At 68.2% G+C, this 455,071-nt stretch carries 408 protein-coding genes and 64 pseudogenes (1 of these 472 only partly in view); 253 read left to right on the top strand and 219 right to left on the bottom strand.

The genetic code is table 11. The features are described from left to right. Nucleotides 1-850 carry the beginning of a bifunctional cytochrome P450/NADPH--P450 reductase gene (locus OG568_RS54610; RefSeq protein WP_329537485.1) on the bottom strand. Its footprint begins 2,372 nt before the window's first position, so the window shows 850 of its 3,222 coding nt (coding positions 1-850); the start codon lies at nucleotides 848-850; its stop codon lies off the left edge, out of view. A gap of 243 nt (nucleotides 851-1,093) precedes the next feature. On the opposite strand from OG568_RS54610, the gene OG568_RS54605 reads away from it, so the two are divergent. Next, nucleotides 1,094-1,711: a TetR/AcrR family transcriptional regulator gene (locus OG568_RS54605; RefSeq protein WP_329537484.1), complete on the top strand. Its 618-nt coding sequence runs from the start codon at nucleotides 1,094-1,096 to the stop codon at nucleotides 1,709-1,711. Nucleotides 1,712-2,246: 535 nt separating this feature from the next. Here the strand turns inward: OG568_RS54605 and OG568_RS54600 are convergent. The 4 genes from OG568_RS54600 to OG568_RS54585 all read right to left on the bottom strand — a co-directional run bounded on the left by OG568_RS54600 (nucleotide 2,247) and on the right by OG568_RS54585 (nucleotide 3,963). Then, entirely contained in the window at nucleotides 2,247-2,576 is a 330-nt protein-coding gene (locus OG568_RS54600; protein ID WP_329537483.1) for an NIPSNAP family protein, read from the bottom strand. 70 nt (nucleotides 2,577-2,646) lie between these two features. Beyond that, entirely contained in the window at nucleotides 2,647-3,066 is a 420-nt protein-coding gene (locus OG568_RS54595; protein WP_329537482.1) for an SsgA family sporulation/cell division regulator, read from the bottom strand. A gap of 27 nt (nucleotides 3,067-3,093) precedes the next feature. Next, entirely contained in the window at nucleotides 3,094-3,348 is a 255-nt protein-coding gene (locus OG568_RS54590) for a hypothetical protein (RefSeq protein WP_329537481.1), read from the bottom strand. 348 nt (nucleotides 3,349-3,696) lie between these two features. Continuing rightward, complete coding sequence (locus OG568_RS54585; protein WP_329537480.1) at nucleotides 3,697-3,963, bottom strand: hypothetical protein; 267 nt, start codon at nucleotides 3,961-3,963, stop codon at nucleotides 3,697-3,699. Between the two features lie 245 nt (nucleotides 3,964-4,208). Between OG568_RS54585 and OG568_RS54580 the strand changes: the two genes are divergently transcribed. From OG568_RS54580 to OG568_RS54570, 3 genes are all read left to right on the top strand, one after another. Then, on the top strand, nucleotides 4,209-6,674 hold the full coding sequence (locus OG568_RS54580; protein WP_329537479.1) for a SpoIIE family protein phosphatase: 2,466 nt from the start codon (nucleotides 4,209-4,211) through the stop codon (nucleotides 6,672-6,674). 80 nt (nucleotides 6,675-6,754) lie between these two features. After that, complete coding sequence (locus OG568_RS54575; RefSeq protein ID WP_329537478.1) at nucleotides 6,755-9,190, top strand: SpoIIE family protein phosphatase; 2,436 nt, start codon at nucleotides 6,755-6,757, stop codon at nucleotides 9,188-9,190. 325 nt (nucleotides 9,191-9,515) lie between these two features. Then, nucleotides 9,516-9,938 carry a hypothetical protein gene (locus OG568_RS54570; protein ID WP_329537477.1) on the top strand — a complete coding sequence of 141 codons (423 nt, stop codon included), beginning with the start codon at nucleotides 9,516-9,518 and terminating at the stop codon, nucleotides 9,936-9,938. Here the strand turns inward: OG568_RS54570 and OG568_RS54565 are convergent. Next, nucleotides 9,935-10,255 (bottom strand): annotated as a pseudogene (locus tag OG568_RS54565) (transposase); the annotation flags it as partial. The gene OG568_RS54570 and the pseudogene OG568_RS54565 overlap by 4 nt on opposite strands. 61 nt (nucleotides 10,256-10,316) lie before the next feature. Further along, nucleotides 10,317-11,381, bottom strand: coding sequence for an integrase core domain-containing protein (locus OG568_RS54560; protein ID WP_329537476.1), 1,065 nt, complete (start codon nucleotides 11,379-11,381; stop codon nucleotides 10,317-10,319). 94 nt (nucleotides 11,382-11,475) lie between these two features. Here OG568_RS54560 and OG568_RS54555 point away from each other — a divergent pair. The 5 genes and pseudogenes from OG568_RS54555 to OG568_RS54535 all read left to right on the top strand — a co-directional run. Next, nucleotides 11,476-11,818 (top strand): annotated as a pseudogene (locus tag OG568_RS54555) (hypothetical protein); the annotation flags it as partial. 138 nt (nucleotides 11,819-11,956) lie between these two features. Beyond that, complete coding sequence (locus tag OG568_RS54550) at nucleotides 11,957-12,706, top strand: SDR family oxidoreductase (protein ID WP_329537475.1); 750 nt, start codon at nucleotides 11,957-11,959, stop codon at nucleotides 12,704-12,706. Nucleotides 12,707-12,745: 39 nt separating this feature from the next. After that, the gene (locus OG568_RS54545) at nucleotides 12,746-13,144 is read left to right on the top strand and encodes a nuclear transport factor 2 family protein (protein ID WP_329537474.1); all 399 of its coding nucleotides are present in this window, start codon (nucleotides 12,746-12,748) and stop codon (nucleotides 13,142-13,144) included. 378 nt (nucleotides 13,145-13,522) lie between these two features. After that, nucleotides 13,523-14,032 carry a nuclear transport factor 2 family protein gene (locus tag OG568_RS54540; protein WP_329537473.1) on the top strand — a complete coding sequence of 170 codons (510 nt, stop codon included), beginning with the start codon at nucleotides 13,523-13,525 and terminating at the stop codon, nucleotides 14,030-14,032. A gap of 13 nt (nucleotides 14,033-14,045) precedes the next feature. Next, a complete protein-coding gene (locus OG568_RS54535; RefSeq protein ID WP_329537472.1) occupies nucleotides 14,046-14,525 on the top strand; it encodes a nitroreductase family deazaflavin-dependent oxidoreductase in 480 nt (159 codons plus the stop codon). 543 nt (nucleotides 14,526-15,068) lie between these two features. Here the strand turns inward: OG568_RS54535 and OG568_RS54530 are convergent. After that, the gene (locus OG568_RS54530; RefSeq protein WP_329537471.1) at nucleotides 15,069-15,926 is read right to left on the bottom strand and encodes an alpha/beta hydrolase; all 858 of its coding nucleotides are present in this window, start codon (nucleotides 15,924-15,926) and stop codon (nucleotides 15,069-15,071) included. Nucleotides 15,927-16,042: 116 nt separating this feature from the next. Then, nucleotides 16,043-16,744 (bottom strand): alpha/beta fold hydrolase, encoded by a 702-nt coding sequence (locus OG568_RS54525; protein ID WP_329537469.1) that lies wholly within the window; start codon nucleotides 16,742-16,744, stop codon nucleotides 16,043-16,045. Between the two features lie 244 nt (nucleotides 16,745-16,988). Between OG568_RS54525 and OG568_RS54520 the strand changes: the two genes are divergently transcribed. After that, nucleotides 16,989-17,828: a helix-turn-helix transcriptional regulator gene (locus OG568_RS54520; protein WP_329537468.1), complete on the top strand. Its 840-nt coding sequence runs from the start codon at nucleotides 16,989-16,991 to the stop codon at nucleotides 17,826-17,828. A 131-nt stretch (nucleotides 17,829-17,959) separates the two neighbouring features. After that, nucleotides 17,960-18,559 carry a TetR/AcrR family transcriptional regulator gene (locus OG568_RS54515; protein ID WP_329537467.1) on the top strand — a complete coding sequence of 200 codons (600 nt, stop codon included), beginning with the start codon at nucleotides 17,960-17,962 and terminating at the stop codon, nucleotides 18,557-18,559. A gap of 79 nt (nucleotides 18,560-18,638) precedes the next feature. Here the strand turns inward: OG568_RS54515 and OG568_RS54510 are convergent, their stop codons facing one another. Further along, complete coding sequence (locus OG568_RS54510) at nucleotides 18,639-19,001, bottom strand: winged helix-turn-helix transcriptional regulator (protein ID WP_329537466.1); 363 nt, start codon at nucleotides 18,999-19,001, stop codon at nucleotides 18,639-18,641. 134 nt (nucleotides 19,002-19,135) lie between these two features. Between OG568_RS54510 and OG568_RS54505 the strand changes: the two genes are divergently transcribed. Then, nucleotides 19,136-19,786 (top strand): FMN-dependent NADH-azoreductase, encoded by a 651-nt coding sequence (locus OG568_RS54505; protein WP_329537465.1) that lies wholly within the window; start codon nucleotides 19,136-19,138, stop codon nucleotides 19,784-19,786. Between the two features lie 105 nt (nucleotides 19,787-19,891). Here OG568_RS54505 and OG568_RS54500 read toward each other — a convergent pair whose 3' ends face one another. Both OG568_RS54500 and OG568_RS54495 read right to left on the bottom strand, forming a co-directional pair. Continuing rightward, nucleotides 19,892-20,368 (bottom strand): hypothetical protein, encoded by a 477-nt coding sequence (locus tag OG568_RS54500; RefSeq protein ID WP_329537464.1) that lies wholly within the window; start codon nucleotides 20,366-20,368, stop codon nucleotides 19,892-19,894. A gap of 119 nt (nucleotides 20,369-20,487) precedes the next feature. Continuing rightward, nucleotides 20,488-21,150, bottom strand: a complete 663-nt coding sequence (locus OG568_RS54495; protein WP_329537463.1) for a TetR/AcrR family transcriptional regulator — start codon at nucleotides 21,148-21,150, stop codon at nucleotides 20,488-20,490. Nucleotides 21,151-21,231: 81 nt separating this feature from the next. On the opposite strand from OG568_RS54495, the gene OG568_RS54490 reads away from it, so the two are divergent. Together OG568_RS54490 and OG568_RS54485 are read left to right on the top strand one after the other, a co-directional pair. Beyond that, the gene (locus OG568_RS54490) at nucleotides 21,232-22,638 is read left to right on the top strand and encodes an FAD-binding oxidoreductase (protein WP_329537462.1); all 1,407 of its coding nucleotides are present in this window, start codon (nucleotides 21,232-21,234) and stop codon (nucleotides 22,636-22,638) included. Nucleotides 22,639-22,914: 276 nt separating this feature from the next. Continuing rightward, nucleotides 22,915-23,627, top strand: a pseudogene (locus tag OG568_RS54485) (transposase); the annotation flags it as partial. A 319-nt stretch (nucleotides 23,628-23,946) separates the two neighbouring features. Here the strand turns inward: OG568_RS54485 and OG568_RS54480 are convergent. The 5 genes from OG568_RS54480 to OG568_RS54460 all read right to left on the bottom strand — a co-directional run bounded on the left by OG568_RS54480 (nucleotide 23,947) and on the right by OG568_RS54460 (nucleotide 30,095). After that, nucleotides 23,947-24,921 (bottom strand): ThuA domain-containing protein, encoded by a 975-nt coding sequence (locus OG568_RS54480; RefSeq protein ID WP_329537461.1) that lies wholly within the window; start codon nucleotides 24,919-24,921, stop codon nucleotides 23,947-23,949. Nucleotides 24,922-24,935: 14 nt separating this feature from the next. Beyond that, a complete protein-coding gene (locus OG568_RS54475) occupies nucleotides 24,936-27,092 on the bottom strand; it encodes an outer membrane protein assembly factor BamB family protein (protein WP_329537460.1) in 2,157 nt (718 codons plus the stop codon). 152 nt (nucleotides 27,093-27,244) lie between these two features. Further along, on the bottom strand, nucleotides 27,245-28,066 hold the full coding sequence (locus OG568_RS54470) for a citryl-CoA lyase (protein ID WP_329537459.1): 822 nt from the start codon (nucleotides 28,064-28,066) through the stop codon (nucleotides 27,245-27,247). Beyond that, nucleotides 28,063-29,268: a CaiB/BaiF CoA transferase family protein gene (locus OG568_RS54465; RefSeq protein WP_329537458.1), complete on the bottom strand. Its 1,206-nt coding sequence runs from the start codon at nucleotides 29,266-29,268 to the stop codon at nucleotides 28,063-28,065. The genes OG568_RS54470 and OG568_RS54465 overlap by 4 nt, the downstream gene beginning before the upstream one ends. Nucleotides 29,269-29,312: 44 nt before the next feature. Further along, entirely contained in the window at nucleotides 29,313-30,095 is a 783-nt protein-coding gene (locus OG568_RS54460) for an IclR family transcriptional regulator (protein WP_329537457.1), read from the bottom strand. 154 nt (nucleotides 30,096-30,249) lie between these two features. On the opposite strand from OG568_RS54460, the gene OG568_RS54455 reads away from it, so the two are divergent. The 8 genes and pseudogenes from OG568_RS54455 to OG568_RS61940 form a co-directional block, all read left to right on the top strand. Then, the gene (locus OG568_RS54455) at nucleotides 30,250-31,755 is read left to right on the top strand and encodes an aldehyde dehydrogenase family protein (RefSeq protein WP_329537456.1); all 1,506 of its coding nucleotides are present in this window, start codon (nucleotides 30,250-30,252) and stop codon (nucleotides 31,753-31,755) included. After that, the gene (locus tag OG568_RS54450) at nucleotides 31,752-33,506 is read left to right on the top strand and encodes a thiamine pyrophosphate-binding protein (RefSeq protein ID WP_329537455.1); all 1,755 of its coding nucleotides are present in this window, start codon (nucleotides 31,752-31,754) and stop codon (nucleotides 33,504-33,506) included. The genes OG568_RS54455 and OG568_RS54450 overlap by 4 nt, the downstream gene beginning before the upstream one ends. A gap of 31 nt (nucleotides 33,507-33,537) precedes the next feature. Continuing rightward, a complete protein-coding gene (locus OG568_RS54445) occupies nucleotides 33,538-34,701 on the top strand; it encodes an ABC transporter substrate-binding protein (protein WP_329537454.1) in 1,164 nt (387 codons plus the stop codon). Nucleotides 34,702-34,738: 37 nt separating this feature from the next. Continuing rightward, on the top strand, nucleotides 34,739-35,608 hold the full coding sequence (locus OG568_RS54440; protein WP_329537453.1) for a branched-chain amino acid ABC transporter permease: 870 nt from the start codon (nucleotides 34,739-34,741) through the stop codon (nucleotides 35,606-35,608). Then, nucleotides 35,605-37,518 (top strand): branched-chain amino acid ABC transporter ATP-binding protein/permease, encoded by a 1,914-nt coding sequence (locus tag OG568_RS54435; RefSeq protein ID WP_329537452.1) that lies wholly within the window; start codon nucleotides 35,605-35,607, stop codon nucleotides 37,516-37,518. Before OG568_RS54440 ends, OG568_RS54435 begins: the two co-directional genes overlap by 4 nt. Beyond that, nucleotides 37,515-38,258 carry an ABC transporter ATP-binding protein gene (locus tag OG568_RS54430; RefSeq protein WP_329537451.1) on the top strand — a complete coding sequence of 248 codons (744 nt, stop codon included), beginning with the start codon at nucleotides 37,515-37,517 and terminating at the stop codon, nucleotides 38,256-38,258. Before OG568_RS54435 ends, OG568_RS54430 begins: the two co-directional genes overlap by 4 nt. A gap of 14 nt (nucleotides 38,259-38,272) precedes the next feature. Continuing rightward, nucleotides 38,273-39,148: a shikimate dehydrogenase gene (locus OG568_RS54425; protein ID WP_329537450.1), complete on the top strand. Its 876-nt coding sequence runs from the start codon at nucleotides 38,273-38,275 to the stop codon at nucleotides 39,146-39,148. Nucleotides 39,149-39,420: 272 nt separating this feature from the next. Further along, nucleotides 39,421-39,817, top strand: a pseudogene (locus OG568_RS61940) (FAD-dependent monooxygenase); the annotation flags it as partial. 62 nt (nucleotides 39,818-39,879) lie between these two features. Here OG568_RS61940 and OG568_RS54420 read toward each other — a convergent pair. The 16 genes and pseudogenes from OG568_RS54420 to OG568_RS54345 form a co-directional block, all read right to left on the bottom strand. After that, a complete protein-coding gene (locus OG568_RS54420; RefSeq protein WP_329537449.1) occupies nucleotides 39,880-40,821 on the bottom strand; it encodes a hydroxymethylglutaryl-CoA lyase in 942 nt (313 codons plus the stop codon). Between the two features lie 64 nt (nucleotides 40,822-40,885). Then, on the bottom strand, nucleotides 40,886-42,139 hold the full coding sequence (locus OG568_RS54415) for a CaiB/BaiF CoA transferase family protein (protein ID WP_329537448.1): 1,254 nt from the start codon (nucleotides 42,137-42,139) through the stop codon (nucleotides 40,886-40,888). A gap of 108 nt (nucleotides 42,140-42,247) precedes the next feature. Beyond that, on the bottom strand, nucleotides 42,248-42,409 hold the full coding sequence (locus OG568_RS54410) for a hypothetical protein (RefSeq protein ID WP_329537447.1): 162 nt from the start codon (nucleotides 42,407-42,409) through the stop codon (nucleotides 42,248-42,250). After that, nucleotides 42,406-44,121: a (2,3-dihydroxybenzoyl)adenylate synthase gene (locus OG568_RS54405; protein ID WP_329537446.1), complete on the bottom strand. Its 1,716-nt coding sequence runs from the start codon at nucleotides 44,119-44,121 to the stop codon at nucleotides 42,406-42,408. Before OG568_RS54405 ends, OG568_RS54410 begins: the two co-directional genes overlap by 4 nt. Further along, on the bottom strand, nucleotides 44,118-45,401 hold the full coding sequence (locus tag OG568_RS54400) for a hypothetical protein (RefSeq protein ID WP_329537445.1): 1,284 nt from the start codon (nucleotides 45,399-45,401) through the stop codon (nucleotides 44,118-44,120). Before OG568_RS54400 ends, OG568_RS54405 begins: the two co-directional genes overlap by 4 nt. After that, nucleotides 45,398-46,222 carry a VOC family protein gene (locus tag OG568_RS54395; RefSeq protein WP_329537444.1) on the bottom strand — a complete coding sequence of 275 codons (825 nt, stop codon included), beginning with the start codon at nucleotides 46,220-46,222 and terminating at the stop codon, nucleotides 45,398-45,400. Before OG568_RS54395 ends, OG568_RS54400 begins: the two co-directional genes overlap by 4 nt. A gap of 29 nt (nucleotides 46,223-46,251) precedes the next feature. Continuing rightward, nucleotides 46,252-46,749 carry an acyl-CoA thioesterase gene (locus OG568_RS54390; RefSeq protein ID WP_329537443.1) on the bottom strand — a complete coding sequence of 166 codons (498 nt, stop codon included), beginning with the start codon at nucleotides 46,747-46,749 and terminating at the stop codon, nucleotides 46,252-46,254. Next, nucleotides 46,746-48,296, bottom strand: coding sequence for an FAD-dependent monooxygenase (locus tag OG568_RS54385; protein WP_329537442.1), 1,551 nt, complete (start codon nucleotides 48,294-48,296; stop codon nucleotides 46,746-46,748). Before OG568_RS54385 ends, OG568_RS54390 begins: the two co-directional genes overlap by 4 nt. A 165-nt stretch (nucleotides 48,297-48,461) precedes the next feature. Next, the gene (locus OG568_RS54380; protein ID WP_329537441.1) at nucleotides 48,462-50,810 is read right to left on the bottom strand and encodes a transketolase-like TK C-terminal-containing protein; all 2,349 of its coding nucleotides are present in this window, start codon (nucleotides 50,808-50,810) and stop codon (nucleotides 48,462-48,464) included. Nucleotides 50,811-51,410: 600 nt separating this feature from the next. Beyond that, a complete protein-coding gene (locus tag OG568_RS54375) occupies nucleotides 51,411-52,187 on the bottom strand; it encodes a TetR family transcriptional regulator (RefSeq protein ID WP_329537440.1) in 777 nt (258 codons plus the stop codon). 81 nt (nucleotides 52,188-52,268) lie between these two features. After that, a pseudogene (locus OG568_RS54370) lies at nucleotides 52,269-52,451 on the bottom strand (ATP-binding protein); the annotation flags it as partial. 82 nt (nucleotides 52,452-52,533) lie between these two features. Further along, nucleotides 52,534-54,306 (bottom strand): acetyl/propionyl/methylcrotonyl-CoA carboxylase subunit alpha, encoded by a 1,773-nt coding sequence (locus tag OG568_RS54365; RefSeq protein WP_329538285.1) that lies wholly within the window; start codon nucleotides 54,304-54,306, stop codon nucleotides 52,534-52,536. After that, nucleotides 54,303-54,500, bottom strand: coding sequence for a hypothetical protein (locus OG568_RS54360; RefSeq protein WP_329538338.1), 198 nt, complete (start codon nucleotides 54,498-54,500; stop codon nucleotides 54,303-54,305). The genes OG568_RS54365 and OG568_RS54360 overlap by 4 nt, the downstream gene beginning before the upstream one ends. Nucleotides 54,501-54,541: 41 nt before the next feature. Continuing rightward, nucleotides 54,542-54,751 carry an acyl-CoA carboxylase epsilon subunit gene (locus OG568_RS54355; protein WP_329537439.1) on the bottom strand — a complete coding sequence of 70 codons (210 nt, stop codon included), beginning with the start codon at nucleotides 54,749-54,751 and terminating at the stop codon, nucleotides 54,542-54,544. Nucleotides 54,752-54,768: 17 nt separating this feature from the next. Then, nucleotides 54,769-56,352 carry an acyl-CoA carboxylase subunit beta gene (locus OG568_RS54350; RefSeq protein ID WP_329537438.1) on the bottom strand — a complete coding sequence of 528 codons (1,584 nt, stop codon included), beginning with the start codon at nucleotides 56,350-56,352 and terminating at the stop codon, nucleotides 54,769-54,771. 98 nt (nucleotides 56,353-56,450) lie between these two features. Beyond that, the gene (locus OG568_RS54345) at nucleotides 56,451-58,037 is read right to left on the bottom strand and encodes an acyl-CoA mutase large subunit family protein (protein WP_329537437.1); all 1,587 of its coding nucleotides are present in this window, start codon (nucleotides 58,035-58,037) and stop codon (nucleotides 56,451-56,453) included. Between the two features lie 107 nt (nucleotides 58,038-58,144). On the opposite strand from OG568_RS54345, the gene OG568_RS54340 reads away from it, so the two are divergent. Then, entirely contained in the window at nucleotides 58,145-58,828 is a 684-nt protein-coding gene (locus OG568_RS54340; protein ID WP_329537436.1) for a TetR family transcriptional regulator, read from the top strand. Between the two features lie 42 nt (nucleotides 58,829-58,870). On the opposite strand, the gene OG568_RS54335 is transcribed toward OG568_RS54340, so the two are convergent. The 20 genes from OG568_RS54335 to OG568_RS54240 all read right to left on the bottom strand — a co-directional run bounded on the left by OG568_RS54335 (nucleotide 58,871) and on the right by OG568_RS54240 (nucleotide 77,757). Then, the gene (locus OG568_RS54335; RefSeq protein WP_329537435.1) at nucleotides 58,871-59,113 is read right to left on the bottom strand and encodes a hypothetical protein; all 243 of its coding nucleotides are present in this window, start codon (nucleotides 59,111-59,113) and stop codon (nucleotides 58,871-58,873) included. After that, nucleotides 59,110-59,739, bottom strand: a complete 630-nt coding sequence (locus tag OG568_RS54330; protein ID WP_329537434.1) for a VOC family protein — start codon at nucleotides 59,737-59,739, stop codon at nucleotides 59,110-59,112. Before OG568_RS54330 ends, OG568_RS54335 begins: the two co-directional genes overlap by 4 nt. A 23-nt stretch (nucleotides 59,740-59,762) precedes the next feature. Next, complete coding sequence (locus OG568_RS54325) at nucleotides 59,763-60,167, bottom strand: GlcG/HbpS family heme-binding protein (protein ID WP_329537433.1); 405 nt, start codon at nucleotides 60,165-60,167, stop codon at nucleotides 59,763-59,765. 117 nt (nucleotides 60,168-60,284) lie between these two features. Then, entirely contained in the window at nucleotides 60,285-61,271 is a 987-nt protein-coding gene (locus tag OG568_RS54320; RefSeq protein ID WP_329537432.1) for a fumarylacetoacetate hydrolase family protein, read from the bottom strand. Between the two features lie 31 nt (nucleotides 61,272-61,302). Continuing rightward, nucleotides 61,303-62,379: a VOC family protein gene (locus OG568_RS54315; protein ID WP_329537431.1), complete on the bottom strand. Its 1,077-nt coding sequence runs from the start codon at nucleotides 62,377-62,379 to the stop codon at nucleotides 61,303-61,305. Between the two features lie 113 nt (nucleotides 62,380-62,492). Continuing rightward, the gene (locus OG568_RS54310) at nucleotides 62,493-62,675 is read right to left on the bottom strand and encodes a hypothetical protein (RefSeq protein ID WP_329537430.1); all 183 of its coding nucleotides are present in this window, start codon (nucleotides 62,673-62,675) and stop codon (nucleotides 62,493-62,495) included. A gap of 170 nt (nucleotides 62,676-62,845) precedes the next feature. Next, nucleotides 62,846-63,226, bottom strand: a complete 381-nt coding sequence (locus OG568_RS54305) for a nuclear transport factor 2 family protein (protein ID WP_329537429.1) — start codon at nucleotides 63,224-63,226, stop codon at nucleotides 62,846-62,848. 223 nt (nucleotides 63,227-63,449) lie between these two features. Then, nucleotides 63,450-64,244: an iron-containing alcohol dehydrogenase gene (locus OG568_RS54300; RefSeq protein WP_329537428.1), complete on the bottom strand. Its 795-nt coding sequence runs from the start codon at nucleotides 64,242-64,244 to the stop codon at nucleotides 63,450-63,452. A gap of 39 nt (nucleotides 64,245-64,283) precedes the next feature. Beyond that, a complete protein-coding gene (locus OG568_RS54295) occupies nucleotides 64,284-64,535 on the bottom strand; it encodes a hypothetical protein (protein WP_329537427.1) in 252 nt (83 codons plus the stop codon). Further along, nucleotides 64,532-65,581, bottom strand: coding sequence for a sugar ABC transporter substrate-binding protein (locus OG568_RS54290; protein WP_329537426.1), 1,050 nt, complete (start codon nucleotides 65,579-65,581; stop codon nucleotides 64,532-64,534). Before OG568_RS54290 ends, OG568_RS54295 begins: the two co-directional genes overlap by 4 nt. 230 nt (nucleotides 65,582-65,811) lie before the next feature. Further along, nucleotides 65,812-66,807 carry an ABC transporter permease gene (locus OG568_RS54285; protein WP_329537425.1) on the bottom strand — a complete coding sequence of 332 codons (996 nt, stop codon included), beginning with the start codon at nucleotides 66,805-66,807 and terminating at the stop codon, nucleotides 65,812-65,814. Further along, entirely contained in the window at nucleotides 66,804-68,330 is a 1,527-nt protein-coding gene (locus OG568_RS54280) for a sugar ABC transporter ATP-binding protein (RefSeq protein WP_329537423.1), read from the bottom strand. Before OG568_RS54280 ends, OG568_RS54285 begins: the two co-directional genes overlap by 4 nt. A gap of 108 nt (nucleotides 68,331-68,438) precedes the next feature. Then, nucleotides 68,439-68,591 (bottom strand): hypothetical protein, encoded by a 153-nt coding sequence (locus OG568_RS54275; protein WP_329537422.1) that lies wholly within the window; start codon nucleotides 68,589-68,591, stop codon nucleotides 68,439-68,441. Between the two features lie 512 nt (nucleotides 68,592-69,103). After that, nucleotides 69,104-69,421, bottom strand: a complete 318-nt coding sequence (locus OG568_RS54270) for an antibiotic biosynthesis monooxygenase family protein (protein ID WP_329537421.1) — start codon at nucleotides 69,419-69,421, stop codon at nucleotides 69,104-69,106. A 10-nt stretch (nucleotides 69,422-69,431) separates the two neighbouring features. After that, nucleotides 69,432-70,223, bottom strand: coding sequence for an SDR family NAD(P)-dependent oxidoreductase (locus OG568_RS54265; protein ID WP_329537420.1), 792 nt, complete (start codon nucleotides 70,221-70,223; stop codon nucleotides 69,432-69,434). Beyond that, the gene (locus tag OG568_RS54260; RefSeq protein ID WP_329537419.1) at nucleotides 70,220-71,605 is read right to left on the bottom strand and encodes an amidohydrolase family protein; all 1,386 of its coding nucleotides are present in this window, start codon (nucleotides 71,603-71,605) and stop codon (nucleotides 70,220-70,222) included. The genes OG568_RS54265 and OG568_RS54260 overlap by 4 nt, the downstream gene beginning before the upstream one ends. A 353-nt stretch (nucleotides 71,606-71,958) precedes the next feature. After that, nucleotides 71,959-73,305: an Nramp family divalent metal transporter gene (locus tag OG568_RS54255; RefSeq protein ID WP_329537418.1), complete on the bottom strand. Its 1,347-nt coding sequence runs from the start codon at nucleotides 73,303-73,305 to the stop codon at nucleotides 71,959-71,961. Nucleotides 73,306-73,841: 536 nt separating this feature from the next. Beyond that, complete coding sequence (locus OG568_RS54250; RefSeq protein ID WP_329537417.1) at nucleotides 73,842-74,027, bottom strand: hypothetical protein; 186 nt, start codon at nucleotides 74,025-74,027, stop codon at nucleotides 73,842-73,844. Nucleotides 74,028-74,695: 668 nt separating this feature from the next. Then, entirely contained in the window at nucleotides 74,696-77,023 is a 2,328-nt protein-coding gene (locus tag OG568_RS54245; RefSeq protein ID WP_329537416.1) for an ATP-binding protein, read from the bottom strand. Between the two features lie 23 nt (nucleotides 77,024-77,046). Then, nucleotides 77,047-77,757, bottom strand: a complete 711-nt coding sequence (locus OG568_RS54240) for a TetR/AcrR family transcriptional regulator (RefSeq protein ID WP_329537415.1) — start codon at nucleotides 77,755-77,757, stop codon at nucleotides 77,047-77,049. 814 nt (nucleotides 77,758-78,571) lie between these two features. Between OG568_RS54240 and OG568_RS54235 the strand changes: the two genes are divergently transcribed. From OG568_RS54235 to OG568_RS54180, 12 genes and pseudogenes are all read left to right on the top strand, one after another. Further along, on the top strand, nucleotides 78,572-79,762 hold the full coding sequence (locus OG568_RS54235; RefSeq protein ID WP_329537413.1) for a thiolase family protein: 1,191 nt from the start codon (nucleotides 78,572-78,574) through the stop codon (nucleotides 79,760-79,762). A 40-nt stretch (nucleotides 79,763-79,802) separates the two neighbouring features. Beyond that, nucleotides 79,803-81,302, top strand: a complete 1,500-nt coding sequence (locus OG568_RS54230; RefSeq protein WP_329537412.1) for a CoA-acylating methylmalonate-semialdehyde dehydrogenase — start codon at nucleotides 79,803-79,805, stop codon at nucleotides 81,300-81,302. 78 nt (nucleotides 81,303-81,380) lie between these two features. Then, nucleotides 81,381-82,433, top strand: a complete 1,053-nt coding sequence (locus OG568_RS54225) for an enoyl-CoA hydratase/isomerase family protein (protein WP_329537411.1) — start codon at nucleotides 81,381-81,383, stop codon at nucleotides 82,431-82,433. Further along, nucleotides 82,433-83,320, top strand: coding sequence for a 3-hydroxyisobutyrate dehydrogenase (gene mmsB / locus OG568_RS54220; RefSeq protein ID WP_329537409.1), 888 nt, complete (start codon nucleotides 82,433-82,435; stop codon nucleotides 83,318-83,320). Before OG568_RS54225 ends, mmsB begins: the two co-directional genes overlap by 1 nt. Before the next feature lie 280 nt (nucleotides 83,321-83,600). Then, complete coding sequence (locus OG568_RS54215; RefSeq protein ID WP_329537408.1) at nucleotides 83,601-84,014, top strand: ester cyclase; 414 nt, start codon at nucleotides 83,601-83,603, stop codon at nucleotides 84,012-84,014. Further along, nucleotides 83,977-84,237 (top strand): annotated as a pseudogene (locus tag OG568_RS54210) (NAD(P)-binding protein); the annotation flags it as partial. The gene OG568_RS54215 and the pseudogene OG568_RS54210, both read left to right, overlap by 38 nt. 35 nt (nucleotides 84,238-84,272) lie before the next feature. Further along, nucleotides 84,273-85,367 carry a GMC family oxidoreductase N-terminal domain-containing protein gene (locus OG568_RS54205; RefSeq protein WP_329537407.1) on the top strand — a complete coding sequence of 365 codons (1,095 nt, stop codon included), beginning with the start codon at nucleotides 84,273-84,275 and terminating at the stop codon, nucleotides 85,365-85,367. Continuing rightward, on the top strand, nucleotides 85,258-85,695 hold the full coding sequence (locus OG568_RS54200; protein ID WP_329538284.1) for a GMC oxidoreductase: 438 nt from the start codon (nucleotides 85,258-85,260) through the stop codon (nucleotides 85,693-85,695). The genes OG568_RS54205 and OG568_RS54200 overlap by 110 nt, the downstream gene beginning before the upstream one ends. Nucleotides 85,696-85,777: 82 nt before the next feature. After that, nucleotides 85,778-87,658, top strand: coding sequence for a hydantoinase B/oxoprolinase family protein (locus OG568_RS54195; protein ID WP_329537406.1), 1,881 nt, complete (start codon nucleotides 85,778-85,780; stop codon nucleotides 87,656-87,658). Nucleotides 87,659-87,687: 29 nt separating this feature from the next. Beyond that, nucleotides 87,688-88,620, top strand: a complete 933-nt coding sequence (locus tag OG568_RS54190; RefSeq protein ID WP_329537405.1) for an NADP-dependent oxidoreductase — start codon at nucleotides 87,688-87,690, stop codon at nucleotides 88,618-88,620. 122 nt (nucleotides 88,621-88,742) lie between these two features. Then, nucleotides 88,743-90,809, top strand: a complete 2,067-nt coding sequence (locus tag OG568_RS54185; RefSeq protein WP_329537404.1) for a hydantoinase/oxoprolinase family protein — start codon at nucleotides 88,743-88,745, stop codon at nucleotides 90,807-90,809. A 692-nt stretch (nucleotides 90,810-91,501) separates the two neighbouring features. Further along, nucleotides 91,502-92,062, top strand: a pseudogene (locus tag OG568_RS54180) (transposase family protein); the annotation flags it as partial. On the opposite strand, the gene OG568_RS54175 reads toward OG568_RS54180, so the two are convergent. Next, nucleotides 92,038-93,212 (bottom strand): IS3 family transposase gene (locus OG568_RS54175; protein WP_266421100.1). Its coding sequence is split into 2 segments (ribosomal slippage): nucleotides 92,038-92,945 and nucleotides 92,945-93,212, totalling 1,176 coding nucleotides; the frame shifts between segments, so codons are not numbered across the junction. The pseudogene OG568_RS54180 and the gene OG568_RS54175 sit on opposite strands and share 25 nt — an antisense overlap. Nucleotides 93,213-93,275: 63 nt before the next feature. On the opposite strand from OG568_RS54175, the pseudogene OG568_RS54170 reads away from it, so the two are divergent. From OG568_RS54170 to OG568_RS54155, 4 genes and pseudogenes are all read left to right on the top strand, one after another. Beyond that, nucleotides 93,276-93,551: pseudogene (locus tag OG568_RS54170) on the top strand (transposase); the annotation flags it as partial. Nucleotides 93,552-94,336: 785 nt separating this feature from the next. Then, a complete protein-coding gene (locus OG568_RS54165; RefSeq protein WP_329537403.1) occupies nucleotides 94,337-94,669 on the top strand; it encodes a hypothetical protein in 333 nt (110 codons plus the stop codon). A gap of 28 nt (nucleotides 94,670-94,697) precedes the next feature. Next, nucleotides 94,698-94,937: pseudogene (locus OG568_RS54160) on the top strand (IS256 family transposase); the annotation flags it as partial. A 45-nt stretch (nucleotides 94,938-94,982) separates the two neighbouring features. Further along, entirely contained in the window at nucleotides 94,983-95,441 is a 459-nt protein-coding gene (locus OG568_RS54155) for an NUDIX hydrolase (protein ID WP_329537402.1), read from the top strand. 815 nt (nucleotides 95,442-96,256) lie between these two features. On the opposite strand, the gene OG568_RS54150 is transcribed toward OG568_RS54155, so the two are convergent. Then, a complete protein-coding gene (locus tag OG568_RS54150; protein WP_329537400.1) occupies nucleotides 96,257-96,724 on the bottom strand; it encodes a hypothetical protein in 468 nt (155 codons plus the stop codon). A 21-nt stretch (nucleotides 96,725-96,745) separates the two neighbouring features. After that, entirely contained in the window at nucleotides 96,746-97,384 is a 639-nt protein-coding gene (locus tag OG568_RS54145; RefSeq protein ID WP_329537399.1) for a hypothetical protein, read from the bottom strand. Nucleotides 97,385-97,401: 17 nt separating this feature from the next. On the opposite strand from OG568_RS54145, the gene OG568_RS54140 reads away from it, so the two are divergent. The 5 genes from OG568_RS54140 (at nucleotide 97,402) to OG568_RS54120 (ending at nucleotide 99,769) form a co-directional block, all read left to right on the top strand. After that, nucleotides 97,402-98,085, top strand: coding sequence for a helix-turn-helix transcriptional regulator (locus OG568_RS54140; protein ID WP_443077978.1), 684 nt, complete (start codon nucleotides 97,402-97,404; stop codon nucleotides 98,083-98,085). A 72-nt stretch (nucleotides 98,086-98,157) separates the two neighbouring features. Continuing rightward, nucleotides 98,158-98,526 (top strand): cupin domain-containing protein, encoded by a 369-nt coding sequence (locus OG568_RS54135; protein WP_329537397.1) that lies wholly within the window; start codon nucleotides 98,158-98,160, stop codon nucleotides 98,524-98,526. Between the two features lie 106 nt (nucleotides 98,527-98,632). Further along, complete coding sequence (locus tag OG568_RS54130) at nucleotides 98,633-99,067, top strand: hypothetical protein (RefSeq protein ID WP_329537396.1); 435 nt, start codon at nucleotides 98,633-98,635, stop codon at nucleotides 99,065-99,067. Nucleotides 99,068-99,273: 206 nt separating this feature from the next. Further along, nucleotides 99,274-99,543 carry a hypothetical protein gene (locus OG568_RS54125; protein ID WP_329537395.1) on the top strand — a complete coding sequence of 90 codons (270 nt, stop codon included), beginning with the start codon at nucleotides 99,274-99,276 and terminating at the stop codon, nucleotides 99,541-99,543. 85 nt (nucleotides 99,544-99,628) lie between these two features. After that, complete coding sequence (locus tag OG568_RS54120) at nucleotides 99,629-99,769, top strand: hypothetical protein (RefSeq protein WP_329537394.1); 141 nt, start codon at nucleotides 99,629-99,631, stop codon at nucleotides 99,767-99,769. 370 nt (nucleotides 99,770-100,139) lie between these two features. On the opposite strand, the gene OG568_RS54115 is transcribed toward OG568_RS54120, so the two are convergent. Next, nucleotides 100,140-101,027, bottom strand: a complete 888-nt coding sequence (locus OG568_RS54115; RefSeq protein WP_329537393.1) for a universal stress protein — start codon at nucleotides 101,025-101,027, stop codon at nucleotides 100,140-100,142. Between the two features lie 399 nt (nucleotides 101,028-101,426). On the opposite strand from OG568_RS54115, the pseudogene OG568_RS54110 reads away from it, so the two are divergent. Then, nucleotides 101,427-102,337, top strand: a pseudogene (locus OG568_RS54110) (HAD-IC family P-type ATPase); the annotation flags it as partial. 30 nt (nucleotides 102,338-102,367) lie between these two features. Beyond that, nucleotides 102,368-104,098 (top strand): cation-translocating P-type ATPase, encoded by a 1,731-nt coding sequence (locus tag OG568_RS54105; protein WP_443077977.1) that lies wholly within the window; start codon nucleotides 102,368-102,370, stop codon nucleotides 104,096-104,098. Between the two features lie 78 nt (nucleotides 104,099-104,176). On the opposite strand, the gene OG568_RS54100 is transcribed toward OG568_RS54105, so the two are convergent. The 4 genes from OG568_RS54100 to OG568_RS54085 all read right to left on the bottom strand — a co-directional run bounded on the left by OG568_RS54100 (nucleotide 104,177) and on the right by OG568_RS54085 (nucleotide 108,259). Then, nucleotides 104,177-104,653, bottom strand: coding sequence for a DUF488 domain-containing protein (locus OG568_RS54100; RefSeq protein WP_329538283.1), 477 nt, complete (start codon nucleotides 104,651-104,653; stop codon nucleotides 104,177-104,179). Between the two features lie 72 nt (nucleotides 104,654-104,725). Next, nucleotides 104,726-105,058, bottom strand: coding sequence for a cupin domain-containing protein (locus tag OG568_RS54095; RefSeq protein WP_329537390.1), 333 nt, complete (start codon nucleotides 105,056-105,058; stop codon nucleotides 104,726-104,728). 163 nt (nucleotides 105,059-105,221) lie between these two features. Continuing rightward, nucleotides 105,222-105,491: a hypothetical protein gene (locus OG568_RS54090; protein WP_329537389.1), complete on the bottom strand. Its 270-nt coding sequence runs from the start codon at nucleotides 105,489-105,491 to the stop codon at nucleotides 105,222-105,224. Next, nucleotides 105,488-108,259, bottom strand: coding sequence for an aconitate hydratase (locus tag OG568_RS54085; protein ID WP_329537388.1), 2,772 nt, complete (start codon nucleotides 108,257-108,259; stop codon nucleotides 105,488-105,490). Before OG568_RS54085 ends, OG568_RS54090 begins: the two co-directional genes overlap by 4 nt. Before the next feature lie 412 nt (nucleotides 108,260-108,671). Between OG568_RS54085 and gap the strand changes: the two genes are divergently transcribed. From gap to OG568_RS54055, 6 genes and pseudogenes are all read left to right on the top strand, one after another. Further along, the gene (gene gap, locus OG568_RS54080; protein ID WP_329537387.1) at nucleotides 108,672-109,679 is read left to right on the top strand and encodes a type I glyceraldehyde-3-phosphate dehydrogenase; all 1,008 of its coding nucleotides are present in this window, start codon (nucleotides 108,672-108,674) and stop codon (nucleotides 109,677-109,679) included. Between the two features lie 73 nt (nucleotides 109,680-109,752). After that, entirely contained in the window at nucleotides 109,753-110,202 is a 450-nt protein-coding gene (locus tag OG568_RS54075; protein ID WP_329537386.1) for a CBS domain-containing protein, read from the top strand. A 43-nt stretch (nucleotides 110,203-110,245) separates the two neighbouring features. Further along, nucleotides 110,246-111,349, top strand: a complete 1,104-nt coding sequence (gene pdhA, locus OG568_RS54070) for a pyruvate dehydrogenase (acetyl-transferring) E1 component subunit alpha (protein ID WP_329537385.1) — start codon at nucleotides 110,246-110,248, stop codon at nucleotides 111,347-111,349. Nucleotides 111,350-111,351: 2 nt separating this feature from the next. Further along, nucleotides 111,352-112,368, top strand: a complete 1,017-nt coding sequence (locus tag OG568_RS54065) for an alpha-ketoacid dehydrogenase subunit beta (RefSeq protein WP_329537384.1) — start codon at nucleotides 111,352-111,354, stop codon at nucleotides 112,366-112,368. Nucleotides 112,369-112,377: 9 nt separating this feature from the next. After that, nucleotides 112,378-113,673, top strand: coding sequence for a dihydrolipoamide acetyltransferase family protein (locus tag OG568_RS54060; protein ID WP_329537383.1), 1,296 nt, complete (start codon nucleotides 112,378-112,380; stop codon nucleotides 113,671-113,673). Between the two features lie 272 nt (nucleotides 113,674-113,945). Further along, nucleotides 113,946-115,146, top strand: a pseudogene (locus tag OG568_RS54055) (family 65 glycosyl hydrolase); the annotation flags it as partial. A gap of 20 nt (nucleotides 115,147-115,166) precedes the next feature. Here OG568_RS54055 and OG568_RS54050 read toward each other — a convergent pair. Continuing rightward, nucleotides 115,167-116,060: an IS982 family transposase gene (locus OG568_RS54050; protein ID WP_329530528.1), complete on the bottom strand. Its 894-nt coding sequence runs from the start codon at nucleotides 116,058-116,060 to the stop codon at nucleotides 115,167-115,169. 132 nt (nucleotides 116,061-116,192) lie between these two features. Here OG568_RS54050 and OG568_RS54045 point away from each other — a divergent pair, with 132 nt between their 5' ends. Continuing rightward, nucleotides 116,193-117,458, top strand: coding sequence for an IS701 family transposase (locus OG568_RS54045; RefSeq protein ID WP_329533128.1), 1,266 nt, complete (start codon nucleotides 116,193-116,195; stop codon nucleotides 117,456-117,458). A 296-nt stretch (nucleotides 117,459-117,754) separates the two neighbouring features. On the opposite strand, the gene OG568_RS54040 is transcribed toward OG568_RS54045, so the two are convergent. Next, on the bottom strand, nucleotides 117,755-118,645 hold the full coding sequence (locus OG568_RS54040; RefSeq protein ID WP_329537382.1) for an META domain-containing protein: 891 nt from the start codon (nucleotides 118,643-118,645) through the stop codon (nucleotides 117,755-117,757). 122 nt (nucleotides 118,646-118,767) lie between these two features. Here OG568_RS54040 and OG568_RS54035 point away from each other — a divergent pair, with 122 nt between their 5' ends. From OG568_RS54035 to OG568_RS54000, 8 genes are all read left to right on the top strand, one after another. After that, complete coding sequence (locus tag OG568_RS54035) at nucleotides 118,768-119,181, top strand: hypothetical protein (protein ID WP_329537381.1); 414 nt, start codon at nucleotides 118,768-118,770, stop codon at nucleotides 119,179-119,181. Nucleotides 119,182-119,228: 47 nt separating this feature from the next. Further along, a complete protein-coding gene (locus OG568_RS54030) occupies nucleotides 119,229-120,764 on the top strand; it encodes a tyrosine-type recombinase/integrase (RefSeq protein ID WP_329537380.1) in 1,536 nt (511 codons plus the stop codon). 30 nt (nucleotides 120,765-120,794) lie between these two features. After that, nucleotides 120,795-121,007 (top strand): hypothetical protein, encoded by a 213-nt coding sequence (locus OG568_RS54025; RefSeq protein WP_329537379.1) that lies wholly within the window; start codon nucleotides 120,795-120,797, stop codon nucleotides 121,005-121,007. 111 nt (nucleotides 121,008-121,118) lie between these two features. Further along, a complete protein-coding gene (locus OG568_RS54020; RefSeq protein ID WP_329537378.1) occupies nucleotides 121,119-121,661 on the top strand; it encodes a DUF4265 domain-containing protein in 543 nt (180 codons plus the stop codon). A gap of 103 nt (nucleotides 121,662-121,764) precedes the next feature. Beyond that, nucleotides 121,765-121,977, top strand: coding sequence for a hypothetical protein (locus OG568_RS54015; protein ID WP_329537377.1), 213 nt, complete (start codon nucleotides 121,765-121,767; stop codon nucleotides 121,975-121,977). Between the two features lie 117 nt (nucleotides 121,978-122,094). Further along, complete coding sequence (locus tag OG568_RS54010; RefSeq protein WP_329537376.1) at nucleotides 122,095-123,168, top strand: tyrosine-type recombinase/integrase; 1,074 nt, start codon at nucleotides 122,095-122,097, stop codon at nucleotides 123,166-123,168. Beyond that, complete coding sequence (locus OG568_RS54005; protein WP_099945916.1) at nucleotides 123,165-123,485, top strand: helix-turn-helix domain-containing protein; 321 nt, start codon at nucleotides 123,165-123,167, stop codon at nucleotides 123,483-123,485. The genes OG568_RS54010 and OG568_RS54005 overlap by 4 nt, the downstream gene beginning before the upstream one ends. Nucleotides 123,486-124,000: 515 nt before the next feature. Further along, entirely contained in the window at nucleotides 124,001-125,029 is a 1,029-nt protein-coding gene (locus tag OG568_RS54000) for a hypothetical protein (RefSeq protein ID WP_329537375.1), read from the top strand. A 56-nt stretch (nucleotides 125,030-125,085) separates the two neighbouring features. Here OG568_RS54000 and OG568_RS53995 read toward each other — a convergent pair whose 3' ends face one another. Both OG568_RS53995 and OG568_RS53990 read right to left on the bottom strand, forming a co-directional pair. Next, a complete protein-coding gene (locus tag OG568_RS53995; protein ID WP_099945918.1) occupies nucleotides 125,086-125,613 on the bottom strand; it encodes an SMI1/KNR4 family protein in 528 nt (175 codons plus the stop codon). A gap of 83 nt (nucleotides 125,614-125,696) precedes the next feature. Beyond that, nucleotides 125,697-126,047 carry a hypothetical protein gene (locus OG568_RS53990; protein WP_329537374.1) on the bottom strand — a complete coding sequence of 117 codons (351 nt, stop codon included), beginning with the start codon at nucleotides 126,045-126,047 and terminating at the stop codon, nucleotides 125,697-125,699. Here OG568_RS53990 and OG568_RS61935 point away from each other — a divergent pair. From OG568_RS61935 to OG568_RS53955, 7 genes and pseudogenes are all read left to right on the top strand, one after another. Next, nucleotides 125,991-126,110, top strand: a pseudogene (locus OG568_RS61935) (Mu transposase domain-containing protein); the annotation flags it as partial. The gene OG568_RS53990 and the pseudogene OG568_RS61935 sit on opposite strands and share 57 nt — an antisense overlap. A gap of 536 nt (nucleotides 126,111-126,646) precedes the next feature. Beyond that, a pseudogene (istB, locus tag OG568_RS53980) lies at nucleotides 126,647-127,421 on the top strand (IS21-like element helper ATPase IstB). Nucleotides 127,422-127,468: 47 nt separating this feature from the next. After that, nucleotides 127,469-127,756: pseudogene (locus OG568_RS53975) on the top strand (transposase); the annotation flags it as partial. 85 nt (nucleotides 127,757-127,841) lie between these two features. Then, nucleotides 127,842-129,313 (top strand): annotated as a pseudogene (locus OG568_RS53970) (IS3 family transposase). Then, the gene (locus OG568_RS53965) at nucleotides 129,262-130,311 is read left to right on the top strand and encodes an IS3 family transposase (protein ID WP_329537372.1); all 1,050 of its coding nucleotides are present in this window, start codon (nucleotides 129,262-129,264) and stop codon (nucleotides 130,309-130,311) included. The pseudogene OG568_RS53970 and the gene OG568_RS53965 overlap by 52 nt, the downstream one beginning before the upstream one ends. Before the next feature lie 101 nt (nucleotides 130,312-130,412). Continuing rightward, the gene (locus OG568_RS53960; RefSeq protein WP_329529970.1) at nucleotides 130,413-131,243 is read left to right on the top strand and encodes an IS5 family transposase; all 831 of its coding nucleotides are present in this window, start codon (nucleotides 130,413-130,415) and stop codon (nucleotides 131,241-131,243) included. Continuing rightward, entirely contained in the window at nucleotides 131,240-131,662 is a 423-nt protein-coding gene (locus OG568_RS53955; protein ID WP_329529971.1) for a hypothetical protein, read from the top strand. The genes OG568_RS53960 and OG568_RS53955 overlap by 4 nt, the downstream gene beginning before the upstream one ends. Before the next feature lie 151 nt (nucleotides 131,663-131,813). Here the strand turns inward: OG568_RS53955 and OG568_RS53950 are convergent, their stop codons facing one another. From OG568_RS53950 to OG568_RS53940, 3 genes are all read right to left on the bottom strand, one after another. Further along, a complete protein-coding gene (locus OG568_RS53950; protein WP_329537371.1) occupies nucleotides 131,814-132,398 on the bottom strand; it encodes a phytanoyl-CoA dioxygenase in 585 nt (194 codons plus the stop codon). Between the two features lie 68 nt (nucleotides 132,399-132,466). Then, the gene (locus OG568_RS53945) at nucleotides 132,467-133,252 is read right to left on the bottom strand and encodes a class I SAM-dependent methyltransferase (protein WP_329537370.1); all 786 of its coding nucleotides are present in this window, start codon (nucleotides 133,250-133,252) and stop codon (nucleotides 132,467-132,469) included. Continuing rightward, nucleotides 133,249-133,938 (bottom strand): HAD family hydrolase, encoded by a 690-nt coding sequence (locus tag OG568_RS53940; protein WP_329537369.1) that lies wholly within the window; start codon nucleotides 133,936-133,938, stop codon nucleotides 133,249-133,251. Before OG568_RS53940 ends, OG568_RS53945 begins: the two co-directional genes overlap by 4 nt. Before the next feature lie 367 nt (nucleotides 133,939-134,305). Here OG568_RS53940 and OG568_RS53935 point away from each other — a divergent pair, with 367 nt between their 5' ends. Both OG568_RS53935 and OG568_RS53930 read left to right on the top strand, forming a co-directional pair. Further along, nucleotides 134,306-135,727 carry a hypothetical protein gene (locus OG568_RS53935; RefSeq protein WP_329537368.1) on the top strand — a complete coding sequence of 474 codons (1,422 nt, stop codon included), beginning with the start codon at nucleotides 134,306-134,308 and terminating at the stop codon, nucleotides 135,725-135,727. A gap of 30 nt (nucleotides 135,728-135,757) precedes the next feature. Further along, nucleotides 135,758-137,215: a hypothetical protein gene (locus OG568_RS53930; protein ID WP_329537367.1), complete on the top strand. Its 1,458-nt coding sequence runs from the start codon at nucleotides 135,758-135,760 to the stop codon at nucleotides 137,213-137,215. 111 nt (nucleotides 137,216-137,326) lie between these two features. Here OG568_RS53930 and OG568_RS53925 read toward each other — a convergent pair whose 3' ends face one another. Beyond that, nucleotides 137,327-137,551, bottom strand: a complete 225-nt coding sequence (locus tag OG568_RS53925; protein WP_329537366.1) for a hypothetical protein — start codon at nucleotides 137,549-137,551, stop codon at nucleotides 137,327-137,329. A 76-nt stretch (nucleotides 137,552-137,627) separates the two neighbouring features. Continuing rightward, nucleotides 137,628-137,882 carry a thioredoxin family protein gene (locus OG568_RS53920; protein ID WP_329537365.1) on the bottom strand — a complete coding sequence of 85 codons (255 nt, stop codon included), beginning with the start codon at nucleotides 137,880-137,882 and terminating at the stop codon, nucleotides 137,628-137,630. A gap of 385 nt (nucleotides 137,883-138,267) precedes the next feature. Between OG568_RS53920 and OG568_RS53915 the strand changes: the two genes are divergently transcribed. The 8 genes from OG568_RS53915 (at nucleotide 138,268) to OG568_RS53880 (ending at nucleotide 146,440) form a co-directional block, all read left to right on the top strand. Continuing rightward, nucleotides 138,268-138,660: a hypothetical protein gene (locus OG568_RS53915; protein ID WP_329537364.1), complete on the top strand. Its 393-nt coding sequence runs from the start codon at nucleotides 138,268-138,270 to the stop codon at nucleotides 138,658-138,660. Between the two features lie 5 nt (nucleotides 138,661-138,665). Continuing rightward, nucleotides 138,666-139,625, top strand: coding sequence for a terpene synthase family protein (locus OG568_RS53910; RefSeq protein ID WP_329537363.1), 960 nt, complete (start codon nucleotides 138,666-138,668; stop codon nucleotides 139,623-139,625). A gap of 163 nt (nucleotides 139,626-139,788) precedes the next feature. Further along, nucleotides 139,789-141,306, top strand: coding sequence for a prenyltransferase/squalene oxidase repeat-containing protein (locus tag OG568_RS53905; protein ID WP_329537362.1), 1,518 nt, complete (start codon nucleotides 139,789-139,791; stop codon nucleotides 141,304-141,306). A gap of 312 nt (nucleotides 141,307-141,618) precedes the next feature. Continuing rightward, nucleotides 141,619-143,244 carry a wax ester/triacylglycerol synthase domain-containing protein gene (locus OG568_RS53900; RefSeq protein WP_329537361.1) on the top strand — a complete coding sequence of 542 codons (1,626 nt, stop codon included), beginning with the start codon at nucleotides 141,619-141,621 and terminating at the stop codon, nucleotides 143,242-143,244. A 163-nt stretch (nucleotides 143,245-143,407) separates the two neighbouring features. Further along, the gene (locus OG568_RS53895) at nucleotides 143,408-144,445 is read left to right on the top strand and encodes a beta-ketoacyl-ACP synthase III (protein WP_329537360.1); all 1,038 of its coding nucleotides are present in this window, start codon (nucleotides 143,408-143,410) and stop codon (nucleotides 144,443-144,445) included. A gap of 342 nt (nucleotides 144,446-144,787) precedes the next feature. Next, entirely contained in the window at nucleotides 144,788-145,384 is a 597-nt protein-coding gene (locus OG568_RS53890) for a hypothetical protein (RefSeq protein ID WP_329537359.1), read from the top strand. Between the two features lie 381 nt (nucleotides 145,385-145,765). Continuing rightward, complete coding sequence (locus OG568_RS53885; RefSeq protein WP_329537358.1) at nucleotides 145,766-146,074, top strand: transposase; 309 nt, start codon at nucleotides 145,766-145,768, stop codon at nucleotides 146,072-146,074. Between the two features lie 90 nt (nucleotides 146,075-146,164). Next, a complete protein-coding gene (locus OG568_RS53880) occupies nucleotides 146,165-146,440 on the top strand; it encodes a transposase (protein ID WP_443077948.1) in 276 nt (91 codons plus the stop codon). A 159-nt stretch (nucleotides 146,441-146,599) separates the two neighbouring features. Here OG568_RS53880 and OG568_RS53875 read toward each other — a convergent pair whose 3' ends face one another. Further along, the gene (locus tag OG568_RS53875) at nucleotides 146,600-146,899 is read right to left on the bottom strand and encodes a hypothetical protein (RefSeq protein WP_329538282.1); all 300 of its coding nucleotides are present in this window, start codon (nucleotides 146,897-146,899) and stop codon (nucleotides 146,600-146,602) included. Between OG568_RS53875 and OG568_RS53870 the strand changes: the two genes are divergently transcribed. Then, nucleotides 146,873-147,259 (top strand): hypothetical protein, encoded by a 387-nt coding sequence (locus OG568_RS53870; RefSeq protein WP_329538337.1) that lies wholly within the window; start codon nucleotides 146,873-146,875, stop codon nucleotides 147,257-147,259. The genes OG568_RS53875 and OG568_RS53870 overlap by 27 nt on opposite strands. Nucleotides 147,260-147,390: 131 nt before the next feature. On the opposite strand, the gene OG568_RS53865 is transcribed toward OG568_RS53870, so the two are convergent. Next, nucleotides 147,391-147,951: a nucleoside-triphosphatase gene (locus tag OG568_RS53865; RefSeq protein ID WP_329537357.1), complete on the bottom strand. Its 561-nt coding sequence runs from the start codon at nucleotides 147,949-147,951 to the stop codon at nucleotides 147,391-147,393. A 110-nt stretch (nucleotides 147,952-148,061) separates the two neighbouring features. On the opposite strand from OG568_RS53865, the gene OG568_RS53860 reads away from it, so the two are divergent. Beyond that, complete coding sequence (locus OG568_RS53860; RefSeq protein ID WP_329537356.1) at nucleotides 148,062-148,514, top strand: YbhB/YbcL family Raf kinase inhibitor-like protein; 453 nt, start codon at nucleotides 148,062-148,064, stop codon at nucleotides 148,512-148,514. Nucleotides 148,515-148,519: 5 nt separating this feature from the next. Here OG568_RS53860 and OG568_RS53855 read toward each other — a convergent pair whose 3' ends face one another. Beyond that, nucleotides 148,520-148,876, bottom strand: coding sequence for a protein-L-isoaspartate O-methyltransferase family protein (locus tag OG568_RS53855; RefSeq protein ID WP_443077947.1), 357 nt, complete (start codon nucleotides 148,874-148,876; stop codon nucleotides 148,520-148,522). A 508-nt stretch (nucleotides 148,877-149,384) separates the two neighbouring features. Between OG568_RS53855 and OG568_RS53850 the strand changes: the two are divergent. The 4 genes and pseudogenes from OG568_RS53850 to OG568_RS53835 all read left to right on the top strand — a co-directional run. After that, a pseudogene (locus OG568_RS53850) lies at nucleotides 149,385-149,616 on the top strand (hypothetical protein); the annotation flags it as partial. Between the two features lie 520 nt (nucleotides 149,617-150,136). Next, nucleotides 150,137-150,292, top strand: a complete 156-nt coding sequence (locus OG568_RS53845) for a hypothetical protein (RefSeq protein WP_329538336.1) — start codon at nucleotides 150,137-150,139, stop codon at nucleotides 150,290-150,292. Nucleotides 150,293-150,415: 123 nt separating this feature from the next. Further along, nucleotides 150,416-151,051, top strand: coding sequence for a DUF6417 family protein (locus OG568_RS53840; protein WP_329537355.1), 636 nt, complete (start codon nucleotides 150,416-150,418; stop codon nucleotides 151,049-151,051). A 103-nt stretch (nucleotides 151,052-151,154) separates the two neighbouring features. Then, nucleotides 151,155-151,406, top strand: a complete 252-nt coding sequence (locus OG568_RS53835) for a hypothetical protein (protein WP_329537354.1) — start codon at nucleotides 151,155-151,157, stop codon at nucleotides 151,404-151,406. A 103-nt stretch (nucleotides 151,407-151,509) separates the two neighbouring features. Here the strand turns inward: OG568_RS53835 and OG568_RS53830 are convergent, their stop codons facing one another. From OG568_RS53830 to OG568_RS53820, 3 genes are all read right to left on the bottom strand, one after another. Then, nucleotides 151,510-152,004, bottom strand: coding sequence for a hypothetical protein (locus tag OG568_RS53830; protein WP_329537353.1), 495 nt, complete (start codon nucleotides 152,002-152,004; stop codon nucleotides 151,510-151,512). 84 nt (nucleotides 152,005-152,088) lie between these two features. Further along, entirely contained in the window at nucleotides 152,089-152,466 is a 378-nt protein-coding gene (locus OG568_RS53825; protein WP_329537352.1) for a DUF6262 family protein, read from the bottom strand. Continuing rightward, nucleotides 152,463-153,863 carry a tyrosine-type recombinase/integrase gene (locus OG568_RS53820; RefSeq protein WP_329537351.1) on the bottom strand — a complete coding sequence of 467 codons (1,401 nt, stop codon included), beginning with the start codon at nucleotides 153,861-153,863 and terminating at the stop codon, nucleotides 152,463-152,465. Before OG568_RS53820 ends, OG568_RS53825 begins: the two co-directional genes overlap by 4 nt. 113 nt (nucleotides 153,864-153,976) lie before the next feature. Here OG568_RS53820 and OG568_RS53815 point away from each other — a divergent pair. Continuing rightward, a pseudogene (locus OG568_RS53815) lies at nucleotides 153,977-154,444 on the top strand (HNH endonuclease family protein); the annotation flags it as partial. Nucleotides 154,445-154,696: 252 nt separating this feature from the next. Here the strand turns inward: OG568_RS53815 and OG568_RS53810 are convergent. After that, nucleotides 154,697-155,122: a zeta toxin family protein gene (locus OG568_RS53810; RefSeq protein ID WP_329537350.1), complete on the bottom strand. Its 426-nt coding sequence runs from the start codon at nucleotides 155,120-155,122 to the stop codon at nucleotides 154,697-154,699. A 205-nt stretch (nucleotides 155,123-155,327) separates the two neighbouring features. Then, nucleotides 155,328-155,699 (bottom strand): annotated as a pseudogene (locus OG568_RS53805) (zeta toxin family protein); the annotation flags it as partial. On the opposite strand from OG568_RS53805, the pseudogene OG568_RS53800 reads away from it, so the two are divergent. From OG568_RS53800 to OG568_RS53775, 6 genes and pseudogenes are all read left to right on the top strand, one after another. After that, nucleotides 155,680-156,609 (top strand): annotated as a pseudogene (locus OG568_RS53800) (telomere-associated protein Tap); the annotation flags it as partial. The pseudogenes OG568_RS53805 and OG568_RS53800 sit on opposite strands and share 20 nt — an antisense overlap. A 3-nt stretch (nucleotides 156,610-156,612) precedes the next feature. After that, complete coding sequence (tpg, locus tag OG568_RS53795) at nucleotides 156,613-157,170, top strand: telomere-protecting terminal protein Tpg (RefSeq protein ID WP_329537349.1); 558 nt, start codon at nucleotides 156,613-156,615, stop codon at nucleotides 157,168-157,170. A 69-nt stretch (nucleotides 157,171-157,239) separates the two neighbouring features. Next, nucleotides 157,240-157,842, top strand: a complete 603-nt coding sequence (locus OG568_RS53790) for a hypothetical protein (protein WP_329537348.1) — start codon at nucleotides 157,240-157,242, stop codon at nucleotides 157,840-157,842. Between the two features lie 88 nt (nucleotides 157,843-157,930). Beyond that, a complete protein-coding gene (locus OG568_RS53785) occupies nucleotides 157,931-158,236 on the top strand; it encodes a DUF6247 family protein (RefSeq protein ID WP_329538281.1) in 306 nt (101 codons plus the stop codon). Beyond that, on the top strand, nucleotides 158,233-158,493 hold the full coding sequence (locus OG568_RS53780; protein WP_329537346.1) for a hypothetical protein: 261 nt from the start codon (nucleotides 158,233-158,235) through the stop codon (nucleotides 158,491-158,493). The genes OG568_RS53785 and OG568_RS53780 overlap by 4 nt, the downstream gene beginning before the upstream one ends. Nucleotides 158,494-158,744: 251 nt before the next feature. After that, entirely contained in the window at nucleotides 158,745-158,948 is a 204-nt protein-coding gene (locus tag OG568_RS53775; protein ID WP_327323132.1) for a cold-shock protein, read from the top strand. Between the two features lie 291 nt (nucleotides 158,949-159,239). Here OG568_RS53775 and OG568_RS53770 read toward each other — a convergent pair. Both OG568_RS53770 and OG568_RS53765 read right to left on the bottom strand, forming a co-directional pair. Further along, a pseudogene (locus tag OG568_RS53770) lies at nucleotides 159,240-159,422 on the bottom strand (IS630 family transposase); the annotation flags it as partial. Nucleotides 159,423-159,449: 27 nt separating this feature from the next. Next, nucleotides 159,450-159,641, bottom strand: a pseudogene (locus tag OG568_RS53765) (Tn3 family transposase); the annotation flags it as partial. A 504-nt stretch (nucleotides 159,642-160,145) separates the two neighbouring features. Between OG568_RS53765 and OG568_RS53760 the strand changes: the two are divergent. Then, complete coding sequence (locus tag OG568_RS53760) at nucleotides 160,146-160,913, top strand: SDR family NAD(P)-dependent oxidoreductase (RefSeq protein WP_329537345.1); 768 nt, start codon at nucleotides 160,146-160,148, stop codon at nucleotides 160,911-160,913. 526 nt (nucleotides 160,914-161,439) lie between these two features. Further along, the gene (gene trhA, locus OG568_RS53755) at nucleotides 161,440-162,225 is read left to right on the top strand and encodes a PAQR family membrane homeostasis protein TrhA (protein WP_329538280.1); all 786 of its coding nucleotides are present in this window, start codon (nucleotides 161,440-161,442) and stop codon (nucleotides 162,223-162,225) included. A gap of 128 nt (nucleotides 162,226-162,353) precedes the next feature. Here trhA and OG568_RS53750 read toward each other — a convergent pair whose 3' ends face one another. Continuing rightward, on the bottom strand, nucleotides 162,354-163,592 hold the full coding sequence (locus OG568_RS53750; protein ID WP_329537344.1) for a PP2C family protein-serine/threonine phosphatase: 1,239 nt from the start codon (nucleotides 163,590-163,592) through the stop codon (nucleotides 162,354-162,356). Between the two features lie 1,231 nt (nucleotides 163,593-164,823). Between OG568_RS53750 and OG568_RS53745 the strand changes: the two genes are divergently transcribed. The 3 genes from OG568_RS53745 (at nucleotide 164,824) to OG568_RS53735 (ending at nucleotide 166,066) form a co-directional block, all read left to right on the top strand. After that, nucleotides 164,824-165,162: a MerR family transcriptional regulator gene (locus OG568_RS53745; RefSeq protein ID WP_329537343.1), complete on the top strand. Its 339-nt coding sequence runs from the start codon at nucleotides 164,824-164,826 to the stop codon at nucleotides 165,160-165,162. A 74-nt stretch (nucleotides 165,163-165,236) separates the two neighbouring features. Further along, on the top strand, nucleotides 165,237-165,845 hold the full coding sequence (locus OG568_RS53740) for a hypothetical protein (RefSeq protein WP_329537342.1): 609 nt from the start codon (nucleotides 165,237-165,239) through the stop codon (nucleotides 165,843-165,845). A 17-nt stretch (nucleotides 165,846-165,862) separates the two neighbouring features. Beyond that, on the top strand, nucleotides 165,863-166,066 hold the full coding sequence (locus tag OG568_RS53735) for a hypothetical protein (RefSeq protein ID WP_329537341.1): 204 nt from the start codon (nucleotides 165,863-165,865) through the stop codon (nucleotides 166,064-166,066). A gap of 193 nt (nucleotides 166,067-166,259) precedes the next feature. Here OG568_RS53735 and OG568_RS53730 read toward each other — a convergent pair whose 3' ends face one another. Continuing rightward, a complete protein-coding gene (locus OG568_RS53730; protein WP_329537340.1) occupies nucleotides 166,260-166,682 on the bottom strand; it encodes a hypothetical protein in 423 nt (140 codons plus the stop codon). A gap of 476 nt (nucleotides 166,683-167,158) precedes the next feature. On the opposite strand from OG568_RS53730, the gene OG568_RS53725 reads away from it, so the two are divergent. Beyond that, complete coding sequence (locus OG568_RS53725; RefSeq protein ID WP_329537339.1) at nucleotides 167,159-167,353, top strand: hypothetical protein; 195 nt, start codon at nucleotides 167,159-167,161, stop codon at nucleotides 167,351-167,353. Nucleotides 167,354-168,051: 698 nt separating this feature from the next. On the opposite strand, the gene OG568_RS53720 is transcribed toward OG568_RS53725, so the two are convergent. The 6 genes from OG568_RS53720 to OG568_RS53695 all read right to left on the bottom strand — a co-directional run bounded on the left by OG568_RS53720 (nucleotide 168,052) and on the right by OG568_RS53695 (nucleotide 175,190). Next, a complete protein-coding gene (locus OG568_RS53720; protein ID WP_266590011.1) occupies nucleotides 168,052-168,540 on the bottom strand; it encodes a GNAT family N-acetyltransferase in 489 nt (162 codons plus the stop codon). 165 nt (nucleotides 168,541-168,705) lie between these two features. Next, nucleotides 168,706-169,566 (bottom strand): IS5 family transposase, encoded by an 861-nt coding sequence (locus OG568_RS53715; protein WP_443077946.1) that lies wholly within the window; start codon nucleotides 169,564-169,566, stop codon nucleotides 168,706-168,708. 71 nt (nucleotides 169,567-169,637) lie between these two features. Further along, nucleotides 169,638-170,048: a RacP protein gene (locus OG568_RS53710; RefSeq protein WP_329537338.1), complete on the bottom strand. Its 411-nt coding sequence runs from the start codon at nucleotides 170,046-170,048 to the stop codon at nucleotides 169,638-169,640. Between the two features lie 2 nt (nucleotides 170,049-170,050). Next, nucleotides 170,051-170,962 carry a DUF6192 family protein gene (locus tag OG568_RS53705; RefSeq protein WP_329537337.1) on the bottom strand — a complete coding sequence of 304 codons (912 nt, stop codon included), beginning with the start codon at nucleotides 170,960-170,962 and terminating at the stop codon, nucleotides 170,051-170,053. Between the two features lie 664 nt (nucleotides 170,963-171,626). Continuing rightward, a complete protein-coding gene (locus OG568_RS53700; RefSeq protein ID WP_329537336.1) occupies nucleotides 171,627-173,276 on the bottom strand; it encodes an IS1182 family transposase in 1,650 nt (549 codons plus the stop codon). 333 nt (nucleotides 173,277-173,609) lie between these two features. Further along, a complete protein-coding gene (locus OG568_RS53695) occupies nucleotides 173,610-175,190 on the bottom strand; it encodes an ISL3 family transposase (RefSeq protein WP_329537335.1) in 1,581 nt (526 codons plus the stop codon). Nucleotides 175,191-175,345: 155 nt separating this feature from the next. Between OG568_RS53695 and OG568_RS53690 the strand changes: the two genes are divergently transcribed. Genes OG568_RS53690 through OG568_RS53680 form a run of 3 tightly spaced genes read left to right on the top strand, consistent with a single transcriptional unit; the run spans nucleotide 175,346 to nucleotide 178,778 of the window. Further along, on the top strand, nucleotides 175,346-175,696 hold the full coding sequence (locus OG568_RS53690; RefSeq protein WP_329537334.1) for a TnsA-like heteromeric transposase endonuclease subunit: 351 nt from the start codon (nucleotides 175,346-175,348) through the stop codon (nucleotides 175,694-175,696). Between the two features lie 20 nt (nucleotides 175,697-175,716). Continuing rightward, entirely contained in the window at nucleotides 175,717-177,807 is a 2,091-nt protein-coding gene (locus OG568_RS53685) for an integrase (RefSeq protein WP_443077976.1), read from the top strand. Beyond that, on the top strand, nucleotides 177,801-178,778 hold the full coding sequence (locus OG568_RS53680; protein WP_329537332.1) for an ATP-binding protein: 978 nt from the start codon (nucleotides 177,801-177,803) through the stop codon (nucleotides 178,776-178,778). Before OG568_RS53685 ends, OG568_RS53680 begins: the two co-directional genes overlap by 7 nt. Here OG568_RS53680 and OG568_RS53675 read toward each other — a convergent pair. The 4 genes and pseudogenes from OG568_RS53675 to OG568_RS53660 form a co-directional block, all read right to left on the bottom strand. Then, on the bottom strand, nucleotides 178,775-179,278 hold the full coding sequence (locus tag OG568_RS53675) for an alkylmercury lyase family protein (RefSeq protein WP_329537331.1): 504 nt from the start codon (nucleotides 179,276-179,278) through the stop codon (nucleotides 178,775-178,777). The two genes, OG568_RS53680 and OG568_RS53675, sit on opposite strands and share 4 nt — an antisense overlap. Before the next feature lie 144 nt (nucleotides 179,279-179,422). After that, a pseudogene (locus tag OG568_RS53670) lies at nucleotides 179,423-179,545 on the bottom strand (YnfA family protein); the annotation flags it as partial. 105 nt (nucleotides 179,546-179,650) lie between these two features. Continuing rightward, nucleotides 179,651-181,204: an alpha/beta hydrolase gene (locus OG568_RS53665; protein WP_329537330.1), complete on the bottom strand. Its 1,554-nt coding sequence runs from the start codon at nucleotides 181,202-181,204 to the stop codon at nucleotides 179,651-179,653. A 141-nt stretch (nucleotides 181,205-181,345) separates the two neighbouring features. Then, a complete protein-coding gene (locus OG568_RS53660) occupies nucleotides 181,346-181,930 on the bottom strand; it encodes a hypothetical protein (RefSeq protein WP_329538279.1) in 585 nt (194 codons plus the stop codon). Between the two features lie 183 nt (nucleotides 181,931-182,113). Here OG568_RS53660 and OG568_RS53655 point away from each other — a divergent pair, with 183 nt between their 5' ends. After that, nucleotides 182,114-182,584 carry a helix-turn-helix domain-containing protein gene (locus OG568_RS53655; protein WP_266624875.1) on the top strand — a complete coding sequence of 157 codons (471 nt, stop codon included), beginning with the start codon at nucleotides 182,114-182,116 and terminating at the stop codon, nucleotides 182,582-182,584. After that, on the top strand, nucleotides 182,473-183,255 hold the full coding sequence (locus tag OG568_RS53650) for an IS630 family transposase (protein WP_329534954.1): 783 nt from the start codon (nucleotides 182,473-182,475) through the stop codon (nucleotides 183,253-183,255). Before OG568_RS53655 ends, OG568_RS53650 begins: the two co-directional genes overlap by 112 nt. Nucleotides 183,256-183,268: 13 nt before the next feature. On the opposite strand, the pseudogene OG568_RS53645 reads toward OG568_RS53650, so the two are convergent. Then, a pseudogene (locus OG568_RS53645) lies at nucleotides 183,269-183,781 on the bottom strand (integrase core domain-containing protein); the annotation flags it as partial. A 226-nt stretch (nucleotides 183,782-184,007) separates the two neighbouring features. Between OG568_RS53645 and OG568_RS53640 the strand changes: the two are divergent. Beyond that, nucleotides 184,008-186,041, top strand: coding sequence for a right-handed parallel beta-helix repeat-containing protein (locus tag OG568_RS53640; RefSeq protein ID WP_329537329.1), 2,034 nt, complete (start codon nucleotides 184,008-184,010; stop codon nucleotides 186,039-186,041). A 467-nt stretch (nucleotides 186,042-186,508) separates the two neighbouring features. Here the strand turns inward: OG568_RS53640 and OG568_RS53635 are convergent, their stop codons facing one another. Continuing rightward, entirely contained in the window at nucleotides 186,509-187,861 is a 1,353-nt protein-coding gene (locus OG568_RS53635; RefSeq protein ID WP_329537328.1) for an IS701 family transposase, read from the bottom strand. Between the two features lie 378 nt (nucleotides 187,862-188,239). Between OG568_RS53635 and OG568_RS53630 the strand changes: the two genes are divergently transcribed. From OG568_RS53630 to OG568_RS53620, 3 genes and pseudogenes are all read left to right on the top strand, one after another. Continuing rightward, entirely contained in the window at nucleotides 188,240-188,464 is a 225-nt protein-coding gene (locus tag OG568_RS53630) for a hypothetical protein (protein WP_329537327.1), read from the top strand. A 118-nt stretch (nucleotides 188,465-188,582) separates the two neighbouring features. Next, nucleotides 188,583-188,789, top strand: a pseudogene (locus OG568_RS53625) (IS6 family transposase); the annotation flags it as partial. A gap of 320 nt (nucleotides 188,790-189,109) precedes the next feature. Continuing rightward, a complete protein-coding gene (locus OG568_RS53620) occupies nucleotides 189,110-190,030 on the top strand; it encodes an RNA polymerase sigma-70 factor (RefSeq protein ID WP_266421135.1) in 921 nt (306 codons plus the stop codon). A gap of 108 nt (nucleotides 190,031-190,138) precedes the next feature. On the opposite strand, the gene OG568_RS53615 is transcribed toward OG568_RS53620, so the two are convergent. The 4 genes from OG568_RS53615 to OG568_RS53595 form a co-directional block, all read right to left on the bottom strand. Beyond that, on the bottom strand, nucleotides 190,139-191,020 hold the full coding sequence (locus OG568_RS53615) for an RNA polymerase subunit sigma (protein ID WP_266421137.1): 882 nt from the start codon (nucleotides 191,018-191,020) through the stop codon (nucleotides 190,139-190,141). Between the two features lie 628 nt (nucleotides 191,021-191,648). Continuing rightward, the gene (locus OG568_RS53610) at nucleotides 191,649-192,164 is read right to left on the bottom strand and encodes an Ohr family peroxiredoxin (protein ID WP_329537326.1); all 516 of its coding nucleotides are present in this window, start codon (nucleotides 192,162-192,164) and stop codon (nucleotides 191,649-191,651) included. A 196-nt stretch (nucleotides 192,165-192,360) separates the two neighbouring features. Further along, the gene (locus OG568_RS61930; protein WP_443077945.1) at nucleotides 192,361-193,695 is read right to left on the bottom strand and encodes a 2-oxo acid dehydrogenase subunit E2; all 1,335 of its coding nucleotides are present in this window, start codon (nucleotides 193,693-193,695) and stop codon (nucleotides 192,361-192,363) included. Nucleotides 193,696-193,796: 101 nt separating this feature from the next. Next, the gene (locus tag OG568_RS53595) at nucleotides 193,797-194,537 is read right to left on the bottom strand and encodes an SDR family oxidoreductase (protein ID WP_329537325.1); all 741 of its coding nucleotides are present in this window, start codon (nucleotides 194,535-194,537) and stop codon (nucleotides 193,797-193,799) included. A 235-nt stretch (nucleotides 194,538-194,772) separates the two neighbouring features. Here OG568_RS53595 and OG568_RS53590 point away from each other — a divergent pair. The 3 genes and pseudogenes from OG568_RS53590 to OG568_RS61925 all read left to right on the top strand — a co-directional run bounded on the left by OG568_RS53590 (nucleotide 194,773) and on the right by OG568_RS61925 (nucleotide 195,991). Then, nucleotides 194,773-195,221 (top strand): annotated as a pseudogene (locus OG568_RS53590) (cupin domain-containing protein). Continuing rightward, nucleotides 195,169-195,726, top strand: a pseudogene (locus tag OG568_RS53585) (DUF5134 domain-containing protein); the annotation flags it as partial. The pseudogenes OG568_RS53590 and OG568_RS53585, both read left to right, overlap by 53 nt. A gap of 136 nt (nucleotides 195,727-195,862) precedes the next feature. Next, the gene (locus tag OG568_RS61925; RefSeq protein WP_443077992.1) at nucleotides 195,863-195,991 is read left to right on the top strand and encodes a hypothetical protein; all 129 of its coding nucleotides are present in this window, start codon (nucleotides 195,863-195,865) and stop codon (nucleotides 195,989-195,991) included. A gap of 259 nt (nucleotides 195,992-196,250) precedes the next feature. Here OG568_RS61925 and OG568_RS53575 read toward each other — a convergent pair whose 3' ends face one another. Then, entirely contained in the window at nucleotides 196,251-197,642 is a 1,392-nt protein-coding gene (locus tag OG568_RS53575; RefSeq protein ID WP_443077975.1) for a DHA2 family efflux MFS transporter permease subunit, read from the bottom strand. 162 nt (nucleotides 197,643-197,804) lie between these two features. Between OG568_RS53575 and OG568_RS53570 the strand changes: the two genes are divergently transcribed. Then, on the top strand, nucleotides 197,805-198,236 hold the full coding sequence (locus tag OG568_RS53570; RefSeq protein WP_266421148.1) for a MarR family winged helix-turn-helix transcriptional regulator: 432 nt from the start codon (nucleotides 197,805-197,807) through the stop codon (nucleotides 198,234-198,236). 874 nt (nucleotides 198,237-199,110) lie between these two features. Then, entirely contained in the window at nucleotides 199,111-199,470 is a 360-nt protein-coding gene (locus OG568_RS53565; protein ID WP_329537324.1) for a hypothetical protein, read from the top strand. Nucleotides 199,471-199,840: 370 nt separating this feature from the next. Here OG568_RS53565 and OG568_RS53560 read toward each other — a convergent pair whose 3' ends face one another. Then, a complete protein-coding gene (locus OG568_RS53560) occupies nucleotides 199,841-203,494 on the bottom strand; it encodes a LamG-like jellyroll fold domain-containing protein (protein WP_329537323.1) in 3,654 nt (1,217 codons plus the stop codon). 403 nt (nucleotides 203,495-203,897) lie between these two features. On the opposite strand from OG568_RS53560, the gene OG568_RS53555 reads away from it, so the two are divergent. The 5 genes from OG568_RS53555 to OG568_RS53535 all read left to right on the top strand — a co-directional run bounded on the left by OG568_RS53555 (nucleotide 203,898) and on the right by OG568_RS53535 (nucleotide 209,943). Further along, complete coding sequence (locus OG568_RS53555; protein WP_266421158.1) at nucleotides 203,898-204,920, top strand: LacI family DNA-binding transcriptional regulator; 1,023 nt, start codon at nucleotides 203,898-203,900, stop codon at nucleotides 204,918-204,920. Nucleotides 204,921-205,064: 144 nt separating this feature from the next. Beyond that, on the top strand, nucleotides 205,065-206,312 hold the full coding sequence (locus OG568_RS53550) for a sugar ABC transporter substrate-binding protein (protein ID WP_329537322.1): 1,248 nt from the start codon (nucleotides 205,065-205,067) through the stop codon (nucleotides 206,310-206,312). Between the two features lie 10 nt (nucleotides 206,313-206,322). Then, nucleotides 206,323-207,306 (top strand): carbohydrate ABC transporter permease, encoded by a 984-nt coding sequence (locus tag OG568_RS53545; protein ID WP_329359904.1) that lies wholly within the window; start codon nucleotides 206,323-206,325, stop codon nucleotides 207,304-207,306. Then, a complete protein-coding gene (locus OG568_RS53540) occupies nucleotides 207,303-208,127 on the top strand; it encodes a carbohydrate ABC transporter permease (protein ID WP_266421166.1) in 825 nt (274 codons plus the stop codon). The genes OG568_RS53545 and OG568_RS53540 overlap by 4 nt, the downstream gene beginning before the upstream one ends. An 82-nt stretch (nucleotides 208,128-208,209) precedes the next feature. Next, on the top strand, nucleotides 208,210-209,943 hold the full coding sequence (locus tag OG568_RS53535) for an amylo-alpha-1,6-glucosidase (protein WP_329537321.1): 1,734 nt from the start codon (nucleotides 208,210-208,212) through the stop codon (nucleotides 209,941-209,943). A gap of 125 nt (nucleotides 209,944-210,068) precedes the next feature. Here the strand turns inward: OG568_RS53535 and OG568_RS53530 are convergent, their stop codons facing one another. Then, on the bottom strand, nucleotides 210,069-212,198 hold the full coding sequence (locus tag OG568_RS53530; RefSeq protein WP_329537320.1) for an ATP-binding protein: 2,130 nt from the start codon (nucleotides 212,196-212,198) through the stop codon (nucleotides 210,069-210,071). Then, the gene (locus OG568_RS53525; protein WP_329537319.1) at nucleotides 212,147-212,875 is read right to left on the bottom strand and encodes an AfsR/SARP family transcriptional regulator; all 729 of its coding nucleotides are present in this window, start codon (nucleotides 212,873-212,875) and stop codon (nucleotides 212,147-212,149) included. The genes OG568_RS53530 and OG568_RS53525 overlap by 52 nt, the downstream gene beginning before the upstream one ends. Before the next feature lie 785 nt (nucleotides 212,876-213,660). Here OG568_RS53525 and OG568_RS53520 point away from each other — a divergent pair. From OG568_RS53520 to OG568_RS53500, 6 genes and pseudogenes are all read left to right on the top strand, one after another. Further along, entirely contained in the window at nucleotides 213,661-215,967 is a 2,307-nt protein-coding gene (locus OG568_RS53520) for a plasmid pRiA4b ORF-3 family protein (RefSeq protein ID WP_329537318.1), read from the top strand. Beyond that, entirely contained in the window at nucleotides 215,964-218,906 is a 2,943-nt protein-coding gene (locus OG568_RS53515) for a DEAD/DEAH box helicase (protein ID WP_329537317.1), read from the top strand. The genes OG568_RS53520 and OG568_RS53515 overlap by 4 nt, the downstream gene beginning before the upstream one ends. Further along, on the top strand, nucleotides 218,903-220,252 hold the full coding sequence (locus tag OG568_RS53510; RefSeq protein ID WP_329359886.1) for an SWIM zinc finger family protein: 1,350 nt from the start codon (nucleotides 218,903-218,905) through the stop codon (nucleotides 220,250-220,252). Before OG568_RS53515 ends, OG568_RS53510 begins: the two co-directional genes overlap by 4 nt. 262 nt (nucleotides 220,253-220,514) lie before the next feature. Then, nucleotides 220,515-220,658 (top strand): annotated as a pseudogene (locus OG568_RS61920) (IS3-like element ISAar4 family transposase); the annotation flags it as partial. A 208-nt stretch (nucleotides 220,659-220,866) separates the two neighbouring features. Next, a complete protein-coding gene (locus tag OG568_RS53505; RefSeq protein WP_329537316.1) occupies nucleotides 220,867-221,937 on the top strand; it encodes a ferritin-like domain-containing protein in 1,071 nt (356 codons plus the stop codon). Further along, a complete protein-coding gene (locus OG568_RS53500; protein WP_329536962.1) occupies nucleotides 221,934-222,659 on the top strand; it encodes a CDGSH iron-sulfur domain-containing protein in 726 nt (241 codons plus the stop codon). The genes OG568_RS53505 and OG568_RS53500 overlap by 4 nt, the downstream gene beginning before the upstream one ends. A gap of 736 nt (nucleotides 222,660-223,395) precedes the next feature. Here OG568_RS53500 and OG568_RS53495 read toward each other — a convergent pair. The 7 genes from OG568_RS53495 to OG568_RS53465 form a co-directional block, all read right to left on the bottom strand. Next, on the bottom strand, nucleotides 223,396-224,067 hold the full coding sequence (locus tag OG568_RS53495) for an ABC transporter permease (RefSeq protein ID WP_329537315.1): 672 nt from the start codon (nucleotides 224,065-224,067) through the stop codon (nucleotides 223,396-223,398). Nucleotides 224,068-224,236: 169 nt separating this feature from the next. Beyond that, nucleotides 224,237-225,157: an IS3 family transposase gene (locus tag OG568_RS53490; RefSeq protein ID WP_329537314.1), complete on the bottom strand. Its 921-nt coding sequence runs from the start codon at nucleotides 225,155-225,157 to the stop codon at nucleotides 224,237-224,239. Beyond that, a complete protein-coding gene (locus OG568_RS53485) occupies nucleotides 225,145-225,432 on the bottom strand; it encodes a transposase (RefSeq protein WP_328834852.1) in 288 nt (95 codons plus the stop codon). Before OG568_RS53485 ends, OG568_RS53490 begins: the two co-directional genes overlap by 13 nt. A gap of 35 nt (nucleotides 225,433-225,467) precedes the next feature. Beyond that, the gene (locus OG568_RS53480; protein ID WP_329537313.1) at nucleotides 225,468-226,532 is read right to left on the bottom strand and encodes an FtsX-like permease family protein; all 1,065 of its coding nucleotides are present in this window, start codon (nucleotides 226,530-226,532) and stop codon (nucleotides 225,468-225,470) included. A gap of 655 nt (nucleotides 226,533-227,187) precedes the next feature. Beyond that, on the bottom strand, nucleotides 227,188-228,858 hold the full coding sequence (locus tag OG568_RS53475) for an FAD-binding oxidoreductase (protein WP_329538277.1): 1,671 nt from the start codon (nucleotides 228,856-228,858) through the stop codon (nucleotides 227,188-227,190). A gap of 26 nt (nucleotides 228,859-228,884) precedes the next feature. After that, nucleotides 228,885-229,607 carry a lysophospholipid acyltransferase family protein gene (locus tag OG568_RS53470; RefSeq protein ID WP_266421211.1) on the bottom strand — a complete coding sequence of 241 codons (723 nt, stop codon included), beginning with the start codon at nucleotides 229,605-229,607 and terminating at the stop codon, nucleotides 228,885-228,887. 39 nt (nucleotides 229,608-229,646) lie between these two features. Then, on the bottom strand, nucleotides 229,647-230,426 hold the full coding sequence (locus tag OG568_RS53465; protein WP_266637670.1) for an SDR family NAD(P)-dependent oxidoreductase: 780 nt from the start codon (nucleotides 230,424-230,426) through the stop codon (nucleotides 229,647-229,649). A gap of 816 nt (nucleotides 230,427-231,242) precedes the next feature. Here OG568_RS53465 and OG568_RS53460 point away from each other — a divergent pair. From OG568_RS53460 to OG568_RS53445, 4 genes are all read left to right on the top strand, one after another. Next, nucleotides 231,243-232,070 (top strand): hypothetical protein, encoded by an 828-nt coding sequence (locus OG568_RS53460; protein WP_266421217.1) that lies wholly within the window; start codon nucleotides 231,243-231,245, stop codon nucleotides 232,068-232,070. Beyond that, on the top strand, nucleotides 232,067-234,382 hold the full coding sequence (locus tag OG568_RS53455; RefSeq protein ID WP_329537312.1) for an HAD-IB family hydrolase: 2,316 nt from the start codon (nucleotides 232,067-232,069) through the stop codon (nucleotides 234,380-234,382). Before OG568_RS53460 ends, OG568_RS53455 begins: the two co-directional genes overlap by 4 nt. Then, nucleotides 234,382-235,176, top strand: a complete 795-nt coding sequence (locus tag OG568_RS53450) for a ferritin-like domain-containing protein (protein ID WP_266637664.1) — start codon at nucleotides 234,382-234,384, stop codon at nucleotides 235,174-235,176. Before OG568_RS53455 ends, OG568_RS53450 begins: the two co-directional genes overlap by 1 nt. 436 nt (nucleotides 235,177-235,612) lie before the next feature. Continuing rightward, nucleotides 235,613-236,335 carry an IS6 family transposase gene (locus OG568_RS53445; RefSeq protein ID WP_329538276.1) on the top strand — a complete coding sequence of 241 codons (723 nt, stop codon included), beginning with the start codon at nucleotides 235,613-235,615 and terminating at the stop codon, nucleotides 236,333-236,335. A 42-nt stretch (nucleotides 236,336-236,377) separates the two neighbouring features. Here OG568_RS53445 and OG568_RS53440 read toward each other — a convergent pair whose 3' ends face one another. The 4 genes from OG568_RS53440 to OG568_RS53425 form a co-directional block, all read right to left on the bottom strand. Next, nucleotides 236,378-236,554: a hypothetical protein gene (locus tag OG568_RS53440; protein ID WP_329537311.1), complete on the bottom strand. Its 177-nt coding sequence runs from the start codon at nucleotides 236,552-236,554 to the stop codon at nucleotides 236,378-236,380. 331 nt (nucleotides 236,555-236,885) lie between these two features. Next, nucleotides 236,886-237,992: a serine hydrolase domain-containing protein gene (locus OG568_RS53435; RefSeq protein ID WP_329537310.1), complete on the bottom strand. Its 1,107-nt coding sequence runs from the start codon at nucleotides 237,990-237,992 to the stop codon at nucleotides 236,886-236,888. Between the two features lie 158 nt (nucleotides 237,993-238,150). Next, entirely contained in the window at nucleotides 238,151-239,272 is a 1,122-nt protein-coding gene (locus OG568_RS53430) for an IS630 family transposase (protein ID WP_329537309.1), read from the bottom strand. A 311-nt stretch (nucleotides 239,273-239,583) separates the two neighbouring features. Next, nucleotides 239,584-241,014 (bottom strand): amidase, encoded by a 1,431-nt coding sequence (locus tag OG568_RS53425; protein WP_329537308.1) that lies wholly within the window; start codon nucleotides 241,012-241,014, stop codon nucleotides 239,584-239,586. Between the two features lie 118 nt (nucleotides 241,015-241,132). Here OG568_RS53425 and OG568_RS53420 point away from each other — a divergent pair, with 118 nt between their 5' ends. Next, entirely contained in the window at nucleotides 241,133-241,768 is a 636-nt protein-coding gene (locus OG568_RS53420) for a TetR/AcrR family transcriptional regulator (protein WP_329537307.1), read from the top strand. Between the two features lie 183 nt (nucleotides 241,769-241,951). On the opposite strand, the pseudogene OG568_RS53410 reads toward OG568_RS53420, so the two are convergent. After that, a pseudogene (locus tag OG568_RS53410) lies at nucleotides 241,952-242,251 on the bottom strand (nucleotidyltransferase domain-containing protein); the annotation flags it as partial. A gap of 267 nt (nucleotides 242,252-242,518) precedes the next feature. Here OG568_RS53410 and OG568_RS53405 point away from each other — a divergent pair. Further along, nucleotides 242,519-244,225 carry an MFS transporter gene (locus tag OG568_RS53405; RefSeq protein WP_329537306.1) on the top strand — a complete coding sequence of 569 codons (1,707 nt, stop codon included), beginning with the start codon at nucleotides 242,519-242,521 and terminating at the stop codon, nucleotides 244,223-244,225. A gap of 466 nt (nucleotides 244,226-244,691) precedes the next feature. Next, nucleotides 244,692-245,960 (top strand): alpha/beta hydrolase family protein, encoded by a 1,269-nt coding sequence (locus OG568_RS53400; protein WP_329537305.1) that lies wholly within the window; start codon nucleotides 244,692-244,694, stop codon nucleotides 245,958-245,960. Nucleotides 245,961-246,137: 177 nt separating this feature from the next. Here OG568_RS53400 and OG568_RS53395 read toward each other — a convergent pair whose 3' ends face one another. Together OG568_RS53395 and OG568_RS53390 are read right to left on the bottom strand one after the other, a co-directional pair. Then, a complete protein-coding gene (locus OG568_RS53395) occupies nucleotides 246,138-247,079 on the bottom strand; it encodes a phosphotransferase family protein (protein ID WP_329537303.1) in 942 nt (313 codons plus the stop codon). An 83-nt stretch (nucleotides 247,080-247,162) separates the two neighbouring features. Then, nucleotides 247,163-247,396: pseudogene (locus OG568_RS53390) on the bottom strand (ExeA family protein); the annotation flags it as partial. An 84-nt stretch (nucleotides 247,397-247,480) separates the two neighbouring features. Between OG568_RS53390 and OG568_RS61915 the strand changes: the two are divergent. The 5 genes and pseudogenes from OG568_RS61915 to OG568_RS53365 all read left to right on the top strand — a co-directional run. Then, a pseudogene (locus tag OG568_RS61915) lies at nucleotides 247,481-247,729 on the top strand (hypothetical protein); the annotation flags it as partial. Between the two features lie 164 nt (nucleotides 247,730-247,893). After that, entirely contained in the window at nucleotides 247,894-248,367 is a 474-nt protein-coding gene (locus OG568_RS53380; protein ID WP_329537301.1) for a carboxymuconolactone decarboxylase family protein, read from the top strand. A 421-nt stretch (nucleotides 248,368-248,788) separates the two neighbouring features. After that, nucleotides 248,789-249,190: a cupin domain-containing protein gene (locus OG568_RS53375; RefSeq protein WP_329537300.1), complete on the top strand. Its 402-nt coding sequence runs from the start codon at nucleotides 248,789-248,791 to the stop codon at nucleotides 249,188-249,190. Between the two features lie 96 nt (nucleotides 249,191-249,286). Beyond that, the gene (locus tag OG568_RS53370; protein WP_329537299.1) at nucleotides 249,287-249,883 is read left to right on the top strand and encodes a DUF5134 domain-containing protein; all 597 of its coding nucleotides are present in this window, start codon (nucleotides 249,287-249,289) and stop codon (nucleotides 249,881-249,883) included. 290 nt (nucleotides 249,884-250,173) lie between these two features. Beyond that, on the top strand, nucleotides 250,174-250,890 hold the full coding sequence (locus tag OG568_RS53365; protein ID WP_329537297.1) for an Lsr2 family DNA-binding protein: 717 nt from the start codon (nucleotides 250,174-250,176) through the stop codon (nucleotides 250,888-250,890). Nucleotides 250,891-250,896: 6 nt separating this feature from the next. Here the strand turns inward: OG568_RS53365 and OG568_RS53360 are convergent. From OG568_RS53360 to OG568_RS53340, 5 genes and pseudogenes are all read right to left on the bottom strand, one after another. Continuing rightward, a pseudogene (locus tag OG568_RS53360) lies at nucleotides 250,897-251,343 on the bottom strand (alcohol dehydrogenase catalytic domain-containing protein); the annotation flags it as partial. 191 nt (nucleotides 251,344-251,534) lie between these two features. Then, a pseudogene (locus tag OG568_RS53355) lies at nucleotides 251,535-251,765 on the bottom strand (RNA polymerase subunit sigma-24); the annotation flags it as partial. A 65-nt stretch (nucleotides 251,766-251,830) separates the two neighbouring features. After that, nucleotides 251,831-252,077 (bottom strand): annotated as a pseudogene (locus OG568_RS53350) (EstA family serine hydrolase); the annotation flags it as partial. A 3-nt stretch (nucleotides 252,078-252,080) separates the two neighbouring features. After that, on the bottom strand, nucleotides 252,081-254,027 hold the full coding sequence (locus OG568_RS53345) for a SpoIIE family protein phosphatase (protein WP_329537296.1): 1,947 nt from the start codon (nucleotides 254,025-254,027) through the stop codon (nucleotides 252,081-252,083). 817 nt (nucleotides 254,028-254,844) lie between these two features. Continuing rightward, on the bottom strand, nucleotides 254,845-255,483 hold the full coding sequence (locus OG568_RS53340; RefSeq protein WP_329537294.1) for an HD domain-containing protein: 639 nt from the start codon (nucleotides 255,481-255,483) through the stop codon (nucleotides 254,845-254,847). Nucleotides 255,484-255,685: 202 nt separating this feature from the next. On the opposite strand from OG568_RS53340, the pseudogene OG568_RS53335 reads away from it, so the two are divergent. Continuing rightward, a pseudogene (locus OG568_RS53335) lies at nucleotides 255,686-255,943 on the top strand (DDE-type integrase/transposase/recombinase); the annotation flags it as partial. A gap of 398 nt (nucleotides 255,944-256,341) precedes the next feature. Then, on the top strand, nucleotides 256,342-256,593 hold the full coding sequence (locus tag OG568_RS53330) for a hypothetical protein (RefSeq protein ID WP_329537293.1): 252 nt from the start codon (nucleotides 256,342-256,344) through the stop codon (nucleotides 256,591-256,593). 181 nt (nucleotides 256,594-256,774) lie between these two features. Here OG568_RS53330 and OG568_RS53325 read toward each other — a convergent pair whose 3' ends face one another. After that, nucleotides 256,775-257,149, bottom strand: coding sequence for a hypothetical protein (locus OG568_RS53325; protein WP_329537292.1), 375 nt, complete (start codon nucleotides 257,147-257,149; stop codon nucleotides 256,775-256,777). 1,710 nt (nucleotides 257,150-258,859) lie between these two features. On the opposite strand from OG568_RS53325, the gene OG568_RS53320 reads away from it, so the two are divergent. The 3 genes from OG568_RS53320 (at nucleotide 258,860) to OG568_RS53310 (ending at nucleotide 261,632) form a co-directional block, all read left to right on the top strand. Next, the gene (locus OG568_RS53320; protein ID WP_443077944.1) at nucleotides 258,860-259,048 is read left to right on the top strand and encodes a hypothetical protein; all 189 of its coding nucleotides are present in this window, start codon (nucleotides 258,860-258,862) and stop codon (nucleotides 259,046-259,048) included. A gap of 202 nt (nucleotides 259,049-259,250) precedes the next feature. Further along, the gene (locus tag OG568_RS53315) at nucleotides 259,251-260,681 is read left to right on the top strand and encodes a selenium-binding protein SBP56-related protein (protein ID WP_329537291.1); all 1,431 of its coding nucleotides are present in this window, start codon (nucleotides 259,251-259,253) and stop codon (nucleotides 260,679-260,681) included. A gap of 183 nt (nucleotides 260,682-260,864) precedes the next feature. Continuing rightward, entirely contained in the window at nucleotides 260,865-261,632 is a 768-nt protein-coding gene (locus OG568_RS53310; RefSeq protein WP_329537290.1) for a hypothetical protein, read from the top strand. A 235-nt stretch (nucleotides 261,633-261,867) separates the two neighbouring features. Here OG568_RS53310 and OG568_RS53305 read toward each other — a convergent pair. Beyond that, nucleotides 261,868-262,212, bottom strand: a pseudogene (locus OG568_RS53305) (IS110 family transposase); the annotation flags it as partial. Nucleotides 262,213-262,836: 624 nt separating this feature from the next. Between OG568_RS53305 and OG568_RS53300 the strand changes: the two are divergent. Beyond that, nucleotides 262,837-264,031: pseudogene (locus OG568_RS53300) on the top strand (IS110 family transposase). 10 nt (nucleotides 264,032-264,041) lie between these two features. Here the strand turns inward: OG568_RS53300 and OG568_RS53295 are convergent. After that, entirely contained in the window at nucleotides 264,042-264,581 is a 540-nt protein-coding gene (locus OG568_RS53295) for a hypothetical protein (RefSeq protein WP_329537289.1), read from the bottom strand. A 500-nt stretch (nucleotides 264,582-265,081) separates the two neighbouring features. Beyond that, nucleotides 265,082-265,438 (bottom strand): hypothetical protein, encoded by a 357-nt coding sequence (locus OG568_RS53290; RefSeq protein WP_329537288.1) that lies wholly within the window; start codon nucleotides 265,436-265,438, stop codon nucleotides 265,082-265,084. Between the two features lie 112 nt (nucleotides 265,439-265,550). Between OG568_RS53290 and OG568_RS53285 the strand changes: the two are divergent. Beyond that, nucleotides 265,551-265,831: pseudogene (locus OG568_RS53285) on the top strand (IS5 family transposase); the annotation flags it as partial. On the opposite strand, the gene OG568_RS53280 reads toward OG568_RS53285, so the two are convergent. Then, nucleotides 265,823-266,575: an SDR family NAD(P)-dependent oxidoreductase gene (locus OG568_RS53280; RefSeq protein WP_266419789.1), complete on the bottom strand. Its 753-nt coding sequence runs from the start codon at nucleotides 266,573-266,575 to the stop codon at nucleotides 265,823-265,825. The pseudogene OG568_RS53285 and the gene OG568_RS53280 sit on opposite strands and share 9 nt — an antisense overlap. A gap of 485 nt (nucleotides 266,576-267,060) precedes the next feature. Between OG568_RS53280 and OG568_RS53275 the strand changes: the two genes are divergently transcribed. The 4 genes from OG568_RS53275 (at nucleotide 267,061) to OG568_RS53260 (ending at nucleotide 270,846) form a co-directional block, all read left to right on the top strand. Continuing rightward, a complete protein-coding gene (locus OG568_RS53275; RefSeq protein WP_329538275.1) occupies nucleotides 267,061-267,810 on the top strand; it encodes an SDR family NAD(P)-dependent oxidoreductase in 750 nt (249 codons plus the stop codon). 162 nt (nucleotides 267,811-267,972) lie between these two features. Next, on the top strand, nucleotides 267,973-268,287 hold the full coding sequence (locus tag OG568_RS53270; RefSeq protein WP_329537287.1) for a hypothetical protein: 315 nt from the start codon (nucleotides 267,973-267,975) through the stop codon (nucleotides 268,285-268,287). A gap of 120 nt (nucleotides 268,288-268,407) precedes the next feature. Continuing rightward, the gene (locus OG568_RS53265) at nucleotides 268,408-270,090 is read left to right on the top strand and encodes an FAD-dependent oxidoreductase (RefSeq protein ID WP_329537286.1); all 1,683 of its coding nucleotides are present in this window, start codon (nucleotides 268,408-268,410) and stop codon (nucleotides 270,088-270,090) included. Between the two features lie 120 nt (nucleotides 270,091-270,210). Then, nucleotides 270,211-270,846, top strand: coding sequence for a TetR/AcrR family transcriptional regulator (locus tag OG568_RS53260; protein ID WP_329537285.1), 636 nt, complete (start codon nucleotides 270,211-270,213; stop codon nucleotides 270,844-270,846). A 145-nt stretch (nucleotides 270,847-270,991) separates the two neighbouring features. Here the strand turns inward: OG568_RS53260 and OG568_RS53255 are convergent, their stop codons facing one another. From OG568_RS53255 to OG568_RS53225, 6 genes and pseudogenes are all read right to left on the bottom strand, one after another. Then, nucleotides 270,992-271,999, bottom strand: a complete 1,008-nt coding sequence (locus OG568_RS53255) for a zinc-binding dehydrogenase (RefSeq protein WP_329537283.1) — start codon at nucleotides 271,997-271,999, stop codon at nucleotides 270,992-270,994. A 56-nt stretch (nucleotides 272,000-272,055) separates the two neighbouring features. Then, complete coding sequence (locus OG568_RS53250; protein WP_329537282.1) at nucleotides 272,056-272,673, bottom strand: NADPH-dependent F420 reductase; 618 nt, start codon at nucleotides 272,671-272,673, stop codon at nucleotides 272,056-272,058. Between the two features lie 117 nt (nucleotides 272,674-272,790). Further along, nucleotides 272,791-273,765 (bottom strand): zinc-dependent alcohol dehydrogenase family protein, encoded by a 975-nt coding sequence (locus tag OG568_RS53245; protein WP_329537281.1) that lies wholly within the window; start codon nucleotides 273,763-273,765, stop codon nucleotides 272,791-272,793. A gap of 1,105 nt (nucleotides 273,766-274,870) precedes the next feature. Continuing rightward, a pseudogene (locus OG568_RS53235) lies at nucleotides 274,871-275,404 on the bottom strand (IS6 family transposase); the annotation flags it as partial. Between the two features lie 302 nt (nucleotides 275,405-275,706). Then, nucleotides 275,707-275,946 carry a hypothetical protein gene (locus OG568_RS53230; protein ID WP_329537280.1) on the bottom strand — a complete coding sequence of 80 codons (240 nt, stop codon included), beginning with the start codon at nucleotides 275,944-275,946 and terminating at the stop codon, nucleotides 275,707-275,709. 280 nt (nucleotides 275,947-276,226) lie between these two features. Beyond that, a complete protein-coding gene (locus OG568_RS53225; RefSeq protein ID WP_329537279.1) occupies nucleotides 276,227-276,850 on the bottom strand; it encodes a TetR/AcrR family transcriptional regulator in 624 nt (207 codons plus the stop codon). Between the two features lie 184 nt (nucleotides 276,851-277,034). Between OG568_RS53225 and OG568_RS53220 the strand changes: the two genes are divergently transcribed. The 4 genes from OG568_RS53220 (at nucleotide 277,035) to OG568_RS53205 (ending at nucleotide 282,192) form a co-directional block, all read left to right on the top strand. Further along, the gene (locus tag OG568_RS53220) at nucleotides 277,035-278,681 is read left to right on the top strand and encodes an MFS transporter (protein WP_443077943.1); all 1,647 of its coding nucleotides are present in this window, start codon (nucleotides 277,035-277,037) and stop codon (nucleotides 278,679-278,681) included. A gap of 187 nt (nucleotides 278,682-278,868) precedes the next feature. Continuing rightward, nucleotides 278,869-279,771 carry an NmrA family NAD(P)-binding protein gene (locus OG568_RS53215; RefSeq protein WP_329537278.1) on the top strand — a complete coding sequence of 301 codons (903 nt, stop codon included), beginning with the start codon at nucleotides 278,869-278,871 and terminating at the stop codon, nucleotides 279,769-279,771. A gap of 284 nt (nucleotides 279,772-280,055) precedes the next feature. After that, nucleotides 280,056-280,340 carry a hypothetical protein gene (locus OG568_RS53210; protein WP_329537277.1) on the top strand — a complete coding sequence of 95 codons (285 nt, stop codon included), beginning with the start codon at nucleotides 280,056-280,058 and terminating at the stop codon, nucleotides 280,338-280,340. An 871-nt stretch (nucleotides 280,341-281,211) separates the two neighbouring features. After that, nucleotides 281,212-282,192: a helix-turn-helix domain-containing protein gene (locus OG568_RS53205; RefSeq protein ID WP_329537276.1), complete on the top strand. Its 981-nt coding sequence runs from the start codon at nucleotides 281,212-281,214 to the stop codon at nucleotides 282,190-282,192. 224 nt (nucleotides 282,193-282,416) lie between these two features. Here the strand turns inward: OG568_RS53205 and OG568_RS53200 are convergent. After that, nucleotides 282,417-282,656, bottom strand: a pseudogene (locus tag OG568_RS53200) (IS6 family transposase); the annotation flags it as partial. 241 nt (nucleotides 282,657-282,897) lie between these two features. On the opposite strand from OG568_RS53200, the pseudogene OG568_RS53195 reads away from it, so the two are divergent. The 3 genes and pseudogenes from OG568_RS53195 to OG568_RS53185 form a co-directional block, all read left to right on the top strand. Then, a pseudogene (locus tag OG568_RS53195) lies at nucleotides 282,898-283,219 on the top strand (DNA helicase); the annotation flags it as partial. A gap of 707 nt (nucleotides 283,220-283,926) precedes the next feature. Then, nucleotides 283,927-285,342 carry an AAA family ATPase gene (locus tag OG568_RS53190; protein WP_329537275.1) on the top strand — a complete coding sequence of 472 codons (1,416 nt, stop codon included), beginning with the start codon at nucleotides 283,927-283,929 and terminating at the stop codon, nucleotides 285,340-285,342. A 49-nt stretch (nucleotides 285,343-285,391) separates the two neighbouring features. Further along, nucleotides 285,392-285,667: a hypothetical protein gene (locus OG568_RS53185; protein WP_329537274.1), complete on the top strand. Its 276-nt coding sequence runs from the start codon at nucleotides 285,392-285,394 to the stop codon at nucleotides 285,665-285,667. 56 nt (nucleotides 285,668-285,723) lie between these two features. On the opposite strand, the gene istB (OG568_RS53180) is transcribed toward OG568_RS53185, so the two are convergent. Both istB (OG568_RS53180) and istA read right to left on the bottom strand, forming a co-directional pair. Further along, a complete protein-coding gene (gene istB / locus OG568_RS53180) occupies nucleotides 285,724-286,542 on the bottom strand; it encodes an IS21-like element helper ATPase IstB (RefSeq protein ID WP_329533421.1) in 819 nt (272 codons plus the stop codon). Further along, complete coding sequence (gene istA / locus OG568_RS53175; protein ID WP_329533422.1) at nucleotides 286,542-287,822, bottom strand: IS21 family transposase; 1,281 nt, start codon at nucleotides 287,820-287,822, stop codon at nucleotides 286,542-286,544. Before istA ends, istB (OG568_RS53180) begins: the two co-directional genes overlap by 1 nt. Nucleotides 287,823-288,025: 203 nt before the next feature. Between istA and OG568_RS53170 the strand changes: the two are divergent. The 3 genes and pseudogenes from OG568_RS53170 to OG568_RS53160 all read left to right on the top strand — a co-directional run. Further along, nucleotides 288,026-288,268, top strand: a pseudogene (locus tag OG568_RS53170) (AlbA family DNA-binding domain-containing protein); the annotation flags it as partial. Nucleotides 288,269-288,743: 475 nt separating this feature from the next. Next, a complete protein-coding gene (locus OG568_RS53165; protein WP_329538335.1) occupies nucleotides 288,744-289,046 on the top strand; it encodes a hypothetical protein in 303 nt (100 codons plus the stop codon). Between the two features lie 634 nt (nucleotides 289,047-289,680). Continuing rightward, a complete protein-coding gene (locus OG568_RS53160) occupies nucleotides 289,681-289,923 on the top strand; it encodes a DUF5302 domain-containing protein (RefSeq protein ID WP_329537272.1) in 243 nt (80 codons plus the stop codon). Between the two features lie 152 nt (nucleotides 289,924-290,075). Here OG568_RS53160 and OG568_RS53155 read toward each other — a convergent pair whose 3' ends face one another. From OG568_RS53155 to OG568_RS53130, 6 genes are all read right to left on the bottom strand, one after another. Continuing rightward, the gene (locus OG568_RS53155) at nucleotides 290,076-290,498 is read right to left on the bottom strand and encodes a hypothetical protein (RefSeq protein ID WP_329529971.1); all 423 of its coding nucleotides are present in this window, start codon (nucleotides 290,496-290,498) and stop codon (nucleotides 290,076-290,078) included. After that, entirely contained in the window at nucleotides 290,495-291,325 is an 831-nt protein-coding gene (locus OG568_RS53150) for an IS5 family transposase (protein ID WP_329529970.1), read from the bottom strand. Before OG568_RS53150 ends, OG568_RS53155 begins: the two co-directional genes overlap by 4 nt. A gap of 272 nt (nucleotides 291,326-291,597) precedes the next feature. After that, on the bottom strand, nucleotides 291,598-292,275 hold the full coding sequence (locus OG568_RS53145; RefSeq protein ID WP_329538272.1) for an ATP-dependent DNA ligase: 678 nt from the start codon (nucleotides 292,273-292,275) through the stop codon (nucleotides 291,598-291,600). A gap of 402 nt (nucleotides 292,276-292,677) precedes the next feature. Further along, nucleotides 292,678-292,917 carry a hypothetical protein gene (locus tag OG568_RS53140; RefSeq protein WP_329537271.1) on the bottom strand — a complete coding sequence of 80 codons (240 nt, stop codon included), beginning with the start codon at nucleotides 292,915-292,917 and terminating at the stop codon, nucleotides 292,678-292,680. A 560-nt stretch (nucleotides 292,918-293,477) separates the two neighbouring features. Then, complete coding sequence (locus OG568_RS53135; RefSeq protein ID WP_329537270.1) at nucleotides 293,478-294,110, bottom strand: HAD-IA family hydrolase; 633 nt, start codon at nucleotides 294,108-294,110, stop codon at nucleotides 293,478-293,480. Between the two features lie 32 nt (nucleotides 294,111-294,142). Next, complete coding sequence (locus tag OG568_RS53130; RefSeq protein ID WP_329537269.1) at nucleotides 294,143-295,345, bottom strand: MFS transporter; 1,203 nt, start codon at nucleotides 295,343-295,345, stop codon at nucleotides 294,143-294,145. Nucleotides 295,346-295,434: 89 nt separating this feature from the next. Here OG568_RS53130 and OG568_RS53125 point away from each other — a divergent pair, with 89 nt between their 5' ends. After that, a complete protein-coding gene (locus OG568_RS53125; RefSeq protein WP_329537268.1) occupies nucleotides 295,435-296,196 on the top strand; it encodes a DeoR/GlpR family DNA-binding transcription regulator in 762 nt (253 codons plus the stop codon). A 144-nt stretch (nucleotides 296,197-296,340) separates the two neighbouring features. On the opposite strand, the gene OG568_RS53120 is transcribed toward OG568_RS53125, so the two are convergent. Together OG568_RS53120 and OG568_RS61910 are read right to left on the bottom strand one after the other, a co-directional pair. Further along, entirely contained in the window at nucleotides 296,341-297,060 is a 720-nt protein-coding gene (locus OG568_RS53120; RefSeq protein WP_443077942.1) for an IS3 family transposase, read from the bottom strand. After that, a complete protein-coding gene (locus OG568_RS61910; protein WP_443077941.1) occupies nucleotides 297,057-297,200 on the bottom strand; it encodes a hypothetical protein in 144 nt (47 codons plus the stop codon). The genes OG568_RS53120 and OG568_RS61910 overlap by 4 nt, the downstream gene beginning before the upstream one ends. A gap of 223 nt (nucleotides 297,201-297,423) precedes the next feature. Here OG568_RS61910 and OG568_RS53115 point away from each other — a divergent pair, with 223 nt between their 5' ends. From OG568_RS53115 to OG568_RS53095, 5 genes are all read left to right on the top strand, one after another. Continuing rightward, nucleotides 297,424-298,365: an ABC transporter ATP-binding protein gene (locus tag OG568_RS53115; protein WP_329537267.1), complete on the top strand. Its 942-nt coding sequence runs from the start codon at nucleotides 297,424-297,426 to the stop codon at nucleotides 298,363-298,365. Next, nucleotides 298,362-299,717: an ABC transporter permease gene (locus OG568_RS53110; protein ID WP_329537266.1), complete on the top strand. Its 1,356-nt coding sequence runs from the start codon at nucleotides 298,362-298,364 to the stop codon at nucleotides 299,715-299,717. Before OG568_RS53115 ends, OG568_RS53110 begins: the two co-directional genes overlap by 4 nt. Nucleotides 299,718-299,721: 4 nt before the next feature. Then, nucleotides 299,722-302,475, top strand: a complete 2,754-nt coding sequence (locus OG568_RS53105) for a bifunctional YncE family protein/alkaline phosphatase family protein (RefSeq protein ID WP_329537265.1) — start codon at nucleotides 299,722-299,724, stop codon at nucleotides 302,473-302,475. A 256-nt stretch (nucleotides 302,476-302,731) separates the two neighbouring features. Further along, nucleotides 302,732-302,902 (top strand): hypothetical protein, encoded by a 171-nt coding sequence (locus OG568_RS53100; protein ID WP_329537264.1) that lies wholly within the window; start codon nucleotides 302,732-302,734, stop codon nucleotides 302,900-302,902. 559 nt (nucleotides 302,903-303,461) lie between these two features. Continuing rightward, nucleotides 303,462-303,743, top strand: a complete 282-nt coding sequence (locus tag OG568_RS53095; protein ID WP_329537263.1) for a hypothetical protein — start codon at nucleotides 303,462-303,464, stop codon at nucleotides 303,741-303,743. A gap of 76 nt (nucleotides 303,744-303,819) precedes the next feature. Here the strand turns inward: OG568_RS53095 and OG568_RS53090 are convergent, their stop codons facing one another. Continuing rightward, nucleotides 303,820-304,809, bottom strand: a complete 990-nt coding sequence (locus tag OG568_RS53090) for an ArsR/SmtB family transcription factor (protein ID WP_329537262.1) — start codon at nucleotides 304,807-304,809, stop codon at nucleotides 303,820-303,822. Nucleotides 304,810-304,865: 56 nt separating this feature from the next. On the opposite strand from OG568_RS53090, the gene OG568_RS53085 reads away from it, so the two are divergent. Both OG568_RS53085 and OG568_RS53080 read left to right on the top strand, forming a co-directional pair. Further along, nucleotides 304,866-305,636 (top strand): SDR family oxidoreductase, encoded by a 771-nt coding sequence (locus OG568_RS53085; protein WP_329537261.1) that lies wholly within the window; start codon nucleotides 304,866-304,868, stop codon nucleotides 305,634-305,636. Between the two features lie 2 nt (nucleotides 305,637-305,638). Next, complete coding sequence (locus tag OG568_RS53080; protein WP_329537260.1) at nucleotides 305,639-306,841, top strand: MFS transporter; 1,203 nt, start codon at nucleotides 305,639-305,641, stop codon at nucleotides 306,839-306,841. 785 nt (nucleotides 306,842-307,626) lie between these two features. On the opposite strand, the gene OG568_RS53070 is transcribed toward OG568_RS53080, so the two are convergent. Both OG568_RS53070 and OG568_RS53065 read right to left on the bottom strand, forming a co-directional pair. After that, nucleotides 307,627-308,052, bottom strand: a complete 426-nt coding sequence (locus tag OG568_RS53070) for a DUF4267 domain-containing protein (RefSeq protein WP_329537259.1) — start codon at nucleotides 308,050-308,052, stop codon at nucleotides 307,627-307,629. 326 nt (nucleotides 308,053-308,378) lie between these two features. Then, on the bottom strand, nucleotides 308,379-308,825 hold the full coding sequence (locus OG568_RS53065) for a DUF1772 domain-containing protein (protein ID WP_329537258.1): 447 nt from the start codon (nucleotides 308,823-308,825) through the stop codon (nucleotides 308,379-308,381). A gap of 90 nt (nucleotides 308,826-308,915) precedes the next feature. Between OG568_RS53065 and OG568_RS53060 the strand changes: the two genes are divergently transcribed. Further along, nucleotides 308,916-309,494 (top strand): TetR/AcrR family transcriptional regulator, encoded by a 579-nt coding sequence (locus OG568_RS53060; RefSeq protein WP_329537257.1) that lies wholly within the window; start codon nucleotides 308,916-308,918, stop codon nucleotides 309,492-309,494. 189 nt (nucleotides 309,495-309,683) lie between these two features. Here OG568_RS53060 and OG568_RS53055 read toward each other — a convergent pair. Both OG568_RS53055 and OG568_RS53050 read right to left on the bottom strand, forming a co-directional pair. Continuing rightward, nucleotides 309,684-310,139, bottom strand: a pseudogene (locus tag OG568_RS53055) (Tn3 family transposase); the annotation flags it as partial. Next, the gene (locus OG568_RS53050) at nucleotides 310,067-310,789 is read right to left on the bottom strand and encodes a transposase (protein ID WP_443077940.1); all 723 of its coding nucleotides are present in this window, start codon (nucleotides 310,787-310,789) and stop codon (nucleotides 310,067-310,069) included. The gene OG568_RS53050 and the pseudogene OG568_RS53055, both read right to left, overlap by 73 nt. Nucleotides 310,790-310,895: 106 nt before the next feature. Between OG568_RS53050 and OG568_RS53045 the strand changes: the two are divergent. Continuing rightward, nucleotides 310,896-311,027, top strand: a pseudogene (locus OG568_RS53045) (IS21-like element helper ATPase IstB); the annotation flags it as partial. Nucleotides 311,028-311,076: 49 nt separating this feature from the next. Here OG568_RS53045 and OG568_RS53040 read toward each other — a convergent pair. Next, complete coding sequence (locus OG568_RS53040) at nucleotides 311,077-311,724, bottom strand: class I SAM-dependent methyltransferase (protein WP_329537255.1); 648 nt, start codon at nucleotides 311,722-311,724, stop codon at nucleotides 311,077-311,079. A gap of 192 nt (nucleotides 311,725-311,916) precedes the next feature. Between OG568_RS53040 and OG568_RS61905 the strand changes: the two genes are divergently transcribed. Then, nucleotides 311,917-312,327, top strand: coding sequence for a peptidase inhibitor family I36 protein (locus OG568_RS61905; protein WP_443077939.1), 411 nt, complete (start codon nucleotides 311,917-311,919; stop codon nucleotides 312,325-312,327). On the opposite strand, the gene OG568_RS53035 is transcribed toward OG568_RS61905, so the two are convergent. The 3 genes from OG568_RS53035 to OG568_RS53025 all read right to left on the bottom strand — a co-directional run bounded on the left by OG568_RS53035 (nucleotide 312,278) and on the right by OG568_RS53025 (nucleotide 314,231). Continuing rightward, nucleotides 312,278-313,357, bottom strand: coding sequence for a PP2C family protein-serine/threonine phosphatase (locus tag OG568_RS53035; RefSeq protein ID WP_329537254.1), 1,080 nt, complete (start codon nucleotides 313,355-313,357; stop codon nucleotides 312,278-312,280). The two genes, OG568_RS61905 and OG568_RS53035, sit on opposite strands and share 50 nt — an antisense overlap. Before the next feature lie 132 nt (nucleotides 313,358-313,489). Beyond that, complete coding sequence (locus OG568_RS53030; protein ID WP_329537253.1) at nucleotides 313,490-313,636, bottom strand: hypothetical protein; 147 nt, start codon at nucleotides 313,634-313,636, stop codon at nucleotides 313,490-313,492. 208 nt (nucleotides 313,637-313,844) lie between these two features. Then, on the bottom strand, nucleotides 313,845-314,231 hold the full coding sequence (locus OG568_RS53025; RefSeq protein WP_329537252.1) for a VOC family protein: 387 nt from the start codon (nucleotides 314,229-314,231) through the stop codon (nucleotides 313,845-313,847). Between the two features lie 105 nt (nucleotides 314,232-314,336). Here OG568_RS53025 and OG568_RS53020 point away from each other — a divergent pair, with 105 nt between their 5' ends. Continuing rightward, nucleotides 314,337-315,107 carry a TetR/AcrR family transcriptional regulator gene (locus OG568_RS53020; RefSeq protein ID WP_329537251.1) on the top strand — a complete coding sequence of 257 codons (771 nt, stop codon included), beginning with the start codon at nucleotides 314,337-314,339 and terminating at the stop codon, nucleotides 315,105-315,107. 5 nt (nucleotides 315,108-315,112) lie between these two features. On the opposite strand, the gene OG568_RS61900 is transcribed toward OG568_RS53020, so the two are convergent. The 3 genes from OG568_RS61900 to OG568_RS53010 all read right to left on the bottom strand — a co-directional run bounded on the left by OG568_RS61900 (nucleotide 315,113) and on the right by OG568_RS53010 (nucleotide 317,213). Then, a complete protein-coding gene (locus OG568_RS61900) occupies nucleotides 315,113-315,703 on the bottom strand; it encodes an IS5 family transposase (protein ID WP_443077938.1) in 591 nt (196 codons plus the stop codon). A gap of 56 nt (nucleotides 315,704-315,759) precedes the next feature. Continuing rightward, nucleotides 315,760-316,233 (bottom strand): YxiG-like protein, encoded by a 474-nt coding sequence (locus tag OG568_RS53015; protein ID WP_329537250.1) that lies wholly within the window; start codon nucleotides 316,231-316,233, stop codon nucleotides 315,760-315,762. A 362-nt stretch (nucleotides 316,234-316,595) separates the two neighbouring features. Further along, the gene (locus tag OG568_RS53010) at nucleotides 316,596-317,213 is read right to left on the bottom strand and encodes a TetR/AcrR family transcriptional regulator C-terminal domain-containing protein (RefSeq protein ID WP_329537249.1); all 618 of its coding nucleotides are present in this window, start codon (nucleotides 317,211-317,213) and stop codon (nucleotides 316,596-316,598) included. 67 nt (nucleotides 317,214-317,280) lie between these two features. On the opposite strand from OG568_RS53010, the gene OG568_RS53005 reads away from it, so the two are divergent. Together OG568_RS53005 and OG568_RS53000 are read left to right on the top strand one after the other, a co-directional pair. Continuing rightward, entirely contained in the window at nucleotides 317,281-318,543 is a 1,263-nt protein-coding gene (locus OG568_RS53005; RefSeq protein ID WP_329537248.1) for a beta-ketoacyl-[acyl-carrier-protein] synthase family protein, read from the top strand. Further along, nucleotides 318,540-318,995 (top strand): annotated as a pseudogene (locus OG568_RS53000) (helix-turn-helix domain-containing protein); the annotation flags it as partial. The gene OG568_RS53005 and the pseudogene OG568_RS53000, both read left to right, overlap by 4 nt. Here the strand turns inward: OG568_RS53000 and OG568_RS52995 are convergent. Together OG568_RS52995 and OG568_RS52990 are read right to left on the bottom strand one after the other, a co-directional pair. Continuing rightward, nucleotides 318,973-319,329, bottom strand: coding sequence for a hypothetical protein (locus OG568_RS52995; RefSeq protein WP_329537247.1), 357 nt, complete (start codon nucleotides 319,327-319,329; stop codon nucleotides 318,973-318,975). The pseudogene OG568_RS53000 and the gene OG568_RS52995 overlap by 23 nt on opposite strands. A gap of 41 nt (nucleotides 319,330-319,370) precedes the next feature. Then, entirely contained in the window at nucleotides 319,371-319,868 is a 498-nt protein-coding gene (locus OG568_RS52990; protein WP_329537246.1) for a hypothetical protein, read from the bottom strand. A gap of 673 nt (nucleotides 319,869-320,541) precedes the next feature. On the opposite strand from OG568_RS52990, the gene OG568_RS52985 reads away from it, so the two are divergent. The 8 genes and pseudogenes from OG568_RS52985 to OG568_RS52955 form a co-directional block, all read left to right on the top strand. Then, nucleotides 320,542-321,372, top strand: coding sequence for an IS5 family transposase (locus OG568_RS52985; RefSeq protein ID WP_329529970.1), 831 nt, complete (start codon nucleotides 320,542-320,544; stop codon nucleotides 321,370-321,372). Then, entirely contained in the window at nucleotides 321,369-321,791 is a 423-nt protein-coding gene (locus tag OG568_RS52980; protein ID WP_329529971.1) for a hypothetical protein, read from the top strand. The genes OG568_RS52985 and OG568_RS52980 overlap by 4 nt, the downstream gene beginning before the upstream one ends. A gap of 644 nt (nucleotides 321,792-322,435) precedes the next feature. Then, nucleotides 322,436-322,603: pseudogene (locus OG568_RS61895) on the top strand (hypothetical protein); the annotation flags it as partial. A 434-nt stretch (nucleotides 322,604-323,037) separates the two neighbouring features. Next, a pseudogene (locus OG568_RS61890) lies at nucleotides 323,038-323,451 on the top strand (IS30 family transposase); the annotation flags it as partial. Between the two features lie 1,096 nt (nucleotides 323,452-324,547). Further along, complete coding sequence (locus OG568_RS52970) at nucleotides 324,548-324,853, top strand: hypothetical protein (protein ID WP_329537245.1); 306 nt, start codon at nucleotides 324,548-324,550, stop codon at nucleotides 324,851-324,853. Between the two features lie 29 nt (nucleotides 324,854-324,882). Further along, a complete protein-coding gene (locus OG568_RS52965; RefSeq protein ID WP_329538334.1) occupies nucleotides 324,883-325,434 on the top strand; it encodes a hypothetical protein in 552 nt (183 codons plus the stop codon). Nucleotides 325,435-325,439: 5 nt separating this feature from the next. After that, nucleotides 325,440-325,727, top strand: coding sequence for a hypothetical protein (locus OG568_RS52960; protein ID WP_443077937.1), 288 nt, complete (start codon nucleotides 325,440-325,442; stop codon nucleotides 325,725-325,727). Between the two features lie 380 nt (nucleotides 325,728-326,107). Then, nucleotides 326,108-326,359 (top strand): annotated as a pseudogene (locus OG568_RS52955) (transposase); the annotation flags it as partial. A gap of 196 nt (nucleotides 326,360-326,555) precedes the next feature. Here the strand turns inward: OG568_RS52955 and OG568_RS52945 are convergent. From OG568_RS52945 to OG568_RS52935, 3 genes are read right to left on the bottom strand one after another with little or no spacing between them, the layout of a single operon-like run. Next, nucleotides 326,556-326,966 (bottom strand): arsenate reductase ArsC, encoded by a 411-nt coding sequence (locus OG568_RS52945; protein ID WP_329537244.1) that lies wholly within the window; start codon nucleotides 326,964-326,966, stop codon nucleotides 326,556-326,558. A 30-nt stretch (nucleotides 326,967-326,996) separates the two neighbouring features. After that, complete coding sequence (locus tag OG568_RS52940; RefSeq protein ID WP_329537243.1) at nucleotides 326,997-327,728, bottom strand: MIP/aquaporin family protein; 732 nt, start codon at nucleotides 327,726-327,728, stop codon at nucleotides 326,997-326,999. Next, on the bottom strand, nucleotides 327,725-328,105 hold the full coding sequence (locus OG568_RS52935) for an ArsR/SmtB family transcription factor (protein WP_329537242.1): 381 nt from the start codon (nucleotides 328,103-328,105) through the stop codon (nucleotides 327,725-327,727). The genes OG568_RS52940 and OG568_RS52935 overlap by 4 nt, the downstream gene beginning before the upstream one ends. A 105-nt stretch (nucleotides 328,106-328,210) precedes the next feature. Here OG568_RS52935 and arsM point away from each other — a divergent pair, with 105 nt between their 5' ends. Beyond that, the gene (gene arsM / locus OG568_RS52930; protein WP_329537241.1) at nucleotides 328,211-329,104 is read left to right on the top strand and encodes an arsenite methyltransferase; all 894 of its coding nucleotides are present in this window, start codon (nucleotides 328,211-328,213) and stop codon (nucleotides 329,102-329,104) included. 420 nt (nucleotides 329,105-329,524) lie between these two features. Next, entirely contained in the window at nucleotides 329,525-329,878 is a 354-nt protein-coding gene (locus OG568_RS52925) for a hypothetical protein (RefSeq protein WP_329537240.1), read from the top strand. Nucleotides 329,879-330,736: 858 nt separating this feature from the next. Here OG568_RS52925 and OG568_RS52920 read toward each other — a convergent pair. The 3 genes and pseudogenes from OG568_RS52920 to OG568_RS52910 form a co-directional block, all read right to left on the bottom strand. Further along, the gene (locus tag OG568_RS52920; protein ID WP_329537239.1) at nucleotides 330,737-331,492 is read right to left on the bottom strand and encodes a hypothetical protein; all 756 of its coding nucleotides are present in this window, start codon (nucleotides 331,490-331,492) and stop codon (nucleotides 330,737-330,739) included. A 386-nt stretch (nucleotides 331,493-331,878) separates the two neighbouring features. Continuing rightward, nucleotides 331,879-332,181: a hypothetical protein gene (locus tag OG568_RS52915; RefSeq protein WP_329537238.1), complete on the bottom strand. Its 303-nt coding sequence runs from the start codon at nucleotides 332,179-332,181 to the stop codon at nucleotides 331,879-331,881. Nucleotides 332,182-332,240: 59 nt separating this feature from the next. Continuing rightward, nucleotides 332,241-332,783 (bottom strand): annotated as a pseudogene (locus OG568_RS52910) (transposase); the annotation flags it as partial. Here OG568_RS52910 and OG568_RS52905 point away from each other — a divergent pair. Continuing rightward, nucleotides 332,781-333,333 (top strand): annotated as a pseudogene (locus OG568_RS52905) (transposase); the annotation flags it as partial. The pseudogenes OG568_RS52910 and OG568_RS52905 overlap by 3 nt on opposite strands. Here the strand turns inward: OG568_RS52905 and OG568_RS52900 are convergent. Together OG568_RS52900 and OG568_RS52895 are read right to left on the bottom strand one after the other, a co-directional pair. Continuing rightward, nucleotides 333,312-334,064 (bottom strand): annotated as a pseudogene (locus OG568_RS52900) (IS3 family transposase); the annotation flags it as partial. The pseudogenes OG568_RS52905 and OG568_RS52900 overlap by 22 nt on opposite strands. A gap of 117 nt (nucleotides 334,065-334,181) precedes the next feature. Next, nucleotides 334,182-334,481, bottom strand: a complete 300-nt coding sequence (locus OG568_RS52895) for a transposase (protein ID WP_329537236.1) — start codon at nucleotides 334,479-334,481, stop codon at nucleotides 334,182-334,184. Nucleotides 334,482-335,178: 697 nt separating this feature from the next. Between OG568_RS52895 and OG568_RS52890 the strand changes: the two genes are divergently transcribed. From OG568_RS52890 to OG568_RS52880, 3 genes are all read left to right on the top strand, one after another. After that, entirely contained in the window at nucleotides 335,179-338,313 is a 3,135-nt protein-coding gene (locus OG568_RS52890) for an NB-ARC domain-containing protein (protein WP_329537235.1), read from the top strand. Between the two features lie 583 nt (nucleotides 338,314-338,896). After that, nucleotides 338,897-339,031: a hypothetical protein gene (locus tag OG568_RS52885; RefSeq protein WP_329537234.1), complete on the top strand. Its 135-nt coding sequence runs from the start codon at nucleotides 338,897-338,899 to the stop codon at nucleotides 339,029-339,031. A 264-nt stretch (nucleotides 339,032-339,295) separates the two neighbouring features. Next, entirely contained in the window at nucleotides 339,296-339,958 is a 663-nt protein-coding gene (locus tag OG568_RS52880) for a hypothetical protein (protein ID WP_329537233.1), read from the top strand. A 10-nt stretch (nucleotides 339,959-339,968) separates the two neighbouring features. Here the strand turns inward: OG568_RS52880 and OG568_RS52875 are convergent, their stop codons facing one another. Then, nucleotides 339,969-340,535, bottom strand: coding sequence for a DDE-type integrase/transposase/recombinase (locus OG568_RS52875; RefSeq protein WP_329537232.1), 567 nt, complete (start codon nucleotides 340,533-340,535; stop codon nucleotides 339,969-339,971). An 18-nt stretch (nucleotides 340,536-340,553) separates the two neighbouring features. Then, nucleotides 340,554-340,817 (bottom strand): IS3 family transposase, encoded by a 264-nt coding sequence (locus OG568_RS52870; RefSeq protein ID WP_329537231.1) that lies wholly within the window; start codon nucleotides 340,815-340,817, stop codon nucleotides 340,554-340,556. 19 nt (nucleotides 340,818-340,836) lie between these two features. On the opposite strand from OG568_RS52870, the pseudogene OG568_RS52865 reads away from it, so the two are divergent. Then, a pseudogene (locus OG568_RS52865) lies at nucleotides 340,837-341,034 on the top strand (IS5/IS1182 family transposase); the annotation flags it as partial. 133 nt (nucleotides 341,035-341,167) lie between these two features. Here the strand turns inward: OG568_RS52865 and OG568_RS52860 are convergent. Beyond that, entirely contained in the window at nucleotides 341,168-341,737 is a 570-nt protein-coding gene (locus OG568_RS52860; protein ID WP_329537230.1) for a hypothetical protein, read from the bottom strand. On the opposite strand from OG568_RS52860, the pseudogene OG568_RS52855 reads away from it, so the two are divergent. After that, nucleotides 341,733-342,128, top strand: a pseudogene (locus OG568_RS52855) (MmyB family transcriptional regulator); the annotation flags it as partial. The gene OG568_RS52860 and the pseudogene OG568_RS52855 overlap by 5 nt on opposite strands. 307 nt (nucleotides 342,129-342,435) lie before the next feature. Here OG568_RS52855 and OG568_RS52850 read toward each other — a convergent pair. Beyond that, nucleotides 342,436-343,231 (bottom strand): annotated as a pseudogene (locus tag OG568_RS52850) (IS5 family transposase); the annotation flags it as partial. On the opposite strand from OG568_RS52850, the gene OG568_RS52845 reads away from it, so the two are divergent. Next, a complete protein-coding gene (locus OG568_RS52845; protein WP_329537229.1) occupies nucleotides 343,161-343,604 on the top strand; it encodes a DsbA family oxidoreductase in 444 nt (147 codons plus the stop codon). The pseudogene OG568_RS52850 and the gene OG568_RS52845 sit on opposite strands and share 71 nt — an antisense overlap. 382 nt (nucleotides 343,605-343,986) lie before the next feature. Here the strand turns inward: OG568_RS52845 and OG568_RS52840 are convergent, their stop codons facing one another. The 3 genes from OG568_RS52840 to sufC form a co-directional block, all read right to left on the bottom strand. After that, nucleotides 343,987-345,003, bottom strand: a complete 1,017-nt coding sequence (locus tag OG568_RS52840) for a DNA-directed RNA polymerase subunit alpha (protein ID WP_329537228.1) — start codon at nucleotides 345,001-345,003, stop codon at nucleotides 343,987-343,989. Between the two features lie 30 nt (nucleotides 345,004-345,033). Beyond that, a complete protein-coding gene (locus tag OG568_RS52835) occupies nucleotides 345,034-345,240 on the bottom strand; it encodes a hypothetical protein (protein ID WP_329537227.1) in 207 nt (68 codons plus the stop codon). 975 nt (nucleotides 345,241-346,215) lie between these two features. After that, nucleotides 346,216-346,980, bottom strand: a complete 765-nt coding sequence (gene sufC / locus OG568_RS52830) for a Fe-S cluster assembly ATPase SufC (RefSeq protein WP_329537226.1) — start codon at nucleotides 346,978-346,980, stop codon at nucleotides 346,216-346,218. Nucleotides 346,981-347,501: 521 nt separating this feature from the next. Here sufC and OG568_RS52825 point away from each other — a divergent pair. Both OG568_RS52825 and OG568_RS52820 read left to right on the top strand, forming a co-directional pair. Continuing rightward, entirely contained in the window at nucleotides 347,502-348,632 is a 1,131-nt protein-coding gene (locus tag OG568_RS52825; protein ID WP_329537224.1) for a site-2 protease family protein, read from the top strand. Between the two features lie 187 nt (nucleotides 348,633-348,819). After that, nucleotides 348,820-349,218, top strand: coding sequence for a hypothetical protein (locus tag OG568_RS52820; RefSeq protein WP_329537223.1), 399 nt, complete (start codon nucleotides 348,820-348,822; stop codon nucleotides 349,216-349,218). Nucleotides 349,219-349,236: 18 nt separating this feature from the next. Here the strand turns inward: OG568_RS52820 and OG568_RS52815 are convergent. From OG568_RS52815 to OG568_RS52800, 4 genes and pseudogenes are all read right to left on the bottom strand, one after another. Continuing rightward, nucleotides 349,237-349,332, bottom strand: a pseudogene (locus OG568_RS52815) (integrase); the annotation flags it as partial. 130 nt (nucleotides 349,333-349,462) lie between these two features. After that, nucleotides 349,463-350,077 carry a class I SAM-dependent methyltransferase gene (locus OG568_RS52810; protein ID WP_329537221.1) on the bottom strand — a complete coding sequence of 205 codons (615 nt, stop codon included), beginning with the start codon at nucleotides 350,075-350,077 and terminating at the stop codon, nucleotides 349,463-349,465. A 317-nt stretch (nucleotides 350,078-350,394) separates the two neighbouring features. Beyond that, complete coding sequence (locus OG568_RS52805) at nucleotides 350,395-351,240, bottom strand: SDR family oxidoreductase (protein WP_329537220.1); 846 nt, start codon at nucleotides 351,238-351,240, stop codon at nucleotides 350,395-350,397. A 101-nt stretch (nucleotides 351,241-351,341) separates the two neighbouring features. Beyond that, on the bottom strand, nucleotides 351,342-352,118 hold the full coding sequence (locus OG568_RS52800) for an SDR family NAD(P)-dependent oxidoreductase (protein WP_329537219.1): 777 nt from the start codon (nucleotides 352,116-352,118) through the stop codon (nucleotides 351,342-351,344). Nucleotides 352,119-352,301: 183 nt separating this feature from the next. Here OG568_RS52800 and OG568_RS52795 point away from each other — a divergent pair, with 183 nt between their 5' ends. Continuing rightward, nucleotides 352,302-353,183: a helix-turn-helix transcriptional regulator gene (locus tag OG568_RS52795; RefSeq protein ID WP_329537218.1), complete on the top strand. Its 882-nt coding sequence runs from the start codon at nucleotides 352,302-352,304 to the stop codon at nucleotides 353,181-353,183. A 263-nt stretch (nucleotides 353,184-353,446) separates the two neighbouring features. Beyond that, complete coding sequence (locus OG568_RS61885; protein WP_443077936.1) at nucleotides 353,447-353,905, top strand: hypothetical protein; 459 nt, start codon at nucleotides 353,447-353,449, stop codon at nucleotides 353,903-353,905. Here OG568_RS61885 and OG568_RS52785 read toward each other — a convergent pair. Then, nucleotides 353,891-354,034 (bottom strand): ATP-dependent DNA ligase, encoded by a 144-nt coding sequence (locus OG568_RS52785; protein ID WP_329537216.1) that lies wholly within the window; start codon nucleotides 354,032-354,034, stop codon nucleotides 353,891-353,893. The two genes, OG568_RS61885 and OG568_RS52785, sit on opposite strands and share 15 nt — an antisense overlap. Before the next feature lie 479 nt (nucleotides 354,035-354,513). Next, entirely contained in the window at nucleotides 354,514-355,281 is a 768-nt protein-coding gene (locus OG568_RS52780; RefSeq protein WP_329537215.1) for an alpha/beta hydrolase, read from the bottom strand. Nucleotides 355,282-355,534: 253 nt separating this feature from the next. Here OG568_RS52780 and OG568_RS52775 point away from each other — a divergent pair, with 253 nt between their 5' ends. Next, nucleotides 355,535-355,918 carry a hypothetical protein gene (locus tag OG568_RS52775; protein ID WP_329538270.1) on the top strand — a complete coding sequence of 128 codons (384 nt, stop codon included), beginning with the start codon at nucleotides 355,535-355,537 and terminating at the stop codon, nucleotides 355,916-355,918. Here the strand turns inward: OG568_RS52775 and OG568_RS52770 are convergent. Beyond that, nucleotides 355,842-356,222 (bottom strand): toxin Doc, encoded by a 381-nt coding sequence (locus tag OG568_RS52770; protein ID WP_329538269.1) that lies wholly within the window; start codon nucleotides 356,220-356,222, stop codon nucleotides 355,842-355,844. The genes OG568_RS52775 and OG568_RS52770 overlap by 77 nt on opposite strands. 8 nt (nucleotides 356,223-356,230) lie before the next feature. Continuing rightward, entirely contained in the window at nucleotides 356,231-356,479 is a 249-nt protein-coding gene (locus OG568_RS52765) for an antitoxin MazE7 (RefSeq protein ID WP_329537214.1), read from the bottom strand. A gap of 185 nt (nucleotides 356,480-356,664) precedes the next feature. Here OG568_RS52765 and OG568_RS52760 point away from each other — a divergent pair, with 185 nt between their 5' ends. From OG568_RS52760 to OG568_RS52750, 3 genes are all read left to right on the top strand, one after another. Next, nucleotides 356,665-357,273, top strand: coding sequence for an RNA polymerase sigma factor (locus OG568_RS52760; protein ID WP_443077935.1), 609 nt, complete (start codon nucleotides 356,665-356,667; stop codon nucleotides 357,271-357,273). Beyond that, complete coding sequence (locus OG568_RS52755) at nucleotides 357,270-358,193, top strand: hypothetical protein (protein ID WP_329537213.1); 924 nt, start codon at nucleotides 357,270-357,272, stop codon at nucleotides 358,191-358,193. Before OG568_RS52760 ends, OG568_RS52755 begins: the two co-directional genes overlap by 4 nt. Nucleotides 358,194-358,542: 349 nt before the next feature. After that, nucleotides 358,543-358,791, top strand: coding sequence for a hypothetical protein (locus OG568_RS52750; RefSeq protein WP_329537212.1), 249 nt, complete (start codon nucleotides 358,543-358,545; stop codon nucleotides 358,789-358,791). Between the two features lie 193 nt (nucleotides 358,792-358,984). On the opposite strand, the gene OG568_RS52745 is transcribed toward OG568_RS52750, so the two are convergent. Then, a complete protein-coding gene (locus OG568_RS52745; protein WP_329537211.1) occupies nucleotides 358,985-359,404 on the bottom strand; it encodes a hypothetical protein in 420 nt (139 codons plus the stop codon). A gap of 71 nt (nucleotides 359,405-359,475) precedes the next feature. Between OG568_RS52745 and OG568_RS52740 the strand changes: the two genes are divergently transcribed. The 3 genes from OG568_RS52740 to OG568_RS52730 all read left to right on the top strand — a co-directional run bounded on the left by OG568_RS52740 (nucleotide 359,476) and on the right by OG568_RS52730 (nucleotide 361,407). Further along, nucleotides 359,476-359,790, top strand: coding sequence for a hypothetical protein (locus tag OG568_RS52740; protein ID WP_329537210.1), 315 nt, complete (start codon nucleotides 359,476-359,478; stop codon nucleotides 359,788-359,790). Nucleotides 359,791-359,829: 39 nt separating this feature from the next. Then, the gene (locus tag OG568_RS52735) at nucleotides 359,830-360,273 is read left to right on the top strand and encodes a hypothetical protein (protein ID WP_329537209.1); all 444 of its coding nucleotides are present in this window, start codon (nucleotides 359,830-359,832) and stop codon (nucleotides 360,271-360,273) included. A gap of 138 nt (nucleotides 360,274-360,411) precedes the next feature. Continuing rightward, nucleotides 360,412-361,407 carry a WD40 repeat domain-containing protein gene (locus OG568_RS52730; RefSeq protein ID WP_329537208.1) on the top strand — a complete coding sequence of 332 codons (996 nt, stop codon included), beginning with the start codon at nucleotides 360,412-360,414 and terminating at the stop codon, nucleotides 361,405-361,407. A gap of 534 nt (nucleotides 361,408-361,941) precedes the next feature. On the opposite strand, the gene OG568_RS52725 is transcribed toward OG568_RS52730, so the two are convergent. Further along, complete coding sequence (locus OG568_RS52725) at nucleotides 361,942-362,211, bottom strand: integrase core domain-containing protein (RefSeq protein ID WP_329537207.1); 270 nt, start codon at nucleotides 362,209-362,211, stop codon at nucleotides 361,942-361,944. A 9-nt stretch (nucleotides 362,212-362,220) separates the two neighbouring features. Here OG568_RS52725 and OG568_RS52720 point away from each other — a divergent pair, with 9 nt between their 5' ends. Continuing rightward, the gene (locus OG568_RS52720; protein ID WP_329537206.1) at nucleotides 362,221-362,517 is read left to right on the top strand and encodes a hypothetical protein; all 297 of its coding nucleotides are present in this window, start codon (nucleotides 362,221-362,223) and stop codon (nucleotides 362,515-362,517) included. Nucleotides 362,518-362,759: 242 nt separating this feature from the next. On the opposite strand, the gene OG568_RS52715 is transcribed toward OG568_RS52720, so the two are convergent. Next, nucleotides 362,760-365,294 (bottom strand): NB-ARC domain-containing protein, encoded by a 2,535-nt coding sequence (locus tag OG568_RS52715; protein ID WP_329537205.1) that lies wholly within the window; start codon nucleotides 365,292-365,294, stop codon nucleotides 362,760-362,762. A 347-nt stretch (nucleotides 365,295-365,641) separates the two neighbouring features. On the opposite strand from OG568_RS52715, the gene OG568_RS52710 reads away from it, so the two are divergent. Continuing rightward, entirely contained in the window at nucleotides 365,642-365,815 is a 174-nt protein-coding gene (locus OG568_RS52710) for a hypothetical protein (RefSeq protein ID WP_329537204.1), read from the top strand. A 383-nt stretch (nucleotides 365,816-366,198) separates the two neighbouring features. On the opposite strand, the gene OG568_RS52705 is transcribed toward OG568_RS52710, so the two are convergent. Then, nucleotides 366,199-366,621, bottom strand: coding sequence for a hypothetical protein (locus OG568_RS52705; RefSeq protein WP_329529971.1), 423 nt, complete (start codon nucleotides 366,619-366,621; stop codon nucleotides 366,199-366,201). Further along, nucleotides 366,618-367,448 carry an IS5 family transposase gene (locus tag OG568_RS52700; RefSeq protein ID WP_329529970.1) on the bottom strand — a complete coding sequence of 277 codons (831 nt, stop codon included), beginning with the start codon at nucleotides 367,446-367,448 and terminating at the stop codon, nucleotides 366,618-366,620. Before OG568_RS52700 ends, OG568_RS52705 begins: the two co-directional genes overlap by 4 nt. Nucleotides 367,449-367,605: 157 nt before the next feature. Here OG568_RS52700 and OG568_RS52695 point away from each other — a divergent pair, with 157 nt between their 5' ends. Continuing rightward, nucleotides 367,606-368,802, top strand: a complete 1,197-nt coding sequence (locus tag OG568_RS52695) for a serine hydrolase domain-containing protein (protein WP_329537203.1) — start codon at nucleotides 367,606-367,608, stop codon at nucleotides 368,800-368,802. Nucleotides 368,803-368,971: 169 nt separating this feature from the next. Here OG568_RS52695 and OG568_RS61880 read toward each other — a convergent pair whose 3' ends face one another. Then, nucleotides 368,972-369,487 carry a low temperature requirement protein A gene (locus OG568_RS61880; RefSeq protein WP_443077934.1) on the bottom strand — a complete coding sequence of 172 codons (516 nt, stop codon included), beginning with the start codon at nucleotides 369,485-369,487 and terminating at the stop codon, nucleotides 368,972-368,974. Nucleotides 369,488-369,535: 48 nt separating this feature from the next. On the opposite strand from OG568_RS61880, the gene OG568_RS52690 reads away from it, so the two are divergent. After that, nucleotides 369,536-369,688 (top strand): hypothetical protein, encoded by a 153-nt coding sequence (locus tag OG568_RS52690; RefSeq protein WP_329537202.1) that lies wholly within the window; start codon nucleotides 369,536-369,538, stop codon nucleotides 369,686-369,688. 93 nt (nucleotides 369,689-369,781) lie between these two features. Here OG568_RS52690 and OG568_RS52685 read toward each other — a convergent pair whose 3' ends face one another. Continuing rightward, nucleotides 369,782-370,339, bottom strand: coding sequence for a TetR/AcrR family transcriptional regulator (locus tag OG568_RS52685; protein ID WP_329537201.1), 558 nt, complete (start codon nucleotides 370,337-370,339; stop codon nucleotides 369,782-369,784). 130 nt (nucleotides 370,340-370,469) lie between these two features. On the opposite strand from OG568_RS52685, the gene OG568_RS52680 reads away from it, so the two are divergent. The 3 genes from OG568_RS52680 (at nucleotide 370,470) to OG568_RS52670 (ending at nucleotide 374,055) form a co-directional block, all read left to right on the top strand. Next, a complete protein-coding gene (locus tag OG568_RS52680; RefSeq protein ID WP_329537200.1) occupies nucleotides 370,470-371,912 on the top strand; it encodes an aldehyde dehydrogenase in 1,443 nt (480 codons plus the stop codon). Between the two features lie 54 nt (nucleotides 371,913-371,966). After that, nucleotides 371,967-373,496: an MDR family MFS transporter gene (locus OG568_RS52675; protein ID WP_443077933.1), complete on the top strand. Its 1,530-nt coding sequence runs from the start codon at nucleotides 371,967-371,969 to the stop codon at nucleotides 373,494-373,496. 355 nt (nucleotides 373,497-373,851) lie between these two features. After that, a complete protein-coding gene (locus OG568_RS52670; protein WP_329537199.1) occupies nucleotides 373,852-374,055 on the top strand; it encodes a hypothetical protein in 204 nt (67 codons plus the stop codon). A 267-nt stretch (nucleotides 374,056-374,322) separates the two neighbouring features. Here the strand turns inward: OG568_RS52670 and OG568_RS52665 are convergent, their stop codons facing one another. Further along, the gene (locus OG568_RS52665; RefSeq protein ID WP_329537198.1) at nucleotides 374,323-375,273 is read right to left on the bottom strand and encodes an RNA-binding protein; all 951 of its coding nucleotides are present in this window, start codon (nucleotides 375,271-375,273) and stop codon (nucleotides 374,323-374,325) included. A 784-nt stretch (nucleotides 375,274-376,057) separates the two neighbouring features. Here OG568_RS52665 and OG568_RS52660 point away from each other — a divergent pair. Together OG568_RS52660 and OG568_RS52655 are read left to right on the top strand one after the other, a co-directional pair. Next, on the top strand, nucleotides 376,058-376,636 hold the full coding sequence (locus OG568_RS52660; RefSeq protein WP_329537196.1) for a hypothetical protein: 579 nt from the start codon (nucleotides 376,058-376,060) through the stop codon (nucleotides 376,634-376,636). A gap of 20 nt (nucleotides 376,637-376,656) precedes the next feature. Next, nucleotides 376,657-377,034: a hypothetical protein gene (locus OG568_RS52655; protein ID WP_329537195.1), complete on the top strand. Its 378-nt coding sequence runs from the start codon at nucleotides 376,657-376,659 to the stop codon at nucleotides 377,032-377,034. 158 nt (nucleotides 377,035-377,192) lie between these two features. Here OG568_RS52655 and OG568_RS52650 read toward each other — a convergent pair whose 3' ends face one another. After that, on the bottom strand, nucleotides 377,193-377,864 hold the full coding sequence (locus OG568_RS52650; protein ID WP_329537194.1) for a TetR family transcriptional regulator: 672 nt from the start codon (nucleotides 377,862-377,864) through the stop codon (nucleotides 377,193-377,195). 106 nt (nucleotides 377,865-377,970) lie between these two features. On the opposite strand from OG568_RS52650, the gene OG568_RS52645 reads away from it, so the two are divergent. Together OG568_RS52645 and OG568_RS52640 are read left to right on the top strand one after the other, a co-directional pair. Then, a complete protein-coding gene (locus OG568_RS52645) occupies nucleotides 377,971-378,804 on the top strand; it encodes an SDR family NAD(P)-dependent oxidoreductase (protein WP_329537193.1) in 834 nt (277 codons plus the stop codon). Nucleotides 378,805-378,881: 77 nt separating this feature from the next. Next, complete coding sequence (locus tag OG568_RS52640) at nucleotides 378,882-379,631, top strand: SDR family NAD(P)-dependent oxidoreductase (RefSeq protein WP_329537192.1); 750 nt, start codon at nucleotides 378,882-378,884, stop codon at nucleotides 379,629-379,631. 323 nt (nucleotides 379,632-379,954) lie between these two features. Here the strand turns inward: OG568_RS52640 and OG568_RS52635 are convergent, their stop codons facing one another. Both OG568_RS52635 and OG568_RS52630 read right to left on the bottom strand, forming a co-directional pair. Further along, a complete protein-coding gene (locus OG568_RS52635) occupies nucleotides 379,955-380,752 on the bottom strand; it encodes an alpha/beta hydrolase (RefSeq protein ID WP_329537191.1) in 798 nt (265 codons plus the stop codon). A 94-nt stretch (nucleotides 380,753-380,846) separates the two neighbouring features. Next, a complete protein-coding gene (locus OG568_RS52630; RefSeq protein ID WP_329537190.1) occupies nucleotides 380,847-381,749 on the bottom strand; it encodes an alpha/beta hydrolase in 903 nt (300 codons plus the stop codon). A gap of 209 nt (nucleotides 381,750-381,958) precedes the next feature. On the opposite strand from OG568_RS52630, the gene OG568_RS52625 reads away from it, so the two are divergent. The 6 genes from OG568_RS52625 (at nucleotide 381,959) to OG568_RS52605 (ending at nucleotide 386,670) form a co-directional block, all read left to right on the top strand. After that, on the top strand, nucleotides 381,959-382,846 hold the full coding sequence (locus tag OG568_RS52625) for a helix-turn-helix transcriptional regulator (protein WP_329537189.1): 888 nt from the start codon (nucleotides 381,959-381,961) through the stop codon (nucleotides 382,844-382,846). Between the two features lie 442 nt (nucleotides 382,847-383,288). Next, complete coding sequence (locus OG568_RS61875; RefSeq protein WP_443077932.1) at nucleotides 383,289-383,585, top strand: DUF4158 domain-containing protein; 297 nt, start codon at nucleotides 383,289-383,291, stop codon at nucleotides 383,583-383,585. Beyond that, complete coding sequence (locus OG568_RS52620) at nucleotides 383,501-384,289, top strand: hypothetical protein (RefSeq protein ID WP_329537188.1); 789 nt, start codon at nucleotides 383,501-383,503, stop codon at nucleotides 384,287-384,289. The genes OG568_RS61875 and OG568_RS52620 overlap by 85 nt, the downstream gene beginning before the upstream one ends. A 455-nt stretch (nucleotides 384,290-384,744) precedes the next feature. Next, nucleotides 384,745-385,158 (top strand): hypothetical protein, encoded by a 414-nt coding sequence (locus OG568_RS52615; RefSeq protein WP_329537187.1) that lies wholly within the window; start codon nucleotides 384,745-384,747, stop codon nucleotides 385,156-385,158. Between the two features lie 77 nt (nucleotides 385,159-385,235). Continuing rightward, entirely contained in the window at nucleotides 385,236-385,859 is a 624-nt protein-coding gene (locus OG568_RS52610; protein WP_329537186.1) for a hypothetical protein, read from the top strand. 43 nt (nucleotides 385,860-385,902) lie between these two features. After that, nucleotides 385,903-386,670 carry a transposase gene (locus OG568_RS52605; protein WP_329537185.1) on the top strand — a complete coding sequence of 256 codons (768 nt, stop codon included), beginning with the start codon at nucleotides 385,903-385,905 and terminating at the stop codon, nucleotides 386,668-386,670. A gap of 340 nt (nucleotides 386,671-387,010) precedes the next feature. On the opposite strand, the gene OG568_RS52600 is transcribed toward OG568_RS52605, so the two are convergent. Both OG568_RS52600 and OG568_RS52595 read right to left on the bottom strand, forming a co-directional pair. After that, nucleotides 387,011-387,244, bottom strand: coding sequence for a hypothetical protein (locus OG568_RS52600; protein ID WP_329537184.1), 234 nt, complete (start codon nucleotides 387,242-387,244; stop codon nucleotides 387,011-387,013). A gap of 21 nt (nucleotides 387,245-387,265) precedes the next feature. Continuing rightward, on the bottom strand, nucleotides 387,266-388,477 hold the full coding sequence (locus OG568_RS52595; protein ID WP_329537183.1) for a HEAT repeat domain-containing protein: 1,212 nt from the start codon (nucleotides 388,475-388,477) through the stop codon (nucleotides 387,266-387,268). A gap of 358 nt (nucleotides 388,478-388,835) precedes the next feature. On the opposite strand from OG568_RS52595, the pseudogene OG568_RS52590 reads away from it, so the two are divergent. The 3 genes and pseudogenes from OG568_RS52590 (at nucleotide 388,836) to OG568_RS52580 (ending at nucleotide 391,585) form a co-directional block, all read left to right on the top strand. After that, nucleotides 388,836-389,578 (top strand): annotated as a pseudogene (locus tag OG568_RS52590) (IS6 family transposase). Between the two features lie 545 nt (nucleotides 389,579-390,123). Beyond that, entirely contained in the window at nucleotides 390,124-390,801 is a 678-nt protein-coding gene (locus tag OG568_RS52585; RefSeq protein ID WP_329537182.1) for a hypothetical protein, read from the top strand. Nucleotides 390,802-391,207: 406 nt separating this feature from the next. Beyond that, a complete protein-coding gene (locus OG568_RS52580; RefSeq protein WP_329537181.1) occupies nucleotides 391,208-391,585 on the top strand; it encodes a peptidase inhibitor family I36 protein in 378 nt (125 codons plus the stop codon). Nucleotides 391,586-391,853: 268 nt separating this feature from the next. Here the strand turns inward: OG568_RS52580 and OG568_RS52575 are convergent, their stop codons facing one another. Next, nucleotides 391,854-392,273, bottom strand: a complete 420-nt coding sequence (locus OG568_RS52575; RefSeq protein ID WP_329538333.1) for a hypothetical protein — start codon at nucleotides 392,271-392,273, stop codon at nucleotides 391,854-391,856. On the opposite strand from OG568_RS52575, the gene OG568_RS52570 reads away from it, so the two are divergent. Then, nucleotides 392,245-392,718 carry a tyrosine-type recombinase/integrase gene (locus tag OG568_RS52570; RefSeq protein WP_329537180.1) on the top strand — a complete coding sequence of 158 codons (474 nt, stop codon included), beginning with the start codon at nucleotides 392,245-392,247 and terminating at the stop codon, nucleotides 392,716-392,718. The genes OG568_RS52575 and OG568_RS52570 overlap by 29 nt on opposite strands. Nucleotides 392,719-392,926: 208 nt before the next feature. Here the strand turns inward: OG568_RS52570 and OG568_RS61870 are convergent, their stop codons facing one another. Both OG568_RS61870 and OG568_RS52565 read right to left on the bottom strand, forming a co-directional pair. After that, a complete protein-coding gene (locus OG568_RS61870; RefSeq protein ID WP_443077931.1) occupies nucleotides 392,927-393,148 on the bottom strand; it encodes an effector-associated constant component EACC1 in 222 nt (73 codons plus the stop codon). A gap of 352 nt (nucleotides 393,149-393,500) precedes the next feature. After that, nucleotides 393,501-393,697: pseudogene (locus OG568_RS52565) on the bottom strand (transposase); the annotation flags it as partial. Nucleotides 393,698-393,964: 267 nt separating this feature from the next. Between OG568_RS52565 and OG568_RS52560 the strand changes: the two are divergent. From OG568_RS52560 to OG568_RS52545, 4 genes and pseudogenes are all read left to right on the top strand, one after another. Next, nucleotides 393,965-395,497 carry a MauE/DoxX family redox-associated membrane protein gene (locus OG568_RS52560; RefSeq protein WP_329537179.1) on the top strand — a complete coding sequence of 511 codons (1,533 nt, stop codon included), beginning with the start codon at nucleotides 393,965-393,967 and terminating at the stop codon, nucleotides 395,495-395,497. Nucleotides 395,498-395,552: 55 nt separating this feature from the next. Continuing rightward, nucleotides 395,553-396,262: pseudogene (locus tag OG568_RS52555) on the top strand (IS5 family transposase); the annotation flags it as partial. A gap of 720 nt (nucleotides 396,263-396,982) precedes the next feature. Continuing rightward, complete coding sequence (locus OG568_RS52550; protein WP_329536215.1) at nucleotides 396,983-398,767, top strand: reverse transcriptase/maturase family protein; 1,785 nt, start codon at nucleotides 396,983-396,985, stop codon at nucleotides 398,765-398,767. 456 nt (nucleotides 398,768-399,223) lie between these two features. Beyond that, nucleotides 399,224-400,153 (top strand): annotated as a pseudogene (locus OG568_RS52545) (reverse transcriptase/maturase family protein); the annotation flags it as partial. Here OG568_RS52545 and OG568_RS52540 read toward each other — a convergent pair. From OG568_RS52540 to OG568_RS52530, 3 genes and pseudogenes are all read right to left on the bottom strand, one after another. Continuing rightward, nucleotides 400,053-400,550, bottom strand: a pseudogene (locus tag OG568_RS52540) (alpha/beta hydrolase); the annotation flags it as partial. The pseudogenes OG568_RS52545 and OG568_RS52540 overlap by 101 nt on opposite strands. 155 nt (nucleotides 400,551-400,705) lie before the next feature. Then, nucleotides 400,706-401,740 (bottom strand): alcohol dehydrogenase catalytic domain-containing protein, encoded by a 1,035-nt coding sequence (locus OG568_RS52535; RefSeq protein WP_329537178.1) that lies wholly within the window; start codon nucleotides 401,738-401,740, stop codon nucleotides 400,706-400,708. A gap of 32 nt (nucleotides 401,741-401,772) precedes the next feature. Beyond that, nucleotides 401,773-402,126, bottom strand: coding sequence for a cupin domain-containing protein (locus OG568_RS52530; protein ID WP_329537177.1), 354 nt, complete (start codon nucleotides 402,124-402,126; stop codon nucleotides 401,773-401,775). A 234-nt stretch (nucleotides 402,127-402,360) separates the two neighbouring features. Here OG568_RS52530 and OG568_RS52525 point away from each other — a divergent pair, with 234 nt between their 5' ends. Then, a complete protein-coding gene (locus OG568_RS52525) occupies nucleotides 402,361-403,266 on the top strand; it encodes a helix-turn-helix transcriptional regulator (RefSeq protein ID WP_329537176.1) in 906 nt (301 codons plus the stop codon). A gap of 111 nt (nucleotides 403,267-403,377) precedes the next feature. Here OG568_RS52525 and OG568_RS52520 read toward each other — a convergent pair whose 3' ends face one another. Then, complete coding sequence (locus tag OG568_RS52520; RefSeq protein ID WP_329533128.1) at nucleotides 403,378-404,643, bottom strand: IS701 family transposase; 1,266 nt, start codon at nucleotides 404,641-404,643, stop codon at nucleotides 403,378-403,380. A 152-nt stretch (nucleotides 404,644-404,795) separates the two neighbouring features. Here OG568_RS52520 and OG568_RS52515 point away from each other — a divergent pair. From OG568_RS52515 to OG568_RS52510, 3 genes and pseudogenes are all read left to right on the top strand, one after another. Then, nucleotides 404,796-405,852, top strand: a pseudogene (locus OG568_RS52515) (IS630 family transposase). A 68-nt stretch (nucleotides 405,853-405,920) separates the two neighbouring features. Beyond that, nucleotides 405,921-406,007, top strand: a pseudogene (locus tag OG568_RS61865) (S1 RNA-binding domain-containing protein); the annotation flags it as partial. A 203-nt stretch (nucleotides 406,008-406,210) separates the two neighbouring features. Beyond that, nucleotides 406,211-406,897, top strand: coding sequence for a hypothetical protein (locus OG568_RS52510; protein WP_329537174.1), 687 nt, complete (start codon nucleotides 406,211-406,213; stop codon nucleotides 406,895-406,897). A gap of 425 nt (nucleotides 406,898-407,322) precedes the next feature. Here OG568_RS52510 and OG568_RS52505 read toward each other — a convergent pair whose 3' ends face one another. Together OG568_RS52505 and OG568_RS52500 are read right to left on the bottom strand one after the other, a co-directional pair. Next, nucleotides 407,323-407,772, bottom strand: a complete 450-nt coding sequence (locus tag OG568_RS52505; RefSeq protein WP_329537173.1) for a hypothetical protein — start codon at nucleotides 407,770-407,772, stop codon at nucleotides 407,323-407,325. A 215-nt stretch (nucleotides 407,773-407,987) separates the two neighbouring features. Continuing rightward, on the bottom strand, nucleotides 407,988-408,473 hold the full coding sequence (locus tag OG568_RS52500; RefSeq protein WP_329537172.1) for a hypothetical protein: 486 nt from the start codon (nucleotides 408,471-408,473) through the stop codon (nucleotides 407,988-407,990). Between the two features lie 290 nt (nucleotides 408,474-408,763). On the opposite strand from OG568_RS52500, the gene OG568_RS52495 reads away from it, so the two are divergent. Next, nucleotides 408,764-410,803: a hypothetical protein gene (locus tag OG568_RS52495; RefSeq protein ID WP_329537171.1), complete on the top strand. Its 2,040-nt coding sequence runs from the start codon at nucleotides 408,764-408,766 to the stop codon at nucleotides 410,801-410,803. A gap of 254 nt (nucleotides 410,804-411,057) precedes the next feature. Here OG568_RS52495 and OG568_RS52490 read toward each other — a convergent pair whose 3' ends face one another. The 6 genes from OG568_RS52490 to OG568_RS52465 all read right to left on the bottom strand — a co-directional run bounded on the left by OG568_RS52490 (nucleotide 411,058) and on the right by OG568_RS52465 (nucleotide 419,006). After that, nucleotides 411,058-411,591: a CbrC family protein gene (locus tag OG568_RS52490; protein ID WP_329537170.1), complete on the bottom strand. Its 534-nt coding sequence runs from the start codon at nucleotides 411,589-411,591 to the stop codon at nucleotides 411,058-411,060. Between the two features lie 275 nt (nucleotides 411,592-411,866). Then, nucleotides 411,867-413,348: an aldehyde dehydrogenase family protein gene (locus OG568_RS52485; RefSeq protein ID WP_329537169.1), complete on the bottom strand. Its 1,482-nt coding sequence runs from the start codon at nucleotides 413,346-413,348 to the stop codon at nucleotides 411,867-411,869. A 51-nt stretch (nucleotides 413,349-413,399) separates the two neighbouring features. Next, complete coding sequence (locus OG568_RS52480) at nucleotides 413,400-414,419, bottom strand: oligopeptide/dipeptide ABC transporter ATP-binding protein (protein ID WP_329537168.1); 1,020 nt, start codon at nucleotides 414,417-414,419, stop codon at nucleotides 413,400-413,402. Further along, complete coding sequence (locus OG568_RS52475) at nucleotides 414,412-416,403, bottom strand: dipeptide/oligopeptide/nickel ABC transporter permease/ATP-binding protein (RefSeq protein ID WP_329537167.1); 1,992 nt, start codon at nucleotides 416,401-416,403, stop codon at nucleotides 414,412-414,414. Before OG568_RS52475 ends, OG568_RS52480 begins: the two co-directional genes overlap by 8 nt. After that, nucleotides 416,400-417,338, bottom strand: coding sequence for an ABC transporter permease (locus OG568_RS52470; RefSeq protein WP_329537166.1), 939 nt, complete (start codon nucleotides 417,336-417,338; stop codon nucleotides 416,400-416,402). The genes OG568_RS52475 and OG568_RS52470 overlap by 4 nt, the downstream gene beginning before the upstream one ends. Nucleotides 417,339-417,401: 63 nt before the next feature. After that, nucleotides 417,402-419,006 (bottom strand): ABC transporter substrate-binding protein, encoded by a 1,605-nt coding sequence (locus OG568_RS52465; RefSeq protein ID WP_329537165.1) that lies wholly within the window; start codon nucleotides 419,004-419,006, stop codon nucleotides 417,402-417,404. 502 nt (nucleotides 419,007-419,508) lie between these two features. Here OG568_RS52465 and OG568_RS52460 point away from each other — a divergent pair. From OG568_RS52460 to OG568_RS52430, 7 genes and pseudogenes are all read left to right on the top strand, one after another. After that, nucleotides 419,509-420,333 carry an alpha/beta hydrolase gene (locus tag OG568_RS52460; RefSeq protein WP_329537164.1) on the top strand — a complete coding sequence of 275 codons (825 nt, stop codon included), beginning with the start codon at nucleotides 419,509-419,511 and terminating at the stop codon, nucleotides 420,331-420,333. Nucleotides 420,334-420,595: 262 nt separating this feature from the next. Beyond that, nucleotides 420,596-421,225: a carboxymuconolactone decarboxylase family protein gene (locus tag OG568_RS52455; protein WP_329537163.1), complete on the top strand. Its 630-nt coding sequence runs from the start codon at nucleotides 420,596-420,598 to the stop codon at nucleotides 421,223-421,225. Further along, nucleotides 421,225-422,157 (top strand): aldo/keto reductase, encoded by a 933-nt coding sequence (locus tag OG568_RS52450; RefSeq protein WP_329537162.1) that lies wholly within the window; start codon nucleotides 421,225-421,227, stop codon nucleotides 422,155-422,157. The genes OG568_RS52455 and OG568_RS52450 overlap by 1 nt, the downstream gene beginning before the upstream one ends. After that, nucleotides 422,154-423,545 carry an MFS transporter gene (locus tag OG568_RS52445; RefSeq protein ID WP_329537161.1) on the top strand — a complete coding sequence of 464 codons (1,392 nt, stop codon included), beginning with the start codon at nucleotides 422,154-422,156 and terminating at the stop codon, nucleotides 423,543-423,545. The genes OG568_RS52450 and OG568_RS52445 overlap by 4 nt, the downstream gene beginning before the upstream one ends. Beyond that, nucleotides 423,542-423,919: pseudogene (locus tag OG568_RS52440) on the top strand (PfkB family carbohydrate kinase); the annotation flags it as partial. The gene OG568_RS52445 and the pseudogene OG568_RS52440, both read left to right, overlap by 4 nt. A gap of 110 nt (nucleotides 423,920-424,029) precedes the next feature. Then, a complete protein-coding gene (locus tag OG568_RS52435) occupies nucleotides 424,030-424,272 on the top strand; it encodes a TetR family transcriptional regulator (RefSeq protein ID WP_329538265.1) in 243 nt (80 codons plus the stop codon). Between the two features lie 938 nt (nucleotides 424,273-425,210). Then, on the top strand, nucleotides 425,211-425,624 hold the full coding sequence (locus tag OG568_RS52430; protein WP_329537160.1) for an ester cyclase: 414 nt from the start codon (nucleotides 425,211-425,213) through the stop codon (nucleotides 425,622-425,624). Nucleotides 425,625-425,860: 236 nt separating this feature from the next. Here the strand turns inward: OG568_RS52430 and OG568_RS52425 are convergent, their stop codons facing one another. From OG568_RS52425 to OG568_RS52410, 4 genes are all read right to left on the bottom strand, one after another. Next, nucleotides 425,861-426,304, bottom strand: a complete 444-nt coding sequence (locus OG568_RS52425; RefSeq protein WP_329537158.1) for an arginase family protein — start codon at nucleotides 426,302-426,304, stop codon at nucleotides 425,861-425,863. 200 nt (nucleotides 426,305-426,504) lie between these two features. Beyond that, nucleotides 426,505-427,287, bottom strand: coding sequence for an IS630 family transposase (locus OG568_RS52420; protein WP_266624874.1), 783 nt, complete (start codon nucleotides 427,285-427,287; stop codon nucleotides 426,505-426,507). After that, nucleotides 427,176-427,646 carry a helix-turn-helix domain-containing protein gene (locus OG568_RS52415; RefSeq protein WP_266624875.1) on the bottom strand — a complete coding sequence of 157 codons (471 nt, stop codon included), beginning with the start codon at nucleotides 427,644-427,646 and terminating at the stop codon, nucleotides 427,176-427,178. The genes OG568_RS52420 and OG568_RS52415 overlap by 112 nt, the downstream gene beginning before the upstream one ends. Nucleotides 427,647-428,075: 429 nt before the next feature. Further along, nucleotides 428,076-428,984, bottom strand: a complete 909-nt coding sequence (locus tag OG568_RS52410; protein ID WP_266590171.1) for a helix-turn-helix transcriptional regulator — start codon at nucleotides 428,982-428,984, stop codon at nucleotides 428,076-428,078. Nucleotides 428,985-429,225: 241 nt separating this feature from the next. Here OG568_RS52410 and OG568_RS52405 point away from each other — a divergent pair, with 241 nt between their 5' ends. Further along, nucleotides 429,226-429,939 carry an NADPH-dependent F420 reductase gene (locus OG568_RS52405; RefSeq protein ID WP_443077930.1) on the top strand — a complete coding sequence of 238 codons (714 nt, stop codon included), beginning with the start codon at nucleotides 429,226-429,228 and terminating at the stop codon, nucleotides 429,937-429,939. 89 nt (nucleotides 429,940-430,028) lie between these two features. After that, entirely contained in the window at nucleotides 430,029-430,790 is a 762-nt protein-coding gene (locus OG568_RS52400) for an NADPH-dependent F420 reductase (RefSeq protein ID WP_329537157.1), read from the top strand. A 199-nt stretch (nucleotides 430,791-430,989) separates the two neighbouring features. Here OG568_RS52400 and OG568_RS52395 read toward each other — a convergent pair. From OG568_RS52395 to OG568_RS52375, 5 genes and pseudogenes are all read right to left on the bottom strand, one after another. Beyond that, a pseudogene (locus tag OG568_RS52395) lies at nucleotides 430,990-431,721 on the bottom strand (IS6 family transposase). Between the two features lie 35 nt (nucleotides 431,722-431,756). Then, a complete protein-coding gene (locus OG568_RS52390) occupies nucleotides 431,757-432,155 on the bottom strand; it encodes a hypothetical protein (protein ID WP_329537155.1) in 399 nt (132 codons plus the stop codon). 94 nt (nucleotides 432,156-432,249) lie between these two features. Beyond that, the gene (locus OG568_RS52385) at nucleotides 432,250-433,041 is read right to left on the bottom strand and encodes a MerR family transcriptional regulator (protein ID WP_329537154.1); all 792 of its coding nucleotides are present in this window, start codon (nucleotides 433,039-433,041) and stop codon (nucleotides 432,250-432,252) included. 15 nt (nucleotides 433,042-433,056) lie between these two features. Then, on the bottom strand, nucleotides 433,057-433,818 hold the full coding sequence (locus OG568_RS52380) for an ABC transporter permease (protein ID WP_329537153.1): 762 nt from the start codon (nucleotides 433,816-433,818) through the stop codon (nucleotides 433,057-433,059). Further along, the gene (locus OG568_RS52375; protein ID WP_329537152.1) at nucleotides 433,815-434,624 is read right to left on the bottom strand and encodes an ABC transporter ATP-binding protein; all 810 of its coding nucleotides are present in this window, start codon (nucleotides 434,622-434,624) and stop codon (nucleotides 433,815-433,817) included. The genes OG568_RS52380 and OG568_RS52375 overlap by 4 nt, the downstream gene beginning before the upstream one ends. 271 nt (nucleotides 434,625-434,895) lie before the next feature. On the opposite strand from OG568_RS52375, the gene OG568_RS52370 reads away from it, so the two are divergent. The 5 genes and pseudogenes from OG568_RS52370 to OG568_RS52345 all read left to right on the top strand — a co-directional run bounded on the left by OG568_RS52370 (nucleotide 434,896) and on the right by OG568_RS52345 (nucleotide 439,242). Next, nucleotides 434,896-435,054 carry a hypothetical protein gene (locus tag OG568_RS52370; RefSeq protein ID WP_329537151.1) on the top strand — a complete coding sequence of 53 codons (159 nt, stop codon included), beginning with the start codon at nucleotides 434,896-434,898 and terminating at the stop codon, nucleotides 435,052-435,054. A gap of 479 nt (nucleotides 435,055-435,533) precedes the next feature. Further along, nucleotides 435,534-436,085 (top strand): annotated as a pseudogene (locus OG568_RS52360) (hypothetical protein); the annotation flags it as partial. A gap of 58 nt (nucleotides 436,086-436,143) precedes the next feature. Beyond that, nucleotides 436,144-436,383 carry a hypothetical protein gene (locus OG568_RS52355; RefSeq protein WP_329538332.1) on the top strand — a complete coding sequence of 80 codons (240 nt, stop codon included), beginning with the start codon at nucleotides 436,144-436,146 and terminating at the stop codon, nucleotides 436,381-436,383. Nucleotides 436,384-436,468: 85 nt separating this feature from the next. Beyond that, nucleotides 436,469-438,025 carry an aldehyde dehydrogenase gene (locus OG568_RS52350; protein ID WP_329537150.1) on the top strand — a complete coding sequence of 519 codons (1,557 nt, stop codon included), beginning with the start codon at nucleotides 436,469-436,471 and terminating at the stop codon, nucleotides 438,023-438,025. 83 nt (nucleotides 438,026-438,108) lie between these two features. Then, entirely contained in the window at nucleotides 438,109-439,242 is a 1,134-nt protein-coding gene (locus OG568_RS52345) for an acyl-CoA dehydrogenase family protein (protein WP_329537149.1), read from the top strand. Between the two features lie 122 nt (nucleotides 439,243-439,364). Here OG568_RS52345 and OG568_RS52340 read toward each other — a convergent pair whose 3' ends face one another. Continuing rightward, nucleotides 439,365-440,228, bottom strand: a complete 864-nt coding sequence (locus OG568_RS52340) for a 3-hydroxybutyryl-CoA dehydrogenase (protein ID WP_329537148.1) — start codon at nucleotides 440,226-440,228, stop codon at nucleotides 439,365-439,367. A gap of 54 nt (nucleotides 440,229-440,282) precedes the next feature. After that, nucleotides 440,283-443,534: a fused isobutyryl-CoA mutase/GTPase IcmF gene (gene icmF, locus OG568_RS52335; RefSeq protein WP_329537147.1), complete on the bottom strand. Its 3,252-nt coding sequence runs from the start codon at nucleotides 443,532-443,534 to the stop codon at nucleotides 440,283-440,285. Between the two features lie 227 nt (nucleotides 443,535-443,761). Between icmF and OG568_RS52330 the strand changes: the two genes are divergently transcribed. From OG568_RS52330 to OG568_RS52275, 12 genes are all read left to right on the top strand, one after another. After that, nucleotides 443,762-444,817, top strand: coding sequence for an alcohol dehydrogenase catalytic domain-containing protein (locus OG568_RS52330; protein ID WP_329537145.1), 1,056 nt, complete (start codon nucleotides 443,762-443,764; stop codon nucleotides 444,815-444,817). A gap of 127 nt (nucleotides 444,818-444,944) precedes the next feature. Further along, the gene (locus OG568_RS52325; RefSeq protein ID WP_266590450.1) at nucleotides 444,945-445,733 is read left to right on the top strand and encodes an enoyl-CoA hydratase/isomerase family protein; all 789 of its coding nucleotides are present in this window, start codon (nucleotides 444,945-444,947) and stop codon (nucleotides 445,731-445,733) included. Between the two features lie 5 nt (nucleotides 445,734-445,738). Next, nucleotides 445,739-446,119, top strand: a complete 381-nt coding sequence (locus OG568_RS52320) for a Zn-ribbon domain-containing OB-fold protein (protein ID WP_329537144.1) — start codon at nucleotides 445,739-445,741, stop codon at nucleotides 446,117-446,119. Further along, nucleotides 446,116-447,261: a thiolase family protein gene (locus tag OG568_RS52315; RefSeq protein WP_329537143.1), complete on the top strand. Its 1,146-nt coding sequence runs from the start codon at nucleotides 446,116-446,118 to the stop codon at nucleotides 447,259-447,261. The genes OG568_RS52320 and OG568_RS52315 overlap by 4 nt, the downstream gene beginning before the upstream one ends. A gap of 30 nt (nucleotides 447,262-447,291) precedes the next feature. Then, nucleotides 447,292-448,494 (top strand): acyl-CoA dehydrogenase family protein, encoded by a 1,203-nt coding sequence (locus tag OG568_RS52310; RefSeq protein WP_329537142.1) that lies wholly within the window; start codon nucleotides 447,292-447,294, stop codon nucleotides 448,492-448,494. Continuing rightward, nucleotides 448,491-449,465 (top strand): phosphotransferase family protein, encoded by a 975-nt coding sequence (locus OG568_RS52305; protein ID WP_329537141.1) that lies wholly within the window; start codon nucleotides 448,491-448,493, stop codon nucleotides 449,463-449,465. The genes OG568_RS52310 and OG568_RS52305 overlap by 4 nt, the downstream gene beginning before the upstream one ends. Before the next feature lie 91 nt (nucleotides 449,466-449,556). Then, nucleotides 449,557-450,813: an acyl-CoA dehydrogenase family protein gene (locus tag OG568_RS52300; protein ID WP_329537140.1), complete on the top strand. Its 1,257-nt coding sequence runs from the start codon at nucleotides 449,557-449,559 to the stop codon at nucleotides 450,811-450,813. Next, nucleotides 450,810-451,586 (top strand): SDR family oxidoreductase, encoded by a 777-nt coding sequence (locus tag OG568_RS52295; protein WP_329537139.1) that lies wholly within the window; start codon nucleotides 450,810-450,812, stop codon nucleotides 451,584-451,586. Before OG568_RS52300 ends, OG568_RS52295 begins: the two co-directional genes overlap by 4 nt. Then, entirely contained in the window at nucleotides 451,583-452,368 is a 786-nt protein-coding gene (locus OG568_RS52290; RefSeq protein WP_329537138.1) for an SDR family NAD(P)-dependent oxidoreductase, read from the top strand. Before OG568_RS52295 ends, OG568_RS52290 begins: the two co-directional genes overlap by 4 nt. After that, nucleotides 452,365-453,159, top strand: coding sequence for an enoyl-CoA hydratase/isomerase family protein (locus OG568_RS52285; protein ID WP_329537137.1), 795 nt, complete (start codon nucleotides 452,365-452,367; stop codon nucleotides 453,157-453,159). Before OG568_RS52290 ends, OG568_RS52285 begins: the two co-directional genes overlap by 4 nt. Before the next feature lie 31 nt (nucleotides 453,160-453,190). Then, a complete protein-coding gene (locus OG568_RS52280; RefSeq protein ID WP_329537136.1) occupies nucleotides 453,191-454,339 on the top strand; it encodes an acetyl-CoA C-acetyltransferase in 1,149 nt (382 codons plus the stop codon). Nucleotides 454,340-454,422: 83 nt separating this feature from the next. Continuing rightward, nucleotides 454,423-455,043 (top strand): TetR/AcrR family transcriptional regulator, encoded by a 621-nt coding sequence (locus OG568_RS52275; protein WP_266590468.1) that lies wholly within the window; start codon nucleotides 454,423-454,425, stop codon nucleotides 455,041-455,043. Nucleotides 455,044-455,071 lie beyond the last annotated feature (28 nt).

Below are 455,071 nucleotides of genomic sequence, written 5' to 3'. Positions count from 1 at the left end.
ACGACAGCAGACCGCTGGTGGTCTCGTGGCCGGCGATCAGGAAGGTCACCACCTGGTCGCGGACGTTGTCGTCGTCCAGCCCCTTGCCGGTGTCGGGGTCCGTGGCCTGCAGCATCAGACCCAGCAGATCATCCTCACCCGTGTCGATCCCCTCACGGCGCTCCTTGATCACGTTCTCGACCAGGTCCCGCATTAGCTGGATGTTCTCGCGGTACTTCTTGTCATCGGCCTTGCGGAGCTTGGTCATCATCGGCAGCTCCTGCGAGCGCCGCAGCGACTCCACCAGCGCCTCGAGCAGCGCGTTGAGGAAGGGGTGCAGATCCTCCTTGGCGAAGGAGTCGAACCGGTAGCCGAACCCCGACAGGGCGATCGTGTCCAGGGTCAGCCGGGTGTAGTCGTCGGTGATCTTGACTGGCCGGCCCTCCTTGCTCTCCCACTTGCCCACCAGGTTCTGAGCGACCTCCAGCATCTGCCCGTAGTAGGACTTCATGGCCCGCTGGCTGAACGCCGGCAGGAGGATCCGGTGCGCCATGCCCCATTCCTCCTCGTGCTGATGGGCCGTGAACAGGCCCGCACCCGTGAAGTCCCGGACGTGGTTCAGCGGTGTCTTCTCGATCTGCTTGTAGAACCGCGTCTCGTCGCAGACCTCGGCCACCAGGTCCGGGTCCCAGACGAAGACCTGCTCGATACCGGCGATCTCCATGCCGTAGAGCCCCTCGGGAAACTGCTTGGACAGCTTGCCGAAGTACTCCACCGGGTTGGTGCTGGGGATCTGCGGCGTGTGGCCGAAGAGCGGGACCCCGCGCGGAGACCGGATGGGTCGCAGGCCGGCCTCGGACTGTGTGGACATGGCTTGCTCCTTTGTGCAGGGAGGGGATGGCAGGTGCCGGCCGAAACCCGGCCGCACCACGGAAACATACGCCGTATGGAATTGGTACCATACGACGTATGGAAAGTCGACCGCAACCCAAGACCGTGCGGACGACCGACACGCCTCCGGTGACCGAGGTCATTTCCATACGTTGTATGAAACTGATACCGTCCGCGTATGGAAAAGGCGAAGCGTCCCCCGCGGGGAACCAGGAAGAGAGAGGTGCCTCTGACCGAGGCCGGGATCTATGCCGCCGCCCTGCGGCTCATCGACGCGGACGGGGTCGAGGCGCTCACCATGCGCAAACTCGCGACCGTGCTTGATGCGAACCCGATGTCGCTGTACCACCACGTGCCGAACAAGGACGCCGTGCTGCGCGGCGTGGCGAGAATGGTCGGCACCCAGTTCCGCACCGTGACACTGGAGGACGCTCCCTGGCAGGAGCGCATCCGCCTGCTCGCCACGGATTTCCGGACGCTGGCGCACCGTCACCCCAAGCTCATGGCCTACTCATTCAGCCACCAGGCGGACTTCATCCAGCCCGAAGACCCGTTCTGGGTTGCGCTCACCGCGATCCTTGACGCCGCAGAGGTGCCGCACTCGGAGCTCCCGCTGATCACCGCTCTCGTGGGCGCCGTCATCACCGGTGTCCTCACCGCCGAACTCAACGGCGCGCTCCACCGGTGGTCGAGCCTCAAACCCCCCACTGTCGGCGAAGACGGGCTCACCCCTCCAGACCTCGACGAGAACCGCGTCTTCCGCCTGACGCTGGACACGATCATCATGGGCCTGGAGAGCCGACTCGCCGCCGATGGTGACGGCCAGGGCGCCGGCCATTGATTGTGCAGACCTGAAGTGTTGCGGCCTGACGCCGGCCCATGGCGGGGCGGGGTCAGGCCGCGGCACGCATGAGAAGGCACCCATCACATCCGGAACGGCCCTCTCGAAACCTCGCGGTCAGTGTTGCCGCAGTGCGGCCGCCTGGATGGTGCGCGTCGCCCGCGGTCTCGCACCGTCCCAGGAAACCGCAGCATCCTCCAGTGGCCAGGGCCCTGGATGCCGCCGTGCGACTCGCTCGTACTCCGGACGACGACCCTCTGCGCATGACTGGGCCGGCCAAGCTCCGGACGCGGCAGCAGCCCGGCGCATGGTGCCGCCGGTACGCGTTCATCCCCGGTCGGCGGGCCTCCATGTCACCGGGCGTCAGCCGCCCGTACCGATAGGCGCTCCACCGGGTCTACGGCAACTGCAACCGTCCCCTCGACCTCGCCAGTCTCATCCATGCCGCTTGCCGTCCAGCGAGCCCCTTGGCGGAGTCGCGCGGCGTTCCGACACGAACGTGAAGGTCGCCGCAGACTTCCAGCGGCGGTACCTGTCACCGCAAGGGTGAGTCGGCGGTGGGCGTCAGGACGGACTCGGCGACGCCGACGATCTGACTGATGTCGAAGCCCTCCATGTCCGCGCGGAATTCGGGGCTGGAGAGGTACGCCCCCAGTCGCTCCTGAACATCGTCGGCGTCCTGGTAGGAAACGAGGGCGTACAGCTGGGGAACCTCAGTCCCGGGAGCCGCGAGCACCGTCCAGACGCCGTGTGTGGTGATCCTGTGCTTGGCCATACCGGGAATGTGCTTGGACCAGATGTCCTCGTAGGCGACGAGCGCCTCAGGGCTGCGCAGTGTGTAGACACGAAGCTGGTACTGGGACATGAACACTCTTTCCTTCTCTTCTGCCGCCGGGACAAGGATCCCCAGCGGCACAGCGGTTGGGAGGCTTCTCTCAGCCTTTCGCGAACAAGTTCGCGAGTTCGAGCTCCCAGTCGATGCGTCCGGACTCGGTGCCCCGTGGCACCAGCGCCTCCGTGTTCTCGAGGAAGGTTCTGACGTCCTGCACGGGAACCTCGAGCAAGGCGGTCCCCGCGGGAGACCCGAGAACGATGTACATGGCTTGGTCACCACGGCCGACGGCCGGCCAGACCCGGATGTCCCCACAGCCTGTGGAACCCGTCAGGCCATCGGCCAGGAGTTCACGCCCCAGGACCCACTCGGTCTGCTCGTCGGTGTCGGTGAAAAAGGCGGCACGGACGACATAAGGATCAGTGGGCTCGTACCGCAGGCTCATGCACATGGACAGCGAGTAGGTGCGCGAGACGACCAGCTGCACGGCCACCCCCTGCACGACGGTCTTCAAAGACTCCATCGACTTTCACTCCCGGCTGGGCGGCGGTCAGCGAACGCTGATCTCAACCTGGACGTCGTGACACCAGCCACGGATCTCGTCCCAGGAGTAGCCCAGTTCGAGCAGGTAGCCGACACCGTGGTCCCAGCGGTGGTCGCCGGCGTTGACACTGACGGCCGGACGCTGGACGTGCGCGGATACAGAAGGCGCGGCCGAAGCGGTACCCCCCGCAGCAAGAACAGCGGCACTCGCGACCGCCACGGAGGAAGCGGTGACGGCAACGCGCCTCGTGAGCTTGTTCATGATCTTTCCTTCCCGATTGGTGTGATCTGCACCATCGACTACATGCAGGCGATGTGTGGCGCCTGGTGCGGCCCGAGCGAACTTTTCCATACGGCGTATGGAAGTACCTTCCCAGAATTACCATACATCGTACGGAACTGTCGAGGTGGCGAAATCGGCTCGCACGGCCGGCGGCGGCATGAACAGCTCGATGCCCTCGCCCGGACCGCGTCGGTCGCCTGGACGAACTCCGCCTGGTCTTCGAGGAGATGTTCACCCGCATCGGCCATCTCGCCCTCTGATCCGCAGAGATCAGCCACACCGACGAGCAACTGGGCAGCAATTTCCGGGTGTTCACCCACCTCTCCCTCATCGACCGCGGCCGTCGGACTCGACCACGGTGAACCGGCCTGCGGCCATGCCCTCCTCCACGTCGCGCTTCGCCCGCGGAGCCAGTCCGTCACCGGCACATATCCGACCGAGCCGGCCGTGGCACAGGATCCGCATGATCTCCGGGCATGACTCGGCCATGCGCGCGCTGAGCCGCACGCCCCCAGCGAGGCGCTCGGCGGGATCAACGACGCCGTGGAGGCGTTCGTCGACGGCTTGGGCGTACTCCTCGAGTGCATCGGCCATGACGGCGTTCGAATCGGTTCCTGCGAGGGACCGGCATCGACACTGACGGCATGCGGTCATATTTGGGCATTTGATCAGATTCGAGGGGCTTGACGATAAAGCGGTCGTATCTGACTATTTCATCAGAAGTGGACAAAGTCGTCCAAGGTTGGCAGACGTCGTGCCGGCTTCCACCACGGCCACAGATCGGGCCGACGCCCCACATGCCGACGCTGTCTCACACCCGCACCGATGGGAAGAACCGGATGACGAACACCACCGACCACACGCCACTCGCCGAGCCGGTGAGTCCCCGAGAGATACCCGATGCGGCAATAGCGATGCTCGATGCGGAGGGGACCGTGGTGGGGTGGACGCACGCCGCCGAGCAGCTTGTCGGGTACTCGGCCGGGGAAGTGGTGGGCCGGTCCGCCGCACACGTGCTGCCGCCCGCCAAAAGCGCCCCGAGTGCTCCGGCGTTCGCCGAGCAGTGCCGTGCCCAGGATGGCTGGTCCGGCGCCGTGACGGTCCGCCACCGCGACGGCCACGCCATCAAAATGACGCTGCGGATCTCACGGCTGTGGGGGCAGGACGCCGGCACCCGCTGGCTGGTGTCCGTGACCGACATAGGCACCCTGTCCTCGGGGGCGTCCAACGGAGCTGTGCGGGAGTCGCTCCTGGCCCACGCACCGGTCGGCATCGCTGTCTATGACCCGCAGCTGCGCTGTACCTGGGTCAACGACGTCATGGAGCGCCACGACGGCACTCCTCGTCAGCGACGGTTCGGACGCCGCCTGCGGGACTCACTGCCCGCCGTCGAGGCCGAAGCGCTCGAGGTGGTGATGCGGCAGGTGCTGGAGAGTGGCACCACCATGGTCCACGAGTACCGGGCGTGGTCATCGACGGACCGGCGCCGGGAGCACGCGTTCTCGGCCTCGTTCTTCTGCCTCCAGGACGCTGACGGCACGGCACTGGCAGTGTGCTCCATGAGCGTGGACGTCACCGGCAACCGGCGGTCGCGCGAGCGCCTTGCCATCCTCAGCGAAGCCAGCACGCGCATCGGCAGCACCCTCGAGGTCATGCGGACCGGGCAGGAACTGGCCGACCTCGCCGTGCCCCTGCTGGCCGACCACGCAGTCGTCGACCTGATGGAGTCGGTTCCGTTCGGCGTGGATACCTGGACGGGGCCCGGCAAGGCGAACGGCCGCCCACCTGTGCTGCGCCGTGCCGGTGTGGCCTCCATCCACCCGGGAATCCTCAAGTTGCCGTGGGTGCGCGAAGAAGTGATCCGCCCCTTCCCGAATTCGCTGTTCACCACCGCCCTGCGCACGGGCAGCTCTTACCTGGAATCGGTGCTCGACACCCGTTCGGGCCCCTGGGCCCTTCACGACCCGGTGAGCACGCAGAAGGTCCGTGACAGCGGCGTCCACTCTTTGATGGTCGTACCCATCCGTGCGCGGCGCTGTGTGCTGGGACTGGCGGTGTTCGGCCGCTCCGAGGACCAGACGCCGTTCCAGGAGGACGACCTCCTCCTCGCCGAGGAGCTCGTCACCCGGGCCGCGCTCAGCCTGGACAACGCTCTCCAGTACGCCCGCCAACGCACCGCGGCCCTGACGCTCCAACGCGACCTGCTCCCCCACCATGTGGGAGGCGGCGCCGCCCTCGATGTGGCCTCGCGCTATGTGCCGGCCGACATGGACCACGGCGTGGGGGGCGACTGGTTCGACGTGATCAAGCTGTCTGGCGCCCGGGTGGCCCTCGTCGTCGGAGATGTGGTCGGACACGGCATCAACGCCGCGGCGACGATGGGCCGATTGCGCACCGCCGTCCGCACGCTCGCGGACATGGAATTGCCTCCCCACGAACTGCTGACGCACCTCGATGACACGGTCAGGCGGCTGAGCGAGGAAGATGCCGACGCTCCGGACGAGGCCCCCGCGGCGGTGGGCGCCACCTGTCTGTATGCCGTCTACGACCCGGTCACTCGGCGGTGCACGATGGCGCGGGCCGGGCATCCCCCGCCCGCGATCATCGACCCGCAGGGCCGTATCACTTTCCCTGACATGCCCGCCGGGGCCCCGCTCGGCCTCGGCCTCGGTCTGGTCCCCTTCGAGTCCGTGGAACTGGAACTGCCCGAGGGAACTCTGCTCGCGCTCTACACCGACGGTCTGGTCGAGTCCCGCGACGACGACATCGACGTGGGCCTGGATCGCCTGGGCGCCGCTCTGGCAGGGTCCGGTTCGTCCCTGGAAGACCTGTGCTCTCACGTGATCGAGACCTTGCCGACTCAGGCCCCGGCCGACGATGTCACCTTGCTCCTTGCGCGGACTCGCGGACTCGAAGCGGCCCAGGTCGCCTCCTGGGAACTGTCGAGCGATCCGGCCGCTGTCCGCGTCGCCCGGAAGGCAGCCGCCCGTCAGCTCAGCGAATGGGGACTTGAGCATCTGGTGGCCACCGTGCAGCTGATCGTCAGTGAACTGGTCACCAACGCGATCCGCTACAGCGGCGGGCCGATCTGCCTACGCCTCATCCAGCACCAGGTCTTGACCTGCGAAGTCTCCGACAGCAACACCAGCCACCCACGCCCACGCCAGCCCCACATCATCGACGAGCAGGGCCGCGGTCTTCTTCTCGTCGCTCAGTTGTCCCGCAGGTGGGGCTCCCGCTCCGCGACGGACGGCAAGGTCGTCTGGGCCGAACAAGACCTGCCCTCCAAAGCCCTTGCGGCATGACGCGCGACCGACCGGGCGGCCGACGGCCGCCACGGCATGCCGATCTCTCGAGCCACAGGCCCTCGCAAAGGAAGCCACAGATGGACATAGAGAATGTCAAGAACGCCTGCTCGGCAGGCGCCTCCCAAGGATCGACGGGCGTCTCAGGTTCCGGTCCCAGCGGCGGGTTGTACGCCTTCGACGGTCCAGCAGCCGCCGTGCTCGACCATCGAGGCGCGGTGGTCCGGTGGACCGGGGCAGCAGAGGACCTGACGGGGTTCCGCGCCGAGGAAGTCTGTGGCCGTCCCGTGCGGGAACTGGTGGCCGACCTCCCGGACGACCTGCGCGACGCGGAGATGCCGGCGTCCGGCCGGGTACGGCTGTGGCACCAGTGCGGCGACACCATCGATGTCACCTTCCGGACCACCAAGGTGGGGTGCTCCGGCTCGGCGGAGGTCCTCGTCCTGGCGGCCCCTACACACCACGTCGCCGGCCACGAGCACGGCGCGGCGCTCCTGCGTGCACTGTCCGCACAGAACCGGATCACCATCGCTGTGTACGACACGGATCTCACCACTGTGCAGACGAACGCCGCGCCGGGCACTCTCGACAGCCGTCCAGTACAGCCCGGCGCTCGGCTGAGCGACGTGCTGTGCGACAAGGACGCCGAGCGCATCGAGGCACTACTGCGCCAGGTACTCGAGACGGGTGCCCCAGTGGTCCGCAGAAACCAGCACGTGAGCTGTCGGCGCGGCTCGGCGCGGCAGCACGCCCTGTCGCTGTCCGCCTTCCGTCTGGAGGACGCGCGAGGACGCCCCACGGGGGTCGCGGCCCTGTACTTCGACAACGCCGACCAGATACGTGCCCGCCGTCATCTGGATCTCGCCCGCGAGGTGGCCGAGCGAGTAGGGAAATCCCTGGATGTCGTGCGCACTGCGCAGGACCTTGCGGACGTTCTCGCACCTGCCTTCGGGGATTTCGCCGCGGTCGACCTTGCGCACCCCGTCTTCGACGGGGACGAACCCTCGAAGCAGCTGGGCGGTGGAGACATGGGCAACGCGGGCCTTGCGCCGGCCACCGGGGTGTGGCCGGCCGGCATCAAGCGCGGCCAGCCCATCCCGCCCCTTCCGGACCACCCCCTGCGGCGCGGCTTCCTACACGGCGAGCCAGTCGTCTTCAGCCTTGACGACTTCATCGCCATGGTCAGAGACCCGCAGCTGGTCGAGTATCTCGTCCCGAAGGACACCCATTCGGTGATGGTGGCACCGTTGCATGCCCGTGGGCTCACGCTAGGCGCCATAACGGCATGGCGCTGCGGCCGATCCGACCTCTTCACCGAGGACGAGGCGGATCTCATGAAGCAGATCGCCTCACGGGGTGCGCTCGCCATCGACAACGCCCGCCGTTACACGCGCGAGCGCAGGGCGGCCGTGGCGCTGCAGCAGAGCCTCCTTCCCCCGGCCACGACCGACACTCCGGCAGCCGAGACCGCCGGCGTCTACCTGCCCGCAGGCGGTGGAGCAGGCAGCAGCGGCGACTGGTACGACGCCATTGCTCTGCCCTCTCTGCGGCTGGCCCTGGTCGCCGGCGACGTGGTCGGCCACGGCATGCCCGCAAGCACCACCATGGGCCGCCTGCGCGCCGCCATCCAAACGCTCGCGGACCTGGAACTCGAACCGGACGAGCTGCTCACCCGGCTCGCGGACCTGGTCCAGCGCCTCGCGGCCGAAGCCCCGTCCGGCGACTGCGACAACGTCGGCGGCACATGCCTGTACACGGTCTACGACCCGGTCACCAGGCGCTGCGCCATGGCCAGTGCCGGGCACCCGCCACCCGTCCTGGTCCGGCCCGACGGGACCGCCGAAGCAGTCAGGATCTCCCCGGGACCACCACTCGCCCTCAGCGGCATGCCGTATGAGACCACCGTGATCGACGTCGAGCCGGGCAGCGTCCTCGCTCTCTACACCGACGGCTTGGTCGAACGGGGCGATCGCGACATCGGCCAAGGCCTACCGCGCCTGACGGAAGCCCTCGCCGCGCACTGCCGTCCGGATCGTGCCCTGGACGAAACCGGCCGGGCTCTCCTCGCCGACCTGGCAGACCAGGCGCCGCGCGACGACGCGGTCCTGCTGCTGGCCCGCACCCGCGCCGTCCCAGCGGCGGACACCGCTCACTGGGAGATCCCTGCTGATCCGGCCGCCGTCTCCAAAGCTCGAGAGTGGATATCCCGCCAACTCACCATGTGGGGCCTGGACGACCTCCTCTTCACCACCGAACTCATCGTCAGCGAACTGGTCACCAACGCCATCCGCTACGGTCGTCCGCCGATGGAACTCCGTCTGATTCGCCACCACGTCTTGGTGTGCGAGGTCACCGACTCCAGCAGCACCCAACCCCGCCTGCGGCGTGCCCGCACAACCGACGAGGGAGGACGCGGCCTGTTCCTCGTCTCTCAACTCGGCGGACGATGGGGCTGCCGCCATGGCCAGAACGGCAAGACGATCTGGTCCGAGCAAATCATCCAGGATTCCCCCTGAAGCTACGGCCCACCAAAGTGGGTCGAGGCAGAGTCACCTACAGCTCTGATGTCTCTCGACCCGGTGTGCCGTGCCCACGTTGGCGGAAGGAGTTCGCCTGTCCCGCGCGAAGGCTGCCTCGCTCTGCGCGAGTGGCGAGCTTGGGGACTGCCGTGTGTCCGTTCTCCTTCGGGTGACGTTGAGATCCGCGTGTGGCCGAAGCCGCGCTGGCCAGGCAGGGTGCTGACGGTTCCTCAATCCCACGAGATGCCTTGTCTCTGGGGGGTGCCTATGCCTTTGGTCAAGGTGGATGGGTGCTGGTTCGGACGTCTGGAACGATGTGCCTGTGCATGCTGATGATCAGGTTGGCGAGGGTGTCTCTGCGGACCTCGCGGTGTTTCTCCGGAACGCTGCCGACGACCGTCCGGTGAAGATCGTTCCTTGCGTCTGCGGCGTCTGCGGCGGGCGCGTGTTCTTCGTGCTCGTTGACGATGTCGAGGGCGGAGCCGAGCGGGTGTGCGCTGGTTGCGGCGGCCGTGCGTTCATCGCGGATAGCGAGGAGTTGTGGGAGGACGCGGATCCTGGAGAGGCCGGCTGCCCGTGCGGGAGCGAGGAGTTCGAGACGGCAGTCGCGTTCTCGCTCGCTGGCGACGGGTCGGTCCGCTGGGTGACCGTTGGGCTGCGGTGTCAGAAGGACGGCGCCGTGGGTGTCTATGCCGACTGGAAGATCGACTACGGCCCCACGGACCACCTCCTGACCATGGTCTAGGTCTGCGGAGCGACCGCCCGAACAGGCTGCGGTTCGTAGAAGGTGCCGTCCCGGAGCATCGCGAAGAGGACATCTGCTCGGCGCCGGGCGAGGCAGAGCAGGGCCTGCGTGTGGTGCTTTCCCTGCGCGGTCTTCTTGTCGTAGTAGGCCCGCGACGCCGGGTCGCCCAAGGCAGCGAATGCGGAGAGGAAGAAGGCCCGCTTGAGCTGTTTGTTTCCCCTCCGTGACGGCTGTTCGCCGCGGATCGACGAACCTGAACTGCGGGTCGCGGGTGCGAGGCCGGCGTAAGCGGCGAGGTGGCCGGCGGTCGGGAAGGTGCTGCCGTCACCGTGTGGGTGTCGATTATTGCGTCCGGGCAGGTCAGGCTGCGTGTGTGTATTAGTGGGGGATGCCGTCGAGGCGGTCACGCCGGTGGATGTCCAGTGGGTCGGGGTCGGTGATCGGTTCGGGGACGGGTCGCAGGGGTGTCGCGCTGTGCAGGGTGCGGTGGGGCCGGTGCTGGTTGTAGAAGGCTTCGAACTGGGTGAGTGCGTGGAGCAGGTGGGCCTGGTTCCAGATCAAGGTGCGGGCGAGGAGCTCGTGTCTGCAGGTCTGCGCCCACCGTTCCATGACCGAGTTCATGCGGGGCACGCGGATGCTGGTGGTGACGACCTTGATGCCTTCGGTCTCGGAGACGGCGTCGAACGCGTGGGTGAATTTGCTGTCGCGGTCCCTGATCAGGTGTCGGACGGTGGCGCCGGTGTCCTGCAGGTCCATGACGAGGTTCCTTGCGGCCTGGGTGACCCGGTCGGAGGTGGGATGGGCGGTCGCGCCCTGGATGCGGATGCGGCGGTTGGTGTGCTCGATGGCGGCGAAGACGTACAGCGTCGCGCCGTTCAGGGCGTTGGCGGTGAAGAAGTCGCGGGCGAGGGTCGCGTGGGCCTGGCCGCGCAGGAACGCGGCCCAGGTGTGGCGGTCGCGTTCGGGAGCGGGGTCGATCCCGTGCGCTCGGAGGATCTCCCATACGGTGGAGGGTGCGACCTTGATGCCCAGTACGGCGAGTTCGCCATGAATGCGCCGGTAGCCGCAGCCTGGGTTCTCGCGGGCCAGGCGCAGGATGAGAGTCTGGATGGCGCGGCGGGTCGGTGGACGGCCGGGCTGCTTGCGGTGGGAGTTGTGGGGGTGGCGGCGGCGCATGGGGTCGTGGTGCCACCGCAGGACGGTGTCCGGTGGGACGATCAGGTGCAGCTGCCGTAGTCGGGCGGGAGGCAGCCTGTGGAGGAGTGCAGCAAGGAAAGCGCGGTCTGCTGAAGTGACGCGCGGCCTGTCGCTCTGCCGCTGCAGGACCGCCAACTGGTGACGTGGCGTCAATATCTCGATGTTCTTGTCCACGTCGCTCATCGGCAGCAGCCGGATGAAGGCGAACACGCTCGACACGGCGAGGTAGGGCAGTCGCAGCGGCACGGTCAACCAGCCTGACACGCCCGCCTGGCGATCAACGGCCGTTCGGAAGAACCTGCACGTCACACACTATGGATGGCGTTTTCGGCACCCACAGGTCGTCAACCCGGACCGCGGCGAGATCGACGCGGTGGCGCTCAGCTTCCTGGACCACGGCACCTTCCACCGCCGCGACGAACGACCAACACCCGGCCCAACACCAAGCAGTACGGCACCTTCGACAGCTACCACCGCCCGGGACGGCCACCGTGGGAGGGGCCTTCACCACCGGGTTGCGCGACGCCATCGAGCAGTACACCGCCGTCTGGTTCCCCGGAGCCTGGACCGCGTCCGCGCCGAGCCGCGCCGCATGTCCAGGAGTGTCCCCGGATGCCGCGACGCCGAAGCGACACCGGATCCGCTGGGCGGGACCGGTGCGCTCATCTCCTAGCCGTGCGTGACAGTCGGTAGCCCGAGTTCCACCAGGCAGAGACCACCGATCCATGGATAAACCTTCCTCTCCCGCCCCCGCGCGGGCGCTCCTACGGTCGAAGCTGCGGGCGCTCACCGGCCCGCGCCAACGAAGGAGAGAGACCCCCATGAAGATGACCGGCAACACGATCCTGATCACCGGCGGCACCTCGGGCATCGGGCTCGGCCTGGCCCTGCGCCTGCACGAGGCCGGCAACAAGGTGATCGTCGCTGGCCGGCGCAAGGAGCTGCTCGACGAGATCACGGCCGAGCACCCGGGCATCGACGCGCTCGTCCTCGACGTCACGGACCCCGACTCGATCGCCCAGGTCCGCGAAACGGTGGCGGCGAGCTACCCCGAGCTGAACATCCTGGTCAACAACGCCGGCATCATGCTGCGGGAGAACCTCCTCGACCCGGCCTCGCTCTCGATTGCGGAGGACCACGTCACGGTCAATCTGCTCGGCACGATCCGGGTGACGTACGCCTTCCTGCCGCTGCTGGTGGGCAAGGCCGACGCGGCCGTCGTGAACGTCACCTCGGCGCTGGCATTCGTGCCGCTGCCGATTACTCCGACTTACAACGCGACCAAGGCCGCGCTGCACTCCTTCTCCGAGAGCCTGCGCGTGCAGCTCGGGCAGGCCGACGCCGGCGTTCAGGTGATCGAGGTGGCCCCGCCGGGCGTGCGCACGACCCTGCTGGGCCAGCAGGACGACGAGAACTCCATGCCGCTGGATGAGTTCCTCGACGAGACCCTCGGGATCCTGCGCGACAAGCCTGACGCCAAGGAGCTCGTAGTGGAGCGCGCCAGGTTCGTGCGCGACGCGGAGGCCAACGGCTCCTACGACAACGTCCTCGCCATCCTCAGTGGTGTCTGAGAGACGTCGCTCCCCAGCCACTCGTTTCCTCCCTGCGCAATGGACACAGGAAGAACCGCGATGAAACCCACCAATGAAGATGCCGTCGAAATAGCACGTGTGCTGGCCCTCTGGGGCCACATCATGGACGACCGCGAGCTGGACCGCCTTGGTGAAGTCCTCACCGAAGACGCGGTATGGGACGCAAGCGCCTTCGGCCTCGAGCCGGCTGTCGGGCTGGAAGCGGTCACCGCTGTCCTCGGCGCCGAGGGGCACGCGCGAGCTCATCACACGACGAACATCGTCGTGTCGGACGGCCCGGGCGACGAGGTTCGTGCCCAGTCCAAGGGCTTGGGCGTCGTGGACGGCGGCACCGTCATCAGCGCCGTGTACACGGACGAACTGCGGCACACCGCCGACGGCTGGCGCATTTCCAAACGGGTCATACGCGTGAATTGACCGTCTGGGTCGTCTGCTGCGGCCCCGATTCGGAACCTGACTCCTTCTGCGCGTAGGCCGACGGCACATATGACGATGGCCTGGCCATGCTCAGCGGTGCCGTTTGAGCGTGACCTGGCGGCCTCCGTGCGGCCACTCCGGTCAAGGTGGACGTCACCCACCAGCCCTGCTGACCACGGAGGGCTTGTGGGGCGGCGCCGCCCGCAGCCCATACCAGTTCTTGATCGCCTCAGAGGGGCCCCTGTCGTCGGCAGTTGCCCGCACCCGGCTGATCCTCCCGGCGGCGCCTAAAGCCCTTCCCTCCACGACCGTTGCTACCTGTGGTGGTGGCGCATCGTGCGAATCAAAGTTGTCCCTTACTAATCCCGGGAGATGACCATGAAAAATCCTATTTCTCGCCGTTCCGCCGTCACGGCGGTTGTGGGCGCGATTGCCGCGGCCACACTCACCGTGGCGGGTACCGCCTCGGCCGATCCGCAGCCCGGTCGCGGCGAGCACCGGGTGGAGAGCCAGGTGCAGCACAACAGGCGCGTCGCGGTCGCTTTCCTGGATCTGGCCTTCAACAAGAAGCAGCCCGAGGAGGCCGCCAAGCTGTACGTGGGCGACGAGTTCATCCAGCACAACCCGCTGTCCGCCGACGGCACGGGGCCGTTCATCGCGTACGTGAAGTGGCGGACCACCCTGTCTCCGGAGCTGAATTTCGACATCAAGCGGGTGTTCGGCGAGAAGAACCTGGTGGCGGTGCACTACAAGAGAACCTACGACTCGGCCGACCGTGGCGCCGCAGTGATGGACATCTTCCGGTTCGAGAAGGGCAAGATCGTCGAACACTGGGACGTCATCCAGGACATCCCGGAAACGTCCGCGAACGACAACACCATGTTCTGACGGGATCGGCAGCATGCCTCTCGAAGGCGAGTACGAGCCGAGCACGATGCAGCTGGTACGGGACCAGGTGGAGTTGTACGAAAGCTCCGCTGGTTCCGAAGGAGCGACGCTGGGCGGCCTGATCGGCTGGGACGACGCGACGCGGCGGGACCTGCCTGTCGTTATCCTGACCACCCTGGGCACGAAGAGCGGCAAGATCCGCAAGTCCCCGCTCATGCGGGTGGAGCACGACGGCTCCTACGCCGTGGTCGCCTCAGCGGGAGGAGCCCCCAAGCACCCGGTCTGGTACCACAACCTGGTGGCCGACCCTCGGGTGGAGCTTCAGGACGGTCCGGTGCGGCAGGACATGCTGGCTCGTGAGGTGACCGGCGACGAGAAGGCCGTGTGGTGGGCGCGAGCCGTCGAGGCGTTTCCCGCCTATGCCGAACTTCAGAAGAAGGTGGACCGCGAGATCCCGGTCTTCGTCCTGGAGCCGACGGCCGTGGCGCACTGACGCGGCATGGTTCGTTCACACACGGATCAGTCAGCGCGCAGACAGCCGTGATCGTCGCCTCGCCGGATACCGGCGAGGCGACCACCACGACGGCTTGGCTTTCCCTCGACGGCAGGAACTCGCCCATGGGGCCGAGGGCGACTACTGGTGCGACGCCCGCGACACTCGCCGCAGGGCCGCAGCCCGAGGCACCGGAAGACGTTCGCGCCACCGCGGGTAACCGGCCATTGCGCGGAATGCAGCCCGGCGAATCCCGGGCGTCAGCGGGACCCACAGAAATCTACCGATCCCAGCCTGAGAGCGGCAGCAGGACCGGTAGCGGGCGCCGTCCGTGGGGACGGGGGTGGCGCCCGCACAAGGTCCGGGACCACTCATTCTCTCTGTGGTCCCGGACCTTGCTGCCCTGCGGTCCGCACGGCAGGTAGCGCGACCCCGAAACAATGAGGTGCATTCCGGTTCGACACAGCCGCGACCGGCCGCCACCAGCCACGTCCAGACGCCATCGACAGTTGCGCGATGTCAGATGTCAGTTCCCGGCAGTCGCTACTGGGCTGGGGAGACCAGCCCCTTCGCGAATTCGAGCTGTTCCTTGTGGAAGGCTGCGCCGACGTAGTGGTGATCGATGTTGTGGCCGCCGCCCAGGATGCGCCGAGCAGTCACGGAGGGTGCAGCGGTGAAAGCGTTTCCGAAGGCGGCGACCGATTCGTCGCTGCTGTGCCAGAACCCTTCATGCTCGGCCAGCCCGTAGTGGACGGGTACCTCGATCTTCGCGGCGATTCCTGCGAAATCCGTGCACCACTGGCCCGCCACTTCCACCAGCTCTGCTATGGGAACGGGCGATTCGGCGTGGTTCGCGATGTCGAGCACACTTGGGTCGTACGTGTCCTCAGGTCCGTACATGAACCGCAGGAGGTGCTCACGGCTGAACTCAAGCGTGCTGGCCGACGGCTGGGACTTCAAGGCGTCGTTCGTCCGCTGCGACTCGTCGTGGATTCCGGTGACGGAGACACCGAGGAGCGGCCAGGTGCGGGCGCCAGCTGCCAAATGCAGCGCGATCGCACCGCCTATCGAGTGTCCGACGAGGACGATCCCGGGGGCGTTCGGGAGGTCCCGGCGCCAGAGTTCGGCGATGGCCGCCTGGAGCACCTGAGCATTCCGGCGGAACGAGATCTCGCCCTCCAGCGCGGTGCTGCCGCCATAGCCCGGACGGTCGAGCGACACCACTGGAAAGCCCTCGCGCCGCGCGGCGTCCATCAGCGAATACCCGGGCACGTCGAAGTACGACGCGTTGTAACCACCCCCGGGAAGGCAGGCCAGCAGCGGCATCCCCGGACGACCTGGTGCCTCTAGGCCGGTGATCCGGATGTCCCCCACTTCGAGTGTGATGCGGTTCGCGGTCATGAAACGGCTTCCTTCAGTGGTAGGGCCTTGTTGACAGCTCGGCCGCGTGCTGCCGGGGCAACCGGCGGACGGGCTGTCGGGTCGTGCGGAGCGTGCTTTGGCGTTGCCACGGGCTTCTACCTACTGTTATCCGCGAGGAACTTCCGCAGCAGCTCCATGTATTCATCTGGGCAGGTCCTGTGAACCATGTGCCCGGCGCCCTCGATCGTCTCCAGCCGGCCACCGGGGAGGAAGCGAGCAGCCTCGGCCAGCCTCTCCTGGGGGGTGTAGCTGGTGGATCCTCCGCCGATGATGAGTGTCGGGGCGGTGATCTTGGAGAGGTCGTTCCACCATGACGGATCGGGGTTGTGGATCTGGTGCACCAGTGAGGTGGCCGCGGAGAAATCGAAAGGCACCGCACCAGGAACTTCCCCGGAACCTTCCGGGAAGTCCACGTCGATAGGAGCGGTGTCCTCCCAGACCATCCGCTCGATCCGTTCGGGGAATTTCTCCGCGAAGACGCATCCGACTCGTGCGCCCATCGAGTGGGCGATCAATGTGAATCGGTCCAAGGAAAGCGCATCGGTGAACGCTTCGAGGTCGCCGGACCCCAGCTCGAAGGAGTAAGCGCCGGGCCACGCACTTTCGCCATGGCCACGTTGCGTGAGGGCCAAGACGTGGTAGTCCGCAGCGAGGAAGCCCGCGATCCCGTCCCAGTCCCGCGCGTCGTACATGAGGCCGTGCAGAAGAACGACGGGCGGCGCATCCGGATTACCCGCCTCACGATAGTGAAAAGTCAACTGCGAAAGCTCGATGCTGCGATCGCTGAAAACGGTCATCTGTTCTTCCGCTCGGTCGGGGGAGGCTGATCATTCAGCGGCGTGAGGTGGCTCGTCCCACTGTCAGCGCCCGCATCCTCGACCGTATGAGCGCCTTCGCGGGGGCGGGAGAGGACGGTTTATCCATGGACCGGCGATCCCTGCCTGCAACCCTGGGTAGACCGCAGGTCACACTGGGGCACGCGCTCAGCCATGGATTGGCGGTCTCTGGATAGCCGGGCGGGAAGCGGCGACGATGGACGGCATGGACAAGAAGGAACTGGCGGAATTCCTGCGCCACCGGCGTGAAACGCTGCGCCCCCGCGACGTCGGTCTGGTTGAGGGGCCGCGCAGGCGTACCCAGGGGCTGCGCCGCGAGGAGGTTGCCCAGCTGGCCGGCATGTCCACCGACTACTACGCCCGCCTGGAACAGCAGCGCGCCCCGCAGCCCTCCGTCCAGATCACCACCGCCCTGGCCAGGGCTCTGCGGCTGACCCTGGACGAGCGCGACCATCTCTTCGTCCTCATCGGCCACAACGCCCCGGCCCGTTTCCACCGCTCCGAGCACGTCAGCCCGACGCTGATGCGGGTCCTGGACCGGCTGGACGACTCCCCGGCCCTGGTGCTGACCGACATGGCTGACACCCTTGCGATGAACCCGCTGGCCATCGCTCTGCTCGGCGACCAGATGCGCCACACCGGCCTGGCTCGCAGTGCCTACTACCGCTGGTTCATGGACCCCGCAGAGCGCCTGGTGTATCCCGAGGAGGACCACGAACGCCACGGCCGCGCGCAGGCGGCCCGTCTGCGGGTCGCGCTGACAGCCGGCAGCGACGTCCCCCGAGCCGCCCGGATCCTGGCCGAACTCCAGGAACACAGCCCCGAGTTCGTCAGCCTGTGGGAACTCCAGGAGGTCGCCCAGCGATACGACGAGAGCAAGACCATCGTCCATCCCGAGCTTGGCCGCATCGACGTCGACGGCCAGGTTCTGTTCACCGAGAACCGCGCTCAGACCCTGGTGGTGCTGACAACCCGGCCCGGCACGGAGAGCCACAGCAAGCTGGAACTGCTCTCGGTCATAGGGCACCAGCAGCTGACCCCCTGACGAGGCCTGGGTCCATCTGCCGAGGCCGCTTCGGACCGGACGCCGTAGCCCGCCCGATGCGCCCCTGCGAACCGGGCAGCACACCGCCGGCGCCATGGACGCACCCGAAAAAGAGCGACAGGAGCGCCCTGATGGACAGACCGGACGTCACCGCCACCGAGCGGGTCGACGCCGCCCGAAATCGTGCCCGGCTTCTGGAGGCGGCAGCCAGGCTGGTGGCCGAGCGAGGGGCCGGGCACCTGACGATGCAGGAGGTCGCGGAGGCCGCCGGGGTGGGCAAGGGCACGCTCTTTCGCCGGTTCGGCGACCGCGACGGACTCCTGCTCGCCCTCCTCAGCGAGGCCGAGGCCGAGTTCCAAGAGACGTATACCGAAGGGCCTCCACCGCTGGGGCCGGGCGCGCCCCCGAGGGACCGGCTGGAAGCGTTCGGCTGTGCGCTGATCGAGCGCATCGCCGCCGACGCGGACGTGGGTGCCGCGCTCGGGCGCCAGGTGCTCCACGACCGCCGCCACGCCTCCGACACCGGTCGCGCCTTCCACCGTCACGTCTCAAGCCTTCTGCGGGAGGCGGGAGTTGACGGGGATCACGACATGCTCGCCCACGCCCTGCTCGCCTTCGCGAACTTCGAGACGACGGACTACCTGTACGCCGGGTGCGGATTCTCCGTCGCACGCGTCCAGGCCGGCTGGGTGGACCTGGTGCGGCGGATGATCCGAGCCGACGGAGTGTGAATCCTGGAGATACCGACCGTCGAGAATCCGTCCGACGGGTCCACGAGCCGGAGAGCGGTCCCGTGTGTGCGCAGGTCGCTCAGCAAGCGGACGAGGCCGTGGTCCGATCCACCTCCGGGAGGTGCCTCTCCGCCCAGCCGGCCAGCTCCGTGAGAGCCAGCTCGAGTGCTTCGCCGGCTTCCGTCAGGCGGTACGAGACGCGCAGCGGCGGCCCCTCGTCCACTTCGCGCACGACCAGCCTGGCCGCGCCGAGCTCGGTCAACCGGTCCGAGAGCATGCGCTCGCTGATGCCCGGGATGGCGCGGTGCAGGTCGGCGAAGTGCACCGGGTGCTCCATCAGAACGGCCACGATCAGGCCGGTCCAACGTTTTCCGAGCAGCGCGAAGACACGCGTGATCGCGCCTTCGACCGGCTTGCAGGGCTCTGTGACCGGTTCCGTCATACCTGGAGTCTACTGCGAGATCAGTCGTAGGTGAGAAAAAGTAAGTCAATGTGATATTACTAGGAGCTCATGAAATAGAAGCAGCTTCTGTTTCGTGCGCCCTTGTCCCGTCCCGTTTCATTGGAGACCTCCTCATGGCAACGCTGCTGCACCTGGACTCGGCCCTGTGGCCGGAGCAGAACTCCGCCTCCCGCGCGGTCACGGCCGCCTTCCGACAGGCATGGGAGGCACAGCACCCCGACGGCACGGTGATCTACCGGGACCTCAACGCCGACCCGGTGCCGCACCTGGACACGCTCACCGCCTCCGCCGCCTTCAGTGCCCCCGCCGACCACACCCCGGAGCAGGCGGCCGCGTTCGCCGAGCAGCTCAAGCTGGTCGAGGAGCTGGAGAGCGCGGACGTCGTCCTCATCGGCGCCCCGATGTACAACTTCACGATTCCCTCCACGCTGAAGGCGTGGATCGACCAGGTGATACTCGTGGGCCGTACCGCGCTCGTCGAGGAGTCGGCGGTCAAGGGCACCCCGGTGTACATCGTGGCGAGCCGCGGCGGTTCCTACGCCCCCGGCGCCCCCCGTGAACCCTTCGAATACGTCCAGAACTACCTGGAGGCGGTCCTCACCGAGATGTTGGGAGTGAAGGTCGACTTCATCGTCCCCGAGCTCACGCTGGCGCACTCCAACCCGGCCATGGCCGAGCTGATCCCGCTCGCCGACGCGTCCAAGGCCAAGGCCATCGAGGACGCGATCAGCAAGGGCAAGGAAGCAGCCCTCAAGGCTTCCTGACTCCGGCGAAGGGTCAGGTAAAGGGCTCTCGCCGGCTTCGCAGGCAAGTGGCATCGACGACGAAGCCAGCGAGAGTCTGAATGTCGGGCGCGGCGGTTCGAATGGTCAGAGACCGGACGGCTGACCGTTCGCGATCGCGGTGACGGTGTCGTCGTACGCCGTGAGAACGCCGAGGAATCCGGTCCTTCCCCACAGCGCCAGCCCCAGAGCGGCGACGAATACGGCCGTCACGTGCACAGCCTCGAGGGGGTCCTGTCCCGGCAGCGCGCTCAGTGCCGACTGGTCCCCGCGGGCCCATGCCCGCGCTGTCTCGGCAATCGTGAACTCGTAGTGGGGCGGGGCCGCAGCGGCGACCTGGTCGGCATGTTCGACCAGCTGGCCGGCCGTCCACTGCTCGCCGGTCACCTCAATGATGCTGACGGTGGAGCGCAGCAGGCCGCTCAAAACGGCGTAGATCTCCATCCAGGCGACTGCTTCCAGACCGGCCAGCGCGTCCTGTACCACGATGGCGTCGCGGTCTGCGTAGCCGCGGACGACGTCAACCGCGCGGTAGCCGAGGGGCTTCTGCACTTCATCGCTCATGCGGTTGACGCTATTTTCCGGCCGGCTGGGCGGGAATCGGTCTCCCGACCCAACGCGTCTCGGAAAAAAGCACTAGGACCAATGACCCCACCCCAGGGCGGGCATGGCGCGGGAGTTCGTCACAGGCCGTGCACGGTCCGGAAGAACTGGTCGATCTCCCGGCGGCCAGGAGCCGGTTGAGACAGTGTCTCGGCGCCGGGGGCGCGCAGCCCGTCGAGGAGTACGCCGACATAGCGGTCGGTCAGGTCCGCCGCGGGGCCGTCATCCCCTGCATCGGCCAGGCGTGGCGGGATCGAGTTCAGCATCAGTACGACGTCGTAGGCGGTCACGTCGTCGCGCATGGCTCCCGCAAGCTGCGTCCGGGCCACGAGGTCTTCCAGGGCGGTCAGGAGTTGTGTGCGGATGCCGGCCAGTTCGGGGCCCGGTTCCCTGGCACGCCCCCGGGACACGGGGAAGAGCTGGCTGCTGCGCAGGCGCACCATGTGGCGCACCGCCCGGGTGAAGGCGGTCCACGTGGCCGGTTCCTCGGCCAGGGCACGCCGCACCTCGTCCAGGCTCTCCTGCATCACCTTGATCGCGATGCGCTCCACCAGGGCGGTCTTGTTCGGGAAGTGCCGGTAGATGGTGCCCATGCCCAGGCCGGATCGCCGGGCGACCTCGGCGATCGACGCCTGGTAACCGAGGTCGGCGAACACATCCTGGGCGACCTGGAGGATCTGCTCGACGTTCTGGCGGGCGTCGGCGCGCAGCGGGCGGTCGGCAGGGGGTGTGGACGGGCTCATATGCCTCCGATGTTAGCCTGCAATCTAACCGGAAATTCAAGTTCCGGTTAGCCGTGTGACCCCTTGAGGAGGCCCCCCACCATGACCTTTTCCGCAGACCCCTTCGCCGACTTCCCTGCCGACTTCCGTGGCGCCGTGCTGCGACCCGGCGACGACCGATACGACGCCGCGCGAGCCCTGTACCAGGGCCGCGCCGCCGACGAGGGCCCCGCGCTGATCGCACAGTGCTCCGACGAGGACGACGTCGCGGCCGTCCTGCGTCACGCCTCCGCCCACGGAATCCCGGTGGCCGTGCGGGGCGGCGGGCACGGCTCGGACGGGTACGCGATGCCCGGCGGCGCGCTGGTTGTCGACCTCTCGGCGATGAAGGCGATCGACGTCGACCCCGACACGCAGGTGGTACGGGCCCAACCAGGCGTCCTCCTGGGTGAGTTGGACGCCGCCGCGCAGGAGTACGGGCTTGCCGTGCCCGCTGGAACGGTGAGCACCACGGGTGTCGCCGGACTGACACTGGGCGGGGGCATCGGCCACTTGATGCGCCGCTTCGGCGCGACCGTCGACAACCTGCTGGCCTGCGAGATGGTCACCGTGGACGGACGCAAGGTCCGCGCCGACGAGACCGAGAATCCCGAGCTGTTCTGGGCGCTGCGCGGCGGGGGCGGTAACTTCGGGGTCGTCACCGCCTTCGAGTACCGCGCACACCAGCTCGGACCCGACGTCGTCGCCGGACAGCTGATCTTCCCGTTCGACCAGGCCGCCGACGTGCTTGCCAAGCTTCCCGCACATATGGCCACCGCGCCTCGCGAACTGGGCCTGCTGGCCGCGATCGCTCCCGCACCCGCCCTGCCGATGCTGCCGCCGGAGGCGCACGGCAAGCCGGTGCTCGTCCTTGTCCCCGTCTTCACCGGGGATTTGGCCACAGCGGATGAGGTCATCGAGCCGCTCGCCGCCCTGGGCCGACCGGCGGCCAACCTGGTCACGAAGGCGCTGTGGCCGCAGGCGAACAGCATGCTGGACGCCGTAGCCCCGTACGGCAAGCGCATGAACCTGCGCGGCGGCTACCTTCCGGTCCTGTCCGCCGACGTCATCGACACCCTGCTGCGCCACGCCGCCACCGCGCCGTCGAACCTGGGCGCCGCCACCGTCATCAACCTGTGGTGCATGGGCGGCGCGATCTCCGAGGACGTCGCCGAGGACGCCACCGCCTTCTCCCGCGAGGGAGCCGCCTGGCTGTGGGAAGCCGTCAGCATGTGGGACGCCCCTGAGCACGACCCGCAGTACGAACAGTCGGCGAACCGCATCACCGAGGAGATGCAGCCCCACGCACTCGCCGCCGGCTACACCAACCTCACCGACGACCGGGGTGAGAAGTGGCGCCGCGGAGTCCACGGCAGCGAGGCCAAGTACCGGCGGCTGCAGGCGGTCAAGGCCACCTGGGACCCGGACAACCTCCTCCGCTTCAACAAGAACATAGCCCCGACCGCCTGACAGCCCGCGCACAGGGGCAACGCACACAAGCGAGCGGCAGCCCGGCGCGCCGACCTCGGCCCTCGGCCCTCGGCCCGAGCCGGGGCGTGGAGCACCCAGGCCGCCGCCTCGGCAACCAGATGCAGCGACCTTGAAGAAGGAACCTCTGTGACCACTTCTGACGCGGACGTCTTAGAGGCTACGCAGATAGGCGGGGTGGTGGCACCCCGGCAGTAGGGCAGGCACAGGTCTTGGCGATCATGGAGTTGCGGCGATCTGTGATCACCGCGGAGACCTGTGCCTGTACTGCCGCCATGGCTGACCGAACCGCTCTGGGACCAATTCACCGCCCCGCTGCCTGAGCGATCGACCTACGCGCCGAACGATCCGTTGGGCGGTCACCGCCCACGCATCGGCGACCGAATCTTCTTCGACAAAATGCTGCAGTTCCTGCGCTTCGGCGGCTCCTACCAGACGATCTCCGACACAACCTGCTCGGCCACCACGATCCGCACCCGCCGCGACGAGTGGATCCGGCTCGGCGTCTTCGCCAAACTCAAACAGATCGCGCTGGAGTCCTACGACCGGATCGTCTTGCCTCCTCCTCGACAAGATCGCCGTCGACGGCTCCATCACGAAAGCCCCCGGCGGTGGCGAGGTCGCGGGGTGTTCACCGGTCGACCGTGGCAAGCAGGGCCTGAAACGCTCAGGTATGACAGTTGGTTATGGAATCCCGCTGGGCCGCGTACAGTCACGACTCCCCGCTGCTCGCCCCGACTTTGGACCGCCTGGACAACCTGGGACCGCTGCCCGACGGCATCGCCGTGCACCTGGACGCCGGCTACGACTCGGACAAAACCCGCACCCTGCTCGAACGACGCGGCCTGCACGGCCGCATCGCGCATAAGGGTGAGAAGGCACCGATCCGGGCAAGCCAGAGGTGGCACGTCGAATGGACCAACGCTTGGCGGAACGCCTTCCACTGCATCGCCCGCTGCTACGAGCGCCGGGCCACGTCATCGACGCCTTTCGTCATTGTGGCGGGTGTCGGCGGTGAGGCCTGGCGGGGACGAGGTGACCTGTACCGGTTTCGGGGTCCCACCCGGGACAGGCGTCGTGGACGAGTGGACGGGCTGGGGTCTCGGCGCCTTCGAATCCGCACCTTCGAGCAGCCGCCGATCCTGCACCGCATCGTCCTCCGAGGTCAGAGCTGATTGCCGGACGATGGTTGGGTGCGGTGAAGGTGGTTGCAACACACGTGTGGGTGGTCCTGGTTTCGGTCTCGGCCTCTCGGGCTTCCCCTGCGCGTTCCAGCTAGCGGTGTCCGGTTCAACGGCTGCGGCAGAAGGGTGTCTTGCCCATCGCTGACTCGATGCCGCCGAGAATGAGCTTCTGGTACTGCTCGGCGCCGGGGAAGGAGCCATCGGTGGTGAAGTCCTTGGCGTCGTGGCCGAGGGTGGTGAGCCATGCTCGGCCGCCGTCGTAGTACTGGCACCAGGCCACCGGGTGGTCCCTGCCGTGTCCGGGGTGGCCCATGCTGCCGGTGACGCCCTTGGGCAGCGTGGACTCGTCGACGGTGGCGAGGAGTCGGACTCTGGACGGGGCGGGGACGAGGTTGTACCACTCGTCGGTGAAGTTCCAGCGGGCCGGGAGACCCTCGGTGGAGGAGTCGTGGCGGTCCTCGGTGACGACGGTACCGGTTTGCTCAGGGCCGTGGTCGTAGTAGTTGGCGCCTCCCAACAGGCCCTCGTACCACGGCCAGTTGTATTCCGTACCGAACGCGTTGTGGATGCCGACGAAGCCTCCGCCGCCTCGGATGTACTGGCGCAGCGAGGTCTGCGCGGCGTCGTCGAGCGTGTCGCGGCTGGTGGAGTAGAAGATGACCGCGTTGTACCTGAACAACTGACCCGGAGAGGCGAGTTGGGAGACGTCCTCGGTCCAGTCCACGGTGAAGCCGTTGTCCTGGCCCAACTTGACGACCGCGTTCTGTACGACGTTGGCGGCGGTGAGCGCCGGGTCAAGACCGGTGCCGAGCGAAGGGCCGAGGTTGGCGTGCCGGGGGCCGGCGGTACGGGTGTAGAGCAGCACCTTGTAGCCGTCGGTGGCCGGGGTGAAGTTGCCCCAGTCGTGGTAGCACTTGGGGCTGGTGCCCCGGCAGACGCCGTAGTCGGGGTCGCCGAGTTCCTGTGCGCTGGTGTGTCCTGCCTGGGCGGCGGCCTGGTAGCGACCGCCGAAGAAGGCGGCCAGGGCGACCAGTGCGACGGCCAGCGCGATGGTCAATGGGGTGCGGGTTCTTGCCGTCATGACGGTCAGCCCTCTCACTGGACGACGATCTTGCCGGTGGACTGCGCGAACGCCGGGTCGTTGTAGAAGTACTCGCCGGCCTTGGCGAAGGTGTGCGTGTACGACTGACCCGGCATCAGCAGTCCGGTGTCGAACTCGGCGTCGAAGAACGCCGCCGCACCGTGCGCCTGCTTGTTGTCGGCGGGGTTGGCGAAGGTGACCTCGGTGCCGACGGGGACGGTGAGGTACTGGGGCGCCATGGCGTTCTGGGCCACCGTGTTCTCGGTGGTGCCGGGGGAGTTGGTGCCGGTGCTCCAGATCCGGCCGAGGGTGATGGTGTTGTGTGCCGTCGCGCCGGTCACGGCGGCGACGCGGATCTGGTTGCGGCGGGAGGGCGGGGTGGGCGCGGGGGCGGGTGCGACCTTGCCGCCGACCTTGAACGCCCACAGGTGGTCGCCCTTGGGGATGTCGGGAAACGGCAGCCCGTTGCCCCCGGCGAGCACGGCCACGTACTGCTCGCCGTCGATGTCGTACGACACGGGGATGGTGTTCACCCCGGCGCCGCACTGCCAGGTCCACAGAGTCTCGCCGCTGGTGTCGTCCATCGCTTCGAGGATGCCGTCCGGGCGGCCCTGGAAGAGGAGCCGGCCGGCGGTGGTGAGGATGCCGTTGCCGTGGGCGAGGGACCAGTCGCCCTCCTTGCGCCAAGCGACCGTGTTGGTCCGCGGGTCCATGGCGACCAGCCCACCGCCGAACAACTCACCCAGCGGGCGGGCGGTGTTGACCCGGCCGCCGTGGGTATTGGAGTAGGAGGAGTTGACCAAGCCGTAGCCGATGTAGACGTACCCGGTCTTCGGGCTGAAGGACGGGAACCCCCAGTCTCCGCCGCCGCCCGCGCCTGGGAAGATGATGGTGGCCCGGTCCCAGAAGACCGAGTAGAGGCCGCCGACCGGGTAGAACGGCACCGGTCTGGTCGTCTTGTCGAGGCGCGGGAACGGGTCGGTGAACGGCTCGCCGCCGGGGAACGGCTGGGTGGGCGAGGTCTTGTGCTCGGCGTGCTGGGGGACCGCGCGTTCCTCCATGCCGTGGATGGCCTCGCCGGTGCGCCGGTCGAGGATGTAGAACATGCAGGTCTTGGACCCGTAGACGACGACCTTGCGCTTCCTGCCGTCGATGAGGAGGTCGGCGAGGACCGGTGCCATGACGTTGTCGGCGTCCCAGATGTCGTGGTGGACGGACTGGAAGTGCCAGCGCCGCTTACCGGTCTTGGCGTCGATGGCGACGATCGAGTTGGCGAAGAGGTTGTCGCCGCCGCGCGAGGAGCCGTCCGTGCGGGGATAGGGGTTGCCGAACGTCCAGTAGACCAGGCCGAGTTCGGGGTCCACGGCGGGGTGGATCCAGGGGACCGCGCCGCCGGTCTTCCAGGAGTCGCCCTCCCAGGTGTCGTGCCCGAACTCGCCGGGACCCGGCGGGCCCCAGAAGGTCCACACGACGTCGCCGGTCTTGGCGTCGAGCGCGTAGCCTCGGCCCCGCGCTCCGGCCGTCGAGCCCTCGGTGCCGACGTAGATCAGCCCGTCGAAGTGGACGACCGCGCCCGCGAGTCCGCCGCTGTTGCCGCCGCACTGGCCACTGTCGTTGCTGCAGCCGTCGTCGCCGCCGTTGTCCTCCACGATCAGCGGCTTCTGCCAGATGACCGCGCCGGTCTTCTGGTCGAGGGCGTAGACGATGTTGGCGCCCGAGATGGTGAAGACCTTGCCCTCGGCGACGGCGACGCCGCGCATGTTGGTGGTCTCGGTGCCGAGGTTCGCCTTCCACATGACCTCGCCTGTACGGCCGTTGACGGCGAAGACGTTCTGCTGGGTGGTCTCGACGTACAGCACGCCGTCCTGCACGACGATCGCGCACTGCTGGTACGCGGAGGTCGAACCGCCCTCCAGGTTGACGTGCCAGGCACCGCCGAGCTTCTTGACGTTCTTCGGGGTGAGGTCGCGGAGCGTGGAATGGTTTTGGTTGCCGTAATTTCCCCCCACCTTGGGCCAGTCGATGCCCGTGGTGCCGAGCGCGGCGGACTGCGGTGGCACGGGGAGCGCCAGTCCGGGGGAGTCGGACGAGGCCTCGGCTGTGGAGGTCAGGGCGGAGACCGTGGCCGCGCTGCCCGCTGCGGCTGTCAGAAGAAAGGAGCGTCTTTCCATCGTTGAGTTCCCTCGATTCGATCAAGGTCCACTAGATGGTTCATAAAACCCGCAGAGTGGGTTCGCGTGATGGAGCGTCACGTTAGGGACGACGTACGCGCGTGACAAGACATGCGGCAGAAGGTTTTCGTGGAGTGAGAGCCAACCAGGAGCTAGGCGCGCGGAGTTGGTACCACCAGGTGGACCGGGACCATGGAGGGCGGCATGGGGCTCTTGTTGCGCCGGCCCTGCCCGGTCTCCTCCCAGGCGTGCGCGAGGATGCCGACGCTGCGGCTGAGCACGAAGAGTCCGCGGGCCAGTGGCGCGGGGAAGCCCAGCTCGGCGTAGATGACGGCGGTGGCACCGTCGATGTTCATGGGCACGGGCTTCTTTCCCTCGCGCCCGCGATTGAGGTACGTCTCGACGGCGCGGGCCGCCCGCAGATGGGCGCCTTCGACGAGCCCGTCGGCCACGGCACGGTCCACCAGGGCGAGCAGGGGATCGCGGCGCGGGTCGCGGGGATGGAAGCGGTGACCGAAACCGGGCAGATAGCGCGACCGGGCCCGCCACTCGCCGACCACCTCGGCCACGGCGCGTTCGAACTCGCCCTCCTGATGGTGCTGTTGGGTGATTTCGTCGAGCAGCTCCACGCACTGCTGACCGGCGCCACCGTGCACGTCACCGAGCATGTTCACCCCGGTGGCCACCGCGCTGTTGAGGCCGACCCCGCAGGTGGCGGCCATCCGGGCGGCGGCGATCGAGGGCGCCTGCGGGCCGTGGTCGACACCCGCGACCAGGGCCGCCTCCAGGAGTTTCGCCTGTTCGGGGCGGGGGAGTTCACCGCGGAGCAGAAGCCAGATCATCTCGACGAACGTCGTGGTGCCGATCAGGTCCTGGACGGGGCGTTCGCGCAGTTCGATGATGCCGGGTTCGATCCGGCTGACGGCGGTGGCCCACCACTGGGCGACCAGGCCGTCCTGCGGCCCGGCGGTCATGAGGCCGGCGCTTCGGCGGCCGTACGGCCGTGCGCCCGCCAGCGGGTGATGAGCGTGGTGCGTTCCTCGCCGTGCTCGTCGAGCAGTGGCGGCGGGGAGGTCGGGGGGAAGGGCTCGCCATCCATGAGGACGCCGTTGCCGCTGACCCGCAGGGTGCGGTCCGAGCCGTCGGGGTAGGGCAAGTCGGTGAAGAAGCCTCGGTGCGCGAGCTGTTCGAGCTCCACAGCCTCGGGAACTGTCAGGACGCGGGCCGCCGGGACCCCGGCCGAGGACAGGATCTCCTCCCACTCCAGGGCGGTCTTTCGGCGCAGTGCCGCGTTGAGTTCGGTGTTGAGTTCGGTGCGGTGCAGCTTGCGTGCCTCCCGCTCGGCGAAGCGCGGATCGTCGACCAGCGTCGGCAGCCCGGCGAGTCGGCAGAGCGTGACGAACTGCTCCTGCCGGTTGGCCGCGATGTTCAGGCCCCCGTCCGCGGTCTCGAAGGTCCCGGAAGGCGCCGCGGTGGCGTTCTGGTCGCCCATCGGCTCCGGATCAACCCCGCTGACCAGGTAGTTGGAGACGGCCCAGCCCATGGCGGAGAGGGAGACCTCCAGCATGGAGACGTCCAGTCGTACGCCCCGCCCGCTCCTCTCCCTGCCGAGCAGGGCTGCGCTGATCGCGAGGGCCGCGCCGAGTCCGCCGAGCGAGTCGCAGACCGGGAATCCCACCCTCAGGGGCGCGGTGTCGGTGGTGCCGGTGATGCTCATCATCCCGGACAGTCCCTGGATGATCTGGTCGTAGGCAGGCGCGGCGCTCATCGGCCCGGTCTGCCCGAAGCCGGTGATCGCACAGCTCACCAGACGCGGGTTGAGCTCGCTGAGCCGGGTGGCGCCGTACCCCATGCGGGCCAGAACCCCGGCCCGGAAGTTGTCGAGGAGGACGTCCGCTCCGCGCACCAGATCCTCGAAGTCGGACCGGTCGAAAGGGTCCTTGAGATCGAGGGCGAGGGACTTCTTGCCGGCGTTCTGGGCGAGGAAGGAGGCGCCGATACCGGCCCGGTTGAGTTCCGGGTCGGGGCCGAGATTCCGGGCGAGATCGCCTCTGCCCGGCTGCTCGACCTTGACGACCTCGGCGCCGAGCAGCATGAGGTGGTAACTGCAGTACGGCCCTGCGAGCACATTGGTGAGATCGAGTACGCGGATTCCTGAGAGCGGTCGTTCGGGCATACCCCGGCTCCTTCTGAGGTTTCTGCGATGGATTCACATGGGGGCTATTTCGTCGGACTGAGCGGATGGTCGAACCCCTGCTCCGACATCTGCCGGGAGACGGCGGCGAGCGCGTCGGCGAACCGTTGCACGACGACCTCAGGGAAACGGTGGCTGGGGCCGCTGAGCGACAGCGCGGCGACCACGGCCCCGGTGCGTCCGAGGACCGGCACGGCCACGGCCGTCAGCCCCTCGTCGCGCTCACCCCGGCTGACAGCGAAGCCGCGCTCCGCCGCCATGTCCGCCCACACCCGCAACTGCCGGGCGTGCACCTCACCGTGCGGTGAGTCCAGGGCGATCCGCCGCAGCAGGCTGTCCGGGGCCGTACGCAGCAGGATCTTGGACGAGGCGCCCGCCCACAGCGGGAGTTCGTCGCCGACCCGCACCACATGGCGCAGCGGCTGGGGGCTCTCCTGCTGCGCGACACAGACGCGGGCCAGCCCGCGCAGCATGAAGAGGTTGACCGTCTCCTGCTGTCCCTCGGCCAACTCGCGCATCAACTTGCGGGTTTCGCGGGGCAGTTCCCAGCTGGTGTGGGCCAGGTGGGCCCAGCGCCACAGTCCGGGGCCCGCGGTGTAGCCGGCCGGAGTGTCCCAGAGCAGACCGCACTGTTCCAGGGTCTGCACCAGGCGGACCGCCGTGGTCTTCGCCAAACCGGTGGCGTCGACGATCTCCCGCAACGTGATCGTCGGCCGATCCTCGGTCAGCAGCCCCAGGATGTCCAAGGCCCTGCGCACACTGCGTACTCCGGTCGCCTCGGCCGCCTGCTCCTGCTCGGTCCCGTCCACGCGACTTCTCCCTCCGTGCCGGGCCGCCCTCACGGACCGCCCTCGGAAACTTCCTCGAACTGTCCTCTTGCCACCGCGAGTTGGCGCCCGTACGTTACACGCCGACCCACAGAGCAGTCCACCGGTACCACTGAGCGGTTTTATCGGAGGTCTCATGCTGGATTCACTTCTCAAGGCCGGCGCGGACGCGACGGTGGTCGAGGCGCCCCCGTACATCGCGGGCCAATGGGGCGGCGAAGGTCCTGTCGTCACCCGAACGGGTCCGTATCTGCGCCAAGTTGTCAGCCGTACGACCCTCGCGACCGGGGAGGAAGTGTCCCGGGCCCTCGCCTACGCCCGCTCCTCGGCCCGTGCCGTGGCCGGGCTCGCCCCCGCCGTGCGCGCCGACATCCTGGACCGTGCCTCCCGCGCCGCCTCGGCCCACCGGGAGGAGCTGGCCCGGCTGCTCGCCCTGGAATTGGGCAAACCGGTCAAGGACGGACGCGGCGAGATCGACCGGGTGGCGGACACCTTCGCGGTGTGCGCGTCCGAGGCCCGGCATATCGGCGGCGAGAACCTGCCCGTCGCGGGCTGGTCACGCGGCATCGGCAACACGGCCCTCACCTACCGTGCGCCGGCCGGAGTAGCCCTCGCCATCACGCCGTTCAACGCACCCGCCAACCTTCTCGCCCACAAACTCGGCGCCTCCTTCGCCGCCGGTAACACCACCCTCGTCAAGGCCCCGCCCCAGGCACCGGCCGCCACCGCCGCGATCGTGGCGCTGCTGCTGGAGTCCGGAATGCCCCCGCAGGCCGTGCAGTTGCTGCACGGCGGTGCCGAGGTCGGCGCGCTGTTGTGCGCGGCCGACGAGGTCGCCGTCATCAGCTTCACCGGCAGCGCGGAGACCGGCCGGGCTGTGGCACGCGCCGCCGGCGCCAAGCGCCTGGTCCTCGAACTCGGCGGGAACGCCGCCACCGTCGTCTGCGAGGACGCCGACATCGCGCAGGCTGCCAAGGAGTGCGCCCGCACCGGATACAGCAACTCCGGCCAGAGCTGCATCTCCGTCCAGCGCGTCTATGTCCACCGCTCCCGCTACGACACTTTCCTCGATGCCTTCGCCGCCGCTGTCGACACCCTGAAGGTCGGCGACCCGCTCGACCCGGCCACCGACGTGGGCTCGATGGTCGACGACGACGCCGCCGAACGCGTGGTGAGCTGGTCCGCCGAGGCCGTCGCCTCCGGCGCTCGCCTGCTGCGCGGCGGCACCCGCAACGGCGCCACCGCCGCGCCCACCATCGTCGCCGGACCACCCGAGTCCGCCTCGGTCGTCGTCCACGAGGTCTTCGGAGCGCTGGTCGCGGTGCTCCCGTACGACGACTTCGACGCGGTCATCGACGCCTGCAACGCCAGCCGATACGGCCTTCAGGCGGGCCTGTTCACCCGCGACATGGGCCGCATCATCACCGCCTGGCGCGAGTTGCAGACCGGTGCGCTGATCGCGGGCGGCAGCTCCAACTACCGCCTCGACCACGTCCCTTTCGGCGGAGTCAAGGACTCCGGCTTCGGTCGTGAGACCCCCCGCTCGATGATCGACGACTACACGGTCGTCAAGACCCTCATGCTCCGCGGCCTGTCCGTCTGGGGCGACGTGACCACCCTGGACGAAGAGACCGGCGCATGACTGTCACCGCTGCCGAAGCCCTGGTCGGCCAACTGGAGTCGTACGGAGTCGAGTTCGTCTTCGGCACCTGCGGCCACACCAACATCGCCCTGCTCGACGCGCTCGGCCCCAGCTCGATCGAGTTTGTGATCGCCCGCCACGAACAGGCCGCAGCCCACGCCGCCGACGGCTACGCCCGCGCCTCCGGGAAGCCCGGCGTGCTGCTCACTCACGTCGGTCCCGGCATGATGAACGCGGTGACCGGCGTCGCCACCGCCGCCCTCGATTCGATCCCGCTCGTCGTCATCTCCGGCGACATCCCCTCCTACTATTACGGCCGCCACCCGCACCAGGAGGTCAACCTCCACGCGGACGCCGACCAGACGGCGATCTACCGCCCGTTCACCAAGCGCGCCTGGCACGTCCACCGTGTCCACGACCTGGCGCGCACCACGGAGCGGGCGTTCTGGACCGCGACCTCCGGGCGACCAGGGGCCGTGCTGGTCAACGTACCGATGGACCTGTGGAGTCGGCAGGTCGAGGACTACGCGGAGGAGTACCCGCTGCCCGGAGGTTCCGCGCTCCCCGCTCTCGACCGGGCCACGGCCGAACGCATCGCTGAGGCGCTGCTGAGCGCCGAACGCCCCCTGATCTACTTCGGCGGCGGTCTGCGCGAACCCGCCGCCCGCCAGGCCTTGTTGGACCTCGCCGAGCACCTCGATATCCCGATCGCGCACTCCCTGATGGGCAAGGGCGTCCTGCCCGACAGCCATCCGCTGCTGCTCGGAATGCCCGGATTCTGGGGCCTGGAGACGACCCACGAATACACCAAGGGCGCCGATGTGGTCCTCGCCCTGGCGACCCGGTTCGCGGAGACCGACGCCAGCTCCTGGGATCCGGCGTATACGTGGACCTTCGGTGACAAGCACAGTCCGCCCAGCCGGCTCCTCCAGATCGACATAGATCCGGCCGAGATCGGCCGCAACTACCCCGTCGAGATCGGTGCCGTCGCCGACGCGGGTGACGCGGTACGGGCCATCGGGACCGCTGTACGGGCTGCCAGGCCAGAACCCCTGCGGAGGGAGGGGCTGCGGGCGACCATCGCCACCGCCCGCCGGACCGTCTTCGACGCTGCTCGCGAGGACGGACGCAGCGACGACTTCCCGCTGCGTCCGCAACGCATCCTCGCCGACCTCCGCGACGCGCTGCCCGACGACGCGGTGCTCGTCACCGACGTCGGCTGGAACAAGAACGGCGTCGCCCAGTGCTACGAACTCCCCGAAGGCGGGCGGTTCGTCACCCCGGGCGGAGCCTCGACCATGGGCTTCGGACCGGCTGCCGCGGTCGGGGTGCAGATCGCCCAGCCGGACCGCGTGGTGGTCGCGCTGATCGGCGACGGCGGAATGAGCGCACAGCTGCCCGCGATGCCGATGGCCGTCGAACAGGGGATGCCCGTCGTCTTCGTGGTGATGAACAACCGGGCCCACGGCACCATCGCCGACCTTCAGGCCGCGTCGTTCGGACGGTCCTACGGCTGCGAGTTCACGGACACCGAAGGGCAGCCGTACAGCCCGGACTTCGCGGCTCTGGGCCGGTCCTGCGGAGCCGACGGATATACCGTCGTCGCCCCCGCCGATCTCTCCAAGGCCCTCGCCGATGCGATCGCGCGGCGCCGGCCCGCCGTCATCGACGTACCGATGGTCAACGAACCCGTACCGACGCCGGGCCACTGGAACATCAAGGACATCTACCGCGGGTCCTTCACCGACTGAACTGCCTTTCTCTCAGGACGAGGTGACCTCCATGAGCCGCATCCCACGACCACTCACCACGACCCGCGCCACCGCCTGCACGGCGGTCGTGCTGACCGTGGCCCTCGCCGCGTGCAGCGCGCCCGGCGACTCCAGCAGTGACAGCAAGGCCTCCTCGGGACCCATCAAGATCGCTGTCGTCGACGCGCAGAGCGGGCAGCTCAGTTCACTCGGCGACTGGGAGTACAAGGGGGCCAAGCTTGCCGTGGACGAGTGGAACAAGAAGGGCGGCATCGACGGCCGCAAGATCCAGCTGAAGCTCTTCGACGACCAGGGCGACCCGACCGCCGGCACCAACATCGCCCGCAAACTCGCCAGCGAGAAGTACGTCGCCATGCTCGGTACGGCGGAGAGCGCGGTGACCATCGCCATGGCGCCGGCGCTCCAGCAGGCGAGGATCCCCAACATCACCTCCGGCCAGTCCGACGGTCTGGTCGCCCTGAAGAGCCCGTACCTCTTCCTCAACGGCCCGACCAGCACCACGTACGACTCGACGCTCGCCCAGTACCTGATCAAGGACAAGGGCTACAAGAAGATCGCGGTGATCACGAACAACGGCTCCTTCGGGACGGGCGAGCACGACGCCTTCCTGAAGGCAGCCAAGGGGCTGGGCGTGTCGCCTTCGACCGACCAGGTGGTCACCACCGACCAGAAGGACTTCAGCGCCGCGCTCATAAAGATCCGCTCCAAGAAGCCCCAGGTCGTCTTCATCGGCTCGGAGGAGGTCGAGGCCGGCCTGATCGTCAAGCAGGCCCGGGACCTGGGCATGACCGCACCCTTCGCGGGTGCCGCGCCGCAGGGCACCCCCGTCTTCATCGACACCGCGGGCAAGGCCGCCGTCGAGGGCACCATCGTCAGCTCGCCCTATCTGAGCAACGACACGAGCGACGCCTCGAAGAAGTTCGCCGCCGCCTACAAGGCCGCGTATGGCAAGGACGCCGAACTGCACGGAGCCAAGGCGTACGACGGGGCGAACGTCTTGCTGACCGCCCTCAAGACCAGCAAGGCCGCCACCGGCCAGGACCTCGCCGACGCCATCCGCGCCACCCCGTACAAGGGTCTGCTCGGCGACTTCGCCTACGACGACACCGGGGTCGGCATCACCAAGACCACCATTGGTGTCATCCGCGACGGCAAGCTCGTCGCGCGGCAGTAGTCATCGGGCATCCGGCAACGGGCAACGGGAGCACGCCGTGCAAGAGACACTGCAGACACTCGTCGGAGGCTTGAGCCTGGGGGCGGTCTACGCCCTGGTCGCCATGGGGTTCTCCCTCGTCTACCGCACCATGGGCCTGGTCAACTTCGCGCACGCCGACATCGCCATGATCGGCGCCTACGCGGCCTCCACCTTCTATCTGACGTCCAAACTGCCGTTCGCCGTCGCCATGCTCGTGGCGATCGTTGTCACCGGCGCCATCGGTCTGGTGATCGAGCGGGTCCTGCGCCCGCTGGAGAACAAGGACTTCGATCTTATGCTCATCGGCACCATCGGCTTCGGCATCGTCCTCCAGGCCGTCGCCATCCTGCTCTGGGGCACCACCGGACGAGCGGTTGCATCGCCCGTCCGGGCCGCCCCACTCGACCTGTTCGGGATCCGAGTGCGCACGTACGACCTCCTGGTCATGGGCGTTGCCGCACTCGCAGTGATCGGCCTCGCCTGGTTCCTGGCACGCACCAAGCTCGGCGCGGCCATGCAGGCCGTCGCCATGGACCACGAGGCAGCCACCGCCGTCGGCATCGACGTCGGCCGCAGCAACGCCCTCGCCTTCTCCATCGGCGCGGGCCTCGCCGCCCTGGCCGGCGGCCTCGTCGGCCCGATGCTGTACGTCGACGCCTCACTCGGCGGTGCCCTCGGCATCAAGGGCTTCGCCGCCGCGATGCTCGGCGGCTTCGGCTCTATCCCCGGAGCCGTCGTCGGCGGCCTCGCGATCGGCGTCCTCGACTCCTACGCGGCGGGCCACTTCCAGGGCTACTCAGTCCTCGTGACCTTCCTGGCCTTCACCGTCGCCATCATGATCCGCCCGACGGGCGTCTTCGGGGAAAGGACGGTGAGCCGCGCGTGAAGTTCCGTATCGGTTCGCTCGGCGCCCTGGCCGTGGCCGTCTGGCTGCTGCCGTACGGCCTGGGCAGTTACTCCATCCATGTCGTCAACATCGCGTTGATCTACGCCCTGTTGGCCATCGGCATGGGCCTCGCGATGGGCGTCTCCGGACAGATCAACCTCGCCCAGGTCGCCTTCTTCGGCGTCGGCGCGTACACCCTGGCGATCCTCACCACCCACTCCGGATACGGATTCTGGGCGGCGGCCGTGCTGTCGCTGCTCGCGACGGTGGCGACGGGCCTGCTCGTCGGCATCCCCGCCCTGCGCATGCAGTCCCACTACCTGGGCATCGTCACCCTCGGCCTGGCTCTCGGCTTCATCAACTGGATCACCAACGCCTCGATCTCCGGAGGCGCCGACGGCATCTCCGGCATCCCCCTGCCGCCCCTCCCGGGCATCGACCTCTCCAGCGAATACCTCTACTACTACCTGGAGTTGGCGGTCTGCGCCCTCGGCCTCGGCTTCGGCCTGTTCGTCGTCCGTACATCACTGGGCCGACGCCTGCGCGCGATGCGCGACGACTCCCTGGCGGCCGGCGCGACGGGCGCCGAGATCCCCCTCCTGCGCATGACCGCCTTCGTACTGGCCGGCCTGTACGGAGGCCTGGCCGGCGTCCTGTACGCGGGCCTCATCCGCTACGTCGCCCCAGAGACCTTCTCCATCGCCAACATGTTCATCCTGCTCGCCATGGTCATCATCGGCGGTCGGCGCTCCCTGGTCGGCTGCGTGGTCGGCGCGGTCGGACTGACCCTCATCCGCGAGTGGCTGTCCGACTTCTCGACGTACGCACAGCTGGGATACGGCGTGGTGGTCGTCCTGATGGTCGTCTTCGCCCCCACCGGACTCGCCGGAATCCCCTCCCGCGCAAGGGAGTTCGTACGCCGCAGAAGCGGTCGCGCCGCCGACCGGGCGGAGCTGCGGCCCTTCCAGCCGTACGAGGCGGCTGCTACGCCCGAATCCTCGTTCTCGGACGAACCGCTGCTCGAAATCCGGTCCGTTACCAAGGACTTCCGTGGCCTGCGCGCCCTGGACGACGTCTCCCTCACGGTCGCCGCAGGCGAGATCCGCGGCATCGTGGGCCCGAACGGCTCGGGCAAGACCACCCTGTTCAACGTGATCAGCGGCTTCTACAGGGCGAGTGCGGGGCGCGTGCGGTTCGCCGGCCGCGACACGACGACCACCCGCCCGTACGCCCTCTCCCTCCTGGGCCTGGCCCGCACATTCCAGAACCTACGCCTGTTTGCGCAGCTGACGGTCCGTGAGAACATCCTGGTCGCCCTGGACCGCACCCCTACACACACGGTCTGGCAGTACGCACTGTGGCAGCCCGGAGTGATACGCCGCGAGCGACAGCTGCGCCGACAGGCCCACGAACTCCTCGAACGCTTCGGACTCACCGACTTCGCGGAAATCGCGCCCGGCTCACTCCCGTACGGCATCCAGCGCCGCATCGAGATCGCCCGCGCCATGGCCGCCCGGCCACGGTTGCTGCTGCTCGACGAACCGGCGGCCGGGCTGAACGGAGAAGAGGTGCAGCAACTCGCCGGCATGGTGCGCTCCATCCGGGACAGCGGCACCACCGTCGTCCTGATCGAGCACAACATGGGCCTGGTCATGTCACTGTGCGAGCGCGTCACGGTGCTCTCCAGCGGCGGCATCATCGCAGAGGGCACACCGGCCGAAGTGGTCGCGAGCCCTGAGGTGATCGAGGCGTATCTGGGTGACTCCGTGATGGCGGACGTTCCCCTTCCGGACCCCGATTCCGACCCGGACATGGACACCGACCCGGAACCGGTCCAGGACCAGGACCCCGGGCCGGATCCAGCCCCTGCTCCGACTTCGGCACCCGCTTCCAAGGAGGCAACCCGGTGAGGACGATCCCCGCTCCCCGCACCGAAACCGCTGCCACACTCACCGTGGAGGAGCTGTCCGTGCACTACGGCGGCGTGTGCGCGGTCCGCTCGATCGGCTTCAGCGTGGAGCCAGGCGCCTCGGTCGGCATCATCGGCGCCAACGGGGCGGGCAAGACCTCCACACTCAAGGCGCTGATGGGCCTGGTCCCGCGCAGCGGCGGACGCGTCACGCTCGGCGAGCACGACCTGACCCGGGTCAGGGCCCGCGACATGGTGAGGCACGGCATCGGCTACGTGCCGGAGGGCCGACACGTCTTCCCCGGCCTGTCCGTGGAGAAGAACCTGCTGCTCGGCGCCTACGCACGGCGCTGGGACGACGAGACCCGGGCCACCCTGGACGAGGTGAACGAACTCTTCCCGGTGCTCCGGGAGATGAGCGGACGACTGGCCGGGGCCCTCTCCGGAGGACAGCAGCAGATGCTCGCGATCGGCCGAGCCCTGATGGCCAGACCGCGCCTTCTCCTCCTCGATGAACCGTCGATGGGCCTGTCACCCAAACTCGTCGGCTTCATCCTCGACACCCTGCAGCGGCTGCGGGAGGAAGGACTGAGCCTGCTCCTGGTCGAGCAGAACGCCAAGCTCACCTTCGGCGCGACCAGTCACTGCCTCGTCATGGAGAACGGAAGCGTCGCCATGACAGGCACCTCCGAGGCACTCAGCCGGGACACCCGAGTCCGCCAGATCTACCTGGGGCTGTGAACGGGCGTGCGGCGATGACCCAGGACTCGTATCTCATCGGCCTGATCGGCTCCGGCATAGGCACCTCGTTCAGCCCCATGCTCCACGAACGGGAGGCGGACCGGCACGGCCTGCGCTACCTCTACCGTCTGATCGATCTCGACACCATCGGCGCCGAGCCGGACAAAGTCGGTGAACTGGTACGCGCAGCCAAGGGTATGGGCTACCAAGGCCTCAACATCACACACCCCTGCAAACAACTCGTCATCGAGTGTCTTGACGAGCTCGCTCCGCAGGCCGAGGCGGTTGGCGCGGTCAACACCGTCGTTTTCGAAGGCGAGGGCGCAAACATTCAGGCCGTAGGACATAACACCGATGTCACCGGCTTCGCCGCGTCCTTCGACCGGGAACTGGCGGACGCCCCGCGCGACCGTGTCGTGCAACTCGGCGCCGGGGGAGCGGGAGCGGCCGTCGCACACGCCCTGCTCACCCATGACACCGGACACCTCGCCGTCGTCGACCCGCTGACGGACCGAGCCGAGGCACTCGTCGCCTCCCTGAATCGGCACTTCGGCGACGGCCGGGCGAACGCCTCGGCTCCAGACGACCTCCCAAGCCTGATGGCACGAGCCGATGGCCTCGTCCACGCCACCCCCACCGGAATGTCCGCCCACCCTGGACTTCCCCTGCCGGCCGACCTGCTGCACCCCGGTCTGTGGGTCGTCGACGTTGTCTACCAGCCGCTCGAGACCGAGCTGCTGCACATCGCACGTGCCCGCGGCTGCACCGCACTCAACGGCGTCGGCTTACTGGTGTTCCAGGCCGCCGACGCCTTCCAGCTCCTGACCGGACGAGAACCGGACCGCACGCGGATGCTCGCCCATGCCGCCGAGCTGGCCGAATCGGAATGAAGGACAGCGGCGACCGCTCTTCGCCCGTACCGAGATCCGTGTGGCGAGACACGCCGAGTTATTGCGTTGCTCATTACTCTTGCGAAGGTCATGCGGGTCAGCAGCGCAGTCACAAGACGTCCTGGAAGCCGGTTCCGCATCCGAGCAGACGTTGTGTGGTTGTCCAGCCCTGCTTTTGCTTGGTGGTTTGAACTCAGAAGCCGTTGCTCGGGTCTGCGGGTGGAGGAGCTCCAGGCGGAAGCGGATCGGGTCCTGGGCTCGACTCTCCACCGATGCTCATCGGCGACGCGATCATCGACAGTCTCAGCCGCGAGCACTGGCACGTGTGGTCCACGGCTCCGGGCGGCTTGTTGTCGCTCGCCCCGATCAAGGGCTTCGAGAATTTCTGCATCCTGGTCCGCTTCACCGTCCTCGACGCGCGATCGAACGCCGACCAGTGCGCCTGCCCCGAGACACTGCAACACCTCGTCTGGCACCGCACGCGGCACAACCTCGACATCCGCGAGGTGCGCTGGTCGTCCGCCCTGCGGCTCAGGGCCGCGATGGCCGACCGCTTCCGGACCGGCCGCGACTTCCTCGCCGGAGACGCGGCACACCCATTCACCCACCGGTGGTCAGGGCCTCAACACCAGTGTCCAGGACGCCTACAACCTCGGCTGGAAGCTCGGCGGCACACGGCCGGAGCGGAACCGATGGCTCGTCCGGCTGTGTGGTTCGCCGTTCAGGCCACGTCAGTTTGCCCCAGGGCGACTCTGCGCCGGGCTTCCCGGCCTTCCGCCCGCCTTGAGTACGCCGCTGGGCAGGGCCCGGCCGACGGCCTCTTGGGCAAGACCCGCAGCTCCGACAAGGGTGTTCAGGTCGCACCCGGTGGCCACGCCCATGTCCTCGCAGAGATAGACGAGTTCCTCTGTGGGCACGTTGCCACTGGCCCCGGGCGCGAACGGGCAGCCGCCCAGGCCGCCGACGGACGCGTCGATGTCGACCACGCCGATCTGCATCGCCGCCAGGATGCCCGCGAGTCCGGCGCCGCGGGTGTTGTGCATGTGCAGGCCGACGGGGAGATGAAGGGAGATGTCCCGTACGGCGCCGAGCAGTTGGACGACCCGGAGCGGTGTGGCGGTCCCGATGGTGTCGCCCAGACACAGGGCGTCGGCGCCCTGGAGCACCGCTTCCCGCGCGATGTGTAGGACGCGGTCGGCCGGTGTCGGGCCGTCGAAGGGGCAGTCCCAGGCGGTGGCGACGATCACCTCGCAGGTCCCGCCCGCATCGTGCACCAGATCCGCGATCCTGCCGACCCCGGCGAGGGCCTCTGCGGTTGTCCGCTTGACGTTGGCGAGGCTGTGGCCGTCCGCGGCGGACACGACGTACTCAAGGTTGCGGACCCCCGCTTCCAGGGCACGACGGGCACCGCCTTCACTCGCCACAAGCGCGGACCACTGGACGTCCGGCCACTGGTGCAGAGCGGCCGCGACCTCGCGGGCGTCGGCCATCGCGGGTACGGCACGGGGGGAGACGAAGGCGGTGGCCTCGATGCGCTTGAGCCCGCTGCGTACCAGCAGTTCCAGCAGTTCCAGCTTCCTCGCGGTGGGGATCGGGCGCTCGATCTGCAGACCGTCGCGAGGGCCGACCTCCCGCAGGTTGATGCGGGGCGGCAGAGGCAGTGTCGTCCTCATGGATTCGGTTCCTTCACTCGTGTTCATATGGCGCCGCGGTGCGTCTCCATGGCGCCGACGCCTGTCACACGATCCCCTCGTGGCGCAGCTCGGCGATCTCGTCCGGTCCCAGCGAGAGGAGCTGTCCGTAGACCTCCTCGTTGTGCCACCCCGGTTCCGGCGGCCCCGCCCAGCGCACCGTGCCGGGCGTCTCGGACAGCAGTGGTACGACGCCGGGGCCGAGGACGTCCTCACCGAGGCGTTCGTCGTGATGGGGGACCAGCATGTCCCGGGCCCGGAACTGGGGGTCGGCGACGATGTCTGCGGCGGTGTACACCGGGCCGGCGACGACGTCCGCTTCCTCCAGCCGGGACAGCACCTCGTCGGCCGTCCGCTCGGACACCCAGTCCGCGACGATGGACTCGATCAGTTCCTGGTGCTCCCCGCGGGCCACATGCGTGGCGAATCGCGGGTCGTCGGCGAGCTCGGGGCGTTCCATCACCGTGCACAGCCGCCCGAAGACCGTGTCCTGGTTGGCCGCCACGATCAACCACTTCTCGTCCTTGGTGCGGAAGAGATTCGAGGGGGCGATGCCGTCCAGCCGGGTCCCCGAGGGCTGCCGGACCTTGCCGAGCCGGTCGTACTCCGGGATCACCGACTCCAGCAGGGCCAGCGACGACTCGGTCAGGGCCACGTCGACCACCTGCCCGTACCCCGTGCGGTGCCGGTGGTGCAGGGCGGCGAGCACGCCCTGCACGGCGAACATCCCGGCGAGCGAGTCCCCGAGGGACACCGCCATCCGGGGCGGAGCCTGGCCGGGGAACCCGTTGATCGCCCGTAGCCCGCCCATGGCCTCGGCCACCGAGGCGTATCCGGGACGGTGGCGGTAGGGGCCGGTCTGTCCGAACCCCGACACCCGGGCCAGGACGAGGCCGCGGTTGGCCGCGCTCAGCCGGTCGTATCCGAGGTTCCACTTCTCCAGCGTGCCCGGACGGAAGTTCTCGATCACGACGTCGGCCTCGCGTACGAGGTCCAGGAACAGGGTCTGTCCGCGTTCCGAGCGCAGGTCGAGGGTGACGCACCTTTTGTTGCGTGCGTGCACGGTCCACCACAGCCGGTGCCCGCGGTAGGCGTGCTGGCCCCAGTCCCGCAAGGGATCCGGCCGGCCGGGTGCCTCGATCTTGATGACGTCGGCCCCGTGGTCCGCCAGCAGCCTGCCGGCGAAGGGCCCCGCGACGATGGAGCCGATCTCCAGCACGCGTACACCCGTCAACGCACCGTCGCCCACCCCGCTCTGTGAAGCCTCGGCGGCATCTTCGGCTTCCGCATCCACCGGCATGACACTCCTTTCGATCGTGCTCCGCCTCGGCACGGGAGGCGGAGGGGATGGACCCGCAGGGCAGCTGAGGAGTCGCCAGGGCTGCTGCCCTGCGGGAGATTGCGGCCGTCAGGCCGGGGCGAGTGCGGCGATGCCCGCTTCTGCCACAGTGACGTCGGTCTTGGCACCGCTGCCGGTGACGGTGATCGCGCCGAGCGCCTGGCCGTCCTTGAGCGCGGGAAGCGGCTGGCCGATGTACGGCGCTGTGATGGGGTGCGACTGGCGAATCAACGGGGGCGTTCGGCGGCGAGAATGTCCGTGATCCTGACTCTGAGAGCGCGTTTGTCGATCTTGGAGACGTTGGTCAAGGGGAGTTCTTCGCATGCCTCGATTCGCTCGGGCCACTTGAACTTGGCGACGCCGATCTCGTCCAGGAACCTCTGCACCTCGCCGAGTTGGGGGGCCTGCGCTCCGAACTTGGGGACGATGAAGGCGCAACAGCGTTCCCCGAGCCGTTCGTCGGGCATGGCCACCACGGCCGCGCGTTCCACGGCCGGATGGCGGACGAGCAGGTTCTCGATCTCCGCGGCGTTGACCTTCTCGCCGCCCCTGTTGATCAGGTCCTTGATGCGGTCTTCGAACCGGTAGAAGCTCAGCCCGTTCTCCGGGACTTCGACGACGATGTCCCCGCTGCGGTAGAAGCCGTCGGAGGTGAAGGCCTCGGCGTTGCGCTCCGGGGCCCGGAAATAGCCCCGGACGGTGTACGGGCCACGGGTGCACAACTCGCCCTGCGTGCCCGGTGGTACGGAATCCTCGGTGCCGGGTGCGTAGACGCGGACTTCGTCGAGCGGGGAGATCGGCGTCCCCACGGTGTGGTGTCTGATCTCGGGGGGCGACGCGGTGGGCGTGACCAGGCACAGTCCCTCGGTCATCCCGAACATCTGGATGATCCGGCGCGAGGGGGTCTCGAAGGCCGCCACGATGTCGGCCGGCAGTGGGCCGAGCACCCAGATGAACACGCGCAGCGCGTCGAGCGACTCCAGCAGCCCGGGCTCCTTTGTCACCATGCTTGTCAGGGGCGGCGACATCATCGTGTGCGTGATGTGACCGGCGATCGACTTCAGCTGGTCCGGCTCCGGCGAGGCCAGTGCGAAGCAGCCGCCCACGGAGTGCGCGGAGTGCAGCCCGCAGACGATGCCGGCGTTGTGCACCAGCGGCAGGAGATGGGCGAAGCAGCTGGTGGAGTCCATGTCGATCGCCTCGGCGTAGGCCCGCGAGTTGTACCAGTACTCGGCGTGCAGCCGGGGGATCAGCTTGGGAATGCTCGTGGTTCCACCGGAGAGCTGGAATACGGCCAGGGAATCGGCGGGGATGGCCTTCTGGATCTCCTCCACGACGGCGCGGGCGACGGCTGGATCATCCGGGCGGCCCACCGCCTCCAGCGTCTCCAGGGCGACGGCACCCGGGGGCGGGGATGCCGTGCCGATGGTGAGCAGCCACCGCAGCGACGGCTGTTCCCGGGCCACTTCCGCGGCGAGGGCGACCAGGTCGTGGCTGCGGAAACCGGGCTCGATGAGGTGTGCGACGGGTTCGGCCTGGCGAGCGATCTCGACGATCTCGTGCCGGCGGTGCTGGGCCAGGGTGGCCACGGGCACCAGCCCGGCCTTGAGCAGTCCGTACCAGGCCAGCACGGTCCAGAGGTTGTTGGTTACCTGCAGCAGCACCGGGTCGCCGGGCCGCAGCCCGAGGTCACGCAGCCCGATGGCGATCCGGTCGGTGCGCCGGTCCAGTTCGGCGTAGGTGAGACGGGCGTCGGGGGTGAGCACGGCGGCATGGTCGGGATACTTGTCCGCCACTGCACGGAACTCCTGCGCCACCGTGCGGTCGGACCAGAAGCCGGCGGCACGGTAGCGGCGTACCGCCTCTTCGGGGTAGGCGACGATGTCGGGAACGTCGGGGATACCGGGTTCCGAAGTCGACGCTGACTCGGATGTGGTCTTCATCGGCTTGTGCGCTCCTCTGTCCAGGGAACCAGTTCGCGTACGGTCGCCGCGACCCCGGACTCGTCGCCCTCGGCGAGTGGCCTGCCGAAGTGATCAGCCCGGATACGCAGATGTGTGGCGTCGTCCGCCTTCAGGGCGGCCAGGGCGTCCTGGACGTCGCCGGGGAACACCGAGCAGTCGCCCGTGTACTCGATGATCAGGGTGGGGATCGTCACCCCGCTCAGGGAACGGGCCAGCGACGCGTTCGACGAGATGCCGGACCATGTCGACAGCCATGCCTCCGGCGTGGTGAGGCGTCCGAAGCCGGTGACGCCGTAGTTGGACACCGACGGCCGGGCGCTGATCACCGACCCGTAGGGACGGTCGGAGGGGTCCAGACCGAGATCGGTGCACCGGGGATCGGCGTCCGACCGGTACGTGGTGATGACCGGTGTCAGGACGCTGCGTCGCCGGTCCGAGACGTCGCCCGTACCGCTCTTGAACCGTTTGCGGGCCGCGAGTTGATCGGCGATGAGTTCGCGTGCCCGCTCGTCGATCCGCGCGACACGGGCGCGCTGGGCCACGCGGTAGCGGTCGAGGAACTCGGCCGGGAAGTGCGACCCTTCGGGAGCCTCGCCGAAGCCGTTCGCCGGGTTGTACGGGTCGAGGTCGGCGTCGACGGAGAACGGGTCCTCCTCGTCTGTGACCGAGGCGTCGATCATGGACAGGAGCAACCGCCCCTGGCCGGGGTGCGGCGCGACGAGCACGAGCCCGTCCGGCGCCGGCATCGGTGCGTCACCCAGCTTGACCGGCGCTCCGCCCGGCGTCCTGGTGATGCGGTCCGAGGGCGCCGTCAGCGCCTGCTCGGCGTAGAACGTGTAGAGGCCGGCGCCTCCGGAATGGCCGATCAGCACTATGTGCTCGAAACCGCGGCCGCGCAGGAACTCCATTCCGGCGGCGACGTCCAGCAGCGCGTTCTCGTGGACCAACCGCAGGTCGTTGCCTACGTCGCGGCCGGCCTGCGCCCAGACCGAGTGTCCCGCGCCGAGCAGCCCGGGAATCAGTGGGTGACGCTGTAGATCCTGCCGCGGATGCATGAGGCAGAACACCGTGCGGCTCGCCATGCCGGGCTCGTAGAGAGTGCCTCGGGACACTTCTCCGTCGTACGAGATCAGGGTGTGCAGGCTGATGGTGGTCTTGTCCGGCAGGGGCGCCGGATGCCAGTCCGAGGCCAGAGTCGCCTTGCCGCGGCCCGAGGGGACCCGGGTGACCGCCGTGCCGGTCGTCGTGTCTGCCGTCATGCCTCGACCCTCAGTACCTCGCGGTCGAACCGGGTGATCCAGCCCTCCAGGCCGCCGGCGGGCAGGGTGAACCACACGGCCAGGTGCAGCCCGGATTCCTTGCGGTCGATCTCGAAGGGGCTGTCGCTGTGGATGACGAGATAGCCGTCGCGCTGTTCGACCAGGAGGCCGGACCGGCGTGCGAAGTCCACCGCGCCGCTCCACTCGGGCTGGTCGACCACGTGGATCGCGGGACCGCCGATCGGGGAGTTGGCCTGGGCCTTCGCCCGCCAGACGTCCTGGATGGAGGTGCCGCCCGCCTCGAGCACCGTGGCCAGCCCGGCGAGGGTCCGCTGCGCGTCGTCGGCGTCGAGCCGGGTCAGCTCCCTCAGCGGCCGGGTGAACTCGAAGAAGATCCCGTTCGGGTCGTCCACGTAGATCGACTCGATGGTTTCGTGTTCCACCGTCATGACCTTGTACCCAGCAGCCCTGAGCTTGTCGCGGTAGGCCAGCAGGCTCGCCTCGTCGGGCACTTCGACAGCGATGTGGTTGGCCTGCCGCAGCACTTGGTGGACCGGCTCCGGCCGCGGCCAGCCGAAGTAGTAGAAGAAGGCGAGTGTGTCCCCGTTACCGATGTCGAAGAAGAAGTGGACCATGTCGGGGTTGTCGTCCTTGCCCCAGCCGAGGGCCGGAACGGCTTGGACGAGGGGGAATCCGAGGAGCTCCCCGTAGAACCGCACTGTCTCGACCGGGTCCCAGCACGGGAAGGCGGTGTGGTTCGCCCCCAGGGTCCCGACCGCGTTAGCCTCACCTTTGCCGGTGGCGGCCTTCTGGAGAAGCATGGCATCTCCCTTCGGGTTCGGATTTTCTATCATGATGAATTTTCGACGAATAGGTCAACGTCCGGAGTGTTTGGCGATCCGGCGGCGCCTTGCCCCTGCAGGCGCGCGACCAGCCCGTCGGGTAGGGGGAGGCTTTCCGGCGCCGCCCCCGACGTCCGTACGTACACCTGGGTGAGATGCATCCGCACCGCCGGCTCCGGGGCGTCGATGAGCGCGAAGTCGCTGCGGAACGTGAGCGAGCGCGTCGAGAGCGTGTCCAGCCACAGGGTGGCGTCCAGCTCGTCGTCCAGGCGGAGGGGGCTGTGGTAGCTGAGTTCGCAGTGCACGGCCGGAAGGCCGAAGCCGGAGGCGAGCATCTTCGACGTCGCGAAACCCACGTCCGCCAGCCACTCGCTCGACAGGCGCTCGGCCCAGCGGGTGGGCGCGGCGAAGTAGATCACCTGGGCTGCGTCCGTATCGCCCACCGCCACCCGGAACCGTCGGCGCAGGAGCGGTGCGGAGCCGCTCTTCCGTGGATCCGCGGTCATGATCCGTCCGTCACGTGGACGAGGTCCGTGCGCCCCGCGACCACTCCGTCGACGGCGTGATGCAGATGCGGTGAGCCGGCCGCGACGTCCACGAGGACGGGAAGCTCGGTTCTGATCCGTTCTCCGACGGCCAGGCGGTCGAGCACGGCGCCGCGGGAATCCTCGCCGGTCAGGCGGATGACCTCGGCGCCCCGGTGCAGGAGCTCCTGCACCTGCTCGACGAGCTTGGTGGCTCCCGGTCCCCAGGCGTCGCCGCAGTCCACCTGGACGGTCGCGGTGCTGGGTCCGGGGCTGTTGAGTCGGTGCGGGTAGCGGTGATGCGGCGTTTGAACGGGCTGGCTCAGTACCCAGTCCGTGAGCCCCGAGCCCGGCACCTCGCCGGGCTCGACGCCGGCGAACTCCGCCAGAGCCCGAGTCGCGATCTCCGGGTCCGAGACCAGCAGGTCGTCCAGCGACACGGCGCCGGCCCGGCTGAGGTAGGCCACGGCCATCCGGGCCGGGCTGAGGTGCTGCCGCACTTCGAATGACTCCCACCACAGCTGACTGCGCTGAGCGCGCTCTTGCAGTCGTTCGACCTCGGGGCGCCGGGACTCCTCGAAACGATCCAGGGCGGCTTCCACCGGCTCGTCCTTCATGGAGCTGAATGCGTCGGCCAGCGCTATCGCGCTCTCCATCGCGATCTTCGTGCCGGAGCCCAGCGAGGGGTGGGCGGTCGCCGCGGCATCTCCGAGCAGTACGACCTTGCCGTGGTGCCAGCGGGCACACCGTACGGTATTGAACCAACCCCATCGCGACCGGTTGCCCAAGAAGGATCTACCGCCCAGCTGCGCGGAGAACGCCTCGGACAGGTACCGCAGTGCCGCGTCGTCCGACTCGCCCTCGTCGGACCATCGCCGGTCGCCGAACCCGGTCCGGCTCACGGTCTCGGCGGACGCCTCGATCACGAACGTGGAGCGTGTCTCACCGTAGGGGTAGGCGTGGGCGACGAACAGCCCGTCCGAGGTCTTCACGGGCATGAACACTCCGCCGTCGAGCGGTGCTTTGGCTCCGCACCAGATGAACCGGCCCCGGCCCGGGGTGACTTCGGCTCCGAACTCCTCCTGGAAGCGGCTCCTGGTGGCGCTGGCGGCCCCGTCGGCGGCGATCACCAGGTCGGCGTCGTCAAGTATGTCGCCGACGTCGCACGAATGGCTCTCCACCTGCACGCCCGCGCCGACCGCCCCCCTCAGCAGGAGCCGCAGCAGTCGCGCGCGACTGATGGCGCCGTTGTGGAACCGGCCGAGGCTCGCATCGCCCTGCGGCAGTCGGAAACCGCTCGACGAGAACGTGTGCGCCGCGTCGATGATCTCCTGATACAGGTCCGGGTCGGCGTGCTGCAGCGCCTTGAGGAGACCGCCGGTGAGGCCGACCGCGAAGCCGAACGTCTCCTCGGGAGGGTTCCTCTCGTGCAGGCGCACGCGCCAGTCGGGGTGCCGAAGGGCCAGCAGCCGGGCCGCGAACAGACCTGCGGGTCCGCCTCCAACTACGTGAACGCGTCGAACTGTCATGCTTCATGGATACCGTAGTTCGTCATAACCGTCAAGAATTTTTCGTCTATGTAAAACAACAGGACATGGAACCGCCGGCCGACTGTCGGGCAGGACAGGGCTCGGCCGGCGGTTGACCCGGTGGGCTCAGGGCGAGGCGGTGATGCCTCAGAGCTCTCAAAGGCCTCAGTCGATGAGGTCGAGGACGGCTTGGACCACGCTGTCCGTGTCGATGCCGTGGTAGCGGTACACGTCGTCCAGTGCGCCGGACTGGCCGAAGCGGCTCACGCCGAGCGTCGTGACCGGCACGTTGTTCACCGTGGCCAGGAAGGCGAGCGTGTGCGGGTGGCCGTCGACCAACGTGAGCAGGGGCGTGGCGCGTTCTGCCGGGAAGACCTGGTCCAGGATCCAGCTGGGGGCATCCTCCTGGCCGAGGCGGGCGCGCTGGGCGCGGAAGAGGAGGTCGGGGCTGGTCACGCAGATCACGTCTGCCGGGCGGTCGAGAGTGGTGAGGCGGTCGGCGGCGGCCAGGGCTTCGGGGACCATGGCGCCCATCACGGCGAGGGTGACGGCGGGCGTGCCGACGGTCCGGCGCAGCGGGTAGGCCCCGGCGACGGTCTGGCGGCGGCGACGTTCACGGGCGGCCGGGTCGGCGGGTACGGCGGCCAGGCTCTGGTCCACCGGACGGGTGGACAGCCGCAGATAGGCCGAACTGCCGTTGGGTTTACCGAGGTTGGACAGTGAGGCGAGCAGGCACCACTCCGTGTCGATGCCGAAGGCGGGTTCATAGGAGACGCATCCGGGCTGTTCGATGCCCAGCGAGGGCGTGGTGATCGACTGGTGGGCTCCGCCCTCCGAGGCGAGGCTGACGCCGGAGGGGGTGCCGACCAGGATGGACTGGCCGCCGGCGTAGATGCCGAACGACCAGGGCTCCAGGGCCCGGTTGACGAACGGGTCGTAGACCACGCCGATGGGCAGAAGCGGTTGTCCCCAGCGGCTCCAGGTCGCGCCCAGCTCGCCGAGCAGTCCGACCAGGTTGGTCTCGGCGATGCCGAGTTCCAGGTGCTGGCCGGTCGGCTTCTCCCGCCAGTGCAGGATGGTCTCGGCGTCGTCGGCGAACCAGTCGGTGCCCTCGGCAGGCGACCAGACCCCGACTTTGTTGAGCCAGCCGCCCAGGTTGGTGGACGAACTGACGTCGGGGCTCACCGTCACGACCCGGCCTGCCGCCTCCGGGGCCTTGCGGGTCAGGTCCAACAGTGCGCGGCCCAAGGCCTGTTGGGTGTTACCGGTGCCGCCGGGGGCGGGGCGGCCGAGATCGGCCGGGACGGCGGGCGGTCGCACCGTCTCCTGGTGTGGCCTGCGGAGCCGTTCCGCTGCCGCCGTGCACAGCGCCGCCGCCGCGGAATCGTCGGCGAACCCCCGCCAGGGGGCGTCGAGGTCCTCGCCCAGGCGGGCTGCCAGCTCCGCCATCTGGTCTCCCGTCAGGAGGGTGGAGTGGTTCTGCGGATGGCCCTCGGTCGGCAGACCGTAACCCTTGACCGTGTAGGCGAAGATCACGGTCGGGCGGGTGTCGTCGATGGTGTCGTACGCGTCCAGCAGGGCCCCGAGATCGTGTCCGCCGAGGTTGCGGACCGCGTTGTGCAGGGTGTCGTCGTCGACGCCCGAGAGCAGGTGGGCGATGGGTCCCGAACCCGAGCCCGTGCCGGGCAGCCGGTCGCGCAGCTGCTGCGGGGTGCAGCGCAGCAGCCGCTGGTATTCGGGGTTCTCCATGGTGTCCAGGCGCAGGCGCAGCTCGTCGCCGCCCGGCCGGTCGAACAGGTCCTCCAGCAACTGCCCGTACTTGAGTGTCAGGACCTGCCAGCCGGCCGCGGTGAACATGCCGCGCACCCGCTCAGCCGCCGCCCCCGGCACCACACGGTCGAGCGATTGCCGGTTAAGGTCGACGACCCAGACGATCTCGCCTAGGCCAGCCACCGTGGGATCCTGCACCGCCTCCCAGATCGCGCCCTCGTCCAGCTCCGCGTCACCCAGCAGCGAGTACTGCCGGCCGGCGCCGGCGCCGCCGAACCGTCCGTCGACGTAGCGCCGGGCGACGGCACCCCAGAGAGGCGCGGTCGCCCCGATGCCCACCGAGCCGGTCGAGTAGTCGACGGGATCGGGGTCCTTCGAGCGGCTGGGATAGCTCTGCAGACCGCCGAAGGACCGCAGCTGGGTGAGGTACGACTGATCGAGCTCACCGAGCAGGTAGTTGATGGCGTGCAGCACGGGGGAGGCGTGCGGCTTGACCGACACCCGGTCGTCCCGGGTGAGTTCGTGGAACCACAAGGCCGTCATGATGGAGGTCATCGAGGCACTCGACGCCTGATGACCACCGACCTTCAGCCCCGATGGATTGGGCCGCACCCGGTTGGCGTGATCGGTGATCGCGGTCGAGAGCCACAACACACGCCGCTCGACATCGCCGAGGACCCGTAGCAGCTCCCGCCGGGAATCGTCCCGTATCCCCGGATCGGCCGAAGCGACATCAATGGCCATGACTTGCCTCTCTAACTCCCCGGCGAGTGATGTGAACAGCGCCGCGGTCGAATTCATGTGATCAAGACAGATCAGGAGGGAGTAGCTGTGTACGCTCCAGCCGCCTCCTCCTGTGGTTCTCGCCACCCGTGCCGGCCGACGGCCTCCGGCCAGGAGGCGCCGATGTCGATCAGCCGTCGGGTACGGGTGAACTGCCGGACATGACCACGGCGGCTCCTGAGGCGCGCGCTGTGAGCGTCCACGGCGGATGGGTGGTCGAAGGGGGTAGTGGCTCGGCGAGAACGGGAGAATCACCAGACCATCACTTTAGTCAACTATCTTACGTAAGTGTTGAGTGGCGTCAAGAGTCGGAGAACTGGCCGACGACTTGTGGCGCAGTGAATGGGCTTGTTCCTTACGGAGGAGGAGGTGGCGAGAACGCCGCAAGGGCGGTCGAAGACGCGGTACTGGGCAGCATCGCGATGGAACAGGGCGTCGACGGCTCGTGACTGAAGGGCGGGAGCTTCGTCGAGGTATTGATCGAGGGGTCGGCCCAACGCGCAACTGAGTGGTGCCGAAGAGCTGGCGGACCGTCTGCCCCTGCTCCTTGGGTTCGGAGTTCTAGGAGTCGTCGCGGCCCTGGTCGCCGAGCGTTCGCTCCAGGTGGTGGAGGTCCTGGTGTAGCAGCGCGAGGGCGGCCCTCGGTCCGGATGCTTCGGGAGTCCGTGGGCTCGTCTGCTGCACCATGGCCAGGGCCAGTTCCGCGATCTGGTCCGCGGCGGCATCCTTCTCTCCGAAGCCGCGCTTGCCGCCTGGGTGGTACCACCAGGCGACCCAGTTGCACATTCCGGCTACCGCGAGTGCGGCCGTGCGCGTTTCGATCGGGCGGAACTGCCCTTTGAGGACGCCTTCGTCGATCACCTCGATGAGGTGGCGCAGAGTGGCTCGCTGGGCGACCCGGTGGGCCTCGGCGACGGCTGGGGGGAGATCCGCTTCCGAGCGCAGCAGCAGCTGGAACCGGTTCGGCTGGTCGGCCCGTTGCAGGGTGATCAGGTGTGCGATCCGGCGCAGCCGGCTCGCGGGGTCGGTGTCTGAGTCCGCGGCGAGGGCTTCGATCTCCGCCGCCGGTCCTTCCGTGATCTGTTCGACGAGCCTGGCGAGCAGTTCGTCCTTGCTCTTTACGTAGTAGTAGAGCGCGGGGCGGGTGATGCCCATGGCCTCGGCGACATCCCCCAGGTTGGTGCCGGAGAAGCCGCGCTCGGCGAACAGCCTGGACGCCTGCTCGAAGATCTCGTTCTCGACGAGCGCGCGCCGTGTCGAAAGCCGACCTGACGAACTCTCCTTCGTCTTGCGGGCAGGCGCGGAGCTGTCTGCGGTTCTTCGCGCACTCTTCGTCATGAAGGCGATAGTAGCCAGGTCGGGGCAGTTGCCACGGCAAAGCTTTGTCGATAGTGGCGAATTTTGGACATCACGGTAAGTTTACCCGAGGGCTGGATGCAGCAGCTGTTCGGTCCAGATCGTCTTTCCCGTCGGGGTGTAGCGCGTGCCCCAGCGCAGGGTGAGTTGAGCGATGAGGAACAGTCCCCGGCCGCCTTCGTCATCGTGGGCGGCGCGGCCCAAATGGGGTGAGGCGTGCCCCCTGTCGGAGACCTCGCAGATGAGATGGGCTCCGAGGAATCTCCCGAGAACCCGCGGAACCAGATTTCTCTGGCTTCCGGGGCTCTGTGGTCCGCGTTCCTACGGCTCAGTGCTTGATCTCGCAGATCACGGCGCCGGAGGTGATGGACGCGCCGACCTCCGCGCTCAGGCCCTTGATGGTGCCGGAGCGGTGGGCGTTGAGGGGCTGTTCCATCTTCATGGCCTCGAGGACGACGACGAGGTCGCCCTCCTTGACCTCCTGGCCCTCCTCGACCGCGACCTTGACGATCGTGCCCTGCATGGGCGAGGCGAGGGTGTCGCCGGAGGCCACCGGGCCGGACTTCTTCGCGGCGCGGCGCTTGGGCTTGGCGCCGGCGGCGAGGCCGGTGCGGGCCAGGGACATGCCCAGCGAGGACGGCAGCGAGACCTCCAGGCGCTTGCCGCCGACCTCGACGACGACCGTCTCGCGCCCCGGCTCCTCGTCGGCGTCCGTGTCCGCGGGGGTCGTGAAGGCGGGGATCTCGTTGACGAACTCGGTCTCGATCCAGCGGGTGTGGACCGTGAACGGGTCGGTGGATCCGGTCAGTTCGGGGCCGAAGGCCGGGTCCTGGACCACCGCGCGGTGGAACGGGATGGCCGTCGCCATGCCCTCGACCTGGAACTCCTCCAGGGCGCGGGCGGCGCGCTGGAGCGCCTGCTCGCGGGTGGCGCCGGTGACGATCAGCTTGGCGAGCAGGGAGTCCCAGGCCGGGCCGATCACACTGCCGGACTCGACGCCCGCGTCCAGGCGCACGCCCGGACCCGACGGCGGGGCGAACAGCGTCACCGTGCCGGGGGCGGGCAGGAAGTTGCGCCCCGGGTCTTCGCCGTTGATGCGGAACTCGAAGGAGTGGCCGCGCAGGACGGGGTCGCCGTAGCCGAGTTCCTCGCCGTCGGCGATGCGGAACATCTCGCGGACGAGGTCGATGCCGGCGACTTCCTCGGTGACCGGGTGTTCGACCTGGAGGCGGGTGTTGACCTCGAGGAAGGAGATCGTGCCGTCCATGCCGACGAGGAACTCCACCGTGCCGGCGCCGACGTATCCGGCTTCCTTGAGGATCGCCTTGGAGGAGGAGTACAGCTCCGCCACCTGGGCGTCGGACAGGAACGGCGCGGGGGCCTCTTCCACCAGTTTCTGGTGGCGGCGCTGGAGCGAGCAGTCACGCGTGGAGACGACGACGACGTTGCCGTGGGTGTCGGCCAGGCACTGGGTCTCGACGTGGCGGGGCTTGTCGAGGTAGCGCTCGACGAAGCACTCGCCGCGGCCGAACGCGGCCACCGCCTCACGGACGGCGGAGTCGTAGAGCTCGGGGACCTCTTCGAGGGTGCGGGCGACCTTCAGGCCGCGTCCGCCGCCGCCGAAGGCGGCCTTGATCGCGATCGGCAGCCCGTGCTCTTCGGCGAAGGCGACGACCTCGTCGGCGCCGCTGACCGGGTCGGGGGTGCCCGCGACGAGGGGGGCGCCGGCGCGCTGGGCGATGTGGCGGGCGGCGACCTTGTCGCCGAGGTCGCGGATGGCCTGCGGGGGCGGGCCGATCCAGGTCAGGCCCGCGTCCAGGACCGCCTGGGCGAACTCGGCGTTCTCCGACAGGAAGCCGTAGCCCGGGTGGATGGCGTCCGCGCCGGAGTCCTTGGCGGCCTGGAGGACCTTGGCGATGTCCAGGTAGCTGGTGGCGGGGGTGTCACCGCCCAAAGCGAACGCCTCGTCCGCCGCCCGGACATGCGACGCGTCCCTGTCTGGTTCCGCATACACGGCAACGCTCGCGATCCCGGCGTCCCGGCAGGCCCGGGCCACGCGGACAGCGATTTCGCCACGGTTGGCGATGAGCACCTTCGTCAGCATGCCGACCCCAGCATGTCGCTTGCGGGCGCGGTGAGCCGGTGCGAGGTCTCCACGCCGGCGTCACGCAGAGCCCGGGCGATGACCTTCGCGCCGCGGTCGTGGCCGTCGAGTCCGGGCCTGGCGATCACGACGCGGGTGTACGGCGCCGGAGCGGCACTGGCATGCTCCGTGCGCTGGTGCAGGGCATTCATACTCTCTCCAAGAGTCAACAGGTGAGGCAGGGCCCGCTCGTTCAACGGGGCCAATACGTGCTGCGCCAGGTCGTCGACCCCGGCTGCGCGAGGGTGTGGCGCGGGATGTTGCGTTTCTTGTCCGCCCATTCATCCAGTTGCTTGGGCGTCGCGGGAACCGACGAAGCCGCTGCGGCGCGGGCGCGGACCACCGCCAGGGCGGCAGCCAGTTCCTCGGGGGTGGGGTTGCCCCGTACGACCTTGATGTTCATGTCGGCTCCCAGCAGGCCTAGAGGGGGATGTTGCCGTGCTTCTTCGGGGGCAGTGCCTCGCGCTTGGTGCGCAGTTGGCGCAGGCCGCGTACGACGTGGGAGCGGGTGTCGGACGGCATGATCACCGCGTCGATGTAGCCGCGCTCGGCCGCCGTGTAGGGGTTGAGGAGGGTGTCCTCGTACTCCTGGATCAGGCGGGCCCGGGTGGCCTCGGCGTTTCCGGTGCTCTCGGCGTCGGCGATGGTACGGCGGTGCAGGATGTTCACCGCGCCCTGCGCGCCCATCACGGCGATCTGGGCGGTCGGCCAGGCGAGGTTGAGATCCGCGCCCAGGTGCTTGGAGCCCATGACGTCGTAGGCACCGCCGAAGGCCTTGCGGGTGATGACCGTGATGAGCGGGACGGTCGCCTCGGCGTACGCGTAGATCAGCTTGGCGCCGCGGCGGATGATGCCCGTGTGCTCCTGGTCGACGCCCGGGAGGAAGCCGGGCACGTCCACGAAGGTGATGACGGGGACGTTGAAGGCGTCGCAGGTGCGCACGAAGCGGGCCGCCTTCTCGCTCGCGTCGATGTCCAGACAGCCGGCGAACTGCATCGGCTGGTTGGCGACGATGCCGACCGGGTGGCCCTCGACCCGTCCGAAGCCGGTGAGGATGTTCGGCGCGAACAGCGCCTGGGTCTCGAAGAACTCGGCGTCGTCCAGGATGTGTTCGATCACCGCGTGCATGTCGTACGGCTGGTTCGCGCTGTCCGGCACGATCACGTCCAGCTCGCGGTCCTCGTCCGTGAGGGCGAGGTCCGCCTCCTCCGGGAAGACCGGGGGCTCGCTGAGGTTGTTGGACGGCAGGTACGACAGCAGCTGCTTGACGTACTCGATGGCGTCCTTCTCGTCGCCCGCCATGTGGTGGGCCACGCCCGACACCGCGTTGTGGGTGCGCGCGCCGCCGAGCTCCTCGAAGCCGACGTCCTCGCCCGTCACCGTCTTGATGACGTCCGGACCCGTGATGAACATGTGCGAGGTCTGGTCGACCATGATCGTGAAGTCGGTGATGGCGGGGGAGTACACCGCGCCGCCCGCGCAGGGGCCGACGACGAGCGAGATCTGCGGGATGACGCCGGACGCGTGGGTGTTGCGGCGGAAGATCTCGCCGTACATGCCGAGCGCGCTGACGCCCTCCTGGATACGGGCGCCGCCGGAGTCGTTGATGCCGATGACCGGACAGCCGGTCTTCAGCGCGAAGTCCATCACCTTCATGATCTTCTGGCCGAAGACCTCGCCCAGGGCGCCGCCGAAGACGGTGAAGTCCTGGGAGAAGACGGCGACCGGGCGGCCGTCGACCATGCCGTAGCCGGTGACGACACCGTCGCCGTAGGGCCGGTTGTTCTCCATGCCGAAGTCGGTCGAGCGGTGCTGGGCGAACTCGTCCAGCTCGACGAACGAGCCCTCGTCGATCAGCAGATCGATCCGCTCACGGGCCGTCAGCTTGCCCTTGGCGTGCTGCTTCTCCACTGCACGTGCGGAGCCGGCGTGCGTCGCTTCCTCGATGCGGCGCTGGAGATCCGCCAGCTTGCCCGCGGTCGTGTGGATGTCGATGGTGCTCATCTGCTTCCGCTCAGTGCTCGGTGGCAGGTCGGGGGCAAGGGCATGGCGGGACTCCGAAGAATGCTGGGTGTCGGCATGGGGAACTGCTGTCATCGACGTCAGAACGTGTCGTGCGGCTGGTGAACGCCCCATACGTCCCGCAGAGCGTGGGCGATTTCGCCGCCGGTGGCGCGGTGTCCGAGGGCTTCACGCATGGGGAACAGGACATTGTCGGTGCCTTCCGCAGCCATGCGCAGAGCGTCAAGGGCTCGCTCGACGGCGTGGCTGTCTCGTTCCCTGCGCAGGGCCGCGAGGCGTTCGCACTGGTCGGCCTCGATGTGCGGGTCGACGCGCAGCGGCTCGTAGGGCTCTTCCTCATCGAGGACGTACTTGTTGACCCCCACCATCGTCCGCTCCTGGTTATCGATCTCCAGTGCGATGCGGTAGGCGGAGCGTTCGATCTCGGACTTCTGGAAACCCTGCTCGATCGCCGCCACGGCACCGCCGCGGTCCTCGACGGCCTTGATCAGTTCCAGAGTCGCCGCCTCGATGTCGTCGGTCATCGACTCGATGACGTAGGACCCGGCGAAAGGGTCGACGGTCTTGGTCACGTCGGTCTCGTACGCGATGATCTGCTGGGTGCGCAGGGCGAGGCGGGCCGCCTTCTGGGTAGGCAGGGCGATGGCCTCGTCATAGGAGTTGGTGTGCAAGGACTGGGTCCCGCCGAGCACCGCGCCCAGGCCCTGCAGTGCGACCCGGACGAGGTTGACCTCGGGCTGCTGGGCGGTCAGCTGCACGCCGGCGGTCTGGGTGTGGAAGCGAAGCATCTGCGACTTGGGGTTCTTGGCGCCGAATTCGTCACGCATGACGCGGGCCCAGATCCGGCGGGCCGCGCGGAACTTCGCGATCTCCTCGAGCAGCGTGGTGCGGGCGACGAAGAAGAACGACAGGCGGGGCGCGAAGTCGTCGACGTCCAGGCCTGTGGCGATCGCGGCGCGCACGTACTCCTTGGCGTTGGCAAGGGTGAACGCGATCTCCTGCACGGGGCTCGCCCCGGCCTCCGCCATGTGGTAGCCGGAGATGGAGATTGTGTTCCAGCGGGGGATCTCACGGTGGCAGTAGGCGAAGGTGTCGCTGATCAATCGCAGCGACTGCTTGGGCGGGTAGATGTAGGTGCCCCGGGCGATGTACTCCTTCAGCACATCGTTCTGGATCGTGCCGGTCAGCTGATGGCCCGCGACGCCCTGCTCGGCCGCGACCAGCTGGTACATCAGCAGCAGGGTCGAAGCCGGAGCGTTGATCGTCATCGACGTCGACACCTTGTCCAGCGGCAGGCCCCGGAACAGTGTCCGCATGTCCTCGATCGAATCGATCGCCACGCCAACCTTGCCGACCTCACCCTGGGCGATCGCCTCGTCGGAGTCGTAGCCCATCTGTGTGGGCAGGTCGAACGCCACACTCAGACCGCCGGTGCCCGCGTCGACCAGCTCGTGGTAGCGCTCGTTGGACTCCTTCGCCGTGCCGAACCCGGCGTACTGCCTCATCGTCCACGGTCGGCCGGTGTACATCGTCGGGTACACCCCGCGGGTGTACGGGAACTGCCCCGGAGTGCCCAGCTTGGTACGGACCTCGAAGTCCTCCAGCGCGGAAGTGTCGTACAGCGGCCGGATCGGTAGGTCTGACTCGCTGCGTGCCATGGAACCCATGCCGTACCTCCCAAGCTATGACACTCAGTCTCGCATTGACGGTACTCAGTACCATTCAATGGTGGCAAGTGGCATCGATGCGCTGAGGCGGGGAAGGATGGGCGTTCATGAGCAAACCAACCGCGCGGGTCCGACTCGCGGACGCCGCGTTCGCCCTCTTCGACGAGCGCGGGTACGAGCAGACCACCGTCGACGACATCGCGGAACGGGCCGGACTGGGGCGCTCGACGTTCTTCCGCTACTACCGCTCCAAGGAACAGGTGATCTTTCCCGATCATGATCGCCTGCTCGAGCTGATCAGGGACCGGCTGGCGACGTCCAACGACAGCACGGCCCTGGTCGCTGTCTCCGACGCGGTGCGTCTGGTGCTGTTGCACTACATCGACGAAGGCGATCTCGCCAGAAGGCGGTATGTCCTCACCAGTAAGGTGCCCGCGCTCCGTGATCGCGAGATCGCCAGCGTGGCCCGTTACCAGCGTCTCTTCCGGGAGTTCATCTTGGAGTGGATGGGAGGCTCGACGCAGGCGGCATCGCTGAGGGCCGAGCTGATGGCGGCGGCAGTGGTAGCCGCCCACAACCACGTGCTGCGCCGATGGCTCCGAGGGGAGTCCGCTGACCCCGTCGCGGAGGTGGACGAGGCGATGCGCGAGGTGCTTGCGCTCTTTCCGCCATCCTCTTCCCCCGTGGACGCCGTCGGCGACGGCACCATGGTCGTCGCGTTCCGAACCGGTCAGGACATCGACGCGTTGCTCCCCTCACTGCGGCGCCTGATCGAGGGCGGGGGCGCCTGAGCAGCCGAACGGGTCGGTTATCGCGTCACCCTGCTGCTCGGGTCACTCTGGTTCGACGCGGAGCGCATCCCTGTCGAACTGCGCGATTTTGCCGTGGCGCAGCGCCCCGATGGCGCTGTACCAGACCGCAGGCCGGACACCGGCCTCGCGGCGGTCGATGATCAGGGTCTTCTTCCCGCACAACTGGACGTAGTTGCCGACGTTGTGCACCTCGTCCGCGACCTTCGCGCCCTGGTCGATGAAGGCGCGAAACTCCGGCACGTTGAGCACGTACAGCTCGATCACCGGCCTCCCTCCGCCAAGTCGGCGGCGACACCCGCGACGATGAGTTCCGCCTTGCGTGCCCACAGTTTCGACAGCGTCGGCTCCTCGTCACCCGACACGACGTCGAGCAGTGCCCGCACGGTCAGTGCCGCGTCCTCGTCGTCCACCCTTGTCATCTCGCGGGTCGGGTAGGTGAACTCGACCATGAAGCCGTTCGGGTCGTGCGTGTAGATCGACTCGATGGTCTCGTGCTTGACCTGCATCTCGACCGTCCAGCCGTTGTCCTCCAGGCGCCGGCGGTACTCGTCCAGCGCTTCCTCGGAGTCGACATGGATGGCCAGATGCCGGGAGTCACGGAAGAAGCGGGGCACCTCGGGACCGTGTGTGGCGTATGCGTCCTGCCTCGGTTCGCCGAACCGCTCGAGACCGAAGTAGTAGAAGAACGCCAGCCGGTCACCCTTGCCGATGTCGAAGAAGAAGTGCACGAAGTCGGGATGGTCCGACGGCCCCCAGCCGACCGCGCACACGGAGTGGACGATGGGGAACTTGAGGATCTCGTGGTAGAAGCGCACCGTGCCGACCGGGTCGAACGTGGGAAACGCGGCGTGGTTGACGCCTTGGGCAAGGTGATCGAGTTCCGAAGCCATTTCTGAACCTCCCTATGGGGCCGTTACGTCAACACATCCAGGCCGGCCTGCGCGATCGCGACGTCGTTGTCGGAGGAGGACCCGCTGGCCGCGATGCCACCGACAACGACTCCGTCGACCACGATGGGCAGACCGCCACGCAGGTCGGTGAAGTCAGTGGCAGCGGCGGCGAGCCGCGCGGCGAGCGCGGGGTCCATCTCCCCTGTGGGCGAGCCGACATAGGCCGCAGTGCGAGCCTTCTTGGGGACGACCTCTTGGGCGAACGGCACCGCATCGTCCATGAGGACGAAGGCCCGCAGTTGGCCACTCGTGTCGACGACGGCGATCGCCACCGGGGCTTCGCGCTTGCGGGCCTCTTCCACGGCCGCGTTGAGTATCGTCAGTGTCGCCTGTTCGGTCAGCCGGAGCCCGGTTACGACATGGGACACGGTTGTTCTTCCTTTCCTTCTGCGACGGGGAGTCGGCCGGCTGCGAAGACCGGGCGGTGCACCCGGTGACGAGTCCGGCGGCGAGGGCGGCTGTCCTCGCCGGTCAGGGGGGAGCCCTCAACTCATCTTCACGGTGTTGCGCAGCGGTGCGACCCCGTCCACTACGACCTCGACCTCGTCGGCGTCCCGCAGGAACGCGCCGTCCGGCCCGTCCTCCATGGCGGTGCCCCCGGGCGTACCGGAAAGGATCATGTCCCCGCTGCCGAGTGGGACGAACCGCGAGATGTGCGCCGCGATCCGGCCGAAGGAGTACCGCATGTCCGCGGTGGTCCCGTCCTGCCTGAGCTCGTCGTTGACACGGCAGCGGATCCTCAGATCGGTGACGTCGATCGCCTCGTCGACGACCATCCAGGGACCGCAGCTATTCCCCGTCCGGAAGTTCTTCACCAACGACCAGGTCAGCGGACCGTGATCGATTCTGGACAGCCCGAGCGCGTCGTCCCGGATGCTGAAGTCGTTCCACGCCGTATAACCCCACAACGAGACGCGGTCACTGCCCTGGGGATGCTCGGCCCCGCCCAGCACGACGCCGACCTCGGCCTCGTAGTCCAGCTTCGCCGTGCCCTCCGGTGGGGTGACGATCGCGCCCGGGCCCACCACGGTTCCCGGGATCACATAGAAGCCCCACGGCGGCGTGTCTTCGGCGGTGCCCGACACCAACGACTCGGGCAGCTCGATCCGCGCCGCCATCCTGTCCGTGTGCATCGGGAAGTTGCCGCCCATGGCGAAGATCCGCGACGCCGGATCCGGCAGCGGAGGATCCAGCGGAACCTCCGCCAGGGGACGGGCTCCCAGCCGGTTCCGGCCGCGGTCGAGATCGTCCTGGACCAGCTCGAGGAGGGTGAGCAGCGCGCCGCGCACCGAGGGCCACGCCCCGATCATCGGGAGCCAGCTCTGCGATCCACCGGGGAACAACGCCTTGATCGCTTCGGCCGGGCCGTCGTCGAGCGCACTCGCGGACCCGGCGAGATCGACCACATAGGACGTTCCGGCCGAATCCACGACGAGCCCGGTCCGTGAACCCTCGACTCGAACCAGCTTCACTGCGCCCGCACCAGCCTGTCCGTCGGGCGCATCATGACTGCGCGCCTTCCTTGCTGAACGTCTCGTCCAGGTCGGTGCCGAGAAGAACGTCGGCCGGCGGCGCCGGCGGCGGACCCACCAGTCCGACCGGGGGCTGCCCGGTGTTCCACTCGTCCACGGCGTGGCTGTCGGTGACGTTCCAGGTGCGCGGCACGTACGTCGGATCGTGCAGGATGATCTCCTCGTCCACCGAGTACTCCACCCAGTAGCCCTCGGCGTCCCGGAAGTACATGGCGACGTTGTGCGCTGTACCGTGCCGCAGCGGACCCCACTCGATCTCCACGTCGTTGGCCCGCAGCGCTTCCGCCGTCTCGTAGAACTGGTCGAGGTTCTTGAGGCTGAACTGGAGGTGATGCACCCTGGCTTCGGGCGTGCGGACAACGACGAGGTCGTGGTACAGGTATCGGCCGGGCGAGCGCATGAACGACATGATCTGTACGTCGCCTGCCATGACCCTGCCCGACTGCAGCTGACCCAGCACCTCCCTGGCGAACTTGTCCTCGGCCTCGAAATCGGCGGCGCCGAGACCGATGTGGTCGGCCACCACCGGCTTCGGGCCGCCCGATTTCGGCGCCTCGACGAGGTGGGCAACCGGGATTTCGGTGTGCAGTCCGGTGGTCAGCTCGATGAGATGACCAGCCGGGGTCTGAAACCGCAGAGCCGGCTTGGACTCCCACTCGCGATCGATGTGCCGGGTCACCTCGACCCCGGCGCGAGCGAGGCGCTCCCCGGCCCGGTCCAGCACCTGCTCGTCACTGACGACGTAGCTCACATGGTGCAGGCCATGGGTCTCACCCGGCTTGTACACCAGCGAATAGCGGTCCAGCCCGTGCGCGCTCAAGTAGTGCGTGCCGTCTGACGCCGCATGCTCGAGGGTGAACCCGAGCCGCTCGACCGCGAACTTCGCCGCCACCTCGGGATCCTTCGCGTTGAGCGCGAAGTAGTTCACTCGCTCAATACCGATAAGGGACACCTTGACCTCCTCGGCCGATAACCAGCCTGAGTTGCCTTTTCGACATAAACATTGCGTAATCTGACAATCTGGTTTGACGTGGGTTCCCGGATCCACGTCGGTAGATCGCGCTCAATTCGTGACCGCATCGGACGCGGCGAGGGGTGGACCGGGCGGGGCGACTTCGGATCGTCCAGCCCGAGTCCACGTGCGCCTTGGCAAGGCGCAGCTCAGAGGGCGGACGAGGAGTCCGCGTCGAGCGTGAAGGTGCGAGCGAAGGTGGCCCGCGCCGCGTCGGTGCCGGCCATGGCAGCCCGGGGTGGGCTGAAGGTGAGCGTCGCCGTCCGGCTGGAAGAAGCCTCCATGGACACCATGCCACCCTCTTCGTCGAGCCACCGTGGCCACGCCATCATGTCACTATTCTACGTGAGAGTCAATTATTCTTCGCTTGTGACTTCGATACAGGCCTGGACAGCCGCGGTGCATGCCGTGCCGCGACTGTGGAAGCGAGCGCAGTTGGAGCGCACGGAACTCTGTTCGGTGGCGTGGTGCAAAGCCATCGTCTTTGCGGTATCGGGCAGCACTAGCCCAAGCGCGCAAGCGTTCGTTTGGCAACGCGCCAGCCGCTGGCGGTGCGAACCATGTCGTCGTGATACGTGGCACTGCTCACGGTGCCGTCGCGCAGGATCCCGAGGCCCTTGGACTTGACGTGCGTCACCTCGGTGCCGTCGGGGATCACGAGGATGTTCGTGACGTGATGGGCGACCGCGTGTTCGCCGTTCCGCAGCATGGCCTCGATCACGTCGATGCCCTGGACAGGCTCGAACCCGAACACGCTGGCGTCATAGATCGCGTTCTCCGTGAGGCACTCACCAAGTCGTTTCCACGCTCTGTCGTCCAGAACATGCCCCCAGAGGGACAGAACTTGTTCGATTTCAATGATGTCGTCATGGGTGGGATGCACCTTGGCCTCCTTAAGCCGGAATCGGACATGGGTCGAAAAGGGGCGGCAGTTCTTGGTTCTGCCGCTCTCCGGCTGCGGATCGCTACAAGAGCGCCGAAGCGACCGCATCCAGATACGGATCGGCATGCGCGACGAGCGGAACGTGAACTTGGATCGTGGCTGGCGCCCTTGTCCCGGTCCAGGACCGCAGTGTGGGACCCGGAGGGCGGATTCGACGCAACCGTCAAGATCCGTAGGCGTCTTCCAGCAGCCTGCGTATCTCCGGCGCCGTGAACGGCCGACGCATGTTCGCCAGTTCGGGCCGGCCCATCGCCGCCTCGGCGATGTCGTCGAGCTGGTCATGGCGAACGCCGATCCCCGCCAGCGTCGTCGGGCCGACCATCGCCGCCAAGCTTGCGATGGATGACACGGCCTCGGCGGGGGCGTCGGTGGAGCAACCCAACGCGCAGGACAAACGCGCAAGCGCCCGAGGCTCCCGGTCCTCCATGGCGCGCAGTGAATGGGGCAGCATCACCGCGTTTCCGTGCGCATGCGACGCTCCCGTCACGCGCGCAAGCATTTGGCAGAGCGCATGGTGAAACGCGATATGGGAGTTGGCCACCGAGAAGCCGGCCAACAACGCTCCCAGCGCAATTCCGTCGCGGTCGACGCCCGGTGCCCGCAGCGAGCGGGACACCAGCCCGACGGCGCGCAGCGCGGCGTCGTCGGCCACGGGATTGCCGTAGCTCGACCACAACGCCTCCGCCGCATGCGCCATCGAGTTCATCGCGCCGGCGGCGAGATCCGGCATCGGCTGCGAGGCCATCAGCACGGGGTCGGCGATGACCAGGCTCGGCCGGCGGCACCAGCTCCAGTAGGGCGTGGCGACGGGCGGAGGTTCGGGTATCCCCGCAGGCATCCGGTGACCGCGGGCCATCTCCGCCCCCGACAACGTCGTCGGGATCGCCGCACATCGCAGACCGTCCACTGCGGAGATGGCCTTGGCGACATCGATGACGCGGCCACCGCCGAGCGCCACGAGGGGCAGTCCTCCAACCTCCGGGCGCACGGCGGCGGCTTAGGGCACCGCCCCCTGTGGCACGTGGAGGATCACGGCGGCGCCATCACAGACCCGAGGTGCCGAAGCCACCGCGCGCTCTGTCGTCAAGAGCGCGTAGCGCCCGAAACCATGGTCGCGCAACAGCGACTCGACGTTCCGCAGAGCGTCACGCCCGAATCGGATCACACGCTCGTTGTCGAACCAGGTGAAGTCGCCGCGGACACCGTCCATCGGGTACGCGTCACTCGCCGCGGTCAGTGCGGTGCTCACCACTGCGCCTTGAACGTTTCCGCGGTCTTCTTGACGATGCCGATGCGGCCCAACGGACTCAATGTCACCGCATCGATCGCGGGCTCGTCGAGCTTCTCTCCCCGCACCGCCTTGATCAGCATCTTCGTCGCGACACCGGCCGTCGTGCGCGGCAGATACGGGATGTCCCCGTACTGGGCACCGCTCCTGACCGCGTCGGTGCCGACCCTGGAGCCGCCTGTTCCGATGAAGGTCACCTGGTCGGTGAGGCCCTCGTCCTTGACGAGCTGCTCGGCGCCTCCGAGCCAGTCGGCGTCGGAGGTCACCACGCTGAGCTTCGGGTACTTCACGAGCGCGTCCTGCAGAGCGGCCTTGGCCTTGGACAGATCGCCGTAACCGGTCGGGTAGGTCTGGACGATCTTGATGTTCGGTGCGCTCTCTATCTCCTCATTGAGGCCGGCCTTGTACGCCTCCGAGGCCGGGAAGCCCGGAACGGCGATCATGAACACGACCTGGCACGGGTCCTTGTCCTTGCAGACGTCCTTGACCATACGACCGGCAGTGCGTCCGACCTTGTCATGGTCCTGCACGACCTGGCCCGAGACCTCCGGCACCTGGATCGGCACCTGGAGCTTCGGCCCGATCGGGTTGGACAGTCCGACGACCTTGATGCCGGCCGCGGCCGCCAGTTTGGCGCACGGCACTGCGGCGGCGCTTGACACGGCCTCGATGAGGATGCCTTTGTACTTCCCGCTGGCGATGGCGTCCTTGCACTGGGTCATCTGCTTCTGCGGATCGAGGTCCGCCGTGAACACGGTGACGCTACCGCCCGCGGCTTTCGCCACTGCCTCAGCGCCCTTGTTCTCCGCCTGCGAGTAGGACGCGCCGGACGACGCCAGCAGCGCTATCGAAACCGGATCCTTGCTCCCCTTGCCGCCAGTGCCACCCGACGACGCCGACGAACTGTCTTCGCTGTTGCCGCACGCGGCGACGGCAAGCGACATCGTCGTGACGCTGGCGCAGACCAGCCACCACGAGCGCAGCCTGCGGCCCGTTGATCTCTTCATGTCAGGCTCTCGTCTTTCTGTCGATGTGAGCAGTGCGCGCAGTAGCGAGCCCCGAGTTGGGGGCACTAGTGCCGCGGCAGGCAACGTTTGCCCGTCAAGGAGCGGCGTCCGGTGCGTGCTCTCGGCGTGCCGGCCGGAAGTCCTCGTACTGGACGTACTTGGGCTTTCGGCCGGTGCGGCGAGAGGGCGTGCCGGGCGTCGCGACGGGGCGAACGTTGCCTGTCGCGGCACTAGCTCCGCTTCCGGCGGACCAGAGCGTCGAGTCCGAGGGCCGCGAGCAGGATCACCCCGGTCAGCACCTGCTGCCACAGCGGATCGACGCCGAGCAGGTTGAAGCCGTTGTTCACGAGCGCGAGGATCAGGACGCCGACCACGGCCCGCCAGACCGCGCCCTCGCCACCCGCGAGCGAGTTTCCGCCGATCAGCATGGCCGTCCAGGCGTTGAACTGGACGCCGGTGAAGCTCGACCCATCCGCGCTGAGGCTCTGGCTCGCGACGATCACCGCTCCGAGCCCCGCCCCCAGGCCGGCGATCGCGAATGCGCAGATCCGCACCGAGAACACGCGGACGCCGGCCAGTCGCGCCGCCTCGACGTTCCCGCCGATCGCGAAAGTGCGACGTCCGTAACTGGTGCGTCGCAGGTAGATCGAGCACGCGACAATCGCTGCGAGGAACATCCAGATCGACACGGCGATCCCCAGGAACTTGTCGTTGGCGAACCCGAAGCCCGCATCGTCGACCGCCTGGATGCTGCCGTCGCTGACGCGCGTCGCCAGACCGGCGAACACGATCGAGCTGCCCAGCGTCGCCACGAACACGTTCATCCGCGCGAAGGTCCCCAGCGCGCCGTTGACCAGACCGCAAGCGGTGCCTGTGGCGACTCCCGCCAGCACGCCGAGCACGACGTCGGTGTGCTGAGCCACCACGACGGATACGACGCCGGCCAGTGCGTACATCGCGCCGACCGAAAGGTCGAAGCCGCCCGTGATGATGACGACCGCGCCCCCGAGCACCAGGATGCCGATCGGCGCCCACTGCTCCAGGATGTTCAGGAGGTTGCGCTCGGTCAGAAACGCGTCCGACGTCAGCGACAACACGACGAACAGCGCCGCGAGCGTGACGAGAACGCCGAGGTTGCGGATGTCACCGATGCTGGGAGCGGAGGGGCGTCCCCATGAACGAGGCGCGCGAGCCAGACCGGGATCGTCGACCGGGACGTCGTTCATGCCGTCACCTCACGGTGGCTCTCGCCGAACGCCGCCGACAGTAACTGCGCCTCGTCGGCATCTCCCGGCAGCTCGCTCACCAGTCGCCCCTGGCGCATCACCACGATGCGATGCGCCAGGCCAGTGAGCTCCTCCAGTTCACTCGAGATCAGAAGCACGCCCATTCCTTCCTCGGCCAAAGATTGCAGCAGTTCGTACAGGGTCCGCTTGGCGCCCACGTCGACGCCGCGCGTCGGTTCGTCGGCGATAAGGACGGCGGGTCGGCAAGACAGCCACCGGGCGAACACGACCTTCTGCTGGTTGCCCCCTGAGAGGGTCGCCACCGGGCGATCGAGTTGCGGGGGCCGGAGCTCGACTTGCTCGGCGATGCTGCCCGCCGCCGCTGCCTCAGGTGCCGTCCGGATGAACCCCAGCCTCGTGAAGCTGTTCAGGCCCGCCATGGTGATGTTCTCCAGGACCGTTCCCTGCAGGACGAGCCCTTGGCCCTTGCGATCCTCCGGCACCAACGCGACGCCGTGCTCGACCGCCTCACGCGGGCTGCGGATGCGCACGGCGCGTCCAGCGACCTCGACGTGCCCCGCGCTTCGCGGGTCGGCGCCGAAGAGCACTCTGGCCAGCTCCGTACGACCGCTGCCGACGAGGCCCGCCACCCCGACGATCTCGCCCGCGCGAACGGTCAACGACACGTCCTCGATCACGCCGCGACGCGTGACGTTGTTCGCGCGCAGGACGACCGGGGCGTCAGGAGGAACACGACGCTTGGGAGGAAACGTCGCCTCCAGCGATCGGCCCAGCATGCCGGTGATGAGCGAGTCGACGGTCTCTTGTGCCGCCGGAGCGGTACGCACGAGGTGGCCGTCCTTCAGCACGGAGACCGCATCTGCGATGGCCAGCACTTCCTCGAGGAAATGCGATACGTAGATCACGGTGGTGCCCCGATCCCGCAGCGTGCGTATGACGCCGTGCAGCTGTTCGGCCTCCTCGCGGGTGAGCGCCGCGGTCGGCTCGTCGAAGACGATCAGCTCGACACCTCGCGCGAGGGCGCGGATGATCTCCACCTTCTGCTGCTCGCCCAGCCGCAGCTCTCGCACCGGACGGTCGGCTTCCAACGAGAAGCCCGTCTCGTCGCAGAGGCCCCTCAGCCGTCGCCGCTGAGCCTGCCGATCCACGAACCCGGCGTGGCCGGGCTCTATCCCCAGGAAGACGTTGTCGACGACGCTGAGCCCCGGCACGAGCGAGATCTCCTGATGCACGAGAGCGATGCCGCTGCTCAGCGCGTCTCGCGGTGAGTGGAACGAGACCGGCTCGCCGCCCACGTTGATGGTCCCGCCGTCAGGGACCACCGCTCCCGCGACGATCTTCCCCAACGTCGACTTGCCGGCACCGTTCTCGCCGACCAGGGCGTGGACGGTCGCCCGACGCACATCGACGGTCACACGGTCCAAGGCCAAGACGCCCGGATACCGCTTGACGACATCCCGGATGGCGACGTGAGTCGCAGGGCTGCCTGATTGAGGCCCCATGGCGTCCTCCTTGAGTCCATGTCAGGCGACCGTAGGAAGCGCGGGCGCACATGTCAACAGAAGCGTACGATTTTCGACTTGATCGTAAAGGACCGTGTTTTGGCGCGACTACGGCGGCTCCCGCCCGAGCAGCCAGCGGAGCAAGTTGGGCCCGTGCGCCGCGGCGATCGGCGCGGAGCGTTCACGTCCCCAAATCCGCATGTACTCGCGTACGGCGACCGGCTTGATCGTGACCGCCTTGCCGCACACGCCGGACACCACCGCGGCCGGCTCATGGCGCCGAAGCTGTTCGGCAGACCGCAGAGCTCGTAGTGCGCATGCCGGTGCGCGCCTCGATCGGAGAGCACCTGAACGGCCACCTGAGCGACATCGGTCAGGTCGACCGCGCCGTGACGGGTCTCGAGACCGTAGGCGTCGCGCTTCGTCGCGTGCTGGAGGAGGTCGCTGACGATCGAATGCAGCAGGGTGCTGAAGACAACCTCGCTGACGCCTTGGTCGATCGCGACGCCGATGACCTCGGCGCCGATCTGCCGCCCCCAGAGCGCAAAGCCACCGGGGCAGACATGGAAGACTCGGCATCGACGCCCGCGACGGCCTTCTCGATGTCGGTGCGCGACCGCAGGTCTCCGACCACGACCTCATGCGCTCCGAGCCACTGCGCCTGCCCGTCGTGGTCCCCGGTCGCCCGCAGTCCCCGAACCTCGATCCCCGCTCGGGCGAGCGCCGGGAAGACCTCTCGGGCGACATTGCCGACGGCGGCTGTCACCAGGACCTCACGCGTCATGCCGTTCGCTCGGGTGCGTCTCGACGACGACCGCGTAGTGCTCCGCGTCGGGCGCCGCCGCGTAGTGCGGGCGAAGCAGCCCCGCCCAGGTCTCGAAGTACTCTGACGAGCGAAAACGCATGTGGTCGTCTACCGAGTCCCACTCCAGCAGAGCGAGGTAAGTCCCAGGGTGCTCGACGCCCCGCGCCAGGCGGACCGACCTCAAGCCGTCGGCGTCGGAGATGACGCGCACCGCCTCACGGAACGAACCCTGGAACGCGTCGTCCTCCCCGGCACGGATGCGAAACGTCGCCCGTTCGATGATCACCGCTGCCTCCTCAGAAGACCGACTCACTTGGACGCACCACCAGTTCGTTGACGGCGACGTGCCTCGGCCGGGTGACGATGTACTCGATCGCGTCAGCGATGTCGTCGGCATCGAGGACCGTCACGTCTCGCCAGCGCTCGTCCGCGCGTGCCCGGAGCTCCGGCGAAAGGTGACTGGTGAGTTCCGTGGTCACGGGGCCGGGCTCGACGACCGACACACGCACGTGGCGCTGGGTGACCTCCTGGCGCAGGGCCTCGGCGAAGGCGCCGACGCCGTGCTTGGTCAGGTTGTACACGGCGGACCCGGCGTCCGCTCGGCGACCCGCGATCGACGAGACCAGCACGAGATCGGCCACCTTGTCGGCCGACTGCCGCGCCGCACGCAGGAGTTCACCCAGGGCCGCCCGAGCGACGTAGAGGCATCCCATGACGTTGAGGGAGACCATCCGCTCCCAGTCGGCGACCTCGGCGTGCTCGACCGGGCCCAGAAGCATGACACCCGCGTTGGCGACGACGGTGTCGAGGCGACCGAACCGATCGACGGCGCGAGCGACGACGTCAGCTGCCGCGTCCCCGTCCGTGACATCGGCGGCGAGTGCGACCGCTAGGCCGCCGGCGGCCTCGATCTCGCCGGCGAGACGCTCCAGGCGCTCTGCGCGGCGCGCGACCAGCGCAACGGCGGCCCCGCGCGCGGCCAGAGCGCGCGCCGCGGCTTCGCCGATCCCACTGCTCGCGCCCGTGACCAGCACCGCCGTGCCCGCGAGGTCGCGGCCGATCCCGCGGCGTCCGGATCGCTCGCTCATGACTCCACCGGCCAGCGGGGTGCGGCCACCTCGACGCCCGTCCGCCCGATCAGCGACTCCGACGCCTGCTGGAGCCGCGACACGAGGGACGCCTGATCGGTGAACGTGGGCTTCCCGGCCTCGACGACGGTGCGTCCATCGACCAGAACCGTGTGAACGCTTCTGCCGTCAGCGTTGTAGACCAGCGTGTTGACGGGGTTGAGCAGCGGGCTCCACTCCGGCCGATCGGTATCGAACAGCACGAGGTCGGCCTTCTTACCGACGGTGATCGAGCCGATGTCCTGCGCGAGGCCAACGGCTTCCGCGCCGCGGATCGTCGCCATCTCGAAAGCCGTCTCCGCCGGAATCAGGTTGGTGTCCTGCCGGGCGTCCTTGTACAACGTGGCGGCGAGGAACACCGTACGCAGCAGGTCGGTGGACGCGAAGTCGGGGCTGTCGGTTCCGAGGCCGACGACAACCCCGGCGTCGAGCAGCTCGGGGAGCTTACCGATCCTGGTCGTGCCGAAGCCCAGGCGCAACGACGGTACGGGGCACTGCGCCGCCCTCGTGCCGGTCCGCGCCATGAGGTCGATCTCGTGCTCGTCGAGGGCGACCGCGTGTCCGAGCAGCACATTGTCGCCGAGGGCCCCCACCTCGGCGAGGTACTCGATCGGCCGCATCCCGTACGCCTTGATCGAGTCGTCCACCTGCGCCTGGCGGGCCGACTGGTGAAACGTGAGGCCCGTCCCCAGCTCGTCGGCCAACCGCTTGGCTCCGGTCAGGAGTTCCGGGCTACAGGGGCCGACTCCGTAGGAGAGCATCACCCAGGCCCGAACGCGGCCGTTGCACCGGCCGTCGTAGGTGCGAACCGTGGATTCGAGATCAGCGAGCGCGTCCTCGGTCGACATCACGGGAGTGTGGCTGATGTCCGGGCGATCGGTGACGCACCGTCCGACGATCACCCTGGCGCCGCTGTCCTGGTAGGCCTGGACAGCGGGATCGACGCGCTCCGCGTCGCCAGGGTTCACCACGCACGTCGTTCCGTTGACGAGGTGCTCGGCCAGCGCCGACAGGGTGCTCACATACTGCTCCTCCTCGCTCATCGACCGGCGCAGCGCGCAGCTATCGCGGATGTACGGCGCACCGATCATCGTGTCGGGAAACAGACCGCGCATGAGTTGGGGGTACAGGTGGTCGTGGGTATTGACGAAACCGGGGGTCACGACCATGCGTGTGGCATCGATGACCCGGTCGGCCGGGACATCTGCGAGGTCCGCCGCCCGCCCGACGGCGACGATGCGATTGCCGCGGATCACAATGGATGCGTCCCGGATGATGCGTCGTCTCTCGTCGACCGTGATGGCGTACCGCGCGTTGGCTATCTTTGTCGTGGTCTCGGACATGTGGAGCGTCCCCTCCTCGAGGTGGTCAGATCCGGCGGAGCGACGTATCGGTGCCGAGACCGCCGCCGACAACACATCCTCACGGGCCCGAGGTCCGTCTCGGTGGCCTCGAGGGTGTGCAGGAACGTCGCCATCCGAGCTGGACCAGCTTGACCGTGGCCGGGATTGGACGCTCGACCATCTCCACCGGTTTGCATACGACGGTCGTCGGGTTTGATCAACGGCGGCAGCTCGCGAGTGTTTCAGGGTTCGGAATGCTCGCCAGTAATTGATTACGATCACGTTGAATCTTAGACGTGATCGTCGTAACGAACAAGGGGAGGCCACCGTTTCCGTACACGGCCAGTGGGCGCTCAACCGCCGAACAGACTCACCAAAAGCGCCACGTTCAAGGCCACCACGGTCGCGCTGATGGCCCACGCCCCCCACGTGGTCGCGCGCCGGTTGACCCAGCGCCCCATGACACCGGCGTCCCGGGTGAGCAGAACCAGCGGGATCAGTGCGAACGGGATGCCGAAGGAGAGGATGATCTGGCTGAACACCAGGCTCTCCGTGGGACCGGCGCCGGCGGCGAGCACCACGATCGCGGGTGTCATGGTGAGCAGCCTGCGCAGCAGTACGGGGATCCGGCGGCCGAGGAAGCCGCCCATCACCACCTCGCCCGCGTACATGCCCACGCTGGTTCCCGCGAGGCCCGACACAAGCAGGGCGAGCGCGAAGGCAAGGGCGGCCACCGGGCCGACGAGCCGCCCGTACGCGTCGTGCGCCGCGCCCAGCGAGTCGGCGGCCTCGGGGGCACCTGGGTGGAACAGGGTCGCCGCCGACACCAGCAGGGCCACGTTCACGGCGCCCGCGAGGCCCATCGCGATCAGGACGTCGGCGCGTACGTGGCGCAGCAGGCGGCGGCGCAGTGGTCGGTCCGGGTCGTCGGGCGGACCGTCGGTTCCGGCCGCGAGAGACAGGCTGTAGCGATCGCTCGTGAGCGCCGAGTGCAGATAGATCACGTGCGGCATGACCGTGGCACCGACGATCCCCCCGGCCATCACCACGCTCTCGGTCCCCGAAAGCCCCGGCATCAGCCCGTCGGCGGCCGTGGCCAACGGAGTGCCGGCGCCGAGCACTTGTCCGAGGAACAGCCCCAGCAGACAGGCCAGGCCCGCCGCCATCAGCACCTCGAAGCGGCGCCGACCGCGCCCGCGCATCGGCAGCAGCAGCAGCGACACCGCCCCGACGACCACGCCCCCCAGCCACAGCGGAAGGCCGAACAGCAGATGGAGGGCAATGGCCCCTCCCACCACCTCCGCGAGGTCGGTCATCACGACGACCGCCTCCGCCTGCACCCACAGCCCCCACACCACCGGCCTGCGGTACCGGACACGACACAGCTCCGGCAGGCTCTTCCCGGTGGCGACGCCGAGCTTGGCAGACAGGTACTGCAGCAGCATCGCCACGACGTTCGCCGTGAGCAGCACCCATAGCAGCAGCGGCCCGAAGGTGGCGCCGGCCTGCACGTTGGTGGCGAAGTTCCCGGGATCGACGTACGCGATCGCGGCCACGAAGGCCGGACCAAGGAGGGTGTACGACAGTCCCGAGCGGAGTCGGGGGCGTCGTTCTCCCGGCGTGCGGCTGGGTGGCTCCGTATGGGCGAGGGCTGGGGGATCGAGTTGCCCGAAGCGGGCGGGGGGCGGTTCGGCTGCCATGATGCCGCTGCTCTCCTTGTCCAGAGTGGGGGGACGCGCCCTGAAGGGGCGTGGGGAACTGCATGACCAGCTACGACGACGGCCGGGGCGACCCCTCCGCCGGATCGCCGATCTCGGGCGAATAAATCGCACCGCGATTCCCGATGGCCTCTTCGACCGCCTACGTCTCCGCCGTCAGCGGCAGGCGTCGGTGGACGACACTCGGCAGAGCGTCAATGGCAGTGACAGGCGTGGACGCCAAAGGGTTTGGTGAGGGGGTCAGGCGTGAACCGCCGCCAAGCCCGCGAGTGAACCAAGAGTGAGGACGACGGCGTATGCGAGAGCGGCACGCCCGTGGGTGCTCCACCACTGAGCTCGGCGGACGAACCGCCTTGGAACGACGGAGGGTTCGACGTAGCGACTGGCAAGCAGGAGCAAGGCGATTTCCAGGATTGCGATGGCACCGAAGACCGAGAGCCGGCCGAGCAGCTGCTCCAAAGGTGCCGTGTTGACCATGCCTTCTCCGCCTCCACTCAATCATGCTGCCAGTTATGCGCTTATGTGTTCGATTCGATGAAGTCGGCGCTCTGGATCCCCGCTTTCCAGTCGGCACCGTCGTCGACGATCATGCAGCCGGCGAGCTGGTCGAGAAGCGCTGTCATCTCGCGTTCGGCGAGGCGCACCGCCTGTTCGTCCCGGGCGGTGGTCGCCTTTCTGATCTCCCAGAGCGTTTCCGAGATCAATCGCTGCAGGAGAGCGGGTTCGGCTGCACGGTTAGGCGTTGACGACATGCTTGCCTACCTCGGGATCGGAGGGCTGCGGGACGCATCCTCCCGGCGCCGACGGAGCGCTCTCCGCGGGCGGCGGTGCCGGTGAAGATGTGAACCGACCTTGTCACCTCGGTGCCGAGAGCACATGGTCGAGACTGCTGAAAACACTACTGAGTCCACTTGTCGGTAGGCGCTCCGCGCCAGGCGGGGGAGCATCCTGCTCGATCTGATACTCGATGGCGGACAGAAGACGTGATCGACAACTGCGAGCCGCCGATCGGCGTGCACCACGGAGCGCCGAATCTGCTGTCGAGCGACTTCGCGGGGGCGGAGTCGACGCCATGCCACCCTCCTCATCGAGCCACTGTGGCAACATCAGCGTGGCACTATTCTACTTTGCCGTCAATAATTCGTCGCCAGTGACTTCGCATTCTGACAAGCTTGCCCGACCGACGTGCACGGCGACGGGGACTGCGCGCCGACGGCGATATCCGCGGGTCTCATCCCGATCGGCTTCACCGCAGAGGGTGATCGGATTTCGGTCGAGACCGAGTGGTCGGCTTCGACAGTGAGCTGATCTGGCGCCCGGGAGTCCCTGGACGTCAGGAAGGTGCACTACACCCTGTTCGGCTGGCGGAACCTCATGCCGTGGGTCGGTCGGCCGATTCCATGCGGCTGACCCAGGACGCGACCTGTGTCCGGGAGTGAAAGCCGAGCTTGGTGAGGATGTGCTGGACGTGCGATTCGACGGTCCGGCGCGAGAGCACCAGGTCCGTCGCGATGTCCTGGTTGCTCATTCCCTTCGCCAGCAGTTCGGCGACTTTGCGCTCGCGGGGGGAGAGGACCGTCAGCGGGTCCTCCCGCGCGGCACGCCTGGGCTCGGATGCGGGCAGGGGCATCCCGGCGATCTCACCGAGAACGTCGTCGAGAGGCCGGGCGCTCCCGTCCTGAACGGCCGCCTCGAAGGACGCTTCGCTGATCCCGGCGCGCACGATCGCCTCGACCTTGCCCTTGACGGCGAACTCACTGAACTCGAACGGCATCATTCGGCGCGGTCCAGGCTTCCAGATGGGGTCGGCCGCCCCCAGCAGGCGCGCCGCCCGGCTCAACTCGCCCGAACACGCGGCAACCCAGGCCAGCCCGTCGAGGGCCAGTGCCAGGCCCACGTCGTGGCCGAGTTGCCGGAAGAGGACGATGGCGTCGAGGAAGCAAGCGGTCGCGGCATCCCGGTCGGCGGCGCGGCAGCGCACCACACCGTTGATCCACAACGCGTTGGCACGCCACAACTGGGAATGCTCGGCTTCGAGGAATCTCAGCGCTTCGTCGGCGAGGCGTTCCGCGCCGGGGTCACCTGAGGCGAAGGCCATGGCCGCGGCGAAGAACAGGGCTTCCCCGGTGACCGTGGGATCGTCGGCCTCGCGCCCGCAGGCGATGGCCTCCTTGGCGTGCCTCAGAGCGGCAGCGACGTCACCGAGCACGAAGTCCGCGAGGATCGGGCAGAGGGTCAGCGCGGCCTCGACCCGGTGCAGGGCGAGCTTGCCCGCCAGCGCGCGGCACTCGCCCATGGTCCGTGCCGCGCGCTCCACCTCCGTCAGCAGCACCTCGATGTACGCGCACGCCCACAGCGCATCGGCCCGTTCCTCGGACGCCTCCGGGCTGCTGTCCAGCGCCTTGCGCAACCACTGGTAGCCCTCCATGATCACGCTCGGCTTGGACCAGTACATCCGCAGGCGGGCGGCGATGCGCAAGGCGATCCGCGGCTCTCCTCCCTCGGCCAGGCAGAACTGCATCGCCAGCCGGATGTTGGCGTGGTTGAGCCCGACCTCCTGGAACCAGCGGATCTCCCGCTCGCTGAAATAGTCGCTGCGGCCGCGGTCGGCCAGCGCGGCAAAGTGCTCTGCGTGGCGGACGCGGAGCTCCTTCTCCTCACCGAGGGCGACCAGATGCTCCCGGCCGTATTCACGGACCGTCTCGAGCATGGAGAACCTCGCCGATCCGCCTTCGCGTTGCAGGATGGACTTGTCGACCAGGCTGGCGAGCAGGTCGAACACCTGGGCCCGCGGCAACCGCACGTCGGTGCACACGCCCTCGGCCGCGTTGAGATCGAATCCCCCGGCGAACACCGACAGCCGCGCCCACATCAGCTGCTCTTCCGGTGAACACAGGCCGAAGCTCCAGCCGATGGTGGCCTTCAGGGCCCGATGGCGGGGCGGTGCCGACCTGGGTCCGGTGGTCAGCACGTCCAGGGCGTGTTCTACGCGTGCCAGGATCTCCTCGACCGGATACGCCCGCATCCGTGCCGCGGCGAGTTCGATGGCCAGGGGAATCCCGTCGAGACGCAGGCAGAGTTCCCTCACGGACCGCTGGAACTCCGGGCCCTCCGGCAGTTCGGGAACGACGGCCGCGGCGCGGTCCAGGAAGAGGTCGACTGCTTCGGAGGTCACTTGGCTGGGGCGAACGAGGTCGAGAAGATCGGTCTCGGGCAGTGACAGCGGGGGCACCTCGAAGAGGTGCTCACCATCGCTGCCCAGCACCTGCCGGCTCGTGGTCAGTACCCGCAGCGCCGGGGCACTCGTCAGCAACTCATTCACCAGGGCCACGACCGGGTGGATCAAGTGCTCGCAGTTGTCGAGGAGCAGGAGGAGGTTCTTGTCGCGGAGGTACTCGGCCAGACTCGCGGCCGGGTTGCCCGAGGCGTCCTTGAGTCCGAACATGGCCGCGACCTCGTAGGCAAGGAGGTCCCCTTCACGCAGCTCGGCCAGCTCGACCAGCCAGACCCCGTCGGGAAAGGCCCGGCGCACCTCCGCGGCGACACGGCGGGCCAGCCGGGTCTTGCCGACCCCACCAGGACCGGTCAGGGTGACCAGGCGCCCGGCCGACAGCAGACGCCGCACCTGCCCCAGCGCCCGCTCCCGCCCGACGAAGCTGGTCACCTCGGCTGGCAGGCGTCCTACGCACCGTGCAGTCATAGCGTGACGTTACACCCGGAATGTCAGCGGGAGTGGTGGCGAGTTTTCGGCTTCTTTTCGGTGCTTGCAGACTGACTCTGCTGGTCGAGCACCCTCTCCAGGTAGTCCAGGTCGGCGCGCAGCTGAGCGATGGCCCCCTGGGGGCCGGCGGCACCGGGGACGTGGCCATCGGGCTGGCGGACCATTGTTACGGCGAGATCAGCAATCAACTCCGCGACCTCGGCGGGGCTTTTCTCCCCGAGAGAATGCTGCCACCACGCGATCCAGTTGCACATACCGATCACCGCCAGGGCGGTCGTCCGGGGATCCACCGGGCGAAACTGGCCCTTTTCTATACCCTCTTCGATGAGGAGGATCAGCTCGCGCAGCGCGGCACGTTGCGCGGCGCGGTGGGAGCGGGCGAGATCGGGCGACAGATCCGCCTCCGACCTGAGTAGCAGCTGGAAGCGGTAGGGATCGGTGGCGCGGCGCAGAGCCATCGCCTGGGCGACGCCGCGCAACCGCACGGCCGCATCGGCGTTCGGATCATTCGCGAGCCGCTTGATCTCGACGGCGGGGGCCTCGGTGGTCTCCGTCACCAGCCGAGCCAACAGCTCGTCCTTGCTCTTGACGTAGTAGTAGAGGGCGGGGCGCGTCATGCCCATCGCGTCGGCGATGTCCTGGAGGTTCGTGCCCGCGAACCCGCGCTCCGCGAAGAGGCGCGCCGCCTCGGTGAAGATCTGGTCCTCGACCAAGCCGCGCCGAGAGGTCGCGCGTGGCGACGGCTTCTCCGCACCCTCGGCGCCTGCGGCCCGCCGCGACCTCGTGCCCTTCGCCTTCTGAACTTCATCTGACATGGTCAAATTCTAACGCCTGCGTAGAACCCCGGTGCAGTAGTGGTCGGCTAGTCGATGCGCCGAAGCCATCGCGCCAAGCGAGAACAGCCAGGGGGCGTACCTCGCTGCGCAGATATCCGCATCCGCCGAACTCGGCCACGAGCAGCCCTCGTCGACCTGCGCAGCTGGGACAGGCGGGCGACCGCCGTCGAGTTCAAGCATTCCCTCCCGCGTGCCGCCGACGACCTGGGACCCGGCCGTCCGGCGCATTGCCCGGGCCGCCGACGATCGGCTTCGTCGTGAGCGATGAATTCTTGACGGTAGTGACGATTTTCGGGTATATAGAGAGTGTCATGACGACTCGGCGTGTGGGGGTGATCGGTTGCGGCGCAGGCGGGTTCCGCTTGCCGAGCCGGACCGTCACCGCCAGGGCTTCACCGTTGCCTGTCGATCGCGCGAACTGCACCGTTCGAGCCGCTGGTGGAGCAGCCCCGTAGCCGATCGTCGAGATGCACAGGGGGCGGTCTTCACGGCGGTCGAGATCTCGGTCGGCATCGTCACCGCGCGCGCTCACCCGCACGCCGCCGACCGCTCCACCGTCGTGATCGAGACCGCCGTAGCGACGACCGGCGGGGTGGGGCCCGGTGCTTTTTCGACACCCACGGGATTGATTCCGCACGCTGCGGTGCCGGCCGGCGCCCATGAGTCCACTCGGTGGAGAGGAAAGAACTCGATGAGGAAGCCAGTAGGGCGAGACGTCGTTGTCGTGGGTGCCGTGCGTACCGCGATCGGCCGCGGTCATCCCGAGAAGGGCTGGTTCCGGGAGGTCCACCCCGCGACGCTGCTGGGCCGGTGCTTCTCCGCGGTACTCGAACGCTCCGGCGTGGCACCGGCCGACGTCGACGACGTCATCGCCGGCTGCGTGCAGCAGATCGGTGAGCAGGGTTGCAACATCGCGCGCAACGCATGGCTGCAGGAAGGCCTGCCCGTCGAGGTACCCGCGACGACCGTCGACAGACAGTGCGGGTCGGGGCAGCAGGCGGTCAACTTCGCGACCGCCATGATCGCCTCCGGGGCGCAGGACATCATCGTGGCGGGCGGCGTCGAGCACATGGGCCATCTGCCCTTCTCCGCCGGGGTCCGGGTCCAGGAGGAGTTCGGGCGAGCCATCACCCCGGAGGTGCAGGAACGGTACGGACTCGTGCAGGACCAGACACTGGTCGGGCAGGGCAACGCCGCGGAGATGATCGCCGATCAGTGGGACCTGTCCCGGACCGAACTCGACGAGTTGGCGGTACGGTCGCACCGGCTCGCCCACCTCGCCACGGAGTCCGGCGCGTTCCGACGGGAAATCGTCGACGTCCGGGTCGGCTCCCATGTCTACGACCTCGACCAGTGCATCCGCCCGGACAGCGACATCGCGACTCTCGCCGGTCTGCGCCCGGTCTTCCGCACCGACGGCCGCACCACCGCGGCGACTTCGTCCCAGGTGGCCGACGGGGCATCGGCGGTCCTGCTCATGAGTGCGGACAAAGCCGACGAACTCGGCGTCCGGCCCAGGGCGCGCATCGTCGACCAATCCGTCGTCGGCGTCGATCCGCAGATCATGCTGACCGGCCCGATCCCCGCCACCCACAAGATCCTGGACCGCAACGGACTGACCGTCGATGACGTCGACACGATCGAGATCAACGAGGCATTCGCCTCGGTCGTGGGGGCGTGGCTGCGCGAGCTGAAGCCCGACCTGGATCGCGTGAATCCGCGCGGAGGCGCGATGGCCCTCGGCCACCCGCTGGGCGCCACCGGCGCCCGGCTCATCACCACCCTGCTCCACGAACTCGAGGACACCGACCGCGAAATCGGGCTCGTCACCATGTGCTGCGGTGGTGGGCTCGGGACCGCGACGCTCGTCCAGCGACTCTGACCAAGGCGTTCGCGCGCCGGGAAACCGAAGGTGAATAGCGATGAAGCGTGAGTTGCACCATTTCGTGTCGGGCAAGAGCATGCCCGGCCAGTCAGGCCGGTTCGCCGAGGTCTTCGACCCGAACTCCGGGGCGGTACAGGCCCATGTGCCGCTGGCGTCGAAGGCCGAGGTCGAGGCAGTCATAGCCGACTCGGCAAAGGCGCAGGCCGAGTGGGCGCGATGGAATCCGCAGCGGCGGGCGCGGGTGTTGATGCGGTTCCTCGAGCTGATCCGCGCCGAGCACGACGACTTGGCGAAGCTGTTGTCCTCGGAGCACGGCAAGACCATCGCCGACGCCCAAGGCGACATTCAGCGAGGGTTGGAGGTAGTCGAGTTCGCGATCGGTATCCCGCACCTGCTCAAGGGGGAGTTCTCCGACAGTGCCGGCACGGGGATCGACGTGTATTCGATGCGACAGCCGCTGGGTGTGGTTGCGGGCATCACCCCGTTCAACTTCCCCGCCATGATCCCGCTGTGGAAGGCCGCTCCGGCGATCGCCTGCGGAAACTCCTTCATCCTCAAGCCTTCGGAGCGTGACCCGTCAGTGCCCCTGCGGCTCGCGGAGATCTTCGGTGAGGCCGGGCTTCCGCCGGGGGTGTTCAACGTGGTCAACGGCGACAAAGAAGCGGTGGACGTGTTGTTGACGGATCCCCGCGTGGAGGCGCTCGGGTTCGTCGGTTCGTCGGCGATCGCCGAGTACGTCTACGCCACGGCCGCCGCGCACGGCAAGCGGGCCCAGTGTTTCGGCGGCGCCAAGAACCACATGATCGTGATGCCCGACGCCGACCTCGACCAGGCCGCCGACGCACTCGTCGGCGCCGCCTACGGCTCGGCGGGCGAGCGGTGCATGGCCACTTCGGTCGCCGTCCCGGTCGGGCAGGCCACCGCCGACGCACTGGTCGACAAGCTCGCCGAGAGGGTTCGCGCGCTGAAGGTGGGAGCGTCCCACGACGCCAGCGCGGACTTCGGCCCGTTGATCACGGCCGACGCGGCACATCGGGTCCGCGAATACATCGAGTCCGGCCTCAGCGAGGGTGCCCAACTCGTCGTCGACGGCCGCGGTGTCACCGTGCCCGGATGCGAAGGCGGGTTCTTCCTCGGTGGTTGCCTGTTCGACCACGTCACGCCACAGATGCGGATCTACCGGGAGGAGATCTTCGGCCCGGTGCTGTCGATCGTGCGCGCCGAGGACTACGAGCAGGCGCTGCGGCTGCCCAACGAGCACGAGTACGGCAATGGAGTCGCGATCTTCACCCGCGACGGCGACACCGCCCGCGATTTCACCCAACGCGTCAACACCGGCATGGTCGGGGTGAACGTCCCCATCCCGGTGCCGATCGCGTACCACACCTTCGGCGGCTGGAAGCGCTCAGGGTTCGGCGACCTCAACCAACACGGCCCGGACTCGATCCGCTTCTACACCAAGACCAAGACCGTCACCTCTCGCTGGCCCAGCGGCATCAAAGAAGGCGCCAGCTTCGTCATCCCCACCATGAGCTGAGCGGACCCACCGGATCCTGGAAGGAGCCAACGACATCATGCGCGTAATCGTCTCCCGCGGCCCGCTCGGAGCCGCCCGGTGAACCCCGCGGAAGCAGAGGTGCTGCTCCACGTCGAACACGGCCTGGGCCGCATCACCCTCAACCGTCCCCGGGCGATCAATGCCCTCACTCACTCCATGGTCCGCACGATCCAGACCGCGCTGACCACCTGGGAGGCCGACGAGCGGGTGCGAGCCGTGGTCCTCGACGGCGCGGGTGAGCGGGGCCTGTGCGCCGGTGGTGACATCCGCTCGATCTACCACGACGCGCGCACCGGCGGCACCGCGTCACTGGCGTTCTGGGCCGACGAGTACCGGCTCAACGCCCACATCGCGCGCTACCCGAAGCCATACGTGGCGCTGATGGACGGGCTGGTCATGGGGGGCGGCGTCGGCCTGTCCGCACACGGCTCGCTCCGGGTCGTGACCGAACGCTCCAGTGTCGGCATGCCCGAAGTTGGTATCGGGTTCGTCCCCGACGTCGGCGGCACATATCTGCTCTCTCGCGCCCCCGGTCAACTCGGCGTCCACGCCGCGCTCACGGCCGCGCAGCTCTCCGGCCCCGACGCCGTTCACTGCGGACTGGCCGACCACTACGTGCCGAGCACCCGGCTGACCGACCTGCTGCACGCGCTGGAGACCATGACACCGGCCGACGCCGTGGCCTCGGTCGCCGAGACGCCCCCGGAGAGCACACTCGCCGCTCGGTCAGGGTGGATCGACTCCTGCTACGCCACCGACACCGTCGAGGAAATCCTCGACCAGTTGCACGCGCACGGCTCCGAGTCGACCGCGGCCGGAAAGGAGATCGAGGCGAAATCGCCGACCGCCCTCAAGGTCACGCTGCGCGCCCTGCGATCGGCGGCCGGCCTCCCCACGCTGGAGGCCGCACTCGACCAGGAGTACCGCGTCGCCAGTGGCTGTCTGCGCGCCCCGGACCTGGTCGAGGGTGTCCGCGCGCAGATCATCGACAAGGACCGAAATCCCCGCTGGTCACCCAGCACGCTCGCGGAGGTCGGCCCCGAACTCGTCGACCGCTTTTTCACCATCCCGGACAACGGCGATCTTGGCCTGGCAGGAGGGCAGCAGTGATGGGCACGACGACAGCGTTCCTCGGACTGGGCAATATGGGCGGCCCCATGGCGGCCAACCTCGTCAAGGCCGGACACATCGTGGTCGGATACGACCTGATGCCCGAGGCACTCGCCCGCGCCGAGGCAAGCGGGGTGACCACGGCACGCTCGGCGACCGATGCCGTCAGCGACGCCGAGATCGTCATCACCATGCTGCCCAGCGGCCGGCACGTCCTCGACTGCTACCGCGAGATCGTCCCGGCCGCACCGGCCGGTTCGTTGTTCCTCGACTGCTCGACCATCGACGTCGCCGCTGCTCGCGAAGCCGCCCACCTGGCCATCGACGCGGGCCACCCTGCGATCGACGCTCCCGTGTCCGGCGGCGTCGTAGGCGCTGAGGCAGGCACTCTGACGTTCATGGTCGGAGGCAGTGACGATTCCCTCTCTACCGCGGAACCACTGCTTGCGGCCATGGGACAGCGAACCGTCCACTGTGGCGGATCAGGAGCCGGGCAGGCGGCCAAGATCTGCAACAACATGATCCTCGGCATCTCGATGATCGCCGTCAGTGAGGCGTTCGCCCTGGGCCGGGAGCTGGGCCTGACCGACCAGGCACTGTTCGACGTCGCCTCCACCGCATCCGGGCAGTGCTGGGCCCTGACCACCAACTGCCCCGCCCCAGGTCCCGTGCCGGCCAGCCCGGCCAACCGCGACTACGCCGGGGGCTTCGCCAGTGGGCTGATGCTCAAGGACCTCCGCCTCGCCCAGGCCGCCGCCTCTGAAGGAGGCGTCGACACGGTCCTCGGCCGCACCGCGACGGACCTCTACACCCGGTTCGTCGAGCACGACGGCCCCCATCGGGACTTCTCCGCGATCATCACCGCCATCGCCTCCGGGAAGTCGTGATCAACGGCTCGGTTCCGCCGGTGTTTGGCATAAGTGTCAAACTTTCGCTACTCTCGTCGAGGATCCGGGAGTGGACCGGATCCTCTGTCGGAGGGCAGTCGATGCCGACGCCGTCGCTCCCTGTGGACGCAGGGTCCTCCCCGCCGCAACGGCGCATCACACCCGCCCGGGCCGAGCGCGATGTCGATCCCGCCGGCGTCTTTTCTCCGAATCGGAACGTCACCCCTTGGTGCACGTTTCCCAGGCCCACATCACCACCGGTCTCCACGAGGAGTCTCCAATGGCCGAGCCGCAATCGCCAAGGGACGTGGCAAAACACTTCTACGACAGCTACAACGAGCAGGATATCGACGCCAGTTTCGAACGGTACGTCGCCGAAGATGCGAAGAACCATGCGATGGGAGGCCGCTACGACCGCCAGGCATGGCTCGGGGTGGACGCCTTGCTGGTGCAGGCGTTCGCGGACTTCTCGATGACGGTCCTCGACCAGGTCGCCGAGGGCGACAAGGTGGCGACGCGCTGGATGGTGAAAGGCGCTCAGCGATCGGAATTCCTCGGGATTCCGTCGAGCGGGCGCACGGCAGTGCTGACCGGGACAGCGGTCGACCTGATTCGAGACGGCAAGGTCGCCGAGCATTGGCTCGACATCGATCTGAGTGGCTTCCTCCAGCAGTTGGCAGGAACCGAGAGCTGATCCATTCATCCGCAGGCTCGGGCGAAGGGCGGCCGGTCGAGCGCGCCCTTGGCCGTACTCGTCAACAGCGTCGGAGGGGACAGAGGTGTCGAAAACTCCGCAGAAGTATGACGTGATCATCGTGGGTGGCGGGTCGGCGGGCTCAGTCCTCGCTGCCCGTCTGAGCGAGCGATCCGATCGCTCGGTGCTCCTGCTCGAGGCCGGCCCGGCGCCGGCACGATCAAGGACTTCGGCGAGGCGATCCTCGATCCGAGCAACTTGGAAGCGTCCTATGCGGGCCATCCGGCCAACTGGTCACTGCTCGCCGAATCCACGCCCGGCACCGAGGTCGCCGTCCCGCGTGGCAAGTTCATCGGCGGATCGGGCTCCATCAACGGCGCGTACTTCATTCGCGCTACCAGGGAGGATTTTGACCGCTGGGCCGCGCTGGGCAATGACGAGTGGTCCTACGGTAAAACGCTCGCCTCGTACAAGTGCAGCGAAGCCGACCTGGACTTCTCGGGCCCTCTGCACGGATCCGCCGGCCCGATGACGATCCGGCGCGAGCGTGCCGACCGTGCACCGGAGTTCACGTCCGCTTTCACCCAGGCCTGCCTCGACCTCGGGTACCCCGAGGAACCCGACAAGAACGGCGACGGGCCCGAGGGCGTGGGTCCGCTGCCGCTGAACATCGTTGACGGTCGCCGGATGAGCGCCGCGATCTCCCATCTGATGCCCAATCTCGGACGCCCGAACCTGGAGGTCCGAGGGGGAACGTTCGTCCGCCGCGTGATCTTCGCCGGACGACGCGCTGTCGGCGTGGAGGCCGAGATCGACGGCGCCCCCGTGGTGCTGCGCGGCGACGAGATCGTCCTCTCGGCCGGCGTGCTGCGCTCGCCCCAGCTCCTGATGCTCTCAGGGATCGGACTCGCGGAGCAGCTCCGCAGGCACGGCATCGAAATACTCGTCGACGCGCCCGGTGTGGGCGCCGAGATGTTCGACCACCCGGATCTGGTGGTGTCCTATGCCATCGAGGCGCCGACGGTGCGCATTCCCGGGCGGGGCATCGTCACCTCGCTCCTTCACTGGAAGGTACAGAACCTGGGGGGGCGACAGCGACGGCAGCGTCGAGATCCTGCCGTTCGTCACCACACCCGGCGCCTCGACCGGGATGGAGCCCCCGGCCGGCGGACCGGATCCGGACGACCCGCTGTGGAACCCGTTCCTGTTCATGCGGCTGATGCAGCAGAACAGCCGCGGGCGGCTGACGCTCGCTTCTGCGGATCCGCACCACGCGCCCGGCCTGGCCTGCAACTTCCTGACGGAGGACGGCGACATGCGCCAGTACCGCGAGGTGGTCCGGGTTCTTCATGAGATCTTCGAGTCGGGGCCGATGCGGGCGGTCGGGGCGCGCGTGATCGGCCTCGGCCGAGGTGATGTCACGTCCGACGATGCGCTCGACGGGTGGATCAGGGCCCATCTCTCGCCATTCGGTCCCGGCCATGCGACCTCGACCTGCCGGATGGGCCCGGCGGACGACGCTCTTGCCGTGGTCGGTCAGGATGGGCGCGTCCGCGGTGTCGAGGGCCTGCGCGTGGTTGACACCTCGATATTCCCGATCGTGCCGTCGCGTGGCACCAGTGCCAGCGCCGTGATGGCCGGACAGCGCATCGCCGAGCTGTTCGACGGCCCGGTCGCGTAACCCCTGAGCCACCGAAAGATCCACGCGACGAGCGAATGAGGTACGAGCCCGGGTCGATTCCGGCTCCGGCGCCTTTGGCGCCGTGACGTCGCAGCGCCGGCGCGAGGCACCGGCGCTGCCCAGGCCATTCGGCTGCGCGCAGGCCTTGAACCGTGTTCCGCCCGCCGCGCATCTCTTCGCACTCGCTGCCGGATCCCTGCGCCGCATCGTTGCCGCCCCGGGCATTGACACTAACGTAGAAAAATGGTCGCATGTGTTTACACTGAATTTCTGGTCGGAAGGAGCCGAGATGGGGCGTTCGACGAGGCACGTCGAGTCCGGTGGGCGAACGGTCGACGGCGGATCGCACGACTACGACGTGCTCGAGCTGGAGTTCTTCCGCTACGCGGTCGAATCGGTCATCGAAGAGCTCGAGATCAGCATCACGAGAACCGCATACAACGTGCTGGTGTACGAGTACAAGGACTACTGCGTCGGTCTGGTTACCAAGGACTTTCGGCTGCTGAGCCAGTCCCGGCACAACCTGCCGATCTTCCTCGCGGACCTCGGTGTGCCCGTCGGGGACGCGGTGGAGGTCATCGGCGAGGACCGCATCGAGCCCGGCGACGTCTTCCTCACCAACTACACGCCGGTGCAGGGGCAGCATCTCAACAACATGATCGCGGCCACTCCCGTGTACACCGGAGGGGAGATCATCGGGTACCTCGCCGTCCGGATGCACTGGTCCGATGTGGGTGGCCAGAACCCCACGTCGCTGAGTTGGGCGGCAACGAGCGTCCTCCAGGAGGGCGTGCAGTACCGCGGAACGAAGATCATGAGCCGCGGCCAGATCGTTCCTGAAGCACTGGCCACCATCCAGGCGAACTCGTGGTCGCCGGCCGTCGTGACCGGTGACCTGATGGCTCAGATCGGAGCGCTTCAACTCGGTGCTCAGCGTTGGCAGGAGCGGGTGGCGAGCCGTTGGGACGCCGCGACGACGGAACGCATGGTCGAGCAGCAGTTCGCGACGAGCGCCCGGCTCAGCCGTTCGAAAGTGGCCGAGATACCGGACGGGGAGTACACGGCCAGCATCGACATGGATGACTCGGGTGCTCCCGGTACCGAGCCCTTGAAGCTCAAGGTTGTCATCAGGGTGACCGGCGAGCGCATGGTCGTGGACCTCTCCGACCTGCCGCCCCAGGTCGCGCGCCCGGTCAACGCCGGTGCGACCGGCGGTGCGCTCAGTTCCATGCGTGTGGGTTTCAAGTCGCTGTTGGCGCCCGAACGCCCGGCGGACGAGGGGCTGTTCGAGCCGCTCGAAGTCGTCATCCCGCCGGGGACCGTGCTGAGCGCGGTCGGTACTGCTCCGATGAGCTGGTACAACACCACGTTGCCCACCATGATCGATCTGTTCCTGCGGGCGATCGGGGAGAAGCTTCCCGATCGGATTCCGGCTGGACACCACGGGGCGTTCTGGGGCATCACGCTGGCCGGTCAATACGACAACGGCGAATACTGGACGTATCTCGTCGGAGCGAACGGCGGATTCGGAGCGTCTGCCGAGGATGACGGATTCGGTCCTTTGCGCACGCTCATGCACGGGGACAATCCCGATGTCCCGATGGAGATGGTCGAAGCTCAGTATCCTGTGCGGTTTCATCGTCACCGGATTCTCCGCGAGGCCGGCGGCGCCGGACTGCACCGAGGTGGTGCGGGGCTGGAACGAGTCGTCGAGGTCCTCCAGGAATCGCAGCTGAGCACATATATCGATCGCACGGTGAATCCTGCCTGGGGGCTGGCGGGCGGCGAGCCGGGACAGCCGGCTGCCATTCACGTCCAGCTGCCGGGAAGCGAGGACAGGCGGCCTTACGGCAAGACATCTCCGACGCCGGTACCGGCCGGCACCATGCTGTATCTCCGCGGCGGCGGCGGGGGCGGCTGGGGCGAGGCGCCGGTGAACGACGCCCCGTCCGAAAAAGAGTAGCGAGCCGGGTAGATGAGCGGAGTGCAGTCATGAAAGGCATTTCCCACACCGAGTTCGGAGCTCCCGAGGTCCTCTCCTACGGCGAGTTGCCAGATCCGATCGTGCACCTCGACGAAGCACTGGTCCGCGTTCACGCGGTCGGTGTCAATCACCTCGAAGCCGGGATACGCGCGGGCTACCTGACCCCGTTCTTCAATCACTTCCCGCCGATCATTCCCGGGTTCGACTTCGCGGGCGAGATAGTCAGCGCCGGGTACACCCTGGAGGACTATCAGCCGGGTGACCGTGTTCTGGGCACCGCGCTCAAGGACTACGTGAAGAACGGTACCTATGCCGAGCTGGTGGCCGTTCCTGGTCGACTGCTCGCTCGCGTACCGGAGGGCCTGGACCTCATCGAGGCCGCGGCCCTGCCGACGGCCGGCCTCGCTGCCTGGCAGTCCCTGCGCCCGCTCGTCGGCGAAGGGGACACGGTCTTCATCAACTCGGCGTCCGGCGGCGTGGGCCATCTCGCGGTCCAGCTCGCCCGTCATTTCGGTGCTTCGACGGTGGTCGGCGCGTGCTCGCCGGGCAATCACGAATTCGTCCGGTCTCTCGGCGGCATTCCGACCGAGTACGGACCGGGCATCGAGAGCCGGGTCGCCGAACTGGTCGGCGGGGACGGGCGCGTCGATGCCGTCCTCGACCTCGTGGGCGACGAGACGCTGGACTCGTCCTTCGCGATCGTGCGGAAACCGGACCATGTCGTGTGCCTGAACCCGTCGACCGTGGAGCAACGGGGCGGGCACTTCAGCGCGGCGCGCCCGAACCAGAACGATCTGGAGGAGCTGGCGCGCCTCGCCTCCGCAGGTGACTTGCATGTGGAGATCAGCAAGACCATTCCGCTCGAACTGGCGGCAGACGCACATCACTTGATCCAGGACCGCCATGTCCGGGGCAAGCTGGTGCTGTCCGTCAAGCCGTGAGCACAGATCGTCGAGCCATACGAAAAGGGCAGGCGAATCCGGTGCCGGGCCGCCTGACGAACAACAGAGGAGCTGGAGTGCTGCCCGAGGGGACACGAAACAAAAGCGACAGGCAGGCGGCAGTGGCCGCCCGCGTGGGCGCCGACATCGGCGGTACGTTCACCGACGTCGCCGCGGTGGACGCAGACGGCCGCCTGCACATCGGAAAGCGGCTGACGACCCATGGTGCCGAAGGCGACGGGGTACTTGCCGCGCTCGCCGATACGGCCACCGACCTCAGCGGGTCGGAGACCATCCTCGCCCATGGCACCACGTTGGTCATCAACGCGCTGCTGGAACGCAAGGGCGCACGGGTCGGACTGGTCGTCACCGAAGGGTTCGGCGACGTCATCGAGGGTGGCCGCTCCAGTCGGCCCGAGATCTTCAATCTCACCTACCGCCGGGATCCCGTGATCGTTCCGCCGGAACTGCGTTTCGAGGTGGCCGAACGGATCTATGCCTCCGGTGCGATAGCCGTACAGCCCAGTCACGACGAGATCGACGGCCTCGCGGACAGGCTTCTCGCAGCGGGTGTGGAAGCGGTGGCGGTCGCGTTCCTCAACTCCTATGTGGAACCGGCGAACGAACGGCTTGTCGCCGACCGGTTGAGGACACGCCTGCCCGGCATCACCGTCACGATCTCGTCGGACATCAGCAGGCAGTGGCGCGAAGCCGAACGGTTCACAACCGCCGCGGCGAACGCCTACGTCGCGCCGGTCGCCGACCGGTATGTCGCACGGCTGCTCAACGGCCTGCAAAGCGACGGTTTCGCCGGCGAGTTCGTGGTCCTGGACTCGAACGGTGGCGCCCTCGCCCTCGACGCCGCCCGCCGCTTCCCGGTGAAGACCGTGGAGTCCGGGCCGGTCGCGGGTGTGATCGGCGCCCGCGAGTTGGCGGAACAGTTCGGCATTGAGAACATGGTGACCTTCGACATGGGTGGCACCACGGCGAAGTCGTGCCTGATCGAAGGCGGACGGTATGCGTCGACGGAGCTCTACTGGATCAACGGCTACGAGCGGGGCTTCGCCCTCCAGGTCCGTAGCGTCGACGTGACCGAGGTCGGTGCGGGAGGTGGATCGATCGCGTGGTGTGACGAGTCCGGCACGATGCTGGTCGGTCCGAAGTCGGCCGGCTCCCAACCGGGACCGGCCTGTTACGGCGGCGGCGGGACCGAACCCACCGTCACCGACGCCAACCTCTACTGCGGTCGCCTCGACCCGCAGAACTTCGTCGGGTCCCTCCAACTGGACATGGGCGCCGCCGAGGCCGCGATCGGTCGACTCGCCGATCAGACCGGCATGGATCCCCATCGGGTCGCTCTGGGGATCATCAAGCTCGCCAATCTCTCCATGGCGGCGGCCGTGCGGCGACAGACCTTGGAGCGCGGCCGTGACCCGCGAGAGTTCACCATGGTCGCGATCGGCGGAGCGGGCCCCATGCACGCATGCGAGGTGGCGCTCGAATGCGGTATCGGCCAGGTCCTCATCCCGGTCCATGCCGGGCATTTCTCGGCGATCGGCATGCTGGGCGTGAACCTGCGCCTGGAGCGCAGCGAAATCCTGTCGACCAGGCTGCCCGACCTGGAATCGGCGTCGTTGCGCGAGGCCGTGGGCCGTATCGCGGACGAACTGGAGAAGGAGCTGTTCTTCGGTTCCGACGGCAGCCTGAGGGCTGGCGAGCTCCGAGTCGAGTGGGCACTCGCCCTGCGCTACGTCGGCCAGAGCCAGACACTCCTCGTCCGGCTCCCGGGCAAGGCGGACGGCAGCGTGCCCCAGAACGTCGCTGAACTGCTGCGCGCCGAGTTCGAAAGCGAGTACCGCCGCCGCTACGGCCACATCGACGAGCTGTCCGACATCGAGGCCGTCGAACTCGAAGTCACCGTCGAACGGGTGCTCCCTCGCCCCACGATCGTCGACAGTGAGGTCTCGGGGGGGCCGCGAAGCGAGATCATGTCCTACTTCGACCTCGACAGCGGTCCGGTCACCTCAGAGGTGATCGCGCGAGGTTCACTGACGGTCGGGGATACGTTTACCGGCCCCGTTGTGATCTATGAGCAGGGCGCCACCTCGGTGATCCCTCCTGGCGCGCGTGGCCTCGTCCTCGAAGGCGGCAGCATGTTGATCGATCTGCGCGACATCGCAGCTGCGTAGGAACTGCCGCATCGATGGTGCCAAGTCGGCGAAAGGCTACGAACAGGTAAGCATCGTTGGCCGGTCATCGGGCAGTGGTCCGCCGGCCTCGGTTTGGGCGGTGCCGGTCTTATCGGCACCGCCGGAAGCCGTTTCACTTCGAGAGGCCGACGATGAATGCTTGAAGTACTGTGCGCGGAGTCGCGCCGCCGGTGACCGTAGTACAACAGCCGGCGGAACAGGTCGAGAAGAGCCTCGCTCTTCGTCGCCGACCAGGTCAGCGGCAGGTGATCGGCGAAGGACCAGCCCACCACCCGCCGCGAGGATATGTCGATGCAAGACGTATGTCGTGCGTGCGGTGGCCGGGACGTTGCGACCGTTTCCTCACCCGACGGAGCCCGAGCAGCGGCTTCCCGGGCGTCGAAGACCAGAGAGCCCTGTATACGGGGCGCCGCAGGTCACGATGTCGACCCGGCCCGGGCACCGCCAACCGCACGGACTTGCACACCTGTGGGCGCAACGCCGGCCCTGTGCTCACGGCGGCAGCCGTCACCGCCCTCATCCCGCTGACACCGCCGGTCGTTCGACCCCACTCGCCCACACCTGGTGAACTACACCGACCTGTCGGCGATACGCCCCCCGGACAGCCAATTGCCAGCAGCCTGCCTCAGGGCTGTCCCGTAATCGCTGGTCACGGGTGAGATGATCTTGCCGTGCCTGGTGTGATCACGGCGTCGGAGCCGTCCTGGATAGCCCCGTTCACCGGGCTGAGCCAGCGTCAGTTCAGCAAGGTGGTCACCGCGTTGCGGCGAGAGGGCGTAGATCCTGTGCGCAAGGGCCGGCCGTGGAGCCTGCCGCTGGAGGACCGCGTGCTGCTGGTCGCCGCGTACTGGCGGACCAACCTGACACTGCGCCAACTGGCGGCCCTGTTCGGGGTTTCCAAGTCGGCAGCCGACCGCATCATCGACCACCTCGGACCCGCGCTCGCCCTCCAGCCACGCAAGCGGTTCCGCAAGGACACCGTGCTGATCGTGGACGGCACCCTTGTCCCCACCCGCGACCACCAGGTCGCCGAACAGTCGAAGAACTACCGGTACTCCACCAACCATCAGGTCGTCATCGATGCCGACACCCGGCTCGTCGTTGCGGTCGGCCGGCCATTGCCCGGCAACCGCAACGACTGCAAGGCATGGGAGCTGTCCGGCGCGAAAGATGCCGGGCCTTCACCCTTGATCGTGGACACCGGTTGTTATGCGGCGGTGGTCAGCGTAGTTGATCGCTGTTCGTAGTTGATCGGGCTCTGCTGACCGAGGGCTGAGTGCCGTCGCCAGGTGTTGTAGCGGGTGACCCAGCGGAAGACCGCAAGGCGGGCGGCGCGAGCTCCGGGCCAGCGTTTCGCGCCCTTGAGAGTCTCCCTTTTCATGCTGGCGTTGAACGACTCCGCGGCGGCGTTGTCCGCGCTGGTGCCGACGGCCCCGCGTGATCGGATCACGCCGAGGTCCTTGCAGACCTGGGCGAACTCCTTGGAGGCGTACTGGGCTCCGTTGTCGCTGTGGAAGATCGCTCCGCGCAGGTTCCCTCCCCGCGCGCCGGCGGCGGCCTTGAGGGCGTCGGTGACCAGTTCGGTCCGCATGTGGTCGGCGATCGACCAGCCCACCAGACGCTTGGAGTGCAGGTCCAACACCGTTGCCAGATAAAGAAATTGGCCGTCGCCGACCGGGAGGTAGGTTATGTCGCCGACGTACTTCTTGTTCGGCCCAGAGGCGGTGAAGTCCCGCTGGATCAGGTCCGGCACCGGGATGGCGTCGGCTGCGGGGACCGTGGTGCGGACCTTCTTGCGCAGGTGCAGCCCGACGATGCCGAACTTCCGCATGACGCGTTCCACCCGCTTGTGATTGATCCGCAGCCCGGCGCCCTGGAGCTCGGCGGTGACGCGCGGAGCCCCGTAGGTGCCGTCGGACTCGGTGTGGATCGACGTGATCCGCCCGGCAAGTTCGGCGTCCGCACGCGCCCGCCCGGCCCGCGCATCCAAGCCGGCCAGGTGCCGGTAAAACCCGGAACGGGAGAGCCCCAGGATCCGGCACAGCCGCTTCACGCCGAAGGCGTCATGGTGGTCGGCAACGAACTGGAAACGGCTCACCAGCTGGTCTCGCCCGCAAAATACTTCGCGGCCCTCCGCAGGATCTCGCGTTCCAGCTCGAGCTCCTTCACCTGGGCCCGCAGCCGCTTGTTCTCCTTCTCCAACTCGCTGGCCTCCACCGCGCCGGGCACGGCGGCCTGCTCGGCATCCCGCACCCAGGTGCGGAGCGTCTCGTGGTTCACCCCAAGATCCTTGGCCACCGACGCGTACGTCCGGCCCGGGCTGGAGCGGTACAACGCGACGGCATCGGCCCGGAACTCAGGCGAGTACTTCGACGTCCCCAACGGGAACTCCTGTCCTTCGGATCTTCACGATCCAATGATCAGGGTGTCCACGGTCAAGGGGTAACGCCCGCCGTCGGCCACACCACTGTCATTGCGGACGGCGGCTACCGCGGCACCGGCCTGATCATCCCGCACTGCCGCGAACCCGGCCAGGCCCAACTCCCTGACTGGAAAGAGAAACACAACGTCTCCCATCGCAAAGTCCGCGCTCGCGTCGAGCACGCCTTCGCCCGGATGAAGACCTGGAAAATCCTGCGCGACTGCCGCCTCAAAGGCGACGGAGTCCACCACGCCATGCTCGGCATCGCCCGTCTGCACAACCTCACCCTCGCCGGGTGACGAAGAAACCCACAGGCCAGTCGGCATGCCGTAGATCATTTACGGGACAAGCCTTCGGCAGGGTGCTGGAACCGGACATGGCACACCGGCTGAAAGAGCGTCCCAGGGAACGTGCTTGGTTCAAAGTCAGGTGTCGTGCCAAGTAGGCGCAGAGCGGTGGAACAGCATGTGGCAGTACGCCCGCTTCGGCTTCGGGCTGGGGAGTTGCAGGGGTTTTTGTCACTCAATCATCCACCCCACCACTGACAATCCTCGCGGAACGGACGAGACCTCTAGGACCTGTGACCTGCCGCGCTATCCGGAGTGGTTTCTGTGTCCTGAGATTCGCCGAGGTCAGTGAGGAGTTGCCCGATCCGGGAGGCGATGGCGTTGTGTCGTTCGACCTCGCGGGGCCAGCGGCGTTCTACGGCGTCCTGAGCGAGCTGCTGCTCACGGGAGAGCCCTGCTGGAGGGCCTGATCGCGGAAGCCGCGAAGCGGGGCCGGCGTCGGTCAGCGCCGGAAGCATTCCTCGCGGCGCTTGTTGCCCGCCGGTTCGAAGCACACCCGAAGGCCAGTGAGATCTCTGCCGCCGATCATGGGGGAAGAGGAAGCTCTCCTCGTCGTATTTGTCAGCGACCTCGACCCGTTGTGACCAACTGCTCGGGGCCGACACCTTCACGGGCGGCGCGGTCCAGCTCGGGATTCGAACTGCGCGGTTTCCGGGTGGCGGGTATGGCAGGCGGACTAGAGTCACAGCATTGGGACTAGAGTGTGTCTCCGTGTGTTCGTGGACTACGCTCCGGCCATGGGTAAGTTTCTCGCGGTCCTGAATGGCGCAGCCGACGATGCTGACAAGGCGGAGTTCACCGAACAGCAGCGAAGTGAGTTCATGAACGCGTGGGCGGCGTGGGCTCAGAAGAACCAGCACGCGCTGGTCGATCCCGGAGCGCCACTGTTTCGCAAGAAGCTGGTGACGGCCCAAGGCGTCGAGGACTTCACCGACTCGAAGACCGGATACGCGATCGTGGAGGCCGAGTCACACGATGACGCGGCGCGGCTCTTCAGGGACCACCCTCATATCGCTTTGATTTCAGGGAACTCGATCGAGGTTCTTGAGTGCCCGCCCATCCATGCCTAAGTTCTGCTTCCTTGGTCATCGTGCGCTGATCCATCTGCGGACCACGAACCCCATCGAGTCGACGTTCTCCACGGTCAAGCTCCGTACCAAGGTCACCCGCGGCGCCGGCAGTCCGGCCGCTGCCCTCGCGATGGTCTTCAAGCTGGTCGAGTCCGTCCAGACCCGCTGGCGCGCGATCACCCGAGCCCACCTCGTCGCCCTCGTCCGCACCGGAGCCCGCTTCGAGAACGGTCAGCTCGTCGAACGCTCCGAGGCCACAGCGGCGTGACAACGGCACAACGCAAGTCCTATGCACCCTTGAAAGGATGAGCCGATGCAACCTGCACGCGTTAGGGCAGCCGCCTACGTGACCCGCAGCGTTCCCGGCGGCCGGGAGCTGCTTGTCTTCGATCACCGGGATTCCCCTGAGGCTGGAACCCAGGTGCCGGCAGGAGGCGTGGATGCCGGGGAACTTCTCACCGAAGCCGTTCTGAGGGAGATCACAGAGGAGACCGGCGCAACCGGCATCACGATGGGGTCAGCCCTGGCCGTGCAGCAGCGCCCGCATCCGCAAACCGGCCAGCCGCAGGTCACTGTGTTCTTCCATGCGCAGACCACCGAGACCCGCGACACCTGGACGCACACCGTTGCAAGCCAAGATGGTGGCCAGGACAACGGCATGGTGTTCCGGTGCTACTTCATCCCGGCGGAGCAGGCAGTCGCTCTACTGGCCGACAACCAAGGTGAGTTCATCCACCTCGTCAAACGGCCAGGCACCCCAGCAACCACCTAATGATCACGATCCACAGTTCTAGACAATAGCTCGAACTGACGCACCAGCAGCAGAAGTCACACACTAATCAACGAGCAACTGCTGGCGCAGGACACTAGCCTTACGATCTCCCCTTCGGTTCAATGGCACTCACTCGGTGGGAAGGGGAGCTAGCGGCATGGTGAGGCGACCAGGAAACCCACCGTTACGCAGGACCCGACCCCCTCTACACCCACGGCGAGTGCGACCAGGGGACGACGGGGGTACCACTGGTTGGGGCAAGAAAATCAGTGCTGGGTTCACCTTTCTGGCTCTCGTTGGAGCCGTGGTGGCCCAGTACCTGGGGCTCTGGAAGGACATGTTTGGAAACGGCGGTGACTCGGCCTCCCCGGGGCCGAGCGCTTCCGCTTCGGCGCCCGTCGCTCCCGGCCCGCTCACTCCGGCGCCAGCCGGTTCCAACGCTGTGTGCGGTACGTCGGACAAGGACGTCGTCCTGACGCTGGACGGGAAGCCCACTCGTTCTGCGGCCCACGTGGTCGCGACGGTGAGGTGCATGCCCGCACCCGGGGACCATCTTTCATGGGTGGTGCGAAAGGAGGCTGGCATTGCTGCCAACCCCCATACGCATTACACCCTGAGATATGACCTGAGCGATGGCCCCGGCAAGTACATCTACGACAGCGACCTGAGAACGACTGCTCCGGGATCTGAGCGAACAGTATCCGTCGTACTGATGGATAGCGATACGTACCAGGAGGTGAAGAAGACTACTGACCTCGAGACGGGTTATGTGCAGTTACCCTCACCCGTCCCCCTTGAGTCCAATTCGGTGCTCATCAAGACACCGCAGTGACCACGCCGTAGCACTTGCACGCTGAACCCTCGGCTCGGCCGAGGGCCCGCCGGACACCTTCCACGTCACCGGCCTGGAAGTGAAGATGGGCGCCAATCGTGTCCGCCGCGACCACCACGGCCATGGACGACGCCGCACGGCCCGGGGGAGTCTCCTCCTCATCGAGGCCCATGAGTTGCACCCCAGTGCGCTGCAGCCGGTTGACCAGCACGTTGGCCGACGGGTCGGAGTCCGGCCCCACCTGCCCAGTCCACCCCAGCAGCACTTCGGTTTCGTCCTGGTCATGGCCCAGACGCATTGCGGCGGTGATCTCCAATTCCACCTTGGCCAGCAGGACACCGAGCAGTCGTCGGCGGTCCTCGTCCTGCGGCCCCTGCGGCCACAACTCCGGATCGAGTACCGGCTCCGCTCCCAGCGCCACCAGGGCCCGATATATCTGATCCGCGCTCACAGGATGCTCACGCTTTCAGGATCACCACACGCAACCACGAACGCCGGCACCAACACCGCCCGAAGCATCGGGGACCGGCTTGCGCCGGGTGGACCTCGATGAAGAAGTCCAGATCGACAGGGGAGGCCTCGTGCGGCCGGAATCCCAAGTCGCTGAGCACGCGGTGTGCCACGGATTCGCCGGGCTGGCCCACATCGCGCAGACCCAAGAGCCGGACGCGACGTCGACGAGGACGTACTCGGTGCGCCCGTCGCGTTCCATCGTCAGGCGCTGTGCGTGGGGAGCTGCGAGCTGCACGACGAAGCGGGACGTCCAGTCGTTCAGTGCGTCGGTACCGGTGATGGCCTCGCGCTCCTTGCCCTTGCTGAGGTCGGGGGGCAAGCCCAGCGCGGGCGGCACGTGCGGGCGCGCGAGCATGAAGCTGACCTGACCACTCAGCAGTGGCCCGCTTGCCGTGCCGTCGTCGTGGACGGTCAGGCGTGCGACTTCCGACGAGCCGAGCCAGCCACCGATGGTCGTCAGGATCAGGCCACCGGGTCGGGTCTGCTCGATCCAGGCCGCAGGAACGGTGCGCACGCCGCAGGTAGCGAGCACCCGGTCGTACGGGGCCCCTTCGGCGTAGCCGAGGAGGCCGTCGCCGCTGACGAGCGTGGGGTACATCCCCCGTCGACCCAGGGCTGTCCGTGCACGGGCGGAACCAGGAGCAGGAGCAGCTCTCCCCCCGGCGCCGCGAGGTACTCGACGCCGTACGGGGCGCCGGTACCCCGCTGGGCGTCATCGAGGTCGCCGACCGGCTCGCCGTGCACCCGAACACGGTGCGCTTCCACCTCGACGCACTCGTGACGCAGGGCCGCGTCGAGCGGGCGGTGGAGCAACCCTCGGGTCCCGGACGGCCGCGCACGGTCTACGCGCCGCGACGGGGAATGGACCAGGGCGGAGCGCGTCGCTACCGGCTGCTGGCCCGGATCCTGCTCAGCCAGCTGGCGTCGACGGGGGCCGGCGCTGAGGCCGCGGCCACCGACGCCGGACGTGCCTGGGGCCGCTACCTGGTCGAGCAGGTACCCCCCGCCCGCCAGCTGACCGCTGACGAGGCCGTCGACCGGCTGGCTGCCATGCTCGACGACCTGGGCTTCGACCCGGAGCTCACTGGTGACGACGGGCCGCCCGACCGTGTCCGGCTACGGCACTGTCCGTTCCTCGAACTCGCCGAGGAGTACGGCAGCATCGTCTGCCCACTCCACCTGGGCCTGATGCAGGGCGCCCTGGCCGAACTGCGCGCCCCAATGGAAGCCACCAGGCTCGAACCCTTCGCCGAACCCGACGCCTGCCTGGCACATCTCGCCCTCTCCAAGCCCGCATAGCTTCCCGTACCAGCACCCTGCCCGATTACGACACGCAGCGCGGGGCCCGCCCGCGCAGGAAACGAGGAACCCGTGTACGTCGCCGACACCGAAACCGCGACCCGCCGCCGTGCCCCCGTCACCGCCGGTCTGACCGTCGCACCGCTCACGACCGCCGCCACCTCCGACCAGGTCGCCGTCATCCACGTGGAGATCCCCGAGGGCGGGGGCCTGCCCGAGCACGACCACGGGGCCTCCCAGATCGTCCTGATCCCGGTCTCCGGCTCGGTTCAGGTGCGACACGGCCAGGACGTGCACACCTTGGTGCCCGGCTCGGCGGCACACATCGACACCGGTGAGCGGGTCAGCCTCGCCAACCTGGGCACCGAACCCGCCTCGCTGATGGTCGTGGCCTCACCCCCCGAGTTCGCGTTGCGGCTGGCTGCATGGCCGATCACCTGACGCACCGGGCGCCCGGCCCGCCCCGGCACCCTGGCACGCCCACCCTGGCGGTGGGATCACCCCGCTTCCGATGCCGCCGCCCTGAACAGGAGAGACCGCAGCAGTAATGAATACGACGTCGGCAGCCGTCGCAGGCGCCATCACCTTCCTCTGGCTCGGCATGGTGCTGGCGATCTCCTTCCTGGAGGCGCCACTGAAGTTCCGCGCCCCTGGAGTGACGATCCCCATCGGACTCAGCATCGGCCGGATGGTCTTCCGCGCGCTCAACCTCGTCGAGACCGCCCTCGCCGTCGTCGTGATCGCTGCGGTCGCCGCGGGCAGCCCCTCCGCAACCGTCGTTGCGCTCACCACGATCGCCGTCGTCGTCCTGGCCGGACAACTCGCCGTCGTCCGCCCGCGCCTGAACCAGCGTTCCGACGCCGTACTCGCGGGCGACGACCCCGCGCGGCGCCGCTCGCGCGCCCACCTGTGCTACGTCGCGTTGGAGATGGTGAAGGTACTGTCCCTGCTCGCGCTGGGCTGCGTGGCCCTGGCTCAGTGATCGGGACCACGCTCGCGACGCGGAACGGCTCGAACACGGCGCCCTCTCCTGTGCTGGTACGTCCTGGTTTTGATGGAACTTCCCGCGGCGCTATGTCCAACATGATGGCCAGCAACCCCTCATACCCGGTGTCGTTGACCAGGCGTGCGGGTACCCCACGCGCGTCCCCAGCCGGTGAACAGAAGGGCGGTCCGATGGCGTAACTGGTGACAGAAGCCGAGTGGGCGGCCCAGCGCCGCCTCGTCGGGGTCGTGCGCACCTCCGGCGTGCTGACCAGCGGCGGACTGGCCAAGTGGCGCGAGTGCCACACCGGGGATTGGGCGGCGTCCGCCGCGGAGCTGTCACGGGACCTGGCCACCCTCCATGTACCACACGAGACCGTCGTCGCATTCCGCCCGCCCTGGGCCCGCGTGGTGCATCGTCGCAAGGACCAAGAGGTCCACGTCCCGTTTGCGTACCGCGGTCGACCGGCATAGCGATGATGGTGCTGTTCTCCCTCGCCGCGGAGTGGCCGGCCTGCACGGCCAAACAGGCCAAGGCAATGGGTCTGATGTGCGCCGAGTGCCGCTTCGACCTGCGTACGCGCGGCGGCTCGCCTACAACATCCCCGTCCAGCCGGACCACCGACGCCTGGTGTGCGAGGACTGCTGCGGCAATGGACTGGACGAGCTGAAGCGCCTGACCGGCCCGCTTGCTGGATGAGCGGCGCGTACGGTCGCCCGATCACACTGTTGTCTACGCTCTGCAGGCGAAAGCGCAGGTGCGCAGAATCCTGGACGTCGCGAGTTGCCCGCTACTACGGCGGGTTTGGCCCGAACAGCACGCTCTCATACTCACAGTTTGGGAGTCGCCTTACGCCGCCGGGGCATCCGGCGGTACTCGGCCCACGGCTACGCTGGCCGGGTAGCGCCACTACCGTCAGCAAGAGGGCATAGCGCGTTAGCTTCATACGGTCGTGCAGCCCAGACATCAGGGCGCGAATCAGAATGCTTGAGCCACCGGGTCAGGGTTCGATCAATTTGTCCGAGGCGCAGCGCCACGTTCCGTCCGCGGCCGAGAGGCTCGGCGGCGGTCAGCGGCTGTTGGCGGCGCCGCGGACCACCGCCACTGGGCAGTGCGCATGATGCAGCATGGCCTGGCTTACCGATCCGAGCAGCAGTCCGGCAAAACCGCCGCGTCCGCGCGCACCGACCACCAGCAGCTGGGCCGTGCGGCTTGCTTCGATCAGCGCCTCCCGCGTCCCGCCGTGGAAAACCTCGCGTTTCACCCTTACACCCGGGTACGTCTCCTGGTGGCCGGCGAGCGCCTGGGACAGCAGACGTTCCTCCCTCGCGGCCAGCGCTTCCAGCTCGTTCGCGTACGGTATCGCCTCGTCCTGCGGCGCTGGTATCGGTGCGTTCCAGGTGGTCCAGGCGTGCAAAGCAACGATGTCGACCCCGCGTAGTGTCGCCTCAGCGAAGGCGAAATCAACCGCTCCGGCGCCGGCCGAGGAGCCGTCGACACCCACCACGATCGGTCCTGTGCCCTGGCCTTGCTCCCGGACGACTAGGACCGGGCACCGGCCATGAGCTGCCAGATGCACTGCAGTCGATCCCAACATCAGCCCGACGAAGCCGCCCATACCGCGCGACCCGACAACCACGAGTTCCGCGGCACGCGATTGCGCCTCCAGGACCGTCAGCGGTTCCCCCGTCACCACAGCGCGGGAGACATCCACCTCCGATGCCACCGTCCTGGCGTGCTCTTCAGCCTCAACCAGCAGGCGTTCCACCATGTTGCGCAAGCCGCCCTCCGGCGGGCCCAGCGGCGACGGGTCCAGCGGCACGTACATGGCGGGCCAGATGAACGCGTGCACTATCCGCAAACGTGCGCCACGCCACCGCGCCTCCCGAGCCGCCGCCTCTACCGCGGCCAAACTCGAGGCCGAACCGTCCACGCCCACCACAACCAGACCGCTCATCACACCTCCTGTGTCCGTACGTCCAGGTTCACTCCGACGACTTGCTGCCGCCAAAGGATCAAGAGGCCATCGATTGGCCCGTCCGGCATCCGAGCGGAGAGGCTGCCTATCACCGTTAGTAGCGGTCCAAACATGAACCGTCGAACAGTTCGGATGGCACGTTGCATCGAGGGTGGTTGGCTTCAAACGGGCGGGACGGATCGAGTCGTCGGGTTTCGACAGCCAGCGGCTCGACGTAGGAGCGCGGTCCCGCAGCGCTGCACCCGTACGGCGGTAGCGCTCGGTCGAAGAAACAATGAGGACATGGCTCCTTTGACGAGCGTGGGACTGCCACCCTCCTGGCATGCTTTGCCTGCCCGTGAGGTGGCCGATGGGCTCGATGTGGATCTTTCCTCGGGGCTGTCGTCGGCGGAGGCGGCCCGGCGGCTTGCGGAGTATGGGCCGAACCGGCTCGCGGAGGCTCCGCGGGAGCCTGGATGGCGGGCGTTCCTACGGCAGTTTCAGGACTTGCTGATCGTCATCCTTCTGGTTGCAGCGGTGGTCAGCCTGGTGGTGTCCCGGGAGTGGGAGACACCGGTGGCGATTGTCGTCGTGGTGTTGCTCAACGCGACGATCGGTTTTGTGCAGGAGTCTCGCGCCGAGGCGGCGCTGGATGCCCTCCGGCAGATGACCGTGACCACCGCCACCGTGCGTCGTGACGGCCGACTGGTGCGGTTGGACGCCGAGGAACTGGTGCCCGGAGACGTGGTCGTCCTGGCGGCCGGCGACCGGGTGCCCGCGGACGGCCGGCTGTTTTCGACGAGTTCGCTGGAAGTGCAGGAATCCGTCCTGACGGGTGAGGCGCTGGCCGTGGCGAAGCCGGCGGATGCCACCGTCGGGGCCGAGGTGCCTCTGGCAGACCGGGTGACCGCGGTGTACATGAACACGGCGGTCACCCGCGGTCGCGCGGAGGTCTTGGTCACCGACACCGGTATGGTCGGCGAGACCGGCCGCATCGCCGACATGCTCCACAAGCCCAGCCGGGGCCGACACCGCTGCAGCGGCAGATCGACGCCCTGAGCCGCACCTTGGCCTGGGTCTCCGGGGTGGTCATCGTCGCTGTGTTCGTCCTGGGGCTGGTGCGCGGGCAGGATTTCGGTGACCTGTTCGTCAGCGCCGTGTCCTTGGCGGTCGCGGCCATCCCCGAAGGGTTGCCGGCCGTCGTGGCATTCACGCTGGCCATGGGCACGGGCTGGATGGCCAAGCGAGGCGCGATCGTCAAACGGCTGGCATCGGTGGAGACCCTGGGCAGTACCTCGCAGATCTGCACCGACAAGACCGGCACGCTGACCTTGAATCAGATGACGGCGCGGGAGCTACTGCTGGCCGGCCGCCGGTTCACGGTTTCGGGGCAGGGTTACTCCTTCGAAGGCCGTATCCGCACCACCGACGGTTTGCCGGTGCCGGCCACCATGGACGATGCGTTGACCGCGATGGCCCTGTGCTCCGATGCCGTGATTCGGGACGGGCAGGTGGTGGGGGACCCGACCGAGGGCGCGCTGGTGGTGCTGGCCGAGAAGGCCGGCATCGATGTGGTCCGGCTGCGCCAGGAGCGGCCCCGGCGACTGGAGATCCCTTTCGACTCCGTTTACAAGTTCATGGCGACCTTCCACGACTGGACCGATGTCTCCGGCCGCGAGGTGATCCGGTGCTTCGTCAAGGGTGCCCCCGATGTTCTGGCCGACCGTGCGGATGGCTACCTCGGCGGCGAGACGATCCTGCCGTTCGACCAGGAAGCCCGGCAGCGCTACGACCAGGCCAACAGCGCCCTGGCCGGACAGGGCATGCGGGTGCTGGCCCTGGGGGCGGAAGACTTCCCGGCCGATGACTTCCAGGCTCCCGAGGACCCGAAGGAGCTGCTCGACCGGGTGGTGCTGCTGGCCCTGGTCGGCATCGTCGACCCACCGCGCAGGGAGGCGCGCACGGCGATCGCCGAGTGCCGCGACGCCGGGATCCGCGTCCGGATGATCACCGGTGACCACGCGATAACCGCCGGAGCCATCGCGGGTGAACTCGGCATCCCGGGGCAGGCCATCACCGGCGCCGAACTGGACCAGATCGACGACGATGCTCTGCCCGGCCGGCTCGACGAAGTGGGTGTGGTCGCCCGGGTATCGCCGGCGCACAAGATCCGGATCGTACGGGCGCTGCAGGCCCGCGGGGACGTGGTCGCCATGACCGGCGACGGAGTCAACGACGCACCCGCGCTGCGCCGGGCCGACATCGGGGTGGCGATGGGCATCACCGGGACGGAGGCGACCAAGGAAGCCTCGACGATGGTGCTGACCGACGACAACTTCGCGACCATCGTGGCCGCCGTCCGCGAGGGGCGGGGCATCTACGACAACATCGTGAAGTTCGTCCGCTTCCAGGTCTCGACAGCGTTGGGCTTCGTGACCACGTTCCTGGTCAGCTCGCTGACCGGCCTGGCAGGCGGCGCACCGTTCACAGCGCTGCAGATTCTGTTCGTCAACCTGGTAATGGACGGCCCGCCGGCAATGTCCCTGGGAGTCGACCCTGTCAGCCCGGACGCGATGAGCAAACCCCCACGCCCGACCGGCGAACCCATCCTCAGCAGAGCGCGGCTTGCACGGATCCTGCTGACCAGCGCGGTGATGGCGGCAGGCACCCTAGCGGTGCTCACGTGGGCCCCAGGCCCGGAGGCGGAACCGGGACAGGCCACCGTCGCAGGCACCATGGCCTTCGTCACCTTTGTCTTCTTCCAGGTCTACAACCTGCTCAACGTCCGGCACGACACACACAGCGTGTTCAGCAGGAGGACGTGGGAGAACCCCTCCATGTTCGTCGCCGGTGCCGCCGTGATCGTGCTGCTCGTCCTCATCGTCGAGATGGACGCTCTGCACGGCTTCTTCACCACGACCAACCTGACCTCCAGCCAGTGGCTCCTATGCGCAGCCGTCGGCTCGACCATCCTGTGGGCCGGCGAGCTGGTCAAGACCGCGCTCCGGGCCCGTACCCGCCGCCGCACACGCTCGCGGACCATGCAGCCGCCGCCCATCGGAACACACTGATCTTTTGGTTGCTCGGACTGCTCAGCCATTGGTCGCGGGCGGGCCGACGCGATCACCGGGTATGCGCCATAGGCCTGCTCAGTGCTGGTCGTACACCAGGAGGCCGTCGTCACGCAGCCGGGCACCAACCGTCGGCCGGTGTTCCGTGAGCCGCCCGTCATGGGACAGGTGCAGCACCGGGGTCCTGCGCGCGAGTACCGCGAAATCGGCGATGATCCGACGGTGACAACGCCACCACACCGCCTCCGCGCACATGACCGTGGTGCGTACGGCCGCGGCCTGCATGAGCAGTTCGTCCATTGCTGCCACGAACTGCGGGTCTCGCGTGTACCCGGCGTATCCGCGGAAGGAGGCGTTCTGCCAGAACGTATCGGGTGAGTCCGGCGCGGTCTTGCGGAAACCTCCGAGCCGGCACTCCCACCGGTAGGCGATCCCCTGACGCGGCATCCACTGCTCCAGGGCGCCTCGGTTCGTGTCCGGGTTGTGGCGGCTTCCAGGAGCAGTGCGGACGTCGACCACGGCCAGCACATCGGCGCCGTCGAGAAGGGCGGCCATCTGTTCTCTGGTGGCGGTGCTGTGCCCGAAGGTGAGCAGCTCTCTGCTGTCCTTGGCTGTGCGGTTCACCGGTCAGCCGTGTTTGGCAACGGTGAGGAGCACGGCCGCGTCGTCGATCGCCTGGAGGCTGTGGCGGGCCGGGGGGATGACGATCAGGTCGCCGCTGCGCCCCTCCCACATGGTGTCGCCGCTGGCGAGGCGTACGCGTCCGTGCAGCACGAGCAGGGTTGCTTCTCCGGGGTTCTCGTGCTCGGCCAGCGATGTGCCGGCGGTCAGGGCGAGGACGGTCTGGCGCAGTGTGTGCTGGTGGCCGCCGTAGACAGTTGTGGCGCTGCGCCCGCTGGAGCTGGCGGCGGCGCGTTCCAGTTGCTCACGAGCCTGTACGTCCAGGGAGATCTTCTGCATGTGTGCGGTCTCCGGGGGTATGTGTGGCGGCACGCGTTGGTGCGCGGTTCGGGCATTGGTCAGCCGCGGGTGCCGATGCGATGTCGGCGTTGTCCGCTGGTTCCTGGTTCACTGGTGGCGCCGGGAGGCGGCTGCGGTAGAGGCTGTAGAGCGGCAACAGGTATCACAGCGGATCGCTCCTGGCGCGGACCAGCTGGCGTGGGGCCAGTCCGGAGAGAATGACCCAGGTGGTGGTGTCAGGGATCTGGTAGGTCAGCGGCGCGTGGGCGTCGCGGTGAGGTCGTGGCTGGCGGCGAACAGGTCGCGGAATCGCCCCGGGGATGCTCTGCCGGTAGTCGTAAACGCCACCGAACAGGTTGCTGCTGCCGTGGGTACGCGGCGGTGTGTTGTCGATGCTTCGGGGAGCCTCCGGCGTGGGCTGGCGCGGTGTCATGTGGGGAGCAGGGTTCGCAGGGCGTAGGGCAGGATGCCGCCGTGTCGGTAGTAGTCGGCTTCCGTGGGGGTGTCCAGGCGCAGGCGTACGGTGAACCGCGTGGTGCCGCCAGGTCCTTCCGCTTCGACGGTGACCTCGTGGGGCAGCTCGGCCAGCCCGTGGACGGTGTACCTCTCCTCCCCGGCCAGGCCGAGGGAGCGGGCGTTGTCGTCGGCGGCGAACTGCAGCGGCAGGACGCCCATCCCGATCAGGTTGGAGCGGTGGATGCGCTCGAACGACTCGGCCAGGACGGCCCTGACGCCGAGCAGCGCGGTCCCCTTGGCGGCCCAGTCCCGCGACGATCCGGAGCCGTATTCCTTGCCGGCGATGATGAGCAGGGGGACGCCCTCGGCGGCGTACCGCATCGCCGCCTGGTAGATCGTGGTCCGCTCGCCGTCGGGCAGATGCCGGGTGTAGCCGCCCTCGGTTCCGGGGGCCAGCAAGTTGCGCAGCCGGATGTTGGCGAAGGTGCCGCGGATCATCACCTCGTGGTTGCCGCGCCGGGAGCCGTAGGAGTTGAAGTCCTCAAGTGCAATGCCGTGGGCTTGCAGATATTCGCCTGCCGGTGAGTCCCGTTTGATCGTGCCGGCCGGGGAGATGTGGTCGGTGGTGACCGAGTCGCCGAGCAAGGCCAGCACCCGGGCGCCGGTGATGTCATCCGGTGGCTGTGGCCTGCGGGGCATGTTCTCGAAGTAGGGCGGCTTGCGCACATACGTCGAGGCGGGGTCCCAGGCGAACAGGTCGCCCTCGGGGGTGGGCAGGGCCCGCCACTGTTCGTCACCGGTGAACAGGTCTGCGTAGCCGTCGGTGAACATGCTCGGCCGCAGGCTGGCTGAGATCACCTGCTGGATCTCTTCCTGGGTGGGCCAGATGTCGCGCAGGTACACGGGCCGGCCGTCGTCGCCGGTGCCTAGCGGGTCGCGGGTGAGGTCGACGGCCATTGATCCGGCCAGCGCGTAGGCGACCACCAGTGGCGGTGAGGCCAGATAGTTCAGTTTCGTCTCGGGGTGGATGCGGCCTTCGAAGTTGCGATTGCCGGAGAGCACGGACGCCAGCACGAGGTTGGCGTCGGCGGCCGCCCGGGAGACCTCGCTGATCAGCGGGCCGGAATTGCCGATGCAGGTGGTGCAGCCGTAGCCGACCAGGTCGAAGCCGAGCGTGTCCAAGTACGGGATCAGACCCGCGCGTTCGAAGTAGTCCATCACGACCCTCGATCCCGGCGCGAGGCTGGTCTTCACCCAGGGCTTGGACCGCAGGCCGCGCTCGACGGCCTTCTTGGCCAGCAGCGCGGCGGCGACCATCACCTGTGGATTGGAGGTGTTGGTGCACGAGGTGATCGCGGCGATCACGACGGCGCCGTGCCCGATCTCGAAGCTGCTGCCGTCCTCCAGCGTCACCGGGACGCGCTCAGGCGGCCGTGCCTTGCCCGTTCCGGTCGCATCGAGGCACCCCGGCCGGTCGCCGGGGTGGCTGCCGGTGACAGCCACCGGGTCGGACGCCGGGAAGGACTCCACGCCGCTCTGGTCCAGACCGACCGGGGCCGCGTCACAGGTCACGTCGCCGTCCAAGACAGCGCGGAGGACCCGCGAGGCGTCTGCCAGGACGATGCGGTCCTGCGGCCGTTTGGGCCCGGCGATCGACGGGACAATGGCCGACAGATCCACTTCGAGGGTCTGCGAGTAGTCAGGGGTGTGGCTGGGGTCGTGCCACAGTCCCTGCTCTTTGGCGTACGCCTCCACCAGCGCTACCTGGCCGGGGTCCCGGCCGGTAAGCCGCAGGTACGCAAGGGTCTCGGCGTCGATGGGGAAGATCGCGCAGGTGGCGCCGTACTCCGGGCTCATGTTGCCGATGGTGGCCCGATTGGCCAGTGGCACCTCGGCCACGCCGGGTCCGTAGAACTCCACGAAGGCGCCCACGACCCCGTGCTGGCGCAGCCGCTCGGCGATGGTCAGCACCAGATCGGTGGCGGTGCTCCCTTCGGGCAGCGCGCCGGTGAGCCGCACGCCGATGACCTTGGGGATGAGCATGCTCACCGGACGGCCGAGCATCGCTGCCTCTGCCTCAATGCCTCCCACGCCCCAGCCGAGCACACCGAGCCCGTTGACCATAGGGGTATGGGAATCGGTCCCGACCAGAGTGTCGGGGAAGGCTGTGCTGTCCTCGGCGAACACCACCCGGGCCAGGTGCTCCAGGTTGACTTGGTGGCAGATTCCGGTTCCAGGAGGGACGACGCGCAGGTTCCGCAGCGCGGTCTGCCCCCAGCGCAGGAACTGATAGCGCTCCAGATTGCGTCGGTACTCGAACTCCACGTTGCGGCTGAAGGCCGCTGGGGAACCGAAGCGGTCGGCGATCACCGAGTGGTCGATCACCAGCTCCACGGGCCGCCGCGCGTCGATCAGCGCCGGATCGCCGCCGAGCGCAGCCATGGCCTCACGCATCGCCACAAGGTCCACGATGCACGGCACCCCGGTGAAGTCCTGCATCAGCACCCGCGTGGGGGTGAACTGGACCTCGGTGGCCGGTTCTGCCGCCGGGTCCCACCCGGCCAGCGCGGCGATCTGGTCGGCGGTGACGGTGCGGCCATCCTCATTGCGCAGCAGGTTCTCCAGCAGCACCTTCAGGCTGTACGGCAAACGTTGGGAGCCAGGCAGGGCATCGAGCCGGTGAAACAGGTAGGAGGTGCCATCGGCGTGGAGCGTGCCGCGGGCGGCGAAGCTGTCCAGGGACATGCGTGTGCCTCCTCAGCATGGATCGGCGGCGATTCGCGCAGGCCCGGTGCCACCACGCGTGCCGGCGCAGGGTCCCCGCCCGGATCGGGCGCCCGCGCTGGGACTCCCGTACTGGTCGGCTCGTCGACCGCTCTGCCATCACGTCAGGTCGTTCACCTCGGCCCCGGTTGGTCGTGTCGACGGGGCCGGCGCACCCCGGCAGGGGGTACCCGCCCGGACAAGCGGAACGAGCCATCGCCAGTCTCGACCGCGCGTACCCGGCCCGCAAATGGTGCGTCCGGGAGCCCCGCGGCAGGTGGTGCGCGGCGGCCTCGGCCTGGAGCACCCCCTCCTGCGCGCCGAGCGCAGTGGTGATAGGACGGGTCGGGGGCATCGTCCGCAATTGCCCGAAACGGTGGGAAGGAGATGCCGGATGGCGAAGATCGCGATCAACGGGCTAGGACGCATCGGACGGGCCGCGTTCAAGATTCTCCACGACCTCGACGGGGTTGAGGTGGCCGCGGTCAACGACCTGGTCCCCGCCGAGAACCTGGCCTACTTGCTCACCCACGACACCGTCTACGGTCGCTACGGCAAGTCCGTCACCGCTGCCGGTGACGCACTGGTCGTCGACGGACACACCGTCCCGCTGTACAGCCGCCGCGACCCGGCCGAGCTGCCGTGGGATGACTTGGGAGTCGACCTCGTCCTGGAGTGCACGGGTGCCTTCCGGCGCGAAGAGGAACTGGCTCGGCACCTGTCCGCGGGCGCGCGGTTCGTCATCCTTTCGGCGCCCGCCCGTACCGAGACGATGGCCACTGTGGTCCACGGCGTGAACATCGTCCCGGCCGGGCAGCAGATCGTCTCCTGCGCGAGTTGCACGACCAACTGCATCACCCCGGTGGTGGAGGTGGTGGGCCGCAGAATCGGCGTGGAACGGGCCGTGATGACCACGATCCATGCCTACACCTCCACCCAGCAGCTCATCGACGGGCCCAGCAAGGACTTCCGGCGCGGCCGGGCGGGAGCCGCCAACATGCTTCCCGCCTCCACCGGCGCCGCGCTCGCCACCACCAAGGCACTCCCGGAACTGGCCGGTCGCTTCGACGGGGTGGCCGTCCGGATCCCGATCCCAGTCGGATCGATCGCCGACATCGTGCTCGTCACCGCCCGCTCTACATCTCCCGAGGAAGTGAACGGCATCTTCCGTGAGGAAGCCGCCACCGACCGCTACCGCGACATCCTCGGCGTGTCGGACGAGTCGATCGTCTCCAGCGACATCATCGGCGACTCCCGGGCCTCGGTCGTCGACGCGGCGATGACCCGGGTCGTGGACGGCACCCTGGTCAAGATCATGAGCTGGTACGACAACGAGTGGGGCTTCACCCACCAGATGGTCCGCGAGGCGCTCTCCGTGCTCGGCGTCACTCAACCGCGGTGAGACGCCCCACCGCAGTCGAGCGGACCGGCCGTTGCACCCACCAGGAAGGAACACGGTGAAGGTCAAAGAGATCATGACCACCCAGGTGGTCACCGTGTCCGAGGACACCCCGGTGGCCGACATCGCCGCAGTGCTGGGCGGGCACCGGATCAGCGCCGTGCCGGTCCTGGACACCGCCGGCGCAGTGGTCGGCCTGGTCAGCGAGTACGACCTGCTCGCCCGCCAGGGAGCCACCGCCCGCGAGGTGATGACCCGCGAGGTGATGACCGCCACTGAGGACACCGACATCGAGCAGGTACGCCACCTGCTGGTCGAACGCCGTATCCGACGCGTCCCGGTACTGGCCGGACAGCGCCTGGTCGGCATCGTCAGCCGGTCCGACGTGATCGCGCTGCTCACCACCGAGTGGGCCTGCCAGATCTGCGGGCAGACCGAGCGCGGCCCGCACCCGCCGCAGCACTGTCCCACCTGCGACGCCGGCCAGGACCGGTTTCTGCAGCAGGAACCGCCCCCCGGCAGCTGACGCACTGGCAGACAGCAGGCCCCGACAGCAGGAGACACCGGCCATGGACCCGACGCAGGACCATACCGAGCCACACCCACAGGCACCCCCGGCGAGTGAGGACCCGGCGGCGCTACGTGGTTACTACCGGCAGATGGCCCTGATCCGGCACTTCGAACTGCGGGCCGCGGAGATGTACACCCGGGCGAAGATCGGCGGCTACTGCCACCTCAACCTGGGCGAGGAGGCCACCGTCGTCGGCCTGATGGCCGCACTGCGGCCGACCGACTACCTGTTCACCACCTACCGCGATCACGGCTACGCGCTCGCTCGCGGCGCCGATCCCGGCAGGGTGATGGCCGAACTGTTCGGCCGCGCCACGGGCCTGTCCGGCGGGCGAGGCGGCTCCATGCATCTGTTCGACGCGGGACTGCGGATGCTCGGCGGCTACGGGATCGTCGGCGGCCAGATGCCCCCTGCGACCGGAGCGGCCCTCGCGATCGCCCACCGCGGCGCGCCCGGGCCGGACAGTGAGGCCGTGATGTGTTTGCTGGGCGACGGCACTACCAACATCGGCGCCTTCCACGAGTCGCTCAACCTCGCTGCCGTATGGCACCTGCCCATCGTCTACGTCATCGTCAACAACCACCTAGGTATGGGCACCCCGGTCGAGGCCGCCTCCGGGGAGCCCGCGCTGTACCGGCGCGGCTGCGCCTACCGGATCCCCGGCGCACGGGTCGACGGCAACGATGTCATCAAGGTCCGTGATGCCGCGCAGGCGGCCCTGGAACAGGCGCGTACCGAGCACCGGCCCCGGCTTTTGGAGGCGGTCAGTCACCGGCTGCGTGGCCACTCCGTGGTCGACCCGGCCCGCTACCGCTCCGCGCAGGAGACCGAGCGGCTGCGTGAGCAGGACCCGCTGCCCGCTTTCCGGGTCCGGCTGATCGAGGAACACATCCTCGATCAGGAGGCGGCGGACCGCATCGACGAGGAATGCGAGCAGGCGGTCACCGCCGCCGTCGACTTCGCCGACGCCAGCCCGCCCCCGGCCACGGAAACCCTGTTCGACCACGTGTACGCCACCGAGGTCGCCAACACCTACTTCGGCCTGCCCGGAGACACTCCGGCCGGTTCCGGGCTCTTCGCCGACCGCCCGGGGAAGGAGTAGCCGTGGCCGCTGTCACCTACCGCCAGGCGCTGCACGACACGCTGCGGGCGGAGATGCTGCGGGACGAGAACGTCCTACTGATTGGTGAGGAGATCGGCGTCTTCGAAGGCTCCTACAAGATCACCGCCGGGCTGCTGGCCGAGTTCGGGCCGCGCCGGGTGCGCGACACACCGATCTGCGAGGAGGGCTTCGTCGGCGCTGCGGTCGGCGCGGCCATGCTCGGCCTGAGGCCGGTCGTGGAGATCATGACCATCAACTTCAGCCTGCTGGCCATCGACCAGATCGTGAACCACGCCGCCAAGATGCACGCCATGTTCGGCGGCCAGGTCACCGTGCCGATGGTGATCCGCACCCCCGGAGGCGGCGGGCAGCAACTGGCCGCCACCCACTCGCAGAACCTGGAGGTGTACTACGCCCACGTGCCCGGGCTCAAGGTCGTCGCCCCCGCCACCCCGGCGGACGCCAAAGGGCTGCTGACCGCCGCCATCCGCGACGACGACCCGGTGCTCGTGCTGGAGAACCTGGCGCTCTACAACACCAAAGGCGAGATTCCCGACGGCGAGTACACCGCCCCCATCGGCACCGCAGCGGTCGTCAGGACCGGCAGCGATGTCACCGTCGTCGCCTACTCCCGGGGCACCGTGGTCGCCCTCGAAGTCGCCCGCCGCCTGGAGGCGGATGGCGTCTTGGTGGAGGTGGTCGACCTGCGCAGCCTGCGTCCGCTGGACCGGCAGACCGTGTGTGCCTCGGTGCGCAAGACCACCCGTGCCGTCGTCCTCGAAGACGACTGGCTCAGCTACGGCATCGGCGCCGAGATCGCGGCGACCATCGCCGAGGGGGCCTTCGACCGCCTCGACGCGCCCGTCCGCCGCGTCGCGGCGGCCGAGGTCCCCCTGCCGTACGCCAAGCAGCTGGAAACCGCCGCTCTGCCCGACGCGGCAGCCCTAACCCGGGTGATCTACGAAACCCTTGACGCCACCGGTTTCACCGCCCACCCCACCACACCCGCAGGCGGTTAGGAGGCCGCGATGCCTGAAGTCCTCATGCCCCGCCTGTCCGACACCATGGAGGAGGGCACCCTGAGCCGATGGCTCACACACGAGGGCGCCCCGGTCCGCAAGGGCGATGCCATCGCCGAGATCGAAACCGACAAGGCCGTGATGGAACTGGAGGCATACGACGAGGGGCCGCTGACCCGCATCCTCGTCGCCGAAGGCACCACCGTGCCCATCGGAACCCCTCTCGCCGTCATCGGAACCGAACCCCAGGCCGCGCCGGATGAGGCCGCACCTGAGCAAGCCCGGCAGACGGCCGCAGATGCCCCGGCACCCCCCGCCGGGCCGACCGAAGGCCCCGCGCGGACCGTCCCCGCCGGGGAGCCGCCCGCATCCGAACGCGGGGACGAGTACGAGGTGCGCACCTCCCCTCTGGCCCGCGCGCTGGCCCGCCAGCACGGCATCGACATCACCACCGTCACCGGCAGCGGCCCCGGCGGGCGTATCGTGCGCGCGGACGTGGACGACGCCATCACCCGGCACGGCGGACAACCAGGCGCCATCCGGCCCCCCACCGCACCCGAGCCCGCTCAGCCCGCCGGACCCGCCGCGGCGCACCCGACGCCCGCCGAGGAGGCCGAGGACGTCGAGGAAGTGCCGCTGAGCACCATCCGCCGCCTCACCGCACAGCGCCTGACCCAGAGCATGCAGCAGGCCCCGCACTTCTACCTGACCACCGTCATCGACGTCGAACCGCTGCTCGCCTTCCGCGCCGACATCAACGCGCAACTCGGCGAACCCGGCCTCCGCATCAGCGTCACCGACCTGCTCGTCAAAGCGTGCGCGACAGCCCTGCGCACCCACCCGCAGGCCAACTCCTCCTGGGACAGCACCCGCATCCTGCGCCACCGCCGCATCCACATCGGCATCGCCGTCGCCCTCGACGACGGCCTGACCGTCCCCGTGGTACACGACGCCGACCGCAAGACCCTGACCCAGATCGCCCGCGAGGCCCACGCCCTGGCCGACAACGCCCACGCCGGCCGCCTGGCCTTGGAGGACCTCAGCGGCGGCACCTTCACCATCAGCAACCTGGGCACCTACGGCGTCGACCATTTCACCGCCGTCATCAACCCGCCCCAGGCCGCCATCCTTGCCGTTGGCGCCGCGCAAACCCAGCCCGTCATCCGCGACGGTGAACTCGCCGTCGGCACCACCATGGCGCTGACCTTGTCCATCGACCACCGCGTCCTGGACGGCGCCACCGCCGCTGCTTTCCTCGCCGACCTCAAAACACTCCTCGAACACCCCTTGGGCATCGTGCTCTAACCGATGATGACGCTGCCCGCTCACACGTCCGGACTTCGCCTGTGCCGCCGGCCTGCGTCGCCCGCCGGCCGTGCGCCTGCGGCATCGCCGCACCACGGGTTCAGGCACCGCCCGTACAGCGAGGAGCACGGGGGCCCGGACCACCACGGCCCCAGGCTTCTGCACCGCCCGCCCTGACCAGCCGGCCTCTCCCGGACGCGCCGCACAGACCAGCGGCAGTCAGGGCCACGGCCCGATCGTCCGCGACCGTCACCGAGTGCGGGAGGCCCGTCATGATCACCCATCCTGCGTACACCGTCGAACCGTGGTGCCTGCGGGAGAGCGAGCTCGACTTGGACGTGCTGGAGCAGAGCGAGTCGGTGTTCGCACTGGCCAACGGCCATATCGGCTGGCGCGGCAACCTGGACGAAGGCGAGCCACACGGGCTACCGGGGACCTACCTCAACGGCGTGTTCGAGTTCCGTCCGCTGCCATACGCGGAGGCCGGCTACGGATACCCGGAGTCCGGACAGACGATCATCAACGTGACCAACGGCAAGGTGATACGGCTGCTGGTGGACGACGAACCGTTCGACCTGCGCTACGGCCGACTGCACCGCCACGAACGGGTGCTGGACTTCCGCGCCGGGGTACTGCACCGCACAGTCGAGTGGACAACTCCGTCGGGGCGCACGGTGCGCATCCGCTCGACCCGGCTGGTCTCACTCACCCAGCGGGCGACCGCCGCGATCGCCTATGAGGTCGAGGCAGTGGGACGAGGAGGTCCGGATTGTGCTCCAGTCCGAGCTGGTCGCCAATGAACAGCTTCCGAGACGCGAGGGCGATCCTCGGGTCTCGGCCTCCCTGGGCTCGGTCCTGCAGCCCGAGGAGGACTTTGCACAGGACAGCAGGCTGCGGCTGGTGCACCGCACGGCCCGCAGCGGGTTGCGCGTGGCGGCGGCGGCCGACCATCTGATCGCGGGCCCCCAGGGCACTTCCGCCTCCGCGGAGAGCGGCAAGGATCTCAGTCGGCTGACGGTGACCTCGCTGTTGCGGCCGGGCCAGCGATTGCGGGTCGAGAAGACCGTCGCCTACGGCTGGTCGGGTGCCAGGTCGCTGTCGGCCGTCCGCGACCAGGTCGACGCCGCGCTGGCTGGGGCGGCCAGTACCGGCTGGGAGGGCCTGCTCGCCGAACAACGCGGGTACCTGCACGCCTTCTGGGCTCGGGCGGATGTCGAGCTGGAGGGCGACACCGAGATCCAGCAGGCCGTCCGGTTCGCGCTGTTCCACGTGCTTCAGGCAGCGGCTCGCGCCGAGGAGCGGGCCATCCCCGCCAAGGGCCTGACCGGCCCGGGCTACAACGGCCACTGCTTCTGGGACACCGAGACGTATGTGCTGCCGATGCTCACCTACACCGCGCCGCACGCGGTGGGGCCGGCGCTGCGCTGGCGGTACACCACGCTGCCTGCCGCGCTGGGACGGGCCCGCCAGCTAGACGAGTCATTCCGATGTGGTCAGTGGTCATAAGCGATCAAGGATCGTATGACGGGCTGGCCGGTCTTGTGGTTGTGCCAGATCGCGGCGGCCATCGCGAGGATGCGTTGGGCGACGCGGACGGCGACACCTTCGAAGGTCCGTCCACCGTGCCGTTCCAGGTCGAGCTGGCCTTTGAGGGTGTCGTTGACCGACTCGATCAGCTGTCGCACCGACTTCAGGAGGCTCTCGCCCCTGCGCTTCTTCTCGCGCTTGAAAGAAGGACGCAGCAACTCCGCGCCCCGGAAGGCCAGATCGGCCTCGAACTCCTTGGAGGCGAAGCCTTTGTCTGCGATCACCAGCAGGCTCGGCCGGTCCGTGGACAGGTGCGGTTCGCGGTCCAGCATCGCCGACAGCACCTCCCGCTCATCCAGTTTCGGGTTCGCCAGTGCCCACAGGATGGGCATCCCGGTCGGGGTGCATACCAGGAACAGGCGCAGGCCCCAGAAGAACCGGGAGTGCGAGGCGCAGTACCCGTATCCGGCCCAGCCGGCCATGTCCGACCGCTTCACCGTCGGACGCGAGCGGCCGCACTCCACCGGTGTGGAGTCGATGATCCAGTGGTTGTCGAACCAGAAGTCCGTATCGACGGCCAGCAGTCGTATTGCCCTCTTGACCAGTGGCAACGCTGCCCGCAGCCGCTTGTTCCAGCCCGGCTGCCTGGGCACGTACGGGAACATCGCTCCCAGTCGGGAGTCCACGAACCGCAGCCAGCGCGACTCCGAGGTGAAGCCCAGCAGCGCCTGGGCGACGGCAAGGGTGACCAGCTCAGAATCCGTCAGCTGCGGCGGTCGGCCAAGCCATCGGCTACCTCCGATCTCGTCGTCGATCTTCACGTACAGTGCGGTCAGCAGGGCGTCTAGGTTGTTCGTCACACAACGATCTTGGACGCCCTGTCTGCGTTCCCAGACACACCGTCAGCATTCGGAATGACTCGTCTAGTAGGGCTTGGTCAGGTCGTTTGTGTTGATGCGTGTCCTGTCGGCCTGGTGTGGCGTTGAGAGTGTGTGACTCCGGACGAGATTGCTGTGGTGCGTGGTGAGTTGGAGGCGTTCGCGGCGGAGGTGTTCGAGCCGTTTGCGCGTAAGGACCAGCGCCGGTGGGGGCAGGTGTATCTGCGGGGGCTGCTGACCGACGGACAGCGTAAGTCGGTCGAGCCGATGGCCGCCCGGCTCGGGGAGGACGGCAATCGTCAGGCACTGGCCAACTTCATCACCACCAGCCCCTGGGACCCGGCGCACATCCGGGCCCAGCTCGCCTGGCGGATGGAGGAGGCGATCGGGCCGGACGCCCTCATCTTCGACGACACGGGGTTCCTCAAGGACGGGACTGCCTCGGCGTGTGTGTCGCGGCAGTACACCGGTACCGCGGGCAAGGTCACCAACTGCCAGGTCGGCGTCTCACTCCACCTCGCGTCCGACCATGCCTCGGCGGCGGTCAACTGGCGGCTGTTTTTGCCCCGGACCTGGGATCCCGCCTCACCGAAGGCCGATGCGGACAAGGTCGCCCGCCGCACCGCCTGCGGCATCCCGGACGATGTCGGGCATGTGGAGAAGTGGCAGCTGGCCCTGGACATGCTCGATGAGACCCGCTCCTGGGGGATCGAGGTGCCGCTGGCCGTCGCGGACGCCGGATACGGCGACGCCGCCGCGTTCCGGCACGGACTGCAGGATCGCGGCCTGAACTACGTGGTGGGGATCTCCACCACGCTGTCGGCCCAGCCCGCCGGCGCGGTGCCGGTGGCCGAACCGTATTCCGGGACCGGACGCCCGCCGGTGGCGAAGTATCCCGACAAGCCACGGCCGGTGAAGGAGCTGGTCATCGCGGCGGGCCGGAAAGCAGCTCGGCCGGTGCAGTGGCGGGAGGGCTCCCGGCCCGGCACCGGCCGCTTTGGCCGCAAGCGGATGTACTCCCGTTTCGTGGCCTTGCGCATCCGGCCTGCCGGACGCGAGGTCCGCCAGGCCACCGACGGCCCGGAGCTGCCGGAGTGCTGGCTGCTGGCCGAATGGCCCGCCGGTGAGAGCGAGCCGGTGCAGTTCTGGCTGTCCGACCTGCCCTCCGGCATGCCTCTGACCACACTGGTCCGGCTCGCCAAACTCCGCTGGCGCATCGAGCACGACTACCGGGAGATGAAACAGGCCCTGGGACTTGCCCACTTCGAGGGCCGGACCTGGAACGGCTGGCACCACCACGTCACCCTCGTCTCTGTCGCACATGCCTTCTGCACTCTGCAACGACTGGCCCGGGCCCCAAAAGACCCAGCGCCGGCCTGAGCCTCTACCAGGTCGTCCGCGAGCTGCAGACACTCCTCGCCCTCTGGACCGGCGCCTGCCCCACCTGCCACCGCAACATACCCACACCGATACGAACCTGACCAAGCCCTACTAGCTGCGCAGACACACCACGAGGGCGCGGCCGACTGCCGCGCCCTCATGGTCGTTGTTGGTCGTTAGTGGCTGTTGTCGGTTGCCCTCGCACGGCCCGGAGGCGGCCGACGGAAGATTTACAGACCGCGTGCGATGTCCCGGGTGACGTGACCTTCTCCATCTCCCGTTGGCCGACTGCGAATCTAGGACCCGGGGCGCGGCGGTGTGCCGGTCAGCCGGACGAAGTGGTGGCCGAAGAACTCGAGGCCGTGGGTCTCGTCCACGAACTCGATGCCGTGATTGACCCACACTTGGAACGTGCGCGGGTCCTGGTCGAGCAGGCCGTCCTCCTCGGACATGATCTCCCGTGAGCAGGTCCGGTGCGTGGTCCGGGTGAGCGGGTACAGCGTGACGTGCTGGCCTGCGAAGGCGGCCCGGCCCTTGAAGCCGTTGCAGCCTCCCTTTCCTGTGACCGTGCCGTCCCGGTGGAAGACGAAGTAGACCTCTTTGCCGGCCGTCATGTCGATGGTGGCATCGGAGACGATCAGATTCTGGAGTTGCCAGGGCGCTCCGAAGAGCCCCTGAGGCCACAGCATTTGCAACGCGACATAGTCGCCCCGCTGGTTCTTCAGCGTCATCGAGAGGTCGTCGACCCGCTCGGCCACCGCCAGGGGGCCGCCGGTGAGGATCTTCCGCATCCGCTCCTCGAAGGCCCGCTCCTTCGCCGGGCACGCGTCGTCCGGCGTCGCCCCCGACGTGTCCGCACCGACGGTGAGCGTCGTGGCGGTGACCGTGGCCGACGTCCTGAACGGCGTGCATCCATAGTCGCCCACGGCCGTGTTGTCGTAGCTGAACTCGACCCACGCGCCGGCGTCCGGCGGTGCGTCGATGTTGCGCCCGTCGACGGTGACCCAGTCGACCCGCCAGCGTGCGCCCAGGAGCAGCCCGCCGTAGCCGCCCGGCCCCTTCGGCGTGGTCCACGGCGTGGGCCGCTCCGGGGCCTTCCCCCCGCTCCCCGCCCGGGGCGAACCGCACGAGGTGAAGGTGAGCAGAGCGACGAGCAGTGCGCCGAGGAGGGCGCCGGTCCGGTACATGCGCATGATGATTCAGACCTCCGACCCACCTTCGGGGTTGTCCCGTCAGGACCACAGCATTTGCCGCGACCACGGTGCATCAGGCTCTGAACTCGGCGGTCCCCCCACCGAGGAAGAAGTCGGTGCCGCGGGCGACGGTTCTGGATCCGGCCAAGGGCTGGATCGACGCGATGCTGCGGGAGGACCTCACCGCGCCGCGCAAGCAGAAGCACACAGCCCGGCGGATTTACCAGCGGCTCGCGCAGGATCACGGCTTTGACCAGGCGTCGTACTCGACGGTCTGTGACTACGTCCTGGTCCGGCGGCCGCAGATCGAGGCCGAGGCCCGGGAGGGGCACCGGCATTTGGACGGGATGGTCCCTCAGGTGCATCTTCCTGGCGAGGAAGCGGAGGCCGACTTCGCTGACGTGTGGGTCCGGCTGGCGGGCGAGGTGGTCAAGTGCCACCTGTTCACGCTGCGGTTGTCGTACTCGGGCAAGGCCGTCCACCGACCCGTTGACCGCACTATCGGCGTGTCCTACGTGTCGGCTCGGTGAGGGCGAGGAGTCTCCGTTCGGGATGTGCCCGATGAGACGGAGACGCGATGGACCACGGTGCGGTGGTACTCGAACGCGAGGTGTCCGGGCTGGTGGCCCGGGTCGGCAGGGTAAAGGCGAACACGGCCACCACCCTGCCCTGGGTAGTGCTCGACGGCGCGGGGCGGCCGATCGCTCCGGCCAGCGAGTTCCTGCGGGAGCTGCTGGCGTGCGGCAACACCCCGGCCTCCTGCCGCTCCTACGCTTTTGACCTGCTGCGCTGGTTCCGTTTCCTCGCCGCAGTGGACGTCGAATGGAACCGTGCGAAGCGCGTGGACGTCCGCGACTTCGTCCTGTGGCTCCGTACCTGCCACAACCCAGCGCGGGACCGGCGCCACCCCGACGCACCCGCGCCGGGGTCGCTGAACGCGCGCACCGGCAAGCCGTACCTGAGGTCGGGCTACGCCCCGGCGACCATCAACCACGCGGTGTCGGTGCTGGCGGCGTTCTACGACCACCACTTGCAGAGCGGGCAGGGTCCACTGGTCTCCCCGGTACCACCGCAGTCCCGTGACGGGCGCCGGCTGGACGCGCATCACAACCCGCTGGAGCCGTTCCGGCTGCACCGCCGGGGCGCCTACCGCCAGAAGCAGGCCGACCGCGAGCCCCGGGCGGTCCCCGACGATGTCGTCGAGGACCTGTTCACCTCGTTGGGCTGCCACCGCGACAGGGCGCTGTTCTCCATGTTCTTGTCCAGCGGCGCGCGGGCCGCCGAGACGCTGGGCATGACGATCGGCGATCTCCATCCGGGCGAGGGCCGGATTTACGTGCAGACCAAGGGCCTGGGCGGCGCGAAGGAAGCCTGTCCGGCCTCTCCGGATGCCTTCGCCTGGCTGACGTTCTACCTCGGCGAGCTGGCCCAGAACGGCCACCGCCCCGCCTCGGACGAGCCGGTGTGGTGGACCCTGCGCGGACCGACGCGCCCGCTGACCTACACCGCCCTGCGAGCGGTGCTGCAGATCAGCCCGTCCAAGACCGACCGTGAGCGCGTCATCCCCGCTGATCCGGATCTGGTCGCCGTCCTCGCCCGGATCATTCGTCGCATCAAGGGCACCGGCGAGCGGGTGCCGCTGCTGACTCGGTACGACGGCTACGAGCGGGTCTTCGGCCCGCCGATGCCCCACCTGTTCCAGGGACCCTCCCAGCACCGGCTGCAGGTCATCTCCCCCAACCGGATCCGCGAGCTCCTCACCGATCAGGCGCTGCGGGCCGGCATCGTCGACGTCGACGGGACACCGCTGAGGCTCACGCCGCACGACTTCCGCAGAATCTTCTCGACCGAGACGGTCAACGGCGGCCTGCCGATCCACATCGCCGCGAAGCTGCTCGGCCACCTCGATCTCAACACAACTCAGGCTTACGTCGCGGTCTATCCCGAGGAGGTCATTCGCCACTACCGGCAGTTCATTGACCAGCGCCGGACGCACCGTCCCAGCGAAGAATATCGTGAGCCCAGCGACACCGAGTGGCAGGACTTCCGTGGCCACTTCAGTCTCCGGAAGGTCGCGCTCGGTACCTGCGACCGGCCCTATGGGACACCTTGACAGCATGAAAATGCTTGCGTCAGATGCCCCATGCTTCGGCTCGACCTGGCCCAGGAGCCCCGGCTGCTGGAGATCGAGACCAACACCCGCCAGCGCCTCGGCGAAGCCCAGCGGATGCAGTGGCTCGGCGAGGTCGCCGGCCTGCAGGAGAGCCTTCGACACATCGCTGACAAGAAACAGCAGGTCGAACGCCTACGGCACCAGGCAGGGCATGGTGAATCCGGGGTCGGAGCACTCGGCTAGGATCCCCGCCCAGTGGCGTCGCCTTCGATGAAGGCAGTACCCATGCCGGCTGGCCGAGCCGGCTTCACCGCCCCAGGCCCACCACATCGGGGCGCCCCGGCGGAGGTCACGTTGATCGACTACGGCATCATGGCAGGCCACCGGAGCCGCCAGGGAGTGCACGTCATGAAGTTCATCGTTCACGACGATCCAGTCGGTCGCTCCGCGAGCAACTTCATCGCGCGGGCCGACCTGGCCAGCTTCGGCATGGGCGGACAAGTCGAACAGCTCTGGCTCAAAGCCGTCGCCAACATGACCTACGAGGTCGCCTGCATCCCGTTCTTCACCTATGGACTCGCGCTCGGCGACACTGTGCTGCTGACGGACGACAACTACGTTAACGAGCTGGTTAGGGCGTCCGGGCATCGGGCACTGCGGATGATGTTCGTCCTCGAGTTGCCCGCCGAAGACCGCCAGCAGGCGGCAGACCGGATCAGGGCCGAGATCAGCCAGGCGGGACTCCTGAGCGAGTGGAGCGGCGAGCGCTACGTCGCCGTCGACGTCCCGCCGAACACCGAGCCCTCCAGCCTGTTCGCTGTCATGGAGTCGGCGGTCAACGCGGGTGATGCCTTCTGGGAGTGGGCCAGCGCGAGACCATTCATCACTCCCGCCTGACGCCGCCGAATCCCGACCCCGACACCGTGGTCGAGCGAGTCATCGCAGGGCACCCGGCATAGTGCAGAGAAGGGTCTATGCCTCGCAGGCCCAGGAGTCCTTCATGGAGGGACTTGTCGAGGCGTTCAACGTGCTGGGCGGGGTGCCGGCCCGGCACATCCGTTACGACAATCTGAAGCCGGCGGTCAACCGGATCTGCACCGGCCGCAGCCGGGTGGAGTCGGAGCGATGGCTCACCTTCCGCGCCCACTATGTCCATGTTCCCGTGGGTTCCAGCCGCACCCCGACTGCGCCAGCGAGCTCGATGGCTGTTTGATCTGGAGCTTTCGGTCTGCTGGACACGATCGGGTGATTGCTGCTCGTTTCTCAGAAATCCTGAAGTCTCCTCAGCTGTCATGGCGGAGTCGAGGAATAGCTGAAGGGGAGGAACGGGATGGCACTGGCCGTTGTACGCGATCTGCGGCCGGAGCTTCGGCTGGAGACTTCCGAGGAGGTCGCGGCCTTCGAGCAGGATCTGCTGGCTGAGTTCGTCCTCGCCCGGGCCTCTGCCGGAGTCCTCGACGACACCATCCGCGGCGACGTTGGGCCCATTCTTGGCCTGCGCGAATGGTTCGGCCAGCCTCTGTGGGAGATGGAGGCTCCCGACCTCGACCGGTACTTCGGGCGGCACCGTCGCGACTCAGCCTCAGGCACCAAAGTCCGCCAGGCTGCTGCCTTCGCCGTGTTCTTCGAGTTCCTCGAACTACGGCATAAGGCCGCCATCCACGCGGCCACCGGCTTCGTCGTCGAATCTCCGCTGGACGAGATGAACCGGCCGCGTGGCGGCACTTCTGCGAGGCTGCGGATCCCGCCGCCAGAAGCGGAGGTCACGACGCTCTTCAGCGGCTGGCGGTGCGACATGGAAGAGGCACGCAAGTACGCTCCGGCCGCCCGGAACTACACCGCCTCACGGCTGGCCAGCCTCATCGGTCCAAGGATTTCGGAACTGTGCCTGCTGCGGATCGGCGACGTTCGCTGGGACCTGGGGCGGTTCGGCAAGGTCCTCCTCAAGGGCAAGGGCAGCCAGGGCCGCGGAAAGAAAGAACGGCTCGTCCCGCTCATCAACGGCTCCCGTGACCTGCTGGAATGGTGGGTGACGGGGCCGCGCTGGGAGTTCGACGACAAGGTCAACGACCCCCGTGCCCCGCTGTTTCCCTCGGAACGCAGATACGGCGACGGCTCCAGCAGGGCCGTGACCGACGATGCTCTGAGGACCGGGCTCGCCGAGGCGGTCGCCCGGCATCTTCCTCACCAGGCCGGCCAGCTCACGCCGCATGTGCTGCGACACTTCGCCGCTTCCGACCTCTACCGCAACGGCATGGACGTCGTTGCCATCCAAGAGGTCCTCGGACATGAATGGCTCAACACGACCATGATCTACGTACACGTCGAGAAGTCCCACGTCGAAGATGCCTGGATCCGCGCGGGGCAACGGGCCACGACGCGATTCGGAGGAACACGCCGATGAAGTGGAATCTGCGAATGGTCGCCGCCCAGCGCGATATCTGGAAGGCGTCCGAGCTCCAACGGATGCTGGCGGACGCCGGATTGGTGATCTCGGCCGGCAAGATGTCCCACCTGTGGTCCGGACGGCCGCTGACCGTCCGCCTGGCCGACCTCGACATCATCTGCGAGGTGCTGGACTGCACGACCGCCGACCTTCTCGTCCCGGAGAAGACCAGCGTCCGGCAGGAGACCGCGAGCCTGGAGGCGGAGAAGCAGGTCGTCGGCGGCAGCCCGATCATGCACCAGCGCCGACCGGGTCGCTCGGGGCCGCCGCTATGAGCACGCCCGTCCGGCGATCACGTCCCTGGGCCACCCGAAGCTGCCGGGACTGCGTTGGATGGGGCTGGATCGACCGCCCTCGCTGCAAAGCATGCTGGGGTTTCACCTCGAAAGCCAACAGCAGCCACTGCGACGTCTGCACACGCGAGGTCGCCGCGATGGACGGGGTCTGCCGTCTCTGCCGCCGCCAGGCCAGCCTGATCGCTGGCCCGGACAACAAGACCCGCGTCGACCTGACCGTAGCCGCCCGCACAGGACACCAGCTCTTCATCATCGGCACCCTGCGACCACGCGGCGGCCCACCCCCGCAGCCTGTTCCAACGGAACCGAGGTCACCGCGGCCACACCGTGTTGCGGCACGCTGGACGGAGCTGTTGCTGTTCGAGATGCCGCGCGAGCTTCGCGGAGTCAGCAGCAAGGCCCCACCACTCGACCCTCAACTGTCCGCATCCTTGAGTGCCCGGGCCGCCCGGATCGCGGAACTACGCGGCTGGCCGCCCCGCACTCTCGGCTCCGTGCGACGCGGCATCCGGATTCTCTGCGCAGTTCACCGGCCAGGGGAGCAAATCCGAGCCTCGACCATCGCCCAGCTCACCCACATGGCAGTGCCGGCCAACCACGTCCTGGAAGTTTTCGAGGAACTCTCCTTTTTCCGCGACGACCGGCCCGACTCGCTCGACGCCTGGTGCGAGGAACACCTCTCCTTCCTTGCCTCAGATGTCCGCACTGAGCTGGACGTCTGGATCGACATCCTGAGACACGGGACCCCGCGCCGCAGGCCACGAGCCCGCGCAACGGTCATCACCAACCTGAGGAGCATCCTGCCGTTCCTGACCGAGTACGCCAGTAAGTACTCAACCCTGCGGCAGGCCACTCGCGACGACATCACCAGCTGGCTCGCCGACCGGCCCTATCGCGCATACGACGCCAGTGCGCTGCGTTCGCTGTTCAGCACTCTCAAGGCCAAGCGGCTGATCTTCGCCAACCCGATGCGAGGCATCAAGGGCGGCAAGGTGGCGATCAAGATCCCCGCATCACTCACTGCGGACGAGGTGGAGTCCGTGGCTCTTGCCGCACTGCAGGATCCGGCCCTTCGCGTGGTCGTGGCCCTGTCCGGTATCCATGCGCTACCCGCCCGCCAGATTCGATCGATGCTGGTCGCACATGTGGACCTGCCGGGACGGAGACTCGACCCCGAGGGCTTGAACCGTCCCCTGGACAACTACACCGCCGAGGCGATCGACGAGTACCTCGCCTACCGCCATCGCCGATGGCCGAACAGCACCAACCCACATCTGCTGATCACCAGGAACACCGCCACCACGACAACGGCCGTGGGCACGTTCTGGATGGACAGGCTGGTCAAAGAATTACCCGTGGGCGTCGATCAGCTGAGGCAGGACCGCATTCTCGAAGAAGCCCTCGCCAACGGCGCCGACCCCCTCCACCTCGCACACGTCTTCTCCCTCGGCGCGAAGGCCAGCCTCCGCTACACCAGCGCAGTAACCGAAACGGAAGCAGAGTGGACACCGACCACCCCGTAATGAGCGATTCGACGCCCTCCCTCACTGCTGGGTGCCGAGAGGTTTCCGGCGCAGATTCAACGGCAGAGCTCCATGATGGTGTCGTCGAATTCGGGGAACTCCTGGGTGGCCAGCTCGATCACGCCAGCGGCTGACCGACGCTGGCCCGGTGCGAACCGCTCAGCGATGGCCGTCAGATCGCGGTTGGGGCGCGGGATCCAGTCAGGCTCATAGGAGGTGGCCGCTTCCCAGGGGCCGAAACCGCCGGCCAGTAGCCACAGGAAGTCGCCCAGATCACGCGCTACAACACCGGTCTCTCCCTCGGACCCGAGGAAGACAACGGGTTGATCGGCCAGTGGCTGGCTCGGGCGGATCAGCCAGAACGCTGCATACCCGCCCGAGCCATCCTGACCGAAGACACGGAAGCCGTCGCCGTCCAGTTCGCCGTTTCCCGTCCAGGCCCGGAACCAGTCGGTGGTCTCCTCAGCGGACAGGAATGCCCCGAAAGGTTCGAAGTCGACCCCGTCACCGCCCGCGTAGTCAAACGGTACGGCCATCGCTGCGGCGAGCGCGGCGGGGAACTGTCGATCATCGGCAGGCGTCACTCGCACAGGCTAGCGACACGGCAACCCGCTTCGCCCACGGGGCAGTATCGCCACGGTGTCCCTGAGTTCGCGATTCGGAGCCTTCAGATTTCCTGAACCCACGGAAGATCGGCTTCGACGCCTTCTACTGCATCCCCGGCCAGGAAGGCGCCCACGAGAAGGGTGGTGTCGAACACGAGGGCGGACGCTTCCGGCGCACGCACCTCGTCCTGGTCCCCGACGTTGCCTCGCTGGGCGAACTGAACGAGAAGATCGCCGCGATCGACGCAGCCGAGGACACACGGATCCTGTCGGGCAGGCTGACCACCATCGGCTTCAACTTCATCACCGAGGCCGACCAGCTGGCGCCGTTGCCGTTCGAGGAATTCGAGTGCGGCATCACGCTGACACCGAAGGTCGACCGCAGCAGCCGGATTACGGTCCGCCAGTGCCACTACTCGGTGCCTGCCCGTTTCATCGGGCAGAACGTGCGCGTGCTGCTGCGGGGCAATGAACTGCTGGTGTTCGAGCGGAGGACGATCGTTGCCCGTCACCCGCGGCTGACCCGGCGGGGCGAGTTCCGCGACGAACTCGATCACTACCTGGAGATCCTGCTGGCCAAGCCGGGCGCCATGGCTGGATCAACGGCGCTGGCAACTGCCCGGCAAGACGGCTCGTTCACCGAGGTCCACGAGGCGTTCTGGGCCGCTGCCCGCACCGCGCATGGAGACGCGACCGGGACCAGGGCCCTGATCGAGATTCTGCTGCTGCACCGCCGGATGCCGGCCGAGGCGGTCCAGCTGGGCATGGCGGCCGCGATCCGGGCGGGCGCCGCCACCGCGGACGTGGTGGCCGTCGAGGCCCGCAAGGCAGCCGCACAGGCACCTGATCCGGCTGAGGAGGCGGACGACGGGGACGATCCGCCGCCGTGGGCCGAGCCCAGCGGGGTGGTGTCGCTGACAGCCCACAGGGCCCAGCTGCCCGAGGACAAGCGCCCGTTACCGACCGTGAGCCACTACGACCAGCTCTTGACTCGCCAACCGAAAGGCACTGCATGAGCACGACCGCTGCACCGACCCGCCAGCACGTTCCGCCGCCCCGTCGGGATGTCGGACCGGAGGAGGCTGTGGATACGGCCATCGACGAGGCATGCCGCAGCCTGCACCTGCCCACCATCCGCAGCCGGGTCGGGGAGATGGCCGATGAGGCGAATGCGCCAGCGGTCCAGCTACAAGGACTTCCTGGCGGACCTACTGGAAGCCGAGGGCGCCGAACGCGAGGAACGGCGCAAACAGCGGCTGGTCAGAGACGCCAACTTCCCCAGGCCCAAGCGGCTCGAGGACTTCGACTTCGCCGAGAACCCGAATGTCACACCGGAGCTTGTCGGCACCCTGGCGGACCCGGCCTGGGCCAAGGCCGGGCAGCCGCTCTGCCTGATCGGCGACTCCGGCACCGGCAAGTCCCACCTGCTCATCGGGATCGGCACCGCCATGGCCGAGGCTGGGCTCAAGGTCCGCTACACGACCACGGTGAACCTGGTCAACGAGCTCGCGGAAGCCGCCGACGAGAAGAAGCTGGCCCGCACCATCGCGCGCTATGGCCGCGTTGACCTGCTCTGTCTGGACGAGTTCGGCTATCTCGATCTGGACAAGGTCGGAGCCAAACTGCTGTTCCAGATCTTCACCGAGCGCGAAGAACGAAGGGCTATCGCCATCGCGCCGAACGCTCCGTTCTCCGAGTGGAAACAGACTTTCACCGACCCCCGGCTCTGCACGGCAATCGTCGACCGCGTCACCTTCGCGCACATCGTCGAGACCGGCACCGACTGAACCGCCCCGGTTCGAATGGAGACTCGATTTCATGAAAGGATCGAGTCATGGCACGACCTTCCCGTTACCCGCTTGAGCTCCGCCGTCGCGCGGTGCGCATGGTCGCCGAGGTAGGCGACGACTACCCGAACGAGACGGCCGCCCTGCAGGCGGTGGCCGAGAAGCTCGGCATCGGCTCCCGCGAGACGCTGCGGAACTGGGTGAAACAGCACGAGATCGATGCGGGGACACGTCCGGGGACGACGACGGAGGAGTCCGCCCAGCTCAAGGCGTTGAAGAAGGAGAACGCCGAACTGAAGCGGGCCAACGAGATCCTGAAGGCCGCGGCGAGTTTCTTCGCGGCCCTCTCTGTCAAAGTAGATCGAGTCAGGCATACTGGATGATTCATTGAGTCGAGGGCGGAGAAGGAGTAGTGCCCGGGTGGCCAGCACGAATGACCACGGGACCCCTGATCCGCAGGTAGAAGCCCGTTCGACCGGTCCTCGCCGGTATACCGCGGAGTACAAGGCGAGGATCCTCGCGGAGTACGAGACGTTGGACAAGAAGGGCAAGGGCGCTCTGCTGCGGCGGGAGGGCCTGTACTCGTCGCTGATCACGACGTGGCGGCAGCAGCGTGACAAGGGTGCCCTGGACGCGCTCGCCGCGTCGGCCGGACGGCCGAAGGCGGACCCCAGGGACAAGGAGATCGAGAAGCTCAAGGCGGAGAAAGCCCGCCTGGAAGCCGACCTCGCGAAGGCCCGCACCGTCATCGAGGTCCAGGGAAAACTCTCCGCGCTGCTCGACCAGTTCGCCACGGACAGCGCCCCGGCCCGGAACGGCGAGAAGAACCAGTGACCGAAGCCCAGCTCGCGGCCGTGGCGTTCGACACCGCCCGCAACCAGGCCCTTGAAGAGCTCACCGGGCTGGTCGGACGCGTCCAGGCATGCGCCGCTCTCGGCGTGAGCCGTGCCACCTACTACCGCCAACACCGCCGAAGCCCCGCCCCGGCCAAGCCGCGGCGGGAACGGCGCCGACACGCCCGCGCTCTCACACCCGAGGAGGAGATACGGGTCCTCGACGTGCTCCATTCCCCGGAGTTCGCCGACATGGCGCCCGCCGAGATCTACGCGGTGCTCCTGGACCGGGGTGTCTACCTGTGCTCGGAGTCGACGATGTACCGGCTCCTGCGACGGCACGGCGAGGTCCGTGAACGCCGCCGCCAGGCCGTCCACCCACCCCGGACCGTTCCCGAGCTGGTCGCCGAGGGCCCGAACCGGGTGTGGAGTTGGGACATCACGAAGCTGAAGGGGCCGGTCAAAGGCGTCTACTACTGCCTCTACACGATCATCGACATCTTCAGCCGCTACACGGTCGGCTGGATGATCGCTGCCCACGAGAACAAGGACCTCGCCGAGCGGTTCCTGTCTGAGTCGATCGCCAAGTACGGCATTGAAGCAGGGCAGTTGACGATCCACTCGGACCGCGGATCCCCGATGGTCGCGCAGAACGTTGCCCAGATGATGGCCGGTCTCGGCGTCACCAAGTCGCATTCGCGGCCGAAGACGTCGAACGACAACCCGTACAGCGAGAGCCAGTACAAGACCCTGAAATACCGGCACGACTTTCCCGAGCGTTTCGGATCCCTCGAGGACGCCCGGGCGTGGTGCACTCAGTTCTTCACCTGGTACAACGAGGAGCATCGGCACTCCGGGATCGGCCTGCACACGCCCCACGACGTGCACTTCGGTCTCGCCGAGCAGCTCCGCGAGATGCGTGCCGACGTCCTCCAGGCGGTCTACGCGAAGCACCCCGAACGCTTCGTCCGCAAACCACCCGAGCCTCCCAAGCTCCCCGCAGCGGCATGGATCAACCAGCCGGCACCAGACACCCCGCTGATCCCAGCACAGCGTTAGAACGATCTACCTGCCTTGATCGCTTTGACAGGTTCCGCGGCCGAGCTCGACCGGCCACACACACGCTCGTAGCGTTCATCGACGAGCACCGGGACCGCTTCGGCGGCGTCGAGCCGATCTGCAGGACGCTCACCGAGCACGACTGCAGGATCGCCCCTTCCACCTACTACGCCCACCACAAACGTCGGAGCACGCCGTCGGCCAGGACCGTGCGGGATGCCGAACTGAAGAAACAGATCAGCGAGGTCTTCGAGGCCAACTACCACGTCTACGGGGCGAGGAAGATCTGGCGTGAGCTGAACCGGCAGGGCCGCCGCGTGGCCCGCTGCACCGTCGAACGCCTGATGCGCGAACTCGGCATCGCTGGGGCGGTCCGTGGTAAACGCGTGATCACCACGCTGCCCGGCGGGCAGGCCGAACGGGCGCCGGACCTGCTGGACCGCGACTTCGTCGCTGCCGCCCCGAACCGCTGCCGGGTCGCGGACTTCACCCACGTGAAGACCTGGGCCGGTGTCGTCTACGTCGCCTTCGTCGTGGACACGTTCTCCCGCCGGATCGTCGGCTGGTCCGCGGCCACCGTGAAGGAAACGGTCTTCGTCCTGGACGCCCTTGAGATGGCCGTGTGGCAACGTGACCGCGACCAACACCCAGTTCAGCCAGGCGAGTTGATCCACCACTCGGATGCCGGGTCGCAATATACGAGTTTCCGGCTCGCCGAGCATCTGGACGCCGCCGGCATCGCCGCCTCGATCGGATCGGTCGGCGACGCCTACGACAATGCCCTGATGGAGAGCACGATCGGCCTGTACAAGACCGAGCTGATCAAGCCCCAACGGCCCTGGAAGTCGCTCTCCCAGGTCGAGTTGGCCACCGCAGAGTGGGTCGACTGGTACAACCACCGCCGACTCCACGGTGAGATAGGGCACGTTCCGCCCGTCGAGTACGAAGCCAACCACTACATGGAATCCACGAAACCCCAGGCCACAACCATAATCTGAGAGTGCGGGATGTGGCGTTCCGTCGGTCTTGTCATCGCTCGATGGTGTGACGTTGGGGCATCGCTGCCGGTCAGGCGTTCGGGGTTCGCTTGAGTTGTGGCATGAGCATGCGCAAGCCGTACCCGAGTGATCTCACCGATGAGCAGTGGGAGCTCGTCGAACCCGTGATCACGGCATGGAAGGCCCGGCATCCGTCGGTCAGCGGGCATCAGGGGAAGTACGCGATGCGGGAGATCGTGAACGCCATCCTCTACCAGAACCGCACGGGTTGTCAGTGGGAGTTCCTGCCCCATGACATGCCCCCGCCCGGAGCGGTGAAGTACTACTTCTACCTCTGGCGCGACGAGGGCACCGACCAGGACATTCACGACCTGCTGCGCTGGCAGCTGCGGGAGAAGCGGAAACGATTAGCCGACCCGAGCCTGGTGGTCCTGGACACGCAGAGCATCCACGTGGCCGTCGGCGTCCCGGCCACGACGACGGGCCGGGACGCCGCGAAAAGGGTGCCGGGCAGGAAGAGATGCCTGGCCGTGGACGTGCTGGGCCTCGTCATTGACTGCGTCGTCCTGCCCGCCTCCGCGCACGAGAACACCGCCGGCATCGCCCTGCTGGACGCTGTCACCGAGCAGTGCGACACGGTGAAAAAGGCCCTGGTCGACCAGGGCTTCAAGAAGAAGGTCGTCGAGCACGGCAGACACGTGGGTATCGACGTCGAGATCGTCGAGCGCAACCCGGACGACAAAGGCTTCGTTCCACAGGCCAAACGGTGGATCGTGGAGCAGACGAACGGGATCCTGATGTTCTACCGCCGTCTCGTACGCGACTACGAACACCGCCCCGCCTCCTCCCGCTCCCGCGTCCTGTGGGCGATGACCTCCGTCATGAGCCGCCGCCTCACCGGAGCCACCATCGCCTCCTGGAGGACCGCATGAGCGAAAACCCACAGGTCAAAGCCATCCTGGAACACATCGAAACCCGCGAACGCGAACTGGACGACCAAGCCGAGCAGTTCCGGGACCGCATCGAAGAACTCACCCGGCAGCTCGGCGAACTCGACGCGGAGAGCGAGAACCTGCGCATCACCCGCAAGACCCTCCTCACGCTCCCGCTACCCTCACCCGCCACCGGGCCGGACCGCCCCGACATCCCCGACCACCCCGCCTACCAGCAGATCCTCTCCGCCCTGGCCGACGCGGACCGGCCGATGCGCGCCCGCGATCTCTGCCAGGCCCTCGACCTGCCGATCCTCCCGAAGAACACCGAAGGCATCCGCTGCAAACTGAAACGCCTGGTCAGCCGGGGCATCCTCATCGAACCCGAACCCGGCTTGTTCGCCCGCCCCGACGCCTGAGGGCCACCCCACACCCGCGACCAGCGATCCTTCCCCAACCTCAACCACGAAACGGACAAGAACTCACGTTCCGCACTCTGAGATCTCTATCGAACCCGGGGCGATTCAGTGGAGCCAAAAGAAGTCCGTGCGCTGGAGCCAAAACAAGTGCTTACAGACATGCGGTCACCGCGGTGCCAGCCAGCTCCGCGATGTCCGGCGGGGTCTGCGCGGGCTGGCCCAGGGTCCAGTCCTCGGCAAAGTAGCGGGCCATGCGCCGGTGGCCGCCCGGCACGTAGTGCAGGGCGCCGGCGTCGCTGGTCGCGCTGCCGCACAGGACGATCCCGGCGATGAGGGTGAAGGTGTTCAGGTCCTCGGGCTGCAGGTGGGGACAGGACACCCCGTCGACGTGCATCGCCTTGACGGGCTGGTCGGCGCCGTCGGGCAGCCGGATCTGGACCTGGGCGGTCGTGACGGGTGCGGTGGCGGCGGGGTGGAGGAGCTGGGCGACGAGCTCATGAAGGCCGCTTCGGTGATACAGGCCGAGCAGGTCGGGGTGGCTGGCGAGGTCCGGTGCGAAGGTCCGGTTGGTGTATCCGGTCAGGCGGGAGGGGTCGTACTCCTCGCGCATCCAGGTGTCGACGAGGCGGGCAGCGGGCTGCAGGAGCCGCTCGGGGATCAGGCTGCGGCGTGTCAGCGCGCCGTCGGTGACGAATTGGTTCAGCTCGTCCTGGCTGAGTGGTGCGGAATTCGGCATGGGTGACTCCCAGGCGCGGTAGGGCGGGCGGGGGGTACGGCGCCCCCGCCCCGCGGGGCACGAGCAGGTCAGGGGCGGCGGCCAAGCAGGACGTCGAATCGGGCGTGCTCGATGAGAACTCCGTCGGCGGCATGTTCGGCCAGCAGGGCCTGGGCCCGCTCCTCGAACTCCGTCACGCGTTCGCCGAACAGCGTGCGCGAGGCGAAGCTGGTCGAGTAGAGGTAGCCGATCACCGTCTCGGGGTTCCAGATTCGCTCGATCGGGATGGTGTGTTTCTCGGTCTCAGCGAACGCGGACTCGGCGAGGATCTCCCGGTAGGGCCGGTCGTGGGCCGCGTACGTCTTGTCCTTGCCTGCCTTGCGGTCGGTGCCGGTGTACTCCTGGATGAGGGTGCGCAGGGCGTCCGTCCACGGCGATCGGGCCGTCCAGAGGCTGCCGTCGCCCATTACGGTCACGGTGGCGTCCTGGGCGGTGCACTTGTCGAGGAGGGACAGCACGGCCGGCTGGTCCATCCAGTGAAAGGCGCGGCAGATTGTGACGAGGTCGGCCGACCAGCCGGGGTGGGGCGGGGTGAACTGTTCGGCGGCGGTGTTGTGCAGACGCACCGTGGTGTCCGGGAGGCCGGCGAGTGCCTTGTCGGCCTCGGCGAGCATGCCGGCGTCCCGCTCGACGACATCGATCTCGGCGAACGTCTGGTGGAGGGCGACGGGCACCTGGCCCGTGCCGGAGCCGAGATCCAGCAGTACCGGATGCTGCCGGTCGGCGACGGTCTTCGTGAGCAGACGGACGGCGGCGTCGGGGATGCCGGGCCGGTAGGTGGCGTAGTAGGGGGCGGTCTCAGCGAACTCGTTCATGACGTGTTCCTCCTGCAGGTGGTGGGTGAAGGGCCGTGGCCGGTGAGGGTCTGTTCGATGTGGGCGGCCGCCGTGTCCAGGTCGGGCACGATGGTCAGGCGGCCGGTGTGCTCTGCCAACAGCTGACGGGTTGCCCCGGTTGCGGCAGCGTGAGTGATCCACACTGCCTGTGCGCCGGCGGCCAGAGCGCCCTGCACGTCGTAGGCGAGACTGTCGCCCACGTGCAGGACCTCGGCCGCGTGCACGCCCTGTACTGCGGCCACCTTCCGTACGGCTTGCGGATCGGGCTTGGCGAACCCGAGCCGCCACGAGGGGTAGTGGCCGGCGAGATGCGGCGCGAGGAGCGCCTGCACGTTGCAGCCGCGTTCGTCCCAGTACGTGACGTTCGACAGCGTGACGACGGGCACGAGCCGCGCGATGCGGGCGACTGCCTCGCGGGCGCCCGGCCACAGCGCAAAGGGCTGCGGCCGGTGCTCGTAGGGGAAGGCAGCCGGATCCACGCCGATCGCCCGGCAGAGCGCCTGGATCGCCGCGGTGTCGTCGGGGCGGACGGGGTGCAGGTGCTCCTGGACAAGCTGCTTGGCCCGGTTCTCGGCGAGCGGGGACAGTGCGGCCAGCCGCTGGGTGAGCGTGACCCCGGACGGGGCACCGAGGGTGTAGCCGACATCCAGGCTTACCAACCCCACGCGCAACGCGCTCACCGCTGTGCCTCCAAGGCCGAGATGATCGACGCGATCCGCTGCGCCCTGACCGGGCTGCCCTCGCGGGCCTCCCCAAGGAACGTCAGCAGCTGGCGGGCCTCCGGCTCGCTCCAGGCACCTGTGTCGAGGCCTGCCGCAGCGGCCGCCCGGGCCACGGCAGCTAGGCGGCTACGTTGCCGGATCGTGACCGATGGTCGGGGCTTCTGGCCGTCAGCCTGGTCGGGGTCGGCGGATGAGCTGACGGCATGGAACACACGCACCCCCGCGCACCCAGGACTGATGACCGCCCCACTTCGGCGGGCCCGGTGCGCTGCCCTGGCCACCGCGCGCGGCCCGCATCGGGGGCACGGCGGTGAGCCGCTTCGGGACAGGGGTCCGCCGGGGCGTGATGGCGGCCGATCAGTTCACCCAGGTCGCCAACGGCCTGTTCCGGGACAGCCGGTTGTTCTACAAGGCGAAGGGGATCTTCGGGTACGTCAGTACGCACCGGGACGGCTGGCAGGTCACCGTCGCGCACATGGTCTCCGTGGGTCCTGATGGGCGGGAGGCGGTCCGCGCCGGCCTGAAGGAACTGGAACGGTACGGCTACCTCATCCGCGAACGAATGCGTCGCCCGAACGGAACGCTCGGCGAGGTCGTCTACTCGATCACCGACCGCCCCGCCACCCTCGACGTCGCTCTGCTGGAAGCGACCTCCACCCTCGCGATCGAAGACGAACACGATGCCGGCTTCGGGGCAGGCATCCGTCGCGGGGTGATGGCGGCCGATCAGTTCACTCAGATCGCCAACGGCCTGTTCCGCGACAGCCGGTTGTCCTACAAGGCCAAGGGACTGTTCGGCTTGCTCAGCACGCACCGGGACGGCTGGCGGATGACCGTCGCTGACATCGCCCGCCGCAGCCGCGACGGCGAGGCAGCGGTGAAGAGCGGGCTGAAGGACCTGGAGAAGCACGGCTTCCTGGTCCGGGAGCGCGAACGTGATCCCGACGGAACCCTCAGCGGGGCCGCGTACTTCATCACCGACCTGCCCAGCCTGCAAAGCCGCAGGTCACAACCAGAGTCGGGTTTTCCACCAGTGGATAACCCTACGTTGGCTGATCGGCCCACTAAGAACACCATCGTTAAGAAGACCAACAAGCAGCACACCAGATCCCTCCGTCCGTGCGACCACGGCGACGCCGCACGAACGAACGGAAGGACGGACCCCCCGGACGCGACAGCGTCCCCGGCGCCGCCGCCTCCGGCAGACGAAATGCATCCGGGGATCCGACTGCTGCTCGAGATCGGAGCGAGCCGTCCCGAACTCCTGCTGACCGGGAAGCCGCTGACCGATCAGGGCCGCGTGGCGACCGTGATGATGGACACCGGCTGGAGCCCCGAGCAGCTGCGCCACGTCATCACCGACCGGCCCCTGCCGCACCCGGTGCGCACCTCGGTCGGCGCGATCATCGCCGCCCGGCTCCGCGCCGCCCAGGCCTACCCGCCGCCCGCCACCGCAGCGGACCACCACGATGCTCCCCCGTGGGACGAGCCGAACGCGCCGGCGACAACAGAGCGGTCATCGACAGGGGCCGCCGCCCGCACCGTGACCGAGGCCCTGACCTACCGGGCCCTCGTCGAATGTGCCGGCTGCGGCGTGCCCGCAACCGCCCCCGGTGAAGACCTCTGCCCGGCCTGCCTCGGCTGGCCGCTGTGCCGAACCTGCCCGGGCCCGACGCCCAGGCGGGCCCACCCCGACGGCGACGGCCGCTGCAGGACGTGCGCCTCCGCCTGACCGCCCCACTGGAAGAAAGGAAGAAGCCCCGTGACGGACACGCTCCGCACACCACCACCGACCGCGGCCGCGCAGCACCGGCGCCCCTTCACCCTCAACCCGGCCCGGTGGGAGGCGGAACGCTCACGCGCCCTGCGAACCGGCCACGTCCGCGACCACACGTGCTCAGCCGAGTGCGAACCCGTCCTCGCGTACGAACGCACCCGGTGGGGCTGGCTCGCCTGGACCGTCCCAGGCGACGGCACCCCGCCCGAGCAACCCCATCAGATCGGGGTTCTCACCCCCACCGCGAGCCGTATGCAACGCCTGGCCCTGCGCTGGCTGACCAGGCACCCCGCCCACCGCCTCGCCCTGGCCCCCACCATCCCCGGGTCCCTGCGACTCTCCGCCGCTGCTGTAGTCCTCATGAGCCTGCTCGCAGGCCTGTTCGCGATCGGCCACGGCGTTCCCGTCGACGCCGCGCTGCCGGGAATGGTGCTCGCTCCGCTACTCGCCGAGCACCTGCCGGCCCAGCTGGACGCCCGGGCCTGCGAACACGTCCGCAATGTCGAAGGCGACGGCGCCTGCCAGTACCTGCAGCGCCTCGCCGCCCTGCACACCTACCTCGTCCAGGCCGCCGCCGGCAGCGACCGCTACGAGCTGCACCGCTCGGCCGAGATCGGCCGGCACACGCTGTGGGACGCCGCCGGCCTGCTCCAGACCCCCGACATCCGCTCAGCCTCGGCCGAACTCATCGCCCGGGAGCGGCTGATGGTCCAGCTCGCCGACCAGGTCGCCCAGAGCCAGAAGCGCACCCACACCGAAGACGGACCAGCCGACACAGGCCAACCCCACACACGAGAGCGGCCATTGGGCCCCTACCAGCCCGCCTCCGAGCAGACGACACGGCCAACGCCTCATCACATGCACGGCACTTCACCGCTGAAGGGACACCACCCCATGACCCATCCCGAACCCGACCGTGCCGTCCGCACCGCGGATGTATACCTGCTCTTCGCTCACGAGCCGTACTACCCCGGCCCCGGAGCCCAGGAGATCAACACCGCCCTGGTGACCGCTGCCTCGCTGCTCCACCCGCGAGTACGGCAGCCCGACGGCGCACAGATCCATGAGCGCCTCATTCAAGGGCGCCGGCCGGGAGAGATCATCCCGCTGGCCACCCTCACCCACGAGCTCAACGGCGGCGCCGACTGGCCGACGGTCGGCGACTGGGAGAGCGTCACCGCCGACCTGCTGCAGCTCGTCCGCGAAGGGGAGTGCGATGCCCTCAGCCTCGGTCTGCCCGAAATCGCACGTGCCCTCATCTGCACCGGCCCGCACAGCCACGTGCGCACCTACGACGCGGCGGCCGACCAGTTCATCGCTTACGGGCCGACGGAGCGCGCCGCCGTCCTGGCCGAGATCGAAATGGTCCTCGCCCCCCTCGTGGCCGAGCAGGCCCTCTGGCCAGGGGACGGCCTGCTGCCCCCGCCCACCCGCCAGCCATAAGACCGCCACCCTCCGGTGCGGCGAGGGGCCGACGACTACGTGCTCCGGTGCGTTGTCAGAGGCGGTTCGTACGCTGGCCGCTGGCTCCGCAGCCCGTAGCCGATCGGTTCGTCAGTGGAAGACCAGAGGGCCGATCTCCTGCTGTGCGAGGTCGATCAGTAGGCTCAGCCCCTGGCTTTGCACAAGAGCCTCAGGATCTCCCTGGGCGTCAGGGTTGTAAGCGGGATGCCTGACGCTCTCGTCAAGGGCTTCCGCGATTGCCTCCTCGTTGTCAGCAGCCAGAGCACAGGCCAACGCCAAGGTGGCCGCAAGGACGGCAAGCGCGAACTGCATCACTTCAGGCTCCTGGTCCCATTGCGCAAACAGGCGGGGAGCTTCCCCTTGAACGGCTTGCCGGACCGTTCGCTGACTGTCAGTCTGTGCCTCCCTTGAACATCATCAGTGTCGGAACACTGCGCGCGTTGTGCTGCTCCGGTGTGAGGGGGTTCTGGTCGATGTCCAGACTCGCGACGGTGAGCCTCTCGCCGTACTCGCGGGCGACTTCGTCGAGGAGGGGTGCGAGCGACTTGCTGGGTCCGCTCCACTCGGCCCGGAACTCCAGCAGAACGGGCTTGTCAGACTTCAGGACCTCGGTTTCGAACGAGTCATATTGAGACGGAACCCGCACGCGAGGTGGCCGATGTGGTGGACCGACGTGTGCGTTCTCGTCGCCACGCAGCTGGAGCGGGGCCTCACGCCTTCAGGTGAACTTCGGGTGCGAAAACGTTCACTCACCCGATGTTGGGGGTGTTATGGGCAATTCTGGCAGCCGTCCAACGGAAGGCTTGCTCATGCAACGTCGCACGGTGATCGCCACTGCTCTTGTTTCCCTGTCGGCCGTTGGCGTGTCTGCGGCAGTGGCTGCGGGACCCGTGATGCCTGTCGCGGGGACGGTCACGTGGTGCTTGTCTTCAACGGCGGCTGAGCATCTGGCGGCTGACGGAGTTGCGATGGCGGCTGGTGCTCCGGCTGTGCTGGACTCTTCAGGACCGACTCCGTGCGTGCAGTGGCCGATGAAGGGCAAGATCAGTCTCGACCTGACCGAGGGGTCCTGGACGGCGGGTGGTGGCCTGACCTTCACCAGGGCCTCGGACGGGCGCAGTCTGCGCTTCACCGGGGCGCACGGTGACTTGGCGCGGCGGTCGATGCTGGTGGATGCGACGGTCGGAGATGAAGCGGCGCTGCCGGTTGATCTCTCCACGTACGAGCTCGACATGACGAAGATCACGGTCACTATGCCCTCCGTGAACTCGCCGGGCTCGGTTGAGGGCAGGCCGTTCAATACGACGCTCAAGCCGGACGGTGCGGCGGTGTTCTCTCGAGCGTTCGGCGCGTCGCCGGTTCCCACTGGGAGCAGTCTGACCACGCTGGCGGGCCGTGTCGATGTGGTACCGGCGCTGGGCTGAATCGGATGTGGGGGGAGACTGGTGCCGGCCTTGTCAGTGCTGGTCTGCTGGGTGAGGTCCGGGCTGAGAAGACCGGCGCTGCGGTGCTGGCATGGGCGCGGGACTTGAGCCTGGTGGTTGACGCTTTTGAAGAAGGGCGTCTGCTTGCTATGCGGCTGGGGAAACTCGCTGAGCTGGCGGTGCCGGAGGCGAGCGACGCCGATCTGGAACTGACGGCGCAGTGGGCGGCATTCATCTGCCTGGTCGACGACCGGTTCGACCGCAGCCGGGTCGGTATCCGGCCGGAAGAGGTCGCGTCGCTGTTCACCCGGCTGCTGAACGTGATCACCGGCGGCCCTGCCGGATCCGTCAGCGGGATTGAGCAGGCCCTGGATGATTTGTGGCGGCGTACGGCTCCGCGGATGTCCACTCAGTGGCGGGAGCGGTTCGTTGCCGACTACCGCGACTTCGCCCTGGCCATGCAGGAAGAGGCCGCCGGCCGCACCGACCGGGTCCCGATGGGGCTCAGCGACTACGTGCTGCGGCGTCGCAGGACCATCACCGCCCTGCCTCTGGCAGACATCCTGGAGTGCACCGCTGGCGCGCCCTGGCCCGGCTTGCCCATGGGGGAGGACCTCATGAGGGCCCTGCGGCGGGCCGTGGCTGATGTGGCCGGCTGGAGCAATGACCTGGTCTCGGCCGAGGATGACCTGCGGGAGGACCGCGACAACCTGGTGACGGTGCTGAGCCGTGAGCGCGGCTGCTCCCTGTCCTCGGCACGCGAGCAGGCCACGGCAATGCGCGCTGACCGTGTCAGGGATTTCCATGCCCTGGCCGCTTCGCTGACGGCGATGACCCTTCCCGGAACTGAGCGGGAGGAAGTACGGCGTTACGTGGCGGCACTCGGGTCCTTTGTGGCCGCGACGCTGCACTGGCTTGGCGTCACCCATCGCTTCGATGCCCGTTGGGCGCCCCGGCCCGTGTGACCGACCTCGTTCGCCCGCCCTGCCGCTTCACGCTCGACCGTGTTTCTCGTGCCATCCAAGGACTGTCCTACCGATGAGACCCCCTGCCGCCAAGCAGCTCCCCCCGGCCTGGCTGTCGTCGTACTTCCCAGCAGCGCTGCCTGCCGGACGCAGACGTCTTTTGGTGCACGTGCTGAACCGGGTGGGTGCGGACGGTGCCGTGCGCGACGCCTGCCGCAGTCGGGTCCTCGAATCCGCGCTCGCCCTGGCGCTGGTGGAGCGGTGTGGATCTGGCCACCACGACGCGCGTACTCGCATCGTGAGCTACCTGGAGCGCCATCAGAACAGCGAAGACCTTATTGATACGACCGTAGCCGCCGCTGCCCTGGGCCGGGGCACCAGGCAGCCGGCGCGTCGCCAGGCCCTCGAGGACATTGTCAGCCGGGTACCGGACTTCACCGGATCACGCAAACGAGCCCTGGTGCAGGCCATCTTCACCATGCTGGGCGTGGCTACCGACCATGCCGACGTCGCTCCCCATGCTGTCGATGTGAGCGCGCTGCATCCCTGGGCTGCGGTGCAGACCGTTGCGGTGAACGCGATCCTGGGCCGGGCGGCAGGTAGAAATCGCGCTGGCGGGGAGGATGTCACTCGGCTGGCATCCACCCAACGTCCGGGAAGGGTGTGGGAGGGAAACCTCTTCATTCACCTGTCAGTCCTGCATGCCCTGGTGGACGTCCCCGGTATGGAGAGCGTCGTCGATGCCGGCCTGAGTACTGCCCTCAGGCATCAGCGGGAGGACGGCGGCCTGCCCTTCGTCACGGACACCGACACGTGGAGCACCGTCGTCGTGGGTCTGGCTCTGGGCAGTGCTGGCGCACCGCGTGAGGTGATGCACCGCATCGCCCGGCACCTTGTGCATGTTCAGCACGCGAACGGCGGCTGGTCGTACACCGACCACGCTGAGCTCTCCGACACGGACTGCACCACCGTCGCAGTCGAGTTCTTGCATCAGCTGGACCCGGTCGCCTACCGCGACCCGATTGAGCGTGCCCTGGACGCACTGGTCGCGGTCCGCGGCGCCGACGGCGGATTCCCCACCTACGGAGCGGGCACTCCCTCCGAGGCGTGCATGACCGCCGCCGCGATCAACGCGCTCAGCACCCAAGACCGCCACCGTCACCTCATCCAGCCTGCTCTGCGCTTTCTCGCCGACCGTCAGATGCCTGACGGCTCCTTTCCCCCCGGCTGGAGCAGCAGTCGCCTGCACACCCTCTTCAGGGCCTACCTCGCCACCCACCACTGGCAGGCCTCTCTGACTGTCCAAGACATGAGCGGTCGGATCGCCGGCCTGGTGCAGAGCACACAGAACGCGGACGGCGGCTTCGGACAGAGGGACGGCGCCTCAAGCGATGCCATCAGCACCGCCTACGCCCTGATCATCCTGGCCGGACAGCGCGACCCTGCTCCCGCTGCGCACGCCACTGGCTACCTGCTCACGCAGCAGCGTCCCGACGGCAGCATCATCTCCGTTCCCGACATGCTCGGCCCGCGTCCTTTCCCGTATCACGTCCCCGTATTGACCGACGCGTTCACTCTTCTCGCCCTGGGCCACCTCACCCCTCGTATCCGGCCATCACGCATTGCCGTGCCGGGCCGCCAGCACAGCATTGCGCAACTCGCCGAGAGGACAGCCCCATGAGCCCGCGCTCCAAACCGGCTTCCCCGCCCGGGCACGTATGCCTGGTCACGGGATGTGCAGCGGGCATCGACTGGCCCCTGGCCGTAGCCGGGAGCCACGTGCACGGATGCGACAAGTCCCCGACCAACCTCGACCGAGCCGCTGCCGACCCGTCTGGAAGGGACCGAGCGGCCCGCCGCCCGGGACCACCTCATCCAAGCCGGGCCCACCTACGTCTCCTTCGCCCAACGCTCGGGACACTTCCAGCCGATTTTCCGGCTCACACCGGCCTGACCTCTGTCCCCCCACCGAACCACCACTGCGGAGAACCCCGTGACCGTTCCCCTGCGTCCCACGCCCATGGACCTGACCATGCACGACATGGCCCAGGTCTATCCCACGATCTCCCAGACCATCGGAGTGATCCTCCATCTGGAAGGAACCATTCCAACCCTCAGCGAACTCCGCGCCTATGTCGGTTCCCACCTGAAAGACCAACCGCGCCTGACCCACTACCTCCACGGCCCCGGCCTCAAAGCCCGCTGGCACCACGACCCAGCCCCCGACCTTAACCACCGCGTCCGCGAACAGCACCTCCCATCAGGCGACCAGCACCTCGATACAGCCCTGACCGGTCTCGTCGCGCACCCCTTGCCCGCCGAGGGCCCGCTGTGGGACATCTGGCTGCTGGCCGGGTACGCCCCGGGGCGTTATGCCATCTGCCTGCGAGCGCACCACAGCACCCAGGACGGTATGGGTCTGATCGGTACCCTGACCGCTCTGTTCGGCACCGCACCCGCGCCCAGCACGCACCCAGCGCTCCGGGCAGGCGCCGCGGCCTACCTGAGCACCGTGCGCGGCATGCTCACCGCAAGTGCCATCAACAACGCCTGGAACGACACCGAACTGTCCCTGACCGGCCACCGTGATATCAACTGGGCGGATGTCCCCACCCAGCGGCTGCGGCAAGCCGCCACCGCCCGCGGCGGCGACACGAACGACGGCTTCCTGGCCGCCCTCAGCGGAGCCCTGCGCACATGGGCTGCACAATCCTGGCCCCGCGGCGCCGACAGGCCGCTCCCAGCGATCACGATGGTCAACCTGCGCCGGACCGAGGACCACGACCGGCCGGGAAACTTCTTCACCTTCGCACCCGCGCCCCTGCCCTGCCACGAGCCGACAGCCGAAGGCCGCCTCGACCACGTCATCGCCGCCACCCGCACCACGAAAGACCCGGCCCGCCACAAGGCCATGCGCTCCGTGATGGACCTCGTCCCCGCACGCGCCTTCCATGCTCTGGCAACCCGGCTGACCACACCCGCCCGGGCCACCATCAGCACGTCCTACCTCGCCATCCACCGGCCGTTGCGCTACAAACAGGACCCCGTCACCCGCCTCCAGCCCTTCACCTGGCTCCCCCGGCACCAGCCGGCATCGATCGTGGCCTGCAGCTACAACGGAACCACCAGCATCTGCTTCGTTACCGACGCCGTCCTCCCCGGCCTGAACCAGCTGCCCCGTCTGTTCCACGACGCCGTGGGCGACCTCCCGCGCTCTGACGACGACCCGCAGGCGGGCAGCCGAGCGGAGCAACTTCCCCACGCCGGCGTGACGCTCCCCCTACCTGCCGCTGCCTGTGATACCGCAGTCGTCATCGATTTTGACTTCATCAAAGGCATCCTGGTCCACCAGGGGAACCTGCCGGCCGAATCGATCACGCGTCAGGCGACGCAGGAGGAAGCCGGCATCGACTCCCTGGCGGTGACCGAGCTGTCCATGATCCTCGAAGAGCGCCTGGGCGTCGTGATCACCGAAAACGAGCTGGCGAAGCCGACCACCATGGACGACCTGGTCAGCCTCGTAGCTCAACGGACAGCATCATCCCCCGACCGCGAGAGTCCGCAAGAGCAGGGTCTCCACCCCCAGACAGAACGACCACACGCAGTGCCCGAGGCGTAGGCGCGCCCCGGCTCCCCAGTCAACAGCGCCGGTCATCACCGGCCGCAGCGGCAGCACGCGAGCGACAGCGGGATCACAACGAGCAGCCGGTCAGTCCGCAATTCCGAAGGCATCCCCTCCGCTGACGGTGACGCCAACGAGCAAGCACAGAGAAGACAAACCGTTGATCTTTGCACGTAAAGCCATGCCTCCGTCGCCAGCGCCTGCCGCGCGGTTGATCGGCCTGGGGTCCTATCTGCCCCCACTGAAAGTGAGCAACGCCGACCTTGCAGCACGCCTGGACACGACAGATGAATGGATCCGCACCCGTATCGGTATTGCCGAGCGACACATCGCCGATCCGGCGACTGCCACCAGTAACCTGGCCGTGGAGGCAGGACTCCGGGCAATGAAATCGGCGGAGCTCGAGCACGTCGACGCCGTCATTCTGGCCACCGCCACTCCGGACCATCACGTTCCTGGCACCGCACCGGTGGTGGCCCACCAACTCGGCCTGTGCCAAGTGCCTGCCTTCGATCTCGGTGCAGGATGCTCGGGCTTCGTCTACGCAACGACTGTCGCAGCGGGACTCATCCACGCGAAAACCGTCGGCACCGTACTGGTCATCGGAGCGGAGAAGATGTCGGCCGTCATCGACCCCGCCGACCGATCCACCGCGCCGATCTTCGGCGACGGGGCGGGTGCAGTCGTACTCACAGCCGGACACGCCGACGAACCCGGAGCCCTCGGACCAGCCGCATGGGGCAGCGACGGCGAGCACGCAGACGCCATCGTCATCCCCGGCGGCGGGTCCCGGAGCCCCTCACGTACCACTGCCGACCTGGAGAATCTCTACGTACGCATGAAAGGAAACGAGGTATTCCGTCACGCGGTGCGCCGCATCACTCACGTGACTCAAGAGGCAGCCACCGCAGCAGGATGGGCCGCCCAGGACATTGACAGGCTGATCGTCCACCAAGCAAACGCACGCATCAGCGCAGCAGTGGCCAACGCCCTGGGAATTCCGGCCGAACGCGTACCGTCCAACATCGCCCGAGTCGGCAACACTTCTGCAGCTTCGATCCCCCTGCTGCTAAGTCACGCCGCGATCGACGGGCAGCTGGAAGCCAGGCAACGAGTCGTCGTGACCTCCTTCGGCGCAGGCTTCACCTGGGCGGCCACCACTCTGCTGTGGCCCATCGGCCTCCAGGCTCTCGCCTGAGCGCCTATTGCATTCACCAGTGACGGGTTCGCTGCTCTGGTAGCGTCGCCAACCAGGCGGCAACACGCGCCAACTGTCTGCAGAAGCGGTGGTGGCCGCCGTGGCGCACCTCCCGCGCGCCGATGACCTTCCCCTCGTGATGGTCCCCAAGATCCGGCGCGGCTCGCGCACCCATGGCCTGCTCGGGACTACCGACGAAATGCGGCTCGTGAGGTGACGGAATGGCAGTCGCGGGGTCAGGAGCTGCGAGCACCTCCCGCCCCTGATTCCCTTACCGATGCCGGGGCTGGTGTCAGAGCGTGGTGACACAGTATCCGGGACTGATCAATAGGAGGGGAGACGATGGGTGACTTCTTTGAGCGGATCGTCGACGTCGAGGTGACCGGCGAGGAGGCCGGGCCGCTGGCGGAGCGGATGGTCGCCTGGATGGTCACTGAGGGCCTGATCACGCGTGAGGTGTCCAGCGACGGGGTGTACAGCCTGACCGTGGACGAGGGCTATGTGCCAGGACCTAACTGGGCGCGGGCCGTTGCCGACGCATCGGACCCGGACTGGCTGCCGGGCCCGGTGGCCGTCGTCGTTGGGCGCGACTACCACGTGGGCGGTCAGGGAGCGGACGATGCGGAGTACGCCGTCTGCCCACGGTGCGAAATCAAGACCGTGATCATCAACTATCCCGAGGAGTTCGAGGCGGACGAGGATGTCTGGCAGCCGTTCAAGGACGGCATCGCCGCCTGGAAGGAAACGGGTGAGGGGAGTGCCCCCTGCCCCGCCTGCGGTGCCTCGGTCTCGGTCACAGAGTGGCAATGGGAGTCCAATTTCGCGGTGGGTGCCCTCGCCTTCGACTTCTGGGGCTGGCCGCCACTCTCCGTCGGTTTCTGCGCGACGTTCAGCCAGCAGCTGGGGCATCGCACTGTGGAGCACATGGGCAAGTTCTGACGGGAACCCACACGCCTCAGCGCGGGAATTGGACGCAAGGCGAGCCACGTTTTCGCAGGTCAAAGAAATCCGTCGGTAGCCCGCTCGTCTACCTGTACGGCCCCGGCAAGCGCGACGAGCATGCACTGTCGCAGCCAAAGTTGAGTGTTTCTCGCCGAAGGTTGAGCGACCCAGGCGGGCTGAGGGCCAGGCTCGTCTCGGCCTTCCGGATCACGATGCCGGCTCGGCTGACGGGCCTGGAGCGCGAGCATTTCTCCGGCCCGAGTAGACCTGACTGTTGGGCGACGCTGAAAATGCCGACAGGCGCGGCACTGAGGTTCCCCCGAGATGCGGAGTGTGTTGACAGAGGGTCAGATGGGACTCATGAGAGGAACATCGACCATGGCTGCTCCCAGGAAGTACTCGCTGGAGTTGCGTGAGCGTGCGGTACGGATGTATCGCACCTCCGACCCCAAGCCGCAGATCAAGAAGCTCGCGGTCGACCTCGGCGTCCACCCCGAGGCCCTGCGCGGCTGGATCCGCCAGGCCGAGGCGGACGCCGGCGAGCGCGATGACCGGCTGACCACCGACGAGCGAGCGGAGCTCGCCGCGCTGCGCAAGGAGAACGTTCAGCTCAAGCGGGCGAACGAGGTCCTGCGGACGGCTTCGGCGTTTTTCGCGGCGCAGATCGACCCGACCCGGCCCAGGTGACGGCGCTCGTTGACGAGCACCCGCACCTGGGGGTCGAGTGCGTACTCCGGGAACTTTCCATCGCCTCCTCGACGTACTACCGCTGGCGTCGTGCCGAGCGCGAGCCAGACGCACAACAGACTCGACCAGACCACCGAAGAGGGGCAGCGCCGCTACGCGATCCGTGCCGGCATCGAAGCCACCCTCTCGCAGAACGTCCGAGCCCACGGTCTGCGCCGCTCCCGCTACCGCGGCCTGAAGAAGACGCACGTCCAGCACACCGCGCTGGCCTGCAACATCGCCCGTGTCGCGGACTGGCTCGATGCCGAACCCAGAACGCGACGCCGGGCCACCCGCTTCCGCACCCTGTGCTCAGCCGCCGCATGACCCCGCCAACATCACCAACAGAGTCCCGGTATTGAGGCTAGGGGTTGCCTTAACGGAGGTTGGCGGACACGAACAGGGATAATCCGGAGCGTCAGGTCCGGCTGTCGTTCTTCGGGTAGCGGCACTGTAGGCGCGATATCCGGCCGTACCAAGCGGCGGTCAGCGCGGCAGGAGCAGTGCCGAGCCGATCTCCGCCAGCTGGTCCGCGAGGTCCGGGCGCCGGCCCAGGAGGCCGGTGCGGACCGCGTTGTCGACCACGGTGAGGGCCGCGCACACGGTGATCTTGGCCTTGGCCTTGGCCGTGTCGAGGCCCGGCCTGACCTCGTCGAGGACGCGGAGCCAGAGGGCGAGGTAGTCGCGCTGTGCTTGCTTCGACGCCTTGCGTTCCTTCTCCGGCAGCTGGTCGAGCTCGCCGATGAGCAGACCGATCAAGTGGCTGTGCTGGAGGGCGAATTCGATGTACGAGCGCAGCAGGAGGTGCAGGCTCTCGTCAGCGGTGGTGGCGCGGGCGAGCGCCGCCGCGGTGCCGGCGCGGCGCTGCTCGCGGGCGCGGGCTACCAGGCGACGTCGCTCGTATGGCCGAAGGGCATGTTCTCGATGCTGCCGCTCACGCCGGACCAGATGTGCCGACTGCGCGGGCAGCTCGGCATCTACGGCACGACCTCGGGGCGCATCAACATCGCGGGTGTCTTCGCGCACCGGATTCGATACCTGGCGCAGGGCATCGCCGCCGTCCTTGAGACGCCCCCTATGCCGCCGGAGGCGCCGGGCGGCACACCACGGCGGCCGGGGAGGGGCGGGCGCCGAACCGGGTGGTGAAGGCGATGCCGGCCGCGTACTCGGTGGGCAGGCACCGACCCTTGGTAGCGGGCGCCGCCGGTCGCACCTGGCCGGGTGACTTCACATCCTGTCGCCCTGACTCCGCTTTCAGCAGGTCGGAGGCCGGTCTCTCATCCGTGAGAGGGAGGCCTTCCGTGCGTCCGGGGCTGCTGCAGCCGGGCCGCGAGCTCCCACGGCAGGACGTCCCGGTTTGCCGGAGTGAGCTGGACGACCTCGATGTCGGCGCGCCGCTTGAGGGCGTCGGTGAACGGATCGCGGTGCGTGTGGACCGTGGCGACGACGTCGACCTCTGCGACGAACAGCGCGTCGACCGCGTGCCGGAACGCCGTGCACGCCAGTTCCATCCGCCCCAGCTCGTCGATGAGCACCAGCCGCCCTGTTGCCTCCTCGGTTGCTGCCGGCCGAAGCGACGGCAGCGCCAGTCGTTCCAAGACGCCCAGGTCGACGCCGTATTTCCCTACCCGTGGCGGACCGGGCAGGTCGACATGGGCGAGCACCTCCCGCCGGCCTGCCAGGGTCTCCAGGGCGAAACCGACGCGGCCGCCGGATTGCCGGATCTCCTCCGTGGTGAAGCCGGTGGCCGTGTGGGTGGGCAGCAGCGCGGCCAGCCGACGGAGGGCGGTTGTCTTGCCCGCACCAGGGCGGCCCTCGAGCAGGATCCTTGTCGGCACACTGCCATCTTCACCCCCGCTTCCGGAGGCGGCCCGGGTGGGCTCGGCCGAACGGGGGTTTTGGGGTGCGGACCGGTGCCGGTGCCGCCGTTGCGGGTATGGCGGCGCGCATGAGCGGAATTGAACTCAGCAGCACCGCGTTCGATGACAAAACGGTGATCCCCCTTCGGTACAGCGGGGAGGGTGAGAACATCTCACCGCCCCTGACCTGGTCGGGGGTGCCCCACGAGGCCACAGAGCTGGTGCTCCTGTGCGAGGACCCGGACGCGCCGGGGACGACCTTCCTGCACTGGCTGGTGACCGGCATCGATCCGGGGACCACCGGGGCGGCGGAGGGCCAGAAGCCCCACGGGGGCCTGCCGTGGCCCAACGGCTTTGGCCGCGTGGGCTGGGGAGGGCCGATGCCTCCACCGGGGCACGGGCCGCATCGCTACTTCTTCCGCCTGTACGCCCTGTCTGAGCCGCTGCCGCTGCACGACCATCCTGGCGCCGAGGACGTGCACCGTGCACTGAAGGGCAGGGAGCTGGCCTCCGGCACCCTGGTCGGCACCTATCAGCGCTGAGCGCGTCACCGCTGGTCGTAGCCATGGGCGCCGTACAGCCGGACGAACCGGGCCGCGGTGACCGTCCTGCGGTGCACCAGGCCGCGGGCCCGCCGCTCGTACAGCTCGACGCGCTCCTGCCCGCCCTGCCCGATCGGCTGGACGAGCCGGCCACCGGTGCGGAGCTGATCCACGAGCGGCTCAGGCACTCGCGGGAAGGCCGCGCAGACGATGACGGCGTCGTACGGGGCACGGGTCGGCATCCCGAGGGTCCCGTCGCCGAGTACGACCTCGGCATTGCCGACGCCCTGCCCGGCCAGCCGCAGGCGGGCCTCGTCGACCAGGTCGGGCCAGCGCTCGACGCTGACGACGTACGCGGCCAAGCGGGCCAGCAGCGCGGGGCCGGATCTGGTGGCGGTCCTCTCGGCGTTTCCCGCGCTGAAACGGCTACAGATATCCGACGCCGACGAAGTCGACCTGGCCCCCTGGCCGCACACCCCCGGCTGCGCCGCGTGACCACTACATCGTCCACCTGTCACATCCTCAATGCCGACCGCCTGCCCGAAACGATGCAGGTCAACCCCCGCGTCGCCACGACGTCCGAGGCGTGACCCAGCCCACGGGGGTGCTGGACGTGCTGCCCCCCTGGAAAGCGGGATCGACCTCGCCGCCCGCACGCCCGGCTCCGTGCGGCATCGAGCCTGTCAGCGTCACCCCAGTGCTCGACTGCGAGGGGCCGGTCACGTGCGATCACGCACACCTGGGCGTGGAGCGGTCACTGGGTGCCCCACCTGCTACGAGCCGGCGTAGCGTGACGGGTACACGTCTTGGTACACCGTGCGTCGCGGTGAGCGGGGAGCTGGACCGGCGCCTGGCCCGGGTGGGCGGCCAGTGAGCGACGCCATGCACATCGTCCTGGACGACACCGCGATGGCCGCGGCAGGCCAGGGCAACGTCCTCGCTTCCCGCCTGATTCACCGCGCCCACGCCGAACCGGGCTGGTTCCTGTACGCGTCGGCGTGCGCATTAGTGGAAGCCGATCGTGCCCGGCCCGGCACGGCCGAGCATCTGGCCTCCGTGCCAAGCATCACCGTCCTCGATCTGGATCTGGCTGCCGCACTGCCCCGAACCGGTGGGCAGGTGAGCCGGTCCGCGTACTGGACCTCACGCCCTGAACGCAGCAGCAACCAGTTCGGCGGCCCTCGGCCGGTTAGGTGGATCGGCCGAGGGCCGCCGAACTGGTTGCGCTGCTGGCGGCGCCGTTGGCCATTCAGGTCGCACCTGCAGACGAGGGATGAGCCAGCGCGGCCCGGACGGGCGGGGCATATATCACGTACATCGTCGTGCCATGAAAGAAACCAGCGAGAACACGTCGCCGTCAGCGGTGAGGCCTAAAGTGCGGTGTGCAGGACTCAGACACTGGCGAGCCGACATGTCGCCGTGCCTGTGCGATCCGTGAACCACGACCCGGACTCCTGCCCTCCGACGTCCGTTTGTGGGAGCCTCGGCTCGCCACCTGAGCCTCCCCTCCCTGCTGTACCTGAGCTTTACTGTCGGCGTGGAACTCAGTTCTGACCGTTTCCGGTCGAACTGAGCAACAACCGACGCCGGTTCGACCGCTGTTGTGAAGGTGTGTCGAATCGTTGGACGTGCTCACGTTGTGGATCCTGGCCGCGTCAGGTGTGGTGACCCTGCTCCTGTTCACGGTGCGCGGCATTCTGGAGCAGCTCCCTGATCTCTTCGCCTCATGGCACAGGGCCAAGCGAGCGTTGCGAGACCGGGAATCCGACACCGAGTAACCCACTGGTGCGCATCAGCCGGGGACCTCTGGTGTGTGGGGCTGTCCCAGCCGCCTCTCGAGCCTTGTGGACGATCGGTTCGTCTATGGTCGGCTGACGGCGGGCAAGACAGCAGGGGGATGGATGAGGGACAGGGAGACGGCGCTCGCCGTCCTGGAGGCGCTCCGCGAGTGCGGGGAGGGGGCCGGGGACGGCTTGCACGGCTGGGTGCTGGATTCGAAGCTTCTCCCGGCTCAGCGGCACGGCGTGAACACCCTCGCCGGCCGGGGCCTGGTGGAACTGGGGGGCCGGGAGGTCCGTGCGGAGTTGTCGGCGATGGAGGGCCGGCCGGTGCGCTGGGCGGCCCGGCTCACCGCGTACGGTCACGACACCCTCGCCTACGCCCGCACCCGGCCCCAGCCCGCATCCGGACCCAGCAGGGCGGGGGAGGGGCAGCGGCTGATCGAGCTCCTTCCGTCACAGCTGGCGGTCCTGCGGACGTTTCTCAGCCTCGACGGAGAGCTGAGGGTGCAGCCAGCCGCCGGGCTTGCCGAACAGGTCCGTACGGCATCATGCGATCACACGGTGAAACGGTGGCGGCTACATCTGACGGAGGACCAGATCAAGTCCGTGGCGTACGCGTTCTGGCTGCACCGGATAGCCGGGTCCGCGGCGGAGGCCAACCGCTTCGGGCGCGAGTACGGCGTCATCCACCAGCTGCGAGCCGAAGACCCCGCAGTGCCGGGACTGCCAGGTGCTGTGTGCGGGGTGACGATGTGACTTACCGCGCGTGGGGGTGAGGCGGCGGCGAAACGTCGGACGGGCCGGGGCCGGACCCAATACGAAGATCATGAACTGCCGGTGATCTTCGAAGGGATCCTCTGTGCGTCTCACCCGCCCCCGGGTCGTGCTGTCCGTGCTCGTGGCCCTGCTCGCCCCCGCCGCCGTACACGCCACAGCGTCCGCCGACGCCGGCCGGTTCGCTCCGGCGGCGCCCGGCGACAGCGTCACCCTGCCCGTCCGCGACGCCCTGCAGGCGCTGGCCGTCCAGGACGAAAGCCGGGCCGGCTACGAACGCTCGAAGTTCAAGCACTGGACCGACGCCGACAAGGTTATCCGTAGCCGCAACCTCTAACGCGCCGTATCCACGCCCAACGCTCTTGGTGGACATGTCCGCATAGCTTGAGTCTAGCGCCGGATGAGGGAACGGCACCGGCCTGACCCTGTCGGCGTGATCGTCAGAAGATGCCGAAGAAGCGATGCCACCAACTGGGCCGCTGAACGTGCCAGGGCAGCTTGCTCGGCCCGTCGTAGTCGAGCTCCAACAGCTCCTCGGGAACCACCACATAGCCGAGCTCAACCAACGCTCGATTGGCCTTGGCAAGGTCAGCGCCGTCCAGCTCGCCCTCGGCCTGGGCGTCCTCCGTCCCAAGGAAGGCACCGGGGTTATCCGCGCAGACCAGAGCCAGCGAGCCGAATTTGCTCACACAGACGACGATCCGGGTTCCGCATACGGTCGCGTTCCCGGGCACAACGACGCGTCCGTACTCGCTGGAGTCCTGAGTGTCCTGCTCAGCCGTGCAGCGAGCTGCGAAGTCACCTTCGAACCGGGTCACCAGACCGCCAAAGAGGGCTGCGGTCTCAACACGGTTGTAGTGCTGCGGCCACTCCAGCCACTCCGGATCATCGAGCTCGCGCAGCAACGCCAGCAGATCCGCTTCGCTCTCGGTCATGTCCTCATCCTGACGCGACTGCCACACGCGGAGCGGCTCGGGGTACCACCCCGCTCACCGTGTCCCGACAACACCCGTTCAAGTTCAGTAGCGTCTTCGGGGTGAAGCCCGCAGTAGCCCCAGTGCTCTGGCCAGTTCCTCCCGCAGCTCGGCGTTCTCTTCGCGAACTTCTTTGAGCCGCTGTCGCAGTGCATCGTTCTGGGCTCGTAGGGACGCCTCGCTCGATGCCTCACCGATAGGCCGGGCCTTCGGGGCATCACGCGTGGGACGCTGGCGAAGACGTTCAATTTCGTAACGGAACGGGCTGTCGTAAAGCCACTGCCTGGATACTCCTGCCTCGGATGCGACCCGGCTCATGTTGATGGGCTTCCCTGCCCGGTCGAGGTCACGCAGGGCGCGGGTAACGTTGGCGTGCATCTGGGTGCGCCGCTCTTCGCGGTAACGGTCGAGGGCGTCGTTCACTCGGCGCTCCGCAGGGTCTCCAAGAGGGTGTCGAGTTTGACCAACACCTGTCGGTTCTTCTCGGCCATGCGGCTCTGTCCGGAGGCCTCGAAGGTGTCGATGAGTCCCACCGTGCGCTCTCGCTGGGCCTCGTGAGCCGGGATGAACTCGGGGGTGGTGACGAAGTAGTCGTTGCAGTCCAAGCAAGCGTTCTGGACCTCGCAGGTTTGCTGCAAAGGCAGCGCGCAGTAGCCGTTCGGAAGGGTGACCTTGGCGCGGTTCATTTGCTCCTTCATCCACGCCACATCGGCCAGCGCACTGTCCGGTGCGAGCAGCTGGAGCCGTTCACCTGCGGCGTTGAACCTGGCTGCGGAGAGGAATTCCTGCTTCAACCGCTCGCCGGTGAGTCGCGCGTAGCCGCGCGTCATTGCTGGGTTGTCGTGATCAAGCAGTTCTTGGACAACCTCCTGCGGAGCACCGTTGTTGAGTTCGCGGGTGCCGAAGGCGTGCCGGAGGACGTGGGCCGTCATAGGGATCTTGGCGGCTCCACTTGTGCGGGCGATCAGAGAACGCACATTGTCGTAGGTCATCGGCGCACCAGCGTTGGTGGACCAGAGATTGATGAACACGTAGTCGCTGTCCCAGTCGCCGTACTCCTCATCGAGATACCTCGTGTAGAGCCGCCCGACGGTCGGGTGGAGCGGGATCGTGAGCGTGGAGCGGCGCTTCGCTCGGGCGTTGTTAGCGTTGTCGTCTCGGGGCACAACCGCGAGTTCGCCCTTGCGCACGCGGATGTCCTCGTGGCGCAGGCCGAGGGCGGCGCCAACACGTAGTCCATTGAGGCCCATCGTGGAGAGCAGCAGTCGGTCCCGTAGGCGCGCTGGGGTGGTGAGGACGGTGACGAGTTGTTCCTTGGACAGGCAGGGTTTGATCTTCTTCGGCACCTTCACGGCGACGATCGAGCGAGGGTCCTTGGAGACGTAGCGGCGTACGTCAAGCCGGTGCTGTCGGCTGCGGGTGAGTGCGTCGGCCAGTGGGGTGTCGGCGTGGAAGTCGTAGAAGCCGAAGACTGCGGTGAGGGCCCGCTGGACACTCGCCGGCGACCGGGACGGCGCAGCGGTGCGGAGCAGGACCAGTCCGGTGTTCGGCTTGGCGCGGTTGGTGCCGCGCAGGTGTGCGGTGAACGCGCCGATCTGTGGCATCCCGACCTCACGCCAGTCCATGCCCCTGCGATCGAGGAAGTCGAAATAAAGGGCGAGGTCACTCGCGTAGCCCCGGGTGGTGTGCCAGGAGCGCCCAATGTTCTGGAGGAAGCAGAGGTAGTCCTCAGCCGGCTCGACAACGCTGTTGGGCCCTAGCAGGGTTGCGCTGAGGCTCCCATCGGCTTCAAGGACCCTCTGGGCTCGGTACTGGTTCAAGTTCGGCATCCTAGATCGACACTTACAGATAACGCCTGTTTGGGTGTTGCATCCTCGTGCGGGCCGGTGCTGTTCCGACAGCGCGGAGCCTGGAGGGAGGGGTACAGATAAACAAGGACGGGTGCAACACCCGCGCGGAGGTCCTTCTCGAGGAGGCCGTCACCGCGCCCGTGCAGGGCTCGAACTGCACGCTCACCGGCGGGTCCTGGTACAGCCCGTACGACGACCGCTACTTCGATGCCGCCCGGCTCCTGGACGTCGATCACCTCGTGCCGCTGGCTGAGGCCTGGGACAGCGGCGCCTCCGCGTGGACGGCGAAGGAGCGGGAGGCGTACGCCAACGACCTGGACGACGCTCGCGCCCTGATCGCGGTGTCCGCGGCGAGCAACCGGTCCAAGGCCGACAAGGATCCGAGCGAGTGGCTGCCCCCGTACGAGGGCTACCGCTGCCAGTACGTCGCCGACTGGGTTGCTGACAAGACCCGCTACCAGCTCTCCGTCGACCCGACCGAGGAAGCCGCACTGGCCGAGAACCTCAGCCGCTGCCCCGACGTCCCGATCACCGTCACGCTCGCCCAGTAGCCCGCGGTATGAGGAAGGCCCCGGCTGGACGGGGGAGACCAGCCGGGGCGGCAGGTGGTGGCGTGCGGAGGGCGGTCGCCTCGCGGCGGAAGGCTCCATGGGGCTTCAGCCGGACGATCGTCCCATGGGCTGTAGGTGAGGCCCGGGGACACTGTCCCCTCCGCAGCCACATGTAGATGAACGGTGAACTTCCCCTGCTTGTTCCGGTGTTGCCGCTGCGGGCCGTGTGAGGTGAGGCACGTCCCGCAGGTGTCATCGCAGTGAGCCCAGGTGCTCGCGCCGCGCGGTGACCAGGGCCCGCCAGCGGCTGCGGGTGGCTGGTTCGCCGTCGATCCACTGTGCTGGCGACGGGTCATCGAGGGGCAGGCCGGCCATGAAGTGGGCGATGCCGACGAAGTAGGCGTGATCTTCGTCGGACGTCTGTTCGGGGGCGGCCTCGATGAGCAGGTCGCCGCGCCGCAGCCGCACGTACTCTTCCGCGCGAGCAAACCAGGCCCGGTAGTCGGCGCGGATGGCCGTGCTGGCGCCGCGCGGATCCTGCCGCAGCAGCTGCCGGTAGTCCGGCTGCGCGGCCTTGAAGTCGTCGCCGGTCAGGCGGGTGGTGCCGGGCCGCATGGCGCGGCGCACCATGCGGGTGGGCTCGGTCTTCCCTGCCCCGGGCTGTCCGCCGGTCTTCACCGGCCAGTTCGGTGTGCACCCGCCGGTCGGTACGGGCCAGCTCGCGGCGGAAGGCGGCGGTCTCGGGCGCGGTCCACGGCCGCGCCCGCTCCACCCGCACCGCCCGGTCCGCAGCTGGGCGGCGCAGCCAGCTGCCGTCGGGGGTGAGATCGTTGGCATACAGAACTGTGCCGTCGAGCCGTAGGACGGTGACGCGGTCGGCGAGCTGCTCGGCCTCGATGACGGTCACTGTGGCCAGCAGGCTCTGCGCGCACGTGTCGTGGTTCTCCCACGACACGTACCGGCCCCCGCCGTTGGCGGCCTCGGTGAGGAAGCGGTCCACGATGCCCAGTTGGCTGAGGGCCTCCGCGGTGGCCACCACCACCTCGATCCGGTGGCCTGTCGCCCGGTAGGCGAGGGCGGAGGCGCGGAAGTCGTCGGGGTCGGCGAGCGCCGACTCCACGACGGCGTCGAAGTGCCGGTCGCGGACGTGGGCTTCGACGGCTGCCTGCCAGCGCGCGGTGTCGGGGCGGACCAGGGCTCCGGCCGTACGGACGTCGGCAACAAGGAGACCCGGGCGCGACGTCGACCTGCTCACCGGTGAGGAGGTCGCGCTGCCGTTCGCGGTCGGCCTGGACCTGAACACCGCGTTCCTCGCGGCCGCCGCCCGGCTCACGGTCGGCCTATCTGGCCCCGACCACTTCCACCACCCGACGTTCAACCCGAAGATCCCCGGCTCCTGGCTGGTGGACCTGTCCCACGTTGAGCTGGACCCGCGCCTGCCCTCGCCGTTCACGCCGTCGGGCGTCCGTCCGACCGGCCCGGCCTGGTACCAGACGCACACCGTCGCCTACGCCCAGGAGCTCGGCTACAACGTCCAGCCCATCGAGGCGTACCTGCGCCGGGAGACCGGCGCGTACCTGGACCCGTGGCACGACCGGCTGAAGACCGCGTACGTCGACACCCTTGCCGACCTGGGTGTCACCAAGGACCTCACCGACGCCGAGTTCCTGGCGGCGATGGAGCGGCACAAGGAGGTCGACCCGGCCCTGGCGGCCGTCCTTACCGCGATCAAGGCGACCGTCAAGGGCGGCGTGGGCAAGCTCCGAGAGCGGCCTCAGGGCAAGCACTACCGCGACGGCGACCGGTGGCCGGCCCTGGAGCGTCCGACCTGGCGCCCGGACATCCGTGCCGCGGTCATCAGCAAGGCCCGGGTCAACATGCACCGCAAGCTGCTGAACATGTCGCGGATGACGGGCCTGTTCCCGCTGGCCGTGCTGTCCGACTGCGTCGTCTACCCGAGCCCCGGCAACAGCCCGCTGGACTTCCTGCCCTACGCGGCGTCCGGCAAGCCGCAGCCCGGCGGGTTCCGCCTCGGGCCCACCCCGGGCCTGGCGAAGCTGGAGGGCGTTCAGGAGATGGCGTGGGCAGTGGACCTGATGGACAAGGGCCTCAACCCGGCCCGGCATATCAAGGGCGGCGACGCCGTCCTGGACGAAGGGGAGTGACCGGTGGGGGAGATTGAGGACGCCATCGAGCGCGCCGACCGGGAGTCGTTCACCCACGAGCCGCCCAAGACCCTCAAGGGCCAGATCGGCTACCTGATGAAGCAGCTCAAGTCGACCCGTGCCGTCGCCCAGGAGCTCGGGGTGAGCCAACGGTCGGTGGAGCGCTACCGCAAGGGAGAGCGCAAGCACCCGCCCAAGCACATTGCCGACAAGATCGACGCGGCGGTGCGGTCCCGCTGGCAGCCCCTGGTCCGCAAACGCCGGCGCAAGCAGGCCGCCGCCACCGGCGGGATCACGGTCGAGACAAGGGCCCGCTTCGGCTACACCGCGCCGGTCGGCACGACCGACGACGGCCGGTTTAGGCGACTCACCGTGCACCTTCCCCCGGCGTACGCGCAGCGCCTGTTCGACGCCCGCGACGCCGGGGCCAGCGACCAGGAGATGCGTGGAATCATCGCCGAAGGGTTTAAGGACGTCTATTTCCAGGATGGTGGAGTCCGCGCTATGGGACTGTCGGACGTCGAAATCAATGACATCGACTATTTGGACCTGGATTACTGAATAGGAGCGAAAGCATGACCGCTGGAATTCCGGCCATCGACCGAGCCCTGAGCCGGTAGGGGAGGAGAGATGCTCGCAACGGTTCCCGCGCCTGCCGGGTTCGGCATCGCGGAGCTACAGCTGGACATCGATGACGCGGAGCACGAGCGACGTCGCGCCGTCGGCTTGGGTGTCGCCACTGGTCACGGCTTCGGCGGCCTGGATGTACTGATGGCGCTCCCACACGGCCTTCCCGTCCCGCTCCCGGCACTCACCGATCACCAACGCGCCTACGTTCGTCGGGCCCCGGCAGGAATCTGCACGGTCACCGGCGACCAGGTCGTCCGGCACGCCACGCATCCGTGCCGGGTGCGACTGGCCACGGTGCTGGCCACGAGCGCCTCCCAACTGGCGCTGGATGCGGCAGAGAAGTTCACGGCCTTCTGCGCGCGCCGGGTGATCATCACCAGGGCACCCAGCCTGCACAGCTCCGAGAAGCTGCTGGAGTTCGGTTACTACGGCATCGGAGTCTGCCTCCAGCACCCTGACGGGGAACTGGAGACGTTGGTGGAGCCGCGGCCGTGGCGGGTCAAGCGGCACTCACCCGAAGCCTGGTGGTTCGCTGAAACCGCCTACGGCCAGTTCCTCACTCAGCGCTCATCACCGGCCTCCACACCGTCGCCGGCGCTCTGATCCGGTAGGAGGGATCTGTCCCATGCCCGCATCCACGGCTACCCCGCGCGCGTACCGTGGCGGTACGACCCGCCGGGAGGAACAGCCGATGAGCGCGCAGCCCGACCACGCCCCCGTCCCGCCGTACGCCCCCGCCCCGGGAGCTCCGGCCGAACTCCTCGCCCAGCTGCGCGCCGACCATCGTGCGGACCGGTGGGTGCCGGCCTTCGAGCAGGAGTGGACGGCGGCCTTGGAAGAGTCACGCCGGACGTTCTCCCTCGCCGGGCTGTACGAGATCGTCCAAGTGTGGCAGGCCCGCGTCGCCTCCGCCCCAGCGGTCGACGCGTTCCTCGCCTCCGGCCGTGACGAGACCGGGTTCGTCGACCTCGAGGAGATCCGGAGCAGGCGCCGGTGAGCAGTCAGCCGTACGTGGTCCGGCTGTCGCCGCCCGCCGCGAAGGTGCTCGCCGGACTCCCGGAGCACGCGGAGCAGATGGTCTGGGACGTCCTGGACGCCGCGACCGGGAACCCGTGGGGCTTCCCGCAGTGGGACGCCGGCGACCCCGAGGGCGAGGACGTGCGCGTCGCGTCCGTCGGCCAGCTGTCCGTCATCTTCTTCGCGAACCGTGCGCTCAGGCGCCTGTCCGTCCTGGACATCGTCTGGCTCGGATAACCACCCGTGACAACGCCCCGACCCCGGCATTGCAACGATGCTGTTGGTGAATTGCCTACCCGCTGGCCGACCGCGTCCCACTTCAGGGAGGGCCGTGGCGCGGCGAGGTTCATCCCCATGGGTGAGGTGCACGGAGGATCGCGGATTTCGCCGCGGCGGAAGGAAAAGATCAAGTGCCGGAGTCCGCTCGATAGGGCTGCGGCCTGAGCGTCAAGATCTCGCCCGTGGCACCGAATGAAGGACTGGGACCGATGGCAACAGGCACTGTGAAGTGGTTCAACTCCGACAAGGGGTACGGCTACATCAGTCAGGACGATGGCGGCGCGGACGTGTTCGTCCACTTCTCAGCCATCCAGACCAACGGATACAGAAGCTTGGAAGAGAACCAGCGGGTGGAGTTCGAGGTCACCCAGGGGCAGAAGGGTCCGCAAGCGGAAATGGTCCGCCCCTTGTAGCCCCTCCCTCGCTGTGCCTTCGCTCTGTACCCGCCATGGCCAGTGGTGCACTGAAGGGCACAGGGTGGTCATGGCGGGACGGTGGGGCACCGCCGGAATTCGATGACCTGCGGAAACGCGGCTCGGACTGTGTGGATGTCCCGTGCTGAAGAGTGAAGGTTCCCGGTGAATACCACCCGAACCAGCGACGCTGGCACCTTGGAGAGCCAATTCCCCGGCCCGACAACCCATGCCGAGCCGGGGCAGCACTTCGATGGCGTGCCTCAAACAGCGCCAGAGGCCAACGCGCCGTTACTGACCTTGTCGGATTAGCTTCGGGTGGTCTGGGGCGGGGGTCAGTCCGGTCTCGGTGAGGCAGCCGTCGATGAGTTCGGGATGGCGCTGGATGTGGGCGAGGCCGCGGCGGAGGGTGCGGGTGAGGTGGTCGGGATCGGCGAATGCAGTGTTGGCCATCGGCCCTCGGCGTAACAGGGACCGGGGGCCGGGCAACGTGGCCGCTGCCAGATTGAGGCGGTCGTCCATGTCGAGGTTGACCTCGCCGTACGGGCGTACATGAGACCAGAACAGCGGGGTCAGACCACGCCGGTCGGCGGGGGTGAGCAGGTCCGCCCACTCGGGTTCGTCCAGGACGTCCTGGAGCATGAGGGTGTTCACGTAGACCAGGGCGGATTGCAGGATGCGCAGGCACAGGACGAAGCTCGGAAGGCCGGCAGCTGCAGCAGATCGTGCGCCGGGGCAGCACGAGTTCGGCGCGCGATGATGCTGCTGGCCTCGGCCGACGGGAACCGGGTGCCGGTGATCGCTCAGCTGGTGCAGGCCGACGAGGACACCGTGCGCTGGCTTCGTAGGTGACGGTGCGGAAGTCGTTTCGATGTGACCGTGGGAGTCACTGGCTGAGCGAGTTTGCGATGTCAGCTTGTTTTGATGTCACCCGGGGGCTTGCGGCGTTCACCTCCCGCCTGCGTGACCGCTTTCAGGTCGTCTGTCCCGGCTGCCGTCCCTGGGCCATACGGGTCATCGAGTGCCGCCGTTCGATGGATACGGCGGCCGGGTCCGATGCGGCTGTCGTCCGGCTGGGACACGTTCCTTGCGGGCGTACCGGCGGATACGCCCCAGCCCGAAGAGGAACCCAGTGTCGTGGGGTTCCGACCCGCTTGCCCATCGTTCACCTGGGTGGTTGCAGGAAGGACCCTCGACGTGTCTAACCCCGTCGTCCTCATCACGGGCGCGCTCACTGGTATCGGCCGCGCCACCGCCTTCGCTTACGCCCGTCAAGGCGCGAACCTTGTGGTCTCCGGCCGCCACGAGGACGTGGGCGAGCAGTTTGCCAGGGAACTCTCCGACCTCGGCGCCCCGGCCGAGTTCGTGCGTGCCGACGTCCGCTTCGACGCCGATGTGAAGGACCTCGTCGACCGCGCGGTCGCGCGATTCGGGCGGATCGATGTCGCCTTCAACAACGCCGGCACCGAGGGAACACCCGGCCCTGTCACCGAGGTGACCGACGAGGGTTACCAGGCCACCTTCGACACCAACGTCAAGGGAACGCTGCTCTGTCTGAAGCACGAGTTCCGGGTCATGAGGGAACAGGGCGGCGGCAGCATCATCAACGTCAGCTCCGGCTACGGCCTGATGGGTTACCCCGGGGCGACCTTGTACGTCGGGAGTAAGCACGCCGTCGTCGGCATCACCAAGGCGGCCGCACTGGAAGGCGCCGCTCACGGTATCCGGGTCAACGCGGTCGCGCCCGGCTACACCCGGACCGCCATGTACGACCGGTTCACCGGCGACGACACGGCGCGTGACGCGGTCGATTCGGTGCTGCCTATGCACCGGGCAGGCACCCCGGAGGAGATCGCTGAGGCTGTCCAGTTCCTGGGTTCGGACAGGGCGAGCTACGTCACCGGGCACATTCTCGTGGTCGACGGCGGCCTCATGGCGGGCGGGCCCCTGTTCCCGAGCACGTGAATCGCAGGTCGGCGCAGGCCGTGTCGGCCTCGGCGGCGCGCTGCCCGCCCAACGGGATGTTCCGGTTCTCATCGTGACCAAGCGGGCGGCCCCACAGCACACGAGCGACACCAAACGTCACTGACACGCCGCTCCCCGAGAAACGACTCCCGAAGTCACAACGAAACGACTCCCTCAGAAACTGACACAGCCAGACCTTCTCGCTGCCCAGCTCGCGGCAGACTACGGGAGCCTTGATGGAGCTCGGCACTCGCTGAACCGGGCCGAGGGCTCTCTCGCCAACATTGTGGTGGGCATGCATGTGCTGCGCGTAGGCCTTGGCGACGTGGAGGATTAGGTGGTCAGGCGGTATGGGCCGCGCGTGTCTGCGCCGAATGCGGCGTGCGTCGATGTGCGGGGGCCGGGCGTACTGCGCGAGCTGCTGCTCCAGTTCGAGACCGACCTGCTAGAAAGCTGTCCGGGTGAGGTCTCCTAGCATGATCGCATGCCTATGGGTAACGTCCATGAGTCCGAGGGAGGACGGGAAGTGTCGCGCGACGCCGCTGAAGCCGAATACATGCACGTCGCCTCAGCGCGTGGAGAGCGCCGTGAAGACGGGCTGCCCTGCGGATCACAAGGTGACGATGTGGGGAGGAACGCTCACTCGGTTGCTGCTCTGGTGGAGCGGGCGGCCGATCTGGCCGAGCCGATCAAGCCGAGGTTGCGTGGCTGGCTGCATGCCGGGATGGTCCCCGCCGCACTGATCGCAGGCATCGTGCTCATCTGCCTGGCTCGCACCCCGCAGGCGGCCCTGGCCTGCGCCGTGTACTCGGTCACCGCCTGGCTGCTGTTTGCAACGAGTGCCATCTACCACCGCGGTACTTGGGGGCTGCTCGGCGAGGCTTTTCTGCGACGTCTCGACCATGCCAACATCTTCCTGATCATCGCCGGCACCTGCACCCCCCTGGCCGTGGTCCTCCTCCCGCCGGGCCAGCGGTCCGTGCTGCTGTGGATCGTGTGGGCGGGCGCGTTGGCCGGCATCGCGTTCCGGGTCCTGTGGGTTGGAGCTCCGCGCTGGCTGTACACCCCGTGTTACCTGGCGCTGGGGTGGGCACCGGTGCGCTACCTGCCCGACTTCCTGCACACCGGCGGAGCGGCCGTACTCACCCTGGTGGTGACCGGCGGTCTCCTCTACAGCGCGGGCGCGGTCGTCTACGCCCTGCAGCGTCCCGACCCCTCGCCGCGTTGGTTCGGCTTTCACGAGGTGTTCCACGCCCTGACCGTGGCAGCCTTCACCGCGCACTACATCGCCATCTCCCTGGCCGTTTACTGACCGTACGTTCTGGCTCGCGCCGATCGCCGCATGGCCGCCGGGGTATCGCGCCATTCGCGCAAGCCGTGCGCCCCGCCGCTTTGCCCGCCCAAGGGCCGCCGAAGCGGGGTATCGGGGCAGTCCTTGAGTCATTGCCCGGGAGCGGCCCTTTTTGTCCGCGAGGGGGCGGAGGCGTCGGTGAGGTCGGCGCCGGTGTCGGCGTCCCGCCGGGAGTGGCCGACGCCGTGCCAGTCCAGGCACATGACGGTCGCGTCGTCCTGCAGGTGACCGTGGTTGGCGTCAAGGACCGCCGTGATGAGGGTGCGGGCGGCCTCACGGGGATGCAGCGCGCGGGTGCGGACGATCCGGTCCGACAGATCAAGACTGTGGGCGTTGCGCTCCAGCATGCCGTCGGTCAGCATCACCAGCCGGTCGCCCGGCCGCAGGTCCAGCGACTGGACCCGGTAGCGGTGAGGGGCGTGGAAGCCGAACGGCGCATCGATCTTCGGAGTGATCTCCCGCACCTGTCCGTCGCGCATCAGCAGCGGCCAGGGGTGCCCGGCGTTGATGAACTCGGTTGTGCCGTCGATCAGGCTGATACGCAGGAGCTGGCCGGTGACGAAGCCGTGGCGGCCGTGCTCGCGCACGGCCTGGTCGGCCTGGCGGCCCTGTTCGACGAGGTCGGCACCGGCCCGCCGTGCCCGGCGCAGAGCGCCCACCAGGAGCGTGGCCAGCAGCGCGGCGTCGACATCGTGCCCCATGGCATCGGTGACGGAGAGCTGGACCGTGTCCCGGTCGACCGCGTAGTCGAAGGTGTCGCCCCCGACGTGGTCGGCCGGCTCCAGCGCCCCGGCCACCGCGAACTGCGCCGCCTCACACGCCAGCGACGCCGGGAGCAGTCGGTGCTGGATCTCCGCGGCCAAACTCAGCGGGACGGTACGGCGGCCCCACTGGTACACGTCGGTGAAGGACCGGTTCGCGATGACAATGTAGGCCAGGGCGTGCGCGGTCTCGCCGACCTCCCGCATCACCTCCGCGTCCGGCGCTACGGGCAGGAACAGTTCCAGGAGCCCGATGGCGTCCCCGCGGTTGGTCACCGGGGCGACGATCCGCACCAGCGCGCCCTCGCCCTCGTCCTCCACGCTCGGCCGCTGGGTGCGGATCACGTCGTCGTACAGGGTGCCCCGCAGCGTGATGCGCCGGGCGGGTTCATCGGTCTCGACGCTGCCCGCCGCACCCATCCGTACGACTGAGCTGCCGGTGAAGTCGGTGATCAGGAACGACACCGACGCGGCCCCGAGGTGTTCCTTGAGCATGCGCGCGACCACGTCGAGCGACTCCACGGGCGCCGCGGCCTCCGCCGCCGCCAGCGTCCCCGCCAAGGTCATCGCCCTGCCCCCGCCACTCCCGTTCTCGGGAAGACGATTGGCCGGCCCACCCTCCCCATCAGGCCCGCATACGGTCACGGTGACTCCTCGCTCCTCGCTCCTCGCCGACGCTCAGGGCTCCGTCCCTGGTGGGCGAGGAGCCGGCGCCCAGCCCGGGCCAAACAGTGCCATTGCACCACAGAGCCCCTGAACGGACGCCTGGGCTCGCCCCGAACCCGGCGGTCCCGCCCTCCGCCGTTACGGCACCCCACCACGTCACCCGCAGCCCGCAGCAAGGTCCTCATCGACCAGCAGTTGAACGGGTGGGTGGGGGCGTTGACGCTCATTGTGTGGTCACCCTGGCCTTTGGATCGCCATGCCCGCTCCTCTGACCGCCGCACAGGCCCCGGCTGCCACCCGTCAACCCTCGCAGTGACAGGCGCTGGCCTCCGTCCACATTCGAGGTCGATTACCTCACCGTCGAACACGCGGAAATCTATGTTGGCCGGAGTAGACATTGGGAGATCGCGTGGTTATGGTTTCTCTCGTAGCCGAGATCGAGCAGGGCCCGGCAGACACGAACTGCCGGGCAGTAGTACGCAGTTGCAGTTGGCAGGACGGTGCGGTGGTGGAGTTCCGGAGCCAGGGTTGTTGCAGGACGGCGACGGGGCTGACGACCGGACCGGGTGGCCCGCAGTGGTCAGGGGCCGCCGTGAGCAGGACCGCAGTAAACGCAAGTGCAGTACCCGTAAGTGCAGGTCGCAGTACCAGCAGCGAGGTTGTAGTGGTTCCTCGGTAAAGGCGTCGGCTGCGGGCGCGCGTGCCGGGAAGTTCGGCAGTGGGGTTCCAAGCCAGAGCAGACGCAGGACGGGCGACGGGGCTGGCTGCCGAAGAGTGGCGCTTACTCAGGCCACCAGCAGTTCGCATCACCCGTAGTACAGAGCAGTACGCAGGACCAGCAGTACGCAGTCCCCCTTCGGTAAGTGTTGATCAAGAGGGAAGAACGGAGGAGCCCCGCGCCATCAGGATCGCCCGGGCAGAAATGCTGAGCCCGGGTACCGCAGGACATCGATAGTGAGGTGGTCTCCGGTCAGGCAACCGCGATCCCTGCACCCGCCCCTACCCCCCGTGGGCGGGTGCGGAAACAGAAGGCCGGCGCAGTACCAGGGCCGGCAGATGGTGTAGCAGTTCCTTCGGGGCCCTGGTGCCGTACGGCACCAGGGCCCCTCCAGGCGTTCCACAGAGAGGTGCGATGACAGCAGACGACTCGTTCAACCGGCTCGACGACGACGACTACCCCGCCTACACCATGGGCCGGGCCGCCGACATGCTCGGCACCACCCAGGGCTTCCTGCGCGCCCTCGGCGAAGCCCGCCTGATCACCCCGCTCCGCTCCGAGGGCGGCCACCGCCGCTACTCCCGCTACCAACTGCGCATCGCCGCCCGCGCCCGGGAGCTCGTCGACCAGGGCACCCCCATCGAGGCCGCCTGCCGCATCATCATCCTCGAAGACCAGCTCGAAGAAGCCCAGCGCATCAACGCCGAATACCGCCGCGCCGCCGACTCGGCGAACCCAACGGCCGCGGCCTGAAGAGGCTGGGCCCCGTCCCCCTCCTCGAGCGCGCCCGTGCCGCGGCGGCGGCGATCCGGGTCCGGGTCGCCGCTGTGGTCGATGTCGCCCTGGCGGCCGTTGACGTCACCGCGATGGTGTTCGTGATGAACAAGGACGGCTTCTTCCACCGCCGGCACCTGCTTGCCGAAGCCCGCCGTCACCTCGCTCTCGTCCTGCGCGGCCGCCGCCGTGAGCCGGGCCTGGACGAGGAAATCGTGGACGCCGCCATCGCCACGCACTGCCTGGACATCAGCGAGCCGAAATCACTGCGCGGCCGTATGCCGGCCTACCGCTTCTACACCGCCCGCTGGCCCCTGACCGACCCGCCCACCCGCCGCCGCCCACCGGACGCCGAACCCGAGACCGGCCACCGGCCCCCGGCCGGCCCCGGCGACCCGGACACGCCCCGCCTGCCCCTGGAACCGGGGAGTGGGACATCCCGCGCGTCCCGCTGCTCCACGACCGCGCGGTCATCGCCTCCACCGTCCTCAGTGCCCGGCTGCGCACCGCGCGCCGCACCGGCCGCGCCCTGTACGACGACGTCGTGGCGCACCAGCAGGCCGCGATGCCCGAGCAGCTCCTTATCCCGTTCCCGGCCACCGACGAAGACGCCGGCTCCGAGCCTCGGTCGGCGCTCGACATGGCGGCGCTGCGGGCCCTGAAGGAGTCCCGCACGGACGTGGAAGCCCTCGATTTCACTGCCGAGCGGCTGCGCCACCTCCAAGATGCCTTCACCGTGGCGGCCGACCGCGCCCGAGCCACCATGGACCGCTACGCCGACCGCGAGGACACCGGCGGACCGCACCCGGCGCGCGAGGACGACCAGCGCGCGCATCAACCGCACCAGCCCGGCCCCGGACAGAGTCCCGGTGCGCCCTGGTAACCGCATCCGATGCGCACCGGCGATTCGCCGTATCGCCCTGGGGATACGGCGAATCCACCACGATGCGCACCGCGCGTATTCCCTGCCGGTGCGCACCAGGCCCGCGCCGACCGCCGCGCGATGCGCACCAGGTGCGCACCGCGGTGCGGTTACCGGCGCGTTCGGTGCACACCGGATCGGGCGGCGGTGCGCACTACACGTGGGCCCGCTCCAGGTGCTCGGTGCGCATCGTCTTCAGGGTGTCGACGGTGTCCTCGCCTTCCTGCCGGAGGACGTTCTCGGTGAACCGGATGATGGTGTTGGCGATGCCCCAGATCGCGCTGGGGACGCACTCACGCGTCCACTCCTCCAGCGCGGCCAGCAGGACGCCCCCGACCTCGTCCAGGGCGAAGGAGTCCGCGCACGGATCGGCATCGGGCGCCAAGTCCGTGACGGGGATGATGATGTCCTCAGCCAGCCGCAACAAGAGGTAGGTCGGCGCCGGAACGGCCTCCGTTCGATCGATGACGGTGGCAAGGGCGTGCTCGCTGTGGTCCTGTATGGCCAGGAGGTACTCGAAAGCGAGCTCCACCTCTTCGGGGGTCAGCGGCGTGCGGGGCTGCACCAGGTACGGCATTCGGGTCTCCTCAACAGGCTGGCCGCCGTGCCGATCACGGCGACTGACCTGATGCTCAGGCCGCGCCCCTGTGGATAAAGTCCGGAGATTTCTCCCCCGTCTCTAAAGCGGTGCGAACTGGTGCCGCATGGGTTGAAACGGGCCCCCTTGTCGAGTCATGGTCGGGCCGACCATGACCCCTTGTCCGATTCGGCGAGGGCCGCCAGGAGCGGGCGTTTCTCCAAGACCGACCTGGCTACCGGCCGCCACCAGGTCGCGGACAAGGGGTGGGTGTTCACGATGGCCGCCACGCGCCCGCAGCAGGGGGGACCGACGAAATGCGGAGAGTTGGGTGGCGGAATGCTCAGCGAGGGATCAGCGTGCAGGCGTGCGGCCACCGCTTCCCCTCTACGGGTGGTTGTCGGTCCCTAGCGGTGACTGGGGGAGCGTGCCGGGGAAACACGGATGCGACCGGAAAATGATCACAGGAGGCTACCGTGAATCCGCAACCCCAACAGCAGTACAAACAGGGCGACAAGGTCAGGTACCAGAACGACCAGCAGCAGCAATGCGACGGCACGGTGCAGGCCGTCCAGGGATCGGGCCAAAGCGCCAAGTACACGATCAAAAACCAGAGCACCAACCAGAACGAAGAGGCGCAGCACTCCCGCGTGCAAGGACGCCTTCAGTAACGGCGCGTTGCCCTCTGGTGCCGTGTGAGGCACGGCCGGATTCGAAGTGCTGCCCCGGCTCGGCATGGGATGCCGGGCTGGGGCAGTGGCTTGCGCGCTTCCGGGTGGGTGCCTTGCCGTGCTCAAGCCTGGTGACGCCTGTCAGTACGTCAATTGGTGCACAAGCGGGGAACCGACGAAACACGGCTCGTGAGGTGACGGAAGGCTTGGGGCTGGCTCCAGGAGGTGCCCGACTGGGTGGCGAACTGCAGAACGCCGTTCGTGCTGTGGAAGAAGATCCACATCGCCGCACTCGCCGGCGTCGGGCTGGAGTGGACTAGAACCCGGGGCTCACCCAGTGCGCCATGACTCCCGTACGCCCGTCGCCGTTGCTGATGACGGCGGCGGGGTTCTGCCCGTAGCGGAAGGCGTAGAGCGTGATGACGTCATTGACGTCGAACTTCTCCAGGATCGTCTGCCCGGCAGTGGTCTGCGTGACCGTCTGCCCCCGGTCACTGCCTCAGTGCCGGGGATGAGGAGTTATTGTCAAGACCTGTGGATCAAGAACATTTAGAAGCTGTGTCTGAACCTCTTTGCGCTGCTCACGGGGCTATGCAGCGGGACAGGTCTCTGTTTGCCGTTCGGACCGGCGTCCATCGACGCTGATCCGAACGGCGGGTGGCGGGTTCTGGATCGTCTGTTTCAGCTTCTGCTGTGGCTCAGAGTGCGCGGTGCATGATGTGGAGCCCGACGTAGCCCTTGGAGGGATGTCGGAAGCCCTCCGGCAACGTGCCAAGCACCTCGAAACCGATGGACCGATACAGTTTCACCGCATGCACGTTCGTCTCGACGACCGCGTTGAACTGCATCGCCCGGAAACCGGCCGCGCGCGCCCACTCCACCGTGTACTCACACAGTGCTCGGCCCACGCCCTGCCCAGAGTGCGCCGGGTCGACCATGTAGCTGGCGCTCGCGATGTGCGAGCCGTTGCCCATGTGGTTGTTGTTCATCTTTGCCGTGCCGAGGACCGTTCCGGCGTCGTCGACGGCGACGACCGTGCGGTTCGGGGCCGGCAGGAGCCACCAGTCGCGGCCCTGCTCCTCGCTGAGATCGATCGGATAGGTGAAGGTCTCACCAGCGGCAACGATCTTGTGGAAGAAGGGCCAAATGACAGGCCAGTCCTCGGTGTTGGCTTCCCTGATCAGCATGCGGACAGGATGTCGGCCCGCGCCACGGGACCGCCAATGCTTTTCGCGCCCCGGCGTCGCATCACGTTTTCACAGGTCACGAGGTTATGGAGCTGGGTGCTGATCGGGTATGCCGTTCGGTTGAGCGTCGATGGGCGCCGAACCGAACGGCAGCGGGAGGGATCGTCAGGCGGCTGCGGTGAGGGGAGTTGGGACCGCGTCGGTTCGACGATTCTTTCGGGTGAGGCGGCGGGTCATGAGGGTGATGAAGGCCCACTGGACATGGGCTTCGGCGTGGGACATGAGTCGTTCGTAGTCCCGCGCGTTGCGGCGGGCCCGCAGCGTCCACGAATTCGACCGTTCAACGACCCAGCGCTTGGGCAACAAGACGAAACCCTTGGCGTCCTTGGGCCGGGAGACGACCTTGACGGTGATGCCGAGGGCGGTCTGTGCCCAGGTGCTGAACTCGTCTCCGCCGTAGCCGTTGTCCGCCCAGACCAGGACGATCTCGGGGTGCTCGGCGTGAAGGCGGGTCAGCAGGACGCGGGCCGCGTCCCGGTCCTGGACGTCGGCCGGCGTGACGAGCAGGTCGACGAGGAGGCCGTCCTGATCAACCAGGAGATGCCGCTTCCGCCCGTTTATGTGTTTGTTCGCGTCGTATCCTCGCGTCGCCTTCGACACGGTCTCCGCACCTTTGACGGACTGCGAGTCGACGATCACCCGGACCGGCCAGGGACACCGTCCGCGGTGCAGCCGCAGCCGCCGGCGGAGCTGGTCGAGGATGTGCCGCAGCACGCCCGCCTTCGCCCAGCGGGCGAAATACCCGAACACCGTGCGCCAGGGGATGCCGAAGTCAGCGGGCAGCGCGCGCCACTTCGTCCCGTTGTCGGTGATGTAGCGGATGGCGTCGATCACGCGGCGGCGGGGCCACTTCTCCGGGGCCCCGCCCTTCGGGGTCCGGCAGGCGGGGGTGGGCAGGAGCCGTTCCAGGAGGGCCCATTCGAGGTCGCTGGTGTCGGAGGGGTAGCGGTAGCGGGACAGCGGCATGACGATGCCGGGCCGCGACCTGAAGAAGGGGCCAACTGCGGGGCGGTCGCGGCCCGTTGCCTTTCTCCGATTCACTCCAGGTTGGCGAGGAGGTGCAGGGTGGACTCGATCGCGCCCATCTGCGCCATGACCGTGCGGATGTAGGGATCGTCGGGCTTCTTCTTCTGGTGCGGCAGGAGAATCCCGGCGATGAAGTTCTCCACCCGGTGGTGAACTGACTCGAAGAACGCCCGCTCGTAGCCGATCCAGACCTCCGGCGCGTCGTCCAGCATCCCGTAGCCCCACGTCTTGTCCCAGGTCACCGGCGGAAGCCCCTTCGCCGCGGCCACCATGCGCAGGTGCGCGAGCCCGGTGTGGACCTGCGCGCGGGTGCGTTCAGTGGCCGCCATCAGCTGGTTGATCGTCAGGCCGGCGGGACGGGCCTCCAGCAGGGCGGACAGGATGGCTTCGGCGTGGACGTGAGCGGGAACGCCCCGCCCCATCGCTACTCGCCCGAGCCCTTCAGCAGCTTCTGGAGCTGCTCGTCCAGATCGACCTCGCCGCGGGTGACCGCGTTCTCGATCCAGTCCGCCGACGCCCGCACCCGTGCCAGGCCCCGCAGGATCGTCTCGCGTTCGGCGTCGTCGTAGGGCTCGCCACGCAGGTTCGGCACGATCCTTCCGGCCGTGACAGTGAACTGCGTGCAGACCGCGACCAGGTCCATGAACTGGGTGCTGTGTTCCATGCGCCGCAGCTGGTCCAGCTGCGGGGCGGCTTCCTCCTGCCCGTACTGGACCTGCTGGCGGAACTGGTCGAACTGCGCCTCGTTCACGGCGTGCCTGGCCGTGCCGTCGGCCATGGCCTTCGAGGCGACCGCCGGGCGGCGCAGGAAGTCGGTGGCCACCCGCGCGGCCACCTGGTCGTCGGCGGCCAGGTCGTGGATCGCGTCCACCTTCTCCTGGACGCTCTCGGGGGTATCGACCTTCCAGCCCACGATCCGTTTCGCGCTGTCGTGCGTCCACCGCGGCGGCCCGCCGCGCGGATTGGCCGGGGGGTTGTTCACCGCCTCGAACCGTTCCTGCTCGACGGGGATGGAGGCAAGGATCTTGTGGATGGTGTGGGAGACGTCCGCCCGCCGGCGTTCCTTCGGCCAGCGCGAGGCCACCCACCGGTAGTCCCGGACCGTCGCATACGCCAGGCCGACGTCCTCGGCGAACATCCGGATCGCCTCGCTGACCGTGAACAACTCCTCGCTCCTCGACGGGTTCGTGCCCCCGTAGGAGCGCATCGGCTCGATCTCCAGGCCTGCGTCCCCGAGCTGCCACTGGACGCTGCTCATCGCCTCGACCCAGTCCCGCCCCAGCGTGACCAGCTCGTCGTAGCGCTGCCGGGTCACATTGCCGACCATCCCGGTCATCCGGACACCACCCCCACGAGCCCCCGGGTGCGACACCCGTTATGTGCCGCCAACTCACCCTGGAAACCCGCCACTTCGCACCATCCGACCGCCTCGCCCGGCAGACAAGGGCGTACGGCTCCGGCGCCCGAAGCGGCCCCGCATCCATCGCACGCGCAGGCTCACACTCCGCCCGGCCGCGCGCGCCGCGCGTGCCAGGCCCGTTTGCGGCAGGCGGGAGAGCAGTACACCGCCGATACCAGGCGGTCGACCCCGACCGTCCACGCCACCCCACACTGCGGACACGAGGCCGTCGCGCCGGCCTTCACCGCCTCGGTCCGAGCCCTCGCCCGACGCATCCGCCGCCAGTGCCTCGAACGGCACGCCGCCTCACAGAACACCGCCGTCGACTTCGCCGACGGCATCAACGGCCCACCGCACCCCCGGCACAACCGCGGCCCGGAGGTGTCATCGGTGATCACGATCAGCTTCAGCCGGGGGCGCCCCGTCCCTGCCCATGCTTTCACCGTACGGCGGGCGGTACCTGTTGCCCAGCCATCGCTTGGGGCGGATCCGCCCCAAGCGACGAGCCCCTGAACTGCATCAACAGACCACTCGACTTGTCATGCAAGGACCTGACACAGGCACTTAGCTTGACTCTGTCGGGGATCTTGGACGGTCGGGCTCAGGTGCCGAGGGTCCGCCAGGACTTCGACCGGGGGATCCCCTGTTGGTCCAGGTAGGTCTGGAAGGCAGTCGGCGGTCGTGCTGAGAGGGCTTCCTCGGCTGGTGCCAGGCCGCTGAGGCGTTCGATGTTCACGGCGATGGCCGTGAGTACGTGCTGCAGGTGGGTTTTCGGCTGTCCTCGGTAGCGGCAGTTGCGCATGCCGTGTCCGTGGGCGAACTCGTTGATGGTGCCCTCGACTCCGGAGCGGACCGCGTAGCGGGTCTTCCAGTCGGGTGTCTGCTGCTCGGCGCGGACGCGGAGTTGCAGGTCGCGGAGTTCTCGTGGGGGAAAGCCCACGGTCCGGGCGCTGTCGGTGGTGGTGCAGCGGGTGCGGGCCGTGCAGGGGCGGCACTGGCTCTTGGTGAACCGGGCCACGATCAGCGGGGCGGCGGTGGGCGAGGAGGTCGGGTAGGGGCCGTGCCAGCCCGCGCTGACCTGGCCCTGGGGACAGGTGACCTGCCGGCGGTCGAAGTCGATGTGGAAGTCGTCCCGGTCGAAGCCCTCGTTCTTGCGGTGCTGGCGGGTGGGGTTGCCCGGCAACGGTCCGCTGACGGTGATCCCGTGTTCGCGCTCGGCTCGTTCCAGGTGGACCAGAGAGGTGTAGCCGCCGTCGACCAGGTGCTCGGCGGGCAGCAGCCCGCGACGCGCCAGCCGGGTGTGGATACCGGGCAGGGCCTGCCCGTCGTTCGTGGCGGCCGAGGTGGTGGCCACGTCCGTGATCACGTTGACGCTGTCGGAGGCGCACGTCTCGGTGACATGCGCGGCGAACCCCTTCCAGCTGATGATGTGCCCATGGCGGACGTAACGCGCCGTGGTGTCGTAGGGGGAGACGACCGTCGAGGAGGAGGGCGGCAGGCCGCCGTCGTCGGCGGTGCGCCAGCGCAGGCGGCCTGCCGCGTCGCGGTAGTAGTTCTGCACCATGATCTGCCGCAGCGCCTCGGCCTGTGGCCCGGGCCGGTAACCCGGGCCGTGCTGGTGGAGGCGTTCCAGCAGCCGGCAGGCGTCGTCGCCGGCGGCAAGGATCCTGGTCTTGGGACGGGTGGGGTTCTTGCCCAGACGGACCGGACGGCCGTAGCGGCGCCCCCAGTCCTCATCGACCAGGCCGTCCAGCAGATGCGAAGCGGTGCGGGCCACTTCCTCCAGGACGGCGCGGACGGCCTCGGTGACCAGTTCCAGCCGGGTCAGGTCGCGCACCGCGGCCAGGACATGGGTGGAGTCGGTGCGCTGCGTGGTGCGTTCTCGCACGAGACCGGCCTCCTTGACACGGGCCAGCGCGAGGTCAAGGAGGCGGTCGGCGCGGTCGCCCTCCGCGAGACGGTCGCGGAAGTCGGCCAGCACACTGTGGTGGAAGCCGGGATCGTCGAGCTCCAGGGCCATGGCGTACTTGAAGTCGATGCGGCAGCGAACGGCTTCCGCTGCCTGACGGTCCGACAGGCCGAGCAGGAACTGCAGCACGCAGACAGTCGCCAGCTGGGCAGGCGACAGGCCCGGACGACCGTCACGCGGGTACCAGTCGGCGAAGTCCTCGTCGCACCACAGCCCGTCGAGGCGGTCTCTCACCCACATCGCCGTCGTACCGCCCGGGTTGCTCGCCCGTGCGATCTGCACGGTCAGAGACGGGACTTGCTCACCGGAACGGGGACGGAGCGACAACAGACACCTCGACAACTGCATCGGCCTTCGAAACAGCCACGAGCATGCCCGCTGATCATGCAGGCGCACCGGCAAACTCCAAGATCCCCGACAGAGTCAAGCTTAGGCACTGCCCTGCTGAGCGTCCATCGTGACGCCGAATCGAACGATAGGCAGTACGAGCCCAGCCTCGCAAAGGGCTTGATCAGTGCCGACAGGGCGTCAGCCACAGCCTTTGACAACTGAGCACGTTCATCTGTACCCGACTGAGCACTTCACCGGCTCTGGCAAGATTTTCGTAGGCGGAGATCATCTGGGTGCGGCGGTCGCCGGAGCCGCGTAACGGCGGCGTAGGTGGGCGATCAGCACGACTCGGTGACGGAGGAGCGGGACCCCAGCGCGTCCCGCCATGATGCGTTTCTGGAGCTTGACGTCGGTGATGCGGCCTTCGTTGACACCGGAGTTGTAGGGGCTGGTGATGCCCTGGGTGACCGCCTGCTGGTCTTCGCGCAGGGCTGTGGCGATGCTGGCGAGGGGCGCCAGTCCGCTGGAAGCGAGCTGGTCGAGCCAGTCGGGCAGTGGTGCGGCATTGCGGGCGTCGAGCATGCCTGCGAACTGGCGGACCAGGTCGTGGGTGTGGCGGAGTTCCGGGCAGTGTTCGAGGAGCCGATGCAGGCGCTGTGCGGGCAGCGGGCCACGTCGCTCAGGTGCAGTAATGATCCAGCGCGCGGTTTCACGCGGGGAGGGTGGGCGTTCGCGCGGCTCATCCAGAGGCAGGCCGCGCCGCAGGGGTGCGACGGCCATCTTCACGCGCTGGTAGTGGCCCAGATAGCCCTTGGCCAGGAGTTCCTGATGCAGGATCTTGGCGCTGTGTTCGCCCTCGTCCCAGCGTTGCTGCAGGTAGTCGAGGTAGGGGTCCAGGGTGGACGGGCGGCGGGGCGGGCGGCGCATCACCTCGTGCCAGGTGCGGGCCCGGGCGTACTTGCGCACGGTGCGGCGGTCCAGCCCCAGCTCGCGGGCCGCAGAACTGTAGGAACGGCCCGCCTCGGTCAGCGCGTGCACCGCTTCGAACAGCCGCCGGGCATGTCGGCCGGCGGGAGTGTCCGCCGCAGGATCCGCGGCAGTTTCCTCGTGAGACGGCGGATCGCATGCCTCGACCGGGGGCAGGGCTGCGGGCAGGCACCCGCGGTGGGCGGCGGCGACCTCCTGGACACGCCGGGACAGGCCCTGCCACAGGTGGAAGCGGTCGCTGACCTGGACAGCCTTCGGGGCGCCGTCGGCGATGCCCTGCCGGTAGGTCAGTGAGCCGTCCCGGCAGGCGACTTCGACACCGGGATGCGCGCGCAGCCAGCGGCTGAGCTGTTCGGCGTCTCTTCCTTCCCATAGCGTCAGCGGGAGCCGGGTGGTCGCGTCAACCAGGAGGGTGCCGTAGGTGTCGCCGTAGAGTGCGAAGTCGTCCACCCCGAGCACCCTGGGCGTGACCAGCGCAGGCAGGGGCACGCGCATCAGCTGGGAGAGCACGGTGCACCGCGAGAGCTCGACGTTGAGGACGCGCAGCATCCGGGCCCCGCCCCGGCCGGCCAGCATCACACCGACTGCCTCGACCAGGTGTTGCAGCAGCGGCGTGCGCCGCTGATAGCGAACCGTAAGCTCCGGCACCTGTTCGGCAAAGGTCATCTTCGGGCAGACCGTGTTCTCGCAGTACAGGCGGCGGACGCTCAAGTCGATCCGCACGGGACGGCCGCCGAGCGCGGTATCAGCGAGGTGCCGCACGTAACGGCTGTGGCTCCACTCGCTTCTCGTTCCGCAGCCCGTACACCTCGCCGACGCGCCGGATCTGGTCCGGGCCCGGACCACCACGTAAGGACCGGAGACATCGACCGACTCCACCAGCACACCCGCCAAATGCGGTAACAAATACGGAAGTTCAACAGACCACAGCCTGAGGCTGCCCGTTACGCGGCTCCGGCGACCGCCGCACCCAGATGATCTCCGCCTACGAAAATCTTGCCAGAGCCACTTCACCGAGTACGCCGACAGGCCTGGTGGACGAGGCCACCGCCGAGGTCTTCGCGTTCACCGCGCGGGTCTGCCTGGCGGTGGGTTGGCAGTTCCGGCAGGTCGGCGACCTGGACCAGCCCTACCGGGCGAACCTGCGCTGGCTGGCCCGCTACCGTCACCGCCGCTGCCATCGGGCACCGGTGGCCGACCTGCTGCGCGAGGTCTTCGCCGAGCCCCGGCCGCTGTTCGCAGGGGCCGAGCGTGTCGGGGACCGCCTGGCCGTCCTGCCGGTGCTCTACCACCTGCTCTGGCGTCACGAACTGACGGCGGACCTCACGTCGGCCCCGCTGAGCGCCGACACCGTGGTGCACCGACCCTCCCAGGACCGGCCGTGAACTCCGCGCGGCCCGGGCGGCTGCGGCTCGGTGACCGGGTCAGGGTCCAGGAGCGCATCTATACCGTGGTCGGCCTGACCGGGATGCGGGTCCGGCTGGCCGACACGCACGGCACCGGCATCCTCGTTGACCAGGTCCACCTGCAGTCGGCCGAGGACTTCGCGGTCCTCGGGGCAGGCGACCGCACCGCCCTGGGCTCGGCCGCGCTGCTGGAGCGTCTGCCCGGGCCGGTGGCCGAGCGCGCCCTGTGGTGGCAGCGGCACCTGGTCGAACTCCTCACCGGCCTGCCGCCCGACGCCCCGGCCGGGGCCCGGATCAAGCCCCAGTTCGACCCGGCCTGCCACTCGCTGGCGCAACGCGAGCGGGCGAAGGCGGCCGAACTGGTCGCGCTGGGCGAGGAGGTCACGGCGCGGACCGTCAAGCGCAAGCGCCAGCAGTACGAGGCTGGCGGGATCGCGGCGGTGGTGGACCACCGGCTCGCCCCGCACGCCTCCCTGGTCGGCCGGGCCGACCCGCGGGTGGTGGCCGCGATCCGCCAGGCGATCGCCGAGAGTGTCCAGGCATCCACCCGCACGATCGAGCACGCGCGCTGGCGGACCGAGCGGATCCTGGAAGCCGAGCACGGCCAGGGCGTGGTGGAGATGCCGTCGCGCCCGACGTTCTACCGGCTCTTCGACAAGCTGTCGCACGGGGTCCACGTCACCGGTTCGGCCCGCACCCGCCGCTCGTTGGCAGACCAGCCCGAGGGGCCGTTCCGCTACGAGTCGGTCGCCGCCCCGGGCGAGCTGATGCAGATCGACTCCACCCCGCTGGACGTGCTGGTGCGGTTGGACCACGGGGTTCCCGGGAGGGTTGAACTCTGCGCCCTCATCGATCTGGCGACGCGCACCGTTGCCGCGGCGGTGGTGCGGCCCACCACCAAGTCGGTGGACGCCTGCCTGCTGCTGGCCCGCGCGCTGACCCCGGAGCCGATGCGCCCGGGCTGGGTCCAGGCCCTGTCGATGTCCCGCTCGGTGCTGCCGCACCGCAGACTGCTGACCCTGGACGAGCGCCTGGAGCACGCCGCGGCCCGGCCGGTGATCATCCCGGAGACCATCGTCTGCGACCGGGGTAAGGCGTTCATCTCGGACAACTTCCGGTCCGCCTGCCGCACTCTGGAGATCACCTTCCAGCCCTGCCACCCACGCTCCCCGGCAGAGAAACCACATATCGAACGCACGCTCGAATCAGTGGCCACGCTGTTCTGCCAGTTCCTGCCCGGATACCTCGGCCGCGCTGCCGAGCACCGCGGCCGCGGCGTGGAGGACGAGCCGTTGTGGTCGATGCTGGAGATCCAGGAATTCCTCGACGAGTGGCTTGTCGCCAAGTGGCAATCCAGGCCCCATGACGGGCTCCGAGACCCGGGTGTCCCCGGCCGCACCTTCAGCCCGAACCAGAAGTACGCCGCCTTGGTCGAGAGCGCCGGCTACGTCCCCCTCGCCCTTGGCGGTGACGACTACGTCGAGCTGCTGCCCGCGACCTGGCGGGCCGTCAACTCCTACTGCATCAAAATCAACAACCGCATCTACGACTGCCTCGGCCTGGCCCCGTTCCGGCGCCAGCCCTCCGGCGTCACGCGCAAACGGAACCTGTGGGAGATCCACCGCGACCCCTACGACGCCGCCTGGATCTGGATGCGCCACCACTGGGAGACCGGCTGGATCCCGGTCCCCTGGAAGCATCTCGGCAGCGTCCCGCAGCCCTTCGGCGACCTGGCCTGGGACCACGCGGCAGCCGACCTGCGAGGCAAGGGCAACCCGACACCCACCGAAGAGGAGACTGCCCAGGCCGTCGCCAAGCTCCTGGACAGAGCCAGCCAGGGACCGGTCGACCAGGGTGACGGACCGGCCGCGCAGCCGTCCAAGCGCGATCGGCGCGTCGCCGCCCGGACCCGAGCCGCCGCCGAGAGCCCCGGACCGCGTCCGCCCAGGCCAAAGCCGCCTCCAGTCGTCGAGGACGAACCGCATCTCCATGGTGATGAGGCGGTGGACGGCACAGATGACGAGCCGATCGCGAAGGTCATTCCGCTCGGCGTCTTCGACCCCTTCAAGGAGGCGGACAAGCGATGGTGACCATGACCGGACCCACCCCCACCCAGGACTCGGACCCGGGGCGGCAGCACGGATGGCGAAACGCCCTGGAGCGCGAAGACCTGCACCGCTACCTCACCACGCTGGAGGGCTGGCGGGAGTTCACCATCCAGGACCCGGTCCCGCCCGAACTGCTTCCCGCAGCCGCGCTCACGGACCTGAGCCCGGACGAGCGGCTGGACTACGACGACGACCGACTCGACTACCACACCCGCCTGACCGTGGCCGCGACCTCCACCTTGCGCACCGTCGTCCACGCCGGCAGGCGTTTGACCCTGCTCAACCGGCACGCGATCAGCGCCCGACGGGGCCTGATCCTGTCCGGCGCGGCCGGCACCGGAAAGACCACCGCACTCACCCAGTTCGGCAAGACCATCGAGGTCATCGACCGACGCCAGCACCCCGGCGTCGACGGCCGGATCCCGGTGGTCTACGTCACTGTCCCACCCGCCGCGACCTCACGCATGCTGGCCGTGGAGTTCGCCCGCTTCCTGGGCCTGCCCGTCACCAACCGCGCCAACATCACCGACGTCATCGAGGCCGTCTGCGGCGTCCTGATCGACGCGAGAGTGAGCGTCGTGTGTGTCGACGAGCTCCACAATCTCTCGCTCGCGACCAGGAACGGCGCGGAGGTATCGGACACGCTGAAGTACTTCTCGGAACGGATCCCGGCCACGTTCGTCTATGCCGGGGTGGACCTGGAAGCGAACGGGCTGTTCAACGGCACCCGCGGCCGTCAGATCGCCGGGCGCTTCGCGGTCATCGACACCGTCCCCTTCCCCCGCACCACGGAATGGACCAAGCGGCGAGGGTGCCCGAAACGGTGGCGACGATCAGGGCGGGCCCCACGCAGCAAACGATGGCCGCCGCAGCGACGGCCAGGAGCAGACCGCGCGTTCCCCTCGGAGTGGTCGGATCGCGGCGCTGGGGCGGGCTCATGGTGGTGCGGCTAACGAGCCGGTGTGGTCAGGAGAGGGCCAGAGATGTCAGCGCCGAGGCGCTCGGCCTCGGTCTGGTCCAGAACAGCGCCGCTGAGCTGGGTCTGTTGGCCGGTCCACTGCTCGGCGGTGGCGCGAGTGGTGAAGAAGCGCAGGTAGCGGCAGCACACGGCGGCGGCCGGGCCGGTGCCGGGGCGGGCGCCGTAGTAGACCACCGCGGTGGCCGGCTGCCAGGTGGTCTTTCCGCCGGTGAACTCCACGCGGACGGGGTCGCCGGTAACCGGGTCGGTGGAGGTCATGACGGCGTCGGTGCCCAGCATGACCGGGATGCCGAGCGCGTCGATCGCACACATCGACCACACGGTCGGCCCGCCAGCGATCTGGACGACGTGCTCGGTGGGGGTGGCGGCGAACGGGTACGCGGCCTGGACGCGGCCGGTGTCGTCCAGGGTGAGGAAGTCCTCGGCGGGCACCTCGGCGGCGGGGACGCCGAAGGGTTCGGCTGCCGACTCCAACTCGGCTGTAGGTTCCGCCGTTCGTTGAGAACGGGCTCCTGCGGAAACGCCGGAATCCGCGCACGGTGCGGAGTCGTCGTGCCGGACGGGCATGCTGGTAAGTCCGGCTATCAGAACCTGCGGAATGACCTGCGGTTGAGGTCGTCAGTTACCACGCGGGGCGTACATGATCACGGCCATTCCTGTGAGGCAGACGAGGGCTCCGATGACGTCGAAGCGACCGGGGCGGTATCCGTCGGCGATCATGCCCCAGGCGATCGACCCGGCACCCACCCGAAGGCGGTCTCGGACCGGGCGGTGTGGTGGTGCACGCCCGGGGCCCCTGCGAGCGAACCGGTGTGCTGACGACCGCCCGGCAGATCCGTACGAGCCTCAGGACATGCTGCCCCGGCACACCGTCCCCGGGGCCGGGGTGCGGCCCGTGCGGAGGTAGTGGTCGACCGTCCCCGTGACGCAGCGGTTCTGCGGGTATGTGCCGTGGCCCTCCTCCTCGGCCGTCAGGAGCACGCCGACACCGTCGCCCAGGGCGCGGGCCATGTGGCGGGCGCCGGAGTAGGGGGTGGTCGGGTCGCCGGTGCCGCCAACCACTAGGACGGGGGCCGCGCCGTCGGCGTTCACCTGGAGCGTGGCGCGCTCGCCGTCGAACGGCCGGTCGTAACAGAGGTAGACGCCGGTGGACCAGGCAGCGCCGAAGACGGGTGAGGCGGCTTTGACGCGGGCCTCGTCCCGGTCGAGGCGTTCGAAGCCGGGGCGCAGGCTGGAGTCCGCGCAGGTGATCGCGGTCCGGGCGGCGCGGCTGCTGTCGCGCGGGGTCGCCGCGCGGTCGGCGGAGCCGATGTCGTCCGCGCCCTTGCTCAGCGGACGGCCGTCGTTGTGGTCGATCAGCGCGGTGAGGGCCTTGGCGAGCGGCGCCCAGCCGTCCGTGCCGAGGCGGAGATGGTCGCTGACGGCGTACGCGAGGTCGTCGGCGTCGAGGTTCCTTCCGGCGCCGGCCGGGGCGGGCTTCTTCTCCAGGCGGTCGGCCAGGCGCGCCATGCGCCGCGCGGCCTCCTCGGGCCCGTCGCCGGTCGGGCAGTGGCGGATACGGGCCGCGCAGTGCGCGGCGAACCGGTCGAACGCCGCCTGGACCGCCTTGACCTGCGACACCTGCTCCTCGTCGAGGTCCTCGGTCGGATCGATGGACGCTTCGAGGACGAGCCGTCCCACGTGCGACGGGTACAGGTGGGCGTAGACCGCGCCGAGCGCCGTTCCGTACGAGACGCCGAAGTAGTGCAGCCGCTCGTCGCCGAGGAGGTAGCGCATCAGGTCGAGGTCGCGCGCGGTGTGCGAGGTGCCGATGTACGGGAGGAGCGCCCCGGAGTGCTCGGCGCAGGCGTCGGCCCCGTCGTGGCCGGTGTCGTCCGCGGTCTTCCCGCAGCGCACGGGGATGGTCGCGCCAACGCCGCGCGGGTCGAAGGAGACCAGGTCGTAGCGGTCGAGGAGCGGCTTGTACTGGTTGAGGCGTTCGGGCAGTCCACTCACGCCGGACACGCCGGGGCCGCCGAAGTTGAGGACGAGCGAGCCGATGCGCAGGGCGTTCGGGCCGGTGGCCTTGCGGCGGATCAGGGCGACGTCGATCGTCCTGCCGTCTGGTTTCCGGTAGTCGAGGGGGGCCTTCATGGTGGCGCAGTCGTAGCCCGTGCGCGCGGTGGGCGGCGAGGTGCAGTTGGACCAGTGGAGGTGCTGGCCGGTGGTGAGCGCGGTGGGCAGACCGGCGGGCGGGTTGTTCGCGGTGAACTCCGTACGCGGCTCCGCACTCCGGCCGCGAGCGTCGTGCTGGAGCCAGGCGCCGACGGCCCCGATCGCGGCGAGGACGACCACCGCGATGATGCGCGCGCCGACCGAGAGGCCCGGTCTATGGCTTCGTATCGGATGTGCGTCACTCATCGAAATCCCCGCGCTCCCGCCCCTGGACGCCCGCCCCGTGCCCGCATGCCCGTACCCGTGATCGTCCGAGCGTCCGATCGTCGAATGAGTGCAGGGTACAAGCCGCCTCCGACAGCACGGCTCGCGAGAGTGCCCAGAAATTTAGACCGCCCCGTGCTCCCGGCTGTCCTGACGGCCGTAGCGCTCCCTATCCCGCGCCACCCCTTCGGCACTCACCGATGACTGGATGGTGTACACATCTCCGATACGGTCGTCGCCGCGCCGACGCTGTCGCCATTCTTCGTGAGCCCGGAACACCATGACGGACACCTGTGAAGCAGGCTGCCAGTGCCGTGTGAAGGTCGGAGCACTCACGTCCGGGGCGTCTTCCAGGGGTACACCCTGCTTCCCCAGCAGCCGCTCCAGTTTGTCGAACCGGAGGTGGCGGTCGAAGCGCCCGTACCGGTCGCGAATTGCCCTGTTGACGATGCTGCCGCCCCAGTACGACAGCCGATGCACCTGCAAGGTGAAGTGGTGCCCCTCCCAAGGATGGTCCGGTGTTTCCCGAATCCAGAAGAACTCAGCCATTCCGTAGTCGCGCCACATGCTGTGGTCGTCAAGGGAGTTCTCGGCGAAATCGGAACCCAGCATCGCGGTCACCCGGTCGGGACTGTCCTTCGGAGTGGCACCGAGCACCGTTCCGGAGGCGACCACGTCCATGTAGAACGCAAGGGAATGCGGAGTCAACTGGTCTTCCTTGACGGGGCGCCGGGTATCAGAAGCGACGGCCTCAGCATATGCGACCGGGGACGCCACGAAGATCCGCCGGACAGGCCCTAGTAGCGTGTCGCTGCTTAGGTATGGGCTGTTTGATTGAGAGGCTTGCGTCTGGCAGATTCCTCTCCCGCTCTGCCGGACAGGACTGGTGCGATGGGTTCGCAGAAGAAGAGGCCGGTGGTGCTGACCGCGCAGGACCGCGAGGAGTTGGTCCGGGTGACCACGACGGGGGTTCATCCGGCCTCGGTAATCAGGCGGGCGAGGGTGCTGCTCGCACTCGACACCTCTGCAGGCGGGATCGGCTCGCAGGAGGTGATCGCGGCCCGGCTCGGCGTCTCCGGTGAGACGTTGCGGCTGGTCGCCAAGCGTTTCACCGAAACCGGTGGCGATGTTCACGCCACCATCGCGCGGAAGAAGCGCGACCTCCCGCCGGTGCCCTCACCGGTGACCGGTGAGGTCGAAGCCCGGCTGATCGCGATGGCGTGCTCACAGCCACCCCAGGGCTATACCCGGTGGTCGCTGCGGCTGCTGGAGAAGCACGTCGCACTGGTCGAAGACATCCCCGATCTGGACCATTCCACCATCGGCCGGGTCTTAAAAAAACGGAACTGCGTCCTCACCTGAAGAAGTGCTGGACCATCCCACCACGGGCGAACGCGGAGTTCGCGGCCCGGATGGAAGACGTACTGGCCGTCTATGCCCGGCCCTATGACCCGGCACGTCCGGTCGTGTGCATGGACGAGAAGCCCTACCAGCTCCTCGGCCATGTCCGCGACCCGCTCCCGGCCCGCCCAGGTCACGACGCCTGCCAGGACAGCGAGTACATCCGCTGCGGCACGTGCTCGATCTTCGTATGGGTCGAACCCCTGCGCGGGTGGCGTCGAGTTCAGGCACTGTCCCAGAGGACCCGGATCGACTGGGCCGGCCAGGTCAGGCAGCTGCTGAGCGTGGACTACCCCGATGCCGAGACGGTTGTGCTGGTGATGGACAACCTCAACACCCACGGCATCGCCTCACTGTACGAGGCATTCGAACCAGAAGAGGCCTTCGCCCTGGCTCAGCGCCTCGAGATCCACCACACGCCCAAGCACGGGTCATGGCTCAACATCGCCGAGATCGAACTCTCCGCGCTGACCAGGCAATGTCTCGACCGCCGGATCGGCGACCTCGACACCCTCAACACCGAACTCTCAGCCTGGCAGAACGCCACCAACACCGACCAACGTCAGGTGGACTGGCAGTTCACCACCCACGACGCACGCATCAAACTGCGCCACCTCTATCCCAGGAATTAGCTGCGACAGTCTACTAGGTGTATTGACCCGTGAGGTTGGGGATGCGGCTGGCGGGTGGCTGGCCCTTGAGCGCGGTGTGTCCGCGGTGGTGATTGTAGGTGTGCAGCCAGTGCGGGTAGGCGTCGCGTCGTTCGCTCTCGGTTCGGTAGGGCGTCGCGTAGGCCCATTCGTCGAGCAGGGTGCGGTTGAAGCGCTCCACCTTGCCGTTGGTCTGGGGCCGGTAGGGCCGGGTTCGCTTGTGGGTGATCCCGGCTGCGGCGAGCGCGTCGCGCCAGAGGAACGACTTGTAGCAGGAGCCGTTGTCGGTCAGGACGCGCCGCACGGTGATCCCGCAGGAGGCGAAGTAGGTGTGGGCCCGCTGCCAGAACGCGGTGGCGGTCTCCTTCTTCTCGTCGGTGAGTATCTCGCTGTAGGCCAGGCGGGAATGGTCGTCAACAGCGTTGTGCAGGTAGCTCACGCCGGCGTTGGCGCGGTTCCTGCGGCCTGCCTGACGGCCGAGGACCTTGTGGCCGCCGCCGTCAGGGATGTGCATTACGGTGGGGCATGAGGGCCTTCTGATCGTTCGTGTGTAGACGTCGCAATCCACACCGAACCCGGAAGGCCCTCACTCGTTCAAGATCACCCAACCGTGATCACCGTCACCAACCTCCCGTGGACAGAACACCTAGGGCACCACCTTCACAAGATAATTGGTCCGATGTATCACCGTCACGGTCATTGACGTCTCACGCCGCTACCCCTACTTTGCCTGCATGTTTTTCATAAGACAGCAGGCGCATGCCACGAGACCCCATGGATCATTCCGCTTATTCATCGGGTCTTATCGTGTCGTCGCGGCCTTCCTTTGCGCGCTCCTGCCCCTCGGAGCGCTCTCCTCGCCCGCGCATGCGGCGACCGCAGTCACCTACTTCGTCTCGCCCAGTGGCAGTGACAGCAACCCTGGGACGAGTGTCGATGCCCCCTTCCGCACGCTCACCAAGGCGCAGACCGCAGTCCGGGCGATCGACAAGACGACGTCCGGCCCGATCACCGTGACCCTGGCCGGCGGCGTCTACCGGCTGGCCAACACGCTGACCTTCACCGCCGCGGACTCAGGCGGCGGCACGGCCGGCACCGTCTGGTGGAAGGCTGCGTCCGGACAGACCCCGGTCATCAGCGGCGGTGTCCAGATCAGCGGCTGGGCGAAGACCAGCACAAGCAGCGACATCTGGTCCGCCCCGGCCCCCAGCGGCCTGGACACCCGGCAGCTGTACGTGGGCGGCGTGCGCGCCCAGCGCGCGACAGGCTCCCTGCCGGTGTCGTTGACCCAGACGGCTACCGGATACACCACGGCGTCCGGAGACCCGATGGCCGGCTGGCGCAATCCATCGGCGATCGAGTTCGTGTACCGGGGCGGCCTCGGGCTGTGGACCGAGCCGCGCTGTCCGGTCGCTTCGGTGACGAGTACCGCCATCACCATGGCCCAGCCCTGCTGGAACAACTCCACCCAGCGTGTCATGCGTACCGACGACTCGGGCCGCACCTACAACCTGGTCGGCCGCAAGTCGATCACCGAGAAGCCTACGGCGGTGGAGAACGCCTACGAACTCCTCGACAAGCCAGGTGAGTTCTACCTGGACAAGAGCGAGCACCGGTTCTACTACATTCCGCGTTCCGGGGAGAACCTGGCCAACGCGGACGTCGAGGCGCCCTCGCTCGACACTCTGGTGGCGTCCTCCGGCAAGGCCTCGGACGAACCCAGTCATGTCGGCTTCCAGGGGATCCAGTTCAGCTACGCGAACTACACGACGTCCAACACCGGTACCGGCTTCTCCGAGATCCAGGCGACGTACCAGGTCACCGGCACCACGGGCTACGCCACCCAGGGACTGTGCGACTTCGTGTCGGGCGGCAGCTGCCCGTACGGCAACTGGACGAAGATGCCCGCCGCGGTGCGGTTCAGCTACGACAAGAGCATCCACTTCGACCACGACTACTTCGTCCATCTCGGCGCGGCCGGACTGGACCTCGGCGACGGCTCCCAGAACGACACGGTCACCGCCTGCGTGTTCACCGACATCTCCGGCAACGGCCTCGACCTGGGCGGCGTGGACATCCCCCAGCCCAGCAGCTCCGCCCAGCACACCAGCGCGATCACCGTCAAAGACAGCCACTTCTACGACACCGCCACCGAATACCACGGCGGGGTCGCCATCGACGCCGGATACATCGAGACATCGACCATCACCCACAACCAGATCGACCACGTGCCCTACACTGCGATCTCCATCGGCTGGGGCGGCTGGCCCGACAAGGTGAGCCTGCCCGCACAGCCCAACTACTCGAACAGCAACACGATCTCGAACAACCTGATCTACGACCACATGTCGCTGCTCGGCGACGGCGGAGCCGTCTATACAAACGGGATCACCGGCACCTCGATGGCGAACGGTGAGCATGTCACCGGCAACGTGGTCCACGACCAGCTCAACACCTCCGGCGGCCACGTCCTGTACACCGACAACGGCGCCACCTACGTGTCGATCCTCGGCAACGCGGTGTGGAACATCAGCGTCTCACCATGGGGCAGCAAACACGTGAACTACACCGTGGGCGACGGAACGTACGACCCGACGGACATCGAGGGCAACTACTGGCCGAACGGTCCCTCCGACTACGACAACAAGGAAGTCCTGATCCAGAAAAACCACAACATCACCGGGGCGGACCAGGTCCCGTCGAGTATCACCGCAGCCGGGGGCATCGAGTCGCAGTACCAGGCGATCCTCTCCTGGCAGCCGGCCTGACACGCAAGCGTGCGGGCGTGCGGCGCTCACCGCAGGTGCGGTGCGGCGGCGCCGCCCGGCACCAGGCGCCGTTCCCGCAGCTGCGTCCACGTCGTCGATGCCGTGTCGACCTGTGATGCAGCTGCGGTATCGGCGCGCCGCCGACCTGCGGTGTTCACCGCAACTCCCGGCCAAGTGACCCGATTACCGGGCCGGAACGACCCTGCGCTTCGCCATCCGGGAGAACATCACCAGCGCCGCCGACCAGCCCGTCGCGCCCTGAGCACAGGCCCAGAACCGGGCCCCACAACGCCCCGACACACCGTCAGACGCCCACGCACCGAACAACATGACAACGCCCCCGCCCGGGTTCCACGCCTGACGTCAGCCGGAGAAGGCGGGGACGAGCGGGCGCGGAGGGAACTGCATGGTGTGCAGTGAGACGCAGATCACTTGCCAAGGTGTGACACGGCAGCTGTAGTTCTTGATCACGGTTGGTCGTGACGGTGGTGTCGTTGCTGGTGGCAGGCGGTCGCGACGGCTTGGTGATGGCGTCGCCAGGCGGTCCAGTGCAGGACGTGCTCGCGGTCGCGGACGGGTGGCGGCAGCACGAGGGCTCGCAGGAGCCGGATGAGCTCGGGGCAGCTCAGCGGGACGAGTGCGGGTTCGTCCTCGGCAGCGTCGTGGACGGCGGCGGCCGTGAGGGCAAGGACGGCGGCGGCGATCAGGGCGAACAGTGACCAGCGCATCCAGGAGTTCCAGCAGGTCACCTGAGCCTGGTCGAGTCCGGTGAAGCCCTTGGCGAGTTGGAAGGTCTCCTCGATCCGCCATCTGCGACAGATCACTTCCACCAGCGTGCCGAGCGAGACGTCGCCGGGTGCCCAGCAGCGGAAGTAGGACACCTCGCCGGTGTAGCGGTGCCGTCGCGCGACCAGCACACTCGTCCCGGCCTCCTTCTCGTTCCGGTTCTCGTCGAGAGCGTCGTCGGGGCGGACATCGAGCCAGGCCCAGTCGTACTCGCGGGTGCCCTTGGTGCCATGTCCGGTCTGCCGGCGCATCCACTGCCCGGGCCGCACCTTGTTGATCATTTTGCGGGCCTCCCAGCGGCACCCGGTCCCGTCGGTGACCTGGTAGGTGGCGGCGATGCCAACGGTGTAGCCGAGCCCCAGCGCCCGTATGCCCCGGCGTAGTTCGCGCCCGCAGTACACCTCGTCGCCCGCGAAGCAGCGGGCCTTCAGCCCGGCGGCGAGCGCGTCGGTGACCATGGCCAGCGCCTGCTGCGGCTTCGTCGCGAAGGCGATCTCCTCCGGCACTCCGGCGACCTCGCGGCGTTCCTCGTCCGCAGCCCAGTCCGCCGGGAGATACAGGGCCCGATCGATGATCACCTTCGTCGTCGCGGTGACCGCCGCCAGGTGTACCGCCACCTGGCACAGTCCGACACCGCCGATTGCACCGGAGTATTGCCGGCCGGCGCCCACGCAGTCCGTGGACGACTTCGCATCCCCCGTCTCGTCCGCCACCAACACCACGCTCTGACCGGCGAGTTCATCGATCACGAGGCAGGCGATCTCCTGCCGGGCCCGCTCATGGTCGAACCGGGCGCGCGAGAGCAGGTGCTGCAGCCGGTGCGGGCCCGGATGTCCCAGAACCTGCGCGAGCGTCCAGCAGTTCCGAGAGTCCACCTCCAGCAACAGCCCCGCGACCAACTCCGCCGCCGTCGCCCGGGCTTCACGTCGCGCGAAGCAGCCCGCGACCGCCCGCATCGCCCTCCCGAACGCCTCGCCCCACGCCTGCTCGGCTATCGTTGCTTCCACGGCCACCGCGTCTTGATACGTCGTCACAAACGTTCATGATCACGGTGGCCGTACTCATGCCCGCATCCGCCCCGGCAACACGCTGACCAGCGCAGACGCTCGAACTACAGCTGCCGTGTCTCACGCGAACTTCTCCGACCGGGCCCGCATCACATGTTGTGTGTGCAGCCGCATCAGACGGAGAACGGACCCCGGCCAGGGGGAAGTTCGTCAGATGAGGCGGCCCCTTACCGAAGAGAGCAAAGCAGCCCGGGAGGCGAGGTTGTGTCCGAAAAATGAACCTCTCTCGCATCGCACGATCGACCGCGGCCCGTGTTGCTGGACGTCCTGACCATGGGTCACATCGCAGCGGAGTTGCGTAAGCGACGGCAGCGCCCTCTTGAAGACCAACGCATAAGGATTGAAATGAAGCTCAAGCGGAAAATCACTTCGGTCGGACTTGTCGCTGCTGCGGCACTCGGAATTGCGCTCGGTGCATCGTCCGCGGCTTCGGCCAGCACCTGGACGGGATATGCGTACCCGACCAAGCTTCAGTGCCTGGTTGCCGCCGCGAACAAGGCTACGGACGGCAACAGCTATGCCTGCGGCTATGACGACAACGCCAAGATGTGGCTCCTGTGGCAGCTCTGACCTGAGCTTGACTCTGTCGGGCCTTCCCCGCCGAGTGGCCCAGGGAATCGTCATCCCTGGGCCACTCGGCGGGGACCCCGCCCCGAGGTCCCCGATGGCGGCCCCGGCCAGCTGCCGACATCAGCCGACGTGGCAACGCGAACACACGATGAAGGGCTATTGCTCCGCCGGCGCGGCCCAGCGGTTCCTGTCCGCGTTCAGCGGCGTCTCACCCCACTTCCGACCCCACCACCACCTGATGACCGCGTCCCGACACCGAGCCGAAATGACCCTCCGCTTCGCCACCCGGGACCAGATCACCAGCACTGCCAGCCGGCCTACCACACCCCGACACACCATCAGGCACCCACACACTCAACAACGTTTCAACGCCTGCTGCATGCCTCGGGCGCCAGCGAACCGGAGCAGAACAGGACGCTCGTTCGCTCAACGCCCACCGTGTTCCAACCGTCCGCACCAAATTTGCACGATGGATGTCACAAAACAGGGACCTACGTTGTCAATGAAGCAGACGCGATGGGCGACACCGTGGTGATCAGTGGTCCTGCCCGAACCTCGTTCGCCGGACCGGCTGTTCGGCGGGCGGCCGCATGATCGCGTCACTTGACAGCGCTGGATACTCGGAGGAACGGAGACAGAAGGACCATGCATCCCGAGATGGCCCCCGCCGAAGGTGCACTGGACGAGGCTGTTTCCGTCTTCGTGGAGCTACGGCCACGACTCTTCGGTATCGCCTACCGCGTACTGGGAAGCGCGGTCGAGGCCGAGGACGTGGTGCAGGAAGTGTGGCTGCGCTGGCAGAAGGCAGATCGTTCGGTTGTGGTCAGCCCGGTGGCCTTTCTGTCGAGCGCCACCACCCGGTTGGCGATCAACGTGGCGCAGTCCGCCCGTATGCGGCGAGAGACCTACATCGGTCCGTGGTTGCCCGAACCGGTCGACACGAGCAGCGACCCCGAGGTGGGTGCCCAGCGGGCGGAAGCACTGGAACTCGCGCTCCTGCTGGTTCTGGAGAAGCTGACCCCCACGGAGCGGGCCGCGTACGTCCTGCGGGAGGCGTTCGACTACGCGTACGCCGAGATCGCGGAGATGCTCCAACTGACCGTGGTCAACATCCGGAAGATCGTGAGCCGGGCGCGCAAGCACCTCGCGGCGGAGCAGCGCGAGAGCGTCGACGCGGCCGAGCACCGGCGCCTGCTCGAGGCGTTCGTGGCGGCGGCGCGGCAGGGGGACATCGCCAATCTGGAAGCGCTGCTCACACCCGCGGCAGTGAGTCTGTCCGACGGCAACGGCATACGCGGCGCCGCTCGCATCCCGGTGCTGGGACGTGCGCGGGTGGCGAACCTGTCGACCGCGTTCCCGCGGTTCTGGGGCGAGGTGGAGGTGCGCTTCGTCCAGGCCAACGGGCGCAGTGGGGTGATGCTCCACCGGGACGGCCGTCCCTCGACCTTCATGACGATAGCCGCCACGAGCGAAGGCATTCACCGGGTCATGTGGGTGTTCAACCCGAGCAAGATCGCCGCTTTCCTCAACTCGCCGGCGCGCTACGAGACCGCGCTCGGAGCCTGATGGAAGCGGTCCCGGACAGGGCGTGAGCCAATAGGGCTGCCCCCATGCCGGTGCGGCCGCCGAGGCAGGACGTCCTCGGCGGCCGCACCGGCACGACTGCAAGACGCATCAGCGGTATCTGGGAGCGGTCTTGTTCCAGGCACGTAGCTTGTCGGGGTTGACGACGACCCAGACCTGGACGACATGAGGGCCGACGAGGTCGAGGCTGATGACCGCGGCGACCCGCTGGTCATAGCACACGACCAGGCCGGTCCGACCGTTGACGGAATGCGGGTTCACCGTCGTGTGCGCACGCGGAGCCAGCAGTGTCAGCAGACTCCGGGCCACCTGCTCTTGGCCATGAATGGGCCGTATCTGCGCCCGCACCTTGCCGCCGCCGTCGAAGAACGCCGTCACGTCCCGCGCCAGCGACATCAGCAACCGCTCCACATCCTGGGCCGCGCACGCCTCGCGCACCTCACCCACCACCGCGTCCTGCTGCTGCGCCGTCGTGGGCCGCCCTCGCCTGGCCCGCAGGCTCTGCCGCGCCCGCTCCGCCAGATCGGAGCACTCCGGCTCGGACTGCCCGACGATGTCCGCCACCGCACCCGGCGCCATCCCGAACACATCATTGAGCACGAACGCAGCCCGCTCAGCCGGAGACAACGCATCCAGCGCTCCCAAGAGCACCGTGCTCACCTCCTGCTCCAACAGCCGCCGATGTTCGTCGGCCACGTCACCCGACTCCAAGGTCGGCCCGCCACGCCGCCGTCTCCCCGGCCGCGCCAACCGCTGCAGACAGATTCCGCCCACCAGGCGCGACAACCACGCGCGGGGTTCCTCGATCACCGCCCACTCCGACTCCGTAAGCCCGTACCACCGCCGATAGGCCTCATCCACCACCCCTTCGGCCTCACTGCCACTGCCCAGCATCCAGAACGCCACATCCAGCAGATGCCGCCTCTCATCCACCAACTCCCCGATCGGCAGTGCCTCATCGGCGAACTCCATGCCCCAACCTCCTTGTTCACAGCACCCCGGCACCACACCATCAGGCGGCGTCGGTACTCCGCCGGCGTGTGTGGGGTGTTGTGCCTGCTTGACAGAGCAGACCGGACAAGCACAGATCGTGTGACATCAGCCTGCGGCTCGGCTGACGCTTCTGTATCACACAAACGCCGGCCGCCCGGTCTGGTCTGCCAGAGACCGTGACGTCGTGCACGCGAGCGAACGCCGGAGGTGGCTCAACCGGCTTTCGCGCGATGGGGAGCCCTGTGCTCGGCGCGCACGACCGTGTCGCGCGTGTGCGAGCCCATCCACTTTTCCCCGCAGGAGGAAACTCATGGACTGGAGTGAATCGGCCCACTGCCTGGGCACGGACTCCGACCTGTTCTTTCCCGTCGGGAACAGCGGCAGGGTCGCGGCCGTCGGCTCGGGCCACCCCGTGCCGCACGCAGCGTGGACTGGCGGGCGGCTTCCCACGGTCCGGCGAGTTCGGAGAACAACTCGCCGAAATGTGCGCGGGAGATACCAGACGGGGCAGAATGCGAACAGAGCGCACGGGCCGGCCCAGGTCGCCTTCACAACTCACCCAACCCGTGCGGTCCTTCTCATGTCACGGCCCGACCAGGGCGGATCACTATTCCCCCCCGAGGTCGTAAGGAGCCAGCGTGATCGTGGTCGGTGTGCCGCGCCATGCCATACGTGCGTAGGGGCACAGGGAGTCGGCCTGCTCCAGCAGCGGATTCGCGATCTCCGGATCCACCTCCGGCCAGTTCACGACGAGGTCGACGCGCAGCAGATAGCCACCGTCGTCCGGATCCCGTCCGAAGGCGACGGTCGCCTCCACGGAGATCGCGGCGGGGTCGAGTTCCTCCTGCCGTGCCACCAGGCTCAGGGCCCCGTGGAAGCAGGCGGCGAAGCCGGCGGCGAACAGCTGCTCGGGATTGGTGGCCTGTCCGTCGCCGCCGAGTTCGGGGGGCATGCGCAGGTTGATGTCCAGTGACCCGTCGGACGAGCGTGCCCTGCCGGAGGCGCGCCCGTGGGAGGCGACACCGCCGCTCACCGTCACGGTCGTCGTGTAGATGGGGGAGAAGGCCGTACCCACGTAGTCCTTCTGCGTGGACAGGTTGGGCAACTGGAGGTGCTCGGTCACTGGTTGACTCCGGTATTGTCGTGGTACCTGCCTCGGCTCATGCCCGGCGGCGCGTACACGGAGGGCAGGGATGCGGGCACGTTGGTCTGTCCTTCGGTCAGTGGAAATCCGGATTCCGGACGACTGGTTGACCGACGAGTAGCCGCCCTTGTGACATCCGGGGGTCACGATCTTGCCAGCACTTGGGCGCGATCGGTCACCGGCCGGCGTGGCCAGGCGTCCTGAACGATGTCCTGGGCCTGCCAAGAGTCAGCGTCAGCACGGACGTGTCGGTCCGGCGGGTCCCGTCGGGCAACGGGCGGAAGCCCTGCGGGCGCAGTTGGTCGATCACCTCGGCACGCGAGGCCGGCCACATCCAGAACGTCTCCGTGTGCTCGCGCAGCACGTGTCTGCCCGCGCACACCCAATAGTCGAACCGTGTGCGGATCCGGGCGCCGTCGGCCGACATCACCATGCGTCCCCCGTACTCGTGTCGGCCGACCCGCTGCGCCGGGAAGGGGCGCACCACCTCCGCGTCGGGAAGCCGAGCGGGAGGCAGCTGAAGATGCAACGAACCGCCGGGGACGATCGCCCGGGCGAGGGACGGCCACAGGGCGCGGCGTACGGCGGACGACAGGCTGGCGACGGTGTTGTGGCAGATCGCCACGTCCGCGACCTCGTACAGCTCCGCCTGGTCGAGTGGATGAGGGTGGACCGTGACGCGCGCCCTCGACTCCGCGGGCAGGGAGGCCAGACGCGTCATCAGCGAGGTCCTCATCGCCCGCGCGGGTTCGACGGCGTGCACGCCCACCTCGGATTCGAGAAGGCTCATCAAGGTCACACGACCGGTTCCGGCGCCCACGTCCAGCACGCCAAGCCGGGCGCCGCGCACGGCGTCGCTGTAGAGGTGGTGGACCCGTATCGCGTCCTGCTGGGCTTGGAGCACGTCGTAGAACTCGGCGCTGACGGTGTAGTCGTCCGGCTGGGGCGGAGCGGCCGACTCCCGGGAGGTGACAGGGTGCATACCCAGCAAGACAGACGATGCGTTACTTTTGTGACAGCCGTGTGGTGGCGGCCCCGGTGCCATGAGGCGACGGGGGCCTTGAGGCGGGACGGAGACCGACCTCTGGACTCCGCGGTCGGCATGAGGTCCGCGCCGAGGGCGTCGGACTCCAGGAGCGTCTTGACGGTGCCCAGACAGCGGGCGGCGTCGGCGCCGACCACCAGGCGGTGGTCGTACGACAGCGACAGGAACCATGTCGCGGATGTCGATCGCGGCCGCGCCGTCCGCCTCCACGACGGCGGGACGCTTCACCACGCTGCCGCCACCCAGCATGGCGACGTGGCCCGGTGGTACGGCGACCGTCTCGAACAGGGCGTCGCGGCAGCCGGTGTCGGAGATCGTGAAGGTGGCACCCGGCACGTCGTCCGGGGTGAGCCGGCCGGTGCGGGCCCTGTCGGCGAATTCCGTGGTCGCGCGTGCGATCCCGGCGATGCTCAGGTCGCCCGCAGCCTTGATGACCGGGGTCATCAGGCCCTTGTCAGTGTCCACAGCGATACCCGGTGCCGACATCGGAGCCGTGCTCCGATGTCGGCACCGGGTGGCGGGGGAGGGGCGGGTACGCGGGGCGAGCGCGCGCTCGGCCTCGGTGGTCAGCGCCGCGCGAGCCAGTGTGCGAGCGTCTCGTGACCCGGGTGGGCCGTCGCGCGGGGCAGCAGCGAGCGCTCGGCGACCAGGGCGCCGAAGAACGGGGCACGCGCGTCGGTGACCACCCCCCGGATGTCCCCCCGAGGGGCCTGCAGCTTGGCGGCGAGGTCGTCGAGTGGGTACTCCTCGGGGCCGACGATCTCCAGGACGCCGAACAGCGGCAGCCCGACGGCGACATGGGCGAGTTCGGCCGCGACGTCGTCCGTCGACACCGGGCGGATCAGCACGGGCGCGACGTGCACGCCGTCCGCGTGCGCGGTCGACCGGGACAGGGCGTCCACGGACTCGAAGAACGGCATGGCGCGCACGAGGGAGTGTGGGATCGGCGAGCGCCGGGCCCGCTCCTCCTGGACCGCCTTCGCACGGAAGTAGCCCTGCTGCACCCGGTCGGCTCCCACGACGGACAGCGCGACATAGTGCTCGATGCCCGTGGCGGCGGCGGCCTCCAGCAGGTTACCGGTCGACGTGCCGAAGAACTCGACGCTCGTCCCCTCGGCGCGGGAGGGCGCGTCGGTGACGTCCACGACCACGTCGGCGCCCCGCAGGGCCGCGATGAGCCCCTGCCCTGTGATGACATCGACACCCTCGCGGCGCGAGACGGGCACGACTTCCACACCGTGGTCCCGGAGCCTGGCGACAGTCCTGGAACCGATCAGACCGGTGGCCCCTGCAACAACGACTCTCATCCGGGTCTCTTCCCGTCAGGGGGTCGGTGACCCCACGGATGCGTTCGTGACGGCGACGTCAGCCACTCACAACATCAAGGACAGTGTTTGCGCCATTGTTGTGACACCGTCCCGCGCACTGCCTGTGGAACGCCATACCTGTCACAGATCCCCACGGTGCTCGGTCAACACAGCTGAAGAGGCGGGGAGATGCGACCCGCCCGGAAGCATGGCGACTCATGGAAGGTGCACAACAGTGTCGGACAACCACGCGGCGCACATGCACGGAGTCGGCGACCAGGCGGCGTCGGAGAGCTGGATGACGGCGGCGCAGATGGTGCAGGACGCCGCGCCCCTGACGATCCCCGAGGGCGCCGCGCGATGAGCATTCAGGCCGAGTGGGAGCCCGGCGACCCGGGAACCTCGCCGCACCGCCACTCCGGGCCCGCCTTCGACTACGTCGTGGAGGGCGCCGTCCGCTTCGAGCAGGAGGGCGAACCCGAACGGGTGGTGGAGGCCGGTGGCACGTTCTGGGAGCCGGGCGGCGACATGATCCACTGCCAGGACGGCAGCGCGCTCAGGGACGCCTGGACCTGGTTCATCGTGACCATGATGTGTGCGCCGGGAAAGCCCATGCTCGAACTCTTCTCCGATGAGGAGCTGGAACAGCGTGCCCACCTGCGCGCACCGCGGCCCACCGAGTGAGGCCCCCGGCACACGGCCGCCGCGCGCGAAGGCACGCCGGGCGATGAGCGCCACCGATGCCGTGCACGCCCTGCTGACCACGCTGTTCGTGGGCGCGGCCGGCTATGCGGTGCGGTACGCGCTCGGGCCTCCCGGTTCGGCATGGCGCGGACGCGTCGACCATCTCCTGCACGCCGCAATGGCTGTGGCCATGGCGGCGATGCCGTGGGGGCCACTGCTGCCGCGGACCGGGCAGACCGTTCTCTTCACCGCCGCCGCCCTGTGGTTCCCGCTCACACCCGTACGCCGCCCCGGGGAGTCCCTCCAGGCCACGACGGCACGGCGACTGCCCTACGCGCTCGGCATGGCCGCGATGGTCTGGATGCTCCACAGCCCGCACGCCACGCACCACGCACCGGCCGCGGTGGAGTCGACCACCGGATCACTCGTCACCGCCGCGCTGGCCCTGTGCCTGCTCACCTGCGCGCTGTGCTCGCTGACCCGCGACATGCCCGGGCTGCGCGCCACATCGGACACTCGGGGCATCCTCCCCGCGGCCGTATGGCCACTTCTGGGACGGCTCGACCGCGCTGGGCACGGCGATCATGCTGGTCATGCCTCACTGACCGGCATGATCGCTCGCCCCGCGTCACCGCGCGCCGATGACGGCCTTGCTGCGCATGAGGAAGTCCGAGAACGTCGGGGCGCCTCACCTCCTGTTGCTGGTCCGTCCCGACACACTGCTGCGCTGGCACCGCGACATGCTCGGGCAACGTCGTGGCGCCGCCTGAGTACCGAAGTGTCGCGGGCGCCCGCCCACCGTCCGCTCGATCCGCGCCCCGGTCCTGCGCCTGGCCCGCGAAGACAACTCATAGGGCCATCGCCGCATCCACGGCGAACCCGCCGCGCTCGGCGTCGAGGTCGCTGCCTGCAGCGTCTGGGAGTCATGATGCGCGGAGCGCGGTGGTCGGCGAACGCCGTGTGAGGACGGAGTCCCGGCGGGAACCGGCGCGGGGGGTTCGTGGGTGGTTCCGGACCGGCCGTGTGACGTCAGTGGGCGTTCTCGTGCTGGGAGCGGTGGGGTGTGGAGCGGGCGGTGGTGGTGGTGCGGGCCGCCGCTCGGGCCGCGGCGTCCGGGAGAGTGAAGGCGAAGGCCGCGGTTGCCGCCGCGATCGCGGCGAGGGCGAGGTAGGCGTTGTGGTAGGCGCTGATGGGCGGAGCGGAGGAGGCGGTCGCGGGGGTGCTCAGGACCAGGACCGTGGTGACGGCCGCCGGTGCGAGTGCGCCTCCGGTCTGGCGTACGACCGTGTTGAGGGTAGATGCCTGGGCCAGGTCGTGGCGGGCGATGTTCGCGAGCGAGGCGACCGTCGTGGGCATGAAGACGCCGCCCATGGCGATGCCGAGCAGGAACATGTAGGCCCGGAAGGTCCATAGGCCGGTGTTCTCGTCGCAGGTGGAGAAGAGCAGCAGGACCACGGCTACGCCGGACAGTCCGCATCCGACGATCACGCGGGGACCGACGCGAGCGTAGAGCGCCGCGGCGACCTGGACGGTGAGCAGCACGCCGAACGCCTCGGGGAAGGTGCTGGTGCCGGACTCCAGAGCGGTGCGCCCCTGCGCCTCCTGGAGGAAGAGCGGGCCGAGGTACATGGCGCCGAGGATGGGGATCAGGCCGACGAGGTTGACCAGGTTGGTGTCGCGGAACAGCCGGTCCGCTAAGAGGCGTAGCTTCAGCAGGGGTTCGGCGGTACGCAGTTCGAAGACCACGGCCGCGGCCAGCGCGATCGCGCCGAGAAGCAGTGTCGTGACTACCGGTGGGGAGGTCCAGCCCCGGTTGGGGCCCTCGCACACGCCGAACATCGCCGCGCCCAGCCCCGTGGCGCTCAGCAGGAGGCCGGTCAGGTCGAAGCGGCCGGGCGGGCGGCCCCGCCGCTCGGCCAGGAACAGCATGCCGAACAGCACGACGGGCACGCCCACCGGCAGGTTGACGTAGAAGACCCACCGCCAGGAGAGGTGGTCCACGAGCAGTCCGCCGAGAATGGGGGCCGCTGCCGGGGCCATCTGCTGGGGAATGATCATGTAGCGGGATATGCGCACCTGCTCGCCGGAGTCGAAGGTGGCGAAGAGCAGTGCGGCGGAGGCGGGGAAGAGTATGCCGGCGGACAGTCCCTGGAACGCGCGGTAGGTGACCAGTTCGGCGAGGCCGGCCGCCGTACCGCACAGCAGCGACGAGCCGAGGAAGGCGGCGAGCGCGGTGAGCAGCACGCGTTTGGCGCCGAGGCGTTCGACCAGCCAGGCGGAGGCGGGAATGGCCATGGCCAGGCAGACCGGGTAGACCACGACCACGCCGTCCAGGGCGGCCGTTGTCAGGTCGAACTGGTCTGCGATCGAGGGCAGCGCCACCGTGGTGATCGCGCCGTCGACGATGGCGATGAAGGTCACGCTGACACAGATGACGGGGACGACCAGGCGCTGTCGGGGGCGGAGGGAACGAAGCGGCGGCCGGAAGCGGTGAGGATGGGAACGCAGCACATGCTGAGTATACTCAGTATGTGGGTGCTCATAGAATCGGGTCATCGGCGGAGCGGGAAACGGGGAGCGGTCATGGCGGTGCAGGGCAGCAGCGACATCCTGGTCGACGAGCTGTACGAGACGACACATCAACTGCGTCAGTACGTGGAGGCGCGGCTGCGGACCGGGGGTGCCTCTGTCGCCCGGCTGCGCGCCATGCGGATGCTCGCGCAGGCGCCGGAGCCCCTGCGGATGCGGGACTTGAGCGAGCTGACCGGCGTTTCGGCACGGACCACCACCAGCATCGTCGACAGCCTGGAGCGCGACGGGCTGGTGGAGCGAGTACGGCACCCGCACGACCGCCGCGCCTTCCTGCTGCGCCTCACCGAGCGGGGCGTGGAGTGCCACCGGGAGGCGGAGACGGTGGACCGCCGCGCCCTCGCCGAGGCCACGGCCGGACTGAGTGGCGAGGACCGCGACCGGCTGCGTGCGCTGCTCTCGCGTATCCGCGAGGCCACGGTCTGAGGGCGGGTCATCGGTACGGTGCGCGCCGCAGAGCGGTGCGGTCGCCAGGCACAACAGGGCCAGGGCGCATGCCATCCGTCGGGGGTGTGACGGCTGGACGGGGCGCGCGCGAAGGACGCGCTTGACGACGGCCGCGGTCTGACCGGCGGTCATCATCAAGGCTGTGTGTTCGGCCCTGGCCATCTTGGTGTCGACGAATCCGAACCGGACCCTGGTGACACTCACCTCGTGCGGACGCAGGGCCAATCTGCGGGTGCCGATAATGATCCGCACTGGTCAAGCGACATGTCGGTATTCGTGAAGGACGCCGCCAGCGCGCGAACCGTGGCGCCTGGGAAGACGCAATAATCGCCCGAGAGGCGCTCCACTCGATGTATCGCCAGGCTGGTGAGGGCGGAGAGCCTGTGGATCCGACTCGGCGGCGGGTCCTCCCGGATGCGAGGACCATGGTGCTGGGCGCGCAGGGCGCCAGGCCGTCTACGCGGCATCGGCCCTTCGGTTTGCGGTCACGGCCGTCATCATGCCAGCCGCACACCTATGCAGCCAGGGACAAAAGCGAAGCTCAGGCTGACCGGGGTGGTGCGGCTCAATGAGTAGAAGTACTCATGACACCCACCGAGCTGCGGGGAAGGATCGGGGGGTGACGACACTGAGGAAGACGAGAGCCCGGCTCGGGATGCTGCCGTTAGCGGTGATGGTCCTGCTGACGGCGGGGTGCGGAACGCAGCGGGCAGGGGATACCGCCGACGCGTACCGGCGTTCGCATCCAACTCCGACCGGTATATCGACGCCGAGTACACCAGCGGACTTCACCTGCCCCGGCGAGAGCCCCAAGCCAACGGCGCCCACGGCCGCCACTACCCCCAGCTCAACCGTGCCGCCGACCGACCACTACGCCGAAAACCACGGCTTCAGAGTTCCCATCCCACTCCACGGCCAGAGCCGCTGCGACGGACTCACCGCCGTCGGACGCGTCAAGAGTGCACTCGAACTGCTGCGCCAGCGCGACGATTTCGCTCCGGACAGCGTCCGCAACGCGCTCGCTAGCCTCGGCTACTCCGCCGGGAAGGTGCAGGCGTACCACGACGGGTCAGCCGGGGTCGGCTTCCTCATCGACATCGGCGCCTCTCCCTGGTGTGTGGAGGGCACGATGAGCAGTGACTCCACCAAGGCGGATGCCTTCGGCGGCTACCCGGACGGCACCGGCTGCGAGCCCCCGAGCGGCGGCCACTGACCACAGTGCTGCAGATCAAGGTTGGTCGTTGCCGTGATGGGAGGGCGGCGGGGTCGAATCCGGGTCGAATGTGCCTTCCTTTCGCCCCGTTCGGTGGGTTGTTGCAGGTCAACGGCATGATCAGGCGTCATGGCGCCGGGTCGCGTGAGCGGCTGCTGGACCCGGAGGGCCGAGGGGCGGTCGCCGGCAGGTTCTTCGTCTGTCGGCGGTACAGGCCGTGCAGGCCTTTGACCACCACATCGAACGTCGCCCCGGCCGGCACGGTGTCTCCGACGCCGTGGGTAGGTGACCTTGCCGACCTGTACAGCGAAGCGCCCGGGCCGTCCACCGCGACGGACCCGGGCGCCTGCCGATGTCACCGGCTACTGGCTCATCGCACCTGCCGTGCGTACGGCGCCACGGTGATCCGGTCGATCAGCGGCGCGTAGCGGGAGCGGAGCAGCACCCCCGGGAAAGTGTCCGAGGCGTAGGTGGTGCCGTCGAAGTTCGGTAGTTCCTCGGAGCGGAAGGTGACCGTGTTCTGTCCCTTCTTGAGCTGGACCGGCACGGTCAGCTCCCAGAAGTTGTTTTGGTGGAAGGTGTGGGGGAAGCCGACGCGCTGTGTCCCGCCGCCGTTGACGCTGATGTCCGCGTGGCGGGCCAGCGGGTCCGGGTTGTAGTGGGTGGCCTCGGACTGCTCGGGGTTGGAGTAGCGGACGCGCAGCGCGTACAGGCCGGCCTTGTCCGCGGTCACCGTGAACGTCGCGGTGTTGCCGTTGCCCGGGTCACCGCCGACGCCGGTGATCGCCGTGCCGTCGGTGGCGAGGGACAACGGGGTGAGCGTGGCCGAGCCCGCGAGTACGGCGTCCTGTGCCTCGTAGACACGCGTCTTGAGCGCGCCCTCGGTCGGTGTGACCGTGAGGCGGTCGACGAGCGTGGGCGACGAACCGCCCGTCACGGTCACCTTGTTGATGCCGCCGGAGAGGGAGACCGCGACAGCGCTGCGGCCCTTGGCCAGGCGCAGCACCTCGTGCCCGTTGACGGACAGCCGTGCGCCGGCACCGCCGAGGGCGTCGACGTCGAGGGTGGCCTCGCGGTCGGCGGGGGAGTACACCCAGAACGTGGCGGTCTGGCCCTTGGCGACACGGGCCGCGCCGGAGCCGCTGGCCGCCTGCTTCGGCAGGTTGTAGACGGCCTGTGCTCCGCCCTCCAGCCAGGCCAGTTCGCCCTCGTCCACCTGGGTGCCGGCCGAAGCCGTGGGAAGGGTGAGGGTGAGGCGGTCGACGATGGCGTCACCCTTCGTGACCCGCTTGCCGTCGAGGCTCTTCGCGGCGAGCGTCAGGGTGTGCTTGCCCTTGGTGAGCTTCACCTTGGTGTCGGTGTGGTCCCACACCACCCACTTGTAGCCGACCGGCAGATACAGCTGCTGCTCGCTGTCGGCCTTGCCGTCCACGCGCAGGAAGACGTTGGTGGGCCCCTGCTCCTTGACCTTGTCGAAGGTGTTGAGGGAGTTGGCGAAGACGCTCAGGTCGTAGGTGCCGTCCTTGGGCACGTCCACCGTGAAGTCGAGCGTGACGTCCGAGCCGGTGCGCAGACCGCCCACGTCGTAGCCGCCGGAGGTGTAGAACTTCGACACGTCCGAGGTGGAGCCCTCGGGGCCGTTCTTGGAGTAGCCGGAGCCCGTGTGGGCCGCGTCCTCCGCCTCGTACGACGCCTGCCAGCTCACCGGCGGCGACTGTGTGCCCTTCGCCTTCCCGGCCGGGCTGAGCACGATCTCGTACGCCGAGGACTCCTTCAGTTTCGGCAGCACGCCGTCGCCGAAGTCGACGGTGACCGTGCCGTCCTGACCGACCTTCAGATTCTGCTCGGTCAGCAGCTTGGGGCCGGAGTTGTCGCCGACCTGCCCGCTCCACTCGATCTCCCGCACCCAGGCGTGCACTTGAGCCCCGAAGAGTTTCTTCGGGACGCCCGCGAAGGTGATGTGGCCCTTTCCGGTGGAACCGCCGAAGAGCAGCCGGGCCTGCTTCTTCTTCGGGTCGAGCGTGGCCACGCCCTGCATGGTGTAGTTCTGGCCGGGGAACGGCGGGGTCACCGCCACGGTGTGCCCGGTCATCGAGGCGTACGAGTTGAGCAGCCACCACTGGCCGTTGCCGCGGTTGGACTGCACCGCGGAGTCGGAGAGGTTGCCGTCGATGTTCCAGTACGCGATGTCCGCGTCGACCTTGGACTCCTCGATCGCGGAGACCCACTGGATCATCTGGCCCGGGACGGAGGTGTGGTAGTTGAACGCGTACTCGTTGATGTTGATGGGCAGTTGGGTGTCCTCGCGAGAGGTGCCCTTGAACAACTCCTTTTCCCACGCCCGGTACTTGGCCACACTCTCGCGCACCGCCTCCGGGTGGCTCAGCTCGTGCCAGGTGATGACGTCCGGGAGGGTGCCCGCGGCCAGGGCGTGGGTCAGGAAGCCCTTCACCTGGTCGTACAGGACGCTGGTGTTGGGGCCGGCGATACGAGCATCGGGCATCTTGCCCTTGATGAGCTTGTAGGCGGAGTCCCAGGCGGCGAAGTAGTCGTCCGGGTCGTTCAGCCAGCTGACCTTGTCGTAGCTCCAGTCGCCGGTGCCGAACATGTTGCCCTCGGGCTCGTTGAACGGCACGAAGACGATGTTGTCCTGGTACTGCTTCGGCAGCTTCAGGACCTGGTCGACCTGGGTCGCGATCTTCTCCTCGTACAGCTTGAACTTCTCCTGCGGAGTGCTGCCCGGCCACTCGTAGGGGAAGCCGCGGTGGATGTCGGTCATGTAGATGTACACGTCACCGTCGGTGGAGTCGGCCAGCGGCTTCACCACGTCCAGCGCGTCGGCACCGGGGTGCTGCGGGCCGTCCTGGGCCTTGGTGGAGACTGTGCGCAGGCCCATGCCCTCGATGAGGTTGTTGGTGGGGACGTCCGGTCCGTACACGCCGTAGAGGGTGCCGGCGCCGCCGCCGTGGAACGCGCCGGTGTCCGAGCCGAGATCGACGGTGAGCTGGCCCTCGCGGACCACGGTGACGGTGGCCTGCACCGCGCGCCCGGCCGCGGTTCCGGCCACCGTGAAGGTCCCCGGCCCGGCGTACTTCTCGGGCGGTACGGCGTCCCAGACGATGGAGGTGTCGCGGTCGTAGCCGTCGGAGAAGGAGGAGCGGACGGTGGAGGGGAGGGACGGGGCGGTCCCGTCGGTCGTGCGGACGTCGAAGGACGTCGCCGAGAGTGCCTGGAGGGTCGGCACGGGCCCGGCCAGACCGGCCACCTGCTCGGCGCTGAGCGCCGCGTGCCACACGGTGAAGTCGTCGATCGCGCCCTTCAGCAGCGGGTCCGGGTACAAGGACTTGCCTATGTAGCCGGCGGCGGTCGCCGAACCGTCCAGCAGGTCCTTGGCCTTGATGCCGGTCGCGGCGGAGGAGACCGCCACGCCGTCGAGGTAGGTGGTGAGCCGGCCGGCGACGGTGTCGAGGGTGACGGTGACCGTCCGCCACGCGTCCGCGGGCAGCGGCGTGTAGCCGCGGACCTGTGTCTCCGCGCCCCCTCCGCCGGTGGTCACGGAGGTCTGGAACAGCCCGTTGCTGTTGTACGGCGTGCTGAAGAGGTACTTGGTGGTGTCGGTGCCCAGATCGAAGATCCGCTGCCAGGACGACTTGTCGCCGCTCCACTTCACCCGGGCGGAAACCGTCAGGTCGCTCGAGTCGCCGACCACTTCGCGGGGCAGGCGGACGTAGGCACCGTCGGAGGTGGGCGCCCCGCCGGGCAGGGCCAGCGCCTTGCCGCCGTCAGTGCCCGCCACGGCCTGGGCGGTGGAGCCGTTCACCAGGGTCGCCGTCAGGCCGTTGCCGGAGCTGTCGGTGATCTGTCCGGAGGCGAGGTCGTCGTGATCGAAGGCGTAGTGGGCGGCGGGCTGGGGCGTATCAGCTGCCCGCGCCGGGACCGCCGGCGCGGCCAGCAGGCCCGCCCCGAGAACCAGCGCCACGGCGGCCGGCACCCGGCGCCGGGCTGATCTGTCAGCGGATGGCATTGCGTCCTCAATCCTTGAGTGGCGATGTACATCGAACCGGTTCGGTGATGTGGCAGGAAGAAGCGGGGAAGGTCCAGGGCGGCGGGGTGCCGGCCCTGCGTGTCCTGGGGGAGGGTGGAGAGGGGCCTCTGGCTGCCGGAAGGATCGCTTCATCGAACCGGTTCGGGGAAGCTAGCACCGGGGCTCCCAGCCATCAATCCCTTGGGCAGAAAGTTTCCGCGGCGGCATCATGGGTCGGGAAAGTTCGTCCGGCGGTATTGACAGGGTTGGAGGCAGTTCCTACCTTCACTTCACGCGAACCGGTTCGACAGCCGGTCTCCGTTCTTCGTTCCAGCCCCTACCCTCACGACCGGCGGGCGCTTCCTCTTCCGAGGGGGCGAACCGGTTCGAGCAAGGAGTCGCCGTGAACATCGGTGAGATCGCCCGGCGGGCCGGTGTCTCGCGGAGCACGGTGTCGTACGCCCTGAGCGGCAAGCGCCCGGTCTCGGACGACACCCGCCGGAGGATCCAGGAGGTCATCGACGAGCTGGGCTACCGACCCAACGCCAGCGCCCGCGCCCTGGCCAACGGCCGGACCAGCACCATCGGCCTGGTCTTCCCGCCGGCCGGCAGCCACTACACCGGGATGCAGCTGGACTTCATCGGCAGTGTGGTGGAGGCCGCCGCGGCCCACGACTACGACGTGCTGCTCTCCCCGAGCGGCGTGGACAGCGACCGCTCCTTCCAGCGGCTGCTGGGGGAGCGGCGGGTCGACGGCGCGATCCTGATGGAGATCAGGCTGGCGGACGACCGGGTCGATCACTTGGCTGCCCTCGGCTTCCCCTCCGTCGCCATCGGCCGCACCGCCCATCCCGAGAGCGGCTGGTGGGTGGGCCTGGACCACACCGCCCTGGCGGCGGCCTGCGTCCACCATCTGGCGGATCTGGGCCACCGCCGGGTCGCCTTCGTCAACCGTCCCGAGCAGTTGCTGCGGGCCGGTTACGAGTCCGCGCAGCGGGGCCTCGACGGCTTCACCAAGGCCGCCGCCGAGCGCGGGCTCACCGTGCGGACGTACTGCTGCGGGGACGACGCGGCGTCGGGCCAGGCCTGCCTGGAGCAGATCCTGCACGACGACCCCGCCACCACCGCCCTGGTCACATTGAACGAAGCAGCCCTGGGCGGCCTCTACCGAGGGCTCGCCCAGGCCGGCCGCCATGTACCGCGCGACTTCTCCGTCACCGGAATCGTGGCCGGCCGCTGGGCGGAGACGGTGACCCCGCAGCTCACCGCGGCCGACGTACCGGCGGAGGAGATGGGCCGGCGCGCCGTCGACCTGCTGGTGGAGCGGCTCGACCATCCCGACGCGCCGCCCCGCCACCATCTCCTCACGCCCCCGATCTCCCTGCGGGCCAGCACCGGGCCCGCCGCAGCCGGTACGGCGTCCTGACCGCACCGACGTAACCCTCTTCACTCACACAGATCTCCTCACCTCACCGGCCGCTCGAACCGGCCCACAGCGCCGTTCGCCGTGTCCGTTTCTCCTCATCACCCCATGCCTCGGCACCCGCACGCCCAAAAAAGGAATCCCGCGATGAACGCCTCCTCCAGACGGCGCCGTCTGACCGCCGCCGCCCTCACCGCCCTGGCCGTCGCCGTCAGCGCCACCGCCTGCTCCTCCGGCTCGGGCAGCACCGACACCAAGGGAGCCGGCAGCGGCACGTACACCATCTGGGACCCCTACCCGCAGTTCGACAAGAGCTCGGCCTGGGCGAAGCTGCTCGACCAGTGCGGTGCCAAGGCCGACGTGAAGATCAAGCGGACCGGCTTCGACACCAGCGACCTCGGCAACAAGACGCTGCTGGCCGCGCAGCAGGGCAACTCGCCGGACGTCCTCATCGTCGACAACCCGGTCGTGTCGACCCTGGCCGAGGCCGGCGTGCTCACCACGACCGCGGACAACAAGCTGGACACTTCGAAGGCCGACCCCAACCTGCTGGCGGCCGGACAGTCGGGCGGCAAGACCTACGGCACGCCGATCGGCGCCAACACCCTCGCCCTCTACTACAACAAGAAGGTGCTGAAGGAGGCTGGCGTCGACATCGCCTCGGTCAAGGACTGGACGTCACTGACGGCGGCACTGGAACAGGTCAGGAAGGCGGGCAAGAAGGGCATCACCTTCTCCGCGATCGGCACAGAGGAGGGCAGCTTCCAGTTCCTGCCCTGGTTCTGGGGAGCGGGCGCCAAGCTGACCGAACTGGACTCCTCCCAGGCCGTGTCCGCGCTGTCGCTGTGGAAGGACTGGCTGAAGAACGGCTACGCCCCCAACTCGGTGCTCAACAACACCCAGACCACCAGCTGGCAGGAGTTCGCCAGCGGCGACTACGCGTTCAGCGAGAACGGCACCTGGCAACTCGGCAACGCCAAGAAGGCCGGCCTCGACTACGGGGTGCTTCCCATCCCGTCCGCCACCGGAGGCAACGCCTCGGCCCCGACCGGCGGAGAGTTCATGACCATCCCGGTCCAGCAGGACACCGGCCGCTACGCCACCTCCCAGAAGCTGGCGACCTGCCTGACCAGCACCGACAACCTGTACGACACCGACACCACCCTGTCCTACGTGGCTCCGACCGGCGAGGTCCAGGACAAGCAGGTGGCCGCGAACACCGAACTGAAGCCGTGGGTGCAGGCGGTCAAGGCGGCCAAGGGCCGCACCAGTGACGATCTGGGCACCAAGTACCCCAAGATCTCCGAGCAGATGTGGAAGGCCGTCCAGTCGGCCCTCAGCGGGTCCGAGTCGCCCAAGGACGCGCTCACTTCGGCGCAGGCCGCGGCCAAGTGACGTGCGTCCGATGAAACTGACGACACATCCGCCGGATCACCGGTCCGCGCACGTCCGGAACGGGACGGCCCCCGCCTCCCCGCCCCCGGCCCGCAGCGGGAAACGCCGCCGGCCCATCTCCACCCAGTGGGCCGCCTGGGGGTTTCTCGCCCCGGTGACCGTCTACCTCGCCCTCTTCTACGCCTATCCGCTCTACCGCAACCTCGACCTGAGCCTGCGCAACTACACCGTCCGCTCCTTCGTCCAGGGCGACGCCCCGTTCACGGGCCTGAAGAACTACCGCACCGTCTTCGATGATCCGACCTTCGCCCCGGCCCTGCTGCACACCGCCATCTTCACCGCCGTATGTCTGCTCTTCCAGTACGCCATCGGCCTGGCCCTCGCGGTCTTCTTCAACCAGCACTTCCGGCTCTCTGCCACCCTGCGCGCGCTGTTCCTCGTGCCCTGGCTGCTGCCACTGATCGTGTCGGCCTCGACCTGGTCGTGGATGCTCAACAGCGAGTCCGGCGTCGTCAACGCCACCCTGCACGCCGTCGGCATCGCTCCGGTGAACTGGCTGACCTCGCCGTCCTGGTCGCTGGCCTCGGTGATCATCGCGAACATCTGGATCGGTGTCCCGTTCAACCTGGTCGTGCTCTACAGCGGCCTGCAGTCCATCCCGGTCGGTCTGTACGAGGCCGCCGCTCTCGACGGCGCGAACGCCTGGCAGCGGTTCTGGCGCATCACCTTCCCGCTGCTGCGACCGGTGTCGGCGATCACGCTGCTGCTGGGGCTGGTCTACACCCTCAAGGTCTTCGACATCATCTGGATCATGACCAAGGGCGGCCCGGCGGACTCGTCCACCACCTTCGCCACCTGGTCCTACCAACTCGGCTTCGGCAACCTCCTGCCCGCCTTCGGCCCGGGCGCGGCCGTCGGCAATCTGCTCGTCGTCGCCGCGCTGGTCTTCGGCCTGGTCTACGTACGGGTGCAGAGAAAGCAGGCGCTGTCATGAGCCGAAACCGCAGGCGTACGTGGGGAAAGACCACGATCGGCGTGCTGCTGACCGCGATCATGCTCTTCCCGGTCTACTGGATGCTCAACGTGTCCTTCACCCGCGACCAGGACATGCGCAAGAGCCCGCCGGATCTGCTGCCGGTCCACGGCACCCTGGCCGGCTACCGCACCGTCCTCGACGAGCAGCTGCCCTACCTCGCAACCAGCCTCGTCGTCGCCCTGGGCACTGTCGCGCTGACCGTGGCACTGGCCGCCCCCGCCGGATACGCGCTGGCCAAGCTGCGCCCACGTGGCGGTGGCGTCCTGAGCTTCGTCCTGCTGGCCGCCCAGATGATCCCCGGCATCATCATGGCGATGGGCTTCTACGCCATCTACCTCAGCCTCGGCGTGCTCCAGTCCGTCCCCGGCCTGATCGTCGCCGACTCCACCCTGGCCGTTCCCTTCGCGGTGCTCATCTTCACCGCGTTCATGTCCGGCATCCCCGGCGAGCTGCTCCAGGCCGCCAGGACGGACGGCGCCGGGCCCCTGCGCACCTTCTGGTCGATCGTGCTGCCGATGAGCCGCAACGCCGTCGTCACGGTGTCGCTGTTCGCGTTCCTGTGGTCCTGGTCCGACTTCGTCTTCGCCGGCACCCTGGTCAACGGCGGCGCACACGAGCCGATCACCCTCGGCATCTACCACTACATCGGCAACAACAACCAGGAGTGGAACGCCATCATGGCCACCGCCGTCGTGGCCTCGCTGCCCGCCGCGGTGATCCTCGTCCTCGCCCAGCGCTACGTCGCCGCCGGCGTGACCGCCGGTGCCGTCAAGGACTGAGTCCCCCCGACCCCACCACGACGGCTCAACCCTCCGTACATCAGTCGACGTTGCCTCCTGCTCCAGAAACGAGTCACGCCACATGACCGCCGCCTCGTCCGGCCCGGCCTTCTCCGTCCACGACATCCCCTTCAGTACCTACGGATCCTGGTTCGACATCTCGCCCGTGGTGGCGGAGAAGACGTACGCCGAGGACCTCCACCTCGTCTCGCACCAGAACGGCATGCACGCCGTCCTGCGCCTGGCCCCCCTGAACACGACTTCGGGCGAACGTGCCGAGACCCGCGTCGAGGCGATACCGGGCCTGCTCAGCTGGATCGGCGACAGCGGGCACATCCACCTCGCCTACGAGTCCGCGGACACCGTTCGTCTGAGGGGGAGCGGGCTGGGCGTCGATGTCTTCGCCGCCGCGCACACCCTGACTCCGTTCAGCGGCACGTACTTCTTCCACGACCCGGCGGCTCGGGCACACGTGTTCACCTCGTACGAGACCGGACGCCGATACCGCGTCACCCTGCTGTCCGGCACCATCGCGGAGCCGGCCGGAGATCAGGCGCTGAGCAGCAGCGACCGCGGTCTCACCGTGACGGCACAGGCGGGCGGGACCTGGGAGATCGCGATCGAGGAACTCGACACCGCCCGCCCGCCGTACGCGTCCTCGGCGGCCTTCGACGACATCGTGGAGTCCGTTCGGGGCGCGTTCGCGGATTTCGTCGACGCGGTGGCGCCCTGGCGCTCGTCCGCCACACCGGCCGCCGAACTCGCCGCCTACGTCGTCTGGTCGGCGACCGTACGCCCGGCGGGCCTGGTCAACCGGCCCGCCGTGCTGATGTCCAAGCACTGGATGGACAAGGTCTGGAGCTGGGACCACTGCTTCAACGCCCTTGCCTTGGCCTCCGGTTGCCCCGAACTCGCTCTGGACCAGTACCACCTGCCCTTCGACCACCAGGACGACGGCGGCGCCCTGCCCGACTCGGTCACCCACTCCGAAGTGCTCTACAACTTCGTCAAGCCGCCCATCCACGGCTGGGCCTTCGCTCACCTGCGCCGCCTGTCGACCCCTCCCCACCAGGACGAATTGGCCCAGACATACGCCCGGTTGGAGCGCTGGACCGACTTCTGGCTCACCGCGCGAAGAGCCCCCGACACCCAACTGCCCTACTACCAGCACGGCAACGACAGTGGCTGGGACAACGCCACCACCTTCGATCCCGAGCGCGTTGTCGTCACCGCCGACCTCGCCGCCTTCCTCGTCCTCCAACTGCACGAACTCGCGGCATTGGCCGAGGAGTTGGGAAAGTCGGAGGAGGCGCGCCGGTGGACTGCCGCAGCCGAGGCGACCCAGACGGCGCTGTTCGACCAACTCTGGACCGGCGACAGGTTCGTCGCCCGGTCGGTCGCCACCGGGGACACCTGGAGCAGCGCCAGCCTCCTCGACCTGATGCCCATCGTGCTGGGCGAGCACCTGCCCGGCGAGGTCGGCAGCGCGCTGGCCGATCACATCAAGGCCCATCTGACCCCGTACGGCCTCGCCACCGAACTGCCCACCTCACCGCACTACCTCGCCGACGGCTACTGGCGCGGCCCGATCTGGGCCCCCGCCACCGTCCTCGTCGAGGACGGCCTGCGCCGCGCCGGCCACCAGCGCCTCGCGGACGACATCAGCGCCCGCTTCCGCGCCCTGTGCGAAACCCACGGCTTCGCCGAGAACTTCGACGCCCTCACCGGAACGGGCCTACGCGACCGCGCCTACACCTGGACCGCCAGCAGCTACCTCCTGCTGGCCGAAGCACACGCCCACCGAGAGAGCCGCTGAGCGGCCGCCTCCCGTCGCCCCGGGGCCGTAACGAGTGAACGGTGAGCCTTGGTCGCTTGTCGGTGATGGTGCCGGCCCGCTGTCGGAAGATCGCGACGTCCACCGGTGACGGGCCGGCGCCCCGCTCAGGCGGGCACCGTGAGTTTCAGGTCCAGCACAGGGATGTCGACGCGGCCGTCACCGTCGGTGTACCAGCGCCAGTGCGCGTCCTGGGCTTCCCCGTAGACGAGTCCGGTCCAGCCCGCGCCGCCCGGGCCGCACAGGGCTGCCAGTTCGGTGGCCTCCCGCTCGTTCGGCGTACCCGCCACCACGACCAGGCCCTTGAGCGGCCGGCGCGCGGCGGCGGCGCGCACCGTGCCTTGCGCGGGGACCGGAGCGGTCACGGCCTGGGGGGTGACCTGCGGCATTTGCTGGAGGCTCGGCGGTACGGCGAGCGTCGGAGCGTCGGCGGTTCCCCGCAGTACGGTCACCGGTGTGCCGGGGCGGGTGCGGGCGATCTCCGCCAGCAGGTTCTGTACGACGTCACGGGCCACTGTCTTCTCACCGTTCACGCTGAGGACGCCGTCCAGGCGGCTGAGGTCGACGAACACGGGCCGGTTGCCGTCGTTCGTGCCTGCCCGGACCAGACAGGCCGTGGTGGGAACAGCGGGTGAGGTCACGCCGCCGCCGTCGCCGGGGACCTGCAGGCCCGGCGCGGCAGCGGGGCCGCGGCGAGGGCGACGCGCTGGAGGTCCGCCCAGTCGTGCCAGTGCCCGAACCGTTCGTGCACCGGGTCCAGCATCCGCGCCAGTTGCCACGCGTGGCCGCCGAGCCCGGCGTCCACCGACTGCCGCACCACTTCCAGCAGGACGAGCCGCTCCGCACTGAACCAGCTGAGGGCGGACTCGGCGTCCCCCAGGGCCACCGAGGTCCCCGTTGTCTCCGGCGACGGGGTCGGCGAGGGGAAGACACCCGCCGGATCGAGAGGGGGGGGCGCTGGCATGCGCGGTGAGCAGATAGTGATCGAGCATGCGGCACAGTGCGTCGCGCCGTTCCTCCTCGCTGTCCCCCTCGCCGTCCTCGGCACGGGCGAGTTCGTTCGCATACGCGCGCAGGAGGTCATGGAAGCGGTATCGGCCCGGGGCCTCCTCGGTGAGGAGGTGCGTGCGCGTCAGTTCGGCCAGCAGGGAACGGACCCGGACGGTTGGGCGGTCCGCGAGTGCGGCGGCCGCGTGTGTCCCGATGTCCGGCCCGGGATGCAGGGACAAGAGCCGGAACAGCCGGGCCGCTTCGCCGGTCAGAGTGCGGTACGACCAGCCGAACACTGTCCGCACATCTGTCGCCGCGTCGAGGCCGTCGAAGGCGTCGAGGCTTCCGTTCGCCTCCATGAGTTCCGCTGCGATGCCGGACAGGGGGAACGTCGGGTTCATCAGGGCGCGGGCCGTGATGATGGACAGCGCCAGTGGCAGCCCGCCGCAGAGGGAGATGATCGTGTCGACGGCAGCAGGTTCGGCGGCCACCCGGTCGGCCCCGAGACGTCGTACGAGTGACTGCCTGGCGTTTTTCGGAGACAGCAGGTCCAGGGTGAGGGGGTGCGCGCCGCCGGCCACCACCAGGCTCGTCAGCTGATTGCGACTGGTGATCAGGACCAGGCAGCCGGCGGCGCCGGGCAGCAGCGGACGTACTTGGTCGGCGTCGCGGGCGTTGTCCAGCAGGACCAGGACGCGTCGGTCCGCGAGGAGGCTTCGATACAGAGCCGCCTGGGCTTCCAGGCTGTCGGGTATCTGCTTGCGGCTGACTCCCAGGGCCTCGAGGAAACCGCGTACGGCTTCCGCCGGGTCCATGGCCGCGCCGTGGAGATCGAATCCCCGCAGATTGACGTAGAGCTGGCCGTCCGGGAATCGGTCCGCCACCCGATGGGCCACCTGGACGGCCAAGGTGGTCTTGCCCACTCCGGCCATGCCGCCGATCGCGTTGATCACCATGGTGGTCCCGGGTCCACCGTGGCCCTGGACGGCCGGAAGGCGGTGCAGCATGTGGTCGATCTCGGCCTCGCGACCTGCGAAGTGTTCGTAGGCGGCCGGGAGTTGGGCCGGCCGGGGCAGCGGCACGAGCAGGTCGTCACGAGCCGGGGAGGCCGTCTCGGGAGCAGCGGCCCGGCCGGTTGAGCCATCACTGTCCGAGGCCGCGAAGGGCGTCGGGGGAGTGGGTGCGGACCGCGCACTCAGCACTTCGCGGTGAGCGGCCAGCAACTCGGAGGAGGGCTCGACGTCCAACTCCTCGGCAAAAGCACCCGGATTTTCTGATAGGTCTCCAGAGCCTGGGCCTGCTGGCCCGTCAGCGTCAGCGCCCGGATCAGCCGGCTGTGCAGCGGTTCGTCAAGGGGATGGTCGTCGGCCAGGCCCTGGAGTTGAGCCAGCACCGGTTCCGCGCGGCCGCAGCGCAGGGCCGCGTCGGCGGCCTCCTTGACCGTGGCCAGACGCTCGCCGTCGAGTCCCGCGAACACGGGGTGGCTGCGAGCCTGAGCCGGTATCCCGGCCGCCGCGTGACCGCACCACAGCGCCAGGGCTTGCGCGTACAGCTCGAGGGCGTACGCAGAACCGTCCGCCCGGTCGGCCGCACGCGCCTGCGTGCGCAGGTCACGGAAGCGCAGCAGGTCAAGTGTGGTGACGCCGACGTTCAGCCGGTATCCGCCGCCCTCTCGGAGCAGCCATCTTCCGGTCGCCATCCGAGGCAGCCCCGGCTCCAGCACGCGGCGTAGCGCCCCCACATAGCGGCGTACGACATTGACCGCGCTCGACGGCGGATCCTGCCCCCACAACATGTCGACGACTTCCGCGACGGTGACGGGCCGACCGGCGCTCGCCAGCAGCAACGCCGCGAACGCCTGCTGCTGCGGGGGCCCCAGGCGCAGCTCGACATCGGCCCGCCAGGCGCGTACCGGACCCAGCACGGCGAAGTGCAGCGTCTCCCCCGGGGGGCGGTGCTCCCGACTGCCGGAAGGACCGGTCGTGGGCCTGGCTGAGGGTCTCCGCGTTTCGGCCGCGTGCGTCATATGGCGGTCGGCCGAGCACGATGACCGGCGAAGCCCGAGCCGGTGCCCGGACAGGCCCTTGCCCTGCTGAACGCGTAGAGCACCATGGTCATGAATCTCCCCATTTCGAGGCCCCGACCCGCCCTCACCGCCCGCGACCGATGCGCGTTCCAGCTGTGTCGTCTGGGACCTCCCCATTACCGTCTTCCTCGGCCCCGCAACGGGGTTCCCGGCCTCCGGTGGCGCCGCAGGCCGTCCGAGCCGACGAAGCGCGAGATCAGGCGGGCCGTGCTGGCCGAGCGGATCGGCTACTTCTTCGATCGCTCCGGCCGGACGTACGGCTCGCCGAGGATCACGCTGGACCTGTGGGAGGAGGGCTGGCGCGATGGCGTCGAACTTGCGTCGCACCAGGTCAGGAGCGGTCTTCCGCTTACCGGGGCGGGAGCGAGTGGCGTCGGCGAGGCGGCTTGCGGCCCTGCAGGCCGCGTTCGCCCATGATCTCTGCGACGGTGTTCTGCGAGTCCGTTGAGGACAGGGCAGAGGAGCGTTCAAACTCGTACGACGGGGCCGAGTGAGTTTCCGTCAGGCGGGCGGAACGGCGGTTTGCCGCTGCAAGAATGGTCGGGTCAGCCGTTCGGCGTACGGCGGGGGCGCTCAGGGCGTTCCGCCGCATACGCATCCGACGTGTGGGAAGCCCTCAGCTCATGACCGTCCAGCACAGCTCCGCCCGGCGCACGCCTTCCGTCCACCTGCTCAAGGTCCAGCTGGAGGGGATGAAACCGCCGGTGTGGCGGCGGCTCGTGGTGCCCTCGGGCATCGCGCTGGGCTCCCTGCACGACGTGATCCAGGTGGCGTTCGGCTGGGACGACGCGCACCTGCACGCTTTCGAGGACCGTTCGGGCGGCCGGTACGCCCCGCCGGGAGACTTCGGTGTCCCGGCCTTCGACGAGGACGAGGCCGCCCTCGCGGACGTCCTGCCGCGCGCCGGCGACCGCATGGACTACACCTACGACTTCGGCGACGACTGGCTGCACCGGATCGCGGTGGAAGAGGTGCGCCCCGCCCAGGAGGGCGAGGGGAAGCGCGCGGTGTGCACGGGTGGACGCCGGGCCATGCCCGCCGCCGAGGACCTCGGCGGCGTGTGGGGACTGGCCGAACTGCTCCAGCGATACGAGGACGGGGAACGCCCGCGCCCCGTGGTCGTCCAGGACGGGGGCGAGGACTGGGTCGAGTACGACGGCCTGCGCGACGAGGTGCTGGCCGGCCTGTACGAGGAGGGCTTCGACCCGGCCGCCTTCGACCCCGCCGAGGTCACCCGGGCGCTGGCCGGGGTCCGGCTGCGGCGGGTGCCGGGCACGCGGCGCGGCGTACCAGCGGGCATGTACCGCTGCGGGTGCGGCGAACTGCATCCCCTGACCGGCGGCGCGGGCCAGCCCGCCGACGCCGACCGGGAGGACGCGGTCGGCCGGGAGGACGAGGAGGGGGCGCTGTCCGACCTCCTCGGCGTCGCGGACGTCCGGTTGCCCGCCGTCCGGCTGCCCGGCGAGGCGGAGCTGGCCCGCGCGGTGCGCGCGGTGCCCGCCTTCATGGCGGCGGTACGGCTCGGGCACTGGTGCGGCGGAGGGCAAGGGGCCCGAACGGCTTCCGCGGAAGGGCGGTCGCGGGAGACGGGCGGGCGGGAGCTGACCCCGAAGGGGCTGCTGCGGCCGAAGCTCGCCCGGCAGGCCGTGGAGGAGGCCGAGCTCTGGCGCATCGACCCCGAGGAGTGGGGCGATGCCGAGGTGCGGGCAGCGCGGCTGGCGAAGATCCGCAGCGCCGGCGACATGGAGGTGTTGGACCTGCCCTGGGAATGGGCATTGAACTGCGGCTTCGTCGAGGTGGACGGCGCTCGCGCACGCGCCGGCGCCGACCTGCCCGACGAGGACGACGACGCGGCGCTGCTGACCGCGTGGCAGGGCGCCGTGGCGGGCGCGGCGGCCGAGCTCTCCGTCGCTCTCCCCCTGCCGGCCGGGCCGCTGGGCGGGCTGCCGCAGCTGTGGGCACTGGCCGACGAGGTCCCGCCGCTGGTGTTCTTGATGCTGCTCACGGCGTACGGGCTGCCGGAGGGAGAGTGGCTGGACGTCGCCGGCTTCACCGACGGTCTGGAGGGGTTGCCCGAGGGTCCGGCCCGCATGCTCGTGTCGGCGCTCCTGGCCGAGCAGTACGAAGAGACCGCGGGGGTACTGGAGCTGTTCGGCGCCGCCGAGCGGGAAGGCGGCGAGACCGGGGAGGGCAGCGCCCTCACCCTGCTCCTCGGCGGCGGCGGGCCTGACCCGCTGCCGGCCGGCCGCTTCCGGCTCACCCCACTGGGCCGCTCCGGCCTGCACACGCTGCTGGTGCGCGTGGGCATCCCGGCGCCGGTGATCGGCTCGCTCGCCGAGGCCGACGCGCGCGAGCTGCTGGCCTCGCTCCCCTCCTACGCCTCCGAGACGGACGCGGCCAAGGAGGTGGCGGACTGGCTCGCGGCACGCTCCGCGGCGGACGCCGCCGTGCAGGTGGTGGACGCCTGCGTCGGTACGGAGCCGGCCGACGCGCTGCGCCGCCTGGAGGCTCCGCGGGTGCTGGCCGCCGTGCTGGAGACGGACACTGCCGGGCGGGCGCAGCAGGTCCTGCACAAGGCGGCCGTCTCCACGGTCACCGGTTGCTCGCACGCGGCGGCCTCGATGCTGCGCCGGATCGGGGAGCCCGCTGAGGGCGAGGCGGCGTGGGGCCTGGAGTGGATGCTGGTGGACGGCGCGCTGCCGTTTGCCCGTCGGGGGGAACAGGCGTTGCGTGAAAGGTTGTTGACGGGCCCCGAGGACGGGCCGCGCCCACTCGGCCAGGTGGCGGAGCGGGCCGACGACCTGTGGCGGGCCGGCCACCCGCACGCCGGCGAGGTGCTCGGCGCGCTGGCCGACGCCGTCAAGCTGGTCGACAAGGCCCTGGCCAAGCGGCTGCGGAAGGCCGCGTTCAAGGCGGGGAGCGCCAAGTGAGCCTGCTCGTGAGGGAGATCACCGACGAGGCCGCGCCGCTCGCGGATCCCGCCGGCGCCGCCTGGGCGCGCGAGCACCTCGCCGACGGCGGCTGGGCCGCCGTGTTCGCCCCCGCCGAGGCGGGGCAGCCGGCCCGGCTCGGCCGCCTGGTGTTCTACCGGCCCTCCGCGACCGTCGGCCGCGTGCCCGCACAGGTCGCCGCGCCGGGGACGGTGGAACGGGTCCGGCTCGCGCTGGTCCTGCCGCACGGCCGCGGGGTGCGCACCCGCACCGTGGAGGGGTGGGCGCTCAGCCCCGGCAACGCGCTCGCCCTCCTGCTCGATCTGCCCGCCTCCGGCGTCCATCCGTCGCTCGCCGCGTGGGCTGCCGTCGCTCGCCGCGCGCTGGAACTGCTCGGCGAGGGGCGCCTGTATCCGGCGCTGACCTCCGACACGTACACCACCTGGCGGTTCGGGCCGCCCGGCGCGCGCGGCAAGCGGGACCTGGACGCGCTGGCCGCCGCCCTGCCGCCGTACGCCCACAACCTGCCTGCGCCCCCGAGCGGCGACAGGACACCGCGCATCGTCGAACCGGCCGCCCTGGTGCGGGAATTCTGCGACGCGCTCGCCGACACCCTGTCGCGCACCCCGGCGGCCGGGCATGCGGTGCCCGGCAACCCGTACGCCGACCGCGCCAGTGCCCTGCACCCGAAGCTCGCCCAGTGGGCGGCCGAAGCCGCGGCCGAGCGGGCCGCGCAGGTGAGCGTGGAGCTGAGGGTGGAGCCCCCGGCCGGGCGGCGCCGCGACTTCCGGGCCGTGCTGCAGCTGCGTACCGCGGCCGACCCGTCGCTGGTCCTGGACGCGGCCGAGTTGTGGGCGGACCCGGTTCGCGCGCAGCGCCTGCTCGGCCCGCACGCCGAGGCCGAGGCGCTGCTCGCGCTGCGCCGCGCCGCCCGCGCCTGGCAGCCGCTGACCCGGCTGCTCGCCGAGGCCGCCCCGAGCGCGCTGGGGCTCGACGACGAGGAGGCCATGGAGCTGCTGGGGGACGCCACCGACGCGCTGCGCACGGCGGGTGTGCGCGTGCACTGGCCGCGGGAGCTGGTCAAGGACCTTCAGGCGCGGGGGGAGGTCGGAGCGGCCACCGCGCCCGGTGCGACCGTGGGCACCCTGCTGGGCCGCGATGCCCTGCTGGACTTCTCCTGGCATGTCGCGCTCGGCGGCAAGAAACTCACCGAGGCCGAACTCGAGCTCCTCGCCGAGTCCCGCCGCCCGTTGGTCCGGCTGCGCGAGCAGTGGGTGGTCGCCGACCCGAAGCTGGTGGCCCGCCTCAGGCGGCGGCGCACCGGCGCGCTCGCCCCGCTGGAGGCGCTCCAGGCGGTGCTGACCGGGGAGATGGAGTGGGCGGAGGACGGCGAGCGCGTCGCGGTGGAGGCGGCGGGCGCCTTCGCCGACCTTGTCGCCCAGCTGCGCGACCCCGAAAGCCGTGCCCCCGTAGGCGTACCGGAGGGACTGAGGGCCACCCTGCGCGGCTACCAGCAGCGCGGCCTGGCCTGGCTGGCGGACATGACCCGCCTCACCCTCGGCGGGATCCTTGCCGACGACATGGGCCTCGGCAAGACGATCACCCTGCTCGCCCTCCACCTGCACCGCCAGGAACAGCCCGACACCGCGGGACCCACCCTCGTGGTGTGCCCGGCCTCGCTGCTCGGCAACTGGCAGCGCGAGGCGGCCCGCTTCACCCCGGCCGTACCGGTGCGCCGCTACCACGGCGGCGAGCGCACCCTCGACCATCTCGCCGGAGACGAACTCGTCCTGGTCACCTACGGGGTGCTGCGCCGCGACCGGGAGCGGCTCGCCGGCGTCAAGTGGTCGCTCGTGGCCGCCGACGAGGCCCAGCACGTCAAGAACCCCTACGGTACGACCGCCCGCGAGCTGCGCGCCCTGCCCGCCCGTGCCCGCGTCGCCCTCACCGGCACCCCGGTGGAGAACAACCTCTCCGAGCTGTGGGCCCTGCTCGACTGGACCACCCCCGGCCTGCTCGGACCGCTGTCCGTCTTCCGCGACCGCTTCGCGAAACCCATCGAACGCGGTGCCCTCGGCGCCGACGGCGACGAGGAGGCCGCCGACCGGGCGCGGCAGGCCGCCGGGCAACTCGCCCGTCTCACCCGCCCGTTCCTGCTGCGCCGCCGCAAGTCCGACCCCGGCATCGCCCCCGAACTGCCGCCCAAGACCGAGACCGACCATCCGGTCGCCCTCACTCCCGAGCAGGCCGCCCTGTACCAGGCGCAGGTCCGCGAGACCATGGCCCGCATCGAGAAAGCGGACGGCATCGCGCGCCGCGGACTGGTCCTCAAACTCCTCACCGCGCTCAAGCAGGTCTGCAACCACCCCGCGCACTACCTGCGCGAGACCGGCCCGCTGCCCGGCCGCTCCGGCAAGCTGGAACTCCTCGACGAACTGCTCGACACGGTGGTCGCCGAAGACGAGGGCGCCCTGGTCTTCACCCAGTACACGCAGATGGGCCGGCTGCTGGAGCGGCACTTCGCCGATCGCGGCGTCCGCGCCCGCTACCTGCACGGCGCCACGCCCGTGCCGCGGCGCGAGGAGATGGTCGCCGCTTTCCAGCGGGGCGAGTTCCCCGTCTTCCTGCTCTCCCTGAAGGCCGCCGGCACCGGCCTCAACCTCACCCGAGCCACCCATGTCATCCACTACGACCGGTGGTGGAACCCCGCCGTCGAGGACCAGGCCACCGACCGCGCCTACCGCATCGGCCAGGGTCGGCCCGTCCAGGTCCACCGGCTCACCACCCAGGGCACCGTCGAGGACAAGGTCGCCCGCCTGCTCGGCGCCAAGCGTGCCCTCGCCGACCAGGTCATCGTCTCCGGCGAGGCCGCCCTGACCGAGCTCTCTGACGCCGACCTCGCCGAACTCGTCGCACTCTCCAAGGAGTTCGAGGTATGACCCCCGCACGCAGGGCTCCCTCCCGCACGGCACCCCGCACCGGCAGCCGCGCCTTCGCCGCCACCTGGTGGGGGCAGGCCTGGGTGGACGCCCTGGAGGCCTCCACCCTCGACGCCGGCCGCCTCTCCCGCGGCCGCACCTACGCCCGCAAGGGCATGGTCGGCCCGGTCACCGTCGCCCCCGGCGTGCTGCGCGCCGAGGTCGAGGGCAGCAACCCCTGGCCGTACGACGCCGCGGTGCGCCTGCGGGTCCTCACCGACGCCCAGTGGGACACCCTCCTCGACTCCATCGCCGCCCGGGCCGGCCGCACCGCCTCGCTCCTCGACGGCGAGATGCCCGCTGACCTCGTCGACGACGCCCGGGCCGCCGGCGTGCCCCTGCTGCCCGAGCCGGCTGAACTCGATCCCGAGTGCTCCTGCCCCGACTGGGGCTACCCCTGCAAGCACGCCGCCGCCCTGTGCTACGCCACCGCCGCCCATCTCGACAACGACCCCTTCTGGCTCTTCACCCTCCGCGGCCGCACCAAGGACGCCGTCCTGGCCGCGCTGCGTGCCCGCCGCCAGGCCCACACCGACGCCATGTCGCCCACCGGCGACGACGCGCCACGCGACCAGGGCGTGCCCGCCCACGAGGCGTTCACCTCGTGGAACGGGGCTTTCACTCCGCCAGCCCCCCATACCGCCGAGAGTGTGCCCGGCGAAGGCGACACGGCCCCCGCCCCCCTCACCACCACGCCCCCGCCCGGCGCCCCCTTCACCCTCGACGACCTCGAAGCGCTCACCCGCGACACCGCTCAGCGGGCCCGCCGCCTCGCCGCCGGGCACACCGCCTCACTCACTGCGACCCCGCTCGACGACGCCGTACACCTCGCCGCGAGCGGCATCAGCGAGGACTGGTTCCACCGGCTCGTGCGGGCCACCGGCCTGCCCCCGCTCGACTTCGCCCGCCTGGTCCGCGCCCTGCGCCACGGCGGCCCCGCCGGCATCACCACCGCCCGCACCCCCCTGACCCCCGACCCCGCCGCCATGGCCGCCGCCCGCACCGCCCTCACCGAGCCCGACAACACGGACAACCCGGAAGACACCGGTGGCACCCCGCGGCTGCGTGCCTGGCGCAACCGCCTCACCGCCGACGACGAGGGCGTCCAGATCCGCCTCGGTCCGGACAACCGCTGGCACCCCTACCTCCGCGAAGGCCGCGGCGCCGACACCGCATGGTGGCCCTGCGCCCCCGCCACGGCCGACCCCACCGCCGCCCTCCTCGCCGCCCGCACCGCCGCCGCGGGCGCTGATCCGGCCACGACCGGAGCAGCATCCGCCTCGCCGCCCGGAAGCCCGGGGCCTTGACCGCCCGGGGCATGGACCGTGTGTGCGGTGGGCGCGTGACCCGGCCCGCGACGCCCCGCGCCGGACCGCCCGCTGGAAACAAGCCGCCACGCCGCCCGCTGCGCACCCTGGCTGACCGCCCGGTGGGCGGCGTGGGTGCGTGGGGTACCCCGAAGCTTCCGGACAGGGACCCAATAGGGTTGCCCTGAACAGGAAACGAAGAAGCAAGCAGTGGCGCCACCCAGCATGTATTCACCGGAGTTCCGCGAGGAAGCGTGCGACTTACCTGACCCGCGAGGCCGCTCGGCAGGACATCACCCGCTACATCGAATTCCGGTACAATCGCAAACGCCCCCATTCGGCCGTGGTTTACCGCCCTCCGTGCGAAGTCCACACCGAGTATGAGAAGTTGCGAATCTCCGCGTGAAATAGACAGTCAGACGCCTGTCCGGAAAACGCGAGGCCCCTCAGGAGTTGTCACAGATCGTATGGCTGCGCGGTCTTGGTTGATGATCTGACAGCAACGTATGCCGCGGCGGGCGGAACGGTGTCCCTGCCGTCATCACCGCGCGGCAACGCTTCTTGCGCGCCGACGTGCTTGCTCGTCCCCCTCGACAGCTGAAGTGAGACCATCCATGAATCACCCGGAACAGCTCGAGATCGCCGAGGTGCCTTCGACCGCACGGATCGCCGCACTCGAAAGCCTTCGGGAGCATCTGCAGTGGGCGATCGAACTGGAACACGCCACTTTGCCGCCCTATCTCTGCGCGCTCTACTCGCTCGAACCGTCGCGGAACCCGGATGCCGTTCAGGTGATAGCCGGCGTCTTCGTCGAGGAGATGATCCACCTGTCGCTGGCGGCGAACCTCCTCAACGCGGTCGGCGGGCAGCCTCGCCTGGACACGCCGCAGATGCTGCCTCGCCACCCCCGGCCCCTGCCGCACGGCGACCGCTCCCTGGAGTTGTCACTCGTCCCGTACGGCGCGGAGGCACTGGAGATGTTTCTCCGCCTCGAACAGCCGGCGCTGCCTGGTGCTCCGGCCGAGGGCGACAACTACGAGACGATCGGTCAGTTCTACGACGCGATAGAGGAAGGACTGCGTCACCTGTGCGCCGAAATCGGCGAGCGGGAGGTCTTCTGCGGTGACCCGGCTCGCCAGGTCACCGCCGGCCCTTTCCTCCACACCGGCGGACAACTGGCTGCGATCACCGATCTCGCCTCGGCCCTGACGGCGCTGGAGGAAATCGTCGAGCAGGGCGAAGGTACGGCACGCGGCGAAGTCTGGGACGGCGACCAGGACATCTTCCACCCCGAGCGCGACGAGGTCTCGCACTACTACCGCTTCCAGGAGCTCAAGTTGGGCCGGCGATACCGGCGCGGTGACACGCCGCAGTCCGGCCCCACGGGTGCAGCGGTCGCGGTCGACCTCGCCCACGTCCGCCCGATGCGCCCCAATCAGCGCATGGCGGATCACCCTGTGGGCAGTCCGATCCGTACCGCCCAGGAGGAGTTCAACCGGACGTACTGCGGACTGCTCCATCTCCTGGATCAGGCCTTCAACGGCAGTCCGAAATCACTCGGGGCCGCGACCGGCATGATGTATGCGCTCAAGGCGCAGGCGCAGGGCCTGATGGAGATGCCCGACGCGGACGGCACCACGGCCGGCCCGACTTTCGAGTACGTCGCCCCCGAGTCCCGCCGGTGAACGGCGACGAGCGGCGCCGGATCGTCGTACTCGACAATGGCCCGTACGTGGTCTACGGGCGGATCCCGCTGAGACGCAAACGCAAGATCGTGTCCGAGCAGGACGATTCACTGGGCTGGGAAACACGTGAGACCCTCCAGACCGAGGAAATCTACGTGCTGTGCCGCTGCGGACGCTCGGGTTCGAAACCGTTCTGCGACGGGACTCACGCCGTGATCGGCTTCGACGGCACGGAGTCGGCGGATGTCCGTCCCTACGAGGAAGTGCAGCACGTTCACGACGGAGTGGGCATCTCAGCCCAGCGAGTCGGCGAGCTGTGCATCCACGCCGCCTTCTGCATCGGCCGCACCAGGCCGATCGCCGAGATGCTCGCCGACACCGACGACAGCGACGTACGTTCCAACGTCATGGGACGGATCGGCGACTGCCCGTCCGGGTCGTACAGCTACGCCCTTCAGCGCGACGGCAACCCGATCGAGCCCGACCTTCCGCAGGCGATCTCGGTCCTCGAGGAGGAGAACGATCAGGCCAGCGCGTTGTGGGTCACTGGCGGAGTGCCTGTGTTCAGGGCGGACGGTCAGCCACTGGAGACCCGCATCAGGATGACGCTGTGCCGCTGCGGCCACTCAGACAACAAGCCACTCTGCGACGGGACCCACCGCAAGATCGGGTTCCGCGATGAGAACACCGTGTCCGGAGGCACGCCCGAGTCCGACACATAGGGGCTTTGGCCCCTGGGGCCTTGACCCAAGGCCAGGTACTCACACAGCGTCAGGTGAACTGGCAGTTCACCACCCACGACGCACGCATCAAACTGCGCCACCTCTACCCCAGAAATTAGCCGCGACAGTCTACAAGGGACTGCCGTTGTAGGTTTTGGCCGTGGTGGTCCGATCAACTGCCTTGGTGGCCATCGTGTCGAAGGCGGTGCTACGACTCTCGGCGACGCCGATATGCAGCCACAGGGCTGAGCGACGCCTTGCAAGCCGCAAGGACGGTGCCCGACTTGGTGGCATTGCCGATGTGCGAGAAGCCGTACCCGTCCAGCCGCTGAAGTGCGGGCCGGAGCAAGCGATCTCACCCCCGCCATTGTCGGAGCGGACGCCGGAGGTCGTTGTCGACAGTGTGAACAGTGTGGTTCCGCTCTCGAACCCACCGTTGGTCATCACAGTTGCGACCACCGGCAGCGGGGACCGTCTTTCTTGAGTTGAGGCAAGTTCAACTCCCTGTATGCGGGCCCGGCATGGTCTTCGTGGCAGACAAGTCGGTGAAGTGACGGATCTGCGGGGGATCGGATGGCCTGCCTTCCGAAGCGAGGAGACCTGCCGTCTACCCGGCCTGCTGCTGATCATTCGAGAGGTGGCAGAGCTTTGGTACTGGTGGCGCGGCTTACCGAGCCTGCCGGACGATTCGCTGTGCCGGGCCGCCATGGATCCCCCTGCCGGGGATGGAGATCGCTCACTCGTAGCGGAGGTTCTGTGGGTACGAGGACCGCCAGAGTGTGGGGAGTGTCAGCATGGTCACCGCCACGCTGGCGACAGCGCCGATGCCAGCTATCACCAGCATACTGCTCCAGTCGTACACCGCTGTCTTGCCGATGAGACTGAGCAGTGCGCTACCGAGGGTGGTTCCCACCAGCCCTGCGACGAGTAGTCCCATCGCGACTGGCAATGCGGTCTGCCAGAGGATCGAGCAGCTGAGGGTGCGCCGCGGGGTGCCGAAGGCGACGAGTACAGCCAGGACGCGCTTGCGGTCCCGGAGCTGTTCGAGGGCCCCGAGCAGCATGCTTGCCGCGATCAGCAGCAGAACGGCGGTCACGCCGGCCAACAGGGCCCGCCTGATCCCGTCGAGGGCCGTGTCGCTCTTCGCCTGTGTGGGGAAATCGATGGTGAAGGAAGGGTCCAGCCGGGCGGCTGTCGTGCGAAGCCGGTCTTGGATGTCTTCGCTGAACGCCGAGTACCTGATGCTGATGGTGCTGACAGCGTGTGTCATCGCCGTGGAGCCGGCCGCCTGGGGAGTGGCGAGCAGCATCTTCTCGGGGAACTCGCCGTGCAGACTGCTGCTCTTCGCCTCGGCGGAGGTGGTGATGTGCGGCACCTTCCACAGGGGGCCGTTCAGGTCTATGCGCATCGTCCTGCCCGACGTCCATACGGTCGTGTCGGCAGCACCGTCCGTGCCGTGGGGGGTGACGGCGAAGGCGTCCCCATCCGTGCATGTGGGGAGCGAGGCAAGCAGCCTCAGTTGGGCGCATCCGGCGACGCGGACCGTCTGTCAATCCCCTCGAATCGTGGAGACCTTCCTATGCAGCCAGCCCCTCACCGAGGCTGGCCCAGTAGTCGTGTTCGTAGTCGATCGGGCTCTTGAAGCCGCACACGCTGTGTAGCCGACGGCTGTTGTAGAAGTCGGTGATCCAGGTCGCGATCCGGATCCGGGCCTCGGTGCGTGTGGCGAAGGCGTGCCGGTGGACGTACTCGACCTTCAGCACGCTGTTGAACGCCTCGCTGACGGCATTGTCGAAGCACGAGCCGACCCGGCCCATGGACTGGAAGACGCCCAGCCGGCGACAGGCCCGGCGGAACCTCCGAGAGCCGTACTCGCTGCCGCGGTCCGTGTGGAAAATGACACCGCGGACGTCCCCGCCGCGGGTCGCCGCGGCCATGTGTAGAGCGGCGACGACCAGTTCGGCATCGTGACGGGCACCCATCGCATAGCCGAGCAGGCGGCGGGAGAACAGATCGATGACCGTGGCCAGGTACAGCTTGCCCTCACCGGTTTCGATCTCCGTCATGTCCCCGCACCAGACCAGGTCGGGTGCCTCGGCGGTGAAGTCGCGGCGCACGAAGTCCGGGGCGGCCGGCCGTTTGCCCGGCCGGGTCAGCCCCCGCCGTCTGCGCACCTTCCGCGCGACCAGGCCCAGCTCGGCCATGATCTTCGCGATGGTGTTCACAGAGACCCGCCAGCCCTGCCTCACCAGCCTGATCCAGATCTTCGGCGAGCCATAGGTGCCGCCGGACGTGTCGAACTCTCCCTTCACCGCTTCGAGCAGGTGCTGTCTGCGCAGCTCACGCCTGGTGGGCTGACGGGTGCGGTGTTTGTAGAACCACGACTCGCTCACGCCCAGGGCGCGGCAGGAGACGCGGTGCGAAATGCCGTGCTCGGTCCTGAAGTCGCTGATCACCCCGACGACGGACGCCGGGTCCGCCACGGCTACTTCACCCACAGGACCATGCAGCGTTTGAGGACATCACGCTCCATGACCAGTTCCTTGTTGTCCCGCTTGAGCTGGGCGTTCTCCCGCCGCAACCGCTCCAGCTCGTCACTCCCGCCGGCCAGTGCGGTCCCTGACCGACGGGCACGGGAGACCCAGCTCGCCAGGGTGGTCTCGTTGATCCCCAGGTCCTCGGCGACCTCGGCGATCGTCTTGCCGGTCTCCGTGACGATCCGCACAGCCCCCTCACGGAACTCCGGATCGAACTTCCGTCGCTTCTCCGCCATGACTCCCAACTTCCCCTGCAGTCACGGTCTTCACGCTACGAGGGGAGGGACACCCTGGTGAGCTGATCCAGGATCCAGGGGAGAACGGCGGTCACGCCGATGAGCAACGCCAGCATTCCGACAACGACCAGGACGATGCTGGTGGCGTCGGGTATGTCAGATCCGTCCCCCACGGATGTTCGGAGCAGAAGCAGGCCGAGTACGGGCACGGCGATGCGCCACCACAGCCGTCTCGTGGCACCACCGGAATGACGAACCACCCCGAGGGGTTCGACAGCCACCCCGTTCATCGCCAGCCTCGTGACGGCGAGAGACAACCCAACTACGCCGGCCACCGTGAGCGCCGCCAGGACAGGTTCCGGGGTGAGATCCACAGTGAACACACTGAGCCCCTGCAGGTCCACCAGCTCGATGAACTGGCGGCCGATCATGAACAGGACTGCGCCCAGAACGACGCCGATCAGCGCGCTGGCCAGCGTCTCACCTGCGGCGATACGGGCTGTCATCCGACGGTCCGCGCCTACCAACCGTAGCGCGGCCAGCCGCCGGTCGCGGTGTTCGCCGCCGAACCGGACGGCTGCGGCGATGAACACCGCGACCGGTGCGAGCAGTACGACTATGCCGACCACGCTCAGCAGCACGAGCTCGGGGGCGAGAGGTTTCTCCGAGTAGACCTTGCCGAAGTGGTCCAGCCGACGAGCTCCTGCGACATCGTCCGCCATGTGCTCGCCGCCCAAGTAGAAGACGTACTCGCCGGGTCCGAGCAGGCCCCCATCTGCGACTTCGCCCGTGATGGGATGGTCGAGGCGCTCGCGCAGCAAGTCACTCCCGGGCGCGGCCAACAGCTTCCGGAGCGCCGGCGACACGACCATCTCCCCAGCACGCGGAAAACGGGTGACTCCGGGAGGCAGCAGCGCCGCAGGCCCCTCGGGTTCCAGCATCCTTCCCCGGATTTCCCTGCCTCGGAACACAGTGTCGATATCACTGACCAACACTGTCCTGCGCGAGGGCGTGACGACCCGGTCGTCGAGATTGGTGTCGATCCGGTGGTGAATCCGTTCGTCACGGTGGTATCTGGCGGTGGGCACGCACGAGGCCACCAGCAGCAGGGCGACCCCCAGTCCGATGCCTGCGGCCATCAGGACGGTGCGCACCAATCCGTCCCGGCCGCCGGTCACGGCGAGCCGTGCTCCGAAACTGAGAGCACGAAGACTTCCGAATCGCCGTCGGCGACTCGGAGCTGACGGGGGGGCGGTCTGTCGTGCATTCTGCCGACGTGGGTTCACTGGCATCCTCTCGTGCTGGGCGCGGAGCGCCGACGGCCAAGCCCCTGGGCCATGGGGTGACAAGCCACCCAAGGTGTGCCCGCCAGGACAGTGTGCAGGACAGTGTGAAGGACCGATGCCTGAGGCTTCTGGCCCACAGGCCACGCTGTACAGCAGCTCACCTTGTGCGCATCGAGGCATGCAGCAGCCGGCGACCAAGAGCGCCGCCTGGCATGCTCCTGACCATACACTGAGGGTATAGATGTTGTTGTGAAGCTTGCAGTGCTTGTGTGGCGCTTCTATCGACCATGGGTTCAACAGGGCGTTGCCAAGTTGACTGGGGGTGTCTGGCTGATGGGTGCGCCAGGGTGTGGTGGGGCCGGGTGACTGGTCTTGGCTCAGGCTGCCGTGGGCAGGGTGGTGACGCCGGTGATGCGGTCCCGGACGGCGAAGCGGGCGGTTGACAATGCCCCGGCAGACCTTGCGGCGCTCAGACCACGATCTTGCGCGGGTTGAAGTTGCCGCCCGGGTCGGCAGCGTCGAAGAGGCCCGCCATGACCGCGACGCCCTGCGCCGAGATGTCCTCCTCCAGCCACGGCGCGTGCTCCAGTCCCACCCCGTGGTGGTGCGAGATGGTGCCGCCGGCGTCGATGAACGCCTGCTGGATCGCGCGCTTGACCGTGTCGTACTCGCCGAGCGGGTCGTCACCGAACACGAAGGCGAAAGTGAAGTAGAGGCAGGCTCCAGAGTGGTACGAGTGCGACATGTGCGACATCGTCCAGCCCGTGTGGCCGATCTTCTCGTAGGCACGGTCGGCCGCCTCGTAGACCGCCGCGTGGATGCCACGCAGCTTCGACCACGGACCGGCGGTCTCGCTCACGTCGCCGGCGGCACCGCGGTCGAGCAGGAAGTCGCGGATGTACGGCGTGTCGAATTTCTTCTGGTCGTAGAGCGCACCCGGGCCCTTGCCGACGCCGATGCCGTGATGCTTGCGCACGATCCGGTCGACGAGCGACTTCTGCCGTTTCGCGTGAGCCTCGCCGCCCTCGAAGCCGATGAAGGAGAGACACATCTCGTCGAGGTCCCAGCCACGCCTCTTGAGATACGCCATGAGGCCGGCCTGCGCCTTCTTCTGAATGCCCTTCGACTCCTTGCCCGTCGCCAGCGAGAAGCCCGTCTCGTGCGCGTCCGAGATACGGGTGACCGAGGGCGAGACGTCGCTCTCGGCGATCTCCTGCATCGCGGCGAGGCCGTGGTCGAGATTCTTGAAGAAGTAGGCGTAGATGGCACGCTTCTCGGGGAGCCGGCGCACCTGCACCGTGACCTCGGTGATGACGCCGAGCCGCCCCTCCGAGCCCACCACCATCTCCCGCACGCTCGGCCCGGTCGACGCACTCGGAACGGCACGGATCACGAGGACCCCACCGGCCCGCACGACACGCAGTCCCTTGACGATGTCCGCGATGTCGCCGTACTTGTCCGACTGCATGCCGGACGAGCGCGTGGCGACCCACCCGCCGAGCGTCGAGTGGGTGAACGAGTCGGGGAAGTGCCCCATCGTCCAGCCGTCCCGGTTGAGTTGAGCCTCAAGATCGGGGCCCAGCGCTCCGGCCTGGATGCGCGCCAGGCCGGAGTCGGCGTCGATCTCCAGCACCCGGTTGAGGCGGCCGAGGTCGAGCGAGACGACCACCCGCGACTCGTCCGGGTGCGGTTCGAGGCTGCCCGCGATATTGCTGCCTCCCCCAAAGGGGATGATCACGGCGTCCGCCTCGACGGCCGCGTCGACGACGCTTTGCACCTCCGCCTCGTCGGCCGGGTAGACGATCACATCGGGACTGCGCGCGATCTCGCCGGCTCGGATCCGGACCAGGTCACGCAGGCTCTTGCCGTACGTGTGGACGACCCGGGACAGGTCGTCGACGACGGTGTTCTCTGCTCCGACGATGCCGCTCAGGACGGTGACGAACTCCTCCGGTGCCGTCGAATCCGGCACCTTCAACTGCGAGAAGTCGGGCCGTTCGGTGCGCTCTCCCGCCAAGAGGTCGAGACCGACGGCCTTCTGTACGAACGGCGCGAACCCGGGCTTGTCCTCGTGATGGAAGCCGACGCCTTCTACGCCCCAGCCCCACCACTTCATGTGTTTCACCTCACCGGTGCGCATCGCGTCGGTGCGGCGGGGGGATTCGGTCACGAACGGTCTCCTTCAAGTACACGACGGGAGGTGGTATTCGAGCCGAGGATATGGTCGGAGTGCTCCTCGGCCAGGGCGACGATCGCCGAGCGGATGCGTTCGGTGAAGTCGCTCCTCAACTCCCCGGGATGGGCAGTGAGCGGTTCGCCGAAGACAACCCCGACCGGCAGGCGGCCCGGTTTCGGCCAATTCGATCCGCGAGGATGCGCCGCATGCGCGCCGATGACCGCGACGGGGAGCACCGGCACCTCGGCCGACGAGGCGAGCGCCGCCACCCCCGGCTTGAACGCCCCGAGCGATCCGTCGCGCGAGCGGGTACCTTCGGGAAAGATCAGGAGCGGCACTCCCCGGTTCAGCAAAGCCTTGGCGCTCACTCCGCGCGTGTTCGCTCCGCTGCGGTCGACCGGGAAGGCGTTGAAGAAGAGAGCCGTGAGGCCGCGCCGCCGCCACACGTCGAAGAAGTAGTCGGCGGCGGCTCCCACCGCGAGGTAGCGCGCCAATCGGCGGGGCAGCGCGCCCATGATGAGTGGTGTGTCGAGGTGCGAGCTGTGATTGGCGACGACGACATAGGCGTCCTCGACGTTCTCCAAGCGCTCGCGCCCCAGTACCGTGACGCTGGTCACGCTCCAGACGACGGGCTTCAACAGCCCCCGCTGCGCGACGAAACGCGCCGCGGCGTGAGAGCGTGACGTGAAACGGTCGCGCATCGTCGCAGGCATCCGCTTCCTTCCGGTGCGGGCTCGCCCGCACTGATTCTTTCAGTGAGTGAGACTGTCGTTGCGGCTGGAGGAGATCCGTCGCGAGATCCACCGCACCGTGTGGCGCGGAAGGTGACGTGTGAACCAGATGAGCAACCGGTACCGGAAGCTCGGCATGGAGATCACCCGTCCGCGGCGCACGTCGCGCAGACTCGCCTCGACGAGTCGTTCGGCGTCGAGCCAGAGGAAGTTCGGAATGCTCGACGACCGGATTCCGGCCCGCATGTGGAATTCCGTGCGGACCCAGCCCGGACAAAGGGCCGTCACGGTTACGCCCGTTCCATGGAGCTCGTTCGCCAGCCCCTCCGTGAGCGAGGTCACGAAGGCCTTGACCGCCGAATAACTCCCCATCGTGACGAACCCAGCCGTGCTCGACACATTGACGATCGCACCGTGTCCGCGTTCACGCATGGCCCGCCCAGCGGCGCCGGCGAGCACCAGCACCGCGCGCCCCATGACCTCGATCGCCCGGTCGTGCGGAGCGGTGTCGGCCGAGGTTATCGGCGCGTGCACGCCGAAACCGGCGTTGTTCACGAGCATGTCCACCGGACGGGCGGGGTCCTCCAGCCGGGCGACGACACGCTCGACGTCGGCGCGATCGGACAGGTCGGCGGGCAGTACCTCGACGGCACGGCCCCGGGACTCGAGCTCGACCGCCATCCGGCCGAGCCGCTCCCTGTCGCGCGCCACCAGGACAAGGTCCCATCCACGGTCCGCCAGAGCGCGCGCGAACGCCGCTCCGATACCCGACGTAGCGCCGGTGACAAGTGCGACCCCCATACGGCTCAGCACAGTTTCATATGCCATCCACTTGACATCCGAGTTCCCCGCTCACAGCTATTACGTGGGGTGGCGAGCGGGTGCACGTCGCCGAGCCCGACACCGGCCTTCCGAGTTCGCCGACCGACGAGCCAACTCAGGTGAATCGCTACGGTCGTGCAGCAGCCGACGGCTGAGTCCTCGCGCATGACACACCTTTCATTACTCGGCTCATTCCCTTAGACCGGGCACGCATCCGTCTTGTGACACCAGATTCCGCACGTGCTCATACGGACTCAGGAATCGCCCTCTGACCTCGATCCGTCAGCTGGGGCGGGTAGTTGATCGGCTCGGCGGTTCGCCCGTAATGTCCTCTGCCGTTCGAGAGTGGGCCGTCGCGTGACGCTGCGGGTGCGCCGGGGTTCCACGTCTCCCGGGCTGGTGCGGTCCTCTCCTTTTCGGTCCTCGTTGGGGCGGATGTGGGTGGTCAGGTGATGGCTGGGAGGGCGGTCAGTCGTCCAAGGCGGTGGTGAACGCGTCGGCCCATGGCCAGGTGTGTTCGATCCGCGGCCATCGGCGACGGGCGTGTTTCGCGAGGCGGGCCGGGAGGTGGTAGAGCCGGAAGCACATGGTGTCCGGTACGACCTAGACACTCGCATCCATGCAGGTCAGCGGCACCTTTCTGCTACCGGGGCGTCAGATAACCCAATTTAGGCCTCAGGCCACGTGTCACACATGCGCCGGTTGCTCGGTCTGACGTGACGGCCCCCGACAGTTTTTCGCACGTTCCGGGGCCTCTGCAGAGTCCCCCCAACTCCCGCCCCAGAAAGCCGGCGCATGAACTCAAACGACGAGGCGACGACCGCGCCGCCCGAGACAGCGGGCTTCGACGTGCGTGAGTTCGCCCGTACGGCACACGGCAGCCACCGCGAAACGCTCGATCTCGGGGCGCTCGCCGAAGAGCCGCTCGACGCCGAATCCGTCCGGCTCGTCCGCGCGCTGCGCGACATGGAACGTGCGACGCTGCCCCGCATGAGCGACCTGCTGCTCACCGCGACTCACAGGGACGCCCGGGTCACCGCGTTCCTCACCACGTGGATGTTCGAGAGGTTCTGGATCGCCGACGCCCTCGACGCCGTCCTGGATGCCTCTCCCGCCACCCGCGACCTCCCTTCGAGCGCCGGTCCGGCACGGTGGGTACTGGCGGAGCGCCGCAAGCGCCGTGGCCCGATCCGTCACGCCCTCATCGCCAACATCACTGGTACGCAGATCGTCGCCGCACACGTGACGACGGGCCTCGTGGACGAATGGATCACGCAGGCGGCCTACCGGCGGCTGGCCGGCGCCTCCCGCGTCATGGCGTCGATCATCAACCCCGTGGTGGAGATCAAGCATCGTCACATCCACTTCCTCGCCGAGGAGACGGAACGGCGACTCCGATGCTCGGCCCGCGCCCGGCGCATCACCCGTCGCGCCCTCCGGCACGCCGCCTGGCCGCTCGGCTCGGTCGATCGCTCCAAGCACGAGCGAACCTTCTTCGAACGCCATGTCTTCGGCGACCAGAGCGGACGGGCCGAGGCGGGCCGTATCCGCGCGATGGTCGCCGCGCTCCCCGGCATCCGTCCCGGTGTCGCATCCACCGTGGAATCGAGGCTCCTTCCGTGACACTGCACAACGCGAAGACCGAACTCGGCAACGCGCACGTCCTGTTGACGGGCGTGACCGGCTTCGTCGGGCAGGCCGTCCTTGAGCGGCTGCTCACCGATCACCCCGCCACCCACATCTCGCTCCTCGTGCGCGGGAAGGGCACCCAGACCGGGCAGGACCGACTCCAGCACCTTCTGCGCAAACCCGTGTTCGAGCGCTGGCGGGATGCCGTGGGCGCCGAAGAGGCGGAGCGCATCGTCCGTGAGCGGATCACCGTGCTCAACGGCAGCATGACCAGCATTCCCGAACTGCCTTCCCACCTCGACGTCGTCATCCACTCGGCGTCGACCGTCTCGTTCGACCCGCCCATCCACGAGGCGTTCGACACGAACGTCAACGGCACCGTAAACCTCTACGAGGCCCTGCTCGCCTCCGGATCCGACCCGCACGTCGTCCATGTGTCGACCTGCTACGTCGGGGGACTGCGTCGCGGCGTGGTGCCCGAGGCCAAGCTCGAGCACGACGTCGACTGGCGCACCGAGTGGACCTTGGCGACACAGACCCACGAGCGCACCGAACTCACCTCGCGGGAGCCGGCGATGCTCGAGCGTTTCATGTCCCGCGCCCGCGGAAACCACGGCAAGGAGGGCCCGATCGCGGCGGCCCGCGCCAGCGAGGACGCGCGGCGCGAGTGGGTGCGTTCCCAGCTCGTCTCCGCCGGCCGGCGGCGCGCGCAGAGTCTGGGGTGGACCGACGTCTACACGCTGACGAAGGCACTCGCGGAACGTGCCGCGGAAGACCTCTGGGGCGAGGCCGGACACCGGCTTTCGGTGGTCCGGCCCTCGATCATCGAGAGCGCCCTCCAGCATCCGTTCCCCGGCTGGATCGACGGCTTCAAGGTCGCCGATCCGCTGATCTTCGCCTACGGTCGCGGCCAACTGCCGGACTTCCCGGGGCTGCCCGACTCGATCCTCGATGTCATCCCCGTCGACTTCGTCGTCAACGCCATGCTGGCCGCGGCGGCCAACCCGACACCTGTCGACGAGCCGAAGTACTTCCACATCGCCTCGGGCGCGTCGAATCCGCTGCCCTTCCACCGCATGTACGAGAACGTACGCGACTACTACACGCAGCACCCGCTGCCCAAGGGCGACGGATTCGTCAAAGTACCGACCTGGAAGTTCTCGGGCGAGCGCAAGTTCAACCGAGGTCTGCTGCTGGCGAAGAGAAAGGCCGACCTGTGGGACGCCGCTCTGCGGCTGATGCCGAACGACGAGCGTAAGCGCGCTCTCGCGGCCGACAACGCCAAGCTGCGCGCCGGCATCGCCACCCTCAGTAACTTCATCGACCTCTACCGCGCGTATGCGCAGACCGAGATCATCTTCGACGACCGCAACGCCCGCGCGCTGAACAACGCGCTTCCGGCCGCGATGCGCGAGGACCGCGGCTTCGATGTGGAGCGGATCGACTGGGAGGAGTACCTGCAGAAGGTGCACCTCCCCGCCATCAGCGAGCTGACAGCGGCCTACCGTCGCCGGAAGGCCGCGACCGCCCGGTCGGCGAACGCCCACCCGAAACGCGAACTGCCGCAGCGTACCGACGTGCTCGCCGTCTTCGACCTCGAACGGACCGTCGTCGACTCCAACATCGTCGAGCAGTACCTCTGGGTACGCACCTCGGGCTTCCGTAAGGCGGCCTGGCCGAAGGAGGCAGCGGACCTGCTCGCCTCGCTGCCCGGCTACCTCCGGGCCGAGAAGCGTGACCGCGGCGAATTCATCCGTGCGTTCCTGCGCCGCTACCGCGGCATGCCCATCGCCCGTCTCGAGGAGGTCGTGAGGCGCGGCTACGCCGACACGATGCTGCGGCACACGAGCGCGGACGCCCTGGAGCGCATCCGCGAGCACCGTGCGGCGGGTCACCGCACCGTCCTGGTCACCGGCTCCATCGGCCTTCTCGCCTCTCCGCTCGCCGACCTGTTCGACGAGGTCGTCGGGAGCTCCATGCACATGAAGGACGGTGTGCTCACCGGCTACCTCGCGAAGCCGCCGCTCGTCGACGAGGCGAGGGCCGCGTGGCTCCGCCGGTACGCCGAGGAGGGCGGCTACGACCTCGCGGCCTCCTACGGCTACGGCGACAGCCACTCCGACCTGCCGTGGCTGTCGCTGCTGGGCAAGCCCTCGGCGATCAACCCCGACGCCGAACTGGCCCGCGAATCGCACAAGAGGAACTGGAACATCTACCGCTGGAAGAGCGGCGGTTCGGGGGTGCGCCGCGACGTCATCGCGGCACGGGCGACGATTCCGACGCGCACCGACGAGAAGAGTGACTGATGGCTTTCGACATAGACAAGTACACGAAGAACTCCACCGGCGTGCAGTGGGCCGACCTCGACTTCGACGAGTTCGAGCGCGACCCGCTGTCCGAGGAGACGCTGCGCACACTGCGCTACATGTGCGACGTCGAGTACCACACGGTCTGCTACATGCGTAACCTGCTGACGACCCCGTCTCACAACGAGCCCGCGGTGGGCGCTTTCATGACGATGTGGAACCGCGAGGAGTTCTGGCACGGCGAAGCGCTCGCGGCCGTGCTGGGGCGCCACAGCATCCGAGTCGACTTCGACGAGCTCAAGGCGACCCGACTGAAGCTCGGCTGGAGGGATCGCTTGGCGCCGGTGAAGCTGACGGCGATAGGTCGACTGGTCGGAAACGACTTCGTCGCCGTGCACATGGCGTGGGGCGCGGCGAACGAGTGGGCGGCGACAGCGGCGTACCACCGGCTCGCGGCGCTGGAGACCCACCCGGTGCTGGTACCGCTGCTGAGGCGGATCGCGCAGCAGGAGACGAAGCACGTCGCGTTCTACGCGTCGCAGGCGCGTGACCGGCTCGCGGCAAGCAAGAAGGCCCGCGTGATCGCCCGCTTTGCGCTCGAGAAGGCCTGGGGCCCGGTCGGCTCGGGCGTCATGTCCGAGGACGAGGTCACCCACGTCATGACGCACCTCTTCGCGGGTTCCGAGGGCCGCAAACTCATCCGCGACATCGACTCGCACATCGCGAAGCTGCCGGGTATGGACGGGCTGCGCATAGTCGAGGACTCCATGGACAACCGCGGCATCGCTGCCTGACGCCGCTGGCAGAACGGTTTCGGTCACCGAGGGCATGACTTGGCACCACCATCGGTCGCGGACCGGGCCCGCTGAACTCGCCCACCGGCCCTGGGCCCAGCGGGCCATGACAGCACGTCGCACGTCACGCCCCACCGTGAGGAGACCGCCCTCCTCGTTCAAGGCTGCCTGGAGCTCCTTGACCGCTGCCTGGGGAAGGTGTCTCACACGCCCACTGTTGGGCCGGTACCGAAGGTGGTATGTGCCACGCGGTCCGCGTGCTCCCCGATGACGGTCGTCAGATGACGACGATGCCGCACCTTCCCGCACGCCCCCTCCGCACAAGCTCTGCGGAGCCGGGGAGGCCGCGTCGTCCGACACAAGGGGCAAAAAGGCACTGTCACGTTGGCTGACTGGGTGGGATGATCTCTGTGTTGATCATGCTGGGAGGGGATCGCTGGTGTCGCCTGTGCCGTCGGCGTACAAGGGTCACCGGTACCCGGTCGAGGTGATCTCCCACTGCGTGTGGCTGTATTTCCGCTTCCCTCTGTCCTACCGCGAGGTCGAGGAGCTGATGCTCCAGCGCGGCGTGATCGTCTCCCACGAAACGATCCGCCGCTGGTGCGCCAAGTTCGGCCAGGCCTACGCGAACGGACTGCGCCGCCGCCGTACCCGGCCCGGCGACAAGTGGCATCTGGACGAGGTGTTCATCAAGATCAACGGGGTACGAAAGTACCTGTGGCGGGCCGTCGACCAGGACGGCAACGTGCTCGACATCCTCGTACAGAACCGGCGGGACAAGGCGGCGGCCAGACGGTTCTTCCGTCGTCTGATGAAGAAGACCCGGGCGGTGCCGAGGGTGATCGTCACCGACAAGCTGCGTTCCTACGGCGCGGCCCACCGCGAGGTCATGCACTCGGTGGAGCACCGCTCCCATAAGGGACTGAACAACCGGGCCGAGAACTCCCACCAGCCCACCAGGCAACGCGAACGCGCGATGAAGGGCTTCCGCTCCGTCGGCGCGGCTCAGCAGTTCCTGTCCGCATTCAGCGGCATCTCACCCCACTTCCGACCCCACCGCCACCTGATGACCGCATCCCAACACCGAGCCGAAATGACCATCCGCTTCGCCATCTGGGACCAGATCACCGGCGCTGCCAGCCGGCCCACCATGGCCTGACCACAGGCCGGCACCCGGGCCCCACCACGCCCCGACACGCCATCAGGCACCCACATACCCAACAACGTGACAACGCCCTGAGGCAGCGTTGTAGGAGACCCTGTCGTTGTACGCCTGCAGCCGCCGCGCTTGCTCGATCAGGCGACCGTCGACGTTCTCCGTGTTGCCGTTCCTGCGGCGCTGGAGCACGAAGAGCAGGACCAGTACCGCTGCCGCCAACAGACCGAATAGTACGCCGAGTTCGATCACAGACGGCCCCCCGAGTGAGTGTGTGACGCTCCAGGATAACGAGCAGCCTGAGGGGTGTCTAAGGGCTCGCAGAAGAACAACATGCGGGCGATCGGCGCGGTGACCTGCGAAGTCGGTCCAGAAACCCACAAGTCAATTCTCTGCAGACCCCAAAAGCTATCCCGCATCGGCGGGACCTCCGCGGTGGAGCCCGGAACGAGCTAGTGCCGTGACCGCATTGGTTCGCCGAGTTACGTGGGCGTCGGTCGCTGGTCGCTGGTCGCTGGTCGCCATGCACCGAACTGGATGGGAGGTCCGCCTGTCAGTCGGCGAGCGCGGCGTTGACGATCGCCTTGATGTACGGGAGGTCATTGCCGGTCCCCGTCGGGTTCAGGGAGTACACCACGCGGTGTCGGAGGTCGCGGGTGGCGAAGAACCCGTTGTCCCAGCCGGGGCGGGAACCGGTCTTGCCCCACGCGTACTCGCCACTTGGGAGCTGGTAGCGCAGGAGTCCGCCGATGCTGTAGCAGGCCGCCTGGCCGATGCAGTTCGTGTTGTCGGCGGCGTTCTTCACGTTCGGTACCTCGAATGCCAGCTTGTGCTGGGCGGGTGGGAGCAGGGTGCCCCGGAACAGTGCGGTGATGAAGCGGTCCAGGTCGGCGGCGGTGGAGATCATGCCTCCCTCGGCCCACGGGTACGGGCTCTGCTCGGTCACGTCCTGCCCATCGAGGTACACCTCCGCGTGAGGCGAGGGGATCGTCGGGTCGTCGGCGGCGGGCAGGCTGGTGTGCCTCAGATGCAGCGGCCGGATGATCCTGCGCTGCAGTTCGTTGGTGAAGGAGTGGCCGGTGACCTTCTCGACGATCAGGCCGAGGACGAAGGAATTGAGTCCGTTGTACTGCTGCTCGGAGCCGGGTGCGGGCGGCGCGTCGGTGGCTGCGGCGAACGAGTCGCGCAGGAAGTCTTCGGGCGTCACAGATTTGAGCTGCCACCCGGGTCCGTCGGCCGGGCCGGGGGTCGGGGCGGGCTTGGGCAGGCCGCTCGTGTGGTCGAGGAGCTGGCGCAGGGTGACGTGGTTGTACGCCTCGGGCAGCACTTGGGGGACGTACCTCCGCGCCGGTGTGTCCAGGCCGATCCGGTGCTCGGCGACGAGTTGGAGCACCACCGTGTTGGTGAACGCTTTGGTGACACTGCCGATCCGGACATGGGCGTCAGCGGTGACCGGGCCGGCGGTGGCGCCCACGCCGTCCCGTCTGATCAGCGCGCCCGCAACGACGTCGTCGGGCAGGTGGTCGAGGACGTCCTGGACGGTGGGGTTCGCGGACGCCGGGGCGCTGGAAGCAGGCGTGGCGGCGGCCGTGGGCAGGGCCGCGCCGGCGGTGAGAGCGGTGACCAGGGCGAGGGTGGTGACGGCGAGGCGGATGCGCATCGAAGTTTCTCCTCCACGGCGCTGACGGGACTTGTTGACAACGCCAACTCTGCTGCGTGCAGCCGCCGTCGCCCATCAGTGATCACCCTGATCACAACCCTGGACTGCCCCTGACAGATGCGACCTGGTGCTGCCCCCCCATCAGTTCACCGGGTTGGTCAGGCTGCGGTTGCGAGGGGGCGCCCGCCCCAGCGGATGCCCTTCTCGCTGCGGATGCGGGCGCGTTCCTTGCGCTGTGCGGCGAGTATGTCGGGGTGGCGGGCGTTGGCGTTGCGCCAGCGCAGGTAGTCCTGCAGGGCCCGGGTCTGGACGGTGTGGTTCGGATGATGGGAGTTGGCCAGGGTGAACTGCCTCAGCGGTCCGAAGTGAGCCTCGATGGGGTTGGCCCAGGAGGCGTGGGTCGGAGTGAAGCACAGCTCGACCCGGTTTTTCCGGGCCCAGGCGCGGATCTTGGTGCCCTTGTGCGCGGAGAGGTTGTCGAGGATCACGTAGATCGGGGCGCCGTCCGGGCGGGCGGCCCTGATCGACTTCAAGGCCGCGAGGGTATTGGCTGCCCCTTTGCGGCGGCGGTTGACGCCCCACAGGGTGTCATCGCCGACCGAGTAGCACCCGTGGAAGTAGGTGACTCCGTGGGTGCGGTGATAGGTCGCCGGGACCCGGTCGGGGTGGCCTTGTCCGGCCCAGCAGGACCCGCCGGTGGGGCGAATGCCGAGCGGGCCGAACTCGTCGAACGCGAACACCCGGTCCGGGAAACGCTCCAGCACCTCCTCGATGCGGTCCAGTTTGCTGTCGCGCTCGGGGTCGGTGGACTCCTTCCAGGTCTTGGTCCGCTGGAAGGTGATGCCGCGGCGGGCGAGCAGGCAGCGCAGGGCCTCGCGGCCGATGCGGATCAGCCGGCCGTGGACACGGCGCAGGTAGGCGGCGAGCTTGCGTAATGACCAGCGGGTGAAGGGCTGGCCGAGTTTTGCCGGGCGGGTGGTGGCCGTCTGGATGACGAAGTCCTCGTCGTCAGGGCTGAGCAGGCGGGGACGGTCTCCCGCCCACCGAGGGTCCAGGCAGGCCAGCCCAATCTGGTTGAACCGGTGGATCACGTCGCGCACCGTGTCCTCATCAGCCTGCACCAGATTGGCGATCACCGGCACTCGGTTCCCACCTGCCGAGGCCAGCAGCATCATCGCGCGCCGGTAGCGTACCGAGTTGGTGCTACCCCGGCGCACGATCTGCTGCAGCCGCTGTCCCTCCTGATCGGTCAGTCTGCGGACTCGAACGGGCTCTGCCACCGCGCCTCCACCTGTCGGATGGATCGTCATCGCCTCACATCCAACCGGCCCGGCGCCCGCCACCGCGAGCCGCAACACGGTGAACCATCCCGGTCACAGCACTAGGTCGGGGGCTGGTGGCAGGCTTGTGGCGTGCTGATTGAGGGATACGGCGGCGGCCCGTTGACCGCTGAGGAGCCACTGGTAGCCCGGCCGCGCTTCTGGCGTAGGCGGCGCGCCGGTCGGTCTGGGCGAGGAGACCGGCCAAGTCGCCGGGACAGGAGCGTGAGGGGTGGAGGGGGCGCCGCGCGCGCCCTCTATGGCCCAAGGGCTCAATCAACCCGGCCTCCCAGTCGCGGGTTGACCGGTGTGAGAACTCCGAGCCGGTCCTCGATCGCCTGCGCCGCGCCCAGGCACAGGTCCTCCCGGAACGCGCGCCCTACGATCTGTACTCCGCAGGGGAGCCCGTCGGCCATCCCGGTCGGTATGGCCACACCGGGTACGCCCACGAAGCTGGTCACGGTGCACAGACGCATTCCCGACCCGACACGGTCCCTACCTGACCTGTCACGCGACTCCAGCCCCGGCTCGACCGGTGGCTCGGTGAAGACTGGGCCGAGCAACAGCGGGTATTCGTTGAGGAATTCGGCCCATGAGCGGCGGATGTTCATCCAGGTGCCCATCAACTTCATGAACTCCTCCGCGTTTACGGGCGGGGTCTGCTCCATCGCCATCGCGATATAGCGGTCTCCGCCCTTGCCGAGCAGCCCGCGCACCACCGGCCAGGTCGGGGCGAACTCGGTCACAGTGATCCGGCCGTACGCCTCTAGGGCCTCGTCCATCCGCGGTACGTCCTGCTCCTCGCGCACGTCGTATCCAGCGTCGCGGAGCGCGTCGGCCGCGGACGCGATGGCTTCGCGAATCGTGGGGTGAACGCCGTGCCCCCCAGGGTCCGCCACGACCGCGACCTTCACGCGTCCGGCGAGCGGTTCGCCGTAGGCGGGCACCGGCACGGCCCGGGGGTCTCGCGGATCGGTCCCGACCAGCGCCTCGAAAGCCAGCCGTAGGTCGCCCACGCTCCGGGCCAGCGGGCCGTCGGTGACCAGCATCTGGGACGCCGGGCCCGGGTCGTCCGGGCCGAGAACGCGGTGGTCGGCAGGGAACCGGCCCGTGGACGGCTTCAGCCCGGCCACACCGCAGAACTGGGCCGGGATGCGCACTGACCCGCCGGAGTCGTTGCCGAGCCCGAGCGCTGCCATGCCCGTGGCAACGGCCACCGCGTCGCCTCCGCTGGAGCCGCCCGGGGTCCGGCTGCTGTCCCACGGGTTGGCCGTGTCACCGAACAGCTCGCTGCGCGTGTGCATCCCCGCCAGGATCAGGGTGGGGATGTTGCTGTGCCCGATGGGGATGGCTCCGGCCGCGCGCAGCCGTGCCACCGGGGGCGCGTCGGCCGACGCCACCAGATCGCGGAAGCGCTCCGTGCCGAACGTAGTCGGCACGCCTTCGATGGCGGTGCTCTCCTTCACCGTGAAGGGCACCCCCGCGAGGGGCCCCAGCGCTTCACCGGCGGCCCGCTGACGGTCCGTCCGTGCCGCGGCCTCACGTGCCCGCTCCGCCAAGAGCTGCGTGACCGCGTTCACCTGCGCGTTGACCTCGGCGATGCGCTCCAGGTGACTGTCGACCAGTTCGACGGCCGAGACCTCTGCGCTGCGCACAGCCTCCGCCTGCGCGGCGGCCGGCATCTTCCACAGGGCGTCCTGCATGGCTTCGCCTTCCTCATACCAATGCGCTCGCATCGGAACCGTATCCTGGAACCGATACGCACGCATCGAATAAACTGCGCCGCGAAGCGGAGCACTGTGAAATCGAGAGGCGACGGACATGCCCAGGCAGGTGGATCACGTGAGCCGACGCCGCCTCATCGCCGAGGCCGTGTGCCACCTCGCCGACGAACGCGGCCTGGAGGGCGTGACCCTTCGCGATGTCGCCGCCCGCGCGCAGGTGTCGATGGGTGCAGTTCAGCGATGCTTCCGCACCAAGGAAGAGATGCTCGTGTTCACTCTCGGGCACATCAGCGAGCGGATCAGCGAGCGCGTACAGGCCCGCCTCCTCAGGAGCCCGGCCCAGTCGGCCGGCACCGCCCTGGGCCACGCGGCCACCGAGATCTCATTGCTTCGGGAAGAGCACCGCGCAGAGGCGAGGGTCTGGCTCGCCTTCGTTGCGCAGGCGGCTGTGAGCAAGGCGCTCGCCAGGACGCTGACGGCGAACTACGCAACCTTGCAGGAGGCGTTCACCCGCCTCATCTCGGAAGCCGGCGAGGGCGCCGACCGCCCCCTGCGCCTCGATCCGCAACTCGAGGCCCGCACCCTCCTCGCCCTCGCGGACGGCCTCACCGTGCACGTCCTCATCGGCCACCTCACCCCGCACGAAGCGCACGACGTCCTCCACGCGCACCTGGCCGGCCTCTGGGACCGACCGATCACGCGCACCCCCTCCCCAGACTCCCCACTTCCATGAACCGCACCAAGTGAGACGGGAAGCGACAGGCGAATCGGGCCGCCTACGATCAGCGTCGGCTGTACCGGGGCGGACGGCACCGACGCCCGGCGGGAGTTCAGGTGTTCACCGCAGAAGTGCCCCACAGCAGTGCCAGGGCAGCCTCGCCGATCTCGTCGTCCGCGACCGAGGCCAGCGGCCGGCCTAACCCGTCACGCACATGTCCGCCACGCAAAGCACCAGATCAGAACCCATGACGAGCCACCGAGCCATCCATAAGTTCAGGCGGCGGAGTTGTGCCATGTCGTGACGATCGCGTTCCGAGGGCTCGTACCCCTGGTGGAAGTAGACCTGCTGTTCGGCGGACGAGCACGGGACTGACGTCCCATGGATGGTGCCCGTCACGAAGCACGAGGACGGGTAGGTGAGTGGACGCTCGGGTTCGGGTGACGCCTGCACCGCTGAGCCGTCATCGGCGAAGACCAGCGGGAGTTCGAGCTGGCGCAAGGCCCAGGCCAGAGCGCCGGCGGTGGTGTCGTGGCCGGCGATGAGCAGGGTCATGGTGCGGCTGCGGATCTGCTCGTCGCCCTGGACGGCTTCGCCGGGGTCCGCCGGCGGCCGGGTGATGAACGGGGTGAATGACTTTGCGCAGACCCCTAGGCGTACCGACTAGTCGGTACTAGCCTCTGGCCACGCTCTCGGAGCCGGGCGCAGCGCGCTCCCGTCGCCCCGACACAAACACCCGGTTTCCGTATCCCCAGGAGGAGCCGTATGTCCGCCACTCCGACGGCGTTCGACGCCGACAGACCCACACCCGATGGGCCCGCCGTGAACGCCCGCGGTCCGCTGGCCTGGCTGTACCGCCGCGACCTGGCGGACTACCCACCCACCGGTCGCCGTATGGCGTATCTCGCGATCGTGGTCATCACCACCGTCGTCCTGTACTACATGCTGTACATCCAGTACGCGGTGGCGACGTCGATCATCACGCACTTCGACATGACGTACCGCTACTTCGTCTGGGTCTCGGTGATCGGCAACGCGATCGGGGCCTTCGCCTCGCTCGTGGCCGGTCTTGCGGATCGCTGGGGCCGGGCGAATCTGGTGGTCTACGGGCTGCTGATCGCCGCGCTGCTGGTCTTCTTCGGGCTGCCGAACGCAGCGAACAAGTCCACCTATCTGGTGCTCTTCGCGCTCGTCAGCTTCATCGAGGGCATCGTGCTGGTCGCCACCCCTGCGCTGATCAGGGACTTCTCCCCACAGCTCGGCCGGGCCACCGCGATGGGGTACTGGACGATGGGCCCGGTCATCGGCTCTCTGGTGGTCACCACCGTCACCAGCAACACCCTCGACAGCGCCACCTGGCAGGACGAGCTGCGCTATTCGGCGATCGCCGGGTTCGTCGTCTTCGTCGTCGCGATCTTCGCGCTGCGCGAGCTGTCCCCGGCGCTGCGCGACCAGATCATGGTGTCGCTGCGGGACCGGGCACTGGTCGAGGCGCGCGCCAAGGGACTGGACACCGAGGCGGTGCGCCGCGGCGAGTGGCGGCAGATGATGCGCCTGGACGTTCTGGGCTCGGCCTTCGCCATCGCCGTGTTCCTGCTGCTGTACTACGCGGCGGTCGGCAACTTCGTCGTCTACTTCGCGACCACCTTCGGCTACAGCGAGCAGCGCACCAACGCGCTGGCCAACTGGTACTGGGGGGCGAACGCCATCGCCCTGGTCCTGGTCGGCCTGCTCTCGGACCGGCTGAAGGTGCGCAAGCCCTTCATGATCGTCGGCGCGGTCGGCTCCGTCGTGGTGACCGCGATCTTCGCCACCCGCGCCACCCACCTGACGACCGACTACTACACCTTCGCCTGGCTGTTCATGGGCATCGGCGTCTTCAGCGGCATCGCCTACGCGCCCTGGATGGCGAGCTTCACCGAGACCGTGGAGAAGCACAACCCGGCGGCAACCGCGGCGGGCCTGGCGGTGTGGGGCTGGACGGTGCGCATCGTGGTCGCCGTCTCCGCGGCCTTCATCCCGGTGCTGGTGACTTCCGTGACCCCGCTCGTGGAGCACGGCGCCGAGGTCAAGGCCGCCTCGGTGCAGGCGGCGCCCGCGCTGGCCATCGTCAACGCGCACCCTCAGCTCTTCGCCGAGCTGAACAAGTACACCCCGACCACGGTGCCGCCCGCGCTGGGCGCCCGCGCCGTCAAGGAGGTCGGTGCGGAGGACCTGGGTGTCGTGCAGAAGGCGGCGCCGCAGCTGAAGCTGCTACAGGAGTACGGCCCCGAGGTCCAGAAGGCGTCGAAGGACGGGCCCGGCGAGTGGCGCAACTGGTGGTGGATCTGCGTCGGCGGCCAGGTGCTCTTCCTGCCCTTCGTCTTCGTGATGGCAGGTCGCTGGAGCCCGAAGAAGGCGCGTGAGGACGCCGAGGCGCACCAGCTGGCGGTCGACCGCGAACTGGCCGCCCTCGCCGCCGCCGAGGAGTGACCGGACGCGGAGCCGGCCGGCCGTGGACGGGCCGGCCGTCTCCGCGGTCGCGTGTATCGGGGCAGCGAAGCCCCGCACCCCGGGTCGACTGCCCCTGTCGCTGTGATGAATCAGGCCGGAGCCCTTCTTGATGCCGCCTACCCCGACCCCAGCGGCCAGATCCTGCTCAACGTCGACTTCCCGCCCGCCCCACACGCTGCCCTTCAAGCCGCACAACATCAACTGACCTGGCCCCAGCCGCATAACCCGTGTCCAAGGTTCCGGGTCAGGGCCCGTTTCCGTCCGGCGACCTGTGCCTGCTGCTCGTGCAGTGCCGCGCCGACCGGATCGAGCGGTGGGGGCGCGGAAACCCTGCTCTGGAGAGGGAGAGGGCCGGCCGCGAGTAAACCCTTAAGGGATGACTGTGCACCGAAATGGGGGGCATCCCCATGGTGCGGACAGCTCGTGGCTTGCAGCATTAGCTCACATGACGAAGGAACAGCCGATCAAGCAACGAACCAACCGGCGTCGCGGCCTGCGGGCCGCAGTCACCTGCGCGGCCATAACGATCAGCACTCTGGCCGCCGTTCTGCCCGCTGAGGCCGCCACAGCAGTTGCCCCAGCCGCGCACCCGGCCCAGCTGAGTCTGCCCAGCCCCACTGGCCGGTACAAGGTCAGCGAAGTGCCTCTGCACCTCGTGGACCACTCCCGCCCCGATCCATGGCAGACCGGTCAGAACTACCGCGAGCTGATGGTCAGCGTGTACTACCCCACGACGCATGCAGCGGGCCACCCTGCCGCGCCATACATGCTTCCCAGCGCGGCAGCGCACTTCGACTCGGTGACCACCAACGACTACCTCGGGATGAACCTGCCGACCGGGCAGGTGAACTGGGCGGCCACCGTCACGCACGTGGTACAGGGCGCTCCGGTTGCCGACGGGGACGGGAAGCGGCCGGTGCTGATCTATTCCCCAGGGCTGGGCGAGCCCCGAACCTGGGGCGCCACGCTGGTAGCGGATCTCGCCAGCCGGGGCTACGTCGTGGTCACCATCGACAACACCTACGAATCCCCGGAAGTCCAGTTCCCCAACGGTTCGCTGGCCACCATGGTCACGCCGACGGACCCTGACGCGTTCATCAAAAAGTCCCTCGCCGTCCGGACCACTGACACCAGTTTCGTACTGGACCAGTTGGGCCTGCTGAACGCCGGCCAGAACCCTGACGTGGACGGCCAACGACTGCCGAACGGCCTCGCCGGAGCGCTCAATTTATCCAAAATCGGCATGTTTGGTCACTCGTTGGGAGGCTCGGCCGCGGCCACGGCCATGGATGCCGACCCGCGGATCAGCGCCGGCATCGACATGGACGGCAACCTGACCAACTACGACGGCACGCTCATGCCAGTGGCCGAACACGGGCTCGCACGACCGTTCCTGCTGATGGGCAAGGACGGAATTACGGACACCGGCCCCGGCTGGCAGGCGTTCCGCGCCCACACGCCCAGCTGGACGCGCCAGCTCACGTTGCGCGGTTCGGAGCATGCGTCGTTCACGGACGCGGAAGCGCTGCTCCCGCAGCTAGGCCTGCCGCCGGCTACCCGGACGGAGAACATCGGCACGATCGATCCGGCTACGGCGATCCATACCAATGAAGCCTACGTGTCAGCGTATTTCGACCACTGGTTGCGTGGGCGGTGTGGCCAACTGCTGGACGGGCCGTCAAACCAGTACCCGGAGATGGAGTTTGTTGACTGATCACCCTGGTTGGGCTTGACGGGATCTGGCTTCCCGAGCGTTCGCCGTGCCGCATCCGAGTGAAATGCCGTAGCCGTGCCATCGTGGCGATGTCATTACCGGGTCAGCGTCAGATCTATGGGACAGCTCCTTTGAGCTGGGGCTCTACGGGAGCGGTCGATGACTTTGTACCCAAGATCAGGCCGTCATCCGCCGCATGTCGTCGGTGATGCCCTCCAGCGGCGCCGTGTTGCCGATGGAGGCGAACCAATCCCACAGCTCCAGAGCGTGGTAGAGGCGGTAGAGGCCGACCCGCTCGCTCCAGTCGGCGGGCAGCGTGCCGTAGCCGTCGCAGAGCGCTTCGCGCTTGTCCTGGTCGTCGTGGACGGAGTAGTAGTCGGTCTTGGCCACGTCCATCAGCGGATCCGCGGCGATCGCGTTCTCCACGTCGATGAAGCCGCTGACCTGCCATCCGCCGCCATCCTCGGCGACCAGGACGTTGCCCTCGTGGAAGTCGTTGTGGCACAGCACGGCATGCCGGCACGCGCCGAGCAGCCCAGTCTGCCGAGCGACCATCGCCTCGATGGCCCTCGCGAGCGCCGCATCGCCACCGTGATCGGCGTACTCCCTGAGGTTCTTGTGGAACTGCCGTGTCATATAGGCGGTGTTCGTCGGCTCGGGATCCAGAACCCTCGTGGTGAGGTATCCGTAGGCGCCCTGCGGGATCTGGTGGACTGCAGCCATGCAGCCCCCGATCTGACGGTAGATCTCCCGCAACGATGCCCTGTCGAGGGCGTGGCTGACGGCGGACAACGGCTGGCCCCTGAGCATCGTCATCACCGTGTAGCAGCGCCCGAGCGCGTTGTCGGCGTGCCCACGGTGCAGCACGGCAGGCACCGGCCCGACACCGTGCTGCTGAAGCAGCTGGTAGACGTAGGTCTCCTTCTCCTGTTTCCAGCGCCATTGATCGTCATAGATCTTGATGACGACCGGCTCGGCCGCCCCGGCGAACCGGATCTCGAAGACTGTGCTCAGCTCCCCGCCAGTACGCAGAACGATCTCCCCGACGGACGCAGCGGGAAGGACGGGATGCAGGAGTTCCTCGGCCAAGGCCGGCGGCAGCGCTGTTGTGGCGGACACACTGAAACCGTAGATGTGCCAGGGCGGACGTCGCGAGCGAAATATGGGCGGTGCGCAAAGCGTCGACGGAGAACGCCTGCCACTCAGTCGCCGACCACCTCGCCCACCGACGCGCGGGCGGCCGCCTCGTCGACGAGGTTCTTGCCGGTGGCGAACGCGGCGACGAGGGTCTGCGGGGCGAGGTTGTTGACCGCCCGGGGATAGCCGCGCGAGGTGGTGTGGATCAGCGTGGGGGCGTCCTCGGTGAACAGCTGGTCCAGGCGCCCGGCGATCTTCAGGTGGTGGGTGACGTTGTAGGTGCCGAGAACCACGTCCGTGCACAGTTGACCATCCTCGCGGTCGGCCCGTGCTTGCTCCAAGGACTCCTCTCCGTGCGGGAGGCTGCGCGGTCAGGGGCGGTCGACCTGGAGGCGCGCCAGAGGGCCGCGTCCGCGAACTGGGAGTGTTTCGGCGCGCCCGCTGCCCTGTTCTGCTACATCGACCGCAACATGGGCCGGTCCCAATGGTCCGACCTCGGCATGTATCTGCAGACCGTCATGCTGCTGCTCCGCGCCGAAGAGCTGCACGGTTGCGGAGGCATTGGCGGTCGAAGGCGAGACGCCAGGTCGCGCGCGGCTGGCTCACCGACACAGATGGCATGGGGGGAAGTTTCACAAGACCGTGCCGTCCGGGCGAACATACCGGCCGCGTCGAGGGTGCCGTCAGTACGGCGATGACGTGGTCGCGGAGACTCACAGCACACAGCGTCTCGGTGTCACACCTTGCCGGGTTGCGCGGTCAGTAGTGCGTAACGCCGACGCTGCTAGGAGGACCTGTGGATGCGCGTCTCAACTACTACGGCAATGGCCTGGCGGCCAAGGTGCTGAAGCACTTCTACTCGGTCAGCAAGGTGTTGTCGGACTCGACGCTGCCGACCGCCATTCAGCATCTGGTGGAGATCCGCGCCAGCCAGATCAACGGTTGCGGTTTCTGCACCGACATGCACACCAAGGACGCGGCCCACGCCGGGGAGACCTCGGTGAGGCTCAACCTGGTCGCCGCCTGGCGGGAGGCGACGGTCTTCACCGAGGCCGAGCGTGCCGCACTGGAGCTGGCCGAGCAGGGTACCCGGATCGCGGACGCGGCCGGCGGGGTCACGGACGAGGCCTGGGCGAGCGCCGCCAAGCACTTCGATGAGGACCAGCTCGTCGCGCTGATCTCCCTCATCGCCGTCATCAACAGCTACAACCGCATCAACATCATCAACCAGGAGCCCGCCGGCAGTTACCAAGTGGGCCAGTTCGGCTGAGTGTCAGGGCGTCCGGCCCGGCCGCACGCACATGATCCGTCTCCGTGTCGCCCCGGCCGGCGGAGAGAGGGACTTCGGGTGCCGGCCACCCGCGCTCGACCACGCGACGGTACTTATCGAGGATCGACCGTGTTTTCCCCGAGGCCGCCGTCGAACGAGAGTACGGGCCGCGGTCTCGTTGCCGCGGCCTCCCGGATTGTGGAGGCCGGCAAGAGGCGGGGTGGTCTCGAGACTCTGCGCAGAGGCAGAAGACAGACGGCAGAAGACGGACGGCAGAAGACGGACGGCAGAAGGCAGACGGCGGGACACCGATGCCGGCCGTGCTGTGTCTTCACCGTGAAAAAAGCTGATTGAGCCCGGAATTGCCGACGCGAGAACGTCCAATCCGGGCACGCCTTACGGAGCTGGCACAGTGCATGAGATGGACTCAGCGGACGAGTTCGGTCCCGCGATGTTGGCGGATGTCAAGCCGCGTTTCATTCCCGAGGGTGCTTCGGGGATGTCCGTCCTCGTCGAGTGGCCTCCCGGTGACCCCGGGACGCCTCCGCACCGCCACACGGGGCCGTGCTTCGGCTGCGTGATCGAAGGCGAGCTCCGGTGGGAGCTCGAGGGTGAGCCGGAGCGCGTGATCAAGGCCGGTGAGACGTTCTGGGAGCCGGGCGGTGACGTGATCCGCTACCAGAACGGCAACGCCCTGTCGGACGCGCCGGCCAAGTACATCGTGTTCATGAAGTGCGCGCCTGGCCAGCCGATGCTCACGATGGTCGACGAAGAGGAGTTCGAGAAGCGGGCTCACCTGCGCGCCCCGCGACCCACCGACTGACCTGCCGCTTACTCGCACAGTCCGGGTCCGAACGGAGCTCGTCTGCTCCGGGAAAGGGCGCAATGAGGCATGAGCGCCACTGATGTTGTGTACAGCATGCTGACAGCGTTGTTCGCGGCAGCGGCCATCCGCGCGCTGCGGCATGGCGTCCTGTCGCGGAGTGCCGGGTGGCGCAGTCGAGTTGACCATTTCCTGCACACCGCCATGGCTCTGACTATGGCGATGATGCCTTGGACCTGGGGGCGCATGCTGCCGGAGGCGCCGCTGACGGCCTTGTTCGCAGCCGCAGCAGTGTGGTTTCCGCTGAGTGCCGTCAGCCGCTGCGAGAAGTCGGCACTGACGGCGACCGCACAGAGGCTGCAGTACACGGCCGGCATGGCCGCGATGGCCTGGATGACGCACTCCATGGCTTTCCCCTCGCACGAGACCTTGGCCGAAGGTCTCCCAGCGGCGCACCAGGCCACGCATCTCGGTCACTCCGCAGGGGAATCGACGGCAGGCAACGCGGTCGTCGGAGCTCTGTCGCTGTACCTCCTTGTGTGCGCTCTTCGGTCACTGACCCGTGACATGCCCGCGCTACGCAGAACTTCGAACGCCGAACGCATCTCCACCCGCATCGCGGAGCCCTTCGGCCACTTCTGGGACGGATCGATGGCCCTGGGAACGGTCATCATGCTGCTCATGCACCACTGACCGCCGACAGCCCCCGGACCGCAGAATGTGGCCGACGCACGGTCCGGCACGGATCAGGGCGAATTCCTGTTGCCGTCAGCACGCAGCCCGCGGGTTGTGGCAGAAACGCGTTCCGCGTCAGTCACTGTCAGTGGTCCCGCATACGGTTCTCCAATGGGTCATCAGCGGTCGTCGCCTCGCCAAGAGGACAACTTCACAGTCCGGGAGACCGGGCAAAGCTCCCTGCGAGCCAGCGATATCGGTGGGCGTGTTCCACGGATGTGCGCATCCTGCCTGGGTGGCGATCACACGTGAGCGAAACTCCGATGCACGAGGCAGGAAACGTACGAGAGGCGTGGGGCCGGGTAACCGCGTGGCTTGAACGGAACGACCCTGAAGCTCTCGCTGCGCTCGGCGGCCCGGGGAGCCATGCGGCCATTAGCGAAGCCGAACTGCACATGGGTCTGAAGCTGCCAGGGGAGATGTGGCAGTGGCTGCTGGCGAACGACATCGATGCCGGCAGGCAACCCGATGGCCAATCGTGTCTGGTGGCGTTGGGGTGCGAGGTAGCAGCCGTCCCCGGCGGCCATCTCCTTCTTGGCCTGACGGATATTCAGCGGGTCTACCTCAGTCAGATGGGCTTGGAGGAGATGCAGCCGTCCACCGACCTCGACCATCCGTTCTGGCGTCGTGAGTGGGTGCCAATCGCCGCGGAGCGCGACGGTCTCTACGGGACGTTTCTGGACACGCTCGACGGAACCATCGGAACTTGGACTGAAGCATGCGGTCCCGAGGAGGGCGTATACGCCTCGTTGTTCGCTTTCTTCCAAGAGGCAGCGGACCGGCTGGAAGGGGTCTCCTCGGGAGACTGGAGAGGCCCCGGCAAGTCTGCTGGACCCCGTAAGCTCGATCCCCGTCCGGAAGACGAGCCGATACGCCTCTGGGCACGCACCAACGGCTATCTGGTAAATGATCGTGGACGTATCCCTGCGGCCATCCGCGAGGCTTACGAGGCATCACAGAGGTGAGCACCAGATCCGGCTGCCTGTGGTGAGGCGGCCGTGGTCGAACAGGCCCTGCCAGGCGGTCAGCCCGGAGACCGGCAGCGAGGCGGCCACGGTGTGGTCGATGTCCGCCGGCAGCGGGGCGAGGCTGCGGGCCTCCACCGCGGTGTACTCGGCGAGCGTGCCATTACGGGTCCAGTCGGCCAGGCCGAACACCCGATGTCCGACGCTCAGGCCGGTGGTGCCGTACCCCAGCTCTACGACGACACCGGACAGCTCGTGCCCGGGCACGCTCGGCGTCCGGTCGCGGCCGGCGCGATCGGTCCACGTGGCGGGCCAGTCCAGCTCGCCAGGGGTGAAGCCGGCGGCGTGCACCTGCACGACGACGTCGTTCTCGGCCGCATGGGGGTAGGGCATGTCCGTCAGGGACATCCCGGCAAGACCAGCGTTACGGTCCCGCACAGTGATGGCTTGCATACAGGTCCTTACTGGGGAGGGGGAGGGGCGGCGGCCCGAGCGCACGGTCGGCTCGCGCCCAGGGCTCATAGCGGCCGCAGGTGGATGTATGCCGTGCTGCATGATCGATCTCACCTGCTCACGCGTATTCCCTTGTCGCCGGCTTTGCGTTCTCAGCAGGGAGACGAGGTAGCCCCTCCTGGCGTGACAGCTCAGACGCGCACGAGTTTGTCGGGATTGATGACCCTGCGGTACGCGGTGATCAGACCATCTGTGACCGTGTCGACGGAACAGACCCGACCTTCCCGGTGGAACACGAGGGCGAGCTCGCCGCCGACCGCGGCGATGCGCTCGCCGCCGTGTATGAGCTTGCGTGCCGCGGAGACCTTGCCGCCGCCGTCGGTGACGTAGACGGCGTCCAGGTGTAGGAGCCTGACCAGGCCAGGCCAGGAAGGAGACCTACGAGGTACCCCGTCAACACCCGCGGGAGAGGGGCGAGGATGAGGGCATGTGTGCTGAAGGCGATCGAGGTGAGCATGTGCGGCCCGGTCGGCCGGCAGGGCCTGTTGCTCGGGGGTGGGGAGCATCGGCTGGACCGCGCGGAAGCGGGGCTCCTCGGACTCGGGCAGCCTCAGGAAGAAGTCCATGCCGTACGGCGCGCGCACCTGCTCCTCGCACCCCTCCCGGAGCGTGTGCCCCGTGGCCCGGCGCGCCACCTCGCAGGTGAGTGCGCCGATCACCAGGGCGTGGTGGCCGTTCTAGTCAGCGGCGGGGTGGGTGCGGGCCAGAAGGAGGGCGATGTCGTCGTCCATCGGTCCGCCCGGGGCCAGGGTGTCGACGACCGATGTGCATAGGTCATCGAGACTGGAAATGGGGCCGGCTAGAGCGGCGCGCAGCCGCTGCAGTCCCCGGCCGACGTCGTGCTCCGTCTCGATCAGACCGTCGCTGTACAGCCCTATCACGCTGTTGTCCGGTAGCTTCACCTCGGTCGATTCGAAGGAGCCCAGTCCCACCCCGATGGGTGCACCTGGAGGTACCTCGGCGAAGTCGACCGATCCGTCCGGGAAGATGATCGCGGGTGGGGGATGGCCGGCACTGGACATGGTGCATCGCTGAGATTTCGCGTCGTACACACAGTAGAGGCAGGTGGCTGCCGATGGTGTGGAGGTGCCGTCGTCGAAACGGTCACGGGCGATGTCGACGGCGAGTTCATCCATGAGATGTAGCAATTCGGCGGGCGGCAATTCCAACTTGCTGAGCGCACGGGTCGTGGCGCGCAGGTGTCCCATGGTCACGGCCGCGTTGATGCCGTGACCCACAACATCTCCCACGACCAAGGCCACTCGGACATCAGACAGTTGGATGACGTCGAACCAGTCGCCGCCGACGCCGGCGTGCGTGTCCGCGGGCAGGTAGCGGGTGGCCACCTCGACTGTGCTGCCGCCCGACAAGTGGTGCGGTATCAGGGCGCGTTGTATCGCAAGCGCGGCGGTTCGCTCTCGGGTGTATCGCAGGGCGTTGTCGATGATCAGTGCGGCCCGGGCCGCGAGTTCCTCGGCAAGAGCAAGGTCTGCCCTGCTGAACGGAACCGGGTTCTGGCTGCGCACAAAAACGGCGATGCCGAGTGTCGCACCGCGGGCCTGCAGGGGGACGATTATGAGGGAATGCATTCCGGTCTGGCGAATGACCTGGGCCCGATCCGGGTCGTTGTCGAGCCAAGTGCCGGGGGAGGTGTCGAGAACAGGCTCGAAGTAGGACCTACGATTTTTGAGCACGGTGGTGAAAGGGGATGCCGGCGGAACGTAGACCGGCGTTCCGCGCGCCCAGAGAGACTCGCGAAGATCGTCGTGGATGGAAGCGGCGCCGGCGCGGTAGAAGCCAGGGATGCTCGTATCGGTGGACTTGAGGCGTCTCAACGGCTCCTTGTCCAGCGGCACGGCCTCGACGAGGTCGATGGTGACGTAGTCGGCGAGGTTCGGTACCGCTGTCTCCGCCAGCCTCTGGCTGGTGACCAACGGGTCCAGATCTGTGCCGATGCGGCTTTTCGCTTCGTTGAGCAGACGAAGTCCTCCGACTTCCTGCCCTGTGCTGGTCTGCACAGCCACAGAACAGACGCCCAGTGGTCGACCGTCCGGTCCATCGAGACGGATCAAGGCAACACGGTAATAACGGTCGGGGGCGCGAGCCTCGGTCGGCCACAGTTCGTACCCGAGGAGCGGCACCCCGTTGTGCAAGACGCGCGCCATAGCGCGTTCCAGGAACTCTGGATGACGAGCGCGGACCACATCGGTGACATAGCCGCCCAGCTCCGGCTCGGAGCTGTAGATGTCCTGATTGTGAACGCTGTCGTTGAACCAGACACAGCGCAATTCCCGGTCCCAGATGACCAGACTGATCGGCGAGTGGTAAAGGAGCGCATCCACCGCTGCCGGATCCAGGCCTGGCCGGCCAAATGTGTTCGGCCCCCACACGAGCCAACCCGCGCCGCCGTCAGTGTCCAGAGGAGTGACCCGAAGATCCGCAGCTGACTCATGGCCGTCGCAGCGGCGGATCCGCACCCGACCTGACCAGGGGCTGCCGGCAAAGATATGGGGAATTTCCGGGGCACCCGAAACCAGCAGGCCCTTGGCGGGACTATGGAGCGCTTGGTCAGCCGAATAGCCCCATAGGCGCTCGGCGGCCCCGGTCCACACGGAGACCGTCATGTCGGCACTGAGCACTGCCAGGACGTCACCCGGTTGCACGGCCCACTCTCCAGCTGCGGAGCTCGTAGAACCATCACTGGACATACTGCAACTATGCCGCGCATGTGCCGGCCCCTCCACGGCCGGGGGCCACTGCTCGATGACCGCACATGCCGCCCATGCCGCCGGCCAGGAACAACGCGGCGATGTCGAGTCCGCCCGCGGCTCCCTGGGTGACGTGCAGAACGCCGGTGACCACTGAAGGGGTGAGCGCGAGGAACAGCCCCGTGACGGACCAGCTCGCCACGAGGGCGGGTACGGCGGCCAGAAACCGGCGCCGGGAATCCTGGGGGGGACCCCGCCCTGGGACGGAGGGAGACGGGGGCGTCGACCGGTGACGCCACCGTCTCGGGGATGGGCCAGATCGCCACCGCGAGGAGCAGGGAAGACCCGGGTGAGGACGGAGAAGACGTCGGTGTCGGGGTGGGGGACCGACTGGACCAGCAGCCCCACCACCGCGGCGCCGGCGGCCAGGCCCACACTTGCGCCGACCGCCGTCACCGTGGTCCCTGCCTGCGGGTGTCTCGCCGGGGAGAAGTCGACCAGCCCGGCCGCCGGCCCACTGATGGCGGTTCCGGTGGCGACGCCCTGCACCGCTCGTGCGATCACCAGGGACAGGGCACCGTCGGCCGTCCAGAAGGGCGAGGGTGCACTCGCAGTCGCCATCGGCACGACGGTGGTGACCGTCAGAACGGTGAAGGCGGCGCGTCGTCCCAGAGGACGAGGTCCGTGGAGGGAACTGAGCGGTGTCATCGGCACGCCCGGGACTGCTGTCGGCTCACCGCGACCAGGGCGCATCGGTGATGCGCTCAATCACGGACGTGCGGTGGAAGCCGGGAACGAAGCGTTCCAGGTAGTCCGCATTGATGGTCCCGTACGTGGTGTCCGGACGGTCCTTGAGCCCCTCGACGAACGCCTGTACGAATTCCTTCTTAAAGTTTCCGCGCGGATGAGCGGCGACGATCTCGTCCACCTGGTCGCCCTCCAGTCCGTCCAGGCCCCAGCCGACCGCGTCGGTCAGAACGCCGTAGTTGGTGGCAGCGATCTCCGGGCCCATCCGGCCGGGAATCCCCGGCGTCGTGTGCAGCGCGATCGCCGTCCAGACCACTTCGGCGGCGCTCTTGGGGAACCCACGGTCGAGCAGGAACCTGCGCGCGTGGTCGGCGCCGTCGAGCTCGAAACGCTGTTCCTCCTTGGAGAACGGGGTCAGGAGGCCGGTGTCGTGGAACATCGCGGAGATGTAAAGCAGCTCGGGATCGGGCTGCAGGCCCAACTCGCGCGCGTGCAGGGAGGCGAAGAGAAAAACACGCCGGGAGTGATGGAAGATCAGGGGCGTGGTCGTTTCCCGGAGGTGGCTCGTGGCCTCCGCCACGGCCGAGGTCTCGGGAATTTCCACCCCTGCGATGATGTCGGTCATGAGTCCGCTCTTTCCGATGTGATCTGTTACGAGTGGACTGTGCGTCCGTTGTCCACAGTGCCGACCATGCGGACTTCGGCATCGCATCGGTCCGGCCGTGAACCACTCAGATCCAGCCACTTCAGGATGAGACTGCGAGCTCTGACACGCATCGGACAGCGAGGCGCTGTCACGTTTTCCCGCTCAGCTTCCGCGAGGTGGACACGAGACGGTGCGTCGCTGGTGCGCCGAGTTCGGCCAGGCCTACGCGAACGAACTGCGCCGCCGCCGGTCCTGGCCCGGCGGCAAGTGGCTCTTGGACGAGGTGTTCATCAAGGTCAACGGGGAGCTGAAGTATTTGTGGCGGGCTGTCGACCAGGACGGCAACGTACTCGACATCCCCGTCCAGAACCGGCGGGACAAGATTGCGACCCGACGCTTCTTCCGCAGGCTGATAAAGAAGACCCGGTCGGTGCCGCGAGCAGACGCCTGCGGTACCGCCGGATCCTGCGGTACCGCAGTGTCTTACCGGGTGGCGTCCCGCCCGGCATGTCTGTGGCGGCCGGTGTCACCCGGTGGGCTTGCCTTCCCCGTCTTGGCGCTGTCCGGACCGGTGCCGGCGTCTACGGTCGGCGCACGCGTTCATGGGCACACGCTGGGGGAGTGGGACGAGGAACTGGGAGAGGGCGCTGTCGGTGCTGGAGGCGCTGTGCGAGCGCGGTCAGGCGGCCGGGCACGGCTGGACGTTGGACACGGAGCTCCTTCCGCCGCATCAGCAGCAGGTGAACGCCCTGGAGAATCAGGGGAGTTCGTGGCGAAGGTGCGGCACCTGTCCCGTCTCGGGCACCTAAACCTGTGCTACACCCCCTGGGGGTCGGCATGAGCGGCGAGGTGTCCGGCGTCGACCTGGCCCGGGTCGCTCTGCGCGCCGCGCTGGAGGCGGCACGCAAGAACGGCGGCAGCGGTCGCGCGGTGAAGGCGAAGCCGCGTACGAGGTCGGCCGTCCGGCGCGGCGGGCGCGAGCCGCTGGACCTGGGCACCGCGATCGGCTCGCTGGTGACCGAGCGGGCCTGGGAGCTCCCGGCCGACGGCGCTTCCTTGCGCCGACGGCCGGGAGGCCAACGCCCCTGACCTCGCCGGGCACGTCGCTGCGGTCCCGCGTCCTGTCCGAATTATCTTCGCAGCCACGAGATGCGGGCGAGGCTTGTCGAGTTGGATGCCTACAACACCGCGACCGCTTGGCCCGCCTGGCAAACCAACCGAAGCGGCGGACCTGTGAACCTTGAGCGTTGGTGCCGGGCCCACCTGGGACTCAGCAGTTGATGTATTTCAGTTCGAGACGCGTGAAGTAATAGCCTGATGGAGCGTTTACCGTAACTGGCGAGGAGTCGCCCTTGGGGCCGGCCCAATCGCTGTCACGGTAGCTGCCTCCGTTGATGTATACACGAACGAAGGGGCATCGACCGTCGGCGTTCGTGTCGGTGACCGTGCCGCGTACGGCGACGGCGTTGCCGGCGCCGTTGTTGAAGCACCACTTTCCTGCTGCTCTGCCTTGGCCGTTGCTCACGGACCAGTTCTCAAGGCATTCCAGGGCTTGTGTCCCCGTCGGAGCGGCGATCGCGTTGCCGCTGGACAGTGCCGCGAAGAGGACGGTGAAGACTATGGCGATCGCCGGTTTGTAGCGCATGACTCACCTTTCGGGCAGGGAATTGTGTGTCTCCATCCTTCGGAACCGTGACTTGCCCATGCCATACCTCTAGCAGTAAATGTCCTGAAAACGTCTGCACAGGTTCCATGGCTGGAAAGTCACGCCTGCTCCTGGCCACCCGACTTCGACTGCGCCGGTGCTTTTTGGACGGCATGGGGGCAAGGGACACTCGTGCGCAGCGGTTGCTGTAGGCGTAGTGCACCGGTTCACCCCGGGGTCAGGTGTCATGACACACGGACATCCGAGCTTGCTGAGAAGTCAAACCGCGAGTGTCACTGGCGCCCAAGCCGCGGACGCGCGCCCCACCATCGACGAGTCGGCCACGACTCCGGCAGCGGACTTACCTGCTCCCCGTCCGCCGCACAGGAGCCGCAGGTCGATGTCGTCGACCAGGAGCTGGTCCTCGAGGGCCTGACTCCGAGCAGGTCCTGGCCTGGCGCAACCGCGCCGCGAAGGACCAAGAGATCGTGTTCGCGCACGTCGACCGGTACGGCGAGGTATCGGCGCGCGGCTGTTCACCGGAACGTTCGTTGACCAGGTGACCCGCCTGTCCCGCCTGGGACACCTGAACCTCGGCTACACCACCTGGGAGCTCACCGGCTGGGACCATGGATCTGGCCGGTAGTCGGTGGGTCCCCGACGTCATACGGTGCGAAGAGGAGACCGGTATGTCTCCCCGTTTCCGTGAGTGGTGTGCTCTGGCCGCGAGGACACCCGGCACGACCGGACCCAGGGCGCTACCAGATCAGGCACCAGTAGTTGCCGGCATGGCCGGCGCCGACCGACGTGAGGCCCTTTGGAAGCATTGCCGGGTCCGGCTTGCCGACGGCCGCCAGCGAACAGGCAGGATCGCCGACCACTCCAGCGGCCGCCATGCGCTGAGCAGCGGCCGTCGCTGCCGCGCTCGTGTACCACCGTGTCGGCGACGGCGACGGCGACGGCGACGGCGACGGCGACACGGGCGGCGGGGGCGGCGGGGGCGGCGTGGACTTGGGCGTAGGTGGCGTTGGTGCGGGCTTCGGTGTTGTCGTCGGCGACTTGGGCGCAGAAGGCCGTATCGGTGTGGTCCTGGGCGGGAGCGGTGCGGTCAGTGTCGGTATGGGCTGTGCTGTTGCTGTTGCTGTTGCTGTTGTCGGTGGTTTGGATGTTGGAGGCTGCGTGGGCGTGGGCGTGGGCGTGTGCGTGGGCGGCTTGGGCGTGTGCAGGGACGGTACAGGCGGTTTCGGCGTGGGCTTCGGTACTGCTGTCGCCGACCGTTTGGGCACGGGGAGCCGTGTTGCTGGTGGCTTGGGTTTCGGCCCGGACGAGGGGGCCGTCGCCGTCTGGTGGGGCGTCGGCTGAGGCCGGTTGCTTGAGGGTGCCGATGGCCGGGGACTAGCCGTCGCTGTCGGCTTGGGCCTCGGGGTGCGTGTCGACGTGGGCTGTGTTATGCCCGACGGCGTGGGCCGAGGGGCTTCATGGTCGGACGTCACTAACGCCCAAATGCCGACGCCACCGGCGATCAGCACGGCGGCACCGCCCGCGATCCATGGGGCTCGATCGGGTGAGCGTCGGTGACGGTTCATGTTTCTTACTGTCTGCAAGAGGTGGCGGTGGCGCCACCTGGGTCAGTGGCTTCGGGGTTTCCAGCTGATGCAGGGACACGGCCGCGAGAGCCGGCTATCGCGATGAGCCGGTTGGGCCGTCGGGGTGGCCCACAGGGCCCTCACCTGCGAGTCTTACTCCAGCCTCGCCCGGGTTGAACAGGACGCCGAGAACGACCAGTTCTTCCACGGCCAGCCCCAGCGCGTCCAGGCCGCCCTGACGTGCCCGCACACCCTGATCACCCTCCCCGAGACCGAGGGCGCGGGCGAGCACTGGCACATGGGAGCCATGTAGGGCGGTACGTGAGTTGAAGCGAGCCTCGCGTCGAGGCGGTCCGCGCTCCCGCGCTGTCGGCTTGGCAAGGCTCCGGGACTGTGAAACGCTGGTTTTATGGCATATCTGTCCCGCGTCGGCACATCGATCTCGAACGATTGAGTCCGGCTGCCTGTCGGAAGTCCCCCGGATCCAGGCTCCCGTTCGGGAGTAAGGAACAGCCATGAGGGCGACTGAGCACGCTCACGACCGCGACGACCACAGTGACCCCACCTTGTACCGCACTCCGGCGGATGCCGTCGCCGCGCCCCCGGAGAAGCTCGCCTATGTCGTCGGTTTCGACCCGACCGCACGGCGCGCGGACGCGTTGTTCACCGTCGGTACCGACCTCGAATCCCCCGAATACGGCCGCGTGATCTCCCACGCCGAGCTGCCCGGCCTGGGCAACGAACTGCACCATTTCGGCTGGAACGCCTGCTCGAGCGCGCTGGCCCATGCCGGTCATCATCACGCTGCGCGGCGCTACCTCATCATCCCGGGACTGCGCTCCTCCCGGCTGCACATCTTCGACACCGGCCCCGATCCCGCCCGCCCGCGCCTGGTCAAGGTAGTCGAGTCCGAGGAGTTGGCCGCCAAGGCCGAATATTCACGTCCGCACACACTCCACTGCGGTCCCGACGGGGTGTTCCTGTCCTGCCTGGGCGGCGCGGACGGTGCGGACGGGCCTGGCGGCGTCGCGCTGCTGGACCACGAAAGCTTCGAAGTGCTGCGCGCCTGGGAGAGTGACCGCGGACCGCAGCGGTTCGCCTACGACCTCTGGTGGCATCTGCGCCAGAACATCGCCGTGACCAGCGAGTGGGGCACCCCCTCGATGTACGAGGACGGCCTCGTCCCCGAACTGCTGCTGGATCGCCAGTACGGCCACTCGCTGCACTTCTGGGAGCTGGACTCCGGACGGCACCTGCAGCGCGTCGATCTGGGGGACGAGAACCAGATGGTGCTGGAGCTGCGTCCCGCGCACGACCCGGAGGCAACGTGGGGGTTCGCACACGCCGTGGTCAACGTCGAGGACCTGTCGGCGTCGGTGTGGCTGTGGAACCGGGAGGGCGAGGACTTCGTGGTCCGCAAGGTGATCACCATCCCTGCCGAGCCCGCACAAACGGAAGACCTGCCTCCGGCGCTGCAGCCGTTCGGCGCCGTTCCCCCATTCATCACCGACATCGACCTGTCGGTGGACGACCAATGGCTGTACGTATCCACATGGGGAACCGGTGATCTGCACCAATACGACGTGAGCGACCCGTTCCATCCGAGGCAGACCGCGTCCGTGCGTCTTGGCGGCATCGTCAGCCGACAGCCGCATCCCGCCGAACCGGACACTCCACTGACCGGCGGAGCGCAGATGGTCGAGCTCAGCCGCGATGGGCGGCGCGTGTACCTGACGAACTCCTTGTACAGCACCTGGGACGCACAGTTCTATCCCGCGGGCATCGACCCGTGGATGGTCAAACTCGACGCCGACACCTCACACGGCGGGCTCTCCGTCGACAGCCGCTTCTACCCGCACGGCCCGGACTTCCTGGGCTTGCGCGTGCACCAGACGCGCCTACAAGGCGGCGACGCCTCCTCGGATTCGTACTGCTACCGCAGCTGACCGCTTGTGCTCGCGAGGGCCTGCTGAAGGTCGTGTTGTTCCGACTCGGTTCGGGGGCCGCTATGTGCGCGCTGTTCCTCGGGGCCTGTCACGGGGGTCATGACCTTGTGCCGGACGGCGGGACCGTCGTCGCCCCGGCCGGGCACTGCGCACGTAAGCCCGCCACCCTCGGAGGGAGGGGACATGTCCTCCGTGCTCTACGCAGCAGGCGCGCACACTGACGACGCAACCGGATGGCAGCTGCCCGCCACCGGAACGCTGGTGGCCGTGGTGCTGGTGGCTGTGGCCACTGTGGTGGGCGCCTGGCTGGCACGGCGCGGATCCGGCCGGTCGGCGCTGCTGCTGGCCGCCGTGTCAGGGATATTGCTGATCATTGCGGTTCTCGACCTTCTGCCCGACGCGTGGGACGAGGCCCATGAGGCCGGCGTGCCGCTGTGGGCGGTGCCGGTCACCGCGCTCGTCTCGTACGGGGTGATGGGTGCCGTGGTCCGTATCGGCTGCCCGTGCAAGCCAGGTCGTGCGGGCGGCGTCGGCGCGGCATCAGGGCTCGCTCTGCATCGCTTCCTGGAGGGGTCGACCCTGGCGCTGACCGCCTCGGTCGCCGTGGTGGCGGCGCTCCTCGTGCACGCGGCCAGCGAGGGTCTGGCGCTGGCCGCTCTGCTGGGGGCGCAACCGAGGCGGCGCGTGGCTCCGTGGATCGGGCTGGCCTGCTTGAGCCCGGTCGCGGGAGCCTTCGTGGCGAGCGCTTTGCCCATTCCGGACGGCATCGTGCCGCTGCTGCTCGCCTTGGTTGGCGGCGTACTCACGCAGGCGGCGTGGGTGGCGCTCACACTCGCCCATCAGCAGGGGCCCGCGGACCGGCGAGTTCTCGGGGTCCCGGCTGTGATGGCGATGACTCTCGCGGCCGTCCTCACCGCGCTCTTCGTCCATGTCGGGACAGTCAACCGCTGAACGCGACCTGTCACACGAGGGCGATGAAGGTCGCGGGAACCGGCGGGCGCGGTCGTGCGACTCTCTGCCTTCGGCCCGCGAGGTGCGCAGACCGGCATGGAGGCAGAGCACAGGAGCACGCAGACCTGTCCTCCCCAACGTCCTCACTGGATGCGGGCAGTTGGGCGCTGACCGCCTGCCCCACGACACCAGGCCACGCCGATCTCAGGTGTGGTCGACCCCTGGCAACGCCCGCCCGCAATAGCCGCAGCCGGCACACTGTGACCGCTGCATCCTTGGCGTCGGTCTTGCCCTCGCCGCGGTAGCCCTCGGACGCGCGGTGGATGGCCCGGCCGGAGAGGTAGAGCACCGGTTGGTCGTGGTTGAGGAGGACCGCGATGGCGAGGGCGGCTCCGCCGTCGGCCAGGTCGATTCCCCAGGTCACCTCGTCGCCCAAGGCCAGGACGTCGGTGAGGAGTTCGAGCAGTTCGGGTTCGTCGTTGGCGACGCGTCGGGACAGCAGCCGGCGGCCGCTCTCGTCGATCGCGACGCAGTGGTGATGGGTCTTGCCCGCGTCGATGCCGGCACAGATCGCGGCCATGTGGTGCCTCCGCGCGGTGTGCTGCTGATGCCTCCCGACGGACGACCTCGCTGTCGATTCCCTAATCCCTTGTTAAGGGCAGTGCTGGAGGAGATCGATTCCTTCGGTCTGTTCGAGTACAGGGTTGCGACATCTTTCGATTCCCGGGCTGCAGGAAGCCTCTCCGTAGATCGGTGCACGGGCCTGTGGTGGTAGTTGCCGGGCGGCCCCGGGAAGACGCCTTCCGTAATCCGGGCAAGTGATGCCTCCACGGAGATCGAGCGCTACTCGGCGTCCTCCCGGCAACCACCACCGAACTCGTGGGCGCCGGAAGCATGCCTGATTGAGACATGGCCGGAGAACCCCTCGCGGGAGAGCGGCAGCATCCGGCGCCTTCGAGCTCGTCAACACCACCGCAATGATCACTCGTTGGTGTTGGTGGTGCGAGCCCGTCGCACGGTGACCTCTTGTGATGCCCGAGCCGTCTGAGCTCCCGCATAGACCGAGGCCCGTGGGATGAGCTGGTGCCACGAACAGCTACTGAGGTGGCGGACTGGCCAACATGGCCGAGTCCTGGGATTAGGTCGCTGCGTGGTTCCGCATGAGCTCGTGACCAGCGCAAACAGCAACAAGGGGAGGAACATCTTGATCTACTGCGGCATTGACTGGGCGGAACGCACGCACGACGTCGCCCTGGTCGACGACAGCGGCCAGCTACTGGCCAAGCGTCACATCACGGATGATGCGGCCGGCTACAAGGTCCTGCTCGACCTGCTTGCCGAGTACGGCGACACCGAGGAGGACCCGATCCCGGTCGCGGTCGAGACGTCCCGCGGCCTGCTGGTGGCGGTGCTTCGGACCGGCAGGCGGCGGGTATTCGCGATCAACCCGATGGCCGCCGCCCGTTACCGCGACCGGACCTCCGTCTCACGCAAGAAGTCCGACCCGGGCGACGCCCTGGTCCTCGCCAACGTGCTGCGGACCGACATGCACGCCCACCGGGCGTTGCCCAACGACTCCGATGACCTGGAACCGGCAGCAGATCTCCAACCAGCTCCGATCCCTGTTGCGCGAGTACTACCCAGCTGCTCTGGCGGCCTTCGAGCGCTGGAAGAATGCTCTCTGCCGCCCCGAGGCCCACGAACTGCTCAAGCTCGCGCCCACACCGGCCCGGGCCACGCGGCTGACCCGCACCCAGCTGCAGGCCGCCCTGAAACGGGCTGGCCGCAAGTGCGGCATCGAAGCTGAAGCCGAGCGGCTCCGGGACGTCTTCCGTGCAGACTGGGCCCACCAGCCACCGCTGGTGGAGGATGCGCTCGGCAAGCAGATGCTCGCCCTCCTGGTCCAGCTGGAGGCCGCCTGCACCGCTGCCGACGACTTGTCCGAGGCGGTCGAAGAGGCTTTCCCTCAGCACCCGGACGCTGAGATCATCCTCAGCTTCCCCGGACTCGGCATCCAGCTCGGCGCCCGGGTGCTCGCCGAGATCGGAGACGACCGAGCCCGGTTCACCGACGCCCGCGGCCTCAAGGCATACGCCGGTGCCTCGCCTATCACCAGGGCCTCCGGGAAGAAGTCGTGCATCACCCGCCGGTGGGTGAAGAATGACCGGCTCAACCACGCCGGCTACCTCTGGGCCTTCTCCGCCATCACCGCCTCACCTGGCGCCAAGGCCCACTACCGGCGCCGCCGCGATGTCCACGACGACTGGCACGCTGCAGCCCAGCGCAACCTCTTCAACCGCATGCTCGGCCAGCTCTACCACTGCCTCCAGCACGGACAGCTCTTCGACGAGGACGTCGCCTTCCCCGCATCACCACCCACGGTCGTGGAAGCGGCCTGAACGCGGGCGCTCACACGAGTCCGGCAGCCTGCCGAAGCTTCGCTCGATCGTCAGGACGGGTCAGTTCCTCCGCCAACATCGCCACTACGCTCGCGTTCTCCGTGAACACAGCCCGGCACTGTTCACGCTCGGGATGATCGCTGTCACTGCCGAACCAGCGCACCACAGCTTCGTTGCGTCCGTCGATCGGCTCGGAGAATCCAGCGATCGAGACCAGTAGATCCAGCAGGCCAGACTGCACAGGAACCTGCGGGTCGCTTGCAAGACGGAACAGGAACGGCAGCACTGTCGGCACAGCCAGGTTTATCTCCCTGACGCTGTTGAGAATGGAGTTGGTGAGTACGCGCTTGGCCTCTGGCGCGGCAGCCTGATCGAGAAGACCGTGCAACAGCACCGGGATCGCTGCCGGGCACTCCGGGAACTCGGACCAGCGGACATCCTCACACCCGCGGAGGGCGGGATGACCACAGCCAGCCTCAACCGCCTGCGGGTAGTCCTGGAGGAATCGAGTTATCGCCGTCTCCTTGGCAGCCAGATCCGTGCTGCACACCTGTATGTCCCCGTCCTGCCGCAACAAACCTTGAACTCCGCGTCAGCCGAACTCTTGCGCGATCAGAGATCCACGCGCAAGCCAAGACAACGAACCGATGGTGTTCGATTCCCCAAGCACCACACAAGCGCGGCTTGACGAGTTGGATGCCTGAGGTGTCTACGGAACGATCATTCGCAATTCCTCATGGGCAGCCGAGTCGTCGTGGGGCGTCGGGCGGCCAATCGATGGAAGCCACAAGCGGCAGAAGTTTGAAAGCCACACCCGACGCCCCTGGGTGGGCCAATCGTACGAAGGGCTCGCCGGGTCCCGGAGAAGAACGTAGGGAAGTTTGATCAAGCTGCACATCGGACACAGGTCGTTGGTCGCTTCGGGCCGCGCTCTCCGGGCCGTCCTCGGTCGAAGGATCGGTGAACTTCGCAATTCGCTGCCCGACGGACCAGGGCGCGCGTCGGACAGCATCGGTTCTCCACAGTCGACGCCACGGCTATGCGCGGCGGTCAGGCTTGGCAGCCACTGCTGAACAGAGAGATCACAATCCTTTGCAGTGCGGCCTTGCCCACCCGGACATCGAGCGGAAGGCAGAAGCGGCCGTCGCCGGAGACGAAGAAGCCGCCGAAATACGCCGTATCGGAGTCCGGGCAAGCGTTGAACGTGACCTCTGCGGCCGGCGTGTAGCCCTCTTCCTGGCCATAGCCCAGGCTGGCGCGCTGCCGCGCCTCAGGTGCCACCGAGACTGTCACCACCGAGCCTTGCTCGATCTCGGTGCCGATCTTATAGTACCAGCCATCCCCCGTACGGCCTCCGAAGTCCGTCTGGCGGCCGTCCTGCCACGCCTTGAGGCCGGACCAGCGCAACGGCCCGACAGTTACATCGGTCTTGTCGGGGAGCGGTCGCGAGGCAAGTCGGCTGAGAGCCTCTTCTTTCCCGCATCGCACCGACCGGGCGGGGACTGCCGTGCTCGCGGGCTGGCGCGTACGGGCGGGGCGGTATGGGCCGTGGGACCGGGCGTACGACCTATTCCGGCGCTGGCAGCGCGACGGCACCTGGAAGCGGATCTTCGAGCAGCTGCAGGCCGAGGCCGACGTGAAGGGCCTGTTCACGTGGGACGTCAGCGTGGACTCCACGATCGCCCGGGCCCACCAGCACGCCGCCGGGGCGCGTAAAAAGGGGCACTACAGAAGGAATCTCCCGGCGGCGTCGACACCGAGCCCGACGATCACGGAAGTCGAGCTCGTGTGTCAGGCGGTGAAGCCGCCGTCGACATGGATCGAGGCCCCGGTGATGTACGCGCCGTCCGCACTTGCCAGGTGGGCGACGGTGGCCGCGATCTCGGCCGCTTCCGCATAGCGGCCCACAGCCGTGAAGCCGGCGATCACCTCGGCGTTCGGCCCGTCAGCGGGGTTGGTATCAGTGTCAGTGGGGCCGGGATGCACCAGATTGACGGTGACTCCACGCGGACCGAGTTCTCGGGCCAGGCCCTTCGTCATCCCGACCAGAGCCGTCTTGCTCATCGAATACAGGGCCAGTCCGGGGAAGACCGCACGCTCGGCGACATTGCTGCCGATGCTGATGATGCGGCCGCCCTGGCCCATATGACGCACGGCCGCCTGGGACGCCGCGAACGGCGCCCGGACGTTCACCGCCAGAGTGCGATCGATCTCTGCCGCCCCCAGGTCTTCGAGCGGGCCAACGAGGAAGACCCCGGCGTTGTTGACCAGGATGTCGAGTCTGCCGAACATTGCGGCTGCCTCGTCCACCGCGGCGGTGAGTGCCTCAGGGATGGCGCTGTCGGCCTGGATGGCCAGTGCCCGGCGCCCTCTGGCCTTGATCTGTTCCACCACCTGGGTGGCGCGTTCCGCGCTGTTCTCATAGGTCAGGACGACGTCGGCGCCATCTTCGGCCAGCCGTAACGCCACAGCAGCACCGATGCCCCGGCTGCCGCCCGTGATCAAGGCCATGTTTCCTTCAAGTCGGTTCATGGCGTTGAGCATTGCTGGCACCAGCGCCAGAAGCTGGCGGGAATCCGACCTGGCGTTCGGCCTCCAGGAAGGCAACACCCTCCTGACCACGAAACCGCACTGGAGTACCCTCCGAATTCGAGAGGCCGGGCGACCAGTTCGGCAGTTTCGGCAGCGCCGAGATCGGACAAGAACTCGACGTCAAACTCGCAGATCTCCTCGACCACCTCGGGCTCCCGGCACCGCTCGGCTTGAAAGGCAGCCAGGGCTTGTCCCGGTGGCTGGTCCAGAGGTCGATGCGCGCGGTCGTCGGCGACGATCTCCGGGGGCGAGCGCCCTCCGGTTGCCGTCCCCCGCTTCAGGTTCTTTACTAATAGGTACAAATCCCTGTGAACCGTGCGGCTCGTGAGGCGGGACGGCTGCTTCCGCCCGTCGGTGAGGGCGTAGTTGCCGCGTGCCAGGGCGCTGGGCTTCCAGCGGGTCTCTGGTTGAGTTGCCGCAAGGGAGATGTGGACGTCATGGGACAGCTTGAGGGCAAGGTCAGTCTGGTGACTGGCGGCTCGACCGGGATCGGTCTGGCCATAGCCAGTCGGTTCGTCGCCGAGGGCGCCACCGTGTACCTCACAGGCCGACGCAAGACCGAACTCGATGCGGCTGTGGAATCCCTCGGGGGACGGGCCATCGGCATACAAGGTGATGTCTCGCATCTCGACGATCTGGATCACCTCTTCGCGATCATCCAGGACGGCAGCGGACGGCTGGATGTGGTCGTCGCCAACGCCGGCGGCGGCGGGCTTTCACGGCTGGGGGAGATCAGCGAGGAGGAGTACCGTTCGACCTTCGACATCAACGTCAAGGGGACGATCTTCACGGTCCAGAAGGCGCTGCCGTTGCTGCCGGATGGGGCCTCGGTCATCGTGCTGTCGTCCACCAACGCGTCGATGGGTGTCCAGGCCATGACGGTCTACAGTGCCACTAAGGCCGCCATCCGCAACCTGGCCCGCACCTGGGCCGCCGAACTCGCGGGGCGCGGCATCCGGGTCAATGCCCTCAGCCCGGGACCGATAGAGACCCCGGGCATCCGCGGTCTGGGCAGCCCGGCAAAGGACGAACAGCAACTGGCGGACAGTCTCGCCGACGAGATTCCCCTCGGCAGGATAGGACGCCCCGACGAAGTCGCCGCCACGGCCGTCTTTCTCGCCTCTGACCAGAGCTCCTTCACCACGGGTGCCGAACTCTTCGTCGACGGCGGCCTTGTCCAGGTCTGAATACGGCCGCCACGTGTCGGAGTGGCCGCGAAGCGAGGCCGGAAGACGGCTTGGCCCGCCTGTCGGCGGAGGTTTTTCACGGGTTTTCCTAGGCGACCGATCTTATGCGGCTGCCTGATCCTTAGCCGCAACCAGCTATCTCCTCCACGGCAGGACCGGCTCATGACCCCCGATGAACTCTTCGACCGTGTCGCCGATAAACTCACCCCTCTGGAAGTCTCGACTGGAAAACTGTTCGGTAAACGTGCCCTCAAAGTCCACGGCAAGGCCTTCGCATGCCTGAAAGGGGACTACCTTGCCTTCAAGCTCGGCGAGGGCACTCCCGCACACACGAAAGCCCTGGCCCTTCCCGGCTCCGAGCTCTTCGATGCCTCCGGCAAGAATCAGCCCTTCAAGGACTGGGTAGCGGTTCCCCAGACCCATGCCGACCAGTGGCTGCGTTTGTCCAAGACCGCGCTCAAGACCCTCACGCCGTAGCCCGAGCCACGGCCTAGCCGTGGTGCACACGGGTCGGGAGGTCCCCATTACACGGCTGGCGCGTCAGTGCAGCGTGGGGCAGGCTGCTGGTGTGGATGCCTCGATCCAGGGGAGCTGATCATGCCCTCGCGACAACCAGGCCGCCGAATCTGGGGCGATAGAGCCTATCCTCGCCTTGAGAAAGACCAGCTGGCCCGACTTTTCGAGTTCGGCGTTCCACAGAACATCTCCGAAGGGCAATTCATATTCCGGCTGGGAGATGACAAGTATGACCTGGTGGTAATCGATGAAGGTCAGCTTGAAATCATCAGGGAGGCAGGGCCTGGCTATCCCGAGGAGGTGATTGTAACCTTCGGGCCCGGGGAATTTGTCGGCGAACTCAGTATTCTCACGGGGCAGTTCGTGTATCTCCCTGCCCGCGCCGCCACGGGTGGTCTCATATATCGAATTCCACCCGACCGGTTTCGCTTGCTGATGGAAACCGAGACCGCGCTCTCCGACATCCTGCTCACCGCGTTCAGGGCTCGACGTGAGATTTTGATGGAGTCTGCCTCGCATACCATCGAGGTCATCGGAGGCTCTTCCTCTGCCGAGTGCATGGCGCTGCGGTCGTACCTTGAACACATGGCACTTCCGTATCGCTGGATGGACGACGCAAGCCCCGACGGATTGCTGCTGATGGGTCTTGCTTCGCTCACCGCAGGTGATTTGCCTGCCGTTCTCCTTCCGGGGCGCTCGCTGCGCAACGCCACACCCGGAAGCCTCGCGATGAATCTGGGACTGTCACATGAAAGAATCAAGGATGAAGAGATAGACCTCGCTGTCATCGGGGGTGGCCCTGCCGGGCTGGGTGCCGCGGTGTATGGATCATCAGAAGGACTCGGAACTGTCCTGCTTGACGCCGTGGGTCCTGGAGGGCAGGCAGCAGCAAGTTCCCGCATCGAGAACTACTTGGGATTTCCTAACGGAATCAGCGGTGCAGAACTGACCCGCCTTGCCGCCGTGCAGGCGCTGAAATTTGGATCTCGCCTCTACTCGCCTTCGCGTGCCGTAGGTCTCCAGCCCCTTGCCGGCCGGATACAGATTTCTCTGTCCGACGGCACGGATATTCTTGCGCGCGCCGCGATTATCGCCACCGGCGCCCGCTATCAGTCCCTTCCAATCGCCCGCTGGAAACACTTCGAAGGTGCGGGAATTTATTACGCTGCGACTGAGCTGGAAGTCCGTTCTTGCGCAGGCAGATCGGTGGCCGTGCTGGGAGGGGCGAACTCTGCAGGCCAAGCGGCTCTGTTCCTGGCCGGTAAATCAATTGCAGTGAACATCATCCTGCGCCGCGACAACATAGGGGCTCGCATGTCTTCCTATCTTGTTCGCCGCCTCCTAACGGATCCGCGCGTTACCGTGCACACGTCGAGCGAAGTGACAGCACTCGAAGGGGAAGACTCTCTGGAGGCCATCACGATCAGAAATTCCGCCACTGGCGTCGAATCTCTGCTGAGATGTGGCGGGCTTTTCTGTTTCATAGGTGCAAAACCGGCAACCGATTGGCTGAATTTGGCCTGCGCAGCCGACAAGGACGGATTCATATATACCGATGTGTACATTGCCGACAAAGATCTGGGACCGTCCTGGCAGGAACTGCAGCGCCCCCCTCTTCCCTTTGAAACGAGTATTCCCCGCGTCTTTGCCGCAGGCGATGTACGGCATGGGTCAATCAAGCGTGTGGCCGCCGCGGTCGGCGAAGGGACCTCCGCCGTTTCTTCCGTTCATCGGGTCATAGGGGTTCCCGGGGTGCCCTTCTGAGGGCGAGCGGGGCGGGCACAAGCTGGGCCGTCGGGCGAGCCGGTGTCGCAAGCCTCGAAAAAGGCTCGTACTGCCCTGCCTTCTCCCCGTAATGCCCCACACACGGCGTACAGTTTTCTCATGGCCCGGCCTCGGCAGTTTGACGACGAGGAGGTTGTGCGGGCTGCTCGCGACCAGTTCTGGTCCCACGGTTACGACCGAACCTCCATCGACGATCTGAGCGCCGTCACAGGCTTGGGACGCGGAAGTCTGTACGGGGCCTTCGGAGACAAACACGCCCTGTTTCTGCAGGCTCTGGACAGCTACAACAGTGACGCGATCGAAGCCTGGCGTTCGGCTCTGCGCGGCCCGGGACCGGCCCTGCCTCGGCTGGAACACCTCGTACGCGACATTTCCGAAGCGATCAGCAGGGACGTGGAGCGGCGCGGCTGCATGATGGCCAGGAGCGCCACGGAGCTCGCCGCAGTCGACAAGAGCGTTGCCGAGCGGACTGCTGCCACCGTCCGCGGGCTGTACGGCGAGCTGTCGGACTGTATCGCCCGGGCCCAAGAGGAGGGCTCGCTGGATGCCGACGCGGACACGGAAGGGCTCGCAAGCCTTCTCCTTGCTGTACTGCGAGGACTGGAGTCCCTGGGCAGGGCGGGAGCCGCATCGGAGGTTGTCATCGGGGCTGCCAAGCAGGCTCTGGCCCTTCTGCCCCGCGCTTCGACGAACGAGCGGGCGCCGGATCGGCAGAAGGGCCGTTCAGCGCCGTGACCCGGTCCTCACGTGGACGGCCCTTGGGGTTCAGGGCCAGGGCCGCACGACGGGGGGTCTTGCCCCGCCAGGCGTCGCGGGCGCCGCCTGGCCATCGTGTGCAAGTCGCTTACGAACAGGACGATCAGCAGCAGCACAGGGGCGCCTACCAGGGGCGGATGAGGACGGTGCCGACCTTGCCGGGCCGTTGCGCGTGTTCCACGGCCTCTGCCAGGTCACCAAGACCATAGGTGCCGGCTACGTCGAACTGGTCCTTGGCCGCCATCGCGATCAGCTTCGCGGCGGCGACATCGGATGCCTGCCTGTCGAGGGAGGTGTCCGAGATCCAGTGGCCGACGGTCTTGCCGCGCAGCGTCAGCGATTTGTGCAGCAGCGTCGACGCCGGCAGCGAGATCGGCTCCGCGGCCATCTGCCCGTAGCAGACGAGTGTTCCGCCCGGCGCGAGGAGGTCCACAAGGCTCTCGGCGAGTTTCCCGCCGATGGGATCGAGTGCCACGCTCACCGGACGGCCGTGGGCCGCGCCGCGGACGTCGTCGGTCCAGCCTGCATGGTCCGTCGTCACCACCGGCACATCCGGGAAGCGGTCACGCAGTTCCGCTGCACCACGTTCGCTGCGGACGACGTTGACGAGCGAGATGTTGTGGGCCAGGCTCACGGCGGTCAGCAGACGTCCGACCGACGAACCGGCGGCAGTCTGCAGCAGCACACCGTCGTACCCGATGGACGCGCGCGCCTCCGCCTCGCGGCGCAGCATCACGGCGGTGATCGGGTTCACCAGCATCTGCGCGGCGACCTCGTCCGACACCCCTGCCGGTACGGCGACCACCGCCTGGGCGGCCGCCACGATCCGCTGGGACCAGGCGCCCGGGTGCGGGAAGACCGTCACCCGCGCGCCGGGCTCGACCCCCGGCGCCACCGGGGTGCCCGGGCCGATGGCCTCCACCACGCCAGTGGCCTCGACACCGGCTGGGACGGGTTGTCCGCTGTCGCCTGGATATGCCTCGACGGCTTGGAGATCGCCGGGGTGAACGGGGAACGCGGTGACGCGGACGAGTACTTGACCGGTCTGGGGCGCTGCCGGCTGGGGCTCCTCGATGACGGTCAGGACATGGGCGGGCGACCCGCCGCGGGTGTAGACGACACGACGGCTCATGACGCTCCTCCTGTGTGTTCGGCGTGCGTGGCCGGGGGTGAGCGAGGTCTGGGTCGTCAGCCGGCATCCTGAAGCAGGAAGTGCCGTGCGCTGAGCGGGCCGTCGAGCTGCATCAGCCGGCCGCCCTCCCGCAGACCGCCAAGGTCCAGGGCGGCGAATCCGAACTGGTCCAGCAAAGCAGTCACGGCCGCCTTCGCGTCGGCGTCGTCGCCCGCGTAGAAGACCACTTGGCGGCCTTCCTCGTGCTGGGGGTCCGCGGCGATGAATGCGGCGAACAGGCTGTTGAACGCCTTCACGATCCGCGCTCCGGGAAGGCGCTCGGCGACCCATTCGCTGCCCGTGAGGTCACCGACGTCGTACCGGCCCCGCCAGGGGTTGGCCTCGGCGAACTGATTCGTCGTGTCGACGACGATCTTCCCGGACCAGTCGGTAAGGCTGGTCAGGTCCGGCACTGCGGGGAACGGCACCGCGAGGAAGATGAGGTCCGGCTGCGCCGCCACCTTTGCTGTCACGGCGTGGGCCTTCGGCCCCAGCTGCTCCACGACTGCCTTGAGTGTCTCCGGGCCCCGGCTGTTGCCGATGAGTACCTCATGTCCGTGACGGACGGCCTTGTCGGCGACGGCCCGGCCGATCTCTCCCGCGCCGACAATGCCGATGGTGCTGTGTGCGGCCATGCTGCCCCTCCTTGATCGTATGCGGGGCCGTGGCGGCGCCCCGGCAGCGGCGGTGTGATCGGGGCCGACCGCTTTCTTCCGGCGTGGTCCCGGCTTCAGCCGCAGGTGCGACGGTGCCTACGCGCGATGCGGGTTGAAGTCCAGGAGGACCTTGCCGTTCTCTCGGAAGTACGCGAGCGCCTCGAGAAAGTCCGCCGCCTTGTAGACGGGCGCGGAGGGCAGGACGAGTCTTCCCTCGGAGACCAGCCGCGCGGACTCCGCGTTCAAAGCCGGAAGCCGGGGAAGAAACTCGTCCTGGTACATCCAGAATTCCGTCGTGGTGATGTTCTTCGTCCTCAACACGTCAGGATCGGGCGTGAACGGCTGGCCGCTCAAATACCCGTAGATCGCCAGCAGGGCGCCGTCGGTCAGTACGTCCAACAACAGCGCAGTCGCCGCTCCGCTGACACCGTCAAGGCCGAGGAGCACCGGATCGGATCCGATGGCTTCCCGCACGCGCGCGCCGACGTCCGCGGAGTCGACCACCACGATGTCGGCGCCGAGGTCATGGAGTTCGCTCATGAGTTCCGTGCGGCGCACGATGTTGATCGTGCGCAGCCCTCGTTCCTTGGCGAACACAATGACGGACCGGCCTACCCCGCTGTTGGCGGCGTTCTGCACCATCCAGGAACCGGCCGGAAGGTCACGCAGGCTGACCAGGAGCCCCGCGCTGACGGGATTGATGGTGAGCATCGCTGCCTGTTCAAGACTGATGGACTTGTCCACGACGGTCAGGTCTGCTGCCTTGGCCACGACCCGCTCGGACCAGGAAAAGACGCCGAAGGGAAGCAGGACCCTCTCGCCGGAACGCACCTCCGTGACGCCGGGCCCTACGGACACGACCGTCCCGACACCCTCGTTTCCAATAGTGGTCGGCAGCTCAGGACGTACGGGGTAGATACCTTGCGCCAGGAGAAGGTCATGGTGGTCGAGCGGGGCATACTCGACCTGGACCAGCGTCTGTCCGGCGGTGGGAGCCGGGGGCTCGGGCACGTCCACCACCTCCAGGCTCTTCTCCGGCTCCCCGAACTGCGTGAGGTGAATGGCGAGCATGGGACACGACTCCTCGCTTCGTCGCCTCGTCGAAATTCGAGACATCGCCTGTGGATGTCGATGGCCCGGTCCCCGAGGATTTCCACGGCTGTATCCAGCTCGGTTCTGCTCCGGCCCGTGCGGTACGCGGTGGAGCCCTCGGCGACGAACCGACGGGCTACAGCCGGACCGATCCCGGTCGAGCAGCCACCAAACTGACCTTGCCATCAAGCTGTCCCAGGATGTCCACTCCTTCCTCGATGTGGCTCACCCGGAGAGCTGGAGAAAGCACAGCACCCCGACACGCGGCAACGCATGCACGTTCGCCTTGTGACGCCGTCGCCGACGACGGAGTACTCCGCCACGCCACCTCACAGACCGCACGACATAGTCGGATTTGTACCTACCAGTAAAGAACCCGAATCGGGGCACTGCAACCGGAGGGGCACTGAGGTCTTCTCGGCAACCTGAAGGTTGCAGTGCGTGACGACCCGCTGGACGGCGGCATGGTGACCCGGCGTCAGGCGTGGAGGCTTCACGCGTTGACCTGTGTCACCTGGGCGGCGGTGCTCAATGTCCGTCGGGAGACCGCCGAGTACGTCGCGAGTAGTGACGCCTGGCCCGCAACCCCGCCGGGGAGCTCGTCGGCCCGAGCGTCCCGGGCCGCCACTACGGAGACCGGCGAGCTCGGTTCATCCGTCGACGCTGCACCCGCCGATCAAGAACGAACGTCACAGCTAATGGACGCGGCGACCTGGGGAACTCGCGACAGCTGTATACACGAAACTCACCAGCACCAACCACCAGCCCCCACTTATACTCCCTCGATGAACGCCATGCGGTGCACTCAATGCGGTCAGGTCGGGCTTGAGCAGGGCTTTGTTAGTGACAGTGGTCAGGGTTCCCGCGGGTACGCGCGATGGTTCGGAAGCCTCCTTGATCGGGGCATAATGGGCATAGCTAAGACGCGGGGCCTGCCGCAATGGCAGATCGATGCCTTCCGCTGCCCGAACTGCGCGCACCTGGAACTTTTCGCCGTCCAGCGATTGAACCTTCGTCGGTAACGTCTCGCGACGGTTCGTGATCTTCGTTCAGGTGGTGCGGCCGTGCTCCATCTGGAGCAGGGAGCGCGTTCGGCGACGCCGTGGATGCCGCGGATCACCTTGTTGAACGCCTTCTGCTTGAGGTCGAGTTCGCGTCCCTGAGGCTTCTTGGCGGGGTGACGGAAGCCAGGGCCAGCGTTCTCGTGGCCGAGGTCGGTCAGGGCCGGGATGCCCAAGGTGGCGGCGAGGGGTGATGTCACGTCACCACGGCGGAAGAAGCGTCGGGCGGCGGCCTTGTCCCGCCGGATCCGGACGAGGATGTCGAGTACGTTGCCGTCCTGGTCGACGGCCCGCCACGGGTACTTCAGCTCCCCGTTGGTCCTGACGTACACCTCGTTCAGGTGCCACTTGCCGCCGGGCCGGAGCCGGCGGCGGCGCAGTCCGTTCGCGTATGTCTGGCCGAACTTGGCGCACCCGCGGCGGATGGTCTCGTAGGAGACGATGACGCCTGGCTGGAGCATCAGCTCCTCGACCTCGCGGTAGGACAGAGGGAAGCGGAAGTACAGCCACACGCAGCGGGAGATCACCTCGCCCGGGTACCGGTCCCCCCGTACGATGGCGCGGCCCTCGTTTCACCCGTTGCCGAGAGGCTGCCCATTCAATTCACGGGCCGTTGAACTCGGCGGTGCAAGCAGGGCAGCCGTGGTGCACGGCGCGCCGCCCTCATCGACCACGCTGAACGCCGAAGCCTCGACCAAACGCCCAACTGGTGGGGCTCGCCGTTACAATCGATGATCAAACGCGGGACTGGCTCGCAATGTGTGGTGTCCCGCACTCGGAGTCTGACGCGCATCGCCGGGCGCGGGACCTGCTTCCTCTTCGCGGCCGCTCGCAAACAACGCTGGACGATCACACGTGATCAGCACACGTGCTGGTACGGCAGCTCGGGGAGGTAGGTCTCCCACTGGTCGTGTGTCAGTCCTCCGCCAGCCCGTCGGCACACGATGGCGACGATGCGGTCCGGGTCCACGGCGTATGTGCGCAGCGGTACGTGCTCACCCGCGACCTGCAGCGTCCGGCCGTCGGGACTGAAGGAGAGGGCCAGGACCGCGTCCTCGGAGCTGGGCAGGGGCGAACCCAGGCGCTGGGCGGAGTCCATGTCCCAGAGTGACTTTGAGGCGTTCTGCACCCTGTACCGGGATCGCCACCTGGACTGCTCGCGAGTTGCGGTATTCCTGATGGGGACCTCTGAGAACGGCCGGTCTGCTCACTTCTCCGTTTGATCCGGCCTTCTACGAGTAGAGCAGTTCACCGAGATCGCCGGTGCGCTCGCCCTGCTTGTCGAGAGCCGCCCACCCCGTCGATTCGCACAGCCGGCTCGACCTCATCGGCGGGGCGCTTTGTCGGAGAGCGGGACGCCGGCGCCGACGCCCGGATCGTCAACCGGTGGTGGCAGGAGAGCTGGCCCCCGAACCTGGCCTTTCGGATTCCCTGGTGTCAATCTCGGTCAGAGCTGTTCGCGCGGCCTGCAGCAGTTCTTCGGAGAGCGGGTTGCCGCGGGTTGCGCGGGCGAGGGCGAGGGCGCCGACCAGCGTGCAGAACTGGGCCAGGCCGTCGTCGTCGCCGGTGGCCAGCCGGGCGGCGCGGTTCCGTACCCCGTTGACGTAGATCTCGCGAGAGCCGGCGGCCTGGTCGGGCTCGCGCCCGAGGTCGGCGGCGAATCCGGAGACCGGGCAGCCTTCCGCAGCGTGATCGCGGTGCCAGATCGAGAGATAGTCGTCGATCATCGCCTGGCGGGCGGCCTCGTGGTCCTCACCTTCCTCCGGCGTGACCGCTGCGGCCGCAGAGTAGGGCGCCGGATTCTCGAAGGCGTGAGTGATGGCCTCATCGACGAGGTCTTCCTTCGATGCGAACTGCTTGTAGAACCCGCCGTGAGTGAGCCCGGCGGCCTTCATCAGATCGGCGACGCTCACCGCGGTGCCCTTCTCGCGGAACATCCGGGAGGCGGTGGCGACGACGCGCTGCCGGTTTTCCTGTGCCTGTGCCTGGGACACGCGCCCCATGGGATCACTCTCCTCTGATGGATGTCGATTGACATCTATCGTACCTCTTGTTTAGATGGCATACGAAATCTAATTGGCCGGATCGCCCGCCGGGCCGAGTAGGGCCTGGCACCGCCTCCATCGTCCGAGGCCCGCGTGCTCCGCTCCGAAATCGCATCATCACTGACAGCACTGGAGAACTCCTGTGTCCTCACCGCCCGGCCCCACCAAGTCCTCGACGCCCGCCGCGTCCACGCCGCCCGTGCCGCCGAGCCAGGGAAGAAGGGTTCCCGAGGCGGTCCACCGCCGACGCTGGGCGATCTTGACCGTGCTCCTGTTCAGCCTCCTGGTGGTGATGCTGGACAACTCGATCCTCAACGTGGCGATGAAGACCATCGCCCAGCCCGCTCCCACCGGTCTCGGGTCCACCCAGAGCCAGTTGGAGTGGGCGGTGAACTCCTACACGCTGGTCTTCGCCGGACTGCTGTTCACCGCGGGCCTGCTCGGTGACCGCCTCGGCCGCAAGAAGGTGCTGCTCTTCGGCATGCTGGTGTTCGGCGTGGGCTCCGTGCTCTCCGCGATGTCGGAGTCCTCCGGGCAGCTCATAGTCTTCCGGGCCGTGATGGGCTTCGGCGGCGCGTTCATCCTGCCCGCCACGCTCGCGATCATCATGAATGTCTTCGAGCGCGAGGAGCAGCCCAAGGCCATCGGGATCTGGACCGGTGTGGTTGGTTTCGCCATCGCTCTTGGCCCCATCACCGGCGGCATCCTGCTGGAGCACTTCTGGTGGGGCTCGGTCTTCCTGGTCAACGTGCCGATCGTGGTCGCGGCGATGACCGCGATGGCCGCGATCGTCCCCGACTCCAAGGACCCCAAGCCCGGCAGGCTCGACCCGTTCGGCGTGCTGCTGTCGATCGTCGGTCTGGCACTGCTGGTCTACGGCATCATCAAAGGCGGCCAGTACGGCGACTTCACCCGGCCCGAGTCCTGGGCGATGATCCTCGCCGGCCTGGCGGTCGTCGTCGGCTTCGTGGTCTACGAGGCCCGCAGCGACCACCCGGCCCTCGACGTCACGTACTTCCGCAACCGGCGGTTCTCCGCGTCCGTCGCCGCCATCGGCCTGGTCTTCTTCGCCCTCATGGGTGTCACGTTCTTCAGCGTCTTCTACAACCAGAGCGTCCGCGGCTACAGCGTCCTGCAGTCCGGCCTGCTCGTGCTGCCACTGGCCGTCTCTCAGATGTTCTTCGCCCCGCGCGCGCGGCTGGTCGTCAACCGCTTCGGTGCCCGAGCCGTGTGTGCCACCGGCCTGGTCCTGACCGCCGCGGCCTTCGCCGGCTTCCTGCTCCTCGGCCAGAACACTCCCATCTGGGTGCTGGAAGTGCTGTTCTTCCTGATGGGCACCGGGATGGCCCACGTGATGCCGCCTGCCACGGTCATGATCATGTCGTCGTTGCCGCGGGAGAAGGCCGGCTCCGGATCCGCGATCAACAACACCTTCCGGCAGGTCGGCGGGGCCATGGGCGTCGCCATGCTGGGATCCTTGCTGTCCACCAGCTACCGCAACGGCATCAATGGCCACCTGGGCATGTTGCCGCCCTCCGACCGGCCCGCCGCAGGTGAATCCGTCCAGGCGACCCTGGCTGTCGCCGAGAAGATGGGACCGGCTGGCCGAGCGCTGGTGCGGCCCGCGAACGACGCCTTCATCCACGCCATGCACATCGCCGCCATAGGTTCCGCGGCCGTCGCTTTGCTCGGCGCCGTCGTCGTGCTGGTCTTTCTGCCGCGCAAGGCCGCCGCCGCGGCTGCCGGCGCCGACGGATCCCAGCGCCAGACCCTGGAAGCCCAACAGTGATCCCCCGTCAGCCCGCGACACACCGCAGGCGACCGCCCGACCAATGCCGTCCCGCGCAACCGCCCGAGGCGATGGTCGAGACAACCTTCGAAGAACGCTCTCGCGGGGGCGAAGCCCGTGCCGCGTCGCCGACAGGTCCGATCACACCTCGACTCCGACATTCACCTCGTACGAAGGAGATCCACTGATGGTCACCAACAACCTTGTACTCATCCCCGGTGCCGGCGGCGTGGGCCGTACGGTCTTCGAGCAACTGCGCGCTCAGGACGTGCCGGTGCGCTTCATGGTGCGCCGCGAGGACGAGCGTGCGGCCGAGCTGCGGGCGCTCGGCGCGGAGGTGGTCGTCGGCGACCTGACCCGGCCCGAAACGGTGGCGGCCGCACTGCAGGGTGTGACGCGCATGTACTTCGGCATGGCTGTGTCGCCGCACCACCTGGTGGCGGCCACCATGGTGGCCTCCATAGCAAGGGAGTACGGACAGCTGGAAGCCCTGGTCGACCTGTCGCAGATGACCGTCTCGCAGATGACCGCCACCAGCACCGAGGAGTCCCACCAGCAACGGCTGCACTGGCTGGCGGAGCAGGTGCTGGACTGGTCCGGCCTGCCCGTGGTGCACATCCGGCCGACGGTGTTCCTGGACACTCCGCTGTTCACCGATCTGGCAGCCCGGACGATCAAGGAAAACAGCACGATCGCCCTGCCGTTCGGCACCGGACGCACCTCACCGGTCGCCGTGGACGATGTCGCACGGGTCCTCGCCACCGTGCTCCGCGATCCAGCTCCGCACATCGGGCAGGTCTACGAGCTGACCGGGCCGCGCTCGGTCGACATGACGGAACTGGCCACGGAATTCTCCCGGGCGCTGGGCCGCGAGGTCTCCTATGTAGACCTGCCCCCGCAGAGGTGGGAGGAACAGCTCCCCAAGCTGGGCCTGCCGCCGCACGTCGTCCAGCACATCATCACCATGGCCAAGCTGCACCGCGACAACCGCTACGACCGCACGACCGACGGCGTGGAGCGCGTGACGGGCGTCCCTCCTCAGTCGATCGAGGCGTTCGTGGCCGCCCGCAAGAACTTCTACCTGGGCTGAGCCACCCCCGATCAGCCGCCGTCCTGGGCCGGCGCCCGTATGTCCGAGGCTCGTCCTGGCATCAAGTCCACGTTCGGTCAGGTAGCCGTGAGCGGTGCCGCCCCGTCAGTTGGATTCGGAGCAGCGCTCTGTTCCGGTGTGCGGCGTTTGTGTACTTCACCGCGGTACCCGGGGCCATCGTGGCCGCGCAGGCCTGCGTCGACGCGCCTGACGGGAGCGGCAGCATCACCTCCTAGGCCACCGAGGTCGCCCTCCCGGCGACGGGCACGTGGAAGAGTTCCGGCGTGGGATGTGCGTGGGCCGACATCGTCCTCACCGCCCCGGAGGTGGGGCTGCCGCTGTTGTTCATCGAGGCCGACGACTGCACCGAGGAAGCCCCGATCATCGCGGCCAAGTGCGACAAGTACATGCGCCACTTCCACCGCAAGGTGAAGGACACCGACGGCCAGGACAATGGGCGATGGGCGCCTCGCTCCCCGCGGACCTCGTGGACAAGTTGCACACCGGAGTGCCGCGCCCGTCGGCGGCGGCGGCGAGGCACTCGCACCCCGATCCCGGCACCGGGCTGATGGAGGGGATGCTGCCGTGCGTGTCGGGCTGGGAGATCAACTACGACCTGGCGGTCAAGGCGGTCAAGGCGGTCAAGGCGGTCAGCGCGTGCTGGGCGGGATGCGAGTCGTGCCGGGAAGCGCGCCCCCCACGGTTGTCGCCCACCGGGCCGCCCTCGCCGGACTCGCCGAGGCGGTCTTCCTCACGGGCTCGCACGAGAGCGTGCAGCGCTCGCACTTTGCCGGTCCCGCCGCCCGGGCATGGATCGAGCGAGCGGCACGGCACGGCTTACACCAGCCGCGCCGAGGCCGCGCTGCGCGCCGTCGTACTGGTGAGGTCGCGTATTCGAATGTCGCCAATTCCTCCTAAGGTCCAGCCTGTTGGTGACCGTGTGTGGTCGCCGACTGCGTGTCGGCTCCAAGTCCCCCCGGCATCGGCTGAGAGTCGGTCGTGGTGACGAGGTGGTAGGCGAGGACCGACGACGGGGGCGGGCTGCTGACCGCTGCGGTGCGGTCCGGTGTCAATGGCCATGAATGGTACGGCGGCCGACCTCGACGCCGTGGCCACACCGGCAGGCCGCCCCCCCGAGCCGACCTCACACCTCCCGGCTGTTCAAGCAGTCCTCGGCCGCCACGTTCCCAATATCCGGGACCCGCACACCGCCGCAGCTCAGCGTGTTGCGCAAACTGCGCAATCCGGGTGGGCATCCAGTCCGCACACATCAGGCGCCGTGCGCAGCGTCATGCGCTTTGACCGGAGTTGGAGGGCCTTGGAGGGCCTGAGCGAGGTCTGGACGTTGCTTGCTGTGACTGGTGGACTTTTGTCCTGCCTTTCATTGGGGAGAGGTAAGGGGCAAGCCGTTCAAGGACTTGTGAAACGGCGAGGAGGGACATGCTGAGCGAGACGGTGTTCCGGAGCGATGATCTGCCGGCGGCGGACCGGTTCGACTGCTGGCGCGAGCTGGTCAGCCGGACCCATGCTCCGCTGGAGTTACGCAGCGACCATCGGGCGGATTTTCGGGCATCTCAACGTGTGCTCGACCTCGGTGCTGTATCGGTGTGGCCCACCACGTTCCAGCCGGTGTGCTTTCGGCGATCGTCGAAACTGATCCGGCAGTCGGATCCCGAGGGGCTGCACGTTTCTCTACCGTTGAGCGGGGCGCTGCGCACAGTGCGGGGTGAGGAGGAGGCCGAGTACGGTCCGGACAGCCTGTGTGTCGTCGACACATCGCGCACCGTCGACGTCCACGGGGGCGATGGCTCTCTTCCGCATACGGGAGTTGGGCTGGAGGTCCCGAAGGCTCTGTTGCCTCTGCCGCGGAACCGGCTGGACCACGTGACCGGTCTGCGATTGTCGGTGCAAGAAGGATTCGGCGCCTTGTTGAGGCAGCTGCTCACTCAGCTGGCGCGAGGCACCGATGCGTACCGGCCCGCCGATGGGCCGCGGCTCGGGTCCGTGGTGGTTGACCTGCTGTCAGCGCTGTTCGCCCAAGCCCTCGATGCGGAAAGCTCGCTTCCACCGGAAACTCGCCAGGAGACTCTTGTCTTACGCATCCGTGCGTTCGTGCGGGATCACCTTCACGACCCGAACCTGACTCCCGGCGCCATCGCTGCGGCGCACCACATATCCCGCAGCTACCTGTATCGACTCTTCGAGCACGAAGAGGAGTCGATCGCTGCCTGGATCCGTGGACAGCGCTTGGAAGGCGCCCGCCGCGACCTCGCGGAGCCCGCCCTCGGGGCCACCCCTATCCACGCCATCGCCGCCCGCTGGGGCTTTCCCCGGGCCGCCGACTTCACGCGTGCCTTCCGCTCCGCTTATGGCATTCCCCCAAGGGACTACCGCCAGAGAGCCCAGCGTTTCCCCGAGTAGACGCCACACCAATCAGGTGTGGATTCATCGCTAACGACGTCCTGCGAGCCGGGTCATGAACATCGCCGAACAGAATGGAGGGCCACGATGTATCTCAGTACGAAGGCACTCGCGATGTCGGCTGCCATGGTCGCGGTATGCGGCATAGCAGCTCCCGCCTGAGCCGAGGGCCATGCCCCGACACGCCATCAGACACCCACGCACCCAACAACGTGACAGCGCCCCTCGTCCAGGTGCCACTTGTCGCCGGGCCGGGGCCGGCGGCGCAGTCCGTTGGCGTAGGCCTGGCCGAACTTGGGGCACCAGCGGCGGATGGTCTCGTAGGAGACGACGACGCCTCGCTGGAGCATCAGCTCCTCGACTTCGCGGAAGCTGAGCGAGAAGCGGAAGTACAGCCACACGCAGTGGGAGATCACCTCGACCGGGTACCGGTGGCCCCTGTACGACGGCGGCACAGGCGACACCAGCGATTCCCTCCCAGCATGATCAACACGAAGATCGTCCCACCCGGGCAGCCAACGTGACAGTGCCCGGACCAGGTGTCAGCCCCCCGCCAACATCACCAACAGAGTCCCGTCCTTGGGTCAAGGCCCACACGAAGTACGGCTGCTTGCGGACCTTGCCCGTGTCGGGCGCCTTGACCTGACGCCGAAGCTGATCAGGTAGTCCGACCCCGAGAGACTGCATCTCTCTCCCATTGAGCGGCCGCTCGTCGACACCCACGGCATCGACGCCATCCTCAGCGCTGTTGCTCAACTCGTCCCCGAGCAACAGCGCTGAGGTCACCGTCTCCACCGCCCACAAGGCGAAGGGGCGTGAATGGGCGCAGGTGAAAATCGCCGACGACTTCACCCCGCCCAAGGACAGCGACCAGCTGGACGACACCGGCCGCGCGGTGCCCGGTCCGATCGATGACGGTGAAGCTCGCCTCGCCTACGTTGCCGTCACCTGTACCCGCCATCGTCTCGACATTGGTGGGCTGTCGTGGATTGAGGGTCGCCCTGCCTGTTTCTCTCACCGTCGCTGAAGGCAACAGGAGCGCATATGTACGCGGGCAGGGTGGGGGCTGCCGGGTGAACGAGACCGTGATGGGGCTCGTTGAGGCAGACGATTTGCGGCACGGTTTCCGGGAACCCGCGGGGCCCTCGTATTTCGTGAGTGACCGGGCAAATGCCGGCCCCTTTCTGCTGCTGATCGTTGGTTGTGGCCAACGGGCATGTTCGGCTGGTGGTCGTGGCTGTTCCGGTGCTGCGGTAGCAGATCGCAGAGCATGGAAATCACGGAAAGAATCACCGACACGGCGAGATCACCAGGTTCGTGCAGGCCGTGTCCGGCAGCGATAGCCGTAGCGAGTGCGGGGATGCAGGAGAGCAGCCTGTCCCGCGCGCCGACTGGCCGCGCAATATCAAGGGTGATGTGCACACAGCTGTGCTGTGGTGGCGGGCTGGTTGGGGCTGTATGCCGGGTACTGCCCTGGCGCATCGATGTGATCTGCAGGGGCATGAAGGCTCGCTTCCCTTGTGTTCATCGGGGCTTGTACCGCTCAGACTTCGCGGTTTGCACGGGGCATTCCAGACGTCCGCCTCGTCCGGCGGACGGCTACGGACGGGGCTGGGGCGGGCAGCATGTTGGTGATGGGAACCGCAGTCCAAGGAGGGACGTGACTTCATGGGCGTGGGACGACGTACTCAGAAGTGGGGTCCGCTGCGCGGCCGGAGCGAGCGGGACAACGCGGTGGCAGGGCTTCTGCGCGGCTGGCTGGACGAGGCGAGGCTGACTGGGGCGGACCTCTCGGCCAGGTTGGTGCCGGAGCACTTTGCTTCGGGTAGTTCTCCCGGACGCACGACGCTGTATGAACGTCTCGCCGGGCAAGGTATGGAATGGGACTTCGTCGAGGCAGTGGCGGACGTGGTGTCCGCCACTGCTCAAGAGCGTGAACGCCGCCTTGCCCGGGCACGCGCGCTCTGGCAGCAGCCCAGCGAGCCGGAGTTGACCGGGGCGGATGGGCAGCTCCCGGTCCGAGCCGTGTCCGAACTCGTCGTGCAGCAGCGCCGCTCACTGGAGCTGGCTGATCAGCTTCGGCGTGCCGAACTACGCAGTGCCGAGCTCGAACGCGTGCGTGACCGCGCTCAGCAGTTGACCATGGTTCTCCTGATGATGTCCGAACAGATTCGTCATACGGTGCTGACTCTTCGCGTACAGAGCGGCCGGGCCCGCGGCGGCTCAGCAGATGCCTCGCAGAGTAGTTGGGGCGAGCAGTTGCGCAGGAGCGAGCGCGAGCGGGCCCGTGCTGAAGCCGAACGGGACCGTGCCCAGAATCTGCTGGAGGAGCAGACAGCGAGGATCATGCAGCTCATCGAGGCCTTAGCCATGGTGAGAGAAACCCAGATCTCAAGCGTGCTGGAGAGCGCTCCCTGGCTTAGAGCCCCTTGGCCGTTCGTGCGCATGGACGGGCCCAGTCTGGATGACATAGACCTGGCCTTGCAGACAGCAGAGCAACGGCTGGATACCAACGCGGAGGATCTCGACCGCTACACCGAAGAGATGGCTGCCGATACGACCCTGCCGACCGTGCCCCGTGCACGACACGAAGGGTTCATCACCGCGATCATGCTTGGGCGTGTGCCCGATCCTACGGAGACGAAAGGTTTCAGGTTCGCAGAACCCTTCGTCTGGTCACTGCAGCGCGGGATCACGCTGGAAGCCGGTATCAGCCTGTTCGTGGGCCCCAATGGCAGCGGAAAGACCATGCTGCTGGAAGCAATCGCAGTGGTCACCGGATGCCGCTACGTCAACGGTGGCTACGAGGCCGAAGTCAGAGCAAGCAGCCGGATTCTCGCGCAATGTCTGGAGATTGAACAACGCGGTCATGACCGATTCCGCGGGGGATTGTTCGTCTCCCACCTCGGCTCGGCTCCACTGGGGGAGAACTCTGCCCAGGAACACCTTGGCCACTCCGACACACTCTTCCTGCTGGACGAGCCGTTAGCCGGTCTTTCCCAACGGCGGGCACAAGAGTTCATGAACTGGGCCACAGAGCGCGTCGCTGAAGGGTGTCAGATCATAATCACCGGTACCGATGCCGGTAGGTTGCCTTCCGGGGCACACATGCTTGAGTTCACCGCGGAAACCGGTGTCCGCACCTTGTGACCACATCGAGCACCAATGGAATGCGCACCGCGGTGGATGGTTCCCGCAGATGACCATCGCCCCGGACACCCTTACGGTCGTCGTCGACGGTGATGCACTCACCGGCGCCAGCCTGGAACTCAGCGATCCCGTCGGCCATCAGGTCCAGCCAGTTACCGGCCCCGGCACGCACACCTTCGCTCTTCCCGGCGGGCTTCCTCCCGAGAGTCTGCTCATGCTGCGCCGCGCAGACGAGTGGCTGGACTGGCGGCACTTCCCGGCCCCTTCGTATGGCCGCGCACGCGACGCCTCGGTGGTCTGGGGGGCATCTGTCGGCGGCGGCTGAATCCTGACCCGGTGTGGGCGGTCGAGTTCTGACCCACCGGGTCTGGTTGCCGGTGTTCAGTCGGTGTCGTGTGTGGCGGTGGGGACGCGTCCGAGTTGGCGTCCTCGCATGCGGTAGGAGTCGCCTTTGAGGGAGTGGACCTCGGCGTGGTGGACGAGGCGGTCGATCATGGCGGCGGCCACGGTCTCGTCGCCGAAGACCTCGCCCCAGCGTCCGAAGGGTTTGTTGCTCGTGACGATCACACTCGCTCTCTCGTATCGGTTCGAGACCAGCTGGAAGAACAGGTTCGCGGCCTCGGCTTCGAAGGGGATGTAGCCGACCTCGTCGACCACGATCAGCGGATAGCGGGACAGTTTGGTGAGCTCGGTCTGGAGGTGTCCGGCGTGGTGGGCGGCGGCCAGGCGGTCGACCCATTCGGCGGCGGTGGCGAACGCGACCCGGTGGCCGGCCTGGCAGGCGCGGACCGCGAGTCCGATCGCCAGGTGTGTCTTCCCGGTTCCCGGCGGTCCCAGAAAAACAGCGTTGTCCTTCGCGGCGATGAAGTCCAACGTGCCCAGATGGGCGAGCTGTTGGCGCGTTATGCCGCGCAGATGGGTGATGTCGAGTTCCTCGATCGTCTTGATCGCGGGGAAGCGGGCGGTGCGGATGCGGGCCTCGCCGCCGTGGGACTCGCGGGCGGAGACCTCCCGCTGGAGGCAGGCGACGAGGAACTCGGTGTGGGTCCAGGTCTCCTTCAGGGCGCGTTCGGCCAGGCGTTCGGCGGCGTCCAGCAGGGCCGGGGCCTTCATCGCCCGGGCCAGGAAGGACAGGTCGGCGGCGGTCTGACGGCCGGTCCTGGGCCCCGCCGCCGCGGCGGCGGTCTTGGTGGTGGGCATCAGGAGACCTCCGGATCATCGGCTTGGCCGCCGCCCTCGATGAGGGTGAACATGCGGTCATAGGAGTCGAGTTGGCGTTGTTCGACCTCGACGAGATCACTGGCGGTGGCGGCGTTGTGCCGGCGGGCGGCCTGGGCCTGGGAGGCTTGGTGGTGGCGGTAGTCGCCGCGCAGAACGGCGGCGGCGCGGGCATGGACCGGGTCGGTGATGGTCTGCTGCTTGGCCCAGCACCGTGGATGGCGGGCGACTTCCGCCCCGCCGGGGGCGAGGGTCACGACGACCTCGTCGGTGTCGGTGCGGACCTGGACTTTCTTGCCGATGGCCAGGGGGTGCACGGAGTAGTCGCAGGTGTCGACGCGGATGTAGTGGTCGCGGCCGATGCGGGTGGCGAAACGCCACCAGCGCGGCGGGTCGACCGGCGGCAGCGTGAGCATCTGGGCCCGGTCGGCTTCCCACCGGTCGACGGGGCGGGCGCCCAGGGTGCGGTGCTGGCGCCGGTTGGCGATGGCCAGCCAGGCGGTCAGCTGGGTGGTGAAGTCGTCGGGCCCGGTGAAGGTGCGGCCCGGCAGGAAGCTCGTCTCCAGGTAACCGTTGGCCCGCTCCACCAGCCCTTTCGCTTCTGGATCACGGGGCCGGCAGAGGTAGATCCGGGTGGCGAGCAGGCCCGCGAATGCGGCGAAGTCGCCGGTCACCTTGCCGCGGCCGATGCCGGCCTCGTTGTCCCAGACCAGCATCCGCGGGACCGCGTTCCAGCCGGTCAGCAGCTTCCAGTGGCCGTCGATCAGGTCGCCGGTGGTGCGGGTGGGCAGCATCCGTGCGGCGATGATCCGCGAGTATCCCGAGACCATCACGAGCACTGGAGGACGGCCGGACTGCCCGTATCCGAGCGGGATGTCGACGGGTGGGAACCACAGGTCGCACTGGGCCAGCTCGCCGGGCTGATAGGTGGTGCGTGAGACCGGATCGACGGGCAGATAGGCGGGCCGCAGCTCGCGTACGCGTTCCTTGAGGACGGTCATGCCACGGTCCCAGCCGATCCGCTCGGCGATCACCGTCGCGGGCATCGTCGGAGTCTGCTTCAAAAGCTCCCGGATCTGCGGCTCGACCGTGTCGACCGCCGAACCCTTCGCCGGCCGGGAGTAGAGCGGTGGCCGGTTGGTGGCCAGGGCCCGCTTCACGGTGTTCTTCGAGATGCCCAGCTGCCGGGCGATCGCCCGGATCGGCATCTGCTCGGCCCGGTGCAGCCTGCGGATCTCTGCCCAGTCCTCCACGGAAATCACCCTCTTCTCCTGACCTTCGATCAAGATCAGGTTGGTCAGAAGACCACGAAGTGGGTCAGTTTTGATCCGCCGTCAGAGGGTCACGATTCACCCGTCGCCGACAGCATCCCGGCCCCGAGTTGGACATTCTCCTGGCCGCCGGTGTGGGGCAGCACCTGGAGGCTAAGCGGGAGATCCCGGAGGCGGGCGAGTCCCGCAAGAAGATGCTCATGACCATCGCGGCGTTCGCCTCGCAGGACGGCGGCACCGTCCTGATCGGCGTCCAGGGCGATCTGCAGATCGTGGGGCTCACCGAAAAGGAGACCGCCGACCAGCAGCTGCTGATGGTCGTGAACATGATCCGGGACAACTTGGAACCCGAGCCGCCGTACACCGCGCGCATGATCGACCACGAGGGCAAGAAGGTGCTCGCAATCGAGGTCACTGCCGCGAGCCAGCCCTGCTCCTACCGCAACGGGTCACGGCTGGAGTTCTACGTCCGGCGAGGACCCAACACCGTCCCCGCCCGCCACCACGAGATCGCCACCGGCAGACAGCACAGGCGTTCTGAGCGTCAAGTGACCGCTGCCGGAGGCGAGCCCTCCTGCCCCTGTTCCGCCAGATCGAGCAGCTGCGCGGTGAGGGCGGCTACCGGCAACTGCCTCGGCCTGCGCCTATCAGGAGCCTGGCCGCGACGCCCCGCTCGGCGCGTACACGGCCGCGCACCTGATCTGCACCTCCTACACCGCAGGCCTCGCTCACGCCGACGTCCTGCGCCGCCTGACCCTGGCGGGGGAGATCGCCCCCACCAGTTCCTGGACCCTGCTGCGCGGCCCCCTGGAGGACGCTGCCACCGGACTGTGGTTTCTCAATGGCCCCGACCGCACCGAACGCCAATGGCGAGCCCTGTCCTTGACCGGCCGCACCCCGTCTCCCGGCGGCATGAACGGAACCCAGCGCCGCGCCGAGATCCGCGACCTTGCCGACCAGCTCGGGCTCAACCCGCTTGCCGCACCCAAGACGAACCAGATCCTCCACCGGGCCGCTCCCACTGTCGGCTTGACAGCGGTGAAGGTGTGCGCCGCCTGGCGGACTGCTTCCGGCTTCGCCCACGGCCGCTATGGCGGGAGTTGCCGCCAGGTGCAAACAGAGGTGGCCACGAAGATGACCGCGGCCAGCACCGCTCAGCCCTGCTACGAACGCCACAGCGCCCCAGCCTGCGGTCTGCGATTGGTGGAAGCTTAAAAGGAGGAAGCCGCCGGGCTTGAGGATGCGCTGGCACTCGGGCTGCGGTGGCCTGGAATCCGTCAGGAGTGGCGTTCGGTACTTGTTGGACGGAGCGAGTGCTGGGCATATCCGGGTAGCCCTGATAGGGGTGCATAGCGCTGAGCCATGCGTGGTCAGCCCGGTTCGGTCCGCGCACCGGCGTAGCAGTGCGGCCCCTGCATGCCCGACCATGCCTTGCCGTTGGCCTTCACCGACAGCCGCTCGTCTCACCCGGTAGCTTTCACCCAGAAGGTGCCCCTGCCCTCGCTTTGGATATGACCTCAACACTCACATCCTCGCAGGCCACGGGCACCTTCTTCTGAACCAGCCGCAGATCACCCCCAGCCGGTGAATACCCGAGGCCAGTGCCAACCGTGCTTGCCGCTGATGCGAACGCACGCGCGACGAGTCATGAGCTTGAACAGAGCAACCTGACAGGGAAGACCACCGGGTGCCGGGTGGTATCCGCCATCACCTTCATCACGACGTCGCCCCCGGCGGGCGTGCAGGCCTCACCAACCTTCGCGGACGCGCGCCCGGACTGGGGGCCTGATCGCGGACACCATGGTTCATGACAAGCTGTGCTTCCCACTACCCGAACCCGGAGGTCACCATGACCGCAGAGCCCTCACCGCAAGAAGGTTCGGAGCCGACCGACATCGAGGAGCCCGTGCCGGCACCCGACGACGACGGGCAGGATGACTTGAAACGCAAGTTCCGGGACGCCCTGGCGCGCAAGCGGGGCATGCAGGCGGACGCGGCCGCTCTCGCTGCGAACACCGGCGCGTCGAAGATCCGCGGGGCGCACGGCCCGGCTGCGAGTCAGCGGTCGTTCCGGCGCAAGAGCGGCGGCTGAGTCCAAGCGGCCGCCGAAGGGGACTCGCAGGGCACGGTCCGGCCGTCGTGCCGGCCCGCCAAGCTCCACCCTGAGAGTGCGGAACGTGAGTTCTTGTCCGTTTCGTGGTTGAGGTTGGGGAAGGATCGCTGGTCGCGGGTGTGGGGTGGCCCTCAGGCGTCGGGGCGGGCGAACAAGCCGGGTTCGGGTTCGATGAGGATGCCCCGGCTGACCAGGCGTTTCAGTTTGCAGCGGATGCCTTCGGTGTTCTTCGGGAGGATCGGCAGGTCGAGGGCCTGGCAGAGATCGCGGGCGCGCATCGGCCGGTCCGCGTCGGCCAGGGCGGAGAGGATCTGCTGGTAGGCGGGGTGGTCGGGGATGTCGGGGCGGTCCGGCCCGGTGGCGGGTGAGGGTAGCGGGAGCGTGAGGAGGGTCTTGCGGGTGATGCGCAGGTTCTCGCTCTCCGCGTCGAGTTCGCCGAGCTGCCGGGTGAGTTCTTCGATGCGGTCCCGGAACTGCTCGGCTTGGTCGTCCAGTTCGCGTTCGCGGGTTTCGATGTGTTCCAGGATGGCTTTGACCTGTGGGTTTTCGCTCATGCGGTCCTCCAGGAGGCGATGGTGGCTCCGGTGAGGCGGCGGCTCATGACGGAGGTCATCGCCCACAGGACGCGGGAGCGGGAGGAGGCGGGGCGGTGTTCGTAGTCGCGTACGAGACGGCGGTAGAACATCAGGATCCCGTTCGTCTGCTCCACGATCCACCGTTTGGCCTGTGGAACGAAGCCTTTGTCGTCCGGGTTGCGCTCGACGATCTCGACGTCGATACCCACGTGTCTGCCGTGCTCGACGACCTTCTTCTTGAAGCCCTGGTCGACCAGGGCCTTTTTCACCGTGTCGCACTGCTCGGTGACAGCGTCCAGCAGGGCGATGCCGGCGGTGTTCTCGTGCGCGGAGGCGGGCAGGACGACGCAGTCAATGACGAGGCCCAGCACGTCCACGGCCAGGCATCTCTTCCTGCCCGGCACCCTTTTCGCGGCGTCCCGGCCCGTCGTCGTGGCCGGGACGCCGACGGCCACGTGGATGCTCTGCGTGTCCAGGACCACCAGGCTCGGGTCGGCTAATCGTTTCCGCTTCTCCCGCAGCTGCCAGCGCAGCAGGTCGTGAATGTCCTGGTCGGTGCCCTCGTCGCGCCAGAGGTAGAAGTAGTACTTCACCGCTCCGGGCGGGGGCATGTCATGGGGCAGGAACTCCCACTGACAACCCGTGCGGTTCTGGTAGAGGATGGCGTTCACGATCTCCCGCATCGCGTACTTCCCCTGATGCCCGCTGACCGACGGATGCCGGGCCTTCCATGCCGTGATCACGGGTTCGACGAGCTCCCACTGCTCATCGGTGAGATCACTCGGGTACGGCTTGCGCATGCTCATGCCACAACTCAAGCGAACCCCGAACGCCTGACCGGCAGCGATGCCCCAACGTCACACCATCGAGCGATGACAAGACCGACGGAACGCCACATCCCGCACTCTGAGTCGCCCGCTCACGACCCATCGGGTGAGGCCTTGCCGCGCAGGTTCGGCAAGGCCGTAGCCAGGAATCGCTACGGCACCGGCAGGCGTCTCGGGCGGCGGCGGGCGAGGGGATCGGGCGTCGCTGGTGCTCCTCGCGCGTCGGCCGGGGCCGTCGCGCTGCGCCGCAGTCAGAGCGGCGGCATCAGGTGGGGAACATCGGCGGGGGAGAGGTCGGGACGGGCGCGGTGCCGGCGTGCGGGGTGGCGCCATCGGCCGGAGGCGTCGCGGGTGACGTCGACGCCGACTTCCACCACCAGCTCGGGTCGCACCAGCGTGACGTTCAGCGTCTTCCTGGTGCCCCACCCGGCGGAGAAAGACCAGCCCGTCCATGGATGGCCGCGCTGGGCCGGTGCGAGAAATCCGCCCACCGCAGCACCCATTGCCCGGGCGAGAGTGGTGGTGCGGCCGACGTACTGAAGGCGGCCTTGGTCGTCGTACCTGCCGAGCAGCAGCGTGCGGGGAACGGCCGGGGAGCCGGTGACCGCGCCGACGATCGCCTCGCTCGTCTCGCGGACCTTGTATTTCTGCCACCCGCGCACCGAGGGCCGGTAAGCGTCGTCCAGCCTCTTGAAGACCAATCCCTCCATCCCGACCGACGACCATGTCAGCCACTCGCGGACGACGTCGGCTTCGGTGGCCGACGGGCACAGTGCCCACGGCGCCGACAGCCGACGGGCGGCGAACACGGACTCCAGTGCGGCCCTGCGCCGCCGGTACGGCCAGGAGGTCGTGTCCGTCCCGGACAGCCGCAACAGATCGAACGCCACGAAGTGGGCCGGCCACTCCTCCGCCGCCCGGGCCGTGATGGTCTGCGGGGGAGTGTCAGTTGAACATCAACATCCGAGTGTCGATGGTGCAGGCTCAGCGACCTCGCGATTGGCACTGGCAGATGGTGCTCACCCGTTGCAGGCATGAGTGACGAAAGGCCGTGTCATTCTCACGGCGACCACCAGGGCCACTCGCGGAGAATCGGGACAACATGCTGGTGCTGCGGACCGACTCCGAGAGCGACACCGAAGGATCGAGCGGCCGGGTTCCTACCGGAGCAGAGGAGGGGCGGGACGCTGCCGGCGCGCGAGCAGGGCGGCACCGGCCGCTGCGAGCTCACCCGCAGGGCCACGACGCTGCGCATCAGCAGCCTGGCGGTCCCGGGATCGCACGCGGGTAGGCGTTCGAGCTGGGGGCGGGGCGCCTCAATGGGTGGCTTCTCATTCGTCGTCCAGACTGCCACTCCATCGATAGCCGCGGCTCTCTACCCAGGCCGCCAACTGCCGAACGTTGCGCTTGCTGATAGCTTCGACTGCTTCGAGTTCGGGCTCCAAGCCTGCGGCACGAAAGGCGTCAGCAACATCCGCGCGCGCGTTGCCATTCGTGGTGGTGAGGCGTGCCGAACTACGATCGAGCATTTCCGGGATCCATGAGTGGAACGTGGCGTGCTGTTTGAACACCCGCAGAATTTGGGCAACGTGACCTGACAACCGCTTCCAAGACCTCGACGACCTGCGTCGGGTCTTCCGTGGGCGCCGCCGCATCGAGGACGCGATGGACCTCCTGCCCCTCCGCGGCAGCGTGCAGGAGGATTTTGTCGTCGCTCACCTCCCGCAAGAGACGGTCCTCGTCAAGCACCGCGAGATCTGACGCCGACGTGTTCCGCCGCTCCCACTACGGGGCCTCCTGCCACGCCAGGTGTTCTGCGAGCGTCGCCACGCGCGGGACAGGCCACGTGCGGCCAGCTTCCTGGAGTTCTCTGACGGCTTCCGCAGGGCCGACAGCACCGCCAGAAGCTGCTCGTTCGGCCGCTGTCGGCCGCTGAGCACTGCATAGACCGTCGACCTTCCACGGTCCCTTCGACGCCGAATACGGCCAGCCGTGAGGCTGTCGCAGCCCGACGGTCGGCACGGAGGCGGGTCCCTGCTCGCCACCGCGGCCGCCATGGGGGGCGGGCTGCTGTTCCTGCCGACGGGCCGGGCCGAGGGCCAACCAGAAGGCCCGGATGGTGAGGGATGTGTCATTTCCGCGTGAGTCCTCGAGTCGGCAACCAGGTGTCGATGACGGCTGCCAGCTCGTCGCGATCGGTGAAGGCGTGTCCGTTCATACCCATGGCCTGCGCGGCGCGTACGTTCTCCTCGCGGTCGTCGACGAAGAGGAAGTCGGTCGGGGCGGCCCGCATGGCGACGACGCAGTGTTGGAAGGCGGCTGAGGCCGGCTTCGCCGCTTTGATCTTCCCGGAGAAGGCCACGTGGTCCAGATCGTGCAGCCAGGGCTGCGCGGCAAGGAAGGCGTCCGCGTGGTCGGAGGGGATGTTCGACAGCAAGGCGACCTCGGCGACGTCGCGGAGGGACTGGGCGTAGGCGACCATCGGGTCGTCGATGCGTGACCAGCTGTCGATGTCGGTGAGGCGCAGTTCCTCGATGGTGTCGGCGTCGACGGACAGGGACAGCCGTCGCAGTACGGCGGTCCAGTATTCGGGCGCGGACTGCTGACCGGCGTCGTAGGGCGGGCGACAGGCCCAGTAGGCCGTGGTGAAGGCGTCGGTGGGTGTGTGACAGCGGGCGGCCATCTTTCCCAGGGCGCCTGGGCGTTGGTGGCGGGCGATGACCCCAAAGAGGTCGAACAGCACGATGCTGCGGTCGGCGGACATCGTCGTGGGTTCCTCCGGATCCCGAGGGGCGTTCAGCTGCTACTTGCTGCCATCTCGCTCGTGCGGTCGGATCCGGTGCGCAGGATCCCGGCGGCCACGGCGGTGATCGCACACAGCATGATCAGCAGTACGAAGGCGTGATTCAGGGCGACGAGGTGGGTCAACCAGCCGATGGCGGCGGGGCCGGCGAGCATGCCGACGTAGCCGAGCCCGGCGACGCGGGAAACATTGGCCCCTGCAGCGGAGGGGTCGGCGTGCCCGGCCGCGCTGAACAACTGGGGGACACAGCCGGACAGCCCCAGACCGAACAGCGCCCATCCTGCGAACGCGGCCCATATCCACGGGGAGACGGTCACGATCGTGATGCCGACGGCAGCCGTCACCGCGCCGTAACGCAGGATCGCCATGGACCCGAACCGGGCGACGAGGCGGTCGGCGAGCAGTCGGCCGGTGGTCATGGTCGCCGCGAAGGTGCCGTACGCGAAGGCGGCAGTGCTCGCGGGTGTGCCGAGGACGTCCTTCAGGTGCAGCGCGCTCCAGTCGTTGGCGGCTCCCTCGCACAGCATGACCATCAGAGCCAGGGCGGCGAGGATCCAGATGCGCCCGCTGGTGCCGCGGTGCTCGGCGGACGGCGCTTGCTCGGTCTCCCTCGCGGAGCCGGTGTCGGCAGCGGTGGGTGCGGTCGGCAGCAGGGCACGTGCCGACACCAGGGCGATCGCGATACCCAGGACTCCCATGGCGGCCATGCCGGCGGCCGGGCTCAGGCCGGCGCTCGCCGTAGCAGCTCCGACGAGTGCGGCGACGACGCCGCCGACAGAGAACGTGGCGTGGAAGGCCGACATGACGGGCCGGCCGTACGCCTTCTCCACGTGCACGGCGTGGGTGTTCATGCTCACGTCCAGGCAGCCATTGCAGAATCCGAAGGCCAGCAGGGCACCTGCCAGCGTCCACGGCTCCCGGGGAAGGCCGGGCAGCACCAGGGCCGCGCTGCACAGCACGCTGGTGGCGGGGACGACGATGCGCGCCCCGAGAGAGTCAGCCAGACGCCCGGCCACCTGCATACCGATGAAGGCCCCCAGCCCCAGCAGCACCAGCAGTCCCCCGAGCGTCGCGTGAGTGATGCCCACGCGTTCCTCGATGGCGGGGATGTTCACCACCCAGGTGCCCATCAGAGTGCCGCACAGACTGAAGTAGACAAAGGTAGCTATTCGGGCGGCTCGCAGCGAATGATTCATGAGAGCCACCGTAACGAACATATTGCGCGCTTGAATACTGTCACTTCGCACACATTGAATGTTCGTTTCGTGTGGTGTTCAATCGCGGTATGAGCAACGCAGACCGGCACGGGATGATTGCGCAGGCCGTCAGGGAGACGGGAAGGATCACGGTCCAGGAACTCGCCGAACTGACCGGCGCCTCCGAGATGACCATCCGGCGCGACCTCGACGCGCTGGCCGCGCAAGGCGTCCTTGAACGCGTCCGCGGCGGGGCGCGCACCCTGCTGCTCAGGGGTGAGGAGCCGCCCTTCGCGCTGCGTGCTCACGACGCCGTCGACGCCAAGCGCCGCATCGCCGAAGAGGTGTCCTCGCTCATCGCCGACGGCGAGACCGTCCTCCTCGACAGCGGCACCACCTGCCTGGAGATCGCCCACCTGCTGCGCAGGCGGCCGGTCACTGTGATGCCCCTGTCATTGCAGGCCATCCACGTACTCGGCGAGGGCCCGGGCCCGGCCACACTGATGGTGCCCGGCGGGCAGCCTCGGGCAGCCGAGGGAGCCCTCACCGGCCCCCTCACCCTCGCGTCCCTGGCGGCACTGCGCTTCGACACTGCCGTCATGGGCTGCTGCGGTCTCAGCGCAGCCCAGGGCCTGACTGCCTACGACCTCGACGACGCGGCCGTGAAGAAGGCCGGCATCGCCTCCACGCGCCGCATCATCGTCGCCGCCGACGGCAGCAAGCTCGGCCACACCGCCTACGCCTACGTCGGTCCCTCCACACTCCTGCACACCCTCGTCACCGACACCGCAGCACCCATCGACGAGGTCGCCGCGCTCGAAGGCACTGGCACCGTCGTCAAGGCCGTCTGACACGACCGTCGGCCATCGGTCGTGAGATGTGGCCACGGGATGTGAGATCCCACAATTCTGTGGGATCTCACGATTTGTGGCACAGGCCAGGCCCCTGACCAGGTGCCCTTCGGTTGTCTTTGAGAAGCTGTGACGCTGGAAATCTCAGTGGACCTGGTCCCGGACGCACGTGGAAGCTTTCGCAGGCCGCGTTGTCGGCGCTGGTGCCGACCGCGCCCATCGACCGTGTGACCCCGAGTTGGTCACAGAGGCCGGCGAAGGCCCGGGATCCGTACTGCGCTCCGTGGTCGGAGTGGAACACGGCGCCGTCCAGGCGGCCATCCGCAGTGCGTCGGCGACCAGGCCGGTGCGCATGTGGTCGGCGATGGACCAGCCGACGACCTTGCGGCTGAAGCAGTCCAGCACGGTCGCGAGAGAGAGGAACTCCCTGCCCGCGAGCGGGAGATACGTGATGTCGCCCATGTATGTGCGCCCCGGCTCGGTAGCGGTGAAGTCGCGCTGGAACAGGTCCGGGACCGGTGAGGCTGCCGGGTCCGGGACGGTGGTGCGCACGTGTCTGCGCAGGCGGATGCCGGTGATGGAGAACGTCCGCATGATCCGGGCGATCCGCTTCTCTTTGACCCGCCGCCCTTTCTCGCGGACCTCGGCCGTCATTCGCGGGGAGCCGTAAGCGCCGCCGGACTCGCCCTGGACCTCTCGGATCTCCTCGGCCAGGATCCGGTCCTCCCGCTGCCGGGTGGCCCGGGCCTCGGCGTCGGCGAGCCACTTGTAGTAGCTGGACCGGTTCACGTCCAGGACTTGGCGGAGCCGCTTCACCTCGTGGGTGTTTTGATGGTCGTCAACGAACTGGAAGCGGCTCCTCACCAGTTCGACTCTCCGGCGAAATACGCGGCCGCCTCGCGGAGGATGTCCCGCTCGGTGGCGAGCTTGCGCTCACTTGCCTCGAGCTCGGCCACCCGGGCCTCCAACTGCCGCACCCGCTCGTCCGGATCAGCGGACGGCACCGCCTCCCGAGGCTGAGTGCCCGGCTTCGTAACCGCGGCGGTGATGCCACGGCGCCGACCCGGTGCCTTCAGGGGTTGCCCAACTCTGGCTCGATGCTGGCCATTTTGTGCACCCGGACTTGCCGACGCCTTGACGATCCGTTTCCTGCACGTTCAACCAGCCGCCTGTGCCTGCGTTGTGTGCCGTCCCTAAGGTCCCTGAGTGTTTCGGAAGAAGGGGCTCATGGACACACCTCTCGCAGTTCAGGCTCGCGGGATCACCAAGTGTTTCGGTGACGTCGTGGCACTCGACGGCGTCGATCTGGACGTGGCGCAGGGCCAGATCCACGGCTTGGTCGGACCGAACGGCGCCGGCAAGACGACGCTGCTCGGTCTCCTGCTGGGTCTGGCCGTCGCCGACAGCGGCCACCTCGAGATCCTGGGCACGCCGCTCAGGCGCGCGCTCGCCGCTCCCGACGGCGTCGCCGGCTTCGTGGACGGGCCCGGCCTCTACCCCTCGCTGACCGCCCGGCAGAACCTCGCCGCGCTGGCCGCTCTGCGAGGCCACGACGCGCGGACAGCGGGAGTCGACGACGTGCTCGACCAGGTCGGGCTCACCGATGTCGCCGACGACCAGGCCCGCGGCTTCTCCCTCGGCATGCGCCAGCGGCTCGGACTCGCCGCCGCCCTGCTCACAAAGCCCCGGCTGCTCGTGCTCGACGAACCCTCCAACGGCCTCGACCCGGCCGGCAAAAAACACGTACACGGTGTCCTCACGCGGCTCGCCGCGGACGGAACCAGCGTCGTGCTCTCCAGCCACCGCATGGACGACCTCCAGGCACTGTGCTCCGAGGCCACCATCCTCGCCACCGGACGGGTCGTCTTCTCCGGCCCGCTGAGCAAGCTGGCCGCCGAGAACCGTGAACTCGACTACCGGCTGCTCACCTCCGACCCGCAGGCCGCCCGTCGGCTGGCCCTCGATGCGGCCGGAATCCGCGTCGTCGACGACACCGGGACACGCCACGACGCCGAGGCGCTCATCGTGCGCGCGCCGGTGCCCGCCCTCGACGAACTGGTGGTGCGGCTCGTACAGGCGGGCATCGCGCTGCGCGAGCTCGCCCCCCTGGTGTCGCCGCTCGAAGCCGCGTTCCTCGCCCTCACCGAGCAGAAGGAGAACGGCCGGTGACCGCGACCCTCACGCACGACAACGTTGCCGCAGCCCGCCGCGTCTCCGTTCCGCGCGCCTACCGCTTCGAGCTGGTCAAGCTCGTCTCGCAATGGCGGATCCGCCTGCTGGTCCTCGCCTGCTGGATCGCGCCGGCGCTCTTCGTCGCCGCTGTGAGCCAGCAGAGCACACTCCCCTCCGACACCCTCTTCGGCCGCTGGATGCACGCCACCGGGTGGGCCGGAACGCTGGTGATGCTCGGCTTCGCGGGCACCTGGGCGCTCCCGCTGCTGACCTCGGTGGTCGCCGGCGACGTGTTCGCCTCCGAGGACCGGCTCGGCACTTGGCGCCACCTGCTGGTGGCGGTCCGCTCGCCCAGGCGGATCTTCGCGGCGAAGGCACTGGCCAGCCTCACCGTCATCCTGCTGCTCGTGGCCGGACTGGCCGCATCCAGCACGGCCGGCGGGATCGTCGCGGTCGGCAACCAGCCGCTGGCAGGCCTCGACGGCCACCTGCTGAGCCCGGCGGACGCCGCCGGCAAGGTCCTGCTCGCCTGGATCTGCGTACTCGCCCCGACCCTGGCTCTCGCCGCGATCGGACTGCTCGGGTCCGTCACGCTGGGGCGCTCCCCGATGGGACTGCTGCTGCCCGCGCTCGTCGCGCTCGCGATGCAGCTCGCCCAGATGATGCCGCTGCCCGTCGCCGTACGCCTCGCCCTGCCCAGCTACGCCTTCATCGCCTGGAACGGTCTGTTCACCAGCCCCATGCAGCTCGGCCCGCTCCTGATCGGCATCGTGGTCAGCCTGCTGTGGGCCGTGACCGCGACAGCGCTGGCCTACGTGCTTTTCCTGCGGCGCGACTTCACCAACCCGACCTACGACGGCTCGGGGCGCCGCGCGGTCATCGCCGCAGGCTTGCCGCTCGCCGGGCTGGTCGCCGTCACGGTGGCGGTGCTCGCCTCGGCGAGCGGGGCCTCGGGCTCCGGGATCGAGCAGGACAAAGTGCAGCGCTCGGTCGCCACGGCGTTCGCCCACCTCTATCGCCTGCAAACCGAGCAGCTCAACCGCCCCGCCGTCACAGAAGCGCAGTTGAAGGCCACGGCGACGTGCGACAAGGGCAGCGTCAAGGTCGCCGCCGAGGGGCCGGGCAACGACTGGCGCTGCGTCGTGTCCTGGCATCTGCCCGGCATCGAGGTCGTGGGGACGGCGATCTATCAGCTCGACCTCACACCTGACGGTCGTTTCATGGCCGACGGCGACGGACCGAAGGAAGTCAACGGCTACTTCCTGGTCCGCACCCCGACCGGGGACGCACCCAACCCCCTGTGGCAGTTCGACGGCAACGTCGACCTGCTCGCCACCCCGAAGGGATAACTCCATGCAGGTAGCACGGCAGCGTCGGAGCAACGAGAAGGAACAGATCAACCTCTTTGGCAGACGCTTCGGCCGCCGGAGCACTCTGGTGGCGGCGGGCATCGCTGTGGCCCTCGCCGTCACGGGCACCGCTGTTGCCTCGACGAGCCAGTTCGCCACCCAGCAGGTCGGCCAGGTCACGGCGAACGGCCAGGTCATCTCGAGCGACCAGTACATCGCCCCGTACGGCAGCCGCACCGTCATCAACAACGGCAAGATCATGTCGTCCTCGGTCAGCCCGGACGGGAGCCATCTCGCGGCCTCGGTCACCGACGGCGATGCGTCGCTGGTCGTCATGGACCTCAAGACCGGGCAGGTGCAGCAGCGCGTCGGCACCGCCTCGACGGACGACCTGCGCATCACGAGCGGCGCCGTCGGCCAGGAGGGCCCGACGTACTCGCCCGACGGTTCGCAGCTGTGGCTGGGCCAGAGCGACGGCTACACCAAGTTCACCGTGAACGCGGACGGCACCCTCTCCAGCCCGACGGCCGTCCCGATCCCGGCCGACGGCTCCAAGCACGCACTGGTGGGTGCCGCGGTGTTCTCGGCCGACGGCTCCACCGTGTACGGCGCGGTCAACGGCCAGAACCGGGTGGCCGCCATCGACGCGGCGAGCGGGACCATCAAGCAGAGCTGGGCCGTCGGCAACGCGCCCCGTGGCATCGCCAGGGTCGGCAACAAGCTCTACGTCAGCAACGAGGGCGGGCGTCCGGCCAAGGCCGGCGACACCACGATCAACTCCTACGGCACCCAGGTCCCGGCCAACCCGCAGACCGGCGCCACCACCACCGGCACGGTCAGTGTCATCGACCTGGCGGACCCGACCGCAGCCGTCGGGAGCATCGACGTCGGTCTGCACCCGACGGCCCTGTATGCCAAGAACGGGGCGGTGTTCGTCACCAACACCGCCGACAACAACGTGTCGGTCATCGACACCCGCAAGAACAAGGTCGTGCAGACCATCGCCACCCAGCCGTGGCCGGAGGCGTCGGTGGGCTACGAGCCCGACGCGGTGACGCTCACCGACGACGGCCGTCTGCTAGTGACGCTCGGCCGCGCCAACGCCGTCGCCGTCTACCGGTACAAGTCCCCGCAGGAGCCCGCCAGTTACGTCGGCCTGCTCCCGACGGACTACTTCCCCGCGGAGATCACCACCGTGGGCAAGAAGGTGGTCGTCTCCAACACCCGTGGTATCGACGCCCGCCGCCCCACCAACAAGGCCGGGCACGGCACCCACGACACGACGTCGAGCCTGACGCAGTTCACCCTGCCGGACGACAGCGTCATCAGGTCCGAGACGGGCAAGGTCTTCCGACAGAACGGCTGGACCCGCGGCTCGGTCTCGCTGGCCCATGGCAAGGGCAAGCAGAGGCCGGTGCCGATCCCGGCGCGGCTCGGCGCTCCCTCGACGATCAAGCACGTCTTCATGATCGTCAAGGAGAACCGGACCTACGACCAGGTCTTCGGTGACATGCCGCAGGGCAACGGCGACCCGTCGGTGACACAGTTCGGCGAGAACGTGACGCCGAACCAGCACGCGCTGGCTTCGCAGTTCGGGCTGTACGACAACACGTACGACATCGGCACGAACTCCGCCGAGGGTCACAACTGGCTGATGCAGGCCGACGACCCGGAGTACACCGAGTCCTCGGCCGGTGAGTACACGCGCAGCTACGACACCGAGGACGACGCTCTGGGCCACCAGAAGTCCGGCTTCATCTGGACCGGTGCGCAGGCGGCCGGGAAGTCCGTCAAGGACTTCGGCGAGTTCCAGTCGTTCGAGAGCAAGCCGGCCGGCGCGTCCTGGCAGAGCCTGTACTGCGACACCAAGAACATGGCGGCGACCGGGCAGGACACCGCCTACCCCATTCAAACGGGCTCGGCGATCCCGTCGCTCAACAAGGTGTCGGTGCCCGGCTTCCCGCTGTTCGACACCAGCGTCCCGGACATCTACAAGGAGCAGATCTGGAAGCAGGACTTCGAGAAGAACGGTCCGGCGAACCTGAACATGTTCTGGCTCTCCAACGACCACACCGGTGGTCCGGCGAACGCGGCCGCTCAGGTCGCGGACAACGACCTCGCGGTCGGCCGGATGGTTGACGAGATCTCGCACAGCAAGTACTGGAAGGACTCCGCGATCTTCGTCGTCGAGGACGACTCCCAGGCCGGCCTCGACCACGTCGACGGCCACCGTGCCCCCATCCAGATCATCAGCCCCTGGGCCCAGCACGCCGAAGTCGACAGCCACTACTACTCGCAGATCACGATGATCCGGACCATCGAGCAGATCCTCGGGATCCACCCGATGAACCAGAAGGACAGCGCGGCCACCCCGATGCGCGGGGCGTTCACCCGGCACCCCGACTTCACACCGTTCAAGGCGCTGCCCAACCGGACCTCGCTGACCGACGGCCTGAAGACCCCGCCCGCCTGCGGCCTGGACACCCCGGCGCCGCAGGACCCCAGCGCAGCGGCCGTGCCCTCGGCAAAGGTGCCGGCGGACAAGCGGGCACTCGCGGCGACGTGGGACGAGTGGAAGACGCACCAGCGGCTGACCGGGCCGGGCGCCATTCCCGACTTCGCGAACCCCGCACAGATGAACCACTTCACGTGGTACCAGACACACGAGTGGACGAAGCCCTACCCCGGCGAGAACAAGATCTTCGCGCCCAAGGACGTCCCGGGCGCCTACATCCCCTCGTCGGAGTCCGACGGCTGACGCAGGCTCAATCGCGTCAAGGGGCCCCTGTGCGGCGTCACCGCCGGCCAGGGGCCCCTTCCGTCCCCTTGTGCGGCACATACAGGATGCGGACTTGTTGGACCATCGACGTCTGCACAAGCGGAGGACCTGCCCCTGCCGAAAAACTCATTCGCCCAGGTGAGAGGCAGTCTTCGGGATGTGCGGGGTCTCAAGCACGGACGCTCCAATCGGTACTCTCGCGCAGTTGGCGATCGCCCCGGCATGATGGCTGGCCGTGCTTCTGCGACTGGCTTACCTGACCATGACGAACGCGCTCGCCGCGCTGCGTCTGCTACCCATGAGCGACCGGGACAAGGACAGGCAGATCCTGGCCCTCCGCCATCAGATCACGGTGCTGGAGCGCCAACTCGGTGTCGAAAGAGTCCGGTTCACCCGCAGTCCGTAGCAGAGTGCCACGTCGAGCGCCTGGGCGTAGTCCAGCGCGACGATTCCGGGGCCCTTCTTGCGAATGGCAACGGCTGCAGGAAGGTGGCCGGCAGGATCTGGCGGCAGTTCCAGCTCACGTTGCATCTGACGGACACATTCGGGTTGTTGACAGACGCGCTGTTCGTGGAAGAGGTCTCCTGGTCCCGACGCACTGTCAGGTCCGTCAGAGAGGGGGATCCTGAGTCCCACCAGCACCAACCGGGTGCTGGCCAGGCGCTTCGGGCCGTCCGTGGCTAGCTTCTGCCCCGGGTCACGTCGCAACGCTACTGGCGGGTATGGCCGACGAAGCGAGTCGTCCCCTCGGTCGCGATGCGACGAGGCAGGACACGACTTCTCCTGAACGCAGCGTCCCGGTCGAGTCAGTTCAGCCACTTCCGAGGCTCCGGGCCGCCATGGTTCGGACCGGGAAACACAGTACGCGAGCACATCGAAGCCGCCATCCGCCAGCAGGAACACGAGCCGGTCGTCGCACGGTCCGACGGCCGCCAGGCCAGCCCGGCGAGCCTGAGTCCGACCTGATGATGGCGCGCGAAGAGATCACCGCTCTCCGCCAGGAGCGAGACCGCCTCCGCAAAGCCGTCCGGCAACAACTCCGCCAGCAACTCGACCAAGTCGGCAACCGCCAACTGACGGAGCGCATCGCCGAACTCACCGAAGCAAACCGTCGACTCGAACGCTCCGAGACCCACATGCGCGCCGAAGCACAACGACTCACATCTCGCATTGCGTCGTTGGAAAAGGACCTGGCAGCCACCCGAACCAGCCTGCGTCGCATGATCCGTGACGAGAACCGCTGCTGACGACCGCCGAACAAGCGCCACACACGCCGAGGTGGGCTGACGGATCAGCGAACAGCCGGTCCTCGCTCTATCGGGCTCAGGGGGGCTGACGCTGGCCGGTCAGTTGGTCGCCGAGGGGGGTGCGGCGGTACAGGACCTGCCGTCCGGCGCGAGCTCGGGTGACGAGGCCGGTGGCGTAGAGCACGCGTAGGTGCTGGGACACGGCGCTCGGGGTGACCCTGAGGCGGCGGGCGATCTCGACTGTGGGCAGCGGCTCATCGAGGAGGCTGAGCAGTCTCGATCTGGGCGCACCCAGAAGGGACACGAGAGCCGTCGCGTCAGCGATGGGCGCCGGCACCCAGAGCGTCGCCACTCCGCGGCTGGGGTACGCCAGCATCGGCGGTTCCTCCGGGCTGACGGGGGGCCCGGGCTTGTGAGCGAACACGGACGGTACGAGCAGCAGCCCTCGGCCCGACGCCTCGACGCGGTGCCTACCGATCATCTTGTCGATGTGCAGCACGCCGTTGTGCCATCGCAGATTCGGGTGCATGTCGGCGAACAGCAGGCGGGCGCCTCCCATGGCCAGTCGCCGCGCACGGTAGGTCATGTCGGCTTCCAGGAGCAGCTGCATTTGCGGCCACATCGGCTTGATGGCGGCCTCCCAGTACTGCCGCAGGAGCTCGCAGAGGGCGTCGCGGAGTCTGACGACGGGCGCGTCGTCGGCAGCGGTGGCAGCGTGCAGAGCCCCGGGAAGCGGGTCCGGCGCGTGCGTGGCCAGCAGATCGCGGCGGACCAGATCGGGGGAGGCCTGGCGGACGACGGCCAGTTCTTCTTCGAAGGCTGGGGCGAATCTTGCGGGCCGCGGCGTCAGGAAGTCGGGAAGGGTGCGCCTCGCCGCTACCAGGGACATGAGCAGGTCGTTGTCGAGCGCGCTGAGTCTGCCGAGAACGGACCTACGCCATGGGAGGTGCAGCGCGGACAGTCCCGGCTCGCGCAGCACCCGCAGACTGAGCACGGTCTCATGCAGGGGCGATACGGCGAACCGCGTGTCCGCGAGGTCCTCGACGCCAAGCTCAAAGCTGATCATTAAGCCAGAAGCTACATCGATAGGCAGCGGAGTGCGGGTGCCGTGAACTTCCACGCATGACACATACAGCTCACGCAGAGCGCGTAGCGATCATCACCGGAGCGGCACGGGGTATCAGCGCAGCTGTGGCCGAGCGACTTGCGCGAGACGGCTTGGCAGTCGGAGTGGTCGATCTGAACGCGGCAGAGTGCGCCGGTACGGTCAAAGCCATCACGAGCAGCGGCGGGACAGCGGCAGCGGTCGCCGCCGACGTCGCTGACGAGATGGCCGTGACCGCTGCCGTCGCCCAGATGGCAGCCGAGTTGAGGTCACCGACCGTGCTGGTCAACAACGCCGGCATTGGCGGCACTGACGTCGGCGTCGCGGAGATGACCACGCAGCAGTGGGACGCGGCCACGGGAGTCAGCCTGCGGGGGGCGTTCTTCCTCACACGGGCCGTGAGCCCGCACATGATGGCGGCCGGCTGGGGCTGGATCATCAACATGTCGAGCATCTCCGCGCCCGGCGATTCCGGTCGCGCCGACTACGCCAGTGCAAAGGCCGGTCTCATCGGTTTCACCAAGACGCTCGCCCTCCAACTCGGACGACAAGGCGTCACCGCCAACGCCATCGCTCCCGGCTTCATCGTGAGCGACATGACCAGGACCTCCGCCCGTCGACGAGGCCGCGCCTTCGAAGAGCACCAACGCCTTGCCGCGCAGTCCATCCCGGTCGGCCGGGTCGGCCAACCGGAGGACATCGCGCATGCCGCGTCCTTCCTCACGTGTCCCGGGGCGAGGTTCATCTCCGGCCAGGTCATCTACGTCGCCGACGGGCCGGTGGGCTGAAGATGAGCCGCCGGTTGGTCCTGATCTTGGCCGTGACCTGCGCCGTCGGCGTGGGCAACATCTACTTCCCACAGGCGATCAGCCCGCTGGTCGCCGCCGGACTGCGCGAGTCGCCCGATTCCGCCGCCCTGCTGGTGACCGCCACCCAAGTCGGCTATACGGCCGGGATCTTTCTGCTGGTGCCGCTTGGCGACCGGCTCCCCTACCGCCCGTTCCTCGTCACCCTGCTCGCCCTTACCGGCGCGGGCCTGCTCGCCGCAGGCTGCGCGACAGCCCTGCCGCCTCTCGTCGCCGCCAGCGCGCTCATCGGCGTCACCACCGTGGCCGCCCAAATCGTCGCTCCGCTGGCGGCGGGGCTGGTGGCCGCCGACCGCCGCGGAGCGGTGATGGGCACCTTGTTGAGCGGGTCGATCGGCGGCATGCTGTTGGCCCGCACCTTCAGCGGGACGCTCGGCGAATGGCTGGGATGGCGAGCCCCCTACTTGGTGGCCGCAGTCCTGGTCCTGCTCCTCGCGACCGTCCTGGCCTACACGCTGCCGGCCACGACTCCGCCGTCGCGCCAGCCGTACCCGGCACTCCTGGCTGAGTCCCTGCGCCTGCTCCGCACCGAGCCGGATCTGCGCCGCTCCTGTCTCTACCAGGCAACGGTCTTCGCCGGGTTCTCGGCCGTCTGGACCTGTCTGGCGCTCCTTCTTACCGGCCCGGCCTACGGTCTGGGCGCCCAGGCGGTGGGGATGCTCGCCCTGGTCGGCGCGGCGACCATGCTGTGGACCCCGTTCGCCGGACGTCTGGTGGACCGCGGGGGGCCCGATCGTGTGAACCTCGTCTGCATGCTCGGGGTCCTCGTCTCAGCTGCAGTCCTCACTGCGGGCGCCCGGGGCGGAGTGCTGGGGCTGACCGCCCTGATACTCGGCACGCTGCTGCTTGACGTCGCGATGCAGTCCGGCATGGTCGCCAACCAGGCCCGGGTCTTCGCCCTGCGTCCCGACGCCCGCGGCAGGCTCAACACCGCCTACATGACCTGCGCTTACCTGGGCGGCAGCGCGGGTTCCTGGCTCGGAGTACGCGCCTACGGCCAGGCCGGGTGGCGGGGCGTGTGTGCGCTTGTGGCGTTGCTCGCCGTACTCGCCCTGGCCCGCCACCTCGTGGCGCTGTATGGCCGAAGGCCCCAGTTGGACGAGATCCCGGCCACGAGTCGGCGTTGACCCGTTGTTCACTTGTGGATGACCAACGTCCCTTTCCAGCAGCCCATCGCATCGCCGTGCCCTACGTCCCTGACAGCTGCATAGTGCGTTCACCTGCGTGTTCTGCCCAGAGATCCAGATAATCGCGGGCCGGTCCGCTTCGGCCGCGCAGCCGAACAGCCGTCGGCCGGTCTCGGTGGAGTACGAGGCGCTGTGGAGCGGGTTGGTGATGATGCGTGTGACGACCGGGGGCCGGCTGCCGTGCTTGCCTTTGCGGGCCGCGGTGTCGAGCCGATCGGCGCCGGGGGCGGGGTGCCGGGTCGCCACGGCTGGCCGGGCCTGCGGTCGGCGGGGGTGGGCACCCGCAGCAGCTTCGCCAGCCGCGGCACCTTGGTGAAGCGGCGGGTGTGGTAGGCAGAGGCGACCGCGCCGCCGCGCGAGCGGCACGGCGAGCCTGTGCGTCGCACTTCGGGCAGGCGTGCTGTTCGACGTCGTCCGCGTCGGAGCACGGGGTTTGAGGATCCGTCATGGACGCAGATCCTCGCTCAATGCAACTCGCAGAAGGGGGTCCGTTCCCCTTTCGAGTGAGAAGGGGTTGTGAGAACCGATCGGAGATCAACGGGCCGCCGGGGGCCCACCGTTGACCTTGCTCTCGCAAAGGACCATTTATGAGAGTCGGGGCAGGGAGCCGCGCTGCGTCATCCCGGAGAAACGGGACCAGGCTGCCGTCCACTGGAAGAAGATCGTGCGCCTCGCCTTTCCCGACAGACGCTGACAGGCGAATACCGACACGCGCCAAGGTGGCGTTAGGCGGGCTGCAGGGCGGGCGTTGCCGGAGCGGCCGCGACCTTGCGGGTCTCGCGCATTATCAGCAGGCCGTTGACCACCATCAGTGTCGCGGTCAAGCCGTGGACGCCGAGCGCGGTGGCCACGGAGCCGTGGTGGGCCAGCACGGTGGCCATGTCGCCGTACGCGGCGAGGGCCTCCACCAGCAGCACCCAGCCCAGCGCCCGGCGGTGGCCCGTCACCAGCAGGATGCCCAGGACCAGGGCCAAGACGACGTCGCGGATTCCCTTGATGATCAGGAAGCCGTCGCCGTCGCCGGACGGCCAGCTCGGCAGGCCGAAGCCCGGCGCCGTCGTCTCCGGGCTCAGGATGAATTCCGTCCCGAACCAGAGGATGAAGAGGATGAAGGCGGCGGCCAGGACGGTGTTGATCTTCTTCAGCGACATCGTTCTTCTCCTTGCGGGTCTTCGTCGGCTTGGTGAGCTTCGTGGAGCCCGGTGAGTCGTGTGGGGCCCGATCAGGCCGCGTGGACGCGGCTGATCGAGGGGCGTAGCTTGCCGGGATCGCAGTTGTGGGATTTGAGCGGCAGCCGCATTCCCGAATGTCGGGATTTCGGTGGGCAGCCGCCCCCCGAGGAGTGGGGATTGTGCGCCACCGGCGCGGCGTCGGCCCGCGGGGTCAGAAATCCGAAGCCCTGTCGGGCTCACCCCGACGGGGCGAAAGCCGTCGATATACAGGGGCGAACCAGTGCATGTCGGGGGCGGCGGTGGTATCAGGTGAGGGCGGCGACCAGCAGGGTGAAGGCGGCGATGATGACGGCGACGCGGACGTAGTGGAAGCGGTCCCAGCGGCGGAGCTGCTGCTTCCAGTCGGCGGGCCGGTTGTCGGGGGTCCAGGTCTTGTTTCGGTTGTTGATCGGGACGAGCAGCAGGATCGACATGACCACGCTGACGATTAGCAGGCCGGCGGCGGTGACGACGAGTCCGGCGCCATGGTGGTGCCATTCGGCGACAGCCCAGATCGCGCTGAGGACGAGCGAGCCTATGTACCAGAACGGCATCACGGCGCCGAGCATCCGGCCGCCGTGGGCGTGGCCGAGCTGGCCGCTGTCCTCGGGAAGCGCGTCCAGGATCCGGTTCATGATGAAGGCGACGGAGAACTCCACCCCCACCATCACGCCGACGATCACGGTGGTGATGACCTCGAGTGCGTTGAGCATGATGACCTCTTCCGCATCTAGCGTTGCTAGCCGATGAGGCAACACTAGTACTGCTGCCGCTCGATTGTCTAGCGGTGCTAGGATTGATTCATGTCGGTACAAGAACGCAAGCAGCGCGAACGGGCGGAGCGCGAGCGCCTCATCGTGGCGACGGCCCGCGAACTCGCCGAGCAGCAGGGCTGGGACGCGGTCACCACCCGCCGGCTCGCCGAGCGCATCGAATACAGTCAGCCTGTCCTCTACAGCCACTTCCGCGGCAAGCGCGAGATCATCGGCGCCGTCGCCCTGGAGGGCGCCACCGAGATGGCTGCGGCGGTGCGGGCCGCGACCTCCGCCGAGGACGGCCCGCGCGCCCGGGTCACCGCCCTGGCCCGCGCCTACCTCGACTTCGCCGAGCACAACCCGGCGGTCTACGACGCCTTGTTCCAGCTCGACGGCGGCCTGGCGTACGCGCAGGAGGACACCCCCGAGCCGCTGAAGGACGCCTTCGCCGCCCTGCTCGAGTGCCTCGCCGAGGCCGCCGGGGACGGCATCGACCCGGGGCTGTTCACCGAGGTGTTCTGGGCGGCCCTGCACGGGCTCGCCACCCTGACCCGAGCGGGCCGCCTGCTGCCCGAGGACGCCGAGCCGAGGGTGGAGCTGCTGGTGGACCGGCTCGCCATGGTCTGACACACCATCCCGGCGGGCACGCAGCCGGGGCTCTCGGGCCCCGCCGCTGCCTGCCTGCGGCAATGCTTCCGGTCACTCGCGTCCACACGGCGCAGCCGCAGATCGCCGGGCCCCGTACCCCGGACGGGCACCCGCCCCGGAAGCTGCGATGTTCATTGATCACGACCCGATACGCGCCCTGACGCCGCGTCATTCGCCGGTGCCCTCGTTGTCCTCGTCGAGGTGGACAATTGCCGGGTCACGCAGTGGGCGTAGGCCCTCGCGTGGCGGGCGGGCGGCGAAGCTGTAGCGGCCCAGGCAGTTGAGGTTGGCGTGCTTCAGCGGGGAGACCCGGGCCACGTCGTCGTCCAGGACGTCATGCTCCCGCTCCTCGGGCGGCAGGGCCCGCAGGTGGTCGACGGCGGCGTCGAGGTAGCGCGTTGTCCAGAGCACGGCGGCATTGAGGACCAGGCCGAGCGCGCCGAGTTGGTCCTCCAGCCCCGTCCTGTATGCCTGCATGATCTGTCCGCGCTGGCCGTGGCAGATGTCGCGGGCGAGCTTGTGCCGTGACTCCTGGACGGTGAACTGCCGGTTCATCTGGCGCCGGTAGGTGTCGTCGACCGGGTTGACGATCCGGAGCAGGTGCAGGGTCTTGGCGATGCGCCCGCCAGACACTGAACAGCTCGTTCTGCCCCTCGGGCACGGACGCGGGGTTCAGGCGCTTGACGCGGCGCACGATGAGCCGGGCCGTGGCGTGAAGCCTTCTTCTCGCTGGTGAACGCGGTGAAGGGAGCCTCGGCGATCTCGGCATCGGAGATCCAGCGTTTTTCCTCGGCGTCCCACACCGAGGTCGTGTACTGGATGGGCGTCCAGGCGTCGTCGGCGATCGCGGCGATGGCCTGGCGGATCTTCTTCTTGACCGCGACCGCGAGGGAGAACCGCGCCCCGTGTGCGCGGCAGGCGGCGACGACCTTGTGGGAGAAGTGCGCGGAGTCGGCGCGGACGATGATCTGGGCGGTAATGCCCATCGTGCGGACCGTGGCCATGGCCTCGCGCAGCAGCGACGCGCAGCCCTTGCCGGACTTGGCCGAGCCCTTGCGCAGCCTCGTTGCCACGATCACCGGCGCGTAGGTGGACGTCTTGACGGTGACGATCTGGAAGTGCAGGCCGCGCTGTTTGGTGTAGCCGAAGGAGGTGCCCTGCTTGGCCGGCCCGTACACGGGCTTGACCTTGGAGTCGATGTCGACGAACACCACCTCGTCACCGGTGGGGACCAGGCCGGTGTGCGCGGCCAGTCGACAGGTGAACGCCCGCATGGCGGATTCCAGTTGACGCACATGCCCCCAGGCGAACGCACGCAGGAAGGTGCCGAGTGTGGACGGGATACGCGCGCCGCCGAACAGGCGGGGCAGCCCGCCGTGGACCTTCGCCGATCCACGGCTTTGCGCGGCGATCGTGGGCCGGCCCACCTTCAACGCCACCCTCATCGAGACCGGCACCGAGTCTTACCGCCTGGCTCGCTCAAAAGCCGAGCAGAACGGCGCGGGAAAGTAGACCACCGCGACGCGAAGCCCCGAGTGGTCAGCCAAGCTCCGGGGCCACTTCAGGGCGCGGCGGGCGTGGGCGGCGGTTGTGCGACACCGACGATGAAGTTTCCCCGGATCCGGACATCTGCCGACCAGCCCAGCGCGGCGAGTTCGCCGGTGAGTTTTCCCGGGTCATGGAAGATTTTCTCGATGCGGTACTCGCGGCCGTCGTCGAGCCTGCGCAGCTTCGCGGCCACCTCTTCCCGCGCGGCCTCGGCGGGGCCTTCGTCAATGAAGACCGCTTTGCCGTGGGGGGCGAGTGCGGCAGCAACGGTGTCCCAGAAGGCGCTCAGCCGGGACAACGGGACGTGGGAGAGGAAGAAGGCGAAGAACACAGCGTCGAAACGGCGCGGCGGCTGCCACCTGAACACATCGGCCTGGGCGAACCGGACGTTGGGGAACCCGGCCCGCTCCTGGGCGATCCCCAGCACCTCGGGCGAGGCATCAACAGCGGTCAGTGAGCGCGCCCGCGCGGCCAACACCCGAGTCCACTGACCCGTTCCGCAGGCCAACTCCAGTACATCTCCGGTGATCGGAAGGCCGTCGACCGCAGCCAGCAGTTCCCGCAGGTCCTCACGCTCGGAATAGACCCGGTCGTACTCGGACGCACGGGCCCGGTAGTAGGCAATCTGCTCCGCCACAAGGGCTTCGTCATCGATTGTCATGACCTCGACCCTAGCCGTTCTCTTCGGCCTTCGGCCTGCTCTTCAGCCGAAGCGGTTCACGAGTGGTACCAGAACAAGCCAATGCCCGGGGCCACTTGAAGACGTTGAGACGACACGGGATCTTCACTGCATGGGGCCGTTGGAAGGCGTCCTGCCAGAGCCCGCTGAACAACGTCACAGCCAACCAGAACAATGACCCCAGGGCGAGGCGGTCACATGATCGGCTGGATCGACCGCGCCCATGGTGCAGGACGCTGCCAGGCATACAGTGCGCTCATCCTGTTGCAACCGAACCCAGAAGGGACCGAGGCGAACGGACGCCTCAGACGGCTGGTGGTGACCGCGGGGAGCCTGGCGCTCGCCGCGGTGACGCTCGCCGTGCCCGCGCAGGCAGCCGCCACGTCGGCGAGCTCTTGCCCGTCCGGCTACCTGTGCGGATGGAGCGGTACGAACGAGACCGGCTCCATGATGAAGGCCCGCGCCGACATGCCCACGATGGGCTCGTGGGACAACAGAATCCGCTCCTTCTGGAACCGCACGTCCAGCTTTTCCTCTAGTGGGTGCGGGGCCGAAGGAGGTGGTGCGAGGGGGTGTGTTCGATGACGAGGATGGCGGCGTCGTCAGCGGGAGGGCCGCCGATGTGGGCGAGCAGGTCGCGGTGGATCCGGTCCAGCAGATCGTCGGGGCCTGCGGCCGGGAAGGATGCGACCCGCTCGGCGAGGGGATAGAACGCTCTGGCCGGTGAGCGGGCCTCGATGACACCGTCGGTGTAGAGCACGAGCATGTCGCCGGGCTGGAAGGTGAACGGGTCGGTGCGGCGCGCCCCGACGGGCAGTTCGCCCATGCCCAGCGGCGGCAGGGGGCGGCGGGCGTGCAGAACCGTCACCTGCTGATCGGTCACCAGCAGCGGTGGCGGGTGCCCGCAGTTGACCATCTCGGCCGCCGGGCCCTCGTCGGGGATCTCCAGGACGAGGCAGGTGATGAAGTGCTCGCCGGGATCGTGCTTGGTGTCTGCCACGTCTTCCACGTTCCGGCTGACGCTGTCGTCAAGGGCAGCCACCAGCTCAAGCAGAGAGGCACAGCGGTGAGTGCCCTCACGGAAAGCGCCCAGCACCAGCGAGGCCTCACCGATCGCGGCCAGGCCGTGGCCCCGTACATCGCCGATCACCACCCGGGTCGCGGCATGCCCGGCCCGGCCGACGGCAAAGAGATCACCCCCGATCTCCGCTTCGTCCTCCGCGGACAGATACAGCCACGCCACCCGCAACGGCCCGATCCGGCGCGGCGGAGGGCGCAGCAGAACCCGCTGCGTGGTCGCCGCCACCGAGCGTGCCCGGCTCAGCGCACGTTCACGCCGCTCCGTGACGTAGCGCAGGAAGACTGATAGGGCGGAGAGGACGAGCAGCGCGAGGATCTGCGCCATGCGGTTGGCCGTGGTCAGTCCGCCTTCGAGCGCGGCTACGAGCACCAGGGCCGCCACCGCGAGGGCTCCGACGAGAGCGGTCATCCGCGTCCCGGAGAGAGAGGCAGTGAGCGCGGGCGCGATGACCAGCAGAGGCCCAAGATGGACATCGGCCGGTGTGTAGAGATCCAGCACGGTGATCGCCACGATCAGTACGAGCGGGATCGCCACCAGCCCGCGGCTCGATGGCTCCTCCAGGAGGCGATCACGCGATAAACGCCCACGTCGGACACCCATGCGCCCATTCTGCCCCGACGCGCTCCCCCGGGGCGGCCCCACGAGCAGCGAGTCTCTTCCGGCAGGTCAGCAGCTCACTGTGAACTGCTCCGCCCGCGCAGCGTGCGGCAGCGCCAGCAGCAGGTGCACCAGCGTGACCAGGAGCCGGTCCACGAACACACACCAGGCGCCGCTTGGGTCCTGCCCCGGCGGCCCGCCGTCGGTCCCCGCCACGCCGCTCGCGCAGCACCGATTCCCGCCCTGCCTGCCATTTGGGGGCGAGTTCTTCGAGCAACTCGCCGAAGTGCGCGCGGGAGACGCCGCACAGGGCAGGGTCAGCGCAGGCCGCTCGGGCCCAGGTCAGCTGCACAACTCGCCCAACCAGGAAGGCCCTTCTCGCGTCACGGGTCGACCGCCACCTCCACGATCGGCCTCAAGGCCGTCACTGGTCGTCGGGTGTGGCCCAGGCTACGAGCTGGAGGATTACACCGTTCGGGTCGGTGACCTGGAAGAGGCGCTCACCCCACGGCTCTTCGCGCAGTGGCATGGTGATGCAGACGCCTTCGCTCTGCAGTCGCTCGTATTCAGCCTCCAGGTCAGCCACGGTGAACGCGGTGATCACACCCGCGGCGTGCTGGTCCCTAACGCCCTCAGGCAGGACCTCGATGCCGCGCTGCAGAAAGATCACGTTGATGGCGTCCTCGCGGACCAGTGAGGCAAAGCTTTCGGCGGCCATGGCCTCCTGGAAGCCGAAGTGCCTTGTCAGGAATGCGGCGGAGGCGGGGACGTCGTCGACGGTCAGGGAGACGGCGGTGGAAGTGATCTTCATGGCTTCTCCTGGGGCTCGAGACCAATCTCTGTACGCTGTACTCTATACATCGTACAGAGTAGGCGGAACGAGGGACCAAAGCCCTCAAGGCAACGGATGGAGCGCATGGCCAGGGAACGAAGCGGCGCAGACGACCCGGCCCGCACTCTGGAACTGCTGTGGCGCGAGTCCGGACAAGGTGGCTCCCGGCGTGGCCCCAAGCAGGGCTTGACGGTCGACGCGGTCGTCCAGGCCGCCACCGAACTCGCCGACTCCGGTGGGCTGGACGCCCTGACCATGCGCAGCGTCGCCCAGCAGTTGGGCGTCACGCCGATGACGCTCTACACGTACGTCCCGGGCAAAGCAGAGCTGCTCGACCTCATGCTGGACGCCGCCTACTTGCAGATGCCGCGTACCGATCACACAGCCGCCCCGTGGCGCACGAGGGTGGAGGCCGTCGCGCGCGAGAACCGCGACCTCTATAGGCGCCACCAATGGGTGGCGACCTTGCCCACCGCACGCCCGCCGCTCGGTCCCGGGCTCATGGCCAAGTACGAACACGAACTGGCCGCGTTCGACGGCCTCGGGCTCGACGATGTCGAGATGGACGCGGCCCTCACCTTCCTGCTCGGCTTCGTCCAGTCCGTCGCCCGCGCCGACCTCGACACCCAGGCCGCCGCCCGCGACAGCGCCATGTCCGACGAGCAGTGGTGGGCAGCCAACGCACCACTGCTGGCCAGGGTCTTCGATCCTGCCCGGTTCCCCCTCGCAGCCCGGGTCGGAAGTGCCGCGGGTGCAGCGCACCAGGGCGTGTACAACCCCGAACACGCCTTCAGCTTCGGGCTGCAGCGCATCCTGGACGGCCTCACCCACCTCACCGCGAGCCGTTCCCGATAGCAATCTCACATACCGGTCCGGCAACGACCGCGTTTACGTCCGCTGATCGCTGATCGCTGACCGCGACCACCACTATCGAGCCCGGGTTTCGGGACTCGGATCTTCTCCAGCACCGGTTTGAACTGGGTGCAGTCAGCCCGCTGACCTGGTGTGACGATCAGAGACAGTGGGCGGCAGCGGCCGTCCGCGCTCAGGTGGAGCTTGGTGGTGAACCCGCCGCGCGAGCGGCCCAGGCCCTCACCTTCAGCACCACCTCCACCAGGCGGGCGTGCAAGCTCTGCCACGGCGTTTCGTCCTGATGTCCTGGCCCTTCGGACCCCTTTGGCGCGGGGGCCGGCGGATGCGGGCACCCGCCGCTGCTGGAGCGGACGCTCCCAGGTTCCGTCGGCCGGCCACAGCCGGTGGCGTTCATAGACGGTCTTCCATGGCCCGAACCGTTCGGGCAGGTCACGCCACTGCACACCGGTCCGCACCCGGTGCAGAGTCCCGTCGGTCACCTGCCGATGGTCCCGCCTCCTGCCACAACGCCTGTTGCTGGCAGGCGGAAACGGCCGCAGCCGTTCCCACTCCGCGTCACTCAGATCACCCCGCCCCATGACAGGAAGAACGACCCGGACAGACGCCGGTCACAAGATCGCACGAACGCTGATCCCTACTCCGTGACGAAGGGGGCGTACCCGACCGGGACCTCGCTCACCTGAAGGTCAGAGAAGAGCAAGGCCAGGTTGTGTGCGTTGGTTTCAATGCGTACCTCGTGAAAGTCGATCCCGAGGGCCTTCGACCAGCGTCGGGTCGTCTCTGACTCAGGGAGGAGCTTGGCTCCCGGGTACAAGCAGTGCCACTTCACGCCCCAGACGTATCCGTCGAGGTCGGCACCGGTTTCGTACTCGATGAGCCGATCATCCAAAGAGACCCGCCAGGTCTCCACTGGGACTGACGTCTCGCATCGGGCCTCGACGCAGTACCGGAAGAGATACCGCAGGTGGGACGGCGTGATGCCGGTACGGGGATCGGCTGTCGCGTAGACGATGACCTCGTAGTCACGCATGTAGTTGGTGTATCCGTGGTGCACGACAGCGTGATCGAAGGCCTCGTCCAGCACCTGTTCAAGTACGGCGGTATCCATGCCGCCCTTCTACCTCACGCGGCGAGACTCTCGACAACGAGATTCACTGGTGTCAGGCACCGGTGCCTCAGAGATCGTCCGGACAAGTCTTAGCCGCAACAGTGGAGTTCGTTGGCGACGGTGAACATGCCGACCGCGACAAGGTCACCGTCGCGCTGGAACCGCGCATGTCGTCGTCGCCGGCCCGTTCGACTGAGCTAGTGCCGCATCAGGCAACGTTTGCCCCGTCGCGGCGTCCGGCACGCCCTCTCGCCGCACCGGCCGAAAGCCCAAGTACGTCCAGTACGAGGTCTTCCGGCCGGCACGCCGAGAGCACGCACCGGACGCCGCTCCATGACGGGCAAACGTTGCCTGCCGCGGCACTAGCCGGGCTCTGAGTCGTCGTGGATGGTCAATGCTCCGGCGAGGTCGAGGTCGGAGACAGTGCCGTGTGCCCCGGCGCGGACGAGCAGCACTGCGCCGAGCGCGGTGCTCCAGAACGTCCTGGCCTCCACGTCGAGCGGTCGACGGGCCCTCCAGCCGCGACCGTCGATGAGCTGGCTCACGAAGCGCTCGGATTGCCGGAACAGCAATTGGAGGTGCTGGTCGACCACGGGGGCGAGTTCGGGCTTGGAGATCCCGGCGGCGAGTGCTCGCGCGACTGACGGGAGTGAGGGCATGGCCAGTACGGCGCGGGCGATGTTGCGCCGAAATGTCGCCGCGTCGGGGGCTTGGCGACCGATGCGCTCAATCCGTCGGGCGTCGTGCAGCAAGCCGAGAAAGGCGGCGTGCACGAGCAGCGAGTCTTTGGAGCCGAAGTAGTAGGTGACCTGATTGGGGAAGACGCCTGCCGCGTTCGCGATCTCCGCGACGCTCACCTCAGCGCCGGGCCGCTCCTCGCAGAGCCGTGCAGTTGCCTCAATCAGCCGGCGCCTCGTCGCGCGACCACGGTCACGCGATCGAGCCGACGTTGATCGAGCTTCGGTTCGCTTCTTCTCCACACCCAAATTGTATGTGATACAACAAGGCTCTGTTCGCTTGTATCGCATACAAGAAAGGTTGAAGGGCATGCACCGGACTGAAGTCGTCGTGACGGGACTCGGCGCGATCACGCCACTCGGGGCAGACGTGGTGTCTACGTGGGACGCCCTGCTTGCCGGCGAGTCCGGCATCCGCGGCGGCGTCCTGCGCGGCCACGAGGACGTCGGCCTTCCCGACACCGTCGCGGGGACGATGGCGATCGACCCCGCCGAGTTGCTGCTGCCGGTGCAGGCCAGGCGGCTCGACCGCTCGCAGCAGGCGGCCTTCGCCGCGGCGGCCGAAGCCTGGGCCGATGCAGGCGCCCCAAAGGTGGACCCGGACCGGCTCGCATCAGCGATCGGCACGGGCATCGGTGGCGTACGGACGCTGTTGAAGCAAGACGACGTACTGGAGGCGGCCGGGGCTCGGCGCGTCTCGCCACGCACGGTCCCGATGCTCATGCCCAATGCGGCGGCGGCGCTGATCAGCATCGAATACGGTGCACGGGCCGGGGTCTACACGCCCGCCTCGGCGTGCTCTTCCGGTGCCGAGGCGATCGCCCTGGGGGCCAGGCTCATCCGTGCCGGCGAGGCGGACATGGTCATCGCGGGCGGGACCGAGGCCGCGATCACCCCGATCACCGTCGCCGGCTTCGCCCAGGCACAAGCACTGTCGCGGCATACCGCCGAACCCGCGTCAGCCTCCCGGCCGTTCGCCGCGGACCGCAGCGGATTCGTCCTCAGTGAAGGCGCCGCTGTCGTGGTGCTAGAAAGCGCCGAGCACGCCGGCGCCCGAGGCGCGCGCGTCCACGCGGTACTCGCGGGCGCCGGCATCGCCGCCGACGCTCACCACATCACGGCGCCCGCTGCCGACGGCTCCGGTCAGATCTCGGCCATGCGGAAGGCCCTCGCGCAAGCCGGTTTGGCTCCCGAGCAGATCAGTCACATCAACGCCCACGCCACCGGAACTCCGGTCGGCGACGTCGCCGAGGCGCACGCGATCGGGGAAGTATTCGGCCGCGCCACTGTGACGGCCCCCAAGGCGGCGCTCGGACATCTCTTCGGCGCGGCTGGTGCGATCGAGGCGCTCATCGCCATCCTCAGTGTGGAGCACGGCGTCATCCCGCCGACCCGCAACCTCACCGCAGCCGGCGTCGGTCCCGACATCGATCTCGATGTCGTCGCAGAGCGACGAGACGTCCCCCAGGAGGCCGTGCTCAGCAACTCCTTCGGCTTCGGTGGGCAGAACGTCTCACTCATCGTCACCGGCGCACGGCACCACGCGTCCCGTACGGCCTCGACCACACCATGACCCACGCGAACGCACCGCTGTCCGTGGAGGGTCGCCGCCGATTGGTCGAGCGTTGCAAGACTCGTCCGATTGCGCATGTAGCCGCAGAGGTGGGGATTTCCCGAGCAACGGCGTCGAAGTGGGTGGACCGGCGATACGGCGAACTCGGGTTGAATGATCGAATCTCGACGCCGCATCATCAGCCAAGTGCGACACCAGTCGACGTGGTCACACGCATTGAGGAGAGGCGGCGTGCCCACAAGTGGTGGGCCACTCGCATCGCCCACGTGCTCACCGTCGACGGGATTGTGATCTCGCGCCGTACGGTCACCCGCCACCTGGCCGCCCTCGGGCTGAACCGACGGAAGTTCATCGACCCCAACGGCAAGACCAACCGAGAGCCGCAGACGATCACTGCTCGACGACCCGGCCACATGGTGCAGAAATACGTCAAACCTGTGAAGCGGAACCCTCGCGTTCGGCAAGGAACTTGTCCAGCAATTCGAAGAGCGCCTCAAGGACCTGTACTTCCTGCTCGGGCGTGAGATCCCACCCACCCTGCCAGTCCGGGAGGGCAATCTGCCGAATCTGGGCTTCCCAGACGAGGTTGCCGCTGACCTGGTGGTTCGCCATCAGCCACTCGCGCCAACCATCCAGGCCGGGCCCGCCATGCCGGCGGGCAGCTTGGTCATAACCCGCCATGAAGGCGGTCGCTCCGCTGAGCGTCGTCCGGCCGATGAACATGCCGGTCCGCTTGGCGAACTGGGCGAAGTACTCGCGCTCACTCATCTCGATCAGATTCGGCACCCCCGCATTCTGCCGTATCGGCTGTCGGCTTCGGCTGCCGGTCAGAGCTGACCGCTGATCCGTCGTGCCAGCCCTTCGAGGAACTCTTTAAGGCTTGCGGCGGCAAGATCGAACTGATCGAACCAGGAGGCGGTGGTGGACCTCCACACACGCCCGGAGCCTGCCAGTGCGAACAGATGGCCGCCGCCGTCGCTGGCGAACACAAGGGCAGGCTCCTCCCCATTGATTTGGATAGCCCCGTACTCCCGGAAGTGGCTTGCGACCGTTGAGGGCGGATGGATGAAGTAGCCGTTGTCCATATCGGGCAGGGAGACCCCGTTGATCACCCAGTACATCGTGGTCAGGTCCGAGGGTATCGGCGTCAGTTCCACGAGCATGTCGGTCGCCTCGTGACTCTCCTCCGTTGCGAGCACGACCGCGTTCCTGCCGGGCGGGAAGCCGTGCCGCGCCTGGAACGACTGCATCAGTTCGGTGAGCGCCGCTCCCGCCTGCTCGCACCAAACCCGGACCCACTCGGCATCAAGCCGTTCATCAGTCACGATCGACCTCTTCAGCCCCACAGAACTCACCCGTCGCAAGCCCGAAAGAACATACAGGAGCGTTCACGCAAGGCGGCCATAGCCCTCGGAATGACCCATTCCCGGATCGCGAATCCCCGAGCAGTTCCACATCCGCCGGACCTCAGCCACAAGGCTGGTGCCGGGGTAAACAACCGCAAGGACCCGGTGGAGACGAAACTCCATACCGCGGTGTGCGCTCGGAAGGTGACCCTCGTGGCCGCCCAGAAGGCCATCGTCACCGACTGGACCACGGCGCTCAATACCCTCGGCCTCTGATGACGGACACCTCACCGTGGCGCACTCGAATCGGCTGGGGAGCGCAAGGTGCAAGCCACCCCGTCCAGGTTCCCTTTCGCGGCCGACGCCTCAAGCGATGGCAGCGCCGCCACAACAACACCCAGGCCAAGATCCCCATGCCGGTGAGCAGGTGGTGGGCGTGGCTCTTTTGGAGGGAGGGGGTGAGCTGGGAGAACGCTGAACAGGCTGTCTGCAGGTCGCTGCTTTCTCCCGTGACTGCCTGCTCACGACGTTGGCTCGAAGTCAGGCTCTCAGAGTGCGGGATGTGGCGTTCCGTCGGTCTTGTCATCGCTCGATGGTGTGACGTTGGGGCATCGCTGCCGGTCAGGCGTTCGGGGTTCGCTTGAGTTGTGGCATGAGCATGCGCAAGCCGTACCCGAGTGATCTCACCGATGAGCAGTGGGAGCTCGTCGAACCCGTGATCACGGCATGGAAGGCCCGGCATCCGTCGGTCAGCGGGCATCAGGGGAAGTACGCGATGCGGGAGATCGTGAACGCCATCCTCTACCAGAACCGCACGGGTTGTCAGTGGGAGTTCCTGCCCCATGACATGCCCCCGCCCGGAGCGGTGAAGTACTACTTCTACCTCTGGCGCGACGAGGGCACCGACCAGGACATTCACGACCTGCTGCGCTGGCAGCTGCGGGAGAAGCGGAAACGATTAGCCGACCCGAGCCTGGTGGTCCTGGACACGCAGAGCATCCACGTGGCCGTCGGCGTCCCGGCCACGACGACGGGCCGGGACGCCGCGAAAAGGGTGCCGGGCAGGAAGAGATGCCTGGCCGTGGACGTGCTGGGCCTCGTCATTGACTGCGTCGTCCTGCCCGCCTCCGCGCACGAGAACACCGCCGGCATCGCCCTGCTGGACGCTGTCACCGAGCAGTGCGACACGGTGAAAAAGGCCCTGGTCGACCAGGGCTTCAAGAAGAAGGTCGTCGAGCACGGCAGACACGTGGGTATCGACGTCGAGATCGTCGAGCGCAACCCGGACGACAAAGGCTTCGTTCCACAGGCCAAACGGTGGATCGTGGAGCAGACGAACGGGATCCTGATGTTCTACCGCCGTCTCGTACGCGACTACGAACACCGCCCCGCCTCCTCCCGCTCCCGCGTCCTGTGGGCGATGACCTCCGTCATGAGCCGCCGCCTCACCGGAGCCACCATCGCCTCCTGGAGGACCGCATGAGCGAAAACCCACAGGTCAAAGCCATCCTGGAACACATCGAAACCCGCGAACGCGAACTGGACGACCAAGCCGAGCAGTTCCGGGACCGCATCGAAGAACTCACCCGGCAGCTCGGCGAACTCGACGCGGAGAGCGAGAACCTGCGCATCACCCGCAAGACCCTCCTCACGCTCCCGCTACCCTCACCCGCCACCGGGCCGGACCGCCCCGACATCCCCGACCACCCCGCCTACCAGCAGATCCTCTCCGCCCTGGCCGACGCGGACCGGCCGATGCGCGCCCGCGATCTCTGCCAGGCCCTCGACCTGCCGATCCTCCCGAAGAACACCGAAGGCATCCGCTGCAAACTGAAACGCCTGGTCAGCCGGGGCATCCTCATCGAACCCGAACCCGGCTTGTTCGCCCGCCCCGACGCCTGAGGGCCACCCCACACCCGCGACCAGCGATCCTTCCCCAACCTCAACCACGAAACGGACAAGAACTCACGTTCCGCACTCTCAGAACCCGCGGCGGGGCAACCCGTCGTCGAACGAGCCCGCCGCTGAGGAGCCGTTCCTGTTCCTGCACGCCGCCATTGTCCTCCTGACCGCGCTTGTCATCGGGCTCATTATCGGCGGCCTCACCGCTCTCACCCGTGCCCCCGTGGCCGCCGCCGTCATCGCTGGACTGACCAGCGCCGGCGCCGGCACCCCAGTCCTGCGCACTCTCATCCGGTGACCGCACACCGGTTGTCCGGCCTTGAAGGTGCCTATGAAGACGGCGCCCACGATGCCGACGAACCGCGCTGGCGACGCCCCGCCGGAGGGCACTTGGGTTCTAACTCAACGTCGCAACACCCGACGTCCGGGTAGGCGATGAGAGACACGAGTAGCACTGCTGGGGGCGCCCGAACGGCAAGCGGGTGTCCCCCGAGGTGAAGCACAGGTTCCTCGAACTGATAAACGAAGCGTGAGCATCAGGGGAGCCAGCCGCGCCGTCGGCATCAACCGCAGAACCGGGCAAGAGTGGCTGAACGGTCGTGCTGAGCGGGTAACAGGCCGACAGGGCAGGCAGTGACAACACGATCCGGGCCGCGGTACCGCCACTCGTTGGCGCTCCACGCAAGTTCGCACCCGATCCGCGCAGGGGTGACCTGAAGGCCCCGGCGAGTCCCATCTCGAACCGCTACCTGTCCGAGGAGGAGCGCATACGCATCGCCGACCTGCGGCGGGAGAAGAAGTCCCTCCGATCGATCGCGGCCGCCCTGGGCCGCAGCCCGTCGACCATCAGCCGTGAGATCCGGCGTAACTGCAACCTCAACGTCGGGCCGGCCCATCCCTCGTCCTACCGACCGTCCGCCGCTCAGAAGCGGGCGCAGTCACGGCGTCCGCACCCTAAGACGCGAAGAGTTGAAACGTGCCCTGAGCTGCGATCTCTCGTTCAGGCGCGCCTGGACGAGAAGTGGAGCCCCGAGCAGATCTCGAACATCCTCCGCTTGGAGTTCCCCGACCGCCCGGAGTTGCACGCGAGCCACGAGACGATCTATCGAGCTTTGTATGCCCAACCCAGAGGTGGCCTGTGGCACGAGATCAGCCCGTCGCCTGCGAACCGGCCGAAGCCTACGGAAGCGACGCCGACGCCCCGACCAGAGGACCGCTCGCTTCACGCACCCGATGGTCACGATCAGTCAGCGGCCCGAACGGGTCCGCCATCGGCACCCTCGTGGAGCGCAGCACCCGCTACACGCTGCTCGTCCACCTGCCACACGGGCACAGCCCCGGTGCCGTGCAAGCTGCCCTTCTGGAGGCCGTCAAGGACGTACCGCCCTCCTTGAAGCGGTCTCTGACCTGGGACCAAGGCGCCGAGATGGCGCACCACTACGCCTTCTCGAAGGCTTCAGGGGTGCCGGTGTACTTCTGCGATCCGCATAGCCCTTGGCAGCGGGGTTCAAACGAGAACACCAATGGCCTGCTGCGGTAGTACTTCCCAAAGGGCGTGAACCTGTCGAAGTACGCCAGGGAGGACCTGGAAGCTGTAGCGGCTGAGGTGAACGCCAGGCCACGGAAGACGCTCGGCTGGGAGAGTCCAGCCGAGCTTCTCCGAGCTGCTGACGAACGACCCCAACACTCCCCGTGTTGCGACGATTTGTTGAATCCGCCTCCGACGTCGGCGGGGCGCGGTGCTTGCGGCCCACCGACGTCTGGAGGACACGCCCGTGCTCATCCCCCGTACGCGCCGACGGATTGGCAGACCCCGCCCCTTCCGCCCCGGCCCCCGCTACCCGCAGAGCTCCGCCCGGCTGCCCAGCGCCGGGAGACAGTGATGCCGCGCCCCAAGAAGAAGCGCCGCCCCGCGAGACGAAGCGGGTGCCGCGCAGCGAGGCCCTGCTGCCAATTGGAGTTCGCGCGGGTTCCGTGAGGACTTCGGTACGGGGAATCACCGCAAGTGAGCAAGTGAGCAGGTGAGGGCCTTCTCGCTGCTTGTCATCTGTGCGCTTCAACTTCTGCGAGTTGCTGACAGATTGTGCTAGTTCGGCCAGTAACTTGCGAGGTTATGCGGGATTCAGGAAGCCGCCGCCGTCTGACGTTGCTCACCGGGCAGCCGGACGACGGCGATACACACGGCGCCGACGAGCCTCAAAGTGCCGCTGCTTACTCGGCTCCGTTCCTGCTCAGGGCAGTGAGTACGTGATCCAACTCATTCGGCATCACGGCAATGAGAACAGCGCCTTCGGAGGAGTTGCACTCGACGATCCTGGACCCACCGTTGATCTTCATTGCTTCGCGCAGCGAAGGTGAACGCACGCTGACCTGTCGCAACCCTGCCGGAAGTGATACTGCCGCCCCAGCCTTGGTGCGGGGCTCCCAGGCCATCGTGGAGGGGCCAATCAACATCCGTCCCCGGAGCCACCGGCCTTCAAGCGAGGGATGTCGGAGCATGCAGGGAACCTTGATCACATTTCCCTGAGCGGCACTGTCTGCACGTTGCTTCGCCTTCCGGCGAAACAGCCACGCCGTCAGCCCGGCCGCTACGAGGAGACCCACTAGTTCGATCACTGGAGCATTCAAGCAGCGCTCAACCCGAGTGCCCACCCTGTCAACGGTTTGCCACGACCAGCAGGTTCGCTTCCGGTCGACCTTCAGAATCCGCGAACCCGCTGGTTTCCGCGCACGACCGTGGCGCGGTCCCCGAAGGCTTGGTCGCGATCCTGCGCTGCAAGTGGTGCTCCTACCGGCCGCACCTGTCCTGCAACCACAACACCCGGGGCTTCCTGCTCCGTGTCGATCTGGCGAAGCCGAAGCGGATCCCGACGATCGCTCAGGAGCGGGCGCTGGAGCGGGCGATGGCTGCCCGCCAGACCTTCGGCGCATGCGGGAGGCGTTTTTACATCTGCCTTTCCAAGAAGCTCGGGTGCTGCCTGGAGTGCTTCGACGGCACGCCGGTGGACCCCAGCAGCTACGCCGCGTCCACGGCTTCGGCCTCCCACCGACTCACCGCCTGACCAACGACCACCCAGAAGGAGAGTTGCCCATGCTCAGCACGCTGTTCGCCCGCCGTCCCGCCGTACTGGACACGGCGACGTGGACACCGGACGGCACGACCGTCCAGTGGTATCGCGGCGCCGTCGGAGAACGGGAGGGCGCGATCGTCCTCTGCTACACCGCCGACGGCGACCGAGGGACGTCGCCCTTCGCCGCCGCGTGCCTCGGCTGCACCTACCGCGCAGACAGCCGCAGCCGCAGCCGTCTGACGGAGAAGGAGGCCGCCGACCTCGCCAACACGCACGCGGCCGGCTGCCGCGCGCTGGACCGGGGCATCCCGGCCGCGCCCGACGACGACCAGGCCGCGAAGATCGTGCGCGACCGGCTGTGGGGGCTGCGCATGTACGGCACCACGGGCCGCCACCCCGTCTACCTGAGCGACTTCCACGCGGACCGTGTCGACCTCCAGCGCCCGGCCGGCTTCATCAAGGAGACGATGCTCCAGCTCGCCAAGAGGGAGCCCGACTTCCTGGCCGCCCGGCTCAACACCAGTGGCACGGGCACCCAGTTCCTGGTCCTGCCGCACCCGCCCCGGACCTGAACGCCGTGCGCGCCCGAACCGCTCTGCTGCTCGCGGCCGCCGTACCGCTCACGGCCACGGCGGCCGCCGTCGTTCTCAAGACGGGCCACTGGCGGGTGACGTGCTCCCGGCACGAGATCTGGCCGGAACCGCGTCCCCGGCCGGACTGCCCCGACTGCCACGGCGCCGGCGGCTGGTGGACCAGCGGCCCGTACCCGGACATGGAGGTCTGCTGGTGCTGGGCAGAGCGGCGCGAGCTGGTCCTCCGGCTCCTGCCGGTCCGCGACCCCTGGCCGGACGGACCGCCGTTCTGACACCCCGACGCACCGAATCCACTCCGGGCGGCCCGCGCAGCACGCGGGCCGCCCCCTTCACGTTCCACAAGGAGAACCGCGCTCATGACGACCTTCACGGTCCCCGCCACAGTCACCGACATGAACCTGGACACCGCCTGCACGTCCGTCGTCAACGAGATCGGACGCACGGACGGCAAGGCGTCCTTATTCTCCGAACCAAGCACTGGGTCTGTGCAGGAGGGAAGAACTGGAGCCGACCCAGTGCTGTGACCGGCAACGTTCACCGGGTTGCCATGGATGAACGGAAAGCCAGGCAGGGTGGAACCGATGTCTTGAGGCTGATCCTTTGGAGTGGACACCCTGACAATGGATCTTGATGGTCCAGGGAGGATGTTCAGGTGGGACGCAAATCTCCGTATCCGGAGGAGTTCAGGAAGGACGCGGTCGCGCTCTATCGCGCCGGGGGCGGCAAGCGCACATACGCGGCGGTGGCGGCGGACCTCGGCATCACCGCCGAGTCGCTGCGGACGTGGGTCCGCAAGGAGAACGAATTCCAGGCACTGCCCGAGCGCCGCGAGGCCGGCGGAAGTCCGGCTGGGGAACTGGCCCGGTTGCGGGCGGAGAACGCCCGGCTGCTGAAGGCGGAGAAGGAGTGGCAGCTTGAGCGTGAGATGTTGCGTTCGTGCCGGCGGCGTCGATCGATCCGGTGCGGCTGGGCGGCGACAGCTACTTCCTGCAGTACGACGGCCCGGTCGTGGCGAAGCCGTACGCACTGATCGCCCGGGCGCTGGTCCCTGCGACTTGATCCGCCGGACAGGCCCTAGGCCGGAGTCCCGTGTGCCTTGGTCATGTTGTGGCCGGGATGTCGAGTTCGGCGAGCAGGTCGCGTACGCGCTGTTCGATCTCGTCGCGGATCGGGCGGACGGCGTCGACGCCCTGGCCGGCGGGGTCGTCGAGCTGCCAGTCGAGGTATCGCTTGCCGGGGAAGACCGGGCAGGTGTCCCCGCAGCCCATGGTGATCACCACGTCGGACGCCTGCACCGCCTCGGTGGTGAGGATCTTCGGAGTCTCGGCCGAGATGTCGATGCCCCGCTCCTTCATCGCCTCCACGACGGCCGGGTTCACGGTGTCGGCGGGAGCCGATCCGGCCGAGCGCACCTCGACCCGGTCACCGGCGAGGTGGGTGAGGAAGGCGGCGGCCATCTGGGAGCGGCCGGCGTTGTGGACGCAGACGAACAGCACGGAGGGAGTGCTCATGGCGGGTGTCCTTGCGGGTGGAGGGAGGGGTCAGGAGGAGGCGAGTTCGGGCTCGCCGTGCGGGACGACGACGTCTGCCGTGCGGGCCGAACGTCCGTACACCACCGCCACGGCGCCCAGCCCGAGCGCGGCACCGAGCAACTGGGCCGCGATGAAAGGGGCGATGGAGGCGGGCGCGATCCCAGCGAAGGTGTCGGTGAAAGTACGGCCGAGGGTCACCGCGGGGTTCGCGAAGGAGGTGGAGGAGGTGAACCAGTAGGCGGCCCCGATGTAGGAGGCCACGGCGACCGGGGCCAGGGCGGCGCGGCCGCTGCGCTCCAGGCCGAAGATGAGCAGGATCAGCCCGGCGGTGGCGACGACCTCGCCCAGCCACAGGTGCCCGGCCGACCGGTCGTGGGTGGAGAACTTCACCAGCGGCCTGGCGAACATGGCGTCGGCCAGGACCGTGCCGCCGATCGCCCCGGTGACCTGCGCGGGCACGTACGCGGCGACCTCCCGCAGGGTCGGGCCGGCGTTGTCGCGGCGGCCGGTGAACCAGGCGGCGAGGGTGACCGCGGGGTTGAAGTGCGCGCCCGAGACCGGCCCGAGCAGTGTGATCAGCACGCCCAGGCCGAAGACGGTGGCGAGGGAGTTGGCGAGCAGTTGCACGCCGACGTCGTGTGACAGCCCGGTGGCCTGGATGCCCGATCCGACGACGATCGTCACCAGAAGGCCGGTCCCTACGGCTTCGGCGGCGGCGCGGCGGCCGAGCGGCGCGCTCACGCGGTGGGCCCGGCGGTCTGCGGCGTGGTCAGGAACGCGGCGAGCCGGTCGAGGACACCGGGCAGCACCCAGTAGTAGACCCAGGTCCCACGCCGCTCGCAGTCGATGAGACCGGCCTGCCGCAGCAGCTTGAGGTGGTGGGAGATCGTCGGCTGAGACAGCTCGAAGGCCGGAGTCAGCTCACAGACACAGACCTCTCCGCCCTCCCCGCGCGAGGCGATCATCGACAGCAGCCGCAGCCGCACCGGGTCTCCCAGCGCCTTGAAAACCTTCGCCAGCTCCCCGGCGCGTTCCTCGTCCAGGGGCGCGGCAGCCAGGCCCCGGCAGCAGTCGCCGTCCGCGTCCTGGCCGAGCAGCTCAAGCTCTTGTTTCGACATGCCTCTATGTTGACGTTTTTCGATACAAGGCGCAAGGTTGCATCAACGAACGTCAATGCAGGCCGTTCCGGGGTACCGCCATACCCCGTCACCCAGGAGTGAGTCATGAGCGAACAGTCCACCGACCTGCGCGAAACGGTCCGACAGCGGTACGCCGCAACGGCCGTGAAGGTGACTGAGGGCGGCACCGCGTGTTGCGGGGCGCAGCCGGTCGAGGTCGACGAGAACTTCGGCTCCACCCTCTACGCGGCCGACGAGCGTGACGCCCTGCCCGCCGAAGCCGTCGCCGCCTCACTGGGCTGCGGCAACCCGACCGCCGTGGCCGATCTCCACGAAGGCGAACGCGTCCTGGACCTCGGCTCCGGCGGCGGCATCGACGTCCTGCTCTCCGCCCGCCGCGTCGGCCCCACCGGCAGGGCGTACGGGCTGGACATGACCGACGAGATGCTCCAGCTCGCCCTGACCAATGCCGCGAAGGCCGGTGCGACGAACGTGGAGTTCCTCAAGGGCACCATCGAGGCCATCCCGCTGCCCGCGGACACGATCGACGTGGTCATCTCCAACTGTGTGATCAACCTGTCCACCGACAAGCCGGCCGTGTTCGCCGAGACCTTCCGCGTGATGAGGCCCGGCGGCCGGATCGGCGTCTCCGACGTCGTCGCCGACGACATTCTCACCGCCGAACAGCGGGCCGACCGCGGCGACTACGTCGGCTGCATCGCCGGCGCGCTCTCCTTCGCCGAATACCGCGCGGGCCTGGAGGCCGCCGGGTTCACCGACGTCGAGATCACCCCCACCCACTCCGTCGCCGACGGCATGCACTCCGCCATCGTCCGCGCCACCAAGCCGCTGACTGCCGATGCCTCCCCAGAGGCGGCGGAGTCGGCGGATGCCTGCTGCGGCATCAACGCCTGCTGCACCTCGGCCGAGACCTCCGGCGACTCCGCTCTGACCGTCACCGAGGCCAAGACCGCGTCGGGCTGCGCCTGCCGGAACTGACACCACAAGCTCGGGGCCCTCCAGACGGAGGGCCCCGAGCGCGTTCAGCCGTGGACAACGGGCAGCGTCAAACTGTGTCTGAGCGCGCTACCTGGCCATTCCGAGCGTTGCAGTTGGCCACACACCCGAACTGGGCTATCAGGTCTGCATGATCGTTATCCTCGCGCCGTCCGGACAAGGACTGCCACAGCAGCGAATCTCCGGTGAATTGAGCCACCAACAGATCCGGATGGCTTCAAACTAGGTCCCATGTCTGCGCTGTGGACCTTGCTTGCTGCCCCCGTCGGGGCCGTCGCGACCACTCTGATCGGAGTCTTTGCGGGAAGTGCCGTCAGCAGGAGGACGCAAGACAGACATTGGGGCCGGGAGCAGTTGGCGGCAGCGTGCGCACGCGTACTTCGCGAATCATCAGGGTTGCTCGTGAGCCTCAGCGAGGCAGAGTTGGCTCGCCCCAGCTCCCTCCCCCAAGGCGTCGTCCACCGGACCACCATTGACTGGCGGCCATGGAATGAGGCGCTGAGCATGGTGAACCTTGTCGCTGACAGGGACATCGCGGAAGCCGCTCACGCCCTTGACGAGCAGATATGGCGTCTTCACACCAAGGTCAAACGCGGCCTGACCCCCGAGGAGAACTGGTTCATTCTGCGTTCACGCGTGGAGTCGGCACAGAACAGCTTCATCGTCACCGCGCGCCGCCGACTCTCGCCTGCCGGAGGCTCACTTCAGCGTTTCTCCGGGCGGCCTGCTCCAGATGACCCGATCTGGACCTCATGAGCTGGTCCAGACGGAGCGCAGCCAGTCGAAGCAGGCTGAGCGCCAGAGTGGCCAACTGAAGCGCGCAGTGGCCGATTGGGGTACTCAGTTACACCTGGTCAGCATGCCTGAAGCGTGTCCCGCGTGACGAAGCATTCGAATGCACGATCTAATACCGGTGTGGACTCCACCGACTTCCCCGACGACCTGGTCCAGATGCAACACGCCTGGAACACCGCCTACGAAGCGCTCGCCGCGCCCCGGCCGCGTGACACCACGGCCCTGCGCCGCCGTCTGCTGTGCCTGTCCGTACGCCTTCGGTGGCACCCGCACTGGAAGAGCGCCATCTCGGTGCCGCCCCGGCACCGCGCCGGGCAAGCCGGTTCTGCAACCGCTCGAACGCGAGGCGGCCCGCGGCGTCCTATACGACCAGTTCGCCGTCCAGCGCAGTCGCGTTCGGCAACTGCACGGCCCTGGCCACGACCTCCGGGAATGAGGCCACCATCTCGGTGCCGCGCCTGGAGCGCAGCACCACCCGCCCGCGTCGACGCAGACCAGCGCCCTAAACCCGTCCCACTTCGGCTCGCCCGCCCAGCCCGGCCGCAGATCAGGCTTGGGTACGGGAGCGCTCAGCATCGGCTCCGGCAGCGTCCACGTCACACCGGATCCCCTCCACCAAGAAACTCGAGGCCGGTCCAGGCGCAGGCCGGGACCGACGACTTCGTCGTCCTGTACCGCTGGGCGGAGATCCTGGAGCGGCACTTCCCGCCCCAACTGCCCGACCCCGACCACACCACCGAGTAGCCCGATCACGCCGCTGAGCGGATGACGTCTGCGGCCGCGATTGGACTGCGGTTCTCCAAGGGCGGCGGACACCAGCTACGCCATGGCAGCGGCCACGGTCTCCAAGACGGCGCGCTGCTGCGGGTCGATGGGTACGTCGGCCTGGCGCAGCGAGCGCAGGGTGGTCCCCTCGGCACACAGCCTGCACAGACCGAACACGGGGCGCGGGCCGATGGGGTTGTGCGACGCGGAGCTCTCATAGACGGGCCGGTAGCAGCCGGGGCACAGCAGGCAGCCCTCGGGCTCATCCGCCGACGGTGCGTCCGGGCCAAGCAGCGGGACGATCCGGCGGAGGTTCTCTCCGGCTTCGGCCCACAGAGCCATCGGCCGTTCGGCGCGTCGCTCGAAGGTGATGTCGCCCTCCGGGCCTTCGGCGGTGCGGACCCGGGCCAGCGTGCCGATGCCTTCCTCTGGGTGGTCGGGGACGAACACCAGGGCGGTCTCGTAGCCGGGCCCCTCGTCCATGCCGATGCCGTGTGCCTGCCCGGCGGCGAGGGCCGCGCCCAGGTCGTTCAGCCCTCGGCCGTTGTCGTCGTTGCGCAGGCGCAGCGGCCACGCGGCCGGAGCGCCGTCGACCTCGGCAGGTGAGGAGGTGATCAGGATGCCGTTGCCGGACTGGCGAACGTCCAGGTGGTACATGCCCTCGGTGGAGTGGAACGCGGTGCCGAACCACTCGGTGGTCGGCCGGTCGCTTTCGCCGCGCGCGGCGCGGCTTGTGCTGCTTGTGACGTCCCATGATGTGCCTCGCAGACGTAGCCCCGTGCGCGGGCCGAAGTGGTCCGCTGAACCCACAACCGGCAGCCCGACGGCCCAGGCACGCCAGGGGCCCGGCGTTCAGCCGTCCGGCGCATGGCGGCCGGCAACGGCTCGTGCGACACCGCCTTGCAACGTAAGGGTGCAACAGGGGACGCGTTGCATTCCTGATGTGCCGGAGCAGCCCCACGGAGCGGGGCTGGGCTGTGTGTTGCACTTCGCAGGTCCTCGCGGTCGCCCGGTCCGAACAGCCGGGCCGCCGACAGCACCGGACTCGGCCTCAAGAGGCCCGGGGTCGGGGTCGTGCGTGGGGTGCCGGAGCCGAACGACATCGCTGTCGTGGCCGAGCTGTCCATCCTGGTAGCTACTGAACATGAACTCGTGATGCCGGCTCAGGGTCTCGCCGTGCCGCCAGGACGGCTGCTCTACGATCCCGTGCTTGCCAACCGTGAGGCGACGATCCCCACGAAGTGCTGCAAGACGGCGAACGGCAGCGTCTGCGTCTCGTCGAAGAAGACCTCTGCTGGCTTCTCCTCCTCGGGCGCGTAGACAACCACCGTCACGGCTGTCGGCCCCGGAGCCGGTGAAGCAGGCGTGGAAGGAGCTCCACCCGGAACCATGCGGGCCTCGCTGAGCTCGAAACGAGTGGTCCGGCCCTCGCCCGCACCAGTCTCGGTGGTCAGAGCGCAGTACAGATCACCGTCGTAGCCCCAGGTCAGCGAAGACATGGCGGTGATGCTGCCACACCTGCCCCGCTGGCGGTCAGGCATTCACCTCACCGCGTCCGTCAGCGGGCCGGATCCAAGCTCAGGCCGGTGCCGGCGAGACAGCCGTCGACCACATCAGGGCGGTACTGGATCTGCTTGAGCCGGCGTTTCACCGCCCGGGTGATCTGGCCGAGATCGGCCGCTGCAAGGTTGCCGATGTCACGCTTGACCAGCGACCAGATGCCCTCCTGCGGATTCAGATCGGGAGCGTAGGCCGGAAACTGGAACACAGTGAGCCACTCGGCGTTCGCGTCGATGAACTCCTTCATGCCTGCGGTCAGGTGGAGGCGGACGTTGTCCCAGACCAGCACGATCGGACCGCCGAGCTGGATGCGGGCGCGGACGACCAGGTCGCGGTAGTCCCGCCACCCGAAACCCTTCGGCTCGTCCTTGCGGCCTCGGTACTCGCGGATCGCATAGATCAGCCGAGACCGCCGGCCCAGCTTGTGACAGACCATGCCCGCCATCGACACCCGCCCGGAGCCCCGCCCCCTGACCCGCACGACGGGCGTCCGGCCGATCCGGCCCCAAGTCCTGGCACGCGGCGGAGTCATCGACTCTCCATGACGCCGCCGCACGCGAGGACGTGGTCGCAGCGAGGACGCACCCCCGTGGTGCGGGTCCGCGGCCGCTCCCGCAGACGCGTCTTCATCGCCGCGCTGACCTGCTACAAACCCGGCCACAGGTCGCGTCTGATCTATCGGCCCCGCCGTGACGACGGCAACCGCGACGGCCGAAAGAGCTTCTCCTGGCGTGACTACCGGGACCTGCTCATCGCGGCCCACCAGCAACTCGGCGGACCGATCGTGCTCGTGTGGGACAACCTCAACGTCCACAAGGCCGCAGGCCTGCGGGAGTTCGCCGAGACTCGGGACTGGCTGACCATCTACTACCTGCCGCCCTATGCCCTCGACGTCAATCCCGTCGAGGGCAACTTGGTCCCTGCTACGGCGCGGACGGCTCTCCAACGTCGCCTTCACCACCCCAGGGCACCTCACGCAGCGCGTCCGAAGCGGCCTCCGCCACATCCAGTACCGCGACCACCTCATAGACGGCTGTGAAGTTTCCCCGTGGTCTCGGACACGTGATCGTTATGCCGCGAGGGCGTGTTGATGCCGCTGTCTGTTCTCGGTCGGGGTGAGGTAGCCGAAAGTCCGGTGCTTCCGCAGGCGGCGGCGGTTGTAGAAGGTCTCGACGAAGGAGAAGACCTCGGCTCGGGCGGTGGCCCGGTCGGGCCGGATACGGGTGCCGATCTCCTCCTTGAGCAGGGCCCAGAAGCTCTCCGCGGCAGCGTTGTCGAAGCATGATCCGGTGCGTCCGCAGCTCTGCCGCAGTCCCAACTTCCCTATTCGGTCCCGGAACTGGGCTGACGTGTATTCACTGCCGCGATCGCTGTGGATCACGCAGCCGGGCTCCAGTCCGCCCCGGCCGTGGGTCATGTCGAGTGCGTCGACGACGAGTTCGGCGCGGTGGTGGTCGGCCATGGCGTAGCCGACGACCTCGCGGGTGGCCAGGTCCAGCCGGCAGGCGAGGTAGAGCCGGCCTTCGGCGGTGGGCAGGCAGGTGATGTCGCCGACCAGCCTGGTCCCGGGCCGCTCGGCGTGGAAGTCGCGGCCGATCAGGTCCGGGGCCGGCTTCGCTTTCGCGTCCGGCCGGGTCAGCGAACGCCTCGTGCGCCGGGTGACACCGCGGATGTCGCGCTCACGCATCACACGGGCGACGCGCTTGCGGTTCACCCGCCGGCCCAGGCGGCGCGGTTCGGCGTGGATGCGCGGGACACCGTAGGTGTGACGGGAGGCGATGTGCACCACGGTGATCTCGTGCGCGAGCGCGTCGTCGGCGGCGGGCCGCCTCGCCCTCGCGCCAGGCGTAGTAGGAGGAGCGGGCGACTTTCAGCACCCGGCACAGCAGGACGATCGGATACGTCGCCTTCTCCGCATGGATCAACCGGTACAGCTCGCTCACCGGTCGTTCTCCTTCACGAAGAAGGCCGTCGCTTTTTTCAGGATCTCGATCGTCTGCTGCTGTTCACGAACCTCCTTGCGCAGCCGCTTGAGCTCCTCGCGCTCGGCGCTGGTCAGCTCACCGGACTCGCCCTCACCCCGGTCCGCCTTCGCCCGGCGGTACCAGCCGCGCAGGGACTCCGAGCTGATCCCGAGCTCTCGGGCGACGGCGGTGACCGTCTTGCGCGAGGAATCGACGAGCGCGATCGCGTCCCGCTTGAACTCCTCGGTGTACCGCTTCGTGAACTTGCTTCCCACCTGGCGCTACTTCCTCTGGAACCTCAAGATCCCAGTCTCCAGATGTCCACGATCAAAGGGAAGCTTCATTCATGCTCTGGCCCTACGGTACGCACAGCCGCCCGGAGCGACGGCCCGTCCGGTCGGCCGTGCTCCAGCTCCCGGAAGTCGCCGACGAAGGGGAACTTGTCGAGGTCCACCCACCGAACCTATAACACCCTCGGGATGGGCACGGAACGAGATCTCAAACCCGGTCTGAGCCTTGTGCTGATGCCTCACGGGGTCTGCGCACTCGCTGGAACTGGGCACGTGATCCTCGTCGTCAATACTGCTGCCGAAAGGCTGGTTGCTGATCTCGGCGTTCGTGACGAGTTACTCCGGGGCGGGAGGTAGCCTCGCGGGCCAATAGGCGAGGGGGCATGCGATGCGGAGACGCTGGCCAGGGTTGATGTCGTCTGTGGTGTTGACCGCAGTAGTCAGTACAGTCACGTCGCTGGCGGAGAACGCTGCGACAGGACAGGACCGGTGGCCAGGTCCTCTGGACACGGTACGGCGACATGCCTGGGCGGTCCTCGGCGTCGGTCTGGTGGTTGCGTTGCTGCACGCCGTCCACACGTTGCGGCGTGAGATCACTCCAGCGGGAGATGCCGGAGATCCGACGCCGCCTTCTGCACCGCCGAAGCCCCGGTGGGTCGTGGACCGGGCACAAGCCGGCCAGGTGGCCACCGAGCTGTGTCGCCGCAGGGGGCGGCTTTCAGTGGGTATCACGGCCACTGCCGGATTGCATGGCGCAGGTGGCTTCGGGAAGACGACCCTGGCGGAGATGGTGTGGGCCAATCGCCGTGTCCAGCGCCGGTTCAAGGGGCGGATCTACCGGATCACGCTGGGCCTGGACGTGCGCAGCAGGGCTGCTATCGCACAAAAGGTGGTCGAGGCAACCCGGTTCATCACCGGAGATACCAACATCTGGGACGACCCCGAACTTGCCGGCGAGCACCTGGGGCGACTGCTGGCTGACCGGCCGGAGTCGCTGCTCATCCTTGACGATGTGTGGTCTGCTGAGCAGCTCGCGCCGTTCCTGTTCGGTGGCACCCACTGTAGGCGCTTGATCACCACCCGACTTCCCGAACTCCTTCCTGCAGGTGCTTTGCATGTGAAGGTCGATCAGATGTCCACGCTCCAGGCGCGACGGGTACTGACCTTCGACCTGCCCGGTGGATTGCCGCAACGAACACTGAGCGGCCTGCTGCGGGCCACCGGTCGCTGGCCGCTGCTGTTACGCCTAGCCAATCGCCTCATCGTCCGGCGAATCGCGACCGGAGACGACCCGGCTTACGCGGGGGCAGCAGTTCTGGAGAAGCTGAGGCATGAGGGCCCGGCCGGCCTGGATCCGGCGGGCACCGTCGATCTGAACGACCCAAGAGCGCGGCAGACCGCGGTCCGAGCTGCGGTCGAGGCAGGCGCCCATCTGCTGCCTGCCGGTGGGTTCGACCGCTTCACTGAACTGGGCGTGTTCGCCGAGGACGAGGCCATCCCGGTCAGCCTGATCATCGCGCTGTGGTCAGAAACCGCGACACTGACCGAACATCAGTCTCGGGACCTGTGTGCTGCCCTAAGCGGCCTGTCCCTGCTCACCCTTGATCCGTCCGGTGGCGGCCGAGTGTATCTGCACGACGTGATCCGCGACTTCCTGCGCCGGAAACTAGGCGAGGAAGCCCTCCATCGCCTGCATCAGGCGCTGGTGGACGTTGCTGTCGCAGACATTCCCGCTGCTGGTCGGCGGCCGGACGGTGGCACCGGGCCCGGGCACGCGTGGTGGCAGATGGCTGACGGATACCTCGCCGACCATCTTATTAGCCACCTGCTGAGTGCTGGCCGGACCGCGGAGGCCGAGGCGCTTGCCGTGGATCTTCGCTGGATTGAATGGCGTCTGGACCAGCGTGACGCTACGGCGTCTGTCGCCGACCTCGCTCAGATCCCCAGCCCCACTGCCCAGCAAGCGGCCGCTGACCTGGCCCGCTGTGCACACCTTCTCACCCCGACGAGCCCCGCCCACGCCCGAGCCGCCATCTTGCGGAGCCGCCTTGCCGGCTACGACACCTGGCACCGCGCAGCCACCACCTGGCGCTCCCCCTATCCCGCGCTTTACAACCGATGGCCGCTGCCGGACTACCCCGACGCCTCGCAGCGCCGCACCCTCGCTGGCCATATCGGTGGTGTCCATGCGGTGGCAGTCTCTCCAGGGGGCACTTGGCTTGCCACCGGCAGCGGGGACGGGAAGGTGCGGATCTGGGACGTGACCACTGGTCGGACCACCCGCACCCTCACGGGCGATACCAGCGGTGTCGTTGCGATGGCGGTCTCTCCAGACGGCACCTGGCTCCTCACCGGCAGCGAAGAAGGGAAGGTGCGAGTCTGGGACGTGACCACCGGCCAGACAACCCGTACCCTCCTCCAACGTGCAGGTGTTCACGCGGTGGCGATCTCTCCGGACGGCACCTGGTTCGCTGTTTGCAGCAATGGGCTCGTGCTGATCAGAGACGTGGCCTCCGGCCAGATCACCCGTACCTTCACCGACCACGCCAGTTCTGTCGTTGCGGTGGCGGTCTCTCCGGACGGCACCTGGCTCGCCACCGGCAGTAGCGCTGGGGAGGTGCGGATCTGGGACGTGTCCACCGGCCGGCCCACCCGTACCCTTTCCGGCCATAGCGGTCCGATCAAGGCGGTGGCCATCTCTCCGGACGGCACTTGGCTCGCCACCGGCGGCACGCGTGCTGTCGGCAGTGAGTACGGGGAGGTGCGGATCTGGGACGTGTCCACCGGTCGGCCCACCCGTACCCTTTCCGGCCATAGCAGTCCGATCAAGGCGGTGGCCATCTCTCCGGACGGCACTTGGCTCGCCACCGGCAGCGAGGATGGGAAGGTGCGAATCTGGGATCCCGAGCTACAAACCGGGCTCCAAAACCGCAGCAACGACAGTACTATCGACGCAACTTCGGTCGTGGTCTCTCCGGACGGCACCTGGCTCGTCACCTGCAGCGGGCACGAAGAGGTGCGGATCTGGGACGCCGCCACCGGCCAGACCACCCGCATGTTCACCGGCCACACCGGTGGTGTCCACGCCGTGGCTGTCTCTCCGGACGGTACCTGGCTCGCCACCGGCAGCGAGGACAGGAAGACGCGGATCTGGGACATGGCCACTGGCCAGATCACCCGTACCCTCGTCGGCCCCATTGGTGCTGTCTGGGTAATCGTGGTCTCTCCGGACGGTACCTGGCTCGCTACCGGCAGCGAGGACGGAGAGGTACGGATCCGGGACATGGCCACCGGCCAGACCATCCGTGCACTCACCCACCATGTCCGTGGTGTCGTTGCGGTGGCGGTCTCTCCAGACGGTACCTGGCTCGCCACTGTCAGCGGGGACGGGGAGATACGGATCTGGGACGTGGCTTCCGGCCAGATCACCCGTACCCTCGTCGGCCCTATCGGTGCTGTCCGGGTAGTCACGGTCTCTCCGGACGGTACCTGGCTCGCCACCGGCAGCAGTACTGGGGAGGTGCAAATCTGGGACGTGGCTTCCGGCCAGACCACCCGTACCCTCACTGGCCACACCAGTTCTGTCAGGGCGGTGGCGGTCTCTCCGTACGGCACCTGGCTTGCAACGGGGAGCAGCGATGGGGAGGTATGCATTTGGGAGTCTGGTTCCGGCACACCTGTGGCAACTATGCGAGCTGACGAAGGCTTGTTCGCCTGCTGCTTTCTCCCCGATGCACGAGGGCTGGTTTTTGCCGGAAGCTACGGACTGTACGGGTACGACTTCGACCCGTGTGACGGTCGGCCACAATCCTGTTAGTCCACGGCAGATGGATCGCTGGGGCTGAGTAACGGCATATTCGTGAGGACGAGATCGGCTCGACCAGCTGGTGCCAGGCTCGTATTCGAGGCGCGCGGCACTGTCGTGGGCGGGACCTGCATGAACACCAAAGTCCTGCCCTGCGGGACTCAGTCCTGGCAGCCGCGCCCTCATACCGTCTTGGCCTCCGCGATGGCCCCGGACTCCAGCGGACGCCGACACCCACAACAGATGTGATGCAGCACCGTCATGGGGCGTGGTCGGGTCTTCGTACCGTGCGGGAACGCGGGTACGGAAGCCCGATGTGCTGGCCGTCCTACCGCTACAGGGCCGGTGCACGCTGCCGCCGCGCAGGCCCGAGTACAGGCACGACTCCCCGGGATCGACCGATTGACGAGCCTGCCGCTTGCCGGCATGTCGATCCCCTCGCCTACGGTGGCTGCTACGCGCGCCGCTCTATCACGCCGGAGCCTCGCACAGATCGTTATCAAGGGAACGCCCGGCGTTGGCTCGTGTGATCCCTACGCATGCACCGCATGGGATGGCTGGAAGGCGCGCTCTGGGGGCCTTTGGGGGCTTCGCATTGGAGGCGCTCGACTACATCGTCGCGGTGCGGCTCTGGCGCAGGCTGCCTTGGAATCTGGGAGCAAGCAGCCAGCACCGCAAGCTGTTCGACGAACACACCGCGTTCCCCACCGAGCTTGCCGCCGCGGCTTGACTCGTTGGCATCGTGAGGTGTGCGCCTTCATGCGCATACGGTCGGAAGATACCCGACCGGGAGGTTGCCCGTTGTTCCCGGCCATATAGGGCACGCGAGGGACACGCTCCAGCTGATGTGGCTATGGGAGCCCCGTCCTTGGGGTGGTTCTCGGCACGCTTGAATGCAGGGGTGACGAAGTGGGGGCGCCCGTACGTACTTCGGACCGCCGAGCTCCTGCCCGTACTCCTGGATCAGGTAGAGGCAGGGGCCGGCAGCGAGAGCGTGTGGCGCGAGCTGTGGACCATGCTGTGTATCGAGGGAGAGACCCTCGTCCCGGGGAGTCTCGCCGCGCTGCCACGTCTGGTCGCGCTCGCCCGGAGCGAAACGCAAGCGCTGGAGATGGCCGGGGCGATCGTGCGCAGCGCGATGACGGACGACCAGGGCGAACGCATGTTCGTGGAGAGTCCCGACGCCATCGCGGAGCTTCGGGAACTGGTGGACCAGCGTCTCCAAACGCGTCCGGCCGACTACATCTGGGGCTTTCGCACCCTCCTCGCGATCGAGGGTCAGTTCCACTGGAGTGCCGCCCTTGGTGACTTCAGCGACGACTTCTACGAGGTGGCCTGTCCGCACTGCTCCCTGAATGTGACCATCGCCATCGGCGGATACGGGTACTACTCGGCCTGCCGGGACTGGGACGCGGGCGATGTCGATCGGCGCGACTTGCGGCCGGCGTCCGTTGCGGAGCTCGACGGCATGGCGCAGTGGATGTACGACCTCGCGGTCCGTGACGGCCAGGACCGACTGGCCGAGGGGATCACGTATCTCATGGGCCGCGCGGAGTGTCCGCGTTGTGCCAGTGTGTTCCGCATAGCGGACGAGTACGCAGCCGCCAATCTCCCCCCAATGCTTTCTGTTCGACCTGCGCGATCCAAGATCGGTTGAGAAACGGCTTCTAGAAGTTTCTCCGTGATCTTGGGCACTTGATCTCTATGTCACGAGGGCGTGTTGGTGCCGCTGGCTGGTCTCGGCTGGGGGTGAGGTAGCCGATGACCTTGTGCTTGCGCAGGCGGTGGCGGTCATAGAACGTCTCGATGAAGGCGAAGACCTCGGCGCGGCCGGCGGCCCGGTCCGGCCACGCACGGGTCCCGATCTCTTCTTTGAGGAGGGCCCAGAAGCTCTCCGCGGAGACGTTGTCGAAGCGGGATCCGGTGCGGCCGCAGCTTTGCCGGAGGTTCAACTTGCCTGTCTCGAGCTGGAATTGACCGGACGTGGATTCGCTGCCGCGGTCCGGATGCGCTATGCAGGCGGGCTGGAGCCGGCCGCGTTCCGCGGCCATCCGCAGCGTGTCGATGGCGAGGGTGGCGCGGTGGTGGTCGGCCACCGCGTAGCCGACGACTTCGCGGGTGGACAGGTCCAGCCGGCAGGCGAGGTAGAGCCGGCCTTCGCTGGTCGGGAGAAACGTGATGTCGCCGACCAGCTTCGTGCCGGGGGGGTCGGCGTGGAAGTCGCGGCCGATCAAGTCCGGGGCCGGCCCCGCCTACTTGGCCGGTCGCGTCAGCGAGTGCCGCCTGCGGCGATGGGTGACCTGGATGCCCCGCTCGCGCATGACTCGGGCGACCCGCTTGCGGTTCACGCGCTGTTCCAGACGTCGCAGTTCGGCATGGATGCGCGGGACGCCGTAGGTCTGGCGGGAGGCGACGTGGATGACAGTGATCTCGTGCGCCAGGGCCTCGTCGGCGGCCTGCCGGGCAGCTCGGGTCTTCGCCGAGGCGAGCCAGGCGTAGAAAGAGGAACGGGCCACCTTCAGCAGCCGGCACAGGAAAGCGACACTCCATGTCGCCAAAAGGTGCTGGGTCGTGGTGCGAAGCCTGGGCTGGAGAACGATGCGCCACCGCCTCACCCGCGACTACGAGACCCTCCCTGCCAGCTCCGAAGTCGTGAACCACATCGCCTCGATCGACAACCTCGCCAAGCGCGTAACAGACGAGACCACATCTATCTGGCGTGGAACCTACTAGGGCACAAGGGGTAATACCGCCACACCGGATGCCCTCTAAGTGGCGGACGGGACGGTGGCGCACAGGAGTCCTTGCCCTGCCAGGCTGGCGTGTTGCGGCCGAACTCGGCCGACTGCCGGGTCAGGTCCCTTGATCAGAGGTAGGTGACTCCGGTCAGTTGTTCGGCCTCTGTCCAGAGTCGTTGGCCTGTCTTGGGGGCAGCGGCTTCGGCACCGGGGTGAGCTGCCTTCACGCCCCGGCCGCGTATTTTTTTGAAGCCGGAGGGGCCAAAGAATTGTCCGCCGCGCACACCGGGCGCAGTGGCGGCGTAGAGCTGAGGCAGTGCTCCCTGCGCGCTCGGCGACTGGAGGGCCAGCAGGATGGTCCGGGCCATGAGCCGCTCGAACCGGCCGCGGTCCTGCAGGGCGCGCGGGTTGAGATTGCTGCGGCTCATTCCGGGGTGGGCAAGGACGCTGAGAATGGGCGAGTCGGCGGCGCGCAGGCGGCGGTCGAGTTCGAGGCCGAAGACTGTCGTGGCCAGTTTGGAGCGGTTGTAGGCGCGATTTGCCTGGTAGGCGTGGCGCGACATGAGGTCGTCGAAGTCGAGATGGACGTTCTTGTGAGTGATCGAGCTGATGTTGATCACCCTCGGGGCGCCGGCGCGGCCGAGCGAGTCGAGCAGCAGACCGGTGAGGGCGAAGTGGCCGAGCATGTTCGTGCCCATGTGGGAAAGCATGGCCCGCCAGTACGTGGCCATGCTGCGCGCCGCCGTCGCGGAGGACCCGGACCACCCGCGTGCCACGGCGCTCGTGGGGGAACTGAGCATCCACAGTGCCGACTTCCGGCGGCTGTGGGCTCGGCACGACGTTCGCGAGAACGTTCACGGGACCACACTGTTCCAGCACCCTGAGGTCGGCGGAATCACCCTCGACTGGGACACCTACCCCCTGCCCGGCAACCCTGGTCCGGTCCTCCTGGTCTTCACCGCCGAACCCGGCACCGCCGACGCCGAGCGCCTCCAGCTCCTCGCCTCCTTGCAGGCGACCCGCGACCACGGCGGCGACACAGCCGCCCGGCGTCCGTCAGCCGAACGCAATCGCCCGCGCCCTGCATAAGGGAGGTTCGCTGCAGCAAGGTTGCGTGCAGCTCGCAGGCTGGTATGGAGGCCCTTGGCACGGTCCACGTCACCGGCCTGCCCGCAGCCATCCCGCGCAGCCGCGTGGCCAAGGACGCAGAGGTTCTCGCGTTGCGGCACGAGAACGCAGTGCTGCGCCGCCAGGCACCGTGATCGGATTCCGAACGAGCGCGGTGACGGTGGACAGCGGCATCGAAGGATCGTCGCAGATGCTGTGCGGGCCGGTCTTCTGGGCTGGGAACTGCCAGGGCAGGTCCAGAATCGTGTTTTCGAGCGGCACAGGTGCGGGTGAGGCGGCGAAGCATGGCGGCGGTCATGGACCAGTGGACCACCTCCACCGAGCCGGGGCGGCCGTGTCTGGTAGTCCCGCACGAGGCTGCGGTGGAGCATCAGGGTGCCGAACGTCTGCTCCACCACCAAACTCTTCGGTTCCGGGGTGAACCCTCTTGCCCCGGGCTCCCGCTGGACGATCTCCACGTCGATGCCCAGACGCGAACCGTGCTCGACCACGGCCTGCTTGAACCCGGCATCCACCCAGCCCTTGTTCACCGTTGGCGCGGTGGCGGCGACCTTGTCCAGGAGGGCGATCCCGATCGCGTTGTCGTGCACGCTCGCGGCGGTCACGACCACCGCGATGATCAGGCCGAGGACGTCGGTGGCGATGCCCTGCTTGCGGCCCGGGCTCTTCTTTCCCGGATCCAGCCCGGTTCTCGCCTTCGGTGCGTTCCCGAGGCCCGCACGGTCTGCGAGTCCAGGACGGCGGCGGTGGGATCCTCGTGCCGCTTGCGCATCTCGCGGGTCGGCCGGCGCAGCAGGTCGTGGATGGACTCGGCGGTGCCGTCGTCGCGCAGAGGGCGAAAAGTAGTACACAGCGCTCTTCGGCGGCAGGCCATGGGGCAGGTAGCGTCGCTGGCAGCCGGTCCGGCCCTGGTAGAGGATCGTGTTCACGATCTCCCGTATTGCCCAGGCATCCTGATGGCTGCTCACCGAACGGTGGCTGTCCTTCCACGCCGTGATCACCGGCTCGATCAACGAGCACTGCCCATCCGATAAGTCGCTCGGATACGGGTTCCGTCCACGTATCCCGCCGCCCCTTCGGACCACCGGCTGTGGATCAGCAGACTCCGCCCACGCTCACGGGTATGAGGGGCGTCTGAGCCGCATGGTGCTACGACTGCTGCGCGCCGCACTGGCGGACGGCGAGGCCTTCGACGACACCGCCACCCTCGTCCGCCTCACTAGGGAGACCGGGCTGTCGGTCGATGCCACCCACAAGGCGCTCGACAGTGACGCGTACGCCGGGGACGTCCTGGACGACATCCGCCAGGCCCTCGCCTTCGACGTGAGCGGCCTCCCCTTCTGCATCATCGACCGCGCTCACGACATCTCCGGAGCCCAGCCGGTGGAAACGCTCTTCGACACGCTACGCAAGGCCGCTTCCCCGTTCGTGGCGTGATGGCGACCGTCGCCCTCAACCGCTTTCCGATGGCGCTCGTCTGTACGTGCCCGCACACCGCGCCGTCCCCAGTTTCTCTGCGGCCGGGCGCCTCACGTACGCCCACGTGTGATGGATTCTGACCGAGGTCGCCTTGCGTCAGACCAGCTGGGGTGACGGGCACAGCAGGCAAGCCCGGAAGCAGGCGACCGCCGGCTGGCTGAGCAGCGGATCGTAGGGGAAGTGCTGGAGCTGCGCCGCTTTGCCGTCGGCTCCCTTCGTCAGCTTTTGCGCGTGGGCGCGGATCCGGCCGAGGTCGCCCAGCGAGCAGGGAACAGGGAACAGCGTGGAAGTTCCGCTGTCCCCGTCGCGAGGTGTCTCTATGACCGGCGCAGCGCAGCGTTCAGTATTGCTCCGTCTCCACGAAACCCGCGTCCCCGTCGTCGTCCGCACCGAGTGCGGCGGCGGACGGGTCGAACCCGGGCGGGCTGTCCTTGAGGCCCAGGCCCATACCGGCCAGCTTCGCCTTGACCTCGTCGATGGACTTCGCACCGAAGTTGCGGATGTCCAGGAGGTCGGCCTCGGAGCGGGCGACGAGCTCACCCACGGAGTGGACGCCCTCACGCTTGAGGCAGTTGTACGAACGAACCGTGAGCTCGAGCTCCTCGATCGGCAGTACCAGGTCGGCGGCGAGGGCGGCGTCCGTGGGGGACGGGCCCATGTCGATGCCCTCGGCGTCGATGTTGAGCTCGCGGGCGAGCCCGAAGAGCTCGACCAGCGTCTTACCCGCGGACGCCATGGCGTCACGCGGACGCATGGCCTGCTTGGTCTCGACGTCGACGATCAGCTTGTCGAAGTCGGTGCGCTGCTCGACACGGGTCGCCTCGACCTTGTACGTGACCTTCAGCACCGGCGAGTAGATCGAGTCGACCGGGATGCGCCCGATCTCCTGACCGACCTGCTTGTTCTGAACGGCGGAGACGTAGCCGCGACCGCGCTCGACGGTCAGCTCCATCTCCAGCTTGCCCTTGCCGTTGAGCGTGGCGAGGACGAGGTCGGGGTTGTGCACCTCGACACCGGCCGGGGGCGCGATGTCGGCGGCGGTGACCAGACCCGGGCCCTGCTTGCGCAGGTACATCACGACCGGCTCGTCCTGCTCGCTGCTCAGAACGAGCTGCTTGATGTTGAGGATCAGGTCGGTGACGTCCTCCTTGACGCCCGGCACGGTGGTGAACTCGTGCAGAACGCCGTCGACGCGGATGGACGTGACCGCCGCACCCGGGATCGAGGACAGGAGGGTCCGGCGCAGGGAGTTGCCGAGGGTGTAGCCGAAGCCCGGCTCCAGCGGCTCGATCACGAACCGGGAGCGGAATTCGTCGACGACCTCTTCGGTCAACGAGGGACGCTGAGCAATCAGCACGGGGTGTTGCCTCCAGTGGTTTGGCGCCCGCTATGTGACGCTGTAGACACCCCGAAGGGTACGGGCGATACGAGCGATACGGGCGATACCGTCTCCGCAGAGGCCGAACCGCCTGTCTCCCCAACCCAGCGAGGAGGCTTCGGCCTCCCTTCCGCCCGCCGCCCCCACGGCGGTTTCTGCGCTGCCCGCGTCCAGCTCGCGGGCGCGCAGGACGGCCACGCGAGCATGCGCGGCCATGGCCAGGGGATGTCGTGATCATGGCGTTGGCCGGGACAGTTGGCGGGGGTGGTGTGCACCGCTCACGGCGCTGTACTTAGCCGGTACGCCCGGAAGGGAACCCCGTCGCCTCAGTCGCTGTGCACGTCGGCGAAGACGAGTCGTGGGCCGGCTGCCGTACCAATGTCCGCAGTCAGTGCTGTGCCGGGACGCCGAGGTCGTCGAGAAGGCCGCGGGACGCGGCGCTCGCTGTCGTCGCGGATGGGCCGGACGTCGGCGACCGTCTTGCCTGCGGGGTCGTCCGCCGCGGCCAGGACAGCGGCGTGGCCGCACCCTGGTGACGTGTTTTCGATGACTCATCCCGGAACCTATCTGCGGGTCTACCCGCCTGCCTCGTACAAGGCGGTCCTCGTCCCCGCCCTGCTGCGCGCCTGCTCGAACGTCTTCAACACCAGCCCCCGTGACCTCACGTACCACCTTCTGACGCCTGCTCACCGATCGCCGCCCGGAGCACCGACAGCGATCTCCCTCCTGGAGTGGGGCATCGCCGTCGGTCCTGGAGCAAAAAATGCCAGGGGGTGGACCCGACTGCCACTCTTGGCTCGCTCGCTGCTGGCCGGGGTCGCCCACTGTGACTTGGATTGGTGCGCTGATGCGCATCACCTGACGGGCAGAATCTGCGCCGGTCGCCCCTGCCGGTCGGCTACGGGCGCCCGCCCGGCCAGACCAATGGACTTCATGTGGACAGCTCGGCGTCATCACTTCCACAGGCGCGGGATACGACCTCAACACCCGTACGGCGACGGCGCCGTACCTACGACCGCGATGTTCGACCGCAGCTGGACCACCGCAAACCGCCCGCCCCTCTGCCAGTACGCGCCACTGGGAGTCGACGGTCCCGTAGTGACCGGCGCGGCAGGGCTTGCCGTCCCCGTTCCCGGTGCCCGAACGACTTCCCTGACACAGCCGACGTCCGGCCTGCACGAGGTGGGACGGTCAGCCGTCGCCGCCGCCCTTGACGTATCCCTCGTATCCCTCCTCCTCCAGTTTGTCCGCGAGCTCCGGGCCGCCGGATTCGATGATCCGGCCCTCGGCGAAGACGTGGACATGGTCGGGGTGGACGTAGCGCAGGATGCGCGTGTAGTGGGTGATCAGCAGTGTGGCGGTCTGCCCGGTGGCGCGGACCCGGTTGACGCCTTCGGACACGATGCGCAGCGCGTCGATGTCCAACCCGGAGTCGGTCTCATCAAGGATCGCGATGCGCGGATTGAGCAACTCCAGCTGGAGGATCTCGTGGCGCTTCTTCTCTCCGCCGGAGAAGCCCTCGTTGACGTTGCGCTCGGCGAAGGACGGGTCGATCTGGAGCCTCTCCATCGCCTCGCGGACCTCTTTCAACCAGATGCGCAAGCGAGGAGCCTCGCCGCGGACGGCGGTGGCGGCGGAGCGCAGGAAATTGGACACGGAGACGCCGGGAACCTCGACGGGGTACTGCATGGCGAGGAACATCCCGGCGCGGGCTCTCTCGTCGACCTTCATCGCCAGCACGTCCTCCCCGCCCAGGGTGACCGTGCCGGAAGTGACCTTGTACTTGGGGTGGCCGGCGAGAGCGTATGCAAGGGTCGTCTTGCCGGATCCGTTCGGCCCCATGATCGCGTGAGTGTCACCTTGCTGCACGGTCAGGTCGACCCCGCGCAGGATCTCGCGCGGACCGGTGTCGGTCTGGACCGAACAGTGCAGGCCGTGGATCTCCAACGTTGCCATGGCACACCTCACCGCCTTGAAATGCACGGAATGCGGCTGACGCATAGGCCCGGCTCCCGACCGGGGCGGGGCCAAGCCACGCGTTGGCCGGGGGCCTCCTCACCAGGAACACCTGGCGCCGGCCGGCGTCACTTCCAGCATGCCGCGCCGCCTGGCCAGGTGCGCGTTGCGCGACGGCGGCCGACCCGTTGGTGATCGTGTCCTGGGCCGCGGTTTTCGCGGGCACTTCCGTGACGGGCGTGACGGGCAGCGCTGGGCAGCGCTGGGCAATGCGGCGGGGCTCCTCGGCAGGATCGGGGCGGACGCCTGGACCTGGGCGACGGCCGTCGCCGCCCGGCCCTGCTGGCCCTACTCGGCAGAAATCTCGTCTGTGCCCTCGACTACCACGTCCTCGGTTACGCGGCTCCACGGAGCAAGACTGTAAGTGAGGAGACACACCGCGTAGGCCCGGCCGCGCGGAAGCCGCCGTGGCCCACCGGCACGCGTGGACGGACGCACGCTCAGTCGTGCAGGAGACAGCGATGAACAACGCACCGCAGATCGGGCGAGTCCTTGGGGTGCCCCTGCGCCTCCACTGGAGCGTGCCCGTGCTGGTGTTCCTCTTCGGCTACGGCCTGGGCGGCCAGACTCTTCCCGCCTGGGCCCCGGGACATTCCCAGGCCGCCTACACACTCGGCGGACTCATCGGCGCCCTGCTGCTCCTGCTGAGCCTGCTGGCTCACGAGTCCGCGCACGCCGTCACAGCCCGGCGCAAAGGCATTCCCGTCCACGATGTCACCCTCTGGGCCCTCGGGGGCATGACCAAGATGGGCAGGCCCCCCGCACCCGGCGCGGCCTTCGTCGTGGCCGTGATCGGACCGCTCACCAGCCTGATCATCGGCGGAGCGGCGCTCGGCGCAGGGATCGGACTCGACACGGGACTCGGCTGGAAGGTGCCCGCGGCCGTCCTGGTGTGGCTCGGCTGGACGAACCTCCTGCTGGGAGTGTTCAACCTCCTGCCCGCCGCACCCCTCGACGGCGGCCGGGTGGTGCAGGCCGCGGTGTGGTGGCGCACCGGAGACCGGGAGCGGGCCGAACGAGCAGCCGGCCGCAGCGGCCAGGTGCTCGGCACGCTGCTGATCGCCCTCGGTTTGATCTCTCTCCTGCGCGGCGCGGCGGGCGGTTTGTGGCTGGCGTTCGTCGGCTTCTTCATCCTGATCGCCGCCAACCTCGAGCGACAGCAGGCCGCCCTGGCCGAGGCCGTGGCCGGGCTGCGGGCCGCCGACGTCATGTCCACCCCCGTGGAGACCGCCCCCGACTGGGTAACGGTGCAGAGCTTCATCGACGGGCCGGCGTTGAACACACGCCACTCGGCGCTGCCGCTGCTCGACTTCGAGGGCCGCCCCAGCGGCCTGCTTCATCTCCCGCAGCTCGTGAAGATCCCCACGGCGCAGCGGGGGACGCTGCGGCTGCGCGACGCGGCGACCCCCCTGTCGCAGTGCAGCACCTGCGCCTCGGTCGACCTCCTGGAAAACACTCTCAGGAATCTCCGACCGGGCGGCGGTGTACGCATTCTCGTTATCGACGGCCAACGCCTCACCGGCATCATCACCGCACGCGACGTCATCCGCCTCGCCCAGCGCCACCGACTGCGCAGCGGCGGGTCCGGCTGAGGCTTCCATCCCGTCTGCCATCGACCCAGGCAGAGCCGAGCGGGCGTGGGCCGACGGCAGACGGGAGTGCTCTGACCGGGAAGGTTCGCCGGGGTGGCGGGTGGGCGGATGGCAAGTGGCGACTTCCGATGATGGAGATCCAGCCCATACGATCTTGAGTCCAGACCATGGATGTCGGAGGGCGACGATGGAAGAGCCGCGGATACGCCTCGGCAACGATGCTGTGTGGCTGGAACTGGCTCGGACCCGTGCGGACAGCTGGCAGATCACCGCAGATTGGTCCTCTTGGCTGACAGCTGACTTCACCGCGGATCTCAGCGCTGCGACGGTCGTGGACTTCGCGGCCCGCATGCTCTCTCACCTGCGCGCGCCGTCGGGTGGACGCTTTTCGGCGGCGGTGACTCCCGGTCGGAACAATCCACTGACGTTGAAGGCGGAGCCCGTGGGGGACGGTTTCGCCTTTTTCGTGCGACTGACTCCCAACGGTGACGACGACGTGTGCCATTTGCAGATGGAGATCGATCCGATCACCACGTTGGAACTTCGTGAGACATTCAGTGCGCTGCACGCGGCGCTGGCGATCTGATCCCCCGGAGCGTTTTGGTCAAGCTGCCGTCGCGAGCGGGCGTCCGCCCCAGCGGATGCCCTTTTCGCTGCGGATGCGGGCGCGTTCCTTGCGTTCGGCGGCCAGGACGTCGCGGTCTCCGCGACGACCAGGTCCCTCGATCCCGGCCTCCGCGCTACCCATGGCCATCCAGGAGAATTCGCGACTGACGATCACGTGAAGCCCAAATCGCCCGAGATAGGGAGAATTTCCTCCCCGACGCCAGTCAACGGGCGGGTTTCTCCCAGGTCAGCGAGTACCGGCGGAGCACGTGCCGGCGGTAGTGCATGCCGGGAAGCAGTCGTCGTGCCGCAGCCCGGACCTGCCCGTAGCTCATCTGCGGGACGGCGACCGGCATGCCCTCCGGCCCGCGCGCGCGACGCAGCACCTTCGTGATCCGTACGATCGGTGCAGCCGCGATCAGTGCTGCCCACTCCGCCACGCTCGCCTCGCGGGCCAGGCCGACGACCATCAGCGTGCCGCCGGGCCGCAGCAGCTCACGCATGCGGATGAGGGCTGCCTCGAAGTCCATGTGATGGATCGTGGTCACCGAGCAGATGAAGTCGTAGCCCGCGGCAGGGAGGTCGGCGGTGAGGAAGTCGCCCTCGACGAACGTGAGGTCCGGGTAGCCGGCAGCGAGGTTGCATGCGCAGGCGATCATCTCCGGCGACTTGTCGATCCCCGTGACGCGCCTCGCCCGCTCGGCGAGCTTCCGCGCCAGCAGCCCGTTCCCGCAGCCGACGTCCAACGCGTCGCCGCAACTCTCAGGCACGGCACGAAGGATACCCGGGTGCCGGGCGACGTTGGTGTTCCAGTACGGCTTCGGGTCGGCCCGGCGCATCACATCATCCTAAGGGCACGACCAGGGCCTCCAAGGGCGCACTGGCGGACATCGTTCTCCCGAAAATCCGCCTTCCCCGTGGGGACTCGTGATCGTGAGGGTGAGGAATAGCCCTCTACACTCACCCAGACCGCCCCTGAACAGGGAAAACGTCAAAGTGCTGCTGGAGTACTAGTGCCAGTCACGCGGTGCTCGGCTCCGATGGGTCCCGTTGATCCCGAGTAGCCCCACTTCCCGCATCGGGAGGGGGCTACGTTTTCAGCGGTCATCGGGCGGGCCAGGCCCGCCCGATGGGTGACTTTGTCACTGGCTGGTGCTCAGGCGTTGACGTCGTCGTATGCCAGGTCGCCGCCCAGTACGCGGGATGCCTGGGCCTGTGCCAGGAGTTCCCTGGCCTTGGCTTCGACGCCTTCGATGGCGTCGGCGCCGGCGACGAAGCGCGGCAGGGGGTTGTCCTGGTCGGCGATGGCCAACAGGGCGCGGGCGAGCTTGGCGGGGTCGCCGGTCTGCTGGCCGTTCATGCTCTTCCAGGCCGCGATGGTGGCCGTGGTGCGCTCGGCGTAGTCGTCGATGGTCGGCTCGGGCCAGGTGGTGGAGGCGTCCACGAGGAGTTCGGTGCGGAAGAAACCGGGTTCCACGACCGTGGTGTGGATGCCGTAGGGCTCGACGTCGTAGCGCAGCGACTCCATCCACCCCTCGACGCCGAACTTGGAGGCGGCGTAGGCGACGCAGAACTCCTGACCGATCAGACCGGCGGAGGAGGAGAGCGTGATGATGTGGCCGGCGCGCTGCTTACGCAGGACGGGCAGGACGGCGCGGGTGACGTTCATGGGTCCGAAGAGGTTGGTCTCGATCTGCTGGCGCATCTGCGCGGGCGGGATCTCCTCGAAGTAGCCGGCGAAGAAGTTCCCGGCGTTGTTGACCAGGACATCGATGCGGCCGAAGCGGTCGACGGCGGCCTGCGCGGCGGCCTCGGTGTCCTCCGGACTGGTGACGTCCAGCTTGGTGACCAGCAGGTTTTCCTGCGGTCCGCCGAGAGTCTTCTCGACTTCCTGGGGTCGGCGGCCGGTGGCGACGACCTGGTGGCCGGCGGCGAGGGCCTCGCGGACGATGTCCGTGCCCAGACCGCGTCCGGCACCGGTGACGAGAATGACCTTGCTCATGGGGGCTTCCTTTCAGGTGCCGTGATCAGGCACCCGGTGTTGTGCGGTGGTGCTGCGTGGCGTCCCGGCTGGTGGCCGAGCCGTGGGTGAGGAGAGACGGTTCAGGCTTGGTCGGTGGGCATGATCCACAGTTCGCCGATGGAGGCGTGGCGGGGCCGGGTGACCATGTAGGCGACGCCGTCGGCGATGTCGTCGGGGGCGAGGACCTCGGTCGTCTCGTAGAAGGGGGTGATCATCGCGCCCTGGATCTCGGGCCTGTTGTGCGAGCCCAACTCGGTGTCCACCCCGCCCGGTTCGAGGACGCCAACGCGGACGTGCCGCTGGGTGACCTCTTGGCGTAGGGACTCGGTGAAGCCGTTCACGCCGAACTTGGTGAGGTTGTAGACGCCGTATCCGTTCCATGCCACGCGGCCGGCGATCGAGCTGATGTTGACGATGTCGGCGACCCGGCGCGGTCCCTCGTCGGCGGCGTCGATCAGGTGGGGGAGGGCGGCGCGGGTCATGTGGAGGAGGCCCCGGACGTTCACGGCGATCATCCGCTCCCACTCCTCGGCGTCCGCGCCGACGACCGGGCCCAGGAGCATCAGGCCGGCGTTGTTGACGAGCGTGTCCAGCCGTCCGAAGTGCTCGACGGAACGCTGTACGGCGGCTTCGGCCTGGGCGCGGTCGGTGATGTCCGCTTCCACTGCCAGGGCCGTGCCGCCCGCCTTCTCGATCTCGGCGGCGAGGTTGTCCAGCCGGTCCTTGCGGCGGGCCACGAGCGTTACGGAGGCGCCGTGCTCGGCCAGCCGGCGGGCGGTGGCGGCGCCGATGCCGCTGCTCGCGCCGGTGACGAGGGCAACGGTGCCGGTCAGATTCGATGCGGTCGGAGGAGCCATGGAGGTGTCCTGTTCTGTGGGCTGGGCTGGGCTGGACTGGGTGTGCGGTGCGGTGGGCCCGTGATCCAGGCAACCACCCGCCGACCCCGCCCGGGACGCCGTATAGGGCACCGCTTCACCGGGGGTCCGGCAGTACCCCTTTCCGGGCAGCCGACGGGCCGGGGGCGGCCGTACCGTGGGTTCATGGACCGCAGCACCGAGATTCGGGAGTTCCTGCGCACCCGACGGGCCCGGGTCACCCCCGAACGGGCTGGCCTCGCCCCGCAGCCGGGCGCGCGCCGGGTCCCGGGGCTGCGCCGTGAGGAAGTCGCCCAGCTCGCCGGGGTCAGCGTCGACTACTACGTCCGCCTGGAGCGGGGCCGCGTCCAGGGCGTCTCCCACGCCGTCCTGGAGGCCGTGGCCCGCGCCCTGCAACTGGACGACACCGAACGCGCCCACCTCTTCGATCTCGCCCGGCCCACCGAGACCCGGGTCCGCCGCAGGCGACCCCTCAGCCCGCAACGGGTGCGCCCGGTCCTGTACCGGGCGCTGGATTCACTTGGCGCTCCCGCGATCGTCCTGGGGCGACGTATGGACGTCCTGGCGGCGAACGGGCTCGGCTACGCCCTCTTCACCGACTTCCAGGCCCGGCCCCACCGCGAGCGCAACTTCGCCCGCTACGTCTTCCTCGACGAAGCCGCCCGCGCCCTGTACGCCGACTACTGGGAGACGGCTGCCGGCGACTGTGTGGCCACGCTGCACCTGTACGCCGGACGCCATCCTGACGATCCCCAACTCGCCGAGCTGATAGGGGAGTTGTCCGTGCAGAGCGATGTCTTCCGCCGTATGTGGGCCGACCATGACGTCCTCGCCCACACCACCGGCACCAAACGCCTCCACCACCCGCTGGTCGGCGACCTCACCCTCGACTACGTCGTCCTGGCCGTCGAGGGCGACCCCGACCAGAACCTCACCATCCTGACCCCCGAACCCGCCTCACCCTCCGCAGAAGCCCTCGCCATCCTCGCCAGCTGGACCGACACGTCCGGCGGGCAGGTGAGCGAGGGGATTACGCGGAAAGGCTGAGCCAGGACGCCGGCCAGTCATCGCCAGGTCATCCAGTTGGTGGGGGTCGACACGCTTCTCCCCCTGGAACGGCCGGCGTCAGCGCGCCTGGATCCGCCTCAAGACGCACACTTCCGCACCCCTCCAGAATGATGCCGAGGCCGCAGTGGCCAACTATCTCTGAGCAAATAGGCCGACTGTCGTTGAATGCAAGCCGGTCATCTGCGTTCTTGCCACCGCCGCTGGCCAACTATCCCTGAAAGTCACACTTTCCCGACGAGCTGGTGCAGACACAGCACGCCTGGAACGCCACCTACGAAGGGCTCGCCACGCCCTACCTCCGTGACACCACCACCCTGCGCCGCCGCCTGCTGCACCTGTCCGTACGGCTGTGGTGGCACCCGTACTGGAACACCGGCCCCTCGGTGCCGGCCGCACGCACCGAGCTGCGGCAGCTGGCCCGCACCGGGGAGCAGCGCGTGCTACTTGAGGGCCCGTCCGGGCGCCGCGCGCCGCCAGGAGCCGGGTCGCGACAAGGGGTGCGCCTCACCACGCCGTTTCGGCGTGGTCGGCTCGCTGACATCCCTGTTGCGGCCGCTTTCGCCCAAGTCCCTGGCTGGAGTGAAGGAAGAAGGGACGGAGCGAGATGGGCGGCGCGGGCGCGGCCGGGGATCGGGGCCTCGCTCGGCCGGTTGCGCGTCGGCCGGGGCCGCCGCGCCCGCGCCGCGTCAGCGCGGCGGTGACGTCAGGCCGGGAACATCGGCGGGGGAGCGGTCGGGACGGGCGCGGTGGCAGCATGCGAGGTGGCGCCACCGGCCGGAGGCGTCGCGGGCGACGTCGACGCCGACTTCCACCACCAGCTCGGGTTCCACCAGCGTGACGACCAGTTTTTCCTGGCTGTCCCACCCGGCGGAGAACGACCAGCCTGGCCACGATGACCGTGCCGCCCCGGAGCGAGAAGGCTGGCGACCGCAGCACCTGCTCCCCCCGGCGAGGGTGGTGATGCGGCCGACGTACTGAAGGCGCCCTTCGGTGTCGTACCTGCCGAGCAGCAGCGTGCGGGGAGTCGGTGACTGCGCCGACGATCGCCTTACTCGTCTCGCGGACCTTGTATTCGTTTTCGAGGCGGCCGGCGGGGCAGGTGCACACAGCCGCTGGCAAGGGTGAGCAGGCCCTCGTGCGGGCTCTGGGTGTCGTCGTACGCGCGATGAGATCTACGCGCTTTGACGAGACGCCCGCGAGCTACATGGCGGGGCTCCAACTACGCGGATCCATCATCTGGATACGCAGCCTCAACCGGGGCCGCGGTAGCGGCGTCAGGCTGGCGAGCCGGACGCCGCGACCGCTCCGGTCAGGCCGACGCGGTGACCGCTCCGCCGAGGTGCCGGGCGAAGAACCGGACTGCGCTGTCGACCTCGAACCGAGGCAACTCCTTGTGCTTGCCCGAGTTCACGTGCAAGGACTTCTCCTTCGAGGCGAAGGCGTCGAACAGCGCGAGACCCTCCTCGCGTGAGATGTGCTCGTCGTCCCACTGCATGTCGAACTCGATGGGGATGGTGATCTGCTTCGCCTTCTCGGCCAGGACATCGGGCCAGTGCTGACCGAAGACCGCGGCGGTGATCCTGGGTTCGACCGCCACGAACGGTACGCCGATCGCGGTGCCCATGTTGATGCCCCAGAAGCCGACCAGCGCGTCGGTGCCGATCTCCGGGAGTTCCTGGAGGGCATCCAGGGTCGCCTGGTACTCGGGCACGGCGAGGTCCGCCAAGTGGTCGTTGTAGCGCACGACGATCGGGCCTTCCGGCTCGCCCGCCGCCCTGGCCCGGAACAGCTCGGCGATTTCCGCCTCGTCGTGCGCCGTGCGCGGCCGGTCGCCGTGACCGGGCGCGTCGATGACGGCGACGTGGAAGCCGCAGCCGGTCACGAGTCGCTGGGCGCGGCCGGACATTGCCGGGTGCTTCTTGTGGTTGCCGCCGCCGTGGGCCATCAGGATCAGGGGCGCGAGATCGGCCGCGTTGGAGGCCGGCGACCAGAGGACGCCGGGGATGCCGCCCACGGTGAAGTCGCGTTCGAGCATGCCGTTCGACGACGACTCGGCGGTGAACTGCAGACAGTGCATAGGTGTTGCCTTTCGGGAGTGCCTTGTTGTCGAGGCGCTCCCGGCGACACCTAGGTCAATCGCCGGCCGTGACGGGAAGGGGGAGCACCCACATGGATACAGCGTTCATGGGTCTCACCTCCTTGCGCGGCGCCGCGGTCGGCTGAAAGCTACCAGCCCGACCGCGATCCCGCCCACCTCTTTTTCCCGCCGCGTGATCACAACTCCAGACAGGCCCTAATCGACCAGTAGCTAAACCGAGGCCCGCCACCGCCTGGCCCGCCGGATCTTCTTCGGTCGGTGCGGCGAGCTGCGGCAGAACCACCGCGAAGGTATGGAGGACCGGCTCGGCGCCCTAGGGCCTGTCCGGCGGATCATGCCGCAGACGCGGGGTCTGGCACGCCCATCTGCGGCGTTGTCGTCACTCGCCGACGCTCCGCGTCGACTCCCTCCTCCGCCTTGCAGCTGCACGCACCAGACCCCGCTCAACGGTGCTTATCAGACGCCGCCGATTTCCTGCGACTCGATCCGCCGGACAGGCCCTAGGCCTGGCGCTGAACGCCGTGGTGCTTGGGAAGAGCTCACCCGGTCGGGTGCATGGAGCGCAGTCGGTCGGCGACGTCGTAGACGGTCAGGCGCAGTGCACGGATGTCGGTGACGAGGTCGCGCCAGGGTTCGTACTCGGTGTCGATGGTCTCGCCGGACGCCCGGATGTAGGCGACGGCGACGCCGTACCCGAAGTACTCATTGCGGGCCGGCAGGGGCCGCAGCAGCACGATCTGCTCCAGCAGTGCGGCCGCCCGCCAGTACGCGTCCGGCGATCCGACCTCGATCTGCGGGGTGTTCACCCGGTGCCGTGCGACGGCGGCCACCAGCGCCGAGTAGTCCCGTACGCCGAGTTCTTTGCCGAGTAGCTCCTGCTGCCGGTCAAGGAGCCACCGGATATCGATATGCAGTTCGATGGGCAAGGTCAGGCCGCCCGGCTGCTGGTGTGAGAGGGCTGGGGGAGACCGCCGAAGTCACGGTCGAACGCTTCGGCGATGCCGGGCTGTGCGATGGCTTTGCGGAACTCGGCGGTGGCCACGCCCAGGTTGAGCTGGTTCTCCTGCTCGATGGCCAGCTCGGCGAGGAGAGCGCGCACGCTCGTGCCGCGGGCGGCGGCGATCGCGGCGAATCGGTCCCGCGTCCCGGTGTCGATCTTCACTGTGGTGTCAGCCATACTCCGAGTATACGTCCATGACTACCTCCATGAATACCGTTCGGGGAATGTGCCGGTCCCCGGTGCACGCGGAAAGCCGCGAACATTTTACAGGGGGATGCCTGGGCGGTCGGCGCGAACGCTCCGCGTGCCACGCGACAAGTACGGGTTGAGACCGCCGTCGGGCGGTCGGAGACGGAGAATCCGTGGAATCGGATCACAAGCACCAGGGCAGCGATGACGGGGACGCCCTGCTGACGTGCGCAGTGGGCGACCCGGCCGCGTTCACACCGCTGGTGGAGCAGTTCTCGCCCGCTCTGCACGGTTACTTCGCCCGTCGCGCGCCGGCTGCTGCCGACGACCTGCTGGCCGAGGCATGGCTGCAGGCCTTCGCAGCGCGCGACACCTTCGACGCCTCACGCGGATCGGCTCGGGGATGGCTGTTCGGGGTGGCCCGCAACGTCCTGGCCGGGCACATCCGGCGGGCTGGGCGGGCGATCGCCACAGCCGACCCCGTCGAGGTCGATCCGTGGCAGGCGGTGGACCAGCGGCTGGACGCCGCTGCCCTGGCACCTGAACTGCGCCGGGCACTGGCCGATCTGCCCGCTGAGGAGCGGGAGTTGTTGCTGCTGGTGTCCTGGGAGGAGCTGACGCCGACGGAGGCCGCCGCTGTGGTCGGGATCCCCGCCGGCACGGCTCGCTCCCGCCTGCACCGTGCACGTGGCCGGCTGCGCGCACGCCTCGCCCCCATCCGCCACCACCTGGCCTTGGCGCCCACCACCCCCGTACGTACGGACCGGAAGGAATCGGCATGACCCAGCGACAGGACCTCCTCGACTTCCCCGGCGCTGAGGCGCTCCAGGCCGCGGGCCGCGTCGAACCCCCGGCTCCGCAGGCTGTCGTCCAGGCGCTGGCGGCGGTCCACGCCGCCGCCCGCCTGGAGACCGCGCAACACTCCGTGGTGGCTTCCCTCGAGCGGCGTCCCTTCGCCCGCGGCCGGCGGATCCTGGCGACAGCGGTGGCGGCGGCCGCCGTCGCAGGGGGAGTGGTCGCGTACAGCGTCACGGATGCCGGCCAGTCCGGCGGCCACCCTACGCACCAGGTGCAGGCCGTCTCCGTCGCCACCTTCCTGGACCACACCGCGGACGTGGCCTACGCCAGGCCGGCCGCCGGCGCGCGGTACTGGAAGGTGCAGACGAAGGTCAGCCACACGGGAGCGAAGCCGGCCCCCGCGACCGACTATTACTACGCGCGCTCCATGGACGCCGTCTACATCGTCGCGGGCGGCCAGACGCACAAGAAGTCGGGCACCTTCGGCTGGCGCCTGGGGGCCAAGGAACTGCACAGCTGGAGCGACCTGGACCGGCTGCCCACCGGCCCGGCACAGCTGGTCACACTGATGAACAGCTCCAAGGAGTACGCCGGCCAGTCCGCTTTCCTCCAGGCCGGCGCCCTCCTCGGCGAGTCCCCCGCTGGGCCCAAGCTGCGCGCCGGGTTGTATCGGGCCCTCGCCCGTCTCCACGGGGTCAAGCTCGTCGGCACAGTGAAGGACAGTGCGGGCCGCACCGGCACGGAACTGGTCTTCAGCGGCGTCGCCAGCACTGACCACATGGTGATCGACCCCAAGACCAGCGCCTTGCTGGAGACCAGCAGCGTCAGCACCAAGGGCAGCGACCGCGGCCAGACCATGCGCGTCACCTACCTGTCCGTCGGCCCCGCCGACAAGATCGGCTGACCTTCCCGCTTCATCCCTGAATCGGCGCCCCGGGACCCCGAACAGCCCTGGGGCGCCGCACGGCAAAGACCAACGACGGGCTCGCGGGGCGCGGCGGCTGACTGCCCCGCCTGACTGCCGGCCAGGCCGCGCTCAGCAGCTCTTCGACGCCCACGAGAAGCCCGCTCGCGGCAATCCGGCCAGGAGCGAACTTCGCCTTCGAGATCGCCCAGGCCAAGAATCCGTGCTGAACAACATCGGCTTTCCAGGCGTCGACAACCGTTCCTGCTTGTGACCTACGCAGCAAGGCCATAGAAGTCAGCATGATGTGCCCGCCTCTCGTCTGTCGCCCGTCCCTGCCGGGGAGGTGATGGCTGTGCCGGGGTGGGTACGCCCGATCACGGTGCCGTGCCCGGCGTGTGGTCTGCCCACTCACCGGCACCGGACGCTGGACTTCGGCGGTGCCACCCAGTACGGGAAGTCCTGGCGTCGCGTGGTCACGGTCGGGGACGAGCCGGCAGAGGAGGACGGAGCCTGGGTAACGCTGATCCCCGGTGACTTCCCTGAGCGTCTGTCCGCGCAGACGGAGCTCTTCCATCTCGTCAGGGGCATCGCCTGACCAGGTGCGCATCACCGTGACTACGGCCGCGGCAAGGTCGCCCACAGCGCGTGCTGTCCGGTCAGGCACAACGACCGACCGGACAGCAGCCGCGGTGCCGGTGAACTGTGGCAGGCCATGCGCCTTCGGATCGCCCGCGGTGAGCGTGGAGGTGCTGGATGACAGACAGCGGCGATCAGTCGTACGTGCCGTCCTACTCGCCCGGGCCCAAAGTCGATCTCGCCCGTATCGCGCCGCGCGCGGAATGGGCGACCTGATCAGCCGAGTTGCGGAGCTTCACCGGTTTCGAACTGCGAGCCGATGTTGTTCCACATGAAAGGGTCCCGCCAGTCCCCCTGCCAGCAGCCCAGCCGAGCATCGCCGTCAGGACTTTCTCATGGGAGATCGTCCGCGTTTGGTAGTGCTCGGCGGCAACGCCGTCCCGATATTCGAGTTGGTACGTGTTGTCGTCGCGCAGCAGTACCTGGACATACCAGCTGCCCTCCACGCCATCCTCCACGCGCTCCAGAACCAGATGCGCGTTACTGCGATGGAGGTTGGCCAGCATCGTGCCTATCACCGGCTTCGACGGCTTCTTCACCACGCGCCCAGCCTCATTCGTCGCGATCAACATGGGCGTAATCCTCCAGCATGACTCTGACATTGCGGCGGTGGACGATCCGAGGGCTCCGTCATCATGGGCTGGTGACGACATGGATGCGCTGCTACTGGGACGAGGAAGACGTCTGGTTCTACTTCGAGGTCGACGCCGAAGGTCGGGTGACCCGGCAGATCGAGCTCGAAGGACCTGAGCTGACCCCGATCGCAGCGGCCTCCCTCGAGGAATGGCAGCAGGCCCACGCTGCCGGCCGCCTCGCCGAGTTCGACCACAGGTTCGGGATCACAGCAGAACTGCCCGTCTCAGAGTGGGAAGGCCATGATCCGGAGCAACTGACCTCCGACGAGTTTGAGGAAGTCTGGGGCCCTGCCCGTCGGCGGATCGCAGCCCGGCTCCGCTGACCTCTCGGCCCCGCGGCGGCTTCTTGGCATCATCACGGCATGGCCCCAACTCTTCCCCGCACGATCCGGGCAGTCGACACCGAACAGCTCCTCGACCTGGAGAGGGAGGCCGGCGCGTACGGCTTCAGCCAGCGGCTTCCGGTCGACTGGCTTCGGGACCACCTCGCTCCCGGAGCGACGCACTACTTGTTCCCCGCACTCGTGCATCACCTCAGTCACCGCCCCGAGGCGTCGCCGCACTGGAGATGCGAACTGCTGCTGACGGCCCCGAGCGGCGAGCAGTTCTTGAGCCTGCTCGACGTGCTCCCCGCCACGTTCAGCAAGCTCCCGGAGACCTTGGACGCCACGTTCAAGACGGACATCGCAAGCCGCATGGAGCGGGCACCAGCCCAGCGTGAGTGGGCAGAAGAAGCGGGTCGACTGCCGAAGTCGACCCTGAAGAAATGCCACGAGCCTGAGACACCAGACGGGAACATGGGCTGAGACAGCCCAGAGAGCGCCTGGTCAGGGCGACGGCCTATGTCACGGGCCGCGAGATCCTACGGCGTTGTAGGAGACTGATCCAGTTCATCAAGTGGACGGGTATTTCAGTACTGCATCAGTAACATCCAGTAGTTCAGCATGGGTCAGTCGACACGGCAGCGCGGAGGTGTGATGCGGCAGGGCATGCGCTCGGCACGAGTCACGACGTTCACTTCTGAGCCAGGGTGCATCCTTTGGCCGACGTTGGCGCGGGCCCGGTCGGGGCAGGTGGTGCTGCTCTCATCGTGCGAAGGCCAGGAGATCCGCCGCTGGGACATGTTCACCGGCCGCATGCTGTGGTGTTCGGCTGATGCATGGTCTGCCCATGCGCTCGCGGTCGCCTCACCGCCGGGCGGCAACCCGGTGGTGGCGGTGGCCACGGAGGACGGCGTCCTGCGGCTCGACGCGCTGACCGGCGCGGAGCTGGACGGGTACGAGATGGCCGCCGATGACACCATCTGGGACGTGGCCACCGGGATCCTGCCGGACGGCCGCGCGTTCATCGCCGGGGCCGGCCATTGCGGCTTTCGGGTGTACCGATGGGACGCGGCGACAGGTGAGCCCCTGGGCCCGCCGCTGGTCGGCCACACCACCTGCGTCAAGGCCATCACAGCCATCACACTGCCCGACGGCACTGCGCTGATCGCCTCGGAGGACGAGGCAGGCCGCATCCTCCGCTGGAACGCGGCATCCGGCCAACCGTACGGAAACCCCATCCACGGGCCCGGTGACTACAGCATGCAGTTGGTCTCCCTCGCCTTGAACGACGGGCGAGTCATGCTCGCCTCCCTGGACATGAACGGCACCCTGTCGCGCTGGGACGCGGTCACCGGCGCACCGATCGGCCCGCTCATGCGACCAGGCCCGGAAACCCTCCTGGCCGGCGCCACCGCAGCGGGCGGCGGCGTGCTGTTCATCGCTCCGTACGGCGGCCCGATCCGGCTGTGGGACGCCGTCAGCGGCGAGATACTGGGTGCTCCACTGCCGGGAACCGGCCCCGCCGCCCTGAGCTGTTCTGACGGATCGGTGTCGCTGGCGACCCGGGCAGGCGACGCGGAAATGACCGTCCGTCGCCTGGTCGATCCAACCCGCTGAGCGGCGGCCAGGCCTCATGGAACGGGGCAAGGCTGGAGCCGACAGCCGACAGCCGACAGCCGACAGCCGACAGCCGACAGCCGACAGCCGACAGCCGACAGCCGACAGCCGACAGCCGACAGCCGACAGCCGACAGCCGACAGCCGTCGACGGCGATGGGCAAAGCCGCATCGACAACCGACATCGGGGCTGCGCTCTTGCGCACTGCTCATACGAGAGCCTGAGCCCTGCCACGAATGCTGGAGTGCCGCGACACCGCAGGCCGTGATGCTCGAACTTCCGGATCCCTACATGCGTTGCGCCCGCAGCCCCAGTCGCACGGTCGGAGCGCAGAGGAGGTCGTAGTGCAGCCGTGAGGCGTTGCCCGGTCAGGCGGGACAGGCGTGAGCTGAGGGGTGTCGGTGCCGCGATCGACGCGCTGGTCACCGAGCGGGCTTGGGAGCTCCCAGCCGCCGAGGCGTCCCCGCGGAAGCGGTGGGCGTGTGCCGCTCGGAAATACGAATTGGCGCTGTGAGCTGCGGTGATGGGGTTCGGTCAGGTGGCGCGGAGGTACTCGTTGGCCCGGCCGCCGAGGACGGGGCGTCGCCGGATCCGATGCGCCTGGAGGTCGGTGACGGTGGCCGCGGTGGGCGGTTCGTTGCTGGCCGGGGGTAGCTGCGTCCGGGACTGGTGGGGGCGGTGCCTGTTGCAGTGCCGGATGTAGTCGGTGAGCACCGCTTGGGCGTGGGCCTCGTTGTAGATCAGCACCCGGTCGAGCACCTCGCGGCGCAGGGTGCCCATGACTCTCTCGCAGATTTCCTGCACCTCGACACCATGTCGCTGGGGCGCCTGCACGCGCTGGTCCTCATCGAGCACCCCACCCGCCACGTCCACCTCGCCGGTGTCACCTCCCACCCCAGCGTCGCGCGCCTCGAGGCCGAAGACGTGGAGATCCTGCTCAGCCCGCCTTGGGCACCGAGAGCGAACGCAATGAACGCCCACTTCCGGGCGATGAGTTGCCGGTGCCAGGCCAGCAGGGTGGTGGGGGTGACCGCGAAGGCCTGGCGCCGGCGCTCGCGCGGGACCAACCGCGAGAGCGCGGCGGGCCAGATCCGGTCGGCGGACTCGTAGCGGACCCGGGCGATCTGACGGCGCAGCACTGCGTTCTCGTGCCGCAACGCGAGAACCTCTGCGTCCTTGGCCACGCGGTTGCGCAGGATGGCTGCGGGCACCGTGATCAGATTCCGAACGAGCGGAGTGACGGTGGACAGCGGCATCGAAAGATCGTCGCAGATGCTGTGCGGGCCGGTCTGCTGGGCTGGGAACTGCCAGGGCAGGCCCAGAATCGTGTTTCCGAGCGGCACAGGTCACTGTCAGGGGCAGTTCTGTAGATCTGCCAGCAGGCCCTCGATGTCAGCGCGTTCGGGTAAGGATTCTTCGATGGTGTGAGGGAGCGCGGCCTCCCAGAGTGACCGGGCGGTCACGAAGTCGCCCGCGGCAGCGTGCGCGCGTCCCAGGACCACGCGCAGACGCGTCACCGTCAGACCGTGGCCCGCGGCCAAGCGGCGGGCCAGCCCGGTAGCACCGAATTCGAGTGCGTGGTCGAGTCGGTTTGCGGCGAGGTACGTCTCGACGATCGCCGTTTCTGCGAGATCCTCCGGTGCGAAGCCGGGTGTACCCAGGTCTAGCAGATCTTGAAGCGGCTCGATCCAGTTCAGTGCCTCGGCCACACGCCCGGCGCGAATGCAGAGGAGAGCCAGGGCGGAGAGCGCGTCGTAGAGGTTGTTCTGGCTGCCGACAAGCTCGGCGGCGGTCCTGCCTTCGGACAGCAGTTCCTCCGCCGTGGCCAATTCACCCATGGCCAGATGCGTCATGCCTGCTTCGAACTTGGCGACCGCGGCTGTCTGCGGGTTGCCGTTCCCAGCGGCGATGGCCAGGGCTTCCCGGGCGTGCCACTGCGAGGCCACGTAGTCGCCCTGTATCCGGAAGATCTCGGCGAGATTGGCATGATGCACAGCACGACTCGGAGTGTAATCCGTGTGGAATGTCAGGGCCGTGGAGGCGTGATGGAGGGCTTCAGCGATCCGGCCGGCCCTGGTGCAAACCTCAGCAGAGTCGTTCCAAGCGGCTGCCAGTCCCCGGGCGTAGCCGATCCGATCGAACTGGATCTTCGCGGAGTTGAACTCTTCCAGTGCCGCGTCCAGGGCTCCCTTGTCCCACGCGATGAAGCCGAGACACATGTGGCACATTCCCCGTCCGAGCGGGTGGTCGCGTGCTTCGGCTGCACGTAGTGCCGCTTGGCTGGCGGCGAGCGCGCCCCCGTCCGAGCGTTGGGCATAGAAGTGGGCGCGCAGCGCGTGGGCCATGTGCCAGGCGAAGGGGAAGGGCCCGTGCTCCGAGACGTGGATGACTGCTGTGATGAGATTCGAGTGTTCGGCGGCGAGCCAGGCCTGGGAGTCGTGCGGGCCGGAGAATGCCTGAGGCTCACCGGTCAGGGGGAACTCGTCAGGGAACAGGACCCAGCCGCTCGGCATGCTGATCCTGTTGGCGGCGTCCACACTGAGCAGGTACCAGGACAGAAGCCGGTGCAGTGCGGACGCGCGCGTCTCCTGCGGCTCGGTGCCCGCAAGTTGCTTTGCATACAGTGCCAGCAGGTCGTGGCTGCGGTAGCGCCCCGGGATTGGCTCGGACAGTAAGTGCGCCGCCAGTAACTCGTCGAGCTCCGGCACCGGCGCCGACAACTCGCGGCCGAGCAGGACGGCTGCCGCCTCGCGGCTCGCTTCCGGGCCCGGGATAACCCCGAGGAGGCGGAACAGGCGTTGTGCCTCCGCCGTGAGCGAGCGGTAGGAGAGATCGAAGGCCGCCGCGACCGCGCTCTCCGGGTCGCCGACCACCTGCAGCCGTGCCAGCAGATCCGTACCACCCAGTTCGGCGACCATGCCAGCCAAGCTCTGCGCCGGGCGGGCCGCCAGGTTGGCCGCGGCGATACGGAGAGCCAGTGGCAGATGGGCACAGAGCTCGGCCAGCTCTTCGGCGCCTGGCAGCTCCGCGTCCACGCGGTCCTGGCCCAGCTGGACCGCCAACAGGTCGACGGACTCCGCAGGGGCGAGGGTGTCCAGCGAGATCTGGGCCGCGCCCTCGCGGACAACCAGCCCTGTCAGGGTGTCACGGCTGGTCACCAGGGCGTGGCAGTCGTGGCCGCTGGGCAGCAGCGGGCGAACGTGCGCCACGTCCAGAGCGTTGTCCAGAACCACCAGCACCCGCCGGTTGGCCAGCACCGACCGATACAGGCCCATCTGCAGGTTCAGGTCCAGGGGGATCCGCTCGTCCGGCACCCCCAGAGACTGCAGCAGCAACGACAATGCCTCGGAGGCGGTGAGCGCGGGATCGGTGGCGCGTCCGCGTAGGTCGAGATACAGCTGGCCGTCCGGATAGTGGGCAGCTACCTGGTGCGCCCAATGCACGGCGAGCGCCGTCTTGCCGATGCCGGCCGTGCCGGTGATCACGGTGGCGGGCGCGTCCCGACGTATTCCGGCGAGTAACACGAGGGCGTCGGCGCGACCGGTAAATCCACTGATATCTGAGGGAAGTTGACGGGGCGTCCAGTCCTGAGCCACAGGAAGCAAGCCCCTTGTTGTCAGCGGTCTGGCTGTAGCGAAGTGGCTTTCACGGGCTCGTGCAGAACGCCACGCCCGCTCCCACTGCGCTGCCTGTACGGCGTTGGCGCCGCAGGCACGAACCAGGGACCGGACCAGTTCCAGTGAAGGAAGGCGCCGCCGCTGCGGGTTCAACGCGTCGGACAGTGTGCTGGTGGCCACGCCTGTCCGGCGGTACAGAACTTCGAGCGACGGGTCGCCGGCCCAGAACTTGATCGAGCGCAGGCCGCGGACGAAGTCCGCCACGTCCATGTCGTCCTGTGGCAAGGGGAATTCATCTACTGGCTCTGGACTCGCCACCTGCGCCCCTCGGCTTCCCCGGTGTCGTGTGCGAACGTGCCCACCAGTGTAGAGGCTGCGGAAGCCCTCCCTCAGCCCCTCCGCGCCCGTCCGGGTTCGTCCGGGTTCCGCCGAGCGGCTGGCCGGTGGAACCGTTGAACGTGTGTGATCGCGGTACGGCGATTCTGCAATGTGCACACGGCACACCCTTGAAAAACGCCCACGTGGGCGGCCATCGCCGTTCCTGATGCCGAAAGGCTCTGGACCACCCCAGGAGAAAGGCGAGGAACCCGATGCGAGTCCGCACACGAGAATCAGCCATGGTGGTCGCCGCCTTGATGGGGCTCGACTGGTGGATCCAACAGGAGCTGAACTCCTGGTGCCTGTTGTTCGTCATGCCGACCGTGCTCTTGGAGGACCAGCGGGACGCATTCGCCGCACGTTGTTGCATCGAGGCCATGGTGCTCATGGTGGCCACGGGGCACAGCCTGTGAAGCTCGCGGACAGGTATCCCAGTCTGCCGTGTCCCGCCATATGGTACGGACCTTCCAGGAGCGCGCGTTTGAACTCCGGAGGGGGCCGGCACGGTGAGCTCATTCGACCTCGTCACTGACAGTGCGCCAGGCGAACCGCCCCGGTTCGAATCCACCGAACCCGGGGCGGTTCAGCGAGCCCACGAGTTGGCGGCTTGTGAGAGTACTTCGTCTGGTTGGTGAGTTTCGGGTTCGCCGTGGCCAGTCCGCACCGGCCTCGGTTTGGCCGTCACGAGAGAGCGGGCTGGGGGAGAACCCGACTATGAGAGTGCGGAACGTGAGTTCTTGTCCGTTTCGTGGTTGAGGTTGGGGAAGGATCGCTGGTCGCGGGTGTGGGGTGGCCCTCAGGCGTCGGGGCGGGCGAACAAGCCGGGTTCGGGTTCGATGAGGATGCCCCGGCTGACCAGGCGTTTCAGTTTGCAGCGGATGCCTTCGGTGTTCTTCGGGAGGATCGGCAGGTCGAGGGCCTGGCAGAGATCGCGGGCGCGCATCGGCCGGTCCGCGTCGGCCAGGGCGGAGAGGATCTGCTGGTAGGCGGGGTGGTCGGGGATGTCGGGGCGGTCCGGCCCGGTGGCGGGTGAGGGTAGCGGGAGCGTGAGGAGGGTCTTGCGGGTGATGCGCAGGTTCTCGCTCTCCGCGTCGAGTTCGCCGAGCTGCCGGGTGAGTTCTTCGATGCGGTCCCGGAACTGCTCGGCTTGGTCGTCCAGTTCGCGTTCGCGGGTTTCGATGTGTTCCAGGATGGCTTTGACCTGTGGGTTTTCGCTCATGCGGTCCTCCAGGAGGCGATGGTGGCTCCGGTGAGGCGGCGGCTCATGACGGAGGTCATCGCCCACAGGACGCGGGAGCGGGAGGAGGCGGGGCGGTGTTCGTAGTCGCGTACGAGACGGCGGTAGAACATCAGGATCCCGTTCGTCTGCTCCACGATCCACCGTTTGGCCTGTGGAACGAAGCCTTTGTCGTCCGGGTTGCGCTCGACGATCTCGACGTCGATACCCACGTGTCTGCCGTGCTCGACGACCTTCTTCTTGAAGCCCTGGTCGACCAGGGCCTTTTTCACCGTGTCGCACTGCTCGGTGACAGCGTCCAGCAGGGCGATGCCGGCGGTGTTCTCGTGCGCGGAGGCGGGCAGGACGACGCAGTCAATGACGAGGCCCAGCACGTCCACGGCCAGGCATCTCTTCCTGCCCGGCACCCTTTTCGCGGCGTCCCGGCCCGTCGTCGTGGCCGGGACGCCGACGGCCACGTGGATGCTCTGCGTGTCCAGGACCACCAGGCTCGGGTCGGCTAATCGTTTCCGCTTCTCCCGCAGCTGCCAGCGCAGCAGGTCGTGAATGTCCTGGTCGGTGCCCTCGTCGCGCCAGAGGTAGAAGTAGTACTTCACCGCTCCGGGCGGGGGCATGTCATGGGGCAGGAACTCCCACTGACAACCCGTGCGGTTCTGGTAGAGGATGGCGTTCACGATCTCCCGCATCGCGTACTTCCCCTGATGCCCGCTGACCGACGGATGCCGGGCCTTCCATGCCGTGATCACGGGTTCGACGAGCTCCCACTGCTCATCGGTGAGATCACTCGGGTACGGCTTGCGCATGCTCATGCCACAACTCAAGCGAACCCCGAACGCCTGACCGGCAGCGATGCCCCAACGTCACACCATCGAGCGATGACAAGACCGACGGAACGCCACATCCCGCACTCTGAGACCTCTGGCTGGCCGGATGGTTCGCCGGCTGTACCGTTCCTAGCGTTGGGCTATGTCGATCACGCAGAGTCGGATCAGTCGTCGGACAGCGACCGTCCTCGCTGTTGCCCTTCTGGCGGTACTCGTCCCGGCGGAAGCCGGGACGACGGCCTCTACTCCCTTGTCCCAGCTACAGCGGGATTCCGACGCGTTGCGTGACGACGGAGTCACGGGCGTATCGGTCAGGCTGGAGACGCCTCGGGGAGTGCGGACCGCTCGCAGTGGGGTCGGCGATCTCAGCACCACAGAGCCGGTGCCTCAGAACGGGTATGTGAGGATCGGCAATACTACGAAGACGTTCGTCGCGACCGTTTTGCTGCAGCTGGTCGGTGAAGGCCGACTGTCGCTGGACGACACGGTTGACCAGTGGCTGCCGGGCGTGGTGCGAGGCCACGGGAATGACGGGCGTCGGGTCACCCTGCGCCAACTGCTTCAGCACACCAGCGGGCTGCCCGACTACATCGGTGACGTCGTCCCTGATCTCAGCGCGGCCGGGTATCGCAAGAATCGCTGGACCACCTACACCTCCGAGCAGCGCGTTGCTTTCGCGATGCAGCACCGGCCGTCCTTTATGCCTGGCAGCAGCTGGGAGTACTCGAACACCAACTACGTCCTCATCGGAATGGTGATCAAGGCGGCCACGGGCCATTCCTGGGAGCATGAGGTTCGAGCCAGGATTCTGCGTCCGTTACGGCTCACACACACTGTCGTACCCGGCAACTGGCCGTTCCTGCCGCGTCCCCATGCCCGTGACTACCAGCAGTTCGAGCCGGGCGGCACCATGACTGATACCACGATCGCGTATCTGCCCTTCGACGACGACGCCGACGGAGCCATGATCAGCACGACAGCGGACACCAACAAGTTCTTCAGGGCGCTGGTGAGAGGTGAGATTCTGGCCCCTGCCCAGTTGGCTGAGATGCAGCGCACGGTCGAGGTGCCTGCCGACCACGGTGCCCCGCCGGGCACGCGCGACGGGCTCGGACTGGACTGGACACCATTGTCCTGTGGCGGCGGGTACTGGGGACACAGTGGCGATGGATTCGGCTACTTGGTATGGCCTGCCACGACGTCGGACGGGCAGAGCGCCGTCACTGTCTCCTTGCACAGCCGACCTGGCGATGAGGGAACTGCCGTGCGGCAGATCGGGGACATCACAGCTCTCGTGGACCATGCCCTGTGCTCTTCTCGCAGCGGCGGAACCCCGTGAGAGCCGGTGGTGGCCCGCCGGGGCAGCGCGTACGGCAGCACAAGATCGTCCGGCTGACAGGCGTGGGACCAACACCAGCCCTGTCGGTACATCGACGACCTGCACGTCACCCCTAGCGACAGCACACCGCGGGGACGCCTCGGGCACCGAGGAAATGCCGAAACCAACATCACCCTGTCTGTCCCGTGCTCAAGTAGTCCTGCCAGGCGAAGCTCTTGCGTGCGCCTTTGAGGAGCGAGTGGAAGCGGGGCCTTCGCGGCCATGGCCCGGCGCCGGGCGGTCTGGTCCAGCAGGAAGGAGCCGGCGAGCTGGCCTTCGTCGAGTTCCTCGCTGAACCGCCCGAAGCGCCTGCGCTGTTCCTCACTGAGAAAGTTGGTGGGCACGCCCGGCTCCTTGATCCTCGTCTTGATTCGCGCGCGACGATCGCAGCCGAGCAGTGCGCGGGGCCGGGCATCGGGGATACCGGCCCGTGTGCGCGGGCGACCCGGTAGGCGAGCGGGTCCGCGGCCAGGATCGGCGGCGCGTCCACCGTCCCGGTGCGGCGGCTCCAGGCGTCCGGCATCACCAGTGCGGCTATGAACAGCGCGGCCATCACCACCAGCATCCCGGCCCGGACCAGGCCTTGGTCGGTGCGCACCCGGTTGCCCAGCCAGACGTAGGCCACCCAGGACCACCACAGCAGCAACAGCAGGATCAGACCCCGGGCCCGGGTGGCGGCGTGAGCGACCGGGCCATGAACGAGACGACCCGCGTGATCGCAAACACGAAGACCAGGTCGAAGAAGATCTCGAAGGAGGTCACCCGGTGGGACTCGGCGGTCATCGCCGGGCGGCGCCACGAGGCGTCCCCCATCGGCCAGGCGGAGCCGCCCTCGCCGGGACACTGACGCCGGTGCTCACGAGTGGTCCTGGGTGCGATGCGGCCGGCTGGGGAGCCGACTTTCCGCCGCCACAGGGTCTTGAGCGCCTATCCCGGTGACTCACCTCGCCGCGAGCAGGGGGGCGCCGACTCCGCGCAGCAGCGTGTCGACCACCACGTCGGCGGCCTGTGCGGGACTGAGGTCGGGCAGGTTCTCGGCGGCGTGCCGCATCAGCGGCGGAAGGAGCGCGGCCACCCAGCCGGGCGGCAGGTCAGAGCGCAGCAGTCCCTCGTCGGTCGCACGCCGCAGGAAGGCGTCGACCTGGTCGATCAGGCGTTGGCGGCGCTCGCGGATCGTCTCCTCGGCGTGCAGGCGGCTGGTTTCCACCGGCCATTTCCGGTTGGCCGCGATGATCCCCTCGACGTAGCGGTGCAGTGCCACCGGAACCGGGGCCTGATCGAGCCTGGCGGCGTCAACGGCCTGCTCGACCGCGTCGTATCGGGCCTGGTAGACGGCGGCCAGGAGTTCTTCGCGGGAGGCGAAGCGCCGGTAGACGGTGCGCCGGTCCACGCCCGCCTCCGCTGCGATGGCGGCGATGCTCGCCGAGGCGTCGTCGGCGAGCATCCGGGCCCCGGTGCTCAGGACAAGTTCGAGGTTGCGCGCTGCGTCGGCTCTCATGGTCACGAGTATACACACTCACGAGGTAGATAGACCAGTTACTGCCACATCAGCGCACCATGCCCATATCTAAGTGCTACATTGATGAGGCGGTTGGCGAAGCCTTCGCCCCGGGACTGGGAGGACGATCATGATCACCTACGACAAGCTGTTCATCGGCGGCACGTGGACCGAGCCGAGCAGCCCGGACCTGTTCGACATCCTGTCCCCGCACGACGAGTCGCTCGTCGGGCGCGCCGCCCAGGCCCGGCCGGCCGACGTGGACCGTGCGGTGGCCGTCGCCCGCGCGGCCTTCGACGAGGGGACCTGGCCGAACACTCCGCCGGCCGAGCGGATCGCGGTGCTGCGCCGCCTCAACGTCCTGCGCGAGGCCCGCGCCGAGCAGATCGCGGCCGTGATCACCGCGGAGAACGGCTCCGCCGGCTGGTTCACCCGCGCCGGGCAGCCGAGTCTGACCCGGCAGGCCAACGCCTACCTGAAGGCGGCCGAGGACCTGGCGTGGGAGGAGACCCTGGCTCCCACCGACCCCGCGGCCACCGTGCGCAGCGTGGTGCGCCGCGAGGCGATCGGCGTCGTGGCCGCCGTCATCCCGTGGAACTCGCCGTTCTCCGCCTCCCTGGCGAAGATCATTCCGGCGCTGCTGGCCGGCAACACGGTCATCCTGAAGGTCTCACCGGAGAACTCCCTGAGCACGGGCCTGCTCGCCGACCTGCTGGCCGAGTGCGGACTGCCCGCAGGCACGATCAGCGTGCTGCCGGCCGACCGCGAGACCAGCGAGCACCTGGTGTCCCACCCCGACGTCGACAAGATCGCGTTCACCGGTTCGACCGGCGCCGGGCGTCGGATCGCCTCCATCGCCGGCCAGCAGCTCAAGCGCGTCAGCCTGGAGCTCGGCGGCAAGTCCGCCGCCATCGTCCTGCCCGACGCCGACCTGGCGAAGTTCACAGCCGGCCTGGCCTTCTCCTGCCTGCTCAACAACGGCGAGGCGTGCATCGCCCAGACCCGCATCCTCGCCCCGCGCAGGCGCTATGAGGAGGTCGTCGCCGCCGTCAAGCAGGTCGTCGAGTCGCTGAAGGTCGGCGACCCGCAGGACCCGGACACCTTCATCGGCCCGATGATCCGCCGCGACCAGCAGCAGCGGGTGCGCGACTACATCGAGATCGGCATCAAGGAAGGCGCACGCCTGGTCACCGGTGGCCCGCAGGTGCCGGTCGGCCTGGAACAGGGCTACTACGTCACCCCGACCGTCTTCGCGGACGTCGACAACGCGATGCGGATCGCCCAGGAGGAGATCTTCGGCCCGGTGCTGGTCGTCATCGCCTACGAGGACGAGGACGACGCCGTGCGCATCGCCAATGACTCCGAGTACGGCCTGTCCGGCGGCGTGTGGTCCGCCGACGAGCAGCACGCCCTGGCCATCGCCCGCCGCGTTCGCACCGGCACCGTCACGATCAACGGCGCCCCCATCGGCTTTGACGGCCCGTTCGGCGGCTTCAAGGCCAGCGGCCTGGGCCGCGAGTACGGCTTCGCGGGCCTGAACACCTACCTCGAATACAAGACCGTCACCATCTGATCACCCGTCGAACAGGGGGCCGCGGGCACGCGGCCCCCGACTGGAGGCCCCGCCATGTCCACCGCCCTTGCCCCCGAGCCCGCAGCAACGCCGCACCCTCCCCTCGAACACGACAGGCGCCCCGGCGTCACCGCGGCCATGAGCGCTCTGGTCCTCGCCGTGCTGCTGGCCGCCCTCGATCAGACCATCGTCTCCACCGCGCTGCCGCGCATCGCCTCCGACCTCAACGGCTTCGCGAACATCGCCTGGGTCAGCGCCGCCTACCTGCTGGCCTCGACCACCGTCACCCCGCTGTGGGGCAAGCTCGGCGACATGGTCGGCCGCAAGCGCCTGTACCTGTTGGCGACGGCGCTGTTCCTGGTTGCCTCGGCCGCGTGCGGCCTGGCACAGAACCTCCCCCAGCTCATCGCGGCTCGCGCGGTGCAGGGCGTGGGCGGCGGCGGCATGATCGTGCTGACCTTCGCCCTTGTCGGCGACATCGTCGCCCCCGCCGAACGCGGCCGCTACCAGGGCATGTTCGGCTCCGTCTACGGCGTGGCCAGCATAATCGGCCCGCTACTCGGCGGCGTCTTCACCGACGATCTGTCCTGGCGCTGGGCGTTCCTGATCAACCTGCCCGTCGGCGCCGTCGCCCTGCTGCTGGCCGCCCGGGTACTGCCGAACGCAGCACGCGCCGCCACCGCCCGCATCGATTACGCCGGCGCGACCCTCCTGGCCTCCATCGCCACCGCCCTCGTCATGGTCACCTCCTTCGGCGAACGCTGGGGCTGGGGCTCGCCGCGAATTGCCGGGCTGGTATTCGCCGCCGTTGCGCTCAGCGCGCTGCTGGTGCCGGTGGAGCGGCACGCGTCCGCCCCCATCCTGCCGCCGGCCATGCTGCGCTCGCGCACCGTGGTCCTCGGCTCGCTGATCGGCTTCGCGGCGAACGTCGCAATGTTCAGTGTGCTGATTTACCTGCCCACCTACCTTCAAGTGGTGCACGGCGTGTCGGCCACCCTCTCCGGCGTGCACCTGCTGCCGCTGGTCGGCGGCCTGGTCGTCACCCAGACGCTTGCCGGACGCCAGATCGCCCGCCCCGACCGGGTCGGGGTGATCCTGATCGCCGGCATGGCTCTCAACGTCGTCGGACTACTCCTGCTCGCCACCATCGGCGCCGGCACAAGCACCCTGGTGCTCAGCGCATATTTCCTGGTCACCGGTGCCGGCATCGGCATGGTGCCCATGGTCGTCCTGACCGCAGTACAGAACTCGGTCCCCGCCGCGGACATCGGCGCCGCCAGCGCCGCAGTCACCTTCGCCCGCTCCACCGGCGCAGCCTTCGGCGTCGCGATCTTCGGCACCCTGCTGAACGTGGGTCTGGCCGACCGACTGCACGACGCGGCGCACCGAGGCATCCACGTGCCGAGCGGGATCGACCCGACCCAGACCGACACGGTCGATTCGCTGCCGCCCATCGCCCGCCAAGCCGTCCTCGACGCCTTCGCCCACGCCACCGCCACCGGCTTCCTGTGGATCACTGCGTTCGCCATCGTCGGCACCCTGCTGGCCGCGTTCCTTACCGCGCGCTCCCGCCAGTCGAACTGAGCAGTCGGCAGGGTCGTAATGCGTGGTCGAGGTACAGCCTGCCGGGTGGCGCCAGCAGATTCGGGCAGCGCCCTCGGGTGGTCGGCCTGCTGAGGCCGGTTGGCTCCCTGCCGTCGGGTTCATGATGCCGACGGTGATCCACGGCAGGCTTGAACCGATGAGTGCGGCGCCCGAAACACTAACGCGCGACAAGGTCACCGCGTCACCAGTCGAAGGGCTGTTGCACAATCGACCGATTGATGAACAAGGTCATGTGACGGGCGGTCAGAAATCCCGACCTGCGGGATTCGGGACGGCGAGTGTCCGAGAAACGATGTCAAAAAGTCTGCGTGCTCAAAAACCCGGGACGACCGATTTGGATACACTTCTCGCCGCGCTGGAGACCTCCGGGGACCTCGACCCTCTCGCGCCCGAACCCGCCATCCTGACCGACACCCTCGTCGGGTACGCCCGAGTGTCCACAAAGGCACAGCTGCTGGACCGTCAGGTCCACGCCCTCACCGAGGCACCGTCGGTCACTGGCTCCGGCAGAACAAGGTGCCCTTCTACCAGCAGATGAAGCCGCTCCTTGACGCCTACGCCGCCCAGCTCACCCGAGTGAGCCGGTTCGAAATTGCTCACCAGCGACGGTTCAGTTCAGTGATTCGCTCCCGTCCTGTTCCAGATGACTGTGGTCAGGACAAGGTTCTGACCCGCGATGCCTGCAGATGATTGGGACAGGAGGGTTGCCAATGTCCCGCTCAACTGTAGTTACGGTGATGGATCACCCGCGGAGTCGGGCGAGCAGCGTTGGGCCGACCCCGTAGACAGGACTTGGAGAACCAGGTCACCACCTGGCGCGCAGCACGCCGTCACTGTCAGGTAGTGCAACGTGGAACAGTGGGTGGTGTTCGTCGAGGGCCAGGGGCAGGGAGCAGGCCGCCCTCGCGCCCGTCACCAAAGTGGTGAGCTGTTGGTGGTGGGTCTCGTCGACGGTCACGTGGCGGATGGTTCCGTTCGGCGTCTCCCAGACGAAGTCCACGGTTTCGTCCTCGGGCAGCGCGGCAAGGACCGCATCGACATCAGGGCTGAGGTCGGGCCAGACGGTCAGGAGCGCGCGTGGGCCGAGCACGGCGCGGACGGTATCGAGGTTGTTCTCGGTGAGGCGGTGCCAGCGGGTGGCGTTGCGGAGGTAGGTCTCCTCCAGGAGGAGCGTCTGCGGTGCGGCGAGTTCTGCGCGTACTCGTTCCCAGAACTCCTCGTCCGCAGCCTGTGTCACCTCTGGTTCCTCAAGGTCCGCGGCGTAGGGCGAGGCCGTGATCGGTTCCGCGAACAGGCCGAGCTCGCGGGTCCGGGCGACGGCTGCTTCGCAGGGCTGGTCGCTGCCGACGTACAGGTACTGATCCCACCCGACGTGCACGGTGAACGTGTCCTGCTGCTCCAGCCGGCACCAGGCGCCCTGGTCACGGAGCATGGCCCGGACCAGCTCCAGTGCGACCGGCACTGAGACTTCGGCACCGTCGTAGTAGCCGGTGAGGTCCGGCGGGAACAGCCCAGCGAGGCCGTGTCCGTCAACCGGCGCCTCCAGGCCGAAGTTGACGAAGCCGGTGACCTCCGGTTCACGGATCTTCAGCCGGTCAATGCCCGATTCCTGCGCGAAGGCGGCGATCGCCTTCAAGTAGGCCGCTTCGACCGGCCCGTGGTCGCTCACCGTGTCCTCAGCGCCGTGGTAGTGCCCGCGCTCGTCGCGGTCGGCGGGGTTGTACTTGGTTATCCGGTGGGCGAAGGACGGCGGCACGCTGCTCCCTGGACTGTTGGAAGGGGATGTCAGCGTAGTTCGTGACAACGGCCTGCCGGGTTCCTGCCGCGACCTCCACCGTCAGCCCTCTCGGCAGGGGCGCGTACTCCTATCCGCCGCTGTCACAACAGTCCGGGCTTTCGCGCTGACATCTGCGAAGCCTGCCTGCACATGACCGGGACGCTGACGCACCCGCCTACGCAAGGGCCAGACTGCTTACACATCGCGGGGACAGGACAGCTCCTCCGAGCCGCCGTACAGAGAGTCACCGGCGACTCGCTCGCAAGCTGTCGTGCTCCACTCGCAAACTGTCGTGCTCCGTCACATGCGGGCGATCGTGCTCACCCTCTCGCGTATTCGAATTCTAGTTCGATAATGTGGGGTGGAGGAGGTGGGTGCTGTGGTGGCAGGGACTGAGGTATGGGGGCGAGTGTGATGCATGCGTGCTGTCCGGACCGTCTGCCGGAGGACGTCTACCGGCTGGTGCTCGAGCAGCTGGCGGAGCTGTCCCCGGTCGTCCAGACGCTGCCTCCGTCGTCTGGAGGGCTTCCTGGCCGGAGTGCTGGATCCGCCGACCGATCTGGTGGCGGCGAAAGAGCCCGATCTGGCGGCCTTCCGCCGGTGGCGCACCCAGCTGGCGCCAGTACCGGTGGGGCCGGCGACGTGGCGGCGTAACCGGGCAGCGCTCAACGGCTTCTACGATTGGGCTGTGGGGGTCGGTCTGATCGAGCAGCGTCCGTACCTGCGTCGTCGTAGCGGCCGGGATGTTCTGTCGTGGGGGGCGGTGTCGAATGTCGATTTGCGGCATTTGTCGCGGTCGCAGTGGGTGATGCTGCACCAGGTGGGGCTGGGTGGCGACCTGCCGGACGGCGGTCCGGATCCGACGTTCGGTCGGGCGAACCGGCTGCGGAGCATGGTCGCGGCCGAGCTTGCGGGGACGACGGGGACGCGGTTGCGGGAGTTCGGCTGCCTGCTGGACATCGAGGTGCCCAGGCCGGTTCAGGGTGGCTCTGCGGCGCCGGTGGCGTTGGGGGCGATCGCGAAGTTCGGTCTACCGAGGGTGGTGATGGTGCAGCAGCCGGTGCTGCGCTCGGTGGAGCTGTACCGGCGTACGGAGCGTGCGGCGCTGGTCGTACGCAGTCGGCGGGCCCTGTGGCGGCGCCGGGCGGAGCTGTTCGTGGTGGACGACGTGGATGAACGGCGGATGCGGGTGTCGGGACGGCTGTACGGGCAGCGGCGGTCGTTCACGGCGGCGGCGATGGAGGTACGGCTGCGCAGGATCGCCGTCCTGGAGGGCGAGGCGGGGCTGGAGCCGATGGGGCTGTTCGCGGGCCGGGGCGGGCCGCTGCTGTCGGCGTCGTGATGGCGGCAGGTGCAGGACCTGTGACCTTGGCCGTCTCCGCCGCCACCGACGCAAAACTCCGTGCGGCCATGCACCGCCTCCTCGAAGGCCGCCCCCGCCACACCGACGGCGCCCTCGCCAAGGAAAACCTCGCCCGCGAAGCCGGTCTTAGCCACGCCACCGTCCACCGCGCCACCGAGATCCTCGACGAATGGAACACCCACGTCCCTCGCCCCGTCAGGCGCACCCCCGCCGAGCGGGCCCGCGACGACACCATCCGCAGCCTGCGCACGCAGCTGACCCAGGCCCGCACACAAGTACGTGAACTCCAGGGCCGGCTCGAAGTCCTCGCGACCGTCACCGCGAACCTGTACGCCGCCAACCTCACCCTGCGACAACGGCTTGAAAACCGGCGCTGAGCCGAACCAGGGTCGCTGTGCGCTGGGCGCGGCGATGACGGCGGATACCCGCTACGGCCCCGGGGCCGGTGGCGAGGTGGAGGTTTTGTGTCATTCGTACGGTTCGTCGACCGTCACTCCCGGGTCCCGGGAAGATCGATTGAGGTCGCCGGGTGCTCTCAGGTTCGCGGACCGGTCAGGCCGTTGATGAGTGCGGTCAGCAGCACGGTCATGCGGGGCTCGAAGTCGCATCGTGCCGAGGCCAGTTGAGGCACTCGCTCATACAGGAGCTCCAGGGTCTCCCCAGGGTTCGCGTACTGCCAGAAGGCGGGAGCCAGCGCGGTGGCGGCGGCCACGACCTCGCGTCCGTCCGCCCGCGAGAGGGCGGGCAGTGCCCGGTGGAAGGCGTCGGCGAGTTCGTCGACGGCCCGGATCGCGGCGCTCTTGTACTCGTGCAGGCAGTCGATCGGAACCTCGCGCTCCAGGGAGACGGCCGCATGGGCGAGGAGGTCGCAGAAGAGCGAGTGCTCCGCGAGGGAGGCGGCGATCGAGCGGGCGAGGCCGTCTGCGTCCAGCGGCCCGGCTTCGCTGAGCTGCTCGGTCAGGTCCCGCGACCACGCCTGCCACGACGCGGTCGCCAGACGCAGCAGGATCTCCTCGCGCGAGGCGAAATACCCGCGAACGGCTGAGGCGTGCACGCCGGCCCGCTGGGCGATCCCCTTCAGCGTCACCGTTCGGGTTCCGCCCGACTGCGCGAGTTCGGCGGCCGCCTGCAGCAGGTCCCGGGCGCGACGCTCCCGATGCTCGGGCGAGCGGGCTCGCTGGAAGGCGGGAGGTTCTGTCGTGTCCATGGAGTCGAGTTTAACGCACTCGGGTTGCGTTGTTAGCGCAACTCGAGTGCGTTAACTTAAGGCAACGAGGTTGCGCAAAGTGCCAACCGTGGACGAGGAGACATCCATGAGCGAGCAGGTCTGGTTCATCACGGGTAGTTCGCGCGGTCTGGGCCGCTCGGTGGCGGAGGAGGTGCTCGCCGCCGGTCACCGGGTCGTCGCCACCGCCCGTCGCACCGAGGCGCTGGACGACCTGGCAGCCAGGTACGGCGACCGGGTGCTGGCGGTCGAGCTGGACGTCACCGACCCGGCGCAGGCCCAGGCCGCGGTCGACACCGCGGTGCGGGCGTTCGGGCGTATCGACATCGTGGTCAACAACGCGGGCTACGCCGACATAGCCCCGATCGAGGAGGTCACCCTCGATGCCTTCCGTGCGCAGGTCGACGCCTGCTTCTACGGCACGGTCCATGTGACCAAGGCGGTGCTGCCCGTCTTCCGCAAGCAGAACAGCGGCTACTTCATCCAGGTCACCTCGATCGGCGGCCGGCTGACCGCTCCGGGCCTGGGCGCTTACCAGGCCGCCAAGCACGCGGTCGAAGGGTTCTCCGGCGTCCTGCACAAGGAAGTCTCGCCCCTCGGTATCCGCGTCACGCTCGCGGAGCCGGGCGGCATGCGCACCGACTGGGCCGGTTCCTCGATGGAGATCCCCTCCTTCGACCCCGCGTACGAGCCGACGGTCGGCGCTCAGGCCAAGCACCTGCGCGGCTGGACCGGCACCGAGCCGATCGACCCGGCGAAGGTCGCCCGTGTCTTCCTGGACCTCGCCGACAACCCCGAGCCCCCGCTGCACCTGGTGCTCGGCGGCCACGCCGTCGACTACATCGCCAAAGCCGCGGAGCAGCAGGCGGCCGGGGACGCCAAGTGGGCGGAGATCGGACGTTCCGTCGACTTCACCGGCTGAGGGCCGCACCGCGCCCCGGTTCCGCCATTCCCGGGCACCGGAGACCCGGCCCCGGCACACGCTAGGAGACAGGCATCATGAACACTGCACTGGAAGGCAAGGTCGCCCTCGTCACGGGCGCCGGCAGCGGCATCGGAGCGGCGACGGCCCTCCTGCTCGCCGAGCGGGGGGCGGACGTGACCCTCGTCGGACGCCGCAAGGACAAGATCGACGAGGTGGTCGCCCGGATCCGTGCGGCCACCGGCCGTGAAGCGCTCGCGGTGGCCGGCGACGTCGCCGTGCCGGACGACCTCGAACAGGCCGTCTCCCGCACCGTCGACCGGTTCGGCGCCCTGCACTACGGCGTCAACAACGCCGGAATGTCCGGCTACTTCGAGCCGCTGCACGAACTCAGCACCGAGAAGTGGAACCGAGTGCTGGGCGTCAACCTGTCCGGCCTGTTCCACGGGATGAAGTACGAGATCCCCGCGATCCTGGCCGCCGGCGGCGGCGCGATCGTCAACGTCTCCAGTGTCTTTGCCGACCGCGGCGGTCCCACGCCCGACTACTCCAGCGCCAAGCACGCGATCCGCGGCCTGACCCGCACGGCGGCCAAGGAGTATGCCTCCCAGGGCATACGTGTCAACGAACTCCAGCCCGGTGTGATCTCCACCGAGATGACCGCGGCCCATCCCGAGGAGGCACAGAAGGTCGCCGACAGCGGGATCCCCATGCGCCGGGTGGGCACCGGTCACGAGGTCGCGACGGCGATCGCCTTCCTGCTCTCGGACGACGCCTCCTACATCACCGGGGCGCACCTTGCGGTGGACGGCGGCTTCCTCGTCTGAGACCCCGGGCGGACCCAGGGACGGGGACGGTGCCGCTCTCTCCGGCCCGGAGCCGGCCGCATCGTCCCGGCCCGCCCACAAGGCGGCCGACTCCGCCCCCTGCTCAGCGCCTGACGTCGCAGACGCGGTTCGAGAGTGTCTCGGCAGCCAGCCGCAAGTCGCGCACCTCAGAGTTCTGACGCAGGGCCGCGGGACTTACTCGATGTGGTTCGACTCCCACACCGAAGTCCCGCAGGACATCGCCCAGCAGATCACCGAAAGCAACCGCCAGTAGTCCAGGGCCACGCAGCGCCGAGACTCAGGACATCACGCCGTCACGTCAACTACAGCAAGCCGTCTACCACTTCGCCGGCCTTGGCCACTGCGTTCTGGCTGAAGGGCAGGGTCTCGGCCTTGGTGCCGGCGATCATCAGCAGTGGACGTGGGGCGATCTTGTGGACGTCGACGTAGGAGTCGTACTGGGCCAGCTGGTCGATGCTGCGCAGTACCCAGCGGTTGGTGGCGCGCGGGTGGCGGCCGCGCGGCGTCTTGTAGAAGTCGAAGAACTCCCGCACGAGGTGTGGCGTCGTGTCGTCGACCGCGTTGGGCAGTGCGTCTATCAGGGTCGCCGGCTTCCCGGCTGCCTCCTCGGTGCGCAGGTGTCCGGCCTGCTCCACCAGCTTCTCGAAGGCGGCCGGGTCGCCGTCGCGCACGAAGCCGGTGAAGTCCACCGCGCTGACAGTTGCCACGGCCTTCATGCGGTGGTCGGTCTGTGCGGCGTAGGGGACGTAGCCGCCGGAGGCGCAGATGCCCAGGACGCCGATCCGTTCGGGGTCGACGTCGTCGCGGGTCGTCAGGTAGGACACGGCGTTGCGGAAGTCCTCGGCGCGCTGGCAGGGGTTCTCCAGGCCGTGCGGCGCGCCTTCGCTCTCGCCCTGGTAGGCGGCGTCGAAGGTCAGCACGAGGAAACCCTCGGCGGCGAGCTTCAGCGCGTAGACGGCGGGGGCCTGCTCCTTCACCGAGGTGGCCGGGTGCCCCACGACGACGGCGGGGAGGCGATCACCGCTGGTGGTGCCGTCGGGTGTGTAGACGTGCCCGGCCAGGTTCAGGCCGCTGCTGGGAAAGGTGACGTTCGTCTTCATGTCCTTCGCCCTTTCATCGTTTGAGGAGAGCAGGGGTGCGTGTTCGGCGCCGGTCGCCCGGCGGTAACCGGATTCAGAGGTACTTCGTGAAGATTCAGAGGTACTTCGTGAAGAACGGGGACAGGTCAGCGGTTGCCTGGTCGACGTACTCGGGGATGTCGTACAGGGAGACGTGTCCGGCGCCGTCGACGATGGCCAGCTCCTTGGGGCTGTTCACGCGCGGCAGGAGCTGCTCGGCCTGCCACAGGGAGCCGGCCTCGCTGCCGGCGACCATGAGCAGCGGCTGGGTCAGCAGCGTTTCGACCTGGTGGAACGCGTCGAAGGCGTAGACGTTCGCAATGCTGGTGAACAGCATGCGGTTGTCGGAGCGGGGGTGCTGGGCCCGCGGCGTGCGGTAGTAGTCGTGGGCCTCGGCCATGTCGGGGACCGTGGTCTCGTCCACCGTCTCGGGCACATACGGCACGATGGCGGCGTCGGCGCCCGCGGCTTCGGCGGCCCGCTGCTGCGCCACCGCGTCGAGCGTGGCGAGCTGCGTGGCGACGGGCTCGGTCCCGTCCCAGCCCAGGCGGTAGGCGGCGCCGATATCGATCGGGCTGACGGTGCCGACGGCCTTGATACGGCGGTCGGTCATCGTGGCGTTGACGGCGTAGCCGGCGCCGGCGCAGATGCCCAGCACACCGATGCGGCCGGCGTCGATGTGGCTGAGCGTGGACAGGTAGTCCACGGCCGCCCGCACGTCCTCGACCCGGGAGGCGGGGTCTTCGAGGTGGCGGGGCTGTCCGCCGCTCTCACCCTGGTGGGAGGCATCGAAGGCGAGGGTAACGAAGCCCTCGCGGGCGAGCTTTTCGGCGTAGAGTCCGGCCGTCTGCTCCTTGACGCCGCCACCGGGGTGGACAGACACGATCGCGGGGTAGGACCGGTCCTCGGAGAAGCCGTCCGGGAGGTGGAGGTTCCCGGCCATGGTGACGCCTGCATTGGTGAAGGTGACGTTCTGCATGCTGATGTCCTTCGCTGATCTGGCCACGAGAGGGGCCGTGAGACGCCGCTCTCCTGATCTGGGTGAGAGCCCGCAGAGCCGGTCCGAAACCATGCGATGAGCGGGCCGGCAACCACGCAACCGCTGCGTCGGCGAACGAGGGAGTCACCGTTGAAAGGTGTAATGCCAGGGCACCCCACCAGGCCCCGCGGCTGCCTAGCCTGGAAGGCATGGACCACCGCAACGAGATCCGTGAGTTCCTGACCTCCCGCCGGGCCAGGATCACGCCCGACCAGGCCGGGCTGCCCAGCTACGGCGCCCGCCGGGTGCCCGGACTGCGCCGCGCCGAGGCCGCACAGCTCGCCGGGGTCAGTGTCGAGTACTACGCCCGCCTGGAACGGGGCAACCTCACCGGGGTCTCCGACACCGTCCTCGACGCCCTCGCTCGCGCCCTGCGACTGGATGACGCCGAACGGGCCCACCTCCACGACCTGGCTCGCGTCGCCGGAACAAGTCCGCGCCGACGTCGCAAACCGGCGGCCCCGCAGGGCGTGCGGCCCAATGTCCAGCGCCTCCTCGACACGATGACCGACACCCCGGCAGCCGTCATCAACGGCCGCACGGACGTCCTGGCGAGCAACGCACTCGGCCGGGCCCTGTTCGCACCGCTCCACGACACGACGACGCGGCCTCCCAACCACGCCCGGTTCATCTACCTCGACGCCCGCTCCCACGACTTCTGGGACAACTGGGACCACGCCGCCGACGACGCCGTGGCCCTTCTGCACGCCCACGCCGGCCGGAACCCCTTCGACCCGGACCTGACCGCCCTGATCGGCGAACTGTCCACCCGCAGCGAGGACTTCCGCACCCGCTGGGCCCGCCACGACGTACGCCGCCACACCACCGGCGTCAAACACCTCCACCACCCCGCCATCGGCACCCTCCACCTCACCTTCGAGGCCATGGCACTCGTCGCCGACGACGACCTGACCCTCCTCGCCTACTGCGCCGAACCCGGCACCGCCTCCGAGGACGGCCTGCGCCTGCTGGCGACCTGGGCGGCCACCCACGACCAGCAGCGGAGACGGACGGTTCGTACCGTCGACGAGACCTGAGCGACCGGGCCGGGCCCTGCGAGCACCCCGCGAACGCCTCAACCGTCGTCGCTGTCGCACCGTGCTCATCTCGGCGAGCCAAAACTGTCGGAGCTGTCTCGCCCCGGTTATCCCAGCTCTGCGAGCCGCACCCGCAGGAGCCGGTCATGTGCTTCCCCGTCGAGAAGAATGCGCTCCTGCGACGCCTTTGAGCAGCGCAACCAGCGCGAGGACACCAACGCACTCACCGTGAACCCGAGGCACTGGACACATTCTTCGCCCGCTTCGAGGAGTCGGCCCCGGCCGGGAACGCGATCGCCGACAGGGATCTGAACGCCGTACTGCGGCAGAAACCGGTACTCCTACCAGGTCCGCCCGCCCGGCCGGACTGCTTCGCGGGTATCTGCTTCCGCTGTGCACCGGCACCTCTACCGTCCAGCCCGACTGCTGATCACGGGGGCGTGTGGAAGGGGCTGGTGTGAGGCGGGATCTGGGTCTGGACGGGGTGGTGGACCACTTGACTCTGTCCGGCGACGAGGCGGGCTGGTTACGGAACAAGACCGGGGCCACGAGGTTGGGCTTCGCCGTTCAGCTGAAGTTTTTGACCTGGCGTGGACGCTTTCCCAAGATGCGTCTGGAGCTGCCGCCCGATGCGGTCGAGCATGTCGCCAACAGGTGGGCGTCGCCGCGTCCGAGCTGGGCTTGTATGACTTCACCTCCCGCGCCGCGAAGCGGCACCGCAGCGAGCTGGGGGATCTGACCGGGTGGCACGAGAACGAAGACGAGGTGGAGTCGGTCCTCTCGGACATCAAGGCCCATCCGGGCAACGTCAGCCTCAACTCACTGCTGGACGAGATCTCCAAGCTGGGGCAGGTCCGTGCGGTCGGCGTCCCGGAGAAGGTGTTCGCCGGGATCGACGTGCAGGTCGTCAACGCCTGGCGGGCCCGCGCATCGGCGTCCTCACCCAGCCACCTGCGGTGCTTCGACTCTCCCGTACGGCACGTCCTGCTCGCCGGGCTGCTGTTCCAGCGCCAGCGGGAGATCACCGACATCCTGGTTGAGCTGCTGAACTCCACCGTCCACCGCATCAACGCGCGGGCAGAGAAGAAGGTCACCGAGGTGTTCGTCGCCGAGTTCACCAAGGTCCGCGGCAAGTCCGGGCTGCTCGGGAGCATCGCCGCCGCCTCCCTCGGCGCCCCCGAGGGCTCGGTGCGGGACGTGATCTACCCGGCGGCCGGCGGGGAGAAGCCCCTCAAGGACCTGTCGGTGACCAGGCTGGTGGACATGGGAGAGCGAAGCGACAAGTTGATGCCCCGCTCGGCCAGTGGCAGGGCCCGCGCTCAAACCCGTCAGAAGGGCGTGATGAAACGCCAGGTCAGCTATCAGTGGCGACTGCGGGAGCGCATGGCCGCCGCTGGTGTGGCGCTCGGGCTGCTCAGCATCGTGGCGCCGCGTGGTGGTTAGGGTGCGGCCGTGCGGGTTGGGTGGCGGCCACAGCCCGCGCAGATCGGCCGGGCCTCGCGATGGTGGTGCCGCTGAGCCGGTATGGCGGCAGGCAAGCACGTGCCACACACCCCTGCCACCACCCCTACCAACCGGCGTCCGAGGCGGCTTTCCGAGGCACTGTCCAGCGCAGCGGTGGCGGCGTCCAAGTCCTCTCCATCGCCTGGGTCCTGCGAATCAGCGGCCTGCGGCCACGCCGCCGCATGGGAGCGTAGCCGGATGATGGCCGGCGTATGAATGTTCCGTATAAACAAATGGAATTCAGGGATGTGTCACAAAGGTGGACGGTCAACTGTCTCTAGTGCAGCCAGAGTCGACAGCGGGCGGATCGTGATCACCTTCCTATTGGTGGTTCCCGGCTGTGACTTGGCGACCGACGAAACGCGTTGTTCACACAGGGATGAGCGAGCAAGAGAATGAAACTGAAGGCAATAACCCGAGCAGCTTTCGTCGCCACCGGTGTGGCCGTCGCAGGGCTAAGCCTTGCGATACCCGCCTCGGCGACGACCGGGGCCACGGCTAGCGACTGCGCCGGCCCCGTCTGCTCCTACACTCTCAAGATCAATGGCACTTACTGGCAATACGAAGCCCAGGTCAACAACAACCAAACGGGCACCGGCGTGACAAGCTGGATCTGGGTCTACACGAATGCGGGTGCCGCTCACGCCGACTACTACCTGAACGGCGATTCCACGATGCACACGCTTACTTCTCCTGTCGACGGTTCGACATCCAAGAATCTACCCAAGGACGTCACCGCATTCAGGGTTTGCGGAGACAACGGAATCGGTGGCGACGCCTGCTCGCCCTGGGCCCACCCCACTTACTAAGACCTGTCCCGTAACTGGGCGATGCCCATACGAATCCCGAATCGGACCATGTCAGTGGCTGGTGACAGGATCCAAGGATGCCGATCAAGGGATACGACGACGGCCCGCTGGTAGCGGGCGAATCGCTGCTGGCCCGTCCGGGCTTCTGGTCGAACTACCTGCTAGCGATGTGCAGTGACGGGGCGTGTGCCGAGCGCCCGGTTCCGGAGTGGTTCGGCGATGACGGCGCCGATGTCGATGCCCTGTCCGAGGTCCTCTTCGATCCCGAGCACTGGCCGGTTTTCCGGGTGCCGGCCGAAGAGGGTCCCGGAGCTGTGGTGATCTACCGCAACATGGTCGGCGACTATGGCACCGACTACCTCCTCACCGATCCAGACAGGGCTTACGCCCAGCAGATCGCCAGCTGGGAAGGAGATTTCTCGGGGATCGGGCTGACGTGGAACGAACTAGTCCGCATCGCCGACTACCCGTCCCCCAAGGCCGAAGGCGTCCAGGACACAGCCGCCCGCCTCCTGCTGGTCCTTCCCCTTCTTACCGACCTGGACCTGGCCGAAGCAGCCCCGGCAAGGCTCGCCGCCGCCCTGACCGCGGTCGGCGCGCCGCAGCACACCGCCTCCACCACGGCGGAGCACCTGCTTGCCCACCTCGCGCGAAGATCCTGGCACGATCCCACGTGGCAGTCTCCTTTGAGCGGCAGCTAAGACGCAGGTCAAGCACCCGACCGTTCCATGGAACGATCTTGGTATGGCTGGTGTGCTTGCGGCGGCAGAGCGTTCCTGGATGGCCCCGTTCACCGGGCTGAACCCGCGCCAGTTCGGCAAGCTGGTGACCGTGCTGCGCCGTGGGGGCGCCGACGCGGTCTGCAAGGGCCGACCGTGGGGCCTTCCGCTGGAGGATCGGACGCTGTTGGTCGCGGCCTACTGGCGGACGAACTTGACCATGCGACAAATCGCCCCACTATTCGGCATTTCGAAGTCGGCCGCTCACCGAATCATCGATCATCTCGGTCCGATGCTCGCGCTCCAGCCACGCAAACGGTTCGCGAAGGACGCTGTGCTCATCGTGGACGGAACCCTGGTGCCCACCCGCGACCACGCCATCGCCGCGCAGTCGAAGAACTACAGGTACTCCACTAACCACCAGGTCGTCATCGACGCCGAGACCCGACTTGTCGTCGTGATCGGCCAGCCTCTGCCGGGAAACCGCAACGACTGCAAGGCATGGGAGGAATCCGGCGCCAAAGCCGCCGTCGGCAAGACCACAACGATCGCAGACGGCGGCTATCCCGGCACCGGACTCGTCATGCCCCACCGCCGGCGCAAGGACGAAGACCTGCCCGGCTGGAAGGAAGCCCACAACACGTCCCACAGACAGGTCCGTGCCCGCGTCGAGCACGTCTTCGCCCGCATGAAGACCTGGAAGATCCTCCGCGACTGCCGCCTGAAGGGCGACGGAGTCCACCACGCCATGAACGGCATTGCCCGCCTCCACAACCTCGCCCTCACCGGATGAACGGGCGTGCCGGACCTCGACCGACCACGCTTACACCCACTCGAAGATCGATTACGGGACAACGCTTAGCCTCCGGTCGTCTATGACGGCCCGACTGTTCTTTTTGGCGGGCGGTTAGCTAGGACGGCTTGCGCGGGAGCCCCGGCACCTTAATGCCGGTGCTCCCGTGCGCTCGGACGTCACGGTCAGCGCCGACGTCGGCGCGTGACGTCGGCGCGTGACGTCGGCAGCTCCTCGCCGGTGGTCATGACTGCGGGCCGCCTACGATGAGCAGCAGCGCGGACTGTGGCTTCGACCATGATCCGCCGGACAGGCCCGAGTACTCAGCAGCACTTCGTGATCAGGTGGTGGTCTCGGTGGTGAGTCGTCGCTGGTAGTGGTTGCGTCTGGCGGCGGCCGGGTGGTGCCTGCGCCAGGTGGACCAGTGCAGCAGCGTGGTGAGGGTCCGCGTAGGCGGCACGAGCAGCATGCCGATGAGTCGGCGGATCTGGGAGAGCGTCAGGTCGATCGGGGTGCGGTTGTGGGCGGCCCGGGTTGGGTCTGCGGGGCGGGCGAGGAAGGCCAGCGCGAGCATGGCGACGCGTCGGGCGCCGGCCTATTGGCCAGCCTGGACAATCCCGGCGTAGACGCGCAGGTCAGAGTGCCTGGTCGGCACCTTCCACCGACGGAAAGCGTCCATCCCACCGGATGGCCAGCCAGCCTCGTCCTGGTCGGCGACGAAGCGCACGACACGCTGCTGCACGTCGCTCAGGTCGCCGAAGGACTGCGGCGGTTCGGCAGGATCGTCCGGGAAAACCAGCCTGAACAGCGTCTCCGCCGTGTAGTACCTGTCGTCGAACGCCTCGACGCCCCTACAGTCAGCCAGGCCGACCAGCATGGCATCGACCGCCCGGAGCGTCGTGGCTTCGGATGTTTCGGCCAGAGCCATCGCCGCGAGACTCATGTAGGAGCCGCTCAGGAACGACATGGTCTCGGTCTTCTCAGGCGGCCGGGCGACGACTTGTGTCAGCACGTCGACGACGGCCGGGTCGGCGATGCCGAATCGCGTCAATGCGAAGGCGGAGGCCCAACGCAGCTCGACGATCGGGCTGTCCAGGTAGCACCGGATGAAGGGGACGGTCGCCGGTTCGCCGAGCAGGCCGAGGGCGACGACTCCCGTCGCCGCCGCGCCGGGCGAGTCTTCATCGGCGATGAAAGCCTTCAAGAGCGGAATCGACGTCGCCGCGGACTTGGGGAACCACGCCAGCAAGTTTGCCGTCTTGGCCCGCAGTTCAGGGCTGTCCGAGGTCAGCAGGACGGCGAGTGCGGGAAGTGCTTCGCGGACGGCGTCATACGAACGCACCACCGCTTCGGCGTCAATGAGCACTTGCGCGCAGCTCCCCTCGCGCTGTTTGCGCTGCTCATCGTCCGCCGCTTCGTCGATCCACTGAGCCCAGTCGCCGGCTTCGCCGCGTATATCCGCCAGGGAGGCGCGGTCTTCCCCAGGGTCATAGCCGTTCGGCAGATAGTTGTTGTCCAGCCCGATCGCGATGGCGACCAGCAGACCGACGAACCGATGCCTGTTGACCAATCTCGGGTCGAGTGCCATCCGCACAAGGAACGGAACGGTGTACACCGCAGCCTGCGATCGCGTGCCCTGGTGCACGATATGGTTCGCGAGCTGTGCACTCGGCGGGTACCGGCCCTCCCAGACCCCCGCCTGCATCGCCCGGAGGTGTCCGGGGACGTCGTCGGCCATGCCGTAGGAGTGCTGCAGCTGGGCCCAGGGCACATCGTCCAGGCCGGTGAGAGGGTCGTCATCCGTCACAGCAGCAGATCCTGGCATACCAGGATTCCGTCCTGCGATTCGAGTGGTCATGCGATCACCCGCGACCCGGGGTCGAGGAACACACGTGCGTCAGCTCGTGAATTGAGCCGATGTCGGCCCAGGTGAACGGCTGACGGAGCGATGCTCGGCCGGCACTCCTTCCAGCTCCCCAACCTGCCCGACGGCCTGCGTCCGCTGCGTGACCCAGACGCCACCGACGAGGAATGACCGGTTCCTGGCCCCGCCCCGCCGGAGGGGAGAAACCTGGACCATCACCTGATCACGAAGTGCGGCTGGAGTAGGAGTACTAAGTGTAGTGACGGCACTGTCACGTTGGCTGACAGGGTGGGGTGATCTTCTGGTTGATCATGCTGGAGGGGGATGGCCCACGGGGAACGTATCGCCGTCGTACAAGGGACACCGGTACCCGGTCGAGGGCATCCCACGGTGTGTGGCTGTATCACCGCTTTCCGCTCAGCTTCCGTGAGGTGGAGGAGCTGATGCTCGAGCGCGGTGTGACCGTCTGCTACGAGACGGTCCGCCGCTGGTGCGTGAAGTTCGGCCAGCAGTACGCGAACGCACTGCGCCGCCGACAGCCCCGGCCCGGCGACAAGGAGCACCTGGACGAAGTCTTCATCAAGGTCAACGGCAAGCAGAAGTACCTGTGGCGGGCCGTCGACCAGGACGGCAACGTGCTCGACGTCCTTGTGCAGAACCGGCGCGACAAGGCCACAGCCAGGCGCTTCTTCCGTCACCTGATGAAGGAGACGGGCGCGGTGCCACGGGTGGTCGTCACCGACAGGCCTCCACGGCGCCGCCCACCGCGAGGTCATGCCCTGCGTCGAGCACCGGCAGCCGAAATACCTGAACAATCGGGCGGAGAACAGCCACCAGCCGACGAGGCAGCGCGAACGCGCGATGAAGGGGTTTCGTTCCGTCGGTGGGGCGCAGAGGTTTCTGTCCGCCTTCAGCGGCATCTCACCCCACTTCCGGCCCCGCCGCCACCAGATGGCCGCACACAACTACCGAGCCGAGATAACCATCCGCTTCGCGATCTGGGAACAGATCACCGGTGTCGTCGGCCTGGCCACCACGATCTGAGCACAGGCCCCGAACCGGGCCCGACCATGCCCCGACGCACCGTCAGACAGCCACGCGCCCAACAACGTGACAGCACCGATGCCACGGATCACCTTTTTTGAACGTCTGCTGCCCCGGTGGCGAGTTCGCCGCCTTGCGGTTTCCTGATTGGGTGGCGGAAGCCGTCGCCGGCGTTCTCGTGTACCAGGTCGGTCAGGGTGGCCGGCGTGATGCGTGCTCATTCTGTGAGACCGAGTTCGCGTAGGGCGTCGGCGGGGTGGTTGCGGTACTGGTCGTGGGCGGCGGCGTTGTTGGTCCATCCGGCGAGGTGGGCGACGCTGATCGCCTGGCTGCGGAAGGTGGCGAGAGCTCGGGGCAGGCTGCCGGTGCGGGCCCGGCAGGCGTCTTCGCCGAAGATTACATCTCTGACGAAGTGCTGGGCCTCGATGGCCCATTGGCTGCGTACGCAGCGGGCGAGGGCAGCCGGATCGGCGGCTTGGGCGGGGGCGGCGGTTCTCCTTGACGGGGAAGAGGCCGAAGGCGCCGCGGCGGTGGAGGTAGCGGGCGTGGCCGGCGACTGTGTGCAGGGCGTCGGCGGTGACGATCGCGCCGGTGATGTCGGCGATCAGGTCCAGGGCGGTGGTGAAGTGGAGGGTCTCGTGCGGCTTGTGGTGCATCTCGCGCTGAGCGAGCATCACGCCGGGGTCGACCTGGTAGACGCCGAGCAGATGCAATTGCAGGCCCTTGCTGTCGCGGGCGCCGCGGACGGTCTTGCCGTCCGCCGCAAGCCGCAGCACGGGCAGATCACCGGCGATGCCCGCGAGCGGGTCGGACGTGTAGGCCTGCACGAACGCGCCGACGGCGGCACCGAGCGCATCGGCGTCAGCCTGGGTGAGCGTGCGGGTGCGGGTGGTGGCCACCGGCAGCTGGCCGGGGTCGCCATCGGGGACCTCGAGGGAAGCCGGGATGCCGACGCCTCGGCCACTCGCCCAGCGGATCACGCCGCGCACCGAGCGCACCCCGCACAGCGTGGCGCAGGCGACCATACCGAGCAGCATCGGCCAGGCGTGCGTGACCAGGTGCGGCGTGTGCGCGCGGGGTCGGGCACCGCCCGGACCGCGTCCAGCAGCTACGGGAGTCGTTCCGGCGTGCACAACTCCTCACCGACGAGGGCGAGGTGCTCGGCGAGTCGACGGAAGGTGGGCAGGGTCGGGCAGGATGGCATGCGGGCGCCGCCTTCATGATCATGCCGAGTGGAATCAACGTGATCATGGACGGTCGCGCCCTTCGTCGTTCACCCCGCCCCCGTCCAAGATCCGAGCACGCATCACGCCTGGATCATGCCTTGAGGATCGAGGTCGACGGAGAGGCCGAGGATGGCCGTTTCTCCACACGGTGTGTCCAAAAACGTAGCGACGCGGATGCACCGTTTGTTTTAGTCAAACGGGCATATGTGAATCATCTGACAGAAAAAGACTCGATCTTGTTGTGAGATCCACGTGGAAGTGACAATGAGCACCTGATCACAGTTTCACCTGTCGCATACACTCAACACGCACCGTGTGATCTGACGTACTCTCACACACCTGGAACAGCAGGTCCGTTGATCCCTGTACCAGCCCTACCGGTTCTGCCTATTAGGAGAAACACGTGAAGCTTGCCCTCGGCCGCACCGCGGTTGCGCTCGGCGTGACCGCCGCTGCCCTGACGACGACCCTCGGCGTGGGAGGCTCCGCCGACGCCGCCACCGGGTATCTCAGGCTGTGTCTGGACATCAACGCCGGGAGGTGTTCAGACTTCACTGCCGTGTCTGACAATTTCTACGTGAAGGACCCGGTGAATACCTACGGCAACCACACATGGCAGGATTCGATTTCGTCCCTCTACAACTACAGCACCCGCAACGTGTGCTTCTACACGGACAACAATTTCCAGGGAAGCTCCATCACGCTCCCCCCGGGTTACCGCATCGACGATGTGAGCTACTGGAACATGAACGACGCAATCTCGTCCTGGAAGTCCTGCTGACCGTAGGGCAGGTGCCGGGAAACCGGGTCCTCGATCGAGCGGTACCGCGGTGTCCGCGGGCTCGCCGGGTGGTGACGCAGCTTGTTCGTAGCCGTTGGCTCTCGGCGTTGCTGTGCACGGCGGAGAGCCCGCTCTGCTGTCGGTGCCGCTGGTCAACCACGTCCTGCCGCAGCTCGTCCGCGCTGCCGAGGACCGGCTGCAGCGTGCCACGCTGCTGCTACAGGCAGCCCGCTCTGCGAAGCCTGGTGAGGAGTTCACCGTCGAGGGATCACAGTATCGACGCACCGGCCGGGACGGCAGCCGCTGGCGTCCCACCGTGCTGTTCCTCGCCCCGGTCGACGAGCCGGGGCCGCGGTTCGATGCCGAATGCGAGGAGAACAACGCGTTCTGGACCTGGGCGGGTATCGAGGTCCTGCGACGCACCGGGGCCAGGATCGAGGAACTTCTGGAGCTCACTCACCTGAGTCTTCGCCAGTACCAGGCACCGACCGGCGAGACGGTGCCGCTGCTGCAAATCAGCCCATCCAAGACCGACCGCGAGCGCGTCATCCCCGCCGATCCGGACCTGGTCGCCGTCCTCGCCCGGATCATTCGCCGCATCAAGGCCACCGGCGAACGAGTGCCGCTGCCGACTCGGTACGACGGCTACGAACGGGTCTATGGCCCGCCGATGCCCCACCTGTTCCAAGGTCCCTCCCAGCACCGGCTGCAGGTCATCTCCCCCCAACCGGATCCGCGAGCTCCTCACCGACCATGCGCTACGGGCCGGCATCGTCGACGTCGACGGGACACCGCTGAGGTTCACGCCGCACGACTTCCGCAGAATCTTGTCGACCGAGACGGTCAACGGCGGCCTGCCGATCCACATCGCCGCGAAGCTCCTCGGACATCTCGATCTCAACACCACTCAGGCTTACGTCGCGGTCTGTCCCGAAGAGGTCATCCGCCACCACCGGCAGCTCGTCGACCAGCGCCGAAAGCACCGGCCCAGCGAGGAGTACCGCGACCCCAGCGACACCGAGTGGGAAGACTTCCGTGGCCACTTCAGCCTCCGCAAGGTCGCCCTCGGCACCTGCGACCGACCCTATGGGACCCCTTGCCGGCATGAAAACGCCTGCGCCTCTGAACTTTGAGCCTTCGCCATCTTCGAACGTGCTGGTCAGCGGGGCCGGCGTGACGGTCCTTGACCGTGCTCGTGCTGGTGGGGGGCGGAAGTCTGCGGTCTTGATCGTCTGACAGGGCGGTTTCCCCTATTCCTCCGCGTTCCGGGCCCGGAGCCATCGCGCTGGAACGGCAGGGTGTCCCTCGCCGCTGCCGTTCCCTCACCCCGGCTCAGGTCACTCAGGTTGTCCGCCAGGTAGCGATCGAGACGCCCAGGGAGGCGGCGCTGATTCCGTTACCGAGTACCAGCGACACGAGGTCGAGGATCGCCGCTCCTTGCTGCCCGGGGGCCGGCGGTGATGACGAGGCCATCTCGATGCGTCCGTCACGGCGACCATTCCGGTCCAGAAGCAACCAGTCGTGCAAGGACCGAGCTTCGTCCTCAGCCAGGCCCCCAGCCACCCGAAGGATCACCTGCCTGCCCCGCCTCCACACCGCAGTGATACCCAAGAAGCCAGCGTGGAGATGGCCTCCGCCGTGATCTGACTCTTTGTGAGAAATCTAGGGAGCGCCCTGTCACATACTGATGGCGCCTGCAAGTTCGTTGCATCGATAGGGTTCGCCCTCCGGTGCGAGGCTGCGCACTGGCACGTCGCTGCCGAGCTGTCCCGGCGGATCCCCTCACGGTGCGCGCCGAGCGGGGCCCCGTGCCAACTGCCGCGGATGGCCGTCCGCACACCCCGCGCAGCGGCCGAGAGGGGTCACGTCCGCGGGAGTGGTGTATCGACGGCCGCTCGGTGATCTCGTTTTGAGGCTATGCGGTGAGTTCGGTGGGCAGGGCGGTCTCGTCGGTTTCTGACTCGATCGGGTGGAGGCGGGCCTTGGCCAGATGGTCAAGCCCCATGTAGCGGCGGGCCTCGGCCCACTCATCGTTCTGTTCGGCAGCACCGCGCCGACCAGACGGATCAACGCGGTGCGGTCGGGGAAGTTCCCGACCGCGTCGGTACGACGGCAGCTTGTCCCGCGAGAAGCTCCGTTGCTCCTGCGGAAACGCTGACTACCCGGCCTTGGGGAAATTTCGGAACCTGCCGAGGACCTTCAACGGACGCCATTGATGTCGATCGGCCACCGGGCTCACGGCCGTCTGGGTGAGTCTGACCTGTGGAGTGTTGTTCGCGGCCCCGCAAGGCGGTACGAGTCGTTCGGGGCGCCGTGGTATGTGTGCGTGATGCCTGCGCTCCGTCCGGAGGGCGTCCAGAACGATTGGAGTGAGCGGGCATGGTCCTGGCAGCACAGCTGGTGTTGGCTGCGGTCTTCGGGGTCGCGGGGATCGCCAAACTCATGGACCGCGAGGGACTGCCTCGCGCAATCGCAAGCTTCGGCCTGCCAGCTCGAACGGGGAAGCCGCTTGGATACCTTCTCGTCTCCTACGAGTTCGCCACAGCCCTGGCTCTTGTCGTCAACCCATGGGCAAGAATCGGTGCGCTTGGAGCGCTCGGACTGTTGCTGACGTTCTGCCTGGCCATCGTGGTGAGCATTGCACGCGGCCGGACCCCGGATTGCCACTGCTTCGGAGGGCTACGCGCCACGCCGGTCGGGTGGGCCACGCTCGCACGCAACGGGCTCCTCGCAGCTACGGCGGGATTCGTCGTAACCGACGGGCGTGCCCCATGGTTCTTCACGGGCCTAGGGACCATCGCAGCGACGTGTTGGGTGGTGCTGGGACTCAAGCGATCCGGGAAAGTACGACCGGGCATGGTCACACCGGGCTTTTCACTGCCTGACGCAACAGGACAAGTATGGACTCTCGACAAACTGCTTGCTGCTGCGCATCAGCCACTCCTGCTTCTCTTCACTGATCACGCGTGCGGCGCGTGCGACGCACTGCTGCCACAGGTGGCCCGGTGGCAACAGGCCTATGCAGAACGGCTGACCATCGCGATCGTGAACGGCGGTCCCCCCGCAGACAGCGTTGCCTTCTCACGTGAGCACGGGCTGCGGAACCTACTGGTAGACGAAGACCGAATGCTGCTCACCACTTATGGTCTGACCGCCACACCCAGCGCAATGCTGATCGACACCGACCGGATCCTCGCCGCCGCGCCAGCAGCTGGGTCAGCAGAGATCGCCGACCTGGTGACCAGGGCACTCCAACCGCGTGGTAGATCAACGATCGCACGACGCGCGCTGTTGTTCGCCTCGGCCACGATGGTACCCACCGTCATCTCCACCCGCGCGATGGCCCGCGGCGTTACCGGGGCGAACTGGCGCCCAAAGCGAGTGAAGTTCGCTGGGGGATGGCTCTGCAAACAGCGCTACGCGCTGTGTACTAAAGCCGCCTGCAAACCCTCGCCGAGCGACCCGAACGTCCTCATCTGCCGCTGCGTGGTGGAATACGGCTACTCCTACGGCTATAAGTCGTGTGCAGAACGGGAACCAGTCGGCAAAAGATTGGTATCGACGTTCTCGACACAAAACACGAACTCTCGTACCCGCACCATGACCTGCGCATCCCCAGCACAATGGGCAAACTGTCTGGACATGGACTGCGAAATCGACCCGCGCAACCCGACCCACGCTGTGTGCCGCTGCAAGTCCGTGGAGAGCGGCGACTTTTTCACATTCGGGGGAAACTGCGACACCAGCACCTGCACCTCCGTGATTTGGTCAGCGGCAACACCACCCGGAGTCCCCTTCCAAGCCGCGATGAAGAGCATCGGCCTATCAGTCACACTCCCCGAAGCATGCCCGACAGGCACGGACGACGATGACCCTCCGCCTAGCGGGCTGGAGCTGCTTTGGGGCGAGTGATCATGGCCCCTTACTGATCGTTTCAAAATGAAATCGGTGTGTCGGCTGGTGGTTGATGGTCTTCGCAGGCAGGGGCTACGAGGTGCCCGATAATCTTGTTTCTGATGCTCTGTGGGAGCGCATAGCTCCGCTGCTTCCGCCGCAGCCCGAGCGTCGGCACCGGCACCCCGGCCCGCTTTGCGTGCCGGATCGGGTTGCACTGGCCGGGATCGTCTACGTGCTGTGCAAGGGTGTGGCCTGGCGGGATGTTCCAGCTCCGATAGTGGGCTGCTCGGGGGTGACCGCCTGGCGCCGCCTGCGGGACTGGACTGAGGCCGGGGTCTGGCCCCGCCCGCATGCGGTTCTCCTCGGCGAATTACGAAAGGCGGGTCTGCTGGAGATGGACGACTGCGCGGTCGACGGCTCCCACGTCAGGTCTCTCAAAGGGGGGACCATGTTGGACCGTCGCCGGTCGACCGAGGCCGTCCCGGCTCCAAGCACCATGTGCTCGTTGACCGACGTGGCACCCCGCTCGCTGTCTCGCTGACCGGCGGGAACCGGCACGACGTCACCCAGCTGATCCCTCTTCTCGATGCGGTCCCCCGCATACGAGGACTGCGAGGCCGACCCCGGAACAAGCCAAAGCGGTTGTACGCCGACCGCGGATACGACTACGACAAGTACCGCCGCCTGCTGTGGAGGCGCGGCATCAAGCCCCTCATCGCCCGGCGCGGCGTCGCCCACGGTTCAGGCCTGGGCAAGACCCGGTGGGTGGTCGAGCGCACTTTGTGCGCCACGAGGCGCTCTGTTTGTATCCCCGGTTCAGCCGGGAGGAACTCGGAAGGAGGTTCCTGGGCCCGATGACTTACCTGGATCCGAAAGGTGAAGGGGACAGCAGCATGTCAGAAAACCAGTGACCGGGTCCGGTTGTCAGGGACGGGGTACTGGGTGGCCCGCGCGATATGGCGAAGTTGCGCCGCGAGGCGCTCTGTTGTATCCCCGGCTCAGCCGGGAAGGACTCGGAGGAACGTTCTTGAATCGAATGGCTTACCTCAGCCTGAAAGGGTGAGAGGGACAAGAGCATGCCAGGAAATCGGCGACTGTGTCCAGACGTTAGGAGCAGTGCGCCGAGCGATTCACGCAATACGGTGAAAGCTAGACTGCCTGAATCCCAATCTCCAGGAGATGCAAATATCCATCCGCCGGAAAGACGTCTGGAACCGGCGCCACGTCCTGCATCGGCATTTCTTTCGCGGCCGTTGCAACCTCCGGAACGTGGAGCGATGCCCAGTGAGGGCATTCAAGGAGATGAGTGGGGCACCTAAGTTGCGTTAGTACGTACGACAGAGATGAACGCGGGATCACCTAAGGGATGCGAATCCTATGGTGACGGAGACCCCATAGTAGTCGCCGGAGTAACGACCGGTCATGAAGTCCGGGAAAGCCGGAATGAGGGCGAAGGGGGTCAGGTGATCGGACACTCGAAGACCTGGGAGGTATGCGAAATTGCAGAGCGCCGAAACAGTGCTGGGTGTCCTCCGTGAACGCGGCAGGCACGGCCTGCCATGTAATGAACTGTACCGACAGATGTTCAATCCGCAGCTGTATCTCATGGCTTACGGGCGTATCTACTCCAACAAGGGAGCGATGACGCCTGGAGTCTCGGCAGATACCGTGGACGGCATGTCGCTGGACAAGATCGAGCGCATTATCGATGCGATGCGCCACGAGCGCTATCGATTCAGTCCGGTCAAGAGAGTCATGATCCCGAAGAAAAACGGGAAACTCAGACCCCTCGGATTGCCTGGCTGGACGGATAAGCTGGTTGGAGAGGTGATGCGTCTCCTATTGGAGGCATATTATGACCCCCAGTTTTCCGATCGGTCCCATGGGTTCCGTGCCCGTCGGGGCTGCCACACCGCGCTGCGCGAGGTGGCTAATACCTGGACGGGTACGACCTGGCTGATTGAGGGCGATATCTCCGACTGCTTCGGGTCGCTTGACCATGAGGTCATGCTCTCGACGTTATCTGAGAAAGTCCACGATCGCCGGTTTCTGCGGCTATTGCGCAACATGCTTCAGGCCGGATACTTGGAGGACTGGGTATGGAACGCCACGCTCTCCGGGGCACCACAAGGCGGTGTTCTCTCTCCCACGCTCTCCAACATTTATCTGCACCGGTTGGACAACTTTGTCGAAAAGGTTCTGATACCCGAATATGACCGAGGGGCGGAACGAGTTAAGAATCCCGCCTATCGTAAGGTTCAGAAAGCACTCACGCTAGCTCGGGTGCGTGGTGACCGTGCCGAGGCGCGATCGCTACGTAAAGAGCTACGCAGTATGCCGAGCAAGGATCTCAACGATCCTCGCTACCGGCGGTTGCGCTATGTGCGGTACGCCGACGACACCTTGCTCGGTTTCACCGGACCGAAAGCCGAAGCCGAGGAGATCAAGCAACGCCTCGGGCAGTTCCTGCGTGACGAACTCAAACTGGAGCTGTCCGAGGAGAAAACATTGATCACTCACGCCAGAACCGGCGCGGCAAGATTCCTCGGTTACGAGATCACCGTTCAGCAGAACGACAAGGCGATCAGCAATGGCCAACGGTCAAGCAACGCGACCGTCAAGTTGCGGGTGCCAGTCGCGGTGATCAAGGCTAAATGTGCCTCCTATATGAAACGCGGGAAACCCGCACGCAGGACCCCTTTGATGAACATGGACGATTACACCATCGTCTCTATCTTCGGGGCCGAATATCGCGGGTTGGCACAGTACTACCTGTTGGCCAGTGACGTCTATCGGCTGAATCGGCTGAACTGGGTCATGGAGACATCGCTGCTAAAGACGCTTGCGGGCAAGCACCGCTCGACCGTATCGAAGACGGCGGCCAAGTATAAGGCCAAGGTCGAAACTCCATACGGGTTGCGCACGTGCTTCGAAGCGACCGTTGAACGCAGTGGTGGCAGGAAACCACTGGTAGCACGGTACGGTGGCATACCACTTCGGTGGCAGAAGACAGCGGTCCTCGAAGACCGTAAACCAGATCGAGCAGTTGGTCCCAAGGAATTGGTCACCAGACTCCTTGCGGGGAGGTGCGAGATCTGTGAGCGGTCGGGGAAGGTTCAAGTTCACCACATCCGAAAACTCTCGGATCTCGACAAGCTCGGTCAGCCGGACAGGCCGGCGTGGGCATCAATCATGGCGAAGCGGCGCCGCAAGTCCCTTGTGGTCTGCCAGAACTGTCACGACGATATCCATACTGACTCGCAAGTCGCGAAACCCACGGAGTAGTCACTGGAGAGCCGGATGCCTTTAACGGGGCACGTCCGGTTCGGTGGGGGGTCGCGTGGAAAAGGGTCTGAACTCCAGATACCTCGCCGCGCGGCCTACCCTGCACTGGATTGTTTGAAGCCCAATCTCCAGAAGATGCAAGTTCCCATCCGTCGGAAAGACAGCCGAAACCGGCGCCGCGCTCTGTTCTGGCTTCGAATGGTGTGGCCGGAGCAACTTCCGTGTGCGGAGCGATGTCCAGCGAGGAAATTCAAGGAGATGAGCGGGACGTCTAACTCGCGCTAGAACGTACAGACAGAGACGAACGTGGGATCGCCTACGGGATGCGAGTAATAGGGCGACGGGGGCCCCGTAGTAGTCGCCGGTTTAACGCCCGGCCGAGGAGGACGGGAAAGCCGTCCGCAGGGCGAAGGGGGCCAGGTGATTCGGACACCTCAAGACCCGGAGGTATGCGAAATGCAGAGCGCCACAACGGTGCTGGGTGTCCTGCGTGAACGCGGCAGGCGCAACCTGCCGTGTGATGAACTGTATCGACAGCTGTTCAATCCGCAGTTGTATCTGCTGGCCTACGGAAGCATCTACGCCAACCATGGCGCGATGACGCCCGGGGTCACATCGGAAACCGTGGACGGCATGTCCCAGCGGAAGATCAGACGGATCATCGAGGCGATGCGCAACGAACGCTATCGGTTCCGTCCGGTGCGACGCATCCATATCCCGAAGAAGAACGGGAAGATGCGTGCGCTGGGGCTGCCGACTCGGTCGGACAAGCTCGTTGGTGAAGTGGTCCGTCTGTTATTGGAGGCGTATTACGAGCCGACGTTCTCCGACCGCTCGCATGGGTTCCGTCCCCGCCGAGGCTGCCATACCGCATTGCGGGAGGTTGACCACACCTGGACCGGGACATCCTGGTTCATCGAAGGGGACATCGCCGACTGCTTCGGCAGTCTGGACCATCAGGTCCTGCTGCCGATCCTCGGCAAGAAGATCCATGACCAGCGGTTTCTGCGGCTGGTGCGCAACATGCTCAAGGCCGGATGCCTGGAGGACTGGAGGTGGGGTGCCACGCTCTCCGGAGCGCCGCAAGGCGGAGTGGCCTCCCCGATCCTGTCCAACATCAACCTGCACAGGCTGGATGAGTTCGTCGAGACGGTTCTGATCCCGGAGTACACCCGAGGAGATCGCCGGGCCCGCAACCCGGCCTATCTGGAGTTGCAGAATCTGCTGGCGAAAGCCCGCCGGCGCCGCGACCGGGCCCAGGCCCGCGCGTTGCGTCAGCGGATGGTCAGCCTGCCGAGCTCGGATCCGAACGATCCGGAATACCGGAGGCTGCGCTATATCCGCTACGCAGACGATCATCTCCTGGGTTTTGCGGGACCGAAATCTCGGTGCGGTATTCCGCCGACTGCTTGCCGAGGGGGCCGTCGCCGGCGCGGCGCGCGGAGCCGATGTTGAAGGTGCTGACCCCCGCGACGGCCTTGATCCGCATCTCGGTCTGCGACACGTTGACCGTGTAGCTGCCGCCTGCGCAGATGCCGAGGGCGCCGATGCGCTCCTTGTCCACGTCGGGGTGGATGCTCAGGAAGTCCACCGCGCGGCGGATGTCCTCGACACGCGTCGAGGGGAACTCAGAGAAGTGCGGCTCGCCGCCGCTCTCCCCCTGGTACGAGGCGTCGAAGACCAGGGTGATCAAGCCCTGTTCGGCCAGCAGCTTCGCGTACGTGGTGGGGACCTGCTCCTTGACCGCGCCGAAGGGGTGGGTCACCACGATCGCCCGGGTACTTGGTGCCTTGCGCGAAGCCTGCGGGCCTGAACAGGTTGCCGACTACCGTGTTGCCTCTGTTCTCGAAGGTCACTCGTTCCATGGCAGTTTCCTTGCGTTGTGGGGTGGTGGTGCGGGGCGCCCCCGGGGGCGTTCGCGTGTTGGGGGTGTCCTGGTCAGGGGCGGACGAGGACCTTGAGGGCCTCGCGGTCGTTCATCAGGCGGTAGCCCTCGGCGACGTCGTCCAGGGCCACCGTGCGGTCGAAGACCCGGCCGGGGTGGATGGCGCCGTTCAGGATGTGCGGCATGAGTTCCTCGATGTAGGCGCGGGAGGGGGCAACGCCGCCGGTGAGGGTGATGTTGCGCAGGAACTCGGGGAACCCGAACGGCACCTCGGGGTACTGCGGGGCGCCGACCCGGCTGATGGTGCCGCCGTCGCGGACCACGCCGGCGGCCTGCACGAGGGCGTCCTTGAGGCCGACGCATTCCAGCACCCGGTCGGTGCCGGAGCCGCCGGTCAGCTCGCGCACGGCGGCGACGCCGTCCTTGCCGCGTCCGGCGACCACGTCACTGGCGCCGAATTCGCGCCCGAGGTCGGTGCGCTTGGTGTGGCGGCCCATGAGGATGATCCGCTCGGCGCCGAGCAGCTTCGCGGAGATGACCGCGGACAGGCCGACCGCGCCGTCGCCGATGACGGTGACGCTGTCCCCGGCCGTCACTCCGGCGGTGCGGGCGGCGTGGTAGCCGGTGCACAGCACATCGGAGAGGGTCAGCAGGTCGGGCAGCAGCTCGGAGTCCTCACCGACCGGGAGCTTGACCAGGGTGCCGTCGGCGAAGGGGATGCGGGCGGCCTCGCCCTGGCCGCCGTCGACACCGCCGACCCCCCACGGGCCGCCGTGGACGCAGGAGGTCGTCAGGCCCCGGCGGCAGTTCTCGCAGGTGCCGTCCGAGTAGGTAAACGGGACCACGACCAAGTCACCGGGCTTGAAGCCCTTCACCTCGGTGCCGGTCTCCTCGACCACGCCGATGAATTCATGGCCCATCTGGCGGGGGGTATCGGTGAGCGGCTGGGACTTGTAGGGCCACAGATCGCTGCCGCAGACGCAGCCGGCCACGATGCGGATGACCGCGTCGGTGGGCTGCTGGATCCTGGGGTCGGAGACGTCTTCGACGCGGACGTCGCCGGCCTGGTACAGCAGTGTTGCGCGCATGGGGGGCCTTTCCTTCGGTGTTTTCGCGGTGGTCAGCGGGTCGGGGTTCGCGGTGCCCGGTAGGTGTCATCGGTGACCTGCTTGGCCCACTCGGTCAGGGGGGCGTCGCTGGTGTCGCCCTCCATCAGGACCAGGTGGGCCACGAAGCGGTCGGGGGCGGCGCCGTGCCAGTGCTCCTCGCCCGGCGCGGTACGGACGGTGTCGCCGGGGCGGGCCTCGATGACCGCGCCGTCGCGGCTGCCCAGCGGGGCGATGCCCCCGACGATGTGCAGGGTCTGGCCCAAGCGGTGCGCGTGCCAGTGCGAGCGGGCGCCGGGGGCGAACCGGACGACGGCCGGCCGGGCCCGGTCGGGTGCTGCATCGGCGTAGATCCCGTCGACCCACACGTCCCCGGTGAACCTGGCGGCCGGCCCTTCGCGGTGGGCGGTCGGTGAAAGATTTCCATGGTTCCTCGTCTGCTCAGCGGCGGTGGCCGCCTCACTTCTCGGTGATCCCTGTGGAAACCGTGCCCGCTGCGGCGCCCACGCGGCAGGGCGAGATGCTCCAGGGAGCGCGAAGGGGGGTGTGGCACGGCCCCCTCGCCCGCGGCAAGCGCGCCAGGCGCGGGCCACACTGGTGCCATGGCACCCGAACGGCAGCAGGACGGCGGCGGTACGGAACTGGGGCGCTTCCTGCGCGCCAGGCGCACCCAGATCACCCCGGCCGAGGTCGGCTTCACCCCCGGCACCGGGGTGCGCCGCACCCCCGGGCTGCGCCGTGAAGAGGTCGCCGCGCTGGCCGGCGTGAGCATCGACTACTACACCAGGCTGGAGCGTGGCAGGGAGACCCGTCCCAGCCTGGCCGTCGTCGAGTCCCTCGGACGCGCGCTCAAGCTGGACGAGGACGAGCAGGGCCACCTGCGCGACCTCGCGATCCGCGCCGCCCACCACGCGCCTGTTCCCCCGGCCGCCCCCAGCCACACCGTGAGCCCCAAGGTCAAACTGTTGCTGGAAAACCTGCGCCCGAGCCCGGCCTACGTCACCAGCCGCACCCTGGACCTGCTCGCCGCCAACCCAGGCGCGCTCGCGCTGTACGCAGGCATCGAGAAGTGGCCGGTCCGGCAGCGAAATCTCGCCCGCTACCTCTTCCTCCACCCCCAGTCACGTGACCTCTACGCCGACTGGAGCACCCAGATCCGCGGCTGCGTCGCCCGCCTACGTGCCCTGGCAGGCACCGACCCCGACGCCCCCGACCTGGCCGGACTCATCGGCGAACTCCTCCTGAAAAGCCCCGACTTCGCCAAACTCTGGGAACGCTACGACGTCGCCCGAGCCAGCCACGCACAGAAGCCGAAGACCTTCCACCACCCCCAGATCGGCGAGGTCACCCTCGCCTTCCAGGGCATGCAACTCGAAGGCACTCCCGGCCACCGCCTGGGCATCTACGTTGCCGAACCCGGCACCCCGGACCACGACGCCATGATCCTGCTCGACATGACCGCACCTCACGCCGGCGCACATCCCGCCGCCGGAAAGGACCACACCTAGTAGGGCTTGGTCAGGTTCGTATCGGTGTGGGTATGTTGCGGTGGCAGGTGGGGCAGGCGCCGGTCCAGAGGGCGAGGAGTGTCTGCAGCTCGCGGACGACCTGGTAGAGGCTCAGGCCGGCGCTGGGTCTTTTGGGGCCCGGGCCAGTCGTTGCAGAGTGCAGAAGGCATGTGCGACAGAGACGAGGGTGACGTGGTGGTGCCAGCCGTTCCAGGTCCGGCCCTCGAAGTGGGCAAGTCCCAGGGCCTGTTTCATCTCCCGGTAGTCGTGCTCGATGCGCCAGCGGAGTTTGGCGAGCCGGACCAGTGTGGTCAGAGGCATGCCGGAGGGCAGGTCGGACAGCCAGAACTGCACCGGCTCGCTCTCACCGGCGGGCCATTCGGCCAGCAGCCAGCACTCCGGCAGCTCCGGGCCGTCGGTGGCCTGGCGGACCTCGCGTCCGGCAGGCCGGATGCGCAAGGCCACGAAACGGGAGTACATCCGCTTGCGGCCAAAGCGGCCGGTGCCGGGCCGGGAGCCCTCCCGCCACTGCACCGGCCGAGCTGCTTTCCGGCCCGCCGCGATGACCAGCTCCTTCACCGGCCGTGGCTTGTCGGGATACTTCGCCACCGGCGGGCGTCCGGTCCCGGAATACGGTTCGGCCACCGGCACCGCGCCGGCGGGCTGGGCCGACAGCGTGGTGGAGATCCCCACCACGTAGTTCAGGCCGCGATCCTGCAGTCCGTGCCGGAACGCGGCGGCGTCGCCGTATCCGGCGTCCGCGACGGCCAGCGGCACCTCGATCCCCCAGGAGCGGGTCTCATCGAGCATGTCCAGGGCCAGCTGCCACTTCTCCACATGCCCGACATCGTCCGGGATGCCGCAGGCGGTGCGGCGGGCGACCTTGTCCGCATCGGCCTTCGGTGAGGCGGGATCCCAGGTCCGGGGCAAAAACAGCCGCCAGTTGACCGCCGCCGAGGCATGGTCGGACGCGAGGTGGAGTGAGACGCCGACCTGGCAGTTGGTGACCTTGCCCGCGGTACCGGTGTACTGCCGCGACACACACGCCGAGGCAGTCCCGTCCTTGAGGAACCCCGTGTCGTCGAAGATGAGGGCGTCCGGCCCGATCGCCTCCTCCATCCGCCAGGCGAGCTGGGCCCGGATGTGCGCCGGGTCCCAGGGGCTGGTGGTGATGAAGTTGGCCAGTGCCTGACGATTGCCGTCCTCCCCGAGCCGGGCGGCCATCGGCTCGACCGACTTACGCTGTCCGTCGGTCAGCAGCCCCCGCAGATACACCTGCCCCCACCGGCGCTGGTCCTTACGCGCAAACGGCTCGAACACCTCCGCCGCGAACGCCTCCAACTCACCACGCACCACAGCAATCTCGTCCGGAGTCACACACTCTCAACGCCACACCAGGCCGACAGGACACGCATCAACACAAACGACCTGACCAAGCCCTACTAGTGCTCTGACCGCATTGGTTCGCCGGGGTGGTGGTCGTGGCGGTTGGATGTGGGGTGACGTCCGATCCGACTGCTGGAGGTGCGGTGGCCGAGCCTGTCCGTGTGCGCAGACTGACCGACCAGGAAGGGCAGCGGCTGCAGCAGATCGTGCGCCGCGGCAGCACGAGTTCGGTGCGCTACCGGCGCGCGATGATGCTGCTGGCTTCGGCCGGCGGGAACCGAGTGCCGGTGATCGCCCAGCTGGTACAGGCCGACGAGGAAACGGTCCGCGATGTGATCCACCGCTTCAACGAGATCGGGCTGGCCTGCCTGGGCCCCGGCCGATGAGGCCTCCACTGAGAGGGGCGCCAGTCCCACCAAGCTCGGCCAGCCCTTCACTCGCTGGTCACTGCGTACACTCGTCGCCTGCCTGCGGAAAGTCCACGGCCGGGTGATCCGCATCGGCCGAGAGGCGTTACGCAGCCTGCTCGCCCGCCGCGGTGTCACCTTCCAGCGCACCAAGACCTGGAAAGAATCACCCGACCCGGACCGCGAGGCGAAGCTGGACCGGATCGAGGAGGTCCTGGACCGCTTCCCCCACCGGGTGTTCGCCTTCGACGAGTTCGGACCGCTCGGCATCCGGCCCACCGCAGGCTCGGGCTGGGCCCAACGCAAACATCCCGACCGGGTGCCGGCCACCTACCACCGCACCCACGGAGTCCGGTACTTCCACGGCTGCTACTCGGTCGGCGACGACCGCCTGTGGGGCGTCAACCGCCGCAAGAAAGGCGCCGCGAACACACCGGCCGCGCTGAAGTCGATCCGCGCCGCCCGGCCCGACGGCGCACCGATCTACGTCATCCTGGACAACCTGTCCGCCCACAAGGGAAGGGACATCCGGCGCTGGGCGAAGAAGAACAAGGTCGAGTTGTGCTTCACCCCGACCTACGCCTCGGGGGCGAACCCCTTCGAGGCACACTTCGGACCGCTGAGGCAGTTCACCATCGCCAACTCGAACTATCCCAACCACACCGTGCAGACCCGGGCCCCGCACGCCTACCTACGCTGGCGCAACTCCAACGCCCGCCACCCGGGCGTCCTGGCAGCCGAACGCAGGGAACGCGCCCGCATCCGCAGCGAGAAAGGCATCCGCTGGGGCTGACGTCCCCTCAAGACTGCAGCCTGACCGCCCTTCCCCGCCGAGTGCACAGCTGCTTGTAGGCCGGCGACGAGGTCACGGTCGTCGTCACTGAGATCGACCGGGAGCGACGCGGGCTGGTTCTCTCTCGACGACAAAGCTCATCCGACCACCGGTGACTCCTCTACGCTCCCGCGACGGTTCCTCGCGCGAGCGTTCCTGAGCGTCTGAGCGCCCGCTCGACGCAAGAGGGAAGCACCGCTCCAGCCTGGTGAACCTAGGCGGTCACAGCACTAGCATGGGCGCAGGGCCGACGGAGGGAACGGACCCGATGAACCCCTTGGAGCCGGATCACTCTCCCGTGCCTGCGACATTTCCCATCGTGCCTGCGACACATCCCGACGGCGGCTGGGGTGCGCAGCGGACTCCGCTGCTCGCGCCACCGCTCGGTCTCGGCCCCGCGCAGCGCGACGGGGGGTTCGACTCCCTCGCACTGCGCACGTTCGTGGTGTCCACGCTGCCGCCCGAAGAGCGTCGAGCCCTGCACGAAAAGCTCGCCCACGACGAACGAGCCCGCCTCACCGCGGAGATGGCGGGTCCGGAAGGAGAGCGCCTCCTCACGGTCCGCGCGGGGTTGCGGCTGCTCCTCGGGCAGATGTTGGACACCGACCCAGCGGCCGTCGTCATGGATGACGGCCCCTGTCCGCACTGCGGTCGGCCCCATGACCGCACCGCGTGCTCCCCGGCCGGCCGTCGACTGCACTTCGCCACTGTCGGGCGAGGGGATCTCATCGTGTACGCGGTCTGTCGCTTCCCCGTCGGGCTCGGACTCGCCGTGACCGACGGACCTGGCAGCGAAGCACGGCTGCGGGCCCGCAAACCGGCCCGGCTCGCCGCGCACCGGGAGGCCGTGGCACGGGGACGGTGTTCCCGCCCGCGGGACGGTTCGGTGGAGTACATCGTGCGCTACGTCGATACGGCGCCCGAGCACGGCTGCGTCGTATCGGTGGTGTATGAGGTGCCTTTCCGCGAGGACACCCCCGGTTTCCGGGACCCGTCGACCGACTGACAGGCCCCAGAACCGTCAAGCCGACCAGGAGCCGACCCCGGCCAGATCGGGTGAGGGAGATCTTGACTCCCAGCCCCGCCAGCATCAAGGCCCACCTGCCCCGCACCAGCGTGTTGACAGTGACGTCCAACTCTGCGGCCTGATGGACCAGCGCCTCGGCCCCGTCCGCCGGCAGCGGCATCTCGAGCCGGCCGATGCCCGGCTGGAGTTGCCTGAGGATCGCATTGTGCTGTCTGACGGCGGGGACGCGCGCGACAGGGGCCAGGACGAGTTGCCTGTCCCTCCGTCCCGGCGCACGATCCGCTGCAGCCGTTGGCCTTCCTGGTCGGGCAGTCTGCGTACACGGACAGACTCGGCCACCGCACCTCCAGCGGTCGGATCGGACATCACCCGATATCCAACCGCCACTACCCAACCCGGCGAACCTATGCGGTCAGAGCCACTAGTTCAGCGTAGAAGTTCCGGGAGAACTGCATGACCTCACCGACCCGCAGGCCGAGCCGGTCGGCGAACGCCGCCGCCCGCTGGCGGGCCTGGTCGAGGGTCTGCACCCGGGTGCCGTTGCCTGGCAGCCACCAGTTGCCCATCATGCCAGGCCCCCACGAGCCCCCGACGCCGCCCATCATGCTTGAACCCGAATTTCCGTTCCACATGTCCGGTCCCCACCCGCCGGTCGGGCCGGCCGGAGAGGGAGTGCCGTCGGGAACGGTCGGTGTGCCGCTGCCCGGCGCGGTGGGGCTGACCGAGACGGCGGGCGCATGACCGACGGGCCCGCCGATGGAGGTGCTGCCGTTCCCGCCGCACCCGCCGATGGCCACGGCGCCCGCCAGGGCCAGGGCCGCCGCAGTGGCGACACGTGTATGTCTACGGATCATGATCCTCACCTCTGCGGTCGGGTTCCTGCCGACGACCGCCGGACCGGGGCCGCCGGCTTGTCTGCTTTCCAGCCTTACGCGGGCAGGTGGCTGGCGCCGTGGGCCGTTCGGTCCACGCCCGCCGACGACCGGTCCACGAGCTCCAGCACCATGAATCGGATGTCGCGACCGAGAGCGACCACCGCGGTAGATGCTGGATTCACGTGGGTGCGACATCACGCGAAGATCATCAGTAGCATGGAAAGGGATTTATCAACGTCTACGCCTTTTGCCCTGACGGACCCTCCACGATGGGCAACATGGTGGGCGGAGGCGGCGAGGCGGAGGTCCCGGGGCGTCGGGCCAGCAGGGGTGGGGACGTCGACGAGCCGTTCAAGAAGGGCGTCGACGGCGGCTTGGCCGTCCACTACCGCGGTGCGTTTGTCATCGGTGAGGGGAATGGAGGCGAGCATGCGCTGCAAATTCTCTTTCGCTTCGAAGGGGTGGCCTTCACTGGAGTCCTTCGGGGTGTAGAAGTCGCACCAGGCGTAGGCCATCCGGCGCTGGCGCTGCTCGAAGAAGCAGTAGGTGCACCAGTCATGTCCGAGGTCGAAGTACTGCCACGGTTCGCCGCTGGCCGCTGCACCGGAGGTCACGGCATTGCGGTCGACGAGGACCTCGAGAGGGGAGTCAACCGACGGGGCCGAGGCCCTGAACGCCAAGCAACAGGCCTCCTGTCTCTTACGCCGCAGCCCAGCACGTCGACGCCACGGAGGACGAAGGGACCGGCACCACCATCTACCCAGCCAGTGTTCGCGGCCTGCCGTCCGGCGCCCAGAGCGCGGTGGAGGTTTCCGCGGGACGTCGTCCGCTCTGCCTGGTCGTGGATTCGAGTCGGTGATGGCCGGTGCCAGTCTGGTCGGCGGGCGCGCGCCCGCCCCTCGGATGTGAAGTGACCGCCCGGGCGGGCTTCCTGTGGCTGGTGGTTCGGCTGAGTGGGTAAGGTCCGGGGATGTTCTATCCCGGATCTGAGCCGGAGCTTATCGGCGGCATGAGCAAGGCTGGCCTGGCCGGCCATCAAAGGATGCTGGTACAGGCGACGCTGAGGGCGGTGCATCCTGGTGCGTATGCCACGCAGCACGCGGCAGCGGGGGGAGCGGCTGTGCTCTCCCTCGGCCGTGCCGAAGCCGTGCTCCGTTCCCGGGCCGGCGCGCACAGTGTCCAAGACGCCCAGCCGAACGAGAAGTTGGCCTACACGGTCATCGAGCGTGCCCAGAAGTCCCTACAGCTGTTGGAAGCTGTCGTCACCTCTGCCTGGCAGCCGCTCGAGGACACTCGCGACCTGTTGACAGAGATAGTGACCCGAGGCAACTCCGATCTCAAGGAGCCGTCCCGATGCGGTGTCCTGGCCCATCAGATGGGGCCGTTCGTCGCGGCATTGGAGCGCACCGTTCTGGATCTTTTCCGGCAGGCCTGGGAGACGGCGCTGCCCGCGAAGGCGGCCGAGCGGGCGGTTGCTGAAGTTGCGAGTCTCGCCGTGTGGCGTGGGCGGGACTATGAATGCCTGCTTGCCGATGTGCAGCGCTTCCTTCGGCAGACTCCTTCCGGAAAGGGCCTGCTGTCGGTGCTGTGTCCCGTGCAGCGCCGGATCCGGGTGGCGGCTGTGGTGGAAGGTACCCGCACGCTGGCCCGGCTTGGCCAGCTGTTCGACGTGGACACCGACGTCCGGCAGTTTCCGCTCGGCAAGAAGGAACCGGACGGCTGGGGGCAGGGCACTGCGAAGTTGAGGAAATTCGCATCACTCCACGGCCGTCGCCCCAGCGAAGACCCCCGAGAAGGAGAACGCACGTCTGCCGCCGTCCTGCTGACCCTGTGCGTCACGGCACCCGACCGTGGCGTGGCCGTACACGTGGCCAGACGGCGCATCGAAGAGGCGCTCGACACCTATGTGGCCGGTAACCGGATCGCCGAACTGCGCCTGGCACCCGAGACGTTGGTCTACGAGGAGGCAGGCGACCGCTCCCGCCGCTACACCTCCCGAGGTCCCGCAATCGACGCGGCGCGGCCACTGACCAGCCACTGGCCCGCCGAAATCCGTGAATGTCTGCGCATGGCCCACATCGCACGCTCCACGTCCTCACCCCTTACCAGCGCGGCCCTGTCCTGGGCCGCCATCGAGGCGGCCGGTATCCGGCACGGCAACAACGACGACGCCCCGCATGTGCACCTCGCCCGCGCTCTGAGTCTTCAAGCATTGCGCCAGCAACTGGTCAGTTCCCACCAGGGTGTGCGCATCGTCGCCGCAGCGACCCGCCACGAGGTGAAGGAGCGCGCGGAGGCTGCTCGCCGGGCTGTGCACGGCTTGGAGCGACACCTCGCGAACGAGGACGCCCAGCCGACCTTGGAGCGGCAATTGAAGCAGGCGCGCGTTCGCGCGGCCCTCGCCGAACAGGAGGCGGCCGACGCTGACAGTCTGTATCTCGAGCCGCTCGACGAGATCGACACAGTGGTCACCGTCAACGGTCATGGCCTATTGAGTGACCTCAACCGGTGGGTCGACGTACTGGCAGCGTCACCCGAAGCAGGCCAGGAAGTGCAGATCGCCTCGGCAGCTTTGACACGCTTGCACTCGGTCTTGCCTGGCCTCCCCGCTCATGACATCGACACGTGGCAGGCACGCCTGACCGACCCGAAGAGGTGCGCAACGTGGCTCACCGAAATTGAAGAGCGCTACCGAGCTCAACTCAGCTGGATGTACGTGGTGCGCAACACGGCGCTGCACCAGGGGGTTTTCGCGTCGGTGGCCGACAGCCACGATGCTCATGGAGCCCGAGGCACCCTCGATCTCATGCTGGAAGTCCTGGGGAACTGGTATGCCGTGGCCAACTCGGCTGGGCTGTCAGAAGCCACTTGGACGGCCCACCGGGTCGTCGCCGCACTGTCCCGGCGACAGCGGTGCCTGATCCAACGTCTTGAAACAGACGCTGACGTGGCGAACCTGAATTTCACACATCTGACGAGCCCCACGTCGAACGGACACGATCGGATGTGACGTGAAGAACCGACAGGAGAAGGAAGGGAGTGTCTTTGCCTATTGGACGACCCGCAGAGCGGACAGGGACTTGAACCCTGGTCTCTCCCAAGTGGACCGGGGCGACTGCGAGTCGCTACACCCGAGGTGTCCGATCCTGGTGAAGACCTTACCGGATTCGCTGACCGCATTGCGGGGTGTCTGGCCCCGACGGCCCAAACTTCACTGGGTGCAGATCCTTTGAAGGGAAAGGCGCGTGTTGAGCTGGGCCGTGGCTATGAAGCGTCGGCGTAGGCGAGGTGGGTGCCGCAGACTGTGCAGCGGAAGAGCATGGCGCTTGCCCCTTGCCCGAGGTGGGTCAGGAAGTTCTCGAGCTGGGACGCGTTGTGCCATCCACCCATACGCAGGTCGAGTCGGAGCGGGTCGAGTGCCTCGGGGTGGGCCGCCAGTTCGGTGGATCCGACCTCGCCGATGAAGGCGGCCGCGTCATTGCAGTGGACAAGCCAGTGCGGATCCTGCCAGGCGTGGAAGCCTGGGGTGCGGCGGGTGACCTGCTCCAGGGTCTCCTCGCTGATATTGTCGAGCCCGTATGCGTCGGTGAATTCGCCTTCGAATTGTTCAGCGGCGCTGCCGTCGGCGATGCACCAGGGGCAGAAACTCCCGCTGACATCTTGGGCCGTGTAGAAGGTCGCGGTGTAGATCCATCCTGTGCTGCGTTTGCAGCACGCGCACGTCTTGGCGCTCTCGCGAACGGACCCGCTTGCGAGGGGGTCGGGGTGGTAACGGAAGTGGGGCAGGCCGACGCTCACTGACGAGCCTGCTGTTGCACGGAGAGGTCCGCCTCGGCGCTGGTGGTCTGTGTGCCGACGGGCACGCCTGTGAACCTCATGGGTTGCAGTTTGTTCGCAAGCGGGCCCGAGATCAAACGGTGAGTTCGAAGCCCTGCTGGCCGGGGGTGGGGTAGAGGACGGCCCCGGCCCCCATTCCCTTGAATAACGTGCGCCGTTACAGATCCAACGGACTCATGTGGTGTTCCTGCCCCTCAGCAGTCCGGTACGGCACGGGCGGTGCAGGGCCACCTGCGTCAGCCGGCGTTGATGACCACGCACTTCACCTGCGTCCAGTCCTCCAGGTAGTCGGGACCCATGGAGCGGCCGAAGCCGCTGTGCTTGTAGCCGCCGAAGGGTGCGCCGATGGCTCCGGCCGGCCCGCCGTCGCCGAGGGTGTTGACGGCGATCTGGCCGGCCTGGAGCCGGCGAGCCAGGCGTACGGCGCGGCCGATGTCCTGGGTCCAGACGGTGGCGGTGAGGCCGTAGCGGGTGCCGTTGGCGATGGCGACGGCCTCCTCCTCGTCCTCGTAGGTGAGCACCGACAGGACGGGACCGAAGATCTCCTCCTGGGCGATGCGCATCTCGGGCCGCACCTGGTCGAAGAGGGTCGGTTCGACGAAGTACCCGTCGTCGTACGGCGCACCGGTCAGCTTGCCGCCGCCGACGACCACCTCGGCGCCCTCCTCGCGTCCGACGGCCACGTAGTCCAGGACCCTTTTCTCCTGGCGGGCGTTGATGAGCGGCCCCATGTCGACCGGCTGGTCCCACAGCCCGACCCGTACGGCGCGGAAGGCGTCCGCGACCTCGGTCACGAGCCGGTCGTGCAGTGAGGGGTGCACCAGGACACGGGAGCCGGCGGCGCAGACCTGGCCGCTGTTCATGACGATGCTGCGCACGATCGCCGGGACCGCCTTCGTCAAGTCGGCGTCGGGCAGCACGATCTGGGGGGACTTGCCGCCCAACTCCAGTTGCAGGGGGACGAGGTTGCGGGCGCACGCCTCCATCACGGCGGTGCCGGTGGCGGGCGAGCCGGTGAAGCTCATCTTGCGGATGCCGGGGTGCGCGGGCAGCGCCGCACCGGCCTCGGCGCCGTATCCGGTGACGACGTTGAGGACGCCGGGCGGCAGGCCCGCCTCCTGGGCCAGGCGGGCGAGGTAGAGGGCGGTGAGTGGGGCGTCCTCGGCGGGCTTGAGGACGACGGTGTTGCCGGCGGCGATCGGGGCGGCCGTGTTGAACACGGTCATCGGGCCGGGCGCGTTCCAGGGGATGATCGCGCCGACGACGCCGTACGGCTCCCGCAGGGTCAGGCCGAGCAGGTCGGGGGAGCGGGTGGGCAGGGTGTCGCCGAAGATCTTGTCGGCCTTGCCGGCGAGGTAGGTGAGGCGGGCCGCGATCGGGGAGGGGCCGACGGGGTGGCCGACCTCCATGGCCTCCAGCCGGTTGATGTCGTCGTCGTGCTCGCGCACCAACTCGGCCCAACGGTAGAGGAGTTCGCCGCGCACGGCGGGGCTGGTGTCACGCCAGGTGGGCAGGGCCGCCTCGGCGGCGCGTACGGCGTCGTCGACGTCCTCGGCCGTGCCGCGGGGCACCCGGGCGAGCAGGGCGCCCGTGGCCGGGTTGATGACTTCCAGTACGGCTTTGGAGCGGGCGGGGACCCACGCGCCGGCGATGAGGTGCGTGCCGTCGGGCAGGAGCGCGGCGATGTCGAAGGAGGTGGCGGGGGCGGTGGTGGTCATCAAGTTCCTTGTGAGGTCAGGGCGGTGGGAGATGCGGGGGCTGCCGGGTGGTCAGGCGGCTCCGGCCGGGGATCGGAGGGGCAGGGCCGTACCGGCGGCGATCTCGTCGCGGCGGTGGCAGGCGACGGCGACCCCGTCGTGCTCCACCAGTTCGGGCTGGTCGGACCAGCAGGTCTCCTGCGCGAACGGACAACGGGCGGCGAAAGCGCAGCCCGCGCCGACGCGTCCGGTCGCCGTGGTGGCCGTGCTCGTGAGGCGCCGCTCGGCCTGGCGGCGGCGCTGGGCGATCGGGTCGGGGACCGGGGCGGCGGCCAGCAGGGCCCGGGTGTAGGGGTGGGAGGGGTGGTCGGCGACCAGGGCCGCCGGGCCGCGCTCGACGACCCGGCCGGCGTACAGGACGACGATGGTGTCGCTGAGGTAGCGCACCATCGCCAGGTCGTGGGAGATGAAGAGGTAGCTCAGGCCCCGGGTCTGCTTGAGGCGGGCCAGCAGGTTGAGGACCTGCGCCTGGACGGACAGGTCGAGGGCGCTGACCGCCTCGTCGCACACGATGAAGTCGGGCTCCATGACCAATGCCCTTGCCATGGCGATGCGTTGGCGCTGCCCGCCGGAGAAGGCGGCCGGGTAGCGGTGGGCGGCGCCGGGCGGCAGGCCGACGTCGTCGAGGGCACGCAGGGCGCGCTTGCGGATCTCGTCCGCGGGCAGGCCCAGGTTGTAGCGGAGAGCTTCGGCGAGGGTGTCGCCGACCGTGTGCGCCGGGTTCATGGAGCCGTACGGGTCCTGGAAGACCACCTGCATCCGGCGGGCCAGCAGCCGACGGTCCGCGCGGGTGCCGTGCGTGATGTCGGCGCCGTCGAACTCGACGCTGCCGCCGGTCACCGGCACCAGCCCCAGTACGGCGGAGCCGATGGTCGACTTGCCGGAGCCGGACTCGCCGACCAGGCCGACGGTCTCGCCGCGGCCCACGGTCAGGTCCACGCCGCGCACGGCGTTGACGTCGCCGCCGCGCAGCCGGGAGCGGCGGTAGGTGACGTCGAGCCTGCGTACTTGGAGCAGAGCCGTTTCAGTCATGTCCTGGTCCTCCGATCAGTTCGAGCGGGCGGATGCACCGCGTCGACCGTTCCAGCTCGACCAGATGGGAGATCACCACGGGTTTCTCCTTGCAGGCGTCGGTCACCCGCGGGCAGCGGTTCTGGAAGTGGCAGCCGACGGGCCACTGGGTCGGGGGCGGCACCGCGCCCTCGACGGCGGGCAGCGGCTGGCCCGGCAGCGCGTGATGGGGGTCGGACCCCAGCAGGCCGGCCGTGTACGGGTGCGCGGGCGTCGTGACGAGGTCGGTGACCTCGGCCTCCTCGACGACCTCGCCGGCGTACATCACCACGGCCCGTTCGCACAGATCGGCCAGCACGCCCCAGTCGTGGGTGATGAGGATGATGGAGGTGCCGCTCGCCTGCAGTTCGCGCAGCAGGTCGAGGATCTCGGCCTGTACGGTCACGTCGAGCGCGGTGGTCGGCTCGTCGGCGATCACCAGGGCGGGGTCACCCGCCAACGCGGCGGCGATGCCGACTCGTTGGGCCGTACCGCCCGAGAGCTGGTGCGGGTAGCTGTCCGCCACGCGGGCCGGGTCGGGCAGCCGTACCTTCGCGAAGAGCTCCAGGGTGCGCTCCCGGGCCTCCTTGCGGGAGCAGCCGGTGTGCAGGCGCACGGCCTCGGCGACCTGGGCGCCGGCGGTGAAGGACGGGTCGAGGCTGGAGATGGGGTCCTGGGAGATCCATCCGATACGACGGCCCCGTACCCGGCGCATCGCGGCGGTGCCGGCGCGGGCGAGGTCGGCGCCCTCGAAGAGGATGGTGCCGGAGGCGATCTCGCCGCCCGCGGGCAGCATGCCCAGCAGCGAGGTGGCCGTGACGGTCTTGCCGCAGCCGGTCTCGCCCACGATCCCGAGCACCTCACCGGCCCGCAGGTCGAAGGACACGTCTCGGACGACCTCGGTGGGCGTGCCCTCGATGCGCAGGGACACCGTCCGACCGCGCACCGACAGCAGCGCGTCGGGGTCGGGCTCCTCGACCACCCGCGGGGTGTCCGGGACCTCGGCCCGCACCGGCTCGGGCGCGGCTCCCCGCGGTCGGCCCGTGCGGCGGGACGGCGGCTTGTCGGCCGGGGGCGCGTACCGTTCGGCGAGCGTGTCGCGCAGGCCGTCGCTGAGCAGGCCGAGCGCCAGGATGAAGCTGATGATCATGAAGCCGGAGGGAATCAGGAGCCACGGGTCGGTCCCGATGTTCTTGGACGCCTCGGCGATCATGCTGCCCCAGCTGGCCCGGGTGGTGCCCAGGCCGAGGAAGCCGAGCCCGGTCTCCAGGAGCACGGCGTAGGCGCCGAACACCGAGGCCTGCACGAGGACCACTCCGGTGACGCGGGGCAGGACGTGTCGGCGGATGATGACCCGGTCGCGGATGCCGCCCGCCACCGCAGCCCGGACGTACAGCTCCTCCTTCACCCCGAGCGTCGCCGAGCGCACGACCCTGGCCAACAGGGGAGCCCCGAGCAGGCCGTTGGCGGTCATGGCCGCGCTCTCGTTGTCGGTGAAGACCGACAGGACCACCAGCAGGACGATGATCACGGGGACGGCGGAGATCAGGTCGGCGCTCTTGAGGACGAGCCGGTCGAACCAGCCGCCCCGGTAGCCCGCGATCATCCCGGCCGGGACACCGAGGGGCAGATACACGGCCAGGGTGATCAGCACGCCGAGCAGGGTGATCTGCCCGCCGTGCATCAGCCGGCTGAGCACGTCGCGGCCGAGTTCGCCGGTTCCCAGCAGGTGGGTGCCGCTGGGGCCTTGCAGCGCCACGGTCAGGTCCTGCTCGTCGGGGTCGTAGGGAGCGAGCGGGCCCGCCAGCACGGTGACCAGGACGATGAGGAGGAGGTAGCCGGCGGAAGCGGCCGCGGCCGGCTTGTGCAGCAGCCGGGCGGTGAAGCCGCGCTGCGTCGCGCCCCGCCGAGGGCCTCCCCCTCCGCTCTCGGACGCCGTCCTGCGCGCGGTCGCCGGGGCCTTCATGTCCGCACCTTCGGGTTGAGCATCGCGTACACCACTTCGATCAGGAGGTTGATCAGCATCACGGTGACCGTGAAGACGAGCGCGACACCCTGGACCATCGGGATGTCCTGCGTCTGCGCGGCGGTCATGGCCAGGCCGCCGAGGCCCGGCATGACGAACAGGGTCTCGGCGAGCACGGTCCCGCCGAACAGGGTCACCACGACCACGCCCAGCACGGTGACGATCGGGGCCGCAGCGTTGCGCAGTACGTGCCGGAAGATCACCGACCGCTCGGGGATGCCCCGGGCGCGCAGCACACGGACGTAGTCGCGGTTCAGCTGGGTCAGCACGCCGTCCCGGGTCTGCTTGGCCACGGGCGCGGTGGCCGGCACACCGAGGGTGAGCACCGGCAGGACGAGGGACTCGAACCAGTGCACCGGCGAGTCGGTGAACGGCACGTACCCCGAGACGGGAAAGAGCGGCAGCTGCACGGCGAACGCGGTCATCAGCACCAGCCCGAACCAGAAGTTCGGCACCGCGAGGCCGACCAGCGCGATGCCGTCCACGGTCCGCCCCAGCCAGCCGCCCTTGAGCGCGCTGAGGACACCGAGGGCGACTCCGGCGACGGCGGCGACCAGGATCGCGCCGCCGATCAGCGACAGGGTGGTGCCCAGGCGGGAGGTGAGCTGGTCGCTCACCGGGACGCCGGAGGTGATCGAGTCGCCGAGGTTGCCGTGCAGGGCGGCGGTCAGCCAGTCCCAGTAGCGCACCGGCAGCGGATGGTCGAGGCCGAGCTGGGCGTCGAGCGCCTTGACCTGGGCGGGACTCGCGTTCGCACCGAGGATGGTGCGGCCGGGGTCGCCGGGGACCAGGCTGGTCAGGACGAACGTCAGAACGGTCACGCCGAACACCACGGGAACCGCGCCGACGAGCCAGCGGAAGAGGATCCTGTGCATCTCACCTCACTCCTTTCTCGGGCCGGGCGGCCCCGTCGTCAGGCCGGGGGCCGCCCGGGGCACTTACTTGGTGGCGTAGATGGCCAGGGGGCTCACGAAGGGGGCGCCCGCGCTGACCTTCACACCGCCGATGCCGGGACGGACGTAGTAGTTGACCGGGGTGAAGGCGACCGGGGCGTACCAGGCGTTCTTCACCAGGTACTCCTGCATCTGCTGGTCGAGCTTCGCGCGCTCGGCGGCGGCCGCCTTGTTGAACAGGTCGGTCAGCTCGGGGGCGATGCTGCCGAAGCCGTTGAAGACCTTCGAGCCGGGCATGAAGAGGTCCAGGCCCTCCAGGTACATCGGCTCCTCGGTGAACCCGCCTGAGACGGCCGGGTACTTGTGGTTGGTCTGGTTCTCGACGAAGGAGGTGATGCTGGTGACTGCGGTGACCTTGACCTTGATGCCGACCTTGGACAGCTGGCCGGCGATCGCCTCGGCCATGGTGTCGAAGCCGACGAATGTGGCGGCCAGCACGGGGAGTTCGAAGCCGTTCGCGTAGCCGGCCTCCTTGAGGAGTTGCTTGGCCTTCGCCGGGTCGTACTTGTAGTACTCCGCCATCTCCTCCGAGTAGCCGTCGCCGCCCTTGATCACGGTCTGCACGGTCGGTGTCCCGGCGGAGCCGAGCAGGGCCTTGGTGACCGCGTCCCGGTCGATGGCGTAGTTGATCGCCTGGCGGACGCGGACGTCACCGAGGGGCTTGGACACCTCGCCCGCGCGGTCGATGAGGCTCAGCCCCTGGAGGACGACCGGGAGGCCGACGGTGGACATGCCGGCGGCCTTGGCGGAGGAGGCGGAGGTGTAGTCGCCCTTGTAGACATCGATCTGGCCGGTCTTCATGGCGTTGACCGCGGTCTGGCCGTTCTGCACGATCCGGATCACGATCTTCTTGTAGTGCTGCTTGGACTTGTCGTAGTAGCCGGGGTCGGCGGTGTACGTGTAGTGGTCGCCGGCCACGCTGTCGGACGGCTGGTAGACGTAGGGACCCGCGCCCTGGCTGGTCTTGGTCGGCGTCAGACTCGACGCGCTCGCCAGGCCCTTGGGGCTGATGATCTGGCCGATGCCGTACGACTGCGTCAGCAGGGTGGGCAGGATTGGATTCGCCTTGGCCAGCTTGATCGTCAGGGTCAGCGGGCCGGTGGCCGTGATGGTGGCGTCCGTCAGGTAGTGCGCCTGGTTGCCCTGGGCCTTCTTCGCGTACTCCAACGACGCCTTCACCGCGTCGGCGGTCACCGCCTCGCCGTCCCCGAACTTCACCCCGGAGCGCAGGGTGACGGACAGCTCCTTGTTGCCCGTGCCGACGTACTTCCAGGACTTGGCCAGCGCGGGCTGCACGGTGCCCTCGGGGGAGAGGTAGAACAGCGACTCGTACGACAGCATCGTGAAGTCGACGAAACCGAGGTCCAGGCTGCCCGGGTTGAGGGTGGGCGGGGCCTGCTGCTCGGCGACGGTCAGGGTGTCGCCCGGCACTGCCTTGCCGGTGCCCTGGGCGCCGGTGGCCGCGTTCTTGCCTCCGCCGCAGGCGGTCAGGGTGAGCGAGAGCGCGGCGCACACGGCGACGAGGCCGGTGCGGGCGGTCCGGCGTGTTCTCGGGGTGAGCCGGCCGGAGGTGGAGTCGAAGGCGTGCATGTCTTCTCCTTGCGCCACGGGAGGTCCGCCACGGCAGCAGGGGCCGGAAGGCGGGCAGCTGGGTGTGATGAGGAACATCTGCACGTGCCGGGCGCGGACGAGGGGGTCGCGGGGCCCGGGTGGTACCCGTAACGGGTCCACCTGCGCGTGTTCACGGAGGGTGCGAGTCGGCCGGCGGAGGGCCGGGAGGTGAGGAGGGGCGGGTGCGTCGCGGGGGACCGTCGTGCGGTGCCGACCGGAGAGGGCCGTGCGAAACCGGCGGTCCTGAGGGATGAGCGGCGACGAACCGGAGGTGCTCCCGCTGCTCGCGAGGATCAGGCTCAGCTACTGAGGTGGTGCCGGTCCACCGGGGGCTGGCCGGTGGACCGGGGCCTGGGCGTCCTCCGGCCGCAGTGCGGACGAGACGCGATCGGCCCAGTGGTGTAACCCTGCTGAAACGAGGCCCTGCTGTCCAGCGTCCGTGCAAGGGGAATTGGGTGCCGGACGCACGACGCCGGAGCAGATGGCAGAGATCGAGCAGCAGTGGATCGACGAGGTCCGTGAGGACCAGGAGCTCACCACCTTCGGTCTCTACCCGCAGCCCTCGCGTGGCAGCGCGGATGCCCAGGGCAGCTACCAGCTCTACCTCCCGCCTCAGTACGAGACCGAGCCCGAACGACGGTTCCCCGTCATCTACTGGCTGCACGGCGGGTTCGGCAATGCCCGCCAGGGTGCGGAAATGGTTGCGCGGATCGACAAGGCCATCCGGGACGAGGTGATGCCCCCGGCGATCGTCGTCGTCCCGCAGATCCTGCCGATCGGCTGGTACGTCGACTCCAAGGACGGCGCCCGCCCGCTCGCCCAGATCACCGCCTTCGACCTGGTCCGGCACATGGACAGCACGTACCGCACGATCCCCGAGGCAGCCGCCCGTACCGTCGAGGGCTTCTCCATGGGCGGCTTCGGCGCCCTGCACCTGGGCCTGAAGTACCCGAAGATCTTCGGCAAGGTGTCGGCGGTCGCCCCCGCCATCCTGCGCGACCTCAAGGACGAGCCCGAGGACCGGGTCAACAACACCTACTTCGGCGACCAGGAGTACTACGACCTCTGCCACCCCTGGAGCCTGGTCATGGCCAACGCCCCGGAACTGCGCCGTACCAGCCAGGTCCGGCTGCTGTCCGGCCGGCTCGACACCCGCCTCGCCCCCACCATCCGCGACCTGGACACCCGCTTCACCGACCTCGAAGTGCCGCACGACTTCTTCGAGTTCCGGGACGCGGACCACGAGTACGCGGACATCATGGACGGCTACGGCGACAAGTACTACGCGTGGTGGCGCACCGCCTGACGACCTCCGTACACCTGCTCCAGCGGGTTGAGCATCCCGTCCGGGGTGTTCCCCGCCCGAGTCGCCACACCGCCACGTATTCCCCCGGTCGCCGACAGGCCCTCGCCCTCGGCCCACCGGTGCGGCCGCCCGTGCCCCGGGGCGCCTCCCCCAACACCCGTCCTGACCGCGGGACCGCACGCCCCTCGGGCGCGGCCCGTCGTCACGGACGGCCCTGCCCCTGGGCGCGGGCCTCTCCGACGGACCAGCACCGTCGTCTCCCGTGAGCGCAGACAACGACTCGGTGATCCACCTCCCCCTGAAAGGCAGCGCGACCATGCGACTGACCCCGCTGACCAGCCTCACCCCCGAGCAGACCGAACTGCTCGAAACCATCGTCGGCCCCGGCGTCGAACCACCCCCGCCCTTCCTCGTCTGGGCGCGCAACATGGAACTCGCCCACTGGGTGGAGAATCTCGGCCGGTACTGCCGCAACGAGTCCCGGTTCCCGCAACGCCTGCGCGAGCTGAGCGTGCTGATCGCGGCCCGTCACTTCGACAGCCAGCCCGCCTGGAACGCCCACATCCAGCAGGCCGTCGAGGAAGGCGTGCCGTCCGACTGCCTGGACCGCCTCGCGCGGGGCGAGGACCCCGGCTTCAAGGCGGAGGACGAGCGCGTCTTCCATGCCTTCGCCCACGAGATGCTCCACGACCACTTCGTCACGGACCACACCTATGCCGAGGCGATCGGGCTGTTCGGCGAGGACGGGGTACTGGACCTGATCGGCTGCATCGGCAGCTTCAGCATGTCCGCGATGATGCTCAACACCTTCCGTATCCCGCTCCGGCCGCATCTGCCCCGGCCGTTCGCCGACGTCGACGGCTTCCGACGGGTCCCCGGAGGCGACGCCTGATGCCCCGTTCCCCGCTGCAGTTGCTCGACGGGCTCCTCGACGAGGACGGCATGCAGAAGGCCGCGCACCGCTTCGTCCTCGGGGGCCCGTTCGGCGCGGAGCCCGCCGAGGCCACCGCCGAGCGGCTCGCCCACTTCGCCGACGCCGGCGGGCTGTTGGTGGAGACCTCGCACAGCTACGCCGGCGGGCAGGCCGAGGCGGCGGTCGGCGCGTGGCTGCGCGCAAACCCCGGCACGCTGGGCGTGGCCACCAAGGTCGGCCACGACACGACCGGTGGCGACATCCCGCTGGACCGGGACACCGTCTTCGCCCACGTGCGGTCCGCGCTGGTGAACCTCGGTGTCGAGGTCATCGACGTCCTCCTCTACCACTGCGACGACCCCACCCGGTCGGTCGCCGAGCTCGCGGACACCCTCGTGAGCCTCGTCGACGCCGGACACGTCCGCCGCGTCGGCGTCTCCAACTGGCGGGCCGAGCGGCTGTCGGAGCTCGCCGCCGCACTCGTCGACAGGGGCCACACGCCCGTCGCCAGCTACCAGTTCAGCCTCGCCGAACCCGACCCGGCCCTGCTGGAAGGCAGCCTGCACGCCGACAGCGCCGTACTCGACGTCGTACGCGGACACCGGCTGCCCCTGCTCGGCTGGTCCTCGCAGGCCCGCGGCTACTTCGCCCGCACCGGACCCAAAGAGCACCACGGCAAGCCCGATCCCTACGACACCGAGGACAACCGCGCCCGACGGCTCCGCTGCCGGGAGCTCGCCGGACAACTCGGCTCCCGGCCCGAGACCGTGGCCCTGGCCTGGACCCTCCACCACCCCGGCGTGTGGCCGTCCGTCGGCGCACGGACGACCGCCCAGATCGACAACTCGCTCCAGGCGCGCCGCCTCACCCTGACCGAGGAGCAGGTCCACTGGCTCCGCCACGGCCGGTGAACTCCGAGCAGCCGACCGGGCCGCGCTTCGGTCACCGTGTCCCCGCGAAGGTCGCAGTCTGCGGTGTGTTCGTCGCCGCGAACTTCATGGCCATCATGGACACCACGATCGTCAACGTGGCTCTTCCGGCCATCGGCCGCGACTTCGCCGTCGTCACCGTGGCCTCCGCGCTGTGCGCCACCGCCGGCTCGCTCGAGGCGCTCACCGGGTACCGCGTGGCGCAGGGCGTCGGCGGCGGCCTGCTCGCCCCCGTCGGGATGACGATGATGCTGCGCGCGTTCCCCGTGGCCGAGCGGCTGCGCGCGCAGCAGTACGTCATGCTGCCGACCGCCGTCGCCCCGGCCCTCGGACCGGTCCTGGGCGGCTGGCTGGTGGACACCGCCTCCTGGCACTGGGTGTTCCTCGTCAACCTGCCGGTCGGAGTCCTCGCCCTGCTCTTCGGATCGGCTGTCCTGCCCGACTTCCCAGGCCCGGGCGCGCCCCGTTTCGACGTGCCCGGCTTCGACGTGCCCGGCTTCGACGTGCCCGGCTTCGTCCTCGCGGGAGGCGGCCTCGCGGCGGTCCTGTACGCCCTCACCGGCGCCCCGGACCGGGGCTGGGGAAGCGTCGGCACACTGGTTCCGCTGGTGGGCGGCGTGGCGTTCCTCGGCGTGCTCGTTCCGTGGGAGCTGCGTGCCGCCCACCCGATGATCGATCTGCGGGTGGCCGGGGACCAGCTGTTCCGCACCACTCAGCTGGTCCTGCTGCCGACGGGGGCGGCGTTCATGGGCGTGCTGTACCTCTGGCCCCAGTTCCTGCAGACCGACCTGGGATACGACGCGCTCCACTCGGGCCTGGCCACCTTCCCGGAGGCACTCGGCATGCTGACCGCCTCCCAGATCGTGCCCCGCCTCCACGACCGAGTCGGCCCGCGCCGCCTGATGGTGGCGGGCGGCGCCGGAGCCGCGCTGATCATCGTCTTCCTTGCGATCCTCACGGACACCCCGCATACCCTCGCCCTGTACCCGTCGATGTACCTGCTCGGGACCTCCGTCGGCCTGCTCTTCGCGAGCGCCCAGAACGCCGCCTTCGTCACGATCCCGCCCGCCCGTACGGCCGACGCCACCACCCTCCTCAACATGCAGCGGCAGACCGCCGGCGCCTTCGGAGTGGCCCTGGCCGGGACCCTGACGGCGTCACTCGTCCCAACGACCGGCACCGCCTTTGCCGACCGCATCGCCTTCCTGACCCTGGCCGCGCTGTGCCTGGGCGCCTCCGTCCTCGCTCTGCGCGTCAGCGACCGACGAGTCAGGGAGGCGTACGCCGCCGCCGACCCGCGTCCCGCCCGTCAAGAATCCGCGCGACCAGGGCGCGCCCTGCCCAACGCCGAACCGGAGCCGAGGTCATGACCGACTCTGCCTCCGTCGACATCCTCGCCGTCGGCGAGCCGATGTTGGAGTTCAACGCCGACACCGACGGGGCACTGGAGAGCGCCGAGTCCTTCGCGGTCGGCTACGGAGGTGACACGTCCAACTTCCTCATCGCCGCAGCCCGTTCGGGCGCCCGCACGGGATACATCACCAGGTTCGGCGACGACCCCTTCGGCACCGTACTCACCCGGCTGTGGGAGCGCGAAGGTGTCAACATCACGCATGTCACGCGCGAGCCGGGCGGCCGGACGGGTATCTACTTCATCGCCCGCGGCCCGGCCGGGCACGGGTTCACGTACTACCGGGCCGGCTCACCGGCCGGCCGACCGACCCCCGCCGACATCCCCGAACAGGCCGCCGCCTGGGCGCGGTTGCTGCATGTCACCGGCATCATGCAGCTGCCCAGCCGACCATCGCCGACCGCAAGCGGCAGCTGGTCCGAGAGGAGATCAGCGCCGTGGCGATGCGCCTGTTCCTGGAGCAGGGGTTCGATCAGGTGCCGGTCGAGCAGATCGCCGCCGAAGCCGGCCTGTCGCGGACGACGTTCTTCCGGTACTTCCCGACCAAAGAAGACGTCGTGCTGTTCCAGCACGCCCGCAACTTGGAAAAACAGCGCGAGTGGCGCCCCTTGTTCGCCCCAGAAGTCGCACGTCGCCTCGCCCTCGCCGCGGCGACGAGGCCGGCGACACCCGTGCCCACGCCCTGACCGCCGCCGCCTTCGCCTGCCTGGAAGTGGCCTTCGACGCCTGGACCGACTCCGATGGCAAGCAGGACCTCCTCGAACTCCTCCGCCAAGCCATGGAAACCGTCTCCTCGTAAGGAGACGAGCGCGCCCCGGACTACCGGGCCGTGGAGGTCTGGTTCAACGTACGTGTGAGTTCGCGGTTGGCTGCTCGGACTGCCTCCAGTTCCCGGGTGCGTTCTTCCAGTTCGCCCTGCATGCGGACGAGTTCTTGCTCAAGCTGAGTGATGCGGCGCTGGAGCTGGCCGAGGTCTGCCGGAGCGCCCGGGCCGGATTCGGCCAGACCGTCGCGCCCCAGACGGGTAGTTGTATGAGCTGTCGCATCAGTGGAGTTGCACATGCGGGCGTTCCCTGCGGATCTGCCTTCTGGTACGCGGTACTGGACCGTTCTCGACGATGAGTTCCGGGTGGTTCCGGTCGCTGATCAGTGGCTGCGGTTTCTGCGTTTCGGGCGGAGTCGGGTGGGGTTGACGTCGCGCTCGTGCGCCGGTGGGGCGGTGTTCTACTTCCGCTGCTGGCAGGCGACCAGGCGGGAGTGGGCAGGAGGGCGAAGTCGCCTGGCGCGACGGCGGCGAGGCCGCCGGCAGTCAGGAGGATAAGGCCGGAGACAGCGGCTGCGGTGGTGGGGCCGTAGCGGTCGCTGACGGCACCCCGGCTGGGTGGAGGGCCCTGATAGTGCTGCGCGGGCGGCCGGATGCCTCGCCCTGCTGATCATGGGTTCGGCTGGGCCAGGCTCGCAGGGCAAAAGCTTGTTTTTCGAGTCAAGACTGGGGTTGTGCCGCCCGGCAGTCCTACGGGGTTACGGGCTGCACACCTCCCCAGGCGAGCCCTGCTGGACGCCCGATCGCCGTCCGCATTGCCTGGGGTGTCCGTTGCCACCACCTCTAGCCAGCGAGGAACCCATGACCGACTCCACTGCCCAGCGCAACCTCGACAACACGCTGCTGCTGCTCCAGGACGCGATGCCGAACGGCAACTTCGACCTCATCCGCTCACTGGTGACCCCGGACGCCCCTATCCGCCGGGCCGGCTTCGCAGACCTGTACGCGGTCACTGGGGACGCGATCCCGCAGAGCGGCAACTTCGTGGAATGGCTCGAGGCGGGCTGGAAGGTGCTGTCGGAGGCACTGACCGACCAGACGGCGCAGGCCTACGACATCGTGGCCTCCGGCAACACCATCATGCTCCACTACCGCATGACCGCCCTGCACTCTGGCACGTTCGCCGGGGCCCCGGCCACGGGCACGCGCGTGGAGTGGGACGAGATCGGCGTGCTGCACTTCGACGACGAGGGCAAGATCACCGACCTGTGGTGAATGTGCCAGGAGCTGAGCCTCGCCGAGCAGATCGGCTACAAGACGCAGCTGAGCTGAGGGGGCGCCCCGCCGTCCCGTCCTGGCCTCGCGGCGGTTCCCCCGGGAGCTCCGCGAGGCCGGGCGTACCACCGCGTTTCCCTGCGGGGTGTGTCTGCGTGTGTCGCGTGAGCGGCGCCCCACGTGCATACGGGAGCGCCGCTCGGTTGAAGGCGGGCTTTCTGTCGCAAGCAGGCAGGTCACCCGTCCTGGAGCAGGGGGAAGCCCTTGAGGATCTGCTGGAGGTGCATGACCTGCCGGGGGACGAACTCGGCGATCGTGAGGCCGACGACGTCCGCGGCCTGGTCGATGCCGGCGACGATACGACGTACTGCGCTGCTGGTGAGTCCGCCCGGCACGAACCCGAGCCCGAGGCCGACCTCGTTGCTGTCGATGGTGTCGACGTCGAAGTGGACGGCGACGCGGGAGCAGCCGGTGGCCCCCAGCCAGTCGAGGAGGGGTCCAGTGGAGGTCCGCAGCTGGTCGGGGCTGAAGGACTGGATGCCCCAGGCGGCGATATGGGGGAAGTCATCGTCGGTCCATTCGTGCAGCCCCACCAGGGCGATGCGGTCCGGGGAGACAGTGGCGGGCAGGAGATCCCGCACGTCGGGGTCGCCGTGGCCGGTGAGGGCGGTGACGGCCATCGCGTGGTAGCCCTTGCACGCGCTGTCGGGGTCCCGATGTCGGGGTGGGAGTCGATCCAGATGACGGCCAGGTCGTCGCCGTGGCGGCGGGCGAGTTCGGCGAACGGGGCCACGCTGACCGCGCACTGGCCGCCGAGGGTCGTGATCCGCGCCGGGTCGTGGTCACGGATGGCCTCCAGGGCACTAGTAGACTGTCGCAGCTAATTCCTGGGATAGAGGTGACGCAGTTTGATGCGTGCGTCGTGGGTGGTGAACTGCCAGTCCACCTGACGTTGGTCGGTGTTGGTGGCGTTCTGCCAGGCTGAGAGTTCGGTGTTGAGGGTGTCGAGGTCGCCGATCCGGCGGTCGAGACATTGCCTGGTCAGCGCGGAGAGTTCGATCTCGGCGATGTTGAGCCATGACCCGTGCTTGGGCGTGTGGTGGATCTCGAGGCGCTGAGCCAGGGCGAAGGCCTCTTCTGGTTCGAATGCCTCGTACAGTGAGGCGATGCCGTGGGTGTTGAGGTTGTCCATCACCAGCACAACCGTCTCGGCATCGGGGTAGTCCACGCTCAGCAGCTGCCTGACCTGGCCGGCCCAGTCGATCCGGGTCCTCTGGGACAGTGCCTGAACTCGACGCCACCCGCGCAGGGGTTCGACCCATACGAAGATCGAGCACGTGCCGCAGCGGATGTACTCGCTGTCCTGGCAGGCGTCGTGACCTGGGCGGGCCGGGAGCGGGTCGCGGACATGGCCGAGGAGCTGGTAGGGCTTCTCGTCCATGCACACGACCGGACGTGCCGGGTCATAGGGCCGGGCATAGACGGCCAGTACGTCTTCCATCCGGGCCGCGAACTCCGCGTTCGCCCGTGGTGGGATGGTCCAGCACTTCTTCAGGTGAGGACGCAGTTCCGTTTTTTTAAGACCCGGCCGATGGTGGAATGGTCCAGATCGGGGATGTCCTCGACCAGTGCGACGTGCTTCTCCAGCAGCCGCAGCGACCACCGGGTATAGCCCTGGGGTGGCTGTGAGCACGCCATCGCGATCAGCCGGGCTTCGACCTCACCGGTCACCGGTGAGGGCACCGGCGGGAGGTCGCGCTTCTTCCGCGCGATGGTGGCGTGAACATCGCCACCGGTTTCGGTGAAACGCTTGGCGACCAGCCGCAACGTCTCACCGGAGACGCCGAGCCGGGCCGCGATCACCTCCTGCGAGCCGATCCCGCCTGCAGAGGTGTCGAGTGCGAGCAGCACCCTCGCCCGCCTGATTACCGAGGCCGGATGAACCCCCGTCGTGGTCACCCGGACCAACTCCTCGCGGTCCTGCGCGGTCAGCACCACCGGCCTCTTCTTCTGCGAACCCATCGCACCAGTCCTGTCCGGCAGAGCGGGAGAGGAATCTGCCAGACGCAAGCCTCTCAATCAAACAGCCCATACCTAAGCAGCGACACGCTACTAGCTGCTTGAGGACGACCGTTTTGGCTTCGACGACGTCACGCTCTTCCAGACCGTCGTCACTCATGTGATGGGGACGGTAGCGGTGGGGCCGTCGTGCGGAGGAAGGACAGCTTCGAGAACCTTGGTGCCGACCGTGTCGCCGCGGCGGGCGACATCGAGGGGGAACTCGGGAGCGAGCTCCTTGACGATGGCTGCGCTGCACCCTGCCACTGGGGTCAGACGAGACGCAGGTGATCGCCGGCGGGGTTGGTGGTGTGGCTCATGGACCTCCTTACATCGGCGGTCCGCCACAGCGCGCGACCGGGCGAGGCTGCTGCGCGTTCACGGCGACGCAGGTCACTCCGGGCGTATCGCGCTGCCGGGCCTGGGGGCGTCCGTCGCGTTGTCGCCGCGGGTGGCGTCGGGGGCGCTCCAGCTGGCAAGAAGGGCGAGGGCCTGCGCGGAGGCGGAGCCGGGTTCGGCGGTGTACACGCACATGGCCTGGTCCGGGTCGGCCGGGAGGGCCAGGGTCTCGTGGTGCAGGGTGAATTCGCCGACCACGGGGTGATGGAAGTGCTGCGTGCCGTGGACACACTGGGCCACCCGGTGACTGTCCCACCAGGTGCTGAACTCCGGCACTTTGACGACGGCCTCGCCGAGCAGCTCGTTGAGCAGGGCGTCGTCGGGGTGGCGCCCGGCCTCCAGCCGCAGATTGGCCACGACGATCTCCGCGACCTCGTCCCAGTTCCGGTACAGCGTGCGGGCGGCAGGGTTCAGGAGGACGTAGCGGGCGAAGTTGCGCTCCCGGTAGGGCAGGGCGCCCCAGTCGGTGATCAGGGCACGGGCCAGCTGGTTGGCGGCCAGCACGTCCTGCCGGTGGTTGGCGACGAAGGCAGGCGAGACACCGTTGAAGATGTCCAGCATCTGATGGACATCCGGGCGCACGCGCTGCACACGCTCGGGCCGAGCGCTTCGGGAACGGGCGGTGCGGGTCCGGGCGAGGTCGAAGAGGTGAGCGCGTTCGTCGTCGTCCAGGCGCAGGGCACGGGCCACGGAGTCCAGGACGGCCTCGGAGACGTTGGGGTGGCGGCCCTGCTCGAGGCGGATGTAGTAGTCCGTGCTCACGCCGCCCAGGTAGGCGACCTCCTCGCGGCGCAGGCCCGGCACCCGGCGGACGCCACCACCCGGGGACAGGCCCGCCTCCTGCGGGCTCAGCCGGGCCCGGCGGGTACGAAGGAAGGCTCCCAGTTCAGCGTTCTGCTCCATCTCTCCAGTATTCGCCCGTGGCCGCGGGCGCACCGGGAGAAGGGTGACCCAGCTGGACCCAGGCTCGGCTGGGCCACTTTTGCCAGCTGACCTGCCTTCTTGCCAGGTGAACCTGGAGAGCACGGCGGCCCTGGAAGAGCAGGCAGCCTCGGCAGGCCGTCCCCAGCCCCGGCGGCACCCGGCTCGCCCAGGTGACGCCCCCTGGACCACCCACTTCACCGCATCCGAAGGGAACATCGACATGAGCACGATCGGACTGATCGGCAGCGGGCTGATCGGCGGCACCGTCGCCCGCCTGGCGGTCGCCGCCGGACACGACGTTGTCCTCAGCAACCGCCGCGGCCCCGAGACGCTGGCCGGCCTGGTGGCCGAACTGGGCACGCACGCCCGGGCGGCCACCCCCAGTGAGGCCGCAGCAGAAGGCGACATCGTGATCGTGACCATCCCGCTGCACGCCTACCGGACGGTCCCGGCCGAGCCGCTGCACGGCAAGGTCGTCATCGACACCAACAACTACTACCCCGAGCGCGACGGCCGCATCTCCGACCTCGATGCCGAGGCAACCACGACCAGCGAACTGCTCCAGGCCCAGCTTCCCGCGTCGCACATCGTCAAGGCCCTGAACAACATCTTCTACATCCACCTCCGCAAGCTCGCCCGCCCCAACGGCGATCCGGAGCGATCGGCCCTGGCCATCGCCGGCGATGACGCGGACGCCAAGAAGACCGTCGCGGCGTTCCTCGACTCCATCGGCTATGACGTCCTGGACGCCGGCCCCCTCGCCGAGGGATGGCGATTCCAGCGCGACACGGCCGCTTACAGCGAGCCGTACTTCAGCGCCGGCCACAGCCTGACCGCAGCGGCGCAGGGTGCCGACCCCGGCCCTGGACAGCCCGTCACCGCCGACACGCTGCGCGCCGCGCTGGCGGCCGCGAAGCGGTACCGCGACATGTGAGCCGGCCCGTAGCCGCCACCCTGCACCGCAGACCACGCCACCCCGGTGGCAGCACCCCACACCCCACCCCACGGAGCGGAATCTTTGCCATGACCCAGACCATTGCCTTCATCGGAAGCGGGAACATCGGACGCTCCCTCGCCCGGCTCGCCGTCGACGCCGGCCTCGACGTCGTCATGAGCAACTCGCGCGGACCGGAGACCCTGGCCGACCTCATCGCCGAACTCGGTGACCAGGCCCGGGCCGCCACCCCAGCCGCGGCCACCGAGGCCGCAGACCTTGTCGTGGTCTCGCTGCCCTTCCACGCCTACGACAAGCTTCCGCCCGAGCCGCTGCGCGGCAAGATCGTCATCGACACGATGCACTACTTCCCCGAGCGCGACGGCCGGATCGAAGAACTGGACGAGCGGCGGACCACCAGCAGCGAGATGCTCCAGCGCCACCTGTCCGGCTCGCACGTCGTCAAGGCACTGGGCAACATGGACTTCCTCCGCCTGTACAGCTCGGCTCGCCTCAGCGGCGACCTGGAGCGCAGCGCCCTGCCCGTCACCGGAGACGACGCAGTGGCCAAGGCCGAAGTCACCCGGTTCATGGACACCATCGGCTACGGCGCCGTCGACATCGGCTCGCTCGCCGACAGCTGGCGCCACGAGGCCGGTACCCCCATCAACGTTCTCCCCTACGTCTCCGAACCTCCCAAGGGCCTGAATCAGGAGCAGGCCAACCACTGGATGTTCAACGCACCGGCCGCCGTCGTCAGCGCCGTGCGCGTCAAGGAACTCACCGACCAGGCCACCCGCACGGGACGCGTCGGCCTCTTCCTGGAGGATCTCTTCCCGGTCGACAGCTGACCCAGAACCGGTGAAGGCTCACGCGAAAGATTGCCGTGGCCGCGACCGTCCAGACGCCGGCCTCTGCGCAGTCACCCCTTCCAGGGGCCGGAAGCGGGCAGGGCGGTGACCCGCACCTGGCGCCGCGCTCGCCGCCGACAGCACGCCGTCGCTATGCAGTGGGGTCGTCGGCGTGGTCGGCTCGGGTGTCAGCCCTGGGTCAGGCCGTCGCGGCCGCGCCGACGACTCTGGTGACGTGGTCCCGGATGGCGAAGCGGATGGTCATTTCGGCTCGGTGGTCGGAGGCGGTGAGCAGGTGGCGGTGGGGTCGGAAGTGGGGTGAGATGCCGCCGAACGCGGACAGGAACCGCTGGGCTCCGCCCACGCCGCGGAAGCCCTTCATGGCCCGTTTCATGGCCCGTTCACGCTGCCGGGTGGGCTGGTGGCTGTTCTCCGCCCGGTGGTTGAGGTACTGCGACTGCCGGTGCCCGACGCAGGGCATGACCTCGCGGTGGGCCGCACGGTAGGAGCGGAGTTTGTCGGTGACGACCACCCGCGGCACCGTGCCGGTCTTCTTCATCAGACGGCGGAAGAAGCGCCTGGCTGCGGCCTTGTCCCGGCGGTCCTGCACGAGGATGTCCAGCACGTTGCCGTCCTGGTCGATGGCCCGTCACACGTACTTCAGCTCGCCGTTGATCTTGAGGAAGACCTCGTCCAGATGCCACTTGTCGCCAGGCCGGGGCCTGCGGCGGCACAGTCCGTTCGCGTAAGCCTGGCCGAACTTGGCGCACCAGCGGCGGATGGTCTCGTAGGACACGATGACGCCGCGCTGGAACAGGAGTTCCTCGACCTCGCGGAAGCTGAGCGGGAATCGGTGGTACAGCCACACGCAGTGGGATATGACCTCGACCGGGTACCGGTGCCCTCTGTACGACGGCGACGTGATCTCCACGGACGAGCCCCCTCCACCATGATCACCCCATCCGGTCAACCAACGTGACAGCGCCCCCTGGAGGGCTTCGGGCTCCTTGAAGAGGCGCTCTCGCTCAAGTCCGAGCACCCCAGGCCGAGTACGAGCAGATCGAAGCGTCCTGGCGCGAACGTGCGCTGAACGCGGAGGCCGAACTCGGCCGCACGCAGAAGGAGGTCTTCGCGCAACGGCATCAGGTCGGCGAGTTGGTGGGGAAGCTCCGTGACCTCGACCAGATGGTTCCCGGGGAGTCGGTTCAGGCGCTGACCTCCGAGAACATCACGCTCAAGCGCCGCGTCCAGCAACTCACCCGGGAACCCCGCACGCTGCAAGAACGCCTTGAAGGCGCCAGGTCGAACCTGCGCTTCTCCGACAAGCGCATCGCTGACCTCGAAGCTCAAATCCTTGAACTCCAAGAGACTTCCTGAGAAGAAGATCTGCACGGCAGTCTGCCGCCCCGGCCAGCACAAGAACCCCCGAACAACGTCACACCAGACCTCAGACCTGCTTTCAAGATGGCGGCAGCTCAGTGTTGAGCCTGTCGGCAGGCACTCGCTCGATGCGGGTCCAGCCCCTCCAGCCACGCTCCTTCAGAATCGCCAACACCAGTTCTGCGCCCGGTGCGGACTCAAGCATGGTTGAGTCCATCAGGGCGACGAACTGATCGTCGAAGCCGTCGGCACCCACCTCGCCGGCCTCGACGGCGCGAATCATCAGGCGCTCCAGGATGTCGGCGATCTCGACGATCCGTGGATCGCCGGCCCGCCAGTCGGGCTCCCCGGTGAAGAAGCTGTAGAGCCTCACCATGTCGGGGTCGTCCAGCTCCTCGTGCTTCTTGGCAATCACGGAGTCGATCAGGTCCGGCACCTGCGCGGCGATCATGATCCAGGCATCCCGCTCCAGCTCGATGAACCGCTTCCCGACGCGGAGACCGCGCAGCCGGTCGAGGTAGTCCACGACGCTCTGCGGGAGCGCCAGGTGCTCTCCGGCGGCAAGCCGGGCGAGTCGGCTGCGGGTGTCCTGCAGGCGCCGGATCTCGGCGCGCAGATCCTTGTCGATTTCCTGGACGCCGTCGGCGAACTCCTCCGGGCCGGCGTCGAGGAGTTCCTGCACCCTGGCCAGCGGCACGCCGGCGTCGGCCAGGGTGTGGATCCGGATCAGTCGCACGACTGCGGCGGCGTCGTAGACCCGGTACCCGGACCGGTCGCGTTCGGGCTCGGGCAGCAGCCCGATCTTGTGGTAGTGACGTACCGCCCGTACGGTCACCCCGGCGTACGCCGCCAGTTGGCTGATGGTGAGCATGGGTCTCAGCCTGCCTCAGGCGATCTTCCGGCGATAGGCGATCATCGCGAAGACGTACGCCACGACGAGGATGCCCACACACCACGCGAGCGCGATCCAGATGTCGTCGCCGACCGGCTGCCCTGTGAACAGAGCACGGATCGTGTTGACGATCGATGTCACCGGCTGATGCTCGGCGAACCAGCGCACCGGGCCGGGCATCGTCTTTGTGGGCACGAACGCCGAGCTGACGAACGGCAGGAAGATGAGCGGGTAGGCGAACGCGCCCGCTCCCTCGACCGACGAGGCGGAGAGCCCGGGGATCACGGCGAGCCAGGTCAGCGCCAGGGTGAACAAGAGCAGGATGCCGGCGACCGCGAGCCATGCCGACACTCCTGCCCCTGAGCGGAAGCCCATGAGCACCGCGACGCCCAAGACGAGCACGAGCGCGATCAGGTTGGCGACCAGAGAGGTGACGACGTGGGCCCACAGCACACCCGACCGCGCGATCGGCATGGACTGGAATCGCTCGAAGATCCCGCTCTTCACATCGGTGAACAGCCGGTAGGCAGTGTAGGAGATGCCCGATGCGATGGTCATGAGCAGGATGCCGGGCAGCATGTAGTTCACGTACGAAACCGACCCGGTATCAATGGCGCCGCCGAACACGTAGACGAACATCAGCATCATGGCGACCGGCGTGATGGCGGTCGTGATGATGGTGTCCATGCTGCGTGTGACATGGCGCAGGGTCCGCCCCGTGAGTGCGGCAGTGTCGCTGAAGAAGTACGCGGTCATCCTTGTCCCCCAGTTGTCGTGCCAGTGGCGTAGCTCTTGTCGCCGCCGCCGATGACCGCGAGGAAGATCTCCTCCAGAGTCGGCTGCTTCTCGACGTACTCGACCTTGGCGGGCGGGAAGAGCTGCTTGAGCTCGGCGAGGGTGCCGTTCACGATGATCCGACCCTGGTGGAGGATCGCGATCCGGTCGGCCAGCTGCTCGGCCTCGTCCAGGTACTGCGTGGTGAGCAGCACCGTCGTTCCGTGGCCGGCGAGTTCCTTGACCGCATCCCACACCTCGATGCGCGCCTCGGGGTCGAGTCCGGCCGTCGGCTCGTCCAGGAAGATCACCGGCGAATTCCCGATGAGGCTCATCGCGATGTCCAGCCGGCGGCGCATCCCACCCGAATACGTGGACACCTTCCGCGCACCCGCCTCGGTCAGCGAGAAACGCCTCAGCAGGTCATCCGCGATCGCGCCCGGGTCCTTGAGGTGGCGCAGCCTGGCGACGAGGGCGAGGTTCTCCCGACCGCTGAGGATCTCGTCGACGGCCGCGAACTGCCCAGTGAGACTGATGGACTCCCGCACGTTCGCCGGTTGCGTGGCGACGTCGAAGCCATTGACGCTCGCCGTCCCCGCGTCGGCCTTCAGGAGCGTGGCGAGGATCCTCACGGTAGTGGTCTTGCCCGCCCCGTTGGAGCCGAGCAGAGCGAAGATGCTGCCCGGCGCCACGTCGAAGTCCACACCGCGCAGCACTTCGAGCTTCCCGTACGCCTTCTCGAGACCCTGCACGCGCATCGCCGGACCGGCGATCGTTTGGGCCGTCATGGTGATCTGCCTCCTTTGTGGAGCTGTTCCACGCGTCTGCGGGAACACCCCTGCCGGAAGCATGGAGGGTTGACCCAACGTCAAGGTCAAGCCCGCTCCGACCACGGCATCCAGGTCTTGCCGGAGACGAACTCCTTGCGCCTGCGGCGTCGGCGTGGGCGCGAACAGGTCCTCCAGCGTGCGCTGAGTACGTCCTGGACGCTTACGCGACGCGTTACTCCAGGTCAGCATCAATGCCGCCAGTCTCCCGTTCGGAAAACAGGATCACGACGTGCTGGTGCTGTTCGACCACTCCTTCGACGGCATGGAGCAGCCTGACAACGAGATCCAACAGTCACTGGGCGTGATCAATCTCGCCCCGCACGACTGGTTCGCAGCCTTCGACCCCGATCAGGCCCGCGACCCCGACCGCGGCTCCCGCCACCCGTGACCTCAACCCGACGGCGAGTGTCAACGGCGCCGTCCTGAGCAGCCCCTAGATAGGCAGCAGGCGCAAGAGCGCAAGAGCGCCAGGGCACTGGTCGCTGCGAGGAAGGCCAGGCGCAGCAGTACGACAGATCATGAAGCCGCTGGCGGCCCGTGCAGATGAAGACCCCGGGCGAGTGTCGCAGGCAGCCACAGACCCAGCGATCAAGGCCGCGACCTACACGGATGCCTTATCAGCGCCCGCACCATGCGCCTGTACGAGACGTCCGAGGGAATCGCCGATGTCGCCCTTTTCCTGGCGAGTGACGCTGCGTTGAACCTCGTCGGCGCGGTGCTGCTCGCCAACGGCGGTCGATCACGACCTGACCGGCCGCCGGCCCAGCGTCGCCTCGCTGTGGTCCGAGGCATGCGAATCAACTCGGGCGCGGGTGTTGCTCGCCCTGGGCGCGACACTTACAGTTCATGAATTGAGTTCAGTTTGAAATGTGCTCGGGTGACGCTGAGGTACGGGCGCGCAGGCGCCCGGCGCGAGGAGACGGTCGACGTGGATCAGGTCCTGCTCGTGCTGGTGAGCGGTCTCGCCAGTGGTGCGGTGTACGGCTTGATGGGCATCGGGCCAGTGATCATTATCGGGCGGCGGACGTGGTGAACTCCGAGCTGGCGAGCTTGGCGACTGTCGGGCTGTACGCGTCGCTGTCGCCATACGACAGCGGCCTGCCGCTGCTTCTGGCTGCCGTGGCAGCCATCGCCGTGACCGTGGTGGTTGGCTTGCCCGCCCGTGAAACGGTGATCAGGCCGCTCACACAGGGGGAGTTGCTTTCGGCGCTCGTCATGACCATGGGCCTCTCGCTCATCGCCGAGAGCGTCATCAGTACGATCTGGGACGATCGGCCGGGGCTGTTCCCGAGCCTGGTGGAGGGATCCGTCTCGCTGACGGACTCGGCGATACCGACGCAGAGTCTGCAGACCATCGTCGTCGCGGTCGTCGCGGTCGTCGCGGCGGCGTCGGTGGCGTGTCTCTTCGGACGCACGACCATTGGTTCTGCTGTGCGCGCCGTCGCCGAGTCCGCCGACCCCGCGCAGATCCTCGGCCTTGGTTCGCAGCCCGTCACCCGGATCGCCCGGGCTCGGCCTCGCCGCGCTCGCCGCCTTCCTCTACGCGCCCCGGGCCGGACTGCTGCCGACGGTGCGCGGCGCACCGCTGTTCCGCGCCTTCGCCGGGATCTTCCCCGGCGGTCTGACCAGCATGTACGGCGCCGTCGCCGGTGTGCTGACAGTCGGTGTGCTGACGCCTGCGCGGGCGCCCTCGTATCAGCCCTCGTCTTCGGCCTGACAGCCGCGGACACCGCCACCGACATGACACACGGTTCGTGACCGGACCGTTCGCGACACCATCACCGCCACGCGGGAGGGAAAAGATGACAGCCATCGACCACCAGGCCTTCTTCATCGACGGGTCGTGGAGAGCGGCCGAAAGCACGGACCACTTCGATGTCGTCTCGCCGAGGTCGGAGCAGCGCATCGGACGGGTCCCGGCCGCCTCGAAAGAGGACATCGACGCCGCCGTCGCCGCGGCCAGGCAGGCGTTCGACGAAGGGGAGTGGCCCCGGCTCACCCCGGCGGAGCGAGCCGACTGGCTCTCCCGCCTGGCGGCCGGGATCGAGAAGCGGCGGACCGAGCTTGCCGAGCTGATCACCGAAGAGCTCGGCTGCACCTTGTTCCTGTCGCAGGTCTACCAGGTGGTGTCGCCCGTCATGAGCTTCAACTACGCCGCGGAGGTCGGCCGAAGTCTGCAGACCGCCGAGGTGCGCATCAGCGACCTCTCTCCCTTCGCGGGCAGGTCGGCAGGAGGAGGCATCATTCCCATGGCCGGGTCCAGCCTGGTCGTCAAGGAGCCCGTCGGCGTGGTTGCCGCCTTCCCCGCGTACAACTTCGCGCTCGCGGCGGTTGGGCAGAAGGTCGGACCGGCGCTCGTCGCGGGGTGCACCGTCGTCGTCAAGGTCCCCGAACCCAACCCTCTGGCGATATTCGTCGTCGGTGAGATCTGTGCGGAGATCGGTCTGCCTCCCGGCGTCCTCAACATCGTCGCGGCCCGCGCACAGGAGTCCGAGTACCTGGTGCGCCACCCCGGTGTGGACATGGTCAGTTTCACCGGCTCGGCCGAGGTCGGTGCCAAGATCGCGGCAGCCTGTGGTGAGCTCATCCGGCCGTGTGTGCTGGAGCTCGGCGGCAAGTCCGCCGCCATCGTTCTCGAGGACGCGAAGATGGAGGACGTCCTTCCCGCCCTGGTCGGGGCCAGCGTCGGCACCAACTCCGGCCAGAACTGCGCGGCCCAGACACGACTGCTGGTTCCCGAGTCCCAGTACCGCGCTTATGCGCAGGCCCTGGCCGATGCTTTCGCCTCGCTCAAGACCGGCGATCCCATGGAAGCCGACACGGCGGTCGGCCCGCTGGTCACGTCGCATCAGCGTGACCGGGCCGAGTACTACGTGGATGTGGCCCGCAAGGAGGGCGCGACGATCGCCTGTGGCGGTCGTCGGCCGTCGCGGCTGCAGCGTGGGTGGTACTACGAGCCGACACTGGTCACCGATGCGCACAACGGGATGAGGGTGTCGCGGGAGGAAATCTTCGGACCTGTTGCCTCGCTCATCCCTCACCGAGGCGAGGACGATGCCGTCCGTATCGCCAACGACAGCGAACTGGGCCTGGGGGGATCCGTGTTCACGGCGGACACGGCACACGGGTTCGAGATCGCCCGACGTGTGCGCACGGGCACCTTCTCGGTCAACACCTTCGCGGCCGACCTGGGATCCGCGTTCGGCGGGTTCAAGAAGTCGGGCCTGGGCCGTGAGCACGGTCCGGACGCCGTACAGGAGTACCTGCTGACGAAGACGATCTCGATCGACCCGAGCGGCGACCTTCCCGAGTCGGTGACCCGGAACGTTCCGCACGGAACCGGACCTGGGACGCACTGACCCGTCTTCTCGCCGCCTGACCGCGCCCCGGCGGCAAGGCGACCACCGGACCGTTCCATCAGGTTCCTGCTTTGGAGACCCCCATGCACCTTCGGCACCCCCAGATCGACCCCCAGCTGCTGTCCGAGACCGAGGAACAACAAGAACTCCGCGCCGTGCTGCAGGACTTCTTCACCGAAGTGAGCGGGCCCGAGGAGGTACGCAAGCAGCTGGCCACCCCGCGCGGATACGACGAGACGCTATGGGCGCGGCTCGCAGGCGAGATCGGGGTGCACGGGCTGGCGATTCCCGAGGAGTACGGCGGGTCGGGCTTCACCTTCGCGGAACTCGCCGTGGCGCTGGAGGAGTCCGGACGGGCGCTCTACTGCGCGCCACTGCTGCCCACCGTGGTCCTCGCCGCGCACGCGCTGTTGAACAGCGGGGACCGGCAGGCGTGCGAGCGCTATCTGCCACGGATCGCGGACGGCACGCTCACCGCGACGGTGGCCGGTTTCCACGAGAACGAGCCCGGTGTCAGCGCGGATCGCGGTGGCTTCGGCTGGGTACTGCGCGGCGCGGCGGACTTCGTCCTCGACGGGGCCGGTGCGGAGGTGATCGTGGTGCGGGCCCGAACGGCCGACGGCGTACGGCTGTTCGCCTGCGAGCCGGCGACGGACACCTGCCTGCGAACACCGCGCCGCGTGCTGGACGGGACGCGCCGCCAGGCACGGGTGGAGTTCCGTGACGCACCCGCCACACCCGTGGGTGAGTCGGGTCAGGTGACGACGACCCTCGACGCCGGGCGAGCCGCCCTCGCTGCCGAGCAGGTCGGCGGCAGCGGCCACGCACTGGACGCCACGGTCGAATTCGTCGCGCAACGGCACCAGTTCGGGCGCCCCATCGGCTCCTTCCAGGCGGTCAAGCACCGGCTGGCCGATGTCCTGGTGGCGCTGGAGGCGGCACGCTCGGCATCCGCGTACGCGACCGCCTGCGTGGCCATCGCCTCGCCGCAGCTGCCGCTGGCCGCGAGCGCCGCCGCCGCGGTCTGCGGCGAGACCTTCGGCCTGGCCACCGCGGAGTACGTCCAGCTGCACGGGGGGATCGGCTTCACCTGGGAGCATCCGGCACACCTGTACGTGCGCCGGGCGCGCAGCGGCGCGGTGCTGTTCGGCACCGCGGACCAGCACCGCACCCGACTCGCCGAACTCCTCGGACTCGCCGGCCGATCCGCCGCCTGAGCCGTGAGGAAAAGCGACATGACGCAACACACCGATCCGGTCCCCTGATCACGGTCGGTCCCACGCCGTACGAGGGAGCCGGCCGCTGGACATCCAGCGGCCGGCTCCCTCGTACGCGTACCTCAGGCGTCGTACTGGTAGAACCCGCGGCCGCTCTTGCGGCCCAGATGACCCGCGGCGACCATCCGCCGCAGCAGCGGGGGAGCGGCGTACAGCGGCTCCTTGAACTCCTCGTACATCGACTCGGCGACGGCCTGCGCCGTGTCCAGGCCGATCAGGTCCAGCAGCCGCAGCGGGCCCATCGGGTGGGCGCAGCCCAGCTCCATACCGCTGTCGACATCCTCGGGGCGGGCCGCGCCGGACTCGACCATGCGGATCGCGGCGAGCAGATAGGGCACCAGCAGCGCGTTGACCACGAAGCCCGAGCGATCGGGTGCCTGGATGACCTCCTTGCCGAGGCGGTCGGCGACGAAGGCGCGGGCGCGGGCCGCGGTGTCGGCGCTGGTGGTGAGGGCGGGAATGACCTCGACCAGCTTCTGTACCGGCACGGGGTTGAAGAAGTGCAGGCCCACGACCTGGGAGGCCCGGTCGGTGGCGACGGCGAGGTCGACGACGGGGATCGAGGAGGTGTTGGTGGCGAGGACGGCGTCCGGGTCGGCGATCACCTTGTCCAGCTGACGGAAGATCTCGAGTTTCACCTCGCGGTTCTCGGCGACGGCCTCGATGACGAACTGCCGGTCGGCCAGCTCCCCGAGGTCGTGGGTGAAGGCGAGCCGGGCCAGCGCCTGGTGGCGTTCGGCCTCGGTGAGCTTTCCGCGCCGCAGACCGCGGTCCAGCGAGGCGGTGACGCGGGCACGGCCGGCGGCGGCCAGCCCGGGACTTGACTCGGCGACGGTGACATCGAGGCCGCGCAGCGCGGCGACCTCGGCGATGCCGGAGCCCATGAGACCGCAGCCGACGACTGCGAGACGTGAGATGTCTGACATGAAGTTCCTTCCCTGGTCGGGTGGTTGGGAGGGGGAGAAGGGGCGTCGATCCGGTCAGACGTTGCGCCGGTAGGCACCGCCCACCTCGAAGAACGCCTCCGTGATCTGCTGCAGTGAGCAGACGCGCGAGGCGTCCATCAGCACGGCGAAGACGTTGTCGCCGCTGGTGGCGGCGCGCTTGAGGTCGGCGAGGGCCACGCGGGCCGCGTCCTGGTGGCGGGCCTGGAAGTCGTGGACGCGGGTGAGCTGGGACTGCTTCTCCTGCTCGGTGGCGCGGGCGAGTTCGACGACCGGTGCGGCCTGCCCGTCCTCGGCGTTCGGGTTGCGGAAGGTGTTGACGCCGATGATCGGCAGCGTTCCGTCGTGCTTGCGCTCCTCGTACAGCATCGACTCGTCCTGGATACGGCCCCGCTGGTAGCCGGTCTCCATCGCGCCGAGCACACCGCCGCGCTCGCTGATCCGCTCGAACTCGGTCAGCACCGCCTCCTCCAGCAGATCGGTGAGTTCGTCGATGACGTACGAGCCCTGCAGCGGGTTCTCGTTCATCGCCAGGCCCCACTCGCGGTTGATGATCAGCTGGATGGCGAGCGCTCGGCGGACGGACTCCTCGGTGGGGGTGGTGACCGCCTCGTCATAGGCGTTGGTGTGCAGGCTGTTGCAGTTGTCGTAGAGCGCGAGGAGCGCCTGCAGTGTGGTGCGGATGTCGTTGAAGTCCATCTCCTGGGCGTGCAGGGAGCGGCCCGAGGTCTGCACGTGGTACTTCAGCTTCTGGCTGCGCTCGTTCGCCCCGTAACGGTCGCGCATCGCCACCGCCCAGATCCGGCGGGCGACCCGGCCGAGCACCGAATACTCCGGGTCCATGCCGTTGGAGAAGAAGAACGACAGGTTCGGCGCGAAGTCGTCGATGTCCATGCCGCGGGCCAGGTACGACTCGACGTAGGTGAACCCGTTGGCGAGCGTGAACGCGAGCTGGCTGATGGGGTTCGCCCCGGCCTCGGCGATGTGGTAGCCGGAGATGGAGACCGAGTAGAAGTTGCGTACGTCCTGCTCGATGAACCACTCCTGGATATCGCCCATCATGCGCAGACTGAACTCCGTGGAGAACAGGCAGGTGTTCTGTCCCTGGTCCTCCTTGAGGATGTCGGCCTGTACGGTGCCGCGCACACCGCGCAGCACCTCGGCCCGGATCTCCCGGGCCTCCTGGGGACCGGGCGCGTGGCCATGCTCGGCGGCGTACGCGTCGAGCCGCTGGTCGATCGCGGTGTTCAGGAAGAACGCGAGGATCGTCGGCGCCGGGCCGTTGATCGTCATGGAGACGGAGGTGGTGGGCGCGACCAGGTCGAAGCCCTCGTACAGCGCCTTCATGTCCTCCAGCGTCGCCACCGAGACACCCGAGGTGCCGACCTTGCCGTAGATGTCGGGGCGTTCGTCGGGGTCGCGGCCGTAGAGCGTGACGGAGTCGAAGGCCGTGGACAGGCGGGTCGCCTCGCCGCCCTGGGACAGGAGCTTGAACCGGCGGTTGGTACGGAACGGATCGCCTTCCCCGGCGAACATCCGCGCCGGGTCCTCGCCCTCCCTCTTGAAGGGGAACACCCCGGCCGTGAACGGGAACGAGCCCGGCAGGTTCTCCTCCCGCAGGAACCGCAGCAGCTCCCCGTGGTCGGCGTACCGCGGCAGCGCCACCCGCGGGATCCGGCTGCCCGAAAGGGACGCGCGCACCAGGCGGGTGCGCAGCTGACGGCCGCCCACGGTGACCACCAACTCGTCCCCGCCATAGGCCTGTACGGTCTCGGGCCACTGCCTCAGTGCGCGCCGGGCACCCTCGCCGAGCCGCTCCTGCGCCTCGTCGAGCAGCCGGTCGACGTCGGTCGTCGGCGCCGCCGCGCCCGCCAGTTCGTCGCGGACGGCGGTCAGTCGCTGCACCCGCCGGGCGCCTTCGGCCTGTTCGAGGGTGTGCGCATGGTACGTACGCACCGTCTCGGCGATGTCCCCCAGATAGCGTGCCCGGGACGGGGGCACGATCTGCGCCGCGCCGCTGGAGTGACGCACCGACACCTCGGGCAGGGCGCCGGGCCTCGTCGGCATGCCGCGCTCGCCGAGCAGTTCGCGCAGGTGCTGGTAGAGCGCGGTGACTCCGTCGTCGTTGAAGGTGGCGGCGCTGGTGCCGAAGACCGGCATCTCCTCGGGGCGGGAGCCGAATGCCTCCCGGTTGCGGACGAGTTGCCGTCCGACGTCGCGCAGCGCGTCCTGGGCGCCGCGCCGCTCGAACTTGTTGATGGCGACGACGTCCGCGAAATCGAGCATGTCGATCTTCTCGAGCTGGGAGGCCGCACCGAACTCCGGTGTCATGACGTACAGCGACACATCCGCGAAGGGCACGATCGCCGCGTCTCCCTGGCCGATGCCGGGTGTCTCGACGATGACCAGGTCGTAGCCCGCCGCCTTGCACGCGGTGATCGACTCGCCGAGTCCTTCGGGGAGTTCACCGCTGCCGCGGGTGGCCAGTGAGCGGAAGAGGACGCGCTCGCCGTCGAGGGAGTTCATGCGGATGCGGTCGCCGAGCAGGGCGCCGCCGCCACGTCGGCGGGTCGGGTCCACGGCCAGTACCGCCACCCGCAGCGCGTCTCGCTGGTCGGTGCGGAGTCGGCGGATGAGTTCGTCGGTGAGCGAGGACTTGCCGGAGCCGCCCGTGCCGGTGATGCCGAGCACCGGTACTTGGCGCGCGGTGGCCGCCTTCTCCAGCGCCCGCAGGTCCGCGGCTGGCACCGCCTCGGCCGCGGCCCCGGACAACAGCCGTGCCAGTGCCGGGCGTTCACCCGCCAGCACCCGCCCGATCTCGGCGGGCGACTCCTCCCACGGCGCGGTGTCGCAGGCCTCGATCATCGACCGGATCATCCCGGCCAGGCCGAGCCGCTGCCCGTCCTGCGGCGAGAAGATCCGCACGCCGGCCCGCGACAACCGCTCGATCTCCTGCGGCACGATCACCCCGCCGCCCCCGCCGAACACGCGCACCTGCCCGGCGCCGCGCTCCCGCAACAACTCCACCAGGTATTCGAAGTATTCGATGTGACCGCCCTGATAGGAGCTGACGGCGACCCCTTGCACGTCCTCTTCCAGGGCGGCGTCCACCACCTCGCTCACGGAGCGGTTGTGCCCGAGGTGGATCACCTCCGCGCCCTGCGCCTGCAGGACGCGCCGCATGATGTTGATCGACGCGTCATGACCGTCGAAGAGGCTCGAGGCGGTCACGAAGCGGACGGGATGCTGAGCGCGGTACGACCGCGCCGCCACGTCGCCGGCGGACATGTGCACTCCAGACTGCCCCCTCTCGCGTCGGCAGGGGGCGGATACGGGTTGGACCGGGTCGCGGCCGCGGGCCTGACAAGGGAGTAACCGGGCAGGGGAGGCCGGCAGGAGCAGACCCTCTCCATATTGAACCGAAGTAGGTGCGGGTCTCAAGCATTCTATTGAAGTCAGTTCAGTTTGCTGGCAGTCTCGGCAGTGTCCGCCGGAAGCGATGTGGAGGAGGGGCGATGCTGGCCGCCAGACTGTACGGAGCCAAGGATCTGCGGGTCGAGGAGATGCCCGAACCCGAGCCGGGGCAGGGCGAGGTGAAGATCCGCGTGGCGTACGCGGGGATCTGCGGCACCGATGTGCACGAGTACTTCGAGACGCCTCGTGCCACGCACGAGCCCAACCCGCTGACCGGCGCCACCCTGCCGCAGACGTTGGGGCACGAGTTCGCCGGGACCGTGGTGGCCTGCGGCGAAGGGGTCGACCGGGTCGCGCCCGGGGCCCGCGTCTGCGTGCGGCCGATCCGCACCTGCGGGGTATGTCCACGGTGCGCGGCCGGACTGTCCCATCTGTGCACGGCCCTGGCGGCGATCGGGGTGACCGCCCCCGGTGGCGGACTCGCCCAGTACGTGGTCGTGCCGGCCGACGCCGTGTATCGGCTGCCCGACGGGCTTTCGCTGGAACAGGGCGCCCTGGTCGAGCCCATGGCGGTGGGCCTGAACGCCGTGGAGCGGGCCGGTGTGCGCGGCGGCGGCAGCGCCCTGGTGACGGGTGCGGGTGCGGTCGGCATGGGCGCGCTGTTCGCGCTCAGGGCACACGGCGTCCACGACGTGCTCGTGGTGGAACCCTCGCCGTCCCGCCGTGCGGCCGCCCGGCGGCATGGCGCCCGCGTACTCGATCCGGGCGCGGTCGACGTCGTCGAGCAGGTGATGAGCCACACCCGCGGCCGGGGCGTGGACGCCGCCATCGAGTGCTCGGGCCGGCCGGAGGCGCTGGACGCCGCCATCCGCTCCGTGGCCGCCCGGGCGCCGGTCGTGATGGTCGCTCTGTACTCGGGCCCGGTCGCCATCGACGCCTCCGTCGTACGCCTGGCCGAACTCGCCCTGCTGGGCTGCGAGGCGTACCCCGACGGCGTCTTCGAGCGCGTCATCGAGCACATGGCGGCCGGGCACTACCCGACGGACGGCTGGCTCGACCACATCCCGCTCGGCGACACCCTCGCGGGGCTGCACGACGTCCGCGACGGACGACGGGTCAAGGTTCTCGTCGACATCCCGGCGGACAGCGCGAGTTGACCGGGGTGCGGGCCCAATGCCCGTTCGGAGCATGTAGTTGAACCAACTTCGATCTGAGGGTTGACACTGGATCACCACCTCCCCAGACTCGTAGTGAATTCAGTTCAGTTTAATGGAGGGATCGGAAATGGCAGTGGAAGACGAGATCCAGTTCGAGCGTGACGGCCATGTCGCCCGTGTCTGGCTCAACCGCCCGTGGAAGAAGAACTGCGTCACGGTGCCGATCCTGGACCGGCTCGACGAGATCATCACCGAGGTCGACGAGGACCCCGAGCTGCGGGTCCTGGTGTTCCGCGGCCGCGGTGGCACCTTCTGCTCGGGCTTCGACCTCGACAGCCTGAAGGCGGACTACGTCGGCAAGTCGAACGCCATCGACGTCGCGGTCAAGTCCGCGAAGGTGTGCGACCGCCTCTACTCGATGAAGACCCCCTCGGTCGCGGTCCTGGAAGGGCACGTCACCGCCGGCGGTTTCGAGATCATGATCTCCTGCGACTTCGCGATCGCCGCGGACGACGCCAAGATCGGTGACTTCCACATCCGCCGCGCGCTGTTCGGCGGCGCCGGCCCGATCTACCGGGTGCCGCGCATGATCGGCATCCGCAAGACCAAGGAGCTGATGCTCACCGGCAAGCTGCTCTCCGGTATCGAGGCCGCCGAGTTCGGCCTGATCAACAAGTCCGCTCCGGCCGACAAGCTGGACGAGACGGTCCAGGACTTCATCGGTGACCTCATCGACAAGAGCCCGTTCACGATGTGGCTCACCAAGATGACGATCGACCGGAGCCTGGACGCCGACACCCAGTCGCTCATGGTGATGGAGCACCTCGCCGTGGGCGTGGCGCTCAACTCCGAGGACGCCAACGAAGGCGTCTCCGCGTTCCTGGAGAAGCGCGAACCCAAGTGGCAGGGGCGCTGATCCGGATGACCACGGTTCCGCGGAGTCCGGCCGCCGGGCTCCAGGGCTCACGCTGCCCCAGCTGCTCGGTGGTGGTCCACCCCGCGGACGAGGTGTGCCCGCGCTGCGGGGGGCCGGCCGAACCGGCGGTTCTCCAGGGCGCGGGCACCCTGTGGACCTGGACGGTCCAGCGGTACGCGCCCAAGTCCCCGCCCTACCAAGTCCCGCCCGGCGGCTTCGAGCCGTTCGCGGTCGGATACGTCGAGCTGGCGGAAGGCGTACGCGTCGCCGCCGTGATCGAGGTCGACGACTTCGACCGGATCCGGATCGGCATGCCCCTCACGCTGACCGCCGGCGACGGGGTGCCGCGGGCCAGGCCCACGCGCACCGGCGAGGAGGAATCATGAGCACGGACGTTCTGATCTGCGGAGCCGGACGCACCCCGTTCGGCCGGTCGGAGGCGAGCGGCCGTCAGCTGGCCGTCAGCGCGGTGAACGCCGCGCTGACGGACGCCGGCGTCGAGTGGTCCCGGGTGCGGGCCGCGTTCGGCGGCAGTGACAGCGCCGGCCTCGCCGACACCCTGGTGGCCGAACTCGGCCTGACCGGGCTGCCGTTCGTGAACGTGAAGAACGGCTGCGCGACCGGCGGCAGCGCGCTGATCTCCGCCGTGAACGCGATCCGCTCCGGCATGGCGGACGTCGTACTCGCCGTCGGCTTCGACAAGCACCCGCGCGGCGCCTTCGACCCGCGGCCCCAGGACTGGGGCCTGGGCGAGGAGTACGGCAGCGACGGACTGATGGTGACCACGCAGTTCTTCGGCATGAAGATCCAGCGCTATATGCACGACCACGGGATCACCCCGAAGACCCTCGCGCTGGTCGCCGAAAAGGCCTACCGCAACGGTGGCCTGACCCCCGAGGCATGGCGGCGGGACCCGGTGTCCGCCGCGGAGATCCTCGAATCCGGCATGGTCAGCGATCCACTGACCCGCTTCATGTTCTGCTCCCCGGGGGCGGGCGCGGCCGCGCTCGTGCTCTGCTCGCCCGAGGTCGCCCGCACCCTGGACGGCCCCTCGGTCACCCTGCGCTCCGCGGCCGTACGCACCCGGCGCTTCGGCTCGTTCGAGGTGTTCAGCCCCTGGATCCCCGGGGGCGAGCCGACCAGCGTCAGCCGCGATGCCTCGGCCGCCGCCTTCGAGGAGGCGGGTATCGGCCCCGGCGACGTCGACGTCTGCCAGCTGCAGGACACCGAGAGCGGCGCCGAGGTCATGCACATGGCCGAGTGCGGATTCTGCGAGGACGGCGAACAGGAGCGGCTGATCGCCTCCGGCGCCACGGAGATCGGCGGCACGCTGCCGGTCAACACCGACGGCGGCTGCATCGCCAACGGCGAACCCATCGGCGCCTCGGGGCTGCGTCAGGTCTACGAGGTCGTCCAGCAGCTGCGCGGCCGGGCCGGGGAGCGTCAGGTCCCCGGGGAGCCCAGGATCGGCTTCACCCATGTGTACGGCGCGCCGGGCGTGAGCGCCTGCACGGTGCTGTCCCGCTGAATGCCCTGCTGAGCCCAGGTGGAGGAAGAGATGAGCGGTGTCCCGGAACCCGAGGAGTTCCACGCCGAGGCCCGGCGGTGGCTCGCGACGGTCGCCCGGCCGCGCGCCGTCGACGGGGAGTGGGGCAGTGGCTCCGACTCCGTCGCCGTGTTCGAGAACCGGACCGAGGAGCAGGAACGCGAGCACACCGCGCGCACCCAGGAGTGGGAACGCACTCGCTACGACCAGGGGTGGGGTGCGCTCAACTGGCGGGCGGCGTACGGGGGACGTGACCTGCCCGCCTACTACGAGCAGCTCTACCGCTCCGAAGAAGCGGCCTTCGACGTGCCCCACCGCACCGAGATCTTCCCGGTGACGCAGCAGCTCGTCGCCCCCGCGATCGGCATCTGGGGCACCGAGGAGCAGAAGCGGCGATGGCTGCGCCCCATGCTGCGCACCGACGAGCTGGCCTGCCAGCTGTTCTCGGAGACCGAGGCCGGCTCCGACCTCGCCGCGGTACGGACCAGGGCGGTGCGCGACGGTGACCACTGGGTGCTGCAGGGGCACAAGGTGTGGACCTCCGGGGCCACGGTCGCGACGTGGGGCGTCGCGGTGTGCCGTACGGACCCCGACGTACGCAAGCACGCCGGCATCACCGTGTTCCTGGTGCGCCTGGACGCCCCGGGTGTGACCGTACGGCCCATCCGGCAGATGACCGGCGGTGCCAGCTTCAACGAGGTCTACCTCGACGGTGTGGTCGTGCCCGACGCCGACCGGCTCGGACCGGTCGGCGAAGGCTGGCGGGTCACGCTCAGCGTGCTGGCCGCCGAACGCCTCGACTCCGGCAACCTCGGCCTGGACAACGCCGACAAGGCGCTGGAACTGGCCCGGAACCTGCCCCGCCCGCTCACCGGCGGCGAACAGCAGCGGGCCGCCGACCTCCACGTCCGCGCCCTCGTCCAACGGCTCATCGGGCTCAGGGTGACCGGCGCCCTCGTCGCCGGACGTGAGCCCGGCGCGGAAGCCTCGGTCGGCAAGCTGTACGCCACCGAGACCATGCGACGCACCAGCGATCTGGTGTCCGAACTGCTCGGCCCGCGCCTCGTCGCGGACACGGGGGAGTGGGGCACCTACGCCTGGACGGAGCACCTGCTCGGAGCACCCGGATACAGCATCGCGGGCGGTACCGACGAGATCCAGCACAACATCCTCGCCGAGCGCGTGCTCGGCCTGCCCAAGGAGCCCGTCCGATGAGCACGGCCACGCACGTGTCGGAGCTGGCGGCGCGGGTCCGCGGCCGGCTCGCCACCCGGCAGCCCGCCGCGACGATCGGGCAGTTGAAGCCCCTGCCCGGGGGCCATTCGGGGCTGACGTACTCGGTCACGGCAGGCGACGCGAAGTACGTCGTCAAGGCGGTACCTCCGGGGGAGCGACCCATCGGGCGCAACGACGTGCTGCGCCAGGCGCGGGTGCTGGGCGCGCTGGCCGGATCCGCGGTACCGGTGCCGGGCGTCGCCGTCGTCGACGCGGCGCGACCCGCCTGGTTCGCGATGGACTTCGCGGCCGGGGAGGCCGTCGAGCCGGTACTCGACGAGCCCGAGGTGCCCGCCGCGACGGCACGTGCCCGCATGCTGGAGATCGCCTCCGTGCTGCGGCGACTGCACGAGACCGACACCCGTACGCCGGGGCTCGACGCGCCCGAGCCGCTCGACGCGGCCGGTGAGCTGGCCCGGTGGAGCCGCACTCTGCACGCCGTACCGGACGAACTGCGCCCGGGAGGCGAGGAGTTGTTGAAGCGCCTCGCCGACGACGTGCCCGCCGGCCTTCCGCCCGTGTTGCTGCACGGTGACTTCCGGCTCGGCAACGTGCTGTGCGTCGGAGAGCGCCCGGTGGCGGTCGTCGACTGGGAGATCTGGAGCGTCGGCGACCCGCGCATCGACCTCGGCTGGTTCCTGCTCTTCGCCGACCACCGCAACTTCCCCCGGCTGGGCCGCGCCGTGCCCGGCCTGCCCACCGAGGCCGAACTGCTGGACACCTACCTCGACGGCCGGCCCGCGCTGCCCGCCATGGACTGGTTCCGGGCGCTGGGCCGCATGAAGATGGCCGCGATCATGGGCCACAACCTGCGCCGGCACCGCGAGGGCAAGCACCACGACCCGGACCAGGAGCGGTTGCCGCCCACCATCGCCGCGATGATGCGCACGGCGCGGGACATCCTCGGCTGATCGAGGCGAGCACGACAGGGCCCTGGACCGACCACAGACCACCGCACTTGGGACGTACGCCGGGCCGAGCGTTCGGCGAAGAGGAGCAATCGTGGATTTCGGATTCTCGCCACGGGCGAGTGAACTCCAAGGCCGCATGCGGTCGTTCATGGAGCAGCACGTCTTCCCGGCGGAAGCCGTCTACGACCGGCAGCTCGCCGAGGCGGACGACCCGCACGCGCTGCCGCCGGTGATGACCGAGCTGAAGGAGAAGGCGCGCGCCGAGGGCCTGTGGAACCTCTTCATGGCGCACGGCGACTGGGGGGCGGGGCTCACCAACCTCGAATACGCGCCGCTCGCCGAGCTGGCGGGCCGCTCCATCATCGGGCCCGAGGTGTTCAACTGCTCGGCACCCGACACCGGCAACATGGAACTGCTCGCGCTGTACGGCACGCCCGAGCAGCAGTCGCGCTGGCTGCGGCCCCTGCTGGAGGCCGAGATCCGCTCCTGCTTCGCGATGACCGAGCCCGAGGTCGCCAGTTCCGACGCCCGTAACATCCAGACGCGCATCACCCGCGACGGCGACAGCTACGTCGTCAACGGCCGCAAGTGGTACACCTCCGGGATCCTCGACCCCGACTGCAAGCTGATCATCCTGATGGGCAAGACCGACCCGGACGCGCCCACCTACCGGCAGCAGAGCATGCTGCTCGTCCCCCGTGACACCCCGGGGGTCACCGTCCTGCGCGACCTGCCCATGTTCGGCTACACCGACCGGTGCGGGCACGGTGAGGTGCTCTTCGAGAACGTCCGGGTACCGGTGGAGAACATCCTCGGAGGCGAGGGAGAGGGCTTCGCACTCGCCCAGGGACGGCTCGGCCCGGGGCGGATGCACTACGCGATGCGCGCCGTCGGCTTCGCCGAACGCGCCCTGCGGCTGATGTGCGAGCGCGTGAGCGCGCGCGTCGCCTTCGGCGGGCCGCTCGCCGACCAGGGCGTGGTGCGCGAGTGGATCGCCCGCAGCCGCATCGAGATCGAGCAACTGCGCCTGCTCGTCCTGAAGTCGGCCTGGCTGATGGACACCGTCGGCAACGCCGCCGCCCGCACGGAGGTCGCCGCGATCAAGGTGGCAGCGCTGGAGGTCGCCCACAAGGTGGTCGACCGCGCGGTCCAGGCGCACGGCGCGGCGGGGGTCAGCGACGACACCGTACTGGCCCGGCTGTACGCCATCACGCGGGCGCTGCGCATCGCGGACGGCCCCGACGAAGTGCATCTGCGGACAGTCGCCCGCCAGGAACTCGCCCAGTACGAGAAAACCGGCCCGAAGGCCGAGCATCGGACGACCGACACGAAGGCAGGGGCAGCGTGAGCGCCAACACCCTCGACGGCAAGGTGGCCGTCATCACCGGCGGATCCCGCGGCATCGGCCTCGGCATCGCCACCGCCTACCGGACGGCCGGCGCGCATGTCGTGATCGCCGCACGCAAGGCCGCGGGGCTCAGCGAGGCACGTGAGGAACTGCTGCGCGTCAAAGGCGACGGCGACATCCACACGGTGGTGGCCAACGCCGGCGAACCCGACCAGGCCGAGGCCTGCGTCGAGGACACCATGACCCGCTTCGGCCGGGTCGACATCCTCGTCAACAACGCGGCCACCAACCCCTACAACGGCGACCTGCTCGACCTGGACCTGCCGCGAGCGGAGAAGACGGTCCGCGTCAACCAGTACGGAATGATCGCCTGGACGCGGTGCGCCTGGCGGGCTTGGATGGCCGAGCACGAGGGAGCGGTGATCAACATCGCCTCCGTCGGCGGGCTGATCGTCGACCCCCACATCGGCTACTACAACGCCACCAAGGCCGCCATGCTCCACATGACCCGACAGCTCGCCTACGAACTCGGGCCGCGGGCAAGGGTGAACGCCATCGCCCCCGGGCTGATCAAGACGGAGCTCGCGCGTGCGGTGTGGGAGGTCCGCGAGCCCATCCTCACCGCCAAGCTGCCGATGCGGCGCCTGGGCACGGTGCAGGACGTGGCGAACGCCGCGCTGTTCCTGGCCTGTGACGCCTCCTCCTGGATGACCGGCCAGACCCTGGTGCTCGACGGCGGTGCGACCGCCCTGCCGATCGGGGTGGACGGGTGAGCGCGCCGCGACCCGCGTCCGAGCTGTTCTCGCTTCAGGGCCGGACGGCGATCGTCACCGGTGCGTCCGCGGGGCTCGGCGCACGGTTCGCCGCCGTCCTCGCCCAGGCCGGCGCCCATGTGTTCGCCGCCGCGCGCCGCATCGACCGGCTGAAGGAACTCGCCGACTTCGACGCGCGCATCCATCCGGTCGCCTGCGACGTCTCGCTGGAGGCCGACCGTACGAGGCTGGCCGAGACGGCGCTGACCACCACCGGCCGCGTCGACATCCTGGTCAACAACGCGGCCACGTCCGGCGAGACACGCGCCGAGGACGAGTCCCCGGACGCCTTCGCCGACGTCTTGGGAGTCAACCTCATCGCGCCCTTCCATCTCGCCCGGCTCATCGCCGAGGCTCCCGTTCCCGCCGACGGCCCCACCACCGGCAGGAGCGTCATCAACGTCTCCTCCATCCTCGGCCTGGTCTCCGCCGCCCCCCTCGGCGGCGCGAGCTACTCCGCGTCCAAGGCCGGACTGATCGGTCTGACCCGTGAGTTGGCCGGTCAGTGGGGCCGCAGCGGAACACGCGTCAACGCCCTGGCCCCGGGCTGGTTCCGTACCGAGATGACCGCGGACCTCTTCGGCGACGAGCGCTCCAGCCGCTGGGTCGAGCGCAACACCCTGCTGTGCCGCGGCGGCGACGGTCACGAGCTGGACGGCGCGCTGCTCTTCCTCGCCTCGGACGCCTCCACGTACTGCACCGGTCAGGTTCTGACCGTCGACGGCGGATGGACGGCGCGATGAGGGTCGGCATCGAGATCCACGGCGACGGCCTGGCCCACGTCACCCTGCGCCGCGGCGAGGCGGGCAACGCCATCGACCTGGAGATGGCACGCGGACTGCTGGAGGCGGCACGGGCCTGCGGCCGTGCGGGCGTCCGGGCCGTGCTGCTCACCGGCGAGGGAAAGTCCTTCTGTGTCGGCGGCGACCTCAGGGAGTTCTCGCGGCTGTCCGGCGAGGCGCTGGAGAAGCACCTCATCGCGGTCACGGAGGCGCTGCACGAGGCCCAGCGCACGTTCGCCGCGATCGACGCGCCGATGGTGGCCGCAGTGCAGGGAGCCGTCGCGGGCGCCGGCATCGGCCTGGCCGCGGCGGCCGATGTGACCCTCGCCGCCGCCGACGCCTCGTTCACCGCCGCGTACACCGGCATCGGCTATGCGCCGGACGCCGGGGTGAGCTGGTTCCTGCCCCGTCTCGTCGGACCCAAGCGGGCGCTGGACCTGCTGCTGACGAACCGTCGGATACCGGCGGCACAAGCCGCGGCGATCGGACTGGTGAGCCGGGTCGTCGCCGCCGACGAGCTGGCCGCCGAGGCCGCGCGGACGGCGGAGGCCTTGCGCCGCGGGCCCACCGCGGCCTTCGGCGTCACCCGCCGCCTTGTCGCCGCCGGCCTGACCTCGGACCTCGGCCCGCACCTGGACCGGGAGGCCCGCGCGCTGGCCGCCGCGGCCGCCTCCGACGAGGGCCGTGAGGGCGTCGCCGCCTTCCTCGACAAGCGGGCGCCCGAGTTCACACGCGTTTCCCCCCGGCCCTGACCCCCACATCCCGAACCCCAAGGAACCCACCGTGTCGGAAGCATTCATCGTCGGAGCCGTCCGCACCCCCGTCGGCCGCCGCAAGGGCGCGCTCAGCGGCGTGCACCCTGCCGACCTCGGCGCACATGTGCTGCGCGCTCTGCTGGAGCGCACCCGCGTCGACCCGGGCGCGGTCGACGACGTGTACTTCGGATGTGTCAGCCAGATCGGCGCTCAGACCGGAAACCTCGCACGCGTCGCATGGCTGTCGGCGGGACTGCCGCAGCACGTCCCCGGCGTCACCATCGACCGCCAGTGCGGCTCATCCCAGCAGGCCGTACACTTCGCCGCCCAGGCGGTCGGCTCCGGCGCCGCCGACCTGGTGGTCGCGGGCGGCGTGGAGGTGATGAGCCTGGTGCCCATCGCCAGCCCGGCGTTCGTCGGCGAACAGGCCGGCATGGGCAGCCCGTACGCGGGGGACGGCTGGCGCGAGCACTTCGGGGAGCAGGAGGTCTCGCAGTTCCGGGGGGCCGAGCTGATCGCCGAGAAGTGGGGCATCTCCCGCTCGGACATGGAGCAGTTCGCGCTCACCAGCCATCAGCGGGCGCTCGCCGCACAGGCCGACGGTGTCTTCGACGACGAGATCGTCCCGTCCTTCGGACTCACGGCCGACGAGGGCCCGCGCGCCGACACCACGCTGGAGAGGATGGCGGGCCTGAAGACCCTCACCGAGAACGGCCGGCTGACCGCCGCCGTCGCCAGCCAGATCTCCGACGGCGCCGCCGCCCTGCTGATCGCCTCCGAGGAGGCGCTGCGCCGCCACGGTCTGACCCCGCTGGCCCGCGTGCACACCATGGCCGTGGTCGGCTCCGACCCGATCCCCATGCTGACCGGCCCGATCCCCGCCACCGAGAAGGTCCTGGACAAGGCCGGGCTGTCGATCGACGAGATCGACCTCGTCGAGATCAACGAGGCCTTCGCCTCCGTCGTCCTCGCCTGGCAGAAGGAGATCGGCGCCCCCCAGGAGCGGGTCAACGCCTTCGGCGGCGCCATCGCGCTCGGCCATCCGCTCGGTGCCACGGGCGCCCGGCTCATGACCACGCTCGTTCACCAGCTGCGCAGGACCGGCGGCCGCTACGGTCTGCAGGCGATGTGCGAGGGCGGCGGCATGGCCAACGCGACCGTGCTCGAAACCCTGTGAAGAATCCGAACCGATTGGCAACTGAGTTCAACTTGGGTTTACTCTCGGTACGGACACACTGAGTGACGGCCAGGCGGGAGAGCATGACGAGGATCGTTGAACCGGAGGCGGGACCGCGGTCCAAGCGCGCGGCCATTCTCGCGGCCGCCGTGGACTGTTTCGGTGAGGCCGGCTACGAGGCCACCAAGTGGTCCACCGTGGCCGAGCGGGTCGGCATCGGACAGACCGCCCTGTATCACTACTTCGAGTCGAAGACCCACTGTCTGCTCACCATCATGCGGCTCGAACTGCAGCGCTCCCACGACCTGTTCGTCGAGGCGACCAAGGACGCCGAGGACCCCGTCGAGGCGTTGCGGGCCGCGGTCCGCGCGGCGTACGACGTCTCCCCGCACGAGGTCCTGCAGATGCGCATTCTGCAGAACCACATGGACCTCCTCTCCGGTGTGCGCCGGTCCAAGCGCGAGGAGGCCGAGCGGGTCGCGGCCCGCCAGCTGGTCCAGGTCGTCGAGCGGGACTGGACCAACCTCCTGGTGAAGGGCATGTCCCAGGGCACTTTTCCGCTCCGGGACGCGCAACTGCTGGGCGCGAGCGTGCTCGGCCTGATCGTCAGCGTGTGGCGGTGGTACCGGCCGTCCGGACCGACGCCGCTCTCGGAGATCAGCGAGCTGATCGAGGGCGCCTGCGTGCGGATGGTCGCCTCCTGATGTGCTGATGAAGTGCTTCCGCACCGCG

It is taken from the genome of Streptomyces sp. NBC_01450 (genome assembly GCF_036227505.1).
Taxonomy (GTDB): domain Bacteria; phylum Actinomycetota; class Actinomycetes; order Streptomycetales; family Streptomycetaceae; genus Streptomyces.
This window is presented reverse-complemented; position numbering and strand designations above follow the sequence as displayed.

What these genes read in the sequence shown, in the direction of transcription:
- OG568_RS54600 (WP_329537483.1), bottom strand. Translation starts at nt 2,576, where the DNA reads ATGTCCCAGTACCAGCTTCGTGTCTACACACTGCGCAGCCCTGAGGCG.
- OG568_RS54595 (WP_329537482.1), bottom strand. Translation starts at nt 3,066, where the DNA reads ATGGAGTCTTTGAAGACCGTCGTGCAGGGGGTGGCCGTGCAGCTGGTC.
- OG568_RS54590 (WP_329537481.1), bottom strand. Translation starts at nt 3,348, where the DNA reads ATGAACAAGCTCACGAGGCGCGTTGCCGTCACCGCTTCCTCCGTGGCG.
- OG568_RS54585 (WP_329537480.1), bottom strand. Translation starts at nt 3,963, where the DNA reads ATGGCCGATGCACTCGAGGAGTACGCCCAAGCCGTCGACGAACGCCTC.
- OG568_RS54580 (WP_329537479.1), top strand. Translation starts at nt 4,209, where the DNA reads ATGACGAACACCACCGACCACACGCCACTCGCCGAGCCGGTGAGTCCC.
- OG568_RS54575 (WP_329537478.1), top strand. Translation starts at nt 6,755, where the DNA reads ATGGACATAGAGAATGTCAAGAACGCCTGCTCGGCAGGCGCCTCCCAA.
- OG568_RS54550 (WP_329537475.1), top strand. Translation starts at nt 11,957, where the DNA reads ATGAAGATGACCGGCAACACGATCCTGATCACCGGCGGCACCTCGGGC.
- OG568_RS54545 (WP_329537474.1), top strand. Translation starts at nt 12,746, where the DNA reads ATGGACACAGGAAGAACCGCGATGAAACCCACCAATGAAGATGCCGTC.
- OG568_RS54540 (WP_329537473.1), top strand. Translation starts at nt 13,523, where the DNA reads ATGAAAAATCCTATTTCTCGCCGTTCCGCCGTCACGGCGGTTGTGGGC.
- OG568_RS54535 (WP_329537472.1), top strand. Translation starts at nt 14,046, where the DNA reads ATGCCTCTCGAAGGCGAGTACGAGCCGAGCACGATGCAGCTGGTACGG.
- OG568_RS54530 (WP_329537471.1), bottom strand. Translation starts at nt 15,926, where the DNA reads ATGACCGCGAACCGCATCACACTCGAAGTGGGGGACATCCGGATCACC.
- OG568_RS54525 (WP_329537469.1), bottom strand. Translation starts at nt 16,744, where the DNA reads ATGACCGTTTTCAGCGATCGCAGCATCGAGCTTTCGCAGTTGACTTTT.
- OG568_RS54520 (WP_329537468.1), top strand. Translation starts at nt 16,989, where the DNA reads ATGGACAAGAAGGAACTGGCGGAATTCCTGCGCCACCGGCGTGAAACG.
- OG568_RS54515 (WP_329537467.1), top strand. Translation starts at nt 17,960, where the DNA reads ATGGACAGACCGGACGTCACCGCCACCGAGCGGGTCGACGCCGCCCGA.
- OG568_RS54510 (WP_329537466.1), bottom strand. Translation starts at nt 19,001, where the DNA reads ATGACGGAACCGGTCACAGAGCCCTGCAAGCCGGTCGAAGGCGCGATC.
- OG568_RS54505 (WP_329537465.1), top strand. Translation starts at nt 19,136, where the DNA reads ATGGCAACGCTGCTGCACCTGGACTCGGCCCTGTGGCCGGAGCAGAAC.
- OG568_RS54500 (WP_329537464.1), bottom strand. Translation starts at nt 20,368, where the DNA reads ATGAGCGATGAAGTGCAGAAGCCCCTCGGCTACCGCGCGGTTGACGTC.
- OG568_RS54495 (WP_329537463.1), bottom strand. Translation starts at nt 21,150, where the DNA reads ATGAGCCCGTCCACACCCCCTGCCGACCGCCCGCTGCGCGCCGACGCC.
- OG568_RS54490 (WP_329537462.1), top strand. Translation starts at nt 21,232, where the DNA reads ATGACCTTTTCCGCAGACCCCTTCGCCGACTTCCCTGCCGACTTCCGT.
- OG568_RS54480 (WP_329537461.1), bottom strand. Translation starts at nt 24,921, where the DNA reads ATGACGGCAAGAACCCGCACCCCATTGACCATCGCGCTGGCCGTCGCA.
- OG568_RS54475 (WP_329537460.1), bottom strand. Translation starts at nt 27,092, where the DNA reads ATGGAAAGACGCTCCTTTCTTCTGACAGCCGCAGCGGGCAGCGCGGCC.
- OG568_RS54470 (WP_329537459.1), bottom strand. Translation starts at nt 28,066, where the DNA reads ATGACCGCCGGGCCGCAGGACGGCCTGGTCGCCCAGTGGTGGGCCACC.
- OG568_RS54465 (WP_329537458.1), bottom strand. Translation starts at nt 29,268, where the DNA reads ATGCCCGAACGACCGCTCTCAGGAATCCGCGTACTCGATCTCACCAAT.
- OG568_RS54455 (WP_329537456.1), top strand. Translation starts at nt 30,250, where the DNA reads ATGCTGGATTCACTTCTCAAGGCCGGCGCGGACGCGACGGTGGTCGAG.
- OG568_RS54450 (WP_329537455.1), top strand. Translation starts at nt 31,752, where the DNA reads ATGACTGTCACCGCTGCCGAAGCCCTGGTCGGCCAACTGGAGTCGTAC.
- OG568_RS54445 (WP_329537454.1), top strand. Translation starts at nt 33,538, where the DNA reads ATGAGCCGCATCCCACGACCACTCACCACGACCCGCGCCACCGCCTGC.
- OG568_RS54425 (WP_329537450.1), top strand. Translation starts at nt 38,273, where the DNA reads ATGACCCAGGACTCGTATCTCATCGGCCTGATCGGCTCCGGCATAGGC.
- OG568_RS54420 (WP_329537449.1), bottom strand. Translation starts at nt 40,821, where the DNA reads ATGAGGACGACACTGCCTCTGCCGCCCCGCATCAACCTGCGGGAGGTC.
- OG568_RS54415 (WP_329537448.1), bottom strand. Translation starts at nt 42,139, where the DNA reads ATGCCGGTGGATGCGGAAGCCGAAGATGCCGCCGAGGCTTCACAGAGC.
- OG568_RS54405 (WP_329537446.1), bottom strand. Translation starts at nt 44,121, where the DNA reads ATGAAGACCACATCCGAGTCAGCGTCGACTTCGGAACCCGGTATCCCC.
- OG568_RS54400 (WP_329537445.1), bottom strand. Translation starts at nt 45,401, where the DNA reads ATGACGGCAGACACGACGACCGGCACGGCGGTCACCCGGGTCCCCTCG.
- OG568_RS54395 (WP_329537444.1), bottom strand. Translation starts at nt 46,222, where the DNA reads ATGCTTCTCCAGAAGGCCGCCACCGGCAAAGGTGAGGCTAACGCGGTC.
- OG568_RS54390 (WP_329537443.1), bottom strand. Translation starts at nt 46,749, where the DNA reads ATGACCGCGGATCCACGGAAGAGCGGCTCCGCACCGCTCCTGCGCCGA.
- OG568_RS54385 (WP_329537442.1), bottom strand. Translation starts at nt 48,296, where the DNA reads ATGACAGTTCGACGCGTTCACGTAGTTGGAGGCGGACCCGCAGGTCTG.
- OG568_RS54380 (WP_329537441.1), bottom strand. Translation starts at nt 50,810, where the DNA reads ATGGCCATTGATGTCGCTTCGGCCGATCCGGGGATACGGGACGATTCC.
- OG568_RS54375 (WP_329537440.1), bottom strand. Translation starts at nt 52,187, where the DNA reads ATGACGAAGAGTGCGCGAAGAACCGCAGACAGCTCCGCGCCTGCCCGC.
- OG568_RS54360 (WP_329538338.1), bottom strand. Translation starts at nt 54,500, where the DNA reads ATGAATGCCCTGCACCAGCGCACGGAGCATGCCAGTGCCGCTCCGGCG.
- OG568_RS54355 (WP_329537439.1), bottom strand. Translation starts at nt 54,751, where the DNA reads ATGAACATCAAGGTCGTACGGGGCAACCCCACCCCCGAGGAACTGGCT.
- OG568_RS54350 (WP_329537438.1), bottom strand. Translation starts at nt 56,352, where the DNA reads ATGAGCACCATCGACATCCACACGACCGCGGGCAAGCTGGCGGATCTC.
- OG568_RS54345 (WP_329537437.1), bottom strand. Translation starts at nt 58,037, where the DNA reads ATGGGTTCCATGGCACGCAGCGAGTCAGACCTACCGATCCGGCCGCTG.
- OG568_RS54340 (WP_329537436.1), top strand. Translation starts at nt 58,145, where the DNA reads ATGAGCAAACCAACCGCGCGGGTCCGACTCGCGGACGCCGCGTTCGCC.
- OG568_RS54330 (WP_329537434.1), bottom strand. Translation starts at nt 59,739, where the DNA reads ATGGCTTCGGAACTCGATCACCTTGCCCAAGGCGTCAACCACGCCGCG.
- OG568_RS54310 (WP_329537430.1), bottom strand. Translation starts at nt 62,675, where the DNA reads ATGATGGCGTGGCCACGGTGGCTCGACGAAGAGGGTGGCATGGTGTCC.
- OG568_RS54290 (WP_329537426.1), bottom strand. Translation starts at nt 65,581, where the DNA reads ATGAAGAGATCAACGGGCCGCAGGCTGCGCTCGTGGTGGCTGGTCTGC.
- OG568_RS54285 (WP_329537425.1), bottom strand. Translation starts at nt 66,807, where the DNA reads ATGAACGACGTCCCGGTCGACGATCCCGGTCTGGCTCGCGCGCCTCGT.
- OG568_RS54280 (WP_329537423.1), bottom strand. Translation starts at nt 68,330, where the DNA reads ATGGGGCCTCAATCAGGCAGCCCTGCGACTCACGTCGCCATCCGGGAT.
- OG568_RS54265 (WP_329537420.1), bottom strand. Translation starts at nt 70,223, where the DNA reads ATGAGCGAGCGATCCGGACGCCGCGGGATCGGCCGCGACCTCGCGGGC.
- OG568_RS54260 (WP_329537419.1), bottom strand. Translation starts at nt 71,605, where the DNA reads ATGTCCGAGACCACGACAAAGATAGCCAACGCGCGGTACGCCATCACG.
- OG568_RS54255 (WP_329537418.1), bottom strand. Translation starts at nt 73,305, where the DNA reads ATGGCAGCCGAACCGCCCCCCGCCCGCTTCGGGCAACTCGATCCCCCA.
- OG568_RS54245 (WP_329537416.1), bottom strand. Translation starts at nt 77,023, where the DNA reads ATGACTGCACGGTGCGTAGGACGCCTGCCAGCCGAGGTGACCAGCTTC.
- OG568_RS54235 (WP_329537413.1), top strand. Translation starts at nt 78,572, where the DNA reads ATGAGGAAGCCAGTAGGGCGAGACGTCGTTGTCGTGGGTGCCGTGCGT.
- OG568_RS54230 (WP_329537412.1), top strand. Translation starts at nt 79,803, where the DNA reads ATGAAGCGTGAGTTGCACCATTTCGTGTCGGGCAAGAGCATGCCCGGC.
- mmsB (WP_329537409.1), top strand. Translation starts at nt 82,433, where the DNA reads ATGGGCACGACGACAGCGTTCCTCGGACTGGGCAATATGGGCGGCCCC.
- OG568_RS54215 (WP_329537408.1), top strand. Translation starts at nt 83,601, where the DNA reads ATGGCCGAGCCGCAATCGCCAAGGGACGTGGCAAAACACTTCTACGAC.
- OG568_RS54190 (WP_329537405.1), top strand. Translation starts at nt 87,688, where the DNA reads ATGAAAGGCATTTCCCACACCGAGTTCGGAGCTCCCGAGGTCCTCTCC.
- OG568_RS54165 (WP_329537403.1), top strand. Translation starts at nt 94,337, where the DNA reads ATGGGTAAGTTTCTCGCGGTCCTGAATGGCGCAGCCGACGATGCTGAC.
- OG568_RS54155 (WP_329537402.1), top strand. Translation starts at nt 94,983, where the DNA reads ATGCAACCTGCACGCGTTAGGGCAGCCGCCTACGTGACCCGCAGCGTT.
- OG568_RS54145 (WP_329537399.1), bottom strand. Translation starts at nt 97,384, where the DNA reads ATGTACCCCACGCTCGTCAGCGGCGACGGCCTCCTCGGCTACGCCGAA.
- OG568_RS54130 (WP_329537396.1), top strand. Translation starts at nt 98,633, where the DNA reads ATGAATACGACGTCGGCAGCCGTCGCAGGCGCCATCACCTTCCTCTGG.
- OG568_RS54115 (WP_329537393.1), bottom strand. Translation starts at nt 101,027, where the DNA reads ATGAGCGGTCTGGTTGTGGTGGGCGTGGACGGTTCGGCCTCGAGTTTG.
- OG568_RS54105 (WP_443077977.1), top strand. Translation starts at nt 102,368, where the DNA reads ATGACGGCGCGGGAGCTACTGCTGGCCGGCCGCCGGTTCACGGTTTCG.
- OG568_RS54100 (WP_329538283.1), bottom strand. Translation starts at nt 104,653, where the DNA reads ATGGCCGCCCTTCTCGACGGCGCCGATGTGCTGGCCGTGGTCGACGTC.
- OG568_RS54095 (WP_329537390.1), bottom strand. Translation starts at nt 105,058, where the DNA reads ATGCAGAAGATCTCCCTGGACGTACAGGCTCGTGAGCAACTGGAACGC.
- OG568_RS54090 (WP_329537389.1), bottom strand. Translation starts at nt 105,491, where the DNA reads ATGACACCGCGCCAGCCCACGCCGGAGGCTCCCCGAAGCATCGACAAC.
- OG568_RS54085 (WP_329537388.1), bottom strand. Translation starts at nt 108,259, where the DNA reads ATGTCCCTGGACAGCTTCGCCGCCCGCGGCACGCTCCACGCCGATGGC.
- gap (WP_329537387.1), top strand. Translation starts at nt 108,672, where the DNA reads ATGGCGAAGATCGCGATCAACGGGCTAGGACGCATCGGACGGGCCGCG.
- OG568_RS54075 (WP_329537386.1), top strand. Translation starts at nt 109,753, where the DNA reads ATGACCACCCAGGTGGTCACCGTGTCCGAGGACACCCCGGTGGCCGAC.
- pdhA (WP_329537385.1), top strand. Translation starts at nt 110,246, where the DNA reads ATGGACCCGACGCAGGACCATACCGAGCCACACCCACAGGCACCCCCG.
- OG568_RS54060 (WP_329537383.1), top strand. Translation starts at nt 112,378, where the DNA reads ATGCCTGAAGTCCTCATGCCCCGCCTGTCCGACACCATGGAGGAGGGC.
- OG568_RS54040 (WP_329537382.1), bottom strand. Translation starts at nt 118,645, where the DNA reads ATGTACCGGACCGGCGCCCTCCTCGGCGCACTGCTCGTCGCTCTGCTC.
- OG568_RS54030 (WP_329537380.1), top strand. Translation starts at nt 119,229, where the DNA reads ATGGACCACGGTGCGGTGGTACTCGAACGCGAGGTGTCCGGGCTGGTG.
- OG568_RS54025 (WP_329537379.1), top strand. Translation starts at nt 120,795, where the DNA reads ATGCTTCGGCTCGACCTGGCCCAGGAGCCCCGGCTGCTGGAGATCGAG.
- OG568_RS54015 (WP_329537377.1), top strand. Translation starts at nt 121,765, where the DNA reads ATGGAGGGACTTGTCGAGGCGTTCAACGTGCTGGGCGGGGTGCCGGCC.
- OG568_RS54010 (WP_329537376.1), top strand. Translation starts at nt 122,095, where the DNA reads ATGGCACTGGCCGTTGTACGCGATCTGCGGCCGGAGCTTCGGCTGGAG.
- OG568_RS54005 (WP_099945916.1), top strand. Translation starts at nt 123,165, where the DNA reads ATGAAGTGGAATCTGCGAATGGTCGCCGCCCAGCGCGATATCTGGAAG.
- OG568_RS53965 (WP_329537372.1), top strand. Translation starts at nt 129,262, where the DNA reads ATGGATCAACCAGCCGGCACCAGACACCCCGCTGATCCCAGCACAGCG.
- OG568_RS53960 (WP_329529970.1), top strand. Translation starts at nt 130,413, where the DNA reads ATGAGCATGCGCAAGCCGTACCCGAGTGATCTCACCGATGAGCAGTGG.
- OG568_RS53955 (WP_329529971.1), top strand. Translation starts at nt 131,240, where the DNA reads ATGAGCGAAAACCCACAGGTCAAAGCCATCCTGGAACACATCGAAACC.
- OG568_RS53950 (WP_329537371.1), bottom strand. Translation starts at nt 132,398, where the DNA reads ATGCCGAATTCCGCACCACTCAGCCAGGACGAGCTGAACCAATTCGTC.
- OG568_RS53945 (WP_329537370.1), bottom strand. Translation starts at nt 133,252, where the DNA reads ATGAACGAGTTCGCTGAGACCGCCCCCTACTACGCCACCTACCGGCCC.
- OG568_RS53915 (WP_329537364.1), top strand. Translation starts at nt 138,268, where the DNA reads ATGAAGGGCAAGATCAGTCTCGACCTGACCGAGGGGTCCTGGACGGCG.
- OG568_RS53910 (WP_329537363.1), top strand. Translation starts at nt 138,666, where the DNA reads ATGTGGGGGGAGACTGGTGCCGGCCTTGTCAGTGCTGGTCTGCTGGGT.
- OG568_RS53890 (WP_329537359.1), top strand. Translation starts at nt 144,788, where the DNA reads ATGGGTGACTTCTTTGAGCGGATCGTCGACGTCGAGGTGACCGGCGAG.
- OG568_RS53885 (WP_329537358.1), top strand. Translation starts at nt 145,766, where the DNA reads ATGGCTGCTCCCAGGAAGTACTCGCTGGAGTTGCGTGAGCGTGCGGTA.
- OG568_RS53860 (WP_329537356.1), top strand. Translation starts at nt 148,062, where the DNA reads ATGAGCGGAATTGAACTCAGCAGCACCGCGTTCGATGACAAAACGGTG.
- OG568_RS53840 (WP_329537355.1), top strand. Translation starts at nt 150,416, where the DNA reads ATGAGGGACAGGGAGACGGCGCTCGCCGTCCTGGAGGCGCTCCGCGAG.
- OG568_RS53830 (WP_329537353.1), bottom strand. Translation starts at nt 152,004, where the DNA reads ATGACCGAGAGCGAAGCGGATCTGCTGGCGTTGCTGCGCGAGCTCGAT.
- OG568_RS53790 (WP_329537348.1), top strand. Translation starts at nt 157,240, where the DNA reads ATGCTCGCAACGGTTCCCGCGCCTGCCGGGTTCGGCATCGCGGAGCTA.
- OG568_RS53785 (WP_329538281.1), top strand. Translation starts at nt 157,931, where the DNA reads ATGAGCGCGCAGCCCGACCACGCCCCCGTCCCGCCGTACGCCCCCGCC.
- OG568_RS53775 (WP_327323132.1), top strand. Translation starts at nt 158,745, where the DNA reads ATGGCAACAGGCACTGTGAAGTGGTTCAACTCCGACAAGGGGTACGGC.
- OG568_RS53750 (WP_329537344.1), bottom strand. Translation starts at nt 163,592, where the DNA reads ATGACCTTGGCGGGGACGCTGGCGGCGGCGGAGGCCGCGGCGCCCGTG.
- OG568_RS53745 (WP_329537343.1), top strand. Translation starts at nt 164,824, where the DNA reads ATGACAGCAGACGACTCGTTCAACCGGCTCGACGACGACGACTACCCC.
- OG568_RS53730 (WP_329537340.1), bottom strand. Translation starts at nt 166,682, where the DNA reads ATGCCGTACCTGGTGCAGCCCCGCACGCCGCTGACCCCCGAAGAGGTG.
- OG568_RS53720 (WP_266590011.1), bottom strand. Translation starts at nt 168,540, where the DNA reads ATGCTGATCAGGGAAGCCAACACCGAGGACTGGCCTGTCATTTGGCCC.
- OG568_RS53715 (WP_443077946.1), bottom strand. Translation starts at nt 169,566, where the DNA reads ATGCCGCTGTCCCGCTACCGCTACCCCTCCGACACCAGCGACCTCGAA.
- OG568_RS53710 (WP_329537338.1), bottom strand. Translation starts at nt 170,048, where the DNA reads ATGGGGCGGGGCGTTCCCGCTCACGTCCACGCCGAAGCCATCCTGTCC.
- OG568_RS53705 (WP_329537337.1), bottom strand. Translation starts at nt 170,962, where the DNA reads ATGACCGGGATGGTCGGCAATGTGACCCGGCAGCGCTACGACGAGCTG.
- OG568_RS53680 (WP_329537332.1), top strand. Translation starts at nt 177,801, where the DNA reads ATGGTGACCATGACCGGACCCACCCCCACCCAGGACTCGGACCCGGGG.
- OG568_RS53665 (WP_329537330.1), bottom strand. Translation starts at nt 181,204, where the DNA reads ATGAGTGACGCACATCCGATACGAAGCCATAGACCGGGCCTCTCGGTC.
- OG568_RS53655 (WP_266624875.1), top strand. Translation starts at nt 182,114, where the DNA reads ATGGGTTCGCAGAAGAAGAGGCCGGTGGTGCTGACCGCGCAGGACCGC.
- OG568_RS53640 (WP_329537329.1), top strand. Translation starts at nt 184,008, where the DNA reads ATGTTTTTCATAAGACAGCAGGCGCATGCCACGAGACCCCATGGATCA.
- OG568_RS53630 (WP_329537327.1), top strand. Translation starts at nt 188,240, where the DNA reads ATGAAGCTCAAGCGGAAAATCACTTCGGTCGGACTTGTCGCTGCTGCG.
- OG568_RS53620 (WP_266421135.1), top strand. Translation starts at nt 189,110, where the DNA reads ATGCATCCCGAGATGGCCCCCGCCGAAGGTGCACTGGACGAGGCTGTT.
- OG568_RS53615 (WP_266421137.1), bottom strand. Translation starts at nt 191,020, where the DNA reads ATGGAGTTCGCCGATGAGGCACTGCCGATCGGGGAGTTGGTGGATGAG.
- OG568_RS53595 (WP_329537325.1), bottom strand. Translation starts at nt 194,537, where the DNA reads ATGAGAGTCGTTGTTGCAGGGGCCACCGGTCTGATCGGTTCCAGGACT.
- OG568_RS61925 (WP_443077992.1), top strand. Translation starts at nt 195,863, where the DNA reads ATGACGGCCTTGCTGCGCATGAGGAAGTCCGAGAACGTCGGGGCGCCT.
- OG568_RS53570 (WP_266421148.1), top strand. Translation starts at nt 197,805, where the DNA reads ATGGCGGTGCAGGGCAGCAGCGACATCCTGGTCGACGAGCTGTACGAG.
- OG568_RS53560 (WP_329537323.1), bottom strand. Translation starts at nt 203,494, where the DNA reads ATGCCATCCGCTGACAGATCAGCCCGGCGCCGGGTGCCGGCCGCCGTG.
- OG568_RS53550 (WP_329537322.1), top strand. Translation starts at nt 205,065, where the DNA reads ATGAACGCCTCCTCCAGACGGCGCCGTCTGACCGCCGCCGCCCTCACC.
- OG568_RS53545 (WP_329359904.1), top strand. Translation starts at nt 206,323, where the DNA reads ATGAAACTGACGACACATCCGCCGGATCACCGGTCCGCGCACGTCCGG.
- OG568_RS53540 (WP_266421166.1), top strand. Translation starts at nt 207,303, where the DNA reads ATGAGCCGAAACCGCAGGCGTACGTGGGGAAAGACCACGATCGGCGTG.
- OG568_RS53535 (WP_329537321.1), top strand. Translation starts at nt 208,210, where the DNA reads ATGACCGCCGCCTCGTCCGGCCCGGCCTTCTCCGTCCACGACATCCCC.
- OG568_RS53520 (WP_329537318.1), top strand. Translation starts at nt 213,661, where the DNA reads ATGACCGTCCAGCACAGCTCCGCCCGGCGCACGCCTTCCGTCCACCTG.
- OG568_RS53510 (WP_329359886.1), top strand. Translation starts at nt 218,903, where the DNA reads ATGACCCCCGCACGCAGGGCTCCCTCCCGCACGGCACCCCGCACCGGC.
- OG568_RS53505 (WP_329537316.1), top strand. Translation starts at nt 220,867, where the DNA reads ATGAATCACCCGGAACAGCTCGAGATCGCCGAGGTGCCTTCGACCGCA.
- OG568_RS53495 (WP_329537315.1), bottom strand. Translation starts at nt 224,067, where the DNA reads ATGCGCATAGACCTGAACGGCCCCCTGTGGAAGGTGCCGCACATCACC.
- OG568_RS53485 (WP_328834852.1), bottom strand. Translation starts at nt 225,432, where the DNA reads ATGGCGGAGAAGCGACGGAAGTTCGATCCGGAGTTCCGTGAGGGGGCT.
- OG568_RS53475 (WP_329538277.1), bottom strand. Translation starts at nt 228,858, where the DNA reads ATGCGCACCGGTGAGGTGAAACACATGAAGTGGTGGGGCTGGGGCGTA.
- OG568_RS53470 (WP_266421211.1), bottom strand. Translation starts at nt 229,607, where the DNA reads ATGCCTGCGACGATGCGCGACCGTTTCACGTCACGCTCTCACGCCGCG.
- OG568_RS53465 (WP_266637670.1), bottom strand. Translation starts at nt 230,426, where the DNA reads ATGGGGGTCGCACTTGTCACCGGCGCTACGTCGGGTATCGGAGCGGCG.
- OG568_RS53460 (WP_266421217.1), top strand. Translation starts at nt 231,243, where the DNA reads ATGAACTCAAACGACGAGGCGACGACCGCGCCGCCCGAGACAGCGGGC.
- OG568_RS53450 (WP_266637664.1), top strand. Translation starts at nt 234,382, where the DNA reads ATGGCTTTCGACATAGACAAGTACACGAAGAACTCCACCGGCGTGCAG.
- OG568_RS53435 (WP_329537310.1), bottom strand. Translation starts at nt 237,992, where the DNA reads ATGCGCATCCGCCTCGCCGTCACCACCCTCGCCCTGGTCACCGCTCTC.
- OG568_RS53425 (WP_329537308.1), bottom strand. Translation starts at nt 241,014, where the DNA reads ATGCAGGACGCCCTGTGGAAGATGCCGGCCGCCGCGCAGGCGGAGGCT.
- OG568_RS53420 (WP_329537307.1), top strand. Translation starts at nt 241,133, where the DNA reads ATGCCCAGGCAGGTGGATCACGTGAGCCGACGCCGCCTCATCGCCGAG.
- OG568_RS53405 (WP_329537306.1), top strand. Translation starts at nt 242,519, where the DNA reads ATGTCCGCCACTCCGACGGCGTTCGACGCCGACAGACCCACACCCGAT.
- OG568_RS53400 (WP_329537305.1), top strand. Translation starts at nt 244,692, where the DNA reads ATGACGAAGGAACAGCCGATCAAGCAACGAACCAACCGGCGTCGCGGC.
- OG568_RS53375 (WP_329537300.1), top strand. Translation starts at nt 248,789, where the DNA reads ATGGACTCAGCGGACGAGTTCGGTCCCGCGATGTTGGCGGATGTCAAG.
- OG568_RS53370 (WP_329537299.1), top strand. Translation starts at nt 249,287, where the DNA reads ATGCTGACAGCGTTGTTCGCGGCAGCGGCCATCCGCGCGCTGCGGCAT.
- OG568_RS53345 (WP_329537296.1), bottom strand. Translation starts at nt 254,027, where the DNA reads ATGACGGTCTCCGTGTGGACCGGGGCCGCCGAGCGCCTATGGGGCTAT.
- OG568_RS53340 (WP_329537294.1), bottom strand. Translation starts at nt 255,483, where the DNA reads ATGACCGACATCATCGCAGGGGTGGAAATTCCCGAGACCTCGGCCGTG.
- OG568_RS53330 (WP_329537293.1), top strand. Translation starts at nt 256,342, where the DNA reads ATGAGCGGCGAGGTGTCCGGCGTCGACCTGGCCCGGGTCGCTCTGCGC.
- OG568_RS53325 (WP_329537292.1), bottom strand. Translation starts at nt 257,149, where the DNA reads ATGCGCTACAAACCGGCGATCGCCATAGTCTTCACCGTCCTCTTCGCG.
- OG568_RS53315 (WP_329537291.1), top strand. Translation starts at nt 259,251, where the DNA reads ATGAGGGCGACTGAGCACGCTCACGACCGCGACGACCACAGTGACCCC.
- OG568_RS53310 (WP_329537290.1), top strand. Translation starts at nt 260,865, where the DNA reads ATGTCCTCCGTGCTCTACGCAGCAGGCGCGCACACTGACGACGCAACC.
- OG568_RS53280 (WP_266419789.1), bottom strand. Translation starts at nt 266,575, where the DNA reads ATGCTCAACGCCATGAACCGACTTGAAGGAAACATGGCCTTGATCACG.
- OG568_RS53275 (WP_329538275.1), top strand. Translation starts at nt 267,061, where the DNA reads ATGGGACAGCTTGAGGGCAAGGTCAGTCTGGTGACTGGCGGCTCGACC.
- OG568_RS53270 (WP_329537287.1), top strand. Translation starts at nt 267,973, where the DNA reads ATGACCCCCGATGAACTCTTCGACCGTGTCGCCGATAAACTCACCCCT.
- OG568_RS53265 (WP_329537286.1), top strand. Translation starts at nt 268,408, where the DNA reads ATGCCCTCGCGACAACCAGGCCGCCGAATCTGGGGCGATAGAGCCTAT.
- OG568_RS53260 (WP_329537285.1), top strand. Translation starts at nt 270,211, where the DNA reads ATGGCCCGGCCTCGGCAGTTTGACGACGAGGAGGTTGTGCGGGCTGCT.
- OG568_RS53255 (WP_329537283.1), bottom strand. Translation starts at nt 271,999, where the DNA reads ATGAGCCGTCGTGTCGTCTACACCCGCGGCGGGTCGCCCGCCCATGTC.
- OG568_RS53250 (WP_329537282.1), bottom strand. Translation starts at nt 272,673, where the DNA reads ATGGCCGCACACAGCACCATCGGCATTGTCGGCGCGGGAGAGATCGGC.
- OG568_RS53245 (WP_329537281.1), bottom strand. Translation starts at nt 273,765, where the DNA reads ATGCTCGCCATTCACCTCACGCAGTTCGGGGAGCCGGAGAAGAGCCTG.
- OG568_RS53230 (WP_329537280.1), bottom strand. Translation starts at nt 275,946, where the DNA reads ATGGACTCCGCCCAGCGCCTGGGTTCGCCCCTGCCCAGCTCCGAGGAC.
- OG568_RS53225 (WP_329537279.1), bottom strand. Translation starts at nt 276,850, where the DNA reads ATGGGGCGCGTGTCCCAGGCACAGGCACAGGAAAACCGGCAGCGCGTC.
- OG568_RS53215 (WP_329537278.1), top strand. Translation starts at nt 278,869, where the DNA reads ATGGTCACCAACAACCTTGTACTCATCCCCGGTGCCGGCGGCGTGGGC.
- OG568_RS53205 (WP_329537276.1), top strand. Translation starts at nt 281,212, where the DNA reads ATGCTGAGCGAGACGGTGTTCCGGAGCGATGATCTGCCGGCGGCGGAC.
- OG568_RS53185 (WP_329537274.1), top strand. Translation starts at nt 285,392, where the DNA reads ATGACCATCGCCCCGGACACCCTTACGGTCGTCGTCGACGGTGATGCA.
- istB (WP_329533421.1), bottom strand. Translation starts at nt 286,542, where the DNA reads ATGCCCACCACCAAGACCGCCGCCGCGGCGGCGGGGCCCAGGACCGGC.
- OG568_RS53165 (WP_329538335.1), top strand. Translation starts at nt 288,744, where the DNA reads ATGAACGGAACCCAGCGCCGCGCCGAGATCCGCGACCTTGCCGACCAG.
- OG568_RS53160 (WP_329537272.1), top strand. Translation starts at nt 289,681, where the DNA reads ATGACCGCAGAGCCCTCACCGCAAGAAGGTTCGGAGCCGACCGACATC.
- OG568_RS53155 (WP_329529971.1), bottom strand. Translation starts at nt 290,498, where the DNA reads ATGAGCGAAAACCCACAGGTCAAAGCCATCCTGGAACACATCGAAACC.
- OG568_RS53150 (WP_329529970.1), bottom strand. Translation starts at nt 291,325, where the DNA reads ATGAGCATGCGCAAGCCGTACCCGAGTGATCTCACCGATGAGCAGTGG.
- OG568_RS53135 (WP_329537270.1), bottom strand. Translation starts at nt 294,110, where the DNA reads ATGTCCGCCGACCGCAGCATCGTGCTGTTCGACCTCTTTGGGGTCATC.
- OG568_RS53130 (WP_329537269.1), bottom strand. Translation starts at nt 295,345, where the DNA reads ATGAATCATTCGCTGCGAGCCGCCCGAATAGCTACCTTTGTCTACTTC.
- OG568_RS53125 (WP_329537268.1), top strand. Translation starts at nt 295,435, where the DNA reads ATGAGCAACGCAGACCGGCACGGGATGATTGCGCAGGCCGTCAGGGAG.
- OG568_RS53115 (WP_329537267.1), top strand. Translation starts at nt 297,424, where the DNA reads ATGGACACACCTCTCGCAGTTCAGGCTCGCGGGATCACCAAGTGTTTC.
- OG568_RS53105 (WP_329537265.1), top strand. Translation starts at nt 299,722, where the DNA reads ATGCAGGTAGCACGGCAGCGTCGGAGCAACGAGAAGGAACAGATCAAC.
- OG568_RS53095 (WP_329537263.1), top strand. Translation starts at nt 303,462, where the DNA reads ATGATGGCGCGCGAAGAGATCACCGCTCTCCGCCAGGAGCGAGACCGC.
- OG568_RS53090 (WP_329537262.1), bottom strand. Translation starts at nt 304,809, where the DNA reads ATGATCAGCTTTGAGCTTGGCGTCGAGGACCTCGCGGACACGCGGTTC.
- OG568_RS53085 (WP_329537261.1), top strand. Translation starts at nt 304,866, where the DNA reads ATGACACATACAGCTCACGCAGAGCGCGTAGCGATCATCACCGGAGCG.
- OG568_RS53080 (WP_329537260.1), top strand. Translation starts at nt 305,639, where the DNA reads ATGAGCCGCCGGTTGGTCCTGATCTTGGCCGTGACCTGCGCCGTCGGC.
- OG568_RS53070 (WP_329537259.1), bottom strand. Translation starts at nt 308,052, where the DNA reads ATGTCGCTGAAGAAGATCAACACCGTCCTGGCCGCCGCCTTCATCCTC.
- OG568_RS53065 (WP_329537258.1), bottom strand. Translation starts at nt 308,825, where the DNA reads ATGCTCAACGCACTCGAGGTCATCACCACCGTGATCGTCGGCGTGATG.
- OG568_RS53060 (WP_329537257.1), top strand. Translation starts at nt 308,916, where the DNA reads ATGTCGGTACAAGAACGCAAGCAGCGCGAACGGGCGGAGCGCGAGCGC.
- OG568_RS53050 (WP_443077940.1), bottom strand. Translation starts at nt 310,789, where the DNA reads ATGCGGGCGTTCACCTGTCGACTGGCCGCGCACACCGGCCTGGTCCCC.
- OG568_RS53040 (WP_329537255.1), bottom strand. Translation starts at nt 311,724, where the DNA reads ATGACAATCGATGACGAAGCCCTTGTGGCGGAGCAGATTGCCTACTAC.
- OG568_RS61905 (WP_443077939.1), top strand. Translation starts at nt 311,917, where the DNA reads ATGACCCCAGGGCGAGGCGGTCACATGATCGGCTGGATCGACCGCGCC.
- OG568_RS53025 (WP_329537252.1), bottom strand. Translation starts at nt 314,231, where the DNA reads ATGAAGATCACTTCCACCGCCGTCTCCCTGACCGTCGACGACGTCCCC.
- OG568_RS53020 (WP_329537251.1), top strand. Translation starts at nt 314,337, where the DNA reads ATGGCCAGGGAACGAAGCGGCGCAGACGACCCGGCCCGCACTCTGGAA.
- OG568_RS61900 (WP_443077938.1), bottom strand. Translation starts at nt 315,703, where the DNA reads ATGGGGCGGGGTGATCTGAGTGACGCGGAGTGGGAACGGCTGCGGCCG.
- OG568_RS53015 (WP_329537250.1), bottom strand. Translation starts at nt 316,233, where the DNA reads ATGGATACCGCCGTACTTGAACAGGTGCTGGACGAGGCCTTCGATCAC.
- OG568_RS53005 (WP_329537248.1), top strand. Translation starts at nt 317,281, where the DNA reads ATGCACCGGACTGAAGTCGTCGTGACGGGACTCGGCGCGATCACGCCA.
- OG568_RS52985 (WP_329529970.1), top strand. Translation starts at nt 320,542, where the DNA reads ATGAGCATGCGCAAGCCGTACCCGAGTGATCTCACCGATGAGCAGTGG.
- OG568_RS52980 (WP_329529971.1), top strand. Translation starts at nt 321,369, where the DNA reads ATGAGCGAAAACCCACAGGTCAAAGCCATCCTGGAACACATCGAAACC.
- OG568_RS52965 (WP_329538334.1), top strand. Translation starts at nt 324,883, where the DNA reads ATGCTCAGCACGCTGTTCGCCCGCCGTCCCGCCGTACTGGACACGGCG.
- OG568_RS52945 (WP_329537244.1), bottom strand. Translation starts at nt 326,966, where the DNA reads ATGAGCACTCCCTCCGTGCTGTTCGTCTGCGTCCACAACGCCGGCCGC.
- OG568_RS52935 (WP_329537242.1), bottom strand. Translation starts at nt 328,105, where the DNA reads ATGTCGAAACAAGAGCTTGAGCTGCTCGGCCAGGACGCGGACGGCGAC.
- arsM (WP_329537241.1), top strand. Translation starts at nt 328,211, where the DNA reads ATGAGCGAACAGTCCACCGACCTGCGCGAAACGGTCCGACAGCGGTAC.
- OG568_RS52915 (WP_329537238.1), bottom strand. Translation starts at nt 332,181, where the DNA reads ATGTCTTCGCTGACCTGGGGCTACGACGGTGATCTGTACTGCGCTCTG.
- OG568_RS52860 (WP_329537230.1), bottom strand. Translation starts at nt 341,737, where the DNA reads ATGGGCACGAACATGCTCGGCCACTTCGCCCTCACCGGTCTGCTGCTC.
- OG568_RS52835 (WP_329537227.1), bottom strand. Translation starts at nt 345,240, where the DNA reads ATGGCCGCGCATGCTCGCGTGGCCGTCCTGCGCGCCCGCGAGCTGGAC.
- sufC (WP_329537226.1), bottom strand. Translation starts at nt 346,980, where the DNA reads ATGGCAACGTTGGAGATCCACGGCCTGCACTGTTCGGTCCAGACCGAC.
- OG568_RS52825 (WP_329537224.1), top strand. Translation starts at nt 347,502, where the DNA reads ATGAACAACGCACCGCAGATCGGGCGAGTCCTTGGGGTGCCCCTGCGC.
- OG568_RS52820 (WP_329537223.1), top strand. Translation starts at nt 348,820, where the DNA reads ATGGAAGAGCCGCGGATACGCCTCGGCAACGATGCTGTGTGGCTGGAA.
- OG568_RS52810 (WP_329537221.1), bottom strand. Translation starts at nt 350,077, where the DNA reads ATGCGCCGGGCCGACCCGAAGCCGTACTGGAACACCAACGTCGCCCGG.
- OG568_RS52805 (WP_329537220.1), bottom strand. Translation starts at nt 351,240, where the DNA reads ATGAGCAAGGTCATTCTCGTCACCGGTGCCGGACGCGGTCTGGGCACG.
- OG568_RS52800 (WP_329537219.1), bottom strand. Translation starts at nt 352,118, where the DNA reads ATGGCTCCTCCGACCGCATCGAATCTGACCGGCACCGTTGCCCTCGTC.
- OG568_RS52795 (WP_329537218.1), top strand. Translation starts at nt 352,302, where the DNA reads ATGGACCGCAGCACCGAGATTCGGGAGTTCCTGCGCACCCGACGGGCC.
- OG568_RS52780 (WP_329537215.1), bottom strand. Translation starts at nt 355,281, where the DNA reads ATGCACTGTCTGCAGTTCACCGCCGAGTCGTCGTCGAACGGCATGCTC.
- OG568_RS52765 (WP_329537214.1), bottom strand. Translation starts at nt 356,479, where the DNA reads ATGGCTGACACCACAGTGAAGATCGACACCGGGACGCGGGACCGATTC.
- OG568_RS52755 (WP_329537213.1), top strand. Translation starts at nt 357,270, where the DNA reads ATGACCCAGCGACAGGACCTCCTCGACTTCCCCGGCGCTGAGGCGCTC.
- OG568_RS52750 (WP_329537212.1), top strand. Translation starts at nt 358,543, where the DNA reads ATGGCTGTGCCGGGGTGGGTACGCCCGATCACGGTGCCGTGCCCGGCG.
- OG568_RS52745 (WP_329537211.1), bottom strand. Translation starts at nt 359,404, where the DNA reads ATGTTGATCGCGACGAATGAGGCTGGGCGCGTGGTGAAGAAGCCGTCG.
- OG568_RS52735 (WP_329537209.1), top strand. Translation starts at nt 359,830, where the DNA reads ATGGCCCCAACTCTTCCCCGCACGATCCGGGCAGTCGACACCGAACAG.
- OG568_RS52730 (WP_329537208.1), top strand. Translation starts at nt 360,412, where the DNA reads ATGGGTCAGTCGACACGGCAGCGCGGAGGTGTGATGCGGCAGGGCATG.
- OG568_RS52720 (WP_329537206.1), top strand. Translation starts at nt 362,221, where the DNA reads ATGTCGCTGGGGCGCCTGCACGCGCTGGTCCTCATCGAGCACCCCACC.
- OG568_RS52715 (WP_329537205.1), bottom strand. Translation starts at nt 365,294, where the DNA reads ATGGACGTGGCGGACTTCGTCCGCGGCCTGCGCTCGATCAAGTTCTGG.
- OG568_RS52710 (WP_329537204.1), top strand. Translation starts at nt 365,642, where the DNA reads ATGGTGGTCGCCGCCTTGATGGGGCTCGACTGGTGGATCCAACAGGAG.
- OG568_RS52705 (WP_329529971.1), bottom strand. Translation starts at nt 366,621, where the DNA reads ATGAGCGAAAACCCACAGGTCAAAGCCATCCTGGAACACATCGAAACC.
- OG568_RS52700 (WP_329529970.1), bottom strand. Translation starts at nt 367,448, where the DNA reads ATGAGCATGCGCAAGCCGTACCCGAGTGATCTCACCGATGAGCAGTGG.
- OG568_RS52695 (WP_329537203.1), top strand. Translation starts at nt 367,606, where the DNA reads ATGTCGATCACGCAGAGTCGGATCAGTCGTCGGACAGCGACCGTCCTC.
- OG568_RS52690 (WP_329537202.1), top strand. Translation starts at nt 369,536, where the DNA reads ATGAACGAGACGACCCGCGTGATCGCAAACACGAAGACCAGGTCGAAG.
- OG568_RS52685 (WP_329537201.1), bottom strand. Translation starts at nt 370,339, where the DNA reads ATGAGAGCCGACGCAGCGCGCAACCTCGAACTTGTCCTGAGCACCGGG.
- OG568_RS52680 (WP_329537200.1), top strand. Translation starts at nt 370,470, where the DNA reads ATGATCACCTACGACAAGCTGTTCATCGGCGGCACGTGGACCGAGCCG.
- OG568_RS52675 (WP_443077933.1), top strand. Translation starts at nt 371,967, where the DNA reads ATGTCCACCGCCCTTGCCCCCGAGCCCGCAGCAACGCCGCACCCTCCC.
- OG568_RS52650 (WP_329537194.1), bottom strand. Translation starts at nt 377,864, where the DNA reads ATGGACACGACAGAACCTCCCGCCTTCCAGCGAGCCCGCTCGCCCGAG.
- OG568_RS52645 (WP_329537193.1), top strand. Translation starts at nt 377,971, where the DNA reads ATGAGCGAGCAGGTCTGGTTCATCACGGGTAGTTCGCGCGGTCTGGGC.
- OG568_RS52640 (WP_329537192.1), top strand. Translation starts at nt 378,882, where the DNA reads ATGAACACTGCACTGGAAGGCAAGGTCGCCCTCGTCACGGGCGCCGGC.
- OG568_RS52635 (WP_329537191.1), bottom strand. Translation starts at nt 380,752, where the DNA reads ATGAAGACGAACGTCACCTTTCCCAGCAGCGGCCTGAACCTGGCCGGG.
- OG568_RS52630 (WP_329537190.1), bottom strand. Translation starts at nt 381,749, where the DNA reads ATGCAGAACGTCACCTTCACCAATGCAGGCGTCACCATGGCCGGGAAC.
- OG568_RS52625 (WP_329537189.1), top strand. Translation starts at nt 381,959, where the DNA reads ATGGACCACCGCAACGAGATCCGTGAGTTCCTGACCTCCCGCCGGGCC.
- OG568_RS52615 (WP_329537187.1), top strand. Translation starts at nt 384,745, where the DNA reads ATGAAACTGAAGGCAATAACCCGAGCAGCTTTCGTCGCCACCGGTGTG.
- OG568_RS52610 (WP_329537186.1), top strand. Translation starts at nt 385,236, where the DNA reads ATGCCGATCAAGGGATACGACGACGGCCCGCTGGTAGCGGGCGAATCG.
- OG568_RS52605 (WP_329537185.1), top strand. Translation starts at nt 385,903, where the DNA reads ATGGCTGGTGTGCTTGCGGCGGCAGAGCGTTCCTGGATGGCCCCGTTC.
- OG568_RS52600 (WP_329537184.1), bottom strand. Translation starts at nt 387,244, where the DNA reads ATGCTCGCGCTGGCCTTCCTCGCCCGCCCCGCAGACCCAACCCGGGCC.
- OG568_RS52570 (WP_329537180.1), top strand. Translation starts at nt 392,245, where the DNA reads ATGGCCCGCCGATGCCCCACCTGTTCCAAGGTCCCTCCCAGCACCGGC.
- OG568_RS52560 (WP_329537179.1), top strand. Translation starts at nt 393,965, where the DNA reads ATGGTCCTGGCAGCACAGCTGGTGTTGGCTGCGGTCTTCGGGGTCGCG.
- OG568_RS52535 (WP_329537178.1), bottom strand. Translation starts at nt 401,740, where the DNA reads ATGCGCGCAACACTGCTGTACCAGGCCGGCGACGTCCGCGTCGAAGAC.
- OG568_RS52525 (WP_329537176.1), top strand. Translation starts at nt 402,361, where the DNA reads ATGGCACCCGAACGGCAGCAGGACGGCGGCGGTACGGAACTGGGGCGC.
- OG568_RS52505 (WP_329537173.1), bottom strand. Translation starts at nt 407,772, where the DNA reads ATGATCCGTAGACATACACGTGTCGCCACTGCGGCGGCCCTGGCCCTG.
- OG568_RS52495 (WP_329537171.1), top strand. Translation starts at nt 408,764, where the DNA reads ATGTTCTATCCCGGATCTGAGCCGGAGCTTATCGGCGGCATGAGCAAG.
- OG568_RS52485 (WP_329537169.1), bottom strand. Translation starts at nt 413,348, where the DNA reads ATGACCACCACCGCCCCCGCCACCTCCTTCGACATCGCCGCGCTCCTG.
- OG568_RS52480 (WP_329537168.1), bottom strand. Translation starts at nt 414,419, where the DNA reads ATGACTGAAACGGCTCTGCTCCAAGTACGCAGGCTCGACGTCACCTAC.
- OG568_RS52475 (WP_329537167.1), bottom strand. Translation starts at nt 416,403, where the DNA reads ATGAAGGCCCCGGCGACCGCGCGCAGGACGGCGTCCGAGAGCGGAGGG.
- OG568_RS52470 (WP_329537166.1), bottom strand. Translation starts at nt 417,338, where the DNA reads ATGCACAGGATCCTCTTCCGCTGGCTCGTCGGCGCGGTTCCCGTGGTG.
- OG568_RS52465 (WP_329537165.1), bottom strand. Translation starts at nt 419,006, where the DNA reads ATGCACGCCTTCGACTCCACCTCCGGCCGGCTCACCCCGAGAACACGC.
- OG568_RS52460 (WP_329537164.1), top strand. Translation starts at nt 419,509, where the DNA reads ATGGCAGAGATCGAGCAGCAGTGGATCGACGAGGTCCGTGAGGACCAG.
- OG568_RS52450 (WP_329537162.1), top strand. Translation starts at nt 421,225, where the DNA reads ATGCCCCGTTCCCCGCTGCAGTTGCTCGACGGGCTCCTCGACGAGGAC.
- OG568_RS52435 (WP_329538265.1), top strand. Translation starts at nt 424,030, where the DNA reads ATGCGCCTGTTCCTGGAGCAGGGGTTCGATCAGGTGCCGGTCGAGCAG.
- OG568_RS52430 (WP_329537160.1), top strand. Translation starts at nt 425,211, where the DNA reads ATGACCGACTCCACTGCCCAGCGCAACCTCGACAACACGCTGCTGCTG.
- OG568_RS52425 (WP_329537158.1), bottom strand. Translation starts at nt 426,304, where the DNA reads ATGGCCGTCACCGCCCTCACCGGCCACGGCGACCCCGACGTGCGGGAT.
- OG568_RS52415 (WP_266624875.1), bottom strand. Translation starts at nt 427,646, where the DNA reads ATGGGTTCGCAGAAGAAGAGGCCGGTGGTGCTGACCGCGCAGGACCGC.
- OG568_RS52410 (WP_266590171.1), bottom strand. Translation starts at nt 428,984, where the DNA reads ATGGAGCAGAACGCTGAACTGGGAGCCTTCCTTCGTACCCGCCGGGCC.
- OG568_RS52405 (WP_443077930.1), top strand. Translation starts at nt 429,226, where the DNA reads ATGAGCACGATCGGACTGATCGGCAGCGGGCTGATCGGCGGCACCGTC.
- OG568_RS52400 (WP_329537157.1), top strand. Translation starts at nt 430,029, where the DNA reads ATGACCCAGACCATTGCCTTCATCGGAAGCGGGAACATCGGACGCTCC.
- OG568_RS52385 (WP_329537154.1), bottom strand. Translation starts at nt 433,041, where the DNA reads ATGCTCACCATCAGCCAACTGGCGGCGTACGCCGGGGTGACCGTACGG.
- OG568_RS52380 (WP_329537153.1), bottom strand. Translation starts at nt 433,818, where the DNA reads ATGACCGCGTACTTCTTCAGCGACACTGCCGCACTCACGGGGCGGACC.
- OG568_RS52375 (WP_329537152.1), bottom strand. Translation starts at nt 434,624, where the DNA reads ATGACGGCCCAAACGATCGCCGGTCCGGCGATGCGCGTGCAGGGTCTC.
- OG568_RS52350 (WP_329537150.1), top strand. Translation starts at nt 436,469, where the DNA reads ATGACAGCCATCGACCACCAGGCCTTCTTCATCGACGGGTCGTGGAGA.
- OG568_RS52345 (WP_329537149.1), top strand. Translation starts at nt 438,109, where the DNA reads ATGCACCTTCGGCACCCCCAGATCGACCCCCAGCTGCTGTCCGAGACC.
- OG568_RS52340 (WP_329537148.1), bottom strand. Translation starts at nt 440,228, where the DNA reads ATGTCAGACATCTCACGTCTCGCAGTCGTCGGCTGCGGTCTCATGGGC.
- icmF (WP_329537147.1), bottom strand. Translation starts at nt 443,534, where the DNA reads ATGTCCGCCGGCGACGTGGCGGCGCGGTCGTACCGCGCTCAGCATCCC.
- OG568_RS52330 (WP_329537145.1), top strand. Translation starts at nt 443,762, where the DNA reads ATGCTGGCCGCCAGACTGTACGGAGCCAAGGATCTGCGGGTCGAGGAG.
- OG568_RS52325 (WP_266590450.1), top strand. Translation starts at nt 444,945, where the DNA reads ATGGCAGTGGAAGACGAGATCCAGTTCGAGCGTGACGGCCATGTCGCC.
- OG568_RS52320 (WP_329537144.1), top strand. Translation starts at nt 445,739, where the DNA reads ATGACCACGGTTCCGCGGAGTCCGGCCGCCGGGCTCCAGGGCTCACGC.
- OG568_RS52315 (WP_329537143.1), top strand. Translation starts at nt 446,116, where the DNA reads ATGAGCACGGACGTTCTGATCTGCGGAGCCGGACGCACCCCGTTCGGC.
- OG568_RS52310 (WP_329537142.1), top strand. Translation starts at nt 447,292, where the DNA reads ATGAGCGGTGTCCCGGAACCCGAGGAGTTCCACGCCGAGGCCCGGCGG.
- OG568_RS52305 (WP_329537141.1), top strand. Translation starts at nt 448,491, where the DNA reads ATGAGCACGGCCACGCACGTGTCGGAGCTGGCGGCGCGGGTCCGCGGC.
- OG568_RS52285 (WP_329537137.1), top strand. Translation starts at nt 452,365, where the DNA reads ATGAGGGTCGGCATCGAGATCCACGGCGACGGCCTGGCCCACGTCACC.
- OG568_RS52275 (WP_266590468.1), top strand. Translation starts at nt 454,423, where the DNA reads ATGACGAGGATCGTTGAACCGGAGGCGGGACCGCGGTCCAAGCGCGCG.